At 61.0% G+C, this 461,373-nt stretch carries 404 protein-coding genes, 2 tRNA genes, 5 pseudogenes and 1 riboswitch (2 of these 412 cut by a window edge); of the genes and pseudogenes, 182 read left to right on the top strand and 229 right to left on the bottom strand.

The window, feature by feature from the left end:
- The 16 genes from FBY10_RS05160 to mtnA all read right to left on the bottom strand — a co-directional run.
- Positions 1-893 carry the 5' portion of a glycosyltransferase gene (locus tag FBY10_RS05160; RefSeq protein WP_145334788.1) on the bottom strand. Its footprint begins 247 nt before the window's first position, so the window shows 893 of its 1,140 coding nt (coding positions 1-893); the start codon lies at positions 891-893; its stop codon lies beyond the left edge, outside the window.
- Positions 890-2,776 (bottom strand): asparagine synthase (glutamine-hydrolyzing), encoded by a 1,887-nt coding sequence (gene asnB, locus FBY10_RS05155; protein ID WP_145334790.1) that lies wholly within the window; start codon positions 2,774-2,776, stop codon positions 890-892. Before asnB ends, FBY10_RS05160 begins: the two co-directional genes overlap by 4 nt.
- Positions 2,777-3,062: 286 nt before the next feature.
- Complete coding sequence (locus tag FBY10_RS05150) at positions 3,063-4,088, bottom strand: NAD-dependent epimerase/dehydratase family protein (RefSeq protein WP_145334792.1); 1,026 nt, start codon at positions 4,086-4,088, stop codon at positions 3,063-3,065.
- Positions 4,089-4,132: 44 nt separating this feature from the next.
- Entirely contained in the window at positions 4,133-5,410 is a 1,278-nt protein-coding gene (gene tviB, locus FBY10_RS05145) for a Vi polysaccharide biosynthesis UDP-N-acetylglucosamine C-6 dehydrogenase TviB (protein ID WP_145334794.1), read from the bottom strand.
- 909 nt (positions 5,411-6,319) lie between these two features.
- The gene (locus FBY10_RS05140; RefSeq protein WP_145334796.1) at positions 6,320-7,678 is read right to left on the bottom strand and encodes a Wzz/FepE/Etk N-terminal domain-containing protein; all 1,359 of its coding nucleotides are present in this window, start codon (positions 7,676-7,678) and stop codon (positions 6,320-6,322) included.
- Between the two features lie 414 nt (positions 7,679-8,092).
- A complete protein-coding gene (locus FBY10_RS05135; protein ID WP_145334798.1) occupies positions 8,093-8,335 on the bottom strand; it encodes a lipopolysaccharide assembly protein LapA domain-containing protein in 243 nt (80 codons plus the stop codon).
- A 24-nt stretch (positions 8,336-8,359) separates the two neighbouring features.
- Positions 8,360-8,656: an integration host factor subunit beta gene (ihfB, locus tag FBY10_RS05130; protein WP_003189779.1), complete on the bottom strand. Its 297-nt coding sequence runs from the start codon at positions 8,654-8,656 to the stop codon at positions 8,360-8,362.
- A gap of 132 nt (positions 8,657-8,788) precedes the next feature.
- Positions 8,789-9,073, bottom strand: coding sequence for a hypothetical protein (locus FBY10_RS05125; RefSeq protein WP_145334801.1), 285 nt, complete (start codon positions 9,071-9,073; stop codon positions 8,789-8,791).
- 150 nt (positions 9,074-9,223) lie between these two features.
- Positions 9,224-10,909 carry a 30S ribosomal protein S1 gene (gene rpsA, locus FBY10_RS05120; protein ID WP_027604177.1) on the bottom strand — a complete coding sequence of 562 codons (1,686 nt, stop codon included), beginning with the start codon at positions 10,907-10,909 and terminating at the stop codon, positions 9,224-9,226.
- Between the two features lie 120 nt (positions 10,910-11,029).
- Positions 11,030-11,719 (bottom strand): (d)CMP kinase, encoded by a 690-nt coding sequence (cmk, locus tag FBY10_RS05115; RefSeq protein ID WP_003172653.1) that lies wholly within the window; start codon positions 11,717-11,719, stop codon positions 11,030-11,032.
- Positions 11,716-13,926 (bottom strand): bifunctional prephenate dehydrogenase/3-phosphoshikimate 1-carboxyvinyltransferase, encoded by a 2,211-nt coding sequence (locus FBY10_RS05110; RefSeq protein WP_256663399.1) that lies wholly within the window; start codon positions 13,924-13,926, stop codon positions 11,716-11,718. Before FBY10_RS05110 ends, cmk begins: the two co-directional genes overlap by 4 nt.
- Positions 13,927-13,954: 28 nt before the next feature.
- A complete protein-coding gene (gene hisC, locus FBY10_RS05105; RefSeq protein ID WP_131698995.1) occupies positions 13,955-15,067 on the bottom strand; it encodes a histidinol-phosphate transaminase in 1,113 nt (370 codons plus the stop codon).
- Positions 15,068-15,076: 9 nt separating this feature from the next.
- Positions 15,077-16,171: a prephenate dehydratase gene (gene pheA, locus FBY10_RS05100; protein ID WP_003172650.1), complete on the bottom strand. Its 1,095-nt coding sequence runs from the start codon at positions 16,169-16,171 to the stop codon at positions 15,077-15,079.
- Positions 16,171-17,256, bottom strand: a complete 1,086-nt coding sequence (gene serC, locus FBY10_RS05095) for a 3-phosphoserine/phosphohydroxythreonine transaminase (RefSeq protein ID WP_053132455.1) — start codon at positions 17,254-17,256, stop codon at positions 16,171-16,173. Before serC ends, pheA begins: the two co-directional genes overlap by 1 nt.
- A gap of 212 nt (positions 17,257-17,468) precedes the next feature.
- On the bottom strand, positions 17,469-20,123 hold the full coding sequence (gene gyrA, locus FBY10_RS05090; protein WP_090407433.1) for a DNA gyrase subunit A: 2,655 nt from the start codon (positions 20,121-20,123) through the stop codon (positions 17,469-17,471).
- Positions 20,124-20,546: 423 nt separating this feature from the next.
- Positions 20,547-21,617, bottom strand: coding sequence for an S-methyl-5-thioribose-1-phosphate isomerase (gene mtnA / locus FBY10_RS05085; protein ID WP_145334805.1), 1,071 nt, complete (start codon positions 21,615-21,617; stop codon positions 20,547-20,549).
- Between the two features lie 109 nt (positions 21,618-21,726).
- Here mtnA and FBY10_RS05080 point away from each other — a divergent pair, with 109 nt between their 5' ends.
- The 4 genes from FBY10_RS05080 (at position 21,727) to FBY10_RS05065 (ending at position 25,363) form a co-directional block, all read left to right on the top strand.
- Complete coding sequence (locus FBY10_RS05080) at positions 21,727-23,058, top strand: TRZ/ATZ family hydrolase (protein ID WP_145334807.1); 1,332 nt, start codon at positions 21,727-21,729, stop codon at positions 23,056-23,058.
- A 64-nt stretch (positions 23,059-23,122) separates the two neighbouring features.
- Positions 23,123-23,821 carry a bifunctional 2-polyprenyl-6-hydroxyphenol methylase/3-demethylubiquinol 3-O-methyltransferase UbiG gene (gene ubiG / locus FBY10_RS05075; RefSeq protein ID WP_003172645.1) on the top strand — a complete coding sequence of 233 codons (699 nt, stop codon included), beginning with the start codon at positions 23,123-23,125 and terminating at the stop codon, positions 23,819-23,821.
- A gap of 4 nt (positions 23,822-23,825) precedes the next feature.
- Positions 23,826-24,497 carry an N-acetylmuramic acid 6-phosphate phosphatase MupP gene (gene mupP / locus FBY10_RS05070; RefSeq protein WP_131698992.1) on the top strand — a complete coding sequence of 224 codons (672 nt, stop codon included), beginning with the start codon at positions 23,826-23,828 and terminating at the stop codon, positions 24,495-24,497.
- A gap of 125 nt (positions 24,498-24,622) precedes the next feature.
- Positions 24,623-25,363: a YciK family oxidoreductase gene (locus FBY10_RS05065; protein ID WP_131698991.1), complete on the top strand. Its 741-nt coding sequence runs from the start codon at positions 24,623-24,625 to the stop codon at positions 25,361-25,363.
- Between the two features lie 91 nt (positions 25,364-25,454).
- On the opposite strand, the gene FBY10_RS05060 is transcribed toward FBY10_RS05065, so the two are convergent.
- From FBY10_RS05060 to FBY10_RS05035, 6 genes are read right to left on the bottom strand one after another with little or no spacing between them, the layout of a single operon-like run.
- Positions 25,455-26,969: an ABC transporter substrate-binding protein gene (locus tag FBY10_RS05060; RefSeq protein WP_145334809.1), complete on the bottom strand. Its 1,515-nt coding sequence runs from the start codon at positions 26,967-26,969 to the stop codon at positions 25,455-25,457.
- Positions 26,951-27,970: an ABC transporter ATP-binding protein gene (locus tag FBY10_RS05055; RefSeq protein ID WP_145334810.1), complete on the bottom strand. Its 1,020-nt coding sequence runs from the start codon at positions 27,968-27,970 to the stop codon at positions 26,951-26,953. Before FBY10_RS05055 ends, FBY10_RS05060 begins: the two co-directional genes overlap by 19 nt.
- A complete protein-coding gene (locus FBY10_RS05050) occupies positions 27,967-28,923 on the bottom strand; it encodes an ABC transporter ATP-binding protein (RefSeq protein ID WP_131698988.1) in 957 nt (318 codons plus the stop codon). Before FBY10_RS05050 ends, FBY10_RS05055 begins: the two co-directional genes overlap by 4 nt.
- Positions 28,920-29,777, bottom strand: coding sequence for an ABC transporter permease (locus FBY10_RS05045; RefSeq protein ID WP_131698987.1), 858 nt, complete (start codon positions 29,775-29,777; stop codon positions 28,920-28,922). Before FBY10_RS05045 ends, FBY10_RS05050 begins: the two co-directional genes overlap by 4 nt.
- The gene (locus FBY10_RS05040) at positions 29,774-30,721 is read right to left on the bottom strand and encodes an ABC transporter permease (protein WP_131698986.1); all 948 of its coding nucleotides are present in this window, start codon (positions 30,719-30,721) and stop codon (positions 29,774-29,776) included. Before FBY10_RS05040 ends, FBY10_RS05045 begins: the two co-directional genes overlap by 4 nt.
- Positions 30,722-30,724: 3 nt before the next feature.
- On the bottom strand, positions 30,725-31,612 hold the full coding sequence (locus FBY10_RS05035) for a proline iminopeptidase-family hydrolase (protein WP_131698985.1): 888 nt from the start codon (positions 31,610-31,612) through the stop codon (positions 30,725-30,727).
- 183 nt (positions 31,613-31,795) lie between these two features.
- Here FBY10_RS05035 and FBY10_RS05030 point away from each other — a divergent pair, with 183 nt between their 5' ends.
- Positions 31,796-32,560 carry a LuxR family transcriptional regulator gene (locus FBY10_RS05030; RefSeq protein WP_131698984.1) on the top strand — a complete coding sequence of 255 codons (765 nt, stop codon included), beginning with the start codon at positions 31,796-31,798 and terminating at the stop codon, positions 32,558-32,560.
- A 94-nt stretch (positions 32,561-32,654) separates the two neighbouring features.
- A complete protein-coding gene (locus FBY10_RS05025; protein ID WP_131698983.1) occupies positions 32,655-33,587 on the top strand; it encodes a proline iminopeptidase-family hydrolase in 933 nt (310 codons plus the stop codon).
- A gap of 38 nt (positions 33,588-33,625) precedes the next feature.
- On the opposite strand, the gene FBY10_RS05020 is transcribed toward FBY10_RS05025, so the two are convergent.
- Entirely contained in the window at positions 33,626-35,128 is a 1,503-nt protein-coding gene (locus tag FBY10_RS05020) for a nucleobase:cation symporter-2 family protein (protein ID WP_131698982.1), read from the bottom strand.
- Positions 35,129-35,287: 159 nt separating this feature from the next.
- On the opposite strand from FBY10_RS05020, the gene FBY10_RS05015 reads away from it, so the two are divergent.
- Entirely contained in the window at positions 35,288-36,121 is an 834-nt protein-coding gene (locus FBY10_RS05015; protein WP_145334812.1) for a nucleoside-binding protein, read from the top strand.
- On the opposite strand, the gene punC is transcribed toward FBY10_RS05015, so the two are convergent.
- Positions 36,118-37,302 carry a purine nucleoside transporter PunC gene (punC, locus tag FBY10_RS05010; RefSeq protein ID WP_131698980.1) on the bottom strand — a complete coding sequence of 395 codons (1,185 nt, stop codon included), beginning with the start codon at positions 37,300-37,302 and terminating at the stop codon, positions 36,118-36,120. The two genes, FBY10_RS05015 and punC, sit on opposite strands and share 4 nt — an antisense overlap.
- Positions 37,303-37,424: 122 nt before the next feature.
- Between punC and punR the strand changes: the two genes are divergently transcribed.
- Entirely contained in the window at positions 37,425-38,345 is a 921-nt protein-coding gene (gene punR / locus FBY10_RS05005; protein ID WP_131698979.1) for a DNA-binding transcriptional activator PunR, read from the top strand.
- On the opposite strand, the gene FBY10_RS05000 is transcribed toward punR, so the two are convergent.
- Positions 38,334-39,503, bottom strand: a complete 1,170-nt coding sequence (locus FBY10_RS05000) for an aspartate aminotransferase family protein (RefSeq protein WP_145334814.1) — start codon at positions 39,501-39,503, stop codon at positions 38,334-38,336. The two genes, punR and FBY10_RS05000, sit on opposite strands and share 12 nt — an antisense overlap.
- A gap of 104 nt (positions 39,504-39,607) precedes the next feature.
- Here FBY10_RS05000 and FBY10_RS04995 point away from each other — a divergent pair, with 104 nt between their 5' ends.
- The gene (locus FBY10_RS04995) at positions 39,608-40,513 is read left to right on the top strand and encodes a LysR family transcriptional regulator (protein ID WP_145334817.1); all 906 of its coding nucleotides are present in this window, start codon (positions 39,608-39,610) and stop codon (positions 40,511-40,513) included.
- Here the strand turns inward: FBY10_RS04995 and FBY10_RS04990 are convergent.
- Positions 40,510-41,133, bottom strand: a complete 624-nt coding sequence (locus tag FBY10_RS04990; RefSeq protein WP_131698976.1) for an HAD family phosphatase — start codon at positions 41,131-41,133, stop codon at positions 40,510-40,512. The genes FBY10_RS04995 and FBY10_RS04990 overlap by 4 nt on opposite strands.
- Positions 41,134-41,437: 304 nt before the next feature.
- Here FBY10_RS04990 and FBY10_RS04985 point away from each other — a divergent pair, with 304 nt between their 5' ends.
- Positions 41,438-42,607, top strand: a complete 1,170-nt coding sequence (locus tag FBY10_RS04985; RefSeq protein ID WP_145334819.1) for an anthrax toxin-like adenylyl cyclase domain-containing protein — start codon at positions 41,438-41,440, stop codon at positions 42,605-42,607.
- 61 nt (positions 42,608-42,668) lie between these two features.
- Here FBY10_RS04985 and fabV read toward each other — a convergent pair whose 3' ends face one another.
- Positions 42,669-43,865, bottom strand: coding sequence for an enoyl-ACP reductase FabV (gene fabV, locus FBY10_RS04980; protein WP_145334821.1), 1,197 nt, complete (start codon positions 43,863-43,865; stop codon positions 42,669-42,671).
- 309 nt (positions 43,866-44,174) lie between these two features.
- Between fabV and FBY10_RS04975 the strand changes: the two genes are divergently transcribed.
- From FBY10_RS04975 to FBY10_RS04955, 5 genes are all read left to right on the top strand, one after another.
- Positions 44,175-44,999 carry an aspartyl/asparaginyl beta-hydroxylase domain-containing protein gene (locus tag FBY10_RS04975; protein WP_145334823.1) on the top strand — a complete coding sequence of 275 codons (825 nt, stop codon included), beginning with the start codon at positions 44,175-44,177 and terminating at the stop codon, positions 44,997-44,999.
- Between the two features lie 147 nt (positions 45,000-45,146).
- Positions 45,147-46,520: a nucleotide 5'-monophosphate nucleosidase PpnN gene (gene ppnN / locus FBY10_RS04970; protein ID WP_131698972.1), complete on the top strand. Its 1,374-nt coding sequence runs from the start codon at positions 45,147-45,149 to the stop codon at positions 46,518-46,520.
- A 213-nt stretch (positions 46,521-46,733) separates the two neighbouring features.
- The gene (locus FBY10_RS04965) at positions 46,734-46,991 is read left to right on the top strand and encodes an AbrB/MazE/SpoVT family DNA-binding domain-containing protein (RefSeq protein ID WP_131699039.1); all 258 of its coding nucleotides are present in this window, start codon (positions 46,734-46,736) and stop codon (positions 46,989-46,991) included.
- Complete coding sequence (locus FBY10_RS04960) at positions 46,988-47,383, top strand: PIN domain-containing protein (RefSeq protein ID WP_131698971.1); 396 nt, start codon at positions 46,988-46,990, stop codon at positions 47,381-47,383. Before FBY10_RS04965 ends, FBY10_RS04960 begins: the two co-directional genes overlap by 4 nt.
- 71 nt (positions 47,384-47,454) lie before the next feature.
- Positions 47,455-47,826, top strand: coding sequence for a hypothetical protein (locus FBY10_RS04955; protein ID WP_131698970.1), 372 nt, complete (start codon positions 47,455-47,457; stop codon positions 47,824-47,826).
- Positions 47,827-47,833: 7 nt separating this feature from the next.
- Here FBY10_RS04955 and FBY10_RS04950 read toward each other — a convergent pair whose 3' ends face one another.
- Positions 47,834-48,163, bottom strand: coding sequence for a YXWGXW repeat-containing protein (locus FBY10_RS04950; RefSeq protein WP_131698969.1), 330 nt, complete (start codon positions 48,161-48,163; stop codon positions 47,834-47,836).
- A 131-nt stretch (positions 48,164-48,294) separates the two neighbouring features.
- Complete coding sequence (locus FBY10_RS04945) at positions 48,295-49,191, bottom strand: LysR family transcriptional regulator (protein ID WP_145334825.1); 897 nt, start codon at positions 49,189-49,191, stop codon at positions 48,295-48,297.
- 50 nt (positions 49,192-49,241) lie between these two features.
- On the opposite strand from FBY10_RS04945, the gene FBY10_RS04940 reads away from it, so the two are divergent.
- Positions 49,242-49,955: an NADPH-dependent F420 reductase gene (locus FBY10_RS04940; protein ID WP_256663384.1), complete on the top strand. Its 714-nt coding sequence runs from the start codon at positions 49,242-49,244 to the stop codon at positions 49,953-49,955.
- Positions 49,956-50,040: 85 nt separating this feature from the next.
- Here the strand turns inward: FBY10_RS04940 and mqo are convergent, their stop codons facing one another.
- On the bottom strand, positions 50,041-51,687 hold the full coding sequence (gene mqo, locus FBY10_RS04935; RefSeq protein WP_131698966.1) for a malate dehydrogenase (quinone): 1,647 nt from the start codon (positions 51,685-51,687) through the stop codon (positions 50,041-50,043).
- Positions 51,688-52,180: 493 nt separating this feature from the next.
- On the opposite strand from mqo, the gene FBY10_RS04930 reads away from it, so the two are divergent.
- Both FBY10_RS04930 and FBY10_RS04925 read left to right on the top strand, forming a co-directional pair.
- Positions 52,181-53,368: an MFS transporter gene (locus FBY10_RS04930; protein ID WP_145334829.1), complete on the top strand. Its 1,188-nt coding sequence runs from the start codon at positions 52,181-52,183 to the stop codon at positions 53,366-53,368.
- 159 nt (positions 53,369-53,527) lie between these two features.
- The gene (locus FBY10_RS04925; protein ID WP_131698964.1) at positions 53,528-54,367 is read left to right on the top strand and encodes a lipopolysaccharide kinase InaA family protein; all 840 of its coding nucleotides are present in this window, start codon (positions 53,528-53,530) and stop codon (positions 54,365-54,367) included.
- A 56-nt stretch (positions 54,368-54,423) separates the two neighbouring features.
- Here the strand turns inward: FBY10_RS04925 and FBY10_RS31665 are convergent, their stop codons facing one another.
- Complete coding sequence (locus FBY10_RS31665) at positions 54,424-54,645, bottom strand: hypothetical protein (protein ID WP_145334831.1); 222 nt, start codon at positions 54,643-54,645, stop codon at positions 54,424-54,426.
- 197 nt (positions 54,646-54,842) lie between these two features.
- On the opposite strand from FBY10_RS31665, the gene FBY10_RS04915 reads away from it, so the two are divergent.
- Positions 54,843-55,595: a metallophosphoesterase gene (locus tag FBY10_RS04915; protein ID WP_131698962.1), complete on the top strand. Its 753-nt coding sequence runs from the start codon at positions 54,843-54,845 to the stop codon at positions 55,593-55,595.
- A gap of 249 nt (positions 55,596-55,844) precedes the next feature.
- Here the strand turns inward: FBY10_RS04915 and FBY10_RS04910 are convergent, their stop codons facing one another.
- The 3 genes and pseudogenes from FBY10_RS04910 to FBY10_RS32115 form a co-directional block, all read right to left on the bottom strand.
- Entirely contained in the window at positions 55,845-56,093 is a 249-nt protein-coding gene (locus tag FBY10_RS04910; RefSeq protein ID WP_082340961.1) for a CsbD family protein, read from the bottom strand.
- Between the two features lie 336 nt (positions 56,094-56,429).
- Entirely contained in the window at positions 56,430-57,137 is a 708-nt protein-coding gene (locus FBY10_RS32120) for a methyl-accepting chemotaxis protein (protein WP_371920963.1), read from the bottom strand.
- A gap of 423 nt (positions 57,138-57,560) precedes the next feature.
- A pseudogene (locus tag FBY10_RS32115) lies at positions 57,561-58,070 on the bottom strand (MCP four helix bundle domain-containing protein); the annotation flags it as partial.
- Between the two features lie 305 nt (positions 58,071-58,375).
- Here FBY10_RS32115 and FBY10_RS04900 point away from each other — a divergent pair.
- Entirely contained in the window at positions 58,376-58,516 is a 141-nt protein-coding gene (locus tag FBY10_RS04900; protein ID WP_131698960.1) for a DUF2256 domain-containing protein, read from the top strand.
- Between the two features lie 55 nt (positions 58,517-58,571).
- Here the strand turns inward: FBY10_RS04900 and FBY10_RS32110 are convergent.
- Positions 58,572-58,682 (bottom strand): annotated as a pseudogene (locus FBY10_RS32110) (DUF6124 family protein); the annotation flags it as partial.
- 270 nt (positions 58,683-58,952) lie between these two features.
- On the opposite strand from FBY10_RS32110, the gene dusA reads away from it, so the two are divergent.
- Together dusA and tal are read left to right on the top strand one after the other, a co-directional pair.
- The gene (dusA, locus tag FBY10_RS04895) at positions 58,953-59,939 is read left to right on the top strand and encodes a tRNA dihydrouridine(20/20a) synthase DusA (protein WP_145334833.1); all 987 of its coding nucleotides are present in this window, start codon (positions 58,953-58,955) and stop codon (positions 59,937-59,939) included.
- 308 nt (positions 59,940-60,247) lie between these two features.
- Positions 60,248-61,174, top strand: a complete 927-nt coding sequence (gene tal, locus FBY10_RS04890; RefSeq protein ID WP_053136503.1) for a transaldolase — start codon at positions 60,248-60,250, stop codon at positions 61,172-61,174.
- A 189-nt stretch (positions 61,175-61,363) separates the two neighbouring features.
- Here the strand turns inward: tal and rssC are convergent, their stop codons facing one another.
- Complete coding sequence (gene rssC / locus FBY10_RS04885) at positions 61,364-61,846, bottom strand: anti-sigma factor antagonist RssC (protein ID WP_003172602.1); 483 nt, start codon at positions 61,844-61,846, stop codon at positions 61,364-61,366.
- Positions 61,846-63,027, bottom strand: a complete 1,182-nt coding sequence (gene rssB / locus FBY10_RS04880; protein WP_131698958.1) for a two-component system response regulator RssB — start codon at positions 63,025-63,027, stop codon at positions 61,846-61,848. The genes rssC and rssB overlap by 1 nt, the downstream gene beginning before the upstream one ends.
- A gap of 276 nt (positions 63,028-63,303) precedes the next feature.
- On the opposite strand from rssB, the gene FBY10_RS04870 reads away from it, so the two are divergent.
- Entirely contained in the window at positions 63,304-63,600 is a 297-nt protein-coding gene (locus tag FBY10_RS04870; RefSeq protein WP_131698956.1) for a PilZ domain-containing protein, read from the top strand.
- Between the two features lie 61 nt (positions 63,601-63,661).
- Here the strand turns inward: FBY10_RS04870 and FBY10_RS04865 are convergent, their stop codons facing one another.
- Complete coding sequence (locus FBY10_RS04865; protein ID WP_027604219.1) at positions 63,662-64,351, bottom strand: VacJ family lipoprotein; 690 nt, start codon at positions 64,349-64,351, stop codon at positions 63,662-63,664.
- 195 nt (positions 64,352-64,546) lie between these two features.
- Between FBY10_RS04865 and FBY10_RS04860 the strand changes: the two genes are divergently transcribed.
- Together FBY10_RS04860 and FBY10_RS04855 are read left to right on the top strand one after the other, a co-directional pair.
- The gene (locus tag FBY10_RS04860; protein ID WP_131698955.1) at positions 64,547-65,155 is read left to right on the top strand and encodes an HAD family phosphatase; all 609 of its coding nucleotides are present in this window, start codon (positions 64,547-64,549) and stop codon (positions 65,153-65,155) included.
- A 110-nt stretch (positions 65,156-65,265) separates the two neighbouring features.
- Complete coding sequence (locus FBY10_RS04855; protein ID WP_065928147.1) at positions 65,266-65,532, top strand: DUF4404 family protein; 267 nt, start codon at positions 65,266-65,268, stop codon at positions 65,530-65,532.
- 63 nt (positions 65,533-65,595) lie between these two features.
- Here FBY10_RS04855 and queF read toward each other — a convergent pair whose 3' ends face one another.
- Complete coding sequence (gene queF, locus FBY10_RS04850; protein ID WP_131698954.1) at positions 65,596-66,426, bottom strand: NADPH-dependent 7-cyano-7-deazaguanine reductase QueF; 831 nt, start codon at positions 66,424-66,426, stop codon at positions 65,596-65,598.
- 66 nt (positions 66,427-66,492) lie between these two features.
- The gene (locus FBY10_RS04845; protein ID WP_131698953.1) at positions 66,493-67,014 is read right to left on the bottom strand and encodes a plastocyanin/azurin family copper-binding protein; all 522 of its coding nucleotides are present in this window, start codon (positions 67,012-67,014) and stop codon (positions 66,493-66,495) included.
- Positions 67,015-67,171: 157 nt separating this feature from the next.
- Between FBY10_RS04845 and FBY10_RS04840 the strand changes: the two genes are divergently transcribed.
- Positions 67,172-67,852, top strand: a complete 681-nt coding sequence (locus tag FBY10_RS04840) for a heavy metal response regulator transcription factor (RefSeq protein ID WP_131698952.1) — start codon at positions 67,172-67,174, stop codon at positions 67,850-67,852.
- Positions 67,849-69,204: a heavy metal sensor histidine kinase gene (locus FBY10_RS04835; RefSeq protein WP_145334835.1), complete on the top strand. Its 1,356-nt coding sequence runs from the start codon at positions 67,849-67,851 to the stop codon at positions 69,202-69,204. The genes FBY10_RS04840 and FBY10_RS04835 overlap by 4 nt, the downstream gene beginning before the upstream one ends.
- Positions 69,205-69,308: 104 nt before the next feature.
- On the opposite strand, the gene FBY10_RS04830 is transcribed toward FBY10_RS04835, so the two are convergent.
- Genes FBY10_RS04830 through FBY10_RS04820 form a run of 3 tightly spaced genes read right to left on the bottom strand, consistent with a single transcriptional unit; the run spans position 69,309 to position 72,553 of the window.
- Positions 69,309-70,553, bottom strand: a complete 1,245-nt coding sequence (locus FBY10_RS04830) for a lipoprotein-releasing ABC transporter permease subunit (RefSeq protein ID WP_145334837.1) — start codon at positions 70,551-70,553, stop codon at positions 69,309-69,311.
- 58 nt (positions 70,554-70,611) lie between these two features.
- Positions 70,612-71,295, bottom strand: coding sequence for a lipoprotein-releasing ABC transporter ATP-binding protein LolD (lolD, locus tag FBY10_RS04825; RefSeq protein WP_024074097.1), 684 nt, complete (start codon positions 71,293-71,295; stop codon positions 70,612-70,614).
- Positions 71,296-71,302: 7 nt separating this feature from the next.
- Positions 71,303-72,553 (bottom strand): lipoprotein-releasing ABC transporter permease subunit, encoded by a 1,251-nt coding sequence (locus tag FBY10_RS04820; protein ID WP_027604228.1) that lies wholly within the window; start codon positions 72,551-72,553, stop codon positions 71,303-71,305.
- 94 nt (positions 72,554-72,647) lie between these two features.
- Between FBY10_RS04820 and FBY10_RS04815 the strand changes: the two genes are divergently transcribed.
- Both FBY10_RS04815 and FBY10_RS04810 read left to right on the top strand, forming a co-directional pair.
- Positions 72,648-73,232 (top strand): PilZ domain-containing protein, encoded by a 585-nt coding sequence (locus FBY10_RS04815; protein WP_131698949.1) that lies wholly within the window; start codon positions 72,648-72,650, stop codon positions 73,230-73,232.
- Positions 73,233-73,276: 44 nt separating this feature from the next.
- Complete coding sequence (locus FBY10_RS04810; protein WP_131698948.1) at positions 73,277-73,999, top strand: glycerophosphodiester phosphodiesterase; 723 nt, start codon at positions 73,277-73,279, stop codon at positions 73,997-73,999.
- A 42-nt stretch (positions 74,000-74,041) separates the two neighbouring features.
- Here FBY10_RS04810 and sthA read toward each other — a convergent pair whose 3' ends face one another.
- Positions 74,042-75,436: a Si-specific NAD(P)(+) transhydrogenase gene (gene sthA, locus FBY10_RS04805; RefSeq protein WP_090407744.1), complete on the bottom strand. Its 1,395-nt coding sequence runs from the start codon at positions 75,434-75,436 to the stop codon at positions 74,042-74,044.
- A gap of 214 nt (positions 75,437-75,650) precedes the next feature.
- Between sthA and FBY10_RS04800 the strand changes: the two genes are divergently transcribed.
- Positions 75,651-76,184 carry a chalcone isomerase family protein gene (locus tag FBY10_RS04800; protein ID WP_145334839.1) on the top strand — a complete coding sequence of 178 codons (534 nt, stop codon included), beginning with the start codon at positions 75,651-75,653 and terminating at the stop codon, positions 76,182-76,184.
- A 195-nt stretch (positions 76,185-76,379) separates the two neighbouring features.
- On the opposite strand, the gene FBY10_RS04795 is transcribed toward FBY10_RS04800, so the two are convergent.
- Positions 76,380-77,843 (bottom strand): glyceraldehyde-3-phosphate dehydrogenase, encoded by a 1,464-nt coding sequence (locus FBY10_RS04795; RefSeq protein ID WP_131698946.1) that lies wholly within the window; start codon positions 77,841-77,843, stop codon positions 76,380-76,382.
- Between the two features lie 340 nt (positions 77,844-78,183).
- Here FBY10_RS04795 and mfd point away from each other — a divergent pair, with 340 nt between their 5' ends.
- From mfd to FBY10_RS04780, 3 genes are read left to right on the top strand one after another with little or no spacing between them, the layout of a single operon-like run.
- Positions 78,184-81,633: a transcription-repair coupling factor gene (mfd, locus tag FBY10_RS04790; RefSeq protein WP_145334841.1), complete on the top strand. Its 3,450-nt coding sequence runs from the start codon at positions 78,184-78,186 to the stop codon at positions 81,631-81,633.
- An 11-nt stretch (positions 81,634-81,644) separates the two neighbouring features.
- Positions 81,645-82,211 (top strand): CsiV family protein, encoded by a 567-nt coding sequence (locus FBY10_RS04785; RefSeq protein ID WP_145334843.1) that lies wholly within the window; start codon positions 81,645-81,647, stop codon positions 82,209-82,211.
- A 9-nt stretch (positions 82,212-82,220) separates the two neighbouring features.
- Positions 82,221-84,914: a DEAD/DEAH box helicase gene (locus FBY10_RS04780; RefSeq protein ID WP_145334845.1), complete on the top strand. Its 2,694-nt coding sequence runs from the start codon at positions 82,221-82,223 to the stop codon at positions 84,912-84,914.
- A gap of 61 nt (positions 84,915-84,975) precedes the next feature.
- Here FBY10_RS04780 and nagZ read toward each other — a convergent pair whose 3' ends face one another.
- Together nagZ and FBY10_RS04770 are read right to left on the bottom strand one after the other, a co-directional pair.
- Positions 84,976-85,986 (bottom strand): beta-N-acetylhexosaminidase, encoded by a 1,011-nt coding sequence (gene nagZ, locus FBY10_RS04775; RefSeq protein ID WP_145334847.1) that lies wholly within the window; start codon positions 85,984-85,986, stop codon positions 84,976-84,978.
- 136 nt (positions 85,987-86,122) lie between these two features.
- Complete coding sequence (locus FBY10_RS04770) at positions 86,123-86,830, bottom strand: TetR/AcrR family transcriptional regulator (RefSeq protein WP_131698942.1); 708 nt, start codon at positions 86,828-86,830, stop codon at positions 86,123-86,125.
- A 263-nt stretch (positions 86,831-87,093) separates the two neighbouring features.
- Between FBY10_RS04770 and lexA the strand changes: the two genes are divergently transcribed.
- Together lexA and sulA are read left to right on the top strand one after the other, a co-directional pair.
- The gene (lexA, locus tag FBY10_RS04765) at positions 87,094-87,702 is read left to right on the top strand and encodes a transcriptional repressor LexA (protein ID WP_003172575.1); all 609 of its coding nucleotides are present in this window, start codon (positions 87,094-87,096) and stop codon (positions 87,700-87,702) included.
- A gap of 10 nt (positions 87,703-87,712) precedes the next feature.
- Positions 87,713-88,186, top strand: a complete 474-nt coding sequence (gene sulA, locus FBY10_RS04760; protein WP_131698941.1) for an SOS-induced cell division inhibitor SulA — start codon at positions 87,713-87,715, stop codon at positions 88,184-88,186.
- A gap of 83 nt (positions 88,187-88,269) precedes the next feature.
- Here the strand turns inward: sulA and FBY10_RS04755 are convergent, their stop codons facing one another.
- The 7 genes from FBY10_RS04755 to FBY10_RS04725 all read right to left on the bottom strand — a co-directional run bounded on the left by FBY10_RS04755 (position 88,270) and on the right by FBY10_RS04725 (position 96,745).
- Entirely contained in the window at positions 88,270-88,503 is a 234-nt protein-coding gene (locus FBY10_RS04755; protein ID WP_010212068.1) for a hypothetical protein, read from the bottom strand.
- Positions 88,504-88,619: 116 nt separating this feature from the next.
- A complete protein-coding gene (locus FBY10_RS04750; RefSeq protein ID WP_131698940.1) occupies positions 88,620-89,141 on the bottom strand; it encodes a DUF6586 family protein in 522 nt (173 codons plus the stop codon).
- Positions 89,142-89,388: 247 nt separating this feature from the next.
- Positions 89,389-92,010, bottom strand: coding sequence for a type I DNA topoisomerase (gene topA, locus FBY10_RS04745; RefSeq protein ID WP_145334849.1), 2,622 nt, complete (start codon positions 92,008-92,010; stop codon positions 89,389-89,391).
- A 114-nt stretch (positions 92,011-92,124) separates the two neighbouring features.
- Positions 92,125-92,361 carry a DUF1653 domain-containing protein gene (locus FBY10_RS04740; RefSeq protein ID WP_010212074.1) on the bottom strand — a complete coding sequence of 79 codons (237 nt, stop codon included), beginning with the start codon at positions 92,359-92,361 and terminating at the stop codon, positions 92,125-92,127.
- Positions 92,362-92,458: 97 nt separating this feature from the next.
- Complete coding sequence (gene fadA / locus FBY10_RS04735; protein WP_026136849.1) at positions 92,459-93,634, bottom strand: acetyl-CoA C-acyltransferase FadA; 1,176 nt, start codon at positions 93,632-93,634, stop codon at positions 92,459-92,461.
- Positions 93,635-93,663: 29 nt separating this feature from the next.
- Positions 93,664-95,811: a fatty acid oxidation complex subunit alpha FadB gene (fadB, locus tag FBY10_RS04730; protein ID WP_131698938.1), complete on the bottom strand. Its 2,148-nt coding sequence runs from the start codon at positions 95,809-95,811 to the stop codon at positions 93,664-93,666.
- Between the two features lie 496 nt (positions 95,812-96,307).
- Positions 96,308-96,745: a hypothetical protein gene (locus FBY10_RS04725; RefSeq protein ID WP_131698937.1), complete on the bottom strand. Its 438-nt coding sequence runs from the start codon at positions 96,743-96,745 to the stop codon at positions 96,308-96,310.
- Positions 96,746-96,850: 105 nt separating this feature from the next.
- Here FBY10_RS04725 and FBY10_RS04720 point away from each other — a divergent pair, with 105 nt between their 5' ends.
- A complete protein-coding gene (locus FBY10_RS04720) occupies positions 96,851-97,291 on the top strand; it encodes a universal stress protein (protein ID WP_131698936.1) in 441 nt (146 codons plus the stop codon).
- A 135-nt stretch (positions 97,292-97,426) separates the two neighbouring features.
- Here the strand turns inward: FBY10_RS04720 and FBY10_RS04715 are convergent, their stop codons facing one another.
- The gene (locus FBY10_RS04715; protein ID WP_131698935.1) at positions 97,427-99,346 is read right to left on the bottom strand and encodes an ATP-binding cassette domain-containing protein; all 1,920 of its coding nucleotides are present in this window, start codon (positions 99,344-99,346) and stop codon (positions 97,427-97,429) included.
- 213 nt (positions 99,347-99,559) lie between these two features.
- Between FBY10_RS04715 and FBY10_RS04710 the strand changes: the two genes are divergently transcribed.
- Positions 99,560-101,488 carry a transglycosylase SLT domain-containing protein gene (locus FBY10_RS04710; RefSeq protein ID WP_145334851.1) on the top strand — a complete coding sequence of 643 codons (1,929 nt, stop codon included), beginning with the start codon at positions 99,560-99,562 and terminating at the stop codon, positions 101,486-101,488.
- A 65-nt stretch (positions 101,489-101,553) separates the two neighbouring features.
- Here FBY10_RS04710 and FBY10_RS04705 read toward each other — a convergent pair whose 3' ends face one another.
- Positions 101,554-103,338: an ABC transporter transmembrane domain-containing protein gene (locus FBY10_RS04705; protein ID WP_178116715.1), complete on the bottom strand. Its 1,785-nt coding sequence runs from the start codon at positions 103,336-103,338 to the stop codon at positions 101,554-101,556.
- A gap of 246 nt (positions 103,339-103,584) precedes the next feature.
- Between FBY10_RS04705 and FBY10_RS31445 the strand changes: the two genes are divergently transcribed.
- Positions 103,585-103,758, top strand: a complete 174-nt coding sequence (locus tag FBY10_RS31445; protein ID WP_053136589.1) for a PA1571 family protein — start codon at positions 103,585-103,587, stop codon at positions 103,756-103,758.
- 54 nt (positions 103,759-103,812) lie between these two features.
- On the opposite strand, the gene pdxB is transcribed toward FBY10_RS31445, so the two are convergent.
- On the bottom strand, positions 103,813-104,958 hold the full coding sequence (pdxB, locus tag FBY10_RS04700; protein ID WP_145334855.1) for a 4-phosphoerythronate dehydrogenase PdxB: 1,146 nt from the start codon (positions 104,956-104,958) through the stop codon (positions 103,813-103,815).
- A gap of 169 nt (positions 104,959-105,127) precedes the next feature.
- Between pdxB and FBY10_RS04695 the strand changes: the two genes are divergently transcribed.
- Positions 105,128-106,522, top strand: a complete 1,395-nt coding sequence (locus FBY10_RS04695; protein ID WP_090407797.1) for an MATE family efflux transporter — start codon at positions 105,128-105,130, stop codon at positions 106,520-106,522.
- Here the strand turns inward: FBY10_RS04695 and tusA are convergent.
- The gene (gene tusA, locus FBY10_RS04690; protein WP_131698931.1) at positions 106,519-106,770 is read right to left on the bottom strand and encodes a sulfurtransferase TusA; all 252 of its coding nucleotides are present in this window, start codon (positions 106,768-106,770) and stop codon (positions 106,519-106,521) included. The two genes, FBY10_RS04695 and tusA, sit on opposite strands and share 4 nt — an antisense overlap.
- Positions 106,771-106,797: 27 nt before the next feature.
- Positions 106,798-107,874 carry a 23S rRNA (cytidine(2498)-2'-O)-methyltransferase RlmM gene (gene rlmM / locus FBY10_RS04685; RefSeq protein ID WP_046490414.1) on the bottom strand — a complete coding sequence of 359 codons (1,077 nt, stop codon included), beginning with the start codon at positions 107,872-107,874 and terminating at the stop codon, positions 106,798-106,800.
- Between the two features lie 196 nt (positions 107,875-108,070).
- Here rlmM and acnA point away from each other — a divergent pair, with 196 nt between their 5' ends.
- Positions 108,071-110,812 (top strand): aconitate hydratase AcnA, encoded by a 2,742-nt coding sequence (acnA, locus tag FBY10_RS04680; RefSeq protein WP_131698930.1) that lies wholly within the window; start codon positions 108,071-108,073, stop codon positions 110,810-110,812.
- 81 nt (positions 110,813-110,893) lie between these two features.
- Here the strand turns inward: acnA and FBY10_RS04675 are convergent, their stop codons facing one another.
- Positions 110,894-111,832 carry an aspartyl/asparaginyl beta-hydroxylase domain-containing protein gene (locus FBY10_RS04675; RefSeq protein WP_131698929.1) on the bottom strand — a complete coding sequence of 313 codons (939 nt, stop codon included), beginning with the start codon at positions 111,830-111,832 and terminating at the stop codon, positions 110,894-110,896.
- Positions 111,833-111,959: 127 nt separating this feature from the next.
- Complete coding sequence (cysK, locus tag FBY10_RS04670) at positions 111,960-112,934, bottom strand: cysteine synthase A (RefSeq protein WP_108574007.1); 975 nt, start codon at positions 112,932-112,934, stop codon at positions 111,960-111,962.
- A gap of 128 nt (positions 112,935-113,062) precedes the next feature.
- On the opposite strand from cysK, the gene FBY10_RS04665 reads away from it, so the two are divergent.
- From FBY10_RS04665 to FBY10_RS04655, 3 genes are all read left to right on the top strand, one after another.
- A complete protein-coding gene (locus FBY10_RS04665; RefSeq protein WP_145334857.1) occupies positions 113,063-114,139 on the top strand; it encodes a DUF748 domain-containing protein in 1,077 nt (358 codons plus the stop codon).
- Positions 114,140-114,238: 99 nt separating this feature from the next.
- Positions 114,239-115,084, top strand: a complete 846-nt coding sequence (locus FBY10_RS04660) for a MoxR family ATPase (protein ID WP_003210690.1) — start codon at positions 114,239-114,241, stop codon at positions 115,082-115,084.
- Positions 115,084-116,262, top strand: coding sequence for a VWA domain-containing protein (locus FBY10_RS04655; protein WP_131698927.1), 1,179 nt, complete (start codon positions 115,084-115,086; stop codon positions 116,260-116,262). The genes FBY10_RS04660 and FBY10_RS04655 overlap by 1 nt, the downstream gene beginning before the upstream one ends.
- Before the next feature lie 46 nt (positions 116,263-116,308).
- On the opposite strand, the gene FBY10_RS04650 is transcribed toward FBY10_RS04655, so the two are convergent.
- Genes FBY10_RS04650 through FBY10_RS04640 form a run of 3 tightly spaced genes read right to left on the bottom strand, consistent with a single transcriptional unit; the run spans position 116,309 to position 118,655 of the window.
- A complete protein-coding gene (locus FBY10_RS04650) occupies positions 116,309-117,217 on the bottom strand; it encodes a biotin-dependent carboxyltransferase family protein (RefSeq protein ID WP_131698926.1) in 909 nt (302 codons plus the stop codon).
- Positions 117,214-117,918: an allophanate hydrolase subunit 1 gene (locus FBY10_RS04645; protein WP_145334859.1), complete on the bottom strand. Its 705-nt coding sequence runs from the start codon at positions 117,916-117,918 to the stop codon at positions 117,214-117,216. Before FBY10_RS04645 ends, FBY10_RS04650 begins: the two co-directional genes overlap by 4 nt.
- Positions 117,915-118,655 carry a 5-oxoprolinase subunit PxpA gene (locus FBY10_RS04640; RefSeq protein WP_131698924.1) on the bottom strand — a complete coding sequence of 247 codons (741 nt, stop codon included), beginning with the start codon at positions 118,653-118,655 and terminating at the stop codon, positions 117,915-117,917. The genes FBY10_RS04645 and FBY10_RS04640 overlap by 4 nt, the downstream gene beginning before the upstream one ends.
- Positions 118,656-118,829: 174 nt before the next feature.
- Between FBY10_RS04640 and FBY10_RS04635 the strand changes: the two genes are divergently transcribed.
- Positions 118,830-119,744 carry a LysR family transcriptional regulator gene (locus FBY10_RS04635; RefSeq protein ID WP_145334861.1) on the top strand — a complete coding sequence of 305 codons (915 nt, stop codon included), beginning with the start codon at positions 118,830-118,832 and terminating at the stop codon, positions 119,742-119,744.
- 34 nt (positions 119,745-119,778) lie between these two features.
- Here FBY10_RS04635 and FBY10_RS04630 read toward each other — a convergent pair whose 3' ends face one another.
- From FBY10_RS04630 to FBY10_RS04620, 3 genes are read right to left on the bottom strand one after another with little or no spacing between them, the layout of a single operon-like run.
- Positions 119,779-120,321: a DUF2937 family protein gene (locus tag FBY10_RS04630; protein ID WP_027604263.1), complete on the bottom strand. Its 543-nt coding sequence runs from the start codon at positions 120,319-120,321 to the stop codon at positions 119,779-119,781.
- An 11-nt stretch (positions 120,322-120,332) separates the two neighbouring features.
- On the bottom strand, positions 120,333-121,109 hold the full coding sequence (locus FBY10_RS04625) for a class II glutamine amidotransferase (RefSeq protein WP_053136626.1): 777 nt from the start codon (positions 121,107-121,109) through the stop codon (positions 120,333-120,335).
- 30 nt (positions 121,110-121,139) lie between these two features.
- On the bottom strand, positions 121,140-121,673 hold the full coding sequence (locus FBY10_RS04620) for an MFS transporter (RefSeq protein WP_131698921.1): 534 nt from the start codon (positions 121,671-121,673) through the stop codon (positions 121,140-121,142).
- A 24-nt stretch (positions 121,674-121,697) separates the two neighbouring features.
- On the opposite strand from FBY10_RS04620, the gene FBY10_RS04615 reads away from it, so the two are divergent.
- Positions 121,698-123,740 carry a S9 family peptidase gene (locus tag FBY10_RS04615; protein ID WP_145334863.1) on the top strand — a complete coding sequence of 681 codons (2,043 nt, stop codon included), beginning with the start codon at positions 121,698-121,700 and terminating at the stop codon, positions 123,738-123,740.
- A 68-nt stretch (positions 123,741-123,808) separates the two neighbouring features.
- Entirely contained in the window at positions 123,809-124,282 is a 474-nt protein-coding gene (locus FBY10_RS04610) for a cyclic nucleotide-binding domain-containing protein (RefSeq protein WP_145334865.1), read from the top strand.
- On the opposite strand, the gene FBY10_RS04605 is transcribed toward FBY10_RS04610, so the two are convergent.
- Positions 124,279-124,557 carry a hypothetical protein gene (locus FBY10_RS04605; RefSeq protein WP_090407826.1) on the bottom strand — a complete coding sequence of 93 codons (279 nt, stop codon included), beginning with the start codon at positions 124,555-124,557 and terminating at the stop codon, positions 124,279-124,281. The genes FBY10_RS04610 and FBY10_RS04605 overlap by 4 nt on opposite strands.
- 78 nt (positions 124,558-124,635) lie before the next feature.
- On the opposite strand from FBY10_RS04605, the gene FBY10_RS04600 reads away from it, so the two are divergent.
- Positions 124,636-125,322, top strand: a complete 687-nt coding sequence (locus tag FBY10_RS04600; RefSeq protein WP_058411058.1) for a spermidine synthase — start codon at positions 124,636-124,638, stop codon at positions 125,320-125,322.
- Positions 125,323-125,362: 40 nt separating this feature from the next.
- Here FBY10_RS04600 and FBY10_RS04595 read toward each other — a convergent pair whose 3' ends face one another.
- Positions 125,363-126,283 carry a ParB/Srx family N-terminal domain-containing protein gene (locus tag FBY10_RS04595; RefSeq protein WP_145334867.1) on the bottom strand — a complete coding sequence of 307 codons (921 nt, stop codon included), beginning with the start codon at positions 126,281-126,283 and terminating at the stop codon, positions 125,363-125,365.
- A gap of 106 nt (positions 126,284-126,389) precedes the next feature.
- Between FBY10_RS04595 and FBY10_RS04590 the strand changes: the two genes are divergently transcribed.
- The 3 genes from FBY10_RS04590 to FBY10_RS04580 all read left to right on the top strand — a co-directional run bounded on the left by FBY10_RS04590 (position 126,390) and on the right by FBY10_RS04580 (position 127,833).
- Complete coding sequence (locus tag FBY10_RS04590) at positions 126,390-126,764, top strand: YajD family HNH nuclease (protein WP_003210675.1); 375 nt, start codon at positions 126,390-126,392, stop codon at positions 126,762-126,764.
- Positions 126,765-126,932: 168 nt separating this feature from the next.
- Positions 126,933-127,400, top strand: a complete 468-nt coding sequence (locus FBY10_RS04585; RefSeq protein ID WP_010563721.1) for an RNA methyltransferase — start codon at positions 126,933-126,935, stop codon at positions 127,398-127,400.
- Between the two features lie 67 nt (positions 127,401-127,467).
- Entirely contained in the window at positions 127,468-127,833 is a 366-nt protein-coding gene (locus FBY10_RS04580; protein ID WP_131698917.1) for a DUF2892 domain-containing protein, read from the top strand.
- Between the two features lie 58 nt (positions 127,834-127,891).
- Here the strand turns inward: FBY10_RS04580 and FBY10_RS04575 are convergent, their stop codons facing one another.
- Together FBY10_RS04575 and FBY10_RS04570 are read right to left on the bottom strand one after the other, a co-directional pair.
- The gene (locus tag FBY10_RS04575) at positions 127,892-129,112 is read right to left on the bottom strand and encodes a hypothetical protein (protein WP_145334869.1); all 1,221 of its coding nucleotides are present in this window, start codon (positions 129,110-129,112) and stop codon (positions 127,892-127,894) included.
- A gap of 13 nt (positions 129,113-129,125) precedes the next feature.
- Complete coding sequence (locus FBY10_RS04570) at positions 129,126-129,575, bottom strand: YcgN family cysteine cluster protein (protein ID WP_003172524.1); 450 nt, start codon at positions 129,573-129,575, stop codon at positions 129,126-129,128.
- A 153-nt stretch (positions 129,576-129,728) separates the two neighbouring features.
- Between FBY10_RS04570 and FBY10_RS04565 the strand changes: the two genes are divergently transcribed.
- The gene (locus tag FBY10_RS04565) at positions 129,729-130,313 is read left to right on the top strand and encodes a nitroreductase family protein (RefSeq protein WP_131698915.1); all 585 of its coding nucleotides are present in this window, start codon (positions 129,729-129,731) and stop codon (positions 130,311-130,313) included.
- Positions 130,314-130,374: 61 nt separating this feature from the next.
- On the opposite strand, the gene FBY10_RS04560 is transcribed toward FBY10_RS04565, so the two are convergent.
- The 5 genes from FBY10_RS04560 to FBY10_RS04540 all read right to left on the bottom strand — a co-directional run bounded on the left by FBY10_RS04560 (position 130,375) and on the right by FBY10_RS04540 (position 135,032).
- Positions 130,375-131,307, bottom strand: a complete 933-nt coding sequence (locus FBY10_RS04560) for a D-2-hydroxyacid dehydrogenase (RefSeq protein ID WP_145334871.1) — start codon at positions 131,305-131,307, stop codon at positions 130,375-130,377.
- 107 nt (positions 131,308-131,414) lie between these two features.
- A complete protein-coding gene (locus tag FBY10_RS04555) occupies positions 131,415-131,708 on the bottom strand; it encodes a YcgL domain-containing protein (protein WP_065938924.1) in 294 nt (97 codons plus the stop codon).
- Positions 131,705-132,838: a ribonuclease D gene (gene rnd / locus FBY10_RS04550; protein WP_131698913.1), complete on the bottom strand. Its 1,134-nt coding sequence runs from the start codon at positions 132,836-132,838 to the stop codon at positions 131,705-131,707. The genes FBY10_RS04555 and rnd overlap by 4 nt, the downstream gene beginning before the upstream one ends.
- A 122-nt stretch (positions 132,839-132,960) precedes the next feature.
- A complete protein-coding gene (locus tag FBY10_RS04545) occupies positions 132,961-133,560 on the bottom strand; it encodes a class I SAM-dependent methyltransferase (protein ID WP_131698912.1) in 600 nt (199 codons plus the stop codon).
- 101 nt (positions 133,561-133,661) lie between these two features.
- Positions 133,662-135,032, bottom strand: coding sequence for a glutamine synthetase family protein (locus FBY10_RS04540; RefSeq protein ID WP_145334873.1), 1,371 nt, complete (start codon positions 135,030-135,032; stop codon positions 133,662-133,664).
- A gap of 345 nt (positions 135,033-135,377) precedes the next feature.
- On the opposite strand from FBY10_RS04540, the gene FBY10_RS04535 reads away from it, so the two are divergent.
- Both FBY10_RS04535 and FBY10_RS04530 read left to right on the top strand, forming a co-directional pair.
- Positions 135,378-136,151, top strand: coding sequence for a transporter substrate-binding domain-containing protein (locus tag FBY10_RS04535; RefSeq protein ID WP_145334875.1), 774 nt, complete (start codon positions 135,378-135,380; stop codon positions 136,149-136,151).
- A 50-nt stretch (positions 136,152-136,201) separates the two neighbouring features.
- Positions 136,202-137,038 (top strand): cache domain-containing protein, encoded by an 837-nt coding sequence (locus FBY10_RS04530; RefSeq protein WP_145334877.1) that lies wholly within the window; start codon positions 136,202-136,204, stop codon positions 137,036-137,038.
- 70 nt (positions 137,039-137,108) lie between these two features.
- On the opposite strand, the gene FBY10_RS04525 is transcribed toward FBY10_RS04530, so the two are convergent.
- The gene (locus FBY10_RS04525) at positions 137,109-138,626 is read right to left on the bottom strand and encodes an MDR family MFS transporter (RefSeq protein ID WP_145334879.1); all 1,518 of its coding nucleotides are present in this window, start codon (positions 138,624-138,626) and stop codon (positions 137,109-137,111) included.
- Between the two features lie 66 nt (positions 138,627-138,692).
- Complete coding sequence (gene pobA, locus FBY10_RS04520) at positions 138,693-139,877, bottom strand: 4-hydroxybenzoate 3-monooxygenase (protein WP_178116724.1); 1,185 nt, start codon at positions 139,875-139,877, stop codon at positions 138,693-138,695.
- A 189-nt stretch (positions 139,878-140,066) separates the two neighbouring features.
- Here pobA and FBY10_RS04515 point away from each other — a divergent pair, with 189 nt between their 5' ends.
- Complete coding sequence (locus FBY10_RS04515; protein ID WP_131698906.1) at positions 140,067-140,945, top strand: helix-turn-helix domain-containing protein; 879 nt, start codon at positions 140,067-140,069, stop codon at positions 140,943-140,945.
- Here FBY10_RS04515 and FBY10_RS31440 read toward each other — a convergent pair.
- Together FBY10_RS31440 and FBY10_RS04510 are read right to left on the bottom strand one after the other, a co-directional pair.
- Positions 140,938-141,114 (bottom strand): hypothetical protein, encoded by a 177-nt coding sequence (locus FBY10_RS31440; RefSeq protein ID WP_167656097.1) that lies wholly within the window; start codon positions 141,112-141,114, stop codon positions 140,938-140,940. The two genes, FBY10_RS04515 and FBY10_RS31440, sit on opposite strands and share 8 nt — an antisense overlap.
- Before the next feature lie 100 nt (positions 141,115-141,214).
- Complete coding sequence (locus tag FBY10_RS04510) at positions 141,215-142,120, bottom strand: LysR family transcriptional regulator (RefSeq protein ID WP_145334881.1); 906 nt, start codon at positions 142,118-142,120, stop codon at positions 141,215-141,217.
- 107 nt (positions 142,121-142,227) lie between these two features.
- Between FBY10_RS04510 and FBY10_RS04505 the strand changes: the two genes are divergently transcribed.
- Both FBY10_RS04505 and FBY10_RS04500 read left to right on the top strand, forming a co-directional pair.
- Positions 142,228-143,091 (top strand): MBL fold metallo-hydrolase, encoded by an 864-nt coding sequence (locus FBY10_RS04505; RefSeq protein ID WP_145334883.1) that lies wholly within the window; start codon positions 142,228-142,230, stop codon positions 143,089-143,091.
- A gap of 34 nt (positions 143,092-143,125) precedes the next feature.
- The gene (locus FBY10_RS04500; protein WP_145334884.1) at positions 143,126-143,740 is read left to right on the top strand and encodes an NAD(P)-dependent oxidoreductase; all 615 of its coding nucleotides are present in this window, start codon (positions 143,126-143,128) and stop codon (positions 143,738-143,740) included.
- 123 nt (positions 143,741-143,863) lie between these two features.
- On the opposite strand, the gene FBY10_RS04495 is transcribed toward FBY10_RS04500, so the two are convergent.
- A complete protein-coding gene (locus tag FBY10_RS04495) occupies positions 143,864-144,736 on the bottom strand; it encodes a LysR substrate-binding domain-containing protein (protein ID WP_145334885.1) in 873 nt (290 codons plus the stop codon).
- A 111-nt stretch (positions 144,737-144,847) separates the two neighbouring features.
- On the opposite strand from FBY10_RS04495, the gene FBY10_RS04490 reads away from it, so the two are divergent.
- From FBY10_RS04490 to FBY10_RS04475, 4 genes are all read left to right on the top strand, one after another.
- A complete protein-coding gene (locus FBY10_RS04490) occupies positions 144,848-146,473 on the top strand; it encodes a 5-guanidino-2-oxopentanoate decarboxylase (RefSeq protein ID WP_145334886.1) in 1,626 nt (541 codons plus the stop codon).
- Complete coding sequence (locus tag FBY10_RS04485) at positions 146,470-147,912, top strand: aldehyde dehydrogenase family protein (RefSeq protein WP_145334887.1); 1,443 nt, start codon at positions 146,470-146,472, stop codon at positions 147,910-147,912. Before FBY10_RS04490 ends, FBY10_RS04485 begins: the two co-directional genes overlap by 4 nt.
- 236 nt (positions 147,913-148,148) lie before the next feature.
- On the top strand, positions 148,149-149,336 hold the full coding sequence (locus FBY10_RS04480) for a cyanate transporter (protein ID WP_145334888.1): 1,188 nt from the start codon (positions 148,149-148,151) through the stop codon (positions 149,334-149,336).
- A 137-nt stretch (positions 149,337-149,473) separates the two neighbouring features.
- Positions 149,474-150,409 carry a LysR family transcriptional regulator gene (locus FBY10_RS04475; protein WP_131698898.1) on the top strand — a complete coding sequence of 312 codons (936 nt, stop codon included), beginning with the start codon at positions 149,474-149,476 and terminating at the stop codon, positions 150,407-150,409.
- Between the two features lie 46 nt (positions 150,410-150,455).
- On the opposite strand, the gene FBY10_RS04470 is transcribed toward FBY10_RS04475, so the two are convergent.
- From FBY10_RS04470 to FBY10_RS31435, 3 genes are all read right to left on the bottom strand, one after another.
- Positions 150,456-150,818: a 5-carboxymethyl-2-hydroxymuconate Delta-isomerase gene (locus tag FBY10_RS04470; RefSeq protein WP_131698897.1), complete on the bottom strand. Its 363-nt coding sequence runs from the start codon at positions 150,816-150,818 to the stop codon at positions 150,456-150,458.
- A gap of 55 nt (positions 150,819-150,873) precedes the next feature.
- Positions 150,874-151,797, bottom strand: coding sequence for a LysR substrate-binding domain-containing protein (locus FBY10_RS04465; protein WP_145334890.1), 924 nt, complete (start codon positions 151,795-151,797; stop codon positions 150,874-150,876).
- 90 nt (positions 151,798-151,887) lie between these two features.
- Entirely contained in the window at positions 151,888-152,034 is a 147-nt protein-coding gene (locus FBY10_RS31435) for a hypothetical protein (RefSeq protein ID WP_167656487.1), read from the bottom strand.
- Positions 152,035-152,229: 195 nt separating this feature from the next.
- Here FBY10_RS31435 and FBY10_RS04460 point away from each other — a divergent pair, with 195 nt between their 5' ends.
- Positions 152,230-153,534 carry an MFS transporter gene (locus FBY10_RS04460; protein WP_131697052.1) on the top strand — a complete coding sequence of 435 codons (1,305 nt, stop codon included), beginning with the start codon at positions 152,230-152,232 and terminating at the stop codon, positions 153,532-153,534.
- On the top strand, positions 153,534-154,292 hold the full coding sequence (locus FBY10_RS04455; RefSeq protein ID WP_131697053.1) for a substrate-binding domain-containing protein: 759 nt from the start codon (positions 153,534-153,536) through the stop codon (positions 154,290-154,292). Before FBY10_RS04460 ends, FBY10_RS04455 begins: the two co-directional genes overlap by 1 nt.
- Here FBY10_RS04455 and FBY10_RS04450 read toward each other — a convergent pair.
- Positions 154,284-154,450, bottom strand: a pseudogene (locus tag FBY10_RS04450) (LysR family transcriptional regulator); the annotation flags it as partial. The gene FBY10_RS04455 and the pseudogene FBY10_RS04450 overlap by 9 nt on opposite strands.
- Positions 154,438-154,518 carry a hypothetical protein gene (locus FBY10_RS32105; protein ID WP_371920962.1) on the bottom strand — a complete coding sequence of 27 codons (81 nt, stop codon included), beginning with the start codon at positions 154,516-154,518 and terminating at the stop codon, positions 154,438-154,440. The gene FBY10_RS32105 and the pseudogene FBY10_RS04450, both read right to left, overlap by 13 nt.
- Before the next feature lie 186 nt (positions 154,519-154,704).
- Here FBY10_RS32105 and FBY10_RS04440 point away from each other — a divergent pair, with 186 nt between their 5' ends.
- The 6 genes from FBY10_RS04440 to FBY10_RS04415 are packed head-to-tail and all read left to right on the top strand — an operon-like array spanning position 154,705 to position 160,109.
- A complete protein-coding gene (locus FBY10_RS04440) occupies positions 154,705-155,556 on the top strand; it encodes an STAS domain-containing protein (RefSeq protein WP_131697054.1) in 852 nt (283 codons plus the stop codon).
- 2 nt (positions 155,557-155,558) lie between these two features.
- Complete coding sequence (locus FBY10_RS04435) at positions 155,559-155,921, top strand: STAS domain-containing protein (RefSeq protein ID WP_027604299.1); 363 nt, start codon at positions 155,559-155,561, stop codon at positions 155,919-155,921.
- Positions 155,918-156,322 carry an ATP-binding protein gene (locus FBY10_RS04430; RefSeq protein WP_065899382.1) on the top strand — a complete coding sequence of 135 codons (405 nt, stop codon included), beginning with the start codon at positions 155,918-155,920 and terminating at the stop codon, positions 156,320-156,322. The genes FBY10_RS04435 and FBY10_RS04430 overlap by 4 nt, the downstream gene beginning before the upstream one ends.
- Positions 156,313-157,320, top strand: coding sequence for an ATP-binding protein (locus FBY10_RS04425; RefSeq protein WP_131697055.1), 1,008 nt, complete (start codon positions 156,313-156,315; stop codon positions 157,318-157,320). The genes FBY10_RS04430 and FBY10_RS04425 overlap by 10 nt, the downstream gene beginning before the upstream one ends.
- Positions 157,313-158,176, top strand: coding sequence for a sensor histidine kinase KdpD (locus FBY10_RS04420; RefSeq protein ID WP_131697056.1), 864 nt, complete (start codon positions 157,313-157,315; stop codon positions 158,174-158,176). Before FBY10_RS04425 ends, FBY10_RS04420 begins: the two co-directional genes overlap by 8 nt.
- Positions 158,166-160,109 carry a response regulator gene (locus FBY10_RS04415; protein WP_131697057.1) on the top strand — a complete coding sequence of 648 codons (1,944 nt, stop codon included), beginning with the start codon at positions 158,166-158,168 and terminating at the stop codon, positions 160,107-160,109. Before FBY10_RS04420 ends, FBY10_RS04415 begins: the two co-directional genes overlap by 11 nt.
- Here the strand turns inward: FBY10_RS04415 and FBY10_RS04410 are convergent.
- From FBY10_RS04410 to dapA, 6 genes are all read right to left on the bottom strand, one after another.
- Positions 160,100-161,725 (bottom strand): methyl-accepting chemotaxis protein, encoded by a 1,626-nt coding sequence (locus tag FBY10_RS04410; protein ID WP_145334891.1) that lies wholly within the window; start codon positions 161,723-161,725, stop codon positions 160,100-160,102. The two genes, FBY10_RS04415 and FBY10_RS04410, sit on opposite strands and share 10 nt — an antisense overlap.
- A 266-nt stretch (positions 161,726-161,991) precedes the next feature.
- Positions 161,992-162,081 (bottom strand) — tRNA-Ser (locus tag FBY10_RS04405).
- A gap of 83 nt (positions 162,082-162,164) precedes the next feature.
- The gene (gene purC / locus FBY10_RS04400) at positions 162,165-162,878 is read right to left on the bottom strand and encodes a phosphoribosylaminoimidazolesuccinocarboxamide synthase (protein WP_027604309.1); all 714 of its coding nucleotides are present in this window, start codon (positions 162,876-162,878) and stop codon (positions 162,165-162,167) included.
- Between the two features lie 27 nt (positions 162,879-162,905).
- Complete coding sequence (locus FBY10_RS04395) at positions 162,906-163,664, bottom strand: MBL fold metallo-hydrolase (protein WP_027604310.1); 759 nt, start codon at positions 163,662-163,664, stop codon at positions 162,906-162,908.
- A gap of 4 nt (positions 163,665-163,668) precedes the next feature.
- Complete coding sequence (gene bamC / locus FBY10_RS04390; protein ID WP_027604311.1) at positions 163,669-164,784, bottom strand: outer membrane protein assembly factor BamC; 1,116 nt, start codon at positions 164,782-164,784, stop codon at positions 163,669-163,671.
- A 17-nt stretch (positions 164,785-164,801) separates the two neighbouring features.
- Positions 164,802-165,680, bottom strand: a complete 879-nt coding sequence (gene dapA, locus FBY10_RS04385) for a 4-hydroxy-tetrahydrodipicolinate synthase (RefSeq protein WP_131697108.1) — start codon at positions 165,678-165,680, stop codon at positions 164,802-164,804.
- Positions 165,681-165,953: 273 nt separating this feature from the next.
- On the opposite strand from dapA, the gene FBY10_RS04380 reads away from it, so the two are divergent.
- Together FBY10_RS04380 and FBY10_RS04375 are read left to right on the top strand one after the other, a co-directional pair.
- Complete coding sequence (locus tag FBY10_RS04380) at positions 165,954-166,514, top strand: glycine cleavage system protein R (protein WP_003172487.1); 561 nt, start codon at positions 165,954-165,956, stop codon at positions 166,512-166,514.
- A gap of 10 nt (positions 166,515-166,524) precedes the next feature.
- On the top strand, positions 166,525-166,998 hold the full coding sequence (locus FBY10_RS04375) for a peroxiredoxin (RefSeq protein WP_145334893.1): 474 nt from the start codon (positions 166,525-166,527) through the stop codon (positions 166,996-166,998).
- A 60-nt stretch (positions 166,999-167,058) separates the two neighbouring features.
- Here FBY10_RS04375 and FBY10_RS04370 read toward each other — a convergent pair whose 3' ends face one another.
- Positions 167,059-168,129, bottom strand: a complete 1,071-nt coding sequence (locus tag FBY10_RS04370; RefSeq protein ID WP_053136801.1) for an AI-2E family transporter — start codon at positions 168,127-168,129, stop codon at positions 167,059-167,061.
- A gap of 31 nt (positions 168,130-168,160) precedes the next feature.
- The gene (locus FBY10_RS04365; protein ID WP_003172483.1) at positions 168,161-168,400 is read right to left on the bottom strand and encodes a sulfurtransferase TusA family protein; all 240 of its coding nucleotides are present in this window, start codon (positions 168,398-168,400) and stop codon (positions 168,161-168,163) included.
- Between the two features lie 95 nt (positions 168,401-168,495).
- Between FBY10_RS04365 and FBY10_RS04360 the strand changes: the two genes are divergently transcribed.
- Complete coding sequence (locus tag FBY10_RS04360; protein ID WP_131697109.1) at positions 168,496-169,929, top strand: M48 family metalloprotease; 1,434 nt, start codon at positions 168,496-168,498, stop codon at positions 169,927-169,929.
- A gap of 67 nt (positions 169,930-169,996) precedes the next feature.
- Here FBY10_RS04360 and FBY10_RS04355 read toward each other — a convergent pair whose 3' ends face one another.
- The 4 genes from FBY10_RS04355 to rpoE form a co-directional block, all read right to left on the bottom strand.
- Complete coding sequence (locus tag FBY10_RS04355) at positions 169,997-171,436, bottom strand: DegQ family serine endoprotease (RefSeq protein WP_131697110.1); 1,440 nt, start codon at positions 171,434-171,436, stop codon at positions 169,997-169,999.
- A gap of 234 nt (positions 171,437-171,670) precedes the next feature.
- Positions 171,671-172,633 carry a MucB/RseB C-terminal domain-containing protein gene (locus FBY10_RS04350; protein WP_131697111.1) on the bottom strand — a complete coding sequence of 321 codons (963 nt, stop codon included), beginning with the start codon at positions 172,631-172,633 and terminating at the stop codon, positions 171,671-171,673.
- 16 nt (positions 172,634-172,649) lie between these two features.
- Positions 172,650-173,237: a sigma-E factor negative regulatory protein gene (locus FBY10_RS04345; protein ID WP_012722767.1), complete on the bottom strand. Its 588-nt coding sequence runs from the start codon at positions 173,235-173,237 to the stop codon at positions 172,650-172,652.
- Between the two features lie 32 nt (positions 173,238-173,269).
- Positions 173,270-173,851 (bottom strand): RNA polymerase sigma factor RpoE, encoded by a 582-nt coding sequence (gene rpoE / locus FBY10_RS04340; protein ID WP_003172477.1) that lies wholly within the window; start codon positions 173,849-173,851, stop codon positions 173,270-173,272.
- 463 nt (positions 173,852-174,314) lie between these two features.
- On the opposite strand from rpoE, the gene nadB reads away from it, so the two are divergent.
- Entirely contained in the window at positions 174,315-175,931 is a 1,617-nt protein-coding gene (gene nadB, locus FBY10_RS04335; protein ID WP_131697112.1) for an L-aspartate oxidase, read from the top strand.
- On the opposite strand, the gene FBY10_RS04330 is transcribed toward nadB, so the two are convergent.
- Both FBY10_RS04330 and FBY10_RS04325 read right to left on the bottom strand, forming a co-directional pair.
- The gene (locus FBY10_RS04330; protein WP_131697113.1) at positions 175,900-176,346 is read right to left on the bottom strand and encodes a protein YgfX; all 447 of its coding nucleotides are present in this window, start codon (positions 176,344-176,346) and stop codon (positions 175,900-175,902) included. The genes nadB and FBY10_RS04330 overlap by 32 nt on opposite strands.
- A complete protein-coding gene (locus FBY10_RS04325) occupies positions 176,330-176,584 on the bottom strand; it encodes a succinate dehydrogenase assembly factor 2 (protein WP_027604321.1) in 255 nt (84 codons plus the stop codon). The genes FBY10_RS04330 and FBY10_RS04325 overlap by 17 nt, the downstream gene beginning before the upstream one ends.
- A 140-nt stretch (positions 176,585-176,724) precedes the next feature.
- On the opposite strand from FBY10_RS04325, the gene FBY10_RS04320 reads away from it, so the two are divergent.
- Together FBY10_RS04320 and FBY10_RS04315 are read left to right on the top strand one after the other, a co-directional pair.
- On the top strand, positions 176,725-177,666 hold the full coding sequence (locus FBY10_RS04320) for a folate-binding protein YgfZ (RefSeq protein WP_131697114.1): 942 nt from the start codon (positions 176,725-176,727) through the stop codon (positions 177,664-177,666).
- A 36-nt stretch (positions 177,667-177,702) separates the two neighbouring features.
- Complete coding sequence (locus tag FBY10_RS04315; protein ID WP_131697115.1) at positions 177,703-178,524, top strand: HDOD domain-containing protein; 822 nt, start codon at positions 177,703-177,705, stop codon at positions 178,522-178,524.
- Here FBY10_RS04315 and FBY10_RS04310 read toward each other — a convergent pair whose 3' ends face one another.
- Together FBY10_RS04310 and FBY10_RS04305 are read right to left on the bottom strand one after the other, a co-directional pair.
- Positions 178,525-179,910: a sensor histidine kinase gene (locus FBY10_RS04310; RefSeq protein ID WP_145334895.1), complete on the bottom strand. Its 1,386-nt coding sequence runs from the start codon at positions 179,908-179,910 to the stop codon at positions 178,525-178,527. It lies immediately after the preceding gene.
- Positions 179,903-180,574: a response regulator gene (locus tag FBY10_RS04305; RefSeq protein WP_131697117.1), complete on the bottom strand. Its 672-nt coding sequence runs from the start codon at positions 180,572-180,574 to the stop codon at positions 179,903-179,905. The genes FBY10_RS04310 and FBY10_RS04305 overlap by 8 nt, the downstream gene beginning before the upstream one ends.
- 235 nt (positions 180,575-180,809) lie before the next feature.
- On the opposite strand from FBY10_RS04305, the gene FBY10_RS04300 reads away from it, so the two are divergent.
- From FBY10_RS04300 to FBY10_RS04275, 6 genes are all read left to right on the top strand, one after another.
- A complete protein-coding gene (locus tag FBY10_RS04300) occupies positions 180,810-182,102 on the top strand; it encodes an OprD family porin (RefSeq protein ID WP_145334897.1) in 1,293 nt (430 codons plus the stop codon).
- A gap of 45 nt (positions 182,103-182,147) precedes the next feature.
- A complete protein-coding gene (locus FBY10_RS04295) occupies positions 182,148-183,131 on the top strand; it encodes a tripartite tricarboxylate transporter substrate binding protein (RefSeq protein WP_131697119.1) in 984 nt (327 codons plus the stop codon).
- A gap of 63 nt (positions 183,132-183,194) precedes the next feature.
- Positions 183,195-183,653, top strand: a complete 459-nt coding sequence (locus FBY10_RS04290; protein ID WP_131697120.1) for a tripartite tricarboxylate transporter TctB family protein — start codon at positions 183,195-183,197, stop codon at positions 183,651-183,653.
- 1 nt (position 183,654) lies between these two features.
- On the top strand, positions 183,655-185,169 hold the full coding sequence (locus FBY10_RS04285) for a tripartite tricarboxylate transporter permease (protein WP_131697121.1): 1,515 nt from the start codon (positions 183,655-183,657) through the stop codon (positions 185,167-185,169).
- Positions 185,162-186,190 carry an AbrB family transcriptional regulator gene (locus tag FBY10_RS04280; protein ID WP_131697439.1) on the top strand — a complete coding sequence of 343 codons (1,029 nt, stop codon included), beginning with the start codon at positions 185,162-185,164 and terminating at the stop codon, positions 186,188-186,190. The genes FBY10_RS04285 and FBY10_RS04280 overlap by 8 nt, the downstream gene beginning before the upstream one ends.
- Before the next feature lie 163 nt (positions 186,191-186,353).
- Positions 186,354-189,977 carry a YncE family protein gene (locus FBY10_RS04275; RefSeq protein WP_145334899.1) on the top strand — a complete coding sequence of 1,208 codons (3,624 nt, stop codon included), beginning with the start codon at positions 186,354-186,356 and terminating at the stop codon, positions 189,975-189,977.
- An 89-nt stretch (positions 189,978-190,066) separates the two neighbouring features.
- Here the strand turns inward: FBY10_RS04275 and FBY10_RS04270 are convergent, their stop codons facing one another.
- From FBY10_RS04270 to ung, 4 genes are all read right to left on the bottom strand, one after another.
- Entirely contained in the window at positions 190,067-192,253 is a 2,187-nt protein-coding gene (locus tag FBY10_RS04270; protein ID WP_145334901.1) for an autotransporter outer membrane beta-barrel domain-containing protein, read from the bottom strand.
- 319 nt (positions 192,254-192,572) lie between these two features.
- The gene (locus tag FBY10_RS04265) at positions 192,573-194,411 is read right to left on the bottom strand and encodes a hypothetical protein (protein WP_145334903.1); all 1,839 of its coding nucleotides are present in this window, start codon (positions 194,409-194,411) and stop codon (positions 192,573-192,575) included.
- Between the two features lie 435 nt (positions 194,412-194,846).
- On the bottom strand, positions 194,847-196,718 hold the full coding sequence (locus FBY10_RS04260; RefSeq protein ID WP_145334905.1) for a hypothetical protein: 1,872 nt from the start codon (positions 196,716-196,718) through the stop codon (positions 194,847-194,849).
- Positions 196,719-196,957: 239 nt separating this feature from the next.
- A complete protein-coding gene (ung, locus tag FBY10_RS04255; protein ID WP_131697126.1) occupies positions 196,958-197,650 on the bottom strand; it encodes a uracil-DNA glycosylase in 693 nt (230 codons plus the stop codon).
- Positions 197,651-197,786: 136 nt separating this feature from the next.
- Here ung and FBY10_RS04250 point away from each other — a divergent pair, with 136 nt between their 5' ends.
- Entirely contained in the window at positions 197,787-198,899 is a 1,113-nt protein-coding gene (locus FBY10_RS04250; protein ID WP_131697127.1) for an enoyl-CoA hydratase/isomerase family protein, read from the top strand.
- Positions 198,900-198,954: 55 nt separating this feature from the next.
- Here FBY10_RS04250 and FBY10_RS04245 read toward each other — a convergent pair whose 3' ends face one another.
- Positions 198,955-199,326, bottom strand: coding sequence for a hypothetical protein (locus FBY10_RS04245; protein ID WP_081744398.1), 372 nt, complete (start codon positions 199,324-199,326; stop codon positions 198,955-198,957).
- Positions 199,327-199,641: 315 nt separating this feature from the next.
- On the opposite strand from FBY10_RS04245, the gene FBY10_RS04240 reads away from it, so the two are divergent.
- The 13 genes from FBY10_RS04240 (at position 199,642) to FBY10_RS04170 (ending at position 212,920) form a co-directional block, all read left to right on the top strand.
- A complete protein-coding gene (locus FBY10_RS04240) occupies positions 199,642-201,264 on the top strand; it encodes a methyl-accepting chemotaxis protein (RefSeq protein ID WP_131697128.1) in 1,623 nt (540 codons plus the stop codon).
- Positions 201,265-201,431: 167 nt separating this feature from the next.
- Positions 201,432-201,533: riboswitch (guanidine-I (ykkC/yxkD leader) on the top strand.
- Between the two features lie 60 nt (positions 201,534-201,593).
- Entirely contained in the window at positions 201,594-202,661 is a 1,068-nt protein-coding gene (locus tag FBY10_RS04230; RefSeq protein ID WP_145334907.1) for a putative urea ABC transporter substrate-binding protein, read from the top strand.
- A 12-nt stretch (positions 202,662-202,673) separates the two neighbouring features.
- On the top strand, positions 202,674-203,489 hold the full coding sequence (locus FBY10_RS04225) for an ABC transporter permease (protein WP_131697130.1): 816 nt from the start codon (positions 202,674-202,676) through the stop codon (positions 203,487-203,489).
- Complete coding sequence (locus FBY10_RS04220; protein ID WP_145334910.1) at positions 203,486-204,250, top strand: ABC transporter ATP-binding protein; 765 nt, start codon at positions 203,486-203,488, stop codon at positions 204,248-204,250. Before FBY10_RS04225 ends, FBY10_RS04220 begins: the two co-directional genes overlap by 4 nt.
- Positions 204,247-204,972, top strand: a complete 726-nt coding sequence (locus tag FBY10_RS04215) for an urea amidolyase associated protein UAAP1 (RefSeq protein WP_145334912.1) — start codon at positions 204,247-204,249, stop codon at positions 204,970-204,972. Before FBY10_RS04220 ends, FBY10_RS04215 begins: the two co-directional genes overlap by 4 nt.
- A 9-nt stretch (positions 204,973-204,981) precedes the next feature.
- A complete protein-coding gene (locus FBY10_RS04210; RefSeq protein WP_074844417.1) occupies positions 204,982-205,611 on the top strand; it encodes an urea amidolyase associated protein UAAP2 in 630 nt (209 codons plus the stop codon).
- A gap of 231 nt (positions 205,612-205,842) precedes the next feature.
- On the top strand, positions 205,843-209,448 hold the full coding sequence (uca, locus tag FBY10_RS04205) for an urea carboxylase (RefSeq protein WP_145334914.1): 3,606 nt from the start codon (positions 205,843-205,845) through the stop codon (positions 209,446-209,448).
- Positions 209,449-209,496: 48 nt separating this feature from the next.
- Positions 209,497-209,703 carry a cysteine-rich CWC family protein gene (locus FBY10_RS04200; RefSeq protein WP_065938870.1) on the top strand — a complete coding sequence of 69 codons (207 nt, stop codon included), beginning with the start codon at positions 209,497-209,499 and terminating at the stop codon, positions 209,701-209,703.
- Entirely contained in the window at positions 209,693-210,385 is a 693-nt protein-coding gene (locus tag FBY10_RS04195) for a 16S rRNA pseudouridine(516) synthase (RefSeq protein WP_131697134.1), read from the top strand. Before FBY10_RS04200 ends, FBY10_RS04195 begins: the two co-directional genes overlap by 11 nt.
- A gap of 304 nt (positions 210,386-210,689) precedes the next feature.
- Positions 210,690-211,574 (top strand): alpha/beta fold hydrolase, encoded by an 885-nt coding sequence (locus tag FBY10_RS04190; protein ID WP_145334916.1) that lies wholly within the window; start codon positions 210,690-210,692, stop codon positions 211,572-211,574.
- A 223-nt stretch (positions 211,575-211,797) separates the two neighbouring features.
- A tRNA-Gly gene (locus FBY10_RS04180) sits at positions 211,798-211,871 on the top strand.
- A gap of 199 nt (positions 211,872-212,070) precedes the next feature.
- A complete protein-coding gene (locus FBY10_RS04175; RefSeq protein ID WP_131697137.1) occupies positions 212,071-212,595 on the top strand; it encodes a DUF3833 domain-containing protein in 525 nt (174 codons plus the stop codon).
- Between the two features lie 19 nt (positions 212,596-212,614).
- Positions 212,615-212,920, top strand: a complete 306-nt coding sequence (locus tag FBY10_RS04170; RefSeq protein WP_131697138.1) for a DUF6482 family protein — start codon at positions 212,615-212,617, stop codon at positions 212,918-212,920.
- Positions 212,921-212,988: 68 nt separating this feature from the next.
- Here FBY10_RS04170 and FBY10_RS04165 read toward each other — a convergent pair whose 3' ends face one another.
- The 3 genes and pseudogenes from FBY10_RS04165 to FBY10_RS04155 form a co-directional block, all read right to left on the bottom strand.
- Positions 212,989-213,228: a DUF6124 family protein gene (locus FBY10_RS04165; RefSeq protein WP_145334920.1), complete on the bottom strand. Its 240-nt coding sequence runs from the start codon at positions 213,226-213,228 to the stop codon at positions 212,989-212,991.
- A 408-nt stretch (positions 213,229-213,636) separates the two neighbouring features.
- Positions 213,637-214,396 (bottom strand): annotated as a pseudogene (locus FBY10_RS04160) (MFS transporter).
- Positions 214,393-215,556: an MFS transporter gene (locus FBY10_RS04155; RefSeq protein ID WP_145334922.1), complete on the bottom strand. Its 1,164-nt coding sequence runs from the start codon at positions 215,554-215,556 to the stop codon at positions 214,393-214,395. Before FBY10_RS04155 ends, FBY10_RS04160 begins: the two are co-directional and overlap by 4 nt.
- Before the next feature lie 95 nt (positions 215,557-215,651).
- Between FBY10_RS04155 and FBY10_RS04150 the strand changes: the two genes are divergently transcribed.
- The 3 genes from FBY10_RS04150 (at position 215,652) to FBY10_RS04140 (ending at position 217,553) form a co-directional block, all read left to right on the top strand.
- The gene (locus FBY10_RS04150; protein ID WP_131697141.1) at positions 215,652-216,545 is read left to right on the top strand and encodes a LysR family transcriptional regulator; all 894 of its coding nucleotides are present in this window, start codon (positions 215,652-215,654) and stop codon (positions 216,543-216,545) included.
- Positions 216,546-216,680: 135 nt separating this feature from the next.
- Entirely contained in the window at positions 216,681-216,950 is a 270-nt protein-coding gene (locus FBY10_RS04145) for a hypothetical protein (RefSeq protein ID WP_306100208.1), read from the top strand.
- 102 nt (positions 216,951-217,052) lie between these two features.
- Entirely contained in the window at positions 217,053-217,553 is a 501-nt protein-coding gene (locus tag FBY10_RS04140; protein ID WP_145334924.1) for a methylated-DNA--[protein]-cysteine S-methyltransferase, read from the top strand.
- On the opposite strand, the gene FBY10_RS04135 is transcribed toward FBY10_RS04140, so the two are convergent.
- A complete protein-coding gene (locus FBY10_RS04135; protein WP_306100205.1) occupies positions 217,554-218,513 on the bottom strand; it encodes a GNAT family N-acetyltransferase in 960 nt (319 codons plus the stop codon).
- On the opposite strand from FBY10_RS04135, the gene FBY10_RS04130 reads away from it, so the two are divergent.
- On the top strand, positions 218,512-218,937 hold the full coding sequence (locus FBY10_RS04130; RefSeq protein ID WP_027604355.1) for a low affinity iron permease family protein: 426 nt from the start codon (positions 218,512-218,514) through the stop codon (positions 218,935-218,937). The genes FBY10_RS04135 and FBY10_RS04130 overlap by 2 nt on opposite strands.
- Positions 218,938-218,991: 54 nt before the next feature.
- Here FBY10_RS04130 and FBY10_RS04125 read toward each other — a convergent pair whose 3' ends face one another.
- The 4 genes from FBY10_RS04125 to FBY10_RS04110 all read right to left on the bottom strand — a co-directional run bounded on the left by FBY10_RS04125 (position 218,992) and on the right by FBY10_RS04110 (position 221,683).
- Positions 218,992-219,519, bottom strand: coding sequence for a DUF4142 domain-containing protein (locus FBY10_RS04125; protein ID WP_145334926.1), 528 nt, complete (start codon positions 219,517-219,519; stop codon positions 218,992-218,994).
- Positions 219,520-219,637: 118 nt separating this feature from the next.
- Positions 219,638-220,279 carry a LysE family translocator gene (locus FBY10_RS04120; RefSeq protein WP_131697145.1) on the bottom strand — a complete coding sequence of 214 codons (642 nt, stop codon included), beginning with the start codon at positions 220,277-220,279 and terminating at the stop codon, positions 219,638-219,640.
- A gap of 54 nt (positions 220,280-220,333) precedes the next feature.
- A complete protein-coding gene (gene fos / locus FBY10_RS04115; protein ID WP_145334928.1) occupies positions 220,334-220,744 on the bottom strand; it encodes a fosfomycin resistance glutathione transferase in 411 nt (136 codons plus the stop codon).
- Positions 220,745-220,756: 12 nt separating this feature from the next.
- Entirely contained in the window at positions 220,757-221,683 is a 927-nt protein-coding gene (locus FBY10_RS04110) for a LysR family transcriptional regulator (RefSeq protein ID WP_145334929.1), read from the bottom strand.
- Positions 221,684-221,751: 68 nt separating this feature from the next.
- Here FBY10_RS04110 and FBY10_RS04105 point away from each other — a divergent pair, with 68 nt between their 5' ends.
- Entirely contained in the window at positions 221,752-222,240 is a 489-nt protein-coding gene (locus tag FBY10_RS04105; protein ID WP_145334931.1) for a DMT family transporter, read from the top strand.
- On the opposite strand, the gene FBY10_RS04100 is transcribed toward FBY10_RS04105, so the two are convergent.
- The 5 genes from FBY10_RS04100 to FBY10_RS04080 all read right to left on the bottom strand — a co-directional run bounded on the left by FBY10_RS04100 (position 222,241) and on the right by FBY10_RS04080 (position 227,435).
- Positions 222,241-223,572 (bottom strand): MFS transporter, encoded by a 1,332-nt coding sequence (locus tag FBY10_RS04100; protein ID WP_145334933.1) that lies wholly within the window; start codon positions 223,570-223,572, stop codon positions 222,241-222,243. It abuts the gene before it with no gap.
- A 59-nt stretch (positions 223,573-223,631) separates the two neighbouring features.
- Positions 223,632-224,573 (bottom strand): hydroxymethylglutaryl-CoA lyase, encoded by a 942-nt coding sequence (locus tag FBY10_RS04095; protein ID WP_145334935.1) that lies wholly within the window; start codon positions 224,571-224,573, stop codon positions 223,632-223,634.
- Positions 224,570-225,763, bottom strand: coding sequence for a CaiB/BaiF CoA-transferase family protein (locus FBY10_RS04090; RefSeq protein ID WP_145334937.1), 1,194 nt, complete (start codon positions 225,761-225,763; stop codon positions 224,570-224,572). The genes FBY10_RS04095 and FBY10_RS04090 overlap by 4 nt, the downstream gene beginning before the upstream one ends.
- An 89-nt stretch (positions 225,764-225,852) precedes the next feature.
- Positions 225,853-226,761 (bottom strand): LysR family transcriptional regulator, encoded by a 909-nt coding sequence (locus FBY10_RS04085; RefSeq protein WP_145334939.1) that lies wholly within the window; start codon positions 226,759-226,761, stop codon positions 225,853-225,855.
- Positions 226,761-227,435, bottom strand: coding sequence for an NAD(P)H-binding protein (locus tag FBY10_RS04080; RefSeq protein ID WP_145334941.1), 675 nt, complete (start codon positions 227,433-227,435; stop codon positions 226,761-226,763). Before FBY10_RS04080 ends, FBY10_RS04085 begins: the two co-directional genes overlap by 1 nt.
- 355 nt (positions 227,436-227,790) lie before the next feature.
- Here FBY10_RS04080 and FBY10_RS04075 point away from each other — a divergent pair, with 355 nt between their 5' ends.
- Both FBY10_RS04075 and FBY10_RS04070 read left to right on the top strand, forming a co-directional pair.
- Positions 227,791-229,017, top strand: coding sequence for an aminotransferase class I/II-fold pyridoxal phosphate-dependent enzyme (locus FBY10_RS04075; protein ID WP_145334943.1), 1,227 nt, complete (start codon positions 227,791-227,793; stop codon positions 229,015-229,017).
- A gap of 140 nt (positions 229,018-229,157) precedes the next feature.
- Entirely contained in the window at positions 229,158-230,345 is a 1,188-nt protein-coding gene (locus FBY10_RS04070) for an MFS transporter (RefSeq protein ID WP_145334945.1), read from the top strand.
- Here the strand turns inward: FBY10_RS04070 and yiaY are convergent.
- Positions 230,312-231,460, bottom strand: a complete 1,149-nt coding sequence (yiaY, locus tag FBY10_RS04065) for an L-threonine dehydrogenase (protein WP_131697153.1) — start codon at positions 231,458-231,460, stop codon at positions 230,312-230,314. The two genes, FBY10_RS04070 and yiaY, sit on opposite strands and share 34 nt — an antisense overlap.
- Before the next feature lie 125 nt (positions 231,461-231,585).
- Between yiaY and FBY10_RS04060 the strand changes: the two genes are divergently transcribed.
- The 6 genes and pseudogenes from FBY10_RS04060 to FBY10_RS32100 form a co-directional block, all read left to right on the top strand.
- On the top strand, positions 231,586-232,602 hold the full coding sequence (locus tag FBY10_RS04060; protein WP_145334947.1) for a DUF4917 family protein: 1,017 nt from the start codon (positions 231,586-231,588) through the stop codon (positions 232,600-232,602).
- A gap of 115 nt (positions 232,603-232,717) precedes the next feature.
- A complete protein-coding gene (locus tag FBY10_RS04055; protein ID WP_131697155.1) occupies positions 232,718-233,257 on the top strand; it encodes an RNA polymerase sigma factor in 540 nt (179 codons plus the stop codon).
- On the top strand, positions 233,254-234,222 hold the full coding sequence (locus tag FBY10_RS04050) for a FecR domain-containing protein (RefSeq protein WP_145334949.1): 969 nt from the start codon (positions 233,254-233,256) through the stop codon (positions 234,220-234,222). Before FBY10_RS04055 ends, FBY10_RS04050 begins: the two co-directional genes overlap by 4 nt.
- A 126-nt stretch (positions 234,223-234,348) precedes the next feature.
- Complete coding sequence (locus FBY10_RS04045; protein ID WP_145334951.1) at positions 234,349-236,922, top strand: TonB-dependent receptor; 2,574 nt, start codon at positions 234,349-234,351, stop codon at positions 236,920-236,922.
- A 103-nt stretch (positions 236,923-237,025) separates the two neighbouring features.
- Positions 237,026-237,940 carry a DMT family transporter gene (locus FBY10_RS04040; RefSeq protein ID WP_145334953.1) on the top strand — a complete coding sequence of 305 codons (915 nt, stop codon included), beginning with the start codon at positions 237,026-237,028 and terminating at the stop codon, positions 237,938-237,940.
- Positions 237,894-238,010, top strand: a pseudogene (locus FBY10_RS32100) (outer membrane lipoprotein carrier protein LolA); the annotation flags it as partial. The gene FBY10_RS04040 and the pseudogene FBY10_RS32100, both read left to right, overlap by 47 nt.
- Positions 238,011-238,018: 8 nt before the next feature.
- Here FBY10_RS32100 and FBY10_RS04035 read toward each other — a convergent pair.
- From FBY10_RS04035 to FBY10_RS04020, 4 genes are all read right to left on the bottom strand, one after another.
- Positions 238,019-239,236, bottom strand: a complete 1,218-nt coding sequence (locus FBY10_RS04035) for an SAM-dependent methyltransferase (RefSeq protein ID WP_145334955.1) — start codon at positions 239,234-239,236, stop codon at positions 238,019-238,021.
- Between the two features lie 159 nt (positions 239,237-239,395).
- On the bottom strand, positions 239,396-240,013 hold the full coding sequence (locus tag FBY10_RS04030; RefSeq protein WP_131697160.1) for a TPM domain-containing protein: 618 nt from the start codon (positions 240,011-240,013) through the stop codon (positions 239,396-239,398).
- Positions 240,014-240,041: 28 nt separating this feature from the next.
- Positions 240,042-240,770 (bottom strand): YgcG family protein, encoded by a 729-nt coding sequence (locus FBY10_RS32005; RefSeq protein WP_145334957.1) that lies wholly within the window; start codon positions 240,768-240,770, stop codon positions 240,042-240,044.
- A gap of 17 nt (positions 240,771-240,787) precedes the next feature.
- Positions 240,788-241,399, bottom strand: a complete 612-nt coding sequence (locus tag FBY10_RS04020; RefSeq protein ID WP_131697162.1) for a LemA family protein — start codon at positions 241,397-241,399, stop codon at positions 240,788-240,790.
- A 238-nt stretch (positions 241,400-241,637) separates the two neighbouring features.
- On the opposite strand from FBY10_RS04020, the gene bglX reads away from it, so the two are divergent.
- On the top strand, positions 241,638-243,929 hold the full coding sequence (gene bglX, locus FBY10_RS04015; protein ID WP_131697163.1) for a beta-glucosidase BglX: 2,292 nt from the start codon (positions 241,638-241,640) through the stop codon (positions 243,927-243,929).
- Positions 243,930-243,995: 66 nt separating this feature from the next.
- Here bglX and FBY10_RS04010 read toward each other — a convergent pair whose 3' ends face one another.
- The 4 genes from FBY10_RS04010 to FBY10_RS03995 form a co-directional block, all read right to left on the bottom strand.
- Positions 243,996-245,153, bottom strand: coding sequence for a phosphatidylserine/phosphatidylglycerophosphate/cardiolipin synthase family protein (locus FBY10_RS04010; protein ID WP_131697164.1), 1,158 nt, complete (start codon positions 245,151-245,153; stop codon positions 243,996-243,998).
- Position 245,154: 1 nt separating this feature from the next.
- Positions 245,155-245,745 (bottom strand): YceI family protein, encoded by a 591-nt coding sequence (locus FBY10_RS04005; protein WP_145334959.1) that lies wholly within the window; start codon positions 245,743-245,745, stop codon positions 245,155-245,157.
- Positions 245,746-245,835: 90 nt separating this feature from the next.
- The gene (locus FBY10_RS04000; protein ID WP_131697166.1) at positions 245,836-246,150 is read right to left on the bottom strand and encodes an amidase; all 315 of its coding nucleotides are present in this window, start codon (positions 246,148-246,150) and stop codon (positions 245,836-245,838) included.
- Entirely contained in the window at positions 246,147-247,220 is a 1,074-nt protein-coding gene (locus FBY10_RS03995; RefSeq protein ID WP_131697167.1) for a serine hydrolase, read from the bottom strand. Before FBY10_RS03995 ends, FBY10_RS04000 begins: the two co-directional genes overlap by 4 nt.
- Before the next feature lie 184 nt (positions 247,221-247,404).
- Between FBY10_RS03995 and olsB the strand changes: the two genes are divergently transcribed.
- Together olsB and FBY10_RS03985 are read left to right on the top strand one after the other, a co-directional pair.
- On the top strand, positions 247,405-248,160 hold the full coding sequence (olsB, locus tag FBY10_RS03990; RefSeq protein ID WP_145334961.1) for an L-ornithine N(alpha)-acyltransferase: 756 nt from the start codon (positions 247,405-247,407) through the stop codon (positions 248,158-248,160).
- Positions 248,160-248,951: a lysophospholipid acyltransferase family protein gene (locus FBY10_RS03985; RefSeq protein WP_131697169.1), complete on the top strand. Its 792-nt coding sequence runs from the start codon at positions 248,160-248,162 to the stop codon at positions 248,949-248,951. The genes olsB and FBY10_RS03985 overlap by 1 nt, the downstream gene beginning before the upstream one ends.
- 110 nt (positions 248,952-249,061) lie before the next feature.
- On the opposite strand, the gene FBY10_RS03980 is transcribed toward FBY10_RS03985, so the two are convergent.
- Positions 249,062-249,646: an ACP phosphodiesterase gene (locus tag FBY10_RS03980; protein ID WP_145334962.1), complete on the bottom strand. Its 585-nt coding sequence runs from the start codon at positions 249,644-249,646 to the stop codon at positions 249,062-249,064.
- A 154-nt stretch (positions 249,647-249,800) separates the two neighbouring features.
- Between FBY10_RS03980 and FBY10_RS03975 the strand changes: the two genes are divergently transcribed.
- From FBY10_RS03975 to FBY10_RS03965, 3 genes are read left to right on the top strand one after another with little or no spacing between them, the layout of a single operon-like run.
- Entirely contained in the window at positions 249,801-250,127 is a 327-nt protein-coding gene (locus FBY10_RS03975; protein WP_131697171.1) for a helix-turn-helix transcriptional regulator, read from the top strand.
- A 13-nt stretch (positions 250,128-250,140) separates the two neighbouring features.
- Positions 250,141-251,307 (top strand): MFS transporter, encoded by a 1,167-nt coding sequence (locus tag FBY10_RS03970; RefSeq protein WP_131697172.1) that lies wholly within the window; start codon positions 250,141-250,143, stop codon positions 251,305-251,307.
- Between the two features lie 28 nt (positions 251,308-251,335).
- Positions 251,336-252,391: an alkene reductase gene (locus FBY10_RS03965; protein ID WP_131697173.1), complete on the top strand. Its 1,056-nt coding sequence runs from the start codon at positions 251,336-251,338 to the stop codon at positions 252,389-252,391.
- A 306-nt stretch (positions 252,392-252,697) separates the two neighbouring features.
- Here the strand turns inward: FBY10_RS03965 and FBY10_RS03960 are convergent, their stop codons facing one another.
- Positions 252,698-253,330 carry a TetR family transcriptional regulator gene (locus tag FBY10_RS03960; RefSeq protein WP_090408288.1) on the bottom strand — a complete coding sequence of 211 codons (633 nt, stop codon included), beginning with the start codon at positions 253,328-253,330 and terminating at the stop codon, positions 252,698-252,700.
- 286 nt (positions 253,331-253,616) lie between these two features.
- Between FBY10_RS03960 and FBY10_RS03955 the strand changes: the two genes are divergently transcribed.
- The 7 genes from FBY10_RS03955 (at position 253,617) to FBY10_RS03925 (ending at position 265,321) form a co-directional block, all read left to right on the top strand.
- Positions 253,617-254,765, top strand: a complete 1,149-nt coding sequence (locus tag FBY10_RS03955) for an efflux RND transporter periplasmic adaptor subunit (protein ID WP_131697174.1) — start codon at positions 253,617-253,619, stop codon at positions 254,763-254,765.
- A 3-nt stretch (positions 254,766-254,768) separates the two neighbouring features.
- Positions 254,769-257,930: an efflux RND transporter permease subunit gene (locus FBY10_RS03950; RefSeq protein ID WP_131697175.1), complete on the top strand. Its 3,162-nt coding sequence runs from the start codon at positions 254,769-254,771 to the stop codon at positions 257,928-257,930.
- Positions 257,927-259,384, top strand: coding sequence for an AdeC/AdeK/OprM family multidrug efflux complex outer membrane factor (adeC, locus tag FBY10_RS03945; protein WP_065928271.1), 1,458 nt, complete (start codon positions 257,927-257,929; stop codon positions 259,382-259,384). Before FBY10_RS03950 ends, adeC begins: the two co-directional genes overlap by 4 nt.
- A 238-nt stretch (positions 259,385-259,622) precedes the next feature.
- Entirely contained in the window at positions 259,623-261,320 is a 1,698-nt protein-coding gene (locus FBY10_RS03940; RefSeq protein WP_131697176.1) for a molecular chaperone HscC, read from the top strand.
- A 10-nt stretch (positions 261,321-261,330) separates the two neighbouring features.
- Positions 261,331-262,944, top strand: a complete 1,614-nt coding sequence (locus FBY10_RS03935) for a J domain-containing protein (RefSeq protein ID WP_145334964.1) — start codon at positions 261,331-261,333, stop codon at positions 262,942-262,944.
- A 142-nt stretch (positions 262,945-263,086) separates the two neighbouring features.
- Complete coding sequence (locus FBY10_RS03930) at positions 263,087-264,337, top strand: OprD family porin (protein WP_145334966.1); 1,251 nt, start codon at positions 263,087-263,089, stop codon at positions 264,335-264,337.
- Positions 264,338-264,421: 84 nt separating this feature from the next.
- Positions 264,422-265,321, top strand: coding sequence for a polysaccharide deacetylase family protein (locus FBY10_RS03925; RefSeq protein WP_131697179.1), 900 nt, complete (start codon positions 264,422-264,424; stop codon positions 265,319-265,321).
- Here the strand turns inward: FBY10_RS03925 and pcaC are convergent, their stop codons facing one another.
- The 11 genes from pcaC to pcaR all read right to left on the bottom strand — a co-directional run bounded on the left by pcaC (position 265,322) and on the right by pcaR (position 276,026).
- The gene (gene pcaC, locus FBY10_RS03920; protein WP_024073913.1) at positions 265,322-265,714 is read right to left on the bottom strand and encodes a 4-carboxymuconolactone decarboxylase; all 393 of its coding nucleotides are present in this window, start codon (positions 265,712-265,714) and stop codon (positions 265,322-265,324) included. It abuts the gene before it with no gap.
- A 47-nt stretch (positions 265,715-265,761) separates the two neighbouring features.
- Positions 265,762-266,553 (bottom strand): 3-oxoadipate enol-lactonase, encoded by a 792-nt coding sequence (gene pcaD, locus FBY10_RS03915; protein WP_145334968.1) that lies wholly within the window; start codon positions 266,551-266,553, stop codon positions 265,762-265,764.
- 10 nt (positions 266,554-266,563) lie between these two features.
- Entirely contained in the window at positions 266,564-267,928 is a 1,365-nt protein-coding gene (locus tag FBY10_RS03910; RefSeq protein ID WP_145334970.1) for a 3-carboxy-cis,cis-muconate cycloisomerase, read from the bottom strand.
- Positions 267,929-267,938: 10 nt separating this feature from the next.
- The gene (locus FBY10_RS03905; RefSeq protein ID WP_131697182.1) at positions 267,939-269,234 is read right to left on the bottom strand and encodes an MFS family transporter; all 1,296 of its coding nucleotides are present in this window, start codon (positions 269,232-269,234) and stop codon (positions 267,939-267,941) included.
- A gap of 190 nt (positions 269,235-269,424) precedes the next feature.
- Positions 269,425-269,991 carry a protocatechuate 3,4-dioxygenase subunit alpha gene (gene pcaG / locus FBY10_RS03900; RefSeq protein WP_131697183.1) on the bottom strand — a complete coding sequence of 189 codons (567 nt, stop codon included), beginning with the start codon at positions 269,989-269,991 and terminating at the stop codon, positions 269,425-269,427.
- A gap of 1 nt (position 269,992) precedes the next feature.
- Complete coding sequence (pcaH, locus tag FBY10_RS03895; RefSeq protein WP_027604405.1) at positions 269,993-270,697, bottom strand: protocatechuate 3,4-dioxygenase subunit beta; 705 nt, start codon at positions 270,695-270,697, stop codon at positions 269,993-269,995.
- A 17-nt stretch (positions 270,698-270,714) separates the two neighbouring features.
- Positions 270,715-271,917: a 3-oxoadipyl-CoA thiolase gene (pcaF, locus tag FBY10_RS03890; protein ID WP_178116723.1), complete on the bottom strand. Its 1,203-nt coding sequence runs from the start codon at positions 271,915-271,917 to the stop codon at positions 270,715-270,717.
- The gene (locus FBY10_RS03885) at positions 271,914-272,693 is read right to left on the bottom strand and encodes a CoA-transferase subunit beta (RefSeq protein WP_131697185.1); all 780 of its coding nucleotides are present in this window, start codon (positions 272,691-272,693) and stop codon (positions 271,914-271,916) included. The genes pcaF and FBY10_RS03885 overlap by 4 nt, the downstream gene beginning before the upstream one ends.
- Positions 272,693-273,550, bottom strand: a complete 858-nt coding sequence (locus FBY10_RS03880; protein ID WP_145334974.1) for a CoA transferase subunit A — start codon at positions 273,548-273,550, stop codon at positions 272,693-272,695. Before FBY10_RS03880 ends, FBY10_RS03885 begins: the two co-directional genes overlap by 1 nt.
- 147 nt (positions 273,551-273,697) lie before the next feature.
- Positions 273,698-275,038 (bottom strand): MFS transporter, encoded by a 1,341-nt coding sequence (locus tag FBY10_RS03875; RefSeq protein WP_145334976.1) that lies wholly within the window; start codon positions 275,036-275,038, stop codon positions 273,698-273,700.
- Between the two features lie 145 nt (positions 275,039-275,183).
- A complete protein-coding gene (gene pcaR / locus FBY10_RS03870; RefSeq protein WP_017530459.1) occupies positions 275,184-276,026 on the bottom strand; it encodes a pca regulon transcriptional regulator PcaR in 843 nt (280 codons plus the stop codon).
- Between the two features lie 561 nt (positions 276,027-276,587).
- On the opposite strand from pcaR, the gene FBY10_RS03865 reads away from it, so the two are divergent.
- Together FBY10_RS03865 and FBY10_RS03860 are read left to right on the top strand one after the other, a co-directional pair.
- The gene (locus tag FBY10_RS03865) at positions 276,588-276,788 is read left to right on the top strand and encodes a hypothetical protein (protein WP_131697441.1); all 201 of its coding nucleotides are present in this window, start codon (positions 276,588-276,590) and stop codon (positions 276,786-276,788) included.
- Positions 276,789-277,100: 312 nt separating this feature from the next.
- Positions 277,101-278,576, top strand: a complete 1,476-nt coding sequence (locus FBY10_RS03860) for an inorganic phosphate transporter (RefSeq protein WP_131697187.1) — start codon at positions 277,101-277,103, stop codon at positions 278,574-278,576.
- 151 nt (positions 278,577-278,727) lie between these two features.
- On the opposite strand, the gene ccoM is transcribed toward FBY10_RS03860, so the two are convergent.
- On the bottom strand, positions 278,728-278,844 hold the full coding sequence (gene ccoM, locus FBY10_RS32000) for a cytochrome c oxidase subunit CcoM (RefSeq protein WP_010563588.1): 117 nt from the start codon (positions 278,842-278,844) through the stop codon (positions 278,728-278,730).
- A 143-nt stretch (positions 278,845-278,987) separates the two neighbouring features.
- The gene (locus FBY10_RS03855; RefSeq protein WP_145334978.1) at positions 278,988-279,293 is read right to left on the bottom strand and encodes a hypothetical protein; all 306 of its coding nucleotides are present in this window, start codon (positions 279,291-279,293) and stop codon (positions 278,988-278,990) included.
- Here FBY10_RS03855 and FBY10_RS03850 point away from each other — a divergent pair.
- The 3 genes from FBY10_RS03850 to FBY10_RS03840 all read left to right on the top strand — a co-directional run bounded on the left by FBY10_RS03850 (position 279,282) and on the right by FBY10_RS03840 (position 281,894).
- Entirely contained in the window at positions 279,282-280,154 is an 873-nt protein-coding gene (locus tag FBY10_RS03850; protein ID WP_131697189.1) for a LysR substrate-binding domain-containing protein, read from the top strand. The genes FBY10_RS03855 and FBY10_RS03850 overlap by 12 nt on opposite strands.
- A 91-nt stretch (positions 280,155-280,245) precedes the next feature.
- Positions 280,246-280,716, top strand: coding sequence for a RidA family protein (locus tag FBY10_RS03845; protein WP_131697190.1), 471 nt, complete (start codon positions 280,246-280,248; stop codon positions 280,714-280,716).
- Positions 280,713-281,894, top strand: a complete 1,182-nt coding sequence (locus tag FBY10_RS03840) for an aminotransferase class V-fold PLP-dependent enzyme (RefSeq protein WP_131697191.1) — start codon at positions 280,713-280,715, stop codon at positions 281,892-281,894. The genes FBY10_RS03845 and FBY10_RS03840 overlap by 4 nt, the downstream gene beginning before the upstream one ends.
- Here FBY10_RS03840 and FBY10_RS03835 read toward each other — a convergent pair.
- A complete protein-coding gene (locus FBY10_RS03835) occupies positions 281,891-282,232 on the bottom strand; it encodes an aspartate-semialdehyde dehydrogenase (RefSeq protein WP_065926412.1) in 342 nt (113 codons plus the stop codon). The two genes, FBY10_RS03840 and FBY10_RS03835, sit on opposite strands and share 4 nt — an antisense overlap.
- A 218-nt stretch (positions 282,233-282,450) precedes the next feature.
- On the opposite strand from FBY10_RS03835, the gene rapA reads away from it, so the two are divergent.
- Complete coding sequence (gene rapA, locus FBY10_RS03830; protein WP_065926413.1) at positions 282,451-285,297, top strand: RNA polymerase-associated protein RapA; 2,847 nt, start codon at positions 282,451-282,453, stop codon at positions 285,295-285,297.
- Between the two features lie 180 nt (positions 285,298-285,477).
- On the opposite strand, the gene FBY10_RS03825 is transcribed toward rapA, so the two are convergent.
- Positions 285,478-286,824, bottom strand: a complete 1,347-nt coding sequence (locus tag FBY10_RS03825; RefSeq protein ID WP_145334980.1) for an MFS transporter — start codon at positions 286,822-286,824, stop codon at positions 285,478-285,480.
- 253 nt (positions 286,825-287,077) lie between these two features.
- Here FBY10_RS03825 and FBY10_RS03815 point away from each other — a divergent pair, with 253 nt between their 5' ends.
- The 3 genes from FBY10_RS03815 (at position 287,078) to FBY10_RS03805 (ending at position 292,227) form a co-directional block, all read left to right on the top strand.
- Positions 287,078-287,443 carry a YkgJ family cysteine cluster protein gene (locus FBY10_RS03815; RefSeq protein ID WP_131697193.1) on the top strand — a complete coding sequence of 122 codons (366 nt, stop codon included), beginning with the start codon at positions 287,078-287,080 and terminating at the stop codon, positions 287,441-287,443.
- Between the two features lie 138 nt (positions 287,444-287,581).
- Positions 287,582-289,846 carry a bifunctional diguanylate cyclase/phosphodiesterase gene (locus FBY10_RS03810; RefSeq protein WP_145334982.1) on the top strand — a complete coding sequence of 755 codons (2,265 nt, stop codon included), beginning with the start codon at positions 287,582-287,584 and terminating at the stop codon, positions 289,844-289,846.
- Between the two features lie 203 nt (positions 289,847-290,049).
- A complete protein-coding gene (locus FBY10_RS03805; protein ID WP_131697195.1) occupies positions 290,050-292,227 on the top strand; it encodes a hypothetical protein in 2,178 nt (725 codons plus the stop codon).
- Between the two features lie 219 nt (positions 292,228-292,446).
- On the opposite strand, the gene FBY10_RS03800 is transcribed toward FBY10_RS03805, so the two are convergent.
- Positions 292,447-292,749 (bottom strand): DUF2288 domain-containing protein, encoded by a 303-nt coding sequence (locus FBY10_RS03800; RefSeq protein ID WP_131697196.1) that lies wholly within the window; start codon positions 292,747-292,749, stop codon positions 292,447-292,449.
- A 353-nt stretch (positions 292,750-293,102) separates the two neighbouring features.
- On the opposite strand from FBY10_RS03800, the gene FBY10_RS03795 reads away from it, so the two are divergent.
- From FBY10_RS03795 to FBY10_RS03755, 9 genes are all read left to right on the top strand, one after another.
- Positions 293,103-294,230 carry a branched-chain amino acid ABC transporter substrate-binding protein gene (locus tag FBY10_RS03795; RefSeq protein ID WP_090408372.1) on the top strand — a complete coding sequence of 376 codons (1,128 nt, stop codon included), beginning with the start codon at positions 293,103-293,105 and terminating at the stop codon, positions 294,228-294,230.
- Positions 294,231-294,459: 229 nt separating this feature from the next.
- Positions 294,460-295,383, top strand: a complete 924-nt coding sequence (livH, locus tag FBY10_RS03790; RefSeq protein WP_003172375.1) for a high-affinity branched-chain amino acid ABC transporter permease LivH — start codon at positions 294,460-294,462, stop codon at positions 295,381-295,383.
- A complete protein-coding gene (locus FBY10_RS03785; protein WP_131697197.1) occupies positions 295,380-296,633 on the top strand; it encodes a high-affinity branched-chain amino acid ABC transporter permease LivM in 1,254 nt (417 codons plus the stop codon). The genes livH and FBY10_RS03785 overlap by 4 nt, the downstream gene beginning before the upstream one ends.
- Positions 296,630-297,397 carry a high-affinity branched-chain amino acid ABC transporter ATP-binding protein LivG gene (gene livG / locus FBY10_RS03780; protein WP_131697198.1) on the top strand — a complete coding sequence of 256 codons (768 nt, stop codon included), beginning with the start codon at positions 296,630-296,632 and terminating at the stop codon, positions 297,395-297,397. Before FBY10_RS03785 ends, livG begins: the two co-directional genes overlap by 4 nt.
- A gap of 1 nt (position 297,398) precedes the next feature.
- A complete protein-coding gene (locus FBY10_RS03775) occupies positions 297,399-298,100 on the top strand; it encodes an ABC transporter ATP-binding protein (protein WP_131697199.1) in 702 nt (233 codons plus the stop codon).
- A 237-nt stretch (positions 298,101-298,337) separates the two neighbouring features.
- Positions 298,338-298,634, top strand: coding sequence for a DUF2282 domain-containing protein (locus FBY10_RS03770; protein ID WP_092356485.1), 297 nt, complete (start codon positions 298,338-298,340; stop codon positions 298,632-298,634).
- Positions 298,635-298,657: 23 nt separating this feature from the next.
- Positions 298,658-299,536: a DUF692 domain-containing protein gene (locus tag FBY10_RS03765; RefSeq protein ID WP_131697200.1), complete on the top strand. Its 879-nt coding sequence runs from the start codon at positions 298,658-298,660 to the stop codon at positions 299,534-299,536.
- On the top strand, positions 299,533-300,309 hold the full coding sequence (locus FBY10_RS03760; RefSeq protein WP_131697201.1) for a DNA-binding domain-containing protein: 777 nt from the start codon (positions 299,533-299,535) through the stop codon (positions 300,307-300,309). The genes FBY10_RS03765 and FBY10_RS03760 overlap by 4 nt, the downstream gene beginning before the upstream one ends.
- Positions 300,306-300,791 (top strand): DoxX family protein, encoded by a 486-nt coding sequence (locus FBY10_RS03755; RefSeq protein ID WP_131697202.1) that lies wholly within the window; start codon positions 300,306-300,308, stop codon positions 300,789-300,791. Before FBY10_RS03760 ends, FBY10_RS03755 begins: the two co-directional genes overlap by 4 nt.
- On the opposite strand, the gene FBY10_RS03750 is transcribed toward FBY10_RS03755, so the two are convergent.
- Positions 300,788-301,696: a LysR family transcriptional regulator gene (locus tag FBY10_RS03750; RefSeq protein ID WP_131697203.1), complete on the bottom strand. Its 909-nt coding sequence runs from the start codon at positions 301,694-301,696 to the stop codon at positions 300,788-300,790. The genes FBY10_RS03755 and FBY10_RS03750 overlap by 4 nt on opposite strands.
- Positions 301,697-301,914: 218 nt before the next feature.
- On the opposite strand from FBY10_RS03750, the gene FBY10_RS03745 reads away from it, so the two are divergent.
- The 3 genes from FBY10_RS03745 (at position 301,915) to FBY10_RS03735 (ending at position 305,002) form a co-directional block, all read left to right on the top strand.
- Positions 301,915-302,514, top strand: coding sequence for a short chain dehydrogenase (locus FBY10_RS03745; protein ID WP_131697204.1), 600 nt, complete (start codon positions 301,915-301,917; stop codon positions 302,512-302,514).
- Positions 302,515-302,610: 96 nt separating this feature from the next.
- Positions 302,611-303,282, top strand: coding sequence for a COG3650 family protein (locus FBY10_RS03740; RefSeq protein WP_145334984.1), 672 nt, complete (start codon positions 302,611-302,613; stop codon positions 303,280-303,282).
- A 106-nt stretch (positions 303,283-303,388) separates the two neighbouring features.
- Entirely contained in the window at positions 303,389-305,002 is a 1,614-nt protein-coding gene (locus FBY10_RS03735) for an NAD(P)/FAD-dependent oxidoreductase (protein WP_092487710.1), read from the top strand.
- Positions 305,003-305,062: 60 nt separating this feature from the next.
- On the opposite strand, the gene FBY10_RS03730 is transcribed toward FBY10_RS03735, so the two are convergent.
- On the bottom strand, positions 305,063-306,157 hold the full coding sequence (locus FBY10_RS03730) for a PLP-dependent cysteine synthase family protein (protein ID WP_131697207.1): 1,095 nt from the start codon (positions 306,155-306,157) through the stop codon (positions 305,063-305,065).
- Positions 306,158-306,373: 216 nt separating this feature from the next.
- Between FBY10_RS03730 and nhaA the strand changes: the two genes are divergently transcribed.
- Complete coding sequence (gene nhaA / locus FBY10_RS03725; protein ID WP_145334986.1) at positions 306,374-307,549, top strand: Na+/H+ antiporter NhaA; 1,176 nt, start codon at positions 306,374-306,376, stop codon at positions 307,547-307,549.
- A gap of 77 nt (positions 307,550-307,626) precedes the next feature.
- Here nhaA and FBY10_RS03720 read toward each other — a convergent pair whose 3' ends face one another.
- Positions 307,627-308,091 carry a glycine zipper 2TM domain-containing protein gene (locus tag FBY10_RS03720; RefSeq protein ID WP_003189251.1) on the bottom strand — a complete coding sequence of 155 codons (465 nt, stop codon included), beginning with the start codon at positions 308,089-308,091 and terminating at the stop codon, positions 307,627-307,629.
- Positions 308,092-308,248: 157 nt separating this feature from the next.
- Here FBY10_RS03720 and FBY10_RS03715 point away from each other — a divergent pair, with 157 nt between their 5' ends.
- Positions 308,249-308,509, top strand: a complete 261-nt coding sequence (locus tag FBY10_RS03715; protein ID WP_131697209.1) for a hypothetical protein — start codon at positions 308,249-308,251, stop codon at positions 308,507-308,509.
- Positions 308,510-308,545: 36 nt separating this feature from the next.
- On the opposite strand, the gene pdxH is transcribed toward FBY10_RS03715, so the two are convergent.
- The 5 genes from pdxH to dinG form a co-directional block, all read right to left on the bottom strand.
- Positions 308,546-309,193, bottom strand: a complete 648-nt coding sequence (gene pdxH / locus FBY10_RS03710) for a pyridoxamine 5'-phosphate oxidase (RefSeq protein WP_145334988.1) — start codon at positions 309,191-309,193, stop codon at positions 308,546-308,548.
- A 27-nt stretch (positions 309,194-309,220) separates the two neighbouring features.
- Positions 309,221-310,384 carry an OmpA family protein gene (locus FBY10_RS03705; RefSeq protein WP_145334990.1) on the bottom strand — a complete coding sequence of 388 codons (1,164 nt, stop codon included), beginning with the start codon at positions 310,382-310,384 and terminating at the stop codon, positions 309,221-309,223.
- Positions 310,385-310,527: 143 nt separating this feature from the next.
- Positions 310,528-311,673, bottom strand: coding sequence for a serine hydrolase domain-containing protein (locus tag FBY10_RS03700; protein WP_131697212.1), 1,146 nt, complete (start codon positions 311,671-311,673; stop codon positions 310,528-310,530).
- Positions 311,674-311,755: 82 nt separating this feature from the next.
- Positions 311,756-314,053: a beta-galactosidase gene (locus tag FBY10_RS03695; protein WP_145334992.1), complete on the bottom strand. Its 2,298-nt coding sequence runs from the start codon at positions 314,051-314,053 to the stop codon at positions 311,756-311,758.
- A 98-nt stretch (positions 314,054-314,151) separates the two neighbouring features.
- On the bottom strand, positions 314,152-316,296 hold the full coding sequence (gene dinG, locus FBY10_RS03690) for an ATP-dependent DNA helicase DinG (protein WP_027604440.1): 2,145 nt from the start codon (positions 316,294-316,296) through the stop codon (positions 314,152-314,154).
- A gap of 99 nt (positions 316,297-316,395) precedes the next feature.
- Here dinG and FBY10_RS03685 point away from each other — a divergent pair, with 99 nt between their 5' ends.
- The gene (locus FBY10_RS03685) at positions 316,396-316,860 is read left to right on the top strand and encodes a CopD family protein (protein ID WP_145334994.1); all 465 of its coding nucleotides are present in this window, start codon (positions 316,396-316,398) and stop codon (positions 316,858-316,860) included.
- Positions 316,861-316,897: 37 nt separating this feature from the next.
- On the opposite strand, the gene FBY10_RS03680 is transcribed toward FBY10_RS03685, so the two are convergent.
- Together FBY10_RS03680 and FBY10_RS03675 are read right to left on the bottom strand one after the other, a co-directional pair.
- The gene (locus tag FBY10_RS03680) at positions 316,898-317,656 is read right to left on the bottom strand and encodes a collagen-like protein (RefSeq protein WP_131697215.1); all 759 of its coding nucleotides are present in this window, start codon (positions 317,654-317,656) and stop codon (positions 316,898-316,900) included.
- Between the two features lie 156 nt (positions 317,657-317,812).
- Positions 317,813-318,508 (bottom strand): OmpA family protein, encoded by a 696-nt coding sequence (locus FBY10_RS03675; protein WP_131697216.1) that lies wholly within the window; start codon positions 318,506-318,508, stop codon positions 317,813-317,815.
- Positions 318,509-318,699: 191 nt separating this feature from the next.
- Between FBY10_RS03675 and FBY10_RS03670 the strand changes: the two genes are divergently transcribed.
- Positions 318,700-319,197: a DUF6231 family protein gene (locus tag FBY10_RS03670; protein WP_131697217.1), complete on the top strand. Its 498-nt coding sequence runs from the start codon at positions 318,700-318,702 to the stop codon at positions 319,195-319,197.
- A gap of 302 nt (positions 319,198-319,499) precedes the next feature.
- Here the strand turns inward: FBY10_RS03670 and FBY10_RS03665 are convergent, their stop codons facing one another.
- Both FBY10_RS03665 and FBY10_RS03660 read right to left on the bottom strand, forming a co-directional pair.
- Positions 319,500-320,915 (bottom strand): diaminobutyrate--2-oxoglutarate transaminase, encoded by a 1,416-nt coding sequence (locus FBY10_RS03665; RefSeq protein WP_145334996.1) that lies wholly within the window; start codon positions 320,913-320,915, stop codon positions 319,500-319,502.
- Positions 320,916-321,095: 180 nt separating this feature from the next.
- Positions 321,096-321,311: an MbtH family NRPS accessory protein gene (locus FBY10_RS03660; protein WP_131697219.1), complete on the bottom strand. Its 216-nt coding sequence runs from the start codon at positions 321,309-321,311 to the stop codon at positions 321,096-321,098.
- Positions 321,312-321,603: 292 nt separating this feature from the next.
- Between FBY10_RS03660 and fhuF the strand changes: the two genes are divergently transcribed.
- On the top strand, positions 321,604-322,329 hold the full coding sequence (fhuF, locus tag FBY10_RS03655) for a siderophore-iron reductase FhuF (protein WP_145334998.1): 726 nt from the start codon (positions 321,604-321,606) through the stop codon (positions 322,327-322,329).
- 14 nt (positions 322,330-322,343) lie between these two features.
- Here fhuF and FBY10_RS03650 read toward each other — a convergent pair whose 3' ends face one another.
- From FBY10_RS03650 to FBY10_RS03605, 10 genes are all read right to left on the bottom strand, one after another.
- Positions 322,344-323,987 carry a cyclic peptide export ABC transporter gene (locus tag FBY10_RS03650; protein WP_131697221.1) on the bottom strand — a complete coding sequence of 548 codons (1,644 nt, stop codon included), beginning with the start codon at positions 323,985-323,987 and terminating at the stop codon, positions 322,344-322,346.
- Entirely contained in the window at positions 323,987-327,769 is a 3,783-nt protein-coding gene (locus FBY10_RS03645; protein ID WP_145335000.1) for a non-ribosomal peptide synthetase, read from the bottom strand. Before FBY10_RS03645 ends, FBY10_RS03650 begins: the two co-directional genes overlap by 1 nt.
- Positions 327,766-336,795, bottom strand: coding sequence for a non-ribosomal peptide synthetase (locus FBY10_RS03640; protein WP_145335002.1), 9,030 nt, complete (start codon positions 336,793-336,795; stop codon positions 327,766-327,768). Before FBY10_RS03640 ends, FBY10_RS03645 begins: the two co-directional genes overlap by 4 nt.
- 2 nt (positions 336,796-336,797) lie before the next feature.
- Positions 336,798-346,277 carry a non-ribosomal peptide synthetase gene (locus tag FBY10_RS03635; RefSeq protein ID WP_145335004.1) on the bottom strand — a complete coding sequence of 3,160 codons (9,480 nt, stop codon included), beginning with the start codon at positions 346,275-346,277 and terminating at the stop codon, positions 336,798-336,800.
- A gap of 50 nt (positions 346,278-346,327) precedes the next feature.
- Positions 346,328-351,133 carry a non-ribosomal peptide synthetase gene (locus FBY10_RS03630; protein WP_145335006.1) on the bottom strand — a complete coding sequence of 1,602 codons (4,806 nt, stop codon included), beginning with the start codon at positions 351,131-351,133 and terminating at the stop codon, positions 346,328-346,330.
- 67 nt (positions 351,134-351,200) lie between these two features.
- Positions 351,201-352,193 (bottom strand): TauD/TfdA family dioxygenase, encoded by a 993-nt coding sequence (locus FBY10_RS03625; RefSeq protein ID WP_145335008.1) that lies wholly within the window; start codon positions 352,191-352,193, stop codon positions 351,201-351,203.
- Between the two features lie 194 nt (positions 352,194-352,387).
- Positions 352,388-353,326, bottom strand: a complete 939-nt coding sequence (locus FBY10_RS03620) for an ABC transporter substrate-binding protein (RefSeq protein WP_237683037.1) — start codon at positions 353,324-353,326, stop codon at positions 352,388-352,390.
- Between the two features lie 28 nt (positions 353,327-353,354).
- On the bottom strand, positions 353,355-354,395 hold the full coding sequence (locus FBY10_RS03615) for an iron ABC transporter permease (protein ID WP_145335010.1): 1,041 nt from the start codon (positions 354,393-354,395) through the stop codon (positions 353,355-353,357).
- Positions 354,392-355,375, bottom strand: coding sequence for an iron ABC transporter permease (locus tag FBY10_RS03610; protein ID WP_145335012.1), 984 nt, complete (start codon positions 355,373-355,375; stop codon positions 354,392-354,394). Before FBY10_RS03610 ends, FBY10_RS03615 begins: the two co-directional genes overlap by 4 nt.
- Positions 355,372-356,178, bottom strand: a complete 807-nt coding sequence (locus FBY10_RS03605; RefSeq protein ID WP_145335014.1) for an ABC transporter ATP-binding protein — start codon at positions 356,176-356,178, stop codon at positions 355,372-355,374. The genes FBY10_RS03610 and FBY10_RS03605 overlap by 4 nt, the downstream gene beginning before the upstream one ends.
- A 409-nt stretch (positions 356,179-356,587) precedes the next feature.
- Between FBY10_RS03605 and FBY10_RS03600 the strand changes: the two genes are divergently transcribed.
- From FBY10_RS03600 to pdeM, 14 genes are all read left to right on the top strand, one after another.
- Positions 356,588-358,732 carry a TonB-dependent siderophore receptor gene (locus tag FBY10_RS03600; protein ID WP_145335646.1) on the top strand — a complete coding sequence of 715 codons (2,145 nt, stop codon included), beginning with the start codon at positions 356,588-356,590 and terminating at the stop codon, positions 358,730-358,732.
- A gap of 654 nt (positions 358,733-359,386) precedes the next feature.
- Positions 359,387-359,857, top strand: a complete 471-nt coding sequence (locus FBY10_RS03595) for a YchJ family protein (protein WP_145335016.1) — start codon at positions 359,387-359,389, stop codon at positions 359,855-359,857.
- Positions 359,858-359,880: 23 nt separating this feature from the next.
- Positions 359,881-360,363 (top strand): LEA type 2 family protein, encoded by a 483-nt coding sequence (locus FBY10_RS03590; RefSeq protein ID WP_131697231.1) that lies wholly within the window; start codon positions 359,881-359,883, stop codon positions 360,361-360,363.
- Positions 360,360-360,560: an SEC-C metal-binding domain-containing protein gene (locus tag FBY10_RS03585; protein WP_003189235.1), complete on the top strand. Its 201-nt coding sequence runs from the start codon at positions 360,360-360,362 to the stop codon at positions 360,558-360,560. Before FBY10_RS03590 ends, FBY10_RS03585 begins: the two co-directional genes overlap by 4 nt.
- Before the next feature lie 166 nt (positions 360,561-360,726).
- The gene (locus FBY10_RS03580) at positions 360,727-363,168 is read left to right on the top strand and encodes a penicillin acylase family protein (RefSeq protein WP_145335018.1); all 2,442 of its coding nucleotides are present in this window, start codon (positions 360,727-360,729) and stop codon (positions 363,166-363,168) included.
- Between the two features lie 140 nt (positions 363,169-363,308).
- Positions 363,309-364,313: a ligase-associated DNA damage response exonuclease gene (locus tag FBY10_RS03575; RefSeq protein WP_145335020.1), complete on the top strand. Its 1,005-nt coding sequence runs from the start codon at positions 363,309-363,311 to the stop codon at positions 364,311-364,313.
- Positions 364,310-365,944, top strand: a complete 1,635-nt coding sequence (locus tag FBY10_RS03570) for an ATP-dependent DNA ligase (RefSeq protein WP_145335022.1) — start codon at positions 364,310-364,312, stop codon at positions 365,942-365,944. The genes FBY10_RS03575 and FBY10_RS03570 overlap by 4 nt, the downstream gene beginning before the upstream one ends.
- A 234-nt stretch (positions 365,945-366,178) precedes the next feature.
- Positions 366,179-366,958, top strand: coding sequence for a transporter substrate-binding domain-containing protein (locus FBY10_RS03565; RefSeq protein ID WP_145335024.1), 780 nt, complete (start codon positions 366,179-366,181; stop codon positions 366,956-366,958).
- Between the two features lie 57 nt (positions 366,959-367,015).
- Entirely contained in the window at positions 367,016-367,744 is a 729-nt protein-coding gene (locus tag FBY10_RS03560; RefSeq protein WP_131697236.1) for an ABC transporter permease, read from the top strand.
- Entirely contained in the window at positions 367,741-368,451 is a 711-nt protein-coding gene (locus FBY10_RS03555) for an ABC transporter permease (protein ID WP_090408453.1), read from the top strand. Before FBY10_RS03560 ends, FBY10_RS03555 begins: the two co-directional genes overlap by 4 nt.
- 9 nt (positions 368,452-368,460) lie before the next feature.
- Entirely contained in the window at positions 368,461-369,579 is a 1,119-nt protein-coding gene (locus FBY10_RS03550) for a succinylglutamate desuccinylase/aspartoacylase family protein (protein WP_145335026.1), read from the top strand.
- A 13-nt stretch (positions 369,580-369,592) separates the two neighbouring features.
- Positions 369,593-370,357 carry an ABC transporter ATP-binding protein gene (locus FBY10_RS03545; RefSeq protein ID WP_131697238.1) on the top strand — a complete coding sequence of 255 codons (765 nt, stop codon included), beginning with the start codon at positions 369,593-369,595 and terminating at the stop codon, positions 370,355-370,357.
- 57 nt (positions 370,358-370,414) lie between these two features.
- Positions 370,415-372,895: a ligase-associated DNA damage response DEXH box helicase gene (locus FBY10_RS03540; RefSeq protein ID WP_145335029.1), complete on the top strand. Its 2,481-nt coding sequence runs from the start codon at positions 370,415-370,417 to the stop codon at positions 372,893-372,895.
- On the top strand, positions 372,895-373,545 hold the full coding sequence (gene pdeM / locus FBY10_RS03535; protein WP_145335031.1) for a ligase-associated DNA damage response endonuclease PdeM: 651 nt from the start codon (positions 372,895-372,897) through the stop codon (positions 373,543-373,545). The genes FBY10_RS03540 and pdeM overlap by 1 nt, the downstream gene beginning before the upstream one ends.
- A 15-nt stretch (positions 373,546-373,560) precedes the next feature.
- On the opposite strand, the gene FBY10_RS03530 is transcribed toward pdeM, so the two are convergent.
- Together FBY10_RS03530 and dcd are read right to left on the bottom strand one after the other, a co-directional pair.
- On the bottom strand, positions 373,561-373,761 hold the full coding sequence (locus tag FBY10_RS03530) for a hypothetical protein (protein WP_027604457.1): 201 nt from the start codon (positions 373,759-373,761) through the stop codon (positions 373,561-373,563).
- A 107-nt stretch (positions 373,762-373,868) separates the two neighbouring features.
- Entirely contained in the window at positions 373,869-374,435 is a 567-nt protein-coding gene (gene dcd, locus FBY10_RS03525; protein WP_003172320.1) for a dCTP deaminase, read from the bottom strand.
- A 389-nt stretch (positions 374,436-374,824) separates the two neighbouring features.
- Here dcd and FBY10_RS03520 point away from each other — a divergent pair, with 389 nt between their 5' ends.
- Complete coding sequence (locus FBY10_RS03520) at positions 374,825-375,034, top strand: cold-shock protein (RefSeq protein WP_002554837.1); 210 nt, start codon at positions 374,825-374,827, stop codon at positions 375,032-375,034.
- A gap of 211 nt (positions 375,035-375,245) precedes the next feature.
- Here FBY10_RS03520 and rpoS read toward each other — a convergent pair whose 3' ends face one another.
- The 8 genes from rpoS to FBY10_RS03480 all read right to left on the bottom strand — a co-directional run bounded on the left by rpoS (position 375,246) and on the right by FBY10_RS03480 (position 382,363).
- Complete coding sequence (gene rpoS / locus FBY10_RS03515) at positions 375,246-376,250, bottom strand: RNA polymerase sigma factor RpoS (RefSeq protein ID WP_131697241.1); 1,005 nt, start codon at positions 376,248-376,250, stop codon at positions 375,246-375,248.
- 105 nt (positions 376,251-376,355) lie between these two features.
- Entirely contained in the window at positions 376,356-377,192 is an 837-nt protein-coding gene (locus FBY10_RS03510) for a peptidoglycan DD-metalloendopeptidase family protein (protein ID WP_131697242.1), read from the bottom strand.
- A 207-nt stretch (positions 377,193-377,399) separates the two neighbouring features.
- Positions 377,400-378,035, bottom strand: coding sequence for a protein-L-isoaspartate(D-aspartate) O-methyltransferase (locus FBY10_RS03505; protein ID WP_178116722.1), 636 nt, complete (start codon positions 378,033-378,035; stop codon positions 377,400-377,402).
- Positions 378,036-378,076: 41 nt separating this feature from the next.
- Positions 378,077-378,826, bottom strand: coding sequence for a 5'/3'-nucleotidase SurE (gene surE / locus FBY10_RS03500; RefSeq protein WP_145335035.1), 750 nt, complete (start codon positions 378,824-378,826; stop codon positions 378,077-378,079).
- Positions 378,814-379,872, bottom strand: a complete 1,059-nt coding sequence (gene truD / locus FBY10_RS03495) for a tRNA pseudouridine(13) synthase TruD (protein WP_145335037.1) — start codon at positions 379,870-379,872, stop codon at positions 378,814-378,816. Before truD ends, surE begins: the two co-directional genes overlap by 13 nt.
- A complete protein-coding gene (gene ispF / locus FBY10_RS03490) occupies positions 379,869-380,342 on the bottom strand; it encodes a 2-C-methyl-D-erythritol 2,4-cyclodiphosphate synthase (protein WP_092487654.1) in 474 nt (157 codons plus the stop codon). Before ispF ends, truD begins: the two co-directional genes overlap by 4 nt.
- Before the next feature lie 54 nt (positions 380,343-380,396).
- Positions 380,397-381,242: an S-formylglutathione hydrolase gene (gene fghA, locus FBY10_RS03485; RefSeq protein WP_145335039.1), complete on the bottom strand. Its 846-nt coding sequence runs from the start codon at positions 381,240-381,242 to the stop codon at positions 380,397-380,399.
- Positions 381,243-381,250: 8 nt separating this feature from the next.
- Complete coding sequence (locus tag FBY10_RS03480; RefSeq protein WP_145335042.1) at positions 381,251-382,363, bottom strand: S-(hydroxymethyl)glutathione dehydrogenase/class III alcohol dehydrogenase; 1,113 nt, start codon at positions 382,361-382,363, stop codon at positions 381,251-381,253.
- A 109-nt stretch (positions 382,364-382,472) separates the two neighbouring features.
- On the opposite strand from FBY10_RS03480, the gene FBY10_RS03475 reads away from it, so the two are divergent.
- The gene (locus FBY10_RS03475) at positions 382,473-383,369 is read left to right on the top strand and encodes a LysR substrate-binding domain-containing protein (protein ID WP_027604462.1); all 897 of its coding nucleotides are present in this window, start codon (positions 382,473-382,475) and stop codon (positions 383,367-383,369) included.
- Positions 383,370-383,498: 129 nt separating this feature from the next.
- Here FBY10_RS03475 and ispD read toward each other — a convergent pair whose 3' ends face one another.
- From ispD to rpsB, 23 genes are all read right to left on the bottom strand, one after another.
- On the bottom strand, positions 383,499-384,206 hold the full coding sequence (gene ispD / locus FBY10_RS03470) for a 2-C-methyl-D-erythritol 4-phosphate cytidylyltransferase (RefSeq protein WP_131697247.1): 708 nt from the start codon (positions 384,204-384,206) through the stop codon (positions 383,499-383,501).
- Positions 384,203-384,481, bottom strand: a complete 279-nt coding sequence (gene ftsB, locus FBY10_RS03465) for a cell division protein FtsB (protein WP_131697248.1) — start codon at positions 384,479-384,481, stop codon at positions 384,203-384,205. Before ftsB ends, ispD begins: the two co-directional genes overlap by 4 nt.
- A 170-nt stretch (positions 384,482-384,651) precedes the next feature.
- Complete coding sequence (gene eno / locus FBY10_RS03460) at positions 384,652-385,941, bottom strand: phosphopyruvate hydratase (protein ID WP_027604464.1); 1,290 nt, start codon at positions 385,939-385,941, stop codon at positions 384,652-384,654.
- Between the two features lie 157 nt (positions 385,942-386,098).
- A complete protein-coding gene (kdsA, locus tag FBY10_RS03455) occupies positions 386,099-386,944 on the bottom strand; it encodes a 3-deoxy-8-phosphooctulonate synthase (protein ID WP_145335044.1) in 846 nt (281 codons plus the stop codon).
- Positions 386,945-386,949: 5 nt separating this feature from the next.
- On the bottom strand, positions 386,950-388,581 hold the full coding sequence (locus tag FBY10_RS03450; protein WP_053137224.1) for a CTP synthase: 1,632 nt from the start codon (positions 388,579-388,581) through the stop codon (positions 386,950-386,952).
- Positions 388,582-388,854: 273 nt separating this feature from the next.
- On the bottom strand, positions 388,855-390,174 hold the full coding sequence (tilS, locus tag FBY10_RS03445) for a tRNA lysidine(34) synthetase TilS (protein ID WP_145335046.1): 1,320 nt from the start codon (positions 390,172-390,174) through the stop codon (positions 388,855-388,857).
- 162 nt (positions 390,175-390,336) lie between these two features.
- A complete protein-coding gene (locus FBY10_RS03440) occupies positions 390,337-391,284 on the bottom strand; it encodes an acetyl-CoA carboxylase carboxyltransferase subunit alpha (RefSeq protein WP_003172288.1) in 948 nt (315 codons plus the stop codon).
- A gap of 128 nt (positions 391,285-391,412) precedes the next feature.
- Positions 391,413-394,934: a DNA polymerase III subunit alpha gene (dnaE, locus tag FBY10_RS03435; protein ID WP_131697250.1), complete on the bottom strand. Its 3,522-nt coding sequence runs from the start codon at positions 394,932-394,934 to the stop codon at positions 391,413-391,415.
- Positions 394,935-395,011: 77 nt separating this feature from the next.
- Positions 395,012-395,644: a ribonuclease HII gene (gene rnhB / locus FBY10_RS03430; protein WP_027604470.1), complete on the bottom strand. Its 633-nt coding sequence runs from the start codon at positions 395,642-395,644 to the stop codon at positions 395,012-395,014.
- Positions 395,641-396,780 (bottom strand): lipid-A-disaccharide synthase, encoded by a 1,140-nt coding sequence (lpxB, locus tag FBY10_RS03425; RefSeq protein WP_065926454.1) that lies wholly within the window; start codon positions 396,778-396,780, stop codon positions 395,641-395,643. The genes rnhB and lpxB overlap by 4 nt, the downstream gene beginning before the upstream one ends.
- A gap of 2 nt (positions 396,781-396,782) precedes the next feature.
- Complete coding sequence (gene lpxA, locus FBY10_RS03420) at positions 396,783-397,559, bottom strand: acyl-ACP--UDP-N-acetylglucosamine O-acyltransferase (RefSeq protein ID WP_025855134.1); 777 nt, start codon at positions 397,557-397,559, stop codon at positions 396,783-396,785.
- A complete protein-coding gene (fabZ, locus tag FBY10_RS03415) occupies positions 397,556-397,996 on the bottom strand; it encodes a 3-hydroxyacyl-ACP dehydratase FabZ (protein WP_003172281.1) in 441 nt (146 codons plus the stop codon). Before fabZ ends, lpxA begins: the two co-directional genes overlap by 4 nt.
- 110 nt (positions 397,997-398,106) lie before the next feature.
- Positions 398,107-399,162: a UDP-3-O-(3-hydroxymyristoyl)glucosamine N-acyltransferase gene (gene lpxD / locus FBY10_RS03410; RefSeq protein ID WP_131697251.1), complete on the bottom strand. Its 1,056-nt coding sequence runs from the start codon at positions 399,160-399,162 to the stop codon at positions 398,107-398,109.
- Between the two features lie 3 nt (positions 399,163-399,165).
- Positions 399,166-399,669, bottom strand: coding sequence for an OmpH family outer membrane protein (locus FBY10_RS03405; RefSeq protein WP_003172279.1), 504 nt, complete (start codon positions 399,667-399,669; stop codon positions 399,166-399,168).
- A 45-nt stretch (positions 399,670-399,714) separates the two neighbouring features.
- Positions 399,715-402,102 carry an outer membrane protein assembly factor BamA gene (bamA, locus tag FBY10_RS03400; protein WP_131697252.1) on the bottom strand — a complete coding sequence of 796 codons (2,388 nt, stop codon included), beginning with the start codon at positions 402,100-402,102 and terminating at the stop codon, positions 399,715-399,717.
- A 74-nt stretch (positions 402,103-402,176) separates the two neighbouring features.
- Positions 402,177-403,529, bottom strand: a complete 1,353-nt coding sequence (gene rseP / locus FBY10_RS03395; protein WP_131697253.1) for a sigma E protease regulator RseP — start codon at positions 403,527-403,529, stop codon at positions 402,177-402,179.
- 53 nt (positions 403,530-403,582) lie between these two features.
- Positions 403,583-404,773 (bottom strand): 1-deoxy-D-xylulose-5-phosphate reductoisomerase, encoded by a 1,191-nt coding sequence (gene ispC / locus FBY10_RS03390; protein ID WP_131697254.1) that lies wholly within the window; start codon positions 404,771-404,773, stop codon positions 403,583-403,585.
- The gene (locus tag FBY10_RS03385) at positions 404,770-405,579 is read right to left on the bottom strand and encodes a phosphatidate cytidylyltransferase (protein ID WP_145335049.1); all 810 of its coding nucleotides are present in this window, start codon (positions 405,577-405,579) and stop codon (positions 404,770-404,772) included. The genes ispC and FBY10_RS03385 overlap by 4 nt, the downstream gene beginning before the upstream one ends.
- Positions 405,580-406,335, bottom strand: a complete 756-nt coding sequence (gene uppS / locus FBY10_RS03380; RefSeq protein ID WP_145335051.1) for a polyprenyl diphosphate synthase — start codon at positions 406,333-406,335, stop codon at positions 405,580-405,582.
- 17 nt (positions 406,336-406,352) lie between these two features.
- Entirely contained in the window at positions 406,353-406,910 is a 558-nt protein-coding gene (gene frr / locus FBY10_RS03375; protein WP_016974404.1) for a ribosome recycling factor, read from the bottom strand.
- A complete protein-coding gene (pyrH, locus tag FBY10_RS03370; protein ID WP_003172271.1) occupies positions 406,907-407,650 on the bottom strand; it encodes a UMP kinase in 744 nt (247 codons plus the stop codon). Before pyrH ends, frr begins: the two co-directional genes overlap by 4 nt.
- A gap of 211 nt (positions 407,651-407,861) precedes the next feature.
- Positions 407,862-408,725, bottom strand: a complete 864-nt coding sequence (tsf, locus tag FBY10_RS03365; RefSeq protein ID WP_065926460.1) for a translation elongation factor Ts — start codon at positions 408,723-408,725, stop codon at positions 407,862-407,864.
- 192 nt (positions 408,726-408,917) lie between these two features.
- Positions 408,918-409,655 (bottom strand): 30S ribosomal protein S2, encoded by a 738-nt coding sequence (rpsB, locus tag FBY10_RS03360; protein ID WP_003219330.1) that lies wholly within the window; start codon positions 409,653-409,655, stop codon positions 408,918-408,920.
- Positions 409,656-410,042: 387 nt separating this feature from the next.
- On the opposite strand from rpsB, the gene map reads away from it, so the two are divergent.
- From map to FBY10_RS03340, 4 genes are all read left to right on the top strand, one after another.
- Positions 410,043-410,825: a type I methionyl aminopeptidase gene (gene map, locus FBY10_RS03355; RefSeq protein WP_016975842.1), complete on the top strand. Its 783-nt coding sequence runs from the start codon at positions 410,043-410,045 to the stop codon at positions 410,823-410,825.
- A gap of 64 nt (positions 410,826-410,889) precedes the next feature.
- Positions 410,890-413,592: a [protein-PII] uridylyltransferase gene (locus tag FBY10_RS03350; RefSeq protein WP_145335053.1), complete on the top strand. Its 2,703-nt coding sequence runs from the start codon at positions 410,890-410,892 to the stop codon at positions 413,590-413,592.
- A gap of 59 nt (positions 413,593-413,651) precedes the next feature.
- Entirely contained in the window at positions 413,652-414,851 is a 1,200-nt protein-coding gene (dapC, locus tag FBY10_RS03345) for a succinyldiaminopimelate transaminase (RefSeq protein WP_145335055.1), read from the top strand.
- A gap of 176 nt (positions 414,852-415,027) precedes the next feature.
- The gene (locus FBY10_RS03340) at positions 415,028-415,795 is read left to right on the top strand and encodes a M12 family metallopeptidase (RefSeq protein ID WP_145335057.1); all 768 of its coding nucleotides are present in this window, start codon (positions 415,028-415,030) and stop codon (positions 415,793-415,795) included.
- An 8-nt stretch (positions 415,796-415,803) separates the two neighbouring features.
- Here FBY10_RS03340 and FBY10_RS03335 read toward each other — a convergent pair whose 3' ends face one another.
- Positions 415,804-417,447, bottom strand: coding sequence for a Na+/H+ antiporter (locus FBY10_RS03335; protein ID WP_145335059.1), 1,644 nt, complete (start codon positions 417,445-417,447; stop codon positions 415,804-415,806).
- Positions 417,448-417,712: 265 nt separating this feature from the next.
- Here FBY10_RS03335 and FBY10_RS03330 point away from each other — a divergent pair, with 265 nt between their 5' ends.
- The 4 genes from FBY10_RS03330 (at position 417,713) to FBY10_RS03315 (ending at position 420,768) form a co-directional block, all read left to right on the top strand.
- Entirely contained in the window at positions 417,713-418,021 is a 309-nt protein-coding gene (locus FBY10_RS03330; RefSeq protein ID WP_231982825.1) for an arsenate reductase, read from the top strand.
- Positions 418,022-418,053: 32 nt separating this feature from the next.
- Positions 418,054-419,088 carry a 2,3,4,5-tetrahydropyridine-2,6-dicarboxylate N-succinyltransferase gene (gene dapD / locus FBY10_RS03325; RefSeq protein ID WP_027604485.1) on the top strand — a complete coding sequence of 345 codons (1,035 nt, stop codon included), beginning with the start codon at positions 418,054-418,056 and terminating at the stop codon, positions 419,086-419,088.
- Positions 419,089-419,152: 64 nt separating this feature from the next.
- A complete protein-coding gene (locus FBY10_RS03320) occupies positions 419,153-420,358 on the top strand; it encodes an aminotransferase class V-fold PLP-dependent enzyme (RefSeq protein ID WP_145335061.1) in 1,206 nt (401 codons plus the stop codon).
- Positions 420,355-420,768, top strand: a complete 414-nt coding sequence (locus FBY10_RS03315; protein WP_145335063.1) for a SufE family protein — start codon at positions 420,355-420,357, stop codon at positions 420,766-420,768. Before FBY10_RS03320 ends, FBY10_RS03315 begins: the two co-directional genes overlap by 4 nt.
- A gap of 21 nt (positions 420,769-420,789) precedes the next feature.
- Here FBY10_RS03315 and tcdA read toward each other — a convergent pair whose 3' ends face one another.
- Complete coding sequence (tcdA, locus tag FBY10_RS03310) at positions 420,790-421,605, bottom strand: tRNA cyclic N6-threonylcarbamoyladenosine(37) synthase TcdA (RefSeq protein ID WP_131697264.1); 816 nt, start codon at positions 421,603-421,605, stop codon at positions 420,790-420,792.
- A gap of 211 nt (positions 421,606-421,816) precedes the next feature.
- Here tcdA and FBY10_RS03305 point away from each other — a divergent pair, with 211 nt between their 5' ends.
- The 4 genes from FBY10_RS03305 to FBY10_RS03290 all read left to right on the top strand — a co-directional run bounded on the left by FBY10_RS03305 (position 421,817) and on the right by FBY10_RS03290 (position 426,912).
- Positions 421,817-424,408 carry a glycosyltransferase gene (locus FBY10_RS03305; RefSeq protein WP_131697265.1) on the top strand — a complete coding sequence of 864 codons (2,592 nt, stop codon included), beginning with the start codon at positions 421,817-421,819 and terminating at the stop codon, positions 424,406-424,408.
- A gap of 111 nt (positions 424,409-424,519) precedes the next feature.
- Positions 424,520-425,671: a succinyl-diaminopimelate desuccinylase gene (gene dapE, locus FBY10_RS03300; RefSeq protein ID WP_145335065.1), complete on the top strand. Its 1,152-nt coding sequence runs from the start codon at positions 424,520-424,522 to the stop codon at positions 425,669-425,671.
- Positions 425,671-426,480, top strand: a complete 810-nt coding sequence (locus FBY10_RS03295; protein WP_145335067.1) for a putative RNA methyltransferase — start codon at positions 425,671-425,673, stop codon at positions 426,478-426,480. The genes dapE and FBY10_RS03295 overlap by 1 nt, the downstream gene beginning before the upstream one ends.
- A gap of 54 nt (positions 426,481-426,534) precedes the next feature.
- The gene (locus FBY10_RS03290) at positions 426,535-426,912 is read left to right on the top strand and encodes a hypothetical protein (RefSeq protein WP_065948851.1); all 378 of its coding nucleotides are present in this window, start codon (positions 426,535-426,537) and stop codon (positions 426,910-426,912) included.
- Positions 426,913-427,045: 133 nt separating this feature from the next.
- Here FBY10_RS03290 and FBY10_RS03285 read toward each other — a convergent pair whose 3' ends face one another.
- Positions 427,046-427,255 carry a cold-shock protein gene (locus tag FBY10_RS03285; RefSeq protein ID WP_032891681.1) on the bottom strand — a complete coding sequence of 70 codons (210 nt, stop codon included), beginning with the start codon at positions 427,253-427,255 and terminating at the stop codon, positions 427,046-427,048.
- A 180-nt stretch (positions 427,256-427,435) separates the two neighbouring features.
- On the opposite strand from FBY10_RS03285, the gene plsB reads away from it, so the two are divergent.
- Genes plsB through FBY10_RS03270 form a run of 3 tightly spaced genes read left to right on the top strand, consistent with a single transcriptional unit; the run spans position 427,436 to position 431,105 of the window.
- On the top strand, positions 427,436-429,940 hold the full coding sequence (plsB, locus tag FBY10_RS03280; protein ID WP_145335069.1) for a glycerol-3-phosphate 1-O-acyltransferase PlsB: 2,505 nt from the start codon (positions 427,436-427,438) through the stop codon (positions 429,938-429,940).
- 51 nt (positions 429,941-429,991) lie between these two features.
- Positions 429,992-430,393 carry a YbaY family lipoprotein gene (locus FBY10_RS03275; RefSeq protein ID WP_145335071.1) on the top strand — a complete coding sequence of 134 codons (402 nt, stop codon included), beginning with the start codon at positions 429,992-429,994 and terminating at the stop codon, positions 430,391-430,393.
- A 22-nt stretch (positions 430,394-430,415) separates the two neighbouring features.
- Positions 430,416-431,105, top strand: a complete 690-nt coding sequence (locus FBY10_RS03270) for a DUF4197 domain-containing protein (protein ID WP_131697270.1) — start codon at positions 430,416-430,418, stop codon at positions 431,103-431,105.
- Positions 431,106-431,188: 83 nt separating this feature from the next.
- On the opposite strand, the gene FBY10_RS03265 is transcribed toward FBY10_RS03270, so the two are convergent.
- From FBY10_RS03265 to FBY10_RS03255, 3 genes are all read right to left on the bottom strand, one after another.
- A complete protein-coding gene (locus FBY10_RS03265; protein ID WP_145335072.1) occupies positions 431,189-431,782 on the bottom strand; it encodes a LysE family translocator in 594 nt (197 codons plus the stop codon).
- A gap of 558 nt (positions 431,783-432,340) precedes the next feature.
- Positions 432,341-435,406: an efflux RND transporter permease subunit gene (locus FBY10_RS03260; RefSeq protein ID WP_145335074.1), complete on the bottom strand. Its 3,066-nt coding sequence runs from the start codon at positions 435,404-435,406 to the stop codon at positions 432,341-432,343.
- 6 nt (positions 435,407-435,412) lie between these two features.
- Positions 435,413-436,513, bottom strand: a complete 1,101-nt coding sequence (locus FBY10_RS03255) for an efflux RND transporter periplasmic adaptor subunit (protein WP_131697273.1) — start codon at positions 436,511-436,513, stop codon at positions 435,413-435,415.
- A gap of 93 nt (positions 436,514-436,606) precedes the next feature.
- Here FBY10_RS03255 and FBY10_RS03250 point away from each other — a divergent pair, with 93 nt between their 5' ends.
- On the top strand, positions 436,607-437,242 hold the full coding sequence (locus FBY10_RS03250) for a TetR/AcrR family transcriptional regulator (protein ID WP_131697274.1): 636 nt from the start codon (positions 436,607-436,609) through the stop codon (positions 437,240-437,242).
- Between the two features lie 30 nt (positions 437,243-437,272).
- On the opposite strand, the gene FBY10_RS03245 is transcribed toward FBY10_RS03250, so the two are convergent.
- Positions 437,273-438,055, bottom strand: a complete 783-nt coding sequence (locus tag FBY10_RS03245; RefSeq protein ID WP_131697275.1) for a class I SAM-dependent methyltransferase — start codon at positions 438,053-438,055, stop codon at positions 437,273-437,275.
- A gap of 96 nt (positions 438,056-438,151) precedes the next feature.
- Between FBY10_RS03245 and FBY10_RS03240 the strand changes: the two genes are divergently transcribed.
- Complete coding sequence (locus FBY10_RS03240; protein ID WP_131697276.1) at positions 438,152-438,772, top strand: energy transducer TonB; 621 nt, start codon at positions 438,152-438,154, stop codon at positions 438,770-438,772.
- Here the strand turns inward: FBY10_RS03240 and FBY10_RS03235 are convergent.
- From FBY10_RS03235 to ppc, 7 genes are all read right to left on the bottom strand, one after another.
- The gene (locus tag FBY10_RS03235) at positions 438,769-439,467 is read right to left on the bottom strand and encodes an extensin family protein (protein ID WP_145335076.1); all 699 of its coding nucleotides are present in this window, start codon (positions 439,465-439,467) and stop codon (positions 438,769-438,771) included. The two genes, FBY10_RS03240 and FBY10_RS03235, sit on opposite strands and share 4 nt — an antisense overlap.
- A gap of 3 nt (positions 439,468-439,470) precedes the next feature.
- Complete coding sequence (locus FBY10_RS03230; protein WP_145335078.1) at positions 439,471-440,298, bottom strand: isocitrate lyase/phosphoenolpyruvate mutase family protein; 828 nt, start codon at positions 440,296-440,298, stop codon at positions 439,471-439,473.
- A 26-nt stretch (positions 440,299-440,324) separates the two neighbouring features.
- A complete protein-coding gene (locus tag FBY10_RS03225) occupies positions 440,325-441,185 on the bottom strand; it encodes a DUF72 domain-containing protein (RefSeq protein WP_131697279.1) in 861 nt (286 codons plus the stop codon).
- Complete coding sequence (locus FBY10_RS03220; protein ID WP_065926482.1) at positions 441,185-441,475, bottom strand: hypothetical protein; 291 nt, start codon at positions 441,473-441,475, stop codon at positions 441,185-441,187. The genes FBY10_RS03225 and FBY10_RS03220 overlap by 1 nt, the downstream gene beginning before the upstream one ends.
- Positions 441,476-441,635: 160 nt before the next feature.
- Positions 441,636-442,322, bottom strand: a complete 687-nt coding sequence (gene tsaB / locus FBY10_RS03215) for a tRNA (adenosine(37)-N6)-threonylcarbamoyltransferase complex dimerization subunit type 1 TsaB (protein ID WP_131697280.1) — start codon at positions 442,320-442,322, stop codon at positions 441,636-441,638.
- A gap of 89 nt (positions 442,323-442,411) precedes the next feature.
- A complete protein-coding gene (gene adk, locus FBY10_RS03210; protein ID WP_010212617.1) occupies positions 442,412-443,059 on the bottom strand; it encodes an adenylate kinase in 648 nt (215 codons plus the stop codon).
- A gap of 296 nt (positions 443,060-443,355) precedes the next feature.
- Positions 443,356-446,001 (bottom strand): phosphoenolpyruvate carboxylase, encoded by a 2,646-nt coding sequence (gene ppc, locus FBY10_RS03205; protein ID WP_145335080.1) that lies wholly within the window; start codon positions 445,999-446,001, stop codon positions 443,356-443,358.
- Positions 446,002-446,184: 183 nt separating this feature from the next.
- Here ppc and FBY10_RS03200 point away from each other — a divergent pair, with 183 nt between their 5' ends.
- The 3 genes from FBY10_RS03200 to FBY10_RS03190 all read left to right on the top strand — a co-directional run bounded on the left by FBY10_RS03200 (position 446,185) and on the right by FBY10_RS03190 (position 448,078).
- Positions 446,185-446,529, top strand: coding sequence for a hypothetical protein (locus FBY10_RS03200; RefSeq protein WP_027604509.1), 345 nt, complete (start codon positions 446,185-446,187; stop codon positions 446,527-446,529).
- Positions 446,530-446,826: 297 nt separating this feature from the next.
- A complete protein-coding gene (locus tag FBY10_RS03195) occupies positions 446,827-447,237 on the top strand; it encodes a DUF4398 domain-containing protein (protein WP_178116714.1) in 411 nt (136 codons plus the stop codon).
- A 55-nt stretch (positions 447,238-447,292) separates the two neighbouring features.
- A complete protein-coding gene (locus FBY10_RS03190) occupies positions 447,293-448,078 on the top strand; it encodes an OmpA family protein (RefSeq protein WP_131697284.1) in 786 nt (261 codons plus the stop codon).
- A gap of 376 nt (positions 448,079-448,454) precedes the next feature.
- On the opposite strand, the gene FBY10_RS31430 is transcribed toward FBY10_RS03190, so the two are convergent.
- From FBY10_RS31430 to FBY10_RS03115, 13 genes are all read right to left on the bottom strand, one after another.
- Positions 448,455-448,883 (bottom strand): hypothetical protein, encoded by a 429-nt coding sequence (locus tag FBY10_RS31430; RefSeq protein ID WP_178116713.1) that lies wholly within the window; start codon positions 448,881-448,883, stop codon positions 448,455-448,457.
- Positions 448,884-448,977: 94 nt separating this feature from the next.
- Positions 448,978-449,304: a hypothetical protein gene (locus FBY10_RS03175; RefSeq protein ID WP_003172217.1), complete on the bottom strand. Its 327-nt coding sequence runs from the start codon at positions 449,302-449,304 to the stop codon at positions 448,978-448,980.
- Positions 449,301-450,206: an alpha/beta hydrolase gene (locus FBY10_RS03170; RefSeq protein ID WP_131697286.1), complete on the bottom strand. Its 906-nt coding sequence runs from the start codon at positions 450,204-450,206 to the stop codon at positions 449,301-449,303. The genes FBY10_RS03175 and FBY10_RS03170 overlap by 4 nt, the downstream gene beginning before the upstream one ends.
- A 27-nt stretch (positions 450,207-450,233) precedes the next feature.
- A complete protein-coding gene (locus FBY10_RS03165) occupies positions 450,234-451,511 on the bottom strand; it encodes a flavohemoglobin expression-modulating QEGLA motif protein (RefSeq protein WP_131697287.1) in 1,278 nt (425 codons plus the stop codon).
- Between the two features lie 21 nt (positions 451,512-451,532).
- A complete protein-coding gene (locus FBY10_RS03160) occupies positions 451,533-452,081 on the bottom strand; it encodes a hypothetical protein (protein ID WP_145335082.1) in 549 nt (182 codons plus the stop codon).
- Between the two features lie 15 nt (positions 452,082-452,096).
- Positions 452,097-452,813: a TetR/AcrR family transcriptional regulator gene (locus FBY10_RS03155; RefSeq protein ID WP_131697289.1), complete on the bottom strand. Its 717-nt coding sequence runs from the start codon at positions 452,811-452,813 to the stop codon at positions 452,097-452,099.
- 151 nt (positions 452,814-452,964) lie between these two features.
- Positions 452,965-454,467 (bottom strand): lysine--tRNA ligase, encoded by a 1,503-nt coding sequence (gene lysS, locus FBY10_RS03150; RefSeq protein WP_131697290.1) that lies wholly within the window; start codon positions 454,465-454,467, stop codon positions 452,965-452,967.
- Positions 454,468-454,545: 78 nt separating this feature from the next.
- A protein-coding gene (gene prfB / locus FBY10_RS03145) for a peptide chain release factor 2 (RefSeq protein WP_098465888.1) occupies positions 454,546-455,641 on the bottom strand; the annotation gives its coding sequence in 2 pieces (ribosomal slippage) (positions 454,546-455,568 and positions 455,570-455,641; 1,095 coding nt in all).
- Positions 455,642-455,877: 236 nt separating this feature from the next.
- Positions 455,878-456,879: a PleD family two-component system response regulator gene (locus FBY10_RS03135; RefSeq protein WP_131697291.1), complete on the bottom strand. Its 1,002-nt coding sequence runs from the start codon at positions 456,877-456,879 to the stop codon at positions 455,878-455,880.
- A 51-nt stretch (positions 456,880-456,930) separates the two neighbouring features.
- On the bottom strand, positions 456,931-457,941 hold the full coding sequence (locus FBY10_RS03130) for a chemotaxis response regulator protein-glutamate methylesterase (RefSeq protein ID WP_131697292.1): 1,011 nt from the start codon (positions 457,939-457,941) through the stop codon (positions 456,931-456,933).
- Complete coding sequence (locus tag FBY10_RS03125) at positions 457,938-460,211, bottom strand: hybrid sensor histidine kinase/response regulator (protein WP_145335086.1); 2,274 nt, start codon at positions 460,209-460,211, stop codon at positions 457,938-457,940. The genes FBY10_RS03130 and FBY10_RS03125 overlap by 4 nt, the downstream gene beginning before the upstream one ends.
- On the bottom strand, positions 460,208-460,909 hold the full coding sequence (locus tag FBY10_RS03120; protein ID WP_145335088.1) for a chemotaxis protein CheW: 702 nt from the start codon (positions 460,907-460,909) through the stop codon (positions 460,208-460,210). The genes FBY10_RS03125 and FBY10_RS03120 overlap by 4 nt, the downstream gene beginning before the upstream one ends.
- Positions 460,906-461,373, bottom strand: the 3' portion of a protein-coding gene (locus FBY10_RS03115) for a protein-glutamate O-methyltransferase CheR (RefSeq protein ID WP_145335089.1). Its footprint extends 786 nt past the window's final position; the window shows 468 of its 1,254 coding nt (coding positions 787-1,254); its start codon lies off the right edge, out of view — the gene reads right to left on this strand; its stop codon occupies positions 460,906-460,908. Before FBY10_RS03115 ends, FBY10_RS03120 begins: the two co-directional genes overlap by 4 nt.

Raw genomic sequence — 461,373 nt, 5'->3', positions numbered from 1 at the left:
AATGCCATGCTCATGGCTTCGCCTAGAACGTTTGGGAAGCCTTCGGTTAATGAATGCAGGCAAAAAACATCCATTGCTTTGAAACAGGCAGCAACGTCCTTGCGCTCACCAAGCAGAACAAACCGATCAGCATGCCCGGTGGAAGCAATGTCAGCCATCAGCGCGGCATTATTCTTATCAACATCGCGCCCTACCATCAGAAACCTGACGTTCGCAAACCGGCCAGCGACCATGCCTGCGGCTTTGATAAAATTGGCGTGATCCTTGACCGGGTTAAAACGACCGAGACTGCCGATCACCAGCTCATCACGCCCAATGCCATGAGCCTCACGAATAGCATCACGCTCCGAAGGTTTGGCTACCAATCGCGCAAGATCAAAGCCATTAGGTATGACCGTCATGCGCTCAGGAGCATAACCGACTTCAACATGGGTTTTTCGCGATGCTTGCGCAGCGCAGACAATCACATCCGGGATGGATCCGGAAAGCCATGCACACAGCTTTCGAATGATAATCGTGGCCTTGCTGCCGCCACTGCTTACATCCGTCGTCCTGATGCCCCATATGACACGCTTCACCCCGACCAAACGCGCTGCTATGCCTCCAACGAGATCGGAATGGTACATCCAAGTCTGCACGATATCGGGCTTTTGCCGACGAAGATCGCTGACCAACTTGATAATAACGCCCAGCAAGTCCCACTTTCCGCGCATATGCAGGGTTTCGACGGCGATACCGCTGGCTCGAAGCCGCTCCCCCACTTCACCCAGATCGGTCAGGGAGATCACGCGATGCTCATCCTCACCACGCGCCTTGAATGACTCACACAGGCGCAGCAGCATCAACTCCGCGCCACCAATATGCAGACCAACGATGACATGGGCTACTTTCAAGGTCCCTGTTCCTCCAGCCAAGCTTGAAACATCAATACACCCCACAGCTTGCTCGAATGGTCGGCTCGACCGCTCAGATGCTGCTCCCACACCTTTCGGATCACCGTTGGATGAAAAAAACCCTCTTGCTGTAGACGTTTTTCATTCAGCAGTATTTCAGACCACTCTCTGAGAGGACCGCGCAGCCAGGCCGCAATCGGAATGGAAAAACCTTTTTTTGGTCGTTCTATCAACTCGCGTGGAACATGGCGGTATAGAACCTCTTTCAACGCCCACTTACCAACCCCTCCACGAATTTTCATATCCAGAGGTATACGCCACGCCAACTCGACAACGCGATGATCGAGCAGCGGGACGCGCGTCTCCAGACTGTTGGCCATGGCAGCTCGATCTACTTTTACAAGGATATCGTCGACCATGTAGGTCTGAGCATCCATTGCCATCATCCACTCTTCGAATCGCGTCCCAGCCGGCCACTTTTCTGGCGTTTCGAGCAATGTCGGACCTTCGTTGCCACTGATTACCGCGTTCGAGGGCGTTTTCCAATGGCTGACAAGCTGGCGATAGAAATCCTCGCGATTACGACACCCAAGAATATCAATCAGCTTTTCAGCCCTCCCTTTAAGCTGTAGCTTTTTCAACGAACTTGCTGCCACTTGCCGCATCCCGCCTGGCACCTTGCTGACCTTGCGCCATAAGCGCGGCGCAAACTGATAAGGGTTATACCCGCCAAACAGCTCATCACCAGCGTCACCGCTCAACGTAACGGTGACATGCTCACGCGCCATTTGGCTGACCAGATAGGTAGGTATTTGCGAACTGTCGGCAAACGGCTCGCAATAGATGCGCGGCAGGTCAGGAATAATATTCAGCGCATCCTTCGCCTGGATATAAATCTCGCTGTGTTCGGTATGCAGATGGCGAGAAACTGCGAGCGCATGCTCCGCTTCGTTAAAACCATCTTCGCTGAAACCAATCGTGAAGGTCTTCACCGGGCGCGGACTTTGCTTCTGCATGAGTGCGACAATTAAGCTGCTATCGACGCCGCCGCTCAAGAAAGCGCCTAATGGAACATCGGCGAGCATTTGCATACCAATACTCTGGTCAAGCTGGGTTTCGAGCGTGTCCACGACAGTCTTGCTATCGGATTGCAGTGGATTATCGAGACCAGCTTCCACGGCAGCATTGAAAGACCAGAATGGAATCAAATCGACGGATGCTCGCTTTTGTCCAAGCGAGATTGCTACGTAATGTCCAGGCGGGAGCTTTTCAATACCCTGATAAATACTGTAAGGCGCCGGCACATAATTGTGCCGCAGGTACAGCGCCAAGGCGTCGCGATCAATATTGGCGGAAAAGGCCGGGTGTACCTTGAGCGCCTTGAGTTCCGATCCGAACAGCAGAACATCGTTATGCCAGCCCCAATAGAGCGGTTTCTCTCCCAATCGATCACGGGCCAGTATCAACTGGCGCTCCTGCGTGTCCCATAACGCAATGGCAAACATCCCTACCGTCGCCTGAAGGGTCTTCTCCACGCCCCATCGCTCGAAGCAGGCCAGTAAGGTCTCTGTATCCGAGTGACCACGCCAGGTTTCGACGTGCTCGGTGGTCAGGAGGGTGCGCAATGAGAGGTGGTTATAAATTTCGCCATTGAACGCCATGGCGTAGCGCCCACTAGAAGAATGCATAGGCTGATGGCCGGCGGCTGAACGATCAACAACTGCAAGCCGACGGTGCGACAGGCCTATTCCAAGTGATGCATCAGACCAAGTTCCAGCATCATCGGGGCCGCGGCTGTAGATCGCGTTGCCCATCGCTGCCAGGATGGCATTTGCGCCATCACCCAGAGGGGCTGCTGCGAAGAAACCAGAAAACCCACACATGCCTCAATTCCCCTGAACGTATTTAATCGCGATCCTAGCTTACGAGATATCCCAAGCAGCCTCGGGATGTGACCAGCATCATATACCGTGAACAACTAAAGCAGAGGTTGACCTATCTTTAACAAAACAAAAAACCTTAGAAGCTTCATTGGAAATAAATAGCCGTACAACACTCATCGCCCCGGCATTTTCGGCGAGCAGCCTCCAGAACTGCGCAACACAACGAAAGCACCTAGCGCCCATAATTTGAGCGCTTGAGACATTCACAGAACAATACAAACACCCATTACTTCAGAAATGTCGAATACCAGCCCATTGCTTTCGCAATACCCTGCTGAATATCAAATTTCGGCTCATAGCCCAACAGCGCTTTTATCTTACCGATATCTGCCTGAGAATGCCGAACATCTCCAGCACGAAAATCACGATACACTGGCGACTTTTCATAACTGATCCCGTGCTGCGACAACGACTGGCGCAGGGCAGAAAATAGCATGTTAAGGTCGGTACGCCCGCTGACAGCAACGTTGTAAACTTGATTTCGAGCGGCAGGCTCAGTCACGGTAGCGGCCAGCAGATTGGCTTGAACTGTGTTTTCGATAAAGCAGAAATCCCTGCTGGTTTCACCATCTCCATTAATAAAAACCTCTTGGTTCTTAATCATCGAAGCGGCCCATTTAGGGATCACCGCAGCATAGGCACCATCCGGATCCTGACGCTTACCAAACACATTGAAGTAACGCAGGCCGATGCTTTCAAAACCATAACACCTAGCGAATACTTCAGCGTAGAGCTCGTTGACATACTTGGTAACTGCGTACGGGGAGAGTGGATTGCCAATAACGTCTTCCACTTTCGGCAAACCCGGGTGATCTCCATAAGTAGAACTACTGGCAGCGTAAGTAAAGCTTTTTACTTGCGCATCCCTGGCCGCCACTAGTATATTGAGAAAACCATCAATATTGGTGGCATTCGTAGCGACTGGGTCATTCAGAGAACGTGGTACCGATCCAAGCGCCGCTTGGTGCAATACGTAATCAACCCCTCCACATGCGCGCTGACAGTCATCCAATAACTTGATATCACCTTCGATAAAGCTAAAACGAGCCCACTGCTGCGCAGTGACGGTACCCTTAACCTCATCAAGGTTGCGCTGATAACCCGTCGCAAAATTGTCAAGGCCGACGACAACTTGATTCAGACCAAGCAGAGTCTCCAATAGATTGGAGCCAATAAATCCGGCTACTCCAGTGATCAACCACGTTTTAGGTGAAGTCTTGAGTGTTTCCACGAGCGTTTCATAGCGGGACATAAATTGGCTCTTCGTTTATTGAAAAATAGAACGCATAAATCAAATCACAAACGAATATCAGACTCTTCACGACTCAGCAGATATTTTAGATCGTAAAGAACATGCGCAGACTTACCAAACTTCCGAATTTTTTCAGCGCCCAGACCTTTGAATTCATTATGCGCAACAGCGAGCACAATACCGTCGTAAACATCAGTACCGGGATCAGTAATAGGGATTATGCCATATTCATGATTGGCCTCTTCAGGACTGACCCATGGATCATAAATATCCACTGCAATATTGTACTCTTTCAGTTCATTGACAATATCCACGATTCGCGTGTTACGCAGGTCCGGGCAATTCTCCTTGAACGCCAGACCCATGATCAGTACACGAGCGCCATCGACATGAATACGGCGCTTAACCATTGTTTTTACCAACTGGGAGACCACATATGCGCCCATTCCGTCATTGAGACGGCGACCCGCGAGAATGATTTCGGGGTGATAGCCGATCGACTGAGCCTTGTGAGTCAGGTAGTAAGGGTCGACGCCGATGCAGTGCCCGCCCACCAAGCCCGGCCGAAATGGCAGGAAATTCCATTTCGTGCCCGCAGCTTGGAGCACTGACTCCGTATCAATACCCATTTTATTAAAAATAATGGCCAGTTCATTGATCAGAGCGATGTTTAAGTCGCGCTGGGTATTCTCAATAACTTTCGCCGCTTCGGCAACTTTAATACTGCTTGCCTTGTGCGTGCCCGCAATAATGATCTGATTGTAAAGAGCATCTACCAGATCAGCGATCTCAGGCGTGGATCCGGACGTCACTTTCTTGATGGTAGTGACACGATGTTCCTTGTCTCCTGGATTAATACGCTCAGGGCTATATCCGGCAAAAAAATCGACGTTGAATTTTAATCCGGAAAATTTCTCAAGGACAGGCACGCAGTCTTCTTCAGTTGCACCGGGATAAACCGTCGACTCATAAATAACCAGGTCGCCTTTCTTCAGCACCTTACCTATACTTTCTGATGCTTTGATCAGTGGAGTAAGGTCTGGCTGGTTGTACTCATCAATCGGCGTAGGCACTGTCACGACGAACGTATTGCAACTGGACAATTCGTCCAGGTTAAAACTAAAGCTGAGCTTGCCGGCCTGCTTTAACTCCTCATCGCTCACTTCCAAAGTGGAGTCGTGCCCGGCTCTCAAGGCTTGGATACGCAGCTGGTTGATGTCAAACCCAACCACTGTCCGATGCTTGCCAAACTCCACCGCCAGGGGCAAGCCAACATATCCAAGACCTATGATGGCGAGCTTAATATCTTCCAGTTTTTGCATAATTAAAAAAAGCCTAATGATAAAATAAAATTTCACTGAACCAGCTTCAGCGCTAAATACTTCAATATTCTAGCGAGTCAAATCCTCTGACAGCATACCCAACACGCTGAACTCACCTACGCAAGAAATTTTCAGCTGCTTGCACACGCGCTTTCTTCGTCAACTGAGCATCAACGGCAACATTTTGGTCGCCACCAACAATATCATTCCCCCCCCTAAGCCGGAAAGCTCGCCACGTTCAGCCGGTCAAGTGTCAACGACCTACAAAAAACAGGCAGGCCAGCCCCCTCAGCATGGAAGCGCTCGGTAAGCATACTACGAGATGCGTCAGCAAATAAGCGTCAGCACCAGATAAACCGCAACTTGTGAACCAGCCAAAGCAAGATCTGCCATCAGCGTCTGAAGCAGCACGCGTGGTACCCTCATGCCAATTTACAGCTCGGTTTTTGCTACCTTGGCGAATACAGCAGACTGGAAGTGATGACCTAACCACTGCGGCGTTGCGCCTATTAGCAGTCGAGTGCGTACCAAGGCGATCAAACATCGAAGCGTTCTGCCAACAATTCAAACTCGATTCCTTCGCTGCAGACTGGCCCACCCTAGCATAGCGAGTCGCGGAGAAAGAAACGAGTTATGCCGACTGCGTGGAACAATGCAACCGCTCCATGAACTACGCATTCAAAGCTGCCAAGTGATACCGGATACTGTGCTCGCGATTTTTTCTGGAACTCGTTCGCCATAATGCGACCCGATGCAAAAGTCGGATAAGTTTATCTATACCCTAAACCTGTCGACTTCCGAAATCCATCGACGACCTGGCCTTTATAGATAGCAACACCTTCGCTTACGGAGAAGACTCTTGCGCAGCCCAGCGCTGCATTCATTGATGCAGGTGACTTCGCCAGACGCTTACCGAGCACTATCGATTAGCACAGCACCACCCTGCGCCCGAGGCTGCAATAAAGGCACAGAAGAATCTGTAGCAACCAGCCGTGCATCGGAGCTATTAGCAACAAAAACAAACCTACTAAGTAAAATGAAAATGCCCAGTACCAGCCCTGCAAATAAGCCAAGCACTATTATGAGTAGGCGATTTGGACTAGCAGATGCTAACGGCTCAAGAGCTTGTTGGTCGACAGCTACCAATTTCAGCCCCGTCATATCAGTGTTCAAGTTGCTCAAACGAGCTAGCTCTGCGCGCAATGGCTGAACATCCGCGAGAAACAAATCCTCATTTTTCCGAGCGTTCAAAATTTCAATTTCGCGATTGGAGGCGAGTAACTGAAGCTCCTTGGCAATCTGGCTGACACGCGGATCAGTAAAGTCATCTGACTGACGCAGTTCCAACGCACTAAGCTCAGACTTAAGTGCATCTACCCCCATAAAGTATAGCGGAGTTTGTTGGTTGTTGATTTCGGTGCGGACCATACTGCCGCTCCTGGCATTTACCAACTCACCAAACGCAGAGGGTGTAGTCGGCTTTTGTATCCCCAGCGACTTTGCAATTCCGATCGCTTCCTTCAGCTGATTAACACGATCGTTGCGCAACGCCTTTAGTTGAATTCGCAGAGCCTTCAATTCATCCTGTAATTGCGCACGCTTTACCGAGTCAATTTCGCGCAATGTAGCAATTTTGGCTTCTTTATTTACATAATAGTTCGCACGAGCAGAATTAAGCTTACCTTTGATTTCATTGAGACGATTTTTGACAATAACATTTACGTCATTCGCAATTTGCTTCCGCTCATCATCAATAGCGTAGTCAACAATACCGTTGACGATAGCAACACCGTCAATATCCTTTGAATAGGTCATCTGAAGTTTGACGTAGGCACTCAACGAACCTTTTTTGTCTGCGCCAGGTACAGTCAAACGAATCGAGTTGCGGTTAAACGCCTCAAAGCTCTGCTCAAGGGTCTGTCCCGGCCGTACAAATTTTTCGAACAGATTTTGATTGGCTCTGAAAAAAGCTAAGCGAGTATCGTAAGACTCCAGCGAAGCGCCAACTTTAAGGAGAGCGTCAGCGGGTGACAGCTGGTAAATCCCGGATCGATTAAGTGCATCCAAATCATTAATAGCTGCAGGGCGCAACACTGCGCTAACCTCGTACTGTGGCGTCGCCAAAAAGGCATAGGAGGCGCCAATGAGTCCACCTGCCAAAATCATCAGAAGCAGTAGTTTTTTTTGATCCCAGAGAGATTTAAGAAATACGACGAGATCTACTTCATCCGAAGACCGAGTCGGTGGAACACGAAAGCTACTACTCACAACAAAAACCTGCCTTCAAAGAGAAACTGCGGGCTCGTTATGCAGACAACATTGTGTGTTTTTATTCTAATTAGATGATCGCCAAAACCCAGCGTCGCTGCCAAATTTTGAGCGCACAAAATGCCCGTTATCGAGAACAGATTTCATTCTGCCATCTCTCAGACATATTTCAAGTCTTGACATGTCTATAGGGCAGCTCCCAGACAGCAAGCCACCCACTCCTACCGCCCCCCCCAAAGACGGCGGGCACCTAAGAGCGCTTAAATACGCGATAAAGACTGAATAAAGACGGAGAGTTCGTGATTGACCGCGGACCCGGCACAGCCGAACTGAAGCGCCAGATGGGGACGCGCGATCGAGAAGACTAACCGACAGACGGTCAATCGCAGCTGTTTAACGGACAGGTGTCTGCCTTCAGACACGTCCGGTAGGAACTGACTTGTGGCGCCGCTTACGACCCAGCAAGGCCAACAGCGGCCCTATAAAAGTTCCTACAATAAGCGCCAATACCACGAACACGGAGACTGGCATTTCGGCGGTAGCAAAGCCCAAAAACGACAACGATATTTCCTGCTGGTTTCCCAGCACAAATGCCAAAATCACAAATGCGACAGCCAGCACAGCCAGCACCAAAACAACGCGCTTAACCCCATGCATAAACTTCTCCTACCCCAAAAACACTCAGACGCCCTCTTCTTCCTCTTCGTTCACCCGATCGCGCAATTCCTTGCCCGGCTTGAAGTGAGGAACAAATTTTCCGTCAAGGCTGACGGACTGGCCTGTCTTTGGGTTACGGCCGACGCGTGGCGCACGGTAGTGCAACGAAAAACTCCCAAACCCACGGATCTCAATCCGATCACCGGTGGCCAGGCACTGGGACATTTGCTCGAGCATGGTCTTGATGGCCAGCTCCACATCCTTGGATGAGAGCAACCCTTGATGGGTGACAATTCGTTCGATCAACTCCGACTTCGTCATATTTTTCCCTTCTTTTTCAAGCAGCTAGGAAAAGCGCTTCGAAGGTTTTAGCATGACTTGATGAATTTGAACAGCCCATACATAAACTTATCTGCGGGTTAAATAAACACCCACAGAGCACATGCATTGCCCTCAATTGCAGATCACCAGCATGGTGCGGGTGACTGCGCCGGCAGGGTTCCAGCCGAACAGATAGTCGCCCTCTTCGTCCTTGGCATCGCTGGACCTGGTGATGACCTTATAGCCCTGCATCCTGCATTCGCGGGCGGCGCGTTTCTCGCACTTATCCCAGTTGTTGCCCAACCCCGAGCAATCGACCTCAATGCCGCTGACACCGCGCCTCGCGTGAGTTTTGGCGCTGGTGGCGGCACAGCCTGCAAGCGCTACCACTGCGAGCAGCACGATAAGCCTGTTCATTGAAATCCTTAACAACTCGGGAGCGCCTTTATCAATACTGTATTCAGCTCTGACACCAAGCTGCAGACCTTGGTTCTTGCCTGTTGATTCAACGAATTTCAGGCACAAAAAAGGGCGACCGAAGTCGCCCTTTTTACAGCCTTACAGAACTTAGTTCTGCTTAGCCATTGCTTCGCGCAGCAGGGAGGCCATGGTGGTCTCGCCTGTTGCAGCTTCCGGAGCCGATTTCAGGCTCTGGATGGCTTCTTTCTCTTCCACTTCGTCTTTCGACTTGATGGAGAGTTGGATCACGCGGCTCTTGCGATCAACGCTGATGATCTTGGCTTCTACTTCCTGGCCTTCTTTCAGAACGTTGCGCGCGTCTTCAACGCGGTCACGGCTGATTTCGGAGGCTTTCAGAGTCGCTTCGATATCGTCGGCCAGAACGATGATGGCGCCTTTGGCGTCAACTTCTTTCACAGTGCCTTTAACGATTGCGCCTTTGTCGTTCTCTTGAACGTACTCGGAAAACGGATCGCTTTCCAGTTGCTTGATACCCAGGGAGATGCGCTCGCGCTCTGGGTCAACCGACAGGATAACGGTGTCCAGCTCGTCGCCCTTCTTGAAACGACGAACAGCTTCTTCGCCAACTTCGTTCCAGGAGATGTCGGACAGGTGAACCAGGCCGTCGATGCCGCCGTCCAGACCAATGAAGATACCGAAATCGGTGATCGACTTGATGGTGCCGGAGATTTTATCGCCCTTGTTGAACTGGCCAGAGAAATCTTCCCATGGGTTAGATTTGCACTGCTTGATGCCCAGGGAGATACGACGACGCTCTTCGTCGATGTCCAGAACCATAACTTCCACTTCGTCGCCGACTTGTACGACTTTCGAAGGGTGGATGTTCTTGTTGGTCCAGTCCATTTCGGAAACGTGTACCAGGCCTTCAACGCCTTCTTCCAGCTCAGCGAAGCAGCCGTAGTCAGTCAGGTTGGTAACACGCGCGGTGACGCGAGTGCTTTCTGGGTAACGGGCTTTGATAGCAACCCATGGATCTTCACCCAGCTGCTTCAGGCCCAGGGAAACACGATTGCGCTCGCGATCGTATTTCAGAACCTTGACATCGATCTCGTCGCCAACATTGACGATTTCGGAAGGATGCTTGATACGCTTCCAAGCCATATCGGTAATGTGCAGCAGGCCATCGACGCCACCCAGATCGACGAATGCGCCGTAATCGGTGAGGTTCTTGACGATACCTTTGACTTGTTGGCCTTCCTGCAGGGATTCCAGCAGAGCTTCACGCTCGGCGGAGTTCTCTGCTTCCAGGACGCTGCGACGGGAAACGACAACGTTGTTGCGCTTCTGGTCGAGCTTGATGACCTTGAATTCGAGTTCTTTGCCTTCCAGGTGCGTGGTGTCGCGCACAGGACGAACGTCGACCAAAGAACCTGGCAGGAACGCACGGATGCCGTTAACGTCGACAGTGAAGCCGCCTTTAACCTTACCGTTGATAACGCCCTTGACCACTTCTTCAGCTGCGAAGGCTGCTTCGAGAACAATCCAGCATTCAGCGCGCTTGGCTTTTTCACGGGACAGCTTGGTTTCACCGAAACCGTCTTCAACCGAGTCCAGAGCAACGTGAACTTCGTCACCGACATTGATTGTCAGATCACCAGCATCGTTGTAGAACTGTTCCAGCGGGATCAGAGCTTCAGACTTCAGACCAGCGTGAACGGTTACCCAGCGAGCTTGGTAATCGATATCAACGATAACACCGGTGATGATGGAGCCTGCCTGAAGGTTCAGGGTTTTTAGGCTTTCTTCAAAGAGTTCCGCAAAGCTTTCGCTCATTTTAATTCCTGTTGATAAGGGCGAAGAATACGCCCATCTCCACACCCCAGACGGTGTGGGTCAGTTTCAGTTAAAAGAAGCCACCGCAGGACTATGACTGGTCCCCTGCGGCCTTCTTGATCACCCGGCGATATCGCGAATGGCGATTTCACTCAAGATGCGTTCCAGCACCTGCTCGATGGACAACTCCGTGGAATCCAGCTGTATGGCATCAGCCGCCGGCTTGAGCGGGGCTACTGCGCGCTGGGTATCACGCTCATCGCGTGCACGGATCTCATCTAGCAGACTCGACAGACTAACACCATCGACTTTGCCCTTCAACTGCAAGTAGCGGCGGCGAGCCCGCTCCTCGGCGCTGGCGGTCAGGAAAATCTTCAGCGGCGCCTCGGGAAACACGACCGTGCCCATGTCACGGCCATCGGCCACCAGGCCCGGCGGCTCCTGGAAAGCCCGCTGACGCTGCAACAGCGCATCACGCACAGCCGGCAGCGCGGCAACCTGAGAGGCCCAGGAGCCGACCTGCTCGTTACGCAAATCATCGGTCACATCGTCCCCTTCCAGGATGATGCGCTGGGGATGACCTTCCGTCGCGCCGACGAACTGCACATCGAGGTGCGCGGCCAGCAGTTTCAGGGATTCTTCGTTGGTCAGGTCGACGCCATGGTTGCGTGCGGCAAACGCCAGCAGGCGGTACAACGCGCCGGAATCCAACAGGCACCAGCCCAGGCGCTTGGCCAGGATGCCGGCGATCGTGCCTTTGCCCGAGCCGCTTGGCCCGTCGATGGTAATCACCGGTGCTTTGATATTCACAATTGAGCCTCTTGGGCAACACGGATGCCGACTTGGGCACACAGTGTAAGAAAGTTCGGAAAAGACGTAGCAACATTGGCGCAGTCATGGATACGAATCGGCGCAGCCGCCCGCAGGGAAGCCACACTGAAGGCCATGGCAATCCGGTGATCGCCATGGGCATGGACTTCACCACCCCCCATCAGGCCACCGTCAATGATAATCCCATCGGGGGTCGGTTCACACTTCACCCCCAACGCCAACAGACCGTCGGCCATGACCTGGATACGGTCGGACTCCTTCACACGCAACTCTTGCGCCCCCCGCAACACGGTTCGCCCTTCAGCGCAGGCCGCCGCGACGAACAGCACCGGGAACTCGTCGATCGCCAACGGCACCAGCGCCTCAGGGATCTCGATCCCTTTCAACGCAGCAGCACGCACGCGCAGGTCAGCGACAGGCTCGCCACCCACTTCGCGCGGGTTTTCCAGGGTAATATCTGCCCCCATCAGACGCAGGATATCGATCACCCCAGTGCGGGTCGGGTTGATGCCGACATGCTCCAGCAACAACTCGGAGCCTTCGGCAATCGAAGCCGCCACCAGGAAGAATGCCGAAGAGGAGATGTCCCCCGGCACTTCGATATGGGTCGCGGTCAGTACATGACCCGATTCCACCGACGCAGTAGCACCCTCCACAGCAACCGGGTAACCAAAACCGCGCAGCATACGCTCGGTATGGTCACGGGTCGGCGCAGGCTCGGTCACTGCGGTTTTACCTTCGGCATACAGCCCAGCCAGCAACAGGCAGGATTTGACCTGGGCGCTGGCCATCGGCAACGCATAAGTCAGGCCTTTCAGCGCCTGGCCGCCACGAATGGTCAGCGGCGGACGCCCTTCCGGCCCGGTCTCGATCACCGCGCCCATGTCCCGCAATGGCTTGGCCACGCGGTTCATCGGGCGCTTGGACAGGGAAGCATCGCCGGTCAACACGCTGTCAAAACGTTGCGCCGCCAACAAACCGGACAGCAGGCGCATGGACGTACCGGAATTGCCCAGGTAGATCGGGCCCGGCGCCGGCTTCAAGCCGTGCAAGCCCACACCATGAATGGTCACGCGCCCATGGTGCGGCCCCTCAATCACCACGCCCATGTCGCGAAACGCCTGCAGGGTCGCCAGGGCGTCTTCACCCTCAAGGAACCCTTCCACCTCCGTCACGCCCTCGGCCAACGAGCCGAGCATGATCGAGCGATGGGAGATCGACTTGTCACCCGGCACCCGGATACGCCCGCTCAAGCGGCCGCCGGGGTTGGCGAGGAAGGTCAGGTCATCGGCGTTCACAGCGGTTTCCATATAGGCCCGGCGAGCCAGGATCTTGCTGAAATGCTCACGCGCCACCCGCGCACGGGTGAACACGCCCAATAGTTGATGGCCATCCCCGGCATCGACCGCGTCGCGCAAGGCGTCGAGGTCACTGCGGAAGGTGTCCAGGGTGCGCAACACCGCTTCGCGATTGGCGAGAAAGATGTCGTGCCACATCACCGGATCGCTGCCGGCAATTCGCGTGAAATCGCGGAAGCCACCGGCGGCGTAACGGAAAATCTCGAGGTTTTCGTTGCGCTTGGCCAGGGAGTCCACCAGGCCGAATGCCAACAGATGCGGCAAATGGCTGGTCGCCGCCAGCACTTCGTCGTGGCGCTCGACCTGCATATGCTCCACGTCCGCCCCCAGTTCACGCCAGAGACGATCCACCACGGCCAGCGCGGCCGGATCGGTTTGCTCCAGCGGCGTCAGGATCACTTTATGGCGGCGGAACAGCTGCGCATTGGACGCTTCCACCCCGCTCTGCTCGGAACCGGCAATCGGATGGCCCGGCACAAAACGCGACGGCATGCCGCCAAAAGCCTGTTGCGCCGCACGTACCACATTGCCCTTGGCACTGCCGACGTCCGTCAGGATCGCCTGGCCGAGGTCCATGCCGGCCAATACCGCCAGCAGTTTCTCCATCGCCAGGATCGGCACAGCGAGCTGAATGACGTCAGCGCCCTGGCACGCCAGCGCCAGGTCCGCCTCACAGCGATCCACCACGCCCAACTCAACCGCCAGCTTGCGCGATTGCGGGTCCAGGTCCACACCGACTACTTCGCCGCACAGCCCGCTTTCGCGCAGGCCTTTGGCGAAGGAGCCACCGATCAAGCCCAGCCCTACCACCACCAGGCGACCGATCATAGGCACAGCAGGTTGCAATGCAGTGACATCAACCACGAGCCAGGACCTTGGCCAACGCCTCCAGGAAGCGGCTGTTTTCAGCCGGCAAGCCGATGGTGATCCGCAGGTGGTTCGGCATGCCGTAGTTGGCCACCGGGCGCACGATCACACCTTCGCGCAGCAGCCCCTGGAATACCGGGGCTGCCACTTGGCCAAGGTCGACACAAATGAAGTTGCCCTTGGAGGGAATCCAGCCCAGACCCAGCTCACGGAAGCCATCCTGCAACTGCAGCATGCCGCTTGCGTTGATGCGACGACCTTCTTCAAGGTATTCGGCATCCTTCACCGCCGCACAGGCCGCCGCCAGGGCAAGGCTGTTGACGTTGAACGGCTGGCGCACGCGGTTCAGCACATCGGCAACCACCGCAGTCGACAGGCCATAGCCAACCCGCAGCGATGCCAGGCCATAAGCCTTGGAGAAGGTGCGCGACACCAGCAGGTTCGGGTAGGCCGCCAGGAAATCCAGGCCGTCCGGCAGGTCGCTGCCTTCGGCGTACTCGATGTAGGCCTCGTCCAGCACCACCAGCACATGCTCAGGCACATCTTGCAGGAAGTCGTTGAGCGCTTGCGCATCGAACCAGGTGCCGGTCGGGTTGTTCGGGTTGGCGATAAACACGACGCGGGTCTGGGCATCGATGGCAGCCAGCATGGCCGGCAGGTCGTGGCCCCAGTCCTTGGCGGGAATCACACGGGCGTCGGCACCGACTGCCTGGGTGACGATCGGGTAGACCGCAAACGCGTGCTCGCTGAACACGGCGTTCAGGCCCGGCGCCAGGTAGGCACGCCCGACCAGTTCGAGGATGTCGTTGGAGCCGTTGCCCAGGGTGACCTGGTTCAGCTCGACCCGGCATGTTTCTGCCAGCAGGGACTTGAGGGCGAAGCCATTGCCGTCCGGGTAACGGGTCAGCTCGGCCAACTCTTCGCGAATCGCCGCCAATACCTTGGAGCTTGGACCCAGTGGATTCTCGTTACTCGCCAGCTTGACGATTTTGGAAGGATCCAGGTTCAACTCACGCGCCAGCTCGTCCACAGGCTTACCCGGAACGTAAGGCGACAGTTGTTGCACGCCCGGCTGAGCCAGGGCGAGGAAGTTGCCACTCATGTTAAAGCCTCACAAAACCGCTTTCGGGTAAGAGCCCAGCACCTTGAGCGCCACGGCTTCCTGACTGATCTTCTCCAGCACGCCCTTGACCAGCGGATCGCGGTGGTGGCCGATGAAGTCGATAAAGAACACGTAGGTCCACTTACCGCTGCGCGAAGGACGCGTCTCGATGCGCGTCAGGTCAATCCCGTTGTCGTGGAACGGCACCAGCAGCTCATGCAGCGCGCCGGGCTTGTTGCTCATGGAGACGATGATCGAAGTCTTGTCGTCGCCGGTCGGCGGTACTTCCTGGCTGCCGATCATCAGGAAGCGCGTGGAGTTGTCCGGGCGATCCTCGATTTTCTCGGCCAGGCGCGTCAGGCCATACAGGCCAGCCGCCATATCACCGGCGATCGCCGCCGAATTCCACTCACCCTTGACCCGCTTGGCCGCTTCGGCGTTGCTGGACACCGCCACGCGCTCGACATTCGGGTAATGGGCGTCCAGCCACTTGCGGCACTGGGCCAGGGACTGGGCATGGGAATAGATGCGGCTGATGCTGTCGGTCTTGGTGTTCTCACCCACCAGCAGGTGATGGTGGATGCGCAACTCGACTTCGCCGCAGATCACCATATCGTGCTCAAGGAAGCTGTCCAGCGTGTGGTTAACCGCACCTTCGGTGGAGTTTTCCACCGGCACCACGCCAAAGTTCACCGCGCCGGCCGCCACTTCACGGAACACCTCGTCGATGGCCGCCATTGGTTTGCTGATCACCGCGTGGCCGAAGTGCTTCATGGCCGCCGCTTGGGTGAAGGTGCCTTCCGGGCCGAGGTAAGCCACTTTCAGTGGCTGCTCCAGCGCCAGGCACGACGACATGATTTCACGGAACAACCGCGCCATCTCTTCGTTGCCCAACGGCCCCTTGTTGCGCTCCATTACGCGCTTGAGCACCTGGGCTTCACGCTCCGGCCGGTAGAACACCGGCACTTCGCCTTCTGCCAGGGACGCCATCTTCACCCGTGCCACTTCCTGGGCGCAGCGCGCACGCTCACTGATCAGTTCCAGGACTTTCTCGTCCAGGCTGTCAATGCGTACCCGCAGGGCCTTGAGTTCTTGTTCAGACATTAGCCGTGTTCCTTTTCGAACTCTGCCATGTAGGCAACCAGCGCGTTGATCGCGTGGATGTCGACAGCGTTGTAGATGGAGGCGCGCATGCCACCTACCGAGCGGTGACCCTTGAGGTTCAGCAGGCCACGCGCGTCGGCACCGGCCAGGAATGGCTTGTCAAGGCGGTCGTCAGCCAGGCGGAACGGCACGTTCATCCACGAGCGGTCGGTCAGGTTGATCGGGTTGCTGTACAGGCCGCTGGCGTCGATGAAGTCGTACAGGGTGCGCTTCTTCTCTTCGTTGAGCTTGCCCATGGCGGCGACACCGCCTTGCTCCTTCAACCACTCGAACACCAGGCCCGACAGGTACCAGGCGAAGGCCGGCGGGGTGTTGTACATCGAGCCGTTGTCGGCTGCGACCTTGAAGTTGAGCATGGTCGGGCACAATGAACGGGCGCGACCCAGCAGGTCTTCACGGACGATGTTGACCAGGATGCCGCTCGGGCCGATATTCTTCTGCGCGCCGGCGTAGATCATGCCGTAGCGCGACACGTCGATAGGCCGCGAGAGGATGTCCGAGGACATGTCGCACACCAGCGGAACGTCGCCGACTTCCGGCACCCAGTCGAACTCCAGGCCGCCAATGGTTTCGTTCGCCACGTAGTGCACGTAGGCCGCATCCTTGGACAGCTTCCATTCGTTCTGACCGGGAATGGCGAAGTAATCGTAGGGCTTGGCGGTGCCGGCGACATTGACGTGACCGTAGCGCGAGGCCTCTTCAATAGCCTTCTGCCCCCAGATACCGGTGTCGATGTAGTCGGCAGTGCCGTCTTCCGGCAGCAGGTTCAGCGGGATCTGGGCGAACTGTTGGCTCGCGCCGCCTTGCAGGAACAGCACTTTGTAATTGGATGGGATGTCGAGCAAGTCGCGCAGATCCTGCTCAGCCTTGGTGGCAATGGACACGAACTCATCGCTGCGATGGCTCATTTCCATCACGGAGAGGCCTTTTCCATGCCAGTCGAGGAGTTCACCCTGCGCACGCTGCAGGACTGCTTCAGGAAGCGCCGCGGGACCGGCACAGAAGTTATAGGCTCTCTTGCTCACATCCAATCTCTCTGATCTGGTGGGACTGAAATCAAACACTGCAGGAGCGAGCTTGCTCGCGAAAAACCCGAGAGAGCAAGGGCGCATCAGGCAGCTCGCGTTATCGTTGACGATTTTCGCGAGCAAGCTCGCTCCTACAGGGGGCGGCGTTGTTCTTTCAAAGGGGACAAACAACAAGGGGGCGAATCTTCATCCGCCCCCTGTGTGTCCGCTTATTCCTGCGGTTCTTCTTCGTCTGCGGCAGCATCAAGGGTTGGCTCGTCGACGTTGTCATCGCCTGTTGCGATCACCTCGCCTTCAAACTCCTCACCTTCCAGCTCTTCGCCTTCCACTTCCGACGGCTCCTGGACACGCTCCAGGCCAACCAGTTTTTCGTCCTTGGCCAGCTTGATCAAGGTGACGCCCTGGGTGTTACGGCCCAGGCTCGACACTTCAGCCACACGGGTACGCACCAGGGTGCCCTGGTCGGAAATCAGCATGATTTCCTCGCCGTCGAGCACCTGCACCGCGCCGACCAGACGGCCGTTGCGGTCGTTGCTGACCATAGCGATAACGCCCTGGCCGCCACGCTTGTACTCCGGGAACTCGCTGATCGCGGTGCGTTTGCCATAACCACGCTCGGAAGCGGTGAGGATCTGGCTGCCTTCTTCCGGGATCAGCATCGAAATCAGCTTCTGCCCTTCCGGCAGGCGCATGCCGCGTACACCGCGGGCGGTACGGCCCATGGCGCGAACGTCGGATTCCTTGAAGCGTGTCACTTTGCCGCCATCGGAGAACAGCATGACCTCACGCTCGCCATCGGTAATGGCCGCGCTGATCAATACGTCGCCTTCGTCCAGCTCCAGGGCGATCAGGCCCACGCTGCGCTGGCGGCTGAAGGACTCCAGCGGGGTCTTCTTCACGGTGCCTTTGGCGGTAGCCATGAAGATGAAGTGACCTTCGGTGTATTCCTCGACCGGCAGCATGGTGGTGATGTATTCGTCACTGTCCAGCGGCAGCAGGTTGACCAATGGACGACCACGGGCAGCACGGGAAGCTTCCGGGATTTCGTAGGTCTTGAGCCAGTACACCTTGCCCTTGCTGGAGAACAGCAACAGCGTGGTGTGGCTGTTGGCGACCAGCAGGTGAGCAATGTAGTCCTCATCCTTCACGCCGGTAGCCGATTTACCTTTACCACCACGACGCTGGGCCTGGTAGGCAGCCAATGGCTGGGTCTTGGCATAGCCACCGTGGGAGATGGTCACCACGCGCTCTTCTTCCGGGATCATGTCACCCAGGGTCAGGTCGAGGCGAGCATCGAGGATTTCGGTACGGCGCACGTCGCCGTATTCGGCGCGGATCACTTCCAGCTCTTCGCGGATCACTTCCATCAGGCGCACGGCGCTGTTGAGGATGCGGATCAGCTCGCCGATCTGGTTGAGGATCTCCTGGTACTCGGCCAGCAGCTTCTCGTGCTCCAGGCCGGTCAGGCGGTGCAGGCGCAGTTCCAGGATGGCCTGGGCCTGTTCCGGCGACAGGAAGTACTTGCCGTCACGCAGACCGTATTGCGGGTCCAGTGTCTCCGGGCGGCACGAGTCGGCACCGGCACGTTCAACCATCGCCACGACGGCGCTGGATTCCCATGGCATCTTGATCAGCGCTTCCTTGGCTTCCGACGGCGTCGGGGAAGCCTTGATCAGGGCGATGACCGGGTCGATGTTCGACAGTGCTACAGCCTGGCCTTCCAGGATATGGCCACGCTCGCGGGCCTTACGCAGTTCGAACACGGTACGACGGGTGACGACTTCGCGACGGTGACGTACGAAGGCTTCCAGCAGATCCTTAAGGTTCAGGATGCGTGGGCGGCCGTCGATCAATGCCACGACGTTGATACCAAACACGCTTTGCAGCTGGGTCTGGGCGTAGAGGTTGTTGAGGATCACCTCAGGCACTTCGCCACGACGCAGCTCGATCACCACGCGCATACCGTCTTTGTCGGACTCGTCGCGCAGCTCGGTGATACCTTCGAGTTTCTTCTCTTTAACCAGCTCGGCGATCTTCTCGATCAGACGCGCCTTGTTCAGTTGGTACGGGAGTTCGGTGATGACGATCTGCTGACGGCCGCCGACCTTGTCGATGTCTTCGATCATCGAGCGGGCGCGCATGTAAATACGGCCGCGACCGGTGCGGTAGGCTTCGATGATGCCGGCGCGACCGTTGATGATCGCAGCGGTCGGGAAGTCCGGGCCCGGGATGTATTGCATCAGCTCATCGACGGTCAGCTCAGGGTTGTCGATAAGGGCCAGGCAACCGTCGATGACTTCACCGAGGTTGTGCGGCGGGATGTTGGTGGCCATGCCCACGGCGATACCGCTGGAACCGTTGACCAGCAGGTTGGGGATCCGGGTAGGCATGACGGCCGGGATCATTTCAGTGCCGTCGTAGTTCGGCACCCAGTCCACGGTTTCTTTGTGCAGGTCAGCCAGCAGCTCGTGCGCCAGCTTGGTCATGCGCACTTCGGTGTATCGCATGGCGGCGGCGTTGTCGCCGTCGACCGAACCGAAGTTGCCCTGGCCGTCTACCAGCAGGTAGCGCAGGGAAAACGGCTGGGCCATCCGAACGATGGTGTCGTACACCGCAGTGTCGCCGTGAGGGTGATACTTACCGATCACGTCACCGACAACACGGGCAGATTTCTTGTACGGCTTGTTCCAGTCGTTACCCAGCTCGCTCATTGCGAACAGCACACGCCGGTGCACGGGCTTCAAGCCATCGCGCGCATCAGGCAGTGCCCGACCGACAATTACGCTCATCGCGTAGTCGAGGTAGGACTGTTTCAGCTCGTCTTCGATATTGACCGGGAGGATTTCTTTGGCCAGTTCGCCCATGAGAAGCCTGATTCCTTTTTCGGGTGAAACCTCGTCGCATCCATATGGGACGAACGAAGCTCGCCGTTGTCGGCACACTGCCTGACAACGACTTACGACAAATCAACGAGTTATGACACGGATCTGCACGTTATGGGCAACCCCTGGGGGCGGCCCTGGAAACCGCCGGATGTTATCACAATCGCCGCCACGCACCTATCCCCCTGATGCGCATGGATACTAGTAATTTGACGGATGACAGGCTTGAGGGGGACGAGAGGGGCTCAGAGATGGGGTGGTGCTTTTTTTTGAGGGCGGATCTGAGGGTTTTATTGACTTTCAGGGCCAATCGGGGGCAAGCCCCTTCCCACATTTTGACTGTGTTCACAATTCAAGTGCGGGAGGGGCTTGCCCCCGATAGCCATTTCACAGACACCACCGCCCTCAATGCAGCCGCTTACGGCACATCAACTTGGCCAATTTCGCCGTATCCGGCCGCTCAACCACGCCCTTCTCAGTCACAATCACATCAATCAAGTCGGCCGGCGTTACATCAAATACCGGGTTAAACGCATTAACCTCCAAGCGCTGCCCCATCACTTCCAGCAATTCGCCGGGATCGCGCTCCTCCAAGGAGACATCGTCACCAGTGACCATCATCAGGTCCAGGGTCGAACTCGGCGCCACCACCATGAAACGCACGCCGTGATGCATGGCGCACACCGCCAATTGATAGGTGCCGATCTTGCTGATCACATCGCCATTGGCGGCAATGCAGTCGGCGCCGACGATCACCCAGGTGATGCCCTTGGTCTTGAGGATATGCGCGCCGGCCGAGTCGGCATTCACTGTGACGGGGATCCCCTCGCCCGCCAGCTCCCAGGCGGTCAGCCGCGAGCCTTGCAGCCATGGGCGGGTTTCATTGACGTAGACGTGCTCGACCAAGCCTTCCAGGAAGGCGGCACGAATCACCCCGAGGGCCGTGCCGACACCGCCCGTCGCCAAGGCGCCAGCGTTGCCATGGGTCAAAATCGCCTGAACGTTGCCCTGATGCTTGCGAATCCGCTCAACGCCCAACTGGGCCATGACGAGGTTGGCTTCCCGGTCGCTTTCATGGATAGCAATAGCTTCGGCTTCCAGCACCGCCAGCGGATCGGCGTGCTTCTTGACGCGGTCCAGGCGATCGCGCATGCGCTTGAGCGCCCAGAACAGGTTCGAGGCGGTCGGACGAGTATCGGCCAGTAGCGCGTAGTCCTCTTCCCAGGCGGCCTGCCAGTCACCGCCCTCGGCGATGCGCTCACGAGCGGCAAGCACCAGGCCATAGGCCGCGCTGATGCCGATCGCCGGTGCACCACGCACCACCATGGCGCGAATGGCCGCAGCCACTTCATCGACCGTGGAGCAGGCCACCCAGCGTTCCTGGGACGGCAAGGCGCGTTGATCGAGCAGGTGCAGCGTGCCATCACGCCAATCGATGGCCTTCACTTTCTCCGCTGCCAACAGTCGATCGCGCATCCGTCACCCCGTACTCATCAACAAAAGCCGCCGATTATAGCGATCCGCCAGCCAGGACGCTCGGGTATACTTCGCGCTTCTTTTATAGCTGCCCGGGAAGAAGCCTGCGATGACCTCCACTGCCGCCCCGCTCGACTTATTGCTACTGCCAACCTGGCTGGTACCTGTCGAACCCGCCGGCGTAGTGCTCAAGGAACATGGCGTGGGCATCCGCGATGGGCGTATCGCCTTTATCGGTCCACGGGCTGCGGCGTTGAAGCTTTCGGCCACGCAAGTGCGCGAACTGCCGGGCATGCTGCTCAGTCCCGGCCTGATCAACGCCCACGGGCATGCGGCGATGAGCCTGTTTCGCGGCATGGCCGATGACCTGCCCTTGATGACCTGGCTGGAAAAACACATCTGGCCCGCCGAAGCCAAGTGGGTCGACGAGGCCTTCGTGCGTGACGGCACCGACCTGGCCATTGCCGAGCAGCTCAAGAGCGGCATTACCTGCTTCTCGGACATGTACTTCTACCCCAAGGTCGCCAGCGATTGCGTGCACAACAGCGGCATGCGTGCGCAAATTGCGATTCCGATCCTCGATTTCCCGATTCCCGGCGCCAGCACCGCCGATGAGGCGATCCGCCAGGGCATCGAGCTGTTTGGCGACCTCAAGCACCACCCGCGCATCAAGATCACCTTCGGTCCCCATGCGCCCTACACCGTGTGCGATGCCAACCTGGAAAAGATCCGGGTAATCGCCGAAGAGCTGGACGCCGCGATCCATATGCATGTGCATGAAACCGCTTTCGAGGTACAACAGGCCGTCGAACAGAGCGGTGAACGGCCATTGGCGCGCCTGGGACGCCTCGGCTTGCTGGGCCCGCGCTTCCAGGCCGTTCATATGACCCAAATCAGCGAGGACGACCTGGCTTTGCTGGTAGAAAGCAACACCAGCGTCATCCATTGCCCGGAATCGAACCTGAAACTGGCCAGCGGCTTCTGCCCGGTGGAGCGTCTGTGGCAGGCTGGGGTCAATGTGGCCATCGGCACCGACGGCGCCGCCAGCAACAACGACCTGGACCTGCTGGGTGAAACCCGTACCGCCGCGATGCTGGCCAAGGCCGTCGCGGATTCGGCCACTGCCCTGGATGCCCACCGTGCGCTGCGCATGGCTACGCTCAACGGTGCACGTGCCATGGGCCTGGAAAGCGAAATCGGCTCCCTGGAAGTGGGCAAGGCGGCGGATATGGTCGCGTTCGATCTGACGGGGCTGGCGCAACAACCGATCTACGATCCGGTCTCACAGCTTATATATGCCACCGGACGCGATTGCGTGAAACACCTTTGGGTCGCCGGCAAGCAGTTGCTCGACGACCGGCAACTCACCCGCATGGATGAACAACAGTTGACCGCCACGGCCATTGCCTGGGGAAAACGCATCAGCGGGCACACCGAATAACGCCGGCTCTGAACCTGCGTGTTCAGGACCGACAAACCGATTTATCAGATTTAGAGGATTCACCATGAGCAACGTCGACCACGCCGAAATCGCCAAGTTTGAAGCCCTGGCCCACCGCTGGTGGGACCGCGAAAGCGAGTTCAAGCCCCTGCACGACATCAACCCGCTGCGGGTCAACTGGATTGACGAACGCGTCAACCTGGCCGGCAAGAAGGTGCTGGACGTCGGTTGCGGCGGCGGCATCCTCAGCGAAGCCATGGCCCAGCGCGGCGCGACCGTGATGGGAATCGACATGGGCGAAGCGCCGCTGGCCGTGGCCCAGTTGCACCAGTTGGAATCCGGTGTGAGCGTGGAATATCGCCAGATCACCGCCGAAGCCCTGGCCGAAGAAATGCCAGAGCAGTTCGACGTGGTCACCTGTCTGGAAATGCTGGAGCACGTGCCAGACCCCTCCTCAGTGATCCGCGCCTGCTTCCGCATGGTCAAGCCGGGCGGCCAGGTGTTCTTCTCCACCATCAACCGCAACCCCAAGGCCTACCTGTTCGCGATCATCGGCGCCGAATACATCATGAAGCTGCTGCCGCGCGGCACCCACGATTTCAAGAAATTCATTCGCCCTTCCGAACTGGGTGCGTGGAGCCGCCAGGCCGGGCTGACCGTCAAGGACATCATCGGCCTGACCTACAACCCGCTGACCAAGCACTACAAGCTGGCCAGCGACGTTGACGTCAACTACATGATCCAGACCCTGCGCGAGGAATAAGCCTGTGAAGTTGCGAGCGGTTCTCTTCGACATGGACGGTACCCTCCTGGACACCGCGCCGGACTTTATCGCCATCTGCCAGGCCATGCGTGCCGACCGTGGCTTGCCACCGATCAACGACCAGCACATCCGCGATGAAATCTCCGGCGGTGCGCGGGCGATGGTCGCCGTGACCTTCTCGATGGACCCGGAAACGCCTGGCTTTGAAGAACTGCGCCTGGAATTCCTCGAGCGTTACCTGAAAGGTTGCGCCGTCCACAGCAAATTGTTCGACGGCATGGCCGAGCTTCTGGAAGACATCGAGAAGGCCAAGCTGATCTGGGGCGTCGTCACCAACAAGCCACTGCGCTTTGCCGAGCCGATCATGCAGCAGTTGGGCCTCGCCGAGCGTTCGGCCCTGCTGATCTGCCCGGACCACGTGAAAAACAGCAAGCCGGACCCGGAGCCGATGATCCTGGCGTGCAAGATGCTCGACCTGGACCCGGCCAGCGTGTTGTTCGTGGGCGATGACCTGCGCGACATCGAGTCCGGCCGCGACGCCGGCACCCGCACGGCGGCGGTGACTTATGGCTATATCCACCCGGATGACAACCCACGCCACTGGGGCGCGGATGTGGTGGTGGATCACCCGCTGGAACTGCGCAAGGTGCTGGATAACGCATTGTGCAGTTGCTGATGGCTCACCGGCCTTACTGATTGATGAAGATCCAAATGTGGGAGGGGCTTGCCCCCTCCCACAGAGGATCTTCAGCGTTTTCCAGATTGGTGTTTGTAACCTGCTGAATTCTGTCGAGGCTTTTTATGTTTGATTACTCTGCACGTCCAGAACTGCTCAAAGGCCGGGTCATCCTGGTGACCGGCGCCGGTCGCGGGATTGGTGCGGCGGCGGCGAAAACCTACGCTGCCCATGGCGCCACCGTACTGTTGCTGGGCAAGACCGAAGCCAACCTGGCCCAGGTGTATGACGAGATCGAAGCGGCCGGCCACGCGCAGCCAGTGGTGATCCCCTTCAACCTGGAGACCGCCCTGCCCCATCAATACGATGAGCTGGCAGCGATGATCGAAAAAGAATTCGGCCACCTCGATGGCCTGCTGCACAACGCCTCGATCATTGGCCCACGTACGCCGATCGAGCAGTTGTCCGGCGAGAACTTCATGCGGGTGATGCACATCAACGTCAATGCGATGTTCATGCTCACCAGCACGTTGCTGCCGCTGCTCAAGCTGTCCCAGGATGCGTCGGTGGTGTTCACCTCCAGCAGCGTCGGGCGTAAGGGCCGGGCGTATTGGGGAGCTTATGGTGTGTCGAAATTTGCCACTGAAGGCCTGATGCAAACCCTGGCGGATGAGCTCGAAGACGTGGCTGCGGTAAGGGCCAACAGCATCAACCCGGGCGGCACGCGCACCAGCATGCGGGCCCAGGCGTATCCAGGGGAGAACCCGATGGAAAGGCCAGCACCGGAAGAGATCATGCCGGTGTACCTGTACCTGATGGGGCCGGACAGTACCGGCATCAATGGGCAGGCGTTTGACGCGCAGTAACAACTGACACAACCGGAACTAAATGCGGGAGGGGCGGTGCGACGATTCGACTTGCCCCCTCCCACATTTGTATTGCGGTGTTCTCTGGCTCTTAGTTCTTCACCACTTCCTCAAGGGTGAAGCGCCCCAACGGGTTCTGCAGGAAGTTGCTCACATTCTTGCGTGAGATGTTGATGTACGGGCTGTAGTACAGGTCGATCCAGTTCACATCCTGTTTCGCCAGTTTCTGCAACTCCACATACATCTGCTCGCGCTTGACCGGGTCAGCCTCAATGCGCGCCGCTGCGACCAAGTCCTTGACCTTGTCATTCTTGTAGCGGGTCATGTAATTCTGGTTGGTGTCGTGGCCAAGCACGAAGGTGGTCTTCTGGTCCGGGTCGAGGATGTCGTTGGTCCAGTACATCACCGAAATATCGTACTCACCGTCCACCAGCATCTGCCAGCTTTGGGTCGGGTCGACTTTCTGCAGGTTGGCGGTCACACCGACCTTGGCCAACTGGTCCTTGATGATCACAGCGATCTGCTCGTCGGCTTCGTTGCCGGCGTTGACCACATAGTTGAGCTTCAAGTCCTTCGCGCCAGCCTTTTCCAACAGCTGCTTGGCGGCGGTCGGGTCATACGGGCGTTGCAGGTTGTTGGCGTAGTGGAACAACGAGCCTTTCGGGATGTAGGAATAGGCCACCGTGCCTTGACCGTAAGTGGCGGTTTTCACCAGCGACTGTTTGTCGATCGCCATGTCCAGCGCCTCGCGTACTTCCTGCTTGGCCAGCAGGCCGTGGGCGTGGTTGATCAGCAGGTGATCTTCACGGGTGGACGGGTCGGAGTGGATCACCACGTTCTTGTCTTTCTTCAGTTCTTCAACCCGGGAAAACGGTACGAAGATCGCCGTGTCCAACTCGTTGTTCTGCACCATGCGCATCCGCGTGTTGTCGTCGGTCACGGAGACCCACTCCACGCCGTCCAGGCTGACCTTCTTGGCCTGCCAGAAATTCGGGTTCTTCTTCAGGATGACCCGGTCGCCCTTGCGCCATTCGTCCACGGTAAACGCGCCGGAGGTCACCGGATTTTCGGAGTAGGCGTCTTCCCCCATTTTGGTCATGGCTTTTTCCGACAGGATCGAAACCGTCGGCGAGGCCAGTTGCGACAGGAAAGCTACCGCCGGAGTCTTCAGCGTGACGACCAGGGTGTGCGGGTCTGATGCCTTGGCCGTGTTGATCAGGTTGAACGGATCAGCCCACAACGAGGCCTTGTTGTCGCGGATACGCAGCAGGCTGAACGCCGCGTCCTCGGCAGTGATTGGCGAGCCATCGGAGAACTTCGCATCTCGCAGTTTGAACGTGTAGGTCAGGCCGTCCTTGGAGATGTCCCAGCTTTCAGCCAGGCCCGGCTCCATCTTGGTGCCCAGGTTATCCACGCGTACCAGGGTGTCGTAGACGTTGGCGAATACCCAGGTATCGCGGTTTTGCGCGCTTTTGATCGGGTCGAACGTGGTGCTGTCTTCACGGCAGCCGATGGTGAGGACGCCGGCGGCCTGGGCCAGGCCGGCGGTCAGCGACCAAGCTGTCAACGTGGCAGCGGCAAGCAACTTCAAGTGGCGGGATTGCATGTCATAACTCCTTGTTCATGATGGGCAGGAAGGGTCAACGGTTCTTCAAGCACGCAACTGTAACGATGCTCGTGCAGGGAATGGGTAGGCGGCAATACCACGGAACACATCGTCCGGGCGTACCGGCAACGCGGGTGGAAGGCACAACCCGCAGGCAAATTCAGGGGGCTCGGCGGCTCGCCAGGCAACGGCTGCGTCGGCAAAGGCCGGTGCGGATCGATCTCCGGAATCGCCTCGATCAACGCGGCTGTATACGGATGGCGCGGCGAGGTGAAGACCGCTTCCACCGGCCCTTCCTCTACGATCTTGCCCAGGTACATCACCGCCACGCGGTCGCACAGGCGCCGCACGATGGCCAAATCGTGGGCGATAAACAGGATCGCCAGGTTCATGCGCTGTTGCAGTTCCAACAGCAGGTTGATGATCTGGCCCTGGATCGATACATCCAGCGCTGCCACGCATTCGTCGGCAATGATCAAGCGTGGCTCCACCGCCAGCGCCCGGGCAATACCGACACGCTGGCATTGGCCGCCACTGAGGGAGCCGGGTTTGCGACTGGCCAGTTCGGGGCGCAGGCCGACCAGGTCAAGCAGTTCGTTGACGCGAGCCGTGATGCGCGCTGCCGGGACTTTGCGCTGCACCCGCAGCACCTCGGCGATGGTTTCACCGATGGTGTGGCGCGGGTTCAACGCGGCGTAGGGATCCTGGAAGATCATCGCCGTTTCCTGGCGCAGGCGCGCGATGTCGACCGCGCTGCCATGGGCCATGTCGATGCCATCGAACAGCACCTGCCCGGCACTGATCGGGTTGAGGTGCAGGATCGCGCGGCCCAAGGTGCTTTTGCCGCTGCCGGACTCCCCCACCAACCCCAGGGTTTCACCGGCAGCCAGGTTCAGCGACACACCGTTCACCGCCCTCACCCACTGCTTGTTCAGGCCGAACACACCCGTGCCGGACGCGGCGAACCGCACCTCCAGGTCCTTGATCTGCAACAGGCTCATGGGCGTGCTCCCAACGGGTAGTGACACGCCACGCGCGCGCCTTCGGGCAACAGTTCGGTGCACAACGCGCCGACCTGCGGGCAACGCGGGTTGAAACGGCAGCCGTCGGGTAACGCATCGAGCAAGGGCGGCTGGCCGGGGATGGTGCGCAGCAACGCGTGGCCACTGCTGTGGGCCGGCTGGCAATCAATCAGGCCTGCGGTGTAGGGGTGTTGCGGATGGGCGAGCACGTCGTACTTGCTGCCGTGTTCACACAGGCGCCCGGCGTACATCACGGCGATGGAATCGCAGGTTTGCGCGACCACGCCGAGGTCGTGGGTGATCATGATGAGCGACAGGCCGCGCTGGTCACGCAGGTCCAGCAACAGGCGCAGGATCTGTGCCTGCACGGTCACGTCCAAAGCCGTGGTCGGTTCGTCGGCAATCAATACGTTCGGGTTGCAGCCCAGGGCCACGGCGATCATCGCGCGTTGGCGCATGCCACCGGAAAACTCATGGGGATAGTTGTCGATCCGTGCCTGGGGATCGGGAATGCCCACCTGGCGCAGCACCTCGATGGCTTGTCGGCGCGCGTCTTTTTTCGACGCACCCTGATGCAGGCGAATGCCTTCGGCGATCTGATCGCCGATGCGCATCAACGGGTCAAGGTGGCTGCTGGGGTTCTGGAAGATCATGCCCAACTGCCCGCCACGCACCGCGCGCATGCCGGTGTCATCCAGTTGCAGCAGGTCCTGGCCCGCCAGGCGTACCGCACCGCCCTGGACGCGCAGGTTGGGCGACGGCAACAAGCGCATCAAGCCACGGCAGGCCATGGTCTTGCCCGAGCCGCTTTCACCCACCAGGCCGAGGATCTCGCCTTCGGCCAGGTCGAAGGACACGCGGTCGACCAGGGTCACATCGCGCCCGCTGTTATTGGCGATCACACTAAGATCCCGCACTTGAAGCAGACTCATGAGCGATCCCCCAACACTTGCGCCACGCCATCGGCCAGCAGGCTGAAGCCCATGGCCAGGGTCACGATGGCCAACCCCGGAAAGGTGCAGATCCACCAGGCCGTGGTGATAAACGCCTGCCCTTCGGCAATCATCGTCCCCCACTCCGCCGTCGGCGGTTGCACGCCCAGGCCCAGGTAGCTCACGGCCGCACCGTTGAGCAGCACCAGAACCGCGTCAGACATGGAAAACACAATCGAGCCAAACATCGCATTCGGCAGCAAATGCCGGAACAGGATGCGCCCATGGCCAAAACCCAGGCTCTTGGCCGCCAGGGCAAAGTCGCTCTCCTTGAGCACCAGGATCTGTGAGCGGATCAGCCGCGCGTACGAGACCCAGCCGACCAGCGCCATGGCGATATAAAAGCTCTTCAGGCCCGGACCGAGGATGGCCATGATCGCCAGCATCAACACCAGGAACGGAAACGCCAGGATCACATCGATCACACGCATGCAGAAGCTGTCGAAGCGCCCGCCGATATAGCCAGAAACGGCACCGACAAACGTGCCGATCATGAACGGGAATATCACCCCGATGATGGCAAGCTGCAGGTCGACGCGCGCGCCCCAGATAACCCTCGAAAGGATGTCTCGACCGTAATTATCAGTGCCAAATGGATGGGCCAGGCCAGGGCCGAGCAATGCCATTTCCGTGTTTTGCGCAATGGGGTCATAGGGGGCGATCCACGGCGCAAACACGGCCAGGGCCAGCCACACAGACAGAATCAACAGCCCCCACGCGGCCGTCAGTCGGCCATTGCGAAAACCAAAACGCAGGCGCAGGCGCCACGGGGCAATCAACGGGCGACTGCTCATTGCATCTTCACCCGTGGGTCGAGGGCCACCGTGACCACATCGGCGAGGAAGTTGACCACCACCGTCGCGCAGGCCAGCACCATCGCTACGCCCTGCACCACCATGTAGTCGCGGGTAAAAATGCCGCGCACCAGCAATTGGCCGATACCGGGAATGGCGAACAGGCTTTCGATCACGACGGTGCCGCTGATCAGCCAGCCAATATTCACCGCCAGCAGGTTGACCGCCGGCACCAGGGAATTGGGCAGCACATGGCGACGGAACACCGCAGCTTCCGACAACCCGCGGGCCCGCGCGGCAGTGACGTGGTCGGCCTGCAGCTCCATCAACATGCTCGCCCGCAGGTTGCGTACCAGCACCGCCGACAGCGCCAGGGCGATGGTCAGGCACGGCAAGACCATATGGTGCGCCTTGTCCAACCAGGTGCGGCCGTAGCCGGACACCGGAAACAGGCCCCATTGCACACTGAGCAGCAGGATCAGCATCAGGCCCAGCCAGAACGCCGGCATGCCCAGGCCCACGGTGGTGAACACACGGATCAGGTTATCCGCCCACCCGCCTTTATTGCGTGCGGCCAACGTCGCCAGCGGCACCGCAATCAGCAGCGCCAGCACCACGCTGCCGAGCACCAGCACCAGGGTGGGTTCGATACGGGTGACGATCAGCTTCAAGGCGTCGACTTTGTACAGCAGTGATTGGCCGAGGTCGCCCTTGAGCAGGTTCTTCAGGAAGTAGAAATACTGCTGCCACAAAGGCTGGTCGAGGCCGTACTGGGCGCGGATTTTCAGCAAAGCGTCCGGCGTGCTGCGCGAGCCGAGCAAGGCGCGTGCCGGGTCGCCCGGGATCGAGCGCACCAGCACAAACGTGATCAGGCTGATGCCAAACAGTACCGGCAGCAATTGCAGCGGCCGGGACAGTACAAAACGGTAGCGCGCCAGGTTCATCTGTCAGCCTCGGTGGCGAGCGAGAAAGTCCAACAGTACCGGAAAATAAGCGTGTGGCTCCTCATAGAACGGCATATGGCTGCTGTTGGGAAATACATGCAGTTCGGCGTGTCTGGCCGCCATCTTCATGCGCATGGCGCAGGCCGGGGTGAGTTCGTCGTGCTGGCCGGTGGTGATCAGGATCGGCATGCTGAAAGCGGCCATCTCGGGGATGCGGTTCCAGTCCTTGAGGTTGCCGACGTAGAGGAATTCATTGGGGCCCTGCATGGTTTCGTAGGGGCCCATGTTCCAGTCGCCGAGGGAGCGCTTGACCGGTTCGGGCCATTCGTCCAGGCGGCAGACGTGGCGATAGTTGAGCAACGTTATCGCGGCCTGGTATTGCGGGTGATCCAGGGTGCCCATGGCTTCGTGGCGCTGCATCATCGCCACGGTCTCACTGCCCAGCGCGCCGCGCAGGCGTTCGAGTTCTTGAGAAAGATGCGGAATGTCGCCGACGGTGTTTTCGAGGATCAGGCTTTTCAGCGTGTCGGGGTAATGGATGGCGTATTCGATGCCCAGCCAGCCGCCCCAGGAATGCCCGAGCAGGTGCACGCGGCCGAGATCCAGGGCTTGGCGCACGGTTTCGACTTCTTCGACATAACGGCGGATTTCCCACAGGGAAACATCGGTCGGTCTGGCTGATGCGCCTGTGCCAAGCTGGTCGAATGCAACCACTCGCAGGTTATGGTCCTTGAGCCAGCCATGGGCGTCGCGCAAGTAGTCACACGGCAGGCCCGGCCCGCCGTTGAGACACAAGAGCACCTCATCGCCTTCGCCGAAGCTGTAGACCACGAGGTTGTGGCCATCGACTTGCACGTTGTACTGCTGGTCGGGGGCAATTTCACGCCACATGCATACATTCCTTGTGTTGTATCGGCCTGGCGGGTAGCGGCCGTTTATCAGGCCAACACTACCGAGGATGCCGCGCGTCCATAACCTAGTATTTCTTATAGGTTTGGCCTGGCAGTCCTTCGCCGGGGCGTGGCATTCTACTTGCAGGAAGTCGAGATTCAAATGAATTCGGGAGCAGAACGGATGCTGGCCAAGCTAACTGCCTTCAACAATCGTCTGATGCCGGGCAGGAGCCTGGATGAGCAGATGGACAACACGTTCATCCTCGCCCAGCAGATGGGCTTCGATGCACTGGTGTACGACTACACCCCGGTGCCAATAGACCAGGATGGTGCATTGATCACCCCATCGGTGCTGGAGCTGCGCAACACGCCGACCGATTGGCATGGGTTGTGGTGCAGCAAAGGGTTCTACCAGATCGATCCGGTGCAACACCTGGCCCTGCGCACGGTGTCACCGTTCGTGTGGTCCTACGAAGCCAAGGCTGACACGGCCCTGCAAACCATCATCGACCCCTGTCACGCCCCCGTTTCGTCCTACCTGCACGACCAGCAACTGACGTGCGGCGTCAGCGTTCCGATGCATCTGCCCCGTGGCGGCTTCGCTTCACTGACCGGCTTGCGCACCGGCAACACGCCAACCGTGCTGCAGGACGCGCAGCAGACCTTGTCGGACTTCAGCCTGATTTCCCACGCTTTGCAGGAAGCGGCCTACCCGCTGTTCGGCAAGGAGCTGCGCACCTACCCGCACATTCACCTGACCAAACGCGAGCGCGAATGCCTCAAATGGGCCGCCGAAGGCCTGACCGCCGCCGAAATCGCCACGCAATTGAGCCGTTCACTGGCGGTGATCACCCTGCACCTTGCCTCGGCGATGCACAAACTGGGGGCCAAGAACCGTGTACAGGCCGTGGTGCGCGCGACCCATTACCGCCTGCTCGAAGACTGACTTTTTGGCAAAACCTAGCTGTTTTGCTAGTTACCTGAATGTTGCCCAAGGCTTATCGTGTCCCTGATCCTTTATTTTCAGAGCAGGGTACGAAATGGAATTCATCGAAAAAATCCGCGAAGGGTATGCCACGTTTGGCGCCTACCAGACCTGGTACCGCGTCACGGGTGATCTGGCCAGCGGCCGTACACCGCTGGTGGTCATCCACGGTGGCCCCGGCTGCACCCATGATTATGTCGACGCCTTCAAGGACGTCGCAGCCAGCGGTCATGCGGTCATCCACTACGACCAACTCGGCAATGGCCGCTCCACGCACTTGCCTGAGAAAGACCCGTCCTTCTGGACCGTCGATCTGTTTCTTAAAGAACTGGATAACCTGCTGGACCACCTGCAAATCAGCGATAACTACGCGATCCTCGGCCAGTCCTGGGGCGGCATGCTCGGCAGCGAGCACGCAATCCTGCAACCCAAGGGCCTGCGTGCGTTTATCCCGGCCAACTCGCCAACCTGCATGCGCACCTGGGTCAGCGAGGCCAACCGCCTGCGCAAACTGCTGCCCCAAGGCGTGCATGAAACCCTGCTCAAGCATGAAGCCGCCGGCACGTATAACGACCCGGAATACCTCGCCGCCTCACGGGTGTTCTATGACCAGCATGTGTGCCGCGTTAACCCGTGGCCGGAAGAAGTGGCGCGCACCTTCGCCCAGGTCGACTCAGACCCCACGGTGTACCACGCCATGAGCGGCCCGACCGAGTTCCACGTAATCGGCAGCCTGAAGGACTGGAAATCCATTGGCCGCCTGTCGGCAATTAAGGTGCCGACCCTGGTGATCTCCGGCCGGCATGATGAGGCCACACCACTGGTGGTCAAGCCGTTCCTGGATGAGATCGCGGATGTGCGCTGGGCGCTGTTCGAAGACTCCAGCCACATGCCCCACGTGGAAGAACGCCAGGCGTGCATGGGCACCGTGGTGAAGTTTCTGGATGAGGCGTGTTCTGTTCCGCACACAGTCCGCAAGGCTGGTTGAGTTCCAAATGTGGGAGGGGCGGTGCCCCTCCCACATTTTTAGACCTCTGTGGTTTCAGCTTGTGCAGCTTTCCTTGGCACCTCCGCCACCAATGGAATCTCCTTGCCCTCGGCATCGAACAACTTGCCGCCACTGAAGTAATCCCCCTCGCGCAATGCCGATACGTCGTGGAAGCACAAACTGCGCTCAGTCCCCGCCACAAACACCGACTGCTGGTCTGAATTACCCGCAGTGAAATGGTTGAACGCCAGGTTCAACAGGATCGCCATGATCGCCGACGAACTGATACCCGAGTGGAAAATGGTCGCGAACCAGCCGGGGAATTGGTCGTAGAAACTCGGCGCAGCAATCGGGATCATGCCGAAACCGATGGAGGTGGCAACGATGATCAGGTTCATGTTGTTGCGGTAGTCCACCTTGGACAAAGTGCGAATACCACTGGCCGCCACGGTGCCAAACAGCACAATCCCGGCACCGCCCAGTACCGAGGTCGGCACCGCGGCGATTACCCGCCCCATGAATGGCAGCAAGCCGAGGATCACCAGGAATAGCCCACCCGTTGCGACCACAAAGCGACTCTTCACCCCGGTCACCGCCACCAGACCTACGTTCTGGGCGAAGGCACTCTGGGTGAACGAACCGAAGATCGGCGCGAACATGCTCGACAGCATATCGGCGCGCAGGCCGTTGCCCAGGCGTTTGGAGTCGACCTTGGTGTCGATGATTTCGCCCACCGCCAGGATGTCGGCCGAGGTTTCCACCAGGGTCACCATCACCACGATACACATGGAAATGATCGCCGCGATGTGAAAGGTCGGCATGCCGAAATGGAATGGCGTAGGGAAACCGAACATTGGCCCCTGGGTGACGCCGGAAAAATCCGCCATGCCGAGGAACACCGCTATCACCGTACCGATCACCATCGCCAGCAGGATCGACAGGCGCGAGATGGTTGCGCTGCCGATCTTGCTCAATAGCAGCACCAGCACCAGGGTCAACGCCGCCAGGCCGATATTGGGCATGCTGCCGAAATCCGCCGCGCGGCTGTTACCGCCCATGGCCCAGCGCGCCGCCACGGGCATCAGGGTGAGGCCGATGGTGGTAATCACGATACCGGTCACCAACGGCGGGAAAAACTGGGTGATCCGCGAGAACACCGGGGTGATCAACAGCCCGATAAACGACGCGGCCATCACCGCGCCGAGAATCGCCGGCACTCCGCCGGCGCCATCGCTGCCGACAATCGCCACCATGGTCGCCACACCGGCAAACGACACGCCCTGCACCAACGGCAACTGACAGCCAAAGAACGGCAGGCCAAGGGTTTGCAACAAGGTGGCGAGGCCACCGGCAAACAACGATGCGGCGATCAAGAGACCAATATCCGCCGGCGACAGCCCGGCCGCCTGGCCGACGATCAAGGGTACCGCGACGATGCCGCCGTACATGGTGAGCACATGCTGCAGGCCGTAAGCCATGTTAGCGGCGACGCCTAGATTCTCATCTTCCGGCCGCTGCGGTGACGCCTTCGGGATAGTCATGGTGAGGGGATCTCTGTTTTTGTTGTGCGGACACTGTATTCAATCTTAAGACCAGATGTCCATATAGTTGTATACAATCAATCGAACAAGATACCCTCCACCGGCGTTACAAAAACCATTGGGCCGTGATGAGCCAGAACGCCAAAGGACACTAAAACAATGAAAAAGGCATTACAGGGCGCCACCGTTGCACTCACCCTCCTCGGCGGCGGGGAGGCTGTCGCGGTGGAATGGATGAACAACAGCGTCGGTTTTCGCTACGGCCAGCAGTTCACCAATCCGAATAACCCCGACGAATTCAGCAAGCGCATCTACAGCTTTACCCACGCCAGCGGCTACCGGTATGGCAGCAACTTCCTGAACCTGGATGTGTTCCTGTCCGGCAGCCACGACCCGCGCAAGGGCACCGACCACGGCGGCAGTGAGGTGTACGCGGTGTACCGGCATCAGCTGTATGCGTCACGGGTGCTGGATGTGCCGCTGGGCACCGGGCTGATCAAGGATTACGCGCTGACCCTGGGCTTTGATGCCAACCGCAACAACAACGTCGCTTCGGCGAAAAAACGTGCGCTGGTGATCGGCCCTACCTTGAAGTTCAACACCGTGGGCGTGCTGGACCTGAGCCTCCTGTACTACAAGGAGCGCAACCACACCGGCATCCCCGGCGCGCAGGAGTCAGACCACACGTTCGACGACACCTACATGCTCAACCTGACGTGGATGCGCCCTTTCGAGATCGCCAACCATGCGGCGAAATTCCAGGGGTTTATCAATTACGTCGGGGAAAAAGGCGCGGACTACCATGGCCGCGACACGGCACCGGAAGCCCTGATGCGCAGCGCGCTGATGGTCGCAGTACGACCGGGCAAGGGCGTGAAGCCGAACCTGTACCTCGGGGTGGGTTACGAATACTGGCATAACAAGTTCGGCGTGGACGGCGGCCGGGGCAGCCGTACGTCAACGCCGACGGTGAACATGGAAGTGACGTTCTAGGCGGCCGCCAGTTCCGAATCGTCTGCGTTGCGCCGCGCCAGCCAATACCCCAACACGGCCAAGGGCGCGGTCGCCAGCATCACGATCGCGGTGATCAGCAACGGCTGCTCGATCATCGACGACACCAACAGGCTGCTGAGAAAGCACAGGCCCAGTTGCAGGGTATTCTGCAGAGCGGCAGCCTTACCGGAATTTTCTGCAAACGGCATCAGCGCATTCGCCACCACGATCGGGTAGCTGGCGCCGTTGACCAGCGCCATCAGGCAGAACGGAATCAGCAAGGTGGTGAGCGTCGGCACGGTCAAGGTGGCGACCAGGTACAACGCCACCATGCTGACGCAATAGGCGAGCAGCAACCACGGCAGCAACGTCTTGCCCTGGAAGCGCTGCAAGGCGCTGCGGCAACTGTAGCCACCCACCAGAAACGCCAAGGTTGGGAGCACGTAGCTCAGGCCGATGTCATTCGGGCTGTAGCCCATGTCGCCCAGGATGAAAGGCGACGCGGTCAGCCAGGCGAAGAAGCTGGCCGAGCAGGCGGCGAAGATCATCACATTGCCGGTAAACACCCGGGAGGTGAGCAACTGCCAATAGCCAAGGCGCGAAGATTCGCCTTCCCGTGTCTGAGGTTTCGGCACGGAGCGCAGGAACAACGTGGGCAGCAACAACAGCAACGACACCCCCAGCAATACGCCGAAGATGGCCTGCCAACCGAAGTGGTTCAGCACCATTGCGCCCAACAGCGGCGCCAGCGCTGGCGACAACGACATCAACGGCATGATGCTGGCGAACACGCGGTGGGCCTTGTCGGCCGGGTAGCGGTCGATCACCAGCGCCTGCCAGCTCACAGCCGCAGAACACACGCCAATCGCCTGCATAAAGCGCAAGGCCAGCAACTGCGGCGCGGTCTCGACCCAAAACATCCCCGCGCAACCCACGACAAACAGGCTCAAGCCTGCGAGCAAGATCGGCTTGCGCCCCAGGCGGTCGGACAACGGCCCCCACAGCAACTGCCCCACCGCAAAGCCCGCGAGGAAAATACTCAAGCTGGCGCCCACCGCACCCGCACCAATATGCAACTGCTCGCCCATGGCGCCGAACGCCGGCAAATACATGTCCATGGCGAGATAACCGAGCATGCTCAGCCCCGCCAGATACCAGGTGAAACCAAAAGAATTTTTCATTGAAGCCTTGTTAGTCTTGCCATCAAACTATTTGCTGACTGCCGCCCATTATGAAGCTGAGAGATTTTGTGTGAAGCGATAATAATTGGCGGCTCTTATCAATAATTTTGAAGGCAACCCTAATGTGGTCCGAATACTCCCTGGATGTCGTCGATGCGGTAGCGCGCCATGGCAGCTTCAGCGCCGCCGCCCAGGAACTGCACCGCGTGCCGTCAGCCATCAGTTATACCGTACGTCAACTTGAAGAGTGGCTCGCGGTGCCGCTGTTTGTGCGCCGGCATCGTGATGTGGAGCTGACACCCGCCGGCCGCCTGTTTATCGACGAAGCCCGCGGCGTGATGAAAAAAATGCTCGGCACACGGCGCCTGTGCCAGCAGGTGGCCAATGGCTGGAGTGGCCAGTTGAAGGTGGCGGTGGATTCCATCGTCAAACCCCAGCGCTGCCGGCAGTTGGTGCTGGATTTCTATCGGCAGTTTCCCGAGGTGGAGTTGCTGCTGGAATACGAGGTGTACAACGGCGTGTGGGATGCCTTGGCGGATGAGCGCACCGATATTGTCATCGGCGCCACCAGCGCCGTGCCGGTGGCCAGTCACTTCACCTTTCGCGATATGGGCTTATTGAATTGGCTGTGCGTGGTCAGCGCCCGGCACCCGTTGGCGGCCGTGGAAGGGTTGCTCAATGACGACCAGCTGCGCCCCTTCGCCTCACTGTGCATGACTGACACCTCGCGCAACCTGCCCAAGCGCGACACTTGGACCCTGGATAACCAGCGGCGGCTGGTGGTGCCGAACTGGGCCTCCGCCATCGATTGCCTGCGCGATGGCCTGTGCGTCGGCATGGCACCGGCGCATCAGGTATTGCCGTGGATCGAACGCGGTGAATTGGTGGCGCTGCAACTGACGCGCCCCTTCCCGGCCAGCCCATCGTGCGTGGCCTGGGCACAGAGCAAACTGTCCCCGGCCATGGCATGGTTGCTGGAGTACCTGGGGGATACCGACACCCTGAACCAGGAGTGGCTCAACGGCAGGGACCTAGCTCAATAGCCGAGTGATGGCCCGCACGATCATCTCGACCTCCTTGGCCTCCAGGGTCAACGGCGGCAGCAGGCGAATGACCTTACCCCGCGTCACGTTGATCAGCAGCCCATGCTCCTGGGCAGCACGCTGGGCCAGGTCGCGACAGGGGCTGGCCAACTCAATACCGACCATCAGGCCCCGTCCGCGAATCGCCAGCACCTGTGGGTGGTCTTCCAATTCCATGCGTAAACGCGCCAGCAAGCGTTCGCCCTGTTGCGCAGCGTTCTGCAACAAACCTTGCTCTTCGATAATGTCCAACACCGTGCAGCCCACCCGGCACGCCAGCGGATTGCCGCCAAAGGTGCTGCCGTGACTGCCGGGCGTGAACAGCTCGGCTACCGCAGCCCTGGCCAGGCAGGCACCGATGGGTACACCATTGCCGAGGCCTTTGGCCAGGGTCATCACATCCGGGACAATGCCTTCATGCTGGAAGGCAAACCAGGCGCCGGTGCGGCCGATGCCGGTCTGGATTTCATCGAGCATCATCAGCCAGCCGTGGCGTGTGCAGTGATCGCGCAGGGCTTGCAGATAACCGGCCGGTGCCGGCTGTACGCCACTTTCGCCTTGGATCGGCTCGAGCAGGACCGCCGCGATACGCGCGCCAAACGTCTTGGTGATGGCCTCCAGTGCCACAAGATCACCGAAACCGACCTTGAGAAAATCCCCCGGCAAACGCTGAAAGCCCAGGCGCACCGACGGCCCATCACTGGCAGCCATGGTGCCCAGCGTACGGCCATGAAAAGCATTCTCCATCACTACCACCAACGGCTCTTCGATGCCTTTTTTCCAGCCATGCAACCGCGCCAGTTTCAGCGCCGTCTCGTTGGCTTCGGCGCCGGAATTGTTGAAGAAGGCACGGTCCAGGCCGGACAGCTGGGTCAGGCGCTGGGCGAGGCGTTGCTGCCAATCGATGCTGTAGAGGTTGGAGGTGTGCAACAACAGGCCGGCCTGCTCACTGATGGCCGCCACCAGTTTCGGATGCGAATGCCCGACGTTGGTCACCGCAACGCCCGCCACCGCGTCCAGGTATTCACGCCCCTGCTGGTCCCACAGGCGCGTGCCGAGGCCACGGGTAAAACTCAGGGCTAAGGGTTGATACGTGGTCATCAGGCAGGCGGCGGTCATGGTGGCAGGCTCCAGTGCATCGTTGTGATGGGTTGAAGTATCGTTAGCCACCAGAGCTGGATAAACTGCACTTTCCTGCAATGACTTTAAACCAGGACTTTACAATGGATCTATTCCAGGCGATGTCGGTATACGTAAAAGTGGTGGAGAGCGGCAGCATGACCGCCGCCGCCCAGGCCTGCGGGATGTCGACCACGATGGTCGGCAACCACTTGCGCGCCCTCGAACAACGCCTGGGCGTCAGCCTGCTCAAGCGCACCACCCGCAAACAGAGCCTGACGGAGTTCGGAGGGCAGTATTACCAGCGTTGCCTGGAAGTACTGGGACTGGTGGCCGACTCCGAGCAACTGGCCGAACAGGCCCACAGTGACATTCCCAAAGGCACTCTGCGCATCACCGCCCCGCCCGCCTTCGGCACCGAACGCTTGGCGCCGGCCTTGAGCGAGTTTTCCCAACGCTACCCGCTGATCAAGCTGTACGTGGTGCTCAGCAACCAGCGCGTGGACATGGTCGACAGCGGCTTTGACGTGGCCATCCGCCTTGGCGAACTGGAAGCCTCAAGCCTGATCGCCCGACCGATGCAGGACTACACCATCACCCTGTGCGCCTCACCGGACTACCTGGCCCGACGTGGTACACCACAGACGCCCGAGGACCTGCAACAGCACGACTGCCTGGCGTTCGCCTACCCTTCCACCGATGACTGGCGCAACGCCGACAAGCTGTGGCGCATGACCGGCGCAGAAGGCGAAGTGGAAATCCCGGTGTCCGGCTCGCTGACCGTCAATAGCTCCCAGGCCTTGCGCCAGGCAGCCGTGCAAGGCATGGGGATCGTCATGCTGCCGGATGCCCTGGTGCAGCCCGACCTGCAAACCGGCAAGCTGGTGGCCTTGCTGACCACCTATCAACTGCCCAGCCGGCCCATGCATTTGCTGTACGGCCAGGATCGTTATCGCTTGCCGAAGCTGCGCGCCTTTGTGGATTTCGCCATGGAAAAGTGGGCGCGCTAGAAGCCCACGCCCAACTCGCGCAATCGCGCCGCCGTCTGCTCGGCAGACACATGGTGAATGCCTTGCCAGCCGAGGGCGACGGCCGCTTCGATATTGCCGGCGACATCATCGATAAACACCACTTCCCCCGGCTGGATATCCGGCAGGTACACCCGTACCTGGCTGAGACTGGCGTGGTAGATCGCCGCGTCGGGCTTGATCAACTTCAACTCGCCGGACACCACGATGTTGCGGAATTTCCGAAGGAAGGGGTAATTGGCAAGCGCATAGGGAAAGGTCTCCGCCGACCAGTTTGTGAGCCCGAACAATGGCATGTTGGCCTGATGCAGCGCGTTGAGAATCGCCACGCCTTCGGGCAACGGGCCACGCAGCATTTCGTGCCATCGGTCGTAGTAGGCCGCGATCAAGGGTTCATGGTGGGGGTATTGATCGATCAGGCTTTGCGTGGCTTCGGCCAGCGGCCGCCCCGCATCCTGCTCGGTGTTCCAGGCCTGGGTACAGATGTTATCGAGGAACCACTGTCGCTCTTGATCGTCGGCAATCAGTTTGCGGTACAGGTGCTGCGGGTTCCAGTCGAACAGTACACCGCCAAAGTCAAACACTACTGCGCGGATCGTCATGGGTTCCTCCCTTTTGTGCAACGCCAGAATCAGGACAGTTTGGCATGTACCCGGCCCCTAGCAGCAAGTAAGCACGAGTAGGATTGTTCTGAAATTCAAACAAGGCGTGCGCGGGGAACCCGCAGCGTCCCTTGTTAATAAAGGCCTTTAGCTTTAATGCGCGGATTCTATCTCACATAGATAGTCACACTTGTTCTTCCTGTTTGAAGGCGCCCTCACTTTAATCTCGGGAATCCAACTCAAGGAGCTAGCGTCTGGAGGGAATCATCGAACTTCGCTGTAGATATGACTCGGAGAAACTTCAATGACAAGCATAACCTCTTCAGTGACCTCCCCTTCCGCATACAGCCTTGCCGCGCTGCAAAACTATCTTGCCCAAGGCGCAAATACTCCTACAGCAGTGCTGATCGATCGGGTCAAGGACGAAACAGGCATCGTGCCAAGCCATCTTGCCCCCTTGCAAGACATCGCAATGACCACCAACTCCATCATAGGCATACGCCCGGTCGAAACCGTCGCAACTGGCCTGATAGAAGCCGGGCACCCCACCAAGGACTTCCATATCAAAGGCAAGAGCGCCAACTGGGGCCCTCAGGCAGGTCTGATCTGTACAGACCAGGCATTCAGCAAACTTGAACAAGTTGCTGAAAAAACACCAGCCAAAGTAGCCAAGGCCAATGAGCAAATCCAAGCGTGTATCCAAGAAGGCCATGCAGTTGCAACGCCCCTGCAGCTGTCGAGCCAGCGCCTTGATGTATTGGTCAAGCTCGGCCACATAACCCAACTGGCCGTTCAGGGCGCTGACGGCACATTGCAATTAAGCGCCCGCGGGCCCAGTCAGCAAACCTATACATTCGAAGCCCATCGCACGTCACCCTCAAGCGACAGCTACTTCATCACCCATCAGGGCAAGCCCCTTGAAGTGCTGGCCAAGCATGCAGAAGGTAAACCGTTGACCGCCGATTACGATCTGCACCTGATCGCGCCCCATATCAGCGACTTCGGCCCCCAGGACAAACTCCCCATACCGGACGTGGCCCACAGTGTCTTCAAGGGTCGAGTTGAACGCTATAAGCAAGCTCCTGAGGCGCTACGCGCAGACTTCGACAGCCCCGCCCATTTCTACCGGAAAGAAGATCCCCACCTTGGCAACGCAACACCACGGATAGAGCAGATGATAGGGCTGATCAATCAAAAATTGGTCGGCGAGGGAGAGAGAGTGGTTCATCACAGTGCGGACTCGGCCAGCCCGGCCACGGAAGTGGCTGCCAATTACCCGGCGACTTTTTTCCTACCGGCAAAACTGGGTCGATTCGATGAAATCAGCATCATCCACGACAGCAGGGAAATGGCAGAACTGATCAAGACCGCCAAGGACAGCGGTTATCACGTACCGCTGAATCCCCTGTGGGAGAAAGAAGTAACCAACGTGAGGCGGTCCGCCTTCACCCAGGCAAAAAATAGCCTTGCCTGAATCATGACGGGAAGACAGCGGCCTGATAACCCGATGATCAGGCCGCTATCAGTCACATCATTTACGCTTGGATCAAGCCGTTGATCTTCACGGTCGGATTGACGTCAGCCTCGTAATCCACACCCTGGACTTCAAAGCCGAACAAGCGCAGGAACTCAGCCTTGTAGCCGGCGAAATCACTGATCTCGTTGACGTTCTCGTCGGTGACCTGGTTCCACAGTGCCGCCACGGCGTCCTGAACCTTCGGTTCCAGTTCAGCCAGGTCGGCACGCAGGCGACCATCGGCATCAAGCTTCGGTTCGCTGCCGTACAGGCTGTCCTTGAACAGGCCGTAGACCTGCTCGATGCAGCCTTCGTGGGTGCCCTGCTCTTTCATCACTTTGAACAGCAACGACAAGTACAGCGGCATGATCGGGATCGCGGAGCTAGCCTGGGTGACCACGGCCTTGAGTACCGACACGCGGGCGTCGCCCTTCAGTGCAGCGAGGTTGTCGCGCAGGGTCAGGACTTTCTTGTCCAGGTCTTTCTTGGCTTCGCCGATGGAGCCATTCCAGTAGATGTCCTGGGTCAACTTCTCACCGAGGTAGGTGAACGCGGTAGTCTTGGCGCCTTCGGCCAGTACGTCGGCGTCACGCAGGGCGTCGATCCACAGCTGCCAGTCTTCGCCGCCCATGACTTTCACGGTGCCGTCGATTTCTTCCTGGGTCGCAGGCTCGAGGGTGGTGTCGACCACGACGCCTTTGTCGGTATTGATACCGCGCAGGGTCACAGCCTTGCCGATTGGCTTGAGGGTGGAGTTGTAGACTTCACCGGTCTTGGGATCGGTGCGGCGTGGCGCGGCCAGGCTGTAGACGACCAGGTCGATCTTGCCCAGGTCTTTCTTGATGGTTTCGATGGTCAGGCGCTTGATCTCGTCGGAAAACGCGTCGCCATTGATGCTCTTGGCGTACAGGCCTTTTTCGACGGCAAACTTCTCGAACGCAGCGCTGTTGTACCAGCCGGCGGAACTCAGCTTGCCTTCTTCGCCTTCTTTCTCAAAAAACACGCCCAGGGTGTCGGCGCCGCAGCCAAACGCAGCACTGATGCGCGCGGCCAGGCCGTAGCCGGTGGAAGCGCCGAGGACCAGCACCTTCTTCGGGCCATCGTTGATGGCGCCGTGCTCAGTTACGTAGTCGATCTGTTCCTTGACGTTCGCCTCACAGCCAACAGGGTGAGCGGTCACACAGATAAAGCCACGAACCCGCGGTTTGATGATCATAAAATTTCTGCCTCTTCCAAGGTGCCGAAGGCCAATGGTGGCCATTCAACTTCAATCGTACCGGTCTATGACGTCCGAAAAACCGAAGCGTCACGATAGTCGCAAATCTTCTGTTTACAAAATCCAATCCACACGAGCCCACCAGGGTTAAAGACTGTGTCGAGCCTTCACAATTTCGCACTATTTAAAACGCCAATCCGCTGCTGAACGCCTTATCATGACGAAGATGTTTCATTATGTTTCAAAACCCCACCACTCGCAGCCACGGATCCGGACCTGTCGAATGGCGTCCTTCTGGAGCTGAGTTGCATGAACAAGTCTGCTTTGCGTAAGAAAGCGGTATCGGTCGCCTGGGTACTCGGCGTGTTGCTGATTATCGATGTGTTCCCCGAAACCACGCTGGTGTTCCTCTGCCTGGTACTGGTGTGCGGCGTTTACGACTTCCTGCGTAACGGCCTGTATGACAAGCCCACCTTCAAAAAATACTTTATCGGCAGTGGCCGCAATACTTGGCTGCTGGCACCGTTCAACACCCTGTTCGACCTGCTGAGCTCGCGCAACCGTCACCTTTATACGATGCGCGACCTGCCGCCCGCCTGGCGTGCAGACCTGCAACAGGTGCTCGATGACGCCATGGTCCACAAGGATGAAATCATCGGTTACCTGGACGAGCGCATGGCCGAGAAGAAACGCGGCATGTTGTTTTTCCAGTGGTACGGGCGGCCGATCGAAACCACCCTGGATATTCCTGAACTGCGCAAAAAACTGCCGTTCGTGAAAACCATCGGCGTGTCGGTGTTCAACGAAAACCGCTCGACGTCTTTTCACTTCGGCCCGCTGCGCATGATGTTCCGCGTGCTCTACAACATGGCACCGGCACCCCATCACGACGGCGTGTACATCCAGGTCGGAAAGCACAAGCACTACTGGCATGACGACCCGCTGTTTATTTTTGATGACACGCTGATGCATGCGTCCTTCAACAAGAACGACGCCAAGCGTTACTGCCTGTTTATCGACATCGTACGGCCTACGCCACTGCCGTCGGTGCTTAACGCCGTGATCGCGGGGTTTGCCGGGATGGTCTTTACCCTGCGGCGAGTTTTCTACAAAAACTGGAAGCTGATTGAGTAAGTTCTGCGGCATGATGGTGTTGGACGGTATTTGCGCTCGGCCCTGCGCCTGAGGTAAATATCCGGCTCGTGCGCTCTAACCTGCGCCCACCATTCTCACGTCATCGCACCTCGACAGGTGCGGTGGCTGCGTTTTCAAGGAATCAGAATGCCCCAACGCCAAGTCATCAATGCCTCCGTCAGCCCCAAGGGCAGCCTCGAAACCCTGTCCCAACGTGAAGTCCAGCAACTGAGCGAAGCCGGTACCGGCAGCATCTACACTCTGTTTCGCCAGTGCGCCCTGGCGATCCTCAACACCGGCGCGCATATCGATAACGCCAAGACCATCCTCGACGCCTACAAAGACTTTGAAGTGCGCATCCACCAGCAGGACCGTGGCGTGCGCCTGGAGTTGTTGAACGCCCCCGCCGACGCCTTCGTCGATGGCGAAATGATCGCCAGCACTCGCGAAATGCTGTTCAGCGCCCTGCGCGACATCGTCTACACCGAGAACGAACTGGACAGCCAGCGCATCGACCTGAGCAACTCCCAGGGCATCACCGACTACGTATTCCACCTGCTGCGCAACGCTCGCACGCTACGCCCGGGCGTGGAGCCGAAGATCGTGGTGTGCTGGGGCGGGCACTCGATCAATACCGAAGAATACAAATACACCAAGAAAGTCGGCCACGAACTCGGCCTGCGCAGCCTCGACGTGTGCACCGGTTGCGGCCCTGGCGTGATGAAAGGCCCGATGAAGGGTGCGACCATTTCCCACGCCAAGCAACGCATCACCGGCGGGCGTTACCTGGGCCTGACCGAGCCGGGCATCATTGCTGCCGAAGCGCCGAACCCCATCGTTAACGAACTGGTGATCCTGCCGGACATCGAAAAGCGCCTGGAAGCCTTCGTGCGCGTTGGCCACGGCATCATTATCTTCCCCGGCGGCGCCGGCACGGCTGAAGAGTTTCTGTACCTGCTGGGCATCCTGATGCACCCGGACAATCGCGACGTGCCCTTCCCGGTCATTCTCACCGGGCCGAAACAAGCCGCGCCGTACCTGCAACAACTGCACGCCTTCGTCGGCGCCACCCTCGGCGAAGCCGCGCAGGCGCACTACCAGATCATCATCGACGACCCGGCCGAAGTGGCCCGCCAGATGACTGCCGGCCTCAAGGCGGTGAAGCAGTTCCGCCGTGAGCGCAACGACGCGTTCCACTTCAACTGGCTGCTGAAGATCGACGAAGGCTTCCAGCGCCCGTTCGACCCGACCCACGAAAACATGGCCAGCCTGCAACTGAGCCATGCACTGCCGCCCCATGAGCTGGCAGCCAACCTGCGCCGCGCGTTTTCCGGGATCGTGGCCGGTAACGTCAAGGACAAGGGCATTCGCCTGATCGAACAACACGGCCCGTACGAGATCAACGGCGACCCGGCCATCATGAAGCCACTGGATGAGCTGTTGCAGGCGTTTGTCGCCCAGCACCGAATGAAGTTGCCGGGCGGCGCGGCGTATGTACCGTGCTATCGCGTGGTGCAGTGAGCTAGCCCGGCACTGCCGCGCGCTTGATGACAGCCGCCAGGCTTCAACTGGCGGTCGGTCATAGTTTGTATTGCTTTGCGGCGTGGGTAAGCGTGCGGCAGGACTGAGTTCGGACTAGTTTTTATAGGCCGACTCACCCCACCTGAAGAGCGACCTATGGACCAACGGATATTGTCCTCCACCATTCCTTACCCTAAGGTAAGGAGCATCATGTTGGAGATCTTTACTATGGCGACCGCCACACTTACCTCAAAAGGGCAAATCACCATCCCCGTCCAAGTCAGGACCGCACTTGGCCTGGAAACAGGCGACCGCGTCGAGTTCGTCGAAACGGAAGATGGCAAGTTTTCCATCATTGCAGCGAGCAAGACTGTCCATGATCTCAAGGGGTTGATCCAGAAGCCTGCCAGGGCTGTGTCCATTGACGACATGAACCGCGCCATCGCAGCGCAGGGAGCGAAGGCTGGATGATCGGACTGGATACCAATGTACTGGTGCGCTACGTCACCCAGGATGATCCCGTTCAATCCCCCAAAGCATCCGAGTTGATCGAGTCCCTCACCACACTTTCGCCAGGGTTTGTCAGCCTGGTCTCCGTGGTGGAGCTGGTGTGGGTATTACAGAGCTGCTACCAATCCGCCAAAAATGACATCGTCGTCGTTCTGGAAACCCTGCTGCGCACCCGTGAATTGACCATCGAACATGCCGAAGTCATCTGGCAGGCGCTTCGACGGTTCACGGCCAACAACGCCGATTTCGCCGACTGCCTGATAGAGCGCTGCGCCCACGCCGCCGGGTGCGAATACACCGCCACCTTTGACCTCAGTGCGGCCAAGGCAGCGGGCATGAAGCGTCTGGGCTGAGCCGGAACATTGCGGCGACGGGCAGGCTTTGGTAAAAGTCGCGCTAATCCCTGATCGAGAGAAAGCCCCACGTGCGCACGCTTCTTCTTGCTGCCCTGACCCTGACGCCGTCCCTCGCCCTGGCCGAGATCATCTGGCCCGACCTGCCGAAGAGCTGCTTCGTCAGCGGGCGCTCTGCCACCAGTGTGGATGTCGACACCGGCTGCGCAGCGTTCCTGATCAATGTGAAAGGCAAAGCGGCGGGTACGCCGATCAAGGTGGATATTCCCCAATACGCTTTTCACATCGACGAAGCCAGCGGCAAAGAGACACCGGTGATCATCATCCAGGCCGAAGAGAACGGAGAGGTCAAGGCCGTGGGATACAGGGAACTGGGCACCGATCAACTCGGTGCCGCGCTGCTGCGGGAAGTACGGCTCCTGGGTACAAAGAAGCCCTCCTAGTCGGGGTTCAACGAACCCAGCCACCCACCTGCCAGTGGTAACCATCATTGCGCTGCACCCAATGCGGATGCACATAACGATAGCCTTCGCGCACCGGCTCCCAATGGCCGTGTACAGCAACGTAGCGCCCGCCTTCCCAGCGCCAGTAACCACGTGACCATATGTAACCTTCACGTACGGCAGGCTCGACTTCGATGATCTGGGCCGGCGGCGGTTGTGGTGCAACCACCTCGACATATTCACGCTGTACAGGCCGTCGCTCATGCACCACGCGCTCCTGCACACACCCGGACGCCGCGACCACAACTGCCGCTAATGCCGCGTAACGTAACAACATACAACCCCCTCGGGCGTTATCGCCCAACACCTGCACCGGTAAAAATGCCCCCGTGTTTCAGCCGTGCTCCTGCTCAGGCCTGGGTACTTTTTTAACAGGTTGTGTCTGTCGGATTGCTGAAGCAGCACGCATCAAGGGTGACCGAAGCTTCTCAATACCGCTTCGACAAAACGTCTCAGCTTGGCCGTACGCTGGCGGTTCGCCGTGTAGACAAGGTGCATCGGCCGGCTCGGCGCTTCAAAGTCCGGCAGCACTCTCACCAATTCGCCTCTGGCCAACGCCTCGCGCAAGAAGTCTTCCGAACCGAGCACGATGCCAAAACCATCCAGCGCAGCCGACATCAAGGCGCGACTTTCGTTGATCTGCAACCGGCTGGCAACCTGAACCTTGTGTGGGGTCGCCCCGTCGTAAAGTACCCACTCGCGGTCTACCGGCCGCGACCAGAAGGCGTAGCCGAGGCATTCGTGATGCTCAAGATCCGCCGGGGCCTTCGGGGTACCGCGTGCCGCCAGGTATTCCGGCGAAGCACAGACCACCAGACGGTAAGGTGCCAGTGGCCTGGCTGTCAGACCCGTGGTCGCCAGGGGGCCGATACGAAAAGCGGCTTCATAGCCCTCCTCCACCAGGTCCACGAAACGGTCGGTCAGGTGCAATTCAATTTCCACATCCGGGTTGTCGCGCAGGAACCCGGTAATCAACGGCATCAGGCTGTAGGAACCGAAGGTGACGGGAGCGGTGATTTTCAGCTTGCCGCGCGGCGTGTCGTTCATGATCTGCGCCAGTGAATCGGCAGCCTCGGCTTCTACCAGGATATGTTTGCAACGCTCGTAGTACGCGCTCCCCAGTTCCGTCAGGCTTTGCCTTCGTGTGGTGCGGTTAAGTAAGCGAGCGCCCAGGCGCTGCTCCAGCGCGGTGACATGCTTGGCCACCATCTGCGGCGATATGCTCAAGCGCTCGGCAGCCCGCGCGTACGAGCCCAACTCTGCAGCCATCACAAAGGCATTCATGCTCGACAGGCGATCCATCATTCCCTACTCCCAGTAACAACATCCACACCAAAACGACTATTTATCGCCGATTGGTTGCCAATCATCATAACCGCTCCCCCATTCATTGGAGCAAGACCATGAAGATTGGTGTTATTGGAGCAGGCTTTATCGGGCGCGCCGTGGCCCAACTGGCGCTGGCGGCCGGGCACGAAGTGATGTTGAGCAACTCCCGTGGCCCCCACACCATGAGCAGCGTAGTGAGCGGCATACTCGGCGTGCAGGTGGGCAGTGCCGACGACGCCGCCAAATTCGGCGATGTGGTGCTCGTGGCGATCCCCCTGGAGCATTACCGCAGCGTCCCTGCGCAATGGCTGGCGGGCAAGACCGTGATGGACGCCAATAATTATTACCCGAACCGCGACGGCCATATCCCGGTACTGGATCGCTTTGAAACCACTACCAGCCGGTTGCTCGCCGAGCATTTGCCCCATTCACATGTGGTGAAAGTGTTCAACGCGATCTTCGCTCCCGACCTGACGCAGGACGCCCGCCCCCACGGTGCACCCGACCGCCGAGCGTTGCCGGTGGCAGCGGATGACGCCGCAGCGAAGGCACGCGTCATCACGCTACTCGACGAATTGGGTTTCGACGCCGTGGATGCCGGTAGCCTGGATGAGAGCTGGCGGTTGGAACGCGGCAAGCCTGCCTATTGCGTCGCGCTGGACCAGGCTGGCTTGAAGGCAGCGCTGGCCGCCGCCGAGCGTACGGTTGAACTGCCGCCTGTCGAGCGCTCTCGCACTTGACCCCATAAAAAAGCCCGCTGACCGTTACCGGTTCAGCGGGCTTTTTGTTAGCGGTAAGGTCCTGACTCAGGACCTCGCCAGCAGCTTACAGCGCCAGGTCAGACGCCGGCTTGCTCGGCTCAGCCGCAGGCTTGGCGGCCTCGGTGGCCTTAGGAGCAGCCTGTTGCGGAATCGCGGGCGGTGCAGGCAGTTGCAGGATATTGGCGGTGTAGGCCCATTCCTTGGCAACAGCCTCAGGACTGTCGTTCAGCTTGGTGCCGTAGCTCGGTACGATCTGGTGCAGTTTTGCCTGCCACTCAGGGGTCGCGACCTTGTCCTTGAACACTTTCTGCAGCACGGTCAGCATGATCGGAGCCGCGGTGGACGCGCCTGGCGATGCACCCAACAGGCCTGCAATGGTGTTGTCGGCGGAGCTGACCACTTCGGTACCGAGTTTCAGGACGCCGCCCTGTTCTTCGTCACGCTTGATGATCTGCACGCGCTGACCGGCTTGCCACAGGCGCCAGTCGGATTGCTTGGCGTTCGGGAAGTACTCTTGCAGCGCCTTGAAGCGGTCGTCATCCGACAGCATCAGTTGGCCGGCGAGGTACTCGACCAGTGGGTATTCACGAATACCGACTTTGGTCATTGGCCAGATATTGTGGGTGGTGGTGCTGGTCAGCAGGTCCAGGTACGAGCCTTCTTTCAGGAACTTGGTCGAGAAGGTGGCGAATGGGCCAAACAGAATCACGCGCTTGCCATCCAGCACGCGGGTGTCCAGGTGCGGAACCGACATCGGTGGCGCGCCAACCGAAGCCTTGCCGTAGGCCTTGGCCAGGTGCTGCTCGGCGACGGTTGGGTTATCGGTCACCAGGAACGAGCCGCCGACCGGGAAGCCTGCGTATTCCTTGGCCTCAGGAATGCCCGACTTTTGCAGCAGGTGCAGTGCACCGCCGCCGGCGCCGATGAACACGAACTTGGCGTCGGTTTCAGTCTTGGTGCCGTCTTTCAGGTTTTTGTAGCTGACACGCCACGAGCCGTCGGCGTTCTTGGTGATGTCCTGCACTTCGCTCGACAGTTTCAGGTCGAACTTAGGCGTGGTTTGCAGGTGAGCGACGAACTGGCGGGTAATCTCGCCGAAGTTCATGTCGGTACCCAGCGGGCTCCAGGTAGCCGCGATTTTCTGGTTCGGGTCACGCCCTTCCATCATCAGCGGAACCCATTTGGCGATCTGCGCCGGGTCTTCGGAGTACTGCATGCCGGCAAACAGCGGGCTCGCTTGCAGGGCTTCGTAGCGCTTCTTGAGGAACTTGATGTTGTCATCGCCCCACACAAAACTCATATGCGGTGTGGCGTTGATGAACGAACGCGGGTTCTTCAGCACACCCTGCTGGACCTGCCAGGACCAGAACTGACGGGAGATCTGGAACGCTTCGTTGATCTCGACCGCTTTCGGGATCTCAACGTTGCCGTTCTTGTCTTCCGGGGTGTAGTTCAACTCAGCCAGGGCCGAGTGACCGGTACCGGCGTTGTTCCAGCCGTTGGAGCTTTCTTCGGCGACGCCGTCGAGACGCTCGACCATTTCCATCGACCAGCCAGGCTCCAGTTCGTTAAGCCAGACACCCAGGGTTGCACTCATGATGCCGCCGCCGATCAGCAGCACATCGACTTTCTTTGCCTCTTCCGCGTGAACGGACGTGATCCCCATCGACAAAGCCAGCCCCAGCAGGGCAGTGTTTACTTTTTTAAACATCAGTAGCACCTATGATAAAACGCCATCCGCCCCACCGCCCCTGATCATGGGCAACCCTCAATCACGCTGCGCCAGGCAACGCACCGCGGGGTTTGCACAGTCACTCGGGGACCGCAGGGTGGGCACACAAGGCCGACGTATCGACCTCACTTTTATGTCCCTTCTGCGCTGACTTCTTATCATTATTGGCTTCAGCTACCTGGGCGACAGCCAACCGCCGGGACGTATACGGATGTACGTACCGAGGAAAGACTAGACCAAGACGGCGCGCAGAATATCACGCTAAACGGCGTTTATGCGTCGTTTGGCCAATTGACAGCTCTAAATCGCGGGTTTTAACGCGCGGATGTCAAGCGTGGCAAGCGTGACGTGGGGTCACAGGGTGTTTAATGAAACTGAACTCTGCCAAAAAAGGCTGTTCTAGACACCTTCGTCGCTGCTTGCGTAGCATCGGCGGCTTTCCCCCGTATCACCCTTCAACACAGAGCGATCCATGTCTATCCACCAAACTCCCGGGCATGTGCTGCCCGCGCGCAGCGCCGCAAAAATGGAAGCTGCCATGGCCGTGGGCGCTTTCGCTATCGGTACCGGCGAATTCGCCATCATGGGTTTGATGCCCGACATCGCCCAGAACCTAAGTTTAAGCGAACCCCAAGTCGGCCACGCCATCAGCGCCTATGCATTGGGCGTGATGGTCGGCGCCCCACTGCTGGCCATTCTCGGCGCCAAGCTGCTGCGCAAACATATGCTGCTGTTGCTGATGGGCCTGTATGCCCTGGGCAACCTCGCCACCGCCTTCACCCCGACCTTCGGCTCACTGGTGGCGTTCCGCTTTATCAGCGGCCTGCCCCACGGCGCCTACTTCGGCATTGCCGCGGTGGTCGCCTCGAGCATGGTGCCCAACGACAAACGCGCCGGCGCCGTAGCGCGGGTGATGATGGGCCTGACCCTCGCAATGCTGCTCGGCAACCCCATCGCCACCTTCCTCGGCCAGCACTTGGGCTGGCGCTCGGCGTTTGCACTGGTGAGCGTGATCGCCCTGTGCACCATCGCCCTGGTCTGGCAATTCGTGCCCCATCGCCACGACGAACAACGCAGCGACCCACGCAAGGAACTGCGCGCCTTCACCAAACCCCAGGTGTGGATGGCCCTGTCGATTGGTGCCATCGGTTTTGCCGGCATGTTCTGCGTGTTCAGCTACCTGGCGCCGACCATGCTGGAAGTGACCAAAGTGTCGCCGCAGTGGATTCCATTTGGTCTGGCAGCGTTTGGCGTGGGCGGGATTATCGGCAACATCGCCGGCGGCAAGCTGTTTGATCGCATGCAGTTTCGCGCGGTGGGTTGGATTCTGGTGTGGTCGATGGCCGTGTTGCTGTTCTTCCCCCTCGCGGCGTCCTCGCTATGGGGCGTGCTGCTGAGCATGGGTCTGGTGGGCACCATGGTGTCGTTGGCCGCGCCGTTGCAGATCCGTCTGATGGACATCGCCCACGAAGCGCCAAGCCTCGCAGCGGCATCGAACCACGCGGCGTTCAATCTGGCGAACGCACTGGGGCCGTGGTTTGGCGGGATGGCGATTACAGCCGGATACGGCTGGACCAGCACCGGCTACATAGGCGCAGCCACGGCGCTGGTTGGGCTCGGCATCTACTTGATAGCACGGCGAATGCAGGGAGGGCATTAAGCGCCCCGGGCCTGAAAGCACACTTCAATCGTCAGGAACAGCGAATAATCGGTGTAATGGAGACTGTTTCACTTCCGTTCAGCCAAGGTTCAGGTTGGATCCAATAAGCACAAGCTGTAACATGTCCGTCATGTTTATTCCAAATGACAAGGACGTGCTGTGAGCTTTCCTGACACAGGTGTATTGCAGAGTTTTCCGATGACACTCACTCATCGCAACGCGACAATCTTCACCATCGCTCCCACCGACCACAGAACGCAGCAGGCGATTCAGGACCTGATCGACACGCGACACCAACTGACAGACCGCATCAGCGCACCGCTCAAAGGGAAGGAAGCCACCCTGTTCGCCAAATCCCAGCCGCTGGACAGCCTCAGACCCAAATTGCGAGTGACTTTCGGGCGCGCCAAGCGAGACGGTGCGTTTGACTGGCCGGTCGAAGAGGTCATCAACACCCTCGGCGCCCAGAAACGCGGTGCACCGATTGCTGGCTTGTATGGGTTCGGTTACCGAAAGTCAGCGCTTGGCCTGATCCAGGAATTCTTCATCTTTACCGAGATGCTGGAGGGTTACCTTAATGGCCTGGAATGGCTCAAGCAGGAGCGTGACATTCAGAGCCTGATCACCGCGTCGTTCAAACTGTTGCGCTGCCTGCATAGCAAAGGCGTAGTGCACATGGACTTCTGGGCAAACAATGTGATGATCAACCTGGAGCAGCCGACGCACGCCAAGGCCATCGACCTGGAAAACTGCTTTCTCTCGCCAACGGATTACTTGTCCGAGGTGCTGGCGTTTCAATTTGGGTTCTATTACAGGCGGGAGATTTTCCGGTTCATGATCGAAGAGGATTACGACCGGAGGGTGCTGCAAGAACTTGGCAACTACGACGGCGTTGATCGCGCTCGCTTTGACGAAATCTACACGTCAAGCAAACATGAAAACATCAGCCGCCGCGCCAGGCGCGAGATTTTCCATAAAGGGGTTGTGGTAACGGGCTGACTCACCTCCCCCAGCGACAAGGGCGCTTGCCCCGCCGGGCTATATGCGATGCGCCATCAATCATCATGCAACAGCCCCGACCCATACTCCCCATAACTACTCCCCAGCCCACTGCCGCCAAAATTCATCTTTGCGGCCTTGCTGGGGCTGTGGTCCCCAAACGCCTGGCATCCGCCTGAAAAGCAAGGGTCACTGCTCGCGCCGGACGAACCCGATGAGCAAGCACCCAACAGCAACGTGCCAGCAATCATCGCGACTTTGACGAGGTTCGAGATCATTTTTCAGTTCCCTAGGAGCTGGAGGCGCGGGGGGCCTCTCTTGAGCAAGATCGTAGACCTCAACGGTGTAGGGAATTATGAAACTTTGCTGGCTGTCAGGGAGGGTTCAGGTTGCCGCCTTGGCGGGGGATGCCAGGTTTTCGGAGGCGTTGGCAATGATATAGTCCGTCAATGTCCACCCCATCGAAGCCCTGAACATGTACACCATCGAAGTATTTGAATCCAACCCAAAGGGCCGCGACTTCGTGGTGGGTGATATTCACGGGCATTTCAAGCTACTCGCGTCACTCATGAAAAAAGTAAACTTCAACACACTACAGGATCGCTTGTTTTGTGTGGGCGACCTTATTGATAGAGGCCCTGACTCTATAGACGTATTGAAGTGGCTCAGCGAACCCTGGTTTTACGGCGTACGCGGTAACCACGAACAGATGCTTCTTGATTGCCTCTGCGGTCGTGGCGACATCAACAGGCACACACGAAACGGCGGAGCGTGGCTTTACGCGCTGTCGCCCAGTGTCCAGAGCGAGATTTACAACGCACTGCAAACGCTCCCAGTAATGATTGAGATCGGCTTAGCGGATGGTCGAAAAGTCGGCATCGTCCATGCTGAAGCGTTTCTTTCATGTGCTACCCATAGTTGGCAAGACGCCAAAGACGCTATCAGTGGAGTGCGAGGGAAAACCACGCAACAACTAGCGTTGAAAACCGCACTCTATGCCAGGGAAAAAATAGAGCAGCAAAACCTAGCACCGATCACAGGTTTGGATAGGTTATATGTGGGCCACTCGACAGTCCCTCATGTGCACGCATTGGGCAATGTCGTTTATATCGATACAGGTTGTTCTTTTTCGGACGGCGCGTTGAGTTTGATAGAGATGGAAAGTGGAGAGGTTGCGCATGTGAGCATGCATTCATTGCATGACGCTCTCGGCGTCAGCTCGCAGTAGTTACTTGAACGTGAGCAAATATTTCCCTAAGGGATTATGACTCTATGCTGGGGGACAGCCCCTCCAGTGTCCATTTCCACGAGCTAAGTGGTCCAATAGCCTCGTAGTAATTCAGACGCGGTGCGCGGATGGAATTGAGTCGTGCATACCTGCCCGCGCCCCAGAAGCCCACTGATGGAAAAATCTAGGGGGCGGGGGTGAATAAACGCAAAAGGGAGCGCCCCTGTCGGAACGTCCCTTCTTCCTCACTCAGCGACGAAAAAGACGGTCTAGAACCAACAGGGCAACTGCACCAATCGCGATTGCCGCAACTGGTTTTTCTTTAACGAATGTAGATACGCTGTCCAGTGCGTCGCCATAGGTTTGTGTCAGCTGTCCAGCTGCTTGCCGACCAGCACCTTCAGCTTCCAGCTTCGAATCACCAAACAGTTTCCCAACTGCGCTCTGCGCTTTGCCGGCAACCTTTTCAACAACACCTTCTACCTGTTCGCTCTTCATGATTCACCAAACCTTCGTGTGTGATTGAGTAACCCAGAATAAACCTGGGCTTTAGGCAACCTTCACGGCATTAGGGAGACTCTGGTAATGATTAGTTCAAAGTTGATGAGGCTCACAGGTGGCCAGCTATCATTAACTCGAAAACTTGAAGGAAACAGCCCCCGCTGACGGCATGCAGACGCCCTCAGCAAGACTCCATGTAGCAGCCCCATTAAGATAAGTTGGCATGTTCTGTCTTACTTCGACCGAGAATCCTGCGTGGCCAGTTAAACTTCTGAGTAGCCCAGCAGTCGCGCATAGACGTCAGTGCAGCAGTGAAAAGCTGTCCTGAATCCACTAAGCCGCAGAGAAGAACGCCACTTTAGCGGTAAGACGATCCGCCAAACCTGATAGCTCGATGCTAGCTGCCGCCACTTGGCGCGCGCCGTTGGCAGACTCAACAGTCGAACCATGAATGCGGTTGATATTTTCAGCGACCTCATCGGTCACGCTACTCTGCTGCACGGAGGCGCTCGCGATCTGGGCGTTCATATGACTGATTGCGGCAACCTGCTCGCTGATCCTTGCCAATGCATGCTGCGCACTGCGGGTTTGTGTGACCGTTTGGCTCGCTAGCTCGCAACTATCGCGCATAGTTTGGGATGCCGTTTCGGTACCCAATTGCAGCGTACTGATCATCTCCCGAATTTCCTCGGTCGACTGCTGTGTACGATTGGCCAAAGAACGTACTTCGTCAGCTACCACCGCAAACCCACGCCCGTGCTCCCCAGCTCTCGCTGCCTCAATGGCAGCGTTCAAGGCAAGCAAATTGGTTTGCGAGGCGATAGCGTTGATGACGTCGATCACCGACGCGATATTTTCACTGTGTTTGGACACCTGGTTCACGGTAGCAGTGGTTTGCTCAAGCGTTACTGCCAACTGTTCAATGGCAAGCGTGGTACTTGCAACCAGCTTGTTCCCACTTCCCACTTCAGTATCAGCCAACCGGGAGGCGTCAGCTGCCTGCGCGGCATATCCAGATACTTCATTAACCGTCGCCGCCATTTGCATTATGGCTGCGGCCACCTGCTCGGCTTCGCGGGTTTGTAAGCTGGTCTGCTCATTGTTAGCCGATGATGCGGCAGACAACTGGGTGGAGGAGTGATTGACCTCTTGGGCCGCCTTACGTACTTGCTGAATAGTCTCTCCGAGATGGCCTAGCGCGTTTTTCAGGACGCCCATCACACTGCCGGGATAATCTGTGGAAATCGTCTGATTCAGATCACCAGCTGCCAGTCGCTCGATGGCCAATGCAACGTCTGTGGGCTCAGCACCCAGCGTGGATTTAACGAAGTGAATAATTACAGCCGACAACGTGATGCTCAGCAGCAAAGCAATACCTGTCGCTATAAGCATCAGCGTACTGAACTGACTGGCGGTTGCCTGCACTGCGCCCAGCTTTGCCTTGATTGATGCTTCCTCGTAGTCGATCAGTGCATTGACGCGTTTCAGCCACTCACTGTAATCCAAAGACGTTTGACGCATCAGCAGCGCCTGAGCTCCAGGTATGTCACCCGCTTGGCGCAGGGAGATTACCGCCCTGGTGGAGTTAAGGGTTTGTTGTTCGATGTCCTTGATAGCGCTCAGTAATCGAACCTCCTCGCCTGTTACGCTTGCGCCCTTGAACAACTGATCCATTGGAGCCGCCGAGTCGGAGTAGGCCTTTTCCAAGGCTGTGACCTCCGATAAGTGTTTTGCCAAATCCGTATCAGTCGTCACCAGCACAGCATCCCGAATAGCGATGGCTCGGTTATGGACACTGCCTCGAAAATTGATTGCATAGCGCTGCACCTTGGCGGCATTTTCGCTGACGTCTTCCAAGGTGGAGTCAATGAACGCAACGCGGTGAATGCCGATGGCGGTTATCAACATGAGCAGCGCCAGGATGGCTGCGAAACTAAGCCCTATGCGTGTGGCCAACGACAGCGTTTTCTTCATGGCTAGCTCGAAAATATGACCTGTACAGGCCTTTGTTGATTTGGAAGAAGCGAACGGTACTACCAGCCCATTACGCTTGATGCCTTGACGATACGTCGACGCAGAAAGGTCATCCAGTTAGCAATACACACCGCCATGATAGCGTATAGCTATCATCATGATGCGTATGTTCTGCAGTGGCCTCGCGATTTACTTAGAGCATTTTTGCGCGGCTATGGCAGTAGGAGCTAATGAGGGAGGTCGCAAAGCCAACGGTCATTAGATCGCCACGTGGGTACCCGCAAGGCAGTTGAAGGTGAACAATTTTGAAAAAGAGTGAGCTTCCAGTAAAAACCTGCCTTACCTGCGGCCTTCCCTTCACTTGGAGGAAGAAATGGACGCGCTGCTGGGAGGAGGTTCGTTATTGCTCTGAGCGCTGCCGACGCAGTAAGCCTGCTAACTGCTGAGCCAAAAGGGGGGTCAGGTTGCCGCCTTCTTGGGGTAAGGCGGCAGGGTCGGGTGTCAGGCTGTGGCCGTGCTGGACGTCGCTTCGACTTGCTCTTGAGCTCGGTCGACAAGCAGAGAGCTCAACTCGATCAGTTGCTGAATGCCCAAAGCGATGGAGCGCTGGGATGCCGCCCAAGCAGACGAGAACAGAAGCGCCGCGTCTCATTTCAGAATCATTGAGGTGAAGCGCCTACGCTTCCGCCTGGAAAAAGGGCGCAGCGCGTAATCGACACCGACTACGATATACCGCGCAATGACCACCTTCAGATCCTCAGAGACGAATTTCACATGCCACAATTACCCGCATACACTTCGGGCGCATACCACGCCTCCCCTACACCCACGATGCATCCCTGATAAACTGCCCACCATTCGCCTCGTTGACTCAGATTCCCAATGCCCCCACAAACCGCTCCCCTCTCCCGCCGCTTTTCCGTCGCACCGATGATGGATTGGACCGACCGCCACTGCCGGTTCTTCCTGCGCCTGCTCTCCAAGCACGCTCTGCTCTACACCGAGATGGTCACCACCGGCGCGATCCTCCACGGCGACCACGACCGTTTCCTGCGCCATAACGAAGCCGAACACCCTTTGGCGCTCCAGCTCGGCGGCAGTGTCCCCGCGGACCTGGCCGCCTGTGCCCGTATGGCCGAAGCCGCCGGTTACGACGAGGTGAACCTGAACGTCGGCTGCCCGAGCGACCGGGTGCAGAACAACATGATCGGCGCGATCCTGATGGCTCATCCGGTCCTGGTGGCCGATTGCGTGAAGGCGATGCGTGATGCAGTGTCGATTCCGGTGACGGTGAAGCACCGTATCGGGATCAATGGTCGGGATAGTTACGCCGAGCTGTGTGATTTCGTCGGGACGGTGAAGGACGCCGGCTGCACCAGTTTTACCGTGCATGCGCGGATTGCGATTCTTGAGGGCTTGTCACCGAAGGAAAACCGCGACATTCCGCCGTTGCGTTATGACGTGGCGGCACAGTTGAAGCGGGACTTCCCCGAGCTGGAAATTGTGCTCAACGGAGGGATCAAGACGCTGGAGCAGTGCCATGAGCATTTGCAGACGTTTGACGGGGTGATGCTGGGCCGGGAGGCTTATCACAATCCGTATCTGCTGGCGGAGGTGGATCAGCAGTTGTTTGGCAGTGAAGCGCCGGTGATCAGCCGAGCTGAGGCGTTGGCGCAGTTGCGGCCTTATATTGCTGAGCATTTGGCGACTGGCGGGACGATGCATCACATTACGCGGCATGTGTTGGGGTTGGGCACCGGTTTCCCTGGGGCGCGCAGATTCAGGCAGTTGTTGTCGGTGGATATTCATAAGGCTGCGGATCCGTTGGCATTGCTGGATCAGGCTGGAGCTTTGTTGGAAGGGCGTTGATTGGATAGCTTGCAGGGGGTCAGTTGGTTATTGGATGAGCTGACATACTGCCATCGGTAGCAAGCTCCCTCCCACATTTGGTGCGGTGTGTGTCAGGGAAGGCCTCAGTTGGCATGAAGGCGTTATCCTACATCGGGCAGTTGGGTTGAACCTGTCGGCCGTTCTGGCCTCCTATTCAGCAGTACGGCCGGGCATTCAAACGGCTGTTTTCAGGTTGTTGCCCTCGCAAACGATCGAACGCATTTGCGCCCTTGAGCGCCTGTCGGCGCTCGGGTAATGTCATCAGACCCATAGGACAGAGCACGCCCATGACTTCCAAGCTGGAACAACTCAAGCAATTCACCACTGTCGTAGCCGATACCGGCGATTTTTCTACCCTCGCCAAGCTCAAGCCTCAAGACGCCACTACCAACCCTTCCCTGCTGCTCAAGGCCGCGTCGATTCCGGGCTATGCCAAGCTGCTGGATGAGTGTGTGCAGGACTGCAACGGCGATGTCGGCCTGGCCAGCGACCGTTTCGCGGTGGCGGTGGGTCAAGAGATCCTTAAAGTAGTACCAGGGCGCATCTCCACCGAGGTGGACGCCCGTCTGTCGTTCGACACCGACGCCGTACTCAAGCGTGCGCACCGTCTGATCGACCTGTACGACAAAGCTGGGGTTAGCCGTGACCGCGTGCTGATCAAGATCGCGTCCACCTGGGAAGGCATCCGCGCGGCGGAGAAGCTGGAAAAAGAAGGCATCCAGACCAACCTGACCCTGCTGTTCTCGTTTGCCCAGGCTGTGGCGTGCGCAGAAGCCGGCGTGTTCCTGATTTCACCGTTCGTAGGCCGTATCTACGACTGGTACAAGAAAGCCAATGGCAACGACTACACCGGCGCTGATGATCCGGGCGTGCAGTCGGTGACGCGCATCTACAACTACTACAAGGCTAATGGCTACAAGACCGTGGTGATGGGTGCGAGTTTCCGTAACCTGAGCCAGATTGAAGAGCTGGCCGGCTGTGATCGCCTGACCATCAGCCCGGACCTGCTGGAGAAGCTGGCGGCGGATGAAGGCAAGCTGGAGCGCAAGTTGTCGCCAGGGCATGCCGGGGAAGCGCGGGTGCATCTGACTGAAGCGCAGTTCCGCTGGGAGTCCAACGAGGATGCGATGGCGACTGAGAAGCTGGCAGAGGGGATTCGTCAGTTTGCTCGGGACCAGGAGAAGCTTGAGGCACTGTTGTCCGCCAAGCTGTAAACGGCGGAGGCGGCAAAAAGGGCGGTACCTGTGAGGGTACCGCCCTTTTTTTGTCTCAAGCCGATCTCAGTTCAACTGTGGGAGGGGGCTTGCTCCCGATAGCGGTGAGTCCGTTATGAATGTGCTGACTGACACGGCGCTATCGGGGGCAAGCCCCCTCCCACAATTGGCATGTGTTCGACAGACGGATCAGTGACGCTCGAGGGCGTTGACGAGGTCGTGGAAAGCTTCGCGGTTGGACTCGTTGAGGCCCATCAGGATCTTGTGCGCTTCCAGCACCTTGACCCGTACGACTTCCTCGGACTGGTCCTGAGACGGCAGGTCGGTGAGGCACTCCGGGCACGGAATCGGGCGATCAACGATGTTGAACACCTGGTCGAAGCCCATGGACTGCAACAGACGGGTGATGTCTTCGTGGGTGGTGACGACGGTCGGCAGCAGGCCAACCTTCTGCCGAGACAGAATGGACAACTTGGCCAACAGCCCAAGGGTGGTGCTATCGATGCTGCGGGTTTCGGTCAGATCGATCACGATCGCCGAGAAATTCAACGCCGTGAAAATCCGCTCAATCGTCGCATCCAGCGCCGAACACAAGGTCAGGCGCACTTCACCGACAAACTTCAGGACGAAGGTCCCGTCTTGCTCGGCGAATTGGATTCTTCCGGTACTCATCAAAGATTCCTGCTCAACACCAATAGGGCGATATCATCCGGCATCTCCCCTAGCGTGGCCAATCCAAAAACCTGCCGCAGGCCATCCAGGCTGCCGCCCGCCGACTTGACCTTTTGGGGCAAGGCGGCTTCTTTCTCTTTGAGTGTAGGCTCTGGAAGAAGGTCCAGGATGCCATCGGACATCAGCGTCAGGCTGAACGTCGGCGGCAGCTCCAGGATGTGGTCTTCATAGGTGGCTTCATTGAACAAACCTACGGGCAGACCACGCCCTTCCAGGTAACGCACACTGTCGGGAGTGTATAAAACAGGCATCGGCAGGTGACCGCCGATGCTGTAGGTCAAAAGACCGGTTTCTTCATCAATCACGCCGCCCACCATCGTCACGTGCTTGCCCAGCTTGCAGCTGATCAGGCCTCGGTTGATGTGGCCCAGCACCTCGGAGGGGGTGAACTCCGGCAAGGTGCCATTGCGCTTGGATTCGAATAACAACCGTGTGGTCATGAACTTCAACAACACGGTGACAAAAGCAGAGGAAGCTCCATGGCCGGAGACATCGGCCAGGTAGAACGCGACACGACGCTCGTCTACGCGGAAATAATCGACAAAATCGCCCGACAGGTACAACGACGGGATGATCTGGTGAGCAAACTGGAATTCGTCGATGCTCCAGGGGCTGACCGGCAGCATGTTCATCTGCACCTGGCGACCGGCGTTCTGGTCTTCCTGGAGCAGGTTAAGGCTGGCTTCGAGTTCGCGGTTGGCGGTTTCGAGCTTTTCGCGGTAGCGCTGGTTCTCTACCAGCAGGCGCGCACGATCCAAGGCGCGGCGCACAGAGTGCTCCAGTACCGCCAGGTCTTCGAGGGGCTTGATCAGGTAGTCGGCAGCGCCCAGACGCAACGCCTCGACGGCATCGTTCATGACGCCCGCACCGGACACGACAATCACCGGCGTCTGCGGGGCAAGCTCAGTCACCTGGCGAATCAGCTCCAGGCCGCCCATCTGGGGCATGCGCAGGTCGCAGATCACGAGGTCGGGCTGGTCGCGCTCGAATACCTGGAGACCCTGTTGGCCATTACTGGCCTGCAGGACGCTGAAGCCACTGTCTTCCAAGTAGGCCGCAAGGCTCGCGCGCACTACTTCGTCGTCATCGATTATCAGCAGCGTGGCACTGGTTTTTTGCATGTGGGCAAACGGCGCCAGAATTAGGTTGGCGTAGGCGGTTCGGCAATGGCCGGACTCACGTACTGGATTCGCTTTCTAGCCTCTCTGTCCTACAACGCAATGGGATTTTTCCCATGCACAACCGTAAAGCAGAGGTGCCCTTCTAAGGCGCAGACGGTACTCCCATCCGCCAGGGGTTTCAAGCTCATGCCGATGGTCGCCGGGCGTCTTTACATCGCAAATCACCCGGAGTTATAAGAACAGCCAAGACCACAACACAAAGTAAGGATGGAACCGATGGGCGAACACGAGCGCGACTACGCCGAAAAACGCGATTTCATCCGCATGCGGGTGGATGCCGAAGTATCGTTGCTCCACGAAGGCCAGGAGTTTGCCGGGGTTTGTGTGGACCTTTCCAGCTCCGGGATGCAGGTGCAGGCACCGCGCCAGTTCACCGTGGGGGACCTGCTCACCGTGCGCATTGATTCAGAGCACGCGGCGCTCAAGGGCCTGGAGGCTGACACGGAAGTGGTCTGGACCAAAACGGCGAGCGACGAGCAACAACTGGGGCTTAAGATCCTGAAAATGCGCTGAAACCCGCGCACAAAAAAGGCGACCGCCAAGTCGCCTTTTTTTCATTTCAAAACATCACAGCTTAAAAGTCGTCGACGACCTTGCCGTCCTTGACCTTGAACTCGCGGTTCTGCAGGTAAGCATTGCGGATAAAGGTGTACTTGTCGCCGGTGATCAGCTTCTCGCTGTCGAGCAGGCTGGCACGGGTGTCAACGATGTTCAGGCCCATGGTGCTGTTGCGCCAGCCGATATCGTTCATATAGCGGTACGGTTGGGTGTAGCTGTCCACGTATTTGGACGGCGCGTCACGCAAGGTGCTCGGGCCCAGCAGCGGGATCATCACGTAGGGACCGCTGCCCACGCCCCAGTAACCCAGGGTCTGGCCGAAGTCTTCATCACTGCGTTGCAGCCCCATTTTGGTGCCGACGTCGATAAAGCCCAGCACGCCGAATGTGGTATTAACCAGCAAGCGCGCAGTGTCGACCCCGGCATTGTGGGGTTTGAGCTGCAGCACGTTGTTGGCCAGGTTGCCGACATCGCCGATATTGCGGAAGAAGTTATGGATACCGTCTTCGACAAATTGCGGAGTGATCCACTGATAGCCTTGGGCCAATGGCTTGAGGGCGTAGGTATCAACGGTGTCGTTGAAGGTGAAGATCGGGCGGTTGACGCTTTCCCATGGATCATCTTCCGATGCAGCCTGTGCAGCGAAAGGCGCCAGCAGGACAGTGGCACACACCGACAGCTGAGCGAAGTAGTGGCTCCAGCGCATAGCTTTTGCTCCTTGAATGGTCTGTCATGGGCGCTATGCCCTGAATAAGGCCGTCAGTATATGACGGAAGTGTCCAATTAGGCAGCTTCTAGGAATCGTCCTAACACAAATGGACAATTTTCCTACAATTAACCCGCCTGTCATCTACTTGTCATCCTGCCCCGATAGCGTCACAGCTATTTCAGGGATGTCGACATGCCTCACGCTGAGATAGCCATCGCCAACGCGCCCGCCTTGACTGCCGTTCTGTTTGGCCTGAGTGGTTGCCTGGTGGACTTTGGTTCCCAGGCGCGCACCGATTCACCCTCCCTGCACTCCCAAGCCACACCCGGCGCCCTGAAAATCCTGCGCAGCCTCAAGGAACAAGGCATCCCCTGTGCCTGGCTGGATGAGCTGCCGCCTTCGGTGACCACACCACTGGCCGCCGTACTGCCCGGCTGGCTCAAGGCCGCATCCCCCTCATCGATCCGCTGGCCCGCCCCTCATGCGTGCTGGCAAGCCTTGATGGAACTCAACATTGAACGCCTGGAAGGTTGCGTACTGGTCAGCGGCGAACCACGCTTGCTGCAATCGGGGTTGAATGCCGGTTTGTGGACCATTGGCCTGGCGTCCTGTGGTTCGCTGTGCGGCCTGGCGCCTGAGCAGTGGCAGGCGCTGAGCGACAAGGAACGCGAGCACAAGCGCGGCAAAGCCACCGTTGAGCTCTATGGGCTGGGGGTACACTCGGTGATCGATCACCTCGGGGAACTCGGCACCTGCCTGGCCGACATCAGCCTGCGCCAGCTCAAAGGCGAGAAGCCCTGATCAAGATCATGCACAGTCGGCGCCCGTGGATTAATCTACAGGTCACCCCGTAGACCTTTCACGGCGTGCCGTGGTCTATGCCAGTGCCTATCGATAAAAGGAAGAACGTCATGCCTGATCGCAAAAAACTGGAAGAACAGGTCGAGATCCTGCGCGGGCAGCTGGAACAGGAACCCCCGCTGTCGGAAGAAAAACGTGAAGCGCTGCAAGCCTTGATTGCCAAGTTTGAATTGCAACTTGAACTTGAACCGGCCACTCAGACGCCGAGTATTTCCGACGATGTGAGTCAAGCTGCCATAGAGTTCGACGCTGAGCACCCGGTGATTTCCGGGACACTGCGCAATATCATGATCACCTTGGGCAACATGGGGATCTGACCCGAACCCAAGCCAGGCGCAGAACCAAAAGGTAGGAGAGGGCCTGCCCCCTCCCACCTTTGCTTACTGACGGGCCAGGCGCACGTTCTGGAACGCCACATCCTCAGTACTGCGGTAAGGATTGATATCCAACCCGCCGCGCCGCACATAGCGCGCATACACCGTCAACTTCTCCGGCTTCAGCAAACGCTGCAGGTCGAGGAAAATGCGCTCCACGCACTGTTCATGGAAATCCGAGTGCTGGCGAAAGCTCACCAGGTATTCCAGCAAACTCCCGTGATCCAACGCCGCACCGCGGTACTCCACCACAACGCTGCCCCAGTCGGGCTGGCTGGTGACCGGGCAATTGGACTTGAGCAGGTGGCTGTGCACGCTCTCCTCGACAATGCGCGAGTCATCGCAACGCAGCAGCTCCGGGCGTGGGTGTTCGTAGTTGCTGACACTGATATCCAGATCATCAATGCACACGCCCGGCAACGCCATCACGCCTTCGGCCTCAATGTCGGCCAAGCTGCGGATACGCACGGTAACAGGCTTGCCGGCGGCGGCACTGAGGTCGGTACGCAGGGTCGCTTCCAGGCTTTGCACATCGGCAAACGCGGTCTGGTTGAGCGAGTTGAGATACAGCTTGAACGACTTGGACTCGATGATGTTCGGCGAGTCGGCCGGGATGCTGAACTCACCGATGGCCACCACCGGCTTGCCCGACGGCAGCAACCAGGACAACTCGAAGCAGTTCCAGAAGTCCACGCCCTTGTACGGCAGGGTCTCGGCGCTCAGGCCCAGCTCGGTCCATTTGGCGGCGCGTGGAATCGGGAACAGCAACGAAGGGGTGTAGGTGGAGATGTATTCACTGGACTTGCCCAGCGGCGAATGTTCGGCTGCGGGATGCATGGCGGAAACCTGGCTAAATAAACCGCGCCAGTCTACCAGCCTTTGCCACCGCCCTTAAGAAACGCCTTACTCAACGGTCAGCTTGCCGACCATGCCCGCCTGGTAATGACCGGGGAGGTTGCAGGCAAACTCCAGGCCGGTGGCCTTGGTGAACGTCCAGGTCAGCTCAGCGGTCTTGCCGGGCTCCACCAATACGCTGTTGGGATCGTCGTGCTTCATGCCGCCCATTTCACCGTGGCCCATGGCACTGTGATCCATCTTGCCCATCCCCGTGGAGGTGAGCATGCCGCTGGCCTGCATCTGCAACATTTCCTTCTGGTGTTCGGCGTGCATCGCCGCGTCACCGAGGTTGAATTCATGCAACAACTGACCTTTGTTGATCAGTACAAAGCGCACCGTCTCACCGGCCTTGACGTCCAGGGACTTGGGCGAAAAGGAAATATCCTGCAGCGTCACTTCCACAGTACGCGTGGCCTTTTCAGTCGGTGCCGGCTGGCCGAACGCGTAGGTATGGGCCGCATCCGCCATGGCATCGAAACTCAACGCCAACAGGCAGCCCGCCAACAACAGGGGTGTACGCAATGCCATCTCGATTCTCCAAAAAGTGTGCAATCTGCTTGGACAGCACTCTAAGAGTGCGCCGCTGCCAGCCAGCTGACTGCTAGATTACAACTTTGTCAGGTTGCGCCCTTCCCCTGGCACCCAAGGTATAAAGCCCCTCGTGAACTGTTGCCAAGAGCCGCCCATGAAATTGCTGATCGTCGAAGACCAACCGAAAACCGGCCACTATCTGCGCCAAGGCCTGGCCGAGGCTGGTTTCACCACCGAACTGGTGGCCGACGGCACCAGCGGCCAGCACCTGGCGCTGACCGGCGATTATGACCTGTTGATCCTGGATGTGATGCTGCCCGGTCGCGATGGTTGGCAAATCCTGCAAGCGGTGCGCAGTGCCGGCCTGGAGATTCCGGTGCTGTTTCTGACCGCCCGGGATGCCGTGGAAGATCGCGTGCATGGCCTGGAACTGGGCGCCGACGATTACCTGGTCAAGCCCTTCGCCTTCTCCGAACTGCTGGCGCGTATACGCAGCCTGTTGCGCCGTGGCAGCAGCACGCCGCAGGAAACCGCCCTGCAACTGGCCGACCTGCGCCTGGACCTGATCCGCCGCCGCGTCGAACGGGACGGCCAGCGCATCGACCTCACCGCCAAGGAGTTCTCCCTGCTGGAACTGCTGCTGCGCCGCCAGGGCGAAGTACTGCCCAAGTCGCTGATTGCCTCCCAGGTGTGGGACATGAATTTCGACAGTGACACCAACATCATCGAAGTCGCGATCCGGCGTCTGCGCCTGAAAGTCGACGATCCCTTCCCCACCCAACTGATCCATACCGTGCGCGGCATGGGTTATGTACTGGAGGAGCGGAGCCATTGATCCAACGTCTGTCCCTGGCCAGCCGCCTGGCCCTGCTGTTTGCAGCGTGCACTGCGGTGGTCTCGTTGCTTGCGGGCGTACTCTTTAACCGCGCCAGCGAGGCGCACTTCATTGAATTGGACCAGCAGCAACTCGACAGCCAGTTGGTAGCGCTGCGCAGTACCTTGCAGGGGGTCAACTCGCCTGCGTTGTTTGCCCAGCGCGAGCAACAGTTGCGCGTGGAGCTCAATCGCCAGCCCGAACTCGCCCTGCGCATAACCGCAGGCGGCCAGCGTTGGCTTGATGATGCGCCCGGCGTCACATTGCCCGAGGGCCCCGGACTGCATAGCCTGCAAAACGCCGGGACCGACTACCGCGTCTACAACGTGCCGCTGATGGCGGGCCAACCCGACTCGCCGCAACTCAGCCTGGTGCTCGACATCACCCACCACCAGCACTTCCTGCAACGCATGCAGCATTTGATCTGGCTCACCGTCGGTCTCTCCGCCCTCGCCACCGCCGTGCTCGGTGCCTGGGCTGCACGCAGTGGCTTGCGCCCGTTGCGGCGCATGGGCGAAGTGGCTGCCGGTGTTTCGGCCCACTCCTTGACCCAGCGTCTGCCTCAACAGCAAATGCCGGCGGAATTGGCCGAACTGGCCCAGGCCTTCAATGCCATGCTGGGGCGTTTGGACGATGCATTCCAACGCCTGTCGGCCTTCTCCGCCGACATTGCCCACGAACTGCGCACGCCTCTGTCGAACCTCCTGACCCAGACCCAAGTCATCCTGACCCAACCGCGCCCCTTGGAGGATTACCGCGAAGCGCTGCACAGCAACCTGGAAGAGCTGCAATGGATGGCGCAGTTGGTGAATGACATGCTGTACCTGGCCAAGGCGGACCACGGCTTGCTGATACCCAAGTGCGAGCCGTTGGCGCTGGCGAATGAAGTGGAGGCGTTGCTGGAGTTTTTCGCGTTGCTGGCAGAAGACGCACAGGTCTCGCTGGTACGCGAAGGCAGCGCGCAAACAGCCGGCGATCGCGGCATGCTGCGCCGAGCCCTGTCGAACCTGCTGGATAACGCCCTCAGGTTTACCCCGGCCGGCGGCCAAGTGCGCGTGCGGATGGTTGAAGGCGTACGGGGCGTGACAGTGACGGTAGAGAACAGCGGGGAAGGTATTCCAGCGGACGTGCTACCGAGGTTGTTCGACCGATTCTACCGCGCCGACCCGGCGCGCCATGAAGGCAGCAGCGAGCATGCAGGACTGGGGTTGGCGATTACCCAGTCGATTGTGCAGGCCCATGGTGGGAGGATTTTTTGTGAATCCGGGGCGGGGTGGACAAGGTTTGTGATTGAGTTGCCGAAGGTAAATTGATGCAAGCCGGGCCGGCCCTATCGGGGGCAAGCCCCCTCCCACACTGTGATCTGTGAATACATTCAAATGTGGGAGGGGCTTGCCCCCGATAGCGGACTTAAAGACTACGAATACCTAAGGGCATGCGCCGGCTCAATCTTCGCCGCCCGATACGCCGGGTAAATCGTCGCCAGGAAGCTCAACACGAACCCGGCCGTACAAATCAGCACCACATCGCCACTTTGCAGCTCGGAAGGCAGGTTGCTGACGAAGTACACGTCCGAACTGAAGATATGCTGCCCGCTCACCCGCTCCAGCCAACCTACCAGTTCACTCACGTTCAGCGCCGCAATCACGCCCAGCAAGCCGCCGATCAGGGTGCCGACAACGCCGATCACGGTGCCCTGTACCATGAAGATCGCCATGATCTGCCGTGGCGTGGCGCCGATGGTACGCAGGATCGCGATGTCCGCGCCCTTGTCGTTCACCACCATGATCAGCGTGGCGATGATGTTGAACGCCGCGACGGCGACGATCATCAGCAACAACAGGCCGATCATGGTCTTTTCCATCTTCATCGCGCTGAACAGGCTGCCCTGGGTGTGAGTCCAGTCATCGGGCTTGTAGCCGCTGCCCAGGCTGGCGGCGATATCTGCCGAGACCTTGGGCGCTGCGTACAGGTCTTTCAACGCCAGGCGCACGCTCTGCACCTGGTTCGGCTGCCAATGCTGTATCTCGGCGGCGTCAGCCATGTGGATCAGGGCCATGGAGCCATCCAGCTCGGCGCCGACCTTGAAGATACCCACTACGTTCAGACGCTGCATGCGCGGGGTGATCCCCCCCGGCGCGCTGCTGATTTCCGGGACGATCAGGGTCAGTTTGTCACCCACATTCAGGCGAAAACGCCGGGCGGTGATTTCGCCGACCACCACGCCGAACTCGCCAGGCTTCAGGTCTTCCAGTTTGCCCTGCACGATATGCTGGGCCACGATTGACACCTTACCTTCCTGGGCAGGGTCGACGCCGCTGATCTCGATCGGCTGCATCGCGCCCTTGTAGGAGAACATGCCGTCCATCTGCGTGAACGGTACGGCGGCAGTCACTTGCGGATTCTTCATCGCCGCAGCGGCCACCGGCTGCCAATCATCGATCGGGTTCACCCCGACGATGGTGGCGTGGGGCACCATGCCAAGGATGCGCGAGCTCATTTCGCGCTGGAAGCCGTTCATCACCGACAGCACCACGATCATCGCCAGCACGCCCAGGGCGAGGCCGATCATCGAGGTCATCGAGATAAACGAAACAAAACGGTTGCGGCGCTTGGCGCGGGTATAGCGCGTGCCGATGAAAATCGATAACGGTCTGAACATTCGCGGGCACCGTTGGAAAAATAGAAAACCCGGCGTCAGGCACCGGGCTTGAAACAGGTCAGATGGCGACCAGATGACCTTCCTGCAGATGCAGTACGCGGTCCATCTGGCGGGCCATGCTCATGTCATGGGTCACCACCAGGAACGCGGTGCGCATCTGGGTGCTCAGTTCCAGCATCAAGTCCTTGATGCCCTGGGCGGTGTGAGAGTCGAGGTTGCCGGTGGGCTCGTCGAGCATCACCAGCCCCGGGTTGTTCACCAGGGCACGGGCAATCGCCACACGCTGGCGCTCACCGCCGGACAGTTCGGCCGGTTTGTGCTCCAGGCGATGGCCGAGGCCGACGCGCTCGAGCAACGCCTTGGCACGCTGACGCGCTTCCGGGATCGCGGTCTTGCCGATCAACAGCGGCATGCACACGTTTTCCAGGGCGGTGAATTCCGGCAACAGGTGGTGGAACTGGTACACAAAGCCCAACGAGCGGTTGCGCAACTGGCCACGGGCCTTTTCATTCAAGGCCGACAGTTCTTCACCGGCCAGCCATACACTGCCCTGGGACGGCGTATCAAGGCCGCCCAACAGGTTGAGCAAGGTACTTTTGCCGGAACCGGAACTGCCGACGATCGCCACGCGCTCGCCGGGATGAAGTTCCAGCTGCAGGTTGGACAGCACCACAACCGACTCCGGGCCTTCCTCGTAGGATTTGCCCAGGTTGCGGCAGCTCAGGATTGCTTTTTCACTCATGCCCGATTCACTCATAACGTAAGGCCTGTGCTGGCTGGGTACGTGCCGCGCGCCAGGCTGGATACAGGGTGGCAAGGAAACTCAGGACCAACGCGGCGCCGCCGACCATCAGCACGTCCTGGGCTTGCACCTGGGACGGCAGGTAATCGATGAAGTAGACGTCGGCGTTGAGGAACTTGTGGCCGATCACCTTTTCAAGCAAGGCGATGGCGGCGCTGACGTTCAGCGCGGCCAAAATGCCTACCGCGGTACCGATCAAGGTGCCGACCACGCCAATCACGGTGCCCTGCACCATGAAGATCGCCATGATCTGCCCCGGCGTGGCGCCCAGGGTGCGCAGGATGGCGATGTCGCCTTTCTTGTCATTCACCACCATCACCAGGGTGGAGATGATGTTGAAGGCGGCAACGGCGACGATCAGCAGCAACAGCAGGCCGATCATGGCTTTTTCCATGCGGATGGCCTGGTACAGGTTGCCGTGGGTGCGGGTCCAGTCGCGGGCGTAGTACTGGCTTTCACCCAGGTGCTGGGCGATTTCCCAGGCGCCGCGCGGGGCATCGAACAGGTCGTTGAACTTCAAGCGCAGGCCCTGCACCTGGTCCGGCTGCCAGCGATGCAGGCGGGCCAGGTCGGTGAGGTTGGTCAGGCCGAGGTAGCCGTCGATCTCGCCGGCGCCGACGTGGAAGGTACCGACCACGGTAAAGCGCTTCATGCGCGGGAACATGCCGGCCGGCGTCACGGTGACTTCCGGGGCGACGAAGGTCAGCTTGTCGCCGATGCCCACGCCGAGTTTGGCCGCTGCCTTGTCACCGATGACAATGCCAAAACTGCCGGGGGCCAGATCGTCGAGTTTGCCCTGCAACATGAACTTATCGATGATCGAGACGTTGCGTTCCTGGGCCGGGTCGATGGCATTGAGCAGGATTTTCTGCACCTTGCCGTCATTGGTCAGCAGCCCCTGCATCTGGGTAAACGGCGCGACGGCCACTACCTTGGGGTTCTGCTTGACCTTGGCGGCCAGGCTTTGCCAGTCGCTGATGGGCGCATCGCCCTCGATGGTCGCGTGGGGCACCATGCCCAGCACGCGGGTGCGCATCTCATGATCGAAGCCGTTCATCACCGACAGCACCACGATCATCACGACCACGCCAAGGGCGAGACCGATCATCGAGGTCAAGGAAATGAACGACACAAAATGATTGCGACGCTTTGCACGGGTATAACGCGTGCCAATAAATACGAAGAGAGGTCTGAACATGTCGGGGCTTGTTCGGAGGAAAAGAAGACGTCCCGGTGGCGGGGTCTGGTAAGCAGCTTTACACTCAGACCATTACCGTTACCTGGGGTTCGCCATGTCGACATTAGATGAAGAAGAGCGCCGCGAATACTACCGTATCGACGACATGATCGCACTCCAAATCAAAAGCCTGTCTGCCCCCGAAGCGGCGAGCAAGGAAGTGTTGCTGGATGATTCACCGCTGTTCAATCTGCTCAGTGAACTGCACCTGAGCGAATTTGAAGCCCAGCACCTGCTGCGCCAGCTCAGCGAGAAGGATCGCACCCTCGTCGCCTTTCTCCGCGTGCAGAACAAACGCCTGGATTTGCTCAGCCAAATCATGGCCCGCGGCCTGCTGGATGAGGTCGGCGCCCCGCAGCCGGTGATCATTTCCGAGGGCGGCATCGATTTCCAACACCCCTCCCCCCTGACGGTGGGTGCGAACCTGGCGGTCAAGCTGGTGCTGATGCCCCAGGCGCTCGGCCTGCTGCTGCGCGCGCGGGTCACCCATTGCGATCCCAAGGGCACAGGCTTTGACATCGGCACGGAATTCGCAGCCATGACCGATGCCCAACGCCAGCTGCTGGCACGCTACATCCTGCAGAAACAGGCGCAGGAACGGCGCCTGGCGCGGGAACAGAGCGACGCCCAGGACACCTGAATTCGTATTTACCCCGCCAGACAACCTGGCGTAAAGGAGCAACTGTGACCCTGATCTACGGCCACCGCGGTGCCAAAGGCGAAGCACCGGAAAACACCCTGACCAGCTTCCAGGAGTGCCTCAAGCACGGTGTACGCCGCTGCGAACTGGATTTGCACCTGTCCATGGACGGCGAGCTGATGGTCATCCACGACCCAACCCTCAAGCGCACCGCCGACCGACGCGGCAAAGTCGTCGAGTATTCGGCGGCAGACCTGGTCAAGATGGACGCGCGCAAGGGCGGCCCGGGCTGGGTCAAGCCTTGCCCGATTCCACGCCTGGAAGAATTGTTCGAACAGTGCGACTTCGATCACTGGCAACTGGAAGTCAAAAGCGCCTCGCGCACCCGCGCCGCGACCACCGTGCTGGCAATTCGTGAGATGGCCGTACGCTTCGGCCTGATGGACAAAGTCACCGTGACCTCAAGCTCGCGGGAAGTGTTGAAAGCAGCGGTTGAACTCACCCCCGACCTGTCACGCGGACTGGTCGCCGAATATGCCTGGCTCGACCCGTTGAAGGTCGCGCAGAACTATGGTTGTGAGATTCTGGCGTTGAACTGGACGTTGTGCACCCCCGAACGTCTGGAAAAAGCCCAGCGCCAGGGCCTGCACGTGTCCGTGTGGACGGTCAACGAACCTGCGCTGATGCGCAGGCTCGCCGACTTCGGCGTAGATAGCCTGATTACAGACTTTCCCGGTTTGGCCACTGCCACCCTCGAGAATTACTGAAATCGGTCTCCCCGGCCGGCTCAGGCCACCGGCCGGAGCCGCTCAAAAAAGCCGGTTGAGGCCGTCGTAGGCCGCTACCCGATAGGCTTCGGCCATGGTCGGGTAGTTGAACGTGGTGTTCACAAAATACTTGAGGGTATTTTGCTCACCCGGCTGGTTCATGATCGCCTGGCCGATGTGCACGATCTCAGAGGCCTGGTAGCCGAAGCAATGCACGCCGAGGACTTCCAGGGTTTCGCGGTGGAACAGAATCTTCAGCATGCCTTGCGGCTCACCGGCGATCTGCGCACGCGCCATGCTCTTGAAGAACGCCTTACCCACTTCGTAAGGCACCTTGGCCTTGGTCAGTTCGTGCTCGTTCTTGCCGATCGAGCTGATCTCGGGAATCGTGTAGATCCCGGTGGGCACGTCGTTCACATAACGCCAGCTGCCGTTGTCGACGATGCTGCCAGCGGCCGAACGGCCCTGGTCATGCGCCGCACTGGCCAGGCTTGGCCAGCCGATCACGTCACCGGCACCGTAGATGTTGGTCACGCAGGTGCGGTAGTTCTCGTCGACTTCGATCTGGCCACGGTTGTTGACCTTGACCCCGATGTTTTCCATGCCCAGCTTGTCGGTGTTGCCGGTACGGCCGTTGCACCACAACAAGGCGTCGGCCTTGATCTTCTTGCCGGACTTGAGGTGCAGGATCACGCCGTTGTCCAGGCCTTCAACCCGCTCGTACTCTTCGTTGTGACGCACGGTGATGTTGTTGTTGCTGAAGTGGTAACTCAACGCCTGGGAAATTTCCGAGTCGAGGAAGCTCAGCAACTGGTCGCGGTTGTCCACCAGTTCCACCAGTACACCCAGGCCGCTGAAGATCGAGGCGTATTCACAGCCGATCACACCGGCGCCGTAGATGATCAGTTTGCGCGGGGTATGGCCCAGGCTGAGGATGGTGTCGCTATCGTAGATACGCGGGTGGTGGAAATCGATATCCGCCGGGCGATATGGGCGCGAACCGGTGGCGATGATGATGTGCTTGGCCACCAGCGTCTCGACCACGCCGTTGGCACACACCACTTCGACGGTTTGCTCGTCGGCGAAGCTGCCGGTGCCGAAGAACAGGTCGACACGGTTACGGGCGTAGTACCCGGTACGCGAAGCGACTTGCTTGGAGATGACCTTCTCGGCGCTTTTCAGCACGTCCGGGAACGAGAACCAGCGCGGCTCACCAATCGCCCGGAACATCGGGTTGGTGTTGAACTGCATGATCTGGCGCACCGAGTGACGCAAAGCCTTGGACGGGATGGTACCCAGGTGGGTGCAGTTACCGCCGACCTGGCGACGGCTATCGACCATCGCCACCTTGCGCCCTGCCTTCGCGGCGTTCATCGCCGCACCTTCTCCAGCCGGGCCGGAACCCAGTACCACCACGTCGTAGTTGTAGACAGCCATGCGTACTCCTCAGAACAGGCCAGGCGCACGGTTGGGCGCCTGGCTAAATCATGCCGCGGCCAGCGGTCATGAAGGACAATTTGGCTCAAGTGTGTGAGCCGGGGCACAGTCTATATAAGGCTCAACGCCGCGCACATTAACCCTTGGTCGCGTCGTAGGCCAGTTTTGCCATACTACATGACGCAAATCAGCGCCGATTTCAGGATGAGCCATTATGCGACAACTATTTTTTTGTTTGATGCTGATGGTGTCGATCACAGCGCACGCCAATGAAGCGGAGCGACTCAAGCAAGCGGGCTTCCCGGCGCAGGCTGAGGGACTGACGCTGAAAAACCAGGCGGTGTTCAACTATCTCTGGGCGGATGTTTACGCCGCCGGACTGTATGCCTCTGCGGATGTGAGCGCCAGACAGGCCTGGGCACAACAAAAGGATCTGCGCCTGGTGCTGTATTACTTTCGCAACATCGACCGCAAGGATGTGATCAAGGCCGCCACGGCGACGTTGGAGCGCCAGCAAACCAGTGCTCGATTGAAGCCCGAGTTGGATCAGCTGCATGCGCGCTTTCACAATATCCGTAACGGGGATCGTTATGCCCTGGATTTTCGGCCAGGTCGTGGCCTGAATTTGGAGATCAATGGGCAGGTGGTGTTCAGCAGCAGCAATGACGCGCTGGCAAGGGCCTACCTGGGCATCTGGCTGGCGCCCAAGGGTTTGTCTGATGAGTTGCGCGGCAAACTGCTGAAATGAAAATGGCCCACCAGTGAGGCATGCATCCACTGAACGACCGCTATCGGGGGCAGGCCCCCTCCCACCTTTCGACGTGTGAATACATTCAAATGTGGGAGGGAGCTTGCTCCCGATGAGGCCCTGATCGACAACACAAAACCTGCAGCCATAAAAAAGCCCCGAACCAGTCGGGGCTTTTTCATTCAACGCAGATGCTTAGCGCGGAAACGCTGGCGGGTTAACCCCAGCCATGTCTTCCATCACGCGAACCACCTGGCAGCTATAGCCGAACTCGTTGTCGTACCAGACGTACAGTACAACGCGGTTGTCCTGGGTAATGGTCGCTTCCGCGTCCACCACACCGGCGTGGCGCGAGCCAACGAAGTCGGTGGACACCACTTCCTGGGAATTGACGAAGTCGATTTGCTTATGCAGATCGGAGTGCAGCGCCATGTAGCGCAGGTACTCGTTCATCTCTTCACGGGTAGCGGCTTTCTCAAGGTTCAGGTTGAGAATGGCCATCGACACGTTCGGCGTCGGCACACGGATCGCGTTACCGGTCAGCTTGCCGGCCAGCTCAGGCAGGGCCTTGGCAGCGGCGGTGGCAGCACCGGTCTCGGTGATGACCATGTTCAGCGCGGCGCTGCGGCCACGGCGATCGCCCTTGTGGAAGTTGTCGATCAGGTTCTGGTCGTTGGTGTACGAGTGAACGGTTTCAACGTGGCCGTTAACGATGCCGAACTTGTCATTCACAGCCTTGAGCACCGGCACGATGGCGTTGGTGGTGCAGGAAGCGGCGGACACGATCTTGTCGTCAGCGGTAATTTCGCCGTGGTTGATGCCGTGCACGATGTTCTTGAGCTTGCCTTTGCCAGGCGCGGTCAGCACGACACGATCGATACCCGGGCACGTCAGGTGCTGGCCCAGGCCTTCGGCATCACGCCATACACCGGTGTTGTCCACCAGCAGGGCGTCCTTGATGCCGTACTGGGTGTAATCCACCTCGGTCGGGTTCTTCGCGTAGATCACCTGGATCAGGTTACCGTTGGCGGTGATGGTGTTGTTTTCTTCGTCGATGGTGATGGTGCCGTTGAACGAACCGTGTACCGAATCGCGGCGCAGCAGGCTGGCGCGTTTGGTCAGGTCGTTCTCGGCGCCTTTGCGCACCACGATGGCACGCAGGCGCAGGCCGTCGCCGCCACCGGTTTTTTCGATCAGGATGCGCGCCAGCAGGCGGCCGATACGACCGAAGCCGTACAGGACAACGTCGGTGCCTTTGCGGGCAGCGGCGTTTTGCTGGCCAACCACATCGGCCATTTCTTCACGCACGAACTGCTCGGCGGTACGGCCGGCGCCTTCCTTGCGGAATTTGTAGGCCAGCTTGCCCAGGTCTACCGAAGCCGCGCCGAGCTTGAGCTCGCTCATGGCTTTGAGCAGGGGGAATGTTTCGTGGACGGAGAGTTCGCTGTCGTCGGCAGAACGATGGCGAGCAAAGCGATGCGCCTTGAGAATCGCGATGACTGATTGGTTGATCAGGCTGCGGCCATAGATCGAGCTCACCACATTGTTATTGCGGTACAGCTGACCGATAAGCGGGATCATCGCTTCTGCGAGTGCTTCACGGTCGATCCATTCACCAAGACACTGGTCGGGCTTCTGAGTCACGGGAACCTTCCACATGTAGGGGCTGAAAAAAGGGGCTACATTATGTCGTCCGACCGCCCGTTGAGCAATGCGCCAACCCCAACAAAAAGCCCTTGCAAAAAAATACCACCCCGCTACAGGCCAGGAAACACGCGGGTTTCAGAAGGCCACCAATGGCGCACTGCCCCCAACTTGTCCGTAACTCTCCGAAACATCCGTGCAAAACGGCACTACATAATGAGTCAAAAGGCCGCTTTGTTTGTCTTAGCCACTACATTTCCTACAAACCGTAATAGGCTCAGTCAGCAACTGACAGGCGGCACCTCGGGCCGTTACAATTACCGACTTTGTCGCAACGCTTGGAGCTCAACCTTCCGTGCCCGTTCTGCGTCTACCGCTTCTCCCTGCCGCGGCAGGTAAACAGCACTGGGGCAATCTGCCCGGTGCAGCCCTGAGCCTGGCCATTGCCGAGGCTGCCAGCGCAGCCAAGCGCTTTACCCTGCTGCTCACCGCCGACAGCCAAAGCGCCGAACGGCTGGAGCAGGAGCTGAGCTTCTTCGCCCCCGATTTGCCGGTGCTGCATTTTCCCGACTGGGAAACCCTGCCCTACGACCTGTTCTCGCCGCACCAGGACATCATCTCCCAGCGTATCGCCAGCCTGTACCGCCTGCCGGAACTGGCCCACGGCGTTTTGGTGGTGCCGATCACCACCGCCCTGCACCGCCTGGCGCCGACCAAGTTCCTGCTGGGCAGCAGCCTGGTGCTGGATATCGGCCAGAAGCTCGACGTGGAGCAGATGCGCACGCGCCTGGAAGCCAGCGGCTACCGCTGCGTCGACACGGTGTATGAGCACGGTGAATTCGCCGTGCGTGGTGCACTGATCGACCTGTTCCCGATGGGCAGCAAGTTGCCGTACCGCATCGACCTGTTCGATGACGAAATCGAGACCCTGCGCACCTTCGATCCGGAAAACCAGCGGTCCATCGACAAGGTCGAGTCCATCAAGCTGCTGCCGGCACGGGAATTCCCGCTGCAAAAGGACGCAGTCACGCGCTTCAAGGCACGCTTCCGGGAACGCTTTGATGTGGACTTCCGTCGCTGCCCGATCTTCCAGGACTTGAGCAGCGGGATTACCCCGGCGGGCATCGAGTACTACCTGCCGCTGTTCTTCGACGAAACCTCGACCCTGTTCGACTACCTGCCCCAGGACACCCAAGTGTTCTCGCTGCCGGGCATCGAGCAAGCCGCAGAAAACTTCTGGAACGACGTGCGCAACCGCTATGAAGAGCGCCGCGTCGATCCCTCCCGTCCTCTATTGCCGCCCGCCGAGCTGTTCCTGCCGGTGGAAGACTGCTTCGCCCGCCTGAAAAACTGGCCGCGCGTGGTCGCCAGCCAGCAGGATGTGGACGCCGGCAGCGGCCGCGAACGTTTCCCTGCGGCGACGCTGCCGGACCTGGCAATCCAGGCCAAAGCCACGCAACCACTGGAAGCACTCTCGAACTTCCTCGGCGACTTCCCCGGCCGCGTGCTGTTCACCGCCGAGTCCGCCGGGCGCCGTGAAGTGCTGCTGGAACTGCTGGAACGCCTGAAGCTGCGGCCGAAAACCGTCGACAGCTGGCCGGATTTTGTCGCCAGCAAAGAGCGCCTGGCGATCACCATCGCGCCATTGGACGAGGGCCTGCTGCTGGATGACCCGGCCTTGGCGCTGATCGCCGAGAGCCCACTGTTCGGCCAGCGCGTGATGCAACGTCGTCGCCGTGAAAAACGCGCCGACGCCAACAACGACGCGGTGATCAAAAACCTCACGGAACTGCGCGAAGGCGCGCCGGTGGTGCATATCGACCACGGCGTCGGCCGCTACCTCGGCCTGCAGACCCTGGAGATCGACAACCAGGCCGCCGAATTCCTCACCATGGAATACGCCGAGGGCGCCAAGCTCTACGTGCCAGTGGCGAACCTGCACTTGATCGCCCGCTACACCGGCAGCGACGACGCCCTGGCGCCGCTGCACCGCCTGGGTTCCGAGACCTGGCAGAAAGCCAAGCGCAAGGCCGCCGAACAGGTGCGCGATGTCGCCGCTGAACTGCTCGACATCTATGCCCGTCGTGCGGCGCGCGAAGGGTATGCCTTCGCCGACCCAAAAGCCGACTATGCCACCTTCAGCGCCGGCTTCGCCTTCGAAGAAACCCCGGACCAGCAAACCACCATCGAAGCGGTGCGCGCCGACATGCTCGCGCCCAAGCCGATGGACCGCCTGGTCTGCGGCGACGTGGGCTTCGGCAAGACCGAAGTGGCCATGCGCGCCGCCTTCATTGCTGTACACGGCGGCAAGCAAGTGGCGATCCTGGTGCCGACCACCCTGCTCGCCCAGCAACACTACAACAGCTTCCGCGACCGCTTTGCCGACTGGCCGGTGACCGTGGAAGTGATGAGCCGCTTCAAGTCCGCCAAGGAAGTGAATGCCGCCGTCGCCGACCTTGCCGAAGGCAAGATCGACATCGTGATCGGTACGCACAAGCTGCTGTCGGACGATGTAAAGATCAAGAACCTGGGCCTGGTGATCATCGACGAAGAACACCGCTTCGGCGTGCGTCAAAAAGAACAGCTCAAGGCCCTGCGCAGTGAAGTCGACATCCTCACCCTCACCGCCACGCCGATTCCGCGCACGCTGAACATGGCCGTGTCGGGCATGCGCGACCTGTCGATCATCGCCACACCACCGGCACGGCGCCTGTCGGTGCGCACCTTCGTCATGGAGCAGAACAAAAGCACGGTCAAGGAAGCGCTGCTGCGGGAATTGCTGCGCGGCGGCCAGGTGTACTACCTGCACAACGACGTAAAAACCATCGAGAAATGCGCCGCCGACCTTGCCGAACTGGTGCCGGAAGCACGTATTGCCATCGGCCATGGGCAGATGCGCGAACGCGATCTCGAACAGGTGATGAGCGACTTCTACCACAAGCGCTTCAACGTGCTGATCGCCTCGACCATCATCGAGACCGGCATCGACGTGCCGAGTGCCAACACCATCATCATCGAACGGGCGGACAAGTTCGGCCTGGCCCAACTGCACCAGCTGCGCGGCCGGGTTGGGCGCAGTCACCACCAGGCGTATGCCTACCTGCTGACGCCGCCCCGCCAACAGATCACCGGGGACGCCGAAAAGCGCCTGGAAGCGATCGCCAACACCCAGGACCTGGGCGCCGGTTTTGTCCTGGCCACCAATGACCTGGAAATCCGCGGCGCAGGCGAACTGCTGGGCGATGGCCAGAGCGGGCAGATCCAGGCAGTCGGCTTCACCTTGTATATGGAGATGCTTGAACGCGCGGTGAAAGCCATCCGCAAGGGCGAGCAGCCGAACCTCGATCAACCCCTGGGCGGCGGCCCGGAAATCAACCTGCGCTTGCCGGCGTTAATCCCCGAAGACTACCTGCCGGATGTGCATGCACGGCTGATCCTGTACAAGCGCATCGCCTCGGCCACCGACGAAGAAGGCCTCAAGGACCTGCAGGTGGAGATGATCGACCGCTTCGGCCTGCTGCCCGAACCGACCAAGAACCTGGTGCGCCTGACCCTGCTCAAATTGCAGGCCGAGCAGCTTGGGATCAAGAAAGTCGACGCCGGGCCCCAGGGCGGGCGTATCGAGTTCGAAGCGCAGACACCGGTGGACCCACTGGTGCTGATCAAGTTGATCCAGGGCCAGCCCAACCGCTACAAGTTCGAAGGGGCTACGCTGTTCAAGTTCATGGTGCCGATGGAACGTGCCGAAGAACGCTTTAATACATTGGAGGCGCTGTTCGAGCGCCTCATCCCGAAATCTGTTTGAAGGACGCCCCAATGCGCCTGTTCCGCATTCTGAGCCTGTTATTGGTGGTATTCGCGCCTTCGGCATTTGCCGACAGTCCGTACCAGGTGGAAATGATCCTGATACGCCAGAACGCGGAGCCGGCGCTCAACAGCCGCGCTGCGCCGGAAAACTGGGATGAAGGCGCGCAGCGGTTGGGCGACAGACTGAGCCCGCCGCGCTTGAACAATATCGTCGACAAACTCAACGCCGATAACAGCTTCACCGTGCTGGCGCACAAGGCCTGGGAACAGAACCTCGGCGAGCAGCCGGTCAAAATCGCGATCACCGACGGCCAGGAGCAGTTCGGCCAGTTCCCCATCGAGGGGGTGTTGAGCCTGCAACTGGGGCGTTTCACGGATATCGATGCGGACTTTTGGCTCAACACGTTCGACAGCAACGGCAGCGTGGTGGCCAGCGAACACCTGAGCCAGAAAGACGTGCGCACCAAGAACAACCAGCTCAACTACCTGGACGGCGGCCACCTGGCACTGTTGATCAAGATCACTTCGCTGACCGCCAAGCCACCCAGCGCCCCCCCGCCCGACATTCAGGACTGATCCAGCGCCATGCCCCTGACGTCGTCGCTGACCAAACCCCTGGCCCCTTCGTGGGCCAATCGCTTCAAAGAGCAAAGCCTGGAGCGCGGGCGACGCTACGCCCTGGAAAACCGTGTGCGCATCGTCGAGTCCGGCGACAGCACCATCATCGCCAGTTGCGAAGGCTCGGGGGGCAACGTTTACCGGCAGACCATCTCATTGCGCGAATCGGCCAAGGGCGCGCTGATCCTGGTGGACAGCCGCTGTACCTGCCCGGTGCACACCAACTGCAAACACATCGCGGCGGTGCTGCTCAAGGTCCAGGAAACCCTGGCCTACCCGGCAGCCGCCCAGGATGCCGAGTTACTGGAAAAGCTCCAGGCCGTGCTGGATAACCGCGTAGTGTTGCCGCAGGTGGTGATGGAAGACGTCGTGCCCGTGCCGCGCCTGTGGCTGGCCAGCGTCGAGTTCAGCGCGTTTGAACCGCGCAACGGCAAGATGCAGCGCTATATCCAGCACCGTGCGGCGCTGTCGTTCAACTATTTGGGCAACTATGTCAGCGGGCAAAAGAACGCCGACATCATCGTGCGCCAGGAAACCCAGAGCCTGCGCATCAAGCGCCACCCCGAGCTGGAGCAACCCTATCGCGAGCAACTGCGCGTGCTCGGTTTCAAGATCGCCACGCGCCAGAGCAAGGCATTGCCGGAAAGCGCCGGCGAACTGTTCGAGATGGTCAATGACAGCGCCTGGCTGAACTTCACCCTCAATGCATCGCCGACCCTGCGAGCAGAAGGTTGGGAGCTGCAGATCGATGAAGACTTCGGTTTTGACCTGAGCGCCGTCGACGACTGGTACGCCACCGTCGATGAAGGCACGGAGCGCGACTGGTTCGACCTGGAGCTGGGGATTATCGTCAACGGTGAGCGCCTGAGCCTGCTGCCGATCCTGCTCAACCTGATGCGCTCCCACACCGAGATCCTCAACCCGGAGAAAGTTGCCCGGCGCCGCGACGACGAACTGATCCTGGTGAATATCCCCGGCCTACCCAATGGCGGTCACGGCCCGCTGCAAGTAGCTCTGCCCTACGGCCGCTTGAAACCGGTACTGGCCACCCTCGGTGAGTTCTACCTGCAGGAGCCCGGCACCACCACGCTGCGCATGGCCAAGGCCGACGCGATTCGCCTCAACCCGCTGGAAGACCTGCCCCTGCAATGGGAGGGCGGCGAGAAAATCCGCAACTTTGCCCAGCGCCTGCGGGACATCAAGGACTTCACCTGTGTGGCGCCCGAAGGCCTGAACGCGACCTTGCGGCCTTATCAACTGGAAGGTTTGAGCTGGATGCAGTCGCTGCGCCAGCTGGAGGTGGGCGGCATTCTTGCGGATGACATGGGCCTGGGCAAAACCCTACAGACCTTGGCGCATATCCTCAGTGAAAAGATCGCCGGGCGCCTGGACCGGCCGTGCATGGTGGTGATGCCCACCAGCCTGATCCCCAACTGGCTCGACGAAGCGGCGCACTTCACCCCGCAACTCAAGGTCCTGGCGCTGTACGGTGCCACGCGCAAAAAACACTTCGCCAGCCTGCAAGACTACGACCTGCTGTTGACCACCTACGCGCTGCTGCCCAAGGACATCGAACAACTGGCCGCCCTACCCTTGCATGTGCTGATCCTCGATGAAGCCCAGTACATCAAGAACCCTTCCAGCAAGGCTGCCCAAGCCGCGCGCGAGCTGAATGCCCGGCAGCGCCTGTGCCTGAGCGGCACACCGCTGGAAAACCACCTGGGCGAGTTATGGTCGCTGTTCCACTTCCTGCTGCCGGGCTGGCTGGGTGACGTCAAAAGCTTTAACCGCGACTACCGCGTTCCCATCGAAAAACGCGCCAGCGAGGTACGACTGCAGCACCTCAATGGTCGGATCAAACCCTTCCTGCTGCGCCGTACCAAGGAACAGGTGGCCACGGAATTGCCGCCCAAGACCGAGATCATTCACTGGGTCGACCTCAATGAAGCCCAGCGCGATGTGTACGAGACCATGCGCCTGGCCATGGATAAGAAGGTCCGTGACGAAATCACCCTCAAAGGCGTAGCGCGCAGCCAGATCATCATTCTTGAAGCGCTGCTCAAGCTACGCCAAGTGTGCTGCGACCTGCGCCTGGTCAACGACGCCACCCTGCCCGCCCGTGGCAGCACCTCGGGCAAGCTCGACAGCCTGATGGAAATGCTCGAAGAGCTGTTTGAGGAAGGTCGTCGGATCCTGCTGTTTTCCCAGTTCACCTCGATGTTGAGCCTGATCGAAGCCGAGCTTAAAAAACGCGGTGTCGCCTACGCCCTGCTGACGGGCCAGACCCGCGATCGGCGCACCCCCGTGAAGGATTTCCAGAGCGGCAAGTTGCAGATTTTTCTGATCAGCCTGAAGGCAGGCGGTGTGGGCCTGAACCTGACCGAAGCTGACACCGTGATTCACTACGACCCTTGGTGGAACCCGGCCACCGAAAACCAGGCCACCGACCGTGCGTACCGCATCGGCCAGGAGAAGCCGGTGTTCGTGTACAAGATGATCGCGCGGGGCACGGTGGAGGAGAAAATCCAGCACCTGCAGAAGGAAAAATCCGACCTGGCGGCGGGCGTGCTGGATGGACGTACGACGGGGGATTGGCAACTGGGCAACGACGATATCGAGGCGTTGTTTGCGCCGCTGCCTAATAAGCAGGAAAAGCGCTGAAAAACATACCTGACGCGCCCCATAGATACCGTCTTATCCAACACCGCGTAAATCCGTAGCATCAGTCGATGAGTTGAGCGGCTCTCAGAGCAGCCAGGGCCGTCAACCAACGTGGATCTTGCTTGTAGTCCGTCGAAGCAATCGCCTGGCCGCGCATACGTGCAATTCTTGCCGACGGCGTAACCTTCATCCGCTGGGCCGCAATGAGTGCCAGTTCAGCCGCCGCACGGTCGTTGCACACCAGCCCCATGTCGCAACCGGCGGTCAGCGCCGCCTCGATCCGACTGGCCGCGTCGCCGACCACATGGGCACCGGCCATCGACAGGTCATCGCTGAAAATCACCCCATCGAACTGCAACTCGCCGCGCAGGATGTCCTGCAACCAGCGGCGTGAGAAGCCGGCGGGCTGCACATCCACCTGCGGGTAGATAACATGCGCTGGCATCACTGCCGCCAACTGCTTGCTCAGGCGTGCGAAAGGCACCAGGTCATTGGCCCGAATCTGTTCCAGGCTGCGTTCGTCATTGGGAATCGCGACGTGGGAATCGGCCTCGGCCCAGCCATGGCCTGGGAAGTGTTTACCGGTGGCGGCCATGCCGGCGCTGTTCATGCCACGGATAAAGGCTCCGGCAAGCACAGCCGCGCGCTCGGGATCGCCTTCGAAGGAACGGGTGCCGACCACGGCGCTGCGCTGGTAGTCCAGGTCCAGCACCGGGGCGAAACTCAGGTCCAGGCCGACCGCCAGTACTTCAGTGGCCATAATCCAGCCGCATTGCTCGGCCAGGTACTCGGCGTTGGGGTTGTCCGCCAACGCGCGCATGGCCGGCAGGCGCACAAAGCCCTGGCGCAGGCGTTGCACACGACCGCCTTCCTGGTCGACCGCCAGCAGCAGGTCCGGGCGCACCGCACGAATCGCCGCGCTCAATTCCCGCACCTGGCGTGGATGCTCGATATTGCGTGCAAAAATGATCAGGCCACCGACTTCAGGCTGGCGCAACAGGTGACGATCCTCGGCCGTCAGCCAAGTGCCAGCCACGTCGACCATCAAAGAACCTTGCAGGGCAGCAGTCATAAACCTTCCTTAAATAACGCACACAACCCGCGGCCCTCACCAGGCGCAGTGAGAACAACAGGTTGCGAGTAAATAGCTGAATTCGGCATGGGCGGCTAGCTTAGCGGATGCAAGCGGTCGCGCACACCCGGAGCGGTCAAACCTTGGCGGGAGCTGGCGCGGATTTGCTGCGTGGGCGCAATTGGGCGGCCGCCATGGCCGAGTCGGTCACGCCGGTTTCAGCACGCATTCCGGCGGCAAGGAACGGCACCATCAGGCGCATGACCTGCTCAATGGAGGTATTCACGCCGAAATCGGTCTCGGCAATCGCACGCAACGCCTTGATCCCGGACATGCTGAATGCGGCCGCACCGAGCATAAAGTGCACGCGCCAGAACAGTTCGATAGGCGGAATACGCGGGGCAGCTTCGTTCACCAGCAACATATAGCGGCGGAAGACCTTGCCGTACATGTCTTCCAGGTAACGCCGCAAGTGGCCCTGGCTCTGGCTGAATGCCAGGCCCAACAGGCGCATGAAGATCGACAGATCGTTGCCGCTGCGCGGTTGAACCACCAGCGCTTGCTCCACGAGCATTTCCAGCAGGTCTTCCAGGGTGGGCTTGTGGTCAGCCTTGGCCTGGCGGCGCTCGAGTTCACGGTCGAGGCTCGCACAGAACGGCCCCAGGAAGCGCGAGAACACCGCCTGGATCAGGGCCTTTTTTGAGCCGAAATGGTAGTTCACTGCGGCGAGATTGACCCCGGCTTTGCTGGTGATCAGCCGCAATGAAGTTTCAGCAAATCCTTTTTCCGCGAACAATTGCTCAGCAGCATCGAGAATGCGTTCAACGGTTTCCGACTGGGCCATGGATACTCCGCCTGACAAACACTTGTTTGAAACATACGTTTCAGGGTGTGTCTTGTCAAGCCTGCAAGTTCGCTTTCCGGCCGGGCAGTCATCTATTTCATCGCTATTTAATCACAGACTCCCAGGTCTGTAGGCAGTGCCATCTCTGCTTTGTAGGACAGCTAACGAATGACCGTCCGGCGGCGTCGTAGAAAAGGATGATTGCCAAGCGCAGTTCACTGTATATAATCCCAGTCACTGTATAAAAAGACAGAGCGATCAACATGCTAAAACTGACGCCACGCCAAGCTGAGATTCTGGCTTTTATCAAGCGCTGCCTCGATGACAACGGCTATCCGCCGACGCGAGCGGAAATAGCGCTGGAACTGGGATTCAAGTCCCCCAACGCCGCCGAAGAACACCTCAAGGCCCTCGCTCGCAAAGGCGCGATCGAGATGACCCCGGGTGCTTCGCGGGGCATCCGTATCCCTGGCTTTGAAGCCAAGGCCGACGAATCGACACTGCCAATCATCGGTCGCGTAGCCGCCGGTGCGCCGATCCTGGCGCAGCAGCACGTCGAGGAGTCCTGCAACATCAACCCGACCTTCTTCCATCCGCGTGCCGACTACCTGTTGCGGGTACATGGCATGAGCATGAAGGACGTGGGCATTTTCGATGGCGACCTGCTGGCCGTCCATACTACCCGCGAAGCCCGTAATGGCCAGATCGTCGTCGCCCGTATCGGCGATGAAGTCACCGTCAAACGCTTCAAGCGCGAAGGCAGCAAGGTCTGGCTCCTGGCCGAGAACCCTGAGTTCGCCCCGATTGAAGTGAACCTGAAAGATCAGGACCTGGTGATCGAAGGCCTGAGCGTCGGCGTCATTCGCCGCTAAAGGAGGCATCATGCAGCTCGTGCACACACCCCAACACACACAACTGTCGCTGTTCGAGGCCTTTATGGCCCAACCCCTTGCGCCCATCCTCAAGGAAACGGTCGAGGCGCCCTGGAGCGCCGAACCTGAGGCGTTCAGTGAACTGTCGTTGCGCGGTGCGGCCGGGAGCTGCCTGAGTCTGCTGGCGCCGATCCTTCGCGACCTGAGCGAAGAACAGGATGCACGCTGGTTGACGCTGATCGCCCCGCCCGCCAGCCTGACCCAGGCTTGGCTGCGGGACGCAGGCCTTAACCGCGAGCGCATCCTGTTGCTGCAGCCACGTGGCACGCAAAGCGCTCAGCAACTGACCTGTGAAGCGTTGCGCCTGGGCCGTAGCCACACCGTGGTCAGCTGGCTCAATCCGCTGAATGCCACTGCCAAGGCACAGCTGATCAGCGCTGCACGTACAGGCGATGCGCAGAGCTTGAATATTCGATTGGGGTAATTCGGTGCGCCGCAGGCTATCCCTTTAGAGGGGGCCTGTTGTGGTGAGCGGGCTTGCCACAACAGCGAACCCACTTGCCACACTCAGTGAAGAACGCGCGGACCGTCTTCTTTCTCCGGTTCGCCTTCTGCCAGGCGACCTGCCATCTGCACACCAACGCTCAACATGGCTTTTGCCACTTCCACGTGCTGGCCCTGCAGGAACACCTTGGCGTCCTCGGAAAAATCCAGAATAACCAGAGAACCTTCGTCCTCAGCCCGGCGCAGCTCGATTCGGCCGTCAGGCAACTCAACAATTTCCAGAAAGGACGTCGGCATAAAAGTCTGTTCTCCACGAAAGGCCGGGATTATATCAGTCATCCTCCCGGCTTCGTTGAGGATCTGAAGAGGTTTCTTTACGGCTTGATGAACGGTGCCGTGAATCCGACCAACGTTCAGCACTCGTTCAAACCTTCACGAAAGCGCAACGCCATCTTTTTCAGCTCCTGACGCCAGCCTTCCAGCTCCTCCCGGCTCAGGGGCTTGGGTTCTTCCTCTTCCAGCGCTACCGCTACGATCAACGGTTGAGTGACGTCGCCCTTAGGTACATGGGGAATGCGTGGCGGCTGGAACATGTCCGCATGGGCCTTGAGCAGACGCGCGACCCAGCTGTCGGGGCTCTGGGTCATTTCCACCAGCTCAGCCAGCTCAGGGATCGCCATGCTTTCCAGCACTTCACGGCTCATGATCATTTCCGCACGGGGCGAACCGGCCTGAGGCAAGCGGTAGAACCCGGCGATCTCATGGCACAAGCCCAGTAACGCACCATACAAGTGGAACAATGCCGCTTCACGCCCGGCCTGAACCAGCGCAATCGCGTTCATCTCCTTCCCCTCCTCGGCACGGCCAAGGGCTTCCAGGGACAAACCCGCGAAGTAAATTTTCTGGTTGGTACGGGTATAGAGTTCGTTGGCCATAACGGCAATCTCCACAACGAATAAGCGTGATGCTGGCTGAACAGTGTCACGGATCAGCCGAGCCTACTGCAAGTGCAATAAACCGCTGCTTATGCGGGTCAAAACTCGACTTTCAGATCCAGACAGATCCAAATGTGGAAGGGGGCTTGCCCCCGATAGCGGAGCATCAGTCATACACATGTCGACTGATATACCGCTATCGGGGGCAAGCCCCCTCCCACACTGGACCTTCAGCGCCTCCGACGGATCAAGCCCCCTGGCGCTTGTCCTCGACCTTCCACTTGCCACCGTCGTAGAACGCTTTCCAGCCGGTAGGCTTGCCGTCCACTTCGGTCTGCACGTACTGCTCCTTGGTCTTGCGGCTATAGCGGATCACGGCTGGGCGACCATCCGGGTCCTTCTTTGGCGCTTCACACAGGAAGTGGTACTTCGGATCGATCTCGTCCTTGTGCGGCACGATCTCCAGCACCAACGGCGCTCGGGTCTCGCGGTTTTTCGGGAACTGGCTGGCCGCCAGGAACAACCCCGAAGCACCGTCACGCAGGATGTAGGTGTCGTTGACCTTCTCGCACTTGAGTTCCGGCATCTTCACCGGGTCCATCTTGGGCGGGGCCGCGTCACCGCTTTTCAGCAGTTTGCGCGTGTTCTTGCAGGTCGGGTTGGTGCAACCGAAGAACTTGCCGAAGCGGCCGGTCTTGAGCTGCATCTCGCTGCCGCACTTGTCGCATTCCAGGCTCGGGCCTTCGTAGCCCTTGATGCGGTAGCTGCCCTCTTCGATCTCGTAGCCGTCGCAATCCGGGTTGTTACCGCAGATGTGCAACTTGTGCTTCTCGTCCAGCAGGTAGGCGTCCATCGCCGTGCTGCAGATGGGGCAGCGGTGCTTGCCACGCAGTACCAGCGACTCGGACTCACCCTCGTCGTCTGCCGCAATTTCATCGCCCGGCACCAGGTTGACTGTCGCCTTGCAGCGCTCTTTCGGTGGCAGGCTGTAGCCCGAGCAACCGAGGAACACGCCAGTGGACGCAGTACGAATCTGCATCGGGCGGCCACAGGTCAGGCATGGGATGTCGGTCATCACTGGCTGGTTGGCACGCATGCCGCTCTCAGGGCTTTCGGCCACTTCGAGTTTTTTCTTGAAGTCGCCGTAGAACTCGTCGAGCACGTTTTTCCAGTCGCGCTCGCCCTGGGCCACGTCATCGAGGTTCTCTTCCATACCGGCGGTAAAGCCGTAGTCCATCAGGTTGGAGAAGCTCTCGGACAAGCGTTCGGTGACGATGTCGCCCATCTTTTCCGAATAGAAACGACGGTTGTGCAGCGCGACGTAGCCACGGTCCTGAATGGTGGAGATGATCGCCGCGTAGGTCGAAGGACGACCGATACCGCGTTTCTCCATCTCTTTCACCAGGCTGGCTTCCGAATAACGCGCCGGCGGCTTGGTGAAGTGCTGGGACGGGTCGAGCTTGATCAGCTTCAACGTGTCGCCCTGGGCCATGTCCGGCAGCACATCGTCGTCGCCGGGCTTGGCGATCTGCGGCATCACGCGGGTGTAGCCATCGAACTTGAGGATACGGCCCTTGGCGCGCAACTCGAAGTCGCCAGCGCCGACGCTGACAGTGGTGGACAGGTATTGCGCCGGTAGCATCTGGCAAGCCAGGAACTGGCGCCAGATCAGCTCGTAGAGGCGCTCAGCGTCGCGTTCCATACCACTCAGCTTGCTTGGCTCGGTGTTGGCGTCGGAAGGACGAATCGCTTCGTGAGCCTCCTGGGCGCCTTCTTTGCTGCTGTAGACGTTCGGCTTCTCCGGCAGGTACTTCTTGCCGAATTCGCTTTCAATATAGGTACGCGCCATTGCCACCGCGTCTTGCGACAGGTTGGTGGAGTCGGTACGCATGTAAGTGATGTAGCCGGCTTCGTACAGACGCTGGGCCATCATCATGGTTTTCTTCACACCGAAGCCCAGGCGGTTGCTCGCGGCCTGTTGCAGGGTGGACGTGATGAACGGTGCCGACGGCTTGCTGCTGGTCGGTTTGTCTTCGCGCTTGACGATGCTGTAGCTGGAGGCCTTGAGCTTCTCCAGCGCGGCCATGGCCTGGGATTCGTTAAGCGGCTTGAACGCCTCGCCTTTCTCACGGGCCACTTCGAAGCGCACGTTGGCGCCCTTGGCAGTGCCCAGGTCGGCGTGAACTTCCCAGTATTCCTCGGGGTTGAACGCACGGATCTCACGCTCACGCTCCACCACCAGCTTGACCGCTACCGATTGCACACGGCCGGCGGAGAGGCCACGGGCGATCTTGGCCCACAGCAGCGGCGAGACCATATAACCCACGACGCGGTCGAGGAAACGGCGGGCCTGCTGGGCGTTGACACGGTCGATATCCAGCTCGCCCGGCTTGGAGAAGGCTTCCTGGATGGCTTTCTTGGTGATTTCGTTGAACACCACACGCTTGTAGCGGCTGTCATCACCGCCGATGGCTTCCCGCAGGTGCCAGGCAATGGCTTCCCCTTCGCGGTCCAAGTCCGTTGCGAGATAGATGGTGTCGGCATCTTTGGCGAGCCGGCGCAGCTCTTCGATGACCTTTTCCTTGCCCGGAAGGATTTCGTACTTGGCCTTCCAGCCATGATCCGGGTCCACACCCATGCGCGAGACCAGCTGCTTGCGCGCTTTCTCTTTAGGCGTGAGCACCGGACCTTCGCCCGCAGCCGCCTTGCCGCGCTTGGCGGCAGGCTCCTTGCTGGCGCTAGCCGAACCGCTGGTGGGCAGGTCTCGGATATGGCCGATACTCGACTTCACCACGTACTCGTTGCCCAAGTACTTGTTGATGGTCTTGGCCTTAGCCGGGGATTCCACAATGACCAGCGATTTGCCCATGGATCGGAAAATTCCTGAATTCGAGAAGTGAAAGGCAGTTGGCGCCTGACGCGGCAACGCTATATATAGTGGCAACAAGGTGAGGTCAAGCGCAGCATTCTGCGCGACCTGCCGTTATTGCCCTGAAAAAAGGCTGGGTTCGGCCTGGACCAAAGCAAAGCGCGGGACCTGCTCACCGTCAACTTCGACGGTCTCCAGGAACATGCTCAAGGGGCGCACCCAAAAGCCGTAATCGCCATACAGTGCTTGGTAGAACACCACTTCCTCTTCGGTCTCGGAATGCCGTGCCACGCTGAAAACGCGGTACTGCGGACCTTTATAATGCTGGTAGAGCCCTGGTTCGACTTTCATGCTCTGGCCCCCTTACAAAATTTGTTGAAAAAAAATATTAAAAATTCCAAAAAACAAAAACCGGGGCACTGGGCCCCGGCTTCCGTCAACTCAACGCTTAGACGCGTTCGAAGACGGTGGAAATGCCTTGGCCGAGACCAATGCACATGGTTGCAACCCCAAGGTTACCGCCATTTTGCTTCATCACGTTCAGCAAAGTGCCGGAAATACGTGCACCGGAGCAACCAAATGGGTGGCCCAGGGCAATCGCACCGCCGTGCAGGTTAACCTTCTCATTCATCTTGTCGAGCACTTTCAGATCTTTCAACACCGGCAGGGCCTGTGCGGCGAAAGCTTCGTTGAGCTCGAAGAAGTCGATATCGGAGATAGTCAGGCCTGCGCGCTTCAAGGCTTTTTGTGTCGCCGGTACTGGACCATAGCCCATGATTGCCGGGTCCACACCCGCCACGGCCATCGAGCGAATCACCGCCAGCGGCTGGATACCCAGGTCCTGGGCACGCTGAGCCGACATCACGATCATGCACGAAGCGCCATCGGTGATTTGCGACGAAGTGCCGGCGGTCACGGTGCCGCCCTTCGGATTGAAGGCAGGCTTGAGGGCCGCCAGGCTTTCCAGAGTGGTATCCGGACGAATGGTTTCGTCGTAGTCGAACAGCTTGAGGAAACCGTTCTCGTCGTAGCCGTTCATCGGGATGATTTCATCCTTGAACTTGCCTTCCACGGTCGCCTTGTGGGCGAGCTGGTGGGAACGCACGCCGAACGCGTCCTGGGCTTCACGGGTAATGCCATGCATCTTGCCGAGCATTTCCGCGGTCAGGCCCATCATGCCCGAGGCTTTTGCCGCGTACAGCGACATATGCGGGTTCGGATCGACACCGTGCATCATGCTGACGTGGCCCATGTGCTCCACGCCACCGACGACGAACACGTCACCGTTACCGGTCATGATCGCCTGGGCGGCGGTGTGCAGCGCGCTCATGGACGAGCCACACAGGCGGCTGACGGTCTGGCCGGCAGCCGTGTGCGGGATCTGCGTCATCAGCGACGCCATGCGCGCGATGTTCCAGCCCTGCTCCAGGGTCTGGTTGACGCAGCCCCAGATCACGTCTTCGACTTCGTTCGGGTCGACCTTGACGTTGCGTTCCAGCAGCTTGCTGATCAGGTGCGCCGACATGTCTTCGGCACGGGTGTTGCGGTGCATGCCGCCCTTGGAGCGGCCCATCGGTGTGCGACCGAAGTCGACAATCACCACGTCTCTTGGATTCAAGCTCATAAATATTCTCGCTCTAGTCGTCTGGGCGCTTAACCGAAGAAGCTCTGGCCGTTTTTGGCCATTTCACGCAGCTTCGCGGTCGGGTGGTACAGCGGGCCCAAATCAGCGTATTGATCAGCCAGGGCAACGAACTCGGCCACACCGATCGAGTCGATGTAACGCAGTGCACCACCACGGAACGGAGGGAAACCAATACCGTACACCAGGCCCATATCGGCTTCGGCGGCGGTTTCAACGATGCCGTCTTCCAGGCAACGCACGGTTTCCAGGCACAGGGCGATCATCATCCAGTTGATGATGTCCTCGTCGGACACCTCACGCTGCTCGTAGATGACCGGCGCGAGTACTTCGTGCACCGAAGGGTCGGCCACTTTCTTCTGCTTGCCCTTCTTGTCCGCCTCGTAGGCGTAGAAGCCTTTGCCGTTCTTCTGGCCCAGGCGCTTGGCCTCGTAGAGCGCGTCGATCGCGGAGCGGCGGTCGTCTTTCATGCGGTCCGGGAAGCCTTCAGCCATCACGTCACGACCGTGGTGGCCGGTGTCGATGCCGACCACGTCCATCAGGTACGCCGGGCCCATTGGCCAGCCGAATTTTTCCATGACCTTGTCGATGCGCACGAAGTCCACACCGGCACTCACCAGCTTGGCGAAACCGCCGAAGTACGGGAACAGCACGCGGTTGACCAGGAAGCCTGGGCAGTCGTTGACCACGATCGGGTTCTTGCCCATTTTCTTGGCGTAGGCAACGGTGGTGGCAATCGCCAGCTCGCTGGACTTCTCGCCACGGATCACTTCCACCAGCGGCATCATGTGCACCGGGTTGAAGAAGTGCATGCCGACGAAGTTTTCCGGACGCTTGAGGGCCTTGGCCAGCAGCGAAATGGAAATGGTCGAGGTGTTAGACGCCAGGATGGTGTCGTCTTTAACGTGGCCTTCAACTTCAGCCAGTACCGCCTGCTTGACCTTCGGATTCTCGACAACCGCTTCGACCACCAGGTCGACATGGCCGAAATCGCCGTAGGACAGCGTAGGACGGATGCCGTTAAGCACTTCAGCCATCTTCGCAGCCGTCATGCGACCTTTATCAACGCGGCCAACCAGCAGCTTGGCGGCTTCGGCCAGGCCCTGTTCGATCCCGTGCTCGTTGATGTCCTTCATCAGGATCGGCGTGCCTTTGGACGCCGACTGATAGGCAATACCGCCGCCCATGATACCGGCGCCGAGGACGGCAGCCTGCTTCACGTCCTTGGCGATTTCGTCGTAGGCCTTGGCCTTTTTCTTCAGTTCCTGGTCGTTCAGGAACAGGCCGATCAGGCTCTGGGCCGCCGAGGTCTTGGCCAGTTTGACGAAGCCCGCAGCTTCCACTTCCAGGGCTTTGTCGCGACCGAAGTTCGCGGCCTTCTGGATGGTCTTGATCGCTTCAACCGGCGCCGGGTAGTTCGGGCCGGCCTGGCCAGCCACGAAACCCTTGGCGGTTTCGAACGACATCATTTGTTCGATGGCGTTGAGCTTGAGTTTTTCCAGCTTCGGCTGACGCTTGGCCTTGTAGTCAAATTCGCCGCTGATGGCGCCCTTGATCAGGTTCAGCGCGGCTTCTGCCAGTTTGTCCGGAGCCACCACGGCGTCGACGGCACCGACTTTCAGTGCGTCATCAGCACGGTTTTCCTTACCGGCGGCAATCCACTCGATGGCGTTGTCGGCACCAATGATGCGCGGCAGGCGCACGGTGCCGCCGAAGCCTGGGTAGATGCCCAGTTTGACTTCAGGCAGACCGATTTTGGCAGTGGCCGCCATGACGCGGAAGTCCGCCGCCAGGCACATTTCCAGGCCGCCGCCCAGCGCGATGCCATTGATCGCGGCAACGGTCGGTACGTTGAGGTCTTCGAAATCGCTGAAAATCTTGTTGGCTTCGAGGTTGCCAGCCACCAGCTCGGCATCGGGCAGCTTGAAGTTGTCGACGAATTCGGTGATGTCAGCGCCGACGATGAACACGTCCTTGCCGCTGGAGACGATCACGCCTTTGATCGATGCATCAGCCTTGATGGTGTCTACGGCCTGACGCAGTTCGTTCAGGGTTAGACGGTTGAACTTGTTGACGGACTCACCCTTGAGGTCGAACTTCAGTTCGACGATGCCACTTTCAAGAGCCTTAACCGTGATGGCTTTACCTTCGTAAATCATCAACTGATCTCCACGATATGGAAGCTGAACAGTACACATTGGACGCTGGCCTATGCTTGGACATTGATAATTTCGTCAATGCTCAGGCCAATCCGCCAGGCACACCCGCCAATGCGATAGTCGGGGTTCTGTATGAGCGGTCTGACAGACAAACGCTCAATTCATACGCCCGTTTGATTTGGGTACGCCACCTTCATCCAATTCCGAGCAATTGTCAATCGCTCGAAAGCGCTAGGAAAAACACGACTTTCCAGTCATTTCAGAACCCCACGGCCAGGCCCGCGATTCGTCAATATTCAACTATTCACGAAATCAATAATGAAAAAGATAGGGGAAACCGCTGTACAGATCGGGATATGCCGCTAGGCTAGCGACAACCCTAACGCGCCTGGATGAACATCCGACGCGGGAAACACAGATTTACCGGCCTGCCTGGCCAACTCCAGCCCGATGATGCTTTCGGGCTTTTTATTGCCTGGCGTTTAACACCGAAGCATCAGGCCAGGGCCTTGAGCAATTTATCAATGGCCAGCAGGTCGCTCGCCTCGCCCTTCTCGCCCCAGTAAAGGGCGATCATTTGCTTGTCAGCCTCGACCTTGTAGACATTCGCCGGCAGCGTTGCAAAATGCGGCAACAACTTCTCATCGACACACACTTCGCGCCACTGATTGACCCACACGCCCGGCTCCAGTTGCCAGTAACTCCAAACGGCCGGCGTGCTGCCGCGTCGAGGCCGACAGTACTGCGCACACGGGCTCGGCGGCTCTTGCTTGAGCCAGTGCGGCCACTCCTGGGGCGCCAGTTGCATGGCCAGGCCGATGCGGCGTGCCTCCATGCGCAGGGCCATGCGCCCGCTCTGATGGCGCGATGGACGCAGCCATGCCAGAGGGCTCAGAACCACGACAAGGATTGACACCACTATCCAGACCGTCATATGTGTACTCCCGATTTTTCTGATGAGCGGATTTGACCTGACACAACCCTATCCGCTTGAAAGCAGCCATACTGAATCTATTGCAGTCCCCTGGAGGAACGCCCCATGTCCTACGAACATATTCTGGTCGCCGTAGACCTGACCGAAGAGTGCGATCCAGTGATCAAGCGCGCCCGCGCCTTCGCCGTCGCCAGTGGCGCGAAACTGTCCCTGGTGCATATCGTGGAGCCCATGGCCATGGCCTTTGGCGGCGACGTGCCCATGGACCTTTCCCAATTGCAGCAACAACAGTTCGACCAGGCCAAGGAGCGCCTTGACCGCTTGATCGTCAAATACCCCGAAGTGACCAAGGAAAATTCCCACCTCACCTACGGCCAGCCCCGCCAGGAAATCCATCACCTGGCCAAGGAACAGCATTGCGACCTGATTGTGGTCGGCAGCCATGGCCGTCACGGTTTGGCGTTGCTGCTGGGCTCTACTGCCAATGATGTGCTGCACGGTGCGCCGTGCGATGTGTTGGCGGTGAAACTGGTTAAAAATACTTAAAGACGCTGAAGACCAAATGTGGGAAGGGCGGTGCGACGATTCGGCTTGCCCCCTCCCACATTTGAAGCGCATTTCATATGAAAAAGCCCGGCGCTCATACAAGAGCGCCGGGCTTTTTTATTGCGCAAAAGTCACTCAGGCATCCAACTCAGCCCAACGCTCAACCAGCACTTCCAGCTCCTGGTTCAACGTCTCCAGGGAGGCGATGACCTTGGCGGTTTCCGCCGCGGGACGCAGGTAGAAACCCGCGTCAGCCATTTCCGCTTCTACCGTTGCGATCTGCTGTTCCTTGGCGTCGATATCACCCGGCAAGGCTTCCAGCTCACGCTGCAGCTTGTAGCTGAGTTTCTTTTTGGCGGCCGGTGCAGCTTCCTGGGCCGGTGCAGCAGCTTCCACCGGAGCCACCACAGCGGAGGTCAGGTCGGCCTTGCCGGACTTGCTCTCTGTCACGCCCAACAGGCGCGGCGAGCCGCCCTGGCGCAGCCAGTCCTGGTAACCACCGACGTATTCACGCACCTTGCCTTCACCTTCGAAGACCAGGGTGCTGGTGACTACGTTGTCGAGGAATGCCCGGTCGTGGCTGACCATCAGCACGGTGCCGTTGAAGGTAAGCAGAACCTCTTCCAGCAGCTCGAGGGTTTCCACATCGAGGTCGTTGGTCGGTTCGTCGAGCACCAGCAGGTTGGCCGGCTTGCTGAACAGCTTGGCCAGCAGCAGGCGCGCACGCTCGCCACCGGACAAGGCTTTCACTGGCGTACGCGCACGCTGCGGGCTGAACAGGAAGTCGCCCAGGTAGCTGAGTACGTGGCGGCTCTGGCCGTCGATGTCGATAAAGTCGCGGCCTTCGGCGACGTTATCGATCACAGTTTTTTCCAGGTCCAACTGATGGCGCAACTGGTCGAAGTAGGCCACGTCGATGCGCGTGCCCTCTTCCACGGTGCCGCTGGTCGGTTTCAGGCCATTGAGCATCAGTTTGAGCAAGGTGGTCTTACCGGTACCGTTGGCGCCCAACAGGCCGATACGGTCGCCGCGCTGCAGGACCATCGAGAAGTCCTTGATCAGGAACGGGCCATCCGGGTGATGGAAGCTGACGTTCTCGAGCACCATGACCTGCTTGCCCGACTTATCGGCGGTATCCAGCTGGATATTGGCCTTGCCGGTGCGCTCGCGACGTTCGCTGCGCTCAACGCGCAGGGCCTTGAGGGCACGCACGCGGCCTTCGTTACGGGTGCGGCGCGCCTTGATGCCCTGGCGGATCCAGACTTCTTCCTGGGCCAGTTTCTTGTCGAACAGGGCGTTGGCGGTTTCTTCGGCGGACAGTGCAGCTTCCTTGTGCACCAGGAAGCTGGCGTAGTCGCCGTTCCAGTCGATCAGGCCACCACGGTCCAGTTCGAGGATGCGCGTGGCGAGGTTTTGCAGGAAGGAACGGTCGTGCGTGATGAACAGCACGGCGCCCTGGAAATCCTTGAGGGCTTCTTCCAGCCAGGCGATGGCGCCGATGTCCAGGTGGTTGGTCGGCTCGTCGAGCAGCAGCAGATCCGGCTCGGACACCAGGGCCTGGGCCAGCAGCACACGACGACGCCAGCCGCCGGACAACTCGGCGAGGGTCTTGTCGGCCGGCAATTGCAGGCGGCTCAGGGTGCTGTCGACCAGTTGCTGCAGGCGCCAGCCGTCACGGGCTTCGAGGTCCTGCTGGACATGCATCAGCTTGTCCAGGTCCGCTTCGGTGACGCAGTTCTGCGCCAGGTGATGGTATTGCGCAAGCAACTCACCGACACCGTCCAGGCCTTCGGCAACCACGTCGAACACGGTCCGTCCGTCGGCCACCGGCAATTCCTGCGGCAATTCGCCAATCTTGAGGCCCGGGGCGCGCCATACGGAGCCGTCATCGGGCTTCTGGTCGCCTTTTACCAGCTTCATCATGCTGGACTTGCCGGTGCCGTTGCGACCGATGATGCACACCCGCTCACCACGGGCGATCTGCCAGGACACCTTGTCCAACAACGGCATAGCGCCGAAAGCAAGGGACACATCGCTGAATTTGAGCAGGGTCATACGCTTCTCCAAAAACTGGGCGCGCATTCTACCTGACTTGAGGGGGGGATGCGGCCAGCATTTTCTCTACCGACACGTTCTGTAGGACATTTCCGGCGAACTTGAAGGAAGCCACTGGCAAAGCTTTCGCCGGCCGCTGGCAAAAGGCTAAGCTAGGGGCAATCAGTGTCGGCGGTGCCGGTGCTAGTCGTGATTTCTCTGCACGGACGTCTCATGCGCAGTCGCCTTTTCAACTTTTTATCTTGTCTGCTTCTTTCCGCCACCGCCGTTCAATCCGCCCAGGCCGTGGACCTCACCACCCAACGTCAATATTACGATGAAGCCAAACGCGCCCTGGCCAAGGGCGATACGGGCCCCTACATGCAATACAGCCAGGCCCTGGCCGACTACCCGCTGACGCCCTACCTGGCCTACGACGAACTGACCGCCCGGTTGAAGACCGCCAGCAACGAGGAAATCGAACAATTCCTCGCCAAAAACGGCGACCTGCCCCAGGCCAACTGGATGAAACTGCGTTGGTTGCGCTGGTTGGCCGACCGTGGCGACTGGCAGACCTTTGAAAAGTACTACGACCCCAAGCTCAATTTCGTTGAGCTGGACTGCCTGCATGGCCAGTTCCAGCTGACCCACAACTTGAAGGCTGAAGGCTACAAAACCACCGAAAAACTGTGGATGACCGGTAAATCCCAGCCGACCGCCTGTGATGCCACCTTCGGCCAGTGGGCCGCCGACGGCCAACTCACCGAACAAAAAATCTGGGACCGCGCCAAACTCGCCGCTGAAGCACGCAACTACGCGCTGGCCAACAGCCTGGTAAAAACCCTGCCGACCCTGGGTACCCAGGGCCGCCTGATGGTGGACGTCGCGCAAAAGCCCGGCATGCTCAGCGACCCGTCGCGCTTCCTGCCGGCCACGGAGGCGATGTCTGACGCGGTTGGCCTGGGCCTGCGCCGCCTGGCACGCCAGGACCCGGACAAGGCCATGGCCCTGCTCGACGGTTACGCGAGCAGCATGCACTTCTCCCGTGACGAAAAAGTGGCAATTGCCCGTGAAATCGGCCTGACCCTGGCCAAGCGCTTCGACCCGCGCGCGCTTGAGGTGATGACCAAGTACGACCCCGAGTTGCGCGACAACACCGTGTCCGAATGGCGCCTGCGCCTGCTGTTGCGCCTGGCCCGCTGGGAAGATGCCTACCAACTGACGCGCAAACTCCCGCAGGATTTGGCCACCACCAACCGCTGGCGCTACTGGCAGGCCCGCAGCCTGGAACTGGCCGAGCCGAAAAACCCGCAGGCCCTGGTGCTGTACAAGAACCTGTCACGGGAGCGTGACTTCTACGGCTTCCTCGCAGCAGACCGCTCCAAAGCGCCGTACCAGCTGAACAACAAGCCGTTGGTGATGAGCCAGGCACTGATCAACAAGGTGCGTAACACCCCCGGCGTGCGCCGTGCCCTTGAGTTCTATGCCCGTGGTCAGATAGTGGATGGCCGCCGCGAGTGGTACTACGTCAGCCGCCACTTCAACCGTGACGAAATGGTTGCCCAGGCCAAGCTGGCCTACGACATGAAGTGGTACTTCCCGGCGATCCGCACCATCAGCCAGGCGCAGTACTGGGATGACCTGGACATCCGCTTCCCGATGGCCCACCGCGACACCCTGGTGCGCGAAGCCAAGGTCCGTGGCCTGCATTCCAGCTGGGTATTCGCCATCACCCGCCAGGAAAGTGCCTTCATGGACGACGCGCGCTCCGGCGTCGGCGCCAGCGGCCTGATGCAACTGATGCCCGGCACCGCCAAGGACACCGCGCGCAAGTTCAGCATCCCCCTGACCTCCCCCGCCCAGGTGCTGGACCCGGACAAAAACATCCAGCTCGGCGCCGCTTACCTGAGCCAGGTGCACAGCCAGTTCAACGGCAACCGCGTCCTCGCCTCCGCCGCCTACAACGCCGGCCCCGGCCGCGTGCGCCAATGGCTGCGCGGCGCCGACCACCTGAGTTTCGACGTATGGGTGGAAAGCATCCCGTTCGACGAAACCCGCCAGTATGTGCAGAACGTGCTGTCTTATTCAGTGATCTACGGGCAGAAGCTCAACTCGCCACAGCCGTTAGTGGATTGGCATGAGCGGTACTTTGATGATCAATAAGGTTTGAAGCAGAAATGAAAATGCCCGCATTGAGAGATGCGGGCATTTTTTATGGGCACCGATATTCAGTGTTCGAGACTTTCCTCAACCCCATCACTGAACTGCAACGCCGCCAACCGCGCATACAGCGGGTTGCTCGCAATCAGCTGCTGGTGCGTCCCCACCGCCACCAGCTTGCCCTGGTCCATTACTGCAATCCGGTCCGCATGCTTCACGGTCGCCAAACGGTGGGCGATGACCAGCGTGGTGCGCCCTTGCATCAACTGCGGCAACGCTTGCTGGATCAGGTGTTCACTCTGGGCATCCAGGGCGCTGGTGGCTTCGTCCAGCAGCAGGATCGGCGCGTCTACCAACAACGCGCGGGCAATCGCCAGGCGTTGGCGTTGGCCGCCGGAGAGGCCCATGCCGCCGTCGCCGAGGTGGGTCTGATAGCCATCGGGCATTTGCAGGATGAAATCGTGGGCGTGGGCAATACGGGCGGCGGCTTCGACGTGCTCGCGCGTGGCCGTCGGGTTGCCGTAGCGGATGTTCTCCTCAACGCTGCCGAAAAACAGCGCCGGGCTCTGAGACACCAGGGCGAAGTGGCGGCGCAGGTCCAAGGGATCGAGATCGGTCAACGCCTGGCCTTCCAGCAGGATGCGGCCTTGCTGCGGATCGTAGAAGCGCAGCAACAGGTCAAAAATCGTCGACTTGCCCGCACCGGACGGGCCCACCAGCGCCAGGGTTTCGCCGGCGTTGATGGTCAGGCTCAAGCCGTCGATGGCATAGCTGTCCGGCCGTGAAGGGTAGGAAAAGCGCAGGTCCTGCAGCTCCATGCGACCGCTGACACGCTCCGGCAACTGCACTTTGCCCGTGGCCGGCGCCTGGATCTCGTTGCTCGACTGCAACAGCTCACCAATGCGCTCCGCCGCACCGGCGGCACGTTGCAATTCACCGAGGACTTCGCTGAGGGTACCGACGGCGCTGCCGACGATCAGGCTGTAGAACACAAATGCGGCCAGCTCGCCGCCGGAAATGCGCCCGCTGATCACGTCCATGCCGCCGACCCAGAGCATCACGCCCACCGCACCCAGCACCAGCATGATCACCAGGGTGATCAACCAGGCGCGCTGCGCGATGCGTTTGCGTGCGGTGGAGAACGCCTCTTCCACGGTCACGGCAAAGCGCTGCTCGTCCTGCACCTGATGGTTATAGGCCTGCACGGTCTTGATCTGGCCGAGGGTCTCGGACACGTAGCTGCCCACATCGGCAATACGGTCCTGGCTCAGGCGCGACAAGCTGCGTACACGACGACCGAAGATCAGGATCGGCGCCAGTACCAACGGCAGCGCCACCACCACGATGCTGGTGAGCTTGGGGTTAGTGATGAACAACAGCACGATGCCGCCGATCACCATCAAGGCATTACGCAGGAACAGCGACAGCGACGAGCCGATCACCGATTGCAGCAAGGTGGTGTCGGTGGTCAGCCGTGATTGGATTTCCGAGCTGCGGTTGTTTTCGTAGAAACCCGGGTGCAGGTAGATCAGGTGGTTGAAGACCTGCCGGCGAATGTCCGCCACCACCCGCTCACCGATCCACGACACCAGGTAAAACCGCGCAAACGTGCCCACGGCCAAGCCCAGCACCAACACCATGAACAGGCCGATGGATTGGTTGAGCAGGTGCGGCGACTGTGTCATGAAGCCCTGGTCCACCAGCAGGCGAATGCCCTGGCCCATGGATAAGGTGATGCCGGCGGTGACGATAAGCGCCATCAGGGCACCCAGTGCCTGCCAGCGATAGGGCGCGATAAAGCGACTGGCCAGACGAATCGCGCGGCGTTGACGGACTGAGAACATGAGGGGCATCACCTGATCGGAAAGGGTTGGTACCTGCCTGCTTACATGGGGGGAACTTGGGCGAATAACAATGAGTCAGGTTAATTATGCCCACCGATGCTGACCCCTAGAGGCTATCGGTCTAACGCCCGGCTGGAAATCCTTAGCGGTTTCTGGTGGACTGGATGTTCGAACTGGTGATCTCGTAAGGAGTTGTAACAGCGCGGTCACTCGGGGGTTATACAGTAGGTACACAACCTGATGAGGAGACAGGCCATGACCTTGCAAAATAGCAGCGATGCCAAAATTGAAGTAATCCGCCAGCCACAGCAGTTGCCTTGCTCCGTGATCGACGCCCAGGGCCGCGAAGTGCAGATTACCGAAGAGATGATCCAGCAAGCGTGCCGCGAGCTGGAACAGCGACTGGTCAAGCCTGCCCAGCAAGGCTGAAGCGCCCACGCTCTTTCAAACCCGGCCCAGGTGGCCGGGTTTTTTATTCGGTGTTTAAACGGTTGCCGCGCCCAATGCGGACACGATGCTCGCCAACACCGCCGACTCCCCATTCACAATGCGCACCTTCAAGCCATCGATTTCACGACGCTCCGGATAATGCTTGCGCAGCAAATCGAACGCCTTGCGTTGTTCTTCGACGGTACCCACCAGGCTACGGCGGAAATCCGCATCATCACGGCGCGGGTCGTACACGCTGCGGCACAACGTCGCGAGTGCCCAGGCCGGGTCGGTCGATGCGTTCAAATGCACTTCGGCCAGCCACGGTTGCGGCAACAAGTCGCTCAACTGAATGCTCTGCTCCTGGCCCAGGTACGCGCAGAACGCCTGATAGATCTGCGCCGTACCGCGCTGCTTGCCGTCAAGGCTATAACCGGCAATGTGCGGGGTGGCCAACACACACAGGTCGGCGAGGTCGACGTCCACCTCGGGCTCGCCTTCCCACACGTCCAGCACCGCTTGCAGGTCTTCACGCGCAAGCAGCACGTCGCGCAGGGCGGCGTTGTCGACCACCGGGCCACGGCTGGCATTGATCAGCCAGGTGCCGGGCTTGAGGCGGCTGAGCCGCTCGCGATCAAACAGGTGCCAGGTGGAACCATTGCCGGACTTGGTCAACGGCGTGTGCAGGCTGATCACATCGCATTGCTCGATGATCTGCTCAAGGCTGACGTAGTCGCCGTCTTCGGCGATCTGTCGCGGCGGGTCGCAGACCAGCACGTTCCAGCCCAGGCCCTTGAGCACTTCGATCAGTCGCCCGCCCACTTCACCGGCGCCGACGACGCCATAGGTACGCTGATTGAGGTCGGCGCCTTCGATCTCGGCCAGGGTTTGCAGGCTGCCCAGCACATAGTCCACCACGCCACGGGCATTGCAGCCGGGGGCGCTGGACCACTGGATACCGGCCTGCTTGAAGTAATCGAGGTCGAGGTGGTCGGTGCCGATGGTGCAGGTGCCGACAAAACGCACCTTCGTGCCGTCCAGCAGGGCGCGGTTGACGTTGGTCACCGAGCGCACCAGCAGTACATCGGCCTGTTCGACGGTGGCACGGTCGATGGAACGGCCGGACACTCGGCGAATCTCGCCAAATCCTTGGAAGAACTCATCGAGCAGCGGAATATTTTCGTCGGCAACAATCAGCATGGCAGGCTCCTTTGGCGGATCAGCAGTGTACAGGGATGCGATCTTCAATGTGGGAGGGGCGGTGGCACGACAGCTCGCTTACAAATCGCTAACACAGGTTTTTTCCTGACCATTACGTCAAGGCGTAGAATCCGCCGGCCTTGCGCCCTTCTCTATTGGACACCCGTACGTGAACACTGCCACTGCCCCCCTTACCCGCCCCGCCCGCATCAGCCGGGAAGTGGGTGGCCTGATGACGCTCGCACTGCCGATCATGATCGGCCAACTGGCAACCACCTTCATGAGCTTTGTCGATGCGGTGATGGCCGGCCGCGTCAGCCCCCAGGACCTGGCGGCGGTGGGCCTGGGCAACTCGATCTGGATTCCGGTGTACCTGCTGATGACTGGTACGCTGTTGGCCACCACGCCGAAAGTCGCCCAACGCTACGGTGCGGGCCACTATGGTGAAATCGGGCCGTTGGTGCGTCAGTCATTGTGGCTGGCCGTGGTGGTCGGCATCATCGGCTCGCTGCTGCTGCTCTGCGCCGAGCCGATCCTGCATGCCATGAAGGTTGAACCCGAGCTTATCGCCCCCACCATGGGCTACCTGCATGGCATCGCCGCAGGGATGCCGGCCGTTGCCCTGTATTACGTGCTGCGCTGTTTCAGCGACGGCCTGGGCCGCACCCTGCCCAGCATGGCCATGGGACTGTGCGGGTTGGCGCTGAATGTCCCGCTGAACTACATATTCATCTACGGTCACCTGGGCTTACCGGCCATGGGCGGCGTGGGCTGCGGCTGGGCCACGGCGATTGCGATGTGGGTGATGATGCTCGGCATGGCCGCCTGGACCCGCTGGGGGGCGGCCTACCAGAGCAGTGAACTGTTCAAGCGCTTCGACTGGCCGCAGTGGTCGGTAATCAAGCGCGTATTGGGAATTGGCCTGCCGATTGGCATCGCGATCTTTGCCGAATCGAGCATCTTTGCCGTCATCGCCCTGCTGCTCGGCAGCCTGGGCGCCACGGTTGTGTCGGGGCACCAGATCGCGCTGAACGTCAGCTCATTGGTGTTCATGATCCCCTACTCCCTGAGCATGGCCGTCACTGTGCGCGTCGGCCAGGCCCTGGGGCGAGGCGAGGCGCGGGAAGCACGTTTTGCCGCCGGGGTCGGCATGGGCACGGCGCTGGCGTACGCCTGCCTGTCCTGCAGCCTGATGCTGGTGTTTCGCGAGCAGATTGCGGCGATCTACACCCCGGACCCCATCGTCATTCACCTGGCATCGACGCTGATCGTGTTTTCAGCGCTGTTCCAGTTCAGTGACTCGATTCAGGTCACCGCTGCCGGCGCCCTGCGTGGCTACCAGGACACCCGCGTCACCATGGTGCTGACCTTGTTTGCCTACTGGGGCGTGGGGCTGCCGGTGGGTTACGCCCTGGGGCTGACTCACTGGCTGGGCGAACCCAGCGGGCCGAGCGGCTTGTGGCAAGGGCTGATCGTGGGGTTGAGCTGTGCGGCGGGGATGCTGCTGGTGCGCCTGGCGCGCAGTGCACGCCGGCGCATTCGCCTGGAGAAGGCGCGGGGTTAATCGGCCTTTTTGCGGATCCAGTACAAGTACGTACCGGCCTGCTCCTGCTGATCCACCAGTTCATGGTCAAGGAACACGCAGAACTTGGGAATATCGCGGCGCGTTGACGGGTCGGTCGCGATCACCTTGAGCAAGCCGCCGGGCGGCAGGTCGCGGATGTGCTGGTGCAGCATCATCACCGGCTCAGGGCAGTTGAGGCCCGTTGCGTCGAGGGTGCCATCAACGGCGGTGTGGAAAATATCGCTCATTGTCTACTCCTGAAACCGGCGCTCAGTTTAGCGGGCCTTGGTTTTCTTCACATCCACCAGCCGACGCAGGTGGCAGGTCACTTCTTCACGGTCGTGATACAGCTGTTTGCAGCCGATCTCCACCCGAATGCCGCGCGCCTTGAAACCGTCCTCGATACGTTCCAGCAGGCGCTTGACCTCGGCGTAACGCTGTTTCATCGGCAACTTCAGGTTCACCACCGCCTCGCGGCAATACCCTTCGCCGATCCAGGTCTCAAGCAGCGCCGCATTGCGCGCCGGCTTTTCGACGATGTCGCACACCATCCAGTCCACCGGCTGCTTGGGCACGAAGGTAAAGCCGTCGGCCATCAGGTGCTGCACCAGGCCGGTGTCCATCAGGCTTTCGGCCATGGGGCCGTTGTCGATGGCGGTCACCAGCATGCCACGGTTGACCAGTTGCCAGGTCCAGCCACCAGGGGCCGCACCCAGATCGACGCCGGTCATGTCGCCATGCAGGCGCTCGTCCCATTGGTCGCGGGGGATAAAGTGGTGCCAGGCCTCTTCCAGCTTCAGGGTCGAGCGGCTGGGCGCGTCCCGGGGGAATTTCAGGCGCGGGATGCCCATCGGCCACATCGCCGAGTTATTCGACTCGGCCAGGCCCATGAACACTTCGCGGCCGCTTTTGAAGGTCAGCAGCAGGCGCGGCTTGCTCGGGTCGTCCACCAGCTTGCCGGCGTTCAACAAGGCTTTGCGCAGGTGCACTTCGAATTTCTTGCAGAAGTTCGAGAGTTCCTTGCCGTCATTGGTGTCGACCATCTCCAGCCACAGGCTGCCGCACACCGGGAATTCACGCAGGTGGGCGAGGATCACGCTGATACGGTCGGTTTCCGGCAGGTCGATAAACACCCCGCGCGCCCACTGCCGCGGGAAGATCAGCTCGGCAAAGCGCTGGCCGTGCATCAGGCGCTGGGCGCCGTCTTCTTCGGTGCAGACAAATTCGGCGCAGGCGCTGCCGGTCTTGGCCTTGGCGTAGCCGGAAACGTTCAGGCGCGCGGCGTGTTCCGCGATCTCGGAACAGACTTCGCCCTCAAAACCCGGGCGGCAGTGCATAAAAAGGGTGTTCATCGACTCTCCTGGTGACTCAACTGACGTCGCGCTATCGCAATGCCTGTCATGAAAACGCGCGCATGATAGCCGAGTTCGGAACCTTGGTTCTGTCCATAGAGTCCAGTAATTAGCCAGCTACTGAAAACAGCGCTAGTTTGAAAGCTCTGTTCGTCCCGTCAGGTCCGTAGCCGTGCGGACCATAAGGAGTCATGTAATGTCATCCCTTGATAGCCTGAGAACCCTTAAAACTTTAGAAATCGACGACAAGACCTACCACTATTTCAGCCTGCCCGAGGCCGCCAAGAGTCTGGGTGACCTGGACAAGCTGCCGATGTCCCTCAAGGTGCTGCTGGAGAACCTGCTGCGCTGGGAAGACAACAAGACCGTCACCGGCGCCGACCTCAAGGCCATTGCCGCCTGGCTCAAAGAGCGCCAGTCCGACCGCGAGATCCAGTACCGCCCCGCCCGCGTCCTGATGCAGGACTTTACCGGCGTACCCGCCGTGGTCGACCTGGCCGCCATGCGCGCCGCCGTGGCCAAGGCCGGGGGCGACCCGCAGCGTATCAACCCACTCTCGCCCGTGGACCTGGTGATCGACCACTCGGTGATGGTCGACAAGTTCGGCAACGCCGACGCCTTCGAGCAGAACGTCGACATCGAAATGCAGCGCAACGGCGAACGCTACGCCTTCCTGCGCTGGGGCCAGAGTGCCTTCGACAACTTCAGCGTGGTACCGCCGGGCACCGGCATCTGCCACCAGGTCAACCTCGAATACCTGGGCCGCACCGTGTGGACCAAGGACGAGGACGGCCGCACCTACGCCTTCCCCGACACCCTGGTGGGCACCGACTCCCACACCACCATGATCAACGGCCTCGGAGTGCTCGGCTGGGGCGTGGGCGGGATCGAAGCGGAAGCGGCGATGCTCGGCCAACCGGTGTCGATGCTGATCCCGGAAGTGATCGGCTTCAAGCTCACCGGCAAGCTCAAGGAAGGCATTACCGCCACCGACCTGGTGCTGACCGTCACCCAGATGCTGCGCAAGAAAGGCGTGGTGGGTAAGTTCGTCGAGTTCTACGGCGACGGCCTGGCGGACCTGCCCCTGGCGGACCGCGCGACCATCGCCAACATGGCCCCGGAATACGGCGCCACCTGCGGCTTTTTCCCGGTGGATGAGGTGACCCTGGACTACCTGCGCCTCTCCGGTCGCCCGGCTGCCACCGTGAAGCTGGTCGAGGCCTACACCAAAGCCCAGGGCCTGTGGCGTAACGCTGGCCAGGAGCCGGTGTTTACCGACAGCCTGGCCCTTGACATGGGCAGCGTCGAAGCCAGCCTCGCTGGGCCAAAACGTCCACAGGACCGAGTGTCCCTGCCCAACGTCGGCCAGGCGTTCAGCGACTTCCTCGACCTGCAATTCAAGCCCACCAACAAAGAGGAAGGCCGCCTGGAAAGTGAAGGCGGCGGCGGTGTGGCCGTGGGCAACGCCGACCTGGTGGGCGAAACCGACTATGAATACGAAGGCCAGACCTATCGCCTGAAAAACGGCGCCGTGGTGATCGCCGCCATCACCTCCTGCACCAACACGTCCAACCCCAGCGTGATGATGGCCGCCGGGCTGGTGGCGAAAAAAGCCGTGGAGAAAGGCCTCACGCGCAAACCCTGGGTAAAAACCTCCCTGGCGCCCGGCTCCAAAGTGGTCACCGACTACTACAAGGCCGCGGGCCTCACCCAATATCTGGACAAACTTGGCTTCGACTTGGTGGGTTATGGCTGCACCACCTGCATCGGCAACTCCGGGCCGTTGCCTGAGCCGATTGAAAAAGCCATCCAGAAGGCCGACCTCGCCGTGGCCTCGGTGCTGTCCGGCAACCGCAACTTCGAAGGCCGCGTGCACCCACTGGTGAAAACCAACTGGCTGGCCTCGCCGCCCCTGGTAGTGGCCTACGCCTTGGCGGGGACCGTACGCATCGATATCAGCAGCGAACCGCTGGGTAACGATCAACAGGGTAATCCGGTGTATTTGAAGGACATCTGGCCGAGCAGCCAGGAGATTGCCGACGCAGTAGCGCAAGTCAGCACCGGCATGTTCCACAAGGAATACGCCGAAGTGTTCGCCGGCGACGAACAGTGGCAAGCCATTGAAGTGCCACAGGCCGCGACCTATGTGTGGCAGAAAGACTCCACCTACATCCAGCACCCGCCGTTCTTCGATGACATTGCCGGCCCCCTGCCGGTGATCAAAGACGTCAAGGGCGCCAACGTACTGGCGCTGCTGGGCGACTCGGTGACCACCGACCACATCTCCCCCGCCGGCAATATCAAGGCCGACAGCCCTGCCGGCCGCTACCTGCGTGAGCAAGGCGTGGAGCCGCGTGACTTCAACTCCTACGGCTCACGCCGCGGCAACCATGAAGTGATGATGCGCGGCACCTTTGCCAACATCCGCATCCGCAATGAAATGCTCGGCGGCGAGGAAGGCGGCAATACGCTGTACATCCCCACCGGCGAGAAAATGCCGATCTACGATGCCGCCATGAAGTACCAGGCCTGCGGCACACCGCTGGTGGTGATCGCCGGTCAGGAGTACGGCACCGGCTCCAGCCGCGACTGGGCAGCCAAGGGCACCAACCTGCTGGGGGTCAAGGCGGTGATCGCCGAGAGCTTTGAGCGGATTCACCGTTCCAACCTGGTGGGCATGGGCGTGCTGCCGCTGCAGTTCAAGCTGGATCAGAACCGCAAGGCGCTGAAGCTTACGGGTAAGGAGAAGATCGATATTCTCGGCCTGACCGAGGTAGAGATCGTGCCGCGGATGAACCTGACGCTGGTGATTACCCGGGAGGATGGCAGCCGCGAGAAGGTCGACGTGCTGTGCCGGATCGACACCTTGAATGAAGTGGAATACTTCAAGTCGGGGGGGATTTTGCACTATGTGCTGCGGCAGTTGATCGCGTCGTAAGGCGGTCTCAAAAGCAATGGAGATCTAATGTGGGAGGGGGCTTGCCCCCTCCCACACTTTAACCGCGTTTAACGTTTCAGATCAGCCGAACAACCACTTCCACAACAGCACCAGCACCACTACCGCCAGCACCGGCCGCGCAATGCGGTAAGCCTTCGGATGCTTGCGCTTCCACTGCTTGACCACGCCGCTGAACTTGTCGCTGAAGGTCTTGCTCCAGGCGTAGGCCTGGTTGATGCCGCCGACGCGCTCGTCGTCGAGGTTCTGCGGCGCGGTGGCGCGGCCCAGTTGCTTGCTGACCCAGCGGTTGACGCGGGTCATCAGGCGATTGCTCAGCGGGCGTTCGATGTCGCAGAACAGGATCACGCGGGTCTGCTCGGTTTCGTTCTTCACCCAGTGCACGTAGGTTTCGTCGAACATCACGTCGTCACCGTCGCGCCAGGCATACACCTGGCCGTCGACAAAGATGCGGCAGTCGTCGGAGTTCGGCGTGGACAAGCCCAGGTGATAACGCAGGGAACCGGCAAACGGGTCACGGTGCGGGTTGAGGTGGCTGCCGCCCGGCAACAGCGCGAACATCGCGCCCTTGACGTTGGGGATGCTGCTCACCAACGCCACGGTTTTCGGGCACAGCGCCTCGGCCGATGGCAGGGGTTTGTCGTACCACTTGAGGTAGAAACGCTTCCAGCCCTTCTTGAAGAACGAACCAAAACCGGCGTCGTTGTTCTTTTCGGCGGCGCGGATATAACCCTCGTCGAACAGGTGCATGGCCTCTTCGCGGATCACTTCCCAGTTGTCCTTGAGCACGTCCAGTTCCGGAAACTTGCTGCGGTCCAGGTACGGCTTGGACGGCACCGCCGAAAACAGGTACATCAAGGCGTTATAGGGGGCGAACAGCGCCGAATGGTTGACGAACTGGCGCAACATCGGCAAACGGGCCTTGCCGCGCAAGTGCACATACAGCGTGCTGCCGATAAACAGCAACAGCACCGACAGTTTGGCGGCCAAAGAAAAGGTCATGCAGCAACTCCTGGAAATAAGCGCCTGGCCAACAGCCTCCCGGCGATGGGAGACCAGACGTAACAGCCGGCCATGATAAACAGTTGGGCCATTATGCAGAAGGCCCAGGCTGACCGGCTGACATAAATCAAGCCTGGTTTTCTTGCTCGGTAAACAAATCGCTGAACAGCATGCTCGACAGGTAGCGCTCACCGGAGTCCGGCAGGATCACCACGATGGTCTTGCCCTGCATTTCCGGTTTCTCGGCCAGGCGCACGGCCACGGCCATGGCGGCACCGCAGGAGATACCGCACAGGATGCCCTCCTCCTGCATCAGGCGCAGGGCCATGGCCTTGGACTCGTCGTCGGTCACCAGCTCCACGCGGTCGACCATCGACAGGTCGAGGTTTTTCGGCACGAACCCGGCGCCAATACCCTGGATCTTGTGGGGGCTGGGCTTGATCTCTGCACCGGCCAGGGCCTGGGTGATCACCGGCGACACCATCGGCTCGACAGCCACCGACAGGATCGGCTTGCCCGCCGTGTTCTTGATGTAGCGCGACACTCCAGTGATGGTCCCACCGGTGCCGACGCCCGCCACCAGCACGTCCACGGCGCCATCGGTGTCGTTCCAGATTTCCGGGCCGGTGGTTTTTTCGTGGATGGCCGGGTTGGCCGGGTTTTCGAACTGGGCCGGCATAAAGTAGGTGGCCGGGTCGCTGGCAACGATCTCGCCCGCTTTGTCGATGGCGCCCTTCATGCCTTTGGCCGGCTCGGTCAGTACCAACTCGGCGCCGAGGGCCTTGAGCACCTTGCGGCGTTCGATACTCATGGACGCCGGCATAGTCAGCAGCAACTTGTAACCACGGGCAGCGGCGACAAAGGCCAGGCCGATACCGGTATTGCCGGAAGTCGGTTCCACGATGGTCATGCCCGGCTTGAGTTTGCCGGTGCCTTCGGCGTCCCAGATCATGTTTGCGCCAATGCGGCACTTCACCGAGTAGCCCGGATTACGTCCTTCGATCTTGGCCAGGATGGTCACGCCACGCGGTGCGATACGGTTGATCTGAACCAGGGGCGTGTTACCGATGGAGTGCGCGTTGTCTGCAAAGATGCGGCTCATGGCGGGTCCTATTAGGCGGTTTTCAGAAAGGCTCCAAGGGTATGCCTCGTGCTGCAAAGCGTCCAGTCGAAGGAACGTTGGGCCTGTCGCAGAGGTCCACCCCACTATATGGACAGAGGACCCTCCCCATGAAACGTCGCTACAGCTGGCCACTATGGACCATTGCCGGATTGCTGGTGGTCCTGGTCGCCATGAGCATCGCGCTGCCCTATCTGGTGCGTAACTACCTGAATGACAAGCTCGCGAACATGGGCGATTACCGCGGCCAGGTGACCGACGTGGACCTTGCGCTGTGGCGTGGCGCGTACCGGATCAATGGCCTTGAAATCATCAAGGTCGACGGCAAGGTCCCCGTCCCGTTCGTCAAGGCGCCGCTGATCGACCTGGCGGTGAGCTGGCACGCTCTCTGGTACGACCACGCGGTAGTGGCCAAAGTGCTGTTTATCGAGCCCGAAGTGAACTTCGTCGACGGCGGCGCCAACAAGCAAGCCTCCCAGACCGGTAAGGGTACCGACTGGCGCGAGCAGTTGAGTAAGTTGGCTCCCATCACCCTCGACGAAGTGCGCATCGAAGACGGCAAGATCGCCTTCCACAACTTCAGTTCCAAACCTGTGGTGAAGATCGACGCGACCGACGTCAACGCCAGCTTCTACAACCTGACCAATGTGGTGGACGTCAAAGGCCGGCGCGACGCGCGCTTCGACGGCAAAGCCCTGCTGCAAGGCCAGGCCCCGTTGGAAGCCACCGCCACTTTCGACCCGCTGAGCAATTTCGAGAATTTCGAGTTTCGCTTCCGCGCCAGGGACTTGCAGCTCAAGCGCATGAACGACTTCGCCTCGGCCTACGGCAAGTTCGACTTCAAGGCCGGCACCGGGGACGTGGTGATTGAAGCCCAGGCGGAAAAAGGCCAGTTGACCGGCTACATCAAGCCGCTGCTGCGCGATGTGGAGGTCTTCGACTGGCAACAGGACGTGGAGAACAAGGACAAGAACATCTTTCGTTCGATCTGGGAGGCGGTGGTGGGCACCAGCGAGACCGTGCTGAAGAACCAGGCGAAGAACCAGTTCGCCACCCGCGTGGAGCTGAGTGGCAGCGTACACCAGCAAAATGTCAGCGCGTTCTCCGCATTTTTGGCGATTTTACGCAATGGTTTTATCCAGGCGTTCAATGCGCGCTATGAACAGCCCAAGCCCTCGGCGGATTGAGCCGTGACCGGTCATTCAGAGACTGAATAACCCGTCTGCGTTCACAGTCGCCGGGGCCTCGCGGTATAGTCGGGCATTGATGAATTCGAGGAATGACCGATGAAGTTCGAAGGCACCCAGGCCTACGTTGCCACCGACGACCTGAAACTGGCCGTCAACGCTGCCATCACCCTGGAGCGCCCGCTGCTGGTCAAGGGCGAGCCCGGCACCGGCAAGACCATGCTCGCCGAACAACTGGCCGAGTCCTTCGGCGCCAAGCTGATCACCTGGCACATCAAGTCCACCACCAAGGCCCACCAGGGCCTGTACGAGTACGATGCGGTCAGCCGCCTGCGCGACTCGCAGCTGGGCGTGGACAAGGTGCACGACGTGCGCAACTACCTCAAGAAAGGCAAGCTCTGGGAAGCGTTCGAGTCCGAGGAGCGGGTGATCCTGCTGATCGATGAAATCGACAAGGCTGACATCGAGTTCCCCAACGACCTGCTGCAAGAACTCGACAAGATGGAGTTCTACGTCTACGAAATCGACGAGACCATCAAGGCCAAGAAGCGCCCGATCATCATCATTACCTCCAACAACGAAAAAGAGCTGCCGGACGCGTTCCTGCGCCGCTGCTTCTTCCACTACATCGCCTTCCCCGACCGCACCACCCTGCAAAAAATCGTCGACGTGCACTACCCCGACATCAAGAAAGACCTGGTCAGCGAAGCGCTGGACGTGTTCTTCGACGTACGCAAAGTGCCGGGCCTGAAGAAAAAACCGTCCACCTCCGAACTGGTCGACTGGCTCAAGCTGCTGATGGCCGACAATATCGGCGAAGCGGTGCTGCGCGAGCGCGACCCCACCAAGGCCATCCCGCCCCTGGCGGGTGCCTTGGTCAAGAACGAGCAAGACGTGCAGTTGCTGGAACGTCTGGCATTCATGAGCCGTCGCGGTAATCGCTAATGTTGCTCAACCTGTTCAATGAAATGCGGGCCGCCAAGGTCCCGGTGTCGGTGCGCGAGCTGCTCGACCTGATCAACGCGCTGAAACAGCGCGTGACCTTCGCCGACATGGACGAGTTTTACTACTTGGCCCGGGCGATCCTGGTCAAGGACGAGCGGCATTTCGACAAGTTCGACCGTGCCTTCAGCGCCTATTTCAACGGCCTGGAAAAGCTCGACGACCACCTGCAGGCGCTGATCCCCGAAGAGTGGCTGCGCAAGGAATTCGAGCGCTCGCTGAGCGATGAAGAACGCGCGCAGATCCAATCCCTTGGTGGCCTCGACAAGCTGATCGAGGAATTCAAAAAGCGCCTGGAAGAACAGAAAGAACGCCACGCCGGCGGCAACAAATGGATCGGCACCGGCGGCACCAGCCCGTTCGGCTCCGGCGGCTACAACCCGGAAGGCATTCGCGTCGGCGACGCCGGCAAGCGCCAGGGCAAGGCGGTAAAAGTCTGGGACCAGCGCGAGTACAAGAACCTCGATGACCAGGTGGAACTGGGCACGCGCAATATCAAGATCGCCCTGCGCCGCCTGCGCAAGTTCGCCCGCCAGGGTGCGGCCGAAGAGCTGGACATCGACGGCACCATCGACCACACCGCCCGCGATGCCGGGCTGCTGAATATCCAGATGCGCCCGGAACGGCGCAACACCATCAAACTGCTGTTGCTGTTCGATATCGGCGGCTCGATGGACGCCCACGTCAAGATCTGCGAAGAGCTGTTCTCGGCGTGCAAGACCGAGTTCAAGCACCTGGAGTACTTCTACTTCCACAACTTCGTGTACGAGTCGGTGTGGAAGAACAACCAGCGCCGCACCTCCGAGCGCACCTCCACCCAGGACCTGCTGCACAAGTACGGTGCCGACTACAAAGTGATCTTTATCGGCGATGCGTCGATGGCGCCGTATGAAATCACCCAGGCTGGCGGCAGCGTCGAGCACTGGAATGAAGAGCCGGGGTATGTGTGGATGCAGCGCTTCATGGCCAAGTACAAGAAACTGATCTGGATTAACCCGTATCCCAAGGATACGTGGGGCTATACGGCCTCGACGGGGATTGTGCGGGAGTTGGTGGAGGATCAGATGTACCCGCTGACGCTGCGCGGGCTTGAGGAAGGGATGCGCTTCCTCTCCAAATAAACGCCGATCCCCATAATGCAGGAGATCTCATGTGGGAGGGGCGGTGTTATGTAAATCGGCGCAAATACTCGACATGCTGCCGATGCGCCGTTTCCTGCACCACCGGCGCCAACCTCACCTTCTCCCCCGGCAAACACTGCGCCAGCCGCGCCAGCGCCAATGGCGTCAACGCGCCCAGACGCGGATACCCGCCAATGGTCTGCCGATCATTGAGCAACACAATCGGCTGCCCATCCGGCGGCACCTGGATGCCGCCCAACGGGATCCCTTCGGAAATCAGCGACGGCCCTTGGTACTGCAACGGCGTACCGAGCAAGCGCATGCCCATGCGGTCGGCGCGACTGTCCAGGGCCCAGTCGGTGTTGAAGGCATCGAACAGGCTCTGGCCGCTGAACTGGCCAATTTGGGCGCCGACGATCACATCCAGCGGCGCCTTGGCGGGTAACGCCTGTGCGCTCAGCACTTTCATCGCTCCGCCGGTACCGGAATAGGCCAAGCGCCCGCCTTCGGCCAGGGCCTTGCCGAAACCGTCCGGCCCGCCCAGTTCCTCACGGACCACCGTGGCACAACTGCCCAGCACATCCGGCGCATCAAACCCGCCCGGCGCGGCCAGGTAAGCCCGCGCGCCGCTGAACGGCTGGGTAAAGCGCAGGCGCTGACCCTTCTGCAGGATAAAACTGCGCCCGGGACTGATCGCACGTTCGTCGATATACGCGCCCAAATCCGCCCCGGCCAACGCCAGCAGACAGTAGTCCTCGGCCTGTACGGTAAAACCACCCAAGGTGATTTCCACTACCGGCGCATTCAGCGCATTGCCCAACAGCCAGTTGGCCCACGACATTGACACCCAATCCAGCGCGCCGCCCTGGGTTACGCCCAGGTGGCGCACGCCAAAACGACCGGCGTCCTGCAACAGGCACAGCGGCGTGCTGGCCTCGATGATCAAGCGGCTCATGCCTGCGCCTCCAACGGCGTGTCATCGCCACCCAGATTGATAAATTCGGCGTGGCTGACGGATTCAAAACGCACCGTGTCACCGGGCTGCATCAGGCTGTAGCCGTCGCGCTCGCGGTCAAACAGCTTGGCCGGGGTGCGGCCAATCAGGTTCCAGCCACCGGGGGACACCACCGGGTAGGCGGCGGTTTGCCGCTCGGCGATGCCCACACTGCCGGCCGCCACGCGTTTGCGTGGCGTGCTCAGGCGCGGTGTGGCGAGGATCTCATCCACCAGCCCCATAAAGGCAAAACCGGGGGCGAAGCCGAGGGCGAACACCTGGTATTCGTGGGCGCTGTGGCGGCGGATCACCTCGTCGACGGCCAGGCCACTGCGCTGGGCGAGCAACGTCAGTTCAGGGCCGACACTCAGGTCATACCACACCGGCAGCACATGGCACTGGCCGCTGCCCTGGGCCTGGGGTTGCAGGTCGGCGAGGGCCTGGTCGATCAATGCCCGCGCCTGGGCCGGGTTCAACGCGGTGAGGTCGTAATGCAGCATCAAGGTGGTGTAGGACGGCACCAGGTCTACCAGTGCCGTGCCGAAACCGGCTCGCAGGCGCTGGGTGGCGGAAAGCATCCACGGCATATTGGCCTCGGCGATCACGTCGAACAGCCGCACCATCAGGCAGTCGATGGCCACCACTTCAATCCGTAGCTTCATACCGGCTTCAACGCCTCACGGATGCGCTTTACGGCAGCGACCGAACTGGCGTTGTCGCCATGTACGCACAGGGTATTGGCGCGCAATAACAACGAGCTGCCATCGCTGGCGGTCAGGGGTTCGCCACGAGAGAGCGTCAATGACTGGTGGACGATGACCTCGGGATCATGGTGCACAGCGCCCGGCAACTGGCGCGAAACGAGGTGGCCGTTACTGTCGTACGCACGGTCGGCAAAGGCTTCGAACCACAGGATTACCCCATACTCATCACCCAATGCCTGAGCCGCACTGTTGTCGCGGGTGGCCAGCAGCATCAACGGCAGGTCGCCATAAGCAGCCACCGCCTGGATCACCGCCCGCAGTTGCGCCGGGTTAGCCATCATGTCGTTGTACATCGCGCCGTGAGGTTTGACGTAGCTGACCCGCCCGCCCTGGGCACGACAGATGCCATCCAGTGCGCCGATCTGGTAATGCAGCAGGTCCTGGATTTCCTCGGGCGTGTAGGCCATGGAGCGGCGGCCAAAGCCTTGCAGGTCCTGATACGCCGGGTGCGCGCCTACCTGTACGCCGTGCTTGAGCGCCAGGCTGACGGTCTTGCGCATGATGCTCGGGTCGCCGGCATGAAAGCCGCAAGCCACGTTGGCGCAATCGATGAACGGCATGACCTCGGCGTCCAGACCCATGGTCCAGTTGCCAAAGCTCTCGCCGATGTCGCAATTCAATAGCAGACGGCTCACGGTGGTTGCTCCTGTAGGCTTTGTTTTTTGTAGTGTGGGATTTTTTACGCAGAACTCGCAACTTGTCCTGATACCCCAACGGCGCTTATCGTGGAATGGCTCGATTTTTGGCGCTTGCCCGGTGCGGCGTCCAACTAATAAAAACCGATCCATGCATAAGAAAAAGTTGATCCCATGAATTTGAAGTTCCTCGAAACCTTCGTCTGGGTGGCCAAGCTCAAGAGCTTCCGCCTGACCGCCGAGAAGCTGTTCACCACCCAAGCCTCGATTTCCAGCCGCATCGCCGTGCTGGAGAGCGAGCTGGGGGTGAAGCTGTTTCTGCGTGATTCACGGGGTGTGAGCCTGACCCCGGAAGGCTTGAAGGTGCTCGATTATGCCGAGCAGATGATGGTGACCATGCAGGGCCTGAAACAGTCCCTGGAAACCACCAGCAGCAAGGTCGGACGCATCCGGATCGGCGCAATGGACACGGTGATCCATACCTGGCTCAGCCCGTTGGTGGCGGAGCTGATGGACCACTTCCCTTTGGTGGAAATCGAATTGGTCGCCGATACCGCACTTAACCTCAGCGATCAGCTGCAAAAAGGTTTTCTCGATCTGATCCTGCAAACCGACCTGCTGCGCCTGGAAACCGTGCGCAGCCTGGAACTGGGCAGCCACCCCATGGCCTGGATCGTCGCCAGCCAGTCCATCTACAACCGCGACTACGCGTCCCTCGCCGAACTGGCCCAGGAGCGCATCATCACCTATTCGAAAAACTCCCATCCGCACCAGGACGTCCTCAGCCTGATGCAAGCCAACGGCGTGGCCGCGCCACGGATGAACTGTGTGAACTCGGTATCGGCGATTACCCGTCTGCTGCGCGATGGCTTCGGGATTGGCGCACTGCCGCCGGTGCTGGTCAGCGAAGAACTGGCGCGTGGCGAGTTGGTGATGTTGCCGATGGCGCAGAAACTGCCGAACCTGCAGGTGGTGGTGTCGTGGCGTGTGGGCGTGGAGTTGGTGGAGGAAATTGTGGGGCTGTGCCAGAAGGTCGTTGCCCGCTATGCCGAGGAAGTCGGCGAAGAGCGGATGCTGCTGCCCCCCTGACGAAACTCGATTAAAACTGTGGGAGGGGCGGTCTTTAGAGACCTTTCAGGTCCCGCTCTTCGATTGGCCGGCTCTGGCGCAAGCGCTTGCCGCCCAGCACCACCCAGTCGATCAGGCGGAACAGGCACTCCAGGCCGAACGACAGCAGCATTGCCCCGCCCAGGCCCCAGCCCATGGCTTCGGGGGTCAGCAGGATCTGGTAGCTGTAGCCGTTCCAGGTTTCCAGGCGGATATCCGGGTCGGCGGCCACCGCCACTTGCAGGGCGCGGATGTACCACGGGCCTTGCATGGCCTGGAATTGCTTGTCCAACGCCACCTGGCGGTCAAGCATCGCGCCCAGGCTGTTGGCATCGCTCTGGAACACCGGGTCATCGCTGGCACGGTAATGCGCCACCAAGGCCTTCAAGTCACCGTTGAAGAACTGCCGCGCGGTGGTTTCAAACCCGCTCAGGCCGGTCTGCGCCTCGATCAGGTGGGCTTCGACGCGCTTGGCGTAGTCGTTGATAAACCCCGGCACTTGCACGCCGACCAACAGGCCAATGGCAAACAGCACCAACCGCAGATAACTGAGCAACATGGTCGATATCCTTACTCGGTAACGCCCTGGCTGACGCATTCACCGCGTCGCCACAGGCTCCATTGGCCCGGTTCGTAACGGGTCCAGTTTTCGTTGTCGGTCAACGGTTCGGTAGCAATCACCGTCACCACATCGTTGGGGGTGGTTTCGGCCTGAAAATCGACGATCACGTCGACATCTTTGAGGCGCGCCGGGCCAAACGGTGCACGCCGGGTGATCTGCGCCAATTTGGTCGAGCAATAGCAAAACAGCCAGTCGCCATCACTGAGCAGGCAGTTGAACACGCCTTTGCTGCGATATTCGGCACAGGCGGCGATCAGGTCCGGCAGCATCTGTTCGATGTCCACCGGCTCGGGGAAGGCTTCGCGCACGCGGTTGAGCAGGTCGCAAAAGGCCGCTTCGCTGTCGGTATCGCCTACCGGGCGGTAGAAGGTGGCGCGGGGGGTGAAGTCCGCCAGTTGGCCGTTGTGGGCGAAACACCAGTTGCGGCCCCACAGTTCGCGCACGAACGGGTGGGTGTTGGCCAGGCTCACCTTGCCGACGTTGGCCTGGCGGATATGCCCGATCACCACTTCACTCTTGATGGGGTAACGCTGCACCAGCAGAGCGACTTCCGACTCACTGCTCGCGGCCGGGTCCTGGAACAGGCGCAGGCCACGGCCTTCGTAGAAAGCGATGCCCCAACCGTCGCGGTGGGGGCCGGTGCGCCCACCACGCTGCATCAGCCCGGTAAAGCTGAACACGATATCGGTGGGGACGTTGGCACTCATGCCCAATAATTCACACATGCCAGGGCTCTCACTGCAGGGCGGACAACGTTAAAGGCGCGGTTCGACCCGCATACCGCTCACCGGTGCAGGACGGCGGAACGGCTCGTCGTCTTCGTCCACAGGCTCGGCGGCCAAGGCGGCATCGGTGGCAGCCTTGCGCTCACGGCGGGCGTTGGCGGCGCGCTCGATGGGCCAGCGGATCAGCACAAACACGATGTACACACCAAAGGCGATCATGGTGTACATGAACAAATCGGAAATGGCCCGCCAGGCGTTATTGCCGACCTTGAGCACCAGGTCCAGCGCCGTGATGGCCACGGCCGGCGCGAACTGAGTCTTGACCGGGTCGACGATGGTCGGGCTCAACAGCAGCACCGCCATGAGCAACTGCAGCGGCTCGCGCAGCCAGCGCCAGATCCAGCGGGTCATGCGCCACCACACCAACAGGCAGCCCAAAGCGGCGAAGGCGTAAAGGCCCCAAGCGGTCAGATAGTCGTTCTCGGTCATGGTGTCCATGGCAAGGTAGGCAAACAGGCGGCTATGATAACGGCTTTTGCGTGTCGCGGCTGCAATGCCTGCCACCTTCCGCCAGACAGAGAGTGCTCCATGCCTTCATCGACCGCCCCGATTGCCCGTAAAGCCCCAGGCCAGGACCCATACGCCTGGCTGCAAGAGCGCGACAGCGTTGAAGTCCTTGATTACCTGAAGGCCGAAAATGCCTTCCAGGAAGCCCAGCTCGCCGACCAGCAGGCCCTGCGCGAAACCCTGTTCGAGGAGATCAAGGGCCGCATTCTCGAAACCGACCTGTCTCTGCCCTCCCCCTGGGGCCCGTACCTGTATTACACGCGCACCACCGCCGGTGACGAATACGCCCGCCACTACCGCTGCCGCCGCCCGGCCGACGACAGCAACCAGGTGGACGACAGCAGCGAAGAGCTGTTGCTGGACCCGAACGTGCTGGCCAACGGCGGCTTCTTTTCCCTCGGCGCATTCAGCATCAGCCCCGACCACCAGCGCCTGGCCTACAGCCTCGATACCAGTGGCGAAGAGATCTACACCCTGTTCGTGAAGGAATTGGCCACGGGCAAAGTCAGCGAACTGGAGTTTCAGGATTGCGACGGCAGCATGACCTGGGCCAATGACAGCCTGACCCTGTTCTTCGGCGAGCTGGACGACACCCACCGCCCGCACAAGCTATATCGCTACCGCCTGGATGGCACGGCGGCGCAGGAAGTGTTCCATGAGCCCGACGGGCGTTTCTTCCTGCATTGCTACCGTTCCAGTTCCGAGCGCCAGTTGCTGCTGTCGTTGGGCAGCAAGACCACCAGCGAAATCTGGGCGCTGGACGCCAACCAGCCGCACCTGGACTTCACCTGCCTGGCTCCGCGGGTCGAGGACCATGAATACGATGTCGACCACGGCCAACTGAATGGCGCGTGGACCTGGTTTATCCGCAGCAACCGTGATGGCATCAACTACGCCCTGTTTGTGGCTACCGACATTGGCGACGTGCCGACTGAGGATGAGTGGCAGAACCTGATCCCCCACAGCGACGAGGTGATGCTCGACGGCGTCAGCCTGAACGTCAACGCCATGACCCTGAGCCTGCGCATCGGCGGCCTGCCGGTGATCGAAGTGCACCCCCAAGGCGTGCCGGCCTATCGCGTGGAATTGCCCGACGCCGCCTACAGCCTCTACGTACAGAACAGCCTGGAATTCGTCAGCGACAAGATCCGCCTGCGCTATGAAGCCCTGAACCGCCCGGCCCAGGTGCGCCAGCTGGAACTGGCCAGCGGCGCGCAGCAGGTGCTCAAGGAAACCCCGGTGCTCGGCGTGTTCAATGCCGATGACTACGTCAGCCAGCGTCTGTGGGCCACTTCCGCCGACGGCACCCAGGTGCCGATCAGCCTGGTGGTCAAGCGCGACCAGCTCGGCAAGCCGACACCGTTGTACCTGTATGGCTACGGCGCCTATGGCTCAAGCCTCGACCCGTGGTTCTCCCATGCACGCCTGAGCCTGCTGGACCGTGGCGTGGCGTTCGCCATTGCGCATGTGCGCGGCGGTGGCGAACTGGGTGAAGCCTGGTATCGCAATGGCAAGCAGGAATACAAACAGAACACCTTCAGCGACTTTATCGCGTGTGCCGAGCACCTGATCGCCGAGGGCCTGACCACCTCCAAGCAACTGGTCATCAGCGGCGGCAGTGCCGGCGGCCTGTTGATCGGCGCGGTGCTCAACCAGCGTCCGGCGCTGTTCCAGGCGGCGATTGCCGAAGTGCCGTTTGTCGACGTACTCAACACCATGCTCAACCCGGAATTGCCGCTGACCATCACCGAGTACGACGAGTGGGGCAACCCCGAAGAGCCCGAAGTGTATGAACGCATCAAGGCCTACGCGCCGTACGAAAACGTCAGCGCCCAGGCCTATCCGGCCACGCTGGTGATCGCCGGCTACAACGACAGTCGCGTGCAGTACTGGGAGGCGGCCAAGTGGGTGGCCAAGTTGCGCGACACCAAGACGGACGACAACCTGCTGTTGCTCAAGACCGAACTGGGTGCCGGCCACGGCGGGATGAGCGGTCGTTATCAGGGATTACGTGACGTAGCACTCGAATATGCATTTGTGTTCAAGGCGCTGGGGCTGATTTAAGGAACTTAGCGGGGCGGCCCTGTCTGAACACAGGACCGCCTACTGATTGATGGACCAAGATTGCAGCCATGGCACTAACGACGCTAATGAATACCGAAATCCGCGACATGCTCATGGATTGCGGCCTGTTCGACCCTTTGCTGCCGGAAGACTTTTACGTCGCCGCCGGCTACTTCAATATCAGCAGCATTGCCGAGGGCGAGGTGATTTTCCTCGAGGGCGATGCCGGCACCTTCATGTGCATCATCCACAGCGGCCAGGTGGCAGTGCAGAAAACCAACCACACCGGCCAGCGCCTGACCATCGCCACCCTGCGCAGCGGCCGGGCCTTTGGTGAGATGGCGGTGCTTGACGGTGATCGGCGCTCGGCCAGCTGCGTGGCCGCCAGTGACTGCGTGCTGTTGAACCTGGGCAAGGACGCCCTGGAAAAGATGCTCAATGAAACGCCGCGTGTGGCGGCGAAGATCATCCGCGCAATCGCCATCGCGTTGTCCAAGCGCCTGCGCATGGCCGATGGGCAATTACTCTCCCAACCGTTTTAACCGCCGGGCGTCTTCGGTTTGCTGTCGTTCTGCTGCAGGCCAGGCACCGTCTGGTCCTTCGGCGGTGTCGGCAATACGATGGGCACCAACGGCGGTGAGCCGTTCGTCTTCGGCACGGCCGGCGGGGTGATCTGCGGATACAGCGTCGGCGTCGGCGTGCCCGGTGCGCCTGGGGTAGGTGCCGGTGCCACCGGTACGGTTTGCAACTCCTGAGCCTGCGCCGCACCCAATGCGAGCGCGCTCAACACAATGACCGTTAGAATGCTGCACTTCATCGATGGCTCCATGGCCTGACCGGAATGTCGTAAGGCTACTCCCAACCGCGCAAGAATGCCCTTCCCAATGAGATTTCCATGAAACGTTTCGTTCTGCTGGACACCACCCCGATCCCCGACAACGGCGGTGCCTTGTGCCTGTTCGAATACGGTGAAGACTTTGTCATCAAGATCCAGGGCGGTGACGGCGGCCAGTTGATGAACACGCGCATGCACGGCTCCGAAGACGCGCTGGCGGAAATCCCTTGCCGCAAGGTCGCGGGGCGCCCGGGCTCACGGGTGTTGATTGGCGGGTTGGGCATGGGCTTCACCTTGGCCTCGGCGCTCAAGCACCTGGGCAAGACCGCCGAAGTGGTGGTGGCGGAACTGGTGCCCGGTGTTGTGGAATGGAACCGTGGGCCGCTGGGGGAAAAGTCCGGCCGCCCACTGCTGGACCCGCGCACGGTGATCCGCATGGAAGACGTGGCCAAGGTGCTGCAGGCCGAGCCCCAGGGCTTTGACGCGATCATGCTCGACGTCGACAACGGCCCCGAAGGCCTCACGCAGAAGGCCAACAGCTGGCTCTACTCAGCCGGTGGCCTGGCCGCCTGCGCCAAGGCCTTGCGGCCCAAGGGCGTACTGGCGGTATGGTCCGCCAGCGCCGACAAGCTGTTCAGCGACAAACTGCGCAAGGCCGGTTTCAAGGCCGAGGAAGTGCAGGTGTTTGCCCACGGCAACAAGGGCACCCGGCACACCATCTGGATAGCGGAGAAGCTCAAGGGCTGAGCACGATTCTCAAGACACCCCTCCCCCATTTCTATCCCCGTCAGTCGTGGGATTTGCGGTAGTCGATCACGTACGGCACTTTTTTGTCGAAGGTCTTCTGCAGCTCATCGCGGTCCAACTGGGTCATGCCGCCCAGTTGATGGGCGGTGAAACCGCTGTCACCCACCTGTGAGCCCGGCGCCAGGCCGACCATGCGCTTGGCGACCGCTTCGATAGCGTCCTTGTAGCCGCCTTTCTTGTTCAGGTTGTACTGGCCCAGATCAATCTGCGTGCGCAGCCAGTTGCCCCAATAGAACTCCAGGAACTCCGGTGCGATCTCGCCGCCATCCGGCTTGCCATAGGCGGCCTTGCGAGTGAAATACACCAGGCTGCGGAAGGTGTCGTCCTGCAGGTTCTTGAACCCCAGGTGCGCCGGCAGTTGTTCCGGCGGCAAGGTCTGGCCTTGGTTGTCCTTGAGCCAGACCTTGCGGGCCGCTTCCATGCGCTGCCAGAAGCTCGCCATGTTCGGGCTGTTGCTGAAGTCGTCGGTGACCTTGACCCACATCTTCAAGCGCGGGCCGCCGCCGGGCACTTCCCACAAGGTGGTGAAACTGTGGTGACCGTCGGTCAGGTACAGCTGGCCGGCGGGGCCGACCACCACGGTTTTCATGTCTTCGGGATGGGTGCCCACCGGGTCCTTGCAGGTGAAGCTGTCGGGCTGGTGCAGGTCAGCCTTGTTGGGCACCTTGTCGGCCTCGCCCTGGCCGTTGGTTTCGCAATATTCATCGAAGACCTTGGCGGGTTTGTCGGCGAACAGCCCCAGGCTGTAGTAGATCTGGTCGAAGCCCACCACTGCCTGGGTCGGATGCAATTGTTCAAGGGAAACTTCGACCACCTGCCCGGGTTTGGGCGTCGAGAACGCCTGGGCCTGAAGGGTAGCGACACTCAGTAGCAGTGCAACAGTCCATGAAAGCAGACGCATGTTTTTCAGATCCTTATGAGTAAAGTAAATCGATCCTAGCGGTCATTTGCGGCGCAAGCGGCTAGAATCAACCCTACCCGTGACCACCAAATAGCCAGGAGCCATGATGAGCTCGACCAACCCGCCCTCCCACACCGCCAAGCTGGACCGCATCCTTGCCGATGCCCAGCGCGACCGGGAAATGGGCTACCGCGACAAAGCCCTGAAGATGTACCCGCACGTGTGCGGCCGCTGCGCCCGTGAGTTCGCCGGCAAGCGCTTGAGTGAACTGACCGTACACCACCGTAACCACAATCATGATGACAATCCCCAGGATGGCTCGAACTGGGAGTTGCTGTGCCTGTACTGCCACGACAACGAACACTCGCGCTACACCGACCAGCAGTACTTCGGCGAAGGCTCCACCAGCAGCCCGACGATCGCCAAGGCTACGCACAACCCGTTTGCGGCGTTGGCGGGGTTGATGAAGAAAGACGACTGAAGAGTGTCGTCGCCTGTTCTGGCCTCATCGGGAGCAAGCCCCCTCCCACATTTTGAGTTGTGAACACTTTCAAATGTGGGAGGGGGCTTGCTCCCGATAGCGTTAGCCCAAGCAATACATCACCTTCAAGCCGTATAATCGCCGTTTTTCTCCAAGGCACCCTTCCCCGTGGGCAATAAACGCTACAGCTGCATCGGTCTGTATAACCCCAAATCCCCCGAAAACGTTGGTTCGGTCATGCGTGCCGCCGGCTGCTACGGCGTGGCCTCGGTGTTCTACACCGGCGTGCGTTACGAGCGCGCGCGGGACTTCATCACCGACACCAAGAAGGTCCACCACGATATTCCGCTGATCGGCATCGATGACCTGAAGAAGATCCTGCCGCTGGGCTGCATCCCGGTCGCCGTGGAGCTGGTGGAAGGCGCCCGCCCGCTGCCCGAATACACCCACCCCGACCGCGCGCTGTATATCTTCGGCCCTGAAGACGGGTCGCTGGATAAAGACATCCGCGACTGGTGCGAAGACGTCGTGTACATCCCGACCACTGGCTGCATGAACCTCGCTGCCACCGTCAACGTGGTGCTCTACGACCGCATGGCCAAGGGCAACAACACCCGTTCGGGCCCCAAGTACTGATTTTTTGGGAACATCCGGCGCTTGCACGCAGTCAGCTGCATACACTTGCCCTTGTTGGAGACAGATCATGAGCGACAGCAAAACCTTGCGACCTATCATCGAACACACCCCCTTCCAGAACCCGTCTCCCCAAAATCAGCCCACCCAGAACGTGCATGGCTGGGAACGCATCGGCTCAGTGGCAGGTGGCGTGATGATGGTGGGCAAAGGTCTGCGCCGTGGCGGGATTTTTGGGTTGATTCAGGTGGCGATCGGCGGTGTGGCGCTGGCTCGTGGCTTTACCGGGCACAGTACGCTTAAAGACAAGCTGGAACAGGGCCGCCAGGAAATGAACAGCGTGCGCACGAAGATCGAGCGTGCGGGTGCAGAGCTGAAAAGCCTGAAGACCAAGGCGGAAGTGGCGGCTGAGAAGGCCGTTAAAACCACTGGTTAGATTCAAATGTGGGAGGAGGCTTACCCCTTCCACATTTTGTTTTGTGTATGGCGAAGACTCAGCGTAACAACTTGCTGTCGAGCACCACCGACGATTCGCCGATGATGCTCTCCGCCAACTGCACGAACTCCGCAGTGGTGATGCTGTTGGCGCGCATCACCGCTTGCGCGAGGTCATCGAGGGAGCGCTTGTTGTGGGTTTTCACGCGGATCTCGCGGTCCAGCTCCTGCAACACCAGCACCGCCCGTGACACCGTCGCGCCGCTGACGTGGTCGCCGCGCAGGCTGGTCACGTCCTTGCCCTCCTTGGCCAACCGCGCCTGTATCGCCTGATAGCGCTCATCGGTAACCCCGCCTGCGCGGCGCACCAATTCGATGGCGTAGTACTCGCCCAGCCCCTCGCTGATCCAGTCGCTGCTGTCGTGGTCGTTGAAGCGGCCAATCGCCTGCACCACTTCGCGAATCAACGGGCTGCTGCCGTTCTCGCTGACCAGCGGCGTGCGGCTGTTGAGGTAGATCGAGTCGCGCGCCGAGAACGCACCACGGCGCATCGGGTCGCTGGCGCCCACCACCAACAGCTTGGCCGGATGACGTGGGAACGCCGCTTCGACCTGCGGCCAGACAAAGGTCAGGAGTGTCAGCACATCCATACGCCGCATGGCTTGGCCCTTGGGCGAGGCGATGGTCACTTCGGTCTCGCCCAGGCGCACGCGGCGGCTGCCGAGGGTGCCGGCGAGCATCCAGCCGGTGGGCCGGTCGAACAGGCGCGAGACGTTGTCGATGCGGAATTTGTTCTTGCCGATGCGCGGCCAGGCGGTTTCGATGCTTTTCCAGCCGGCCGGCAGTTCGAACATCAGGCGCGAGACCAGCTCCACACCGTCCTGCTGGTCGAGGCGTGCGGGGGGCACCAGGTCTTCGCCGCGAAACAGCGCCCAGCTCGGCGTCATCCGCGCCTCATAAATACCCGGTTTGCGCGCGTGGCTCAGGCGTACACGGTAGGTCAGGCTGGCCTTGCCGGCGCTGGGTTGCCACAGGCCACGATGATCAGTGACGCTCCACTGGCCATCGGCCTTGAAGTCGCTGTAGTCGCCAGCGCGCCCCAGGTCAAAGTTCAGGCTACGCACCGCCGAACCCTGGGAGAGGCTCACCCGCACCTCGGCCTGATCGCTCTGGGGCAGCAGCTTGACGTGATAATCCACATCGACCTTCTTCGCGCACCACGCAGGCATGCTCAACGCCAGCAACACCAGGCTTGCCGCCAGCTTGGTTCCCGCCCTCATACACACTCCTTGTTCAGCCCGCGCGGAAGATCAGGTAATCCTCCCAGTCGTCTTCGGGCACGCTGCCTTCGCTGAGCATGCGCCCGGACTGGGAAATGCGTTCGTGGTGCACGGCGTCGCGGTCACCGCAAACCAGGTGGTGCCACAACGGCAGGTCCTTGCGCTCGCTGACCAGGCGGTAACCACAGGTGGGCGGCAGCCATTTGAACTGATCGGCCTGGCCTGGGGTGAGCTGGATGCAGTCGGGCACCGAGGCGCGGCGGTTGGGGTAGTCAGTGCACTGGCAGGTTTTCAGGTCCAGCAGTTTGCAGGCTATGCGCGTGTAATAGACGCTGTTGTCGTCTTCATCCTCAAGCTTTTGCAGGCAGCACAAGCCACAGCCGTCGCACAACGACTCCCACTCCTCCTGGTCGAGGTGTTCAAGGGTTTTGCGTATCCAGAAAGGTTCGACTTTGGCGGCCATGGCTCTACATCGGTATCGGTAGGTGAAAAGGCCGCCAGTCTAGTGCCCAAGACCCCTGGGGCCAAGCGCTTACGACTGACGGCGTTCCAAGACTTGTCAGTCTAGTGGGGGCGCAGTAGCTTTGAGCGCCGAATTGACGATCAGGAGCTGTCCATGACACGCGTTGCCGATTACCCGATCCATACCCAGTTCACCGAACGCTGGTCGCCGCGCGCCTTTACCGGCGAGAGCATCCCGCAGGAAACCCTGCTGAGCTTTTTCGAAGCCGCACGCTGGGCACCGTCGGCCTACAACTCGCAGCCTTGGCGTTTTCTCTATGCGCGCCGTGACACGCCGGATTGGGAGCGCTTCCTGGGCCTGCTGAATGAATTCAACCGTAGCTGGGCGCAGCATGCGTCGGCGCTGGTGATCATCGCCTCGAAAACCGACTTCATCGCCCCCGGCGCCACGGAAGAAACCCCGGCCCTGTGGCACACCTTCGACACCGGCTCGGCCTGGGGCCACCTGGCGCTGCAAGCCAGCCTCAGCGGCTGGCACACCCACGGCATGGCCGGCTTCGATCAGGAGCTGACGCGCAAGGAGCTGAAGATTCCAGAGGGTTATGCGCTGCATGCCGCCGTTGCGGTGGGCAAGCTGGGCGACAAATCGACCTTGCCGGAGTACCTGCAAGGCCGTGAAGTGCCAAGCCCGCGCAAGCCGCTGAGCGAGTTGGTGTCGGAAGGTGACTTCAGCCTCTGAAACTGACGCACTATTAAAATGTGGGAGCAAGCCCCCTCCCACATTTTCTTCCCGCGTCGGCTCAGTAACCGCGCTCGAAATCCACTTCCCCACGCAGGGCTTGCTTGGCCTTGTACGCACGTAGGTTTTCCAGGAACAACTCCACCATCATCGACGGCGAGGTCGGCGCGGAGCTGTGTCCGGTCAACAACAGGCCCCAGGCGGTCCAGAACGGGTGGCGTTGCGGCAACGGTTCCTGGCGGCACACGTCGATCACCGCGCCGGCCAGGTGTCCTTCTTTCAGGGCTTCGACCAGGTCGGCATCCACCACCGCCACACCGCGCCCAACGTTGATGAACAGGCCGGTCGGCTTGAATTGCTTGAACAGCGCGGCGTCGTACAGATCATGGGTATTCGGTGTGTTGGGCAGCAGGTTGATCACGTAGTCCACCTCCCCCACCAACCGGCCCAGTTGGTCGAGGCCGGCCACTTCGATAAACGGCGCTTGTTCCCGCGCGGTACTGGCAATGCCGTACAGCTTGACGCCAAACGGCACGAGGAACTCTGCCACGCTGCGGCCAATATCGCCGGTGCCCACGATCAACGCCTTGCGTCCCGCCAGGCTCTGGCCCGTACGGCTGTCCCACTTGCGCTCGACCTGGCTGACCAGCCGCGCGAGTACTTCGCGCTCGTGACCCAGCATGTAGGTGAGGACAAACTCGGCCATGACCTGGCCAAAAATACCGACGGCGCGGGTCAGGCGATAGTCGCGGGGCAAGCCTTCGGCCAGCAGCGGCGTGATGCCGGCCCAGGTCGATTGCAGCCACTGCGGCTGGTGGCCCTGGCGCAGCAGCGTCGCCAACAGGTCCGGCTGGCCCAGCCATATCGGGCAATCGGCGGCCAGGCGCGAGAGCTCGGCCGAGTCGCCGCTGGTGAGCACCTCAAGGTCCGGCGCGGCGTCATTGAGCAATTGGGCGTAGAGCGGGTGATCCTGTTCAGCAATCAGAACACGCATGGTTCAAACCTTTCAAAAACAGTGCAGACGGCCGCCCGCTTCCCTACGGCCACCGCCCACTAATACGATTCCATTGAAACCTGTGCCCCGGGCGGGGCACTGCCCGATCACATCGGGTCGTTGCGACGCAGCAGCTCTTCGGGCAAGTGCTCGATGTACTCGTCCTCGGCCGGCGGCATTTGCAGGTGGTAGCCCTGCTTGTCGAGGTTTTCCAGCACCACGACGATGTCTTCGCGGGACAATTTGCGCTCGGGTGTCAGTACCATGTCGAACGCGTGGTGCGGTTTACCGAAGGCCGCCATCAACGGCTCCGGCACGCGCTCCAGCGCGTCGCTTTTGAGCACGTAGAGGTACATGCCGTCTTTTTTCAAGCTGCGATAGATGGAGCAAATACGTTTCAAGGCTGTTCTCCGGCAGTGGCCAGGCTGTCGAGCAGCGCCTGGCCCATCAACTCGCGGCGCCAGCCACGCAGCGAGTCTGGCAATTTATAAGGCCCATCGGGGTAGCCACTTTTAACCAGGGCTTCGAGGGTTTTCTTGCGCAGCATCAGTTCCGGCGCCATCTCCAGGCGCTCGGCGAACGTCTGGCCCAGGGCACGCAGTTGCTTTATCAGCGTGGCAGCGTCCACCGGCAGCGGTTCAGCCACGGCAGGCGGCCACTGGTCCATAGGCACGCTGCCAGCACGCTTGATCAGGTCCAGCAGGAACTGGCCATCCTGGCGCACGGTACGCGGGTGCATGTCTTCGATCTTGCCCAGGGCGGCGAGGTTGTCCGGCTGGGATTTGGCCAGGGGCCACAGCGAGTGTTCGCGAATGATGCGGTTGCGCGGCAGGTCGCGGGCGCGGGCCTGCTGCTCGCGCCAGGCGCAGAGTTCACGCAAGACGGCGAGCTGGGCACGGGACAGTTTCCACGCCAGCTTGGCGTCACGGTACACCTCGTACGGGTCGACTTCGCGGCGCAGGTTGGCAACCAGTTCGGCGCCATCTTCCAGGACCCAGGCGTATTTATCGTCCGACAACCGCGGGCGCAGGCGAATGTAGACCTCGGCCAGGTGCACGGCGTCTTCGGCGGCGTAGCTCACCTGGGTCTCGGACAATGGCCGCTGCAGCCAGTCCGAGCGGGTCTCGCCCTTGGGCAGCTCAATATCGAGCACGGCTTGCACCAGGCGCGAGTAGCCCATGGAGAAGCCAAGGTTCAGGTAAGCGGCGGCCAATTGGGTGTCGAACAGCGGCACCGGCAGGCTGCCGGTCAGGCGCAGCAACACCTCAAGGTCTTCGCTGCAGGCGTGCACCACCTTGATCACCGCCGGGTTCTCCAGCAAAGCGGCCAAGGGTTGCCAGTTGTCGATGGTCAGGGGATCGATCAGGTAAGCGCGTACGCCATCACCAATCTGGATCAGCCCGGCAATGGGATAAAAGGTGTCGACCCGCATGAATTCGGTGTCGAGGGCGACGAATGGCAACTGCTGCCATTCGGCGCAATGCTGGCCGAGGCTATCGTTGTCGCAGATCCAGTGAATATCGATGGCCACACGGCTCTCCCTTGAAGAATGGCGCGCAGTATATATCGCGAAAGGGGCTAGCGAGCATCCGCAGTGCACAGGCAACCATGAAAACTCAGACAGGACATGAAGAATAGTCCGACAAGCGGGAGTTATCCTTTCTTACGCAGAACGTAGACCCGCCACAGGCTGGACCCCGGCATGAATTCCTGTTGATTCAAGACCTTGAATCCGGCCTGGCGAAATTCTTCTTCCACGGTGATACGCGACTGCACCGAGACAATCACCGTATCGCGGCTGACCCGATGAAATTCGCGCAGCAAGGCCATGCGCCCTTCGGTGCCGGGCACATGACGAAACAATTCCAGGCAGAAGATGCAGTCCACCGCATTCGCCGACAAGCCGATGGAAAACGCCGAGCCCTGAAAGGTCTTGACGCGCTTGAGCAAGGACGCCGGATGGTGGGTGCGGGCGTGGTCGAGCATGTCCTGGGAGTTGTCCGACGCCAGGATCACCCGGTTGATGTGTTCGGCCAACACCGGCCAGAAGCGTCCCGAGCCGCAGGCCAGGTCCAGGATCAGCCCCGGCTCGCCGGCGACCTTCAGCGCATGGCGCACCAGCCGTGCATCACGCCATGAGGCCAGGCGTTGGCGCACGCCGGGCGGGCGCGTGTCACCGCAGACCCTGGCGTGCTCGCGGTCGCAGCGCTCGGCGTATTCGATCTCGATGGAGGATGGAGGTTGTGGCGACATCGCAGGCTCATGTGACTGAAACGGTAGTGAACGACCTTGATTCGCAGCTTAACCACTGCAACGTGAAAAAAAGGTCGAAGCCCTCACAACCGTAACAGCCATCACGCCTGGTGCAGATACCAACGCCAATCCTGCTCGCCCACCTCGCCCATGAACTGGCGGTATTCAGCCCGTTTCACCGCCAGGTACACGCCCAGGAATTCACTGCCGAACGCCTCCCGCGCCCAGCTGGAAGCTTCCAGCGCGCGCAGGGTGGTGAGCCAATCGGTGGGCAGCAATTCCTTGGCCTGGGCGTAGCCGTTGCCTTCCACCGGGGCGCCGGGATCGCGTTGGTCGCGAATGCCACGATGGATGCCCGCAAGGATCGCGGCAGCTGCCAGGTAAGGGTTGGCGTCGGCGCCGCAGATGCGGTGCTCGATATGCCGGGTGTGGGCCGGACCGCCCGGCACCCGCAGGCTGACGGTGCGGTTGTCCACGCCCCAGGTGGCGGCCAGCGGCGCATAGCTGTTGGTTTGGAAACGGCGATAGGAGTTGGCGTTGGGGCAGAACATCAGCAGTGAATCTAGCAAAGTACTGAGCATGCCTCCCACTGCGTGGCGCAGCAGTGGCGTGCCGTCGGCGGCCTCACTGGCGAACAGGTTGTTGCCCTCGGCGTCGGCCAGGCTGACGTGCATATGCATGCCGGTGCCCGCCAGGTCGTCGAATGGCTTGGCCATGAAGCACGCGGCCATGCCGTGTTTGTGCGCCACGCCCTTGACCAGGCGCTTGTAGCGCACCGCTTCGTCCATGGCTTGCAGGGCGTCGGCGCGGTGTTCCAGGGTGATCTCCACCTGGCCCGGGGCGTATTCGGAGATCGCCGTGCGCGCCGGAATGCCTTGCAGTTTGCAGGCACTGTATAGGTCGGCGAGGAACGGCTCGATCTGCTCCAGCTCACGCAGGCCGTAGACCTGGGTCGCGCGCGGGCGCCCGCCGTCCACGTCCCGCGCCGGTTGCGGGCGGCCATTGCTGTCGGGTTTCTGGTCGAGCAGGTAGAACTCCAGCTCCGCCGCCATCACCGGGTAATAACCGTCGGCGTTCAGGCCTTCGATTACCTTGGCCAGCAAATGCCGGGGGTCGGCCACGGTGGCGGGCAGGCCTTCGGTGGGGTGCATGCTGACCTGCACCGCAGCGGTCGGGATCAGCCGCCACGGCATGCGCTGCAAACTGCCGCTGATCGGGTAGGCGCGGCAGTCGATATCACCCACCTCCCACACCAGCCCGGAATTTTCCACATCGTCGCCATTGATGGTCAGGCCCAGGATAGTGCTCGGCAGCGGCCGCCCGCTTTCATATACCGCCAGCAATTCGTCGCGGTGCAGCAACTTGCCGCGCGGCACGCCGTTGTTATCGAGGATAAACAGCTCGAACATCTCGATGTCCGGATGCTGTTCAAGGAAGGCGTGGGCTTCGTGCAGGCTGGCAAAAACACTCATGGGGGTTCTCGTACGTTGGTTTCAGGCAGGCGCACACAAGCGTGCGTCATCCATGGGGTAAATCAGCGTAGGAGAAAGGAATCTGGCGGGCGCGCGTGGCGGCAGTGGAACAGGGCCCAGAAGGCGAGCTCGGACGGCAATGTCGCAGGGTGAGTGTCGGGGGAGCCGTCCATAGGTGGATCACAATGATAGAGATGTGCCCAGCGTCACACGCCCGCATAGGTGTTTAAATTCAGGGTTGGCGGAGTTTGGTTGCAACTTGGCTAAACATTCGCCACACCTTGCTACCTTGGCCCTTGCTGGAAATAATGACCGCCCCCGAGCATGCCCCAAGGACTCGATCGCATGAAAACAACGATAACCCTGTGCGTACTGGCAAGCCTGGCCACATCCGCCCTGGCCGACACCGCGCCCTCACGCCTTGACCAGGTGCTTGAGCGCGGCACCCTCAGCGTCTGCACCACCGGCGACTACAAGCCCTACACCTCGTTGCGCGCCGATGGCAGCTATGAAGGCATCGACATCGCCATGGCCGAGTCCCTGGCCAAGAGCCTCAATGCCAGGATCCAATGGGTGCCCACCACCTGGAAAACCCTGATGCCGGACTTCCTCGCCCAGCGCTGCGACATCGCCGTGGGCGGTATTTCGGTGTCCCTGGAGCGCCAGAAAAAAGCCTTCTTCAGCCAGTCCCTCGGGGTCGACGGCAAGATCCCGCTGGTGCGTTGCGCCGACGTCAAGCGCTACCAGACCGTGGAGCAGATCAACCAGCCCCAGGTGCGCGTGATCGAACCGGCGGGCGGCACCAACGAAATCTTTGCCCGCGCCCACCTGGGCCAGGCGCAAATCCGCCTGCACGACAACGTGACCATCTTCGACGAACTGCTGGCCGGCAAGGCTGACGTGATGATCACCGACGCCAGCGAGGCGCGGTACCAGCAGAAACTCAAGCCGGGGCTGTGTGCGGTCAACCCGGAGCGGCAGATGCAGTACAGCGAAAAAGCCTTTTTGCTGCCCCGCGATGATGTGGCGTGGAAGAGCTATGTCGACCAGTGGTTGCACCTGAGCGTAGCCACCGGTGTCTATGACGGCATCGTCAACCAATGGTTGGCGGCGCCCTGAGCCAGAGCCGTCTACGCTGTGGTCACATCAATAAGAACGAGGGACGGGACATGAAGGGACTGCTCCGCGCCACCTGGCTGCTGCTGTTGTGTTTCAGCCAGGTGCACGCCGACACGCCGGGTGAGGACGCCCAGGCCGCCAAGGCCTTGCTGGGAAAAGCCCTGGCCTACTACCAGACCAACGGTGACAAGGCCTTCGCGGCGTTCAGCCGCCAGGGCGAGTTCATCGATCACGACCGCTATGTGTTCGTGGTCGACACCCAGGGCGTGCTGCTGGCCAGTGGCGGCCCCTCCTCCGCCTTGATCGGTCGCGATGTGTCCGAAGTGCTGGGACCGGACTTGCGCCAGTCATTCAAGGACGCGCTCAAGGTGCCGGAAAGCCAGGGTATCCAGCAGGCCGACTACCGTTGGCAGAACTGGAACGACGGCAAGGTCGAGCACAAGCATGTGTTTTACCAGCGCGTCGGCGAGCGCATCCTGGCCGTGGGTTACTACCTGCCGCGCGCCACACCCGAACAGGCCCGCGCCCTGCGCAACAATGCGGTGAACGCGCTGGTGAAGGATGAAGCCGGCACGCTCAAGGCCATCAACTCATTGCAGGGCGGCTTCCTGCAGGATGACCTCTATGTGTTTGTGGTGGACCTGAACACCCGACGCTACGTGGCCCACGGCACCAACCTGCGGCTGATCAACACCGACTTCAGCAAGATCAAGGACCCGGACGGCAAGCCGGTGGGCGAGCCGATCCTCAAGCTGATGGCCGAGCAGGACCAGGGGGAATACAAGTACCGCTGGAAAAACCCGGTGACGGGCAAGGTCGAGAACAAACACGCTTATGTGCGCAAGGTCGGGCATTTCATGGTTGCGGTGGGTTACTACAGCCCTTGATCTGAACTGGAATGCATTCAACTGTGGGAGGGGGCAAGCCCCCTCCCACACTAGGTCTCTATTGTGTCAGTCAGCGGATTTTGTCTTCACGCCCGCGCAGCATGCGATTGGGCATCGCGATCGCCGCCGCCAACCCCAACAGCGACACCCCCGCACTCACCAGCAGCAAATGCCGGAACGTCCCCCCCAATTCCCCGCGTAGGGCATCCTGCGTCGGGCCTGGCGCGGCGTTCAGGCCATCGAGCAGCACGTTGCCGGAACTGCCCTCCGCCACCAGCGCACCGCTGGCCAGGTGGGCGAAGCTGGAGTCCTGCAACAGCGCCAGCAGCAACGCCGACATGCACGCCACCCCCACCGCCCCGCCCAAAGAGCGGAACAGGTTGGTGGTGCTGGTGGCGACCCCGATGTCCCGTTGTTCCACCGAGTTCTGCGAGCCGACTAAAGAAGTGGGGAACTGCATACCGGCGGCAATCCCGCACAACAGCATGAATACACCGGTCAGCAGCACGTCCTGGGGCGCACTGTAGGCCATGCCCAGGATCGCCAGCGGGCTCAACAGCGCGCCGCTGAGGATCATCGGTTTGTAGCGCCCGGTCACCGAGGTCATGCGCCCGGCGCAATACGCACCGATGGGCAGGCCGATCGCCAGGGGCAGCAAATGCAAGGCCGCGCTGTCGGCACCACCTCCGGTCACTGTTTGAAAGCGCAGGGGCATCAGCACCGTCAGGGAAATCGCCTGGAAGCTGGTGAAGAAAATCGTGCACCAGCACAGCACCGCACTGCGGTTGGCAAACAGGTGCATCGGCAGCAAGGGCTCGCGGGCGCGGCGCTCGTGCCAGACAAACAGGGTCAATGCCACCAGCGCACAGGCCAACAACCCCAGCACCTGGCGGTCACGCCAATGATGGCCCTGGCCGATTTCGGTGATGCCCAATAGCAAGGCGGTGAGGCCGATGATCATCAGCACGGTGCCGAGGTAATCGATGATCGGCTTGCGTTGCGGCGCCGGCAGCCCCACCAGGGTGCGATGGGCCACGTACCAGGCACCCGCCCCCAACGGCAGGTTGATCAGGAACACCCAACGCCAGGATAAGTACTCGGTCATGTAGCCGCCCAACACCGGCCCGGCCACGCTGGCCACTGCGTACATGCTGCTGAAATAGCCCTGATAGCGACCGCGTTCACGGGGCGGAATGATGTCGCCGATGATCGCCTGGCTCACCGAGATCATCCCCCCCGCGCCAATGCCCTGCAGCACCCGCGCCAGCACCAGTTGTTCCATGCTCTGGGCCATGCCGCAGAACAACGAAGCGACGGTGAACAGGCCCATGCCGATCAGCATCATCGGCCGCCGCCCGTAGAGGTCGCCGAGCTTGCCGTAGATCGGCACTGCCACCGTCATCGCCACCATATAGCCGGAGATCACCCAGGCCAGCAGGTTGACGTCGTGGAATTGCGCGGAGATGGCGGGCATGGACACGGCGACGATGGTTTGGTCCAGGGCACCGAGGAAAATCGCCATCATCAACGAGGCGAGAATACTGCGCACCGCGGGGAGCGGTGGCGCGGGCTGATTGAGCTGAGTCACGGCAGAACCTTCGAGCAGGGCCCGCGGGAAAAGGCGGCCCGCGGGAATGCTCGATACGATAGCAGGCTATTCGATAGGCTCGTAAGGAAGTCCGACGTAATTTTCCGCAATGGTCTTGCGTCCGGCTTCGGAGTGAATGAAGTACTCCAGCTCGCTCTGGGCGATACGCTGGCTGAACCCGTCGGACTCAGGGAATTGATGCAACATCGAGGTCATCCACCACGAAAACCGCTCGGCCTTCCACACCCGACGCAGGCAGATGGCGGAATAACGTTCCAGCAAGTCCACCCGTCCCTCGCCATACACCTTGAGCAAAATCCGGAACAACGTGCTCACGTCGCTGGCCGCCAGGTTCAAGCCCTTGGCCCCGGTGGGTGGCACGATATGGGCCGCATCGCCGAGCAGGAACAGGCGCCCGTACTGCATCGGTTCCACCACAAAACTGCGCAGTGGCGCGATGCTTTTTTCGATGGATGGGCCGGTGACCAGCTGTTCAGCCAAGGCGTTGGGCAGGCGGGTTTTCAGTTCCGCCCAGAAGCGTTCGTCCGACCATTCGCCCACCGGCTCCTCGGCCGGCACTTGCAGGTAATAGCGGCTGCGCGTCGGTGAACGCATGCTGCACAGCGCAAAGCCTCGGTCGTGCTTGGCGTATACCAGTTCCGCGTGCACCGGCGGGGTGTCGGCGAGGATGCCCAGCCAGCCGAAGGGGTAGACCCGCTCGAACACCTTCAGCGATTCAGCCGGGATCGACTGGCGCGCCACACCGTGGAACCCATCACAGCCGGCGATGTAGTCGCACTCCAGGCGAAACGCTTCGCCCTGATGCTCGAACGTCAGCCAGGGTCGATCACTTTTAAGATCATGGGGCTGCACGTCGCGCGCTTCATACAGGGTGGTGGCGCCAGCGGCGGCGCGGGCGGCCATCAGGTCGCGGGTGACTTCGGTCTGGCCGTAGACCATCACGGACTGGCCGCCCGTCAGCGCCTTCAAATCGATGTGGGTCAGTTGACCGTCCAGCGCCAGCTCGAAGCCATCATGCACCAGGCCTTCGGCATCCATCCGCTCGCTGACGCCCGCCTCGCGCAGCAGGTTGACCATGCCCTGTTCCAGCACCCCGGCGCGGATGCGGCCTTGCACGTAGTCGGCACTCTGGCGCTCCAGGATGAGGGTCTGGATACCGGCGTTGTGCAACAGTTGGCCAAGCAACAGCCCGGAGGGACCGGCGCCGATGATGGCGACTTGGGTTTTCAGCGTTTTCATTATTTTTATCGCCCGCAAATTCCACACGAACGGATCGAGTGAAAGAGTTGTCATTGATCTGGTAGCTGACAGTTTTCACTTGAGTGCGCAGTATAAGAAGGTGAAAACTGCGATAAAACCTGCGCTTTTTGCCAATTCGGGCGATTACCGCACCACTGTCCTGAGTATCGGATTGAAACCATGACCAACACCGCGATTCCGGTCTTCAAGCTTTACGGAGAAAGCCAGCAATGGCCGACCCCCGATTTGTTGCACTGCGAAACCATTTCCCGCCGCAGTCGGGAATACCAGTGGGAAATCCAGCCCCACCGGCACGCGGATCTGTGCCAGCTGCTGTATGTGCACAAAGGCCAGGCCGAGTTAGAAATCGAAGGTCAGCGCACCACGCTCAACGAAGCCACACTGCAGGTCTTGCCGCCGTTGTGCGTGCATGGGTTTCGCTTTGCCGAAGATGTCGAAGGCTATGTGGTCACCCTCGCGGCTCCGCTGGTCAGCCACTTGCAAGCCCAACTGGGCGCAACGGCAGGCGGTTTGCAGACCCTGGGCAGCTACCCGGCGGGCCAGGACAGTGACTACCTCAACAGCCAGTTCGCCCGCCTGCAGGACGAATACGCCGACGACCAACCGGCCCGGGACATGTTGATGCACGCGCTGGTCAGTGTGCTGCTGGTGTGGATCAGCCGACAGGCCATCCAGCGCCGCCACCCGCGCGCGCCAAGGGGCCGCGAGTACTTCCGGCGCTTTACGCAATTGGTTGAACAGCACTATCGGGAACACCCGAAGATTGAGGATCTGGCCCACAAGCTGGGTATCTCGGTCTCACACCTGAATGGGACGTGTCGGGAACTGGGCGGGCAGCCTGCCTTGCAGATCATGCATGACCGCCAATTACTCGAAGCCAAGCGCCTGCTGACCTACACCAGCATGACCATCAACGAAATGTCGGAAGTACTGGGTTTTTCCGACCCGACCAACTTCTCTCGGCTGTTCCGCCGACGGGTCGGGTTCTCACCCAAGGCGTTTCGCGAGCAACTCAAAGCCGAACAGCCGCTTACCTGAGTGCACTGAAACTACCGGTATGGGGAACGCAATGATCCTGATGACAGCTGATCGCAAAGGTCGGCTGCATACGGGTCTGTTCCACGCGGTAGGCGGCAGTTCCGTACAGTGCGCTGGCCAGGGCGCAGAGGGTGAAAATCATCAGGTATTTTCTGGTTTTGATGCTCATGGCACAGACCTCTGAACGGATCTACAGGGTGCTGTTTAAAGCATAGGCCAAGCAGGGCGAGTTGCCATTATTGGACGACATTCAACAGGGTTATGTCGCCTTAGATACCAATATCCCACAACGGCTCCTCGGGGAACCTCACCACCAGGAAATCCAGCAGGCTGCGCAGCGCCGAAGGCATGTGCTTGCGCGATGCATAGACCGCGTAGATGTTCATCTGCCGAGGTTCGGCCTCGGGCAGCAGACGTACCAGTTCACCACGGCGGATGTGCTCGCCGGCCTGGTAGCTGGGCAACATCGCCACCCCGCCCCCAGCCAGCGCCACGCGTAACAACGTACTGGCTTCGTTAGCGGTGATATTGCCGTGCACCGGCACCGACACGTGCTCGCCGTGCTCTTCGAAATGCCACAGGCTTTTGCCGAAGTACGAGTGGGTCAGGCAGTTGTGCCGGGCCAGGTCTTCGACTTTCTGCGGCGCCGGGTGCTCCAATAGGTACGCCGGGGTTGCGCACACCACCGAGCGACAGACCGTCAGGCGCCGGGCGATCAGGTTCGGGTCCAGGTCGTTACTGGTACGGATGGCCAGGTCGATGCGCTCATCCACCAGGTTCACCGTGCGGTCGAGCATTTGCAGGTCAATGGTCACCAAGGGGTAGCGCTTGACGTACTCGGCGATGGCCTCGGCCAATTGCGCCTGGCCGAACGAGGTGCTGACACTCAGGCGCAACAGGCCACGGGGCGCATTATCAGGCTCACTGACGGCGGCCTGCATATCGCCGCACAATTCCAGGAGTTGCCGACAGCGTGGCAAGGTTTCGCCACCGGCCGCCGTAAGGCTGAGTTTGCGCGTGGTGCGGTGCAACAGGCGCGCGCCGACCCAGTCTTCCAACTCGGCCAGGTAACGCGACACCACCGGGCGCGACAGGTCCAAATGGTCGGCAGCAGCGGACTGGCTGCCCAGGTCCACCACCGTGACAAATACGCGCATTGCTTGAAGACGATCCATGATTTGCCCGATTTCAGAAACAAACTATGTCCCAGCATCGCATTTTTAGTTCGGTTTAGTGCAACTAAGCTCTGTGCATCCTTTGAATCGACTGCTGGAGCTGCCCGATGTTCTCAACCCTCAAGCGCTTGACCTTCACCGCTGCCGTGGCGTTTGCCGGCCATGCAGCGGCGGCCGACCTGACCCTTGATGTCTACAACCCAGGCGAGGCGGCAATCTTCCCGGTCAGCTCGGTGCTGGTCAGCGGCGCCAAAGACGCGATCCTGGTGGATGCGCAATTCGGCAAGGGCCAGGCCGAGCAACTGGTGCAGAAGATTCGCGCCAGCGGCAAACACCTGACCACCATCTACATCAGCCACGGCGACCCGGATTACTACTTCGGCCTCGACACCCTGACAGCCGCGTTCCCCGACGCCAAGGTGCTGGCGCCGCAACCGGTGGTCGACCATATCAATGCCACCGTGGCCGGCAAACTTGAGTTCTGGGGCCCGAAAATGGGTGCCGACAAACCGGGCAAAACCATCGTGCCCCAAGCGCTGCAAGGCCACAGCCTGGCCCTTGAAGGGCAGCAATTGGAGGTGATCGGCCTGGACGGCCCGCAACCGGACCGCAGCTTCGTGTGGATCCCGTCGATCAAGGCCGTGGTCGGGGGCGTGGTGGTCGCGCAAAACATTCACCTGTGGATGGCCGACACCCAAAGCGCGCAATCCCATAAAGACTGGCTTGCGACCCTGCAACGCATCGAACAGCTGCAGCCACGCACAGTGATTCCGGGCCACTACCTGGGCACGCCATCGCCGAAATCGGTGGCCTTTACTGCCGATTACATCAAGGCCTTCGACGTAGAAACCGCCAAGGCCAAGGACGCCGCCGCCCTGATCGCGGCCATGAAAAAACGTTACCCCTCCCTCGCCGACGAAAGCTCGCTGGAACTGAGCGCCAAAGTCGCCAAGGGCGAAATGAAGTGGTGAATGGCTTTAAACCCTAACCGTACTGGAGAACGTCATGAGCAAGATCGCAATCATTGGGGCCACCGGCCGTGCCGGCAGCCAATTGCTGGAAGAAGCACTGCGTCGTGGGCATAGCGTGGTGGCTATCGCGCGTAACACCGACAAGCTGGCTGTACGCCCCGGCGTCACCGTCAAGCAGGTTGATGCACTGGATGCCAATGCCCTGGAACAAGCCATCAGCGGCAGCGATGTGGTGATCAGTGCGGCACATTTCGCCACCCTGCCCGCCAGCGCCGTGATCGGCCCGGTGAAAAAAGCCGGGGTGAAACGCCTGCTGGTGGTGGGCGGCGCCGGTTCGTTGCTGCTGCCGGGTGGCGGACGTGTGATCGACAGCGAGGGCTTCCCGGCTGAATACAAAACCGAAGCCAGTGCAGGGGCCGCGTTTCTCGATGTGCTGCGCCAGGAAAAGGACTTGGATTGGACGTTCCTGTCGCCATCGGCCTTGTTCGATGGCACCGAGCGCACCGGTAAATTCCGCCTGGGCCAGGATGACTTGCTGGTGAGCAGTGACGGTACCAGCTCGATCAGCTTTGCCGACTACGCCATCGCCATGATCGACGAAGTGGAAGCACCGAAGCACTCGCGCCAGCGCTTTACCGTCGGCTACTGACCCAACGCGGTCAAGAAATGTGGGAGGGGGCTTGCTCCCGATAGCGGTGGTTCAGTTGGAGCCTCTTTGGCTGACACACCGCTATCGGGAGCAAGCCCCCTCCCACATTTGGATCTTCAGCGCCTACGACTGTTGTGCCTGGCTCACTAGCCAATCCATCAGCGCTTCAAGCCCTGCCGACGGCACCGTCCCCGGCGGATACACCAGGTAATACCCCTTCCCCGTCGGCACCCGCAGTTCAAACGGCATCACCAACCGCCCCGCCTTCAGGTCCTCGCCCATCAACGCACTGTCGCCCATCGCCACCCCGGAGCCCTGGGAGGCCACGTTCATTGCCAAATCCAACGTCTCGAAATGATGCCCCTGGCTCAAGTTGCTCAACCGCGTATCCGCCGCCTTGAGCCACCGCGCCCAATCGCGCTCGTCCCGCGTGGGGTGCAGCAGCACCTGTTGCTGCAGGTCCGCCGGGGAGTGCAAACCGGCGAGCAGGGCCGGTGCGCAGACCGGGGTGAGTTGTTCGTCGAACAAGTGCCGCGCCTCGGCCGACTGCTCGGCGATGGGCGCATAGATCACCGCCGCGTCGAATTGCTCGCGACGAAAATCCACGCTGTAGGCCACGGTGGTGGTGAGTTCCACCGGCACATCCGGGCGTTCCTTTTGCCACTGCATCAAGCGCGGCAACAACCAGCGCATCACACAGGTGGACGCCTTGATTTGCAGGGTATGGCGACGATTGCCGATCTGCTCCACCGCGTCACCGAGCAGGCCGAACACCTGCTGCACCCGTTGCGACCACTCGCGACCTTCTTCGGTCAGGCTCAACCCCCGTGCCTGGCGCTGGAACAAGGCGTAGCCCAAATGGCTCTCCAGCCCGGCGATCTGCCGGCTCACCGCGCCTTGGGTGATGTGCAGTTGCTCGGCGGCGCGGGTGAAGTTGCAGCACTGGGCCGTGACCCAGAAGGTATGCAACGCGGGCAGTGGCGGAAGGCGTTTCATAAGGGCGCAGCCATGACGTGAGGACATGGCTAGTATGACTTTTTATCGATTGTTGCCGCTACGGGCCAACCGGTCCAATACCGCCACGATTCCATAACAAGAGCGACACCTATGGCGACCTGCGGCGAAGTATTGGTCAACCTCCTGGAAAGCTACGGCGTGGACCAGGTGTTTGGTATCCCCGGCGTGCACACCGTGGAGCTGTATCGCGGCCTGGCCCGCTCGAACATCCGCCACGTCACCCCGCGCCACGAACAGGGCGCCGGCTTTATGGCCGACGGCTACGCGCGCACGAGTGGCAAGCCGGGCGTGTGTTTCATCATCACCGGCCCGGGCATGACCAATATCACCACGGCCATGGGCCAGGCCTATGCCGACTCGATCCCGATGCTGGTGATTTCCAGCGTGCAATCGCGCAGCCAGTTGGGCGGTGGGCGCGGCAAGCTGCATGAGCTGCCGAACCAGGGCGCGATGATGGCCGGCGTGGCGGCGTTCTCCCATACATTGATGTCGGCAGCGGAGTTGCCTGCCGTGCTGGCGCGGGCGTTTGCGTTGTTCCAGGCCGGCAGGCCGCGCCCGGTGCATATCGAAATCCCGTTGGATGTGCTGGTGGAAAACGCCGATGCACTGCTCGGCAGTCAACCGGTCAGCATCGCCCGTGCCGGTGCGGCACCGTCGGCGGTCAAACAGATGAGCCAGTTGCTCGCCGCCGCCAAACGCCCGCTGATCCTGGCCGGTGGCGGCGCGATTGAGGCGGCCGCCGAAGTGACCCGTCTGGCCGAAACCCTCGGCGCGCCGGTGGCCCTGACTATCAACGCCAAGGGCATGCTGCCGTCCAATCACCCGCTGCTGATCGGCTCGACCCAGTCCCTGGTCGCTACCCGCGCGCTGGTGGCCGAGGCCGATGTGGTGCTGGCCATCGGCACCGAGCTGGCCGAGACCGACTACGACGTGACCTTCGCCGGTGGCTTCGAGATACCCGGCGCGCTGCTGCGCATCGATATCGACCCCGACCAGACCGTGCGCAACTACCCGCCGCACCTCGCACTGGTGGCCGATGCGCAGATCGCCGCCGATGCCTTGCTGACGGAATTGAACCGCACGCCGCTGGGCCCTCGCCACACCGACTGGGGCGCTCAGCGCGTCGCCCGGTTGTGGGCCGAACTGGTCCCCACCTGGGACGCCGCCACCCGCGCGCAAACCCTGTTCCTCAATACGGTGCTGGAGGCTCTGCCGGGCGCCGTGCTGGTGGGCGATTCGACCCAACCGGTGTACAGCGGCAACCTGACCCTGAACCTCGACCACCCGCGCCGCTGGTTCAATTCCTCCACCGGCTACGGCACCTTGGGCTACGCCCTGCCCGCCGCCATCGGCGCCTGGTTGGGCCGTGGCGATGGGCAGCCGGTGGTGTGTTTGATCGGCGACGGCGGGCTGCAATTCACCCTGCCGGAACTGGCCAGCGCGGTGGAAGCGCGCACGCCGATCATCGTGCTGCTGTGGAATAACCAGGGGTATGAAGAGATCAAGAAATACATGCTCAACCGCGCCATCGAGCCGGTCGGCGTGGACATCTACACCCCGGACTTTATCGGCGTGGCCAAGGCCCTCGGCAGTGCTGCCGACAGCGCTCACAGCGTTGCACAGCTACGCAGCGCCTTGCACGCCGCCGCTGATCGCCAGGGGCCGACGCTGATTGAGATCGACCAGAACCTATGGATGCAGGAGGTAGCGGTATGAGCGCAGTATTGAACGGTGTGTATATCGACGGCACATGGCGCGCAGGCCATGAAGTGCTGGAGGTGATCAACCCGGCCACCGAGGCGACGCTGGCGCGCATCAGCGTCGGCGATGCGCAGGCCGTGACCCAAGCCGTCGATGCGGCCAGCGTGGCCTTTGTCGATTGGTCTAAAAGTACCGGCCGTGATCGCGCCAGCCTGCTGCGCAAAATTGCCCAAGGCGTCAGCGCGCAGCGCGAACAGCTGATGCACGTGCAGTCGAGCAACAACGGCAAGCCACTGTTTGAAGCCGGCATCGATGTGGACGACGTGATCGCCACGTTCGAATACTACGCCGGCATCGCCGACGCCATGGACGCCGGCCAGGACCTCCCGGTGGCGCTGCCCAGCGATGACTTCAGCGCGCGCCTGCGCCGTGAGCCGTGCGGCGTGGTGGGGCTGATCGTGCCGTGGAATTTCCCGATGGTCACCACCGCGTGGAAACTCGCCCCGGCCCTCGCTGCCGGTTGCTGCGTGGTGCTCAAACCGTCGGAAGTCACGCCGCTGGCGGAGTTACAGTTGGCGCAAATCATCGCTGACGCGGGCTGCCCGGCGGGGGTGTTCAACTTGGTGTGCGGCACCGGCTTGGCCGTTGGCGCACCGCTGGCGGCAGACCGTCGCGTGGCGAAGATTTCCTTCACCGGCAGCAACGCCGTGGGCGTACAGGTGATGCAACGCGCAGCGGAAACCATCAAGGGGGTGAGTCTGGAGTTGGGTGGTAAATCTTCGCTGCTGATACTGGCGGATGCCGACCTCGACCTGGCGGTGGAGCTGGCGTGTGGCGGTGGTTTTTTCAACGCCGGGCAAATGTGTTCCGCCACTAGCCGCGTGCTGGTGGCCGATAACCTGGCGGATGAATTCCTGCAGCGCTTGCAGGCACGGGTTGAAGGGATTCGCGTCGCCGACCCGTTTGCCGACGACGTGGAAATGGGCGCCTTGATCAACCGCGTGCAGTATCAGCGGGTGCTGGGGCATATCCAACGGGGCGTCGAGGCTGGCGCGCGATTGTTGTGTGGCGGTGAACGCCCGGCGAACCTGGCGAAGGGCTACTTCATTCGCCCGACGGTGTTTACCGACGTGCCATTGGACAGTGCATTGTGGAACGAAGAAATCTTCGGCCCGGTGCTGTGTGTACGACCTTTTGCCACTGAGCAAGAGGCCATTGCCCTGGCCAACGACAGCGAGTTCGGCCTGGTGGCCAGCGTGATCAGTCGCAGCGTCGAGACCACCGAGCGCGTGGCGAATGCCTTGCAGGCCGGGTTGGTGTGGATCAACGCACCGCAGGTGATCTTCCCGCAGACCGCATGGGGTGGTTACAAGCAGAGCAGTATCGGCCGTGAGCTGGGCCCGTGGGGGCTGGCGGCGTTTCAGGAGATCAAGCATGTGATCCGGTCTATCTGACGGCGCAGCCTCCCTGTGGAATGTGGACCAATGTGGGAGGGGGCTTGCTCCCGATAGCGCTGATTCAGTTGGAGCATCTTTGACTGACACACCGCTATCGGAAGCAAGCCCCCTCTCACATTTTGATTTGCGGTGTTTCAGTTAACTGGAATTTTTAGATAGCCCCTGCGACTTTCTCATTTGCCCCCCTCCCCCAGGCGTGGCCTGATTCGCCCTTGTTCATTCAAGGCAGGCCCATGGAAAACGTTCAGGCAAAACCCACCACCGCCGTGTGGCTGATGATCAGCGTCGTCCTGGTCGCCCTTAACCTGCGGCCGTCGATGGCCGCCGTGGGGCCGTTGTTGTCGTCGATTCGCGGCGAGGTGCCGTTGAGTTTCAGCAGCGCGGCGTTGCTGACCATGTTGCCGGTCATGGCCATGGGCCTGGCGATGTTCTTTGGCATGGGCCTGGCCAAGCGTTTTGGCGAGCACCGCAGCATTGTGCTGTCACTGCTGGTGATTGGCGCGGCGACGTTGTCGCGATTGTTCCTGGATTCGGCCATGGAATTGATCGTCAGCGCGATTGCCGCCGGTGTGGGTATCGCCATGATCCAGGCGCTGATGCCGGCCCTGATCAAGTCGCGGTTCAGCGACAACGTGTCGTTATTCATGGGCCTCTACGTCACCGCCATCATGGGCGGCGCGGCGCTGGCGGCAGCGTTCTCCCCCTTCGTGCAGGTGCAGACCGGCAGCTGGCGCATCGGGCTGGCGATCTGGGCGTTTCTGGCGCTGCTGGCCCTGGTGCTCTGGTACGCCCAGCGCTCGGTATTGCCACCGCTTCCCCACGCCGCCGCCGGCCCTCAGGAAGCGTTTTTCGGCAACGGTCGCGCCTGGTTGCTGGCGATCTTTTTCGGCCTCGGTACAGCGTCCTACACCTGCGTACTGGCGTGGCTGGCGCCGTACTACGTGGAGCAAGGCTGGAGCGAACAGAATGCCGGGTTGTTGCTGGGTTTTCTGACCGCGATGGAGGTGGTGTCCGGCCTGGTCACGCCGGCCATCGCCAACCGTCGCCGGGATAAACGCGGGGTGGTGGCGGTGTTGCTGGTGCTGATCATCCTCGGGTTCTGCGGCTTGATCCTCAGCCCGCAGCACCTCAGCTTGCTATGGCCATGCCTGCTCGGCCTGGGTATCGGCGGGCTGTTCCCGATGAGCCTGATCCTGTCCCTCGACCACCTCGACAACCCGCGTCGCGCGGGGGGCCTTACCGCATTCGTGCAGGGCATCGGCTACCTGATTGCCGGCCTGTCGCCGCTGATTGCCGGGATGATCCGCGACCAACTGGGCAGCTTCGAATGGGCCTGGTGGTCGCTGACGGCGGTGATCGTGGTGATGCTGTTGATCGTCACACGCTTCAACCCAAAGCATTACGCAGAACATATTCGCTGACGTCGTGTTGCAAACAGTATTTGTCCCACACCAAACATAGAAACGCCCTACAGAGCTTTCTATTGGCACGGCCGTTCCGTTAAGCTTTCGCGCTGTCTTGTACTGACTTCGGTACATGGGGTTTACGGACGAAACCGATGTTAAACAGTAACTTGCTCAGAAAACTCGATATGCAGGACTTGATGGTGTTTATCGCCGTCTATGACCAGAGCAGCGTTACCGAGGTGTCAGAAACACTGTTCGTCAGCCAGTCCACCGTGAGCTACAGCCTGAAGAAACTGCGGACCAGTTTTGAAGACGAGCTGTTTATCAACACGCGGGCGGGCATGCGGCCTACGTACAAGGCCACCACCATGTACGCCCATGTGCAGAAGATCCTCGAAAGCATCAACCTGTGCCACGCCGGTGGCCAGGCCTTCGACCCGACCCAGAAGGCTGTGACCTTCAATGTCTGCGCGCCGGAGTACTTCGAACAACTGATCCTGCCGCGCCTGTTGAAGCATTTCGACCGCGCCGACCTGCCGGTGATCGTCAATGTGCAGAAACTGGAAGCCGACATCCCCGCCGACGACCTGCGCGAGGGCCGCCTGGACCTGGTGATCTGCTTCGGCCCGCACTTTCACCGCGCCCATAAAGACTTCAAGACCCAGATGCTGCTGGAAGACGACTTGGTATGCGTCTTCGATAAACGCGCGGCACCGCGCGAGGCGGCGTTCAGCCTGCAATCGTTCGTCGAGCGGCGCCACGTGTTCCCCACGCCCTGGACCTCCGACACCAACATGATCGACGGCTGGCTGGCGCGCCAGGCCCACAAGCGCCAGGTGATCGCCCGGGCCAACAGCTACAGCGCAGCGCTGAAGATGATCACCGGCACCGACTTCATCGTCACCCTGCCGCGCCGCGTGCAAAAACTGCTGGCGCCCGCGACGGTGTTCGGCCACTGCGAGGCCCCCAACGGGTTGCCGGGGTTCACCCTGGATATGCAGTGGAATGAAAGCAGTGAACAGGACAGTGCCAATACCTGGTTTCGTGAGCAGGTGGTAAAGGTGTGTGCGGATCAGGGATTACTCTAACGTCTGTGGCGAGGGCGTTTGCTCCCTCGCCACGATGGATTGCGGGTTAGCCGATGGCGACTTTGCTGTAGGAATCGCGATCCATGTCGACCAGCAGGACGCTGAGCTGAACCTGTATATCCGCCGGCCAGTCGCCCAGATCCTGCAATGCTGCCAGCAGGCTTTGCGACAATTGCTGCTTGACCTGCGGCGACCGCCCGCTGAGCAGCGACAGCTTCACCGCGATGAAACCGCGTGGGTTGAGGGAGGTGCCCACCTGAAAACTCTCGACCTTCACGGCACGGCTTTTGATATCGAACTCGGAACCGAACTGCCCGGACGCCATCAGCACATTGTTGAGACGCAACAGGGTTTTCTCGACGGCCAGGTTTGTCAGGTTGGCGGTGTATTCCAAGTGCAGGTGTGGCATGGATGACTCCGAGTCATTCGTAGGAAGATTCGTAGATATACCACGGATAAACGCGTCAGGCCTTGTTCGCCAGGCCCCGATCACTCATGAACGCTTCCAGCCGCGAACGCACCCAGCGTTCAGCCGGGTCGGTGTCCACATGACTGAGCCAGACCATGGACAAATCCAGGGTCGGCGTCTCGAACGGAAACGGCTCACAGAACAGGTTGCCCGACACAGCCATGGCCTCGGCGGTGTAGTCCGGCAGGCTGGCGATCAGGTCCGTCCCGGCCAGCAGCGCGGGCAATGCGCTGTATTGCGGCACCGACAACACCACATGGCGCTTGCGGCCGATTTCCGCCAGCCACTCATCGGCAAACCCGGACACGTTGGCGGTGTGGGACACCAGCACATGGGGGCGCGAGCAATATTCATCGAGGGTCAGCGGAGTGTCCGAGGGATCGGCGCGCAGCAGTCGCGGGCGGATATGACGCAGCAGCTTGCGCTTGGCATTCGCCGGCAGGCCACGGGTCTGGGTGATGCCGACGGTAATATCGCCGGAGGCCAGCAGGTCGGGGATGCGCCAGTAGTCCACATGCTGGACCACGAACACCACTTGCGGCGCCTCCTGGCGCAAGGCGCGCAGCAGCGGCGGCAACAGGCCGAACTCGACGTCATCGGACAGGCCGATGCGAAAGGTCATGGTGCTGATGGACGGGTCGAAATCGTGGGTCAGGCTCAAGGCCGACGACAGTGAGTCCAGGGCGGGCGACAGGTGCTGGATGATTTCCTCGGCGCGCGCAGTGGGTTCCATGCGATGGCCGACGCGAATGAACAGCGGATCATTGAACAAGGTACGCAGACGGTTTAGGGCCGAACTGATGGTCGGCTGGCCGAGAAACAGCTTCTCGGCCACCCGCGTCACATTGCGCTCAAGCATCAGTGCTTCGAAGACCACCATCAGGTTGATGTCGGCCTTGCGTAATTCATTGCGATTCATCGGCGCCTGCCCTTTCCCCAAGACAGGTCGCAGTGTAGAAAGCGCGACGCACGGCGTCTATGCGCCAATCTGCTGATACCGGCCCCTTGCTCAGGGCTTGAGCGGAAACTCCTGATCCCGCTCGGACAGCTCCGTTCCGTCATCCGGATGTTTCCAGGTCTGGGGTTTTTCTTCTTCACGCCGTTGCTGGGGTTGTTCACGCTCCGGCTCATCCTGGCGCTTCTGTTCGTTGCCCATAGCCACCTCCCCTCCGTAAGAATTGGTCACATCTACCAGCATAGAACAGAGCAGGATTTTTGACGGATACGGCGATTGATAGCCAATTAAGATTAATCAATCCAAATTTTTCACTTATCATTTCTAAATGTGTCAGCCACTATCCTCGGTCTTACGCGAAACAAGCACTTAAAAGAACGCTGGAGACACAAAACCATGACTAGCCCTTCCCGGCCCGATTCTGCCCGTTCGAAAGTAGGTGCGGTATTCCGCGTTACCTCGGGCAACTTCCTCGAACAGTTCGACTTCTTTCTGTTTGGTTTCTACGCCACCTACATCGCTGCCGCATTCTTCCCCGCCGCTAATGAATTTGCGTCATTAATGATGACCTTCGCCGTGTTCGGTGCTGGCTTCCTGATGCGGCCACTGGGCGCAATCATCCTCGGCGCTTATATCGATGACGTCGGCCGCCGCAAAGGGTTGATCGTAACCCTGTCGATCATGGCCAGCGGCACACTGTTGATCGTGCTGGTGCCGGGTTATCACACCATTGGCCTGTGGGCGCCGCTGCTGGTGCTGCTGGGCCGCCTGTTGCAAGGTTTCTCGGCCGGTGCGGAACTGGGCGGTGTGTCGGTATACCTGTCTGAAATGGCCACCCCGGGCCGCAAGGGTTTCTACACCAGCTGGCAATCGGGCAGCCAACAGATCTCCATCGTGGTGGCTGCCGCGCTGGGCTATGGCTTGAACGTGTGGATGGAACCGGCGGTGGTTGCCGATTGGGGCTGGCGCATTCCGTTCGCCATCGGTTGCGTGATCATCCCGTTCATCTTTGTGCTGCGCCGTAACCTGCAGGAAACCGAAGAGTTCGCCAACCGCAAGCATCGCCCGACCATGCGCGAAGTGCTGGCCACACTGGTGAAAAACTGGACCGTGGTCATCGGCGGCATGCTGATGGTGGCCATGACCACCACCGCGTTCTACCTGATCACCGTGTATGCGCCGACCTTCGGCAAGACCGTGCTGCAACTGAGCACCTCCGACGCGCTGCTGGTGACCTTGCTGGTGGCGATATCGAACTTTGTCTGGCTGCCGATCGGCGGCACCTTGAGCGACCGCTTCGGCCGCAAGCCGGTGCTGATCGCCATGACCGCACTGACGGTGCTCACGGCATATCCGGCGCTGTCCTACGTGGTGAACGCACCGAGCTTCGCCCATATGCTGGAAACCCTGCTGTGGTTCTCGTTCCTGTACGGCATGTACAACGGTGCGATGATCCCCGCCCTCACGGAAATCATGCCGGTGGAAGTGCGCGTGGCCGGCTTCTCCCTGGCCTACAGCCTGGCGACCGCGATCTTCGGTGGGTTTACCCCGGCGATCTCCACCTGGTTCATTCACATCACCGAGGACAAGGCATCGCCGGCCTACTGGATGATGTTTGCGGCGGTTTGCGCACTGTGCTCGACACTGGCGCTGTACCGTCGTGCCAATGCGCGTGGGCAGGTGATGCAGGGGGCGGTGTGATGAGGTCTGTGTTCAAGACCCTGACGGCGCTGGCCCTCGGCGCCCTGGCGCTGACGGCCCAGGCCGAGGAGCTCAAGGTGATGACCTCCGGTGGCTTCACCGCCGCCTATAAACTGCTGGGCCCGCAATACGCCCAGCACAGCGGCGACACCCTCGACACGATACTCGGCCCATCCATGGGCAAGGCACCGGAAGCGATTCCCAACCGCCTGGCCCGTGGCGAACATGCCGACGTGGTGATCATGGTCGGCTATGCCCTGGATGAGCTGATCAAACAAGGCAAGGTTGACCCGGCTTCCCGCGTGGAACTGGCCGACTCACGCATCGGCCTGGTGGTGAAGGAAGGTGCGGCCAAACCTGCGATCGGCACTGATGCCGAACTCAAGGCTGTATTGAGCAAGGCCAAGTCCGTGGCGTATTCGGACAGCGCCAGCGGTGTGTATGTCGAGAAAGAGCTGTTCAAGAAGCTCGGCATGCCCGCCAAAGGCACCATGATCGAGCGCCTGCCGGTGGCCGAACAGGTCGCCAAGGGCGATTACGAAGTGGGCTTACAACAGGTGGCGGAGCTGTTGCCGGTGCCGGGTGTGACGTACGTCGGCAAGATCCCGGAGGATGTGCAATCGGTGACGCGTTTTGCCGCGGGCATTCCGGTCAATGCCGAACACCCGACACAAGCCAAGGCGCTGTTGCAGTTCCTGGCGTCGCCCGAGGCACAACCGGTGGTGCAATCCACCGGCCTGGACTCGGTGTCACGCTGACCGACACCGCATCTGCTGCATCCATCGCTCCAACTCCAGCGCCGCCGGCGGCAACGTCCGCCCGCGGCGCTTGATCAAGCCCACATTACGCATCACCTGCGGTTCCACCACGCCTAAGCCCGCTTCCACCAGACCATCAGGGTGGTCACGTGGTGCGTTCGAACGGCTTCAAGTCGAGCGCCGACTCGAACTTTTCGATGCGCCGGCTGAGGGCCGATTGCGAGATGCGGATGGCCGCGGCGGCGCGCCGGGTGCACGCTGATTGATCACTGCCGGCGAAACGCCTATCCGCCTAAAGCGCCCGATCCACAAGGCTTGAACCGAATGAACGAAAAGCTTCGAAACAATTCAAAGCACTTCAATTTAGTATAAATTGCATGCCACTCAACCAAGGCATTCAAGGAGGTTTCCTGTGGCAACTCTGCAAGCTCATACCATTCAGGCACTGCACACCCATCGCCCTACCCTGCTGACCGAATGGGTTGCCAGCCTTGAGGCTTCGGGGGCCACGCGTAACGTCAAGGCCGAGGACACCCGGCAGCAGGCCAACGACTTCCTCAACCTGTTGATCGCAGCACTGCAGCAAGGCGGTTCGCAACAGGTCGGCCATGAAAACTGGGCAGAAACCCGGGTCTTCCTGGAAAAACTCTCCCACAGCCGCGCCCTGATCGGCCAGGACTCGCAACAGACCGCCAGCTTTATCTTTGCCCTCAAAGGTCCGCTGTTCGCCCTGCTGCAACGGGAATACGCCGAACAACCGACGCAACTGGCCGAACAGCTGTGGGAAATCTCCGAGCTGCTTGACGCGCTGGGGATGCACACTATCCGTACTTTCCAGAAATCCCGTGAGTCGGTGATCAAGCGCCAGCAGGAAGAATTGCTGGAACTGTCCACCCCGGTGGTCAAGCTGTGGGACGGCGTGCTGGCCCTGCCGATGATCGGCACCCTGGATTCGCAACGCACCCAGGTGGTCATGGAGTCGCTGTTGCAGCGCATCGTCGACACCGGCTCGGAGATCGCCATCATCGACATTACCGGCGTGCCGACCGTGGACACCCTGGTCGCGCAGCACCTGTTGAAAACCGTGACCGCCATCCGCCTGATGGGCGCCGACTGCATCATCAGCGGCGTGCGCCCGCAAATCGCCCAGACCATCGTGCACCTGGGCCTCGACCTGCAAGGCGTGGTGACCAAGGCTAACCTGGCGGATGCCTTGGCACTGGCCCTGAAACGCCTGGGTGTCACCATCAGCAAGGCTGTTTAAGCATGGAACGTATCCCGATTTTGCAGATGGGCGAATTCCTGCTCGTGACGATTCAGGTCGACATGCATGACCAGCTTGCGCTGACGTTGCAGGACGACCTGTCCGAGCGCATCAGCCGCACGTCGGCACGGGGCGTATTGATCGACATCTCCGCGCTGGACATGGTCGACTCGTTCATCGGCCGCATGATCGGCACCATTTCCGGCCTGTCGCGCATCATGGATGCCCAGACCGTACTGGTGGGCATGCAGCCGGCGGTGGCGATCACCCTGGTGGAACTGGGCATGACCCTGCCAGGCGTAGCGACCGCGTTGAATGTCGAGCGCGGCATGAAATTGCTGCGTGACCGGGTAGACCACTCATGACCCAGGCCAGCAGCGGCACCCACCCGGTGCTCATCGAACAGGACGTGGTGCTGGCCCGACAATTGGTGCGCAAGTTGGCGCAGGAATGCGGCATGCGCCTGATCGACCTGACCAAGCTGGTCACCGCCGTCAGCGAGCTGGCGCGTAACACCGTGGTCTACGGCGGCGGCGGCCATATGGACTGGGCCGTGGTCGAGAAAGACCACCGCCCCGGCCTGCGCCTGACCTTCCGCGATGAAGGCCCGGGCATCCCCGACCTCAAGTTGGCGATGACCGACGGCTGGACCTCGGGCAGTGGCCTGGGCCTGGGCTTGACCGGCGCCAAACGCCTGGTGGACGAGTTTGAACTGGACACCGCTCCCGGCAAGGGCACCCGCGTGACGATCACCCGATGGACGTGAACATTCCCAGCGCCTTGACCGAGGTGCTGTTGATCGAAGATGTCAGCCAGGTCGGCTATGCCCGGCGCACTGCGCAACAGCTCGCCGAGCAACTGGGCTTCGACGAAACCGACGCCGGCCGCGTAGCCCTGGTGGCCACAGAGCTGGCCAGCAATATCCTCAAGCATGCCGCCCACGGCGAGTTGCAGTTGCGCGCCACGGGCAATCAGGGCGTGGAGATGATCGCCGTGGACCGTGGCCAGGGGTTTGATCTGGACAGTTGCCTGGTGGACGGTTTTTCCACCGGCGGCACCCAGGGTATCGGCATGGGCGCCATCTCCCGCGTGGCACAGGTGTTTGATGCGTACGCCGACCATCGCGGCACGGCGATGCTGGCTCGCCTGTACCCGCGGGCATCAGGTACCAAGGATATTCGCTACGGTGTCAGCCAGCACTCCCTGCACCATGACCCGGCCTGTGGCGATGCCTGGCACCTGGCAATCGAGCCAGGCCGTTTCAGCGTAATGGTGGCCGACGGCCTGGGCCATGGCAGCGAAGCCGAACGGGCAGCACACGCCGGTGAAGCGGTGTTTGCCCAGGACCCGTTCCTGGACCCGACCGTATTGTTCAACGACCTGCATATCGGTATGAGCGGCACACGCGGCGGCGCCATGGCCGTCGCCCAGTACGACGCCATGGCCGACAGCTTGCGCTTCACCGGGGTGGGCAATATCGGCGCGAGCCTGATCGGCCCCGGCAAGTCGCGCGGGCTGGCCTCCCACCCCGGTATCGTCGGCGTGCAATTTCGTAAGGCGCAGCCCTTCGACTACGCTCAGGTCACCGGCCAACTGCTGGTCCTCTACAGCGATGGGCTGCAATCACGCTGGAACCTTGCCGACTACCCCGGGCTTTCACACCGCCACCCGGCCTTGATCGCCGCCATCCTGCACCGTGATTTCTGCCGCGGACGGGATGACGTTACCGTCTTCGTGATTGCCCTGGAGGCCATTGATGGCTGAGACCACCGCTTCCCTCACCGATGAACTGCAACGCCTGCGCCAGGAGGCCGATGCGTTGCGTTCGGAGCTGGACGAGACCAACCAGGGCGTGTTGGCACTGTATGCCGAGCTGGATACCCAGGCCGACCAACTGCGCCAGGCATCGGACTTGAAAAGCCGATTCCTCTCGTACATGAGCCATGAATTCCGCACGCCCCTGGGCTCGATCCTGAGCATCACCAGCTTGTTGGCCGACGAACTCGACGGCCCGCTGAGCGCCGAGCAGCACACGCAGGTCGGATTTATCCGCAGTTCCGCGCGCGAGCTGCGCGAAATGGTCGACGACCTGCTGGACCTGGCCAAGATCGAGGCCGGGCGCATCACTATCTCGCCGGCCTGGTTCGACATGTTCGATTTGTTCTCGGCGTTACGCGGGATGTTCCGCCCGATTGTCGATGCCTCGTCGATAGACCTGATCTTCGAAGAACCTATCGGCCTGCCCAAGCTCTACACCGACGACAAGAAGCTGGCACAGATCCTGCGCAACTTCATCTCCAACGCCCTGAAGTTCACAGCGCACGGCGAGGTACGCGTATCGGCGCAACGGGTCGGCGAGCAGGAAATCCGCTTTGCCGTGCACGACACCGGCCTGGGCATTCCTGCCGAACTGCACAGCAACCTGTTCGAAGACTTTTCCCAGATCGACTCGCCGCTGCAAAAACGCCTGCGCGGCACCGGCCTGGGCCTGTCGCTGTGCAAACGCTTTGCCGAACTGCTCGGCGGCCGGGTCGGCGTAGAGAGTACGCCTGGCGTCGGCTCGATGTTCTTCGTGATCATTCCTCTCTCTATTGCTGGCGGACTTGTCGATGAATCGTGACATCCAACTGCTGATCGTCGACGACAACGCCGCTACCCGCTACGCCCTGCGCCGACGCCTGGAAAGCCATCACTACCATGTGCTTGAGGCCGGCACCGGCCAGGAAGGGCTGGACCTGATCGCCAGCGAAAAAATCGACGGGCTGATCCTCGATGTCAACCTGCCAGACATGAGCGGCTTCGACATCGTGCGCGTGCTGCGCGCCGATCCGGTCACCGCCTTGCTGCCGGTGGTGCATGTATCGGCAGCTTCCATCGAGACCGGCGACATCATCACCGGCCTGGATGCCGGCGCCGATGCCTACCTGATCCACCCGGTCGATCCGGATGTGCTGCTGGCCACTCTGCGTACCCTGTTGCGAGTGCGCGACACTGAATACGCGCTGCGCGAGAGCGAGGCACGGTTTCGCGAAATCTTCTTCAATATCAGCGCGCCGATTGCGGTAATGGATGCACAGCTCAAGGTGCACGAATGTAACCATGCCTTTGCCCAGCTGATTCACGACAACCTCAACCCCGACGCCCTGCTCGAATGCTTCGCCACCGATCAACTCACGGTGCTTCAGGAGCTGTGCCTGCGCCTGGCTGCCGGCGAGCGCTGGAAGGGCACCTTGCAGATGAAGGTCGACGGCCAGTTGCGCGAGACCGAATGGCAGGTTTCGCCCTACCGCCGCGCCGAATTGAGCCTGGTATTTGTCGAGGACGTCACCGAACACCGCCACCGCGAGCGGCACCAGCAGGCCGAACTGGCCAACGCCACCACCCAATTGGCACGCACCGAGGCGCAGCTGCTACAGGCACAGAAGATGGATGCCCTGGGCAAACTCACCGGCGGCATCGCCCATGACTTCAACAACCTGCTGACCGGGATCATCACCAGCCTGGAGCTGATCAAGAAACGCATTGAGACCCAGCGTACCGACAAGGTCATAGGCTATGCCGATGCGGCGTTGAGTTCGGCCCTGAGCGCCGCCGGCCTGACCAACCGCCTGCTGGCCTTCGCCCGCCAGCAACCGCTGGACACGCGGCCGATCGACATCAACGCGCATATTCGCTCCCTGGAAGAATTGCTGGTACGCACCATCGGCGAACATATCGCCTTGAAACTGGAGCTGACCAACAACCCGGCCGTGGCGATGGTCGATCCGATCCAGCTGGAAAGCGCCGTGCTGAACCTGGTGATCAACGCCCGCGACGCGCTGCCCAAGGGCGGCAATATCTGGGTGACGACCTACCCGGCCTACTCCAACGGCAACCTCAAACTGGAAAATGGCCCCTACATCGCCCTGTCGGTACGCGATAACGGTGTGGGCATCGAGCACAGCGTCATCGACAAGGTGTTCGACCCGTTCTTCACCACTAAGCCGCTGGGCCAGGGTACCGGGCTGGGCCTGTCGACCATCTACGGGTTTGCCCGACAGTCCGGCGGCGACGCACAGATCCGCAGCGTAACCCGCCAGGGCACCGAGGTGACCATCATGCTCCCCGCCGCAAGCGGCCCCGCCAGCACCGTGGTCAAGCCACTGGCGTCGCCGGGCCAAAGCAATGGCGAGCACGTGCTGATTGTCGAAGACATGCCCACCGTGCGCAGCTTCGTGGCCGAGGTGCTGATCGAGGCCGGCTACCGCTGCAGCCTCGCCGCCGATGGCGACGAAGCCATCGCCAGCCTGCGCGACGACCCGAGCATCAACCTGCTGCTGACCGATGTCGGTCTGCCCTACATGACCGGGCGCGAACTGGCCGACGTCGCACGCGAAATGCATCCTGCACTGCCAATCCTGTTCATGACCGGCTACGCGGAAAACGCGGCGAATCGCCAGAGTTTCCTCGGCGAAGGCATGGATCTGATTTCCAAGCCATTTCACATCGATGAATTGCTGGAGAAGATCCGTCGCGGGCTGGATGGCACGGCCGGCACACTTCACTACAGCTGAAACTTTGCGACCGCCTCGTTCAGGGAAACCGCCAACTGCGCCAGTTCCCGGCTCGATCCATTGATCTGCCCGGCTCCGGAAGAGGACTGTGCCGACAGATCGCGAATATTGACGATATTGCGATCGACTTCCTTGGCCACTTGGGCCTGCTCTTCGGCAGCACTGGCAATCACCAGGTTGCGCTGGTGAATCTGGTCGATGGAGTCGGTGATCTGACTTAATGCGCCGCCCGCCCCCTCAGCCAAGGCCAGGGTGTCGGTGGCACGCTGGGTGCTCGACTGCATTGAGCTCAACGCGTCGTTGGAGCCGGTGCGCATCGCGGTCACCATCTGGTCGATTTCCAGGGTCGATTGCTGGGTGCGATGGGCCAGGGCGCGCACTTCGTCAGCCACCACCGCAAAACCGCGCCCGGACTCACCGGCCCGCGCCGCCTCGATCGCGGCGTTGAGCGCCAGCAGGTTGGTCTGCTCGGCGATGGAGCGAATCACGTCGAGCACCTTGCCAATATCCCGCGATTGCTCGGCGAGGTTCTGCACCAGGGTCGAAGTTTCGCCGATATTGGTGCTCAGGGCTTGAATGGCGTTGACCGTTTCGCCCACACGGTGCTGGCCTTCGCGCGCGGTTTCATTGGACAGGCGCGTGGACTCGGAGGTGGACACTGCATTGCGCGCCACCTCATCCGCCGCCGAGGTCATCTCGTTCACGGCGGTGGCGGCCTGCTCGATTTCAGCGGTCTGCTTTTGCAGGCTGCGGCTGCTCTGATCGGTGATGCCGTTGAGGTCGGTGGCCGATGACGCCATCTGCCCCGCCGACTGGCGAATCAGCTGCAGGGTGCCGCGCAGGTTGGCCTGCATGGTCTTGAGAGCCACGAGCAGGCGCGTCACTTCGTCGTCGCCGGTCACGTCCACCGTTTGGGTCAGGTCACCCTGGGCAACGTTCTCGGCAGCCCGTACTGCATGGCTGAGGGGGCCGACGATGCTGCGCGTGAGCAACCACGCCAGCAGCACGGTGCTCAAACCCGCAACAATCACAAAGCCGAACACCATGGTGCGCGAACGGCTGTACTGTGACTCGGCCGTCTGGCCTTGCTGGTTGATCTGGGCGTTGTAGTAGTCGGCCAGGGCATTGAGCTGGGCTCCGGAGCCATCGACCACGGTTTTCATATCCACCAGCAACAGCTTGTTCAGCTCGGCGCCCTGCTGCTTGTCGGCAAGGGCGAAGGACTGCGCCAGCCCTTGCTGGTATTGGCGCAGCGAGACCTGGAACTGGTCGTAGAGCGTGCGTAATTCGGGAGTGTCGATCACCGCGTCGAGTTCAGCCAGCCGCTTGGTCAGGTCCTGGCTGCGGGTGTCCATCTGGCTACGGTATTGCGGGATGCTCGCCGGGTTCGGGTCCAGCGCCATGCGCAAAGAGATCGTACGAATGCGCAGCATGATTTCGCGAACGTCCGCCACCAGCCGCATCTTAGGCACCAGCCCGCTTTCCACCTGCACCGCGCTGGCGCGGATGTTTGCCATATTCGACAGCGCAAAAAAACCCAGCAGGGCCACGAGCAAAGCAATCAAGGCAAAACCTAAACCCGCACGGCGGGCGATGGACAGGCTGCGAAGGGACATTTAGCGGGATCTCTCGTTAGGGATACGATGTCGTATGAGAGCGTTTCGGCCGCATGGATAAAGACTTGAGGGACGTAGCCTGCGGGAAATGAGAAGTTATCAGGCCAGTAAAGCATGCTTGAAGACGGAAGGCGGTTGGTTGTGCTGGCTGGAAGAACCACGACGGCCCTGTCGGCAGCTCGGAACGAGTAGCTCTGCTCCAAATAAAAATCTCAGAAACGAAAAAGCCCCGTAGCTTATTCAACTACGGGGCTTTTTCTATGTAATGGCGGAGAGATAGGGATTCGAACCCTAGGTACCGGTGAAGGTACAACGGATTTCGAATCCGTCCCATTCGGCCACTCTGGCATCTCTCCAACGGCGCGCATCATAACAGCCTGTTTCGTGGAAGCAAAGCGCAGAAGCGATTTTTTTCCGTGCTATCAGATGCTTGCGTCGATTAAAGCGGTACGCCAAGACGCTTGGCGACTTCTTCGTAGGCTTCGATCACATCACCGAGGCCTTGGCGGAAGCGGTCCTTGTCCATCTTCTTCTTGGTGTCCTTGTCCCACAGGCGGCAGCCGTCCGGGCTGAATTCGTCGCCCAGGACGATGGAGCCGTCGTGGAACACGCCGAATTCCAACTTGAAGTCCACTAGCAGCAGGCCTGCGTCGTCGAACAGCTTGCTCAGAACGTCGTTGACCTTGAGGGACAACTCCTTCATGCGTGCCAGTTGCTCAGCGGTGCCCCAGCCGAATGCCACGACGTGGGATTCGTTGATGAACGGGTCGCCCTTGGCGTCGTCCTTCAGGAACAGCTCGAACGTGTAAGGGTTGAGCTTGAGGCCCTCTTCGACGCCCAGGCGCTTGACCAGGCTGCCGGCTGCGTAGTTACGCACGACGCATTCCACCGGGATCATGTCCAGCTTCTTCACCAGGCACTCGTTGTCGCCCAGCAGTTTGTCGAATTGGGTCGGAATGCCGGCCGCTTCGAGTTTCTGCATGATGAAGGCGTTGAACTTGTTGTTCACCATGCCCTTGCGATCAAGTTGTTCGATGCGCTTGCCGTCGAACGCCGAGGTGTCGTTGCGAAACAGCAGGATCAGGCGGTTGGCGTCGTCGGTCTTGTAAACCGACTTGGCTTTGCCGCGGTAGAGTTCTTCACGTTTTTCCATGATGGGCTCCGCTTTGAGTGAGGTGGGCTAGGCGATATGTCGCCAGTCGAGCCCTGAATCTTGATCGGCCAGTTGCAGCCAGTCCGGGTCGCACCCGAGGGTGTCGACAAAACATTGCCGGGCAAGCGTCGGCAGGTTGTTCTTGCTGCTCAAGTGGGCCAGGACCAGGTGTTGCAGGTCTTGCCAACCCAACTCATACACCAGGTACGCCGCCTGATGGTTGTTCAAATGTCCCAATTCGCCGCCGACCCGTTGCTTGAGAAAGTACGGATAGTGACCGCGAGCCAGCAGGTCTCGGCAGTGGTTGGACTCGATCATCAAGGCATCGAGGTTCCGGTAGCCGTCCAGCACCTTGGCGCAGTAGGAGCCCAGGTCGGTGAGCACGCCGAAACGCCGCTCTCCGTCACTGAATACATACTGCGTCGGTTCCTGGGCATCGTGCGCCACGGCAATCACATCGATGCTCAGGGCACCGATTTGCAGCTGCTCGCCACCAGCCAGAAAACCTGCGGGTTCTATGGGTTTGCGCATCCCGCGCAATGTGCCGCGACTGAGGTACACCGGAAGATTGTAGCGCCGAGACAGCAAACCCACGCCATGCACGTGGTCGGCATGTTCGTGGGTCACCAGAATCGCGCTCAGCTGCGAGGGGTGAACCCCCAGGCGCAGCAGGCGCCGCTCGGTTTCCTTTAACGAGAAACCACAATCCACCAGCACGTACGTGTCGTCATGGGCGACCAGCGTGCCGTTCCCTTGGCTACCGCTGCCGAGAACGGCAAAACGCATCGGATCAGCCCAGGTTGTCCTGAATCACGCCCAACACCTTGCGCGCTGTTTCAGCCGGCGCCACGGTGTTGATGTTCTTCTCGACGGTGACTTGCACAGTCTCGCCAACCTTGCTCAAACGCACCTGATAACGCTCGGCACGGGTCTCGATTTCTTCCTTGGTCGGCTTGCTGCCGAACAGTTTGCCGAAGAAACCAGGCTCTTCGTCTTTGCGCTCGGCCTTTTCAGCCACGTTGATGTAGTACAGGCCCAGGCTGCGGTTGATGTCTTCAACACGCCAAGGGCCTTGCTCCAACGCGCGACCGACGCTGGCCCAGGCACGATCCAGGTCTTCACCCAGGTTCAGCACCACGTTGCCGCTGCCGTCTTCGGTGAGACTGACGCGGCTCGGGGTGTCGTAATCACGGGCGGCGAGCAGGGATACGGAACCGCCCTTCTCGGAGATACGGCTCATGCTGGCCAGCATCTCGTCGACCAATGCCGAGTCGACACCGGTGTTGACCGAGCGGTTGGTGAAGTCGACGTTGGCGGTGCTGCCGGCAGGACGTTCGGCGCTGACCACATAGACTTCACTGGTGTTGCGCTGCACGCCTGGCTCGATGCGCACACGCACACGGGCTTCGCTGTCGGCGGCGACACCACCGGCCTGCAGGCGCTTGGCCATAGTGGCGGACAGTTCGCTGCCCTGCTGCCATGCCGTGGTGAATTCACCGGTCTGCGGGCGCTGCTCGTCGATGCGGAAACCGTTGTCCTGGAAGAACTGCACCGCTACCGGCCAGACTTCGGCAGGTGGGCGCTGCGCCACGATCCAACGCGAATCACCGCTCTTCTGCAGGCTGTAGTCGCTGGCATCCGCCACGGCCGAGATCGGCTGTGGACGCGGCACGACGTATTCACCCTTGGTGGTGTCGTCGGCAACGTTGCGTGGAATCGGCAACAACGGGTCAAGACGCTTGGCGACGTTGACGTCCGGCGGCAGTTGCATCGGTTTGGTTGCTTGTGCTTCCAGGTAATCGCTGCCGCGGTCACGGAAGTAGCCTTCCGGGCCCCAGATCCAACCGCAGCCACTGGTGCTGGAGATAATCAAGGCAAGTGCGGAAAGTCCGGCCAATCGCTTCATGCGTAGTGCTTCCTCAATTAAACCAGGACGCCGGACTGGCGCAGGGCCTGTCGCAGCGGTTCGTGACAGGCTTCGCTGAGGCGGGTGAGCGGCAGACGGATACCGTCCGGCATCAGGCCCATCTCGAACAGCGCCCACTTCACGGGAATAGGGTTGGATTCGATAAACAGTGTCTTGTTGAGCGGCATCAGCTTCTCGTGGATCGCACGGGCGGTCACGGCGTCGCCGGCAATGGCGGCGGCACACATGTCGCTCATGGCGCGCGGGGCAACATTGGCGGTCACGGAGATATTGCCCTTGCCGCCCAGCAGGATCAGCTCGACAGCCGTGGCGTCGTCACCGGAATACAGCAGGAAGTCGCTGCTCACACCAGCCAGGATGTCCTTGGCGCGCTGCAGGTCGCCGGTGGCTTCCTTGATACCGATGATGTTCGGTACGGTGGACAGGCGGATCACGGTCTCGGCCTTCATGTCGCACGCGGTACGACCCGGCACGTTATAGAGGATCTGCGGGATGTCGACGGCTTCGGCAATGGTGCGAAAGTGCTGGTACAGGCCTTCCTGGGTCGGCTTGTTGTAGTACGGGGTCACCAGCAGGCACGCGTCAGCGCCAGCTTTCTTGGCGTTTTTGGTCAGCTCGATGGCTTCGCGCGTCGAGTTGGCGCCCGTGCCGGCGATCACGGCAATACGCCCCGCGACACGCTTGACCACGAATTCGATCACCTTGATGTGTTCTTCCACATCAAGAGTGGCCGATTCACCTGTGGTGCCGACCGCCACGATGGCGTTGGTGCCTTCTTGCAGGTGGAAGTCCACCAGTTTGCCCAGGCTGTCCCAGTCGAGATGACCTTGTGCATCCATGGGTGTGACCAGTGCCACCATACTGCCCGCAATCATGCAACCGCTCCTGCCGGAAAAAGAGAGCCGTAATGGTACTGGCGCCAAGATGCTTGTACAAGCGAAGTACCGCCTGAGGATGCGTTCTGGCGCAACTAAACGACGGGCAATGCCATCATTGAGCCAAAGCACGGGTTGAGGCGGGGCAAAATCAGGCGGATCACGCAATGAAAACGCCACCTCCTATCCCTTGGCGACGCTTTTCGCTACCCTTCATGCTTTGATCGATACAGCCCTCACAGTATCGACCGCTCATCGTTTTAGGAAGGCTGCATGTCCACCCCCACAGTTCGCGAACAATTCCTTGTTATCAGTGCCCTCGGCGCCAACCCCATGGAGCTGACCAACGTCCTGTGCCGCGCCAGCCATGAAAACCGCTGTGCCGTGGTGACCTCCCGCCTGACCCGCCATGGCGAGTGCAGTGCGCTGGTCCTGCAGATTTCCGGTACCTGGGATGCCCTGGCGCGCCTGGAGACCGGCCTGCCGGGCCTGGCCAAGAAGCACGACTTCACCGTTAACGTGGTGCGCAGCGCCGCGCTGGAAAATCGCCCGCAGGCGCTTCCTTATGTGGCGTATGTCAGCTCGGCCTACCGTTCGGACATCGTCAATGAGCTGTGCCAGTTCTTCATCGACCATAACGTCGAGCTGGAGAACCTGACCTGCGACACCTACCAGGCCCCGCAAACCGGCGGCACCATGCTCAACGCCACGTTCACCGTGACCCTGCCGGCCGGCGTGCAGATCAGTTGGCTGCGCGACCAGTTCCTGGATTTCGCCGATGCCCTGAACCTCGACGCGTTGATCGAACCGTGGCGCCCACAGAACCCAATGTAAGGAAGTAACCATGACGGTAGTCATCGATAAACCGGTCGCCGATTTCGAAGCCCAGGCCACCAGTGGCCAGACCTTCAGCCTTGCCGCCCTCAAGGGCAAGCAAGTGGTGATCTACTTCTACCCGAAGGACAGCACCCCGGGCTGCACCACCGAAGGCCAGGGTTTCCGTGACCAGTACGCAGCATTCAAGGCCGCCAACACCGAAGTGTTTGGCGTGTCGCGCGACAGCGTGAAGTCCCATGAGAACTTCAAGGGCAAGCAGGAATTCCCGTTTGAGCTGATCAGCGACAAGGATGAAGCGGTCTGCCAGTTGTTCGATGTCATCAAGCTGAAGAAGCTGTACGGCAAGGAATACCTGGGCGTGGATCGCAGCACCTTCCTGATCGACAAGGAGGGTGTGCTGCGCCAGGAATGGCGCGGCGTGAAAGTACCAGGCCATGTAGATGCCGTTCTGGCCGCAGCCCAGGCATTGAGCAAGGCCTGATCTGTAGCGCGAACCACTGTGGTGAGGGACACGCTCCCTCACCACAATTCTCTCCTGCCGCTACAACAACGGCGCCACCACCGGCTCCTGCCGCGGCCACGCATCCAGCACGGCCTTGAACAGCGTCGCCAGGGGAATCGCAAAGAACACCCCCCAGAATCCCCACAGCCCACCAAACAACAACACCGCGCAGATGATCGCCACCGGGTGCAGGTTGACCGCCTCCGAGAACAGCAGCGGCACCAGTACGTTGCCATCCAGGGTCTGGATGATGCCGTATACCGCCATCAGGTAGATGAACTGGTCGCTCCAGCCCCACTGGAACAAGGCTATCAAGGTCACCGGCACCGTCACCACCACGGCGCCGACATACGGCACCACCACCGAAATACCGACCAGCAGTGCCAGCAAGGCGGCGTAGTTGAGGTCCAGCGCGATAAACGCTATGTAGGTAACGCCCCCACAGATAATGATCTCGATGACTTTGCCACGAATGTAGTTGGCAATCTGCCGGTTCATTTCCTCGGCCACCCGGGTGATCAACGCCCGTTCACGCGGCAGATAGCCGCGCACCCAGCGCCCGATCATGGCGCGGTCCTTGAGGAAGAAGAACACCAGGATCGGGACGAGCACTAGGTAGATCATGATGTTGACCAGCAGTGGCAGACTGGACAGGGAAAAGGTCAGCGCCCATTGTCCGAACTTGCCGATTTCGCCGCGCGCCACTTCTATGGCCTGCAACACCTGCTCGTCTGAGACCAGATGCGGGTAGCGCTCCGGCAACAGCAGCAATAGCGACTGCCACTTGGCGAGCATGCCCGGCAACTCGTTGAACAACGTGATCAGTTGGTGCCACAGCAGCGGCAGCACCACGACGATAAACACCACCAGCAAACCCATGAACAGGGCAAATACCAGGCCCACTGCCGCGCCGCCCGGCAAGCGTAAACGCTCCAGGGTGGTGACCAGGCCCTGCATCAGGTAAGCCAGCACCATCCCCGCCAGTACCGGCGCCAGCATGCCACCCAAGGTGAGCACGGCCGTAAAGGCCAGAAACAGCAGGACTGCCAGCACCACGGCTTCTTCATCGGAGAAGTAGCGCTGGATCCAGTCTCGTAACACTTTGAACATCAATCAACCTCGGGTGATAGGGGCGAACGGCTCAGGCCTTGCGCAACCAGTAACGGTACACACCGGCGACGTCTTCTTCATGCAACAGGGTATGGCCGGCCAGCTTGGCAAACGTGCGAAAATCCCGTTGGGAACCTGCGTCTGTGGCAATCACTTTGAGCACAGCACCGCTGGCCAATCGATTGAGCTCCAGCTTGGCCTTGAGCAGAGGCAATGGGCAATTGAGGCCGCTGGCATCGAGTTCGGCATCAAAGGCTACAGCGTCGGTCATGGTTTTACTCCGGGCAAGCGTTCGGGGTGCTTAGAATATCTGGTCCGAAGCTCAGTGTCCGGCTACAGTAAGCTCTTTGTCGAAAGGCTCTGTGCATGACTTTTTTGCGCCCTACCCTGCTGACGCTGGCTTGCCTGCTGGCCTCCCCAGGCTTCGCTGACGACCTGCCGTCACTTGGCGACGCCAGCTCTGCCATTGTCTCGCCACAACAGGAGTATCAGTTGGGCCGTGCCTGGCTGGCTTATCTGCGGGGCCAGGTCTCCCAGCTGAACGACCCTCAGCTCAAGGACTACGTGGAAACCAGCGTGTACAAGCTGGTAGAAACCAGCCAGGTGAATGACCGGCGCCTGGAATTCATCCTGATTAACAGCCCGCAGTTGAACGCCTTTGCCGCACCCGGCGGTATCGTCGGCGTGAACGGCGGCCTGTTTCTCAATGCCCAGACCGAAGGGGAATATGCGTCGGTACTGGCCCACGAACTGGCTCACTTGTCCCAGCGCCACTTCGCCCGTGGTGTCGAGGCGCAGCAGCGCATGCAGATCCCAATGATGGCCGCCCTGCTCGGCGGCATCATTGCGGCCGCCGCCGGTGCAGGGGACGCGGGTATTGCTGCGATCGCCGGCACACAGGCCGCGGCCATCCAGGAACAACGACGATTCTCTCGCCAGAATGAGCAGGAGGCGGATCGTATCGGCATCGTCAACCTGGAGAAAGCCGGCTACGACCCGCGCTCCATGCCAACCATGTTCGAACGCCTGATGCGCCAGTACCGCTTTGACGCGAAGCCGCCGGAATTCCTGCTGACTCACCCGGTGACCGAGTCGCGTATCGCCGACACCCGCAACCGCGCGGAACAAGCCAAGGCCGGCGGCAAGGAAGACAGCCTGCGCTACCAGCTGATTCGCGCACGGGTACAGTTGCAATACGAAGACACATCAGGACTCGCCGCCAAGCGGTTCCAGGCGCAACTGGACGAAAATCCGAAAAACGATGTGGCGCGCTATGGCCTGGCTATCGCCCAGATCAAAGCCTCCCAGTTCAAGCAGGCACGGGAAAGCCTGCAACCCTTGCTGACCAAGGCGCCCAATGACATCACCTACAACCTGGCGCAGATCCAGCTGGACATCGACAACAACCGCTTGCCCGATGCCCAGCAGCGCACGGATCGAATGCTGTCCCAATACCCGGGCAACTACCCACTGAATCAGATTCGTGTAGATCTGTTGCTTAAGCAGAACCGCACTGCCGATGCGGAAAAAGCCCTGGATGGCTTGCTCAAGTCTCGCCCGGACGATCCGGATGTGTGGTATCAGGTCGCCGAGACACGCGGTTTGTCCGGCAACATCATCGGCCTGCATCAGGCGCGTGCCGAATACTTTGCATTGGTGGGTGACTTTCAGCAGGCGATTCAGCAGTTGGACTTTGCCAAACGTCGCGCCGGCAACAATTTCCCGCTGTCGTCACGTATCGATGCACGCCAGCGTGAGCTGATCGAACAGGAACGCCTGGTTAAAGGCATGATGAGCTAAACACATCGCCCACAAAAAAGCCCCGCCCTCGTAAAACGAAAGCGGGGCTTTTTATTGGCCAGGTGGGTTACTCGGCCAGCTTGAAGGTAATGAAGCTGGCGCGCCCCTGACGAAGCACGCGCATCGATACCGAGCGGTTCTTCGGCAACGCCTTGGCGATGTCGGTGAACTGCTTGGTATTGTCAATCGCCTGATTGTTCAGGTGAGTGATCACGTCGCCAGGCTGCAGGCCGATCAAGGCTGCAGGGCCGTCCTGCACTTCCTTGATTACCACACCGCTTTTGAGGTCGAAACTTTTCTTCTGCTCATCGGTCAGCTCAGCCACGGCAATACCCAGGCGGTTGCTGCTGCGCTCGGCGCCCGGTTTGGTATTACCCAGGGCATCCAGGGTCGCGCCCTCTTCAGGGATCGCACCCACGGTCAGCTCAACATTCTGGCGCTTGCCGTCACGAATCACTTCCAGCTTGGCCTTGCTGCCGGCCTTGAGTGCGCCAACCAGGTGGGGCAGGTCGGCCGACATAACGATCGGTTGACCGTTCATGCTCAGGATCACGTCGCCGACTTGCAGGCCGCCTTTGGCAGCCGGGCCATCGTCCTGGATTTGCGCGACCAGAGCGCCAGCCGGTTTGTCGAGGCCGAAGGATTCAGCCAGGTCCTTGTTTACTTCCTGGATGACCACGCCCAACCAGCCGCGACTGACCTTGCCACCGCTTTTCAGCTGATTGGAAACATCCATGGCCACGTCGATAGGAATGGCGAACGATACCCCCATGAAGCCACCGGAACGGGTGTAGATCTGCGAGTTGATCCCCACCACTTCGCCCGCCAGGTTGAACAACGGGCCACCGGAGTTACCCGGGTTGATCGGCACGTCGGTCTGGATGAACGGCACATAGTTCTCGTTCGGCAGGCTGCGACCAATGGCACTGACGATGCCCTGGGTGACGGTATGGTCAAAACCAAACGGCGAGCCGATAGCTACCACCCACTGCCCAGCCTTCAGGTCCTGGGACTTGCCCAGTTTCAGCACCGGCAGGTCTTTGCCTTCGATCTTCAGCAAGGCCACGTCGGAACGCGGGTCTGTGCCTACCAATTTGGCTTTCAGTTCACTGCGATCGGCCAGGCGCACGAGGATCTCGTCGGCGTCGGCAATCACATGGTTATTGGTGAGGATGTAGCCATCTGGCGAAATAATGAAGCCAGACCCCAGGGACTGCGCTTCACGCTGGCCACCACCGCCGCCACGAGGCGTACGCGGTTGTGGCATGCCACGCTCGAAGAACTCGCGCAGCATCGGCGGCAGGCCTTCCAGGTCAGGCATTTGCTGGTTGGAGACTTTGCGATCCGGCAGCTTCTGGGTGGTACTGATGTTCACCACGGCAGGCGAGGCTTGCTCAACCAATTGGGTGAAGTCAGGCAACTCGACCGCTTGCGCGGATACAGCCTGACCCAGCACCAATACCGTGGCGACTATGGATAGGTAGGACTTCAAACGTGGTATCGACATACAGCTCCCGTTACGACGAGCAGGGTTGAGCGACAGGGTTCAATAAACGCCGAAAACTGCGACCGACATTTTTGTTCCGCGAACAAAACAAGGCCAGAGCCGACAAGCCCTGACCTATAAAAAACATGGGAGATTTTTGCAAGTGAAAATGCTGATCCAGACATTTCATGCTCTCGGCAGCCAACCTGGCATGGACGTACTGTGAAATATCTGGATGAACATAGGATTAACGACTCACGGCTTGGGGGTGACCTTTTTTTCACCGCGCACCGACAGTGCGATGCGTTCGGCGGTCCCAATAGGTATTTCGCCCACGACCGTCACCATCATTTCGCCATCCACCGTGTTCAAGCGACGAGATACAGCGACCGTAGGGCCTAATTGGGTGCGAGTCTCGGTCACGCTCACATCGCTGATGGGTTCAAGAAACACTGAGAAGCGCGCCAGTCCATCTTCATACATCAGGCTGTCGACCCTGGTTTTGGTATGGGGGTCCTTGCGGGCGCTGCTATTGGTCAGCTGAAAGCCTGGCGGCAACCACTCCAAGTGCCAAGCCTCGACGGCTTCTACGGCCGCTGCCTTGGTGTCGCCGACGGCTATAGACGTGCATTCGCTGCTGGGCTGCAAGTCACGATCATTGGGCGTGGTGGAGGTGTCTAATCGAGTGAACTGAAAGCGCTCCAGCAACTGTCCTTGATCGTTCAGCAACAAGGATTTAAGCGGCAGTGCGGTTTCACGATCAAGGTGCAGCTCAAAGCCGTAGCGGTATTGATCACGCGGAGTGATCGACACAATTACCGCATTACGACCGGCCACGCGGGATTTTCCGATAACGGCCAGTTCGTAGAATTGATTGAGTTTTTCGGGATCAAGTGCGCGCGAAGGTGCATCACGCGAATTGCCAAGGCCGACGACAAGAGTGCCGCTGACGCATTGAGTACGACCATCTACACGGACGACTTCCTGGGCAGAACCATCAAGCTGCAAGAGCCGCTCACGGACCTGGCCATTCTGGACGCGATGCCAGATGTCATGGGTAGAAAAACTGCCATTACGTTCGTAGACAAACGTACCTTGAAAACTTTGCTGCTGCTCTGCACGCCCAAGTCGAGTTAGCCAGTCTTGGGCTTCATCGGCATGGGCGGGGAGTGCAAACCAACCACTGAGCAATAGCGTAAGGAGCGGTATGGCGCGCATAGGGCTCCTTAACGTATCAGCGGTTTTCCAGGCTTGCAGCGCGAGCGTATGGCAAAGCGCTTTCAGTGCCTTTCAAAGCGGATTCCTGTGCGTGTTGGCGCAAGTAGCCTGGAAGACGCTGGTCCTGCCAGCCGGATTGCCCTTGCAACACACCGTTAGCCATAGGGCCGGTGGTATCAGAGCTTTCCTTGTAGCCGGCCAGAACCGCTGGGCCTTTGACTTGCGGACCGGCCATGACCGGTTGCTGAGTCTGCTGGGCCAGTTCGGCACCGGCGATTTCGTCCTGGTTATACAGGCGAACACCGGCCAGCACTGCAACAGTTACCGAGGCAGCAACTGCCAGGCGACCCAGGCTGCGCCAAGGGCCACGAGTAGCTTTTGCCGGAACGGCTTCATCAGCCAGCGCGGCAGAAACGGCCGCAGCAATATCCAGACGAGGGATTAGAAGATCCTTGTGCATCACCGCCCGAGCGACTTGGTAACGAGACCAGGTATCACGGGTTTCGGCATCATCAAATGCATTAAGCACCCGACGAAGTTCCAGTTCATCCGCTTCGTTATCCATCACTGCGGACAGCGATTCCTGCAGGGCATCACGACTCATGGCGGTTCCTCTCTTGGCTGTCGCCGCTGTCTTTAGTTTTCCTGCAACAACGGTTGCAAGGCTTTATCGATGGCTTCCCGGGCCCGGAAAATCCGTGACCTTACAGTCCCCACCGGACACTGCATGACGCTCGCAATGTCTTCGTAACTCAGACCATCGAATTCACGTAAAGTTAACGCCGTACGTAAATCTTCTGGCAGTTGCTGAATTGTGCGATGAACGGTGCCTTCAATCTCGTCGCGCAGCAATGCACGCTCCGGCGACTCGAGATCTTTGAGGCCGTGATCACCATCGTAAAATTCTGCATCTTCTGAACTTACATCGCTATCCGGTGGGCGGCGTCCGCGAGACACCAGATAGTTCTTCGCCGTGTTGATGGCGATGCGGTAAAGCCACGTGTAAAACGCACTATCACCGCGAAAATTGCCCAGTGCACGGTATGCCTTGATAAAGGCTTCCTGTGCAACGTCCTGCGCTTCATGGGTGTCGTGCACAAACCGCACGATCAACCCGAGAATTTTGTGCTGGTATTTCAGCACTAGCAGATCAAATGCTCGCTTGTCGCCGCGTTGAACGCGCTCGACCAGCTGCTGATCCTCTTCCTGGGTTAGCATGAACACTCCTCGTTGTACTTGAAGGAGGCTTGCATAACTAAACGATCAGGCTTGCAAACATAGACTCGGACTTTTCGCAAAAGTTCTCCCCCTCCAAGCAAGTTTCCGGCATGCACTGATTTGGCACACACGAAAAACGCAGCGCGGGTAACGCCGGCTGCGCGAATAATCTTGTCGTCGGTTTTCTGACGCGTCCAATGCTCCCGACGGGCCAATAAACTCAACGTTTTCCCAGCTTTCGGGCAACCTGCTATTGAGTAGAGGCCTATGCAAAAAGTTCCCGCCTCAATAACCGGGTGATTTTACCCGCGCCGCGCACCGTAATCTCACATTGCCACGAATGCCCGGCTATTGTGCCGGTCCCCCCCTCTATATACTAGTGGCCCGTGTGACCCTTTGATTCGCCGATCCAGGCGTCCTGTTTGCGCCAGCCCTGTGGATCGCTTTTTGCGGAATCCTTCAAATGAGCCAACAGTTTCAACACGATGTCCTGGTGATCGGTAGCGGCGCGGCCGGCTTGAGCCTTGCGCTGACCCTTCCCAGCCACTTGCGCATTGCAGTCCTGAGCAAAGGCGACCTGGCCAACGGTTCGACATTCTGGGCCCAGGGCGGTGTCGCCGCCGTGCTGGACGACACCGACACGGTGCAATCCCACGTTGAAGACACCCTCAACGCCGGCGGCGGCCTGTGCAACGAGGACGCGGTGCGCTTCACCGTCGAGCATAGCCGCGAGGCGATCCAATGGCTGATCGACCAGGGCGTGCCCTTCACCCGCGACGACCACGCCGGCAGCGACGACAGCGGCTTCGAATTCCACCTGACACGCGAAGGCGGCCACAGCCATCGCCGTATCATCCACGCCGCCGACGCTACCGGCGCCGCGATCTTCAAGACCTTGCTCGACCAGGCCCGCCAACGCCCCAACATCGAACTGCTGGAGCAACGCGTCGCCGTCGACCTGATCACCGAAAAACGCCTGGGCCTGGACGGCGAGCGCTGCCTCGGCGCCTACGTGCTCAACCGCACCAGCGGCGAAGTCGACACCTACGGCGCGCGGTTCACCATTCTTGCCTCGGGTGGCGCCGCCAAGGTCTACCTCTACACCAGCAACCCCGACGGCGCCTGCGGCGACGGCATTGCCATGGCCTGGCGCTCGGGCTGCCGGGTGGCCAACCTGGAATTCAACCAGTTCCATCCCACCTGCCTGTATCACCCGCAGGCCAAGAGTTTCCTGATCACCGAAGCCCTGCGCGGCGAAGGTGCACACCTCAAGCTGCCGAACGGTGAGCGCTTCATGCAGCGCTTCGACCCGCGCGCCGAGCTGGCACCGCGAGATATCGTCGCCCGCGCCATCGACCATGAGATGAAGCGCCTGGGTGTCGACTGCGTCTACCTGGACATCAGCCACAAGCCCGAAGCGTTCATCAAGACCCACTTCCCGACCGTCTACGAGCGCTGCCTGGCGTTCAACATCGACATCACCAAAGGCCCGATCCCGGTGGTGCCGGCTGCGCACTACACCTGCGGCGGCGTGATGGTCGACCAGCATGGCCGTACCGATGTACCCGGCCTGTACGCGATTGGCGAAACCAGCTTCACCGGGCTGCACGGCGCCAACCGCATGGCCAGCAACTCGCTGCTCGAATGCTTCGTGTACGCCCGCTCGGCGGCAGCGGACATTCTCGAACAACTGCCACGCATTCCCGTACCGGCCGCCCTGCCCCGCTGGGATGCCAGCCAGGTTACCGATTCGGACGAAGACGTGATCATCGCCCACAACTGGGACGAGCTGCGGCGCTTCATGTGGGACTACGTGGGGATCGTGCGCACCAACAAGCGCCTGCAACGGGCGCAACACCGGGTGCGATTGCTGCTGGATGAGATTGATGAGTTCTACAGCAACTACAAGGTCAGCCGTGACCTGATCGAACTGCGCAACCTGGCCCAAGTCGCGGAGTTGATGATCCGCTCGGCCATGGAACGCAAAGAGAGCCGGGGCCTGCATTACACCCTCGACTACCCGCAGATGCTGCCCGAGGCCCGCGACACTATTCTGGTGCCAACCACCTACGGCGGCTGAACTTCAAGCGAACCCGCAGGCGCCGGTGTACATCGGCGGCCTGCGAATCCGTCGGCACGCAGACCGAACGCACCCACCACTCGCCCTGCACGCGATAGCGCAACACGACAATCAGCGGCAACGCCACGCTGTCGGGGCGCAGTTGCACGCTATGCCAACCGCGCTCCCTGCTGAATAACTGCCAGCCATCTTCATCGCGACGCAGGCCACGAATCGATGAACGGTGAGTCAGCAGGATATGACGCGGCAACACCCACCCGGCGTGAGCCAGGCACAACAGCATGCCGAGGCTTGAATAGTGCAGATCGAGAAACAACAGCGCACCCAGCGCGAACAGCTGGGCAAGGAGATACGCCGCCAGCAACAGCCGTGAGGCCTGCCAGCGGCATTCGAATCGATTACTTGGGCTGGACACGATCCAGGATCATCCGGACCATGCGCTGCAGCTCAGGGTCTTCGGACTCTGCGCGCTCCATGAACCAACCGAACATGTCCTGATCTTCGCAAGTCAGCAGCCTGACGTAGAGATCGCGATCTTCCTTATTGAGCGTCGCGTATACCTCTTTGGTAAAAGGCACCAGCAACACATCAAGCTCAAGCATGCCACGACGGCTGTGCCAGTAGAGGCGATTGATTTCTACATCTTCGACCATGGAGCGCTCCTCAAATAGAGCGCAAGTATACAGGCCCGACGGCACCGGAACAGTCGGCTTTGGTCGCCCCATACGTAAACTATCCATTTGCCGAGCGCCCCTCTATGATGCACCCATGACTTTTTGACCTGCGATGACCCATGGCTGACTCTGCTTTCTTCTGCCCCCTATCCCACGAAGGCGTTCTCGCCGTCCGCGGCTCCGACGCTGCCAAGTTCCTGCAGGGACAACTCACCTGCAACCTCAATTACCTGAGCGACACCCAGGCCAGCCTCGGTGCGCGCTGCACACAAAAAGGCCGCATGCAGTCGAGCTTCCGTATCCTGTTGCAGGGCGACGGCGTACTCCTGGCCATGGCCACCGAGCTGCTCGAACCGCAACTGGCGGACCTGAAGAAATACGCGGTGTTCTCCAAGTCCAAGCTCACCGACGAAAGCGCCGCCTGGGTGCGTTTCGGTGTGATCGATGGCGATCAGGCGCTGACCGGCCTTGGCCTTGAGCTGCCTGCCGAGACGGACAGCGTTGCCCGTACCGAACACCTGATCGCCATCCGCGTCTCCCCCGCCCGCGCCGAACTCTGGGTACCTGCCGGGCAAGCCGACAGCGTACGCAGCCAATTGGCCGCACAGCTGACACAAACCGATTTGAATAACTGGCTGCTGGGCCAGATCCGCGCCGGTATCGGCCAGGTCATGCCCCAGACCCGCGAACTGTTCATCCCGCAGATGCTCAACCTGCAGGCCGTGGGCGGCGTCAGCTTCAAGAAAGGCTGCTACACCGGCCAGGAAATCGTCGCGCGCATGCAGTACCTGGGCAAACTCAAGCGTCGCCTGTACCGCTTGAGCCTGAACGCGGCTGAAATGCCCGAGCCAGGCACCCCGCTGTTTTCCCCCAGCCACAACAGTGCGATCGGCGAAGTGGTGATTGCAGCAAAAGCTGACCAGGCGATTGAACTTCTGGCGGTATTGCAAGCCGAAGCTGCCGATAGTGGCGATGTGCACTTAGGCACGCTGGAAGGCCCCGGTTTGCAGTTGCTTGACCTGCCTTACACGCTTGACCGCGATCGTGAGATCCAGCGTTAGTCGCCGTATTTTTCTGCAACACCCTAGAGAGCATGAATGAGCAAACTGGCGGAAAAAATCCAACAGGCGTTGGTTAAGGCCATCGACAACGATGACCTGGTTCTGCCGACATTGCCGGAAGTGGCCCTAAACATCCGTCAGGCCGCTGAAGACCCGGAAATCAGCATCAGCCACTTGAGTAAAGTGATCGGCCGCGACACTGCGTTGTCGGCGCGCCTGATCAAAGTGGTCAACAGCCCGCTGTTGCGCGCCACCCAGGAAGTCACCGACCTGCACACCGCCATCACCCGGCTGGGCACCAACTACAGCAGCAACCTGGCCATCGGCCTGGTGATGGAGCAGATCTTCCACGCCCGTTCCGAGGTGGTCGAACAGAAAATGCGCGATGTGTGGCGCCGCAGCCTGGAAGTGGCGGGCGTCAGCTACGCCCTGTGCCGCAACCACAGCCAGCTCAAGCCGGACCAGGCAGCGCTGGGCGGCCTGGTGCATCAGATCGGCGTGCTGCCGATCCTGACCTACGCCGAAGACCACTATGAGCTGCTGTCAGACCCGGTCAGCCTCAACCACGTGATCGACAGCATCCACCCGGTGCTGGGCGACAAGTTGCTGAGTGGCTGGGACTTCCCGGAAATGCTGGCGAAACTGCCGGGCCAGTACCTGAACCTGGAACGCGATTCAGCCAGCCTCGACTACATCGACGTAGTGCAGATTGCCGTGCTGTATTGCCATCACGGCACCGACCACCCCCTGGCAAAGGTGGACGTGTCCAGCGTGCCCGCCATGAAGAAACTGCGCGTTGACCCTTACAGCGAGAAGCTGCGCGCAGAGCTGGATGAAGCGCGCGCGATGTTCGATTGATCAACCCGCGATAAAACTTACCCGTACCTTCAACCCCGCGTGCTCGCCGTCATGCAGGCTGATCTGCGCCAGATGCGCGCGACAGATTTCGCCGACGATCGCCAGCCCCAGGCCTGAGCCCATGCCCTGCTGGCTGCGGCGGTAGAAGCGCTCGAACACCCGGTCGCGCTCATCCAGCGGAATACCGGGGCCGTCATCCTCGACTTCCAGTACCGCCGGCGCCGTCACCCGCAGGATCACGTTGCCACCCGGCGGCGTGTGCGCCAGGGCGTTGTCCACCAGGTTGCTCAACAGCTCGTTGAGCAGCGTCGGCTCGCCACGCAACCACACCGGTTCATCCGCCTCCAGCGCCAGTGCCACGCCGCGCGCATGGGCCAACGGCGCCATGGCCATGCCCAGTTCACGGGCCAATTGGCTGAGGTCGAGCAACTGCGCGCCACCTTCGGCAATCGCCCGGGCACCGTTTTCGATGCGCGCCAGGGATAGCAACTGATTGGCCAGGTGGGTCAACCGATCGGTGCCTTGGGCCGCGGTTTCCAGGGTACTGCGCCAGGTCGCGGGGTCTTCGGCGCGCAGGCCCAGTTCCAGGCGCGCCTTGAGCGCCGCCAACGGGGTACGCAGTTCATGGGATGCATCGGCAATAAACTGCGCCTGACGCTCGAACTGGCCGCGCAGGCGTTCGGTAAAGTGGTTGAGGGAACGCACCAGCGGGCCGAACTCATGCTGCACCTCCACCAGCGGCAACGGCCGCAAGTCGTCGGGCTGGCGCTCTTCCACCGCCGTGCGCAGGCGCTCCAGCGGGCGCAAGGCGGCGCTGACGGCGAACCACACCAGCAACAAGGCGCCGATGGCGAGCATGCCCAGGCGCAGCAAGGTGTCGGCCATCAGGCTGCGGGCCATGCTCACGCGTGCTTCATCGGTTTCGGCCACGCGGATTTCCGCCATGCCGTTCATGTTCGGTTCGGAGACCGCCTTGAGCAGACTGACCACCCGCACTTCCTGGCCTTGGTACTTGGCGTTGTAGAAACGCGCCAGCGCCGGGTAATCGTCGGTGCGCGGCGTGCCTGGGGGCGGGCCGGGGAGGTTTTCGTAGCCGGAAATCAGCTTCTGATCAATGTCATTGACCTGGTAATAAATGCGCCCGGCGCTGTCGTAGGCAAAGGTGTCCAGGGCGACATAGGGCACGTTGGCGCTGAGAGTCCCGTCCACTTGGGTCAGGCCGGCGGCGATGGTACGCGCCGAGGCCAGCAACGTGCGGTCATAGGCGGTGTCGGCCGCCTCGCGGCCGTTCCAGTAGGCACTCATGCCACTGGCGAGCATCAACAGCACCAGCAGCAGCGCCAGGTTCCACAGCAGGCGCCAGCGCAGGCTGCTGGGCTTATGCATCGCGGGCTTCCAGCAGGTAGCCGAGACCGCGGAACGTCACGATGGCGATGGGGTGGCCATCGAGCTTCTTGCGCAGACGGTGCACGTAGATTTCGATGGCGTCGGGGCTGGCCTCTTCGTCCAGGCCGAACACCTGGGAAGCCAGTTGCTCCTTGCTCATCACCCGGCCTGGTCGGGCGATCAGCGCTTCGAGCACGGCTTGCTCGCGGGAGGTCAACGTCATCAGCTCGCCGCCCACGGTGAAACGGCGGGTGTCGAGGTCATAGACCAGCACACCGCAGGCCTGCTGGCGCTCGCCGCCCAACACACTGCGGCGCAGCAGCGCCTTGACCCGCGCTTCCAGTTCGGTCAGTTCGAACGGTTTGGCCAGGTAGTCATCAGCGCCGAGGTTCAGGCCATGCACGCGGTCCTTCACATCGCTGCGCGCGGTCAGCATCAGCACCGGCAGGTTTTTCCCACGCGCCCGCAAGCGCGCCAGCACCTCGAAACCGTCCATGCGGGGCAGGCCCACATCCAGGATGGCCACCGCGTAATCCTCACTGCTCAAAGCCAGGTCGGCGGCCACGCCGTCATGCAATACGTCAACGGTCAAACCCGTGCTCTTGAGCGCTTGGGCGACGCTTTCGGCGAGTTGCAGATGGTCTTCAACCAGAAGGACACGCATGGATTTCCACCTTATTCGGACGTGATCGGCGCCACGCTTTGCCGGGCAGTTTACAGGCGCCGACTGCCCTGTGAAGCCTGAAAACATTGAAAGACCGCTGAAAGGTTAGTGAAAGCTTCGCCCTTTAGCATCAAGCCACGGTAGGTACTGCCTGCCGAGCGACCTGATGGGTCGCGCCCGAAAAACGCCTCGAAGCGTTTTCGCCAAAATAAGAACAATAACGGAGTGCACCACGATGCTGTCGACACAGCCCCAGGCTTGCCCGCCTGTTCGTATTTCCCGCCTGACCCACACCGCCTTTGCCAGTGCCGCTGCCCTTGCCGGCTTTTCGCCGCTTGGCCAGGCTGCCTTCTTCGAAGACAGTAGCGCGACCCTGGAAACCCGCAACATGTACTTCAACCGCGACTTTCGCGACGGCACCAGCGCGCAGCAATCCAAGCGCGACGAATGGGCCCAGGGCTTCATGCTCAACCTGCAATCGGGCTACACCGACGGCACCGTCGGCTTTGGCGTGGATGCACTGGGCATGCTCGGGGTCAAGCTCGACTCCAGCCCCGACCGCACCGGCACCGGGCTGCTGCCCACCCACGACGATGGCCGCGCCGCCAACGAGTACTCCAAGCTGGGCCTGACCGGCAAAGTGAAGATTTCCGCCACCGAGCTGAAGATCGGTTCGCTGATGCCCGAGCTGCCGGTCCTCAAGCCCAACGACGGCCGCATCCTGCCGCAGACCTTCAACGGCGGCCTGATCACCTCCAAGGAATTCAAGAACCTGGTCTTCACCGGTGGCCGTCTCGACAAAGCCAAGGACCGCGACGACAGCAACTACGAAGACATCGCCCTCAACAACAAGAACAGCCGCTTCCTCAGCGGTGCCACCGGCAAGCATTTCAACTTCGGCGGCGTCGACTACAAGTTCGCCGACAAGATCACCGGCAGCTACCACCTTGCCCAGCTCGATGACGTGTATCGCCAGCACTTCCTCGGCCTGGTCGCCGCGCGTCCGATGGGCCCCGGCACCTTCGCCACCGACCTGCGCTTGGCGCTCAGCGATGACACAGGCGCAGCCCGTGGCGGCAAGATCGACAACACCTCCCTCAACGGCCTGTTCAGCTATGCCCTCAATGGCCATAAGCTCAGCGCCGGCTACCAGCATATGTCCGGCGACAGCGCCTTTCCCTATGTGGATGGCAGCGACCCGTACCTGGTCAACTTCGTGCAGATCAACGACTTTGCCGGCGCCGAAGAGCGCTCCTGGCAGGCGCGCTACGACTACGACTTCACCAAGCTGGGCATTCCCGGCCTGAGTTTCATGAGCCGTTACCTGTCGGGTGACAATATCAAGCTCAGGAACGGCGACACCGGCAAGGAATGGGAGCGCAACAGCGAGATCAAGTACGTGGTGCAAAGCGGCACATTCAAGGATGTCGCCGTACGCCTGCGCAATGCCACGTACCGCTCCAACTATTCAGCCCGTGATGCGGATGAAATGCGCCTGCTGGTCAGCTACAGCGTTGCGCTCTGGTAAGTAGTGCCTGGTAAGCCACTCATAACAACAACGACGGAGATCACCATGACCCCTTCACTGCGTAAATTTGCCCTCGCCGCCGGCTGCATGCTGTTCGCCGGCCACCTGCTGGCCGCCGACGAACCCAAGCGCCCGGAGTGCATCGCCCCGGCCTCCCCTGGCGGCGGTTTTGACCTGACCTGCAAACTGGCGCAAAGCGCGCTGGTCAACGAGAAGTTGCTGAGCAAGCCGATGCGCGTGACCTACATGCCGGGCGGCGTGGGCGCGGTGGCCTACAACGCGGTGGTGGCCCAGCGTCCTGCGGACGGCGGTACGTTGGTGGCCTGGTCCAGTGGTTCGCTGTTGAACCTGGCCCAGGGCAAGTTCGGGCGCTTCGATGAGAGCGCCGTACGCTGGTTGGCCGCAGTCGGCACCAGCTACGGCGCCATCGCCGTTAAAGCCGATTCGCCCTACAAGACCCTCGACGACCTGGTTAAAGCCCTGAAGAAAGATCCGGGCAGCGTAGTGATCGGTTCCGGCGGCACCGTCGGCAGCCAGGACTGGATGCAAACCGCGCTGATCGCCAAGGCCGCCGGGATCAACCCACGCGAACTGCGCTATGTGGCGCTCGAAGGCGGCGGTGAAATCGCAACCGCCCTGCTCGGTGGGCATATCCAGGTCGGCAGTACCGACATCTCCGACTCCATGCCGCACATCCTCAGCGGCGACATGCGCCTGCTGGCGGTGTTCTCCGAGGAGCGCCTGGACGAACCGGAAATGAAGAATATTCCGACCGCCAAAGAGCAAGGCTACGACATCGTCTGGCCGGTGGTGCGTGGCTTCTACCTCGGGCCAAAAGTCAGCGATGCCGACTACGCCTGGTGGAAGGAGGCCTTCGACAAACTGCTGGCTTCCGAGGATTTCGCCAAGCTGCGTGACCAGCGCGAGCTGTTCCCGTTCGCCATGACCGGCCCGGAGCTGGACACCTACGTGAAGAAACAGGTGGCTGACTACAAAGTGCTGGCCAAAGAGTTCGGCCTGATCCAGTAATCGCCCCTTCTTCCTTGCGCGGCCACGCCCTCCTCCACAGCGGGTGTGGCCCAGGAGTTCTACATGCTCTTACAACGCATTTTTGCCGCAGTGCTGTTGCTGGCCTGTGCCGGCCTGGCACTGATGGCCTGGCCGTATCAGGCGGCTTTTTCCTACGAGCCGGTGGGGCCTCGGGCCTACCCACTGCTGATGCTCGGGCTGATGAGCCTGGCGCTGATCTATATGCTGATCCGCCCGCAGCCGACCAAACATACTGAAGAAGAACCCGCGCTGGACCGCGCCACGCTGGTCAAGATCTGCATCTGCGTGGCGCTGTTGATCGTGTTTGCCGCCACCTTCGAACCGCTCGGTTTCATTCTCAGCAGCATGCTGATCGGCATCCCCATGGCGCGCCTGTATGGCGGCCGCTGGGTGCCCAGCGTGGTGATCGTCAGCCTGATGGCCATCGGTCTTTATCTGCTGTTCGATAAAGCCATGGATGTTCCGCTGCCCCTCGGCCTGCTCGACGTTCTGGAGAACTGATATGGATACTTTCGGCTATTTGGGCCAGGGCTTCGGCGTTGCACTGTCCCCCTACAACCTGGTGACCGCCCTGTGCGGCACCCTGATCGGCACCGTGGTCGGCCTGTTGCCGGGCCTGGGCCCGATCAATGGCGTGGCGCTGTTGATCCCCATCGCATTCGCCCTGGGCCTGCCACCGGAATCGGCGCTGATCCTGCTGGCGGCCGTGTACCTGGGCTGCGAATACGGCGGCCGTATCAGCTCGATCCTGCTGAACATCCCGGGCGAAGCCTCCACCGTGATGACCACCCTCGACGGCTACCCGATGGCCCGCAAAGGCCTGGCCGGTGTGGCGCTGTCGTTGTCCGCGTGGAGTTCGTTCATCGGCGCGTTTATCGCCACCTGCGGCATGGTGCTGTTTGCGCCGCTGCTGGCCAAATGGGCGATTGCCTTCGGCCCGGCGGAATACTTCGTGCTGATGGTGTTCGCGATTGTCTGCCTGGGCGGCATGGCCGGTGACAAGCCGCTGAAGACCTTCGTGGCGGCGCTGATCGGCCTGTTCCTTTCGGCCGTGGGCATCGACGCCAACAGCGGCGTGTACCGTTTTACCGGCGATAACATCCACCTCACCGACGGCATCCAGTTTGTGGTGTTGGTGCTGGGCTTGTTCTCCATCAGCGAGATCCTGTTGCTGCTGGAAAAAACCCACCGTGGCCAGGAAGCGGTGAAAGCCACCGGGCGGATGATGTTCAACCTGAAGGAAGCAGGTTCGGTGTTCGTGGTGAACATCCGTTGCGGCCTGCTTGGTTTCATCATGGGCGTGCTGCCCGGCGCGGGCGCCACCTTGGCCTCGGCCGTGGCCTACATGACCGAGAAACGCCTGGCCGGTGCCAGCGGCAAATTCGGCAAGGGCGACATGCGCGGCCTGGCTGCACCGGAAACCGCGATCGGCGCGTCCGCCTGCGGTGCCCTGGTGCCGATGCTGACCCTCGGCGTTCCCGGTTCGGGCACCACCGCCGTGATGATCGGCGCCCTGTCGCTGTACAACATCACCCCCGGCCCGCTGCTGTTCCAACAGCAACCTGACCTAGTGTGGGGCCTGATCGCCTCGTTGTTTGTCGCCAACATCATGCTGGTGATCCTCAACATCCCGATGATCCGCATCTTCACGCGCATCCTCGCCGTGCCGAACTGGGCGCTGGTGCCGGTGATCGCGATCATCACCGCGATCGGTGTGTACGCGGTCCACGCCACCACCTTCGACCTGTTCCTGATGGTCGGTATCGGTATCTTCGGCTACATCCTGCGCAAGCTGGACTTCCCGCTGTCGCCGGTGCTGCTGGGCTTTATCCTCGGCGGCCTGATGGAGCAAAACCTGCGCCGCGCGCTGTCGATCTCCAACGGTGCGCTGGAAATCCTGTGGTCGAGCCCGATCACTTTTGGCGTCTGGGTGCTGACCGCCATCATGCTGTTTGTACCGTTGCTGCGTATCTGGCGTAAACGTGCCCAACAGCGTCGTGCCGTGGCCGATGTCTGAGGTCACCTTTAAACATTGGTGGGGAACACCGCTGGTCGGTCTGGCCGGCGGTTACCTGGCCAGCCTGGTCGGCTGGCCTTTGCCGTACATGGTCGGCTCATTGCTGGCGATTATCCTCGTGCGTTGCCTCACGCCGTGGCAATTGGCGGAGATTCCCGGCGGGCGCAAATGCGGCCAATGGGTGGTGGGCATCGGCATCGGCCTGCACTTCACCCCGGTGGTGATCGAGCAGGTAATGAGCCACTTCGGCCTGATTTTCTTCGGTGCGCTGGTCACCAGCCTGTCGAGCGTGGTGGGCGTGTGGTTGATGCGCCGCAGTGGTGAAGACCGCGCCACGGCGTTTTTCTCCAGCATGCCGGGCGGTTCCGGGGAGATGGTCAACCTCGGCGCACGCAATGGCGCGGTGCTCAGCCGCGTGGCGGCCGGGCAGAGTTTGCGCGTGCTGGTGGTGGTGCTGTGTGTGCCGGCGATCTTCAAGTATTTGCTGGACGGCGGTGCGCCGCAGTTTCATCCGGCGCCGGTAAGTTGGGCGTGGCTGGCGGTGCTGTTTCCAGTCGGTGCTCTGGTGGCCTGGGGCTGGCAGCGCTTGCGTCAGCCTAACCCGTGGTTGTTCGGCCCATTGCTGGTCAGTGCCACGGCCAGCGTGGTGTGGGACCTGCATATCGGCCTGCCCGACGGTGGCAGCCAGATCGGCCAATGGTTGATCGGCAGCGGGTTGGGCTGCCACTTCAATCGGCAGTTCTTCCGTCGAGCGCCGTCGTTCATGGGGCGCACCTTGATCGGCACGGCCTTGACCATGGCGCTGGCAACGTTGGCGGCAGTGGGCTTGAGCGCTCTCACCCATCTGGACCTGCGCTCGCTGACCCTGGGCATGATGCCCGGCGGGATTGCCGAGATGAGCCTCACGGCCGAGACCCTGCAACTGTCAGTGCCGTTGGTGACGGCGATGCAGGTAATGCGCTTGTTGTTTGTGCTGTTCCTGGCGGAGCCACTCTTCCGGCACTGGAACCGGCAGCCATAACCCTTCTGTATCAAGGGCCCGTTCCGGGCCACTGACCATTGGTCGGCACTGTCATTTCTCACAGCTATCCACGCTGCCTGGGGCGGCGCTAAGTTGCTGAAACGACGAATGCGCAATCGACATTCCAGTCGTATCCCTCGTGCATGACAAAGGATTAGCTATCATGAGTCTTGATATTGATCTTAGTACCGATCTGCAATCCGCCCACCTTCCTGCCGTGACTCCAGCACCTCCGAATGCCGACGATGAAGACGAGCTGGATGTGGACCTGTCCGCCCCCCAACGCCTGCTCCCCCAATACTTCGCGCCCCCCCAGTCAACTCAAGACGTGCTGACCCCGGCAGACTTCGCCAGGGTGCCGTTTTCCAGCCTGCCCCTTTACATTCCGGGGCTGACATCCGGTGTTCAAGGCTTTGATGGCGGCATCAACAAAGCGGCACTGGAAGTACACCGTGAGGCGGGCCTGCTATGCATCCTCTTGCCTTACCTGGATATGGCTGATGGCGATTTCATCGAGTTGTTTTGCGTTGACACGGTCGTGCCGGCCGCTATCTACAACGTGACCAGTGATGATGTCGCAAAAGGCCGGGCAATTCCGCTCTATATCCGTCGTTCACGTCTGACCGACGGCACGGTCACCCCGGTGTTCATGAGGGCCACGTTCACTGGAGGGGGCTCCGAAGAAACCACTCGGTTAAGATTGAAGGTCGATACCGTCCCGCCTGCTGGCCGTAATCCCATTGCCAGCACCCTGCAGAATGAAAACCTGCCCATGCCGGTATTTCCACAGGCAATCGTTGATTTCGGCGTGACCGATGCCGATGCGCAGCACGGCGTGCCCGTTACATTCAGGTTCTACCCGGTCGATGACGGCCAGCCCGCCAACACTTACCGCGCAACACGCGACCGTATTCGCCTGAGCATTGGCGGGGCATTTGCACCCATTCCGCCCCTCTCCGACGCCCAGGCGGCTGGCCGTGGCGATATCACCGTCACACTTTATTACGGGTTCTGGCAGCAAGTCGGCAGCGGTTCGCATGTGTGCGAATACGAGGTCATCGATGAAGTGGGCAACGCCTCTCAAGGATGGTCGCCGCCACAGTTGCTCAATGTCCGTCTCAACGATGGCGCCGAGCCCTTGCTGCCGGCGGCGTTTGTCCTGGAAGCACCCGCGGGCACGCTCAACCACGATGGACTCAATGGCGCGAATGCGAGCATCTTCGTATCCACTCCGTCTCCGAACTTCATGACCGGTGACATCGTGCGAGCCACCGTCGTGGGTCGTACGGTCAGCGGAAACCTCATTATCACCACGTATGATTCCCCGCCCCTGACAGCTCCCAGCTTTGTCATCATCCCTTGCCCTAACGAAGACTTGCGCAAGCTGATCGGAGGACGCTTCCAGCTGTCCTACGAACGCGTGCGCAGCGGCGTGCCGAACCGGCCATCCGAAAGCAGCATCGTGCAGGTGATCGGTACGCCCATCGAAACCGACCTACGTGCGCCCATCGTCATCGAAGCCAATGGGGATGTGATCGACCCACAACTGCTGGCTGTCAACGTCGAAGTGCTGGCATATGACGGTCGGGATCCGTTCGACCTGATTACCCTGATCCTCGACGGCACCTACGCCAATGGCAGTCGCTACTACAGGGAAATCGACAAGCCGGCGGGCACCGGCGCTATCCTGTTCCGACTCAACAACGGCCCCAACGGCGACATCGCCAAACTCGAAGGGGGCACGTTGCGGGTCCTCTATAAGGTAACCAACGCCGAGGGCAGCCGCACCTCGCTGGATGCGACGTACAACGTCGGCAGCCCGGTCGCCTCGTTGCCCGAACCTCTGGTAGAAGAAGCGCCCCCACCGCTGTATCAATTCGACCCGGCCGTGTCACTCGACGATGCCCAGATCCTGGTCAAGAGCAATCCCGACTTCCACGTAGGCGATACCGTCGTACTGCACTGCGAAGGCACTGCCCCCGGCGGTACCCAACCGCCGAAACGCTTCCCCATCCAAAGTTTCTGGGTCGGCCGCGACCTGCCCTTTACACTTGAACGCCGCTTCATTACGCCCAACCTGGGCCAGAGCATGCGCATCTACTACACCCGCGAACGCGATAACACACTGACGCGCTTCTCGCAGCCGGTGAACATGGGGGTCGGTTCCAGACTGCTGCTGCGCGCACCGACAGTCGTCGAGGCCACGGTGACAGGCACCGATATCGCCACGCTCAACCCACTGCACGTCCTGCCGCCGCGTCCAGAAATCGTGACCATCCGTGTGATCACTGACACGCTTCCACCGAGTGCGGATATCAAGGTGTACATCATCAGCAAAACGGGGGTCGGCTCGCCGGATATCCCGATTAAACCGGCACGGCCCGAACCCGGCGGAAACTACACCAGCTTTACCGTGCCCAACGACTTTGTCGGCATGTACCTGGGTGGGGAATGCACGGTGTTTTACAACCTGATTGAAATCGGCCAGACCAGCAAGTCCGATGACCTGACGCTGAAAATCGAAGCATTGGCGCCGCAGGAACTGGACCTGGTGACCATTCCAGAAGCGGTGGGCAACCAGGTGGAAACTGGCAAGCCCTATACCGTGCTGGTACAAGGATGGCCGTTCATGCGCCAGGGCCAGGCGGTTTGGATCGACCTGCTCAGCAGCAGTAATCTGGACTTACGGATCGCAGTGCCGGTCAGCGACGGGGAGTTCACGGACAAACGTATCCGGGCACCAATACCGGCCACTTACCTGCGAAGCCTGCATGAAGGTGACACGCTCAGAGCCCAGGCGCTGGTGTCGCTGGATGGCACCGGGTACAAGTTTTCGGCCACGCCGTTGACACTTTCGCCGGCGTACAGGGTGAAGAAGGCATCGGGAGTGGTTGAAGGGGCAATCGCGGTGGGCAACACGCCCAACCACCTCGCGCTGAGTTCTGACGATTCGACACTCTATGTGGCCAACTTTGGCAGTAAAACGGTATCTGTCATCGATACCGCTACACGTGAAGTGACACACACGATCTCGCTTGCAACGGCACCTCGCGGCATAGCCATTCATCCGAACGACCAAACCTTGTATGTCACCGTTGAAACGGCTTCGACGCTTGTCATTGAGACTGAGAACTTCCAGACCACCAAAACTATTAGTGGATATACTTCTTGTTCAGCAATGCGCCTGAACCCTACAGGCTCACGCCTATATGTAGGCAATGACTACTACCCTTTTACACAAGAAATCGAAACATCAACTAACACATCCGTGAAATATCTCTACGGCAGCTACTATTATGCAAATGCGATTACAACTAACCGCTCTGGCAGTCGACTTTACACAACGGGTTACTATGTAAGTGAGTTCAATCAATCTAACGGCACGCTTTTAGGCAGTTATCACAATGGATCTACAGAATCCAAAGGTATTGCCTACAGCCCTACTGAAGAAGTCCTCTACGTGACAACCTATGGTTCGACGCCTACCAATGGCACCCTTAATATACTTTCAGCAACGACCACCCCGCCCTCTCTTATCAAGAAGATCGAGAGCCTTCACCAGCCTTGGGGAATAGCATTTGCGCCAGCGGGGGATAAAGCCTATATGTGCCTGCAGGCAGACAACTCGATAAAAATCATCGATACAACAACCCGACTCATCACTGGAGAAATCAATACCACCACCCACCCGCTGGATCGTCCAAAAGAAATTGTTATCAGCTCTGATGGCGGGGTGGCGTACGTTGCCAATTCCGGAAACAACAATGTCATTATCGTCAGCCTTTAAGCCATAAAAAATGCCCCCGTTCTTTCGAGCGGGGGCATTTTCTATTACCGGTACAGTTTGAACTGCCACCAAACCCTGGATTCACCGACTTAGAAATCGTACCGCAACCCCACGTTCACCCCATAAGGCTGCTTGATATTCTTGCCGACGCTGTGCTCCATGTCCGCATGCAGCTTCAGGTTCTGCGATACCGACATCGCCACACCCGCGCCGACCTTGAAGCGCGAGCCGGACAGGTCGTTGTTGAAGGCATTATCGTTAACGAACACCTTGTTGCTCTGGTCGAACTCATGGGCTACCGCAGCCTTCAAGTACGGTTGCAGCACACTGCCGCTTTCCAGCTGGATATTGCGCCCAACCGTGGTGCCCAATTCGGCAATCACCGTGCTCGAACGATCACCCTTGGCATCCAGGCCATTGTCCAGCGTGTAGCTCTGGGCCTGAGTAATCACCGCGTCCACCTTGCCGTAAGGCTCGACGAAGAAATCATCGTCCAGCTTGATGTGCCGGCCGACTTCCGCCGATGCACCTACCGCGTTTTGCGTGTAATTGCCCTTGGCTTTCTTGCCGTCGCTCATAGCCACCTTGGACTCGTTGTGCAGGCGGTTGAACTTGAGCACACCGTCGAAGTAGAAGCCGCTCTCGGCATCCATCCAAGTGGCGTAGCCGCCGACGTAGTAGCTGTTAATGGTGGCACTGCTGCCTAGGTTCAGATCCAGGTCCGAGCTGCTGTGACCGGCCATGGCACCGATCAACCACTGGCCATCGCCCCCCTCTACCGGTACATCGGCACCCAGGGTGAAACCACGTTGTGTCTGGTTGTAGCCCAGGCCGGTCGTGTCGTTGGACACCTCGTATTTGTTGCCATAGGCGCGGGTCCACAGGCCTGCGGATTTGCCGTCGCTGAAGCGCAACTCGCCCATACGGGTGCGCAGGGTAGTCATCTCGCCCAGCAACACGGTCGGCGCGGCGTTGAACAACGCCAGCACGGAGTTGGTGCTCGGGCTGATGATTTTGCTGTCCGGGTCGAGGTACCAGTCCTTGCTCTCGTTATCATCGATCAGGCTGTAGGAATAGGTGCCCACATCCACACGATCGCCCAACAGGCTGAACCTCGCGCCGCCATCGGCGGTATGCACCACATGCAGACGGTCATCGCGCAATGGGTCGGCGCCGCTGCTGGAGATCAACAGCTTGTGGTCACCCGACGAAGTACCGGTAACGTTGAGGAAGTCGCCGGTCAACGTGGAGAAATCCGCACTCATGTGGAAGGTGCCATTGCCCGACAGGTTGTCCACATCCAGTTGGTAGAACGTACCGGGGTCACCGAACTTGACGTTACCGCCGCTCAGGGACAGGTCGCCCAGTTGCTGGTTGTCGACCATCACCCACGTCGCGTCATTGTTGATGGCCAGCTTATCGACACTCTCCAGGCGGCCGGTAAGGATCGAGCCGTTGTCGAGGCCAACGCTGGCCGTGCCGCCGTTGTTGATCACGTCGCCATTCATGATCGCGCGGTCCAGGCTCAAGTCCAGCACGCTCGCCGTGCCGACTTGAATGTTGCCGCTGAGGGCCGTGCTACTGACGTGCATGTCAGCGGAGCCGCCGTTGGTCAGCTCCAGCATATTGCCGTTGCCGCCCACCAGGGTAGAGCCGTTAGCGACGTTGATCTGGGTCCCTCCCGGGTAGTCCACCAGGATCGCCGCGCCCGTCTCACCCACCACGTCGGTGTTGTTGAGGGTCAATACGGAGGGGTTGTCCTGAGTCGGCAGGCGGTAGGCCACAATGCCGTTGGTGCCCCCGACGATGAGGCTGTTGTTGGCGGCCAGTTGACCGTCATACGACGACAACCCCGTCTTGCCGCCATAGACATTGGTGCGGTCCAGCGTCAAGGTGCTGGAACCGTTGAGCAGGATGCCGTCGGTTGCGCCTTCAATAAAGCTGTTGCTGACCTGGACGCTGGAGCCTTGAGTGCTCAGGGAACCCACAATCATGCCGGCGCCGCCGGCACTGGAAATATAAGCCCCGTCAATGTTGGCCTGGCTGCCGTAAAGGGCAACACCCACCTCACCGTCGAGGGTCGTTTTCACTTGCCCACCGGTCATGTTGAACGTCGAGCCGTAAGCAGTAACGCTCACCATATCCGCGCCATTGGCGATCAACGTAGCATCGGTGACTTTATAGCGGTCACGCTGCGAGCTCTCATCGATAACCACATTCTGACCGGGATGAATATCCACAGCCAAGGCTTGTGTGGCGACCAGGGAAAACGGCATGACCGCCATTACCTTAATTGCAGTGGCGAGTCGTGATAAAGGAAAAGACGTTTCGTTACTCAAGGGTAGTACCTCTATTCGGATGACTGAATAAGCCAATCGATTACAGGACCATCGACTCAGGCTTTCAGAGGCGCAAAGAGTACGGAACGAAGAGGGCGATGCATGTCAGCCGATTCCAAGAGCGCGTAGGACTTATCCTAATCACGCACCAGTAAAGGGGACTTGATAGAAAGGAAACTAGGGAGGGGTGATAAAACCACACGAACCGTTGAGGCAACCCTCACCGGTCCGTGCATTTCAAACAGCGAATAATGGATTATTCGCAGATAGTCCCATCGCCTCTACGACGAGTTAAATACACCACTGTGGGGTCGGACTCTCCCTGTGTTACGCCATCAGCCTTGAGAACTCGATAGTAGGCTTCGATACGGCCTAGCGTAACGGGTTGGATAAACGCCTGGAAAGGCACGGTACGAAGCTCGCCTGGGTGCCCCGGCACATTGTGATCCCCCGTGACCGTGACTGGATCAAAGGCATGATCGACCGTGATGATCGTGGAATTAAGATCATCAGGACCGTAGACCACCCACACCAGAGTGACCTTATCACCGGTACGCAGGTTCTCAGGATCGAGGATCTTCGTGCGGATGCCATTGGTAACACCCTGGTCGCAGGTGAGGACGAATAATCCTCCGCCTGCAGGTAGCGCATCAGGAAAGACGATGGGCTCAAGATCGGTGAGTTGGTTGGCAAACACATCAACCGGCGTCTCCAACGAGGAGATAGTGTTGTCATTGACCCCGTTATTGAGCTCGTACCACACCGGTAGGTTTTCGCCGTTACCGCCCATGGCAATCACGTTTGCCTGGATGGTAATTACGAACTCAGCTGCGCTCTCGTCCGCCGATGTCACGATGTAGGGCGGCGTGAGGGCCGGTATGCCTTTCCAGAAGATCTGAATCCTGTGCCCTGCGCGCGCTCCGGGGTAGACAGCAAAGCGTGCGGTAGCATCGTCCGTGTCCCCTGGCCCGATCTCGTTGATCAGGCCTTCCGAAGACTCTATCTCGATCAGGTCCAGGTTAGGATTGACAGGGCCCGGGTCCTCAGGAATCCCACCCGCCGAGGTCAGGTCCACATCCACCGTGACGGTGGTTGAATAGGGCGAAGCGCTCCCTGCACGAACCACCCGGTAACGGACGTCTGCCTGATAGGGAGCGTCCAGCCCACCCGCGTCCCTGAGGATATCCCACGGGATGGGAACCCTCTGCGGCCAGGACACTGACGGCAAGGTATAGGTGATCACCAGGCCGTTGAAGTCAATCTGGATATCATCACCCACTTGGGCATTGTCATAGCCATCGATAAAGACTTCCGCCCTTCCCAGTTGCACATCAGTGAGGTCAAGAGGCGCTTCTGGAATGTGAGGGGGTTGCAGGTTGGCTGGGAAGGGGTCCGTCACTACCGTCACCGGCGTCAGTTCCGGTGGCCAAGAAGTGTTATTGCCAGCACGGTCGGTATATCGGTAGGCGAGATATTTCATGCCGGCGCCTTGCGCCACAATCTGAGCGGTGGTCAACGTAAGAATAAACGGTGCGGTGGTTCGGGTTAAAGCCGTATTGAAAATGGGAGTCGGGTTAGGGAACCCCCAGAACACCATCCCCATATCACCCTCTTGAGGGTCAAGGCGGCCGGGAACGGTCAACTCAAGTTGATTGCCGTGCTCCGCCAACCCCTCCAGTGTGATTAAACCGTCCACCACCCAGCCTGGCAGGCCAATAGCTTCGGGGATGATCCGGGCGTTGGGATCGAGGCGGTCGATCGTCACCCGCGTATTGCCCGAACGCTCATCGGCGCCCACACCCACAAACACCTCATAACTCAGCCTTTTCTCGCCGTGCTCGCCAATGTCCTGTTCCGGAATCGAAAATGTATAAGGCCAAGTGTGCGCGGACAACGGTTTCGTAAAGGGAATACGCGCACCATACGGCGTTCCATTAATGTAGATCTGCAAATTATCCGGGTTGGAACCCGGAACCGGAAAGGTATCGGTCCAGCTATCAATTTCACACTGGATACCCTGTTGATAAAGCGTGGCCAGCCGCATCAAGTTAGGCTGCCCACCGGGGACATCAGGGAGCGTATTGACGACGCGCAAGTCGTCGACTGCATACGCCCCACCCGGCGAATAACCTCGCGGATGTCGTTTCAATAGAACATCCGTCGGCTGAATGGGTGGGGTTTGGTTATTTGAGTTTGCCATCGGTATGTACTCGAAAGGTTAAGGACTGTGCTCGCCCAATGCAATTGAACCAAGGACAGATTAATTAAACGCCTTTCAACTTCGAGGCACAGCCTGTCAAATCTGACAGATGCACAATATGAAAAAATGTGCTTGACGATAACAACCTGCGATTGGCTGTTTTTAATAACTCACTCATGCGCAAACATAATCTGCTAGTGACATAAAATCTAACCCGACATAAGCCTCGCAACTCGAAAGTCCCTCATGACCAATAACGCTGCGCCATTGGTCGAAAATCAAGGAAAAAAAGAGGGCTTGCGCCCTCTTCTTTGTCATTGCTTGCACAGATCACATTTTACTCGACGGTCCCAGGCAGGTGCCCCCACCCGGCCGTTTCAGGTCGATGTAAATCAGCTTCCTCAACGATATCCCTGTAGGCCCCGTGGCCTTGTACAGACGGTAAGAAACAACTGCAGACCCCCATTCGGCAACGAGACCTGGAAGGGTAATCAATGGATTGAAGGGCAGGATCTGGATTTGCGCCACACCGATGTCACGATCATCACTCGTCAGTGTGTGATCGAACCACACATCCGTGCCATCAAAATGTTCCCCATTGCCATTTTTGCTCGGGTAGCTTTTCCAATACAGCCGAACAGTGTCGCCGACCTCGAAATGCTGCGAGTTCCAGTCTATTCCCAGGAACACCCCCTCCCAAGGCTCCGGAATGGTGCCGCAGGCAACAAAGTCGCGGGTACTGTCATTGAGCAACCGAGGCCGCAGCAAGCCAATCAACGTATCGAACTCCACCCGTACCGGCGTGAACGGACTGCGTTGGCGATTGATGCCATTGTCAGTCCAGTAGTAAACCTCAAGCGCTGGATTGGAGCCGGTCGACACCACTGTCCAGGGCACCTGGATCGTGACCAACTGCCCCGCAACATCGCCTGGCTGCACCACATACTCGCCGGCATAAGTGTCATCATTGCCCCAATACAACTCCAGCCTCTCACCCACGACTGGGTTAAAAAACAGGGGAACCTCCACGGGGACTGGCCCCGGCTCATCGGCAGCCGTAACAACATTATCCCCAGAGCGGCCTTTTACGGTGACCCTCTCCAACCCGGGATTGATCGGGTCAGGGCCAATGGGCGAAACGCCTGCAACCGAAAGGTCGATCAGGTAGAAGCTGTCGGGGGAGTTCTTCGATGCCGTACCCCGCAGGTACAGATAGCGCACCCGTACCGGGTAGGTACTGTCGAAGCCACCGTCAGCCAGAATCGGCCAGGGCACCGGCACTGGAATGGGCCACTGCTGTACCGCGCCGATGGTAATCGGTCCAAGGGCATGGGTGTTCCAGAACGGAAAAACACGGTCTCCAGGGGCGGCGTCGGTGATCTGTGGAATCGACACTGTGACACCTTGGCGCACGTCCTCCAGGTTGATCAAGCCATCCGCCTCGGCCAAGGGCACCAACGGCCGCGGCAGGTCGGGCAGCGTTGCCAGTGACACGTTCAGCGTCACCGGCTCGGAAAACGGCCCCACCCTGCCGGCTCGATCAGTCAGGGTGTAGGAAGCAAAACGTTGCCCCGTGCCGCTGGTACGTACAAATGCCTCGGGAAAGGTGAACTCGACAGGCGCACCTTCAACATGCGACCGCTCGATAACAACGACACCCGCCAGATTGACGTCGGGAAATTCGCCCCAGTAATACCTGACGACATCTTCAGTCCGAATATCCAGCCACCGCGGTACGATTGCAGGCACCCCGCCATTGCGGACCAGATAGTCATCCGTCACTTCAACCAGTACCTCGTCCTCAAACTCCAGCGGCAGGCCGGGGTTATCAAAATTGGGCGCGGTCTTGTCGATATTGATAAACGTCGGGAAGGATTCGGTCAGCGGCACAAACGGCGAGCTCACTCGATAATTCAAACGCCGAATGCCCCCGATAGACAGGAGGTGAGCGGGTAATGCCTGAGTCAATGGAAACACCACGTCGGGGTCGTACGGCCCCTGGATCGTGTACGTATGTTCGACCTCCCCCTGCAAGAGGTACTCCACCAAGGTGGGAACTGCGAAGTTGGAATGATGGACCGGCCAGACTCTCTCGATCGTCACCAGCAAAACCTGATCCTGCAGGCTCACCGGCAGGGTGTAGGCCGCCTCATCCCACAGCAACGGCAGTGCCTGGCTCGGGATGGGATTGTCCAGGCTCATGATTGACTCGGAATGTTTGCGCGGGGGGCGCTTATCCCCAGCCGGCTGCCGCGGGTCAACGGGCTGGGCGTCAGAGGGAAGATTCGACTCGGACATGTTTAATCTCCTTGAGCAATCAATCGATGATCGACCATTGACTACCGTTCTGGTGTTCGCCAGATCGACAAGGCCAAGGAGATTATTAAATGCGCAAAACGACCTACCCGATACTGTCGGAAATAACAGGTAGGTCGTTCCAGTCAGACCGGTGGTAGCGCCCAATCAATGGGGGTTTCGCCGTTTTGCTGAAGAAACTTGTTGGTGCGGCTGAAATGTCCGCAGCCCAGGAATCCGCGATATGCCGACAACGGCGACGGATGCACCGACGTCAGCACCAAATGCTTGGTGGCATCGATCAGCTTCTGCTTGCCCTGGGCATGGGCGCCCCACAACAGGAACACCAGGTGCGGCTGGTGTTCGCTGACCACTTCGATAACCCGATCGGTAAAGAATTGCCAGCCCTTGCCCGCATGCGCATTGGCGTTGGCGCGTTCCACGGTCATGGTGGTGTTGAGCAGCAACACGCCCTGGTCGGCCCAGCTCTGCAGGCAGCCGTGATTGGGGATGTCGATGTTCAGGTCGCGCTTGAGCTCTTTGTAGATATTGACCAGAGACGGCGGCGCCGGCACGCCCGGTTGCACCGAGAAGCACAAGCCGTGGGCCTGGCCGGGGCCGTGGTACGGGTCCTGGCCGAGGATCACCACCTTGACCTTGTCCAGCGGCGTTGAGTTAAGCGCATTGAAGATCAGCGGACCGGGCGGGTAGATCTCTTTGCCGGCGGCATGTTCCTGGCGCAGGAACTCGCGCAACTGACCCATGTAGGGCTTATCGAACTCATCACGCAGGGCGTGTTTCCAGCTGGGTTCGAGTTTGATACGGTCGCCTTCGGTCATAGTTGAAATGTCTTGTAGAAAAGAATGAGGCGAACCCTAGGAAAGCCGGCCCTGCTTGTCAATTGATCTGACACACCACCGGCACTTTCCCACGAAGCGATCATACTGATCCTTCACCTTCTCGATTGAGGTCACGATGAATCTGCACTTCGAAGAACTGACCGGCAGTGGCGGCGCCCGCATTGGCATCGCCAGCCTGGACGCTGAAAAGTCCCTCAATGCCCTCTCCTTGCCGATGATTCTGGCCCTGACTGATCGCCTGGACACTTGGGCCAAAGACCCGAACATCGCCTGTGTGCTGCTGCGTGGCAACGGGCCCAAGGCCTTTTGCGCCGGCGGCGAGGTGCGCAGCCTGGCCCAGGCCTGCCGCGAGCAGCCGGGGGAAGTGCCAGCCCTGGCCGCACAGTTTTTTGCCGCGGAATATCGCCTCGACTACCGTTTGCACACTTACCCTAAACCGCTGATCTGTTGGGGCCACGGTTACGTGCTGGGCGGTGGCATGGGCCTGCTGCAAAGCGCGGCCATACGGATTGTCACGCCGAGCAGCCGCCTGGCCATGCCCGAGATCAGCATCGGCCTGTACCCGGACGTGGGCGCCAGCTGGTTTCTGTCGCGCCTGCCCGGCAAGCTGGGGTTATTCCTTGGCCTCACCGGCGCCCATATCAACGGCCGTGACGCCCTGGACCTGGGCCTGGCCGACCGTTTCCTGCGTGACGATCAACAAGACGAGTTACTCGAGGGTTTGCTGCAACTGAACTGGCAGGAACAGACCGCGATACAGCTCAACAGCCTGCTCAAGGCCCTGGCCCAGGAAGCCGTGGCCCAGCAACCCGAGGCGCAATGGCTGCCACGTCGGGCACAAATCGACGAATGGCTGGACGTCGGTGATGTGCGCAGCGCCTGGCGCGCCTTGAGCCCGCTGCGCGACCACGCCGACCCGCTGTTCAACCGCGCCGGCAAGACACTGAGCGAAGGCTGCCCGCTGACCGCGCACCTGGTGTGGGAACAGATCCAGCGGGCCCGTCATCTGTCCCTGGCCGAGGTGTTCCAGATGGAATACACCCTGAGCCTGAACTGCTGCCGCCATCCGGAGTTCAGCGAAGGGGTGCGCGCGCGGTTGATCGACAAGGACCAGACGCCCCACTGGCATTGGCCGGACATCAATACGGTCCCCGACGCCGTGGTGCAGGCGCACTTCACCAAGGCGTGGGAAGGCCGGCATCCGCTCGCGGACTTGTCCGATTACTGACGTTTTGCGCCCATAAAAAAGCGGCGCTTCATGCGCCGCTTGTCATACAGGCCGGTCAACGGTGACCGCCGCGGCCACCTCCACGATCATGATCGCCACCGCGTCCATGCCCGCCATTGTTCCAACGATCCCCCCAGCCCTGGTTCGGGTAAGGCCGATAACCGGCCCTTGGCCCTGACGGGTAATAGCGAGGCGCCGGCTGGTAATAACGCGGCGCCGAGTAGTAACGCGGAGCCGGAGCGTAGTAACGCGGCGACGGGTAGTAATCACGGCGATATTGATACGCCGTGCCGCCGCCGTAGTAATAAGCCGGCGCCGGTGAGGTGTAGACCTCGGAACGGTAATAGCTCTGGCCTCCATCGTAGTAGGGCACACAAGCGGAAAGGGTCAGACCGAGTAAAGCGCTGAGCAGCAGTCGTCGATACATGGCGGCCTCCTGGACCGCGAAAGAGCACCTCCAGCGACGCTGGGGAGCGGCATTCAGCTTTCACTGAATGACGAAACATCTGACATCAAAAACCGAATCTGGTGCGTTTTGGTAACAACTTGATACATCAATGCCAACTGCGGCCATACACCATTAAATGCACTGCCGCATAGCGCAAATCTATCCCCCAGGTTTATCGATTCAGTAAATTTTTCTGGCCCGAAACTTTCCAGATTGCGATGATGTCACTATGACATCGCATAAGCCAGGGAGGCTCTAACGTGCGCCCTTCGCCACTTTCGCCGGATCCGATCCATGAAAATTTCAACCAAACTGCTGCTTTCATTTCTAGTATGTGCGCTGGTCACCCTCGGGGTCGGCCTGCTGGGTATCAAAAGCGTGGTCCGCCTCGCCAATGCATTGGAACAGACGTTCTCCAATAACCTGGCGTCCGTCAGCAACACGACCGCTACCCTCAATGGCCTGGTGGCCCACAACCGTGGTTTGTACCGTTTGATGGATGCGAGCAAAGGCGACGTCGCCCAACAAGACCGCGACCGTGTGCGCCAGGACATCGCCAACGAACTCAAACGCAGCCAGAGCGCCTACGCCACCTACCGTGCCACGCCCCTGGAAGACGACGAACGGGCAGCAGGCGACAAGCTCGACCAGATCTGGCCAACTTACACCAGCAGCTCCGAACGTATCATGTCGATGCTCGACAGTGGCCAGGTCGAGCAGGCCCGCGCCCAGCTCAACAGCACCAACAATGAACTGTTTCGCCAGGCGCGCGAGTTGATCCGTGTGATGATCGAGTCCAATAACCGCCAGATCAAGGAAGGCGCCGTCGCCGCCGAGGACCTTCGCAGCAGCGCATTGACCTGGATGATCAGCGGCATTGTCCTGGCCTTCATCATTGCGATCATCGTCGGTGTGCTGATCACGCGCCTGATCACCCGTCCTATCGCACAAGCGGTTGAAAACGCACAGCGCATCGCCAAGGGCGACCTGACCCAAGCCATCACGACCGACCGCACCGACGAAGCCGGGCAACTGCTGATGGCCTTATCCGATATGCAAGGCGGCCTGAAAAGCACGCTGATGGAAATCGCCAACGCTTCCGACCAGCTCGCGTCGGCAGCCGAAGAGCTGAGTGCCGTCACCGATGAAAGCACCCGTGGCCTGACCCGCCAGAACGACGAAATCCAACAAGCCGCCACCGCCGTCAACCAGATGACCGCAGCGGTCGACGAAGTGGCGAGCAACGCCGTGTCGACCTCCGAGGCGTCGCGCCAGGCCAGCGCCGAAGCCGAGGACGGCCGCCAGCAGGTGGAGCAGGCCGTGTCGGGCATGTCATCGATGGTGGTCGAGATCAACGATTCGACCCAATCGGTCGCCGACCTCGCCGACCAGGTGCGCGAAATCGGCAAGGTGATTGATGTGATCCGCGGCATTGCCGACCAGACCAACCTGCTGGCCCTCAATGCCGCCATCGAAGCCGCCCGTGCCGGTGAACAAGGCCGTGGTTTTGCGGTGGTGGCCGATGAGGTGCGGGCGCTGGCCCACCGCACCCAGATCTCCACGGTCGACATCGAGAAAATGATCGGTGAAGTGCAGGCAGGCGCCGATGGTGCCGTGGCTGCCATGAACAAGAGCCTGACCTGGGCCAACAACACCCAGACCCTGGCGCAAAACGCCGGCCAGGCGCTGGAGCGCATCACCGCCAGCGTGTCCAGCATCAACGAGCGCAACCTGGTAATCGCCTCGGCGTCCGAGGAACAGGCCCAGGTGGCCCGCGAAGTGGATCGCAACCTGCTCAACATCCAGGATCTGTCCACCCAGACCGCCGCCGGTGCGCACCAGACCAACGCCTCCAGCCAGGACCTGTCGCGACTGGCCACCTCGTTCAATATGCTGGTCAGTAAGTTCCAGCTGTAAGCGCCTCATCGCAGTGCGCCGACGCACCCGCGTGGCGCACAACGCCCTCTTCTATGCCCTCCTTTCCCACCCGCCAGGCTGAACCGCCGGGCGTCGAAGCCACTTGGCACGACTCTCGCTTTATCTCTTGCGTGCAGGATTGATACAGGTTCGCGGCACCACAATTTGCAATGGCCGACTAGGGTTCCGGCTCGCCAAAAGCGAGTGTCTGGTCCGAGAGTTGGCGACCTCCAGTTGAGGTTACACGGCGGGATAAAAGCCCGGGAGACAAGCCACCGTTCACGGTGCCGCGTTGCTCCTGCTCGCCCTTGATCAACTGGAGAAGCCCCATGCCCTCAATCCGTTTACCCGCTCTGCTCGCCGCCGTCTTTGCCGCCGTGCTGAGCTTCCAGGCCCAAGCCGCCTCCAAAAACCACTTCAGCGTGTGCTGGACGATCTACGCCGGCTGGATGCCGTGGGAGTATGCCGGCAGCCAAGGCATCCTCGACAAGTGGGCCAAGAAGTACGGCATCACCATCGACATGGTGCAGCTCAATGACTACGTCGAATCCATCAACCAGTACACCGCCGGCCAGTTCGACGGCTGCACCATGACCAACATGGACGCCCTGACCATCCCCGCCGCCGGTGGCGTGGACAGCACCGCGCTGGTGGTCAGCGACTTCTCCAACGGCAACGACGGCGTGGTGATCAAGGGCACCGGCAAGACCGTGGCCGACCTCAAGGGCATGAACGTCAACCTGGTGGAACTCTCGGTGTCCCACTACCTGCTGGCCCGCGCGCTCGAATCGGCGGACCTCAACGAAAAAGATTTGAAGGTGGTCAACACGTCGGATGCCGACATCGCAGCGGCCTTCAACACCGACCAGGTCCAGGCCGTCACCACCTGGAACCCGATGCTCTCTGAAATCAAGGCCAAGCCTGGCGTGAGCCAAGTGTTCGACTCCAGCAAAGTGCCCGGCGAAATCATGGACATGATGGTGGTCAACACCCAGGTCCTCAAAGACAACCCCAAGCTGGGTAAAGCCCTCACCGGCGCCTGGTTCGAAGTGGTCGCGCTGATGAACGCCAAGGGCGCCGCCAGCACCGACGCCCTGGAACATATGGCCAAGGCTTCCGGCACTGACCTTGCGGGCTTCCAGTCGCAACTGGACACCACCAAGTTGTTCGCCACGCCCAAGGAAGCCCTGGCCTTCGCCACCAGCGCACAGTTGCCCGCCACCATGGGCAAAGTCGCCGAGTTCTCGTTTAAACACGGCCTGCTGGGTGAAGGCGCCAAGGACACCAGCGCCGTGGGCATGAGCTTCGCCAATGGCGTGACCAGCGGCGACAAAGCCAACCTCAAGCTGCACTTCGACCCCAGCTACGTGCAGATGGCCGCCGACGGCAAGCTGTAAGAGGACCCGGCCATGCGCCTGATCAACCGTCACCCGGACCGCTCCAGCCGCCTGTTGCTGGTGCTGCTGCCGTTCGCCCTGCTGCTGTTTGCCTACTTCGTGGGCTCGGCCGAGCGCCTGGCAGACAACCCCAACGACAAGCTGCTGCCCGGCGCCGGGCAAATGATTGACGCGGTAAAACGCTTGGCCTTCAACGCCGACACCCGCACCGGCGAATACGTACTGTGGCAGGACAGCGCCTCCAGCCTGCGCCGCCTCGCCATCGGCCTGGGTATCAGCGCCCTCGCCGGCCTGTGCCTGGGGATCGCCGCCGGCACGCTGCCGCTGTTTGGCGCACCGTTGTCACCGTTGCTGACGGTGCTGTCGATGGTGCCGCCGCTGGCGATCCTGCCGATTCTGTTCATCGTGTTCGGGCTGGGGGAATTGTCCAAAGTGATGCTGATCGTCATCGGCGTCACCCCCTGCCTGGCCCGTGACCTGGAACAGCGCGCGCGGGAAATTCCGGTCGAGCTGCTGGTGAAGGCGCAGACCCTCGGTGCCTCCACCTGGACCCTGATGCTGCGTGTGGTATTGCCGCAATTGCTGCCGCGCCTGTTGATCTCGTTGCGGCTGATGCTCGGCTCGGCGTGGTTGTTTTTGATAGCCGCCGAAGCCATCGCCTCCACCGACGGTTTGGGCTACCGGATCTTCCTGGTACGACGCTACCTGGCGATGGACGTGATCTTGCCTTACGTGGTGTGGATCACGCTGCTGGCCTGGCTGATGGACTGGGGCCTCAAGGCCCTGACCCGGCATGCGTTCCCCTGGTACGAAGGAGCGCGGGCATGAGCTTTATCAGCGTCAATAATGTGTGGCAGCGCTATGGCGACCAAGTGGTGCTCGAACGCCTCAACCTGCACGTCGCCGAGGGTGAATTCTGCACGCTGGTCGGTACGTCCGGCTGTGGCAAGTCGACCTTCCTGCGCCTGTTGCTGGGCCAGGAAACCGCGAGCAAAGGCCAGATCCTGCTGGACGGCCAGGCCCTCGCCGCCGAGCCCGATGCCAGCCGTGGCGTGGTGTTCCAGCGCTACTCGGTGTTCCCACATTTGACTGTGCTCGACAACGTCGCCCTCGGCCTGGAACTGCCACGTTCACGCGTGCTGGGCCGGCTGTTCGGTAAAGCCAGGAAGGACGCCCGCGAACAGGCTGCCGCGCTGCTGCACAAAGTCGGCCTCGGCCACGCCCTGGACAAGTACCCCGCGCAACTCTCCGGCGGCATGCAACAACGCCTGGCCATCGCCCAGGCCCTGATCATGAAACCCCGCGTGTTGCTGCTGGACGAACCCTTCGGCGCCCTCGACCCGGGCATTCGCAAGGACATGCACCATCTGCTGCTGGAACTGTGGCGCGAAACCCGGCTGACGGTGTTCATGGTCACCCACGACCTGAGCGAAGGCTTCAGCCTCGGCACGCGCCTGCTGGTGTTCGACAAGGTCCGCGTCGACCCCCACGCCCCCGGCGCCTATGGCGCCCGCATCACCTACGACATCCCTTTGAACAGCGAGCGCCGCAAGGCGCTCGCCGCCGAACTTGGAGCCACGTCCAAATGACCGATTCCACCCAACTGTTCCCACCCTTCGCCGAAGAAATGCTGCCCGGCGGCGGCCACCGTTCGTTCGTGCTCAAGCGCGGCCAACTGCTGCGCCTGACCGACCTTCGCGGCGGCGCCAACGTCAGCCTGACCCTGCTCAACGCCAACGAAAAAACCGAGCGCCTGAACCTGCCCGACAGCCTCAAATGCCAACACACAGCCAAGCTCACCACGGGCCATTGCCTGTACTCGGACATGGGCCGCGTACTGGCCGCGATCACCGCCGACACCTGCGGCTGGAGCGACAGCATCGGCGGTGTGCTGTGCGCCGCCGAAGTCGCCGAGAAGTACGGCCAGGGTCGCTATCAGGAACTGCGCAACGGCTTCTTCCGCAACGGCACCGACAACCTGCTGGTGGAGTTGGGCAAGTGGGGGCTGGGCCTGTCCGACCTGCTGATGACCCTCAACCTGTTCAGCAAAGTCACGGTGGACAGCGACGGTGGCCTGCACTTTGTGCCGGGTAATTCCAGGGCCGGCGATTACATCGAACTCTATGCGCCGATGGACACCCTGGTGGTGCTCACCGCCCTGCAACATCCGATGGACCCGAACCAGCAGTACGCGCCGCAACCGCTGAAGCTGAGCTGGATGAACGCCGACAAAAGCGTCGCCGAACACTGCCGTACCTCGCGCCCGGAAAACGAGCGCGGCTTTATCAACACCGATCGCCTGTTCGCCTGAGGAGCTGCCATGTCTATCGCACTGAAACAACCGGACGCGGCCGTCTACCGCGCAACCATCCCCGCCGGCGAGCCGTGGCTGATGGAGGTCAAGGCCGGGCAGACCCTGCGCATCCTCGACCTGGAGGGCAACCAGGCCGTCGACACTTTGTTCTACAGCGTGAAAAACCCGCGTGAACGCTACGACGTGCAGCGCACGTTGCGCCGGCAAAACAGCGTGTACCTGGGCACCGGCAGCGTGCTGTATTCCAACCTCGGCCAGCCGATGCTGACCATCGTCGATGACACCTGCGGGCGCCACGACACCCTCGGCGGCGCCTGCGCCCAAGAGAGCAACACCGTGCGCTACGCCCTGGAAAAACGCTACATGCACAGCTGCCGCGACAACTACCTGCGCGCCTGTGCCCACGACGGCCGCCTGGGCAAAGGCGACATCGGGCCGAACATCAATTTCTTCATGAATGTGCCGGTGACGGCCGACGGCGGGCTGACCTTCGAAGACGGCATTTCCGCCCCCGGCAAGTACGTCGACCTGCGCGCCGAGATGGATGTGATCGTGCTGATCTCCAACTGCCCGCAGTTGAACAACCCATGCAACGCCTACAACCCCACCCCTGCGGAGCTGCTGGTATGGAACTGAAACTCAAGCGCCTGCGCCATTGGTTATTTGCCCTGTGCCAGTCCCGAGCCGGGCAGTGCCTGCAAAAGCGCTAGAGATCCAATGTGGGAGGGAACTTGCCCTCGCTCCTACAGGCATTGGGCTTGCCCCCGATAGCGGTGGTCCAGTAATGCCCCCTCCCACACTAACCACACACACTGCGGACGACCGCAGTGCTCCCCCACTTTGCGGGACGGCCCGCAGGGTTTTGCCATGTTCGAAAAACTGTTGATCGCCAACCGTGGCGCCATCGCCTGCCGCATCCTGCGCACCTTGCGCGAGCTGCAGGTCAAGGGCATCGCCGTGTACGCCGAGGCCGATGCGGCGAGCCTGCATATCCAGCAAGCCGACGAGGCCTACAGCCTCGGTGAAGGCGCGGCGGCCAGTACGTATCTGGCGGTGGAAAAAATCCTCGCCACCGCCAAGGCCTGTGGGGCCAAGGCGATCCATCCCGGCTACGGCTTCCTGTCGGAGAACGCAGCGTTTGCCGAAGCCTGTGAAAACGCCGGCATCGCCTTTGTCGGGCCGACACCGCAACAACTTCGGGTCTTCGGCCTCAAGCACACCGCCCGCGCCTTGGCCAAGCAGCACAAGATCCCACTGCTGGAAGGCACCGAACTGCTCGACAGCCTCGCCTCTGCGTTGCTGGCCGCCGACGCCGTGGGCTATCCGGTGATGCTCAAAAGCACTGCTGGGGGCGGCGGTATCGGCATGCGCGTGTGCCGCAGCGCAGAGGAATTGAGTGAATCCTTCGAGGCGGTCAAACGCCTGGGGCAGAACAATTTCAGCGATGCCGGCGTGTTTATCGAGAAGTACATCGAGCACGCACGCCACCTGGAAGTGCAGGTGTTCGGCGACGGTGCCGGTGAAGTGATCGCCCTCGGCGTGCGCGACTGCTCGGTGCAACGGCGCAACCAGAAAGTCCTCGAAGAAACCCCGGCGCCGAACCTGCCCGACGGCATGGCCGAGGCCCTGTGCGCGGCCGCCATCACCCTGGCCAAGGCCGTGAATTACCGCAGCGCCGGCACCGTGGAATTTATCTATGACAGTGCGGACGGGCGCTTCTACTTCCTCGAAGTGAACACGCGCTTGCAGGTGGAACACGGCGTCACCGAGCAGGTATGGGGCGTGGACCTGGTGCGCTGGATGGTGCAACTGGCGGCCGGGGAAATGCCGCCGCTGAACACACTCGAGTTAACCCCCCAGGGCCACGCGATCCAGGCGCGCCTGTATGCCGAAGACCCGGGCCGGGATTTCCAGCCGAGCCCTGGCTTGCTGACCCGTGTGGATTTCCCGCGGGCCGAGGGTCTGCGGATCGACACCTGGGTGGAAGCCGGCTGCGAGATCCCGCCGTACTTCGATCCGATGATCGCCAAGCTCATCACGTGGGCGCCCACCCGCGAACAGGCGCGCCTGGCTCTGCATCGGGCGTTGAGCGACAGCCAGTTGTACGGCGTGGAAACCAACCGCGATTACCTGCGCCAAATCCTGCTGGCCCCGCCCTTCGCCAATGGCCGGCCGTGGACGCGATGCCTGGAAGACCTGGTCTACGTGGCCGACACGTTTGAAGTCGTCAGCGCGGGCACGCAAACCAGTGTGCAGGACTATCCCGGCCGCCTCGGCTACTGGGCCGTGGGTGTGCCGCCGTCAGGGCCGATGGACAGCCGCGCGCTGCGCCTGGGCAATCGCCTGCTGGGCAACGACGAGGGGGCTGCGGCGCTGGAAATCACCATGAGCGGGCCACTGCTGCGCTTCAATTGCGCGGCGGTGGTCGCAGTGACCGGTGCTGAAATCCCGTTGCGGTTGAATGATCGAGCCGTGCCAATGAACACCGCGTTGCTGATTGAGGCCGGGTCGATCCTGAGCCTGGGTACCCTCGCCGGCGCCGGGGCACGCAGCTACCTGTGCCTGCGTGGCGGGCTGCAAGTGCCGGACTACCTGGGCAGCAAAAGCACCTTCACCCTCGGCCAGTTTGGCGGGCATGGGGGTCGCGCCTTGCGGGCGGGCGATGTGTTGCATCTGTTGCCGTTGGAAGACCTGAACGCCGGGCAACAATTAGTCGCCGAACCGCTGCCGGAGGTCCGCACACTGCGGGTGATTTATGGCCCTCACGGCGCGCCGGAATACTTCCTGCCGGCGTACATCGACACCTTCTTCGCCACGCAGTGGGAAGTGCATTTCAACTCCAGCCGCACCGGTGTCCGGCTGATCGGGCCGAAGCCTCTTTGGGCACGCACGGATGGCGGTGAAGCAGGGCTGCATCCGTCGAATATCCATGACAACCCCTATGCCATCGGCGCGGTGGATTTCACCGGGGACATGCCGGTGATCCTGGGGCCGGATGGGCCAAGCCTGGGCGGGTTTGTGTGCCCGGTGACGGTGATCGAGGCGGATCTTTGGCAGCTCGGCCAGCTCAAGGCCGGTGACAAGATTCGCTTTGATCCCGTGGACCTCAAGACCGCCCGCGACCTTGCCCTGAACTGGGATCAAAGGGATGCCGAAACCCTGTGGGAGCAGAGCTTGCTCCCGATGGGCTCAACTCGGTCCGCCGCCAGCATCGAGCAATTGGCATCCCCCATCATCCTGGACATCGGCCAAGCCGACACCCGCCTGGTCGCGCGCCTCGCTGGCGACACCCACCTGCTGCTGGAAATCGGCGCGCCGGAGCTGGACCTGGTGCTGCGCTTTCGCGCCCATGCCCTGATGCAGGCCCTCGAAACCCGAGCATTGAAGGGCGTGATCGACCTGACGCCCGGCATCCGCTCGCTGCAGATCCACTATCAACCCGAGCAACTGCCCCTGGCCGACCTGCTGGCACTGATCACCCACGAGTGGACCGCCGTGTGCACCCGCCAAAACCTGCAAGTGCCTTCGCGCATCGTGCACCTGCCGCTGTCCTGGGACGACCCGGCGTGCCAGCTGGCCATCGAAAAATACATGATCACTGTGCGCAAGGACGCCCCGTGGTGCCCGAGCAACCTGGAGTTCATCCGGCGCATCAACGACCTGGCCAACCTCGATGAGGTGCGCCACACGGTGTTCGACGCCAGCTACCTGGTGATGGGCCTGGGCGACGTCTACCTCGGCGCGCCGGTGGCCACGCCGCTGGACCCGCGTCATCGTCTGGTGACCACCAAATACAACCCGGCCCGCACCTGGACCGCCGAGAATTCGGTGGGCATCGGCGGCGCGTATTTGTGCGTGTACGGCATGGAAGGGCCCGGCGGTTATCAGTTTGTCGGGCGCACCTTGCAGATGTGGAACCGCTATCGCGAAGTCGCGGCGTTTGATGGAAAACCCTGGCTGCTGCGCTTCTTCGATCAGATTCGGTTCTATCCCGTGAGCGCGGATGAACTGGTGCGGATTCGTCGGGATTTTCCCCTGGGACGCTTCGAGCTGGATATCGAGGAGAGCACCCTGAACCTGACGGATTACCAAGCATTTCTTGCGCGGGAAGCCTCGGGGATCAGTGCTTTTCGTGAACAACAGCAACAGGCGTTCAACGCCGAGCGTGAGCGCTGGATCGTCAGCGGCCAGGCACATTTCGACAGCGAAGAACTCGCGGCGCCAGCGGGGCAAGACACGCCGCTTACGGCCAATGAATACAGCATCGACAGCCATATCGCCGGCAATCTCTGGCAGGTACAGGTAAGCGTGGGCGCGCGGGTTGCGGCCGGTGATGTGCTGGTGATTCTGGAGTCGATGAAAATGGAGATCCCGGTGCTGGCGCCGTTTGCCGGGGTGGTGCGGGAAATCCCGGTGCGACCGGGCAGCGGGATTGGCGCAGGCCAGCGGGTCGTGGTGCTGGAACGGGACTGACCGGCGCTGTATCGTGCAGGGACTTCCGAGGCCCTGCCCCCACCGACCATGACCACGCCAACCCTTTGCCCCGCCTGCGGTGCCCGCAACGATTGCACCCTGGCCGACCCACGCACCGCCGACCAGCCGTGCTGGTGCTACAGCGTCACCATCGACCCGGCGGTGCTTGAAGCGCTGCCCGATGCATTGCGCAACACGGCCTGCCTGTGCCCGCGCTGTGCTCAGGTGGATGAGCAGCTTCGCAATGCGCGTTGACCGTTTCCTCAGCAACCTGCCGCGTTTCAATCGCCAGCAAGTGCGTGTGTTGCTGGTCGAGCGGCGGGTGACGGTGGATGGCGTGGCAGTCAGTGACCCTCATCATGAAGTGCGCGAATTCAGCCGCGTGTGTGTTGACGATGACGTGTTGCAGGCAGGCAAAGCGGCGCGCTATTTCATGCTGCACAAACCTCAGGGCTGCGTCAGCGCCACCTCGGACCCGCAACACCCGACTGTCCTGGACCTGCTGGATGAGCCGGACAAAGGCGAGCTGCATATCGCCGGTCGCCTGGATTTCAACACCACCGGCTTGATGCTGATCACCAACGACGGCCAGTGGTCGCGGCGCCTGACGCAACCGCAGACCAAGCTGCCCAAGGTCTATCGGGTGGAGACCGAGCAGGACATCGGCCCCGCATACGCGGCAACCTTTGCGGCGGGCCTGTATTTCGCGTTTGAAGACCTGACGACGCAACCGGCCGAGCTGGAGCTGTTGGGGCCACGCCTGGCACGATTGAGCATCATCGAAGGCCGCTATCACCAGGTAAAGCGCATGTTCGGACACTTCAACAACAAAGTGATCGGCCTGCACCGTGAGCGAATGGGCCCATTGGGATTGGATGCGGCTCTGGCGCCGGGCGAGTACCGGGCGCTGTCCGAGGAAGAAATCCGACAAGTCTGACGACCGTTCGGCCGGTGATGGCAAAAACCCATTTCTGCAACTTGCGACATCCCCGGTCTACTGCTTGAATCAAACCGTCAGCCAAATTATGACTGACGAGTCGCCTATAACCTCCAAGAAACACCTTGCCCCGCCCGCGCTTGATCTAAGGGCCTCCCAGGCAAACAGCCCGCCATAACAACACCCGTCGGCCAGCCGTCATCGGACCGACATGGGCCCTCATCTTCCAGGCGTATGCCTACCTGTCATAAAGCTCGTGCAGAGTGATCTGCGCGCCCTACCCGCTTGCCAGGAGTCTTACGACATGAGGCCAGAAATCGCTGTGTTGGATATACAGGGTCAGTATCGGGTTTACACGGAGTTCTATCGCGCGGATGCTGCTGAAAAGACCATCATCCTGGTCAACGGCTCGATGGCCACCACGGCCTCCTTCGCCCAAACCGTGAAAAGCCTGTACCCGCAATTCAATGTGGTTTTGTACGACCAGCCCTACGCCGGTCGCTCCAAAATCCATAACCGTCATGAGCAAATGCTGACGAAGGAAGTCGAAGGCCAGATCCTCCTGGAGCTTATCGACCACTTCGCGGCAGAGCACGTGCTGTCCTTCTCCTGGGGCGGCGCCGCCACCCTGGTGGCCCTCGCCCAGCGGCCACGCCGTGTGGAAAAGGCCGTGATCAGCTCATTCTCGCCGGTGATCAACGCACCGATGCGTGACTACCTCGAACGTGGCGTCGATTACCTCGGCAACCTCGACCGCGACCGCGTCGGCCACCTGATCAACAGCACCATCGGCAAACACCTGCCGTCGCTGTTCAAGCGATTCAACTACAAGCATGTGAGCAGCCTGGCCGAGCACGAATACGGGCAGATGCATTTTCACATCAGCCAGGTACTGCACAACGACCGCCTGTGCTACCTCAAGGCCGCGCGGCAGATCGACGTGCCGGTGCTGTTTTTGAACGGCGAATGGGACGAATACACCAGCGCCGAAGATGCCAGGCAGTTCGGGCAGTACGTGGCGAAGAGCAGCTTCAGCACCATCCAGGCGACGGGGCATTTCCTGGATATGGAGCACAAGGCGGCGTGCCGGGATAGCCGTGAGGCGGTGGTGGGCTTTTTGAAACCGGAACGGCAGGTCAGCCGATTGCGCTATCACCAGGGCCAGACACAGCATGCCTTTGCCATCTGAAATACCGTGCAGGAGCGAGGGGGACGCCTAGTTCTTGCTCGCGAAGATCGCCAACGATGACGTGCGCGCCCTGGTTGAACGCGGCGCTCTTGAATTCTTCGCGAGCAAGCTCGCTCCTACATCGGCTCCGTTCGTCGCCAGGGCAAGTGCCTGCAACTCGCACATTTTTCGAAGAAAAACTTCAAATCCCGGCGCACATCTGGTACAAAGTCAGCCGCTCTGAGCGGGTGTCGTATAATGGCATTACTCCAGCTTCCCAAGCTGATAACGAGGGTTCGATTCCCTTCACCCGCTCCACTCAGACATAGATTCCACGCCAGCAGGGTTTTGGCGGGGGATGCATAAAAAAACCGGTCCTTGGTGGCCGGTTTTTTTATGGGTGGGATTTGAGATTCGAAAAATAAAGCGCGCACAAACCTGTACAAATTAGTTTTCTTGTACAAGTATCATGCTTCGAGCGGCGGCACTTCGCCCCGTACCTTCGAAGAGCCAGGCCATGACACGTCTACTGTTTTCACTGTTGCTGGTATTGAGCTTGGCCAGTTGCAGCAACGTTGAGGTCGACCACTACGCCGACCAGCAACCGAAACTGGACCTGGAGCGCTTCTTCAGTAAACCCGTGAAAGCCTGGGGCATCTTCCAGAAGCGTTCGGGGGAAGTGGCCAAGCGCTTTGAGGTCGATATTGCCAGCCGGCGCGAGGGCAACGCGTTGATTCTGGACGAGCGTTTCTTGTACAGCGATGGCACGCGCCAGCAACGGGTGTGGACACTGACGCCGGACGGCCCAGGGCGCTGGCGCGGACGAGCCGGGGATGTGGTGGGCGAGGCGATCGGCGAAGTGGCGGGTAATGCGCTGCGTTGGCGCTACCGGCTCAATCTGCCGGTGGATGGCTCGGTGTACGAAGTCAGCTTTGACGATTGGATGTACCTGATGGACGAGGACACCTTGATCAACCGCTCGAGCATGTCCAAGTTCGGTGTCGAGTGGGGTCAGGTCACGCTGTTCTTTCGTCGCCAATGAGTCCGAGCGAGGGTCAATCATGAATATGCAAATGCTGGCCGAGCTGGCCGGGAAAGGCGAAATACGTGAGCTGGAGTTGCTGTCCCTGGAGGGCGGTTTCTATATCGCTCGCGTCAGGCTGGAGCACGTCGAGGCAACGTTACTGGACGATCACGGCAAGCCGCTGCGCATCGGGTCCACCACGCATTTACGCGACCTGTTGCAACGGGTTCCGCCGTTTCCTTGCGTACTGGTGCAACACTGCGTTCACGATGAAATGTGCGGCACGCGTGAAGGGCCTATCGGTGCGTTGCGCATTCCGTTTTCGCTGGCGGCGACACTGTAAATTCTGGCTCCCCTCCCCCGTGGTATGGGCGGCCTGGGAAGGCAAGCCGTTTACACCGTACGGATGGCCTACGCGACTCGGTCCACACGGTCCTGAACAGCCTCGACCAGCAGCAGGCCCAGTTCAATCATCTGCTGAATGGCCAGGGCCAGATAGCGCTGTTGAGAGGGCAGGCTTTCGACGAACTCGTGGGTCATGGCACCTGCACCGGCGATGGTTTCGTAGGCGTTGGCGAGCAGCGCTTGAGTGTCGATTTCGGGACGGACGCTGAACAGTTTTACGGATGGATTGCATGAGTCAGTACACATCTGTTGATCCTCGTTAGGGACCGCATACCAGAGCTACTAAACAATGGGTGGCGGCTGTACGCAGGTTAGTAGACCGGCGAATCAACGAAACCGGCGCGCCCGAAGACGCCCTGCGTGCAGCCACCATAAGAGCAGCTGTACGCCGTTGATCGTATCGGGCTACTAAACCCGACCGCTGATGGGCAGCGGCTGACGAACCTTAAAGAGGTCGTCCAAGGCGCACAACTCGGACGAGTCTGATCGTTGTGTAGGCAATGCCGCAAGGTTCAGACCCATGCTCGAAGCATGAAGAAATCGAAGCTTTTGGCAACAAATAGCCGCTGAAGAACGTTTGAATTCAACCTGCCACTCACATCATTGTCCATGGCCCCACCCCACCAGAAATGCATACACAGGTTTGATCATGACTCAGCCATTGACCGCTTTCGATCTTGTTGACCTGCTCGACAGCGAGGAAGCCACCCACGCTAACGGCAACGTCACACCCAACATCCCCGCCAACACCATCACCGCCACCGGCACGCCCAGCGCATCCCCCACGCCACCAAACACCACCGGCGCCAACGCGCCCCCCCCAATGGTGCCGGTGTAGAACAGCGCAAACGCCTGCTCGCGCTTGCCCGCGCCGGCAAGGTCGGGCACGGCGCCGTACAGCACCGAGGAGGTGCCATTCAGTACCAACCCCAACAGCGGCAGCATCACCATCAACCCACTCAAGGGCAGGTACACCGCCGCGACGATCAGCAGTGCGGTGCTGGTTTCCGTGATCCATATGGTCTTCATCATGCCGATGCGTGCGCCGAGGTAGCCGCAGAACAGTTTGCCGAAGGCACCGCCGATGAACAGCAGGGTCAGCGCAAGACCGATGCCGGCGGTACCGGTAGGCAACACCCGCCAGCGCAGTGCCTCCCACCAGTATCAGCGTGCGGCCCCAGCGTCTGGCGGCGCGGCTGGCCAGCAATTGGAACACGGCCATCATCCCGGAATAGGAGCCACGTAACAGGCCGATCTGGGCGTAGGACAAGGCGAACTGAGCCTGCCAGACAGGCAACAGAACGTAGATCACGTCGGTGAGCCCATCGTGCACGGCATGGGCGCTGCAACCGGCGAATAGGGCGCGACGGCGAGTTTTTAATTCGGGCGAAGGCACAGCGACGGTGTCGTTCATGGTGCAGAAATCAGCTCAGGTTTAAGGGGCTTCCAGCCGGTCAAGGCGATCAACAAGGTCAGCAGCTGGAAACCGATGATCAGCACCACGCAACCGGCCCAGCCCCAGCGTTCCCAGATCAGCGCCGGGACAATGGCGCCGCCACTGCCGCCCAGGTAATAACAGGTGAGATAAACACCGACAGCGCCCGTCTTGTTATTGCGCGCGGTGGCGTTGATAAACGCATTGGCGGCGGCTTGGGCGAGGAATACGCCGGTGGAACTGAGCGCCAGGCCGACTACGATGCACCACAGGGACGGCACCAAGGTCAACGCCGAACCGCTGACGCCCAGCACGGCGGCGACACTCAGCAGTTCGGCATGGGGGCGGGCTTTGCTGAGGCGCCCGGCGATGGGGATCACGATCAACGCCAACAGGAACACCATGTACAACGTCCCCAAGGCCGCAGGCCCAAGGTTGAACGGCGGCAGGCCCAAGTACAAACCTGCGTAGGTAAACGCCGCGACTTGCGAGAACAGCACGCAGAAACCTACGGCGTAAGCGGCCAACAGCGGCCGGCGAAATACACCTGACGAAGAGGCTTTAACCTGCACGGTCCGTGGGCGGTTGGCCGGTAACAGAAACTGGATAAAACCGCCGACCATCAAGCTCAGTACCGCGAGCAATTCAAAGGCTTCGCGCCAGCCCACATATTCGGTCATCACCCCGGTGACGAAGCGCCCGGCGAACCCGCCCAACACGGTGCCCGCGACGTAGAGACTCGTGACCTCAGTGACCGTGCCACCGCTCCAGCGGTCGCCGATGTAAGCCACGCTGGTGGCAAACACCACCGGGATCAACATGCCTTCGACACAGCGCCACACCAGCACTTCGGCAAAGCTGTCGGCATAAGCGGTCATCAATGCCGGCAGCGCCAGCAGTAACGCCGCCACGACGATCACGCTGCGTTGCTCGAAGCGCCTGGTCAGGCGACTGACGAACGGGGCAGTGATCGCCACCGCCAGGGTGGTGACGGTGATGCTCCAACCCGCATCCTTGGCACTGATATGAAAGTGCGCGGCAAACGTCTGGAGAATGCTTTGGGTCGCATAGAGGTTGAGAAACGCCGCGCAGCCACACAGGAACAGGGCAAGGCGGGCACAATGCAGGCGCGGTTTCATGAAACCTCTCGTTTTATTTTGAAAGGTCTTTATAGAATGGCCGGCGGGTCTTAAACCAATACCGAATTCCGACCGATTGATACCCAAGGATCAGGATGCTCGACCTACGCAAGCTGCGTTACTTTCTGACGGTCGCCGAAGAATTGCACTTCGGTCGCGCCGCCCTGCGCCTGCACCTCGCCCAACCGCCTTTGACCCGGCAGATTTCAGCGCTGGAGGCAGACTTGGGTTTCAAGCTGTTCGATCGCACCAGCCGCACCGTAACGCTCACCGCCCAGGGCCGCTCGTTCCTGCCCTACGCACGTGGCGTGTTGGAACAGGTGGAGTTGGCTCAGGTGATTGCCGGTAAGTTGGCAGCAGGGACAGCGGGTCAACTGGCCTTGGGCTACGTCAGCTCGATTGCCCTGTCGGACCTGTTCAGCCAGTCGATCCAGGCTTTCGCCCAGCGCTTTCCCGATGTGCAACTGACCCTGGTGGAATGCGCCTCCGGCAGCCTCGGAGCACAGGTCGCCGACGGGCGGCTGGATATCGGCTTGAGCCGGCTGTTGCCGCAAAACGACAAGGTGCACGCGCTGTCATTGGGCGAGGAACGCCTTGTGGCCGCAGTGTCGAGTGACAGCCCCCTGGCTGACCAGGCCGGTATCAGCCTGGCGCAGCTCGGTGCCTATCCTTTGATTCTGTTTCCAGCGGATTACGGCTCGGGGCTGAACCAGTCCATCGAGCAGCTTTACCGCCACCATGGCGTGCCATTGCATGCCGGACCGACCGGACGGCAGATCACCTCGATCATTGCGCTGGTGGCCGCCGGGCAAGGAGTGGCCCTGGTGCCAGCCTGTACGCAGAGTTTGATGAACAAGGGCGTAACTTATCGGCCTTTGGTGGAGGCGGATGCGTGTGCGCGGTTGTTGGTGTTGACCCGTAGAGAGGAACCGAATTTGTCAGTGCAAGCCTTTATAGCGCTCATTGATGAGGTTGCGCGCGCTCGATAACGCTCAGTCTTCAACTACCGGTTCATGCGGAAAGTTCGCTCAACACTAGTTCCCCCCAGGGTTATTGCCATAATTGGACCCAAAGAACACGCATCCACACCCGTACTGCGCCAAGTACTCGGCTGGGTGTTGGTGTTGCCACTGCTGGTCGCACTGGTGCGGCTTCCGTATCCCTGGGGCCTGGGGCTGGCACTCGGATCGATCGTCGCGTCCGTCTACGGCGTAGGGTTTGCCAGGCGCCATGCCAGCCGAGGCGTGACCGTATTCGCTGCAATCGTCACGCTGTTCAATCTGATTTCCCTGGTCGCAATCGGGGAGGCCTCAGTGATCATGGGGCTCTACCGGATTTCCTGGTTCTACTGGTATCCGTACTATTCCAACTGGGTTTATTGGAATTTCCAGTAGGTCCAGTGAGAATTCAAGCGCAAGAAACGTAGTTTCCAGTCCGGCGGATGGCATTACCGTAGGCCTGTAGCGTTTAACAACTGCCCTTCGAGGAGCCCGCTCATGCCCTACGAATACAAGCTCATGTCCTCCCCCGTCGGTGAACTCACCCTGGTGGCACGCGATGGCAAGCTCAGCGCCATCCTGTGGGAAGTGGAACGCGCCAACCGAGTGCGCCTGGGCGAGTTGCACGAAGCCAACGAGAGCCCGGTGCTGTTGGAAACCGAGCGCCAGTTGAAGGAGTATTTCGCCGGTAGTCGCCATACATTCGATTTGGAGCTGGATTTCGCCGGTACCGATTTTCAGAAGCAGGTCTGGCAGGCGCTGCTGACCATTCCTTTTGGCGAAACCCGCAGCTACAGCCAGATCGCCCAGCAGATCGGCAACCCGAAAGCCGTCCGTGCCGTGGGCGCTGCCAATGGGCGCAACCCTATCTCGATCATTGCACCGTGCCATCGGGTTATCGGCGCTTCGGGCACCTTGACCGGATTTGCCGGAGGGCTTGAAGCCAAGCAGTATCTGTTGACGCTTGAAGACCGCAGCCAGGTAAAAATGAGCGTCTGATCAGGCGACTGCAACCGGCCCCCGAATAAAAGACTGGTAGTCGAACAAACCTTCGAACCCCAACTTTCGATACACCGAGATTCCGTCCATGGTTGCCTCAAGAAAACATCGCCGGGCACCCAGGCTCGACGCGTGACGCAAGGCCGCTTGAATCAATCGCGTGGCGTAACCTCTGGTGCGAAAACCCACGAGCGTGCCGACATCGTTAAGCCGAGCCTCTCCATTACACAGGGATAAAGTCAACGAACACCTCACCTGCCCCTCGGTGGACAGGATGAAGTGGTGAAGCGATTGCCCCGTTTCCAGAGCACGCTGGTGCCGGGCCTGATAACGCGCAATGCCCTCGGGCGGCATCGAAAATGCGTTGCCAAGGGGAACGGCCCAATCGGCCAGGTTCCGAGTCAAGCTGATCTGCACAGAGCTGTCATCTGTAGATGAAACAAGGCTCGACAGATCGAGGACCATCGCAGTCGTCTTTTCGGCAGGCTGAAAGCCCATCCCCATGAGCGCCTCAGCGATCAGCCCGACCTTTTCCTCATGAATCACTACGCGCGTATCCAGAAAAATACGGCGAAGCAGGTCCATCGGCACCGCCATTGCGCCCCCCATCGGCGCGCTGCCGACTCGGATAAACAACAGGTTCCACGGGTCGAAATAGTCGTCGGTAAAGTAAGCGTTGATACAGGCGTTGTAGCGGCGATGCAGCGAGCAGGTTGCGGCGAAATAATGATCTTCGGTCTGGTGATAAAGCGCAGGCAGGTCGCAGGCGGTGTCAGCGTGCATGGGATTTTCCGTATAAAACCCCAGTCTTGCGCCCGTCGTTGCAAAACGCCGTAGGCCCACTCCCAAGAACCCTGCAGAAAAACGCACAGCGTTGTTCACATCCCAAGTTGTAAAAAGAAATTTCAGGGCATGCCTGCGGTCAGTATTTTCATCACTCACCTTAAGGAAAACGGTCATGAAATTCTCCGCAGTCTCACAATCCTTGTCCCGTTGGGCAGGCAGTGCCCGGACGTTCTATGCGGCGGTCGCGTTGATTTTCCTGTGGAGCTTGAGCGGGCCGTACTTCCACTACAACGACACCTGGCAGTTGATCATCAACACCTCGACCACCATCATCACCTTCCTCATGGTGTTCCTGATCCAGAACACGCAAAACCGCGATAACGACATCCTGCACATCAAGATTGACGAACTGCTGCGGGTCTCCAAGGATGCGCAGAACGCCGTGCTGAGCCTGGATGGCCTGGACCGCAAGGAACTGGAAAAACTGCGCCAGGAATACCGCAGCATTGGCAACACCGGCACCGTGAGCCTGAACAGTAGTTGCGGCCACGCGGCCGACGATGCGGCCCCGAACAAAACCGACCTGAACCAGGCGTAAAAAAACGGCGGTTGGATAGGATCCAACCGCCGTTTTTCATATCAAGTGAAGGTCTCAACCGTCGCCTTGATGGCCCTTACCGTAGGTCGACGCCAGGGCCCGGGCCTTTTGCAGACGCTCTTCCAGTTTAGGCAGCGTCTCATCCACCAGTGCTTTGATTTCCGGCACATCCGAGGCCGAACCTTCGCGCTTGAACAGGGCAATGGCATCTTCGTTTTCCTTCACTTGCTGCGCGGTGTAGGCCGCGTCGAAGGAATCGCCGTCCTTGAGTTCGGGCATCAGGGTTTCGGCCTTGTCGATGATCTTCTCCCGTGGAGCCACGGGCAGGTCGAGCTTCTTGGCGATCGCCGCCAAGTGCTGGTTGGCCAGGGTGCGCTCGTTGATCACCTCGATGGTGTAGTCCTTGATTTCCTGGGACGAGGTTTTGGCGTGGGCCATGCGACTGGTTTCGATATCGGCCATGCCTTTGGCCGAAGCCTGCTCGATGAATTCAGCAGGCGACTGGGCGAAAGCATTGCTGGCGCCGAGGCCCAGCAGCATCGCGAAACTGGCGGTGCGTAACCGGATAGCCATGCGGCTCATGATGGGTTCCTCCAGGGCAAAAATAGGTGCGGGGAAAGACACCTCGCCCTGAATTCGAATTTTCCGGGCGGCAAAGGTTTAGAAAAAACTTGCCCGTGCGACGAACGGTCGTGGCCCGTCAGGCCGGTTTGCTGCCGAACAGGCCTGGCAACGCATGGGCCAGGGCATTGATGGCAAAGCCGATAAACATCACGCCGCAGAGCTTGGTGATAAGGATTTCATGGCGCTGATACACCGTGCGCACCCGCTGGGCACCGACCACGCCGATCAGGATCGCGTAGGCCAACAGGCCACCGACGAAGCTCAGGAAGATCAACGCCGGCAGCATCGACCAGGTCAGCAATTCGGCACGGCTGGACAGCAATGCAGTAAATGTCGCCACGGCCACCGGATACGCCTTGGGGTTGGTCAAGCCGAACACAATGCCGTGCCAGAACGGGTGCCGCGCCGCCCCCTGGGGGGCATCACTGCTGCGACGCTGGGTGCGAATCGCGCGCCAGCCGAGCCAGAACAGGTACAGGCCACTGAGCACGCCGAGCACATCGAACGCGCTGCTGCCGACTTCCCGCGCGCCCACAATCGCGACCAACGCCGTACTGCACCACAGCACATCGCCGAGCAAGTGCCCGCACAGAAACCCCGCCCCGGCACGACGGCCTCGGGCAGCGCCGATACCAAACACCGCCAATACCCCGGGGCCAGGCGTAATACCGTAGATAAAACCCGAAGCGAGGACGGCGAGCAGCAAGGAGGGGGTCATGGGCGCGACTCTGACAAAGCGTGGGAAGGTGGACGGATTCTGCACGTTCCTGCGCTATGGGTAAAACCTCATTCCCGCATAGGGGCTGTCGCGGCAAGCCAACAGACGCGAAGCCAGGTCGCCCACATGGGCTTCGAGCTTATGGCCGTCGGGATCGAGGAAATAGAACGAAGCGCCTTCGCTGCGATTGTCGCGCCACTCTTGCACCTCGGCGGCGCGCAGACGCGAGACCAGCGCAGCGAAATCACTCGCTCCGACAGTGAACCCATAGTGGGTGTAATCGGCCGCCGGCTGCGAGTCGCGCAGCGGATCAAGCGACAGGCATAGCCATAGGCCCGGCAATGACAAATAGGCGCCGGTGTCCCACGTGGCGTCGAGCTTGAGTTGCAACAACTCATGGTAAAAGCCGACGCTGCGACTCAAGTCGGTGACGGCCAGGGTCAAGTGGTTGAAGCCTGAGAACATATTTTTTTCCTGTTATCTGCAGCCCTCGGACAACATACCCTGCACCTGCCCAATCAACCACTGCAACCCCGAATCCCCGCCCCGTCGCGCATGCCATGCCAGCTCAAAGGTAAACGACGGGATATGAAACGGCGGCGCCACGGCGACCAGATGCGGGTGATCAATATTCAGCAAGCCTCGCGACGATACGGTGAGAATCAAGTCCGTGCCCTCAATCAACTGCGGCGCCACCCCCCAGTGCGGCAGGCTGATCGCCACATGCCGTCGTTCACGAATCGCTGTCAGCGCCCGTTCGATTTCCGGCGCGCCGCTGCCGCGCATTTCCAGCAGTACGTGGGGACGCGACAGATACGTGGGCAGGTCGAGCACACCGTTGTGCGACAGGCTGTTGCGGTCTAGCAGGCAGGTGTAATGCTCTTCGAACAACGGCGCAGTGCGCAGCTCGGCGGGCATGTCGGGGAAGACACCGGCTGCCAGGTCGAGATCACCATTGAGCACACCGTCGACCATGCCTTCGCGGCTGGCCTGGATGATTTGCAGGTCGATACCGGGCGCCTCACGCCGCAGGACTCGGACCAGACCCGGCAGGAAAATCGCCGCACTGTAGTCCGACATCGCCACGCGAAACCGGCGCTTGGCCGATGCCTGGTCAAAGCGATTCGGCGCCAGCAGCGCCTGCACGTGGGCCAGGGTTTCAGCCAATGGCGCCGCCAACTCCAGGGCACGGGCCGTGGGCACTAATGTGCCGCCCTGACGCACCAGCAGCGGGTCACTCAACATATCGCGCAAGCGCGCAAGTGCATGGCTGACCGCAGGCTGGCTGAGGTGCAAACGTTCGGCGGCGCGGGTGACGTGTTGCTCGCTGAGCAAGGCGTCGAGGATCACCAGCAGGTTGAGATCAATGCGGCGCAGATCATTCATCAGCTGCATGCTCGTCATAATAATATGGAATTTAAATTTGCGTGACGAATAGCTTAGAGTCCAGAAAAACCTCTGGGAGATTCGATATGACAACGTTGCATTGGGCAGGTTTCTTGCTCCTGGCGGTGATCGCAGGAGCGGTGGTGCCGTTTCAAAGTGCGATCAACGCCAACCTCGGTCGCGGTCTTGGGCACCCGCTGTGGGCCACCCTGGCGTCGCTGCTGGTGAGCATTACCGTGCTGCTGCCGGTGATCGTGGCGCTGCGCTTGCCGCTGCCCAGCCTCACGTTCATCACCAAGGCGCCCCTGTGGATGTGGGCCGGTGGTGCGTTTGGTGTGTGCTTTATCGCGTTGGCGTTGATGCTGCTGCCCAAGCTGGGCGCTTCGGGGTTTATCGCCCTGGCCATGGCCGGGCAGATTCTTGCGTCGCTGCTACTGGATCACTTCGGCCTGTTTGGCTTGGCGGAGCGCCCCCTGACAACGGCCCGAATCCTTGGCGCGTTGTTGTTGATGGGCGGCGTGGCGTTGATTCAGCTCAGCGCCACACCGGCCCGTGCGCTGACAACCGCAGGCTGATCAAGCCTTGTCGAGGGTGCGCAGCTTTTGCGGCAGGCCCCACAGCAGCAGCGCCGCCGCCAACAACGCACACACGCCTATCACATAGAGCGCCGGGGTGGTGCTGCCGGTGAGGTCCTTGATCCGTCCCACCATCACCGGGCTGACAATGCCACCGATCTGCCCGAGGGTGTTGATCACCGCAATCCCGCCCGCCGCGCCTGCGCCGGCACCGGCCAGCAACTTGGGTGGCAGGGTCCAGAAGGTCGGGATCGAAGCGATGATGCCGGCGCCCAACATCCCCAGGGCAATGATCAGGAAGGTGGTGTGGTCGGCAAAGATCCCGGCACTGAAGAAGCCCACCGCGCCCAGCACGACCAGCCCGCAGACAAACTTTCGGCGCTCGCCGGTCGCGTCCGACAGCCGCCCGATTACCACCATGCTGATCGCGCCGCACACATAGGGAATAGCCGTGAGCAGGCCGATCATCACCGGGCTTTGGGTGCCGGCGCTGCGGATCAGTTGCGGCGCCCAGAAGTTGAGGCCGTAAGACGCCACCTGGATCAGGAAGTAGATAAACCCGAGCATCAAAAAGCCGGGAATGCGGATCGCCGACAGCAACGAGCCGCCATGTGTGTTCGGCTCATGCTGGGCAATACGGCTCGACAGCAGGGTTTTCTCCGCCGGCGTCAGCCAGTGCGCATCTTCGATACGGTCCTTGAGCAGCGTCAGCACCAGGAAGCCCAAGCCGATGCAGGGCAAGCCGCCGAGCAGGAACAGCCAGTGCCAGCCGCGCATCTGCAGCACGCCGTCGAGGTGTTCCAGCACCAGGCCGGAGAACGGTGCGCCGACCAAACCTGCAAAGGCAGACGCCAGGAACAGCATCGAGGTAATGCGCCCGCGGAAGTGCTGCGGGAACCACAACGTCAAGTAATACAGCACACCGGGCGCGAAGCCCGCCTCCATCGCGCCGATGATGAAACGCAGGCCATAGAACTGCCATTCGGCCGTGACAAACACCATGGCCGCCGTGGCCAGGCCCCACGACATCATGATCCGCGCGATCCAACGCCGCGCGCCGACCTTGTAGAGCATCATGTTGCTTGGCACTTCAAAGATCACATACCCCACCACGAACAACCCGGCGCCCAGGCCATAGGCGGTGTCGCTCAGGCTGAGGTCGGCTTGCAGCTGGAACTTGGCAAAGCTGATGTTGATGCGGTCAAAAAACGCGAACAGGTAACACACCATGATCAGCGGCATCAGGCGCCAGGCGACCTTGCTGACCAGGGCTTTTTCGGCATCGATTTCAGCGGCCGGGCGCGCGCCGACCTCTAACGTATTAGTGCTCATGCTTTCTCTCCAGCGGACTGCTCACAGGCGTCCGATTGTTTTTGTTGTCTGGTATGGCGTTACAAGGCGGCGACGTAGTCCGGCGGCGGATGCAGCTCGCAATTGCGCCCGGCCTTGGCTACCTGGCCGGGCAATTCATGGCCCAGCAAGGCCGGCAGCCGGCGGGACAGGTTCAGCAGGTGCGGCAGGTCGATACCGGTGGGAATGCCGACCTCTTCACACAGGTTGACCAGATCTTCGGTGCAGATATTGCCCGACGCCCCCGGCGCAAACGGGCACCCACCCAGGCCCCCCAGCGCTGCATCAAAGCGTCGGGCTCCAGCTTCGTAGGCGGCCAGCACGTTGCACAGGCCCAGGCCGCGGGTGTTATGAAAATGCAGGGTCAGGTCGCTGGCAGGCACGCGTTGCAGCACGCGCTTGACCAGGCGTTCCACCTGGCGCGGGTTGGCCATGCCGGTGGTGTCGGCGAGGCTGATGCCCTGGATGCCCAGGTGCAGATACGCGTCGACCAGTTGCAGCACGCGGTCTTCATCGATCTTGCCTTCGAACGGGCAGCCAAAGGTGGTGGCGATGCTGCCATTGAGGCGTACCGGATGCCCGGCGGCAAAGCTGACGATATCGCCGAATGCCGCCAACGACGCCTCGCACCGCATGCGCATATTCGCCAGGTTGTGGGTCTGGCTGGCCGACATCACCAGGTTCAGTTCGTCGGCGCGCGACTCGACGGCACGCTGGGCGCCCTTAAGGTTAGGGATCAGCGCAACGTAGATCACACCGGCTTTACGCTCGATGCCCTGGAACACGTGTTCGCCATCGCGCAATGCAGGGATGGCCTTGGGCGACACGAAAGAACCGGCTTCGATCCGCGAAAAACCGGCCAGGGAAAGCTGGTCGATCAGGGCGATCTTGTCAGCGGTTTCGACCCAGGTCGGTTCGATTTGCAGGCCATCGCGCGGGGATACTTCCTGCACGATCAGCGAGTCGGAATAGTCAGTGATCATTGCACCACTCCCGAGGTTTTCAGGCGTTGGATGTCGGCAACGGTAAGGCCCAGGCTGCCGAGGATGTCATCGGTGTGCTGGCCCAGGCTCGGGCCCTGCCAGTTTACGGCGCCGGGGGTTTCCGAGAGCTTGGGCACGATGCCGGGCATCTTCACCGACACACCGCCAGGCAGCTCGGCATTGAGCAACATGTCGCGCGCCTGGTAGTGCGGGTCGCTGACGATATCGGCCACGGAGTAGATGCGCCCGGCCGGCACTTCGGCGGCTTCGAGGGCGCTGAGCACCTGCTCGATAGGCAGGCTGCTGGTCCAGTGGGTGATGGCGGCATCGAGCAAACCGCTTTTCGCCGCACGGCCATCGTTGTGGGCGAATTCGGCGGCTTCGGCCAGGTCGGCGCGGCCGATGGTGGTCATCAAACGCTTGTAGATTGGGTCGCTGTTGCCGGCGATCACCACATAGGCACCGTCGGCAGTCAGGTAGGTATTCGAGGGGGCGATGCCGGGCAAGGCGCCGCCGCTGCGCTCACGCACGTGGCCGAGCATGTCGTATTCGGGCACCAGGCTTTCCATCAGGTTGAACACGCTTTCCGCCAGGGACACATCGACAATCTGCCCGTCACCCTGGCCGGTCTTGACCCGCAGCAACGACATCAGCGCGCCGATCACACCATGCAACGACGCGAGGGAGTCGCCGAGGCTCACGCCGACCCGCGCCGGGGGCGAATCGGGGTTGCCGGTGGTGTAGCGAATCCCGCCCATGGCTTCGCCGATGGCACCGAAACCAGGGCGGTCGCGGTAAGGGCCGGTCTGGCCGTAGCCGGAGATACGCACCAGGGTCAGTTTGGGGTTGAGCGTGTGCAGTACGTCCCAGCCCAGGCCGAGTTTTTCCAGGCCACCGGGGCGCAGGTTTTCGATCAGCACATCGGCATCGCCGAGCAGTTGCTTGATCAGGCTCAGGCCTTCAGCGGACTTGAGGTCCAGGGCCAGGGATTTCTTGTTGCGTGATTGCAGGTACCACCACAGCGAGGTGCCTTCATGCAGCTTTCGCCATTTACGAAGCGGATCGCCCTGCCCCAAGGCTTCGATCTTGATCACCTCGGCGCCGAACTCGGCCATCAGCCTCGCGGCGAACGGCGCGGCAATCAGCGTGCCGATCTCGATCACCTTGATACCGCTCAAGGGAGCCGTCATGGGGTGTACCTCTTATTCTTGGAATGTGAGCCCAAGGCTAGAGGACAGGGGCAGGAAAAATCCAACCGTCAGTTGGCAAGGAGCGTTCGCTAAATGCGAACGCTCAGATGATCGAACAACAGCCGACTCACTGGCGACAACTGCGCCTCATCGCGCACCACCAGGATCAAACTGCGGTCCGACCAGGCATCGGTCAGCGGCACGGCATGCAGGCCCAGGGCACGGCCAAACAATTCATAGGCCTTCAACGGCAGGATGCCGATGCCCATGTTCGCCTGGACCATCCGGCACATCGCATCAAAGCCCGGCACATGAATACGCAGGCGCAGCATCTTGCCGGCCTCGCGCGCGGCAGCGTGGCTGCGCATGTTGATCGAGCTGGCGGCGTGCAGGCCAACGTAGTCACTGTCCAGGGTCTCGGCGAAGGCCAGGCTTTCGCGCGGCGCCAACGGGTGATCCGCCGGCATCAACACCACCAGTTTGTCGTGGCGATAGGTCACCCTGGGCAGGCCTTTGGTGTCGGTATCACTGGAGCAGATCCCCAGGTCCGCCACCCCATCCAGCACGCCTTGCACCACGCCGTTGCTGGGGCGCTCTTCAAGGTCGGTTTTCACTTCGGGATGCAGCTCGGAAAAATCCCGCAAGTCTTCTGGAAGAAACTGAATAATCGCCGAAAGATTGGCCAGCATCCGCACGTAACCGCGCACGCCGTGGCTGTGCTCGCCGAGCTCCAGGCCCATTTTTTCCACGTTGAACAGCATCTGCCTGGCATGGTGCAGCAGGGTTTCGCCAGCGGCGGTGAGGTCCATGCCCTTGGCGCGCCGTACGAACAGGCTCACACCCAGCACCTGCTCCAGTTCCATCAAGCGCTTGCTGGCTGCAGACACGGCGATGGCTTCGCGGGCGGCGGCACGGGTCAGGGTGCCCTCTTCGAACACCGCGACGAACAGTTGCAGGGTGATCAGATCGAGGCGACGCACCAGGCTCTTGTGCAACATCAGGCGCGCTCGGACGCCAGGCGATTGATCTCGGCCTGTTCCACCAGCGGTTGCGGCGCGCCATAGCGCACCGCCGCGAGCATCGCCCGGCCGACGGTCTCGGTGCTCACCACCCAGCCCGGCTTGACCCGACGCGCCAACGACAGCACTGGCCCGAGCACGGAATAGAAGGCTTGATACAACGGCGTCTTCGAGCGCACACCGTGCAGCGGCTGGATGATCCCCGGCCGGAACAGATACACCGCCTTGAATGGCAGGCGCAGCAAGGCATTCTCGGTCTTGCCCTTGACCCGCGCCCACATCGACTTGCCCGCCTCGGAGCTGTCGGTACCGGCGCCGGACACGTAGATGAACGTCATCTGCGGATTAAGCCGCGCCAGGGTGCTGGCGGCCACGAGGGTCAGGTCATAAGTGAGATGGGTGTACCGGGTTTCATTCATGCCCGCCGAAGAGACACCGAGGCAGAAGAAACACGCATCAAACCCTTGCAGCAGGTTTTCCAGGGGGTGGAAATCCAGCATGTCGTTGTGCAGCACCTGATGCAGCTTGCCGTGTTCCTGGGTCAGGGGCGTGCGGCCGACGGCGACGACTTCCTGTACGTCAGCGGCCAGCAGGCACTCGCGCAGGACGCCCTGGCCGACCATGCCGGTGGCACCGAATAACAGAACTCTCATCAAGTACTCCCTTCATCCATCTAGTTTCGACTACCCAAGAGACAGGTCCTTGAAGGCCATCGTCACATCCGGCCTGTATGCGGACACCTTACTCAATCCTGCGGGATACGACCTCAACAAAACGCGAACGCCCCCACTGCATTTATTTACCCAATCACAATCAAATGTTCCCTGAATCCGCTACGTTGGGTCATGCACATAAGAATCGGTCGGATGTCCATTGGGACTTACAAAATGTAGGACCTTACTCACAACAAAATATCCATTCGGAGTAGCTTGCATGGGAAATATCTGACTTACCTTATCAAAATTTTCCCTTTACTGTTTTTGCCTTCCCTAAGGACAGGTAAAAACAATGAAAAATACTCAATCAAAAAATCAATTCACAAATTACAAAAAACTAATTGATCTTGCCGACAGAGACTGGCACTCAGCACAGTCAGGCCGAATCTGCGAACTTAATGTAAAAGTCCAAAACAACAACCAACTTATTGATCAGCATGGACGAAAACTCCATCACTTCTGCACGACGTCATATCTTGGCCTCGACTATCACCCAAACATACTAAAAGGGGCTATCCAGGGAATAAAAGAAGCCAAAACACTTCGCATTGCAAACTCAAAAAATCGATGCAAACTTGAAATACTCGAACGCTATGAAACAGAGCTGTCAGGCCTTTTCAACTCAATCTGCCTCAGCACTTTGTCCTGTAGTGCGGCCAGTTCCGGACTCTTGCCCATGCTCGCCAGCGGCGTCTTTACCAATGACTCCCCACCCACTATGGTATTCGACAAACATTCCCACTATTCAATGAATCATATTAAAGCCTCCTGCGCAGATGAAACAGAAGTAAAAACCGCGCCTCACAATGACATGTGCTGGATTGAAGACTTGTGCAAAAAACGTAAAAATGTCGCTTACATAGCAGACGGCATATACAGCATGGGTGGAGTCGCAGATATTGATAGCCTGCTCTACTTGAAGGCGCGTTATGGACTGTTCCTTTATTTGGATGACTCCCACGCCCTATCAGCATTTGGAGATAAAGGGGGCGGTTTTATCCGGCCGCGCTTGCAAGAGATAGACAATAAAACCTTAATCGTGGCCTCTCTAGGCAAATCATTTGGTGCCAGTGGAGGACTGATCATGTTCGGTAGCGAAAGACAGAAAAGTCTAATGTACCGATACGGCGGCCCCAGTAACTGGTCCCAAAGTCTCAACTCTGCCGCCATAGGAGCCGGGCTGGCGTCAATAAAAATACATCAAACAACCGAGCTATCCGTGCGTCAAGAACAGCTTCAAACCAACATCCGGTTATTCGACAGCCTTATCCACACTGAACAACAGGGTGCCCACACCGCAATACGATTGGTAACCTGCGGCGAGGCTGAAAAAGCGAACACACTCGCTATACGACTGGCTGACAGCGGATTTTTCACTTCTGCCGTATTTTTTCCTGTGGTGCCCAAGGGAAAAGCAGCATTACGTATAACTCTTCGGGCAGACATGAGCCCTAAGACAGTAGAGTTGTTTTGCTCAACACTGACAGCCTTAATAGAGGATCACAAAGACGCAAACTAAATTTCGCACCTACTATAACCAACCTCCACATAAGCACTCTTATTTCTCAGTGAGCATAAGCATCAATCATTGTTCGGATCTATACGGATGAATCGACTTACGATGACGTACGCAGAACTTAAGGCGCAGGATGCCTCCCCTTGAAAAAAACCACCAGTCTCGCCCTCGCTTGCTGCGCCGCCTTCCTCGCCCAAGTCGGCATTAGCAGCTATTTGCCCGCTGTACCGGTCATCGCCCAGTCCCTGCTCGCGGCCGAAGACCACGTCGCACTGGCCCTGGCGGTGTACCTGGTAGGAATGGCGCTGCCGATGTTGCTCTGGGGCAGCCTGGGGGAGCGTTTTGGCAGAAAGCCGGTACTGCTGGGGGCGCTGGCAGTATATGCCTTGGCAAGCGCAGCGATTCCATCGGCCTTTAACGTCGAATCTTTTTTGTCATTACGGCTGATTCAGGGTTTGGGGGCGGGCGGAGTCTCGGTTATGGCCAGATTGTTGGTGAGAGACAGTTTCAGCGGGGCGCTTTTGGCCAGGGGGTTGTCGTGGCTGGGGATGACGTTTGTAATCGCCCTAGGTATCGGCCAGTTCATGGGGTCGCTGTTGCAGGCGGCCTTCGGCTGGAAGGCAATTTTCTATGGGTTGGCAATAAGTGCTGTCACGTTGATTGCTGTGTTGCAAAGGGTGGTGTTTCCGTCAGTGATAAAGGCTGATTCGCCAGACTCAGCCTGGCGGATCTACGCCACGATTGTGCGGCATCCCCCCTTTCTACACGCAGCATTGGCCGGTGGGCTGGGCTATGGGGTGATCATTGCATTCAACACCTGTGCACCGCTGATACTGCAAGGGCGTTTCGAGTGGAGCGCGGCTCAGTACGGCTGGCTGGGGTGGCCGATCAGCGGGGCCTATCTGGCGGGGGCGTTTATGGTTAATCGCTTCGTGGCCCGCATGGGGCGGTTGACGATGATGAGCTGGGGCGTGGGACTGGCGTTAACGGGAGCGGCGCTGATGCTGTTGGGCAGTGTGTTTGCCAGCGAGATCGCACTGTTGTTGTGGCTGCCCTATTGCCTGGCGATATTTGGGCAATCGATGAGTTACCCCATCAGTTTGTCACTTGCTAATGATCAGTCGCCGGTCGGCGGTTCCTATGCCATAGCCTTGAGCGGCTTTATGCATCAGTTGATGGCGGCGTTGATCGGCGGCGTAGCAAGCCTGCTGGTGAGTCAGCAGGCATGGCCATTGGCGCTCTTGTGCGTGGCGTTGGCTGGCGGCGCATTCACGTGTGCCGCCAGTTGCCGGACACATCAGAACGCGCTGCGAAAGATCTCCTCAATCTGACGCTGATCGGCACGCCGTGGGTTGGTCAGCCCACATGCGTCCTTCAATGCATTGGTAGCCAGCAGCGGAATGTCCTGCAACTTGGCGCCCAGTTCGCGCAGGCCGGCGGGGATTTCAACGTCCAGGGAGAGGCTGCGAATGGCGGCGATGGCGGCTTGGGCGCCCTCTTCGTCAGTGGTGCCCTTGGCGTCGACACCCATCGCGCGGCCGACGTCGCTCAAGCGCTTGGCACTGACGCTGGCGTTGAAGCTTTGCACATGGGGCAGCAGCACCGCGTTGCACACACCGTGAGGCAGGTCGTAGAGGCCGCCCAGTTGGTGGGCCATGGCATGCACGAAACCCAGGGACGCATTGTTGAACGCCATGCCCGCGAGGAACTGGGCATAGGCCATGTTTTCCCGCGCGACCTTGTCGCTGCCGTCGCGTACCGCCAGGCGCAGGTTGGCGCTGATCAGTTCGATGGCCTTGATCGCGCAGGCGTCGGTGATCGGGGTGGCCGCGGTGGACACGTAGGCTTCGATGGCGTGGGTGAGGGCGTCCATGCCGGTGGCGGCGGTGAGACCCTTGGGCATGCCGACCATCAGGCTCGGGTCGTTGACCGACAGCAGCGGCGTGACGTTGCGGTCGACGATGGCCATTTTCACGTGGCGGGTTTCGTCGGTGATGATGCAGAAACGGGTCATCTCGCTGGCGGTGCCGGCGGTGGTGTTGATCGCCACCAAGGGCATCTGCGGTTTGCTCGATTGGTCGACGCCCTCATAGTCGCCGATATGCCCACCGTTGGTGGCGCACAGGGCGATGCCCTTGGCACAGTCATGGGGCGAACCGCCGCCCAGGGACACCACGAAATCGCAGGCGCTCTGCTGCAGCAACGCCAGGCCTTTCTCGACGTTTTCCACATTGGGGTTGGGCTTGGCGCCGTCGTAGATCACTGAATCGATGTCCTGCATCGCCAGCTTCTCGGCGATCATGCTGGCCACGCCCGCCTTGGCCAGGCCGGCGTCGGTGACGATCAATGCTTTGCGAAAACCGTAGTTGCGAATGGCATTCATGGCTTCGTCGAGGCAGTCGGTGCCCATGATGTTGACGGGGGGAATGAAGAAGGTGCTGCTCATGGCGAATCCTCGGATGACGTTTATGCCTACAGCATCAACCTCACCTGCCTGCGGCACCTTGATCAGGATCAACACCCACTCGTGATAAAGTCGCCATCCAGCTGATTTCGAGTAGACCCGCCGCAATGAAGGATTTCCAGGATATTGACGCCCACCTTGAAGACTGGAGCGCCCTGCGCAGCAGCACCGCCTTCAGTGGGATTCTGATCGGCAATGGCGCGAGCCGCACGATTTGGGAAGACTTCGCCTACGACTCGCTGTTCGAAAACGCGCGCACCGTCGAAGAAAAACCCTTGGGCCAATCCGAACTCAGCGTGTTCGACGCCCTGCAAACCCGCAGCTTCGAGCACGCCCTGAGCGCGCTGAAGACCACCAGTCGGGTCAACAAGGCCCTGGCGGTCAGCTCGGCGGCGCCGCGCAATCGCTACTACGCGATCAAGGAAGCGCTGATCAATACCATCCACGCCGTGCACATTCCGTGGCGCCTGGTGCAGCAGTCGACGCTGGCGACGATCAACCGCGAACTGACGAACTACGCCAGCGTGTTCACCACCAATTACGACCTGCTCAACTATTGGGCGATCCTGCACACGCCGGGCATTGATGACCTGTTCCACAGCGCCGACTCAAGCTTCGACCTGCGCAACACCCACACCGATGCCACGCGCATCCTCTACCTGCACGGCGGCCTGCACCTGGTGCGCAACCTTGACGGCACCGCGCGCAAATTGCCAAGCACCGACAGCACCTTGCTCAGCAGCTTTGCGATCAACAACACGATCAAGACCCTGGACGATGTGCCGCTGTTTATCAACGAAGGCAAGGTGGAAGAGAAGCTCAAGACCATCCGCAGCTCGGATTACCTGTCGTTCTGCTATGAGCAGTTACTGACCCATGAGGGCGCGCTGTGCATCTTTGGCCATGACCTGGGGCCGCAGGATAAACACGTGGTGGATGCAATTCGCCAGGCTCGGCCGACCACCCTGGCGATCTCGGTATCGGGCCGCAGCGAGGGGTTTATTCGCCAGCAGAAGCGGCGGTATTCGGAATTGTTTGAGGGCAGCGGTGTGGCGTTGAAGTTTTTTGCGGCGCGTACGCATCCGCTGGGTGATCCAGCACTCTCAGTACCCGTGGAACGCTGATCAAGCTCCCTCCCACATTTTAAATCGAGTACATCCTTTACATAGAGACAAATAACAATGATTCTCGATAGTATTCACGACTTTTCCATGTCGTGCTTCGTCAAGAAGGATCTCCATGTCTCGTCCCAAGCCCGACCCGTCGTCGGCCGATGCCTTTCGCGGGTTCTATGCAGATATTCTGTATTTCCTGCGCAAACGCACGGACAACGCCAGCGACGCGGCGGACATGACCCAGGATGTCTTTACCCAGTGGCTGGACTACCGCGACCGGGCCAAGGTCGAGCAGCCACGGGCATTTCTGTTTCAGATGGCACGCAACCTGCTGCGTGATCACTGGCGCAAACAGAAGGTGCGGCACATCGTCCACCCAGATCAGGCCGACAGGGACGCGGAACCGGTCGCCGATGAGCAAAACGATCCCATGGCCGCCGCACAGCGCTTGCAACGCCTGGAACAGTTGAAAGAAGTCCTCGCCGAACTCTCGCCCCGCCGGCGAGAAGCCCTTATGCTGCACCGCTTCGAAGGCCTGAGCCAGGCGCAGATCGCCGAGCGCATGGGCATTTCGACGAGCATGGTGGAAAAGCACATCGCTTTTGCCCTGCTGCATTGCAAGCGACGCCTTCAAAACGACCCCGGCACGGAGCAGCCAGAATGAACCGCCTGAGCGACACCGATGACCTGGATATCGAAGCGAGAGATGCCATCGATGCCCAAGCCGCCAGCTGGTTTGCGCGCAACCATAACGACGCGGGCCGTGCCGACCGCAAGGCCTTTGCCGCCTGGCAGGCCACGCCCGCCCATGCCCGCGCCTATGCCGAATTCGAGCAGCTGTGGGCCGACCTGGCCCAGCTGCAGCAGCTGAACAAACCCGTGGCACTGCCCAAGCGCAAGCCGTCGGTGTGGCGCCCGGCCCTGGCCGTCGCCGCCGCCCTGCTATGCGCGGTATTGGCCAGCCATCTCGGCGCGCCCCGCGAGCTGTATCACAGCCAGGTGGCGGCCCATGCCAAGGGCATGCGCACCTTGAACCTGCCCGATGGCAGCACCCTGTATGTGAATGCCAACACGCGCCTGCGCGTGGATTTCAGCGCCCACCAGCGCATCGTGCACCTGGACAAGGGCCAGGTGTATATCGAGGTGGCGGCCGACAAAGAGCGGCCGCTGTTCGTACAGGCGGGCGAGGCGAATGTGCGGGTGGTCGGCACTGGCTTCGATGTGCGCCGCAGCCAACAGCAACTGGTGGTCAGTGTCGCCCACGGCCAGGTCGCTTTCGAGCCGTCCGCCAAAAGCCCCGTTTCCCTGCTCGGCGCCCAGCAACGCGCCATCTACAGCTACGCCAAGGGCACAATGCAGCAGCAAACCCTCACGGCCGAAGAAGTGGCCGACTGGCGCAGCGGGCATTTGTCGTTCCGCAACCGTGAACTGGCCAGCCTGATCGATGAACTGAGCCTGTATCGCCCGCAGGCACCGTTGCAGGTCAGTAACGCGGTGGCGCACCTGAAAGTCTCGGGCAATCTGGATGTGAATGATCCCGACGCCCTGCTCAACGCCCTGCCCGCCCTGTTGCCAGTGAAAACCGTGGTCTCGGCCGATGGCATCGTGCGGATTGAACCGAGTAAATAACCCCGAAAATCTTATTTGAGAATATTTTGCATTCGCAGGTGTGGTTTTTTTCATCTGCCCCGTCTTCCTCCGGTCTGCATCTGATCAGCACACCTTTTTGGCCATTTGGCCGCACCGGGGGATTTCATGTTTCGCGCGCCTTGCCACGCTTCGCACCTGTTTTTTCGACCGACCCTCATCGCCACCTGCCTGGCGTTCAGCCTCAGTGCCCAGGCCGAGTCACTCACGCTGCACTTGCCCGCCCAGGCGCTGGCCACGTCCCTGAGCCAGGTGGCGCAGCAGGCGAAGATCCAGCTGTTATTCGATGAGGCGCTGCTCAAGAACGTGCAGGCACCGGCGCTCAACGGCGACTTCACACCGGAAGCTGCGATTCGCAGCCTGCTCAAAAACGGCGAGTTCACCCTGATCAAGATCGGCAGCACGTATGTGGTAAAGCCCGAAGAGGCCAAGACCACCCAGAGCGGCGCGATCCAGCTGGACGCCCTGAGCGTGATCGGCACCGGTAACCAGGTCGACTCCAGCACCGTCGGCCGCTCAACCATGAACCAGGCGGATATTGATCGCTATCAGCCCAACAACATCCCCGCGCTGCTGCAGAACCTGCCCGGCGTGTTCATGGGCGGCTCGCCCAAACCCGGCGGCCAGACCATCAACATCCGCGGGATGGGCGAGGCCGAAGACGTGCCGATGTCGGTGGATGGCGCCACCAAAAGCGGCTTTGAGCGCTATCAGCAAGGCACGGTGTTTATCGAGCCCGAGCTGATCAAGAACGTCGAAGTGGAAAAAGGGCCGTACTCACCCTTCACCGGCAACGGTGGCTTCGGCGGCTCGATCATCATGGAAACCAAGGACGCCCCAGACCTGTTGGAAGAAGGCCGCAACGCCGGGGCCATGCTCAAATATGGCTACGCCAGCAACGACCACGAACAGGTCTACAGTTCGGCGGTGTATGGCCGTACCGATGATGGCCGCTTCGATGCGCTCGCCTACCTGACGCAACGCGATGGCGGTGACATGAAGCTGGCCGGCACTCCGCCCGATCCCGAAAACCGCTACCCGATCAACCCCAAGCGCTTGCCCAACAGCGCGCAGAATGTGGACGGCAAACTGTTCAAGTTCAACGCCCACCTCACTGACGAACACAGCGTGGGCCTGTCTTACTCGCGGTCCAACAGCCAGCGATGGACCCCGTTCTCAGCCAAAAGCTACCCGACCCCGCCGCTGCAATCCGCGATTGACCGCTATGGTTACGAAGGCGCCTTGAAACGCTTCCTCGCCAACCGTGAAACCATCGATACCACCTATTCGGGCAAGTACCTCTACCAGCCGCTGGACAACCCGCTGATCGACATGAAGCTCAGCTATTCGGTGTCCCATACCGACCAGACCGATGAGCGCGAGGCCGACGCTTCGTTCTCCCTGGCCACGGGTGGGCGCAAGATGGACACTGCCTACGGCGACAAGATTCTGGAACTGCGCAACATCAGCCTGTTCAGCACCGGCCCGCTGGAACACGCCGTGACCACTGGGGTGCAGGTGCGCAAGCACAAGCGTGAAACCGAAAGCTGGATGCCCGGCGCGACCTACAACACTGCCAAGTACAACTACGGGCACTTCCAGCCGTACTTCATGCCCCACGGCAAGGTCGATACCAATGCGTTCTATCTCCAGGACGCGGTGACCCTCGGCGACGTGACTATCACGCCGTCCCTGCGCTATGACCACGTACGTAATCGGGGCGAAGCCAACGATGCGCCGTACTACAGCAACCCGGACCCGAGCATCGGCCATGACTACAGCGACCGCACCTACACCGGTTGGTCCCCGCGCCTGGCCGCCTACTGGAACATCACGCCGGACGTGGCGATGTTTGCCAGCTGGAACAAGACCTGGCGCGCCCCGGTGATCGACGAGCAGTACGAAGTCCAGGGCGTCGGCAGCCGCACCTCCACCAGCCTCAACCTCGACCCGGAGCGCATCACCGCCATCACCGCAGGCAACATCACCAACTTCTCCAACCTCATCGGCCGTGGCGATAACCTGCAACTGCGTACGACGTTGTTCCACAACCGTATCGAGGACGAAATTTTCAAGGCGACTGGCATCGGCTGTGACCGTCAGAACACCGTAGTGGGGAGCATCGACAGCGTCTGCACAAGCGCCGACATGGCCGCCAAGACCAACTACCGCAACGTCGGCGGCATGACCATCAAGGGCTTCGAGCTTGAGGCTTACTACGACTCGACCTACCTGTTCGGCTCGGTTTCCTACTCCTACGCCACAGGCAAACGCGATAACCCCTACACCAACCCGTGGGCCACCGACATCCACGTCTGGGCCCGGGACATTCCACCGGCCAAATGGGTGGTGATGATGGGTAACAAAATCCCAAGCTGGGACGCACAGTTCGGATGGCAAGCGCAGTTCGTGCGCAAGACTGACCGCCTGCCCAGCGATAGATACTCAGGCGGCTTGAACAGCTCGGTGGGCGACACGTTCTACGACCAATACGCCAACGAGTCCTACGCCAGCATGGGCCTGTTCGCCAACTGGAAACCGCAGCAGGCCGGTCTTAAAGGCACCGAGGTCAACTTCACTGTCGACAACCTGCTCAACAACAACTACCGGCCCGCCCTCAGCGGCGACCGTGCCTACAGCCAAGGGCGCAACGCCAAGATCAGCATCACGCGCTTCTTCTGAAAACTGTACGGATGAATCGGCACCCAGCTGTAAGCCCGTAATCGACGAGGGTTGTGGCTAGATGGGCTTCCCTTGAAGCCCCTCTGGATTTCGGATCCCTCCCATGAGCTCGCGCGAAAACACCGGCATGGCCCTCGGCCTGCTGGGCGTCATCATCTTCAGCCTGACCCTGCCCTTCACCCGCATCGTGGTGCAGGAAATCCACCCGTTGCTCAACGGCCTGGGCCGTGCGTTGTTCGCGGCGGTGCCGGCGGCGGTGCTGTTGCTGTGGCGCCGTGAGCGCTGGCCGACCTGGCGGCAGGTGCGGGGTTTGTGCCTGGTAATTGCGGGGGTGATTCTGGGCTTCCCGGTGCTGTCGGCGTGGGCCATGCAAACCTTGCCGGCGTCCCATGGCGCGCTGGTCAACGGCCTGCAACCGCTGTGCGTGGCCCTGTATGCGGCGTGGCTGTCCCATGAGCGGCCGTCGAAAGCCTTCTGGGCCTGCGCGGCGTTGGGTAGTGCGCTGGTGTTGAGTTATGCGTTGATCACCGGCGCCGGCAGTATCCAGGCCGGCGACTTATTGATGCTCGGCGCGATAGCCGTCGGTGGCCTGGGCTATGCCGAAGGCGGCCGGTTGGCCAAGGAGATGGGCGGCTGGCAGGTGATCTGCTGGGCGCTGGTGCTGTCCACGCCGGTGTTGATCGGCCCGGTGTGGTACCTGGCGGCGCAGCACCAAGGCGCGATTTCCATGCGCACCTGGTGGGCGTTCGGCTATGTGTCGCTGTTCTCGCAGTTCCTGGGCTTCTTCGCCTGGTATGCCGGGCTGGCCATGGGCGGCATTGCGCGGGTCAGCCAGATTCAGCTGTTGCAGATCTTCTTCACCATCGCGTTTTCGGCGCTGTTCTTTGGTGAACATATCGAGCCGATTACCTGGGTGTTTGCCTGTGGGGTGATCGTCACGGTGATGCTCGGGCGCAAGACGGCGGTGCAGGCTGCGCCAGTCCCCTGTAGGAGCGAGCTTGCTCGCGAAGGTCGCTAACGATAACGCGGGAAACCTGAAAGCCTGCGGTGCTCTCAGGCTTTTCGCGAGCAGGCTCGCTCCTACAGTGGGCGTCGGTCAGATCAGGTAGCCATCCGCGCGCAGCAGGGTTTCCAGGCAGTGCTCAGTGATGTGATAGAACGCCTTCAGTTCCTGGATTTTCTCCAGCAACTGCGCGTTGTCCACCGGCTCCGCACGCTTGACCGCCAGGATCATCTTGTTCTTGTTGGTGTGCTCCAGGGAGATGAACTCGAACACCTTGGTCTCATAACCACAGGCTTCAAGGAACAACGCACGCAGGCTGTCGGTGACCATTTCCGCCTGCTGGCCCAGGTGCAGGCCGTATTGCAGCATCGGCTTAAGCAGCGCCGGGCTCTGGATCTGCAGGCGAATCTGCTTATGGCAGCACGGCGAGCACATGATGATCGACGCGCCGGAGCGGATGCCGGTGTGGATCGCGTAATCGGTGGCGATGTCGCAGGCATGCAGGGCGATCATCACGTCGAGTTCGCTGGGCGCCACGCTGCGTACGTCGCCGCACTTGAACACCAGCCCCGGGTGCTCCAGGCGAGCGGCGGCGGTGTTGCACAGCGTCACCATGTCTTCGCGCAGCTCAACGCCGGTGACTTCGCCTTCGGCCTTGAGGGTGTTGCGCAGGTAGTCGTGGATCGCAAACGTGAGGTAGCCCTTGCCCGAACCGAAATCGGCGACGCGCACCGGTTGGTCCAGCTTCAGCGGTGAGGAGGTCAGCGCATGGCTGAACACTTCGATGAACTTGTTGATCTGCTTCCACTTGCGTGACATCGACGGGATCAGCGCCTGCTTGGCGTCGGTCACGCCCAGGTCGGCGAGGAACGGCCGGCTCAGGTCCAGGAAGCGGTTCTTCTCACGGTTATGCTCGGCCGATGGCGCCTCACGCAGTTGTTGCGGCTTGCTCCTGAACAGCGAGCTTTTGTTCTTCTTGCTGTATTCCAACTGGGCTTCGTCGGTCAGCGACAGCAGGTGCGCGTTCTTGAACGACGCCGGCAGACACTCGGCAATCGCCGCCACGCCGTCGGCCAGCGGCAAGTTCTTGGTGATGTCGCGGGTCTTGTAGCGGTAGACAAAGGACAGGCACGGCTGCTCCTTGACCGTCACGGACTTGATGATCAGCCGCTGCAACTCGGCTTCGTCACCGACGTACTTGGCCAGCACCAGTTTGATAAAGGCGTTCTGCGCAAGGCTTGTGCTCAGCAGTTCGATGAACTGGGCGTGATGATCCGGCGCGGGGCTGGCAGGTTGAACGGTGACAGACATGAACAAAAACGCCTCGGGCAGGGAATGCCGGGCATTTTAGGGGGGATGAGGATTAAGGGCACGGGGTTATTTGATCAACGGTACTGCGCCTGACCTCTTGGGACCCAATGTGGGAGGGGGCAAGCCCCCTCCCACATTTGATCTCCAGTGTTGGATGTTCTATTCGAGTACGACCAGGCGGTTGGGAAGTTCATTACGTGTCTGAGTCACCGGCACATGCACCTTGAGCAACTCGCCACACGCCTCAATGCAGGCAATAAACCCAGCCAGCGTCTGCCCCTGTTTCACCTGCTGGGTAAACGCCTTGACGATCCCATCCCAATGACTGTCATCCAGGCGGCTGGAGATGCCGTCGTCCACCAGGATTTCCACATAACGCTCGGCCTCGCTGACAAAAATCAGCACCCCGGTGCTACCCAGGGTGTGGTGCAGGTTCTGCTCCAGGAACTGCCGGCGCGCCAGGTTGGATGCACGCCAATGGCGCACCGAGCGCGGGATCAGGCGGGTCGTCACCTTGGGCAGGCGAAACACCAGGCACAACACGATGAACGTCGCCCACTGCGCCAGCAGCAAGGTGTACATGGTCAGGTAGCCCGACAAGTAATGCACCACGCCCGGCACCACCAAGGCGATCAGGCTGGCCCACAGCAGGGGGATGTAGGCGTAGTCGTCGGCGCGGGCCGCCAGCACGGTGACCAGTTCGGCGTCGGTGGTTTTTTCGACCCGGGCAATCGCTTCGGCGACTTGGCGCTGCTCGTGTTCAGTCAGTAATGCCATGGTTGTAGTTGCTCTCTAATTATTGTCATTACCAGCCGCCCGACGCGCCGCCGCCGCCGAAGCCACCACCACCGCCTCGGAAACCGCCGCCACCTCCTCCGCCACCGCCGCCGCGTCCACTGCTGCTGAGGATCGCCAGCAGGATCGCGCCTACCGGCAGGCCCATGCGATTGCACAGCCACAACACGCCGATCAGCAGGATGAACAGCCCGATGGAAAAGCCGGGATTATCCTTGGCAAAGTTGGCATCCGCCACATGCGCCGGCACCGCCAGCGGTTCACCGCCAACCACCTGCACCATCGCCGCCACGCCGTCGCTGATGCCCTGGCTGAAATTACCGGCCTTGAACTTGGGGGCAATCACCTGGTTGATGATCACCCAGGACTGCGCATCGGTGAGCACACCTTCAAGGCCATAGCCGACTTCGATGCGCAACGTGCGCTCATCACGGGCGACGATCAGCAATGCGCCGTTGTCCTTGCCTTTCTGGCCGATGCCCCACTGGCGACCCAATTGGTAACCGTAGTCCTCGATGGGCACGCCCTGCAGGTCGGGCACCGTGACCACCACGATCTGGTCGCCACGGGTCTGTTCCAGCGCCTGCAACTGCTGGGTGATGTGTTCGCGCGTTGCCGGGTCGATCATCTGGGCGGTGTCTACCACCCGTCCGGTCAACGCCGGGAACGTCAGCGCTGCCTGGGCCACACCCACGCAGGCCAGCATCCATAGCGCCAGGCCTATCCGTAATAAACGCATCGACACCTCAGTGCAGCCTATTTGAACTTCACTTGCGGCGCTTTATCGGCATCGGCACTGGTGGCTTCAAAGGTGGCGCGGATCGGCAGATCGCTGTACATCACGCTGTGCCACAAGCGGCCAGGGAAAGTACGGATCTCGGTGTTGTACGCCTGTACGGCCTGGATGAAATCGCGACGGGCCACGGCGATGCGGTTTTCGGTGCCTTCAAGCTGGGATTGCAGGGCCAGAAAGTTCTGGTTGGCCTTCAGGTCCGGGTAGCGCTCGGACACCACCATCAAACGGCTGAGGGCACCGCTCAAACCGTCCTGGGCCTGCTGGAACTGCTTGAGTTTTTCCGGGTTATCGAGGGTGCTGGCATCCACCTGGATCGAGGTGGCCTTGGCCCGCGCCTCAATCACGGCGGTCAGGGTGTCTTGCTCATGGGCGGCGTAACCCTTGACCACTTCCACCAGGTTGGGAATCAGGTCGGCGCGGCGTTGGTACTGGTTCTGCACCTGGCCCCAGGCAGCCTTGGCCTGTTCGTCCAGGGTCGGAATGTTATTGATGCCGCAGCCGCTCAATACTGTGCTGATCAATAGCAAAGCCGCGGCCTTGAAGCCCCAGCGGTAATGTTGTGCTGCTTGCATGGTGTTTCTCCTGCCCAAACTTTATGGAATGTGACGACTAACCCTATAAACCGCGCGCTTGGGGCATAATCCGCCACCACTGGATTGCATCGAGCCAATCAGCTACAAAGATGCCCAGCGCGAAAAAGAGTTCAGAGTGTGCTGCATTTATCTGAACAACACCCGAACAACAATAGACGCTCCCCACATTTTGGCCGATCAGCCTAATCGCTGTGCAGTGAGCCGAAAAAGGATATTCATGAAGAAGCTGTGTTTGCTCGGCCTTGTTGCCACTCTGGCCACCCACCCCGTCTGGGCAGAAACAAAGCCTGCTGCGCTTAAAGACAAGGACGCCTTCGTCAGCGACCTGCTCAAGCAGATGACCCTTGATGAAAAGATCGGCCAATTGCGCCTGATCAGCATCGGCCCGGAAATGCCCCGTGAGCTGATCCGCAAGGAAATCGCCGCCGGCCGCATCGGTGGCACGTTCAACTCCATCACCCGCCCGGAAAACCGTCCGATGCAGGACGCGGCCATGCGCAGCCGGTTGAAGATCCCGATGTTCTTCGCCTATGACGTGATCCACGGCCACCGCACGATCTTCCCGATCAGCCTGGCCCTGGCCTCCAGCTGGGACATGGACGCCATCGGCCGCTCCGGGCGCATCGCCGCCCAGGAAGCCGCCGCCGACAGCCTCGACATCACCTTTGCGCCGATGGTCGACATCTCCCGCGACCCTCGCTGGGGTCGCACTTCCGAAGGTTTCGGTGAAGATACCTATCTGGTCTCGCGGATTGCCGAAGTGATGGTCAAGGCCTTCCAGGGCACCAGCCCCGCGAATGCCGACAGCCTCATGGCCAGCGTCAAGCACTTCGCCCTCTACGGCGCAGTGGAAGGCGGGCGTGACTACAACGTCGTCGACATGAGCCCGGTCAAGATGTACCAGGACTACCTGCCGCCGTACCACGCGGCGATTAAGGCCGGTTCCGGCGGTGTGATGGTGGCGCTGAACTCGATCAACGGCGTACCTGCCACCGCCAACACCTGGCTGATGAACGACCTGCTGCGCAGGGACTGGGGCTTCAAGGGCCTGACCGTGAGCGACCACGGGGCGATCTTCGAGCTGATCAAGCACGGCGTGGCCAAGGACGGGCGTGAAGCCGCCAAGTTGGCAATCAAGGCCGGTATCGACATGAGCATGAACGACTCGCTGTACGGCAAGGAACTGCCGGGGTTGCTCAAATCCGGCGAGATCGAACAGAGCGACATCGACAACGCCGTGCGTGAAGTGCTCGGCGCCAAGTACGACATGGGCCTGTTCAAGGACCCGTACCTGCGCATCGGCAAGGCCGAGGACGACCCGGCCGACACCTACGCCGACAGCCGCCTGCACCGTGCCGAGGCCCGTGATGTGGCGCGCCGCAGCCTGGTGTTGCTGAAAAACCAGAACAACACCCTGCCGCTGAAAAAATCCGCGACCATCGCACTCGTGGGCCCGCTGGCCAAGGCCCCGATCGACATGATGGGCAGTTGGGCGGCTGCCGGTAAGCCTGCGCAATCGGTGACCCTGCTCGACGGGTTGAATGCGGTGATCGGCGAGAAAGGCAAAATCATCTACGCCCGTGGCGCCAACATCACCAACGACAAGGCCGTGGTCGACTACCTCAACTTCCTCAACTTCGATGCCCCGGAAGTGGTGGATGACAAGCGCGCGCCGCAGGTGATGATCGACGAAGCGGTCAAGGCCGCCAAAGATGCCGACGTGGTGGTCGCCGCAGTGGGTGAATCCCGTGGCATGTCCCACGAATCTTCCAGCCGCACCGACCTGAACATCCCGCAAAGCCAGCGCGACCTGATCAAGGCCCTCAAGGCCACCGGCAAGCCGCTGGTATTGGTGCTGATGAACGGCCGTCCGCTGTCGATCCTGGAAGAGAACCAGCAGGCCGACGCCATCCTGGAAACCTGGTTCGCCGGTACCGAAGGCGGCAACGCCATTGCCGACGTGCTGTTCGGTGACTACAACCCGTCGGGCAAACTGCCGATCACCTTCCCACGCTCCGTGGGGCAGATTCCGACCTACTACAACCACCTGACCATCGGCCGGCCATTCACCCCGGGCAAGCCGGGCAACTACACCTCACAGTACTTCGATGACACCACCGGGCCGCTGTTCCCGTTTGGCTATGGCCTGAGCTACACCACGTTCAGCCTGTCGGACATGGCGCTGTCGTCCACCACCCTGAACAAGACCGGCAAGCTCGACGCCAGCGTCACGGTGCAGAACACCGGCAAGGTCGACGGCGAAACCGTGGTGCAACTGTATATCCAGGACGTGGCAGGTTCGATGATCCGTCCGATCAAGGAACTGAAGAACTTCCAGAAAGTCATGCTCAAGGCTGGCGAAGAGCGCACCTTGCACTTCACCATCACCGAGGAAGACTTGAAGTTCTACAACACCCAGCTCAAGTTTGCGGCCGAACCGGGTGAGTTCAATGTGCAGATCGGCCTGGACTCCCAGGACGTACAGCAGCAGACCTTCGAACTGCTCTAACGCCTGACGCGGTCAAAAAATGAGGGAGGGGCAAGCCCCCTCCCGCATTTGATCTCAGTGTTCTTGCTAGCCGCGTCGATCCAGCAGGTTCACCACCAACCGATCAATCCAACCCCACACTCGCTGCTTCACCCGCCGCCACAATGGCCGCGCCTTCCACGCTTCCAGGCTGACCACCTGGCTCTGGGCAAAATCCGCGGTAAAACTCGCCGCCACCGCCTGCGTCAGCTCAGGGTCCAACGCTTCAAGGTTGGCTTCCAGGTTGAAACGCAGATTCCAGTGATCGAAATTGCACGAGCCTATGCTCACCCAGTCGTCCACCAGCACCATCTTCAGGTGCAAAAAGCACGGCTGGTACTCATATATCTGCACGCCTGAGCGCAGCAAGCGTGGGTAATAACGATGCCCTGCGTAGCGTACGGACGGGTGATCGGTGCGCGGGCCGGTGAGCAGCAGGCGCACATCCACCCCGCGCCCTGCTGCCCGACGCAACGCGCGGCGTACGCCCCAAGTGGGCAGGAAGTACGGCGTGGCGAACCAGATACGTTGCTGGCTGCTGTTCAGCGCGCGGATCAGCGATTGCAAGATGTCGCGGTGCTGTCGGGCATCAGCGTAGGCCACTCGGCCCAGGCCTGGCCCCGTCGCCGGCACCTTGGGCAACCGCGGCAGACCGAAATGGGTGGCGGGCTTCCACGCACGGCGCGCGACATTGGCGTGCCATTGCCGCTCGAACAGCGCTTGCCAGTCCAGCACCAGCGGGCCGCTGATCTGCACCATTACTTCATGCCAGTCGGCGGTGTCTTGCCCCGGCGTCCAGAACTCATCGGTGACGCCCGTGCCGCCGACCACGGCAGTTTCCTGGTCGATCAGCAACAGCTTGCGGTGGTCGCGGTACAGGTTGCGCATCCAGCGGCGCCAGCTCAGGCGATTGTAGAAACGCAGCTCCACACCGGCATCCGTCAGGCGTTTACGCAGCCCGAGAGTAAAGGCCAGGCTGCCGTAATCATCAAACAGACAACGCACCCGCACGCCGCGCTCGGCCGCGAGCACCAATGCTTGCACCATGGCTTCGGCGCAGGCTCCGGCCTCCACCAGGTACAACTCCAACTCCACTTGCCGCTCGGCCCGGGCAATGCCCACCAGCATCTGCGGAAAAAACTGCGGGCCGTCGATCAACAACTCGAAACGGTTGGCGCTGCGCCACGGGAACACTGCGCCGCTCATGTCAGCGCGCCGTAAAAATCAGCACCGCACCCACCGGTACCGACAAACTGATCGACTTGAGCCCGGCCGCTTTGCGCAACACCGCCACCCCCGGCGCCAGGTCGAAATCCTCGGCATGCAACACCACCGGTTCCAAGGTCACCACCTGGAAACGCCGGTCATCCAGGCGCGTGGCCAACAACTCGGCGCTGTAGGTCTGGGTCTTGCCGTGCAGGGTGACGCTCAGGGGCAAGCGCAGTTCCAGTTGCGCGCCGGGGGCCAGGTCATTGATCGGTTGCAGATTGATCTGTGCGCTGATCAGCGCTTCGGGGAAGGTCTTGATCTCGAACAGCTGATTGCGCATGCGCTCGTCACGCAGCGGAATGCCGCTGTTGACCGACTCCAGTTCCACTTCCAATTGCGCCGCGCCCTTGCTGTCGACCTTGCCATGCAGCACCAGGAAGCGATGGACTTCAGCGATCTCGGTATTTTTGGTGGTGACGAACGACAGGCGTGAGGATTCGTTATCCAGATACCAGTCGGCGTGGGCGGGTACGGCGGCAGCGACCAGCAGGGCAAAGGCCAGGGGTTTGATTAAAGACGCGTTGAACATTAAGGACTCGTAGGGCGAAAAACCTGCACGAACCTTAAGCGCAATGTCACGAACGGCGCAAATCCAATGTGGGAGCTGGCTTGCGCGGTGTCAGGGATTCAGACGACAGCCCTGCCGCTCCCCCAACCACCGCGCGCTGTGCGTACGCCCCAACCCGCTCGCCGTCACTTCACTGCGCTCCGGGTTGTCGCTGAACGCACTCGTGGGCACGTACTGCTTCACATAACCCCGGCAATAGTCGGCTGGATTGTTCGCCACATAGCGGCACGAGCAATACTCCTTGGCGGTATAGGCCGCGATGATGTCGGGGAAGGCTTGCAGGTTGACGCGCTCGTGCCAAACCCAGCCCGACAGGGCGAGCAACAGCACCAGAAAAAGGCTGGTAAACGGCCGACGACGAATCATGGTTGCACCGCCGCAAGCACGCGTTTGAGCAGTTCGTTGTGGCGGTAACTGCCGTCGCGATCATCGCCATAACGCACGATGACCAGATGTTCGTCGGGCATCACGTACAGCGCCTGGCCCCAATGACCGAGGGCGGCGAAGGTGTCGGTGGGGGCATCGGGCCAGGGTCTTGGAGCGCCTTGGTTGAGCCACCATTGGCCACCGGGGACGGCTTCGTCCTGGCCTGCGGCGTATTTGTCGAAGGGTTGGCGGTTGAAAGCGACCCAATCTTTGGGCAGCAATTGTTGATTCCCCCAGCGCCCGTCGCGAGCCATCAGCAGGCCGACTCGCGCCAGGTCACGTGCGGTGAGGTAAGCGTAGGACGAGGCGACGAAGGTTTCGTCGGCATCGGTTTCCCAGGTGGCGTTGTGAATGCCCAGCGGTTTGAACAGCGCGTCCCAGGGGTAACTCATGTAGGCCTTGTGGCCGAGCATGCCCTTGAGCGCGGCGGACAGGATATTGCTGTCGCCGCTGGAATAACGAAAGGCCTGGCCCGGTGCACTGAAGGATTCGGTGTTGGCGGCGAACTCGGCCATATCGGCGCGACCACGGGTGTAGAGCATCGCAACCACCGAGGACTTCAGCGGCGCGTATTCATAGTCTTCCTGCCAGTCCAGGCCCGAGGCCCAGTGCAGCAGGTCGGCCATGGTCACCTTGGGGTGCTGTTTCATCGGCGGGTAAAAACGCGACACCGGGTCGGTCAATTTGAAGCGGTTGTCGCCGTAGGCTACACCCAAGACGGTGGCCATCAGGCTTTTGCTGATGGACCAGGTCAGGTGCGGCGTGCTGGCCGTGGTCGGCGCGGCGTAGCGTTCATAGACAACCACGCCGTCGCGGATCACCAGCAGCGCATCGGTGCGAATGCCTTGGCGGGTGGTGTCATCACGCGGGGGAAAAGCGTAGGCGTCAAGGGCGTCGACAGCGGGGCCGGCGAGCGGCGTACCCTTGGCCCACTCCTTGTCAGGCCAGGTTTCAGCGCAGGCGGTAACGGTGACGAACAGCAGGGCAACGCACAGCAGGCCTCTGACCATGGACACACACTCAACGGAGCATTCAAGCCCGCGAGCCTAGCCGAGGGCGATGACAGATTTGCTACAGGGAGGCTGTCATCCAAGCGTCACCATAACTTCATGGAGATGACACCGAGCCTACATAGCCTGAGTTTGGACAAACAAGTCGACCGGCCGGAACGTGGCTGGCACTCGGAGATTCGCCATGACTCAGATCGCCCGCATCAGCGACACCGGCAATGAACGCCGTCTGCAAGCCGAACGCCTGGTTGGCGCACAAGCGTTGCAGGAAGCCCAGGCCCTGCGGTTCAACGTGTTCAGCGGCGAGTTCAACGCCAAGCTGAAAGGCGCGGAACATGGCCTGGACATGGATGACTATGATGTTCACTGCAGCCACATCGGCGTGCGGGACTTGAACAGCGGTCGACTCGTCGCCACCACCCGTTTGCTCGATCACCAGGCCGCCAGCACCCTGGGCCGGTTCTACAGCGAAGAAGAATTCAGCCTGCATGGCCTGCTGCATCTGCAGGGCCCGATCCTGGAAATCGGCCGCACCTGCGTCGACCCGGCCTACCGCAACGGCGGCACCATCGCCGTGTTGTGGGGCGAGCTGGCCGAAGTGCTCAACCAGGGCGGCTACAGCTACTTGATGGGCTGCGCGAGCATCCCGATGCACGACGGCGGCATCCAGGCCCACGCGATCATGCAGCGCCTGCGCGAACGCTACCTGTGCAATGAACACCTGCGCGCCGAGCCGAAAAAACCGTTGCCGGCGCTGGACCTGCCGACCAACGTAATCGCCGAGATGCCACCGCTGCTCAAGGCCTATATGCGCCTGGGTGCGAAGATCTGCGGCGAGCCGTGCTGGGATGAAGATTTCCAGGTGGCAGACGTGTTCATCCTGCTTAAGCGCGATGAGCTATGCCCGCGCTATGCACGCCACTTCAAGGCGGCCATGTGATGAGCCGCCTGCGCGTGTACGGGCGCATTGCCCGCGTACTGGTGGTAGTGGCGCTGGGCTTGAGCATGGCCAGTGTGTTCGGCGTATTCGAACGGTTGGGCGTGGCCAACTCGATGGTGCGCCGCCAGCGCTGGTCGCGGTTCTTCATGGCGCGGCTGACCAACGCCCTGCCCTTTCGCGTGACCGTGCACGGCGAGGTACCGCAAACGCCGATGCTGTGGGTGAGCAACCACGTGTCCTGGACCGATATTCCGTTGCTGGGCGCAGTGGCGCCGATGTCGTTTTTGTCCAAGGCCGAAGTGCGCACCTGGCCGGTGGCCGGCTGGTTGGCGGCAAAGGCCGGTAGCTTGTTTATCCGTCGCGGTTCGGGTGACAGCCAGCTGATCCGCAAGCAGATGACCCGCCATCTGGAACAACAGCACCCGCTGCTGATGTTCCCCGAAGGCACCACCACCGACGGCCGCAGCCTGCGCACCTTCCACGGGCGCTTGCTGGCCAGTGCGATTGACGCGGATGTGTCGCTGCAACCAGTGGCCATCCGTTATCTGCGCGATGGGCAGATCGACCCGCTGGCACCGTTTATTGGCGATGACGATTTGCTCTCGCACCTGATGCGCCTGTTCGGCAATGACCAGGGCGATGTGGAAATCCATGTGCTCAAGCCGATTGCCTGCGCCGGGCAGGAACGTGCGGCGCTGGCGTTCCAGGCGCAGCAGGCGGTGCAGAAGGCGTTGTTTGGGCCGGTGCCGGAGACTGAACAAGTGCATGCTCGACCGGCTTTCGCAGCCTGAGATGTGAACACAGTTCAAATGTGGGAGGGGGCTTGCTCCCGATAGCAGTGGATCAGCCAGCATCAGTGGTGGCTGGCACACCGTAATCGGGAGCAAGCCCCCTCCCACATTTAGCTTTGTGTTGTCAGGTGGTTATGCGCGAAGGCTTGCAGTTCGGGGTAGAAGATCCGGAAGTCTTCACTCAACGGTTCATACAACTCACGCAATTCCTGCATCGCACACCCTAATTCCTGGGGTTGTGTCAGCCGCCGCGAAATCCCGCGCAACACCGGCTCCATCACCGCAAACTCGCGGTACGACCCCAACCAATCATCCGCGGCCATAGACGGCGCAATCTGCGCCAGCCGTCCCGGTAACTGCGGTTCGGCAGCCAATACGCGGTACACCTGCGAGGTGAAGTGCTCCAGGGGCTGGTCGGCGTACAGCCCCCAATCCCGCGCCAGGCAGTGATCGAAGAACACATCGAGGACAATCCCGGCATAGCGCCGGCGAGTCAGGCTGAAGCGCGACAACGCCTCCCCCACCAACGGGTGGCTGTCGGTGAAGCGATCGATCGAGCGATGCAACTGGATCGCCGATTCGATTTGCGGGCTGAACTGGCCCTGCAGGCGGCCTTTGACGAAGTCGCCATAGAGGCTGCCCAGCAGTTGCGCAGGAAGTTGGCCGCCCAGGTGCAGATGTGCGAGATAATTCATGCCGCGCAGTTTAGCACTGCCATCAACGTATCGTTATAACCCGATATACCGATTTAGCCTGATATCAGAGCAAAATCATATTTGTATATCGGGATATAACGATTTAAAGTTCGCCTCATCGCGATATAACGCTTTACGACACCGAGCACCTGCCATGTCCATCGACCTCGACGAAATAATAAAAGCCCTGGCACACCCAGTACGACGAGACATCCTCACCTGGCTGAAAGACCCGAAAGTGCAGTTCCCCGAGCAAGTGCACAACCACGAATATGGCATCTGCGCCGGGCAAATCGACCAGCGCTGCGGCTTGTCCCAGTCGACCGTGTCGGCCCACCTGGCCACTTTGCAACGTGCGGGACTGATCAGCAGCCAGAAGGCCGGGCAGTGGCACTTTTTCAAGCGCGATGAGGAAGTGATCCAAGCCTTCCTCGCGGCGCTTACCACTGAACTCAGCGCTGAAATCAGCGCGCCGTTGTAACAAGGAAACGATAATGCCCCTCTCGCTACTCATACTGGCCCTGAGCGCCTTCGCCATCGGCACCACCGAGTTCGTGATCATGGGTTTGTTGCCCGATGTGGCGGCAGACCTCGGCGTGTCGATTCCCGGCGCCGGCTGGCTGGTCACCGGCTATGCCCTGGGCGTGGCCATCGGTGCACCGTTCATGGCACTGGCCACCGCCAAGCTGCCACGCAAGGCGGCCCTGGTAGCGTTGATGGGTATCTTCATTATCGGCAACCTGCTCTGCGCCCTGGCCAGTGACTACAACGTGCTGATGTTTGCCCGTGTGATCACCGCGCTGTGCCACGGTGCGTTCTTCGGCATCGGTTCGGTGGTCGCCGCCAACCTGGTGCCGGCCAACAAGCGCGCTTCAGCCGTGGCCCTGATGTTCACCGGTTTGACCCTGGCCAACGTGCTCGGTGTGCCGCTGGGCACCGCGCTGGGCCAGGAAGCCGGCTGGCGCTCGACCTTCTGGGCGGTGACGGTGATTGGTGTGGTAGCGCTGATCGGCCTGATCCGCTTCCTGCCGGCCAAGCGTGACGAAGAAAAACTCGACATGCGCGCCGAGCTGGCCGCCCTCAAGGGTGCCGGTATCTGGTTGTCGCTGAGCATGACCGCGCTGTTCGCCGCGTCCATGTTCACCCTCTTCACTTATGTTGCGCCGCTGCTCGGCGATGTCACTGGCGTCTCGCCCAAAGGCGTGACCTGGACCCTGCTGCTGATCGGCCTGGGCCTCACCGTGGGCAATATCATCGGCGGCAAGCTGGCGGACAAACGCCTAGCGACCACCCTGATCGGCGTGTTTATCAGCATGGCGGTGGTGTCCACCGCGCTGACCTGGACCAGCGTCGCCGTGATCCCGACCGAAATCACCCTGTTCCTGTGGGCCACCGCCTCGTTTGCCGCCGTACCGGCGCTGCAGATCAACGTGGTGACCTTCGGCAAGGCCGCACCGAACCTGGTGTCCACCCTGAATATCGGCGCCTTCAACATCGGCAACGCCCTCGGCGCCTGGGTGGGCGGCAGCGTGATTGCCCACGGTTTCGGCCTGACCAACGTGCCTCTGGCGGCAGCCGCCCTGGCGATCCTGGCGCTGCTGGTGACCCTGATTACTTTCCGTCAGGGCGGCGATGCCGACCTGGCCCCTGCGACCAACTGATCAACTTCAAAGAGAAGGGTGTTTTCCCATGACGACTATTTTCGATCCGATCAAACTGGGCGACCTGGAATTGTCGAACCGCATCATCATGGCGCCGCTGACCCGCTGCCGCGCCGATGCCGGCCGCGTACCCAACGCGCTGATGGCCGAGTACTACGTGCAACGTGCTTCCGCCGGGCTGATCCTCAGCGAAGCCACCTCGGTGACACCGCTGGGCGTGGGCTACCCGGACACGCCGGGCATCTGGTCCAATGACCAGGTGCGCGGCTGGGCCAACGTCACCAAGGCCATTCACGGCGCGGGGGGCAAGATCTTCCTGCAACTGTGGCATGTAGGGCGGATCTCCCATGAGTCCTACCTGAACGGCGAAACCCCGGTGGCGCCGAGCGCGATCCAACCCAAGGGCCACGTCAGCCTGGTGCGCCCATTGGCCGACTACCCGACGCCGCGCGCCCTGGAAACCGCTGAAATCGCCGACATCGTCGACGCTTACCGCACCGGTGCCGAGAATGCCAAGGCCGCCGGCTTTGATGGCGTGGAGATCCACGGCGCCAACGGCTACCTGCTCGACCAGTTCCTGCAAAGCAGCACCAATAAGCGCACCGACAACTATGGGGGTTCCCTGGAAAACCGTGCACGCCTGCTGTTGGAAGTGACCGATGCGGCCATCGAAGTCTGGGGCCCTGGCCGTGTGGGTGTGCATTTGGCACCGCGCGCCGACTCCCACGACATGGGCGACGACAACCTGGCCGAAACTTTCACCTACGTCGCCAGCGAACTGGGCAAGCGTGGCATAGCGTTCATTTGCTCCCGTGAAAAGGAAGGGGCGGACAGCCTCGGCCCCCAATTGAAAAAAGCCTTCGGCGGCGTGTACATCGCCAACGAACGCTTCACTAAGGACAGTGCCAATGCGTGGCTGGCGGCTGGCAAGGCGGATGCGGTGGCCTTCGGCGTACCGTTCATTGCCAACCCGGACCTGCCGGCGCGCCTGAAGACCGATGCGCCGCTGAACGAAGCACACCCGGAAACCTTCTACGGCAAGGGCCCAGTGGGTTACATCGACTACCCGACCCTGCCGCTGTAATCGGCCGAAACCTGAAACCAAATGTGGGAGAGGGCTTGCCCCCGATGGCGGTGCGTCAGTCACAGTATGTGTTGACTGAACCACTGCCATCGGGGGCTAGCCCCCTCCCACATTGTTGGCTGCGTGCAGGTTCTGGCTACATTGCTTCACAGAACCGCAACAAAATCCCTACAAAATACTTAGGCGGCTACCTATCAACCGCCCGCCAGCCCGTATATAAAGTCACCCCACCAATCAGGCAGAAGGACGATTGACTGTCCTTGGGCTTTACTGTTGACACACACTGATGCAATTACGCATTTTGTCTTAATTGCGCAGGCTGGGGCTCCAGCGCAGCATGTCCAGCCCTGCATCCACCCAGCGTTCGGCTTCCTGATGTAACTGGAAGCTGTCGGGTACCAACAGCCACTGGCCAATCAGGCCGTTGATGTAGGCATGGATGCACACCGCGCCACGGGTAGTGTCGAGATTTTCCGGAAGTTGCCCGCGATGGACTGCGTTACGCAGTGTCAGGCCGATACGCAGGTTGCATTCCAGGCTGTGGGTCTGGCGCTGCCGGCGCATGTCGCACATTTCATCGGTGAATTCGCACTTATGGAACAGGATCTCATTGATGCGCCGGGTTTTCGGGTCCAGGGCCACTTGATGGAACAGATGAATCAGCAGCTTGCGCATACAGCCCAGCGGGTCGATTTCGTCCTCGCTTTCGCTGGCCCTGGCCAACTCGTCCAATGGCTCATGCAAGGTGTCGAGCAACGCCTGCAACAGATCGGATTTATTGCTGAAGTGCCAGTAAATGGCGCCCCGCGTCACACCGGCCAACGCGGCGATGTCCGCCAGCGTAGTCCGCGCAACGCCGCGCTCATAGAAGGCTTGCTCGGCAGCATCGAGAATCTGGCTGCGCGTTTCCTGAGCTTCCTCTTTGGTGCGACGAACCATGGCAGTAAAACCTCAATCAGGGCAACAGGGACTGACGTTAACGCAGAGTTAACAAGCGCTAACGATCATCTGAATAATTGTGGGACGGCACCGTCATGGGCGCCGAACGTACTAAAATCGAGGCTTTTGACGATGCTTTGTCAGCATTGCGCAAAACCTGTCAAGAGTTTACAAACAACCATGAACGTAAGTATATTGCGTAGCAAGCTACTTATCCACTCACGGCTTGTTTTTTACCCTTCCACCCTTCTTGTGCGCACCCTGCGCGCCTGACCCGAGGATCTTCATGCAACTTAAGCCAGCTGTTACCGCTCTGGTCACTGCCGTCGCCCTGGCATCGCTGCTCAGCGGATGTAAAAAGGAAGAAGCGGCTCCGCCCGCTCAAGCCCCTCAGGTCGGCGTGGTCACCATTCAACCGCAAGCCTATACCCTGACGTCCGAGCTGCCAGGCCGCACCACCGCCTACCGCATCGCGGAAGTTCGCCCACAGGTCAACGGCATCATTCTCAAGCGCCTGTTCAAGGAAGGCGCGGATGTGAAAGAAGGCCAGCAGCTCTATCAGATCGACCCGTCGGTCTATGACGCCACGCTGAAAAGCGCACAAGCCAGCCTGACCCAGACCAAGTCCATCTCCGACCGCTACAAGCAGTTGGTCGATGAGCAAGCCGTCAGCCGCCAGGAATACGACACCGCCGTGGCCAACCGCATGACTGCGGAAGCAAACGTTCAAACCGCCCAGATCAACGTGCGCTACACCAAAGTGTTCGCGCCGATCTCCGGGCGTATCGGCCGCTCTTCGGTGACCGAAGGCGCGCTGGTCAGCAATGGCCAGGCCGATGCCATGGCCGTGATCCAGCAACTGGACCCGATCTACGTCGACGTCACGCAGTCTTCGGCTGAAATGCTGAAACTGCGCCGCGACCTGGAAAGCGGCCAACTGGAAAAAGCCGGCGCCAATGCCGCCAAGGTCAAGCTGACCCTGGAAGACGGCAGCGACTACGGCCACGACGGCAAGCTGGAATTCTCCGAAGTCTCGGTCGACCAGACCACCGGTTCCGTGACCCTGCGCGCCGTGTTCCCCAACCCTGACCACACCCTGCTGCCGGGCATGTTCGTACACGCCCAGCTGCAAGCCGGGGTGAACAGCAAGGCCATCCTCGCACCACAGCAAGGCGTGACCCGCGACCTCAAGGGCATCCCGACGGCACTGGTGGTCAACGCCGACAACAAGGTCGAGCAGCGTGTACTGGTGGCCAACCGCACCGCCGGCGCCTACTGGCTGGTTGAAAAAGGCCTGAACGCCGGTGACCGCGTGATCACCGAAGGCTTGCAATACGTCAAGCCGGGTGTGGAGGTCAAGGTCAAGGAGGCTGACAACGCCAAGCCCGCCGGTTCCGCCGCTGCTCCTGCTGCCGCGCCTGGCCAGGGGGAGTAATCCATGTCGAAATTTTTTATCGACCGTCCCATTTTCGCCTGGGTAATTGCCCTGGTGATCATGCTGGTCGGGGCACTGTCGATCCTGAAGTTGCCCATCAACCAATACCCGGCCATCGCGCCAACCGCCATCGACATCCAGGTGACCTACCCAGGCGCGTCTGCACAAACCGTGCAGGACACCGTGGTGCAGGTCATCGAGCAACAGCTCAACGGTATCGACAACCTGCGTTATGTGGCCTCGGACAGTAACTCCGACGGCAGCATGACCATCACCGCGACGTTCAACCAGGGTACCAACCCGGACATCGCGCAGGTTCAGGTGCAGAACAAGCTCAACCTGGCGACCCCACTGCTGCCGCAAGAAGTGCAGCAGCAGGGTATCCGCGTAACCAAGTCGGTGAAGAACTTCCTGATGGTAATCGGTCTGGTGTCGGAAGACGGCAGCATGACCAAGGATGACCTGTCCAACTACATCGTTTCCAACATCCAGGACCCGATTTCCCGGACCGCGGGTGTGGGCGACTTCCAGGTATTCGGTTCGCAGTACGCCATGCGTATCTGGCTGGACCCGGCCAAGCTGAACAACTTCCAGCTCACGCCGGTGGATGTCAGCACCGCCATCTCTGCGCAGAACGTCCAGGTGGCCACCGGTCAACTGGGCGGCCTGCCTGCCCTGCCCGGCAACCAGCTGAACGCGACCATCATCGGCAAGACCCGCCTGCAAACGGCGGAGCAGTTCGGCAACATCCTGATGAAGGTCAATGCCGACGGTTCCCAGGTTCGCCTGCATGACGTTGCCCGCATCGAACTCGGCGGCCAGAACTACAGCATCAGTGCGCAGTTCAACGGCAACCCGGCTTCCGGTATGGCGATCAAGCTCGCATCGGGCGCCAACGCCCTGGACACCGCCAAGGCCATCCGTGCCACTGTGGCGTCCCTGGAACCGTTCTTCCCGCCTGGCATGAAGGCGGTGGTGCCATATGACACCACCCCGGTCGTGACCGAATCGATTTCCGGTGTGGTACACACCCTGATCGAAGCGATCGTGCTGGTGTTCCTGGTGATGTTCCTGTTCCTGCAGAACTTCCGTGCCACCATCATCACCACCATGACCGTACCGGTGGTATTGCTGGGTACCTTCGGGATCCTCGCGGCATTTGGTTTCACCATCAATACCCTGACCATGTTCGGCATGATCCTGGCCATCGGCTTGCTGGTGGACGACGCCATCGTCGTGGTGGAAAACGTCGAGCGGGTAATGGCCGAGGAACACCTGTCGCCGAAAGAGGCGACGGTCAAGTCCATGGGCCAGATCCAGGGCGCCCTGGTGGGTATTGCCCTGGTGCTGTCGGCGGTACTGTTGCCGATGGCGTTCTTCGGCGGCTCCACCGGTGTGATCTACAAACAGTTCTCCATCACCATCGTTTCGGCCATGGCGTTGTCGGTACTGGTTGCGCTGATCTTCACCCCGGCCCTGTGCGCCACCATGCTCAAGCCGATCGATCCGGAGAAGCACGGCCAACCCAAGCGCGGTTTCTTCGGCTGGTTCAACCGCACCTTCGACCGTGGCGTCCTCAGCTACGAGCGCGGCGTGGGTAACATGATCAAGCACAAGATCCCGGCGTTCCTGGTGTACGCGCTGATCATCGCCGGCATGATCTGGCTGTTCATGCGCATCCCGGCTGCGTTCCTGCCCGATGAAGACCAGGGTGTGATCTTTGCCCAGGTGCAGACCCCGGTAGGTTCGTCGGCTGAACGTACGCAAAAAGTCATCGACGATATGCGCGCCTACCTGCTCAATGACAAGGAAGGCGAGCCAGGCGAAGGCAAAGGCGTGAAATCGGTGTTTACCGTAAACGGCTTCAACTTCGCCGGTCGTGGCCAGAGTTCGGGCCTGGCCTTCGTGATGCTCAAGCCGTGGGACGAGCGTGATGCTTCCACCTCGGTATTCGAGATCGCCAAGCGTGCCCAGGGTTACTTCATGCAGACCTTCCAGGACGCCATGGTGTTTGCCATTGTGCCGCCGTCTGTACTGGAACTCGGTAACGCCACCGGTTTCGACGTGTTCCTGCAAGACCAGGGCGGTGTCGGCCATGAAAAACTGATGGCTGCGCGTAACCAGTTCCTGGGCATGGCTGCCCAGAGCAAGATCCTGGCCGGTGTGCGCCCCAACGGCGTAAACGATGAGCCGCAATACGAGCTCACCGTGGATGACGAGAAGGCCAGCGCCCAAGGCATCACGCTGTCCAACATCAACCAGACCCTGGCGATTGCCTTGGGTGGCAGCTACGTCAACGACTTCATCGACCGTGGTCGAGTGAAGAAGGTGTACGTGCAGGGTGAAGCCGCGAGCCGGATGTCCCCGGAAGACCTGAACAAATGGTACGTGCGCAGCGACTCCGGGAAGATGGTGCCGTTGTCGGCCATCGCCTCGGGCAAGTGGATCTACGGCTCGCCGAAGCTCTCGCGTTATAACGGTGTAGCGGCGATGGAAATCCTCGGTACCCCGGCACCCGGCTACAGTACCGGTGACGCCATGGCCGAAGTTGAACGCATCGCCAAGCAATTGCCGGCGGGCGTGGGCTATGCCTGGACGGGCCTGTCGTATGAAGAACGCCTCTCCGGCTCCCAGGCGCCGGCGCTGTATGCGCTGTCGCTGCTGGTGGTGTTCCTGTGCCTCGCGGCGCTGTACGAAAGCTGGTCGATCCCGATCGCCGTAATCCTGGTGGTTCCACTGGGCGTGGTGGGTGCGTTGATCGCCACCAGCATGCGCGGCTTGTCCAACGACGTGTTCTTCCAGGTGGGCTTGTTGGTAACGGTGGGCCTGGCGGCGAAGAACGCCATTCTGATCGTCGAGTTCGCCAAGGAGCTCCACGAGCAAGGCAAAGGCATCGTCGAAGCTGCCATCGAGGCTTCCCGGATGCGTCTGCGGCCGATCATCATGACCTCCATGGCGTTCGTCCTCGGCGTATTGCCGCTGGCGATCTCCTCGGGCGCCGGCTCAGGCAGCCAGCACGCGATCGGTACCGGCGTAATTGGCGGTATGATCACGGCCACGGTATTGGCGATCTTCTGGGTGCCACTGTTCTTCGCAACTGTGTCCGCCATGGGCGAACGTAAAAAGACTGAACCTAAGCACACTTCTAAAGAGGCTGGCCAATGAGCAAGTCGCTACTTTCCTTAGCCGTCACGGCATTCGTGCTCAGTGGCTGCTCGCTGATCCCTGACTACCAGCGCCCTGAAGCGCCGGTGGCAGCTCAGTTCCCACAGGGGCCGGCGTATTCGTCGGCCCAGGCGCCGGGACAGGCCGCTGCCGAGCAGGGCTGGAAACAATTTTTTCATGACCCTGCCCTGCAACAGCTGATCCAGACCGCGCTGGTGAACAACCGTGACCTGCGTGTCGCGGCCCTGAACATCGACGCCTATGCGGCGCAGTACCAGATCCAGCGTGCCGACCTGTTCCCGGCCGTATCGGCCACGGGCAGCGGAAGCCGTTCGCGCACCCCGGCCAAGCTGTCGCAGACCGGCGAATCGACCATCACCAGCCAGTACTCGGCCGGCCTCGGGATCAGTTCTTATGAGCTGGACCTGTTCGGTCGTGTGCGCAGCCTGAGTGAAGAAGCCCTGCAAAAGTACTTCGCCACTGAAGAAGCGCGGCGCAGCACCCAGATCAGCCTGGTGGCCAGTGTGGCGAATGCCTACCTGACCTGGCAGGCCGACAAGGAACTGCTCAAGCTGACCCAGGACACCCTGGGTGCGTACGAGCAGAGCTTCAAGCTGACCTCGCGCAGCAACGAAGTCGGCGTGGCCTCGGCCCTCGACCTCAGCCAGGCGCGCACCTCGGTGGAAAACGCCCGCGTAGCACTGGCGCGCTATACCCGCCAGGTGGCCCAGGACGAAAACAGTCTGACCCTGCTGCTGGGCACCGGCCTGCCGGCGAATATCGCCAGCAAGCCGCTGTCGGATGACCTGCTCAGCGACGTCCCGGCCGGCTTGCCCTCGGACCTGCTGCAACGTCGTCCCGACATCGTGCAGGCCGAGTACAACCTCAAGGCCGCCAACGCCAACATCGGTGCGGCCCGTGCAGCGTTCTTCCCGAGCATCAGCCTGACCGCCAGCGCCGGCACCGCCAGCCCTACCCTGGGCGGCCTGTTTAAAGGCGGTTCGGGCACCTGGTCGTTCGCCCCACAGATCAACATCCCGATCTTCAACGCCGGCAGCCTGCGCGCCAGCCTGGACTACTCGAAGATCCAGAAAGAGATCAACGTGGCGAACTACGAGAAGGCGATCCAGACCGGCTTCCAGGAAGTCTCCGACGGCCTCGCCGCGCGTGAGACCTACAAGCAGCAGCTGGAAGCCCAGCGTGGCTTCGTCGCGGCCAACCAGGATTACTACCGCCTGGCCGAGCGTCGCTACCGCATCGGTGTCGACAGCAACCTGACCTTCCTCGACGCCCAGCGCCAACTGTTCAGTGCCCAGCAATCGCTGATCACCGACCGCCTGGCGCAGCTGACCAGCGAGGTCAACCTGTACAAGGCCCTCGGCGGTGGCTGGAACGAGCAGACCGCGAAGAACGAACCGCTGAAAGAAGAAGCACCGGCGTTGAAGTTGTTCTGATAGCGCCGTTGTAATCAAAACCGCTTCCTTTACTGGAAGCGGTTTTTTTATGCCCGGTCATCGGTGCTTTGCGATAGCCAGAATGTTTTTGTGACAGCGGGCTTGGTTTGGGGCTGCTTCGCAGCCCAACGCGGGGCAAGCCCGCTCGCCACAAAACTCTCCCGCCTTGCTTTGCGCTCAACCTTTCAGGGTAAAATCTGTCACAGATTCTTACAGACCACAGAGGGAGCTTGTCGTAATGATCGTAGGAATCGACTTGGGGACCACAAACAGTCTCGCAGCCGTCTGGCGCGGTGATGCCGCCGAAATGGTGCCCAATGCCCTGGGCCAGTTGCTGACCCCAAGCGTGGTCGGGCTGGATGACCAAGGCCGTGTCCTGGTAGGCCAGGCCGCCAAAGAGCGCCTGCACACCCACCCGCACCTGACCACCTCGCTGTTCAAGCGATACATGGGCAGCGCCACCGAAGTGCGCCTGGGCGACCGCTCGTTCCGCCCCGAAGAACTCTCGGCGTTGGTGCTCAAAAGCCTCAAGGAGGACATCGAGCGTACCTACGGCCAAACCGTCACCGACGCAGTGATCAGCGTGCCCGCCTACTTCAGCGACGGCCAACGCAAGGCCACGCGCATCGCCGGTGAACTGGCGGGGCTCACCGTTGAGAAACTGATCAACGAACCGACCGCAGCGGCCCTGGCCTACGGCCTGCATCAGCGTGATAAAGAAACCTCGTTCCTGGTCTTCGACCTCGGAGGTGGCACCTTTGACGTGTCGATCATCGAGTTGTTCGACGGCGTGATGGAGGTCCGCGCCAGCGCCGGCGACAACTTCCTCGGTGGCGAAGACTTCGACACCCTGTTGCTCGAACACTTTGTCGACAGCCAACGTAACGCCACAGGTTTCCCGCCCACCCGCACTGTGCTGCAAGCCCTGCGCCGCGAAGCCGAGCGCGTGCGCAAAGCCCTGGGCCAGGATGACAGTGCTGAGTTCGCCCTGCGTGTCGACGGCCAGCAATGGGTTAAAACCGTCACCCAACAGGAGTTGGCCAAGCTCTACACCCCGCTGCTGGAGCGCTTGCGCGCGCCGATCGAACGCGCCCTGCGCGATGCGCGGATTCGGGTCGGCGACCTGGATGAAATCCTATTGGTGGGCGGCACCACGCGCATGCCGCTGGTACGCAAACTCGCCGCCGGCCTGTTCGGGCGCTTCCCCTCCATCAGCCTCGATCCCGACCAGGTGGTCGCCCACGGCGCGGCGATCCAGGCCGCGCTCAAGGCGCGCTCCGCCGCCCTCGAAGAAGTGGTGCTGACCGACGTCTGCCCCTACACCCTGGGCATCGAAACCTCGAACCAGTACGGCGGCCATATCGAAAGCGGCCATTACCTGCCGTTGATCGAACGCAACAGCAGCGTGCCGGTGAGCCGGGTCAAAAGTGTGGTCACCCTGCACGACGACCAGACCCGCGTGCTGCTGAAGATCTACCAAGGCGAAAGCCGCCTGGTCAAAGACAACATTGAGCTGGGCCAACTGGATATTCCCGTGCCCAAGCGCAAGGCCGGTGAAGTGTCCCTGGATGTGCGTTTCACCTACGACAACAACGGCCTGCTGGAAGCCCAGGTGAATATCCCGCTGACCGGCGAGCAGCATTCGCTGGTGATCGAGAACAACCCCGGCGTGCTCAACCCGCAGGAGATCCAGCAACGCCTGCAAGCCCTGGCGCAATTGAAGGTCCACCCACGCGACCAGCAGGTCAACACCGTGCTCGTCGCCCGCCTCGAACGGCTCTACCAGGAAAACCTCGGCGAGCTGCGCGAACAGCTCGGCCATTGGGCGGCGCAGTTCCAGCAGGTACTCGACACCCAGGACGAACGCCGCATCCGCGAAGCGCGCAGCGAACTGACCCGTCAACTTGAGCAACTCGACAACGGGTTCTGGCGCTGAGGGAACACCGATGGATTGCTGGACCGTACTGCAACTGCCGGATGACGCCGACGAGCGCAGCATCAAGCGCAGCTATGCGCGGCTGCTGAAAAGCTGCCGCCCGGACGATGACGCCCAGGGCTTCCAGCGCCTGCGCGAGGCCTATGAACACGCGCTGAGTGAAGCACGCTGGCGGGCTGATAACGAAGAGGCAGAACGCGTCCAGGCGCCCGTGGCCGACGCGGTCTACGAAAACCTGAATGACCTGGCCGAACTGATGAACATCAGCCCCGTCAGCCCTGCGCCCTTCGAAGCCCACACACCCGACCCGGCCCAGGCACTGCTCGACGGCCTTAACGCGCGTAACCTCGATGAACGCTGGGCCCAGGCTCGGCAACAGGGCTGCACCGATGCGTTCCAGGCCGGCCTGTTGCGCCATTGTTTCGAAGCACCGGGCGAACGCAGCGCCATCGCCGGTTGGGCCGCGCAACACCTGGAATGGCTGACCCCCTGGCAGCAGGTGGCGATGACGTCCTGGCAATACGAAGCGCTGACCGGCGAACTGCTGCAAGACTACCGCCGCACCCTGCAGGAACTCCTGGAGCAAAAGGCCGAGCGCGAGTTCATCACCCAGCTCACGCAGTACAACGACCAACCCTGGCTGCGGGTGTTCGACCTGCAACAGCAGTGGCAACGTATCGTCCTGCACCTGCTGCATGACACCCAATGGAGCGTGCCGCTGTTCGAGCGCGTGTGCCAGGCCTTCGGCTGGGACGACCAGAAAGGCGTCTACCCGGAACCGGCGTGGATGTGGCGCGAATTGGTGTCACGTTGCGAGCAGGAAAGCTTCTACGCCAGCTTACAAGACAAGGCCCAGGATACGCGGCGCACATCAGCCGATGCCCTGGCCGCGCGCCTGCTGCTGACACCGATGTCCGCCACGCAACACAAACGCATGATCGATGGGTTTGGCGAAAACGAGTGGAACGCCTGCCAGCACCTGGCGCAAACACTGACCTGGCGCTATCCGCAACTGGTCGAGCGCCTGCCTCAAACAAACCTGTTCTTTTGGCGCAAATTCGTGCCTCGGCCGATCTACACCCAGGTGTTTATCCGGCTATGGGCCGTCTTCGTTTTGGGGCTTGGCCTGAGCATCGCCCACGATAAGCCAGACAGAATGGACGGGATGTCGCTGGTCATTTTCATGTTGATGGCGTTCGTGCCGGCGGCCGTTGGCTTTCGCGTCACCCAAATGTGGGCCGGGATGAGTTCAACCTATCGGGTTCTGGATGTGTGGCTGAGCCAGTACCTGATCCCCAAGCGAATCAACCCCAATGACTACTGGCTGGTCATTCGCCACGGCGTACCGCAGGCGATCATGCTGGTGGCCTGCGGCTTGATGCTCGGCGTGCTGGGCATGTTCACCTACGCGGGTATGGTCCTGATCAACCTGTTGCACAAGACGCGCATCGGTCAGATGAGCCAGAAATTCAGTGAAAGCTACCCGTGGCTGAACGGTTTGCACTGGGCCTTCTGGAGCCCCCTGCAAGTGGTGTTCCTGGTGGTAATGGTGGCGCTGATCGTAGCTGCGCAACACTACCTGCCGGCGGTGCCCTGGACCCACTTCGACCTGCCCAAACGATAACCCGCAAATGCCGGGCCACAGCGCCCGGTAACTTGCGTTCGATCATCGCCCACAACCCGCCCACCCCCGATTGAACCGCCCCCGCACCGCCCCGCACCATGGCCGCCACCTGCATAAACTCAATAACAACAGGTTCTACGCCATGAGCACTTTTCACCCGCGCCGGCTGCTGCTGGCCACCACTATCGCCAGTCTTGCCCTGCCCGTCGTCGCCGAAGAACACGGTTTTCTCGAAGACGCCAGCGCCAACCTCAACCTGCGTAATTTCTTCTTCAACCGCAATTTCACCAACCCGACCAAGACCCAGGGCGGCGCACAGGAGTGGACGCAGAGTTTCATCCTCGATGCCAAGTCCGGCTTTACCCAGGGCACCGTCGGTTTCGGGGTGGATGTGCTGGGGTTGTACTCGTTGAAGCTCGATGGCGGGCGCGGTACCGGTGGCACCCAGTTGTTGCCGCTGGACCACGATGGCCGCCCTGCGGATGAATTCGGGCGTCTCGGCGTGGCGTTCAAGGCGCGTATTTCCAAGACCGAAGTGAAGGTCGGCGAATGGATGCCGGTGTTGCCGATCCTGCGTGCGGACGATGGCCGCTCCCTGCCGCAAACCCTGCGCGGCGGGCAGATCACGTCGAAGGAAATCGACGGCCTGACCCTGTACGGCGGCCAGTTCCGCGCCAACAGCCCGCGAGACGACAGCAGCATGTCGGACATGTCGATGGTCGGCAAAACCGCGTTCACCTCGGACCGCTTCAACTTCCAGGGCGGCGAGTACGCCTTCAACGACAAACGCACGCAGATCGGCCTGTGGAACGCCCAGCTCAAGGACATCTACAGCCAACAGTTCGTCAACCTGATCCACAGCCAGCCCGTGGGCGACTGGACCCTGGGCGCCAACCTCGGGTTCTTCTACGGCAAGGACGACGGCAGCGCCCGCGCCGGCGACCTGGACAACAAGACCTGGTCCGGCCTGTTCTCGGCCAAGTATGGCGGCAACACCTTCTACGTCGGCCTGCAAAAACTCACCGGCAACAGCGCGTGGATGCGCGTCAACGGCACCAGCGGCGGCACCCTCGCCAACGACAGCTACAACTCGAGTTACGACAACGCCGAGGAAAAATCCTGGCAAGTACGCCACGACTACAACTTCGCCGCCCTCGGTGTACCGGGCCTGACCCTGATGAACCGCTATATCAGCGGCAGCAACGTGCACACGGGCACCATCACCGACGGCAAAGAATGGGGTCGCGAAAGCGAATTGGGCTACACCGTACAAAGCGGCGCGATGAAAAACCTTATGGTGCGCTGGCGCAATTCCAGCATGCGCCGCGATTACAGCAACAACGAGTTCGATGAAAACCGGTTGATCGTCAGTTACCCGATAAGTCTGCTGTAATCCAGCGCGACACTTACTGTATCGTGCGCGCCTGCCGCTGCTGATCCGCCCAGCAGCGGCCTCTTATTCGAGCCTGCGCACACCATGAAATCCTTTGCCTTAGCAAACGCCGTGCTTGCCCTGGTCTTATGCCTCAGCGGCTGTATCGGAGCGCCCATCGCCCTGACAACGCAGACCGAGCAACGCCTGCAAGCCGAGGCGCCGATCCGTTTTTTGCTGACCTTCGACGATGGCCCCAGTGCTTCGGGCTACGACAACCCCAGCCGTTCAGTGGTCGCCGACCTGGCACACAACCCGGTGCTGCCGGGGATCAAGGCGGTGTTCTTCCTGCAGACCGAAGCGGCCCGCTCCGGCGGCAGCTCCAGGGGGCGCAAGACCATGGAACGCGAGTATGCGGGCGGCCATATCCTGGCGTTCCATACGGCGACGGCGTTTCATACCAACCATCGCTGGCTGAGCAATACCGAACTGGAAAGCACCCTCACCCAGGGCGCGGCGGATATCGCCTCGATCACCGGCGCACCGCCCGTGCTGGTGCGCCCGCCGTTCTGGAACTACGACCGGCGCACCTTCGCCGCCTACCAGCGCCATGGCATGCAGGTCTTGCTGACCGACCTGAGCGCCAATGACGGCAAGATCTGGGGCTTCAACGGCAGCCCACGCCGCCGCGCCAACCTGTACCGACAACTGTCGGTGGTGCGCGAGCGCATCGCACTGGACGAATTGCCCACGGTGGACGGCGTGATACCGGTGGTGGTGACCTTCCACGACATCAACCGCTACACCGCGCGGCATATGCAGGAATACCTGCAGATCCTGCTGGACAGCGCCCGAGTCAACGGCATGAAGACCGCCACCGAACCGTTCTACACCGATACGGCCGCCCTGCAACGCGCGGCGCTGGCGCGTACGGTCAAAGATGTGAATGAAGCCGTGCATCTTCCGGGCGTGTGGAATTGGGTGTGGGACGCAGACTCCCACTGATCACTCGCGCGACTCGACACCCAGCTCATCCCATACAGACTCCGCCAGGTGAAACGTGGCATTAGCCGCCGGAATCCCGCAATAGATCGCACTCTGCATCAGTACTTCCTTGATCTCGGCGCGGGTCACGCCGTTACTGGCGGCCGCACGCAAATGCAGCTTCAACTCTTCACTGCGGTTCATGCCGATCAGCATGGCGATGGTGATCAGGCTGCGGGTGTGCCGAGGCAGCCCGGGGCGGGTCCAGATATCACCCCAGGCGTGGCGGGTGATCATCTCTTGGAACTCGCTGTTGAACTCGGTCAGGGCATTGAGGCTGCGGTCGACATGGGCATCGCCCAGCACTTCGCGGCGCACTTGCAGGCCATCGGCATAACGTTGTTTCTCGTCCACAAAAAACTCCTGCTTCAATAAGATTTCAACTCGCCACAACAGCTGCCTCAGCGGGCCAGCAGAAACTGGATAACCCGGTCACTGAATGCAGCACCGGCCTGTACGTTGGACAGGTGCGCGGCGTAGAACTCGGCGTATTCGGCGCCCTGTACATGGTGCTGGATAAAGTGACCACCGGCCGGTGGGGTGACGGCGTCTTCAGTGCCGGCAATCACCAGGGTTGGTGCCTTGATCTTCGACACCTGCTCACGGAAATCCGCATCACGCACGGCGGCACAGTTGGCCGCGTACCCTTGGGGCGAAGTCGCGGCAAGCATGTCGGTGATCTGCTTGGCCTGATGCGGGCTGGCCGCCGCAAAATCGGCGGTGAACCAGCGTGCAATCGATGCATCGCGCAAGGCCACCATGGCTGCCGCGCCGTCGCGCAGGACCATCTCGATCCGTGGGTTCCAGATCTCCGGTGTGCCGATTTTGGCGGCGGTGTTGCACACCACCAGGCGGTGCAGGCGCTCACCCGCGTTAATCCCCAGCCATTGGCCGATCAAGCCGCCCATGGACAGCCCGCAAAAATGCGCACGCTGAATATCCAGCGCATCCAGCAGAGCGATCACGTCGTGGCCCAGTTGCTCGATGCTGTAGGGTCCCTCAGTCACCAGGGATTTACCGTGGCCACGGGTGTCGAAACGCAACACCCGGAAATGCTTGGTCAACGCCGGGATCTGGATGTCCCACATGTGCAGGTCGGTGCCCAGCGAGTTGGACAGCACCAGCACCGGCGCATCCACGGGGCCATCAAGTTGGTAATGCAGTTCGCCCTCGGCGAGTTGTACGAAAGCCACAGCGTTCTCCTTAGGCGGTCAGTGCAAAGTGTTCGGTGACAGCGCGAGTGACCCAGGTGGTCGACTGGCCCAGATAGTGGGCCGGGTCGAGCAGGCGGTCCAACTCAGTGGCGGACAGCTCGGCGGTGACCTGCGGTTCGTCCGCCAGCACCGCGCGCAAGTGGCGCCCCTCGGCGACGGCGCGTTTGCAGCATTGCTCCAGCAGGTGGTGCGCGGTTTCCCGGCCCAGGCGCTGGGCAAGCACGATACTGACGGCCTCGGCCAGCACCAGGCCTTGGGTCAGGTCGAGGTTGTGGGCCATGCGTCCAGGGTCGACTTCCAACCCTTCGCTCACCAGCAGCGCTTGTTTCAAGGCACCGGAAACCAGGCGGCAAATCTCCGGCAAGGTCTCCCATTCGGCGTGCCACAGGCCCAGGCTGCGTTCGTGTTCCTGAGGCATGGCGCTGAACATCGTCGCCACCAGGCCGGGCACGCGCGTGGCGGTGCTGATCAGCACGGCGGCGCCGACCGGGTTGCGTTTGTGGGGCATGGTCGACGAACCGCCTTTGCCGGGCGCCGACGGCTCGAAGACTTCGGCCGCTTCGGTTTGCATCAGCAGGCTGATATCGCGGCCCAGTTTGCCGAGGCTCCCGGCGATCAGGCCCAACACGGCGGCAAACTCCACCAGACGATCGCGCTGGGTGTGCCAGGGTTGTTCAGGCAAGCTCAGTTGCAGTTCAGCCGCCAGCGCCTCGGCCACCGGCATGGCGTGTTCACCGAGTGCCGCTAACGTCCCCGACGCGCCGCCGAATTGCAGCACCAGCAAACGCGGTTTCAGTTCTTCCAAGCGCTGGCGACTGCGCGTCACCGCGCCCAGCCAACCGGCAATCTTCATCCCCAAGGTGACCGGCGTTGCGTGCTGCAACCAGGTACGCCCGGCCAACGGTGTCGTCGCATAACGCTGGGCCTGGGCGGCCAGCACGTCGCCCAGGCGCGCCAGGTCCGTGTCGATCAACCCCAGCGCCCGCCGCAGTTGCAGCACCAGCCCGGTGTCCATCACGTCCTGGCTGGTCGCGCCCAGGTGCACATAGCGCTCGGCCCCAGCATCCTCACTGGCAATCAGCTTGCCCAGCGCCTTCACCAGCGGAATCGCCGAATTCCCCGCCGTGGCAATCGCCACGCCGAGGGCATCCACGTCGTACAGCGACGCCAGGCACGCCTGGGCAATCGGCGCCACGACGGCCTGCGGGATTACCCCGACCTGGGCCTGCGCCCGAGCGAGCGCGGCTTCGAAATCGAGCATGCCCTGCAAGCGTCCCTGGTCGCAGAACACCTCGGCCATGCTGTCAGCGGTGAAGTAAGCGTCGAACAGTTGATTGCTCGTGCGCAGTGTCATAACTCATCCCTTACAAATCGTGATGCAGGTACGCCGCCTGTTTCGGCAGGCGCAAGCTGAACAGGAAGGCCACCGCCATCATCGCGGTGACGTACCAATAGAAAGTGTTTTCCATGCCGATGGATTTCAGGCTCAGCGCGACGACTTCCGCCGAACCACCAAACACCGCATTAGCCACCGCATACGCCAGCCCCACGCCCAAAGCACGCACCTGGGGCGGGAACATCTCCGCTTTGACCAGGCCGCTGATGGAGGTGTAGAAGCTGACAATCGCCAGGGCCAGGGTGATCAGCACAAACGCCAGGAACGGGCTGGTGACGGTTTTCAAGGTCAGCAGGATCGGCACCGTGAACAGGGTGCCGAGGCCTGCGAACCAGAGCATCGAATTACGTCGGCCGATCTTGTCCGCCAACATACCGAAGAGCGGCTGCATGCACATATAGAGGAACAGTGCGCCGGTCATGATGTAGCTCGACGTCTTGGCGTGCATGCCCACGGTGTTCACCAGGTACTTTTGCATGTAGGTGGTGAAGGTGTAGAAAATCAGCGAGCCACCGGCGGTGTAGCCGAGCACCGTAACGAACGCTTTGCCGTGGTCGCGAAACAGCGCGACGATGCTGCCGGCGTCCTTGTCTTCACGCATTTCCTTGCTGGTGGTTTCCTTGAGGGTGCGACGCAGCAGCAGGGAAATCACCGCCGCAATCGCACCGATCACGAACGGAATCCGCCAGCCCCAGGCGCGCAACTCTTCTTCAGTGAGGATCTGTTGCAGGATCACCACCACCAGCACCGCCAACAGTTGGCCACCGATCAGGGTCACGTACTGGAACGAGGCGAAAAACCCACGCTGGCCCTTGAGCGCGACTTCACTCATGTAGGTCGCGGTGGTGCCATATTCGCCCCCCACCGACAGGCCCTGGAACAGCCGCGCCACCAGCAGCAAGGCCGGGGCCCAGGCGCCGATGTCTTTGTAGGTGGGCAAAAAGGCAATGACCAGGGAACCGGCGCACATCATCAGCACCGAGATCATCATCGAATTCTTGCGCCCGTGCTTGTCGGCAACCCGGCCGAACAGCCAGCCGCCGATAGGGCGCATCAGAAAGCCGGCGGCGAACACGCCAGCAGTGTTGAGCAGTTGGACCGTGGGGTCATCCGACGGGAAAAACGCCGGGGCGAAGTAAATGGCGCAGAAGGCATAGACGTAGAAGTCGAACCATTCGACCAGGTTGCCGGAGGAGGCACCGACAATCGCAAAGATCCGTTTGCTACGTTCTTCTCCGGTGTAGTGACTGGTGGTGGTTGTCATGGTTTTTTTCACTCAGTGGGAACGGTTATAGCCTAGACATACTTTGCAACAACCATGTTCCGCAAGCAGACTTTTGAGTAGGCAGTGCCTGAACCGGCCCCATCGGGGGCAAGCCCCCTCCCACCTTTTGACCGCGCCGCCTATCAAATGTGGGAGGGGGCTTGCCCTCGATGAGGCCCTGACAAGCGACTCAGTAATCGAAGAACACCGTTTCCTTATCTGTCCCCTGCAAAATCACATTCCACTGATGCACACCCGCCGCATCCGGCTTGGCAATCAACGTGCCGCGCCGCTCTGCGGGCACACACGCCAACAATGGGTCATCCCCATTCAACGCCTCGCCCTCGAAATAAATCCTCGTCAGCAGGTGCTTCACTAGCCCACGGGCAAACACCAGCACCACCAGGTGCGGCGCCTGGGTCGTACCTTGCAGGCCCGGCACGCTGCCCGGCTTGATCGTGGTAAAGCGGAAGCGCCCTTCGGCATCCACCGGCACCCGGCCAAAGCCTTCGAAATTCGGGTCCAGCGCCTTGTCCTGCTCATCTTCAGGGTGATCGTACTTGCCGGCGGCATTGGCCTGCCAGACTTCGAGCATGGCGTCGTTGACAACATCACCGTTGCCGTCCACCACTTGCCCGCTGATCGCCACGCGCTCACCGAGGGTGGCGGCGACGGTCAAGTTTTCGCGGTTCAGCCAGGTCAGGCCGATGTGGTAGTACGGCCCGACGGTGTGGGACGTGGTCGCGTTGAGTGTCATCTCATTTCTCCATCGGCGTGGCGTCGCGGCCGCGCAGGACGATGTCCCAGCGGTAGCCGAGGGCATAGGAAGGAATGGTTTTTTCCAGATCGAAACGGGCGATCAGGCGTTCCTTGGCGCTGGTATCCGGTACGCAGTTGTAGATCGGGTCGTATTCCAGCAGCGGGTCGCCAGGGAAATACATCTGCGTCACCAGGCGCGTCAGCACGCTTGGGCCGAACAGCGAAAAGTGGATATGCGCCGGGCGCCACGCGTTGTGGTGGTTGCCCCATGGGTAGGCACCGGGCTTGATGGTCTGGAACTGGTACCAGCCATCGGCGTCGGTGACGGTGCGCCCGGTGCCGGTGAAGTTCGGGTCCAGCGGCGCATCGTGCAGGTCACGCTTGTGGTTGTAGCGACCGGCGGCGTTGGCCTGCCAGATCTCCACGAGAATGCCCGGCACCGGCAGGCCGTTTTCATCCAGCACGCGACCGTGAATGATGATGCGTTCACCCAGGGGCTCGCCGTCGTGTTGGGCAGTGAGGTCGTTGTCCTTCTCGCTGACTCGCTCGGCACCGATGGTCGGGCCGGTGATTTCCGACAAGGAATGGGGCAGAAACACCAACGGCTGGGACGGCGAACGCAGGTTCGTCGACTGATAGGCCGGGTGCAGGTAATCAGGTTGAGTGCCCGCTTGCGGGCGCCGGTAACCGGGCTTATCACTCATGGAGCAGTCCTCTCTTATTAGATGCGTTCAATCGCCAGGGCCAGGCCTTGGCCGACGCCCACGCACATGGTCGCCAGGCCTTTACGGCCGCCGGTTTTTTCCAACTGATGCAGGGCCGTCAGTACCAGCCGCGCACCGCTCATGCCCAAGGGATGGCCAAGCGCAATGGCGCCACCGTTCGGGTTGACCTGGGGGGCGTCGTCGGCAATGCCCAGTTCACGCAGCACCGCCAGGCCTTGGCTGGCGAAGGCTTCGTTGAGTTCGATCACATCAAAGTCAGTGACGGCCAGGCCCAGGCGCTCCACCAGCTTGCGCACCGCCGGCACCGGGCCGATGCCCATCACCCGTGGCGCGACACCGGCGCTGGCCATGCCCAATACGCGAGCGCGGGCAGTCAGGCCGTGTTTTTTCACCGCTTCGGCAGACGCCAGGATCAGCGCGGCCGCGCCGTCATTCACACCTGAGGCATTGCCGGCGGTGACGGTTTTGTCCGGGCCGTTGACCGGCTTGAGTTTGGCCAGGGCTTCCAGGGTGGTGTCCCTGGGGTGCTCATCGTGCTCCACCACGGCTTCGCCTTTTTTATGGGCGACCCGCACCGGCACGATTTCTTCAGCGAAGAACCCGGCCGCCTGGGCGGCGGCGGTGCGTTGCTGGCTGCGCAGGGCGAAGGCGTCCTGGTCAGCGCGTGAAACCTGGTAGTCGTCGGCGACGTTATCGGCGGTCTGCGGCATGGCATCCACGCCGTACTGGGCCTTCATCAACGGGTTGATAAAACGCCAGCCGATGGTGGTGTCTTCCAGCTTCATGTTGCGCGAAAACGCCGCATCAGCCTTGCCCATCACGAACGGCGCACGGGACATCGACTCGACGCCACCGGCAATTGTCAGCTCCATTTCGCCGCTGGCGATGGCGCGAAAGGCGGTGCCGATCGCATCCATGCCCGAGGCGCACAAACGGTTGAGGGTCACGCCAGGAATGCTCTCCGGCAGGCCGGCCAGCAACAGCGCCATGCGGGCAACGTTGCGGTTGTCTTCACCGGCCTGGTTGGCGCAGCCGAGGAACACCTCGTCAACGGCCGACCAGTCCACCGATGGGTTGCGCTCGATCAGCGCCTTGATCGGCAAGGCCGCCAGGTCATCGGCACGCACGGTGGACAGGCCACCGCCGAAACGGCCGATGGGGGTACGAATCGCATCGCAGATAAATACCTCGCGCATCAGGCTTCTCCCGGTGCTTGGCCATGGGCGGCGGCCGTGCGTGCTTCGAGATCACGCAGGGCAGTCAGTTCCACCTCGGTAGGCTCGGCGGTGGTGCTGACCTGGTCGGCAAATCGAATCGCCCAACCGGTGGCCGCTACGACTTGCTCGCGGGTCACGCCCGGATGGAGGGCGGTGACCACAAATTCATGGGTGCCCTCTTCCGGCTCCATGATGCACAGGTCGGTAATAATTCCGACAGGACCGGCACCCGGCAGACCCAGGCGTTTGCGCGAATCGCCGCCTTCGCCGTGGCCGACCGAGGTGATGAAGTCCAGTTTGTCGACAAACGAACGGGACGACTGCTTGAGGATGATCAGCACGCTCTTGGCCGAGCCGGCGATTTCCGGCGCGCCACCGGCGCCCGGCAGGCGCACCTTGGGGTGGTGATAGTCACCGACCACGGTGGTGTTGATGTTGCCGAAGCGGTCGACTTGCGCGGCACCGAGGAAGCCCACGTCGATACGCCCGCCCTGCAGCCAGTAGCGAAAGATCTCGCCAGTCGGCACTACGGTGTCGGCGGTTTCCGCCAGTTCGCCATCACCGATCGACAGAGGCAATACGTTGGGCTTGGCGCCAATCGGACCGGACTCGTAGATCAGCACCACATCTGGCGATGAGGTCAGGCGCGCCAGGTTGGCGGCCTTGGACGGCAGGCCGATGCCCACAAAGCAGACCGAGCCGTTCTTGAGGCGGCGCGCGGCGGCGACGGTCATCATTTCATTGGTGGAGTAAGCCATTACTTGGCCTCCTGCTGTGTGGTCAGCTTGGCCTGGAATTCACTGAAATCGGCAGTGCCGTGGATGTATTCATCCATCCAGGCGGTAAAGGTCCCTCGGTCGCGGGCGATTGGGTCCCACGCCTGATAGAAGCGGTTGTCTCGCTCGTTGTAGCCGTGGGCGTAGGACGGATGTGCACCACCGGGTACATGGCACACCGCAGTCAGGGCCCAGGTCGGCAGCACGCAGCTGTTCATCGGCGCGTTCAGGTCATCGACGATTTCTTCCACGGTGACGATGCAGCGCTTGGCCGCCAGGGCCGCTTCCTTCTGCACGCCAAGAATGCCCCAGAGCAGCACGTTGCCCTTGCGATCAGCCTTTTGCGCGTGGATCACGGTGACGTCCGGACGCACCGACGGCACCGCTGCCAGCACTTCACCGGTGAACGGGCACGTCACGGTCTTGATCAGCGGGTTGACCTTGGGCAAGTCGGAACCCGCGTAGGCGCGCAGCACCGCGAAGGGCAGGCCGGATGCGCCGGCGACGTAGGCATTGGCCAAGTCGGCGTGGCTGTGCTCTTCGATTTCCAACGGTTGCGGCCATTGCTTTTCGACCGCGTCGCGCAGGCGATGCAGGGAACCTACACCCGGGTTACCGCCCCAGGAGAAAATCAGCTTGCGCGCACACCCTGCACCGATCAACTGATCGTAGATCAAGTCAGGCGTCATACGCACCAGCGTCAGGTCTTTCTTGCCCTGACGAATGATTTCATGACCTGCGGCCGTAGGGATCAGGTGGGTAAAGCCTTCGAGGGCAACGGTATCGCCGTCGTTCACGAAGCGCTTGACCGCATCACGCAGGGTGAGAATTTCAGCCATGGGGTTGGGCTCCCGATATGGATCGAAAAAGGCGCTGAGGTGGCGCCGAAGTGCTTGAAGATTAAGCCGGGGAAATGGGCCAAACAATCCGATAATCGACTCAGCGTTCGATTATCGAACGAATTGTTGGCAGGCTATCGATTGATCTCAGGTGGCATCCGCATGGCTGACCATGCCCTTGATGACAACGGCAGCAGTGGCCAGAGCGGCCGGAATCACCAGGGCGGTGAGCACCTGCTCGAAGTTCCAGCCCAGGCCCAGCAAGGCGGCACCCATCCACGCGCCGAGGATCGCGCCGAAACGGCCGATGCCGAGCATCCACGACACGCCGGTGGCGCGGCCTTGGGTCGGGTAGAAGCGCGCGGCCAGGGACGGCATCGCCGATTGCGCACCGTTGACGCACATCCCGGCGACCAGCACCAAGGTGGCCAATAGAGTGATATTGCCCAGGCTCTGCCCTACCGCGTAGGCAAACACCCCGGCCAGCAGGTAGAAGGTGCCGATGACCTTGTGGGGATTGAACCGGTCCATCGCCCATCCCACGCCGACGGCGCTCAATACGCCACCAAACTGGAACAACGCCCCGATGAAGGCGGCCTGCTCCATGCTGGCGCCGCTGTCGCGCATCAGGGTCGGCAACCAACTGGTCAGCAGGTACACGATCACCAGGCCCATGAAGTAAGTCAGCCACAACAACAAGGTGCCCGCGCTGTAGGTGCCGGAAAAGATCACCGCGAACACGTTGCGCGCCTTGACGGTTTTTTGTTCGGGCACGCTGAAGGCAGTGGCCTGGGCAACAATAGAGGGTTCGATGGGCGACAGGGTTTTGCGCACCTTGTCGGTGCCGCGGTTGCGCACCACCAGGTAACGCGCCGACTCCGGCAGCCACACCAGCAGTACCACGGCGAGGATCAATGGCAGGATGCCGCCAATCAGCAGCAGGCTATGCCAGCCGAACGCGGGGATCAGCTTGGCCGAGATAAACCCGCCACCGGCCATGCCCAGGTTGAAACCACAGAACATGCTGGTCACCAGCAGCGATTTGTGACGCTCGGGGGTGTATTCGGACAGCAGGGTCGTGGCGTTCGGCATACCGGCGCCCAGGCCCAACCCGGTGAGGAAGCGCAGCACCAGCAACTGGTCGACATTGCTGCTGTAGGCCGAGGCCAGGCTGAACGCGCCAAACACCAGCACGGCGCCCACCAGCACCACTTTACGGCCGAAGCGGTCGGCCAGCGGCCCGGAACCCAGCGCGCCGAACACCATGCCGATCAATGCGGCGCTCATCACCGGGCCAAGGCTGGCGCGGTCGATGCCCCAGTCCTGGGACAGCGCGGGTGCGATAAAACCCATGGCGGCGGTGTCGAGGCCATCAAGGAAGACAATGAGGAAACACAGGATCACCACGCGCCACTGGTAACGAGACAGTGGCTGGGTGTTGATAAAGGACTGCACGTCCAGGGTGGTACCGACAGAAGGCTGATTCATTATTCTTATTCCACACCGATGGCGGGCCAACGGCCTGGGGCCGTCATTATTATTGGGGCGCCCTCAAGAGCGCTGCCGCACAGTAATAAGCCGGGGGAAACATCGTCAATTCATCAAGCGGGGATCTGTGCGGTCACCGAACACCTTAGGCAAACAGCTGGGCACTCAACTCACGGCTGGCACTGAGCATGCTCGGCAGGAAACGCTGCTCCAGCTCGCTGCGGCTGACCCGTCCCGCGTGAGTGCTGACATTGAGCGCCGCCAGCACCTGGCCCGACGCGTCATACACCGGCACGGCGATGGAGCGCAGGCCCTGTTCCAGTTCCTGGTCAACAATGCACCAGCCCTGCTGCCGCACCTGTTGCAGGCACTCGAACAAGGCTTCTGGGGTGGTCAGGGTGCGGCTGGTCTTGGTGGGCAGGTCAGCGTGGTCGAGGTAGTCCTGCAGCGAGGCATCATCCAATGCCGCGAGCAGGATGCGACCCATGGAGGTGCAATAGGCCGGCAACCGTCCGCCTACCGACAGGTCCACGGAAATCAGGCGCTGGGTGGTGGCCGAACGGGCGATGTAGAGGATGTCGTCGCCTTCGAGGGTGGCCATGTTGCAGGCTTCGTGCAGTTGCTCGCTCATGCGGTCCAGGTACGGCTGGGCCGACACCGCCAACGGCGTGGAGGACAGGTAGGCGTGGCCCAGGGTCAGGACTTTGGGCAGCAATGAATAGGTGCGCCCATCGGTGGTGGCGTAGCCGAGTTTGATCAGGGTATGCAGGCAGCGGCGTACGGCGGCGCGGGGGATTTCGGTGCGGTGGCTGATCTGGGCGATGGTCAGGTGGCGCTTGCGCTCCTGGAACGCCTGCACCACGGCCAGGCCGCGGGCCAGCGAGGTCATGAAGTCCGGGTCACCGGTAAACGCCTGGATACGCTTGGCCGGCGAGGCAACGATCGGCGGCGCCACTGACGCGAAAGAGTTGCGCAATTGATCGTTCATGCCAGGTTCCTTTCTCTTATTGTCAACCGCAGGGGATTGGGCTGCTATTACAAGCCGGGCCGGCCGTGATGCACAAGGCAAGCCCAGCAACATTGGGCGATTATCGGACAACCATGCGATTATCGCAATTTTGCACCTCGCCTGAAGCCGACCTCCCATTCATGCCATCGGATAATATTAAGCCGGTCATTTAATAGCGGGATCCCTTGTTGTATTTATGACGCCAGACTTTCAGCAAATACCGACGCGTCCGCGTAACAAAACACTCACACAAAGGTGACGCTTTTTAACTTTATGCCGATAGTGTTATTCAAATGCGCCGCTATAATGCACCCTGTGCGGAGGTCAACCCGGTTTCATATCGGGGCAGGGGCTCGCCAAACCATGCACAGGCCGTGCATGGGCGGTCGCAATTACCTGCCTGGAATGACTGCCACAACAGTGGCCTCTCGTTTCTATTTCAAACTTGAACACTTCATGGGTTCAATTTGGAACGGCCCGAGGCGGCATTCAGGCATTAACGCTGCTACGTATTTACACTCAACTCAATTAGGTAACAATGTGACGAAAGATGAACTGCGCGCGGAACTTGAGCGCCAGGAGCAACGTTACAAGGATGTTTACGGCGGAGAAATCACCACCTACGCCGCCCAACCTGAGCCTGAACGCAAACCATGGCGCAAGCGAGCCAGCCTGCTCGACCAGGCATTTGCCCAGGAAATCCAAAAGATTGAACAGGAACGCAAAGCCGAAGAGCCATAAGCGCTTCGGGTTTATCCCAGGGTCCTGGCTGGAATGCTGTCACTTAGCCAGCTTCCAGTCGGCCTAAATCTCACGATCACCTGTAAAATTTCATACAAATGTTTCAGGTATGACGATTTTGTGACAAAACCCTGTCTTTTCCGCCCTGCGCTTTATAAATCAAAGACTTGCCAAAGGCCCGAAAACCCTGGGATCGCCAGCTTTCGCCCATGCCGATTCAATGAAGATTGTTACCGATGAGCAGCTAGTGCATCGATTACCGAGGTTTTCTGGCATAATCGCGCCCCCTTACGACCGGGTCAGAAAACCTTCATGATCGATTTATTCAGCGGACTGGATGCTTGGGTTCTCGTGAGCCTGTTGCTCGCCCTGGCCTTTGTCCTCGCCTTCGAGTTCATCAATGGCTTTCATGACACCGCTAACGCGGTGGCCACAGTCATCTATACCAAAGCCATGCCGCCGCATCTGGCCGTGTTCTTCTCCGGGGTGTTCAATTTCCTCGGCGTGTTGCTCGGCGGTGTCGGTGTCGCCTACGCCATCGTGCACTTGCTGCCCGTGGAGTTGCTGATCAATGTGAACACCGGCCATGGTTTGGCCATGGTCTTCTCGTTGTTAGCTGCGGCGATCACCTGGAACCTGGGCACCTGGTACTTCGGTATCCCCGCCTCCAGCTCCCACACACTGATCGGTTCGATCCTTGGTGTCGGCCTGGCCAATGCCCTGATCAACGACATCCCCCTGGCTGACGGTGTGAACTGGCAGAAGGCCGTCGATATCGGCGCATCCCTGGTGTTCTCGCCGATGGCCGGCTTCCTGGTCGCAGCCCTGGTGCTGCTCGGCCTGAAATGGTGGCGTCCGCTGTCAAAGATGCACAAGACCCCGGACCAGCGCCGCAAGCTTGATGACAAGAAGCACCCGCCGTTCTGGAACCGCCTGGTCCTGGTGATTTCGGCCATGGCCGTGAGTTTCGTTCACGGCTCCAACGATGGCCAGAAAGGCATCGGCCTGATCATGCTGGTGTTGATCGGTATTGTGCCGGCGCAGTTCGTACTTGACCTGGGCAGCACCACCTACCAGATCGAGCGTACCCGCGATGCGACCGTGCATTTGAGCCAGTTCTACCAGCGTAACAACGATACGCTTGGCGAATTCCTGGCCCTGGGTAAAAGTGTGAAGGACGATCTGCCGGGCAAATTCCAGTGCAATCCGCAGCAGACCGAGCCCACCATCAACGCACTCGTGAGTACGTTGAAGGGTGTCTCCGACTACCACTCGTTGACCTCCGATCAGCGTATCGAAGTACGCCGCTACCTGCTGTGCCTGGACGACACCGCGAAAAAAGTCGGCAAGCTGCCGGGCCTGGAAGCGCGTGAGAAGTCCGACCTCGACAAGCTGCGCAAAGACCTGACCGCCACCACCGAGTACGCGCCGTTCTGGGTGATCCTCGCGGTCGCACTGGCCCTGGGCCTGGGCACCATGGTGGGTTGGAAGCGTGTGGTACTGACGATCGGTGAGAAGATCGGCAAGCAGGGCATGACCTACGCCCAGGGCATGTCGGCACAGATCACCACCGCCACGATGATTGGCTTTGCCAATATCTTCGCCCTGCCGGTCTCCACGACCCACGTACTGTCTTCCGGCGTGGCGGGCACCATGGTTGCCAACAAGAGCGGCCTGCAAGGTGGCACGGTCAAGACCATCCTGATGGCTTGGGTGTTGACGCTGCCTGCGACCGTAGGCCTCTCGGCAGGCTTGTTCTGGCTGGCCTCCAAGGCACTGGGCAACTGATAGCCAGGCGCTGAAAAAAAGGTGCGGCCTCTGTGAGGACCGCACCTTTTTTTATGGATATGAATTAACCGAGATCATTAAATACCAGGCAAAAAAAAAGGCGACCGAAGTCGCCCAAAATGCCTTGCGTGCTCATGTAACCCGGAAAGACCTAAGGTTTTTTACGCTTGTTCGCGTCTTTCCAGATAAAAAATCCAAACCCTACAAAAAACAGCACCATGAGGCCTACAGTCAGCACTCCGGCGAATACCACATTGTCGATAAACATGACCGGCCTCCTGCACTTGCCTTGTTGCGATAGGGCTAAGTTAATGGAGAAGGCGGATTGAAAAATTGACAGGGATCAATGTTGCCCGCGACGGGGCGTAAAGCAGGGTAATAACTGACCTGCATCAATAGATGCAGGCCGTTTTAACGCTTTTTGGGTTTGTTCTTTGATTTTTTCTTGGCTTTACCTAAAGGCATCGCCTGTTCAAACGCCTGGCGCACTTCATTCAGGCGCTTGTCATTCAGGTCATGCACCCGCTTGGCGCGTTCGGCGTTCAGGTCGATCAGCTTGTCGTCATCACTCATGGCTTGGCTTACGTCGTGGCGAGTAAGGCTCAATAATGCGGACTCCTGCGCCCGACGGCAAATCAACCCGCGACAAATGGCAGGCCGTCGCCCAAAATCGGCACTTTTCACCCCTCCAGGAAGCGCATTCAGGTGGCACTGCATAAGGATCTTCCGCCGTTGCTGGCCCTGCGCGCCTTTGAAGCCGTGGCCCGACACTTGAGCTTTATCAAGGCCGCGCAGGAATTGTCCGTGACCCAGAGCGCCCTGAGCCATCAGGTGCAAAAGCTCGAACAGCATCTGGGTAAACCGCTGTTTATCCGACGCACCCGTGCGATCGATCTGACTGCAGACGGCCAGCGATACTACGATGAAATCCGTCCAGCCCTTGACGCCATTGCCATCGCGACCCGCGCCCAACGGGTGCTGCCCAGCGCCACGGTGTTACGTGTCGGCCTGCTGGCGTCTTTTGCCACCCTGTGGTTGGCGCCGCGCCTGGCCGGTTTTCTCAACCGCTATCCGCATATCCAGGTGGAGTTGCTGCCGGCGATTCAATTGGCCAACGTCGCAGGTGCCGAAGTCGACCTGGCCATTCGCTACGGCAAAGGCGACTGGCCCGACGTGCAGGCCACGCGGCTGATGCCGGAGGTGATCTCACCGGTGTGCAGCCCGGCATTCAAGGCCAGCCACCTGCACAACGGTGCGCTGTTGATGGCGACTTCGCACCGGCCTTTTGAGTGGACGGATTGGTCTCGGCATTATCAAGTCGACCTCAAGCACCATCCTCGCGTCATGCTCCACGACTACAACATCGTGGTCGAAGCCGCTGTGGCCGGCCAGGGCATCGCCATGGGCCGTCATCGCCTGATCCAACGCAGGCTCAATGACGGCAGCCTGGTGGAAGCCTTCGATTGGCCGCCCTATCACAGTGAAATAGGCTACTGGTTGATTGCACCGCAAGACACTGCCAATGACGCCGCGCGCTGTTTCAGCGAGTGGTTGAAGGAGATCTGCAGCGACGCGTGAGTTATTTCGATACGTCGCATGAGATCTATCCGTTTGTCGACAATCCCCCCTGCCCCACATGCTGAAACCTCCAGACCCAAGAGGATTCACCATGAGCGACTCCCTCCGCCACCGCGTGCAAGCCCTTGGCCTGACGCTGCCGTCCCCCAGCCAGCCGATTGCCAACTACATCAACCATGTGGTCAGCCAGAACCAGCTGTTTATCTCCGGGCAAATCCCGCTGATAGACGGCAAGCCCGCCTATGTCGGCCGCCTGGGCGAATCCCTCAGCGAGGAAGAAGGTGTCCAGGCGGCGGAGCTGGCCGCATTGAGCTTGCTCGCGCAATTGAGCGACGCCCTGGGCGATGACCTGTCGCGCCTGGTGCGCATCCTGCGCCTGGGGGTGTTTATCGCCAGCAGCGGCGACTTCCAGCGCCAGGGCGCGGTGGCCAATGGAGCCTCCAACCTGCTGGTGAATGCCCTCGGCGAAAAGGGCCGTCATGTGCGCACGGCAGTGGGTGTTTCCAGCCTACCGGCCGGCGTGGCGGTGGAGGTTGACGCGATTTTCGAGTTGCAACCGTGAGCCCGCTTGAAGTGCAACATCTGCGTGAGGGCACACCCGGCTGCCAATCGGGCATCGTGCACTTCAACCCTGCCGGCGCCTCATTACCAAGCCAGGCGACCCTCGACGCCATCATCGACCAACTGCAACGCGAAGCCCGTGACGGCCCGATGGAAGCCGGCGAATATGGCGCCGTGCTGGTGGAAAAAGCCCGCCGCGCGGCCGCGCAGTTGCTCAACGCGCCCACCCCGTCGATTGCCTTTGCCAGCAGCGGCTCGACCGCCTGGAGCATGGCGTTCCAGGCCTTGGACCCTTGGCAGCCGGGCGATCGCATTCTGGTAGGGCGCCACGAATGGGGCGGCAATCTGGCGAGCATGCAGTTGGCGGTGCAAGCCGGCGCGCGGGTGGAGGTCATCCCGTGCGATGCCACCGGCGCGGTTTGCCCCGTGGCATTGGACGCCATGATCGACCCGAACGTAAAACTGATCGACCTCACCTGGCTCCCCGCCAACGGCGGCCTGATCAACCCCGCCCAGGCCATCGGCGAAGTGGCCAGGCGTCATGGGATCGCCTACTTTATCGACGCCGGCCAAGCCGTCGGCCAGGTGCCGGTGGATGTGCAGGCGTTGCAGTGCGATGTGCTCAAAGCGGCCGGTCGCAAGCACCTGCGCGGGCCACGGGGCACGGCACTGCTGTACGTGCGGCCGGATTTCCTCCAGCACTTGAAACCGGCCCAACGCGACGTGTTTTCCGCCCCCTGGGCCGCCGATGGTTTCGACCTGCGCAACGACGCCCGGCGCTTTGAAACCAGCGAGGCGTCGTTTGCCCTGTTGGCGGGCTTGGGCAATGCGCTGCAGGAGATGAATCAATTGGGGATCGAGCGGGTGTGGGAAAGGGTCACGCAAACCAGTAGGCGAATCCGCGAAGCATTGCGTGAGATTACGGGTATTTCCCTGCATGACCTGGGCACGGTTCAATCAGGCTTGATCGCCTTCAACCTCGCCGGTTGGGACGCCTTCGAGCTCAAACGGCGATTGGGGTTGAAGCGGATCAATATTGGCGCTAACGGCGTGGCCTACACCCCGTTGGATATGCAGGCCCGTGGCCTGACCAGCATTGCGCGGATCTCCGTCAGCCCGCTCAACAACGATGACGACATCGCGTTGCTGATGACGGCCCTGCGGGAACTGCGGGGCTAAACCTCCACGTCCACCCACAAGCCCTGGCGCGGCGCGTCTTCGATCAGCGGCACAACCGGTACGGTGTTGTCGGCATTGAGCAGGTCGCCCGGGATCGCCAAGTGTTGATCCGGGTCTTCATCGGCTTCGCGCCGGCGTTTCTGCTGTTCCTGCTGGCGGCGTTGTTCCTCGCGCAGCAAAAAGGTCGACTGCTCAGCATCGCCCTTTTTCAGGTCGATGGTGCTTTCGTTGGAGCCCGCTTGCACAGGGACCACGGGCGGAATATCGGGTTTCTGGCGGACCGGGTCGAGTTGCGACGTAACCGGTACGACGCTGACGGGCAGCATAGGTGGAAGCATAATAGTTGTTCTCCTGTCAGCAGGCTGTCGGCGGGCCGCGTGGCGACTTGAGCGCAGGTTCGTCAACCTGTGACCCAGTCGACACTCACAAGTGCCCGCCACCCGTCGATTCTGCGCTCACCCGGCCACTCAAACGGCGTAGTTTTTGTCAGAGTCCTTGGGCGTGGGGCCTTGTTCCGTTAAGATAGTCGGCTTTTTCACGGCGGGAGTCAGGCAGCATGGCGCAGCAGTATCAACCGGGGCAACGCTGGATTAGTGACAGCGAAGCAGAGCTGGGGTTAGGCACCGTTCTGGCACAGGACGGCCGCTTATTGACCGTGCTCTATCCGGCCACTGGCGACACCCGCCAGTATGCGCTACGGAATGCGCCCCTCACCCGCGTGAGGTTCTCGCCGGGTGACTCCATCACCCATTTCGAAGGCTGGAAAATGACCGTACAGGAAGTCGACGACGTCGACGGCCTGCTGGTCTACCACGGCCTCAATGGGCAGAACGAGCAGGTCACCCTGCCGGAAACCCAGCTCTCCAACTTTATCCAGTTCCGCCTGGCCAGCGACCGTCTGTTCGCCGGGCAGATCGACCCGCTGGCCTGGTTCTCGCTGCGCTATCACACCCTGGAACACACCAGCCGCCAATTGCAATCCTCGCTGTGGGGCCTGGGTGGCGTGCGTGCGCAACCTATTGCCCACCAATTGCATATCGCCCGTGAAGTCGCTGACCGTATCGCGCCACGGGTTTTGCTGGCGGACGAAGTGGGCCTGGGCAAGACCATCGAAGCCGGCCTGGTGATCCATCGCCAACTGCTCTCGGGCCGTGCCAACCGCGTACTGATCCTGGTACCGGAAAACCTGCAGCACCAATGGCTGGTGGAAATGCGCCGCCGCTTCAACCTGCAAGTGGCGCTGTTCGATGAAGAACGCTTTATCGAAAGCGATGCCGCCAATCCGTTCGAAGACACCCAACTGGCCCTGGTCGCGCTGGAATGGCTGGTGGACGATGAGAAAGCCCAGGACGCGCTGTTCGCCGCCGGCTGGGACCTGATGGTGGTCGATGAAGCCCACCACTTGGTGTGGCATGAAGACAAAGCCAGCCCGGAATACAGCCTGGTCGAACAACTCGCCGAGGTCATCCCGGGCGTGTTGCTGCTCACCGCCACCCCGGAACAACTGGGCCAGGACAGCCACTTCGCGCGCCTGCGCCTGCTGGACCCCAACCGTTTCCACGACCTGCACGCCTTCCGCGCCGAAAGCGAGAACTATCGCCCGGTGGCCGAAGCCGTGCAGGAGCTGCTCGACAAGGGCCGCCTCTCCCCCGCCGCGCACAAGACTATCCAGGGCTTCCTCGGCAACGAAGGCGAAGCGCTGCTGACCGCCGTCAACGATGGCGACGCCGAAGCCAGCGCACGCCTGGTGCGCGAACTGCTCGACCGCCACGGCACCGGCCGCGTGCTGTTCCGTAACACCCGTGCCGCCGTGCAGGGCTTCCCGGAGCGTAAGCTGCACGCCTACCCGCTGCCGAACCCGGACGAATACCTCGAGTTGCCCCTGGGCGAACACGCCGAGCTGTACCCGGAAGTCAGCTTCCAGTCGCAACCGGACATCGACGAAGAAAACCGCTGGTGGCGCTTCGACCCGCGCGTCGAGTGGCTGATCGACCAGTTGAAAATGCTCAAGCGCACCAAGGTCCTGGTGATCTGCGCCCACGCCGAAACCGCCATGGACCTGGAAGACGCCTTGCGCGTTCGCTCCGGCATCCCGGCCACGGTGTTCCACGAGGGCATGAACATCCTCGAGCGTGACCGCGCCGCCGCCTACTTCGCCGATGAAGAATTCGGCGCCCAGGTGCTGATCTGCTCGGAAATCGGCAGTGAAGGCCGCAACTTCCAGTTCTCCCACCACCTGGTGCTGTTCGACCTGCCGTCCCACCCCGACCTGCTGGAACAGCGGATCGGCCGTCTGGACCGGATCGGCCAGAAGCATGTGATCGAACTGCACGTGCCGTACCTGGAAACCAGCCCGCAACAGCGCCTGTTCCAGTGGTACCACGAAGCGCTGAACGCGTTCCTCAACACCTGCCCGACCGGCAACGCCTTGCAGCATCAGTTCGGCCCGCGCCTGCTGCCACTGCTGGAAAATGCCGACGACAGCGAGTGGCAAGCCCTGATCGACGAGGCCCGTGCCGAGCGCGAGCGTCTGGAGCAGGAACTGCACACCGGCCGCGACCGCTTGCTGGAGCTCAACTCCGGCGGCGCCGGCGAAGGCGATGCGCTGGTGGAGGACATCCTCGAGCAGGACGACCAGTTCGCCCTGCCGATCTACATGGAAACCCTGTTCGACGCATTCGGCATCGACAGCGAAGACCATTCGGAAAACGCGCTGATCCTCAAGCCAAGCGAGAAGATGCTCGACGCCAGCTTCCCCCTGGGCGACGACGAAGGCGTGACCATCACCTACGACCGTAACCAGGCGCTGTCCCGTGAAGACATGCAGTTCATCACCTGGGAACACCCGATGGTGCAGGGCGGCATGGACCTGGTGCTGTCCGGCTCCATGGGTAACACTGCCGTGGCGCTGATCAAGAACAAGGCGCTCAAGCCAGGCACCGTGTTGCTGGAACTGCTTTACGTCAGCGAAGTGGTCGCGCCGCGCGCGCTGCAATTGGGCCGCTACCTGCCGCCGGCGGCACTGCGCTGCCTGCTGGATGCCAATGGCAACGACCTGTCCGGCCGCGTCTCGTTCGAAACCTTGAACGACCAGCTGGAAAGCGTGCCACGGGCCAGCGCCAACAAGTTCGTGCAGGCCCAGCGCGATCAACTCACACCGCGGATCAACGCCGGTGAAGAGAAGATCACGCCGCGTCACGCCGAACGTGTGGCCGAAGCCAAACGTCGCCTGGCGGCAGACACCGACGAAGAACTGGCGCGCCTGACCGCGTTGCAAGCGGTCAACCCGACCGTACGCGACAGCGAGTTGGTCGCCCTGCGCAACCAACGCGAGCAAGGCCTGGCCATGCTCGACAAGGCTGCGCTGCGACTGGAAGCCATTCGGGTGTTGGTAGCGGGTTGATTACCGCCCTGCCCTGTTGAATAGAGGCCCGCGCAATGCGGGCCTTTTTTATTCACTTGAGAACAGCTTTGGCTTTGCGGGCCTCATCGGGGGCAAGCCCCCTCCCACATTGATCAGTGCTCGACATGACAACTCGGTCAACTGTGGGAGGGGGCTTGTCCCGGCACAGTCACCGCGGTTTCAAGCCGTCGCTGCCGCAGCCGGCACCTCAACAGCCACCAATCCCTCCTTCATCCGCTTGGCATCACGCACAAAACTGCGTGACGCCTGGAACAGAAACAACATGGTCAGGAACAGCGCCACCGGAATCAGGTACATGGCGTCGTGCAAGCCCACTGCCTTGTAAGCCTCAGTCATCTGCTCCGCCCCCGCCGCATACATCGCCGCATGGGCAAAATGGTCGGACAGCCCGCCCACCACAATCGGCCCCATGCCTCCGCCCAGCAAGTACAAGCCGGCAAAGAACAACGCCATCGCCGTAGCCCGCAGGCGCGGCTCGACCACGTCCTGGATCGCCGTGTACACACAGGTGTAGAAGTTATACGCAAACAACCAGCCCACACTGAACAGCGCCACAAACACACCGATCTCGATGCGCCCGGCATGCAAGGCCCAGGCGGTGGTGACGGTGGAGATGATCAGGCTGCACGCCGCAAACAGCAGTCGGCCATTGGCAACGCGCTGATGGATCTTGTCGGCAATCCAGCCACCCAAGGTCAGGCCCACCAGGCCGGTCAACCCGACAATGACGCCAGTGGCGACCGCCGCGTCCTGCAGTGGCATGAGGAAATAGCGCTGCAGCATCGGCACCAGGAATGAATTGCACGCGTAGGTGGCGAAGTTGAAGCACAACCCGGCCAGCACCAGCCACAGGAAGGTCGGCACGGCCAGCACGCGGCGGATCGGGCGGTCGACGCGCTCCTGGGAGACTTGTACGGCTTCGGCGGCGCCGCGCTTGGGTTCCTTGATATAGAACATGAACACCGCAAGGATCAGCCCCGGCACGGCGGCGATAAAGAATGGCGCGCGCCAGCTGTCGAACGCCTTGACCATCCAGCCGATGGTGAAGAACGCCAGCAACAGGCCCAAAGGCAGGCCCAACATGAAAATCCCCATGGCCCGGGCACGACGGTGTGCCGGGAACAGGTCGCCAATCAGCGAGTTGGCAGCCGGCGCATAGCTGGCTTCACCGATACCGATGCCCATGCGCACCAGCAAAAACGTCCAGAAACTGCCAACCAGGCCGTTGACCGCTGTCAGCCCGCTCCACGCGAACAGGCCCCAGCCCATCAGCTTGCTGCGCGAGCCGGTATCGGCCAGACGCCCCAGCGGCAGGCCGGCAATGGCGTAGACGATGGTAAAGGCGGTGCCGATGATGCCGAGCTGGAAGTCGCTCAGGTGCCATTCCATGCGGATCGGCTCGATGATGATCGCCGGAATGGTGCGGTCGAAGAAGTTGAACAGGTTGGCGAGGAACAGCAGGAACAGAATGCGCCAGGCATTCGCCGCTTGGGTCGAGTTCTGCATGGGTCCGTCTCTTTTATTGTTATGAGAGCTGCGATGCCCGATGCATCCCGCCCGGAACCTGCAACATAGTCAGGCGAGCCGTGGTTGTCTGTAATGATTCGTAAAGCTGATAGGGCATGATTTCACCCGTCACTACGGGACTTTGCCGACAAAAATATAAGTGCATGCCCCCCTTCCCAACGGCCATGACCCGATTAGAATGGCGAGCCTTCCCGAACCACTCTCCCCTTACCTTTCTTAATCGAAGACGCCCATGTCCGAAGCCAGTCCGTGTCTGAATTGCGGTGCCTGCTGTTCACACTTTCGTGTGTCTTTCTTCTGGGGTGAGTGCGCCTCCTCGGGGGGCACTGTGCCCGATGACCTGGTGGTGCAGATCAACCCCACCCGCGTGGCCATGATCGGCACCGACCAGAAACCCGCACGCTGCTGCAGCCTGGAGGGCAACGTGGGCCAGGCCACCAGTTGCTCAATTTATGAGCAGCGCTCCAGTGTGTGCCGCGAGTTCGATTCGTCCTGGAGCCAAGGCGTGCAGAACGTCGACTGCGATGCCGCCCGCGCAGCATTTGGCCTCGCCCCCTTGGAGCAACCTTTCGAACTGATCCTGCCCCTCAGCGCTTAGCATTAAACGCTATTAACGACATGCCAAAATCATAGCGAGCAAAATGCCATTATCGATGGCGAATCCCGCGAGGCTTCTATACTCGACCTCATAGGTCATCGCCTGAGGCTGTGACGTGACGCTATGACGGGACATGCTATGGAATGGCTAGGTCTGCACTTTTTTACCGACCTCCCCGCGAACGGGCACTTATTACTCAATTGCAGTCATAACCCGTTCCTGGTGCTGCTGGCCTATCTGGTCGCCTGTGCGGCAGGTTTCGGCACCCTGGATATGGCCGAACGAGTCGGCAATGTCGAAGCCCCCACCCCTCGCCGCCACTGGCGCTGGCTGGGGGCCGGTTGCCTGGCAGGTGGTATCTGGTCCACTCACTTCATCAGCATGCTGGCTTTCCAGGCCCCCATCGCAGTTCACTACGAACTGTTCATGACGTTCGCCTCGCTGATCATCGCCCTGATCGCTTCGCTGTTCGCCATGCAAACCCTCAGTCACAACCACCTGCGGTTTAACCAATACCTGCTGGCATCGGTATGGATGGGTATCGGCATTGCCTTGATGCATTACGTCGGCATGTCGGCCATGCGCTCCCAAGCCCAGGCGTATTTCGAGTCGGGACTGCTCCTCGCCTCGGTGGGCATCGCCATTGGCGCCAGCCTCGCCGCATTGCTGCTGTCGAGCTACCTGCGCACCGGCGCCGGGGTCTTCCATCAACTGCTCAAATACGCCGCAAGCCTGATATTGGGCGCGGGCATTATCAGCATGCACTTTACCGGCATGGCCGCCATGCAACTGATAGTCCCCACGGGGGCCGACCTCTCATTACCGCTGGATAACAACCCCATCCAGCTGGGCCTGTCGGTCGCCGTGATCACCCTGCTGGTGATCGGCAGCAGCATCAGCGCCGCGCTGGCGGACAAGAAGCTGCAGCACAAGGAGCGCGACCTGCGTCGGGTCAACGCGCTGCTCAGCGAACTGGACCAGGCGCGCGCCTCCCTGCAACAGGTGGCCCATTACGACGCACTGACCAGCCTGCTTAATCGACGGGGTTTCAATCAGATTTTCGCGGAAAAGATCGCCGAAAAAACGGCTTCAAACGGCATGATGGCAGTTATTTTCCTCGATATAGATCACTTCAAGCGCATCAACGACAGCCTCGGCCATGACGCCGGGGATCAATTGCTCACCGTTCTCGCCAGCCATATCAAAGGCTCTGTGCGCAGCCATGCGGACGTGGTCGCCCGGTTTGGCGGCGATGAGTTCTGCATCCTGATCAGCGTTCATCACCGCGACGAAGCGCGACACCTGGCCCAGCGCATCATGCAGAAGATGAAGGATCCGATCGAACTGGCCGGTCGCCGTATGGTGATGACCACCAGTATCGGCATCAGCCTGTTTCCCGAGGATGGCCTGACCTGCGAAGAGCTGCTGAAAACCGCCGACCTGGCGCTGTACCAATCCAAGGATACGGGACGCAACAGCCTGAACTTCTTCAGCTCCAACCTGAAGACCCGAGCCTTCCTCGAACTGCAACTGGAAGAGGAGCTGCGCAGCGCCCTGCGTGCCCAGAACCAACTGGTGCTGTTCTACCAACCGATCTTTGACATGAAGCTGGGCAAGGTCACGCGCCTGGAGGCCCTGGTGCGCTGGCAGCATCCGCAACAGGGGCTGCTGGCCCCCGACCGGTTTATCGGGATTGCCGAAAGCAATGGGCTGATCGCCGAACTCGACCATTGGGTCTTGCGCCAGGCCTGCCATGACTTGAGCCTGCTCTCCGACCGAGGCTATACCGAACTGACCATGGCGGTGAATTGCTCGGCCCTGAACCTGGCCCGCGACGAAATGGCGGATGAGATCGAAAACGCGCTGCGCTTCAGCGGGATCGGCGCCAACCGCCTGGAGCTGGAAGTCACCGAAAATGCCTTGATGGGCAATATCAGCAGCACCCTGGCGCTGCTGCGGCAAATCCGCGCGCTGGGCGTGTCGCTGGCTATCGACGACTTCGGCACCGGCTACTCCTCCCTCGCCTACCTCAAGCGCCTGCCGCTCAACACCCTGAAGATCGATCGCTCGTTTATCCAGGATATTCCCAAGTCGACCGCCGACATCGAGATCGTCCAGGCGATTATCGGCATGGCCCATACCCTGCACCTGCAGGTGGTGACCGAAGGTGTGGAAACCCAGGCCCAGTTCGAATTGTTGCTCAAACATGGCTGTGATTTCGTCCAGGGCTACCTGTTGAGCCCGGCGGTCCCCGCCAGTGAAATAATTGGCGCAATGCAAGGTATCGACATACGCAATCCGCTCTACCCATTCAGCGTGGCGGGCACCAAGGACACCCGCCCGGGGAAAGAGTCCTCCCCTGGCCGCTCCGGATCCACCTCTATCGTCCGGCCAATTCGCTGACGTCGAATCTTTGGCATTTCGCCATCACTTACCTAAAGATCGCCGACGAACGGCCGATTCATTAGAGTCCGGCCAGGTTTTTCCTGAGCACACTGGGTAAGCCTGATCGTACCGGACAAGGACGCACTGTAAAGTCGCGAACTCCCATTCTGCGATGGCTATTTGATACTTTTTCAGCCATCCGCCCAGGTACATGGCGCACAATGACTTCTAAAAATAACTCTGGCACCGTGGTATCCGATGTGTTGCTCCCAGCTCCTGCGGAAAAGCCCTCAGGTTCAAAGTCATTGAGCACCGCACGCCCGCTGGCCACCCAGCAATACCTGTACTTCACCGAAACCAATACCGACCGCATCCTCGATAACCTCGACGGCCTGCGCGACATGGTGTTTCCGCGACCGCCTCACCTGGAAGGCGACAGCGAGCAGCACAGCGAGCAGGAATTCCCCTCGGTCTGCCTGATCGGCCTGGGCCGCTGCGGTTCGAACATCGCGCTGGACGTAGCGGAGTTGGTGTACAACGCGCGCAAGTTCTACCTCAACGAATTCAGCACTGAAGATAAATCCTTGGATAAGGGCTACAGCCCGGCCCAGTGGATTCGCAACAACCTGCGCCTGGGCGGCGGCAAGGCCAGCAAGCCGGTGTTCCTGGTGGAACCGCTGGTGATGCTGGGCGACCTGGACAAGGACATCGCCGGGCGTATCCGTTTCTCGCGCAAGGGCGAAAAAAGCGGCTTTCTGCGCGACTACAGCAAGATGAAAATCATGGACCTCTCCGAAGTCCATGCCGGTGGCGCCGGTAACGCGCCGATCCTCGGCCAGTACCTGGCCAAGATCATCCTCAACAAAGACACCCAGCGCTTTTCCAGCCCCGACTGGAAGATGATCCATTCGTACCTGATCGATTCCTGCGGCATCAAGGCCAATCAGTCGCGCCTGTACTTCTCGATCTTCAGCGCCGGCGGCGGTACCGGTTCGGGCATGGCCTCGGAATTCGGCCTGGCGCAGCAGCATTCGTACATGAACAAGACGTTCGACACCAAGCCCGCCGACGAGCACGACAGCAAGAGCGGCCACGCTTTCGTCTTCGAGCCGATCTTCACCAGCGGCATTTGTGTGCTGCCGAACATCTCCGACCACCGCAGCGAAATGTCCGAGGCACTGCACATCAACGCCGGACGCTTGCTGTGCAAATACCTTTCGGAAGAATGGGACTTCTCGTACAACTTCGACAATGAAGACAGCAGCGAAGCCAGCGTGAAGGGGCGTATCCGCCCGTGGAACGCGATGATGCTGATCTCCAACGACATCATGCGTTACGCCGAAGAGAGCGATGACGGCAATATCCAGAACATTGACGTCAATGCCATGGAAAAACACGCCAACCAGTACATCTCCCAGCAAATCTTCAACATCCTCACCGCCCAGGCCGTGACTACCGACTACGACCAGAACTACTTCCGTCGCGCCGGCATCGACATCGGCGAAACCATCCGCCTGGACGCCAATGACCTGTTCATGAGCCTGGCCGGGCCGGTGGCGATTGCCTACGCCGAATCCGTCGTACCGGAAACCCCGGCGCCGTCAAATGACAAGTTCAAAGTCTTCGAGAAAGAGCCCCAGCGCCTGAACATCGACGACCTGTTCTTCCGCTCCATCGACCTGCCGCATTTCAACAAGGTCACCCAGGCCATCGAAGGCATCAGCCTGTTGCCGATCGAGTCCAAGCGCTACAGGGCGTCCCTGGAGCAGTACAAGAACTCAGGCTACGACGCGGCGGCGCTGCACGACCTGCACTTCTTCAAGAACTGCTCGTCGGTGGTGTCCATCGTTTCGCTGCCCAAGGACTACAAGCTGTCCTACATGGACCTGAACCGGCTCAAGACCCACCTCAACAGCCTGTTCCCCAACACCACCCTCAAGCGCTATGCCCTGGTGATCGGCGCGTCGGCCAACCTGTCGCTGACCACCCTGATCGCCAAGAGCCCGTGCCTGTCGGATGACTTCCTGACACTGATCGTGGCCTTCATCAAGCGGTGCTTCGCGCGCAACCCGTATCGCTTCGACGACACGCTGGATAACTCGATCCTGGATTTCATCATCCACGAGGACTTCGACGAAGACCGCATCGACGAACTGCTCAACGAGTTTGAAAACCCGGCGAAGATCCTCGATACCAATTGGTACGCGATCAAGCCGATGTATGAGAAGAAGTACCGCGAGTTGATCAACGACAAAGAGAAGTTCGTGTCGATCAATGACATTCGCCTGTCACGGGATTGCGTGAAGAAGGCGATCAAGTACCTGCGCGAGATCTACCGTCATCGCATTGGCAAGACCAAGGTTATTTCGTTGAATAACCATACCGGCAAGACCGCGTAAGCGTTTATGGCGAGGGAGATTGCTCCCTCGCCACGGTCCCTTAACACCCGGAAACAATTCCCACGACCTTTCGACCCGCGCAAAACTGTTCCCGTGACGTGCACGTCACCTTCGTGCTGTGATCTTTCTCCACGGCAAGATGCCATTACTGCGTCGGCGGTTACTCCAATACACACTTCGACGAGCAAAAAACACGCACATCTTTAGTGCATAAATTTCTTACGACGCCCTTTCCTGGATCAGTATCCAGGGCGAAACCACCACCGCCCACAAGTTCGGATCACGCTCCACCAAGTCCAATGCCCGCGTCGCAGACACTTCGCCCAGACTGCCGGAAGCCAGCCAGGCAGCGACTTTATCGCGGTTGTCTTCGGCCATTGCCTCTGCGGCCTCGATCAAATCCAGATCAGTATCGACCCACAATAGGGCACCCTTGGCAAAGAACGGTTCAAGCTCCTTCCAGGAAATTTCGGCGGTTTCACCGAGCAGCTTGGCATAGAGGGTGCTAGGTTCTTGCGTCATGGGAGTTCACCTGAGAAAAAATCGACGCAATCATAACGTCGTGCCTTTCCTATAAAAAGCCAGGTAGAAAAACCCAGTTGCAAATGAGTCATCGATAGAAAGTGTCAGGAAAGCCAAGGATTGCCCGATACTCTGGCATCAACCCGCCGCAATTCTGTCTTTTTCTTTCATTTAAGCGACACGCCCGGGTTTTGCCCCCAGCAGCCAGCTTTTCAAGCGATCAACCGGCGCTCTACACTGTACCGGTACAGTTGCCAGGGCACTGCCGGGGGATATCCGAGATATCTGATCCGGTTCTACAGCTCACAAGGCCGCTAGAACTATAAAAAATACAACAGTAAGAGTGGAGCACTATGAATAAGGCTACTAAGCAGATTTCCAAACTGTTTGCCGCTATGGTCCTGGCTGGGGTTGCCGGCCATTCGTTCGCAGCTGACACCATCAAGATCGGCATCGCCGGTCCAAAGACTGGTCCTGTAACGCAATACGGCGACATGCAATTCATGGGTGCCAAGCAGGCCATCGCCGACATCAACGCCAAGGGCGGCGTCGACGGCAAAATGCTCGAAGCCAAGGAATACGACGACGCCTGCGATCCTAAACAAGCCGTGGCCGTTGCCAACAAAGTGGTCAACGACGGCGTCAAGTTCGTGGTCGGTCACCTCTGCTCCAGCTCCACTCAGCCAGCGTCCGATATCTATGAAGACGAAGGCGTAATCATGATTACCCCGGCGGCCACCAGCCCGGAAATCACCGCCCGTGGCTACAAGCTGATCTTCCGCACCATCGGCCTGGACAGCGCCCAGGGCCCAGCGGCCGGCAACTACATCGCTGACCACGTGAAGCCGAAAATCGTTGCCGTCCTGCACGACAAGCAGCAATACGGTGAAGGTATCGCCACCGCCGTCAAACAGACCCTCGAGAAGAAAGGCGTGAAGGTTGCCGTCTTCGAAGGCCTGAACGCCGGCGACAAAGACTTCTCCTCGATCATCCAGAAGCTCAAGCAAGCCAACGTCGACTTCGTCTACTACGGCGGCTACCACCCGGAGCTGGGGCTGATCCTGCGCCAGTCCAAGGAAAAAGGCCTGAACGCCAAGTTCATGGGTCCAGAGGGCGTCGGCAACGATTCCATCTCGCAAATCGCCCAGGGCGCTTCCGAAGGCCTGCTGGTGACCTTGCCTAAATCCTTCGATACCGACCCGGCCAACAAAGCCATCGTTGACGAGTTCGCCAAGAACAAGCAGGACCCAACCGGTCCGTTCGTGTTCCCGGCCTACTCGGCCATTGAAGTCATCGCCGGCGGCATTACTGCTGCCAAGAGCGAAGACACCGCCAAAGTGGCTGCCGCCATCCACGCGGGCACCTTCAAGACCCCTACCGGCGAGCTGAGCTTCGACGCCAAGGGCGACCTGAAGGACTTCAAGTTCGTGGTCTACGAATGGCACTTCGGCAAACCAAAAACCGAAGTTTCCCCTCAGTAAGCCAGGCGTTACTGGTCCAACAAGCCCACTGTGAGAGCAGTGGGTTTTGTTTTACGAGGTTTATGGGCCTGTCACCCGCGATCCGGGCGCTGGCTCACCTGAAAATCTTAAAACCGTCACCAGCGGTTCGCTGGCAAACGCTTTGTGCAAATGTGCTCACAGAACACAGCACGGGGCCGGAACATGACTCCACCAGTGAAATGCGTATCGGGTTTTTAGGAGCGCTGTAATGCCTGAGATCTATCATTTTTTCCAACAGCTGGTTAATGGCCTGACCATTGGCAGCACCTATGCCTTGATAGCCATTGGCTACACAATGGTTTACGGCATCATTGGAATGATTAACTTCGCCCATGGCGAGGTATACATGATTGGTTCCTACGTGGCCTTCATCGCCCTTGCCGGGCTGGCCATGATGGGTATCCACTCCCTGCCGCTGTTGATGACCGCCGCGTTCCTTGCGTCGATCGTCGTAACCAGTGCTTATGGCTACAGTATCGAGCGCGTTGCCTACCGTCCCTTGCGTGGCAGCAACCGTTTGATCCCGCTGATTTCCGCCATCGGCATGTCGATTTTCCTGCAGAACACCGTATTGCTGTCCCAGGACTCCAAGGATAAATCCATCCCCAACCTGATCCCGGGGAGCTTCTCCTTCGGTCCGGGCGGTGCGGAAGAAGTGCTGATTTCCTACATGCAGATCCTGGTCTTCGTCGTCACCCTGGTGGCCATGCTGGGCCTGACGCTGTTCATCTCCCGCTCCCGTCTGGGGCGCGCCTGCCGGGCCTGCGCCGAAGACATCAAGATGGCCAACCTGTTGGGCATCAACACCAACAACATCATCGCCCTGACCTTCGTGATCGGTGCCGCACTGGCAGCCGTCGCGGCGGTACTGCTGAGCATGCAGTACGGCGTGATCAACCCCAACGCCGGTTTCCTGGTAGGCCTCAAGGCCTTTACCGCAGCGGTATTGGGCGGCATCGGCAGTATTCCGGGCGCGATGCTCGGCGGTCTGGTGCTGGGGGTGGCCGAGGCGTTTGGTGCCGATATTTTCGGCGACCAATACAAGGACGTCGTGGCGTTCGGCCTGTTGGTCCTGGTGCTGTTGTTCCGTCCGACCGGCATCCTGGGCCGTCCGGAGGTTGAGAAAGTATGAGCAGATATCTTAAATCGGCGTTTTTCAGCGCCTTGCTGGTGTGGGCAGTGGCCTTCCCGGTACTCGGCCTCAAGCTGAGCATTGTCGGCATCAACCTGGAAGTGCATGGCACCGGTCCCGTGACCCTGACCATCATCGCCCTGTGTTCGGTGCTGATGTTCCTGCGCGTGCTGTTCACCCAGCAGGTCGGCGCTCTGTTCAAGCGCAACCGTGGCCCGTTGGTCTCGCCCAAGGTCAGCCAATTCCTGACCCTGCCGCGCACCCAGCGCTACATCATCATCGGCCTGATCGTGGCCGCGCTGATCTGGCCGTTCTTCGGCTCGCGCGGTGCGGTCGACATCGCCACCCTGATCCTGATCTACGTGTTGCTGGGCCTGGGCCTGAACATCGTGGTGGGCCTCGCCGGCCTGCTCGACCTGGGTTATGTGGGCTTCTACGCCGTGGGTGCCTACACCTATGCGCTGCTCTCGCACTACCTGGGCTGGAGCTTCTGGATCTGCCTGCCGCTGGCCGGCATGGCGGCGGCCACGTTCGGCTTCCTGCTGGGCTTCCCGGTGTTGCGCCTGCGCGGTGACTACCTGGCCATCGTGACCCTGGGCTTCGGAGAAATCATTCGTCTGTTCCTGCGCAACCTGACCGACATCACCGGTGGCCCCAACGGCATCAGCAGCATTCCCAAGCCGACCTTCTTCGGACTGTCGTTCGACCGCACCGCTGCCGAAGGCATGCAGACCTTCCACGAGTACTTCGGGATTGCCTACAACCCGGTGAGCAAAGTGGTGTTCCTGTACCTGGTGGCGCTGTTGCTGGCACTGGCGGCACTGTTCGTGATCAACCGCTTGCTGCGCATGCCCATCGGCCGTGCCTGGGAAGCGTTGCGCGAAGATGAAATCGCCTGCCGTGCCCTGGGCCTGAACCCGACCATCATCAAGCTCTCGGCCTTTACCCTGGGTGCCGCGTTCGCCGGTTTTGCCGGCAGCTTCTTCGCCGCTCGCCAAGGCCTGGTGACCCCGGAGTCGTTCACCTTTATCGAGTCGGCGATCATCCTCGCCATCGTGGTATTGGGCGGCATGGGCTCGCAACTGGGCGTGATCCTGGCGGCGATCGTGATGATCCTGCTGCCGGAAATGATGCGTGAGTTCAGCGAATACCGCATGTTGATGTTCGGCGCCATGATGGTGCTGATGATGATCTGGCGACCTCAAGGCCTGCTGCCCATGCAACGTCCACACATGGAGCTGCGCAAATGAGCCGCGAGATCCTGAAAGTCGAAAACTTGAGCATGCGCTTCGGCGGTTTGCTGGCGGTCAACGGCGTGGCCCTGACCGTGAAAGAGAAACAGGTGGTTGCACTGATCGGCCCCAACGGCGCCGGCAAGACCACGGTGTTCAACTGCCTCACCGGTTTCTACAAACCGAGCGGTGGCAGCATCCTGCTGGACGGCCAGCCGATCCAGGGCCTGGCCGGTCACGAAATCGCTCGCAAGGGCGTGGTGCGGACCTTCCAGAACGTGCGGTTGTTCAAGGACATGACGGCGGTCGAGAACCTGCTGATCGCCCAGCATCGTCACCTGAACACCAACTTCTTTGCAGGCCTGTTCAAGACCCCGGCGTTTCGCAAGAGCGAGCGCGAGGCCATGGAATATGCGGAGTACTGGCTGGACAAGGTCAACCTCACCGAGTTCGCCAACCGCCCCGCCGGCACCCTGGCCTATGGTCAGCAACGTCGCCTGGAAATCGCCCGCTGCATGATGACCCGCCCGCGGATCCTGATGCTCGACGAACCGGCCGCCGGCCTGAACCCCAAGGAAACCGAAGACCTCAAGGCGCTGATCGGCGTGTTGCGTGAGGAAAACAACGCCACGGTGCTGTTGATCGAACACGACATGAAACTGGTCATGAGCATTTCCGACCATATCGTGGTGATCAACCAGGGCACGCCGCTGGCGGACGGGACGCCGGAGCAGATCCGCGGCAATCCTGAAGTGATCAAAGCCTATCTGGGGGAAGCGTAAAATGCTGCAATTCGAAAACGTTTCCACTTTCTACGGCAAGATCCAGGCCTTGCACAACGTCAACGTGGAAGTGCGCCAGGGTGAGATCGTCACGCTGATCGGCGCCAACGGCGCCGGCAAGTCGACCTTGCTGATGACCTTGTGCGGCTCGCCGCAGGCCCACAGCGGCAGCATCCGCTACATGGGTGAAGAGCTGGTGGGCCAGCAGTCATCGCACATCATGCGCAAGAGCATTGCCGTGGTGCCGGAAGGCCGCCGGGTGTTCTCACGCCTGACCGTGGAGGAAAACCTGGCCATGGGCGGGTTCTTCACCGACAAGGGCGACTACCAGGAGCAGATGGACAAGGTGCTGCACCTGTTCCCTCGTCTCAAGGAGCGCTTCAGCCAGCGCGGCGGCACCATGTCCGGCGGCGAGCAGCAAATGCTCGCCATCGGCAGGGCGCTGATGAGCAAGCCCAAGCTGTTGCTGTTGGACGAACCGTCCCTGGGCCTGGCACCGATCATCATCCAGCAGATCTTCGACATCATCGAACAGCTGCGCAAGGACGGTGTAACGGTGTTCCTCGTGGAGCAGAACGCCAACCAGGCGTTGAAAATCGCCGACCGCGCCTACGTGCTGGAAAACGGCCGGGTGGTGATGCAGGGCACTGGCGAGCAGTTGCTGACCGACCCGAAGGTACGTGAGGCGTACTTGGGCGGTTAACACCCGGTTGCGGCACGAACCGGATCTCAATGTGGGAGGGGGCTTGCCCCCGATGGCGGTACATCAGTCACATGCTCTGTGCCTGACACCCTGCCATCGGGAGCAAGCTCCCTCCCACATTTTTTTGCATTGTTTGAAATTATTTAGTCTGGCCTTGTAACGAACATCCTCCTCCCGCCTCTAGTGGTGCAAGCAGGCATTCAAGCCCGCTCCTCAACCTACTGCTGGAGATCCACCATGACGACCAAACTGTCCGCCGCTTCCCTCGTCCTCGCCCTGAGTTCGGCCTTGAGCCTCTCCGCCCTGACCACCAGCGCCCACGCTGCCGACGACATGCAGAAGTGCTTCGGCGTCGCTGAAGCCGGCAAGAACGATTGCGCCGCCGGTGCCGGCACGTCCTGCGCCGGCACCTCGAAGACCAAGGATCAGGCCAACGCCTGGAAACTTGTCCCGGCCGGCACCTGCACCCAAACCCCAAGCTCCACCTCGCCGACCGGTTTCGGCCAGGAAGCCGCCTTCACCGCCAAGTCCTGAAACCCTGCCTCGCCTGAGTACGGATGATGACGCTTTCACGCCTGCCCACAGTCTCACCGGTTCAGGTGCCCGGCCTCCCCTGTCGGGCTGGGCTGGGGCTGAAGCACGAGCACTTCCAGGAAGTGCTCGATACTTCCCCCGACATCGGTTTTTTTGAAGTGCACGCCGAAAACTACATGGTGGCCGGCGGCCCGTTTCATCACTACCTGGGGTTGATTCGCGAACGTTACCCCCTGTCGTTGCACGGCGTGGGCCTGTCCATCGGTGGCGAAGGCCCGCTCAACCGTGAGCACCTGGGGCGCTTGGCCGTACTGATCGAACGCTACCAACCCCACTCATTTTCCGAACACCTGGCCTGGTCCAGCCACGGCCCGGCGTTTCTCAACGACCTGCTGCCCCTGGCTTATGACGCCGCCACCTTGAGTCGGGTATGCGAGCACGTCGACCAGGTACAGTGCGCTCTCAAGCGGCCGATGCTGCTGGAGAACCCATCGACCTACCTGCAGTTCCAACGCTCCACCCTGGACGAGACCGACTTCATCGGCGAGATCATCCGCCGCACCGGCTGCGGCCTGCTGTTGGACGTGAACAACGTCTACGTGTCATGCATCAACCACCAGCGCGACCCTCTGGTCTACATCAACGCCTTACCGTTGCGCGCCGTGGGTGAGATTCATCTGGCCGGCTTCGCCGAAGACACCGACAGCCTGGGCGATCGCCTGCTGATCGATGACCACGGCGCGCCCATCGATAACGCAGTGTGGCTGCTATACGAACACGTGCTCGCGCTGATGGGCCCGGTCGCAACACTGATCGAGCGCGACAACCAAGTGCCGGCCTTCAGTGCGTTGTACGCGGAGGCCCAACACGCTGAACGGTATTTATCGCAGGTCCACCCATGAGCCTTCACGACGCCTTTGCCAGCGCCTTGCTGGCGCCCGACCAGCCTTGCCCCCACGGCCTGTTCAGCAGCAACGGGGCCGATCCGGCCAGTCGTTTTGCGGTGTATCGCAACAATGTTCACAGTTCGTTGATCAAGGCGTTGGCAACGGCTTATCCCGTAACGGCGCGATTGGTAGGCGATGATTTTTTCCGCGCCATGGCTGGCATTTTCGTACAGGCATACCCGCCTGCCAGCCCGCTGATCAGCGAGTACGGCAGCACATTCGCCGACTTTATCCAGGGGTTTGAACCGGCCGCCAGCGTGCCTTACCTGGCCGATGTGGCCCGATTGGAACGCTTGCGGGTTCGCGCTTATCACGCAGCGGATACAACCTTGGTAGATCCGCAAACCGTACTGCAGCAACTGAAAGTCCAAGCGACGCTGGGGGCGCTGCATCTGCAACTGCACCCGTCCGTTGGCACATTGAACTCCGCCTACGCAGTGGTTGCGGTATGGGCGGCACACCAGACCGAGGGCGCCCTGGCCACCCTGGATCCCTGGCATGCCCAAGGCGCGCTGGTGTTGCGCCAAGGGTTGAATGTCAAGGTCTTCGCCATCGACGGCGGCTCGGTCGCCTTTATCAATAGCCTGAAACGCGGCTCGGCGCTGGAAATGGCCGTCGCAAATGCCCTCGAGGCCAGCGCCGAGTTCGACCTGCACCAATGCCTCACGCTGCTGATCAACCACAACGCCCTCACTCATCTGCTCCCAGAACAACAGGTATCGCCATGAGCACTTCCGATTCGTGCCTGATCAAACAGGCCATCGCACTTTTCGAGAAAATCCCGTACAGCCTGCTCGCGTTTATTGCGCGCTTCTCCATTGCGGCAGTGTTCTGGAAATCCGGGCAAACCAAGGTCGAAGGCATTGCCATTGACCTGATCAACGGCACGTTCGAACTTGGTATCCCCAGACTCGCCGCCTCGACATTGCCGCTGTTTCGCAGTGAATACCATGTGCCGTTGCTGTCGCCCGAAGTGGCCGCGTACATGGCGGCGTTTGCCGAGCACTTCTTCCCGGTGCTGATCCTGGTGGGCCTGGCCACGCGCTTCTCGGCCCTGGCCTTGATCGGCATGACCCTGGTCATTCAGTTGTTCGTGTACCCGGACGCCTACCCTACCCACGGCACTTGGATTGCGCTGCTGTTGCTGTTGGTCGCCAAAGGGCCGGGCAGCCTGTCCATCGACCACCTGATTGCGCGCCGCTACCGTTAAAGCCGATCCAGTGCCTCGCCGCCGCGCTTGAACCAGTCCACCAGGTAGTCGGCCAATACTTGGGTACGCCTCGGCAGGCCGCCTTGATAAGGATGGACCAGGTACATCGGCATACTCCGCGTCTGGTAATCGCGCAGGAGCCAACGCAATCGACCGTCAGCCAATTCCGTCGGCAGTACGTAGGACGGCAAGCGGGCGATCCCGGCCCCCACCAGGGCAGCCTTCTTCAGCAGGTTGTAATGGTTGGAGGCAAAGGTGCCGCCCACCCTCACCCGCAACAACTCGTGCTGCTGGTGATACAGCCATTCCTCGCGGCCGCTGTAGTGGCTGTTGAGTAAACAGGTGTGCGCCGCAAGATCCCCAGGGGTCAGTGGTTCGCCGTGCTGCTCCAGATAAGCGGGACTGGCACAGGTCATCTCGTGCCAGGCCAGCAGCGGCTTGGCCACCAGACGCTCGTTTTCAATCGCCCCCGAACGCACCCCCAAGTCAAAGCCGTCTCGCGCCAGATCTCGGTAGCTGTTGTTGAGCTCCAGCTCGATCTGCACCTGGGGATAGTGCTTGGAAAACTCCAGCAACAAACCATCGAAGAAGGTTTCCCCTAATGAAACCGGAACCGTCATACGCACAGGCCCGGTCAAATCGTCCTTGAGACGCGCCAATGCCTGACGGGCGCGATCCACCTGCACCACCAGCGCTTGCGCCTGGGGCAACAACGCCGCACCGGCGGCGGTCAGGCTGAGCCTGCGTGTGGTGCGGTGCAACAAGACCACACAGAACTGCGCTTCCAAGTGGCTGATGCGCTTGGACAACTGGCCCTTGCTGCAACCCAGTTGCTCCGCCGCCACGGTAAAACTGCCGGCTTCGATCAATACGGCGAAGGCTGCCAGATCATCCATCTCGCTCATGGACTGTTTCCATTTGAAAACCAAAGGTTGCCTATTAGCACGTTTATCTACTTGAAAAGCCACCCTAGACTTGATGCCTACCCCTACTGTAGGAGAAGGAGCTTGCTCGCGAAAATCGTCAACGATAACGCGGTCAGCCTGGTACACAGCGGCGCTTTTGCGTTTTTCGCGGGCAAGCCCGCTCCTACAGTTCCTGATAAACCCAGAGGAACAGCACCATGAAAATCCTATTGATTGGCGCCGGCGGCACCATCGGCTCGGCAGTCAAGGCCGAACTGGCCCAGCGTCATGAGGTGATCAGCATTGGCCGCAGCAGCGGCGACTTCCAGGTGGATATCAGCGACAGCTCCTCGATCCGCAAACTGTTCGAGCAGACCGGCAAATTCGACGCACTCGTCTGCGCTGCAGGCAACGTGAATTTCGTGGCGCTGGGGGATATGAGCGAAAGCGATTTTGAGCTGGGCTTGCGTGACAAGTTGATGGGGCAGGTCAACCTGCTGTTGATCGGCCGCGAGTATGCCAATGACGGCGCATCGTTCACCTTCACCAGTGGCATTCTCAACCGTGACCCGATCCGTACTGGCGCTTCGGCTGCGCTGGTCAATGGCGCGCTGGATGCGTTCGTCAAAGCCACTGCGATCGAACTGCCACGAGGTTTACGCATCAACTCCGTAAGCCCCACGGTCCTGCTGGAAGCCATGGGCAGCTACGCGCCGTACTTCCGTGGCTACAAGCCGGCTGCTGGCGCCGACGTGGCATTGGCCTACGCCAAAAGTGTGGAGGGCTTACAGACCGGTCAAACCTTTACCGTCGGCTGAATGTGAAGTCGGTAAGAAATGCCTGAAGCTGGCGGACGGGGTTGTGATGCAGCGCCAGCCTGCGTAACGTGGCGGCACTTGTCTGGAGACCCGATAATGCGTGCCGCCCGTACCCTCGCCCTGTTTGCCTTGCTTCCTTTGTTCGCCGCGTGCCAGATGTTCGAAAACGAGCCGGCCAAACCGTCTACCGTCGGGCTGACCCGTATGCAGGGTGAACTCACGGCGGTGGGTGGCAAACTGCTGTTCCAGCCGTGCGACGATAAACGCAACTATGTCGTCAACGACACCAGCGGCACCAGCATCCTGCAGGAAGCCGCCTCCCTGGCCGGCCAGCAAGGAGCACTGTTTGCCGACTTGCGTGGCAAGTTCTCTGGCGTCGCCAGCGGCACCCAAGGCAGCGTCGACCTGCAACAGCTCTACCGCGTAGAGCGCTCGACCTCTGCCTGCACCGACCCGGACTTCAAGCGCATGACCCTGCGGGCCAACGGCCACAAGCCGGCCTGGGCCATGAACGTCACCGCCAAGGGCATGGTGCTGGAGCGTGAAGGCCAGCCGCCACTGGCGGTGCCTTATGTCGAAGAGCAAATCGGCGACGGCCGCTTCAACCTGATGACCGAAGCCAACAACCAGCACATCGAACTGTGGGTAGCGCCGCAACGCTGCATCGACAGCGTCAGCGGCAGCCTGCAACACATGACTGCGGAATTGCGCGTCAACGGTCAGGTACAGCGCGGTTGCGCGGCGTTTGGTGGTTCTCGGGACGACTGATTCAGCGCTGCGCTGTTTTAACCTGACGGAAAACCGCCATTGAGGCTTATAATCGCCGGTTTGCAAAACAGCCGGCCTCTTTGTCCGCCGCCTACCGGATCCTGTCATGTTACGAATCACCGAACTCAAGCTGCCCATCGACCATCCCGAAGAAGACCTGCGGCCTGCCATCGTGCAGCGCCTGGGCATCGCCAGTGATGACCTGCTCGATTTCACCCTGTTCAAACGCAGCTACGACGCGCGCAAGAAGTCGTCGGAGCTGTGCTTCATCTACACCATCGACCTTAACGTGAAGGGTGAGGCCGCCCTGCTGCTCAAGTTTGCCGATGACCGCAACGTCAACCCGGCGCCGGACGTCAGCTACAAGGTAGTGGGCCAGGCCCCGGAAGGCTTGGTCGAACGGCCTGTGGTCGTCGGTTTTGGCCCGTGCGGTATCTTCGCCGGGCTGTTGCTGGCACAGATGGGCTTCAAGCCGATCATCCTCGAACGCGGCAAGGAAGTACGCCAGCGCACCAAGGACACCTGGGGCCTGTGGCGCAAAAGCGTGCTCAACCCCGAGTCCAACGTGCAGTTCGGTGAAGGCGGCGCCGGGACCTTCTCCGACGGCAAGCTCTACAGCCAGATCAAGGACCCGAAATTCCACGGCCGCAAAGTCCTGCACGAGTTCGTCAAGGCCGGCGCGCCGGAAGAAATCCTCTACGTCAGCAAGCCGCACATCGGCACCTTCCGCCTGACCGGCGTGGTGGAAAACATGCGCGAGCAGATCATCGCCCTGGGCGGTGAAGTGCGCTTCGAGCAACGGGTGACCGACGTGCTGATCGAAGACGGCCAGTTGAATGGCGTGGTCATCGACGGTGGTGAGCAGATCCTCTCCAAGCATGTGATCCTGGCCCTCGGCCACAGCGCCCGCGACACCTTCCGCATGCTCCACGGCCGTGGTGTATACATGGAAGCCAAACCGTTCTCGGTGGGTTTCCGGATCGAACACCCGCAATCGCTGATCGACGCCGCGCGCCTGGGCAAATATGCCGGGCACCCAAAGCTGGGCGCCGCCGACTACAAGCTGGTGCACCACGCCAAGAACGGCCGTTCGGTCTACAGCTTCTGCATGTGCCCGGGTGGCACCGTGGTGGCCGCGACCTCCGAGCCGAACCGTGTGGTGACCAACGGCATGAGCCAGTACTCGCGTAACGAGCGCAATGCCAACTCCGGCATCGTGGTCGGCATCACGCCGGAAGTGGATTACCCAGGCGGCCCGCTGGCGGGTATCGAGTTGCAGGAGCGCCTGGAGTCCCACGCCTACATCCTCGGCGGCAGCAACTACGAGGCCCCGGCACAGTTGGTCGGCGACTTTATCGCCGGTAAGCCGTCCACGGCCATCGGCAGTGTGGAACCGTCCTACAAGCCAGGTGTGGCCCTGGGGGACCTGGCCCTGGCCTTGCCAGACTTCGCCATCGAAGCGATCCGCGAAGCACTGCCGGCGTTCGAGAAGCAGATCAAGGGCTACTCGCTGCACGATGCCGTGTTGACCGGTATCGAGACGCGCACCTCGTCGCCGCTGCGGATTACCCGTGACGAATCGATGCAGAGCTTGAACGTGAAAGGCCTGTTCCCGGCCGGTGAAGGCGCTGGCTATGCGGGCGGGATTCTGTCGGCCGGTGTTGACGGGATTCGGATTGCCGAGGCGTTGGCGCGGGATATGCTCGGCATCGAGGCCTGAGAACAGCGCAAATTAAATGTGGAGGGGGCAAGCCCCCTCCCACATTGGTTTTGCGTTGTATCAGATATTCGCGCGCAGGATGTCGGCTGGCAATGGCTCGCCCTGCTCCACGCTGGCCGCAACGGCCGTGATCAACCCCTCGAGCGCATAGCCCTGCCCCGCCAACCACGCCTGATCGTAATAGGTCGTTGCATACCGCTCGCCCCCATCACACAAGATCGCCACGATCGAACCTGACTGCCCCGCCGCTTTCATCTGCTGCGCCGCCACCAATGCGCCAATCAGGTTGGTCCCGCTGGAACCGCCGACTCGCCGCCCCAGGCGTTCAGCCAGGTAATGCATGGCCGCCAGCGACAGCGCATCCGGCACCTTGACCATCGCATCAATCACGTTGGGTAGAAACGACGCCTCGACCCGTGGCCGGCCAATGCCTTCGATACGCGAACCGCAGTCCAGGCGCAGGCTGGCGTCGCCGCTCCGGTAGAAATCGAAAAACACCGAGCGCTCGGCATCGGCACACAACACGCGGGTGCAGTGCTGGCGATAACGCACATAACGGCCCAGCGTCGCGGTGGTGCCGCCGGTACCGGGGCTGGAAATCAACCAGCTCGGTTCCGGGTGCTGCTCAAAGCGCATCTGCTGGAAGATCGACTCGGCGATGTTGTTGTTCGCCCGCCAGTCGGTGGCACGCTCGGCATAAGTGAACTGATCCATGAAATGACCGCCGCTTTCCTGCGCCAAGCGTTCGGACTCGGCGTAGATCTGCGTGGGATCCTGTACCAGATGGCTCTTGCCGCCGTAGAACGCAATCTGCGCGATCTTTTCCTGGGATGTCGTGGCGGGCATCACCGCAATGAACGGCACCCCGAGCAGCCGGGCAAAGTACGCTTCGGAAATCGCCGTCGAGCCGCTGGAGGCTTCAATTACCGGTGCGCCCGGCTTGAGCCAGCCATTGCACAGCGCGTACAGGAACAGCGAACGGGCCAGCCGATGTTTCAGGCTGCCGGTGGGGTGGCTGGATTCATCCTTGAAGTACAACTCGATGCCCGGCAGGCCCGGTAGCGGTAACGGAATCAGATGGGTGTCAGCACTGCGCTGGAAGTCCGCTTCAATGATGCGAATGGCTTCGCGGGCCCAGGGACGGTGGTCGCTCATGAGGGAGATCTCTAAGGATTTCAGCACCAAGCTTAGGATGTTTCCAACACTGCGCACAGATACAGTGACGACTCAATTGGACACACAATTGCTAGGCTTTGACGCTACGCCACCCTAGCGCATCTCTTATAACAAATAAGAATATAACTTTTGTTTTAACAACTAACGGTACGGGTTAGGGTACCCACCTGTTGAACCTGGATTGGAGAGCATCCCTTGCCTCTGCGTAGCACTTTCACCCGTTTTTTCCAGCTGGAAGCCGCCAGCGGCCTGTTGTTGATCGCCGCTGCCGCCTTGGCGCTGATCATCAACAACTCTCCGTTGTCGCACCTGTATGGCGCATTTCTCGACGTGCCGGTGGTAGCCCAGATCGGCGCGCTGCAAATCGCCAAGCCCGCGCTGCTGTGGATCAACGATGGCCTGATGGCCCTGTTCTTTCTGCTGATCGGCCTGGAGGTCAAGCGCGAGCTGCTTGACGGTCACCTGTCCAAGCCTTCGCAAGTGGTGCTACCCGGCGCAGCCGCCATCGGCGGTATGGTGGTGCCGGCGCTGATCTACTGGGCCATCAACAAGGACTACCCCGCCGCCCTCTCCGGCTGGGCAATCCCGATGGCCACCGACATCGCCTTCGCACTGGGCGTCCTGGCACTGCTGGGCAAGCGGGTGCCGGTGTCCTTGAAGCTGTTCCTGATGACCCTGGCCATCATCGACGACCTTGGCGCGATCATTGTTATTGCAGTGTTCTATTCTGCCGATCTGTCCGGCGCGGCACTGGCGGGTGCCGGTGCCTGCTTGATTGCCTTGATTGCAATGAACCGCCTGGGCGTGATCAAGCTCGGGCCCTACCTGATCATCGGCCTGATCCTGTGGGTGTGCGTACTCAAGAGCGGCGTACACGCCACCCTGGCCGGCGTGACCCTGGCGTTCTGCATCCCGATGCGCACCAAAAATGCTGAACCCTCGCCGCTGCTCACGCTGGAACACGCCCTGCACCCGTGGGTGGCCTACGGCATCCTGCCGCTGTTCGCCTTTGCCAACGCCGGCGTTTCACTCACCGGGGTCAGCCTGGAAAGCTTCACCCACCACGTGCCCATGGGCATTGCCACTGGCCTATTGATCGGCAAGACCGTCGGTGTGTTCGGCTTCACCTGGCTGGCCATCAAGACCGGCCTCGCAGCACTGCCGGGCGGCGCCAACTGGGGCCAGGTCTTCGGCGTGGCAATCCTGTGCGGCATCGGCTTCACCATGAGCCTGTTTGTCGGCTCCCTGGCGTTTGTGCCGGGTGCCAGTGAGTTTGCCGGGGAGGATCGAATGGGGATCCTGACCGGGTCAATACTCGCGGCGTGTATTGGTTACGCGGTGACGGCGCTGGCGAGTCGCAAAAAAGCCTGAGCCGACTCAAACGCAGCCCATAAAAAACCCCAACCGGTCACCCGGTTGGGGTTTTTCTTTTGCCTGCGGCTTACCGGTCAGCGAGTAACGCGGCTGGTGCCATCAACGGTCATGATGCGTACGCGATCACCGATGCGGAAGATTTCATTTTCCTGCACGGCTTGTACGTAGGCGCGCATGCTGCCGTCGTCTTCGCGAACGGTGATTTCCACGCCCTGGGTGCGGGTCAGGCCTTCTTCGGTGGCCGAGCCCAACAGGCCGCCGGCAACGGCGCCGATCACAGCAGTCACGATACTGCCACGGCCACCGCCGATGGCGCTGCCGCCAACACCACCGATGACCGCACCCGCAGCGCCGCCGATTGGGGTCTTGGTGCCTTCGATTTTCACCGGGCGCAGGGATTCGATGGTACCCATGCGCACGGTCTGTACACGACGCGCTTCGTCACGGGAGTACGAGTCGCCGGTCAGACTCGAAGCGCAGCCGCCCAGCAGAAGCGACAGGGTGGTAAAGCAGGCAACCAGTAAAACGGACTTACGCATAGCATCAACTCCAAAGGACAGGTATTCATTAAACGCTGCGGCTTGACGCCTGTCACGGCAAGCCAGGCAGAAAATTGCTTTCATTCAGCCTCAGTACAGACACCTCATACCAGAGATACCGACCAACGGTACCACTCTCATCGTAACCAGGAACTTCATGGACTATTTCATCATTGTAGTCATTACCGTCGCCGGCCTGTACTTCCATGGCTGGTTGTACCTGCGTATCAAACGCTGGATAGACCGCGACCTGGCACTCTCCCTGGCGGGCGAAGACCTGCACAAGCGCGCCTATATGTTGCAACAACTGGAGCAGGCTCGGGCGTCGAAGATCAAGCGAGGCGACTTGCCGCAGTGGCTGAAGAACGCCGCACAGCACTACACAGCCGAAACCTCTTCAACAGAGACTTCGGTGTGATCGACATCATTCCAGTGGGATGACGAAAGGTGCCGCTCAGGGCGCCAGGCGCTCGCGGGACCATTCGGTCCCTTGCAGGCGGTAGTTCAGGCGATCATGCAGGCGGCTGGCGCGGCCTTGCCAGAACTCGATACGCTCCGGCAACAGGCGATAGCCTCCCCAATGCTCGGGGCAATCGGGCTGGGTATCGCTGAAACGCTGTTCGGTGGCCTTGAGCAGGTCCTGGAGTTCTTCACGGTCGCGAATGACCTGGCTCTGCGGAGAGGCCCAGGCGCCTAAACGACTGCCCAGGGGGCGGACCTGATAATAAGCGTCGGACTCCTCAGGCGTGACCTTGACCACCCGCCCTTCAATGCGCACCTGGCGTTCCAGGGTCGGCCAGAAGAACGTCATGGCCGCAAACGGCCGCGCCGCGAGCTGTTCACCCTTGGCACTCTGATAGTTGGTGAAGAAGGTAAAGCCCTGCGCATCCAGGCCCTTGAGCAGCAGGATGCGGCAGTGCGGGCGACCGTCCTGGTCGACCGTAGCCAGGGTCATGGCATTGGCTTCCACCGGTGGCTGCTCGGTTTTCACCGCATCGGCAAACCACTGGTGGAACAACGCAAACGGCTCGTTCGGGGCCTGGGCCTCGCTCAAACCGTCCCGTGTGTAGTCACGGCGCATATCGGCCAGTGCCTGAGTCATGCGGCTTTATCCTCGTGGTTCAGCGGATCAGTTTTTCGCCTGGTCGTTCGCAGCCGGTGTAGCCGCCTTGGCTTTGGCCGGGGCCGGTTTCTTGGCAGCTGGCTTGGCCGGGGCTTTTTTAGCCGCTGGCTTGGCAGCCGCTTTTTTAGCGGCGGGTGCCTTTTTAGCCGGGGCCTTGGCGGCCGGGGCCGGGGCTGGAACGTTCTGCACCGCAACCATTTCGGCTACAGGCGGAGTCTTGCCCGACTGATACTTGCTCAACAGCGCCAGCATGGTCGTGCGCTGGGTGAACATGATTTCCATGCGACGGTTCAAGGCACGGCCCTGTGTGCTGTCGTTGGCGGCACGCGGCATCAGGTCACCCATGCCACGCAGCATCAGGCGGTCCTGTTTCAAGCCACTGAGGCTGAAGATCGAGGCAATGGACTGCGCGCGTTCCCTGGTCAACGCCTGGCTGGCAGGCGCGGTACCAGTGGCATCCACGTGTCCCAGGACCAGCACGGCGGTTTTGGGATCGGATTCAACCGCCTTGGCGACGCGAGTGAACGGACCCAGGGTAACCGGCAGCAGCATCGCCGGGCGTTTCGGGTTGTAGGAGCCGTCTACCGGAGCAATCACGACGAGCACGTTGTCGCGACGTTCCAGTTGCAGGTTGCTGTCCTTGATGGCGGCGCGCAGGCGCGGCTCATAGTCGTCCAACCAGGCCTGGGTGACTTTCGGGTCAGGCATCGGCACATTGGTCACGTCGACCTTGGCCAATGGCTTGGGTTTGCTTTCGAACGGCCACCACCAGTGGGTTTCGCTGTCGGTCTTGGCGACGGCAGGCGCGGCGTCTGGAGCCGGGGTCGCGGCCTTGAGGTCGGCTTTCAGGTCAGCCTTGGCATCAGCGGCCTTCTCGTCAGCGCTCTTGGAGGAGAACGGCCACCAGCTCGAACCGGTGTCAGCCTTGGCGGCCGGCGCTGGCGCGGCGGCAACAGGCGCAGCAGCTGCGGCTACAGGTGCGGCAGGCTTGGCGCCTGCAGCGGGTTTGGCATCCGGCTTGGCGTCGGTTTGGGTCACTGCGTCCTTGGTAGTGGCCTTATCCGACCCAAATGACCACCAATGCCCGCCCTCGGCATCATTTTGTGGAGTTTGTGCGCAACCGGTAATAGTGAGGCAAAGCGCCAGTGCCAAGGACTTGTTCGATAACATGAGATATCCACAAAATGAGAAAAGAAACGGGGGTCTCGATGACCCGTTAAACAGACGCTTACAGAACATTAAAGTTACATCATTTCGTTCAGCGTCTTCTTATAGTTGCCTTTGTAACAAAAAAATGTGAAACAGCAAGGGGTTTACAGACAACCGGCCAATATTCTGACCAACTTCTGTGCCCGTGGGTCCATAAGTACATAAGGCCCCAATGTATTAGTCACGAAACCAAACGCTACATCATGCTCAGGGTCGGCAAAACCCACCGAACCACCGGCGCCTGGATGCCCGAACGCACGGGCGCCAAGGCCAAACGTAGCATTGGGCAACTGTGGTTGATCCAACATGCAGCCCAGCCCGAAGCGGGTTTGTGTCAATAATGTTTTATCCGGCCCGATACTGTGTTCACGGGTCAATTCTTCGAGCATGTCGGCTTCCAACAAACTACCGTCCAACAAACCACTATAAAAACCGGCCAGGCTACGCGCATTACCGTGACCATTTGCCGCCGGCTGCTGCATGCGTCGCCATTCAGGTTTATTAGTACTGGTGAGAATAGACGGTGGATTGGCAAATGCCCGCGTCGTCAAGGCAGTAGGCTCGCGCATCATTACTTGCAGTAAACGTTGAGCGGCTTCATCGCCCATATTGCCTTTGCTGCGCGCAATATGTGCAACACGATAAAACTCTTCGTCGGCCAGGCCCACGTGGAAGTCCAGCCCCAGCGGCCGGGCCACCCGCGCCACAATGGACTCACCCGGCCCACGCCCATCGGCGCGGCGCAGCAATTCGCCGACCAGCCAACCGTAGGTGATCGCCTCGTAGCCATGACCCTGGCCCGGCGTCCACCACGGGGCTTCGGCGGCCAGGGTATCGACCATCAATTGCCAGTCATACAAGGCTTCGGCGGGCAGCATCTCGCGGATTGCCGGCAACCCGGCCTGGTGGCAGAGCAACTGGCGCAGGGTGATGCTTTCCTTGCCGGCGGCGGCAAACTCAGGCCAGTACTTGGCCACTGGCGCGTCCAATTGCAACTTGCCCTCGGCCACCAGTTGCAGGGCCGTGACGGCGGTGAAGGTCTTGGTGCAGGAAAACAGGTTGACGATGGTGTCGCTGTGCCAGGCCTCGGTACCGTCCTTGTCGGCGGTACCGGCCCACAGGTCAACGACGGTTTCGCCGCCGATCTGGATGCAGAGCCCGGCGCCACGCTCCTGCGGGTCATCGAATAACGCGGCAAACGCTTCACGCACCGCTTCGAACCGGAGCTCGTAATGACCCTGAACCTGCACCTAAGCCCCCTCGGAAAACACCGTAAAAAGTGGCCGACATTGTTCCAGCCATTATGGAGTTTGTGAACCCATCAACGATGAATCAATGACCATTTCCCGAATGCCCACCGGCGTGTCCGGCGCCCTGCCCCGGGCCTTTGCCATCACGCCCTGGATTGCTGCCTTCGCTTTCATGAACCGTGCTGGCGGCCTTGGCCTTTTCCGCTTCCTTACCCAGTTGATCCACCGCCGCCAGGTTGCTTCTGCGCACACTGTCGACAAAACCCTGGAACGGTACGTCAGTGATGCCCACCAGGCCGAAGTGGCCGTTTTCACCGTCCAGCAACCGGCCGGTCACTGGCTGATCCAGGTACTGGAACCAATGCACGCCGACAATTGACGGCTCGGCCATGGCTTGTTTGAGGAAGTTGGCATATGCCGCGCTACGCTCTTCTTCCCTGGCCAACTGGGTCACGCCGCCCCAGAACGGGCCACGGTCCGCAGAGCCGAAGTTGAATTCAGTGATCAACACCGGTTTGTCCAGTGCACGAAGCGCGGCAAAGTCATAGCCATCCTGGGGTTTGAGCGTGTACATGTTGAAGCTCAGCACATCGCAATACTGCGCACACGACGCCACGGCCTCCGGCGTACTCACCGCATAACGCCCGCCCAGCAGCAGTTGGTTGGGGGCGTGCCATTTCAGCGAGTCGGAGATGGTCTTGAAGTAGGCATCGGCAAAGGTCTTCTGGAAGTATTTGAAGTCAGCTTCGATTTCCGGGTGCTCAGGGTTGGGCATCGGCGGCTCGAAGCCTGGGTCTTCCATCAGCTCCCACCCCGCCAACTCGATGCCCCAGGCTTTCGACAGGCCTTGCTCGTTGCGGTACTTGTCACGCAATTGCTTGAGGAACGCGCGCTTGGCCGGCACGTCGGTGGTCATGCGCAAGGTGCCGTAGGCCAGGGCGTAGCGGGATTTCGGATCATCGCCGGGGCCGGCCCAGGCCAGTTCGTTATCGGCAAAGAAGCCGATCAGCCAGGGATCGTCGCGGTGGTCGCGGGCGGCGATAGCCACCGCGCGCTCGGTCGCCATGGCGAAACGCGGATCGAACGGATCGGGCATGCCGCCCCACCAGTCGGTGCCGGTGCTGATGCTGGCGTAGTCGCCGACGATCGACAACGGCAAGGTGTACGGTACACGGTCGGCACTGGCCAACGCGCCGTCGCTCCAGTTGCCGACGGTATTGAAACCCCAGGCTTGCAGGCGATCAAGGGTGTGGGTCAACCAGCGTTTCTGGTCAAACCCTTCGCCGCCATAAGTGCGCTGCAGGTTGGCGCCGTAGAAATCGTACCAACGTCCGGCACCAAAGCCACGACCTTCACCCGCACCATTGCCGGTGCGGTTATCGCCGCTGCCGTAATACTTGTCGAAGGGTTCGCCGGCCTTTGGCAGCGCCGCAAACATCCACTCACGACCGGCCACGTAGGTCTGGCTGTTGTCCGGGGCCACGGTATTGACGCCCAGGGAATAGAACGGATGGCCTTCCGGGGTCACCAGGTACCAGCGACCGTCGCGCTTTTCGGTACGGAAAAAGCCACTGGCCTTGAACGCCGGCCCTTTGTTCCAGCCGCCGAACTTGTCCAATGCGGATTTATCACGCGCGGCCAGCCAACCCTGCAGTTGGGTTTGCTCCTTTGCGGCGGCCGCCTTGAGTTGTTCGTCGCTGCTGACCTTTTCCGGCCAGCGCGCGCGGGTGGACTGGCCATAAGCATCTACCAGTTCGCTATAGGCCGCCTTCAGCACCGGCTCGCTGTCCTGCACACCAAAGCGTTCCAGCAGAATGCTTTGCGCGGCGTTGGGCTTGATCATCGACAGGGTCACCGAGACCACTTGGCTGCGGTCGATTTCGCCAGCGCTGCTGGCCAGCAACACACGCTGGCCGTCCACGGTGATCGGCATCGGCGGGCCGGCCTTCATGCCCTGGCTCAAGGGCGAGTTGGCTTGCAGCGGTACCAGCAAGGTCTGGGCCGGTCCGGCCGGCAGGTCGATGCGGCTGACCAGGGTCTTGCCATCGCTGCTCTGCACCTTGACATAGAGGGTCAGCGCCCAGTCCATGGCGCTCTGGATACGCAGGCTCATGGCGCCGGACTGCGACCAGTCCCAGGCACCGGTCTGTGGGCTGAGCACCAGGCTCGGCTCGGCGGCCGGATTGAAGGTGATGCGACGCAACACCTCGCCTTCCGGGGTTTGTTCGGCGTTGTATTGCGGCAGGCTGGCGTCCTGGGTCGCCACCTTGACCACATCGGCAGGCCGGACGAAGTTGAACAATGTCTGTTGCCCCGCGGGCGCGGCCATCAAGGGCGCAGTGAACAGCAGGGCAAAAAGGGCGGGCAGCGTGCGAATCATACGAACAAGGTTCTCCCAAACGGCCGGTGAATGGCCTGATGACATAAATCCATAGCAGTGAGATAGACCACGAAGTGGGCGAATTCGCCCACGATGGCTTAAGAAATTTCGCGCCGGAACGGCGGCAATGCATTCAGGATCGCCTTGCCGTAGCGCTGGGTAACCAGGCGGCGGTCGAGCAAGGTGATGGTGCCCCGGTCTTCCTCGGTACGCAGCAAGCGACCGCAGGCCTGCACCAGCTTCAAGGAAGCATCCGGCACCGAGATCTCCATGAACGGGTTACCGCCCCGCGCTTCGATCCATTCGGCCAATGCGGCCTCGACCGGATCATCCGGCACCGAGAACGGGATCTTGGCGATCACCACGTGTTCGCAGTAGGCACCGGGCAAGTCCACGCCTTCGGCGAAACTCGCCAGGCCGAACAGCACGCTGGAATCCCCGCCATCGACCCGCGCCTTGTGCTTGTTCAGGGTTTCCTGCTTGGACAGGTTGCCCTGGATAAACACCTGCTTGCGCCAGTCGCGGTCGAGGCCGTCGAACACGTCCTGCATCTGTTTGCGCGACGAGAACAACACCAGGGTGCCGCGCGAACCTTCCACCAAAGAGGGCAGGTCGCGGATGATCGCCGCGGTGTGCGCCGGTGCATCCCGTGGGTCGGCCTTGAGATCGGGCACCCGTAGCACACCGGCGTCGGCATGATGGAACGGGCTTGGCACTACCGCCGTGACGGCCTTTTTCGGCAAGCCCGCGCGCATGCGGAAGCGGTCGAAGGTGCCCAGGGCGGTCAGCGTGGCGGAGGTCACCAGGCAGCCGTATGCCACGTTCCACAGGTTGCGGCGCAGCATTTCGGCGGCGAGGATCGGGCTGGCGTTGACCTCGATATCAAACAACGCACCGCTTTCCGACAGGGTCAGCCAGCGGGCCATGGGCGGGTTGTCTTCCGGGTCTTCGACGGTAAAGGCCGTCCACAACTCCCAGTTGCCCTGGGAACGGGACAACAGGCTGCCGAACAGCGGGTACCACTCCTCGGCCTGGTTGCTGGCGATGCCGATGTTGACCTCGCCGTCCATGCCTTCCTTGAGCAGGTCGGTCAGGCGGGTGAACAGGTCGGTCAGACGGGAAAAGCCTTTCTTCAGCTCGATGCCCATTTCGCGCATATGCTCGGGAATCATCCCGCCGACGAAGCGGTGGCGCGGGCGCTCACGGCCTTCCACATCTTCACCGGGCTTGAAGTCGGCCACCTGTTCGCAGGCGCTGAACATGAACTGTTGCTGGGTCTTGATCTCCCGCGCCAGCTCCGGCACCTGTTCGATCAGCTTGCCCAAATCGCCGGGCAGTGGGTGCTGGGCGAGCAATTTAGTCAAATTCTTCGCGGTGGTTTCCAGCCAGTCGGCGGTGGAGCGCAGGCGCGTGTAGTGGGCGAAGTGGCCGATGGCCTTGTCGGGCAGGTGATGGCCTTCGTCGAACACGTAAAGGGTGTCACGCGGGTCCGGCAGCACGGCACCGCCGCCCAGGGCCAGGTCTGCCAGCACCATGTCATGGTTGGTAACGATCACGTCAACCTTGCCCATGCCTTCGCGGGCCTTGTAGAAGGCGCACTGGCCGAAGTTGGGGCAATGACGGTTGGTGCACTGGCTGTGGTCGGTGGTCAGGCGCGCCCAGTCGGCATCTTCGAGGGCCGTGGGCCAACTGTCGCGATCGCCGTCCCATTTATTGCCCGCCAGCTTTTCGATCATGCTGGTAAACAGCTTCTGGCTGACCTCATCCACCTCGATCTTGAAGCCTTCTTCCTCGAACAGCGAGGCCGTGGCAGTTTGTGCATGGCCTTCCTGCAGCAGCACGTCGAGCTTGGACAGGCACATGTAGCGGCCACGGCCCTTGGCCAGGGCGAAGGTAAAGTTCAGGCCGCTGTTGCGCATCAGGTCGGGCAGGTCTTTGTAGACGATTTGCTCTTGCAGGGCGACGGTGGCGGTGGCGATCACCAGGCGCTTGCCGGCGGCCTTGGCAGTAGGGATCGCAGCCAGGCTGTAGGCCACGGTCTTGCCGGTACCGGTGCCGGCTTCGACGGCGACGACGGCGGGCTCACCTTCGCGGCGGCCTTCGTCATCGGTGTCGATATCCCCGAGGACCTTGGCCACTTCGGCGATCATCAGGCGTTGGCCGTAGCGCGGTTTCAAGCTCTTGGCTTCGAGAAAACGCGTATAGGCGCCCTGGATCGTGGTTTTGAGTTCAGTGCTGATCATGGATAGTCGGGCGCAAAAAACGCTGGATAAATTTTCAGTGGTTCGGATCGGCCGCTATCATACCCCGCTAATTAATCCCGCGCAGAACGGAGTACCACAATGACCGCGTTTAGCCTCGCTTACACCCTGCATGTATTGGCCGCCCTGATATGGGTCGGCGGTATGTTTTTCGCCTGGATGATCCTGCGCCCCGCCGCCGTGGCGGCACTTGAAGGCCCTGCCCGGCTCAAGCTGTGGGCAAATGTGTTTCAACGTTTTTTCGTGTGGGTGTGGGTGGCGGTGCTGGTTTTGCCGATCAGCGGCGTCGGCTTGTTGCAACTGCGCTTCAGCGGATTTGAAACCGCACCGCGTTATGTGCAGATGATGATGGGGTTGTACCTGGTAATGACGGCGCTGTTTATCCGCATCCAGGCGCTGAAGTTCCCGCAGCTGCGCGCGGCGGTGGCAGCCGAAGATTGGCCGGCGGGTGCGGCTGCACTGGGGCAGATTCGCAAGCTGGTGGGAATTAATTTGATCGTGGGGTTGGTGGTGGTGGCGATTGCTTCGGCTCGGCCGATGTTCTGAGTACAGCTGCAAGCCTGAAGCTTGCAGCTGCGGCTCTTTAGAGCCGCTGAATAGTCACTGTACCCGCAGGCCCCACCGGTCCCGGCTGCCCTTCCAACCCTGGGCGGCCCTTCTCGCCTCCCTCGGTGCGGTACACCAGGCAGCCTTTGGACTCCCCACCTTTGCCCGGCTTGCCGGCCGTACCGGCCAAACCGCCAGCACCGCCATCCACCCAGACCTTGATGTGTTCAGCCGGGAAGTCCTTCGGTAACTCCACGCGGACCTGTGCACCCGCCCCACCCGGCAAGCCATCGCCGCCATTGTCGCCATTGGCACCACGCCCAGCCGAACCCCAGGTGCACCCAGGATCCACGCCATTGGCGCCATCCAGCCCGGCATATCCTTGGGCACCGGCGCCGCCACGGGCATCCACCGACAGTTCTTCAGCCGTCAGCGAGTTGATGCGCAAGGTCAGGTCACGCCCGGCCTTGGCTGGTTTTTCATGGGTACCGGGGGCACCGCGCGAAGTGATCTGGCTGCCATGCTCAAGTTGCGCATGCCGCACCTGCAGTTGCAGCGCGGTATTGCCAGGAACCATTGCGATGCGTGCATCGCGGCCCAGGTGCAGTTCATCCACCGTGACCTGGCTGATGGTGGCCGGAATCAGCAAAGTTCCGTAGTCCGCCACGTCCAGGCGCTCCAGTTGCAACACGCTGGTGCTGGAGGGAAGGCGCATCAATGAGTTGGTTTCAACACTGACGCTCTGGGCCAGGGCAACGGGGCTGACCAACAGGGCCAACAGAAAAACCTTACGCATCATGGGGCTCCTGAGTGTTTTCGAATTTTTCTTTGGATGCACAGTAACGACTTCTACAGGCGATTTGCCAGTGAAGGTTCAAAAAACTTGAGAGGGCTGCGATTTAAGCGAGGATCGCCGGCAATGCCCCTGTGGATACCACAGGGGCAAGGGCTGTCAGCGGTTGATCTGGATTTCCGTACGGCGGTTCAAGGCGCGGCCTTCAGCGGTCTTGTTGTCGGCGACCGGATGGCTTTCGCCCGCGCCGGTTACAGACACAAAGGCACTGCGGGGCACACCGGCGCCGACCAGGTAATCGGTGACCGAATGCGCACGTTTTTCCGAGAGTTTCTGGTTGTAGGCGTCTTTACCGACGCTGTCGGTGTGACCACTGACCCGCAGTTGGGCGCTCGGAGCTTCCTGTTTCAGGCGCGTGGCAATGGTGTCGAGTTTGGTTTTATCCGCTGCCGTCAACTTGGCGGAGTCGAACTGGAAGTGCACATCGCGGATCACAATGGTTTCTTCCTTGACCACGACAACCTCCTCAACCACCGCCGCTGGCGGCGCCGGTGGGCAACCATTGGCGTCGACCTGCACGCCTTTCGGCGTGCCCGGGCACTTGTCGCGGCTGTCCGGCACGCCATCGCCATCTTCGTCGCCATCGCCGTGCACCCAGCAATAGGCGCCGGCCATGCCGCCGACCAGCAAGGCACCATAGCCTGCGTAGGCTGAGCTTTCAGTCGCACCGATCGCCGCACCGGTCACACCGCCGACAGCGGCGCAGGTAGGCCAATCGGTTTTTTGCAAGCCTGCGCAACCTGTCAATACTCCGGTTAGCAGAACCAAAGGTAGAGCTGTCCGCATGATGCTCATCTGACTTTCTCCTGAGGGGATCGGCGGGGGCCGATGAGTGGAGTAAAGACCGCTCTTTTCAACTGCGCCACTACGCCACGCCCCCGTATTCATTGAGGATGGCAGCCCACGTAGGACTTTTCGCAACCGCCCGCTCTAGGCCCGCACGCTCAGCCGCGCTAGTCTCTACGGTCCTGATGTGAGGATTTCTGATGACCGCTGGTATTTCTTCCCGTACGCCCCAGCAAGCCTTGGCTGCACTGCTGGATCTGCACCAGCCAAAACGCCTGTTGCTGTTGGGCGCCAGCCAGTTCCCGGCGCTGGATGCATTTAAAGACGCACACCCGGATACCCAGGTGTTTTGCGCCGATCCAGGGCCATTGCCGCAAGCATTGGCGGCACTGCGTTTTGACCTGGCGCTGGTGGTCGATTGCCTGGAGCACCTGTCAAAACCCCAGGGCCTGACCTTGCTCGGCGGCATCCGCAACCTCAACGCCAGCCGCATTGCGGTGCTGGTGGACCTGGGCGCCTGCGGATGGAAGGAAACCGACTTCTTCTCCCTGGCCCTGCAGGCCGGTGAGCGTTTCCAGCGCGATGAGCAGGTGCTGACGCTGTTTACCTACGATCTGCTTGACTATAAACAGGTGCCGGACTGGCTCAACGCCCGTTTCTGGGCCAACCCGGAAAACTTTGGAAAGTATTGGTGGTAACCCGATGATCTGACACCTTGCAAGCGTTAGATCCTCATCGTATTAGATGATAGCCCTACATATTCCCAGTCTTAGCTGGTGATTACGGGGCGATCTAATGACCCTGAATCTGTTAAAGCAGCCTTTTTTCGGCCGTTTTTTGCGGGGCTGCCATCGGTATTGGCTTGCCTGCCTCGCCTACGTTTTTCAACGGCTTGCTAAGGGTGACTGGCCCGCGGCGCAGCTCGCTACCGATTCACTGCCGCCCAGCCTGCCATACCGGTGCGGCCACCACCCTGCCAGGAACCTGTGGCATACCTGCATCAGCTCGCGGCGGCGACCTCCACGTTCTGCGCCGCCTGGTAGAGAATCTGCCCAACCAGATCGACCTCCGCTTCGCTGATGATCAGCGGCGGCAGGAAGCGAACGGTTGCGCCGTGCCGGCCGCCCAGCTCGACGATCAGGCCACGCTCCAGACAAGCACGTTGTAGCTTGCGCGCCCGCTCGCCATCGGTAGCGGGCTGGCCAAGGGCATCCTGGCTGGCAGGATCGATGATCTCCATGCCCAGCATCAGACCACGGCCGCGCACGTCGCCGATCCAGTCGAACTCGGCCTGCAGCCCGTGCAGCAGCGTCTGCAAGCGTGCTCCGACGTTGCGCACATGGCTGCAGATGCCTTCGCGCTGAATGAAGCGCAAGGTGGCATCGCCTGCGGCCATGGCCAGTTGATTACCTCGGAAAGTGCCGGCATGGGCCCCGGGCTGCCATTGATCCAGCTCGCCCCGATAGACCACCACCGACAGCGGCAGACCACCGCCGATGGCCTTCGACAGCGTCACCACATCAGGGGTGATGGCGCTGCGCTCAAAGGCAAACAGATCGCCGGTGCGCCCGATACCGCATTGGATCTCGTCGAGGATCAGGGGAACACCGTGCTCACGCGTGATCGCCCGCAGCCCCTGCAGCCAGCGATCAGGGGCGCAAATCACCCCGCCCTCGCCCTGCACCGTTTCCAGGATCATGGCCGCCGGCTGGGTCACGCCGCTTTCCGGGTCGGCGAGCAGGTGGCGGATGTAATGCAGACTGGCGTCGATCGCCTGCTCGCCGCGCAGGCCGAACGGGCAACGGTAGTCATGTGGATACGGCAAGAATTGCACCCCCGCCAGCAGGCCACCCAAGGCATTCTTCGGCCCCAGGTTGCCGCTCACAGACAGCGTGCCGAGGGTCATACCGTGATAGGCGCCATGGAACGCCAGGATGCTCTGCCGCCCGGTTGCCGTGCGCGACAGCTTGAGCGCCGCCTCCACTGCGTCCGCCCCCGTGGGGCCACAGAACTGGATGCGCGCGTCCCTGGCGAAGTCACCAGGCAGCAGATCGAAGACCGTCTCTACGAAGGCATCCTTGATCGGCGTACTCAGATCGAGGGCATGCAGCGGTATGCCCGAGGCCAGGGTCTTCTGGATCGCCTCCACGGTCACCGGGTGATTGTGCCCCAGCGCCAGGGTACCGGCACCGGCCAGGCAATCGATGTACACCTGCCCCCGCGAGTCCTCGACATACACCCCCTGCGCCCGCTTGAGCTCCAGCGGTATGCGCCGTGGGTAGCTGCGCGCATTCGACTCGCGCTGCATTTGCCGCTGCAATGCCGGCGTGCTGTCCAGGCAATAGCGCTGGCTTAGCCCGCTGTGCCGGTACTGGAGTTCGAGCGTGGTGTTGGTGATCGGGGGGATTGCATTCATGAGTGCATCCTCGTGTTGCGCGGATAGCGCGTTATCTGATGACGCTGCCGGAACGTGCGTCATGCAGTGAACGACCAGCCAACTCAGGCGATTCCTAGTTGCTGCTATCGGCTACCGGACAACGCAGCAGGGGGCTGTCGCCCGGCAATACGGAAAACCAGGGGCTGGATGCACAAGGCCTCAGCCGCGATCCTGGGGCTGCATGGCTTGACGCAAGCTCAAAGGCCGCATGTCAGTCCAGAACGACTCGATAAAAGCCAGGCACTCCTCCTTGCTGCCCTGCTTGCCGGCCGCGCGCCAGCCTTGCGGTATCTCCTTGTAATCCGGCCAGATCGAATACTGCTCCTCATCGTTGACTACAACCAGAAATCGCGTTTCAGGACTGTCCAGACTCATGTTCCACTCCGTTTCCACTGAAGATGCGAGCGCTCGCAGGGTAGTTTGAGCTTTGCATGCGAGCGGCCGTAGGATAATACAGTTAATAATAATTATCATTAGACGTTAGCGTGATGCGCTTACACACCCTGGTGTCACAGACAGGGTTAGCCTGCACGCCCCCGGTTTGTTTATACTGATCGCCACCGTTGATAACGAGTCTCAACAGCAAGCGCCTGACTATGCCTCGACCCGCAGCCTCCCTGACCAAGCATTGCGCAATGCCGCCTGACGGTGACACTGGGCCGCGAGGATGATCGCCAGCCTCGCCCCGCTGTTCAGCGGCCCGCTGGCGGACTATGGGGAAAACCTGCAACTGGCCAGTGATCAACAGCAGGCAATTGCCGGCTCGCAATTGTTTCAGCCGGACTATTTCGCCGAGTTCATTCGGGAACTGGCAGCCCGCCATGGCAGCGACGATTTCATGGCGCTGACCTCTATCTGGTCGAAATGGTATTTCTGCTTCATAGCACCCGCCGTGGCGGCCAGCTTGCTCTTGCAGCGCGAGTTGCCTATCGCCCTGAGCGATGTCGGCGTCATCCTCTCGGCCGCGGGAAAGCCGCTTGCCCTGCACCTGCCCCATGAAGGCAGCGTTCTGCCACCCTGCGCGCCCTTCGCGCGCTTCGACGCCTTGATCGAGCGGCATCTGAAACCGGTGATCGAGGTAATGGCCAGCGTCTCGAAAGCCTCGCCACGACTGTTCTGGAGCAACGCCGGCAACCTCTTCGAATTCGCCACTACCCAAATCGAACTGCATCGATTGGCAACGTTCGATTGCGCAGCCCCGGCCAGAACCGTGCTGGAAAGCCGCCTGCGCCCCGATGGCCGGCGCAACCCGCTGTTCGCCCCGGTGTACTACAAGGACGTCGGCGCTAACGAACCGCAGCGGTTACGCCGTATCTGCTGCATTCGCTACCGCCTGCCCGGCATAGGCTATTGCAGCAGTTGCCCACTCGACCGCGACAAAACACCCGAATAAGCCGCTCCAAGCGGCTACCTGACCAACTGGAAAGGGTTCTCGCTGGTGTGGTCATAGTCCACCAACTGGCCGTAATCAAGCCGGTAGATGCGATCGGCCACGTCGAAGTAGCGGTCATCGTGAGTGATGGCGATGACCGTTTTTCCGGCCGCCTGCAACTCGGGCAGCAGCTCGTGGTAGAACACGTGGCGGAACACCGGGTCCTGGTCCGCCGCCCATTCGTCGAGCAGCAGCACCTCGCGACCCTCCATCATCAGCAACAGCAGGGCCAGGCGCTTGCGCTGCCCCTGTGAAAGGGCCGTGGTGGACAGGCGTCCATCGACAAACTGCACCTTGTGCGCCAGCCCCAGGCGTTGCAGATAGTGATCGACCCGCTCCTCCAGCCCATCGAGCTGGCCGTTCTCACCGAGCACATCGGCGAACAGATAGAAGTCGGCGAAGATCGCCGCGAAATGTTCGCGGTGCCACTCGCTGTTCGAGACATCCAGCGTCACGCCATTGAGCGCGACCGTCCCCTCGCTAGGCTGGTAGAGCCCGGTCAGCAATTTGGCCAGGGTCGACTTGCCGCTGCCATTGCCGCCGACGATAAAGATCAGTTCGCCACGGCGAACGTGCAGATCGATGGGGCCCAGCTGGAAGGCGAATTCGTCGCTCTGCCCGGGGTAGCGGTATTGCACGTTGCTCAGGCGCAACTCACGGAAAGGCTCGGCGGCCTTCGGCGGCAAGGTGAAGTGCACCGTCTCGCCCAGGGCCAGGTCATCGATGGCCTGCAAGGCCACATGGCCGCGGATCACCGTCGGGACGGCATCGAGGATCATCGAGATCGGCGTACGCAGGAACATGATCGCCAACACGTAGCCCACCACCACCTGCTGGCTCAGCAGCCCGAGGCCCTGACCGAGGAAGAACAGCGTACCGATCAGCAAGAACACCAGCAGCGACGTCCAGTTCAGGTTGATCGCCCACAGGGTATCGGCGCGTACCGAGGCCTGCAGCGAGGCCTGCGCGATCGGCTCCAGGCGCTGGTTGTACAGCATCTGCCGACGCTCCCGGCTCAAGGCCAGTTCGCAGCGGCCGTTAATGGTCGCCTCGAACTGCTCGGTCAACCGGTCGTCCTGCTGCCGCACCTGCTGCATCAGGCGCTTGACCTTGCGCCCGAGCAGCACATCGAGCAGCACGCCGAAGGCGATCACCGCCAGGGTCAGGGCGAAGAAGGGCAGGCTCAGCCAGGCCATGTAAGCCAGGCCAGCCAGCAGCAGCAAGCCGTTGTACAGCGAGATCGGCAATTGCTTGAAGGCCGTGGCCACGGTGGTCACGTCCTTGGTCAGCGCGTTGTAGATGCGCGGGCTGCCCAGTCGCTCGATGCGCTCCAGGGCGGTGCCCAGCACCTTGCCCACCAGGCGCAGGCGCAACTGATAGACCAGGCGATGGCCAATCTGCACCAGCAGCCACTGGGCCAGGGTGCCGCTGACGAACAGCAGCAACAGCAGGCCGGCGAACAGCGCCAGCGCCTGGCTCAGGTCATCCAGCCCCTGCTCCAGGCTGCGGTTGATATAGCCGATCAGGCCGATGCTGCTGATCGCACTCAAGGCACTGCACAGCACCGCCAGGAAAATGCGCCAGCGCGCATCATGCAGCAGTTCCTTCAATAACATCATCAGTTCGACACCTTCTCGGCTTGGTGTTGCGGCGCAATGCTTGGCGCCAGCAAAGACAACAGATCCTCACTCAAGCGCGGCTCGGCAAGGATCGCATGATGGCCGACATCCAGGCTCCGATCATGCAGCGCCTTGCGCGTGTGCGCCTGCCAGGGTGTACGCAGATCACCGTGGGCATTGCTGCGCCACAACCAGATGGGCACGTCGACCACCGGTAAGGCCTGTTCGTACAGGCGCGTCTTGATCGCCCGGTAGCGCACCATCACGGCCTGCAACTCGGCATCAGCGCCGTGCGATTGCAGATGCTCACGCACCTCGGCGTCGGCCAGCATGCGGGTCACTCCCTCAGCATAATCGCAATCGACCAGTTGCCGGGCCAGACGCTCACGCAACGTATCGCCAAGCGGCCGCGAACGGCTGCGACACAGGAACACCAGGTCGGCGAGCAACTGGCCACCCTCGTCGCCGTCGCCAGCAAGGCTGCGCTGCGGATCATGATCCACCGTCGCCAAGGCCTTGATGGTGAAACCGGCTGACTGTAGGTGCGCAACCAACAGCAGCGCCAGGCGAGAAGCCAGGCACCAGCCCAGCACCACCAGCGGCCGCTGCTTGAGCGACTCAGGAATGCTCTGCACATAGCGCTGCAGCAGCCTGCCCAGATCCTTGCTTTCCCAACCCTCGCCAAATGCCGCCAGGCCATAAACGGCCTGGTTTTCGCCAAGTTGCTCCACCAACGGTCGATAGTCTTTCAGGTGGCCCTCCGCGCCATGTACCAGGAGCAAGGCAGGCGCCTCACCGGCCACATCGTTCAGCACCTGCCAGCCCTCGCTACTCGCGCCCTGATCGAGGCTCTGCACCAGTTCGCGCACGGTCTGCCGCTCGAACAGCAGATTAGTTGGCGGGTTGAGCCCCAGTTGCTCGCGAATCAGCGCCACCACCTTGATCGCCGCCAGGGAATGCCCGCCCGTGGCGAAAAAGTTGTCGGTCACGCCGAGATCCTCGACACCCAGCACACGGCACCAGATTTCCAGCACGGCGCTTTCCAGTTCGCCGACCGGGGCCACCCGCGCACCTTGCAGGCGCTGTCGGGCACGCTCCAGCAGCGCCTGCCGATCGAGTTTGCCATTGCTGTTCAGCGGCAGGGCTTTCACGGCGAAGATGCCGGCGGGCAGCATGTAGTCCGGCAGTTGTTGGGCCAGATCGTCGCGCAGCAGGTTCGCGGCCCGGCTCTGCCCTTGCTCCTCCACGACGAAGGCCAACAGGCGCTCACCATCAAGCAACACCGCCGCCTGCTGCACACCCGGCAGGCCGCGCAACGCCTGTTCGACCTCCGCCAGTTCCAGACGAAAACCGCGAATCTTCACCTGCTGATCATTGCGCCCGAGAATGCGCAAGGCACCATCGGCCTGGCGCAACGCCAGATCACCAGTGCGATACAGGCGCGCGCCGGACCGCAGGTCTTGGCCGAATGCCGAACTGCCGACATCCCCCAGATAGCCACGGCCGACACTGGCCCCGGCCACGCACAACTCGCCCGCCTGCCCGCAGGGCACGGGGCGCTGTTGTTCGTCGAGCAGATAGATGCAGTTGTTGCCGAGCACCCGGTTCAAGGCCGTGCCGCTCGCCCCCTGCTCGCTGTCGATGGCCCGCCAGAGCACGCCGACCGTGGTTTCGCTCGGCCCGTAGTGGTTGTACAGGCGGCAACCAGACCCTGCCTGTGCCAGCCGCGCCAGCAGGCTCTCGCCCACCGCTTCGCCGCCAAGCACCAGCACCTGACGCGGCAGCACACCCTCCAGCGGATGCTCGCCGATCAATGCCTCGAGGTGCGATGGAACGATCTTCAGCACATCCAGCGGATGATCGCGCAGCTCCTCGGCGAAGGCTTGCGCATCGGTGACGCTGGCCTGGCTCAGCAGGTGCACGCAGCCCCCCTGCAGCCAGGCCGGGTACAACACGGTATTGCCCAGGTCGGCGAGCAGCGACGACACCAGCCCGTAGTGAGCACCTGCCGGCAGATCCAGCGCGTGAGTGATCTGGCTCGCGTAGTGGCGTAGCTGCCCCTGCTCGATCTGCACGCCCTTGGGCTTGCCGCTGGTGCCCGAGGTGTAAAGCACATAGGCCAGGTGCTGCGGCGCGCTGGCCACAGGCGCAGCGAGTGGTGCAGCGCTGCTGGCCTTCGACCAGGCCAGGCTGGGCACCTCGCAGACCAGGTTCGACTCATCCAGATGCAGCAGAACAGCAGGTTTGGAATCCTCGAGAATGCTGGCCAGACGCAGCGGTGGCAGCGCCGGGTCCAGCGGCAGATAGGCCGCGCCTGCCTTGAAGCAGGCCAGCATGGCGACCAGCATCTGCGCGCCACGCGGCAGCAGCAGCGCCACCACTTGGTCAGGGCCAACGCCGGCCTGCTGCAAACTGCCGGCCACCCGTTCGCTCAGCTCATCCACCTCGGCATAGGACAACAGCTGCCGGCCATCGCGCAGCGCCGGGCTGGCCGGCTGGTGGCGCGCATGGGCACGGAATCGCTCGACGATATCGACGTCCGCTGGCAGTTCCCCGCCAGTCGCTGTGGGCTGCGCCTCCTCCGTCAGCACGGTATCCAGGCCGTCCAGCGGCGCTTGCGGCGCCTGCAGCAGTTGGCCGATCCAGTGCACGTAACGGCGCAGCAAGAGCTGCATCTGCTCACGGCGATATAACCCGGTGTCGTACACCAGCGCCAACTGGCCCTGGCCGGACTCATCCAGCAGCCAGTGCAGTTGCAGTTCCACCGGTGTGTCGAAGGACAAGGCCAGCAGCGCCTGTACCTCGGCCAGATGCTGCACGCGCAGCCCGGCCTGATAGCTGGCGCGCCACTCCGGCAGCAACTCGGCCTGACCGAGGTACTCCTGCCAGAGCACGGCGCTTTCCAGTTGCCGGGCCAGTTGCCGGGCCAGGCTGACCCAACTGGCGTGCTCGGACAAATGCACCTGCATGGGCAGCGTTTGCTCGAACAGCCCGTAGGCGCCCTGCAGCTCCTCATAGTCGTCACGCGGGTCGTGCTGCAGGCCCAACTGCGCATGGCGCTGACCGTTCAGGCGGCCGAGCAAGGCGCCCCAGGCTGCCAGGGCGAGTGGTTCGATGGCCAAAGCCTCGCTCCCGGCCAGTGCCTGCACGGCACTGCACAGTGCAGGTTCGAGCGCCTGCTGCACGCAGCCACGGGCACCGCTGGCCATTCCATAGCGTTCGATCAGGCGCAGCCCCGGCACCTCCTGCAGGGCCAGGTTGCGCCAGAACTGCGCGCCCTGCTCGGCGTCCTCGTCCAGTTGCAGGCCGGCGATCCACTCGGCGTAGTCGCTGTACTGCATCGGCTCGGCCTCCAGTGCCGCGCCCTGCCCCAGCAGCTCACGGCGCAGTTGCTCGAGGCTGTGCAGATCCAGCGAGCAGGCCGGCAGCGCCAGCCATAGCTGCTCGTCGCGCCACCAGGCCAGCAGGTCGGGCTGCTGCGCCTGGCACTGGGCCTGGGCGTCGCGCTGCCAGGCCGCCGCATCGGTGCCGGCACCCGCCTGGTGCCAGTCCAGGCGCAACTCGCCCGGCTCGGCCACGCGCTGGCGCAGGCCAGTGGCGCCGAGCGGGCGCTGATAGCGCAGGCGCAGCGCATCGTGTTGGCCCAAGGCGTCACGCAGGCGCTGTTCGACCCGCTCTGGAGCAACGCCGGCGAGCGTCATGCGCACCCAGCGGTACGCCTGCGGGTTGGCCTCGGCCAATTGCTTCTGGGCCGGGGAAAGAGGCAGGCCAAGATCCATCATGGGGTCATCTCCAGAGCGTTTTCCTCAGCCGTAGCCGGTGCGGCCGCGACCTGATCGCGGCGATAGATGTCGCCCATGGCGACGACGATGCGCCGCTCGCCCTCGAAGGGGTCGCGGGCATGGGCGGCGAGCATGTTGTCGAGCATCACCACATCGCCGCGCTGCCAGTCGAAGCGCACCGCACAACGCTCGTAAGCGGCACTGATCGCCTCGATGGCGGCCTCTTCCAGTTCGCTGCCATCACCGTAGAACACCTGCCGGGGCATGACGCTATCGCGCCCCTTGAGGAACTGCTCACGGATATCGGCATCGAGAAACGCCGGATGGTAGAGCTGGATCTGGTTGAAGAAGCTGGCATCGCCGGTCAGCGGGTGGAGGATCACCGCCGGGCACACCTGGCGCGTATGCAATTCGTTGGCGCCGCGCCACTCGAACTCGATCCCGCCCTCATGGCAGATGCGCTCGGCCTCGGCACGCTCCTCAGTCTGGAAGAAGTGCTGCCAGCTGACATCCAGGCTGGCGCTGAAATTGCGCACGTACATCAGTTGCTTGCGACGCAGCTTGACCTGCAGCCAGGCCGGCAGCTCGCGGTACACCTCACGGCTGTCGACGATGGGCGTGGCCCCGCCGCTGGTGGCCGGCGTCTCGCAATAGAACCACTGCCGGCGCGGCCAGCGATGCTGGTGAGCGCTCTCGTTGTGGAACATGATCATGCGGTCCTTCGGATAGGGCGTGGACTTGTAGATCTTGTTGCCGCCCTCCATCTTCGGCAGATCGCCGTACTGGCCGTACAGCTCCGGGCACAGCGCCTGGCAGAACTGCTCGAAGTCCGCCGGGGTCGGCAGATCGAAACCACGGAAGATAATCCCGCCGTGCTCGCGCAGCCAGCCTTCCACCTGCTCGCGATTGCTCTCGGCCCACACGGCGGGGGCCAGCTCGCGCTCGCGCAATTGCACCAGCAGGGGGAAGCTGGAGCTGGCACGCAGCGGCCGGGTTTCGATCGGTGTGGCCGCGGCAGCCGGGCCATTCTGGCGCAGCTTGCCGAGCTTGCTCATCTTGCGTTGCAGCGGGTTGTCCGTGGTGGTGGACATGGCAGCGGCTCCCTTGGAAGGCAGAGGTAAGGCATCGATGGGGCTGTCCGGCGCACCCAGCGCAGCATCGAGCAGCGCCAGGAAGCTGTCGCGCAAACGCTCGATGGTGGCTGGGCGGAACAGGCTGGTGCGGTACACCCAGCGCAGGCTGAGGGCATCGCCGTCGGGGGTGGCGAACAGCGCCATGTCGAACTTGGAGTGTTGTTGTTCACGGCTCACCGGCGTGACCTCGAGGTTGCCGAGGCGGCGCGGCTGACGCGGCGTGTTGTCCAGTACGAAAAGGGTCTGCAGCAGCGGATGCTGATTGGCCCCACGCGGCAGGTCGAGACATTCCACCACCTGCTCGAACGGGGTGTCCTGCCAGGCGAAGGCATCCAGGCAGACATCGCGCACCAATGCCGCCTGCTCACGGAAGCTCAGCTCCGGTTGCAGGCGAATGCGCAACGCCAGCAGGTTGACGAAGAAGCCGATCAGTGCCTCGGTAGCCGGGTGTTCGCGGTTGGCCACGTCGGTGCCGATGACCAGGTCGCGGCCCTGGGTTTCGCGCTGCAGCACGGCGGCATAGACGGTCAGCAGCAACATGAACAGCGACAAGCCGCTGTCACGCTGCAAGGCCTCCAGGCGTGCCAGCGTCGCCGCTGGCAACTGGAAGTCCAAGGCCGCACCACCACCGCTATCGCGCTCGCCGCGTGGGAAGTCGAACGGCAACGGCACCTGGCTCGGTACGCCGGCCAGGGTACGTTGCCAGAACTGCTGGCCCTGGCGCTGACGGGCGCGCAGCGCCGCTGAAACCTGCCAGGCGGCATAGTCGACGTACTGGATCGCCAGTTCGCGCTCCACGGGCAGCCGGCCCTGGCTGTAGGCCTCGTAGCCTTCGACCAGCTCACCGATCAGCACCGAGCCGGACCAGCCGTCGGAGGCGATATGGTGCAGCACCAGTTGCAGCACATGCTCCTGCTCGCCCAGGCGATACAGCACCGCGCGCAGCGGCGCCTCAACGCTCAGGTCGAACGGGCGCGCGGCCATTTCATGTTCAGCCTGCGCCCACTGCGCCTGGCTCAGGGTCGCCAGTTGCAGCGTCAACGCAGAATCCGCCTGGATGCGCTGGCGCGCCTCGCCCTGCTGCTGATGGTAGGTGGTGCGCAGGATCGCATGGCGCCGTATCACACGCTGCAAGGCCCGCTGCAACGCCTGGGTATCAAGGGCGCCACGCAGGCGCACGTTGCTGCTCATGTTGAAGCTGCTGTCGCTCGGCTGCAGTTGCTGCATCAGCCAGACCCGTTGCTGCGCAGGCGACAGCGGCTGGTCGATGTGCTGATCGACCCGCGCGATGCTCAATCCAGCCGGGTCGATGGCGGTGGCCTGGGTGTCCAGGCGCGCCGCCAGCTCCGTCAGCGAAGGCGTCTCGAACAGCCAGCGCAGCGGCACCTCGAAGCCCTGCTCGCGCAGCCGCGAACGCACCTGCGCGGCCATCAGCGAGTGCCCGCCGAGCTGGAAGAAATGCCCATCGAGCGGCACCTGCTCAAGTTGCAGCACCTGGCCCCAGATCTCGCTCAGCAGGGCCTCGCTGGCGCTCATTGGCCGCTGCGCGCTGCCTGCTGCCGCCTGCTGCTGGTTGCGCAACTGCGGCAATTGCTGACGATCCACCTTGCCGTTGCTGTTGAGCGGCAATGCCGGCAGCGCTTGCAGGTGAGTTGGCAGCATATACACCGGCAGACGTGCCTGCAGATGTTCACGCAGCTCGTCTGCGCTCGGCTCGCCAGCCAGACTGGCAACCCAGAACGCGGCCAGGTGCTCACCCTGCACCGCCAACACCGCCTGGGCGACCCCCGGGTGACCGAGCAGCGCCGCCTCGATCTCGCCCAGCTCGATACGGAAGCCGCGCAGCTTGATCTGATCGTCGCTGCGGCCCAGGTAATACAACTGCCCATCGGCCTGCCAGCGGGCCACATCGCCGGTGCGGTACAGGCGCCCGCCAGCGCCGCCGAAAGGGTCGGCGATGAAACGCTCGGCGCTCAGCGCCGGCTGCCCGGCATAACCACGGGCCAGCCCAAGGCCTGCGATATACAACTCGCCGGCACGGCCTGGCGGAACCTCACAGAGAAACTCGTCGAGCACATGGCAGCGCGTGTTGAGCAGCGGCCGGCCAATCGGCACCACCGGCTGATGCAGCTCCTCCACCGACGTCTGGGTCGACCAGACGCTGGTTTCGGTCGGCCCGTAGACGTTGATCAGGCAGCCGACGAGCTGCTTCAGCTCGCTGGCCATTTCCGCCGCCAGGGCCTCGCCGCCGGCCAGGGTGACCCGCCCGGCCAGTACCTGGCGATCGCCCTGCAACAGCATGGCCCAGGTCGCCGGGGTGGCCTGGATCAGCTCCACCGCCCGCTCACGGATCAACTGCGCCAGCAGCAGCGGGTCCTGGCGTTGCTCGTCATCGGCGAGCACCACGCTACCACCGCGCACCAACGGCAGGCACAGTTCCAGGCCGCTGATATCGAAGGTCACGGTGGTCAGCGCCAGGTAGCGCTGCACGCCGTCCAGCGGTAAGGCGCGCTCCATCGCCAGCAGGAAGTTGGCAAAGTTGCCCCGGCTGATTTGCACGCCCTTGGGCTGCCCGGTGGAGCCGGAGGTGTAGAGCGTGTAGGCCAGCTGCTGCAGGTGCCTCGGCAGCGCCGGTGCATCGGTCGGCTGCGCCTGTAACGCCAGGTCCTGCCAGAGCTGACAGCGCACCGTGGCCGGGAAACGCTCATCCTGAAGGTCGCACAGCAGCAGATGCGGCCGTGCCCGCTGCACGATGGCCGCCTGCCGCGCAGGCGGATGGCTCGGATCGAGCGGCAGGTACTGCGCCCCGGCCTTCTGGATGCCCAGCAGGCAGACCAGCAGGCGCTCGTCGCGCGGCAGGCAGAAGGCGATCGTGGACTCCGCCGTCACACCTTGCGCCAACAACCAGTGCGCAAGCTGGTTGGCCTGTGCCTGCAACTGCCCGTAGCTCAGTTGTCGATCGCGGCAGAACACCGCGGTGCGCTCGGGATGCAAGGCGGCCTGAACCTCGAAGCGGGTCACGAAATCCGCCTCGATGTCCAGCTCGGCAGCTTCGCCCGCGCTGTGCAGGCGTTGTACCGAGGGCAGTGGCAGCGCCAGCAGCGGCTGGTGCAGATCGAGATGCGCCAAGCTGGCCAGCACGCCCAGGTAGTCGTCCACCAGGCACTGGATGCGGGCCGGGTCGAACAGCGCGGTGGCGTACTCGACTATCAGTTGGCTGCTGGCCTCATCGCCGCGGCCCTGGCTGAACAGGTTGAAGGTCAGGTCGAACTTGGCGCTGATCGCCCCCTGCGGCAATGCCAGGGGCGCTACCGTGACGCCCGGCAGTTGCAGATTGCGCTCGCCGAGGTGATCGACCTGGTAGTTGAACATGGCCTGGAACAATGGCGTGCGGTCGAGGCTGCGCTCGACCTCGAGCACGTCGAGCAGGCGCTCGAACGGCAATTGCTCATGGGCCCGGTCATCCGCCAGGCGCTGGCCAAGGCGCTGCAGAAAATGCTCCAGGCTTTCCAGCTCATCAAGCTGCACGCGGTAGGCCAGGGTGTTGACGAACAGACCGACCAGCGCCTGGCTTTCCGCAGCCTCACGCCCGGACACCGGCAGGCCGATGGCGAAATCGCGGCGCCCGGCGTGTTTCCAGAGCAGCAGTTGCTGCGCGGCGAAATACAGCACGAAGGGGGTGACCCCAAGCTGCTTGGCACGGGCCGCGATTGCCGAGGTCAGCTCGCCTGGTAACGGGAACTGCTCTCGCGCGCCGGCATACGCCTGCAGTGCCGGGCGCGGGCTTTCGCTGAGGGCCAGCGGCTCGTCACTCAAGCCCTGCAGGCGCTGCTGCCAGTAATCGAGCAGTACCTGGCCGACATCCCCTTCCAGCGCCTTGCGCTGCGCTTCGATCACTTGCAAAAGGCCCGTTCTGGGCGCGGGCTGACGGCCCTCGTAGAGAGCGGCCAGATCCTGCACCAGCAGCCCCATGGACCAGCCGTCCACGGCGATATGGTGGGCGTTGAACAGCAGGCGATAGTCGTCTTCAGCGAACTGGAACAGGTCGATGGCCACCAGCGGCCCATGGGCCAGGTCGAAAACCCGCTGCGCGGCCAGGGCAATCGCTGTCTCCCGCGCATCTGCCGGCGATGCGCGCAGATCGTGCAGGGCGAAGCTGGCCTCGGGTGCCTCCACCAGGCGCTGACGCACCTGCCCGTTGTCCTCGAAGAAACGGCAACGCAGGGCTTCGTGACGTTCGATCAGGCTCAGGCAGGCGCTGCGCAGGCGTGGCACGTGCAGTTCACCCTGCAAGACCAGCAGTTGCGTGACGTTGTAGGCGGTGGTGTCGGGTTCGAGCTGCTGCATGAACCACAGCCGCTCCTGGGCATGGGACAGCCGCGCCACCGCGCTGGCCAACGCTGGCGACGCCTCTGCCCGCTCGCTGCGGGTGGCAGGCGCCGGCTCCAGCGCGGCCGCCAGTTGCCGCGGCGTGGGGTTTTCCAGCAACTGGCGCGGCATCAGGCGCAGGTCGGCCTGGCGCAGCCGGGCGATCAGTTGCAGGCTGAGAATCGAATCGCCACCAGCGGCGAAGAAGTCATCGTCCAGCCCCAGTTGCGGCTGGCCCAGCAGTTCTCGGAAGGCCGCCAGAATACTGGCCAGACGCGGCTGCGCGCGGCAGTCGGCACTTGCTGCCATGGCCGCCAGGGTCGGCTGTTCCAGCACGTCGCGCGGCTGCAGCCGGAGCCCTTCGCGCGCGGCCAGGCCGATCAGTTGCAAGCTGAGAATCGAATCGCCGCCGAGGGCGAAGAAATCGTCCTGGCGAGTGACCGCGGCGCAGCCGAGCACCTGGCACCACAGCCGGGCCAGCAATTGCTCGCTGACGCTCTGGGGCGCCTGTCCGCCCTCGTCCACCGCCACGTTAGTTTCAGGCTCAGGCAAGGCGCGGCGATCGAGCTTGCCATTGGCGGTCAGCGGCAAGGCGTCCAGGCTCGACCAGTACGCCGGCTGCAGCGGTTCGGGCAGTTGCGCCCGGGCCTGCGCCTGAATGGCGCTCAGTTCGTCCGGGGTCAGGCGCGGCGCGAGATAGGCCACCAGTTGCATGCGCCCCTGAATCTCGCGTGCCAGCACAGCGGCTTCGCGTACCAGCGATTGCCCGCTCAGCCAGGTACTGACCTCACCGGGCTCGACGCGGAAACCGCGAATCTTCACCTGATCGTCCTGGCGCCCGAGGAACGCCAGACGCCCATGGTGATCCAGGCGTACCCGATCACCGCTGCGGTAGAAACGTCGCCCTGCGTCATCGATGAAGGCGACGGCAGTGACTTGCGGCTGGCCAAGGTAGCCCAGCGCGACCTGGGGGCCGCCGATCAGCAACTCGCCCGCCACGCCGCGCGGCACGGGCTGGCCCGCCGCATCGACGATACGCAGCTCGGCACCGGCCAATGGCTGGCCCAGCGGCAGGTAAGCGCCCTGCCCGGCCTCCGTCACCTCGCCACAGACCACACCGACGGTGGTTTCCGACGGGCCGTAGTGGTTGAACACGCGCAGCTCCGGCGCCAGTTCGCGGATGCGGGCAAACAGCGCCGCATCGAAGCCCTCACCGCCCAGGATCAGCAACTGCCGCGGCAGTACCCGCCGGGCATCGTCCAGCGCCAGCAGGCCACGCAAATGCGAGGGGGCGATCTTCAGGCAGTCCACGGGATGTTGGGCCAGGAAATCGGCCCAGCCTGGTGGATCGAAGGCCAGGGCGGCCTCCGGCAGGATCAGCGAATCACCTGAGTGCAAGGCGGCGAAGACGCAGGTCAGGCCGAGGTCGGCGGCGACCGTGGCCAGGGTCGCCCAACGGCTGCTGGCGCTGGCCTGCAGGCGCTGACTGACGGCGGCGGCGTAATGCGCCAGGTTGGCATGGCTGACCAGCACGCCCTTGGGCTGGCCGGTGGAGCCCGAGGTGTAGATCAGGTACGCGGCCTGCTCGGGCTGGCTAAGGCTGGGCACAGGCTGGCACGGTGCGGGTGCGGCGAGATCAGCGGCGCTCAGTTGCAGACGCGCGACCGCGCCGTTCAGCGCTGGCGCCTCGGCCAGGGTCAGCAGCAGGCTCGCCGCGCTGCTTTCAAGCAGTTGCTGCAAGCGCTGCACGGGCTGCGCCGGGTCGAGGAACAGGCAGGTCGCACCACGTTGCCAGCAGGCCAACATCGCCAGCACCTGCTCGGCGCTGCGCGGCATGCACAGGGCGACTACCTGACCGGGGCCGACGCTCTGCTCGGCCAGGCGCAGCGCTAGTGCCTGCACGGCATTGGCCAGATCGCCATAGGCCAGCGACTGCCGCGTATCGCACAGGGCGGGCGCTTGCGGCGTGCGCGCGGCCCACTGCTGCACCTGTCGATCCAGCGGCTCAGGGCTGGCGCCCAGCGCGGGGCCATGCAGTTCGCTGCCCGGCGAGGCCAGGCGCAGTGCCGACAACCGCTGCCCGGGATTGACTGATGCCTCCTGCAGGATGGCCTGCAGATCGTCGAGCAGTTGCTCGATGGTGGCCGCCTCGAACAGCTCGTCGCTGTATTCCAGCTCGCAGCGCAGGCGCTGGTCGGCGCAACGCAGCAGACGCAGAGTGAGATCGAAACGGGCATGACGCTGCGGCGGGTCGAGCACCTCGACGCTTACCCCCGGCAGGCTCAGGGTGCGGCTTTCCGGTAATTCGACCTGCACGAACATGGCCTGGAACAACGGGCTGGAACGCGGCCGATCGAGGGCTTCGAGGATCTTTTCATACGGCAGGGTCTGCTGGTCGAACGCCGCCGCCACGCTGTCGCGGGTGCGCAGCAGGGCGCTGCGAAAGTCCGGGTCGTCCTCCAGGCGCTGGCGAATCACCAGGGTGTTGAGCAGCGGCCCGATCAGCGGCGCCAGTTCGGGGCGATCGCGTTGCGCCACCGAAGTACCCAGGCACAGGTCACGCTCGCCGCTGTAACGCGCCAGCAGGCAGGCAAAGGCGGTCAGGCCAAAGATGTACAGGGTCACGCCCTGCTCGCGGATGGCCCCATCCACCTGCGCCGACAAGTCAGCCGGCAATTCGCGCACCCGTACCGCGCCGCTATGGCGGCGCTGGTTGGCGGGCGGACGCGGATGATCGCAGGGCAAGGCCAGCGGCCCGGGCGCATCAGCCAACTGGCTGCGCCAGTAATCGAGCTGCTGGCCGCAGGCGTCGCTGGTCAGCCACTCGTGCTCCCAGGCGGCATAGTCGGCGTACTGGATGTCGAGCGGCGGCAACTGGACTGGCGCGCCCAGGCTCAGGGCACGGTAGCCCTCGGCCAACTCGCGGGTCAGTTGCTGGGCCGACCAGGCGTCGTAGGCGACGTGGTGGATGGTGAAGAACAGCCAGGTGCTGCCCTGCTCGGCATCGCTGAACGCGCGCCAGCGCCAGGGCACCTCGCGGCTCAGGTCGAAGGGCTCGGCCAGTTGCCGGGCGTACTCGTCGGCGCACCATTGCTGCGGGTCGGCAAGCGCCTCGCGGGGTAGCGGCTCGACCGCCGGCAGGCCCGCCGTCCAGGGCTCGCAGTGCGCCTGCAAGCGGCCTCGGGCATCGGCCATGTAGCGAGTGCGCAGGATCGTGTGCCGCTCCACCAGTTGCTGCATGGCCTGCTGCAGGCACGCCAGGTCCAGACGGCCGTCGAAGCGCAGCACCGAGCAGAGGTTGTACAGCGCACGGCTGCTCAGGGCCTCGGCCGAGAGAAAACGCAGTTGCGCATGGGCCAGCGGCACCGCTGCACCCTCCCTGCCAGCGGCCGGGACGATGGGCAGGCGCCAGCTATCGATGCCCTTCTCGGCCAGGCGCTGGCGGAACAGCTGCTTCTTGTCCGCCGGCAGTGAGGCCAGGCGCTGGGCGATCTCGACAAAGGCCTGTTGGTTGGTCGCATTCATCTTCAGTCTTCCATCTCTGCCAGCAAACGCTGCATCTCATCCAGTGCCTGGTCGGTCGAAGGCCGCTGCGGGTTTTCGATCTGTTCGGCCAGGCCGGCAATGGTCGGGTTGTGGAACAGGCTGCGCAGCTCGACCTTGACGCCGAAGCGGCTCTCCACCCGGGTCATCAGGCGCATCGCCAGCAGCGAATGGCCACCGAGTTCGAAGAAGCTGGTGAGCACGCCGACCTGCGGCAGATCGAGTAGCTCCTGCCACAGCTCGGCCAGTTCGCACTCCAGCGCCGTACGCGGCGCCACGCCTTGCTCGGCCTGCGCTTGCGGCGCCGGCAGGGCCTTGCGGTCGATCTTGCCGTTGGCATTAAGGGCGAAACGCTGCACCTGGATGAAGCCGGCCGGCACCATGTAGGCCGGCAGCAGGCTTTCCAGATGACGGCGCAGCGCCACCTCGTCGACCGGGCTCGCGGCCTGCAGCCAGGCGAACAGGCTGTAGCTGCGCGCATCGAGCATGACCACCGCCTCTTCCACGCCGGGGTAACGGCGCAGCAGCGATTCGATCTCCCCCGGCTCGATGCGGAAACCACGCACCTTGACCTGGAAATCGGCACGGCCGACGTAGGCCAGGCGCCCATCGCTGCGTCGGCGCACCAGGTCGCCGGTGCGGTACATGCGGCTGCCAGGCTCGCTGGCGAACGGATCGGGCAGGTACGCCGCTGCGGTGATCGCCGGCGCCCGCTGGTAACCACGGGTCACCCCGCTGCCGGCGAGATACAGCTCGCCGGTGCTGCCCAGCGGCACTGGCCGCAGGCATTCGTCGAGCACGTAACAACGGGTGTTGAGCAGCGGCAGGCCGATATCGGCCACGCCGGCCGGCACTTCGCGCAGCGCTTGGGTGGTCGACCAGACGGTGGTTTCCGTCGGCCCATAGGCGTTGATCAGCCTCACCCCCTTGGCCTGCAGCACACTCACCAGTTCGGCCGGCACCGCTTCGCCTCCGATCAGGCCGCGCAGGGCCGGCCAGTCGTCACGCCCGGTTTCCAGCAGGATCTGCCAGCCGGCTGGGGTGGCCTGGAACACCGTGGCACGGCGCAGCAGATCGAACAGGCGGTGGCCATCGACCACCTGCTCGCGACGCGCCAGGAGAATGGCCGCGCCCTTGAGCAGCGGCAGGAACAGCTCCGGCTTGCACATATCGAAGGCGTAGGTGGTGCTGGCCAGCCAGACGTCCTCGGCCGTCAACGGCAACTGGCGGTCGAGGCCGGCAAGCAGGTTGCTCAGATTGCCACGGGTGACCTGTACGCCCTTCGGCGTGCCGGTGGAGCCCGAGGTGTAGATCACGTAGGCCCGCTGCAGCGGCGCCACCGGTAATGCAAGGTCGTGCGCCGGCTGTTCGTCCAGCGGCAGGTGGTCGACGGCCAGGCTGTCGACACTGCCGAGCACGTCGGCGCAGGCCTGCTCGCTGAGCACCAGTTGCGGCCGCGCATGCTCGATGATGAAGCGCAGCCGTTCGCCCGGTTGCTGCGGATCCAGCGGCAAGTAGGCCGCACCCGCCTTGTGGATCGCCAGGATGCTGGGCAGCAGCCAGGGGCCACGGGTCAGGCACAGGGCGACCAGATCGTCGCAGCCGACACCCTGGGCACGCAGCCAGTGGGCCAGGCGGTTGCTCAGGGCATTGAGCTGGGCATAGCTGTAGCGTTGCTCCTGGCAATCCACGGCCAGCGCATCCGGGGTGCGCAGGGCCTGGCGCTCGAAGCGCGCGATCAGATCCTGTGTCTCGCTCAGCGCATGCGCTGGCAGGTTCCACGTGCGACGTGTCAGGGCATGATCGGCATTCGCCAGGTCGATATCCCACAGCCGCGCCTCGGGCCGCGCCAGCATGCCGTCGAGCAGGTGGCAGTACTCGTCGGCGTAGCGTTGCATGGTGCTGGCGACGAACAGCTCGGTGTTGTACTCCAGCACGCAGTGCCAGGCGCTGCCGTGCTGCTCGATATGCAGGCCGATGTCCACCAGGGCGCTGTCGCTCTCGACATCCAGGCGCTGCGCCGGTAGGCCGGCAAAACCCTGGCCGACCGCCGCCACGTCATCGCGCTGGATCAGGTTGAACAGCGCCTGGAACAGCGGCGTATGGCTGAGATCGCGGCGTACCTGCAAAGCCTCCACCAGCCGCTCGAAAGGCACGTCGCCGTGCTGCTGCGCGGTCAGGTGGGTGGCTTGCAACGCCTGCCAGAACGACGCCACAGATTGCAGTGGGTCGATCAGGCTGCGCAGCACCTGGGTGCTGGCGAAATAGCCGATGAGGTTGTCGGTGTGCGCCTGCTGACGCTGCGCCACCGGCAGGCCGATCCACAGCTCGCGCTGCCCCGAATGCCTGGCCAGCAGCACTTTCCATGCTGCCAGCAGGGGCGCGAAGGCGGTCAGGCCATGGCGCTGCGCGGTGCTACGCAGGCGTTCGACCAACTCGACGGGCAGCTCGAAACGCAGGCGCCGCCCGTGGTAGCCCTGCTCGGCAGGACGTGGCAGGTCGGTGGGCAGGTCCAGCACCGGCGGTTCGCCGGCCAGGGCCTGCCGCCAGTAGTCCAACTGCGCTTCGATACGTGCCTGCCCGGCAGGGGTCTGCCAACTGGCGGCGACGTCGCTGAACTGCAGCGGCAGCGGCGCCAACGCCGCCTGGGTTGCGCTCAGCTCGGCCTGGTAAAGACGTTGCAGTTCATCGAAGAATATCTCCAGCGAGCGGGCGTCAGCGATGATGTGGTGCAAGGTGGCCTGCAGCACGCTCTGCCCTTCGCCCTGATACAGCCGCACCCGCCACAGCGGCGTCGCGCTCAGGTCGAAGGCGCGCTGCGCTTCCTCGCTCAAGGTGCGGGCGAAGGCCGGCGAATGTACATCCTGCTGCAAGGGCTCGACGCTGAGCAGCGTGCCGTGCAACTGCACGACTTGCTGCCGCGCGCCTGCTTGCGTCTCGCTGAACACGCTACGCAGGCTGTGCTGGCGCTCCACCAGTTGTGCCAGAGCGCGTTCCAGTACATCGGCTTGCAGAGTACCGTGCAGGTGCATGGCCAGTGACAGGTGGTAGGCCTGGGTGTCGCCCTGCAAGCGGTCGAGGAACCACAGCCGCTGCTGGGTGAAGTGCAGCGGCGCCGGCGCCTCGCCGAATGGCCGCAGGATGCTCTCGCCTGCGCCCTCGGCAGTGGCCAGGCTGGCCGCCAGTTCACCCAGGGTCGGGCACTCGAACACGCTGCGCAGCGGCAGTTGCCGCTCGTAGCGCTCGGCGATGCGCGCCACCAGCCGTGCCGCCAGCAGCGAATGGCCGCCGAGGGCGAAGAAATTGTCGCCTGCGCCAACCGCGTTGCAACCGAGCAGCTCGCACCACAGTTCGGCCAGTTGCGCCTCCCAGGGTTTGCTCAACTCGCCGTCGCGCTGACCTTCATGTTGGATTGGAGCCGGCAGCGCCTTGCGCTCGACCTTGCCACTGGGGCTCAGCGGCAAGCTGTCGAGACGCACGAACTGGCTCGGCAGCATATAATCCGGCAGGTGCTGCGCCAGTTGCACGCGTAGCGCGGCGTCGCCCAGGTCAGCAGCCGCCGCCTGCGTGACCGAGTAGTAAGCCACCAGGCGCGCGCTGTCGCCGCTGCCGAGCAGCACCACGGCCGCTTCCCGCACCCCGGTAAGCTGCGCCAGCAGAGCCTCGATCTCGCCCAGCTCGATACGGAAGCCACGCAGCTTGACCTGGAAATCCAGGCGCCCCTGGTAGTCCAGGCTGCCTTTGGCGTTGCGCCGCACGCGGTCGCCGGTGCGGTACATGCGCGCCCCCGGCACGAAAGGATCGGGCAGGAAGCTCGCCGCGCTCAGGGCAGGTGCGGCGAAATAGCCACGCCCCAGGTTGGCACCCGCCAGGTACAGCTCGCCGGAAACGCCCGGCGCCACGGGTTGCAAGTCGGCGTCCAGCACATAGGCGGCGGTATTGACCACCGGCCGGCCGATCGGCACCTCCAACCCGCCGCTCTCGCCCTGACGCGGCTCGAAGGTGCTGTAGACGGTGGCCTCGGTCGGCCCATAACCGTTGATCACCTGGGCACCACGCTGCTCCATGGCCTCGGCCAGCGCGCACGGCAGGGCCTCGCCACCGGAAATGGCGCGCACGCCCTGCCAACTGCCCCCGGTGTGCGCCACCAACATGCGCCAGGTGGCAGGGGTGGCCTGCATCACCGTCGGCTGGCCGGCCTTGATCAGGCGGTCGAGGACTTGCGGGTCGCGTGCCTGCTCACGGTCGGCGAGCAGGATGCTGGCCCCGCGACTCAGCGGCAGCAGCAGCTCGACGATGGCGATATCGAAGGTCGCTGTGGTCAGCGCCAGCACCCTGTCCTGCGCCGTCAATGGCAGCACCTGCTGCACGCCGAGCATGAGGTTCATCAGGTTGCCACGGGCGATGGCCACGCCCTTGGGCTGGCCGGTGGAACCCGAGGTATAGAGCACGTAGGCGAGCTGGGCAGGATGCACGCTCGGTGCGCGGTAGGGCTCGGGGGTGGTCAGCGCATCGATATCCAGCAGTTCGCCGGCACTGCCCCACTCGGCCAGTTCCGCCAGGGACTCGGCATTGGTCAGGCACAACCGCGGCTGCGCATGGGCAAGGATGTAACGGCCGCGCTCGGCAGGGGTATCCTCGGCCAGCGGCACGTAGGCGGCGCCAGCCTTGAGAATGGCCAGCATGGCCATGGGCAGCCGCGCATCGCGCGGCAGGCGCAGGGCCACACGATCCTCGGCGCCGACGCCACGGGCCTGCAAGGCAGCGGCCAGGCGTTCGGCCGCCTGGTTCAGTTCGGCATAGCTCAGGTGCCGTTCGCCGGCCTGCACGGCGATGGCTTCAGGCTGCCCGGCGACCTGCCGTGCAAAGGCCTGCAGGATGTCTTCCCGGCCCTCCACAGTCTCACCGTGCAAGCGCGCCAGCGCGCGCTGCTCGGGCTGCCAGGCGAGTTCGCCCAGTACCTGCTGCGGTTGTTCGAGCACGGCATCGAGCAGCGCCAGATACTGCTCGAGCATGGCCTGCGCGGTCTGCTCGCGGAACAGCTCGCTGCTGTACTGCAGGCTCAGGGCGATGCCGTGTTCGCTGTCGCGCACGTCCAGATGCAGGTCGCACAGGGCGCTGTCCGGGCGATTGTCGAGCGGCTCGGCGATCAGCTCGGTCAGCTCGAAACGCTCCAGGGCATGGCCCGGGAAGTAGTTGAACATGGCCTGGAACAACGGGTTGTAGCTGACCTGGCGGGCCACGCCGAGCTGTTCGATCAGGTAGTCGAAGGGCAGGTCCTGATGCGACTGCACCGCCACGGACAGCGCCTGCAACTCGCGCATCAGTTGCAGCAGGCTGGTCGTGCCGGAGAGCTTCTGGCGATAGACCAGTGTATTGACGAAGCAGCCCACCAGCGGCTGCAACGCCGCGTGATGGCGGTTGGCGGCCGGCACCCCGACGAGGATGTCGTGCTCGCCGCTGCGGCTGCGCAGCAGCAGCTGGAAGGCGCAGAGCATGGGGATGAAGTTGCTCCAGCCGTGGCTCGCGCTGAATGCCCGCAGGCGCGCCGCCAGCGCATCCGGCAGGCGTTGCTCGACGCGCCCGCCGGCCTGGCTGGCATGGGCCGGCCGGGGGAAGTCCGCGGCCAGTTCAAGCACCGGCAATTCGCCGGACAACTGCTCGCGCCAGTAGGCAAGCTCGTCCTGGCAGGCGGCGCTGTCCATCCACTGGCGTTGCCACAGGGCATAGTCGGCGTACTGCATCGGCGCCTCGGCCAACGCCGGTTTACGCCCCTGGCGCAGCTCACGGTAATGGCTGCAAAGACCGTCGATGATCAGTTGCAGCGACCAGCCATCGGCGACGATATGGTGGCAATTGAGCGCCAGCACGTGCGCCTGCGGCCCGAGGCGATACAGGCAGGCACGCAGCAGCGGCGCGCTGTCCAGGGCAAACGGAGTCATCGCGTCCTGGCGCAGCAGGTCGTGCAGCTGCGCCTCACTGGCCACCTCGATCAGCGGCAAGGCCAGCTCGGCCTTGGCGAGAATGAGCTGCGACGGCTCACCGCCGTCGCTGACGAAACGGGTACGCAGGACTTCGTGCTGATCGACCAGGGCCTGCAAAGCTGCCTGCAGGTCAGCGACATGCAGGTCGCCGCTCAGGCGCACCGCGCCGGCCAGGTTGTAGGCCGGGCTTTGCGGCTGCAGTTGCTGGAGGAACCACAGGCGCTGCTGGGCGAACGACAGCGGCAGGGTCTGCGGGCGCGGCAGGCGCATCGGCGTGGTTTTCTCGCCGGTCTGCTGTTGTTCCAGCCACTCGGCCATGGTGGCGATGGTCGGGCGTTCGAAGACCACGCGTAAGGGCAGCTCCTTGCCGCTAAGCTTGCCGATCTGGCCGATCAGTTGCGTGGCCAGCAGCGAATGCCCGCCCAGCTCGAAGAAGTGATCATGAATGCCGACCCGCGCGAGCCCCAGCACGCCCTGCCAGGCTTCGGCCAACTGCGCTTGCAGCTCACTGCGCGGCGCCACGTAGCGCGCCTCGCTCTGCGCGGCGAAGTCGGGTGCCGGCAGGGCCTTGCGGTCGATCTTACCGTTGGCGTTGAGCGGCATGCGCTCGAGCAGCATGAAAGCGCTGGGCAACATGTAGGGCGGCAGGTTGGCGGCAACGAACTCGCGCAGCGCCTCAATGGAGGGCTGCGGCTCGGCCACCAGGTAGGCGACCAGCACCTTGGCGCGCTGCTGGTCGTCACGGGCCAGCAGCACCGCTTCACGCACGCCGGGGTAACGGGTCAGGCAGGCTTCGATCTCGTCCAGCTCGATACGGTGGCCGCGAATCTTCACCTGGTGGTCGGTACGACCGACGTACTCCAGCTCGCCATTGGCCAGGAAACGGGCCAGATCGCCGGTGCGATACAGGCGGCTGCCGTCGTTGGCGATGGGGTCGGGCAAAAACACCGCCGCAGTGCGTGCCGGGTCGGCCATATAGCCACGGCCAACCCCCACGCCGGCGACGAAGATTTCACCCACCGCACCGCGCGGCACCGGTTGCAATTCAGTATCGAGCAGGTACAGACGGTTGTTCAGAGTGGCGCGACCAATCGGCACACTGCTGCGCGCCTGGGCCAGGCGCTCGGTGAGCGGATGGAAGGCCACGTCGTCGGAGCATTCGGCCGGCCCGTAGGCGTTCATCAGCGGGATGCCGGGGTAGCGCTCGAACCAGCGCCGCGCCAGCGCCGGTGGCAGCGCCTCGCCAGTGGCCAATACCCAGCGCAGTGCGGTGCGCTCCAAGCCTGCCTCGAGCAGGCTCTGCATCAGCGACGGCACCGCTTCGAGAATGCTCACGCCATGGCGAGCGATAGCCTCGGCCAGGGCCTCGGGGTTCTGCATCACGCAGTCGCCGAGAATCACCGTGCGCGCCCCCAGCACCAGGCCGGCGAGGGTCTGCCAGACGGAGATGTCGAAGCACTGCGGCGCGCTCTGGGCGATCACGTCATCTTCATTCAGGCCCAGGCCCGGCAACTTGCCAAGCATGTTGTTGAGCATGCCGGCGTGGGCCACCATCGCCCCCTTGGGCGTGCCGGTGGAGCCCGAGGTGAAGATGCAGTAGGCCAGCGACAGGCCATGCACGGGAATGTCCAGGTCAGCATCGCTGTAGCCGCTCAGGGCCGCTGGCTCGTAGCGGATCGCCGCCGGCGGCTGCGCCATCTGCTGCAGCGCCTGCTGTGCCAGCTCACCCTGCTCCACGCCATGCAGCAGCAGCGGCGAACGGCTCTGGGTGAGCACTTGGGCCAGGCGTTGCGACGGATTGCGCGGGTCCAGTGGCAGCCAGCCGGCGCCAGCCTTGAGTGTGGCGAGGATCATCACCACCAGGTCGAGGCCACGCTCATCGAGCAACGCCAGCAGGTCGCCGTCCTGCACGCCATTGGCGCGCAGATGACGGGCCAGTCGGTTGGCCTCCCGGTTCAACTGATCGAAGCTCATGCTGCGCTCGCCATGCACCATGGCGATTCGCTCGGGGGTGCGACGCACCTGCTGTTGCAGGCGCTCGACGTACAGCGGCTGCAGTTGCGCCGCGTCCGGCGCCAGGTCACCGCTGGCCCAGGCGTGCTGTTGGGCGATCTCCGCCGCATCGAGCATGGCGATGCGTTGCAGCGGGATATCCGCCTCGCTGACCAGGCTGTCGCCCATGTTCAGCAGCAGCGTGCGGAAGTGGCGCAGCATCTGCTCGACTTCCTCGCGCAGGAACCAGTCGGTCTGGTAGGTCAACTGCAGGTGCAGGCGCTCGCCGGGCACGATCACCACGGTAACCGGATAGTTGGTGTGGGTGCGGTTGGCCATGTCGCTGATCAGGTAGTCCAACTGGCCCTGGCGCAGGCTGGCGGAGATCGGCGCGTTCTCGAAGACGAACAGGCTCTGGAACAGATCCTGGCGCTGTACCTCGCTCCAGCTCTGGATCTGCGCCAGCGACACGCTTTCATGTTCGCGCAGGCTCAGGTTCTCGACCTGCAAGGCCTTGAGCCAGGCACCGAGGGACTGCTGCGGTTGCCAGCTCCAGCGCAGCGGCAGGCTGTTGATGAACAGCCCGACGATGCTCTCCATGCCCTGCATGTGCACCGGGCGCCCGGCCACGGTGACGCCGAACAGCAGGTCACGATTGCCGCTGTAGCGCGCCAGCACCAAGGCCCAGGCACCCTGCACCAGGGTGTTGAGGGTGATGCCCAGACCGCTGGCGGCCTGCTGCAGGCCCTGTGTCTGCTCGACGCTGAGGTGCTCGACGCAATCCTCCACCGGCTCCGGCGCATCGATCACGCGGCCAGGGTGGCCGAAACCGAACTCGGTGGGGGTATCGAAGCCGGCCAGGCGCTGCTGCCAGAAGGTCTGATGATCCTCAGGCTTCTGCTGCTCCAGCCAGCGGATGAAGTCGCGGTACGGGCGTGGCTTGGGCAGCTCCAGACGCCGCCCTTCACGCGCGGCGCGGTAACCGTCGAGAAAGTCCATCATGATGATGGAGAAGCACCAGGCATCCATGAGGATGTGGTGATAGCTGCGCACGAACTGGTAGGTGTCCGGGGCCAGCTTGAACAGGCGCACACGCATCAGCGGTGCCTGGGTGAAATCCAGCCCCTCGCGACGCTCCTCGGCCAGCAGATGCTCCAGACGCGCCTGCTGCTCGGCCTCGTCGATATCCGACCAGTCCTCATAGCTGATCGGCAGTTCGACCTGCTTGTGCACCACCTGCATCGGCCGCTTCTGCTGCTTCCAGACGAAGGAGGTGCGCAGCAGCTCGTGGCGCTCCACCACCTGTGCCCAGGCCTGGCGGAACGCCTGCAGATCGAGTTGCGGCAGCACCATCACATGGCGGTACTGCAGCAGGTACATGCCCTTGCCCGGGTGCATCAGGCTGTGAAACAGCAACCCCTGCTGCATGGGAGCCAGGGGATAGATGGCCTCGATATTGCGGGAAAGTGCTTTGACCTTATCGTTCATGCCGAGGGTCTCCTTGCCATGGGCTGGGGATGTGGGGGCGCCGGGGGTGCTCATTGCAGTTGCTCGAGCAGACCGAGGAATTCGTCGTCGGAAAGCCCCGAGTCGGCGAAGTCGGCAGCAGTGGCACGACCAACCTCGGGGGCCAGGCAGTGTTCGAGCAGGGCTTCGATACCCTGCTGGAACTGCTGCGCCAGTGCGCCGATCAGGGCCTGGTCATGCACGTGCGGGGCGTAGCGCCATTCGATGTGCAACTGGCCCTGGTCGACCAGGGCAGTCACGTCGAGCAGATGGGTGCGGCGGGTGTCGGGGGCGCGCATGGCCGGGCACAGCGGCTGCGCCAGGCGCCACAGGCGCGAACCACCCAGCCACTGGTCGACCCGTCCCAGGTAGTTGAAGGTAAGCAGCGAAGCGGCACCAAGCCCGTGCTGTGGATCGAGGCGCAGCAGGCCGTAGCCGATGCCCTGCTCCGGTACGCGGCGCAATGCCTCCTTGGCGGCGATGATCGCCTCCTCCGGCTGTTCGGCGGCACGCACGGCCAACGGGTAGCGGCTGGTGTGCCAACCCACCGACCGCGACAGATCCGGGCCCTGCTCCCAGCCACTGCGACCGTGGCTCTCCATCTCCAGGGTGACCTGCTCGCGCCCCAGCCATTGGCCGATCGCGCCAGCCAGTGCCGCGACCAGCAGATCCTGCACCTGGGTGCTGTAGGCCCCATGGCAGTCGCCCAGCAACAATTCGGTTTTCTCGAGGGACAGTTTCGTTTCCAGCGTGCGGCTTTCGCCATACAGGCTGACATCTCGGGCTACCTCGCCCTCCTCGGCTAACTGCGTCTGCCAGTAGTCGCGCTGGGCCAGCACCTCGGGGGCCTGGCGATGACGCTGCAAGGCCTCGCTCCAGCGATCAAAGCGGGTGGAAACCACCGGCAACGAAGCCTGCGGGTCGTGGTACAGGCTTTCCAGCTCCTCAAGCAGCACCTGCCAGGACACCGCATCGACCAGCAGGTGGTGCGCCGTGCACAGCAGATGCTCGCTGCCGGTGAAATACACCCAGCGGATCAAAGGGGCTCGATCCAGTTGCCAGCCCTGCTGCCACTGCTGCAGCAGCGCGTCGTCCAGCGGCTGTTCGACCACCTGCAGCAGCGTGTCGGCCATCGCCGCCGACAGCGGCTGATAGCGTTGCTGCCAGCCCTGCCCGCTCTGCTCGAAGATCAACCGCAGGCTGCTGTGACGCTGCAACAGGATCGCCAGTGCCTGGGCCAAACGCGCCGGTTCCAGCGGCTGGTGAACGGCCAGCAACAGGGACTGGTTCCAATACTGTGGCGTGGTCTGCCGCTGGTCGAAGAACCAGGCCTGGATCGGCGTCAGGGCGAAAACGGCGCTCGGCTCGGCGTTATCGACCTTGGCGTGCTCGGCCACACTGGCGAGGTCCACAGCCTGCTCGGCCCAGCCGCTGACCGAAGGGAACTCGAAGACCTGCTTGGGCTTGAGCTGCAGGCCCTGCTGCTTGGCACGGGCGATAATCTGCAGGCTGAGGATCGAGTCGCCACCGACCGCGAAGAAGTTGTCGTCGGCTTGCAGATCGGGCTTTTCCAGAATCTCCCGGGCAATCACCAGCAGCCGCTCGACCCTGGCGCGCTGTGGCGTCTGCGCCACCCGCGCCAGCGCCCGCACGCTTGGCTCCGCGAACAGTTGCTTGGGGGTGAGGGTGATCTGTTGCTGGCGCGCGCGGGCAATGATCTGCAGGCCGAGAATCGAATCGCCGCCATGGGCGAAGAAGTTGTCGTCCGAGCCGATGTTCGGGTTGCCCAGCAGTTCACGCCAGATCGCCAGCAAGGCGCTTTCCAGTGCATTCAACGGCTGTTCGGTACGCGCTTCGAGATTACGCGGCGCTTGCTCGGCCAGGTTCAACAACGCCTGACGATCGACCTTGCCATTGGCCAGCAGTGGCATCGCCTCCAGGCAATGCCACTGCGCCGGTTGCATGTAGTCCGGCAGGCGTGCCTGCAACGCGGCCTGAATGTCCGCCAGTGCGCTCGGCGCGGCGACCAGGAAGGCCACCAGGCGGTTGCCGGTCAATGGCGTCGGTACGTTGAGCACGCGCACGTCATCGACCTGGGGCAGTGCACGCAATTGCGCTGCCACTTCCGAAGGCTCGACGCGGTAGCCGCGAATTTTCACCTGCTCGTCCAGGCGCCCGAGGAACAGCACCCGCCCCAGATGATCGAGGCGTGCCCGGTCACCCGTGCGGTAACCCAGTGCACCGAAGCGCGCCCGATCGGCCTCGCTGGCACTCAGGTAGCCACGCGCCACGGTTGCGCCCTCGATATACAACTCGCCGCTGACGCCAGCCGGCAGCACTGCGCCATCCGGCCCGCGCACGCTGACTCGCACGTTGCCCAGGGGGCGTCCGAGCGGTGCGTCACCCTCACCTTCGACGTCGTGGGTCAGCACGCCCACCGTGGTTTCGCTGGGCCCGTAGTGGTTGACGATGCGCAGCTGCGGGCTTAGGGCGCGCACCCGCGCCAGCAGATCGGCGCCCGGGGCTTCGCCACCGAGTACCAGGCACTGGCGCGGCAACAGGCGCTGCGGCTCGCTGGCCACCAGCAGGGCGTTGAGATGCGAGGGCACGATCTTCAGCATGTCCACGGGCTGCTGCCCGAGCAGCGCCGCCAGCGCCTCGGCATCGAAGGCCAGCGCTTCGTCCAGCAGGCACAAGCGCCGGCCGCTGAGCAGCGCGCCGAACAAGGCGGTGTGGCCCAGGTCCGTGGCGCAACTGGCCAGACTCGTCAGGCTGGCGTCGGCGCTCAAGCGCAGGCGTGCCAGGCAGGCGCTGGCATAGTGAACAAGGTTGCCCTGGGTCACCTCCACGCCCTTGGGCCGTCCGCTGGAGCCGGAGGTGTAGACCACGTAGGCCGGCAAGTCCGCCGGCACGCTGGTGCGCAGCGGCGCATCGCTGAACAGCGCCTCGACCGGCACGGCCAGCCACTGCACCTGCGTCGGTAACCAGTTTGGCCGTTCGCCCTCACCCACATAGACCCTGGGCGTTGCATCCAGGCAGATGTCCTGCAGACGCGACTCGGGCCACTGCGGGTCGAGGGCCAGATAGGTCGCGCCGCACTGCCAGGCGGCGAGCATGTGCATCACCAGTTCGCGGCTGCGCGGCAGGCAAAGGGCAACCCTATCACCGCTCGCACTCAGCGAACCGTGCAGGCGCTCGCCACGGGCGACCACGGCCCTGGCCAGTTCGGCATAGCTCAATTGCCCCTGCTGATCCTCCAGCGCGATGGCCTGGGGCTTCTCCATGCAGTGTTTGGCAAAAGCCTTCCAGGCGCTCTCTTCCGGTACCGGCAGGCGTTCGCCAGACAATTGCGAACGCTGCTCGAGAGGCAGCCAGTCCAATTCGGCAAACGGCACGTCCGGCTGCTCCATGGCCGCCATGACCAGGGCAATGAACTGCGCCTGAAAACGCTCGACGCTCTCGCGCCGATACAGCGCCTTGCTGTAACGCCAGCGCCCGATGAATTCGGGCAGGTCATCGATGATCACCAGGTTCAATTCGTGGGCCGCACCACGCTGCTCGCCAATCATGCGCTCGATGTAGCGCTCGAACGGCACGTCACGCTCCTTGTTCAGCGTGAACATGTGCTGGAACACCGGTGCCCGGCCCCTCTGCCGCGGCAGATCCAGATGCTTGGCCAGGCGCGCGAAGGGATAGTGACGATGGCGCAAGGTCTGCCGGACAGTGGCAGCCACCTGCTTGGCCCACTCAGCACTGGACAGGTCACGACGCAAACGGCAGCGCACCGGCAACGGGTTGACCAGATAGCCCGGCAGTTCAGCCTGCTGGCGCTTCAGGCGCCAGCCACTGGGCGTACCGAGAACGAAATCATCCTGCCCGGACAGCACCCCGAGAAATTGCTGGAACAGTGAGAACCAATAGACGTAGGGCGTCACTCCCAGGCTTTTGGCGACCGCAAGCAGCCGCTCGCTGTTGTCCGCGCCAAAATGGAACGACAGCTCTCCGCCCTCGAAGCCCTGGGTGCTGCCATGGGCGAAGTCGGTGGGCAGCTCCAACGTCGGCGCATCGGCCAGCTGCGCCTGCCACCAGGTCAGTTCCTCGGCCTCGATCGCCTCGCTGCGCAGGTACAACGCGCTGCACCAGTTGCGATAGGCCTCGGGGTCGACATCGGCAAGCACGTCGCCATCGACCAGGGAGAACAGCTCACTGAACAGCACGTCGAAGGTGGTCAGGTCGGAGGCGATATGGTGGATGCCCAGCAGCACCGTGTGCTCGACACGGTCGCCCAACTGGTTGCTCAACAGCACCAGCCGGCTGATCTCACCGGCAGCCAGATCGAAGGGTTTGTCGGCCAGCTCGATGACACGTTGCTGCACACTGGCCGCATCCGCGTCCTGCCAGATTTCGCATTGCAGTGAGGTGGGCTGCGGGCGGCTGTCCCACTGCAGCAACTCGCCATCACGCTCGACATAGGCACTGCACAGGTGCGGATAACGCTGCTGCACCGTCTGCCAGGCCCGCTCCAGACGATGCGGCAGATCCGCCCAGAGGTACTGCGGCCTGATACGCCCGGCCAGGGCGATGTTGTAGGCGCAACTGCCGGGCTCCATACGCTGCAGGAACCACAGGGCCTGCTCGTTATCGTTGAGCGGGCGCGCCTGGAAGTAGTCCGGGTGGCGCGCCAACCAGGCCAGGATTTCCGCACTGCGCGCTTGCAGCTCACGCTCCAGCTCGGTACTCAGGGCCTCAGGCAAGCCAGTGGAAATCATCAGGCAGCCTTCGCTCGCGGACATGCGGATACCGCGCAGCCAGCAGTCATGCATCAGGCGATCGAACATGTGTCGTCCTTCATCGTGAGGATTCGAGGTCAGCCAACCTGGCAGTGGCTTCGAGGATTATTCAGCGTCAGACGGCCGAGGCGGGCTCGGCCATGGCCACCACCACCTTGCGTTCCCCCTGAAAGGTGGAGCGACCATGGGCGACCAGCATGTTGTCGAGCATCAGCGCATCGCCCGCCTGCCAGGGGAAGCTGATCTGGGTGCGCTGCAGAACATCGCGCACATGCTCCAGCGCCTCCAGCTCGATGGGCGAGCCATCACCGTAGAAGACGTTACGCGGCACGCCCTCCTCGCCGACGATCGACACCAGGGTTTCGCGTAGCGCTGCCGGGAGGTTGGAGATGTGGAACAGATGCGCTTGGTTGAACCAGACCCACTCCCCGGTGACTGGGTGCTGCGCGACGGCCTGGCAGACCTGGCGCGTACGCAGCTCGCCGTCGTCCTTCCACTCGAAGTCGATGTGGCTGAGCCGACAAAAGCGCTCGACCTCGCTGCGGTCCTCGGTGCTGAACGCCTGCTGCCAGGAGAGATCCAGACCATTGCCGTAGTTGCGCACGTACATCAGGCGCTTGTCGGCAAAACGCTGGCGGATGGCGGGATCGATGCGCTGATAGATCAGGCGACTGTCGGCGATGGGCGTCTCACCGCCGACCGGCGCGGCCTGGATGCAGTGAAACCAGATTTTCATCGGCCAGTTCAACGAGTAGGACTGCTCGTTGTGCAGCGGAATGACCTGGTGAGCGGGGTATTCGGTCGAGGTATAGACGCGGCTGTTGAGCTTGGTGCGTGGCGTGGAGGCGTAGTCGTAGGTCAGCAGCTCGTGACCGAAACTGCGGGTGAAATCCTCGAAGTCGTTGGCGTCACGGAAGGAGAAATCGCGAAAGAGGATGCCACCGGTGGTCTGCAGGTCGCTGTCGGCGGCACGCCGGATCAGCTCTGCGTGATCACGCCAGGAGTCGCCGGGCACTGGGGCGCGCAACACGAAGGGCAGCGGTCCCTCGACACCCGCCTGAACCTCATCGAGTGAATGGTTTGCACGGTTGAGCAAATCGGTAAGCATCTGCGTTCCTTGGTGCTACTGACGAGACGCACAAAATTATCGCAAAGCTGACTCATTATCAAACAGGAATTAATATTATTTAAACTTGAAATCTCGGGCACTTACTGCTGCACACAAGCCGCGAAGCAGCAGAGCCCGAGGCATTATTTAGCCATCACCTGGGCGGCCGTAGCCGCTTACCCAGGCTGGCTGGCTCACTTTTCCTGCAGGTTGTAATCGCGTTCGCCGATATGCGACAGCAGCAGGTAGGCAGAGCCGATCATGCCCTGCATGGTGTCGGCAAAACGACTGCGGTTGAAATATAGGAACTGATGGTTCTTCACCGCGAACAGGTTCTGCCACTGCGGCGAACGGCGGAAGGCCTCGGTGCCAGCCTCCGAACCGAGCATTTCCTCATAGGTATCGATGATGAAATCACTGTCGAAGTCGCCAATGCGCTCCAGGCTGTAAGGCACGTTCTGACGCGCCTCCTTGAAGGCCGACACGCGCCCGAGGCCGAAGTCGGCGATCACGTCATCCATGCCGGAACGGCCGATCAGTTGAAAACCATCCGGATAGACCTCCAGGGTGGTTACCGTGATACGCCCCGGCTCCTTCACCCGCTTGGCGAATTCGCCGACGATCCATTGGTATTCGTTAAGCAGCTTCTGGTAGCGCTGCTGCTTGCCTACCAGTTCGGCCAGCTCCTTGGCGTAAGTCTTGATGTCGGCCTCGCGCGCCGGCAGCAGCACCACCGGGGCAATGCTGCTGAGGCGCTCTTTCAGGTCCTGGTGATAGGACAGCCCGACGATCAGATCAGGCTTGAGCGCCGCGATGGCCTCGAGATCGGGCGACTGGTGCGAACCGACATAGCGAATGCCGGAGACATCGAAGCGCTGCTGAGCGCCACGGAATAACACGTCCGAGAACAGCTTCTTGCGCCCCGTGGACCCGCAAGGGGTTATGCCCAGCTCGAGCAGTTGGGTGGTCAGGCTGAGGTCATGCAGGGATACCACGCAACGCGGTGCGACCGGCACTTCGACACGGCCGAAACGGTTCTCGAACACACGGGTGTCGGCGGCGACAGCCTGCATCGAACTCAGGCCCAGCAGTACACAGGCTATCAGGGAAAGGGCTTTGAACTTCACCATCATCTTCGACATGTCCTTCAGTGACGACGCGTCAACGGTTGCGTTGCCGCGCCAGCAAAACCAACAGATAAGGTGCACCGATAATCGCCACCACCAGACCGGCCGGCAGTTGCAACGGCGGCAGCAAGGCGCGCCCCAGAGTGTCACCCAACAGAACCAGTACGGCCCCGAACAGGGCCGACAGCGGCAACAACGCGCCATGCCGGTCACCGCACAACTGCCGCGCCAGGTGCGGCGCGACCAGGCCAACGAAGGTCATAACGCCGATATTGGCCACCGTTGCTGCGGTCAACGTGACGCTGCACAGCAACAGCAAGAGCATTATCAGCGGTGCATTCAGGCCGCGGCTGAGCGCCACGCTCTCGCCCAGTTGCAGGAGATTGAGCTGGCGATGACAGAACAACAGGGGCATGCCCGCCACCAGCAGCCAGATCAGCAGGCTCTGCACCTGCGGCCAACCACTGCGATGCAGGCTGCCGCCAAGCCACATCAGCGCCGATTCGACCCGATCGATATTGCCGTAGGTGATCAGCAGATCGGCGACGGCACCGAGCATGGCCGTCAGCCCCACGCCAACCAGAATCAGGCGCAGCGGGGCAATGCCACCGCGCCAGGATAGCGCGACGATAAACAGCGCCACCGCCAGACCGCCGAGCAACGCTGCCAGAGGATAGAGCGGCAGCGGCAAGGCCTCCGGCCACTGCACCAGGATCAGCAACATGGTGACGCTGGCGCCCGCCTCCACCCCGACCAATCCCGGGGCAGCCAGTGGGTTGCGCGTCAGTGACTGCATCAACACGCCAGCCAGAGCCATCGCCGCGCCCCCGAGTATCGCCAGCAGGATGCGCGGCAGGCGCAACTCCCACAGCACGTTGGCCGACAGCGCCTTCTCATCGGCGAACAGGCCCTGCCAGAGCTGAGCCATGCCCATCGTGTAGCTACCTACGCCCGCCGCGTACAGCGTCAGGCCCGTCAGCAACAAGAGCAGCACAGACGCCGCCAACACATCGATGGGTCGGCCGACCCAGGGCAACCCGGGGCAACGCCTTGGCGTGGTCAGCCAGCGACTCACTTGAGCTTCCTCAGCACCAGCGCGACGAACACCGGGCCGCCGATCAGCGCGGTGACGATGCCGGTGTTGAGTTCGTAAGGGCTCACCAGGGTGCGCGCCACTACATCGGCCAGCACCAGCAGCAAGCCACCCAGCAGCGGCGTAGCCAGCAGCAGCTGCCGCAGGTCGTGGCCAACCAGCAGCCGCGCCGCATGCGGTACTACCAGCCCGACAAAACCGATGGGGCCAGCCAACGCCACTGCGCAACCGGACAGCAGCACCACGGCCGCCAAACTCAGCAGCCGCATCCGCAACAGGTTGACGCCCATGCTGGAGGCCACCTGCGCGCCCAGCCGATAGGCATTCAACGCCCGCACATTGATCAGGCAAAGCAACATGCCGACGATCAGGTAGGGCCAGAGCCAGCTTGGCAGGTTTGCCCCGCTGATACCCAGCGAGCCGGTCAGCCAGCGGCGCAGGCTGTCCAGGCCCTGCTGATCGAGCAGCAGCAGAATCGCGGTGATAGCGCCGAACAGCGCGGCCATCATCGCCCCGGAAAGCGTCAGGCGTACCGGATTGGGCGTGCGCCCGGCCAGCAGCATGACGCCGATGGCGGCCACCAGAGCGCCGCTGAAGGCAAACAGGGGAATCATGGTCATGTCGTTGCCGGGTAGCACCAGCAAGCCAATGACCACGAACAAGGCCGCACCGCTGTTGATGCCGAGGATGCCCGGGTCTGCCAACGGATTGTCGCCCACGGCCTGCATCACCGTGCCGGCCAGCCCCAGGCAGGCGCCCACAGTCATCGCCACCCACAGGCGCGGCAGGCGCGAACCGCGGATGACGCTGTGATCAGAATTACTCGGGTCATACGCCAGCAGCGCCTGCCAGACATCGCTCCAGGGGATCGACTTGGCCCCCACTGCCAGGTGCAGCGTCGACGCCAGGCCGATGCCGATCAAGATCGATAACCAGATCGGCCAGCGCCACCCACCCGTCATCGGGCTACCTGGCTGTCGAGCGCGCGCAGGCGAGCAGGCGAAGCCGGCACGCACAGAGGATCACCGGAATGCGGATCGATGAGAATGTGCGCATCCAGATCGAACACAGCCTTGAGGTTGGCCGGAGTGAAGACCTCGGCAGGCGTGCCCTGGGCGTGCACCTTGCCCTGGCGCAACATCACCAGTTGATCGGCATAGCGCGCGGCCTGGTTGAGGTCATGCAGAACCGCGACGACAGTGCGCCCTTGGTCACATAGCTCGGCGAGCAGTTCGAGCAAGGCGATCTGATGAGCGATGTCGAGAAAGGTGGTGGGCTCGTCGAGCAGGATGACCGGGGTCTCCTGCGCGAGAGTCATGGCAATCCAGCAACGCTGTAACTGCCCCCCGGACAGGCTGGTCAGGGTGCGGTCCAGCAGCATGCCGACGTCGGCCAGTGCCACGGCGCGGTCGATCGCCTGCTGATCGGCGTCACTCCACTGCTGCCACCAGCTTTGCCAGGGGTAGCGCCCCTGCATGACCAGCTCGCGCACGGTTATCCCGGCAGGCGAAGCGGTGCGTTGCGGCAACAGCGCTATTTGCCTGGCCAGATCACGTCGCGAGAGCTGAACGTGGGGCTTACCCTGCAGCAGTACGTCGCCGCTGGCTGGTCGTAGCATGCGCGCCAGCACGTTCAGCAAGGTGGTCTTGCCACAACCATTGGCACCGATCAATGCGGTAAAGCAGCCCTCGGGAATGGTCAGACTGATGTCATTCAGCACCTTCAATCCGTCGAATTGAAGCTGAAGCCCCATTGCTTTCAACATGCATACACACTCGAATTCGAACCACTGCGCCAGCGCCCGCCTGGCTCAGAGCCCGCGCAGCTTGCCAGGCATGCGGGTTCACCGCGAATCTCATCCAGCTCAGGGCGGGCATTGCCTATCAGGCAGCGTCCAGGCCTTGAATATTTATACGTAGTAGCTTGCAGTAATATCTTAGTGATGACAATAAATTGTGAGCTAGTACAAATCTTTCTCATTTAGATGTAGAGTTCGCGCGCTACAGCTGACTGCCACGGCGCACTGGCGTGAAGGATCACAGAATGTCCTCCGCATTGCGCACACATACAAGAAGACCAGAGGATGTTCCTTCGCCATGCGCCAGGTTACGCACCTAAGCCCCGAACGTTTCGCCCGACGCCCAGCCTTCAGCCTTACCGCACTCACACTGGCCATGGCCAGCCTGGGCTCGGGCAGCCTGCATGCCGCTGAGACTAACCAGGCACCCACGGCTGCGTCCGTGGAGATTGATGCCATCAACGTTACCGGGCAAAGCGTTGAACAGCCCACCGAGCATGTGGTCGGCTATGTAGCCAAACGCAACATGAGCGCTTCCAAGACCGATACGCCGATCACCGAGACGCCGCAGTCGCTGTCTGTGGTGACGAGCGACGAGATCCGCGACCGCCAGGCGGAAACGTTGGCCCAGGTGTTGAGCTACACGCCAGGGTTCACCGCCAGTGCGACCTCTTTCAACCGCACTGCGGACCGCTTCCGCATCCGCGGCTTCTCGGTCGAATCCGCCACCGGCGGCTCGCTGCGAGACGGCCTGCGCCTGCAGAACAACTCCTACGACGGCATTCAGGAACCTTATGGCCTGGAGCGCGTCGAGGTCATCCGTGGCGCTGCCTCGGTGCTCTACGGCCAGCTCTCGCCCGGCGGCATGGTAAATGGCGTCAGCAAGCGCCCAACCGAAACGCCGCTTCATGAGCTGCAACTGCAGGCAGGCTCCAATGACCGCAAGCAGCTCGCCGCCGATTTCAGCGGTGCTCTGCCCGGTAGCGACACCCTGAGCTATCGCCTGACCCTGCTCAGCCGCAACAGCGACACCCAGCAGGATCATCTCAACGACGACAAGATCTACATCGCCCCGGCGCTGACCTGGCGCCCTGACGAAGACACATCGCTGACCCTGCTGTCCTTCTACCAGAAGACCGATACGCGTTTCCCCGCGCCCCTGCCCTATCAGTTGGTCAAAGGTGTGGGTGACGGCGCCTTCAAGATCGGCCGCCACGACTTTATCGGCGAGCCGGGCTACGACGACATGAATGGCGAGATGTCGGCCCTGGGGTACGAATTCACCCACCACTTCAACGAGCACTTCACGCTTAATCACAAGCTGCGTTACTCCGAGTCCGATGTGAAGTGGAAATACCTGCAGGTCAGAACCGGTAATCCGGCAGTCACTGCCGCGGTGATCAATCAGGCCGCCACGACCGGCATTCTGCAAAGGCAATACAGTGATCGCCGTGAGCGTGCTCGAACCCTGGGCAGCGATACCAATATCGAATCGAAATGGCAGCTCGGCAGCGTCGAGCACACCGTTCTGGTCGGTTTCGACGGCTATGACACTTCCTACGACTCCCATAACTTCCGAGGCGTAGCCCCCAGCCTGGACCTGAGTCGCTACAACTATGGTCAGCCCGTAGTGGTCAACAGAAGCCCCGCCCTGGACCGTGGCTCGCAGCTGGATATGCTGCAAAAAGGTGCCTATTTCCAGGATCAGATCAAGTTCGGCGACAAGTGGGTCCTGCAGGTAGGTGGCCGCCACGACTGGGCTGACCAGCAGCAGACGGCGCATCGCAATGGCGCCAAGGCCAGCCAAAGCGACGAAGCCACCACTTGGCGTGCGGGCCTGGTCTACCTGGCGGACAACGGCCTGGCGCCCTATATCAGCTATAGCGAGTCGTTCTTCCCGGTTTCCGTTGCAGAAGTCACCGGCCAGACCTTCACCCCCACCGAAGGTAAACAGTACGAAGTAGGCGTGCGCTATCAGCCCAAGGACAGCAATATGCTGCTCAGCGCAGCAGTCTATGAGCTGACCCAGACCAACGTGCTCAAGCAGGATCCAGCTACCGACGAGTACCGCCAAACCGGCGAGGTACGTTCCCGCGGTCTGGAGCTGGAAGCCAAGGCGGATGTCACCCCGGCACTCAGCGTGATCGCCACCTACGCCTATACCGATGCACGCACCACCAAGAGCGCAATCGCCGCCGAAGTGGGTCAACGTACCGACGAAACGCCCTACCACCAGGCAGCCCTGTGGACCCGCTACGACTTCGTCAACTGGGGCATCCCGCAGCTGAGCGTGGGCGCCGGCGCTCGCTACATGGGTACAATACAGGCCTCGGGCATGGATTCCGCCATGCCAGCCTATACCCTGTTCGACGCCATGGCGCGCTACCAGATCGACGAACACTGGGACGTGACCGTCAACGCCAGCAACCTGACCGACAAGCGCTACGCGGAGTGCAGTTTCTCCACCTGTCACTACGGTGACGAGCGCACCCTGCTGACCTCGGTGAACTTCAACTGGTGATCTACCGCTCCGCGCGCCGAGCAAGCACCTTGCTGCGGCGCGCGGCCTTACCTGCCTAACGGACAGAGGCAGCGGGCGGAACAAGGATCGACAGGCATAGCGACGCCCCGATTCCCAGACTGGGATCGGTGCTGGTTTCGAAGTTTGGAAAGCGATAAAAACGCAAAACCGCCAATCATCCCGGCCATGTTATGGCTGGAGTGATTGGCGGTTAGCTATTTCAGGACTTCGAGCAGAAACATGGTTCTGCTGAATCGACAGGCTACAGACCTTAGTGAGTGCCTGCAGTGACGAACTGGAGCGAGACTCGCATCTGGCATTCAACCAATTGAAATCTAAGGTATTTATTTTATTGTCGAAGCAGGAAAGGGGGCCCCCACCACTGCTTAAGGCAAAGAGGCGCCTACAAAACCCGGGGCGATTCAAACATCGGTTATGCGCTCATACTTGTTTGCGCGTATAGCATGACCTCATAGACTAACCTTCACCTATGACGAACGCTTGATGAGAGGCTTGCCGTAGACCTGCAATGAGGCAGATGGCGGTCGCTAATTTGCAACACGCGCTTGGGGTAAGTGAAACAAGTTAATTTAGGTCAGCGACTGATTTATGAAAAATAAAACACATATAACTGTTAGCAGAGTACCTGATCAAATGAGTACATCCATTTGCCCCTGCGGCAGTGGCAACCTGCTGGATGCCTGCTGCGGCCATTATCACGCCGGGCACCCGGCCCCCTGCGCCAGCGCCCTGATGCGTTCACGCTACAGCGCCTATGTGCTGGGCCTGGTGGACTACCTGGTCGCCACCACTTTGCCCGCGCAACAGGCTGGCCTGGACCGAGAAGCCATCGGCGCCTGGAGCGCCCAGAGCACCTGGCTCGGCCTGGAGGTTGAAAGTTCCGAGGTGTTCGGCGGCCAGCCGGAACACGCCTTCGTGACCTTTACCGCACGCTGGCATGACAGCACCGGTGAACATAGCCACCGCGAGCAGTCTTCTTTCGTACAGAATGATGGGCGTTGGTACTTCATCGATCCCACGGTGGAAGTCAAAGCCGGACGCAACGATGCGTGCCTGTGCGGCAGTGGGCAGAAATTCAAGAAGTGTTGTTCCAGCTACCTCTAATTCCCTACCACAGGACCAACGCCATGCTTCGGATCTACAGCTTGATGCTGGCGTTAATCTTTGGCCTGACCGGTTGCGTCTCCTGGTTCGAAGACAATTCGCCCCCACCCCACGTCTCCCTGGTGAAAGTCGAAGTGGTGCGGGCCAAGCTGCTGGAGCAGAAATTCAAGCTGTACTTTCGCGTGGATAACCGCGACGACTCGGACCTGACCGTGCGTGGGCTGATCTACAAGGTCACCCTGGATGATTTTGTGCTCACCGAAGGCGAGTCCAATGAATGGCTGACTGTACCGCCCAAGGGCCATGCATTTTTCAAGGTGTCGGTGCGCACCAACCTCTGGCCGCAGATCCGCGATGTGGTGCAGATGCTGAAAAAACCCGACAAGCCTGTGCCGTATCGTCTGGAGGGGGAACTGAAAACCGGATTATTCATCGGTTATGACGTGCAGGTGAACCACAATGGCGAGATAATCCCCGGCGATTTTATCCCGGAGCGACATCGATGACTCAGCAACCCCATGTCCATGGTCCTGACTGCAACCACGATCACGATCACCATGATCACGACCACGGCCATGTCCACGGCCCGAACTGCGGCCACGCTCACCAGGAGCCGGTGCGCAATGCGTTGAAGGACGTTGGCCGCAACGACCCTTGCCCGTGCGGCAGTGAGAAGAAATTCAAGAAGTGCCACGGCGCGTAAGTTGCGCTGAAGGCCAAGGTGGGAGGGCACAAGCCCCCTCCCACACCGATCTGCGCCAGGCTTAAGTTTAAGTACTCATGTGTTTACACAACTCCTGCTTGCGTCGTTTCACCGCGCTCACTAACGTAGCGCCTTTACTGACGCTACCCCCCGCAGGAGCTTTGCCATGGCCTCGCCAGCCCTCTCACATTTTCTTCCCCGGTTCGGCGTTGCCGCGGCAGTGGCCAGTGCATTAAGCCTGGCCGGTTGCCAGCTCCAGAGCACCCAGGACACCCTGCCCCCCGTTGCCGGCGTACAGCCGATCAAGGGCCTCGCACAGAATGTTTCGATACGCCGCAACGCCCAGGGCATGCCGCTGATCGAAAGCAACACCTTCCACGACGCGCTGTTCAGCCTCGGTTATGTGCACGCCAGTGACCGCATCACCCAGATGGTCACCCTGCGCCTGCTGGCCCAGGGCCGCCTGGCGGAGATGTCCGGGCCTGAGGTGCTGGATGTGGACCGTTTCATGCGTGCGGTCAATCTGAAAAAAAGCGCCGGCGAGCTGTATAACGCCTCGTCGCCGCGCCTCAAGCGCTTCTTCGAAGTGTATGCCCGTGGCGTCAACGCCTACCTGTTCCGCTACCGCGACAAGCTGCCACCGGATCTGGCCCAGACCGGCTATAAGCCGGAATACTGGAAGCCGGAAGATTCGGCGCTGCTGTTCTGCCTGCTGAATTTCAGCGAATCGACCAACCTGCAGGAAGAACTTGCGTCCCTGGTGCTGGCGCAAAAAGTCGGCGCGGACAAACTCGCCTGGCTGACGCCGAGCGCGCCGGATGAGCCGATCCCTCTGGCCGAGGCCGAGAAACTCAAGGGCGTGAACCTCAGCCAGATCACCGGCCTGGCCGGGCTGGACACCGTCAGCCAGCAATTGAGCAGCCTCAACTCGCTGGGCGTTACCACGTCGAGTAACTGGGCCATCGGCCCGCAACGCAGCCGCAGCGGCAAAAGCCTGCTGGCAGGCGACCTCGCCGCCCAGCCGCAGGCGCCGTCACCGTGGAACTACGTGCAGATTCGCGCACCGAAATACCAGGCCGTCGGCGCCTCGATTGCCGGCCTGCCGACCCTGTTGTCCGGTTTCAACGGCAACGTGGCGTGGAGCATGAGCGCGGTCAAGGGCGATACCCAGGACCTGTTCCTGGAAAAGGTCAAACGCCAGGGCAGCGCGTTGTACTACGAGAACAACGGAAAATGGCTGCCGGCAGCGGTGCGTAACGAAACCTTCTTCGTCAAGGGCCAACGCTCGATTCGCGAAGTGGTATACGAAACCCGCCACGGCGCCCTGCTCAACAGCAGCCAGGCCCTGACCAGCGGCTTGGGCCTGGCCCTGCAAACCGCCGACTTCAAGGATGACAAGAGCCTCGACGCGTTCTTCGACCTCTCCCGCGCGCAAAACGCCGGCAAGGCCTCGGACGCAACCCGGAACATTCGCGCCATTGCCTTGAACATGATCTTCGCCGACGCCAGCAGCATTGGCTGGCAGGTCACCGGCCGCTTCCCCAACCGGCGCGAAGGCGAAGGCCTGCTGCCCTCGCCCGGCTGGGATACGCGCTTTGACTGGGACGGTTACGCCGACGCGATGCTGCACCCCTATGACCAGGACCCGGCTCAAGGCTGGATCGGCACCGCCAACCAGCGCACCGCGCCGCGTGGCTACGGCATGCAGTTGTCCAACTCCTGGGATGCACCGGAGCGCAGCGAGCGCCTGGCGCAAATGGCCAATGCCGGCAAGCACGACAGCCGCAGCATGATCGCCATGCAGTACGACCAGACCACCACTTTCGCCGCAAAGCTCAAGACCATGTTCCAGGCACCGGGCATGGCCCAACCGCTGAAACAGGCGATTGATGCGCTGCCAGCCGCCGAGCAGGCCAAGGCACGGGAAGCGCTGAAGCGCCTGATGGCGTTCGATGGGCGCCTGGTGTCCGCCTCCGCAGACGCCGCGCTCTACGAGCTGTTCCTGCAGGAAAGCACCCGGCAGATCTTCCTTGACGAGCTGGGCCCGGAAAACAGCGCCAGCTGGAAAGCTTTTGTCAGCAACGCCAACCTGTCCTATGCCGCCCAGGCCGACCACCTGCTGGGCCGCGAAGACAGCCCGTTCTGGGACGACGTGCGCACCGCGCAAAAAGAAGACAAACCCGCCATCCTCGCCCGCAGCCTGGCCGCCGCGATCAGCGCCGGCGACAGCCAACTGGGCGCTGACCACAAGGCCTGGCAGTGGGGCAAGCTGCACAGCACCACCTGGAAAAACACCACTGGCCAGGTGATTCGCGGCCCACTGGCGTCCGGTGGCGACCACAACACCTTGAACCCGGCGCCGTACAACTGGGGCCAGGACTTCAACACCACCCAGGTGCCGGCGCTGCGCATGATCGTCGACTTCGGCCAGCTGGAACCGATGATGGGCCAAGGTGGTATCGGCCAATCCGGCAACCCGGCGAGCCCGAACTACGCCAATGGCATCGACCCATCGCTCAAGGCGCAATACCTGAGCTTCCCGATGCAGCCGCAGAACTTCGAGAAGGTGTATGGCAAGGCCAGGTTGACCCTGACCCCAGGCAAGTGACCTGACTTCCACCTGACGAAACCGGATCCAAATGTGGGAGGGGGCAAGCCCCCTCCCACATTTGGCCCACATGCATTCAGATAGAACTTCTGCGCTCGCCCCCGCCTCATACCTGATAAGCCCATCGCCCCGGTCAGCCCATGGATCTTGTCATCGCCCGGCCCGAAGGCCTCTACTGCCCCGCCGGAGATTTCTACATCGATCCCTGGCGCCCGGTGGAACGCTCTGTCATCACTCACGCCCACGGTGACCACGCCCGCAGCGGCAACCAGCACTACCTGGCCGCCGCCCCCGGCGAAGGCATCCTGCGCTCGCGCCTGGGCCAGGACATCAACCTGCACACCCTGGCCTATGGCGAACAACTCGTGCACCACGGCGTGACCCTGAGTTTTCACCCAGCCGGGCATGTACTCGGCTCGGCCCAGGTGCGCCTGGAATACCAGGGCGAAGTCTGGGTGGCTTCAGGCGACTACAAAGTGGAACCCGATGGCACCTGCGCGCCTTTCGAACCGGTGCGTTGCCACACCTTTATCACCGAATCCACCTTCGGCCTGCCGATCTACCGCTGGCAGCCCCAGGCGCAGATCTTTGCCGGGATCAACGACTGGTGGCAGGCCAATATCGCCGCCGGCAAAGCCAGCGTGTTGTTCTGTTATTCCTTCGGCAAAGCCCAGCGCATCCTGCATGGCATTGATGCCAGCATCGGCCCGATCCTCAGCCATGGTGCGGTGGAGCCGCTGAACCGGGTGTACCGCGAAGCCGGCATCTACATCCCCGAAACCCTCTACGCCGGAGATTTCAAAAAGACCGACCCGTTGCTGCGCCAGGCCCTGATCATCGCACCGCCGTCCGCTGGCGGTAGCAGTTGGATCAAGCGCTTTGGCGACTACAGCGATGCCTTTGCCAGCGGCTGGATGCGCCTGCGCGGTACCCGGCGGCGGCGCGGGGTGGACCGGGGGTTCGTGCTGTCGGACCACGCCGACTGGCCCGGGCTGCTGTGGGCCATCGAACAAACCGGCGCCGAACGGGTGATGGTCACCCACGGTTCTGTCGGCGTATTGGTACGCCACCTGCGGGAAAAAGGCCTGGATGCCCAGGGCTTCACCACTGAATACGGCGATGACGAAGAAGAGGCCACGGCATGAAAGCCTTCGCCGAGCTGTACGCCAACCTCGACGCCACCACCTCCAGCAATGCCAAGCTCGCAGCCCTGCAAACCTACTTCCTGCAAGCGCCGCCGGAAGACGCCGCATGGGCCGTGTATTTCCTGTCTGGCGGGCGCCCCCGGCAATTGGTGCCCACGCGCCTGCTGCGGGACATGGCCACCGAAGCGTCCGGCATCGAACCGTGGCTGTTCGAAGAAAGCTACCAGTCTGTAGGCGACCTGGCCGAGACGATTTCCCTGCTCCTGCCGGAATCCACCTACACCTCCGAGGACGGCCTGGCCGTATGGCTGGAAGAAAAACTCCTGCCGCTGCGTGGCCTGTCGCCCCTGGACCTGGCCGAACGGTTGCCGGCGTTATGGGCGCAACTGGACCAGCCAAGCCTGATGGTGTGCATCAAGCTGATCACCGGCAGCTTTCGCGTCGGCGTGTCTAAATTGCTGGTCACCCGCGCGCTCGCAGCCATGGCCGACCTCGACAGCAAGCGCGTGGCACAGCGGCTGGTGGGCTACACCGATTTATCCAACCGACCGACAGCCGAAGGCTACCTCAAGCTGATCGCCGCCGAATCATCCGACGAACATGCACAACGGGGCGGACAGCCCTATCCGTTTTTTCTCGCCCATGGGCTGGCGCAACCGGTGGAGCAATTCGACGCCTTGCTCGGCTCCCCCGCCGACTGGCAGGTGGAATGGAAGTGGGACGGCATTCGCGCGCAACTGGTCAAGCGCGAAGGCCGGCTGTGGATCTGGTCGCGGGGCGAAGAGCTGGTGACCGAACGCTTCCCCGAACTGCACAGCCTGGTCAGTGGGCTGCCCGATGGCACGGTGATCGATGGCGAGATCGTGGTCTGGAAGGACGCGGTGCAGCCCTTTGCCCTGCTGCAACAACGCATTGGCCGCAAGACCCTGAGCAAAAAGGTGCTCGACGATGCACCGGTCGCCGTCCTGGCCTATGACCTGCTGGAACATCAGGGCGACGACTGGCGCAACCACACCCAGGCTGAACGCCGTGCCCAACTGGAACAGGTGATTGCCCAGTGCAACCAACCTGTGCTGATGCCCTCGCCACTGCTGACGGGCGCCACATGGCAGGACCTGGCACAACAACGCGAAGCCTCCCGCAGCCTCGGCGTGGAGGGCATGATGCTCAAGGCACGCGACGGCCTGTACGGCGTGGGCCGAACCAAAGACATGGGCCTGTGGTGGAAGTGGAAAGTCGACCCCTTCAGTGTCGATGCGGTGTTGATCTATGCCCAACGCGGCCATGGCCGACGCGCCAGCCTCTACAGCGATTACACCTTTGCCGTTTGGGATGGCCCGCCCGGCAGCGAGCGAACCCTTGTGCCCTTCGCCAAGGCCTATTCGGGGCTGACCGACGAAGAGATGCGCAAGGTCGACGCCATCGTGCGCAAGACCACCGTGGAGAAGTTCGGCCCGGTCAGCAGCGTGACGCCAAGCATGGTGTTCGAGTTGGGGTTTGAAGGCATTGCCCTGTCCAAGCGGCATAAGAGCGGGATTGCAGTGCGCTTCCCGCGGATGTTGCGTTGGCGGCAGGACAAGACGATAGAGGAGGCCGACAGCCTGGCCACCCTGCAAGATCTTCTGGCCTGACATAAATTCACCACCCCTCCCACATTTGAATGTCCTTATGACCTGAAATGGTGCGATCAATTTTCAACGCCCATTTTCGGGCATCTCCTACACTCATGACTCCCTTGTCCCACCTTTTAAAACGCTCATTCGGAACTATGGTGCAGAAATTGCTACTCGTGATCCGTCTGACACCGTTCAGTAACAGTCCTAAACGCGCCACAAGCGCTTATCTTGGTTTCCAGGGATTACATAATGAAAAAAGCATTGCTGACCCTTTCTGCACTGGCTCTGTGCATGGCCGCCGGTACCGCGCTGGCCAAGGAATACAAGGAACTGCGTTTTGGTGTCGATCCGTCCTACGCTCCGTTCGAATCCAAGGCAGCCGACGGCAGCCTGGTGGGCTTCGATATCGACCTGGGCAATGCGATCTGCGCCGAACTGAAAGTGAAGTGCAAGTGGGTCGAAAGTGACTTCGACGGAATGATTCCAGGCCTCAAAGCCAACAAGTTCGACGGTGTGATTTCGTCCATGACCGTGACCCCGGTGCGTGAGAAGGCCATCGACTTCTCCAACGAACTGTTCTCCGGCCCGACTTCGCTGGTGTTCAAGAAAGGCGCGGGTTACTCGACGCCAGAGTCCCTCAAGGGCAAATCCGTGGGCTACGAGCAAGGCACCATCCAGGAAGCCTACGCCAAGGCTGTATTGGATAAAGCCGGTGTAACCACCAAGGCCTACGCCAACCAGGACCAGGTTTATGCCGACCTGACTTCCGGTCGTCTCGACGCTTCGGTGCAGGACATGCTGCAAGCCGAACTGGGCTTCTTGAAGTCCCCGGCCGGTGTCGGCTACGAAGTCAGCGCCGCCATCGATGACCCATTGCTGCCATCGAAAACCGCCATCGGTATCAAAAAAGGTAACACTGAACTGAAGGCCCTTTTGGATAAAGGTATCAAAGCGTTACACGATGATGGCACCTACGCCACCATCCAGAAGAAACACTTCGGCGATCTGAACCTGTACAGCGGCAAATAATGCCTGGGGCGCCCCTTCTCTCAAGGGGCGCTTTTTTATCGCCATAGGTCCTGATTTATGTTCGAAGAACTGTTGCAAACCCTCGGGCTGAGCGCACTCAGCTTGAAGGGTTTCGGCCCGTTGTTGCTGCAAGGCACCTGGATGACCATCAAGTTGTCGGTGCTGTCCCTGGCCGTCAGCGTATTGCTGGGCCTGCTCGGCGCCAGCGCCAAGCTTTCCAGCCTGCCCTTCCTGCGCATCCCCGCCCAGCTCTACACCACACTGATTCGCGGTGTACCGGACCTGGTGCTGATGCTGCTGATTTTCTACAGCCTGCAAACCTGGCTCACCAGCCTGACCGACTTCATGGAATGGGAATATATCGAGATCGACCCATTCAGCGCCGGGGTGATCACTCTGGGCTTTATCTACGGTGCTTATTTCACCGAGACGTTTCGCGGCGCGATCCTCGCCGTCCCCCGTGGCCAGCTGGAAGCCGCCACGGCCTATGGCCTCAAGCGCGGGCAACGCTTCCGCTTCGTGACCTTCCCGCAGATGATGCGCTTTGCCCTGCCGGGTATCGGCAACAACTGGATGGTGATGCTCAAGGCCACGGCCCTGGTGTCGATCATCGGCCTGGCGGACGTGGTCAAGGCCGCCCAGGATGCCGGCAAAAGCACCTACCAGCTGTTCTACTTCCTGGTGCTCGCCGCACTGATCTACCTGTTGATCACCAGCGCGTCCAACTTCGTCCTGCGTCGTCTTGAACGTCGCTACTCCGCAGGCTCACGGGAGGCGGTGCGATGATCGAACTCTTGCAGGAATACTGGCGCCCCTTCCTTTATAGCGACGGCCAGCACATCACCGGCCTGGCGATGACCATGTGGTTGCTCAGCGCCGCCCTGGTCATCGGCTTTGTGGTGTCGATCCCGCTGTCCATCGCCCGTGTATCGCGCAACCCGCTGGTACGCTGGCCGGTGCAGTTCTACACCTACCTGTTCCGTGGCACGCCGCTCTATATCCAGTTGCTGATCTGCTACACCGGCATCTACAGCATTGCCGCCGTGCGTGAACAACCGGTGCTGGATGCGTTCTTTCGCGATGCGATGAACTGCACGATCCTGGCCTTCGCGCTCAACACCTGCGCCTACACCACGGAGATTTTCGCCGGTTCCATCCGCAGCATGGCCCACGGCGAAGTCGAGGCCGCCAAGGCCTATGGCTTGAGCGGCTGGAAGCTGTACGCCTACGTGATCATGCCGTCGGCGTTGCGCCGCTCGTTGCCCTACTACAGCAACGAAGTGATCTTGATGCTGCACTCGACCACGGTAGCGTTTACCGCGACGATTCCAGACATCCTCAAGGTGGCGCGGGACGCCAACTCGGCCACGTTCATGACGTTCCAATCATTCGGCATCGCCGCGCTGATCTACCTGACCGTGACCTTTGCCCTGGTCGGTTTGTTTCGTCTGGCGGAGCGCCGCTGGCTGGCGTTTCTCGGGCCAAGCCATTAAGGAGCCTTCATGCGTCATCAGGTACACGATCTGATCGCGCCGGTGCCCGGCACGGCGCGGCAGATTCACAGTTTCCACTTCGGCCCCGAACACGCCGAAGGCAAGGTCTATATCCAGTCGTCGCTGCATGCCGATGAACTGCCGGGCATGCTGGTGGCCTGGCACTTGAAGGTGCGCCTGGCCGAGTTGGCCGCCGCCGGGCGCTTGCGCAGCGAAATCGTGCTGGTGCCCATCGCCAACCCGGTGGGCCTGGAACAGGTGTTGATGGATATCCCGCTGGGCCGCTACGAGTTGGAAAGCGGGCAGAACTTCAATCGCCTGTTTGTCGACCTCAGCGATACCGTCGGCGATCAGGTCGAGGGCTCGCTCGGCGATAACCCGCAACAAAATGTCGAACTGATCCGTGCCGCGTTGAGCGCCGCCCTGGCCGGGCAAACCGCCGCGACCCAGTTGCACTCCCAACGCCTGGTGTTGCAACGCCTGGCCTGCGACGCCGACATCGTGCTGGACCTGCATTGCGACTTCGAAGCCGTGGCGCACCTCTACACCACGCCCGAAGCCTGGCCGCAGGTGGAACCGCTGGCGCGCTATCTCGGCTCGGAGGCCAATTTGCTCGCCACCGACTCCGGCGGGCAGTCCTTCGATGAGTGTTTCACCCTGGTGTGGTGGCAGTTGCAGCAACGTTTCGGCACGCGCTTCCCGATCCCCATGGGGAGCTTTTCGGTGACCGTCGAGCTGCGCGGCCAGGGCGACGTCAACCATGGGTTGGCCGCCCTCGACTGCCAGGCAATCATCGACTACCTGATCCACTTCGGCGCGATTGCCGGTGACGCAGCGCCGCTGCCGGCACTGCCTTACCCCGCTACGCCCCTGGCCGGTGTCGAACCCGTGGCGACACCGGTGGGCGGCTTGCTGGTGTTCAGCGCCCTGCCCGGTGAATACCTGGAAGCCGGGCAACTGATCGCCGAAATCATCGACCCCATTACCGACCGCGTAACGCCCGTGCACTGCCAGAAGGCCGGACTGCTTTACGCCCGTTCGCTGCGCCGTATGGCCACTGCCGGGATGGTCATCGGCCATGTCGCAGGCACCGAGGCCTACCGCAGCGGCTATCTACTTTCGCCTTGAGGATGCACGCCCCATGTACAAATTGACCGTTGAAGGCCTGCATAAAAGCTATGGCGACAATGAGGTGCTCAAAGGTGTCTCGCTCAAGGCCAAGACCGGTGATGTGATCAGCCTGATCGGCGCCAGCGGCTCGGGCAAAAGCACCTTTTTGCGCTGTATCAACTTCCTGGAAACCCCCAACGACGGCGCCATGACCCTCGACGGCCAGCCGATCCGCATGGTCAGCGACCGCCATGGCATGCGCGTGGCCGACGATGCCGAACTGCAACGCCTGCGCACGCGGCTGGCGATGGTGTTCCAGCATTTCAACCTGTGGAGTCATATGAGCGTGCTGGAAAACATCACCATGGCCCCGCGCCGGGTGCTGGGTTGCAGCAAGAAGGACGCCGAAGACCGCGCCCGTCGCTACCTGGACAAGGTGGGTTTACCGGGACGGGTAGCGGACCAATACCCGGCGTTCCTGTCCGGTGGCCAGCAGCAACGGGTGGCCATCGCCCGCGCCCTGGCCATGGAGCCGGAAGTGATGCTGTTCGACGAACCCACCTCGGCCCTCGACCCGGAGCTGGTGGGTGAAGTGTTGAAGGTGATCCAGGGCCTGGCCGAGGAAGGCCGCACCATGATCATGGTGACCCACGAAATGAGCTTTGCGCGCAAGGTGTCCAGCCAGGTGCTGTTCCTGCACAAGGGCCTGGTGGAAGAGCAAGGCGCGCCAGAGGATGTGCTGGGCAATCCCAAGAGCGAGCGCCTGCAACAGTTCCTGAGCGGCAATTTGAAGTAAACCTTTGCGACGCCTGGAGGGTCTGTGGAATAGACCCTCCAGAGCGTTCGCTGCCGCATGGCAAAACCCCTCGACTTCGCCAAAACGTGGTTTGCCGCCAAAGGCTGGAAGCCGTTCGCCTTCCAGAAAGACGTATGGACGGCGGTCAAGGACGGCCAGTCGGGCTTGCTGCACGCCAGCACCGGCGCCGGCAAAACCTACGCCCTGTGGTTTGCCGCCCTCAATCGTTTCGCCACAACCCGCCCGCCGGCCTCCGGTAAACGTAAACCACCGGCAGAGCCGCTCACCGTGCTGTGGATCACGCCCATGCGTGCGTTGGCCGCCGACACCGCACGCGCCCTCGAAGCGCCGCTCGAGGCCTTGCAGATTCCCTGGAGCGTCGGCCTGCGCACCGGCGACACCAGCAGCAGCGAACGCGCCCGGCAAACCCGACGCCAGCCCACCGCGCTGGTCACCCCCCCGGAAAGCCTGACCCTGATGCTCGCCCGCGCCGACAGCGAAACGAGCATGGCGCACCTGCGCATGGTGGTGGTGGATGAATGGCATGAGCTGATCGGCAACAAGCGTGGCGTACAGTTGCAACTGGCGTTGGCGCGGCTGCGGCGCTGGCATCCCGAACTGATGGTGTGGGGCATTTCGGCCACCCTCGGTAACCAGTCCCACGCCTTGGAAGTGCTGGTCCCACAAGGGGACGGGATTAATGTACAGGGGCAAACGACCAAGCAGTTGCACGTCGACACCTTGCTGCCGCCCACCGCCGAGCGGTTTCCGTGGGCCGGGCATATCGGCTTGAAGATGCTGCCGCAGATGGTCGCCGAAGTCGACGCCAGCAGCAGTTGCCTGGTGTTTACCAACACGCGGGCTCAGTCGGAAATCTGGTATCAGGCGTTGCTGGAGACGCGGCCCGATTGGGCCGGGGTGATTGCCCTGCACCATGGCTCGCTGTCCCGCGAGACCCGCGACTGGGTGGAGCGGGCGTTGAAAGACGGTCAGCTCAAGGCAGTGGTGTGCACATCCAGCCTGGACCTGGGGGTGGATTTTTTGCCGGTGGAGCGCGTGCTGCAAATCGGCTCGGCCAAAGGCGTGGCGCGTCTGATGCAACGCGCCGGGCGCTCGGGTCATGCACCCGGACGGCCGTCGCGGGTGACCCTGGTGCCGACCCACAGCCTGGAACTGGTGGAAGCCGCTGCGGCCCAGGACGCCATTGCAGAGCGGCGTATCGAAGCCCGCGAATCGCCCCACAAGCCGTTGGATGTGCTCGTACAACATTTGGTGAGCATGGCCCTCGGCGGTGGCTTTACGCCGCAGGCATTGCTGGCTGAGGTCCGTGGCGCCTGGGCCTATCGTGACCTCACAGAGGCCGATTGGGCCTGGGCCCTGGGCTTTGTACGGCATGGCGGCTTATCGCTGACCGCTTACCCGGATTACCGCCGCGTGGAGCCGGACGAGCATGGCATCTGGCGTGTGCCCGATGCCCGGCTTGCGCGCCGCCATCGCATGAGCGTGGGTACCATTGTCAGCGACGCCAGCATCCAGCTGAAATTCTGGAGCAAGGGCGGCGGCGGCAAGAACCTGGGCAGTGTTGAAGAAGGCTTTATTGCACGGCTCAAGCCGGGTGATGGTTTCTTGTTTGCCGGCCGCCTGCTGGAATTGGTGCGAGTGGAAAACATGACCGCCTATGTGCGCCGCAGCAGCGCCAAAAAAGCCGCGGTACCGCGCTGGAATGGCGGGCGCATGCCCCTTTCCAATGAGCTGGCCCAAGCCGTGGTGGAGCGCTTCGATGCGGCGGCGCATGGGCTCTACGAGGGCCCGGAAATGCAGGCGGTGCAACCGCTGCTGCAGACGCAGTTGCGCTGGTCCGGCTTGCCGACGCGCGCACACTTGCTGGCCGAAGCCTTGAAATCGCGGGAGGGCTGGCACCTGTTCCTCTACCCGTTTGCCGGCCGCCAGGTGCACCTGGGGCTGGCGAGCCTGTTGGCGTGGCGGGTCAGCCAGCAGCAGCCTGTGACATTCTCGATTGCCGTCAACGACTACGGCTTGGAGTTGCTCAGCGCCACCGAGGTGGATTGGCCACGCTTACTGAATGAGGCGCTATTGAGCCCGAAGCAGTTGTTGGCAGACGTGGCAGCCAGTCTGAACGCCGGAGAACTGGCCCTGCGCCGCTTTCGCGAGATTGCGCGTATCGCCGGGCTGGTGTTTGCCGGTTACCCCGGCGCGCCGAAAAGCACGCGCCAAGTGCAAGCTTCCAGCGGGCTGTTCTTTGAGGTGTTCAAGCAATATGACCCGCAGAACCTGTTGCTGGCCCAGGCGGGTGAAGAAGTCCTGCGCGATGAGTTGGATATTCGTCGGCTGGAAGAGACCTTGCTTCGCCTCTCGGCGCTGACACTGGACTTACATGTAATTGAACGTCCTACACCCCTGGCCTTCCCGCTGCTGGTAGAACGGATGCGCGAAAGCATGAGTTCGGAAAAACTCTCGGAGCGCATTGCGCGGATGGTCAAGGACTTGGAAAAAGTCGCCGATAACGGCAAACGCTGATGGTGTGCTCAGTCACGCTGGAGGGCGAAGAATTGTGGCTGTTGGCGGATAAGGCGCTCTACTGGCCGGGGCGCGAGTGCCTGCTGATCGCCGATGCACACTTTGGCAAGGCATCGGCCTACCGCAGCCTGGGCCAGCCGGTACCGCAAGGCACCACCACCGAGAACCTGCAGCGCCTGGATCGGCTGTTGGCGGCCGTGCCGTGCGCCCAGGTGATCTTTCTCGGCGACTTCCTGCACGGGCCCGGCTCCCACGCCAGCGGCACCCTCAGCGCCTTGAGGGCCTGGCGAGCACGTCATTGCGACCTGTCGATGACCTTGATTCGCGGTAATCACGATAAACGCGCGGGCGACCCACCGGCTGACTTGAGGATCGACGTGGTGCCGGAGCCACTGCTGATGGGGCCTTTCGCCCTGCAACACGAACCGCACGCCCATGCCAGCCAACATGTGCTGGCGGGGCATGTGCACCCGGTGTATCGCTTGCGCGGCAAGGGCCGGCAGAGCCTGCGCCTGCCGTGCTTTCAGTTCGGCACGCGCGTCAGCCTGCTACCGGCGTTTGGGGCGTTTACCGGGGGGTATGCAGTCGATCAGGACAATGACCACCGAATCTTTGTCATCGGCGATCACCAGGTGTGGCAGGTTCGCTGACCCGCCTTCCGTGCCTCAGGCGACCGGCGCGGGAGGCGGTTCATCCGGAAGGGTTGGCTCACCGGGCTCGGTGGGCTGCTGGGGCCAGTCTTCATCAGGTTGGCCGGGGATACCGCCCGCATAGGCGGGGTCGGCCATCAGGGACCAGGCCAGAACGCCAATCTGGTTGGGTTCAAGCCGGGCAAGTTCTGCGCTGATTCGCGGGTCAATCTTCATAAGGCACTCCTCAAGCGTGGCTCGGCGCGTTTTGCACGCACCGAGGCAGTACACCCAATAGAGTCACTTTTTGCGGACTAATTCCCTTTACGCGTAGGACCTTTCGATCAAGCGCGTGGCAAGGTGACGCCGCGCTGGCCCTGGTACTTGCCGGCCCGGTCTTTGTAGGACACTTCACAGGCCTCGTCAGACTGCAGGAACAGCATCTGCGCCACGCCTTCGTTGGCGTAGATCTTCGCAGGCAGGGTGGTGGTGTTGGAGAACTCCAGGGTCACGTGACCTTCCCACTCAGGCTCAAGCGGCGTCACGTTGACGATAATGCCGCAGCGCGCGTAGGTGCTTTTACCCAGGCAAATGGTCAGCACATCGCGGGGGATACGGAAGAACTCCACGGTGCGTGCCAGGGCAAAGGAGTTTGGCGGGATAATGCACACGTCGCTTTTCACGTCGACGAAGCTCTTTTCGTCAAAGTTCTTCGGATCGACGATCGCCGAGTTGATGTTGGTGAACACCTTGAACTCATCGGCGCAACGCACATCGTAGCCGTAGCTGGAAACGCCGTACGAGATCACGCGGTCATCGCCTTCGCCACGAATCTGGCGCTCAACGAAGGGCTCGATCATGCCGTGCTCTTGCGCCATGCGGCGAATCCACTTGTCCGATTTGATGCTCATGGCGGGTGTCCTGAATAGCGAGGTGGAAAAAATCTGTGTGGCATCTTACCGGGGCCGGCGTTGGGGTTCAAAGGGCGTGGATCTTTTCTTGATGAATGTGCCGGCAGCTATAAGGTTCAGCCAGCGGGGCCGGGCCCCGTATTGCCGAAACCGGCGCCTGTAAATACCACCGCCAGTCACGAAAATAGAGAAACCTTCGGAAATACCATTGGCACGTCCCGGAAAAAGGGTTAAGGTGGCGCCACTGTGCTGCTTGTGTCACTGAGAATCTCTACACGATATGTTGAATTTCGATCCAACCATCTCCAAGAATTTTTCCTGCTCTTTGCACTCAGTCTCGGCCAGGGCTTTTCCTGAGTCGCAGTTAACTTTGTCCAAGGAGATACACCATGTCTAATCGCCAAACTGGTACCGTTAAGTGGTTCAACGATGAAAAAGGCTTCGGCTTCATCACTCCACAATCCGGTGACGACCTGTTCGTTCACTTCAAAGCTATCCAATCCGACGGCTTCAAAAGCCTGAAAGAAGGCCAACAGGTTTCTTTCATCGCTACCCGCGGTCAGAAAGGCATGCAAGCTGAAGAAGTTCAAGTTATCTAACTTGTACTGACTTAGTCGAAAAGACCCCGCCCTTAAAAGCGGGGTTTTTTTATGCCTGGAATTTGGTATTAACACCCACTTGATACCTGACATAAAAAATGTGGGAGGTGGCCTGCTCCCGATGGCGGCGTAGCAGTCGATACTTGCATTGACTGACACACTGCTATCGGGGGCAAGCCCCCTCCCACATTCAAGCATTCAAGCTGTGTCGTTATTGAAACAACGACTCACTCGACAGGCCATTCTTCTCCAGAATCTCGCGCAGGCGCTTGAGCCCTTCCACCTGGATTTGCCGCACCCGCTCACGGGTCAGGCCGATCTCCAGGCCTACGTCCTCCAGCGTGCTGCTCTCATGCCCACGCAGGCCAAAGCGGCGAATCACCACCTCACGCTGCTTGTCAGTGAGTTCCGACAGCCACTGGTCAATGCTTTGGGAAAGATCAACGTCCTGCAGCAGCTCGCAAGGATCCGTAGGACGATCATCCGTCAGGGTGTCCAGCAGGGTTTTATCCGAGTCCGGACCCAGCGAGACGTCGACCGAAGACACCCGCTCGTTAAGACCAAGCATGCGCTTGACCTCCCCTACCGGTTTTTCCAGCAGGTTGGCGATTTCTTCGGGCGAGGGTTCATGATCGAGTTTTTGAGTGAGCTCGCGCGCTGCCCGCAGGTAGACGTTGAGCTCCTTGACCACATGGATCGGTAACCGGATCGTGCGGGTCTGATTCATGATCGCCCGTTCGATGGTCTGGCGAATCCACCAGGTAGCATAGGTCGAGAAGCGAAAGCCCCGCTCAGGGTCGAACTTCTCCACCGCCCGGATCAAGCCCAGGTTGCCCTCCTCGATCAGGTCCAACAAGGACAGCCCACGATTGACGTAGCGTCGGGCGATTTTCACCACCAGGCGCAGGTTGCTTTCAATCATGCGCTTGCGCCCAGCCGGATCACCCTTTTGCGATAAGCGCGCAAAATGGACTTCTTCTTCAGGGGTAAGCAAAGGGGAAAAGCCGATCTCATTGAGGTACAACTGGGTCGCATCGAGCGCCCGCGTGTAATCAATGTATTTGTGTTGCTTTAACGCGGTGGAGTTCTTGGATTTGGTGCGAACTGAAGGTACAGCAGGTCCCTCATTCGACATCGATTCCGTAGCGATACCGGTCTCCATAAGGAGAACCTCATCGTCGATGTCAAACTCCGGCGCTTCTTTACTGAGAGCCATTGTTATAGTCCTTTGGTGAGTTCGACCTCAAGCTCAAGCGACGCCTTTATCCTTGGCAACGCTGGAGCCTGTTCCTTCTACGCGAGGAACAGGCTGTGCAACACATCAACGACGGGGTAGGAATTGCAGCGGATCTACAGGCTTCCCTTGACGGCGAATCTCAAAGTGCAGTTTCACCCGGTCTGTACCAGTTGACCCCATTTCGGCAATTGTCTGTCCGACTTTGACTTGCTGCCCCTCCCGAACCAACAGCCTACGGTTGTGGCCGTAAGCACTGACGTAGGTATCGCTGTGTTTGATGATGACCAGTTCGCCGTAGCCCCGCAAACCACTCCCGGCGTACACCACCGTCCCATCAGACGCAGCTAAAACAGGCTGTCCCAAATCCCCGGCAATATCAATGCCTTTATTCAAACTGCCGTTTGAAGAGAATTTCCCAATTAACACTCCATTTGAGGGCCATCCCCAACCGGTCGGCGCAGGCCCTGCAGGGGGCGACGGCGCGGGTGCCGGCTTGTTCGCAACACTCGGCGAAGCGGTACCGGCAGGCCGGGTGATGATGGTGGTTTTGCTCGAAGACGACGGCGAAGATCCGGTGCGTGTCACAACTGCCGTAGGGGTAGAACCGGTGCGACCGTCAAAGCGAATCGTCTGACCCGGATGTATCGTGTAAGGCACGGGAATATTGTTACGGGCTGCGAGCGCCTTGTAGTCCCAGCCATATCGGAAGGCGATCGAGAACAGCGTGTCGCCCTTGCGCACCACATATTGCCCGGTCGTTACCGTCGGCTTTTGCGGCGCGGCGTTATTGCGGTCAACGACCCGCGCACCGCTGCTTGGCGAGCTGGAGCACCCTACCAGAAGGGAACCAAAGACAAGGCCAAGCACCAGTCGCTGAAAACTTGTTTTACTCATACGCTGCGCAAGACCTGTGAGACTCACCCGCCGCTCCCTTTGTGGTGGCTGAACATGAACGCCTGTATCAGGCTTGAAATATGACGCAAGTATAACTGGGCATTGAAGTTTTACCGTCACGCGACTGAAACGAATCATTCAGTGCGTTGAATCGATCTGCCCATCATGTTGATTTGATAGACCCCGCCGTAAGACACATCCTCACCGACAGAATTCACTGCCAGCGTGAAATGATCAGGCCAGCGGGCCGTTGAGTAACGGAACAAATCGTACGGCCCCCAATACATGTCGGGAAAAGCCATTCTCTTCACGGACAATAAGCATCAATTGTTGCACTTCACCGGCCCCCACCGGGATGACCAGGCGCCCGCCCGGGGCCAGTTGGTCGAGCAACGCTTGCGGAACATCAGTGGCCACGGCGGTGACGATAATCCCGTTGTACGGCGCCAGTGCCGGCCACCCTTCCCAACCATCGCCCCAGCGGAATACCACGTTGCGCAGGTTCAGCTCCACCAGGCGTTCCTTGGCGCGATCCTGCAGCACCTTGATGCGCTCCACCGAGAATACCCGCTCCACCAGTTGCGACAGCACGGCCGTCTGGTAGCCGGAACCGGTGCCGATCTCCAGCACCTTGTCCAACGGCCCCGCCGCCAGCAGCAACTCACTCATGCGCGCAACCATATAAGGCTGGGAGATGGTCTGGTTATGGCCGATGGGCAATGCCGTGTCTTCATAGGCACGATGGGCCAAGGCTTCATCGACAAAGAGGTGCCGAGGCGTACGCCGGATCACTTCCAACACCTGGGCGTTGGAAAGCCCCTCTTCGTACAGGCGCTGGATCAAACGCTCACGGGTACGCTGGGAGGTCATCCCGATGCCCCGGCGCAGCAGGTCGTCTTGTTCACGAGCCATCAGCGCAGCCCCTCCAGCCAGCCATTGAGACTACTGAAGGCATCACTGAAGGTGCGATCAAGTTGCAACGGGGTAATCGACACATAGCCTTGCATCACCGCGTGAAAGTCCGTGCCTGGGCCACCGTCTTCGGCATCGCCCGCTGCCGCGATCCAATAGCCTTCCTTGCCACGCGGGTCGACCACCTTCAACGGTGCTGCCGCACGGGCGCGATGGCCCAGGCGCGTAAGCTGGATGCCGCGAATATGGTCGAGGGGCAAATTGGGAATGTTGACGTTGAGCACCGTGCGCGGCGGCAGGTCCAGGGAGCCATGGGCCTCCACCAGCTTGCGTGCGAAATAGGCGGCGGTGGGCAGGTTGTCCAGTTGGCGCGATGCCAACGAAAATGCAAACGAGGTCCGGCCAAGGAAGCGCCCTTCAAGCGCCGCCGCCACGGTACCGGAATACAGCACGTCGTCGCCCAGGTTGGCTCCGAGGTTGATACCCGACACCACCAGGTCCGGCTCGTGATCCAACAGGCTGTTGATCGCCAGGTGCACGCAGTCGGTGGGGGTGCCGTTCACACTGATAAAGCCATTGGCCAGAACCTGCGGGTGCAGCGGACGGTCGAGCGTCAGCGAACTGCTGGCGCCGCTCTTGTCCTGGTCGGGGGCAACCACCACGCACTCGGCGTAACCTTCCAGCGCACCATAGAGCGCGGCAAGACCGGGTGCGGTGGCACCGTCATCGTTTGATATCAGAATACGCATGGGCTGTCCGTCTGCCCCACCGGCACCAGATCAACAAGCTCGCGCACCAAGACAGTGGCGAAGCATCCGGCCGGCAGGACGAATTCCAATTGCAGAATGTCAGGCCCGAGATAATGCCACGTCAACCCGCCAATGGGCAGTCGCAGAATGCGACGTTCCTGGCTCATGCCGGCATTCACCAGCCAATCACGCAGGTCGGCTTCACCGGCGGCAACCGCCTGTTCCAACTCAAACGTGGCGCCCGTCGCCGGAGAATCACCCTCGCCCCACTGCGGGCCGGTGGGGTGAAGGTCCAGGATCGCCAGGCGCGGGTCGCTGCACTCAGCCTCCCCCGCCGGAAAAAAGCTGCGGCTGTCGGTGAACGCCAACAGATCGCCCACTTGCGCGCGCTGCCAGGAACCGTCGGCGACGCGCGCCGCCAGCACTTTGTTAAACAGGAAGCTACGCGCGGTGGACAACAACCGCGAACGCACATTGCGCTGCTCCGGGAGAGCCTTGCGCGCCGCCCATTCCCGCGCGTCGACGACATTGCCACCGTTGTGGCCAAAACGCTGGGTGCCGAAATAGTTGGGAATGCCGTACTGGGCAATCAATTTCAGCCGCGCCTCGATGGCGGCGGTATCACCGGCCAATTGGGTCAGGCGCAAGGTAAAGCCGTTGGCCGAGTGCGCGCCACGCTGCAGCTTGCGCTTGTGGCGGGCGGTTTTCAGGATCTTGAGGGTGTCGTTTTCCGCACCGCTCATGTCCGGATCGGCCTTGCCCGGCAGTTGTACGCTGAACCACTGGCGGGTCAACGCCTGGCGATCCTTGAGCCCGGCATAGCTGACGGTGCGCAACGGCACGCCAGCCGCCTTAGCGATACGCCGCGCGGCTTCCTCAGTATTGAGCCCGCGTTTCTCAACCCACAACCACAGGTGCTCGCCTTCGCCGCTGAGCGGAATTTCGAGCACCTCGTCGACCTGGAAATCTTCAGCCGTGGCCTTCAGAACCGCGCTGCCCAGGGCCTCGCCATAGGCACGCGGGCCTAGCAGTTGCAAGTCGTTCATGCGCGCAGCAACAAGGCGACGGAGTGCACCGCGATGCCCTCTTCACGACCGGTGAACCCGAGCTTTTCGGTGGTGGTGGCTTTCACGTTGACTTGATCCAATTCAATTTGCAGGTCTGCGGCAATCAGTGCACGCATGGATTCGATATGCGGGGCCATTTTCGGCGCCTGGGCCACGATGGTGTTATCGACGTTACCGACCTTCCAGCCCTTGGCGTGGATCAGGCCGACCACATGGCGCAGCAAGGCACGGCTGTCCGCGCCCTTGAAGGTGGGATCGGTATCCGGAAAGTGCTTGCCGATATCGCCCAGCGCCGCCGCGCCGAGCAAGGCATCGCTCAAGGCATGCAATACAACGTCGCCGTCGGAATGAGCCAGCAACCCATGGTGGTGCGCAATGCGCACGCCGCCCAGGGTGATGAAATCGCCTTCAGCGAAACGGTGCACATCGTAGCCGTGGCCAATACGCATAAAAAAACGCCCCGATTTAATTCAGGGCGTGATTCTACCTACTTTTGCCTCACATTAACCGAGCAAAGCACGACCATGATGTCGCAAATGGTCTTCGATGAAGCTGGCGATAAAGAAGTAGCTGTGGTCGTAGCCAGGCTGCAGGCGCAGTTCCAGTGGATGGTTCGCCGCCTTGGCCGCTTGCGCCAAGGCTTCGGGCTTGAGCTGCACCGCGAGGAAATCGTCGCGGTCGCCCTGATCCACCAGCAGTGGCAGCTTTTCCGAGGCTTCGCCGATCAGCACACAGGCATCCCATTCGCGCCATTTGGAGCGTTCTTCTCCCAGATAACGGGAGAAGGCTTTCTGGCCCCACGGGCAATCCATCGGGTTGTTGATCGGCGAAAACGCCGACACCGACAGGTAACGCCCGGGGTTGCGCAAGGCACACACCAACGCACCGTGGCCGCCCATGGAGTGGCCACTGATGCCGCGTTTGTCCGAAGCCGGGAAATGCGCTTCAACCAATGCCGGCAATTCCTGCACCACGTAGTCATGCATCCGATAGTGCTTGGCCCACGGCTCCTGCGTGGCATTCAGGTAAAACCCTGCGCCCAGGCCGAAATCCCAGGCGTTATCCGGGTCGCCCGGTACACCTGGCCCACGCGGGCTGGTGTCCGGCGCCACGATGATCAACCCCAGTTCCGCAGCCATGCGCTGGGCACCGGCTTTCTGCATGAAGTTCTCATCGGTGCAGGTCAGGCCGGACAGCCAGTACAGCACCGGCAGCTTGCCGCCCTGCTCCGCTTGCGGCGGCAGGTAGACGGCGAAGGTCATGTCGCAGCCGAGCACATCCGAGTGATGCTTGTAGCGTTTATGCCAGCCGCCGAAGCTCTTCTGGCACGACAGGTTTTCCAGACTCATGGCCGACCTCAGAAGTGGATGACGGTACGAATGCTCTTGCCTTCATGCATCAGGTCAAACGCTTTGTTGATGTCTTCCAGGCCCATCGTGTGTGTGATGAACGTGTCCAGCGGAATCTCGCCGGTCTGGGCCATTTCCACGTAGCTTGGCAATTCAGTACGGCCGCGTACGCCACCGAACGCCGAGCCACGCCAGACGCGACCGGTCACCAGTTGGAATGGACGCGTGGAGATTTCCTGGCCAGCACCGGCAACGCCGATGATCACCGACTCGCCCCAACCCTTGTGGCAGCACTCGAGCGCGGCACGCATCAGTTGCACGTTGCCGATACACTCGAAGGAAAAGTCCACGCCGCCATCAGTCAAATCGACAATCACGTCCTGAATCGGGCGGTCATAGTCTTTCGGATTGATGCAGTCGGTGGCGCCCAGTTGCTTGGCGATCTCGAACTTGGCCGAGTTGATGTCAATCGCAATGATACGGCCGGCCTTGGCCTTGACCGCACCAATCAGGGCTGACAGGCCGATACCGCCGAGACCGAAGATGGCCACGGTGTCGCCCGGCTTGACCTTGGCGGTATTGATCACCGCACCGATGCCGGTGGTGACGCCGCAGCCAAGCAGGCAGACCTTCTCCAGCGGTGCTTCTTTAGGAATCTTGGCGACGGAAATTTCCGGCAGCACGGTGTACTCGGAGAACGTCGAGGTGCCCATGTAGTGGAAAATCGGCTGACCCTTGTAGGAGAAACGCGTGGTGCCATCCGGCATCAGGCCTTTGCCTTGGGTGGAACGAATGGCCTGGCACAGGTTGGTCTTACCCGACAGGCAGAATTTGCACTTGCCACATTCCGGGGTGTATAGCGGGATCACATGGTCGCCGACCGCCACCGAAGTCACGCCTTCGCCGATGGCTTCGACCACCGCACCGCCTTCATGGCCAAGGATGGACGGGAAGATGCCTTCCGGGTCAGCGCCGGAAAGGGTGTAGGCGTCAGTGTGGCAAACCCCGGAGGCGACCACACGCAACAGCACTTCGCCCGCCTTGGGCATGGCCACATCGACTTCCACGATCTCGAGGGGTTTCTTGGCTTCAAAGGCAACGGCAGCGCGGGACTTGATCATCCAGGTTTCTCCAGGGAGTTAAAAACTGATGGAGAGAGTGTAAAACATGCCTCCATGATTAATAATCCAGGCAAAAGCAAAACTTTATTGCTGTACAGGGACAATTAACATGTTGGAGAACCGCTGGGAAGGCATCGATGAATTCGTTGCCGTCGCCGAATGCAGCCAATTTACGGCGGCTGCCGAGCGGCTGGGTGTGTCTTCGTCCCACATCAGCCGCCAGGTGGCACGCCTGGAAGAGCGCCTGCAAACACGGTTGCTGTATCGCAGTACCCGGAAGGTGACCCTGACTGAAGCGGGTCAGACATTTCTGCAACATTGCCAGCGCTTACAGGATGGCCGCGAAGAAGCCCTGCGCGCCGTGGGTGACCTCACCAGCGAACCGAAAGGGATGTTGCGCATGACCTGCGCGGTGGCTTATGGCGAGCGTTTCATCGTGCCACTGGTGACACGGTTCATGGGCCTGTACCCGCAATTGCGGGTGGATATCGAACTGAGCAACCGCCAACTGGATCTGGTGCACGAAGGCCTCGACCTGGCGATTCGCCTGGGACGCTTGCAGGATTCGCGCATGGTCGCCAGCCGCCTCGCACCCCGACGCATGTACCTGTGCGCGTCGCCGTCCTACCTGGCCCGGTACGGACGCCCACACAGCTTGTCGGAATTGAGTCGGCATAACTGCCTGATCGGCAGCTCGGACATTTGGCAATTGGCCCAGGACGGGCGGGAATTTTCCCAACGGGTACAGGGCAACTGGCGCTGCAACAGTGGGCAAGCGGTTTTGGATGCGGCGCTGCAAGGGGTGGGGCTGTGCCAACTGCCCGACTATTACGTGCTGGAGCACCTGCACAGCGGCGCATTGGTGTCGCTGCTGGAGGCGCATCAGCCGCCGAATACGGCGGTGTGGGCGCTGTATCCGCAACAACGGCACTTGTCGCCGAAGGTCAGGAAGTTGGTGGATTTCTTGAAAGAGGGGTTAGCCGAGCGGCCGGAGTACAGCGGTTGAGTATTGGGTGTCTAAGCGGGCCTCATCGCGGGCAAGCCCGGCTCCCACATTTGACCGAGCTGTCTGGGGAGAAGGTGATCGAATGTGGGAGCTGGCTTGCCTGCGATGAAGTCGACCTGGTGCAACTGACTACCGTCGATTGGCCCACCGCAACCGCAGCCACTCCAGGTCTTCCGGCCGGGTCACCTTGATATTGTCCGACCGCCCTTCGATCAAACGCGGCGCCTGCCCGGACCATTCCATGGCTGAGGCTTCATCGGTGATCAGCGCATCGGCCACCAGGCTGTCAGCCAACGCGCGATGCAAGGCCCCCAGGCGGAACATCTGCGGCGTGTAGGCCTGCCAGATCAAGCTGCGGTCGACGGTTTCCACCACCCGGCCCTGCTTGTCGACGCGCTTGAGGGTGTCGCGGGCCGGCACAGCCAGCAGGCCGCCTACCGGATCGTCCGCCAACTCGGCCAGCAACTTGTCCAGGTCATCACGGCTCAGGTTAGGCCGCGCCGCATCATGCACCAACACCCAATCGTCATCGCTGGCGCCCAGGGCATTGAGCTGCAGCAGGGCATTGAGCACCGAGCCCGAGCGCTCCGAACCACCGTCCGCACGTTGGATACGAGGGTCCGCGGCACACGCCAGGCTGGGCCAATACGGATCATCAGCAGCAAGACTGACCACCAACCCCTTGAGGCTGGGATGGTCGAGAAAACAGCCAAGGCTGTGTTCGAGAATAGTACGTCCGCCCAACTGCAAGTATTGCTTGGGACGGTCCGCAGCCATACGGGCACCGACGCCCGCGGCAGGTATCACGGCCCAGAAGGCCGGCAAACGGTGGCTCATTGGGCCAACTGGTAGAGGGTTTCGCCCTCCTTGACCATGCCCAACTCATGACGAGCCCGCTCTTCAACGGTCTCGGTACCTTTTTTCAGCTCAAGCACTTCGGCATAGAGGACGCGGTTGCGCTCCAGCAGGCGTTCGTTCTCGGCGTGCTGGTCGGCAATTTGCTGGGTCAGGTCTTTTACTTGCGCAAAGCTGCCATTACCTACCCATAGGCGGTATTGCAGGCCAGCCAGCAACAAGAGCAAGACGAGGAACAACCAATTGGGACTGCGCATCGAATATCGGGTATCCAGTGAAAAAACACGCCATGCAAAACTTTTACAGCAACTGATAGCACGAAGCCTGGAAGAACCAGGCTTGTGCTTGATAGCCATCAGATTAACGCCGAAATGTTCACTATCGTGAATTTTCCGACGCAATCTGCCGACTTTTTACCATCTACCGATCAGCCGCGAAACTCGCCGCGACCGTTGTACTTGGCTTTGCCGGCCAGTTGCTCTTCGATACGCAGCAATTGGTTGTACTTGGACACACGGTCAGAGCGGCACAGGGAGCCGGTCTTGATCTGGCCCGCCGAAGTGCCCACGGCCAGGTCGGCGATGGTCGAGTCTTCGGTTTCGCCGGAGCGGTGCGAGATCACAGCGGTGTAGCCCGCAGCCTTGGCCATCTGGATGGCTTCCAGGGTTTCGGTCAGGGTACCGATCTGGTTGAACTTGATCAGGATCGAGTTGGCGATCTTTTTGTCGATGCCTTCTTTCAGGATCTTGGTGTTGGTCACGAACAGGTCGTCACCCACCAACTGGACTTTTTCGCCGATCTTGTCGGTGAGGATTTTCCAGCCATCCCAGTCGGACTCGTCCAGGCCGTCTTCGATTGAGATGATCGGGTAGCGCTGGGTCAGGCCCTTCAGGTAGTCGGCAAAGCCTTCGGAGTTGAACACCTGGCCTTCGCCGGACAGGTTGTATTTGCCATCTTCGTAGAATTCGCTGGCGGCGCAGTCCAGGGCCAGGGTCACGTCGGTGCCCAGCGTGTAGCCGGCGTTGGCCACGGCTTCGGAGATCACTTTCAGTGCATCTTCGTTGGACGCCAGGTTCGGTGCGAAACCACCTTCGTCACCTACGGCAGTGCTCAGGCCACGGGCTTTCAGTACGGCTTTGAGGTGATGGAAAATCTCGGTGCCCATGCGCAGGCCTTCGGAGAAGGTCTTGGCGCCGACCGGCTGCACCATGAATTCCTGGATGTCGACGTTGTTATCGGCATGCTCGCCACCGTTGATGATGTTCATCATCGGAACCGGCATCGAGTAGACACCCGGGGTACCGTTCAGGTTGGCGATGTGGGCGTACAGCGGCAGGTCCTGGTCCTGGGCGGCGGCCTTGGCAGCAGCCAGGGACACGGCGAGAATGGCGTTGGCGCCGAGGCTGCCTTTGTTTTCAGTGCCGTCGAGCTTGATCATCGCGTGGTCCAGGGCTTTCTGGTCCAGCGGGTCTTTGCCCAGCAGCAGGTCACGGATCGGGCCGTTGATGTTGGCTACAGCCTTGAGGACACCCTTGCCCAGGTAACGGCTCTTGTCGCCATCACGCAGTTCCAGCGCTTCGCGCGAACCTGTGGAAGCACCGGACGGCGCGCAGGCGCTGCCGATGATGCCGTTATCGAGAAGCACGTCGGCTTCGACGGTGGGGTTGCCACGGGAGTCGAGAACTTCACGACCTTTGATGTCGACGATTTTTGCCATTGTTGTAAACACTCCAAAGTTGACGAAAACGACGCAGCTGAAGGAAATCTTTTGACCGACCGCAAGGGTGGAACAACGGGGCAGGCTTGCAGGCGACAAGGCTCAGGCCCGTAGGCCTGAGCGTAAAGCGTGGGAAAGTCTACCGGAGAATCAACGCTTACGCGGTCTCTACCGTCGGAAAACTCTTGACCAGTTCGTCCAACTGCTTGAGCTGGGCCAGGAATGGTTCCAGCTTGTTCAGGCGCAGGGCACATGGGCCGTCGCATTTGGCGTTGTCCGGGTCCGGGTGGGCTTCCAGGAACAGGCCAGCCAGGGACTGGCTGATGCCGGCCTTGGCCAGGTCCAGTACCTGGGCACGGCGCCCACCGGCGGAGTCGGCGCGACCACCGGGCATTTGCAGCGCGTGGGTCACGTCGAAGAACACCGGGTATTCGAACTGTTTCATGATGCCGAAACCGAGCATGTCCACCACGAGGTTGTTGTAGCCGAAGCTCGAACCACGCTCGCAGAGAATCAATTGGTCGTTACCCGCTTCCACGCACTTGTTCAGGATGTGTTTCATTTCCTGGGGTGCGAGGAACTGGGCTTTCTTGATATTGATCACAGCACCGGTCTTGGCCATCGCAACGACCAGGTCGGTCTGGCGCGACAGGAAGGCCGGCAGTTGGATGATGTCGCACACCTCGGCGACCACGGCAGCCTGTTCAGGCTCGTGGACGTCGGTGATGATCGGCACGCCGAAGGCTTGCTTGATGTCCTGGAAGATCCGCATGCCTTCTTCAAGGCCCGGGCCGCGATAGGAGGTCACGGACGAACGGTTGGCCTTGTCGAAGCTGGCCTTGAACACGTAAGGGATACCCAGTTTTTCGGTGACCTTGACGTACTCTTCACAGACCTGCATCGCCATGTCACGGCTTTCCAGCACGTTCATGCCGCCGAACAGCACCATGGGCTTGTCGTTGGCAATCTCGATGTCGCCTACGCGAATGATCTTCTGGGCCATCAGGTTTACGCCTTCTTCTGGTGTTGCGTCAGTGCAGCCTTGACGAAACCGCTGAACAACGGGTGACCGTCGCGTGGAGTCGAGGTGAACTCTGGGTGGAACTGGCAAGCGACGAACCACGGATGATCCGGGGCCTCGACCACTTCAACCAGCGCGCCATCACCGGAGCGACCGGAGATTTTCAAGCCAGCCTCTTTGATTTGCGGCAGCAGGTTGTTGTTCACTTCGTAGCGGTGACGGTGACGCTCGACGATCACGTCCTTGCCGTAGCAGTCGTGAACCAGGGAACCCGGCTCCAGCAGGCAGTCTTGCGCGCCAAGGCGCATGGTACCGCCCAGGTCGGAGCTTTCGGTACGGGTTTCGACGGCGCCGGTGGCGTCTTCCCACTCGGTGATCAAGCCCACGACCGGGTGGCCGCTCTTGCTGTCGAACTCGGTGGAGTTGGCGTCTTTCCAGCCCATCACGTTACGGGCGAATTCGATAACGGCCACTTGCATGCCCAGGCAGATGCCCAGGTACGGCACCTTGTTCTCACGAGCGTATTGCACGGCGGTGATCTTGCCTTCCACGCCACGCAGGCCGAAACCGCCTGGAACGAGGATCGCATCGACACCTTCGAGCAACGCGGTGCCCTGGTTCTCGATGTCTTCGGAATCGATGTAGCGCAGGTTGACCTTGGTACGGTTGCTGATGCCCGCGTGGCTCATCGCTTCGATCAGCGATTTGTACGCGTCCAGCAGTTCCATGTACTTGCCGACCATGGCGATGGTGACTTCGTGCTCAGGGTTGAGCTTGGCGTCAACCACAGCTTCCCACTCGGACAGGTCCGCGCCGTTGCACTGCAGGCCGAAACGCTCGACCACAAAATCATCCAGGCCCTGGGAATGCAGGATGCCCGGGATCTTGTAGATGGTGTCGGCGTCTTCCAGGGCGATCACCGCACGTTCTTCAACGTTGGTGAACTGCGCGATCTTGCGACGCGAGGAAATGTCGATCGGGTGATCGGAGCGGCAGACCAGCACGTCCGGCTGCAGGCCGATAGAACGCAGTTCCTTGACCGAGTGCTGGGTAGGCTTGGTTTTGGTCTCGCCGGCGGTGGCGATGTACGGCACCAACGTGAGGTGCATCAACATCGCGCGCTTGGCGCCGACTTCGAAACGCAGCTGGCGGATGGCTTCGAGGAATGGTTGGGATTCGATGTCACCCACGGTGCCACCGATCTCGACCATCGCCACGTCGGCATCGCCTGCACCCTTGATGATGCGGCGCTTGATTTCGTCGGTGATGTGCGGAATCACCTGGATGGTTGCACCCAGGTAGTCACCACGGCGCTCTTTGCGCAGCACGTGCTCGTAGACACGGCCGGTGGTGAAGTTGTTGTTCTGGGTCATGGTCGTGCGGATGAACCGCTCGTAGTGGCCCAGGTCCAGGTCGGTCTCGGCGCCGTCGTGTGTGACGAACACTTCACCGTGCTGGAACGGGCTCATGGTGCCCGGGTCGACGTTGATGTACGGGTCCAGCTTGAGCATGGTGACTTTAAGCCCCCGCGCCTCCAGGATGGCCGCCAATGAAGCGGAGGCAATGCCTTTCCCCAATGAAGAAACAACACCGCCCGTGACGAATATGTAGCGCGTCATGAAAAACCCTAGAAGTCTGCGTTAAAGCGGTCCGAGCCGCCGGGGAAAGCGAAGAGAGGCCGAAGCCCCCGATCACCTGCATTAATCACAGTGCACCTTTCAAAAAAACCGCCGCGTTGTGACAGACCAGCAATGAAACACCGGTACGTTGATCGCTACACATTTTTTGGAATCGCCCAGCAAAGACTGCTTGGTAATCGGCAACTGCTGCGATTCAGGCGAATCCACAGAAGTTGTATCAAGAAGGGAGCGTAGTCTACCGGAAAGGCGCTATCAGCTCAAACCTTGATCGCAGGTCTGTGGTATCCAATCTAATTGCCAGCCTTCGCGCGGTGCTCCCCGGAGTCCAGTGAGGTGAGGCACGCCGAGCAATTGCTCGCCCTGATAGAGCAGCGGCAATCTGCCACGGACGAACACTGGCACTCCACATTCATTAAGCAGACGCTTCAAGTCGCGCCGGCCTCGGCCTGGCACATCGAGCATTTCACCGCCCTGGCGATAACGGACTTCCAAAGGGCCTTCGGGCGCCTTGCCGATTATCTTCAGCAGGCCATTGCCGGGTAACTCTAGTGGGTTTCGCGGATCAGGCCAGCTCACCGACCCGTGGGAAAATTCCGACCAGACGCCAGGCAGCCACCAGATGCGCTCGCCGCAACGGTGCAATTCCCCATCGGCAAGACGCCATAAGGGCTGTGCGTCCCCCTTGGCATCACGTAGGGAATACCAGCCAGCCCAATGGTCGCTGTCGGGTAACCGGGTCAGCGGAGCCAGCCAATGGCGCAGGGCGTTGCGCTGGCGAGCATCGGAAAGTTCGCGCAGTGGACCGAGGGCCAATGATGGCAAAAGCAGCCAAGGAAACCGTGAAGGTTGATCGGCGGCTTGCAGGTCCATGCAGGCTAACTCGCCCAGCAACGCCTCGGCCTCACCGAGGTGCTCGGCAGTGCGGGCCAGGCTGGAGACGGCTTGGGGCCAACGCTCCGTCAACGTCGGGATCACGCGGTGCCGCAGGTAATTACGGGAGAAGCGTGGATCGGCGTTGGAAGGATCTTCAATCCACTTGAGTTGATGATCACCGGCATAGGCTTCCAACTCGGCGCGCGAGACATCCAGCAACGGCCGCACCAGAAAACCACCCGCCAACGGACGATGCGCAGGCATTGCGGCGAGCCCGCGCACCCCAGCACCGCGCAGCAGACGGAATAGCAGCGTTTCGGCTTGATCATCACGATGTTGGCCAGTGAGCACTGCTTCCCCCTCCCTGACCACTTCGGTAAACGCCTGGTAACGCGCCTCACGGGCGGCACGCTCAAGGCTGGCGCCGGGCGGCACGTGCACGTGCATAACCCGCAAGGGTACGCCCAGGCTGTCGCACACCGACTGGCAATGGCTTGGCCAGGCGTCGGCAACAGCCTGCAGACCATGGTGGACATGGACAGCGCTGAGGGGCGGTAATGTTTCGGATTTTGCCAGGATGGCCAGGAGATGCAGAAGGACAGTGGAATCAAGCCCACCCGAGAAAGCGATATGCCAGGCCGGGGCGTTGCGCCAGGGGGACAGGGCTTGCAGGAGCTGGGCGGGCAAGGTTGGTTTCATCAAACGTTACCGCCGCAAATCTGGAATACGTTGACCAAGCATACACAAAGCAAATGTGGGAGGGGGCTTGCTCCCGATAGCGGTGGGTCAGTCACGAGATGTGGTGACTGAGACCCTGCAATCGGGGGCAAGCCCCCTCCCACATTAAATTACGGCGTCGGCTTACAGGCCGTAGCTCATCAGGCGCTCGTAGCGACGGGCCAGCAGCGCTTCGTTATCCAGCTTCTTGAGCATCGCCAGTTGCGAACCCAACTCGGCACGGATAGTGGCGGCGGCGGCGGCCGGGTCGCGGTGGGCGCCGCCCAATGGCTCGGCGATCACTTTGTCGACGATACCCAGGCCCTTTAGGCGATCGGCAGTGATGCCCATGGCTTCGGCAGCGTCCGGCGCCTTTTCTGCGGTTTTCCACAGGATCGAGGCGCAACCTTCCGGCGAGATCACCGCGTAGGTCGAATATTGCAGCATGTTCAACTGGTCACAGACACCGATGGCCAGTGCACCGCCAGAACCACCCTCACCGATCACGGTGGCAATGATTGGGGTTTTCAGACGAGACATGACACGCAGGTTCCAGGCAATGGCTTCGCTCTGGTTGCGTTCTTCGGCGTCGATACCTGGGTAAGCACCCGGCGTATCGATAAAGGTCAGGATCGGCATCTTGAAGCGCTCGGCCATTTCCATCAAACGGCAGGCCTTACGGTAGCCTTCCGGACGCGGCATGCCGAAGTTGCGGCGCACTTTCTCGCGCACTTCACGGCCTTTCTGGTGACCGATGACCATGACCGGCTGGTCGTCCAGGCGAGCGATACCGCCCACGATGGCCGCGTCGTCGGAGAAGTGGCGGTCGCCGTGCAGCTCGTCGAACTCGGTGAAGATGTGCTGAATGTAGTCCAGGGTGTACGGACGGCGCGGGTGGCGGGCCAGGCGCGCGATCTGCCAACTGGTCAGCTTGCCGAAGATGTCTTCGGTGAGCGTGCTGCTCTTGTCTTGCAGGCGAGCGATCTCATCGCCGATATTCAGCGAATTGTCATTGCCGACCAGGCGCAGTTCTTCGATCTTGGCTTGCAGGTCAGCGATCGGCTGTTCGAAATCAAGAAAATTCGGGTTCATAAGCGTCCGTCTTGGGTCGACGGCCAAGGGTTGCCTGGCCAGCCGGTTGTCTATTCGCGCCCTACCTTAAGGGAGAGGCGCGTTTAGGTCGAGATTAAATGTTCAGCCGAGGTCAGGCGCTCTGACCGTCAACGGTATTGGAGGAAGACGTTGTCACGGCCGAACTGGTCACGCAAAGCTTGAATCAAGCCATCAGCAGGATCAATTCGCCAGGTCTCGCCAAACTGCAACATCGCCTTGGCGTCGTTGCCGGTGTACTCCATGGTCACCGGGCAGGCGCCGCGATGGCGCTTGAGCAGGTCACCCAACCAGCGTAGCTGATCGCCCTTGAGGGCTTCGGTTTTCACCTTCAGGCGCAGGCTTTCGGCCAGGTTGGTGCGTGCATCTTCCATGCTCATCACCCGCTTGATCCGCAGACGCAGGCCGCCGGAGAAGTCATCGTTGCTGACCTCCCCTTCCACCACCACCATGGCGTCGGTCTGCAGCAGCGACTGCGCAGAGTGAAAGGCGTCGGCAAACAGCGACGCTTCGATCCGGCCCGAGCGGTCGTCGAGAGTGATAAAGCCCATCTTGTCGCCTTTTTTGTTTTTCATCACCCGCAGGGCGATGATCATGCCGGCGACGGTCTGGGTATCCCGCGCCGGTTTCAGGTCGATGATGCGCTGACGGGCGAAGCGGCGGATTTCGCCTTCATATTCGTCAATCGGGTGGCCGGTGAGGTAGAGGCCCAAGGTGTCTTTCTCACCCTTGAGGCGTTCCTTGAGGGTCAGCTCCTTGGCCTTGCGATGGTTGGCGTACACATCGGCATCTTCTTCGACGAACAACCCGCCAAACAGGTCGGCATGGCCACTGTCGTGGGTCCGAGCGGTCTGTTCGGCGGCCTTGATCGCTTCTTCCATGGCGGTGAGCAGCACCGCGCGGTTGCGGTCGATATTCGCCTGGTAAGCCTTCGGCTCATCATGAAAATACGGCCCAAGACGGTCGAGTGCGCCGCTGCGGATCAGGCCATCGAGGGTGCGTTTGTTGATGCGCTTGAGGTCAACCCGCGCGCAGAAGTCGAACAAATCCTTGAACGGCCCGTCCTGGCGCGCTTCGGTGATGGCTTCCACCGGGCCTTCGCCCACGCCCTTGATCGCGCCCAGGCCATAGATGATGCGACCTTCGTCGTTCACCGTGAACTTGAACTCCGAGGCGTTCACGTCCGGTGCGTCGAGGCGCAGCTTCATGGTGCGCACTTCCTCGATCAAGGTCACGACCTTGTCGGTGTTGTGCATATCCGCCGAGAGTACCGCAGCCATGAACGGCGCCGGGTAGTGGGCTTTCAGCCAGGCGGTCTGGTACGACACCAGGCCGTAGGCGGCGGAGTGGGATTTGTTGAAGCCATAACCGGCGAATTTTTCTACCAGGTCGAAAATGTTACCGGCGAGGTCGGCGTCAATATTGTTGGTGGCGCAACCTTCAATGAAACCGCCGCGCTGCTTGGCCATTTCCTCGGGCTTTTTCTTACCCATGGCACGCCGCAGCATGTCCGCGCCACCGAGGGTGTAGCCGGCCATCACCTGGGCGATCTGCATCACCTGTTCCTGGTACAGGATGATGCCGTAGGTCGGCGCCAATACCGGCTTGAGGCCTTCGTACTGGTAATCGGAGTGCGGGTACGCCAACTCGGCGCGGCCGTGCTTACGGTTGATGAAGTCATCCACCATGCCCGATTGCAGCGGGCCCGGACGGAACAGCGCCACCAGTGCGATCAAGTCTTCCAGGCAGTCGGGCTTGAGCTTTTTGATCAGCTCTTTCATGCCGCGGGATTCAAGCTGGAACACCGCCGTGGTTTCGGCTTTTTGCAGCAAGGTGTAGGTCGGCTTGTCGTCCAGCGGGATAAACGCGATATCCAGTGGTTCTTCGTTGACCTTGGCGCGGTCGCGGTTGATGGTCTTGAGCGCCCAGTCGATGATCGTCAGGGTCCGCAGGCCGAGGAAGTCGAACTTCACCAGGCCGGCCGCCTCCACATCGTCCTTGTCGAACTGGGTAACCAGGCCGCCGCCCTCTTCATCGCAATAGATCGGAGAGAAGTCGGTCAGCTTGGTCGGCGCGATAACCACGCCACCGGCGTGTTTACCGACGTTACGCACCACGCCTTCGAGCTTGCGCGCCATGTCCCAGATTTCGGCGGCTTCTTCATCGACCTTGATGAAGTCGCGCAGGATCTCTTCCTGCTCGTAGGCTTTTTCCAGGGTCATGCCGACTTCGAACGGGATCATCTTCGACAGGCGATCCGCCAGGCCGTAGGACTTGCCCTGCACCCGCGCCACGTCACGGATTACCGCCTTGGCCGCCATGGAACCGAAGGTGATGATCTGGCTCACAGCGTTGCGGCCGTATTTCTCGGCCACGTATTCGATCACGCGGTCCCGGCCGTCCATGCAGAAGTCGACGTCGAAGTCGGGCATGGAGACCCGTTCCGGGTTCAGGAACCGTTCGAACAGCAGGTCGTATTCCAGTGGATCGAGGTCGGTGATCTTCTGAACATAGGCGACCAGCGAGCCAGCACCCGACCCCCGGCCCGGACCTACCGGTACGCCGTTGCTCTTGGCCCATTGGATAAAGTCCATCACGATCAGGAAGTAACCGGGGAACCCCATCTGGATGATGATATCCAGCTCGAAATTCAGCCGGTCGACGTAGACCTGGCGCTTGGCCTCGTAATCTTCGGTGGTGTCCTTGGGCAGCAGGACGGACAGACGCTCCTCCAGACCATCAAACGACACCTTGCGGAAATACTCATCGATGGTCATGCCATCGGGAATCGGGAAGTTGGGCAAAAAGTGTTTGCCCAGCTTCACTTCGATATTGCAGCGTTTGGCGATCTCAACGGAGTTTTCCAGGGCCTCGGGCAGGTCGCTGAACAGCTCGGCCATCTCCTCCGCGCTCTTGAGGTACTGCTCTTCGCTGTAGTTCTTGGAGCGGCGCGGGTCATCCAGGGCCCGGCCTTCGCCGATGCACACGCGGGTTTCGTGGGCCTCGAAATCTTCCTTCTTGATAAAGCGCACATCGTTGGTCGCCACCAACGGCGCGCCCAGCTTGTCGGCCAGGGCCACGGCGGCGTGCAGATGCTCTTCATCGTTGGGACGATTGGTGCGCTGGACTTCCAGGTAGAAACGGTCGGGGAAGACCTGCATCCACTCCCTCGCCAGCACTTCGGCTTCATGGGGATTACCGCCCAGCAGCGCGATACCGATCTCGCCCTCTTTGGCGGCCGACAGCATGATCAGGCCTTCGCTGGCCTCGGCGACCCATTCGCGCTCGATGATGATCGAGCCGTTGCGCTGACCGTCGATAAAGCCACGGGAAATCAATTCGGTGAGGTTGCGATAACCCACGCCATTCATCGCCAGGAGGCTGATGCGGCTCAGGGGGTTATCCGGGTCTTTGTTGGACAGCCACAGGTCGGCGCCGCAGATCGGCTTGATGCCGGCGCCCATGGCGTTCTTGTAGAACTTGACCAGGGAGCACATGTTGTTTTGATCGGTAACCGCGACCGCAGGCATGTTCATGCCCACCAGGGTCTTGACCAGCGGTTTGATCCGTACCAGGCCGTCGACCAGGGAGTATTCAGTGTGCAGGCGCAGGTGAACGAATGAAGCCGGCATAGTGATCCTGTCCAGAAACTTAGAAACAACAAGGCCCGGGATTGTACCGGGCCTTGGCAAAAACATCAGCCTTGCGACTAAACCTCGCTGAGGTTCTCGCGCAGCTCATAAGCCTGGCGCACCGGGGCAAACGAGCGCCGGTGGATCGGCGTTGGACCGAGACGGGCCAGGGCTTCCAGATGAACGGGCGTCGGATAGCCCTTGTGCCCTCCGATGCCGTAGCCGGGGTAGATCAATTCGAACGCCGCCATTTCACGGTCTCGGCTGACCTTGGCCAGGATCGACGCCGCTGCAATGGCGGGCACCTTGCTATCGCCCTTGACCACCGCTTCAGCCGGCATCGCCAGCTTCGGGCAACGGTTGCCGTCGATCATCGCCAGTTTTGGGGTGATATGCAGACCTTCAACGGCACGCTGCATGGCCAGCATTGTGGCGTGCAGAATGTTCAATTCGTCGATTTCTTCGACTTCAGCCCGGGCGATATGCCAGCTCAGGGCCTTTTCACAGATTTCGTCGTAGAGTTTCTCACGACGCGCTTCAGTGAGTTTTTTCGAGTCGTTGAGGCCCAGGATCGGACGGTTCGGATCAAGGATCACGGCCGCCGTAACCACCGCACCACACAGCGGACCGCGCCCCACTTCGTCAACACCGGCCACCAGTTCGTGGGTTTGGGCAACCAGGCTGAAATCCAGGCCTATTTGCGTGCTCATAAAGCTTCCTGTTTTTGGCCGATCAAGGTCAATACGGCGTCCGCCGCCTGGTTCGATGCATCACGGCGCAGGGTGCGGTGGATGTCGTCAAAACCACGGGTCTGTTCTTCGCCGCCGTCGATCAAGGGTAGTAGGGTTTGCGCGAGGGCTTCGGGCGTTGCATCGTCCTGCAACAACTCCGGCACTAACAGGCGCTGAGCCAGCAAGTTGGGCAGGGAGATGTAAGGACTTTTGACCATGCGCTTGAGAATCCAGAACGTCAGCGGTGCCAGGCGATAGGCCACGACCATCGGGCGCTTGTACAGCAGCGCCTCCAAGGTCGCGGTACCCGACGCGATCAGCACGGCATCACAGGCCGCCAAGGCCAGGTGCGACCGACCGTCGAGCAGGGTCAATGGGAGATTGCGACCGACCAGCAGTGTCTCGATTTGTGCACGCCGTTGCGGGCTGGCGCAGGGCAACACGAAACGTACCCCGGGCTTCAAGGCTTGAAGGCGCTCGGCAGCATCGAAAAACACGCTGGCAAGACGGCCCACTTCGCCGCCTCGACTGCCCGGCATCAGCGCGACGAGCGGCCCTTCGGGCAGGCCAAGTTCGGCACGGGCAGCCGCACGATCAGCCTGCAAAGGAATACTGTCAGCCAGGGTATGCCCGACAAACCGTACCGGCACGCCCTTCTCCTCGTAGAACCTGGCTTCGAACGGCAACAGGGTCAACATCAGGTCGCAGCCTTCGCGGATCTTCAACACACGCTTCTGCCGCCACGCCCACACAGAGGGGCTGACGTAGTGCACGGTCTTGATCCCGGCCTGACGCAACTTGAGTTCGATATTGAGGGTGAAGTCCGGCGCATCGATTCCGATAAAGACATCGGGCTTTTCTTCGATCAGCGTCTGGATCAGCAGCTTGCGACGAGCCAGAAGCTCACGCAAGCGACCCAGCACCTCGACCAGGCCCATGACCGACAGACGCTCCATGGGGAAGTATGACGTGAGGCCTTCGGCCTGCATCAGCGGGCCGCCGACACCGATAAATTCCACCGCAGGGTGCCGGGCCTTGAGCGCCCGCATAAGACCTGCGCCCAAAATGTCGCCGGAAGCTTCTCCGGCCACGAGCGCGATACGCAGAGTAGCCATGATCAGCGGGTGATGCCGCGGGTCGAAGCCTGGATCGAGTCACGGAACACCGCGACTTCCGGAAACAACGCTGCTGGCTCGGCCAGTTGGATCAACGCCTGGTCTACCGTCAGCCCCTGACGGTAGACCACCTTGTAGGCACGGCGCAGGGCGTGAATCGCGTCTTCGCTGAACCCACGACGGCGCATGCCTTCGAAGTTCATGCTGCGGGCTTCGGCCGGGTTGCCGAACACCGTGACGAACGCTGGAACGTCCTTGCCGATGGCGGTGCCCATGCCGGAAAAACTGTGGGCGCCGATATGGCAATACTGATGCACCAAGGTAAAGCCGGACAGGATCGCCCAATCGTCAACGTGTACATGGCCAGCCAACGCCGTGTTGTTGACCAGGATGCAGTGGTTGCCGATCACGCTGTCATGGCCGATATGGGCATAGGCCATGACCAGGTTGTGATCACCCAGCGTGGTCTCTGCACGATCCTGCACGGTGCCACGGTGAATGGTCACGCCTTCACGGATGATGTTGTGATCACCGATTACCAGGCGCGTCTCCTCACCCTTGTACTTCATGTCCGGGGTGTCTTCACCTACCGAGGAAAACTGGTAGATGCGGTTGTGTTTGCCAATGCGGGTCGGACCTTTGAGGATCACGTGCGGCCCGATGACAGTCCCCTCGCCGATTTCCACACCTGCGCCGATGATCGACCAGGGGCCGACCTCAACGTCGGCGGCCAGTACGGCCGACGGATCGATGATTGCGCGAGGGTCAATCAAACTCATAGTTTGCGTTCCGCACAGATGATCTCGGCCGAGCACACCGGCTTGCCGTCTACCGAGGCCTGGCATTCGAACTTCCAGATCTGGCGCTTGCAGCTGATGAACTTGGCTTCCAGGATCAACTGGTCACCCGGAGTAACCGGGTTGCGAAAGCGCAACTTGTCGGAGCCCACGAAATAGTAAAGCGTGCCGTCGGCAGGCTTGAGGTCGAGCATTTTGAAACCAAGGATACCGGCAGCCTGGGCCATTGCTTCGATGATCAATACGCCCGGCATAATGGGATGCGCGGGGAAGTGACCGTTGAAGAACGGTTCGTTGATGCTGACATTCTTGTAGGCACGAATGCGCTTTTCCTCAACATTGAGGTCCACTACGCGGTCCACCAGCAGGAACGGGTAACGGTGAGGCAGGTATTCGCGAATCTCGTTGATGTCCATCATTTCGGGGGGAAGCCTGTAATAAAGATTGGGGGCGGGCGACTAAACGCACGCCCCGCTAGCAAATCAAGGAGGCAGTCTAGCGGCTGTGCACACTTGATATGGAAATGGTATCAGCCTTCAGATGAAGCATTACCGCCAGGGGTCACGTCCCCAACACGCTTTTCCAGCTGTTTGAGACGTCGAGCCATGTCGTCGAGCTGCCTCAAACGTGCTGCACTCTTGCGCCATTCAGCTGCGGGCTGCATGGCGGTACCAGATGAGTAGGCCCCCGGTTCGGTAATCGAGTGGGTCACCATGGTCATGCCGGTGATGAAAACGTTGTCGCAAATATCGATATGCCCCACCAGCCCTACGCCACCGGCGAGCATGCAATGCTTGCCGATCCTGGTGCTGCCGGAAATGCCTACACAGGCGGCCATGGCGGTGTGATCGCCAATCTGCACGTTGTGAGCGATCTGGATCTGGTTGTCGAGCTTCACGCCGTTACCAATCACGGTATCGGCCAGGGCTCCGCGATCGACAGCCGTGTTGACACCGATTTCCACGTCGTCGCCGATCAATACACCGCCGACCTGGGCAATCTTGTGCCAGACGCCTTTCGAGTTGGCAAAGCCAAAGCCTTCACCACCGATCACGGCACCCGATTGAATCACTACACGCTCCCCGATACGCACATCGTGGTACAGGGTCACGCGAGGCGCCAACCAACCATCGGCACCGATCTCGCAGCGCGCACCGATAAAACAATGGGCACCGACCGTCACACCTGCGCCAATGCGCGCACCACTCTCGATCACCGCAAAGGCGCCAATGCTTGCCGCAGGATCAACCTGGGCATCATCGGCGATCACCGCCGACGCATGAATACCGCCGGCTGCCTTGGGTTTCGGATCGAACAGGTGTGACACCCGCGCATAGGCCAGGTATGGGTCGGGTACCACCAGCGCATCCCCGGCAAACCCTTCTGCATCAGCTGCCTTCAACAACACGGCTGCAGCCTGGCTGTCGACGAGGTATTTACGGTATTGAGGGTTTGCAAGGAAGCTCAACTGAGCTGGGCCAGCCTCCTGCAAGGTGGCTAGCCCAGTGATTTCCTTCTCCTGGGAACCACGCAAGGTGGCTCCCAGGAACTCGGCCAACTCGCCGAGCTTGATAGTCGCGGTCATGGCTTACTTCAGCTGGTTCATGCGCTCGATCACCTGACGGGTGATGTCGTATTGAGGCTTGACGTCGATCACTGCGCCACGCTCGAACACCAGGTCAAAGGCACCTTTCTTGATGACTTCTTCCACTGCGCTGTCGAGTTTAGGCTTGAGCTGCTTCAGCATTTCACGGTCGGCAACAGCCTTGGCTTCGTTCAGCTCCTTGGATTGGAACTGGTAGTCACGAGCCTTTTGCTTGAACTCAAGCTCCAGACGCTCGCGCTCGCCTTGCTGCATCTTGTCGCCACCCGCTACCAGACGGTCCTGGATACCCTTGGCGCTGCTTTCCAACGTCTTGAGCTTAGTCAGTTGCGGACCGAACTTCTTCTCGGCATCCACTGCGTATTTCTTGGCCGCGTCGGATTCCAGCAGGGCCATCTGATAGTTCAGGACGGCGATTTTCATTTCGGCGAAGGCCGGGGTGGTTACCAGCACGGTGGCCAGCAGAACCAATTGAGTCAACTTACGCACGATGTACTCCTACAGAATCCGTTGTCGTTATCTTGGGTCAGACGCTTAGAACGTCTGGCCGAGGGAGAATTGGAAAATCTGGGTTTCAGCGTTATCCGGTTTCTTGATCGGCATGGCCAGAGCAAAGCTCAACGGGCCAAGCGCAGTCACCCAGGTCACACCTACACCCACCGAGCTCGCCAAGTTGCTTAGGCTCACGTCGTTGCACTCAGTACTGGACTTCACGCCGCTTGGGTTGGTGATCTGTTCACACTTGGAGTCGAACACGTTACCCACATCCCAGAAGACAGAAGTACGCAGGGACCGCTGATCTTTGACGAACGGCAGCGGGAACAGGATTTCCGCCCCACCCTGGATCAACACGTTACCACCGAATGGCAGCGGGTCGTTGTCGGAGTCAGCTACGGTGCCCTGGTTACCGGTCACACCAACACCACGGCTCGGTGTACCACGTGGGCCCAGGGTGCTGTCCTTGAAGCCCCGCACGGAGTTGAAGCCACCCGCGTAGTAGTTCTCGTAGAACGGCAGCCCATTGGTGGAGCCATAACCGTCGCCATAACCCAACTCAGTGTGAAGGCGCATGGTGTAGTTATCGCTCAGCGGCTGGAACAACTGGCCACGGTAATCGAGCTTGAAGAACGACAGGTCGCTGCCCGGCGTCGTTGCTTCCAGAGTCAGGCTCTGGGAGTGGCCACGGGTGGCAAGCACGCCTTTGTTCAGGGTCGACTCGGACCAGCCGGCGGACGCCTTGAAGTTCAGGAACTTGTCGCCTTCCTTGCGAGTGAAGTCGAAGATCTCGTCCACGGTGTACACACCGGTCTTGATCTCATCCTGTTGCGCGGTCAGGCCGAACGTCAGGCGCGAAGTCTCACTGATCGGGTAACCCACGTTGACACCGGCACCGAGACTGTCGATCGCATAGCTCGCTACGTCAACATCAAGGTCTTTGTAGTCAGTGGTGCGGTAGAAGGCGTTGTAGCCCAGGCTCACGCCGTCAGCAGTCCAGTAGGGGTCGGTATAACCGAAGTTATATCGGCTCTGGTATTCGCTTCGGGTCAGGCCGATGGATACTCGGTTACCGGTACCGAGGAAGTTGTTCTGGGTGATGGAACCACCGAGGATCAGACCGGCGCTCTGCGCGAAACCGACACTGGCGGTGATCGAACCCGACGCTTGCTCTTCCACGGCGTAGTTCACGTCAACCTGGTCATCCACACCCGGTACGGCTGGCGTTTCGACGTTCACTTCCTTGAAGAAGCCCAGGCGTTCAAGACGGGTCTTGGACTGGTCGATCAGGTAAGTCGACGCCCAGCCACCTTCCATCTGGCGCATTTCGCGGCGCAGCACTTCGTCCGCAGACTTGGTGTTGCCACGGAAGTTGATGCGGTTCACGTAGGCACGCTTACCTGGGTCGACGACAAAGGTGATGTCCACGGTGTGGTCTTCATCGTGCGGGGTAGGCACGCCGTTGACGTTGGCGAAGGTATAGCCTTCGTTACCCAGGCGACGGGTGATCAGTTCGGACGTGGTGGTCATCAGCTTGCGCGAGAACACCTGGTCTTTCTGCACCAGCAACAGGGCCCTGACCTGGTCTTCAGGCACTTTCAAGTCGCCGCTGAGCTTCACGTCACGAACCTTGTACTTCTCGCCTTCGTTGACGTTGACAGTGATGTAGACGTGTTTCTTGTCCGGGGTGATGGACACCTGGGTCGAAGCGATATCCATGTTGATATAGCCACGGTCCAGGTAGTAGGAACGCAGGCGCTCCAGGTCACCGGAGAGTTTTTCGCGGGCGTACTTGTCATCGTTCTTGAAGAACGACAACCAGTTGGTGGTCTTCAGCTCGAACAGGTCGATCAGGTCTTCATCAGCGAACTTGGTGTTACCCACCACGTTGATGTGCTGAATGGCCGCCACGGTACCTTCGTTGATGTTGACCTTGAGGCCGACACGGTTACGAGGCTGCGGCACCACTTCCGTTTCCACGGTCGCAGAGTAGCGGCCCTGGGCAACGTACTGGCGTTGCAGTTCGTTACGAACACCTTCAAGGGTGGCGCGCTGGAAGATCTCGCCCTCGGCCAGGCCAGATTGCTTCAGGCCTTTCATCAGGTCTTCAGTGGAGATCGCCTTGTTGCCTTCGATCTCGATACTGGCGACGGAAGGTCGCTCGACGACGGTGATGACCAGGACGTTACCTTCGCGACCCAGTTGGATGTCTTGAAAGAACCCGGTTTTGAACAGCGCACGAGTGGATTCCACCAGGCGACGGTCATCAGCCTGTTCCCCGACGTTCAACGGCAAGGCACCAAAGACGCTACCCGCGGAAACCCGCTGGAGGCCGTTGACGCGAATATCGGAGATGGTGAAGGACTCGGCGTGAACTTCGGCGATCATCAATACGGTGAGAACCGCAGTTAGCAGCAGACGTTTCATGAAGTCCTTTCTTATTCCAACTGGCAATAAACAAACTGCCGCAAAATGCGGCAGATTCGCAATTCAGCGAAGCGTTACAGTCGACCCAGATCGTTGACCAGGGCTAATAACATCACCCCAACCACCAAGCTGATACCGATCTGTATCCCCCAACCCTGCACCCGATCCGACAAGGGGCGACCACGCACCCACTCGACCAGATAAAACAACAGATGCCCCCCATCCAATACTGGAATGGGCAGCAAATTCAGAACACCCAGGCTAATACTCAGATAAGCCAGGAAATTCAGGAAATCCGCGACACCCGACTGGGCAGAAGCGCCCGCCACTTTAGCAATGGTTATCGGTCCACTCAAGTTTTTTACCGAGAGCTCGCCGAACAACATTTTCTTGAGGGATTCGAGGGTCAGCACACTCATGGTCCAAGTGCGTCTTGCACCCTCCCCAATTGCCGCCAACGGCCCGAAACTGACCTCACGCACCATCGATGGCGGCCACTCCGGACTCTTGACGCCAGCGCCCAGGTACCCCGCGGCCGCCTTGGCTTCCCCACGTACCGCCAGGGTCACGGGGACGTCGATTTGAGCACCGTCGCGTTCAACTTTCAGCACAATTTTGGTATCAGGGCGTACCCGGACCAGATCGACCACCTGCTGCCACTCACCCAACACCTGGCCATCGAGGGCCAGCAAGCGATCGCCGGTTTTCAGGCCAGCGGCCTGGGCCGGACCTTTCGGGTCCAGCTCAGCCAGTACCGGCGGCAGCGCAGGACGCCATGGACGGATGCCCAGGGACTTGATCGGATCAGGCTCATCAGCGCCCTTGAGCCAATGGTCCAGAGCCAACGCGCGAGGGGTCTCGGCACTGGAATCCTGCTCACGTACCACGACGTTGACCGTGCCGCTTTCACCCAAACGACGTACCAATTGCAAATTGACCGCGCCCCAACCCGTCGTCGGCTCACCATCAATGGAAACAATTTCCTGTCCCGCGACCAGACCTGCCTTGGCCGCAATACTGTCAGCCTCGACCGCGCCGATGACAGGACGCACCTGCTCGCTGCCGAGCATGGCCAAGACCCAGAAGAACAGCATCGCCAACAGAAAGTTGGCAATCGGACCGGCGGCAACAATGGCGATACGCTGACGAACGGTCTTGCGATTGAAAGATTGGTCCAGCTGATCGGCCGGCACTTCGCCTTCACGCTCATCGAGCATCTTGACGTAGCCACCCAACGGAATGGCCGCGATCACGAACTCGGTGCCGCGTCGGTCGTGCCAGCGAACCAACGGCATGCCGAAGCCGACGGAAAAGCGCAGTACCTTGACGCCGCAACGACGCGCCACCCAAAAGTGGCCGAATTCGTGGAAGGTGACCAGCACGCCCAGAGCAACCAGGGTGCCGACAATCATGTAAAGCGCACTCATCTAATTTCTCCGCATTCCAATCCAGTGCCCCAAGGCTCAATCGCGCCCACAACCTAACGCGCGTTGCGGTTCAACCATTGTTCGGCCAAGGCGCGTGCCTTGGTGTCCGCCTCGAATACCGCGCCGAGGTCGTTCACCGCCACCACAGGCTCAAGACCCAGGACGTCCTCGATGATACTCGCGATCTGCGGAAAGCGGATGCGCCGTTCGAGAAACGCCGCCACCGCCACCTCATTCGCCGCATTGAGCATCGCCGGCGCGCTGTTACCCGCCTCCGCCGCCTCACGCGCCAGGCGCAGACAAGGAAAACGTTGTTCGTCCGGTGCCTCGAAGTCCAAGCGGGCAATGGCAAACAGATCCAGTGGCGCCACACCGGAATCAATTCGCTCCGGCCAAGCCAGGGCATTGGCGATCGGAGTACGCATATCGGGATTGCCCAATTGGGCCAATACCGAGCCATCCACATAGTCGACCAGTGAATGAATCACACTTTGCGGGTGAATCACCACCTCGACCTGATCCGGTTGCGCATCGAACAACCAGCAGGCCTCGATCAACTCCAGGCCTTTATTCATCATGCTTGCCGAGTCTACGGAGATTTTGCGCCCCATAGACCAGTTAGGATGAGCGCACGCCTGGTCCGGAGACACATGCTCCAACTCCGCCAAGGGAGTTTGCCGAAAAGGACCACCCGAAGCGGTCAGCAAAATCCGACGCACCCCCACCTGACTGAGACCGCGAGCAAAGTCACCAGGCATGCATTGGAAGATAGCATTGTGCTCACTGTCGAGGGGCAGCAGTACGGCACCGCTCTTGCGCACAGCCTGCATGAAGAGCGCGCCGGACATCACCAGCGCTTCTTTGTTGGCCAGCAGAATTTTCTTGCCCGCGTCCACGGCGGCCAAGGTCGGACGCAAGCCGGCGGCACCGACGATAGCGGCTACCACCGTATCCACCTCGGCATCGGCCGAGACCTGGCACAACCCCTCCTCCCCCACCAGCACCTGAGTGGCCAGCCCGGCAGCCCGCAGATCATCCTGCAGGCTCCGCGCCGCCGAACGCCCGGGCACAACAGCAAAGCGCGGCACGTGGCGCACGCACAGTGCCAGCAGTTCGCTGAGACGGGTGAACCCGGTCAAGGCAAACACTTGATAGCGGTCAGGATGACGAGCGATCACATCCAGGGCGCTCAACCCTACCGAACCGGTTGCACCCAGTACGGTCACTTGTTGCAGGCGACTCACGAAGCGGTCATCCACAACAGCACGGCAAAGATCGGGATGGCAGCGGTAAGGCTATCGATACGATCCAGCACCCCGCCATGTCCCGGCAGCAGGTTGCTGCTGTCCTTGATCCCGGCCTGGCGCTTGAACATGCTTTCAGTGAGGTCACCCACCACCGAAATGAATACGACGATGGCCGTACCGAGCAGTGCCAGGAAGATGTCCATCACCGACCAGTCGCGTAACACACCCACCACAAGTGTGATCAACAGCGTCAACGCCAGGCCGCCATACACACCTTCCCAGCTCTTGCCCGGACTGACCGCCGGCGCCAGCTTGCGCTTGCCGAATGCACGACCAGAGAAGTAGGCGCCGATGTCTGCACCCCAGACCAGCACCATCACTGCCATGATCAGCCAGTTACCCATCGGCGAATTCTTGATCTCCACCAACCCTTGCCAGGCGGGCAACAGAATCAACAAGCCAATCACCAACTTGCTGGCGACACTGGACCACTGGCCACTGCTGCGCGGAAAAGTCAGCACCAGGTAGGTCGCAAGCGCCCACCACAACACCGCGGCCCCCAACACCCAAGGCACGATGATGCTCGACAGGGTATGCATCAGAAACAGCAGCACCGCCACCACAAGGGCGTACACCACACGCGGCAACTGCGCGTTGAAGCCTGCCAATCGTGCCCATTCCCAGGCACCCAGGGTTACCACCAGGCCGATAAACAGTGCAAAGCCGGAGCCATCCAGCAGGAAGAACCCGCACAAGGCAATCGGCAACAGTATCAGTGCTGTGATGATTCGTTGTTTAAGCATTTAAACCCGGGCTCCAGCTTCGATCTGCTCACTCGTTTTACCGAAGCGACGCTGACGGGAAGCGAAATCGGCCAGCGCAGTGCGCATGGCATCGTGTTTGAAGTCCGGCCAGAACAGGTCGGAGAAGTACAGCTCGGTATAGGCCAACTGCCATAAGAGAAAATTGCTGATGCGATGCTCACCACCGGTACGGATACACAAGTCAGGCAACGGCAGGTCACCGGTCACCAGGCAGGTTTGTAACAGTTCAGGCGAGATGTCGTCCGGCCGCAGATGACCGGCCTGCACTTCACGGGCCAGTCGCTGCGCAGCCTGGGCAATATCCCACTGACCACCGTAGTTGGCCGCGATTTGCAGCACAAAGCGGTCAGTGCCAGCAGTGATCGCCTCGGCTTCACGCATGGCCGCCTGCAGTTCCGGATGGAAGCGCGAGCGGTCGCCGATGATGCGCAGGCTGATGTTGTTGTCATTCAGGCGCTTGGCCTGGCGACGCAGTGCCTTGAAGAACAGATCCATCAAGGCACTGACTTCTTCGGCGGGCCGCTGCCAGTTTTCACTGGAGAACGCGAACAAGGTCAATACCTCGACCTTGGCCTCGGCGCATACCTCGATCACAGCCCGTACCGCATCGACACCCGCTTTATGCCCGGCAACACCCGGCATAAAGCGTTTCTTCGCCCAGCGATTATTCCCATCCATGATGATCGCGACATGGCGCGGCACCACAGAGGGCACAGTCTGCTTGGTCTTTTCCATGAAGGCGTCCTGACCCCTTATACGGCCATCAGGTCCTTTTCTTTTTCTTCCGTGGCCTTGGTGATCTGGGCCTCGGCATCCTTGGTCAGCTTATCGATATCGGCGACGGCACGACGCTCTTCGTCTTCGCTGATTTCCTTGTCCTTGACCAGTTTCTTCAAGTCACCCAAGGCATCGCGACGGATGTTGCGCACGGCAACACGCGCATCTTCAGCGGCGCTGCGGGCCTGCTTGGTGAAGCCCTTGCGGGTTTCTTCAGTCAGGGCCGGCATGGAGATCAGCAGCAACTCGCCCAGGTTGGTCGGGTTGAGGTTCAGGCCGGCGCTCTGGATGGCTTTGTCGACTGCGGCGAGCATGTTGCGCTCGAAGGCCACGACTTGCAGGGTGCGCGAATCTTTTACGGTAACGTTGGCCACGCCGCTCAGCGGGGTATCAGCGCCGTAATAAGGCACCATCACGCTGCCCAGAATGCTCGGGTGCGCCTTGCCGGTACGAATCTGGCCGAATGCGTGGCTCAGAGACTCCAGGGATTTCTGCATACGCGCTTGGGCGTCTTTCTTGATTTCATTGATCATTGTTGGCCTTCCTCGATCAGAGTCCCTTCCGCGCCGCCGTGTACGATATTCAGCAGGGCACCGGGCTTGTTCATGTTAAATACGCGCAGTGGCATCTTATGGTCGCGACACAGGCAAATAGCCGTCAGGTCCATCACGCCCAGCTTGCGATCCAGCACTTCATCGTAGGTCAGATGATCGAACTTCTCGGCATGCGGGTCTTTGAACGGGTCTGCGGTGTACACGCCATCTACCTTGGTCGCCTTGAGCACTACGTCAGCATCGATCTCGATGGCGCGCAGGCAGGCAGCCGAGTCCGTGGTGAAGAACGGGTTGCCGGTACCGGCAGCAAAGATCACCACCTCTTTGGCGTTCAGGTGGCGCATGGCTTTGCGACGATCATAGTGATCGGTCACGCCCACCATGGAAATAGCCGACATCACGATAGCCGAAATATTGGCACGCTCCAGGGCGTCACGCATGGCCAGGGCGTTCATCACAGTGGCCAGCATGCCCATGTGGTCGCCAGTGACCCGATCCATACCGGCCGCACTCAGTGCCGCACCGCGGAACAGATTGCCCCCGCCGATCACCAGGCCGACTTGTACGCCGATGCCGACCAACTGGCCGACTTCCAGCGCCATGCGGTCGAGGACCTTGGGATCGATCCCGAACTCTTCCGAGCCCATCAGGGCCTCGCCGCTAAGCTTGAGTAGAATGCGTTTATAGCGAGCCTGATAACCACTGCCCTGCTGAGCCATTGCGAATCTCTCCTGCGGCGTATTTTTAAAAAATTCTTGGCGAGCCATTTACGGCTTGCGTTCACTCTAGCTGGACGCTCTCACAGCGCCATCGGAACACGGCTTTGTAAGCCAGTTCCGAGGGTAAGCCAAATAAAATCGGCCTGCCCATTTGAAAAGAGGCTGCGCGCGTGAGCGGGCAGCCTCTTTCGGGCGACAGTTAAAAACTGTCTTATTGCTTGGCGGCAGCCAGCTGGGCAGCAACTTCTTCAGCGAAGTTGTCGACCGGCTTCTCGATGCCTTCGCCTACCTTGAAGTAAGTGAAGGAAACGATTTCAGCACCGGCTTTCTTGGCCAATTCGCCAACCTTGACTTCAGGGTTCTTGACGAACGCCTGCTCAACCAGGCTTGCTTCGGCCAGGAACTTGCTGATACGGCCCTTGACCATATTCTCAACAATGTTTTCTGGCTTGCCTTTGATTTTTTCTTCGTTCAGCTGCAGGAACACAGCTTTTTCACGCTCGATCGCTTCGGCAGAAACTTCCGAAGGCAGCAGGAACTCAGGGTTGCTGGCCGCTACGTGCATAGCGATGTCCTTGGCCAGCTCAACATTGCCGCCCTTCAGGACAACTGCAACGCCGATCTTGTTGCCGTGCAGGTAACCACCAACTACATCACCTTCAACGCGCACCAGGCGACGGATGTTGACGTTTTCGCCAACCTTGCCGACCAGTACCAGGCGATCAGCTTCTTGAGCGGCGATCAGCGGAGCGACGTCAGTCAGCTTGTCGGCGAACGCTTTTTCAACGCTGGCAGCAACAAAGGCCTTGAAGTCGTCCTGCAGGGCCAGGAAGTCGGTCTGAGAGTTCACTTCCAGCAGAACAGCAGATTTGCCGTCTTCTTTCAGAGCGATAGCGCCTTCAGCAGCCACGTTGCCTGCTTTTTTGGCAGCCTTGATGGCGCCGGAAGCACGCATGTCATCAATGGCTTTTTCGATGTCGCCGTCAGCCTTTTCCAGGGCTTTCTTGCAATCCATCATGCCTTCGCCGGTACGCTCACGCAGTTCTTTAACCAACGCTGCAGTAATTGCTGCCATTTTCAAATTCCTCTTGGATAGGTTTTCAACCATTCCACCCGATCGAACGGGGGATCAATTCTTCCCGAACCACCCTTGTTAGCCGCTGCACGTTACAGGTGATGTAGCTGCGCTGCTCACAAATGGTTTTCGAGGTGGCAAAAAGGGGGCCAAGCCCCCTTTTTGCTTACTGAGTCAACGCCAGGGCGTCAATTACTCAGCTGCGGCTACCGGAGCTTCTTCAACGAACTGCTCAGTACCACCAGCAACGTGGTTGCGACCACGGATTACAGCGTCAGCCATCGAACCCATGTACAGCTGGATAGCGCGGATGGCGTCATCGTTGCCTGGGATGATGTAGTCAACGCCTTCCGGGCTGCTGTTGGTATCGACTACGCCGATAACAGGGATGCCCAGCTTGTTGGCTTCGGTGATCGCGATGCGCTCGTGATCAACGTCGATAACGAACAGTGCGTCAGGCAGACCGCCCATGTCCTTGATACCACCCAGGGAACGATCGAGCTTTTCCAGGTCACGAGTGCGCATCAGCGCTTCTTTCTTGGTCAGCTTGGCGAAAGTACCGTCTTCGGCTTGCACTTCAAGGTCACGCAGACGCTTGATGGAAGCACGGATGGTTTTGAAGTTGGTCAGCATGCCGCCCAACCAGCGGTGATCGACGTACGGCGAACCGCAACGTGCTGCTTCTTCAGCAACGATCTTGCCAGCGGAACGCTTGGTGCCGACGAACAGGATCTTGTTTTTGCCCTGAGCCAGGCGCTCTACGAAAGTCAGAGCTTCGTTGAACATTGGCAGGGTTTTTTCAAGGTTGATGATGTGGATCTTGTTACGCGCGCCGAAAATGTATTTACCCATTTTCGGGTTCCAGTAACGGGTCTGGTGACCGAAGTGCACACCGGCCTTCAGCATATCGCGCATATTGACTTGGGACATGATAGTTCCTTAATAAGTCGGGTTTGGCCTCCACGTATCCCAATGACCAACCAGCGGCATCAAGGCCTCCGGCACCCAGGTCATCGTGTCGACACGTGTGTGGATTTAAGCTTTGCGGGGTATCCCCGGAAAGCGGCGCATTTTATACCACACGAAGGGCGAAAACGAAACACGCAATCACATTTGGCCTGAGCGACTTGTACGCAACCCTTTGAATAGACCCGATATAACCCCACCTGATAGAGAGAAGCGATCGTCAGGGGCTCATGATTTGACGCCCGCGTCTGTTAGAATCGCGTTTTTTGGCGCTTGTGCGAATTCTGCAACCTTTTGTCGCACGCCCGTAAACCGTATTGATTTCAGCGCATCGCGCTAGAGAGAGCCTGTATGACCGTTAGTTTGAAAACCGCCGAAGACATCGCCGGCATGCGCATTGCCGGCAAACTGGCTGCCGACGTGCTGGAAATGATTGCCGAGCACGTCAAGCCCGGCGTTACCACGGAAACCCTGAACCAAATCTGCCATGACTATATAGTCAATGTGCAGGGCGCTATTCCTGCGCCGCTGAACTACAAGGGCTTCCCCAAGTCGATCTGCACGTCGGTCAACCACGTGGTCTGCCACGGGATTCCGGGCGACAAGCCGTTGAAGGACGGCGACACCCTGAACATCGACGTCACCGTGATCAAGGACCGCTACTTCGGTGACACCAGCCGCATGTTCCACGTCGGCAACGTGCCGGTCTGGGCCGAGCGCCTGTCCCAGGTCACCCAGGAATGCATGTACAAAGCCATCGAGATCGTCAAGCCTGGCTGCCGCCTGGGCGACATCGGTGAAGTGATCCAGAAGCACGCCGAAAAGAACGGTTTCTCGGTGGTGCGCGAATTCTGCGGCCACGGTATCGGCACGGTCTTCCACGAAGAACCGCAGATCCTGCACTACGGCCGCGCCGGCACCGGCATGGAGCTCAAGGCAGGCATGACCTTTACCATCGAGCCGATGATCAACCAGGGCAAGGCCGATACCAAGGTGCTGGGCGACGGCTGGACCGCCATCACCAAAGACCGCAAGCTCTCGGCCCAGTGGGAACACACCCTGCTGGTCACCGAGACCGGCTACGAGATCTTCACCCTGCGCGCCGACGACACGATCCCACGCGTTTCGGCGTAAAGGCTGCCAAGGTTTTCCCAAACTGTGTTGTGACTGACTGATAGATAGAAAGGAAAGCCGATCAATGCCCCAGGTGGATCCCGAACTCTTCGACCGTGGCCAGTTCCAGGCCGAGCTGGCTCTGAAAGCGAGCCCCATCGCCGCGTTCAAAAAGGCGATCCGCCAGGCCCGCGAGGTACTCGACGAGCGCTTTCGCAGCGGCCGGGACATCCGCCGGCTGATCGAGGACCGCGCCTGGTTCGTCGATAATATCCTGCAAAAGGCCTGGGAACAGTTCAGCTGGAGCGAAGACGCCGATATTGCCCTGGTAGCGGTCGGCGGATACGGTCGTGGCGAGCTGCACCCCTACTCCGACATCGACCTGCTGATCCTGCTGGACAGCGCCGATCATGAGATCTTTCGCGATTCCATCGAGCGTTTTCTCACGCTGCTGTGGGATATCGGCCTGGAAGTCGGCCAGAGCGTGCGCTCGGTCGATGAATGCGCCGAAGAGGCCCGCGCCGACCTCACCGTCATCACCAACCTGATGGAAAGCCGCACCATCGCCGGCCCCGAGCGCCTGCGCCAGCGCATGCTCGAAGTCACCAGCACCGCACACATGTGGCCGAGCAAGGATTTCTTCCTGGCCAAGCGCGCCGAGCAGAAGGCCCGGCACCACAAGTACAACGACACCGAATACAACCTCGAGCCCAACGTCAAAGGCTCGCCGGGCGGGCTGCGCGACATCCAGACGATTTTGTGGGTAGCGCGTCGCCAATACGGCACCCTGAACCTGCGCGCCCTGGCCGGCGAAGGCTTCCTGGTGGAGAGCGAAAACGCCCTGCTGGCGTCGTCCCAGGAGTTCCTGTGGAAAGTGCGCTACGCCCTGCACATGCTCGCCGGGCGCTCCGAAGATCGCCTGCTGTTCGACCACCAGCGCTGCATCGCAACCCTGCTGGGGTTTGAAGGCGAAGACGCGAAGACCAGCATCGAAAGCTTCATGCAGCAGTACTACCGGGTGGTCATGAGCATTGCCCAGCTCAGCGACCTGATCATCCAGCATTTCGAAGAAGTGATCCTGGCCCCGGAAGACGAAGCACCGCCGCAGCCGATCAACTCGCGCTTCCAGCTGCACGACGGCTATATCGAGGCACGCAACGACAACGTGTTCCGCCGCACCCCGTTCGCCATGCTGGAGATCTTCGTGCTGATGGCCCAGCAGCCGGAAATCAAGGGCGTACGCGCCGATACCATCCGCCTGCTGCGGGAAAACCGTCACCTGATCGACGATGACTTTCGCAACGACATTCGCAACACCAGCCTGTTTATCGAGCTGTTCAAGTGCAAGATCGGCATCCATCGCAACCTGCGCCGCATGAACCGCTATGGCATCCTCGGGCGTTACCTGCCGGAGTTCGGTTTCATCGTCGGGCAGATGCAGCACGATCTGTTCCACATCTATACCGTAGACGCCCACACCCTGAACCTGATCAAGCACTTGCGTAAGTTGCAGTACACCCAGGTGTCAGAGAAATTCCCGCTGGCCAGCAAGCTCATGGCCAAGCTGCCCAAGCCGGAGTTGATCTACCTCGCCGGCCTGTACCACGACATTGGCAAGGGCCGACATGGCGACCACTCGGAAATCGGCGCGGTCGATGCCGAGGCGTTCTGCCAGCGCCACCAGCTGCCGCTGTGGGACAGCCGCCTGATCGTGTGGCTTGTGCAGAACCATCTGCTGATGTCGACCACCGCCCAGCGCAAGGACTTGTCCGACCCGCAGGTGATCCACGACTTCGCCGGGATCGTCGGCGATGAAACCCACCTCGACTACCTGTACGTGCTGACCGTTTCCGACATCAACGCCACCAATCCGACCCTGTGGAACTCCTGGCGCGCCAGTCTGTTGCGCCAGCTGTACACCGAAACCAAGCGCGCGCTGCGTCGTGGCCTGGAAAACCCGGTGGACCGCGAAGAGCAGATCCGCCGCACCCAAAGCGCGGCACTCGATATCCTGGTGCGCGGTGGCAACGACCCGGACGACGTCGAGCAGTTGTGGTCGCAACTGGGCGATGATTACTTCCTGCGCCACACCGCCGGCGATGTGGCCTGGCACAGTGACGCGATCCTGCAGCAGCCTGCCGATGGCGGCCCACTGGTGCTGATCAAGGAAACCACCCAGCGCGAATTCGAAGGCGGCACGCAGATCTTCATCTATGCGCCCGACCAGCACGACTTCTTCGCCGTGACCGTGGCGGCCATGGATCAGCTCAACCTGAACATCCATGACGCCCGGGTCATCACCTCCAGCAGCCAGTTCACCCTCGATACCTATATCGTGCTGGATACCGAAGGCGAGTCCATCGGCGATAACCCGGCGCGGGTGAAAAAGATCCGCGAAGGCCTGACCGAAGCGCTGCGCAACCCGGATGACTACCCGACCATCATCCAACGCCGGGTACCGCGCCAGCTCAAGCACTTTGCCTTTGCGCCCCAGGTGACCATTTCCAACGACGCCCAGCGCCCGGTCACGGTGCTGGAGCTCAGCGCGCCGGATCGCCCGGGGCTGCTGGCACGGATCGGCGGGATTTTTCTGGAGTTCGACCTGTCGTTGCAGAACGCCAAGATTGCAACCCTCGGCGAGCGGGTGGAAGACGTGTTCTTTATTACCGACGCCGACAACCAGCCCCTGTCCGACCCCGAGCTTTGCCTGCGCTTGCAGGCGGCGATCGTGCAGCAGTTGAGCGTGCCCCAGGAACCCGGTGTCGAACTGACGCGCCTGACGATTTGATACCAGGAGCGGCCCACCGCTCCCCTCCCAGTTTTTAACGCCTTGCACGAGATCCACCGATGAACAACGCCCTGAATCAGCTCCAGCCCTACCCGTTCGAAAAGCTGCGCGCCCTGCTGGGCAGCGTCACACCGAACCCGGACAAGCGCCCGATCGCGTTGTCCATCGGCGAGCCCAAGCACAAGTCGCCGCAGTTCGTTGCCGATGCCCTGGCCAACAACCTCGACCAGATGGCGGTGTACCCCACCACCCTGGGCATCCCGGCTTTGCGCGAGGCCATTGGCGCCTGGTGCGAGCGCCGCTTCGACGTACCCAAGGGCTGGCTGGATCCGGCGCGCAATATCCTGCCGGTCAACGGCACCCGTGAAGCGCTGTTTGCCTTCACCCAGACCGTGGTCAACCGTGGTGACGACGCGCTGGTGGTCAGCCCGAACCCGTTCTACCAAATCTACGAAGGCGCCGCGTTCCTGGCCGGGGCCAAGCCGCATTACCTGCCCTGCCTGGATGAAAACGGCTTCAACCCGGATTTCGACGCCGTGTCGCCAGACATCTGGAAACGCTGCCAGATCCTGTTCCTCTGCTCCCCGGGCAACCCGACGGGTGCACTGATCCCGGTCGACACCCTGAAAAAACTCATCGCCCTGGCCGATGAATATGACTTCGTAATCGCCGCTGACGAGTGCTACAGCGAACTCTACTTCGACGAACAAACCCCACCGCCGGGCCTGCTCAGCGCGTGTGTCGAACTGGGCCGCCAGGACTTCAAGCGCTGCGTGGTGTTCCACAGCCTGTCCAAGCGCTCCAACCTGCCAGGCCTGCGTTCCGGTTTTGTCGCGGGCGATGCCGAGATCCTCAAGGGCTTCCTGCTGTACCGCACTTACCATGGTTGTGCGATGCCGGTACAAACCCAGCTGGCAAGTATCGCGGCCTGGCAGGACGAGGCCCATGTGCAGGCCAACCGGGACTTGTACCGCGAGAAGTTTGATGCCGTGCTGGCGATCCTCAAGCCGGTGCTGGACGTACAGGCCCCGGACGGCGGGTTCTACCTGTGGCCGAATGTACAAGGCGATGATGCCGCGTTCTGCCGCGATTTGTTCGTCGAGGAACACGTGACCGTGGTGCCGGGTTCGTACCTGTCCCGGGAAGTGGATGGCGTCAACCCTGGGGCTGGCCGTGTGCGCCTGGCGCTGGTTGCACCGCTTGCCGAGTGCGTGGAAGCGGCTGAGCGAATTCGGGACTTCATTCAGCGTCACCGCTGATCCCAAGGGCCGCTCGCGCGTTCCGGAGCGGCCAACTCAAAGAAAGATCAAGCAACCCTTTGAATGGGAACACGCCCGCGTTTCTCACCCACCAAAAGTAGTAGCCAACAATGATGCCAATGGCAGCCCATGCCGTTCATGGCGGCCTGGCCTTTTACTTTTGATGGAGAGAAGACATGACCGTCTGCAACTTGCCTCCCCCTACTTCCTCATACAACACAGCCGCCTTTACGACGCCCGAATCAAATCCCACCCGGCATAAACGTGGCATCGCCACCCCCGACAAACTCTGGCCACAGCATTCAGTCCTGAAGATAGCTTTGCTGGATATGACGGACGCGCAGAAGACGCTGGTAAAAGCCAATATAAGAAAATGGACGCCTCACACCAACCTGCACTTCAAGTTCGTCGATACAGCGCATGGCGATATCAGAATTACCGCAAATAACACGAGCACTGCAGGCTGGTCGTACATTGGAACGGACGCAAAAAATATCTCCCCCTCTGAGACGACGATGAGCATTGGCTTCGGCAGTTCGCCGGAACGTATTGAGGCGCAGGTGCTACATGAGTTTGGTCATGCGCTGGGTTTAAGGCATGAACACCAGCATCCGGATCGGACATTGGTATTTGATGAGGATGAAGTTTACAAAGATTACGAATCCCGAAATAAAACAAGAGGTGACGCTTACCACGACGTCCTCAAGAAATCACACCGCAGCACCGTGAAAACTTCACCTTACGATGAACAATCAATCATGCATTACAGTTTTTCCAAGCCCCGATTGAAAAGTCCAAACGAAATCCCTAAACCGTTGCAACTGTCGGACGGCGATAAGGGTTTTATTCAATCGCTTTATCCGCAGGACAGCACGCCTGCGGGGCAACTGATTTATACGTTGATGAAGGTGTTAATCAAAACTGATCGCCCTCCCACTGCGTAATACCTCCTCTACTTCACGGGCCCCAAGTTCGCCTCACTCATATCCAGCTCTGCCAGCACCTCTCGCAACACGTCATCACCAATCTGGTGATGACGGCTCAAGCTGTAGAGCTCCAACCGCTGCGCGCGCAGCGCCTTGAGACGCAACTTTCGCTCCAGTTGGTCCATCTGCTGTGCCAATGCCTGGGCTTCGGCCGAGTCATTGAACACTTCCAACTGATGGCGATATTCCGACATCAGGCGTGCCTTGAGTTCAGTGGCCAACGCGGCCTGGGCGGCGTCCTGGGCTGCGATGTCAACGGGCTCCTCTGCCTCCAAGGCATGGATCGCCGCCACGGCGGTTTTTTTCCAGGCCTCGCGCACTTCGTTATGGCGCTTTTCATCCGGACTCTTTTCAACGCCGCGCAAGAGCAGCGGCAGGGCGATGCATGCGGCGATCAGTGACAGCAGGATCACACCGGCCGCGATAAAGATCAGCAGGTCGCGCTCGGGGAAACTCTGGCCCGGCACCAGCAACAATGGCACCGACATTACACCGGCCAGGGTCACCGCACCGCGCACTCCGCCCACGGTCAACAGCCAACAGGAACGCGCGGTCGGCACCAGGGTCAACTCACTTTTCCCACGTAGCCGCCGGAGTAAACCCGACAGGCGCCAGATGCTCTGTACCCAGATAAAGCGCAACACCACCAGCACCAGAAAGATCGCAATCACATCCAGGCAGCGATACAACAAGGCGGGCCACAGCGTCGGCTCATGACTGACCACGGCCTTGATGATGTCCGGCAGTTGCAGGCCCAGCAGCAGGAAGATCAGGCCATTGAAAGCAAACTCCAGCAATGACCAGACACTGCGATTGAGCAAACGCGTGCTGGTCTGGCGAGGCAACAGGTCGAGCCAGCTTTGCATCATGCCCGCCGCGACCGCCGACAAGATGCCCGAGGCGCCGAGGCGTTCGGCCAGCACGTAGGCCGCAAACGGCAGCAGCAACATGAACACCACGTGCGTTGCCGGGTCATCCCAACCTCGAGCAATCATCCAGGCACGCAGGCGGCCGACCAGCCAGCTCAGCGCCACCCCGACCGCCAGGCCGCCCACGGCCACCAAAACAAAGGTAAGGCTGGCATCGGCCAGAGAGAACACGCCGGTCAATGCTGCGGCCAAGGCGAACTTGAAGGTCACCAGGCCCGAGGCATCATTCATCAACGCTTCGCCCTGGAGCATATGCATCAGCGGTGTCGGCAAGCGGTTCTGGGCAATCGCCGACACGGCCACGGCATCTGTCGGCGACAACACGGCAGCGAGGGCGAAGGCCACCGGCAGCGGGATCGTCGGCAATAGCCAATGAATGAAGTAGCCAGCACCGACCACGGTGAACAGTACCAGGCCGACGGCCAGCGTCAGGATCGGCCCACGCAGGCGCCACAATTCGCGCTTGGGCATGCGCCAGCCATCGGAGAACAGCAGCGGTGGCAGGAATAGAAACAGGAACAGCTCCGGGTCCAGCGCCACATGCAGCCCCAGTGTGGGCCAGGCCAGCAAGGCGCCAGCGGCAATCTGCACCAGGGGTAACGGCAGGGGGATGACACGCCCGACCAGACGCGAAACGCTGACCAGCATCAGCAGGATAAGAACGGTGTAGGCGGTTTGCATAACGCGGTTTCCCGGACAATCGACTTGCAACGACACATCAGGCAACAACCAGCCGTTGAAGTGCCATATTACCCGGCTATGTTAAGCGCTGGCTTTTGCACAAAGGTCGCACGATGCTGACGAGCGGCACCCAAACCCGCTGGTCGTGGCATAATCCGTGATCTTTCATTTTCATTGGCACTGACATCAGTAAAGCAGGGGGGGCAATTCCTTGACCGCTTCAAGCAAAACGTTGCACCTTTTCGGCATCAAAGCCTGCGACACCATGAAAAAGGCGCGCACGTGGCTCGATGAGCACGCGGTGAGCTATGAGTTCCACGACTACAAAACGGCCGGTATCGACCGTGAACACTTGACCCAATGGTGCAACGAGCACGGTTGGCAGGTGGTTTTGAACCGTGCGGGCACCACCTTTCGCAAACTCGAAGACGAACGCAAAGCCGATCTCGATCAGTCGAAAGCCATTGAATTGATGCTCGCACAACCTTCGATGATCAAGCGTCCGGTGCTTGATCTCGGTGACAGAACCCTGATTGGCTTCAAGCCAGATAGTTATTCGGCGGCCCTCAAGTAGGCCAGCCCTTCCATTTTTGTAGAGGTAACAGCATGTCCAATTCCCTGTTCAGCCTGGGCTTCGGCGTCGGCACTCAGAACCGCCAAGGTGCTTGGCTGGAAGTGTTTTACGCACAACCCTTGCTCAACCCATCGGCTGAAATCGTTGCCGCCATCGCGCCGATCCTCGGCTACAGCGAAGGCAACCAGGCGATCACCTTCACCGTCGCCCAGGCCCTGCAACTGGCTGACGCGCTCAAGGGCGTCGACGCCACCCAAGCCGCTCTGCTGAGCCGTCTGGCTGAAAGCCACACGCCGCTGGTTGCCACCTTGCTGGCCGAAGACGCCGCACTGACGTCCACCCCAGAGGCCTACCTCAAGCTGCACCTGCTGTCCCATCGCCTGGTCAAGCCACACGGCCTGAGCCTCGCCGGTGTGTTCCCGCAGTTGCCGAACGTGGCCTGGACCAGCCAGGGCGCAATCGACATCAATGAGCTGGCCGAACGCCAACTGGAAGCACGCCTGCGTGGCGAGTTGCTGGAAGTGTTCTCGGTGGACAAGTTCCCGAAAATGACCGACTACGTGGTACCGAGCGGCGTGCGTATCGCTGATGCCGCGCGTATCCGCCTGGGTGCCTATGTGGGCGAAGGCACCACCGTGATGCACGAAGGTTTCGTCAACTTCAACGCCGGCACCGAAGGCCCGGGCATGATCGAAGGCCGTGTATCGGCTGGCGTGTTCGTCGGCAAGGGTTCGGACCTGGGCGGCGGTTGCTCGACCATGGGCACCCTGTCGGGCGGCGGCAACATCGTGATCAAGGTCGGAGAAGGCTGCCTGATCGGCGCCAATGCCGGTATCGGTATCCCGTTGGGCGACCGCAACACCGTGGAGTCGGGCCTGTACGTGACCGCCGGCACCAAGGTTGCATTGCTGGACGAGTCGAACCAACTGGTCAAGGTGGTCAAGGCGCGCGAGCTGGCCGGCCAACCGGACCTGCTGTTCCGCCGCAACTCCGAGACCGGTGCCGTGGAGTGCAAAACCCACAAATCGGCCATCGAACTGAACGAAGCGCTGCACGCTCACAACTAAGCAGCCACTCGATGCCACTAGCGGGCCCCGACCCTGGGGCCCGCTTATACGAGTCTTGAACACCATGCTAGTGCCCTCCCCCTGGCGCGCCGACTTTCCGGCCATCGCCACCCTGCAACGGCAAGACCAGACCTACCTGGACAACGCCGCCACCACGCAAAAACCCCAAGCCTTGCTGGATGCCATCAGCCATTACTACGTCAATGGCGCCGCCAATGTGCACCGTGCCCAGCATTTGCCGGGAGCCCATGCGACCCAAGCCTTCGAGGACAGTCGCAGCAAGGTTGCGCAGTGGTTGAATGCAGGTGACAGCGGGCAAATCGTGTTTACCCACGGCGCGACGTCAGCGCTGAACCTCTTGGCTTATGGCCTTGAGCACTTATTCAATGCGGGCGATGAGCTTGTCATCAGCGCCCTGGAACACCACGCCAACCTATTGCCGTGGCAGCAACTGGCCAAGCGTCGCGCGCTCACACTGGTGCTATTGCCGCTCGACGATGACGGCGTGATCGACCTGCAAGCCGCCGCCGAGTTGATCGGCCCGCGTACGCGCCTGCTGGCGGTGAGCCAACTGTCCAACGTCCTCGGCACCTGGCAGCCGCTGCAAGCCTTGCTGGCGTTGGCCCAGACCCACGGCGCCCTGACAGTGGTCGATGGCGCCCAAGGCATCGTCCACGGCCGTCACGACGTGCAGGCCCTGGGCTGCGACTTCTATGTGTTTTCCAGCCACAAGCTGTACGGCCCCGACGGCGTCGGCGTGCTGTATGGCCGCAACGAGGCCCTGCATCACCTGCGCCATTGGCAATTCGGTGGCGAGATGGTGCAACAGGCCGACTACCACAGCGCCAGCTTCCGCCCGGCACCGCTGGGGTTCGAGGCCGGCACCCCACCGATTGCCAGCGTGATCGGCCTGGGCGCGACGCTGGACTACCTGAGTTCGCTGGACCCAAAGGCGATTCTCACCCATGAAGCGGCCCTGCATGACTACCTGTTGCGCGGGCTGCAAGCGCGCAAGGGTGTCCGTGTGCTGGGTTCGCCGCAGGCGGCGCTGGTCAGCTTTGTGGTCGAGGGCGTGCACAACGCCGACCTTGCGCACCTGCTGACCGAGCAAGGCATTGCCGTACGTGCCGGGCATCATTGCGCGATGCCGCTGCTCAAGGCGATGCACTTGTCGGGTGCGATCCGCGTATCCCTGGCGCTGTATAACGACTCCGATGATCTGGAGCGCTTCTTCGAAGCGCTGGACCAGGCGCTGGATATGCTGCGATGAGCCTGCCGGTGGATGCAGTTGCCGCGCTGGCGGCCTTTCAGTCGGTGGGCAGCTGGGAGCAACGCGCGCGAATGCTGATGCAGTGGGGTGAACGTCTGCCCGTATTGGCGGATGAGGAGAAGGTCGATGCCAACCTGGTGCAGGGCTGTGAGAGCCTGGTGTGGTTGGTGGGGCGCTTCGAGCACGGTCATTGGCAATTCGCCGCGAGCAGCGATGCGCGGATGATTCGTGGCTTGGTGGCATTGCTGCTGGCGCGGGTCAATGGGTTGTCGGCGGACGAGTTGCAGGCGGTCGACTTGCCTGACTGGTTCAATCAACTCGGGCTTTCCCGCCAACTGTCGCCATCGCGCAGCAATGGCTTGAATGCAGTCCTGCAGCGCATGCGAACGCTAAGCCATACACAGGACTAAAGGTGGGAGGGGCGGTGCGATTCAGGCGGGTTTGACCCGCTCGGAAGGCCTGCGCACCCCGGCCACAATCTTATCCACCGCCTTGGTCGCCGCGACCATGCCGAAGGTCGCCGTCACCATCATCACCGCGCCAAACCCGCCGGCGCAGTCGAGCTTCACCCCATCACCGACAAAACTCTTCTGCAAACAGATGCTGCCATCCGGCTTGGGATAACGCAGTTGCTCGGTGGAAAACACACACGGCACGCTGTAATGACGGGTCACGGTGCGGGAAAAGCCGTAGTCACGGCGTAAGGTGGAGCGCACTTTCGACGCCAACGGGTCATTGAAGGTGCGGTTCAGGTCGCACACCTGGATCAGCGTCGGGTCGATCTGCCCGCCGGCGCCGCCAGTGGTGATGATCTGGATCTTGCGGCGCTTGCACCAGGCGATCAGCGCGGCCTTGGCGTTGACGGCATCGATGCAGTCGATCACGCAATCGATGTTGGGCGTGATGTATTCGGCCATGGTCTCGCGGGTCACGAAATCTGCCACCGCATGCACCGTGCAGTCCGGATTGATGCCGCGCAAGCGCTCGGCCATCACCTCGACCTTGGGCTTGCCCACGGTGCTGTCCAGGGCGTGCAGCTGGCGGTTGCTGTTGCTGACGCAGACGTCGTCCAGGTCGAACAGCGAAATCTCGCCCACCCCGCAGCGGGCCATGGCTTCCGCCGCCCACGAGCCCACGCCGCCGACACCGACGATCGCCACATGGGCCGCTTTCAAGCGCTCCAGGCCTTCAATGCCATACAAACGGGCGACGCCTGCAAACCGCGGATCTTCTGTGCTCATGACCATTACCCCAAAAACCGGCGCGCATTATGGACTACGTAGCGACAAGTTCGAAGCCACAAGCTACAAGTAAAGAACTTAGAGGGTGTTTCGCTGACTAACGTCCGGCTTTTCTCTGTCTGCTATACGCTCAGGGAGCGGCCGGTGTAGGATGCGCGCCGTTCGGCGCAGGCCGACACCTCTTTTCGTTCCGCACCCTTTGGAACCCGAAATAGCCATGTCATCGCGTAAATTTGGACTCAACCTGGTGGTAGTGCTGGCAATTGCCGCGCTGTTCACCGGCTTCTGGGCGCTGATCAACCGCCCGGTCACTGCTCCCAACTGGCCCGAGCAGATCTCCGGTTTTTCCTACTCGCCGTTCCAGCAAGGCCAGTTCCCGCAGAAAGACCAGTACCCCACCGACGAACAGATGCGTCGCGATCTGGAGATCATGAGCAAGCTGACGGACAACATCCGTACTTACTCGGTCGACGGCACATTGGGGGACATTCCCAAGCTCGCCGAAGAGTTCGGCCTGCGCGTAACGCTGGGGATCTGGATCAGCCCGGATCTGGAGCGTAACGAGCGCGAAGTCCAGCGCGCCATCGAGATCGCCAACAGCTCGCGCAGTGTCGTGCGGGTTGTCGTCGGTAACGAGGCCCTGTTCCGTGAAGAGATCACCCCTGAAGCGCTGATTGTGCTGCTGGACCGGGTGCGCGCCGCCGTGAAAGTCCCGGTGACGACCTCCGAGCAATGGCATATCTGGGAAAAGAACCCGCAACTGGCCAAGCACGTCGACCTGATCGCCGCGCACATCCTGCCGTTCTGGGAATACATCCCGATGGACAAGGCCGGCCAGTATGTCCTCGACCGCGCCAAGGATCTGAAGAAACTGTTCCCGAAAAAGCCGCTGCTGCTGTCAGAAGTCGGCTGGCCAAGCAACGGTCGTATGCGCGGTGGCAATGAAACGTCCCCGGCAGACCAGGCGATTTACCTGCGTACGCTGGTGAACAAGCTGAACCGCCAGGGCTACAACTACTTCGTGATCGAGGCGTTCGACCAGCCGTGGAAAGTCAGCGACGAAGGCTCGGCCGGCGCTTATTGGGGCGTGTATAACGCCGCGCGCCAGCAGAAGTTCAACTTCGAGGGGCCCGTCGTTGCCATCCCGCAATGGCGCGTCCTGGCGATCGGATCGGTGGTGCTCGCATTGCTGTCCCTGACCCTGCTGATGATTGACGGCTCATCCCTGCGCCAGCGTGGCCGCACCTTCCTGACCTTTATCGCGTTCCTCTGCGGTTCGGTACTGGTGTGGATCGGCTACGACTACAGCCAGCAATACAGCACGTGGTTCAGCGTGACCGTCGGCATTTTGTTGGCCCTGGGCGCCCTCGGCGTATTCATCGTGTTGCTGACCGAAGCCCACGAACTGGCGGAAGCGGTCTGGACCCACAAGCGCCGGCGTGAATTCCTGCCGGTGGAAGGGGAATCAGACTACCGCCCGAAAGTGTCGATCCATGTGCCGTGCTACAACGAGCCGCCAGAGATGGTCAAACAGACCCTCGACGCTCTGGCCGCGCTCGATTACCCGGACTACGAAGTCCTGATCATCGACAACAACACCAAGGACCCGGCGGTATGGGAACCGGTGCGCGACTACTGCGACACCCTCGGCCCGCGCTTCAAGTTCTTCCACGTCGCACCCCTGGCCGGTTTCAAGGGCGGTGCACTGAACTACCTGATCCCGCACACCGCCAAGGATGCCGAAGTGATCGCGGTGATCGACTCGGACTACTGCGTATCGCCGAACTGGCTCAAGCACATGGTGCCGCACTTCGCCGACCCGAAAATCGCCGTGGTGCAGTCGCCGCAGGACTACCGCGACCAGAACGAAAGCACCTTCAAGAAGCTCTGCTACGCCGAATACAAAGGCTTCTTCCATATCGGCATGGTCACCCGTAACGACCGCGACGCGATCATCCAGCACGGCACCATGACCATGACCCGTCGCTCGGTGCTCGAGGAGCTGGGCTGGGCCGACTGGTGCATCTGCGAAGACGCCGAACTGGGCCTGCGGGTATTCGAGAAAGGCCTGTCGGCGGCGTACTACCACGACAGCTACGGCAAGGGCCTGATGCCGGATACCTTTATCGACTTCAAGAAACAGCGTTTCCGCTGGGCCTATGGCGCGATCCAGATCATCAAGCGTCACACCGCCAGCCTGCTGCGCGGCAAAGACACCGAGCTGACCCGTGGCCAGCGCTACCACTTCCTCGCGGGCTGGTTGCCGTGGGTGGCGGACGGCATGAACATCTTCTTCACCGTCGGCGCGCTGTTGTGGTCGGCGGCGATGATCATCGTGCCGACCCGGGTCGACCCGCCGCTGCTGATTTTCGCGATCCCGCCGTTGGCGTTGTTCGTGTTCAAGGTGGGCAAGATCATCTTCCTGTACCGCCGTGCGGTGGGCGTGAACCTCAAGGACGCGTTCTGCGCCGCCCTGGCTGGCCTGGCACTGTCCCACACCATCGCCAAGGCGGTGCTGTATGGCTTCTTCACCACCAGCATTCCGTTCTTTCGTACACCGAAAAACGCGGATAACCACGGCTTCTGGGTAGCCATTTCCGAAGCCCGCGAAGAAATGTTCATCATGCTGCTGCTGTGGGGCGCGGCGCTGGGGATCTACCTGGTGCAAGGCCTGCCGAGCAATGACATACGTTTCTGGGTGGTGATGCTGCTGGTGCAATCGCTGCCGTATGTGGCGGCATTGATCATGGCGTTCCTGTCGTCGCTGCCAAAACCGGCCGTGGCACCTGAGCCTGCACCTGCGGCTTAAAAACTTGCGCAATGCACTAAACGGCGGCCTCTGGCCGCCGTTTTGCTATAAGATAACGGCCGTTTTGTCTGCCCGCCCTGCTCTTCCAAACATGCTTTCCGGAGTTTTCCCATGACGGTCCATGCCGACCTTTCGCCGACCCTTCAACTTGCCATCGACCTGATCCGTCGTCCCTCGGTCACGCCGATCGACGCCGATTGCCAGAAGCTGATGATGCAGCGCCTGGGCGACGCCGGTTTTGTGCTGGAGCCGATGCGTATCGAGGATGTGGACAACTTCTGGGCCACCCATGGCAAGCACGAGGGTCCGGTGCTGTGCTTCGCCGGCCACACCGACGTGGTCCCCACCGGTCCGGTGCACGCCTGGCAGAACGACCCGTTCGACGCATTGATCGACGAAAACGGCATGCTCTGCGGGCGTGGCGCAGCGGACATGAAGGGCAGCCTGGCCGCGATGCTGGTGGCGGCGGAGCGCTTCGTCAGCGACTACCCGGACCACAAGGGCTCGGTCGCTTTCCTGATCACCAGCGATGAGGAAGGCCCGGCGCACCACGGCACCAAGGCCGTGATTGAACGCCTGGCGGCGCGCAAGGAGCGCCTGGACTGGTGCATCGTCGGCGAACCGTCGAGCACCACCCTGGTGGGCGATGTGGTCAAGAACGGCCGTCGCGGCTCCCTCGGCGCCACCCTGACCGTGCGCGGTGTACAGGGCCATGTGGCCTACCCGCACCTGGCGAAGAACCCGATCCACCTGGCCGCACCGGCCCTGGCCGAACTGGCCGCCGAGCACTGGGACAACGGCAACGCCTTCTTCCCGCCGACCAGCTTCCAGATCTCCAACCTCAACTCTGGCACCGGCGCCACCAACGTGATTCCGGGTGACCTGACGGCGGTGTTCAACTTCCGTTTTTCCACCGAATCCACTGTCGAAGGCCTGCAACAGCGGGTTGCGGCGATTCTCGACAAGCATGGCCTGGACTGGCACGTGGAATGGGCGCTGTCGGGCCTGCCGTTCCTCACCGAGCCGGGCGCATTGCTCGATGCGGTGTCGGCCAGCATCAAGGCGATCACCGGGCGTGAGACCCAGGCTTCCACCAGTGGCGGCACTTCCGACGGGCGCTTCATTGCGACCCTCGGCACCCAGGTGGTGGAGTTGGGCCCGGTGAATGCGACGATCCACCAGGTCAACGAGCGGATCCTGGCCAGCGACCTCGATGTGCTGACCGAAATCTATTACCAGACCCTGATCAAGTTGCTCGCCTGATGCTGGCCTGCCCCATTTGCAACGCACCGCTCAATGCGGTGGACAATGGCGTGGCGTGCCCGGCCGGGCATCGTTTCGACCGCGCGCGCCAGGGTTACCTGAACCTGTTGCCGGTGCAGCACAAGAACAGCCGCGACCCGGGCGACAACCTGGCCATGGTCGAGGCGCGTCGTGACTTTCTCAACGCCGGGCACTACGCCCCGGTAGCCAAGCGCCTGGCCGTGCTGGCCGCCGAACGTGCACCGCAGCGCTGGGTGGACATCGGTTGCGGCGAGGGTTACTACACCGCGCAAATCGCCGCGGCCCTGCCCCATGCCGATGGCTACGCGCTGGACATTTCCAAGGAAGCGGTCAAGCGCGCGTGCAAACGCAACCCGGCGCTGACCTGGTTGATCGCCAGCATGGCCCGCGTGCCGTTGGCCGACGCCAGCTGTCAGTTCCTCGCCAGTGTGTTCAGCCCGTTGGACTGGCAAGAGGCCAAGCGCCTGCTCAGCCCGGGCGGCGGCCTGATGAAGGTCGGCCCTACCAGCGGCCATCTGATGGAACTGCGCGAGCGCCTGTACGACGAAGTGCGCGAGTACACCGACGACAAGCACCTGGCCCTGGTGCCGGACGGCATGAGCCTGGCGCACAGCGAAACCCTGGAATTCACGTTGAGCCTGGCCGAGCCCCAGGACCGCGCCAACCTGCTGGCCATGACCCCTCACGGCTGGCGCGCCAGTGCCGAACGCCGTGCCGAGGTGATCGAGGCGGCCGAACCGCTGCTGGTCACGGTATCGATGCGCTACGATTATTTCGTGCTTCAATAACCGACTTTTAAACATCCGCGAATGGATTTTCGAATCCCGCAACGAGGAATATCCATGCGCCAACCCGATATCGAGATTTACCTGAAGGACGCCGACGTCGACTACAAGGCTATCGCCGCCTGGCTGGGCGCCGCCCTGGGCCCTTGCAGCGACTGGGTCCAACGTGGCCAGACCTACAAGTGCAAGGCCGGCAATGTGCCGGTCACCTGGCTGCCGAAGGCCGTAGGCAAGTGGAACAGCCTGTACCTGGAAAGTGACCAGACGCCGTGGGAAGACGACATCGCCTGCGCCCGCGCTGCGTTTGCTGCACTGAACGTGGAAGTGCGCTGCGCGCCGGGAAGCTGGGTCGAGGAGGAAGGTGAGGAAAGCGCCGACACCTGGATTCGCATCAGCGCAGACGGTGAAGAACAGATCACCTGGAAAACTGCCTGAGCCTGAACGGTAAACCACAATCAACATGTGGGAGGGGGCTTGCCCCCGATAGCGGTGTATCAGCCAATGTATTCAGTGACTGACACTCTGCCATCGGGAGCAAGCCCCCTCCCACATGGGTTCAGTGGTGAACCTACAGGCCGACCACATCCTCCGCCTGCAACCCCTTCTCGCCAGTCACCACGGCATATTCCACCTGCTGGCCCTCGGCCAACGAACGGTGGCCATCGCCGCGAATGGCGCGGTAGTGCACAAACACATCCTTGCCATCTTCACGCTGGATAAAGCCATAGCCCTTGGCGTCGTTGAACCACTTCACATTGCCTGTCTCGCGCGTTGCCATCTGTTCACTCCCACTTGATTGTTATTGTTGAGCCGGTCGCGTTGAACTGCCGAGTATAAGACAGGCTCAAAAACGATCAACTCAAGTTTACATCGCTGCTTTTTTGCCGATTTTCGGCGAATACGGCACACTACCCGCCCGAGCGCCTGCTCGGTTTTTCCCACTTGAAGCAGCTCGCCTATGACCCGCTCCCCGTTCCGCCGTCTGGTATTTGGCACCTTGCGCCGACTGTTGTACCTCTGGGTTCGCTCGGAGACGATCAACCAGTCGTCCCTAACCCTTAACCTCGACCGCAGCCGGCCGGTGTTTTACGTCCTGCAATCGCCCTCCCTCACCGAATTGGCCGTGGTCGATGCCGAGTGCACCAAGGCAGGCCTGCCGCGCCCGGTGCTGCCGGTATCGGTAGGCCCGTTGATGGAACCCGCGGCGTTCTTCTACCTCACGCCCGAACCGGACTGGCTGGGGCGTCAGGACAAGCGCGGCGCCCCGCCGACCCTGACCCGACTGGTCAACACCCTCAGCGAACACGCCGAAGAGAATGCACAAATCATTCCGGTCAGCGTGTTCTGGGGGCAAACCCCTGCCAGCGAGTCCAGCCCGTGGAAACTGCTGTTTGCCGACAGCTGGGCGGTCACCGGGCGTCTACGCCGGTTGTTGAGCATCCTGATCCTGGGACGCAAGACCCGCGTGCAATTCTCCGCGCCCATCAACCTGCGTGAATTGATCGAGCACAATAAAGGCCACGAACGCACCGTTCGCATGGCCCAACGCATCCTGCGCGTGCACTTTCGTAACCTGAAGACTGCGGTGATTGGCCCCGATTTGTCCCACCGGCGCAATCTGGTGAAAGGCCTGGTCAACATGCCGCTGGTGCGCCAGGCCATCCTTGACGAAGCCGAGCGGGAAAAAATCAGTCCGGAAAAAGCCAAGGCCCTGGCCCTGCGCTACGGCAATGAGATCGCCTCGGACTACACCTACACCGCGATCCGCTTCCTGGAAGTGGTGCTGAGCTGGTTCTGGAACAAAATCTACGACGGCATCAAGGTCAATAACATTGAGGGCGTGCAAAAGGTTGCCCAGGGCTACGAGGTGATTTATGTGCCTTGCCACCGCAGCCATATCGACTACCTGCTGCTGTCCTACCTGCTGTTTAAGAACGGCCTGACCCCGCCGCATATCGCCGCCGGCATCAACCTGAACATGCCGGTGATCGGCAGCCTATTGCGCCGCGGCGGTGCGTTTTTCATGCGCCGCACCTTCAAGGGCAACCCGCTGTACACCTCGGTGTTCAACGAATACCTGCATACCCTGTTCACCAAGGGCTTCCCGGTGGAGTACTTCGTCGAAGGCGGACGCTCGCGCACCGGGCGCATGTTGCAGCCGAAGACCGGGATGCTGGCCATCACCCTGCGCAGCTTCCTGCGTTCCTCGCGCATGCCGATCGTGTTCGTGCCGGTGTATATCGGCTATGAGCGCGTGCTCGAAGGCCGTACGTATCTCGGCGAGCTGCGTGGGGCGAGCAAGAAGAAAGAGTCGATCTTCGATATTTTCAAAGTGGTCGGCGCGCTCAAGCAGCGCTTTGGCCAGGTCGCGGTCAACTTCGGCGAGCCGATCAAGCTGGCGGAATTCCTCGACGCCGAGCAACCGGACTGGCGCGCCCAGGAACTGGGCCCGAACTACAAACCGGCCTGGCTCAACGAAACCACCAACCGCCTCGGCGAGCAGGTGGCCCGCCACTTGAACGAAGCCGCCGCGGTGAACCCGGTGAACCTGGTCGCCCTGGCGCTGTTGTCCACCACACGCCTGGCCCTGGATGAACAGGCCATGGCCCGCCAGTTGGACCTGTACCTGGCGCTGCTGCGCCGCGTGCCTTATTCGCCCCACACCACCTTGCCCGAAGGCGACGGCCTGGCGCTGATCAAGCACGTCAAGGACATGAACCTGCTGTCGGAACAGAGCGATGCCTTGGGCAAGATTCTGTACCTGGACGAGCAGAACGCCGTCCTGATGACCTACTACCGCAACAACGTGCTGCACATCTTCGCTCTGCCGGCGCTGCTGGCCAGCTTCTTCCAGAGCAGCTCGCGGATGAGCCGCGAACAGATCCTGCGCTATACCCATGCGCTGTACCCGTACCTGCAATCGGAACTGTTTATTCGCTGGTCACTGGACGAGTTGGATACCGTGGTCGATCAATGGCTGGACGCGTTCGTCGAACAAGGCCTGCTGCGCTTCGAAAACAACGTGTACCTGCGCCCGGCACCGAGCTCGCGACACTTCGTGTTGCTGACGCTACTGTCCAAAACCATCGCACAGACCCTGCAACGCTTCTACATGGCGATCTCGCTGCTGCTCAACAGCGGCCAGAACAGCATCAGCGCCGAAGAACTGGAAGACCTGTGCACGATCATGGCCCAGCGCCTGTCGATCCTGCATGGCCTCAACGCCCCGGAATTCTTCGACAAGAGCCTTTTCCGACATTTCATCCAGACCTTGCTGGAGCAAGATGTGCTGCGCCGCGACGAGGCCGGCAAGTTGAGCTACCACGACCTGCTCGGCGAACTGGCCGAAGGCGCGGCCAAACGCGTGTTGCCCGCGGAGATTCGCCTGTCGATCCGCCAGGTGGCCTTGCACCGTGTGGATGGCGCGGCGGAAGCGCCGGTGGAAGCAGAAGAAACACGCTAGATTGAACAAGGCGCCAGTTGGATGCTGGCGCCGTTGAAAAGGAGCTGCACCATGAAAAAAATCATTCTCCTGGGCCTCACCGCCCTGCTGGGAGCCTGCCAATCCATGCATCCCGCCCCCAAGGCCAGCCTCGACGGCGAAGTGTTCTACCTGCAACGCATCGCCCTGCCGCCCGCCGCCACCTTGAGTGTCAGCCTCCAGGACGTGTCCCTGGCGGATACGCCCGCTGTGACGCTGGCCGAGCAGAAAGGCCCGGTTAAAGGCCAGGTGCCGCTGCCGTTTCACTTGACCTACGACCCCGCACAGATCAAGCCGGGCCGCAGTTATTCGGTGAGCGCTCGCATCGAACTGGATGGCAAGCTACTGTTTATCACCACCGAACGGCACACAGTGCAGCTCAACGGCCAGGATCCACAGCCGCTGCGCGTGCGCGTGAACGCCATAGCACCCTGACTTCGAACATAAGGAAGCGTCCATGCTCCGCAACTCCCTTCGCCTCACTGCCCTGTTTGCCGGCCTGCTGCTCGGCGCCAATGCCATGGCTCTGGACCTCAGTAGCCTGTCCCAGGGCGACGCCAGCGGCGGCCTCAAGGACGCCTTGACCCAGGGCGCACAGATCGCCGTAAAACAACTCGGTGTACCCGGCGGTTTCAGCAACAACCCTGAAGTGAAGATCGGCCTGCCGGGCAAGCTGGGCAAAGTCGCCGAAAAACTGAAAATGTTCGGCATGGGTGACCAGGTCACGCAGTTGGAAGACAGCATGAACAAAGCTGCTGAAACCGCCGTGACCCAGGCCCAGCCGATCCTGGTCAACGCGGTGAAAAACATGAGCGTGACCGACGCCAAGGGCATCCTCAGCGGCGGCCAGGACTCCGCCACCCAGTACTTGAACAAGAGCAGTCGCGAACAGATCCGCGCCAAGTTCCTGCCGATCGTCAAGGCCGCTACCGACAAGGTGGGCGTGGCCCAGCAGTACAACGCCCTCGCAGGTAAGGCCGCCGCGTTTGGCGCCGTGGATGCCAAGAGCGCCAACGTCGAAAACTACGTGACCGAACAGGCGCTGGATGGTTTGTTCAAGATGATTGCGCAGCAGGAAGAGACGATTCGCAAGAACCCGGCGGCTGCGGCTACCAGCCTGGCGAAGAAAGTGTTTGGCGCGCTGTAACCGAAAACTCCGCACTGGGTGCCTCGACACCCCTCACAACGCCAGGGTCGGTCATCCGATACCTGGCGTTTTTTGTCACAGGCTCAATAAAAGAGCGAGTCGGCCAGGCGCCCCATCATTAGCGTGGCAAAACAGCAGATAGCCACAGAAGTCGCACGATTGATCTTCAAGGGCGTCAGCCAGGTCCTTCGAATACCCTCGAATTGACTCCCCAGAATAATCCAGGCCGAGCCTACGGGTATCACGACCAGCGCAAGCGTGGCCATGAATACGGTGTAGTCCAGCAACGCGGTAAATGTATGCGCTGGCGCGATAAACGAAACGATCAACAAGCCCTTGGGGTTCATCACCGTCAGCCAGAAGAAATACAGCCCGGAGAACCGATCCTTGCCTGGCGCAACAGCCTGCTCTTTGCGCTGCCATAACTGATAGGACACGTACAGCAAGTAACAGGTCGCGGCCATTTGCGTAGCCTTCAATGCCCAAGGCGAATACGTTGCCAGGTAAACCAGCGCCACGCCCCACAGTGACACCTGCAGCACGTAGGCCACGCACTCGACGAAGGCCAGCTTCCACGACGCCCGAAAGCCGAGCAGCACACCGGCGCGCAGCAACAGGGTGTTTGTCGGCCCGGGCACAACCAATAGCAACACGAGTGCTAAAACGGTACCCAACATGAACATTATCCTAAGTGGGTCATGAACAATCGTCTTTTCACCGATAGCCCTTACGGCTGCCAACCTGGCGAATAAAGTGTTGGGGCGTTGTATCACAGAGGCCGTTATTTATCGTGAAAAAAGCAAACGCCCCGTGGCATTCGGGGCTCTTGCAATTGCAGTGTGCGAAAAGACGCACGCTGCCAATCAACGCATTCAGTGGCTGATGAGGGTGTTTGTGTTGCTATTCTGAATCGTGATACCGCTTGTGGGTTGTACTGGCCTGAAGTTAATCGAATTTCTTTCCATATTCGATACCCTTTCCTCCAGATCACGCTTATTTCGACCTGAGTTGCAATCGTTGCACGTTTGCGATGGTTGACTGCCACCCAACAATGCACCAAACGCCATGTACATGCTGCCCAATGCCTGTAGCATCTTATTTCCGCCTCTATGAATGTCATGGAATCTTTATTCTGGCGATCAAACCGACCGAATAAAGTACCTGCCTGACAGGTAACCTTATGTGGCACGCGTGAGAAAAAGGTTCCCCATCAGCGCGCCAAGTTACTCCAAGGCTTACACAACACCCTTCCTCACCCGGAACCACGCCGCGTACAACGCCGGCAAGAACAGCAGCGTCAACGCCGTCGCCACAATCAGCCCGCCCATGATCGCCACCGCCATCGGCCCGAAGAACACGCTGCGTGACAGCGGGATCATCGCCAGCACCGCTGCGAGGGCGGTCAGCACAATCGGGCGGAAACGCCGCACGGTAGCTTCGATAATCGCCTGCCACGGCGCCAGGCCGGCCTTGATATCCTGCTCGATCTGGTCCACCAGGATCACCGAATTGCGCATGATCATCCCAGACAGCGCGATGGTCCCGAGCATGGCCACGAAGCCGAAGGGCTGGCGGAACACCAGCAGGAACAGCGTCACACCAATCAGGCCCAACGGCGCGGTCAGAAAAACCATCGCGGAGCGTGAGAAGCTGCGCAGTTGCAGCATCAGCAAGGTCAGCACCACCACGATAAACAGCGGCACACCGGCCTTCACCGAGTTCTGCCCGCGAGCGGAGTCTTCGACGGTGCCACCGACGTCCAGCAGGTAGCCATCCGGCAGTTCGGCGCGCACGCCTTCAAGGGTTGGCAGGATCTGCTGCACCAGGGTCGCCGGTTGTTCCTTGCCGTAGATATCGGCGCGCACGGTCACCGTCGGCAGACGGTTGCGGTGCCAGATAATGCCCTCTTCAAAGCCGTATTCGAGAGTGGCGATCTGCGACAGGGCCACGCTTTTGCCGTTGTCAGTCGGCACCGCCAGGCTGGGCAACAGCGACAACTCGGTGCGTTCGTGGACGGTGCCGCGCAGGAGGATTTCGATCAACTCGTTGTCCTCTCGGTATTGACTGACGCTGGAGCCGGTCAGTGAGCTTTGCAGGAATTTCGACAGGTTGGCGGTACTGACGCCGAGTGCGCGGGCGCGGTCCTGGTCGATATTGAGGTAGACGATCTTGCTCGGCTCTTCCCAGTCCAGGTGCACGTTGACCACGTGGGTATTTTCACGAACCTTGGCCGCGACTTTCCGCGCAAGGGCACGGACTTCCTCGATATGTTCGCCGGTTACGCGGAACTGCACCGGATAGCCCACGGGCGGGCCGTTCTCCAGGCGGGTGACACGGGAGCGCAGGTCGGGAAATTGTTCGTTAAGCGTTTCAATCAGCCAGGTACGCAGGCTTTCGCGTCCCTCGATAGTTTTAGCCAACACCACGAACTGCGCAAAACTGGCCGCTGGCAGTTGCTGGTCCAGTGGCAGGTAGAAACGCGGCGAACCGGTGCCGACGTAGGCCACATAGTTATCAATGCCGGCGTGCTCCTTGAGCAAGGCTTCCAGGCGCTTGACCTGGTCGGCAGTGTTGCTCAGGGAAGCGCCTTCAGCCAGTTTCAGGTCGACCATCAGTTCCAGGCGGCCCGAGGCCGGGAAGAACTGTTGTGGCACAAAGCGAAACAACGCTACCGAGCCGATAAACAGCAGCAACGTCAGCACAATCACGGTTTTGCGCCGAAGCACGCACCACTCCACCAAGCGTCTTACACGTTGGTAGAACGGCGTGCCGTAGGGATCCGGACCATCGGTGCCGTGTTTGGCCGCGTGAATCTTTGCCAGGTCCGGCAGGAGTTTTTCCCCCAGGTACGGCACAAACACCACGGCGGCGACCCATGAGGCGAGCAACGCGATGGTCACCACCTGGAAAATCGAGCGCGTGTATTCACCTGTGCTCGACTGCGCAGTAGCAATCGGCAGGAAGCCGGCCGCCGTGATCAGCGTGCCGGTGAGCATCGGGAAGGCCGTGCTGGTCCAGGCAAAACTGGCAGCCTTGAGCCGGTCGTAGCCCTGCTCCATTTTGATTGCCATCATTTCCACGGCAATGATCGCGTCATCTACCAGCAAGCCGAGGGCCAGCACCAACGCACCGAGGGAGATCTTGTGCAGGCCGATGCCGAGGTAATACATGGTGGCAAAGGTCATTGCCAGCACCAGCGGAATCGCCAGGGCTACGACCATGCCAGTGCGTACGCCGAGGGAGAAGAAGCTCACCAGCAAGACAATCGCCAACGCCTCGGCCAACACCTGCACGAATTCGCCGACGCCGGTTTTCACCGCTGCCGGTTGGTCTGACACCTTGCGCAGCTCCATGCCCGCCGGAAGGTTCTTTTGCAAGCGTGCGAATTCGCCTTCAAGAGCCTTGCCCAGCACCAGAATATCGCCGCCATCCCGCATGGCCACGGCCAGTCCGATAGCATCCGCCCCCATGTAACGCATGCGCGGCGCCGGTGGATCGTTGAAACCGCGGTGAATGTCGGCTACATCGCCGATGCGGAAGGTTCGATCACCGACACGAATAGGAAAGTTACGGATCTCTTCCACCGTCTTGAAGTTACCCGACACACGCAGTTGCACACGCTCGCTCGGGGTTTCAAAGAAGCCGGCAGTGGACACCGCGTTCTGCTCCTGCAACGCCTGCTGTACAGCGGCCAACGGCAGGCCGAGGGTGGCGAGCTTGAGGTTGGACAGCTCGATCCAGATCTTCTCATCCTGTAGGCCAAGTAACTCGACCTTGCCCACATCCGCCACCCGTTGCAGCTGAATCTGGATGCGGTCGGCGTAGTCCTTAAGTACGGCATAGTCGAAGCCGTCGCCGGTCAGGGCGTAGATATTGCCGAAGGTGGTGCCGAACTCGTCGTTGAAAAACGGCCCTTGGATATCCGGCGGCAAGGTCTGCCGGATGTCGCTGATCTTCTTGCGCACCTGGTACCACAGCTCAGGAATCTTCACAGAGTGCATGGAGTCGCGCGCAATGAAGGTGACGGTGGACTCTCCTGGGCGAGAGAAGGAGACGATGCGCTCGTATTCGCCGGTCTCCATCAGTTTTTTCTCGATGCGCTCGGTGACCTGGCGCGAGACTTCCTGGGCCGTAGCGCCGGGCCAGTTGGTCTTGATCACCATGGCTTTGAAGGTGAACGGTGGGTCTTCGCTTTGCCCCAGCTTGGTATAGGACAAGGTACCGACCACAGCCAGCAGGATCATCAGAAACAGTACGATCTGGCGGTTACGCAACGCCCATTCGGAAAGATTGAAAGCCATCGGGGACTACTCCTTGGCCGCCAGGTTCACTATACGGTTGGAGCCATCCACCGGGCGCACTTGCTGTCCCTCATGGAGTACATGTACGCCTGCTGCGACCACCCAGTCGGTGGGGGTCAAGCCTTCCAGCACTGGTACGGTTTTTTCGCCGAAGGCACCGATGCGCACCGGTGTGCGCTTGAGGGTGTTGTCCGGCTGTACACGCCAGACGTAGGACGCACCGTTCTCCGCACTCAGGGCAGACAGCGGCACCGACAGCGGAATAACTCCATCGGTCTGTATGAATACGCGAGCGCTTTGACCCAGTTCCGCCGGGACTTTGCCGCCGGTGAAGGCAACGCGAGCCGCGAAGGTGCGCGATTTTGGATCAGCCGCAGGCGACAGTTCACGAATGCGCCCGGTGAAACGCTGGTCCGGTTGGCTCCACAATTCCACGGCTACCGGCTGACCGATCTTGAAACGCCCAAACCCTTGCTCAGGCAGGCTGATGAGCACTTCACGCTCGCCATCGGTGGCCAGGGTGAACACGGTCTGGCCAGCGGACACCACTTGGCCGACTTCCACCGCGCGCTTGGCGACGACGCCATCCTGGGGGGCGCGCAGGACGGAGTAACCGGCCTGGTTACTGGCCACGTCGAACTCGGCCTTGATCTGCTTGAGACGCGCTTCGCCGGAACGGTAAAGGTTTTCGGAATTGTCGTACTGGGAACGGCTGACCATCTGACGGTCCATCAGGGTCTTGTAGCGATCACGCTCGGCGCGCACGAGGCTCAGGTTGGCCTCGGCAGCGGCCACCTGGGCACGGGCGGCCTCCAGTTGCAGGCGCACATCCTGAGGATCCAGTTCCGCCAGCGCCTGGTTGGCCTTGACCCGCTCGCCCTCCTCCACCAGACGCTTGCTGACTTTGCCGCCGATGCGAAAGGCCAGGTCCGGCTCATAACGAGCGCGTACTTCACCCGGGTAGCTGTCCGTCGCCTGAGCCGAGGGCTGCGGCTGCACCACCATGGCCGGGCGGACGGTAGTCTGGATCGGGTCTTCATGGCCGCAAGCGGCCAACAGGACGACCAGGCAGACAGGCAACGCAAAGGGCAGGAAAGTGCTGCGCATGCTGAAGGACCTTTCGCAAATGAAGCTAGGAATAATTATACTGGCCGGTATGTTATTAATACCAAACTCACCAGTCCAGTATTAAAGGTGAAAATGTCCGACAATCGTGTAAACACCAATAGCCCTGGGCGTCCCAAGGACATGGCAAAACGCCAGGCTATCCTCTCGGCAGCGAAAACCCTGTTCTTGAGCAATGGCTACGCCAACACCAGCATGGATGCCGTGGCCCTTGAGGCCGGCGTGTCGAAACTGACCGTCTACAGTCACTTCACCGACAAAGAAACCTTGTTCACCGCCGCCGTGGTGGCCAAGTGCGAGGAACAGTTGCCGGTAATGTACTTCGAACTGCCCGAAGGCATGCCGGTGGAAACGGTATTGTTGAATATCGGGCGGGGGTTCCATCGGCTGATCAACAGTGAAGAGTCGGTGAACCTGCATCGCCTGATGATGACCACCGGCAATCAGGACGTGAAACTCTCCCAAATCTTCTTTGAAGCCGGACCCATGCGCATGCTCCAGGGCATGGAACGCCTGCTCGGCAAGATTGACCAGAGCGGCGCCCTGAGCATCGACAGACCGCTTACCGCGGCCGAGCACTTCTTCTGCCTGCTCAAGGGCACGGCGAACTTTTGCCTGCTTTATGGCTGTGGGGGGCGACTGAGTGAAGAAGCCGCCGAAGCCCATGTGCAGGAGGTGGTGGGGTTGTTTATGCGGGCCTATAGGCCTTGAGCGGGCTCGCTACAAGTTCTTGCGTACCTTTTAAGGCTTGAGTGCTTTCTTGGGATAAATGTCATACCGGCTGGACTTGCCATCCAGCGCATGGCTCGGCTTGGGCCCCTCGATGCAGGGCGCCTTGCGCGGGCGCTTCACCACCACGCGGTGGCTGGCCAGGGCCAGGGCGGCGGCCAGCAAGGCCGGTGCGTCCGGGTCATCGCCCACCAGCGGGCGGAACAGGCGCATTTCTTTCTTCACCAGGGCGGTTTTCTCACGGTGAGGGAACATCGGGTCGAGGTAAATCACCTGGGGCGGCTCCCCTTGCCAATTGAGCATCACGTCAATGGAGTTGCCCTTGAGCAGCTTCATGCGCGCGACGATGGGCGCCACCTCAAAATCCTGCGCGCCGCGCGCCAGGCCATCTTCGAGCAAGGCACCGATCAGCGGTTGGCGCTCGATCAGGCTCATCTCGCAGCCCAGGCTGGCCAGCACGAACGCGTCCTTGCCCAGACCGGCCGTGGCATCCAATACACAAGGGCGCACGCCTTGGGCAATGCCCACGGCCTTGGCAATCATCTGCCCGCTGCCGCCACCATATAGCCGCCGGTGAGCCGCGCCGCCTTCGACAAAGTCCACCCGCACCGGCCCCGGCGCGTCAGGCCCAAGCTGTTGCAGTTGCAGGCCGTGCTCCCCTACCTGCAGGGAAAAATCCGCCTCCGCGAGCTGTAAAGGCAAGCCGAGCTGTTCAGCCCACTGCTCGGCCCGGGCCTGGAAACCTTCGCCCAAGGCCTCGACCTGGATGCGGCTGGCCGCTGGTTGTTCGCTCATCAATCGCTACGCTCAAAAATATTAAGGATCGGCAAACAACGGCCGATAAAAATAACAGTCAGGTATTTTGCCAGAGCTGAGCGTCGACCGAGAAAAATGTCAGACATTCTCCCCCTAACCATCGGTGTACTGCCGACCCACAACCACTACGGCCTGCGCAATACTCAAGCGCTGGCCGGGGTGAGTCATGTGTGGCAGGACTTCTTCGCCCGGGCGCTGGCCGAGCAGCTCGGTGAAACGCCGGACGCGCTCGCCGCCAAGGCGCCGGCACCGGCGGACCCGGCAGTAGAGCCCAGCGCCGGCGCCGACCTGTTGTCGCAGATCCTCACCCAGCGTGAGTGCGACGTCAAAGACACCGAGATCGCCCCACCTGAGCCGCTGTTCCTGCCCATCGCCGAATTCGAAACCGAGTTGCTGCCACCAGCCGCCACGCCATTCCCGCAGGAAGAAATCGTCGCTCAACAACGCCAGCAGAATTTCGAAAGCACTTGGGTTCGCCCCATCGTCCTGACTGCCGGCCAGCCGCTGCCTGAGCCCGGCCCGGCGCCGGAACCACGCCCTCTGCACTTGCCGATTGCCGAGTTCGAACTGGACCTGTTGCCACCACCTGCCACGCCTTACCCAACCGAAGAACTGCTGGCACAACAAAAGGCGCTGGACTTCGATTACCACTGGGCACGCCCACTGATCACCCACAACCTGCGCCTGGCGGCCTAGCGACACACCCACCAACGGCCCATGTCCAGATGGAAATGGTTGCGGTGCGCGGCGTTGTAGTCCGGGCTCAACACCACATTGAAATCATCACAGGCGCCATCGCGCACCTGGCGCAGGAACCGCGCACTGTCACCCTCCCCCGACCAATCCTTGAGCACGCTGATACTGCGCCCGTCCGCCAGGCGAAACCCGGCGATATCCAAGGCATTGGCCGACGCATGCTGGCTGAGCCGCCCTTCGGCACGGTTATACATGTTGCGACAGGCAAAGCTGCCCAGGTGATCGACCCGCGTCACGGCTTGGCCGAACACCGCCTGGGCCGCCGGCTGCAGGCTATGACGCTCGAACAGCGCGAACGCCACGGCCAACGGACAGCTGGCCAGAAAGCTGCTGCTTAATGCCACGTCTGCCCCCTGCACGCGCAAGGTATTGCGCAGCGGACAGGCAGCGTCGGCGGGCGTGTCAGCCTGATGGCTGACACGCAGGCCAGCGGTTTTCAGCACCTGGTCGCACAGCGCGGGGTCGTCCTGCAGGCGTCCCAACTTGTAGCGGGTCAACAGGTTAGGGCTGGACCGTACATCCAGCGGCGACCAGGGGTTCCATTCAGCCGGCAATGGCGGCCAGCCACGCCATACACCCACGACAAATGCACCGCCGAGCACCAGCAGCGCACCCAGCACCCTGAAAAAACGCACGGCTCAGTCCTTGAAGAACTGATTGGCCTTGCTGAAGGGCATCGAGCGCTCGGTAAAGCTGAAGGTGCCCAGCTCATACACTTCCTGGGCCGCTCGGTAGAATTCACCATAGGCCGCCAGTGCCATGGCCGAGCCCACGCTGATGCGCTTTACCCCCATCGCGCTCAATTGCGCCACGCTGAGTTTCAGGCTGCCGGACATCAACACGTTCACCGGCTTTGGCGCCACAGCCTTGACCACCGCGAGCACGTCCTCGGCACTGCGCAGGCCCGGCGCATAGAGCACGTCGGCACCGGCTTCGGCGTAGGCCTGCAGGCGGCGAATGGTGTCGGGCAGATCCACGCGACCATGCAGGAGGTTTTCCGCGCGAGCGGTCAGTGTGAAGGGGAATGGCAAGCTGCGGGCAGCGGCCACGGCAGCTTCCACGCGCTCTACGGAGAGGTCGAAGGGATAGATTGGGTCGACGGCAATGCCGGTGGCATCCTCGATAGAGCCACCGACGATGCCGCTGCCGGCGGCACTCAGTATGGCCTGTGCACACCCTTCGGGGGTGTCGCTGAAACCGTTTTCCAGGTCGGCCGCCACCGGCAGCGCGGTAGCCTTGGCGATCATGGCGGCATTGCGCAAGGTGTCTTCCAGGGACAATGCCCCTTCCGCGTCCGGGCGACCCAGGCTGAACGCATAACCTGCACTGGTCGTGGCCAGGGCTTCAAAGCCAAGGCTGGCGAGCATCACGGCAGAGCCCGCGTCCCATGGATTGGGCATCACGAAGGCGCGGTCGCGCTCATGCAAGGCCTTGAAGGTTTCGGCGCGAAGGGTTTGGGCATCCATGACTGACTCCTGGCGGGAATAGAGCCCTAGAGTAACCCCAGTTGTTCCGCTTCGGGTTGCCGATCTAACGTCGGCAGTGCCGGAAGGCCGGGCAGGCGCACCATCAACTTGGCGTGGAAACGCAGGGCCAGTTGTGCGGCCAGGCGGTTGTCCGAGGTGTGCAGGAATACGTAGGGCGTACGGCCTTCTTCGATCCAACCAGCGATTTTTTCCACCCACGGGACCAGGAACGGGTCATTGGCCTCAAGCTCCGGATGACCGATAAAACGCACTTGGGGGAACTGGGTCAGCGCTGCCGGACGGGGCGGCACCTTGGGCTTTTTCGATTGTGCATGCAGCACCGCCGCCGAAGTTGACGTGCAACTGAACAACGCGCGCGGATCGAGACAGATGCGCTCGACACCTCGATCACGCAGCAAGCGGTTGAGCGTACGTTCGGCATCCCCCCTGGCGAAGAACTCAGGGTGGCGTACTTCCACCGCCATCGGGCGTTCCAGGCCATCAATAAAGCCGGCCAGTTCAGCCAGGCGTTGCGGCGAAAAACTCGCCGACAGTTGCAGCCATAGCGGTGAAACACGTTCACCGAGCGGGCTCATCAAACCGACAAAACTTTCCGCTGCCGGCAATTGCTCACGCAAGTCACCACCGTGACTGATGTCACCGGGGAACTTGGCTGTGAAGCGAAAATCTTCGGGCATGATGTCGGCCCAGCGCTGCACGGTAGCGGCCGAGGGCCGAGCGTAGAACGTGGTATTGCCTTCAACGGCGTTGAAGACCTGGGAATAAAGGGCAAGGTAATCGCCGGAGCGGGCGTCGACTGGGTACAGGTACTCGCGCCAGGCGTTTTCACTCCAGGACGGGCAACCGAGGTAGTAAGGCAGCCGCATCAGATGTGAATGTCGAGGCCCAGCACTTCCATATCCCATTCGACAAATCCGGCGGTGGTCAGGTAGCTGGCCAGGGCGGTGGCGACGCTTTTGCTCATGGAGCGCGGGAAGACCATGTCTTGCTGGCGGGCGGGAACGCCGCTGATGCGGGCTTGTGAACTGGCCTGCGCATCGGATTGGACCTCGATGAAATCCGGCGAATCCTCGACGGAGTCGTCCACCGTAGCGTTTGCCTTACGCGGCTTGCGCTTGATTGGGTACGACTGTGAGGAAAATCCATCAATACGCATAGGCGCGAACTCGCTATCAGTAATGGCATTTTGGCAGCACTGTCCGTCGCGCGCAAATGCTCTGGTGATAACTAGAACACATAATTTGAAAAAGGTTTAAAAACGAGGGCAAATTCTGACGATTGGCGGCTTTTGCCTCAAATTGCCATCATTTTTGGCGTCAACTAATCCCTCTTTCCGCCTTGGTCTGCGCCACTTTATCGCGCAGGTAAACCGGTGCAGCCTGATCCGCAGGAATCGCCTCGCCACGTTCGAACGCAAAGCGCGCCAGGGTCAGCAGATCCTCGGCGTGAGGCAACAGGGTGGCGTCCTGGCCAGCAGGTTGAACGCCGATACGCTCGCCATAACCCCAGCCGGTGCCAGCGCCGAACCAGTCACCGCTGGCATCGGCGGGCAATACCGCCGATTCCGGTGGCTGCACGGCTTCCACGCCGACAAGGCGCATTTCGCCAGCCGTTTCGCGGTAGCAGCCCCAATACACTTCGTCCATACGTGCATCGATAGCCGCCGCCACCTGCCGGGCCCCCTGTTCGCGCAAGGCACGCTGAGCCAGTACGGCAAGGTTGGAGACCGGCAGCACCGGGCGCTCCAACGCAAAGGCCAAGCCCTGAACCACACCAATGGCGATACGCACACCAGTAAACGCCCCCGGGCCGCGGCCAAAGGCAATGGCGTCCACGGCAGACAGCGTGATGCCAGCGTCTTCGAGCAACTGCTTGATCATCGGCAACAGCTTCTGCGCGTGCAGGCGCGGGATCACCTCGTAGTGGCTTGTGACTTTGCCATCATGCAGCAAGGCAACGGAGCAAGCTTCAGTCGCGGTGTCCAGGGCCAGCAGGGTGCTCATCGGTGTGGGTGTCCAAGTCGAAAAAAAGTGCGCCAGTATAAACAACAACGGCCCGCAAGCGGGCCGTTGTGTATCGAGCCGATGAAGGATCAGCTCAGTGCTTGCAGCACCTTGGCGGTGATGGCTTCCACCGAGCCGACGCCAGGGATATGGCTGTACTTCGGCTTGCCCTGGGCTGCGGACAGCTTCTGGTAGAAATCCACCAGCGGCTTGGTCTGGGAATGGTAGACCGACAGGCGATGACGCACGGTTTCTTCGGTGTCGTCTTTACGCTGCACCAGGTCTTCACCGGTGACATCGTCCTTGCCTTCGACTTTAGGCGGGTTGTAGACGGTGTGGTACACGCGGCCAGAGGCTTCGTGAACGCGACGACCGGCAATACGCTGGACGATTTCTTCATCCTCAACCGCGATTTCGACCACGGCGTCCAGCTCGACGCCGGCTTTCACCAGGGCTTCAGCCTGGGGAATGGTGCGTGGGAAGCCGTCGAACAGGAAACCGTTCTTGCAGTCTTCCTGGCTGATGCGTTCCTTGACCAGGTTGATGATCAGGTCATCGGAGACCAGGCCGCCACTGTCCATCACGCTCTTGGCGATCAGGCCCAGCTCGGTGCCGGCCTTGACGGCTGCGCGCAGCATGTCACCGGTGGAGATTTGTGGAATGCCGAATTTTTCAGTGATGAACTTTGCCTGAGTACCTTTACCGGCCCCGGGAGCTCCCAGCAGAATGACGCGCATCGATGTGCTCCTCAATTTTTTATAGAGATGACGCTCGGATTCGCCGCGTGGGGCCAATCTCGTAAAAATATGTGGCTCATAAAAATATGGGCCCAAGCCGCCCAAACGGCCAAAGGCTGATCAAGATACACAGCAGGCCCTAACCACACAAGCCGCCAAAAGTCGCAGGAACCCGCGCCACGCGTACGTCATAGGTAGGGTGTGCCTGAGTGCAACCAGCGCTGTAAACGCCGACCACCCCTTTCAGGGCGGCCGTCGTGGTTTATTCGCAAGCCTTTGAGAACACGCAAAAAACCTCAGCCGGTGTTGCGCAGGCCGGCGGCAATACCGGCCACGGACACCAGCAGCGCCTGTTCCAGAGGGCTGTCTTGCGCGGCTTCCTGGCGACGCGAGCGCGCCAGCAACTCGGCCTGCAACAGGTGCAGGGGATCAAGATAGGTGTTACGCAGGCGGATGAACTCCAGGGTGTCAGGACTATGGGCCAGCAGTTGCGACTGGCCGGTCAGGCCAAGCACCACGCCGCATGCCTGCGACAATAGGTCGCGTAAGTGCGCTCCCAATGGCAACAGGTCCGGCTGCACCAGGCGCTCGTCATACAGGCGCGCAATATCGGCGTCGGCCTTGGCCAGGACCATTTCCAGCATATCGATGCGGGTGCGGAAGAACGGCCACTGTTCGCGCATCTGCCCCAGCAGTTCGCCTTCACCGCGTTCCAGGGCCTTGCTCAACGCAGCTTCCCAACCCAGCCAGGCCGGCAGCATCAGGCGGGTCTGGGTCCAGCCGAAGATCCACGGAATGGCGCGCAGGCTTTCTATACCACCGGCACGCCGCTTGGCTGGGCGACTGCCCAAGGGTAGACGGCCCAGCTCCTGCTCGGGGGTGGACTGGCGAAAATACTCGACGAATTGCGGATTTTCCCGCACCACTGCGCGGTAAGCGCTGACACCGTCGGCCGCCAATTCATCCATCAAGTGGCGCCACGCCGGCTCCGGTGGCGGCGGTGGCAGCAACGTCGCTTCCAACACGGCAGCCAGATAGAGATTGAGGTTCTGTTCAGCAATGTCCGGCAAGCCGAATTTGAAGCGAATCATCTCGCCTTGCTCGGTGGTACGGAAACGCCCCGCCACCGAACCCGGCGGTTGCGACAGGATCGCCGCATGGGCCGGGCCGCCGCCACGCCCGACGGTCCCACCACGGCCATGGAACAGCAGCAATTCCACCTGTTGCTCCCGGCAAATATCCACCAACCGCTCCTGGGCGCGGTACTGCGCCCAGGCGGCGGCGGTGGTGCCGGCGTCCTTGGCCGAGTCGGAATAGCCGATCATCACTTCCTGCGGGCCCTGCAAGCGTGCACGGTAGCCCGGCAGCAGCAACAGTTGCTCGATCACGGGACCGGCGTTATCCAGGTCGGCCAGGGTTTCGAACAGCGGTACCACACGCATCGGCCGTTGAACGCCCGACTCTTTAAGCAGCAGCTGCACCGCCAATACATCCGAGGCGGCACCGGCCATGGAGATGACATACGAGCCTAAGGATGCGGCAGGTGCGGCGGCCACTTCCTTGCAGGTGTTGAGCACTTCGGCCGTATCGGCCGACGGCTTGAAATAGCCCGGCAACAGCGGTCGACGGTTGGCCAGCTCCTTCATCAGGAAGCTGATGCGCATGTCTTCGTTCCAGTCTTCGTACCGGCCCAGGCCCAGATAATCGGTGATTTCGGTCATGGCCGCCGAATGGCGACTGGAGTCCTGCCGTACATCCAGGCGCACCAGGAACAGACCAAAGGTTACGGCCCGGCGCAGGCAATCGAGCAGCGGGCCGTCGGCGATCACGCCCATGCCGCATTCGTGCAGCGACTGATAGCAAAGCTCCAGTGGCTCGAGCAGGTCGCGGTTGTTCTGCAAGACCTCGGCAGGCGCCGGCGTGCTGCTGCTCAACGCGGTATGGGCCCATTGGCGCGTGGCGCGCAGGCGTTCGCGCAGCTGCTTGAGCAGGGCACGATAGGGTTCGACGCTGTCGCCGACCTTGGCCTGCAACGCCGGGCTGGCCTTTTGCATCGACAGCTCGGAGGCCAGGTGGTCAATGTCGCGCAGGTACAGGTCGGCAGCCATCCAGCGCGCCAGCAGCAACACCTCGCGGGTGACCGGCGCGGTGACATTCGGGTTGCCGTCACGGTCGCCGCCCATCCACGACGCAAAGCGGATCGGCGCGGCTTCCAGGGGCAAACGCAGGCCCGTCGCAGCGTGTAATGCCTGGTCGGCCTTGCGCAGGTAATTGGGGATGGCGTGCCACAACGAATGCTCGATCACCGCGAAGCCCCACTTGGCTTCATCCACCGGGGTAGGCCGGGTGCGACGGATTTCTTCGGTGTGCCAGGCTTCAGCGATCAAGCGTTGCAGGCGCTGGCGGATCTGCTCGCGCTCAGCGGTGGTGAGGTCACGGTGATCCTGCAGCGCCAGTTGCGCGGCGATAGCGTCGTATTTCTGGATCAGGGTGCGACGCGCCACTTCGGTGGGGTGGGCGGTGAGGACCAGTTCGATTTCCAGGCGGCCCAACTGACGGGCCAGGGACTCGTTGCTGTGGCCTTCGCCTTGCAGACGGGCCAGCAACTCCGGCAAAACACGGGACTCGAACGGTGCCGGTTGCGACTCATCGCGCCGGTGAATCAACTGGTACTGCTCGGCGATATTGGCCAGGTTAAGGAACTGGTTGAAGGCCCGGGCCACGGGCAGCAGTTCGTCTTCCTGCAATTGATTGAGGCTGGCGCTCAGTTCATCACCAGCGGCTTTGTCCGGGGCGGCTCCGCGGCGGTCGGCCTTGGCGCCTTTGCGGATCTGCTCGATCTTGTCGAGGAAATCATCGCCGTACTGCTCTCGAATGGTGTTGCCCAACAGCTCACCCAGGAGGTGAACATCCTCACGCAAGCGTGCATCGATATCACTCATCAGCCAATCTCCAGCCAGAAATCCGGGACGCGCAGGTCTGCCAGAGTGCCGCCAGCATCGTTTTATGACAAGACTTTAAACCTTGTGACTTGCAGCTAGTCTCAACTGTGAGTCGCCGCGTTATCCAGGCGAGCGACTGGTCACTCATCACCGCCTGCCATCGCGGGTTCTATTGAGGTTGCCATGAAAATTCGAGAACTGGCCCAGCATTGGGAAGAGAACGCCAAGGGTCGCTTGACCAAGACCGAGTACGCCATCCATCTGGATGTAGAGGCCGCTGCGCGGTTGGCGGCCATTGCCGAGATGTACCCCAAGCGCCACACCGAAGAACTGCTCGGCGAACTGATCGGGGCGGCCCTGGAAGAGCTGGAAGCCAGCTTTCCGTACATCAAGGGGCAGCAGGTGATTGCCACCGATGAGGAGGGTGACCCGCTGTACGAGGACGTCGGGCCTACGCCGCGGTTCCTGACCTTGTCCCGTCGCTATCTGCATGATTTGTCTGCCAGTGCCGACGACCAAAAGCACTGACGGACTCGATTGACACCCATCTGACCCCCGTATTCCGGGCCTCTGGCGAGGCTCGGAGTACCCCTGCACGTGGCAAAAGTTCCAATTTTTTACCCTGACCAATCAGTCAGATATTTTTTTAGGCAAATCGCCATCTCTTCTGAACTTTTGAAAAAAGCCTCCGGTCACAGCCAGTAAGCCATCACTTGGAACGGCCGTTTGAAAGGGCCCGTCGTGCTTTACCGCCGCGCCCCAGCCGCTCACCGACTGAGATGGATTTTGATGTTTTTCAGGAGTTATCCAATGGAGTTGAAGACGATGAAGACCAGCACTGCCAAATCCACGTTTAACCACCTGCGCGGGCTTAAATTGGCCGCGCTGGCAATCGGCACCAGCTTCGTTTTGGCTGGCTGCGCCGGCAACCCGCCTACAGAGCAATACGCGGTGACTCAATCTGCGGTCAACAGCGCAGTCAGCGCGGGCGGTACCGAGTACGCGGCCGTAGAAATGAAGTCGGCCCAGGACAAGCTCAAGCAAGCCGAAATCGCCATGCACGACAAGAACTATGACGAGGCGCGTCGCCTGGCCGAACAAGCCGAATGGGATGCTCGCGTTGCAGAGCGCAAGTCCCAGGCCGCCAAGGCCGAACAGGCTGTGAAGGATTCCCAGAAAGCTGTTCAGGAGCTGCGTCAGGAAGGTATGCGCCCGGCTGCTATCCAGCAGCAATAAACCGCCGCGCCTGATTGCACTGCATCCGATATCGAATTGAAAGGACGACACGACTATGCGTAAACAATTGATGATCCCTGCCCTGCTGGCGATGAGCGTTGCCCTGGCGGCCTGCTCCACCCCGCCCAACGCGAACCTGGAAAACGCACGGACCAACTTCTCGTCCCTGCAAACCAACCCGCAAGCCACCAAGCTTGCCGCGCTGGAAACCAAGGACGCCAGCGAATGGCTGGACAAGGCCGACAAGGCTTACCGCGACAAGGAAGACCAGAAGAAAGTTGACCAACTGGCCTACCTGACCAACCAGCGTGTTGAAGTGGCCAAAGACACCATCGTGCTGCGCGAATCCGAAGCCAAGCTGAAAAACGCCGGCGACGAACGTGCCCGTGCACTGCTTGAAGCCCGTGATGCGCAGATCAAGCAGTTGCAGGACAGCCTGAATGCCAAGCAAACCGAACGCGGTACGCTGGTGACGTTCGGCGACGTGCTGTTCGCTACCAACAAGTCCGACCTGAAATCCAGCGGCCTGGTTAACATCACCAAGCTTGCGCAGTTCCTGCGTGACAATCCGGATCGTAAGGTGATCGTCGAAGGCTACACCGACAGCACCGGTTCCGACTCGTACAACCAGAGCCTGTCGGAGCGCCGCGCGGCATCGGTACAACGCGCACTGGCTCAGCAAGGCGTGGATATTTCGCGCATCGTGACCCAGGGTTATGGCAAGGAATACCCGGTTGCCGATAACGGCAGCGTCTCGGGCCGTGCCATGAACCGCCGTGTTGAAGTGACCATCTCCAACGACAACCAGCCCGTCAAGCCACGTTCGTCCATGGCGAACTGATTGATTGATGCTGGATAAAAAAACCCACCTCACGGTGGGTTTTTTTTCGGTTCGCCGAACTGGATAGAACGGTGCGTGTCCTCCGCTGGCAGCTCAATTTTTGGTTTACGCTCCTGTTGGGCCCGCCGTTCCAGATCCCCATGACACCTGCACATATTCAGCAGATTGCGAAATGCCTGACTTTCAGAACTTGCCGGATGTACAGGAGGTAAAGGATTTGCAATTGTCGCCACTTTCTCGGCCCTGATCTGTGTAAGTTACCCCGCTTTCTGTGGCTTCTTACGCGACATGGTTCCAAATAAACCCGTCGCCGACTGATCGTCCCATGCACTATAAAAAAACCGCCTATGACCGGCGGGTTTTCTCAGGCGGCCAATCAGCTGCCAACCCTGCCTGCCCCCTGATAGTCCGGCGTCTGGATTTGCGCACCGTTCTGTGCGCCATCTTGACTGCCTTGCTGACTCTGACCGTCCTGCGCACCCTGACCGGCCTGTGCACCTTGGTTCGTTTGTGCAAGCAGTTTTTCCAGCTTCTTCAACAGTTCCTCAAGGCTTTCTTCACCTCCGGCACCGCCGCTACCCTGCCCACCTTGGGAACCTTGCGACTGCTGTTGCTTAATTTTACTTTGTAAGTCCTGAATCTGCTGTTCAAGGCCGCCTTGAGCCCCGCCGCCAGCGTTACCAATATTGCCCACACTCCCAGCACCCGATACTCCGTTGATACCTGCCATAAACATCGACTCCACATTAACTAATAAAAAGGACCGATCAGTAATACCAATCAGCCCATAATCTGTGGTTGGCAAATTGAGATGGTTCCAGTCTTATGAGGATCGCAGGTGCATCGAAGGACTAATCGCCAGGTTTCATCGCGTTTTCCCACGGCGGTGATGCGATAGCTTACTGCTGCAATTGCGGCGTTTCCTGCCCCATGCAACGCACAGCCTGCTTCTTGTTGTTTACCAGCACACCACTCAGGCCTTTCTGCTCGGTGTCGAACATTACCAGTACACCATCAACACACTGCGCCACTTGCGCGGCCGGGGTAAGGGAGATCTTGTAATCCTCACCAGGCACAGTCTTGAGCATGGTGAAGTCACTGAGCAGCAGAGCATCTTCCGGCTTGGCGAAGTGCAGGTAGCCGTAGTACCACAGACAACCGACAGTACCGATGATGGTGCCGATGCCGGTGAGGATCAGCGGGATCATGTTGCGTTCTTCGCTCATTGCGGGCTCTCTGATGGGTCAACTTTAGGAGTCGGATAGTTCGGAATTTCGCCCAGGCGGCGCAGGCCGTTAAAGTGCTGCGGGTCATCCAGATAACGCAGCATCACGGTTTGCCAGGTTTTGTCGGCAAAGGTTTGCACATGGCCACCTCGGGTCAACTGCAACACTCGTGGCGGTGGCGCGGCCTGATACAGGCGGATACCGTTGGCCACGGGCACGACCGGGTCATCCAGACTGTGGAACAGCAATTTCGGCACGCCGGTCAGCTGCGGCATGGCGTTGATCGCGCTGTCGGCGTCGGGCACCAACCAAGACAAAGGCACCTGGAATGGCCATGTTAACCAGGAGGTGCTCAGGGCGAATTGTCCTACGTCACGATAACTGGCGGGCACACCGTCCAGTACCAGGGCTTTGAGTTGGGACTGACGCTGTGGGTGTTCCGCCAGGTAATGCACCGCCAGCGCGCCGCCGAGGCTTTGGCCGAGGACGATCAACGGTTGGCCCTTGGTTTCGGGGGCCTTGTCGAGCCAACTGAAAGCCGCATCCACATCCTGATAAATCGCCGGCAATGAGGGCTTGCCTTCCGACAGCCCATAACCGCGATAGTCCAGCAGCAGTACCTGGTAACCTTGTTCCGGCAACCACCAACTGCCCCCCAGGTGCCAGGCCAGGTTGCCGCCGTTGCCGTGCAGGTGCAGTACCGTACCTTTGACGGGCACTCCGGCCTTCGCCGGCAGCCACCATGCATGCAGCTTCACACCGTCGGCGGTGGTGAGGGTGACATCGCGGTATTGCAAGTGCGCTTTTTCGGGCGTGAACGGCAGGCCGGGTTCGGGGTAGAACAGCAACGAGCTGCAACCGTTCAATGTGAGTAGCAGGCATAGAATGCCGAGGATTCTCATCCGTTGAAGCCTCGTGAATAACAGCGTTTAAAGGATATTGGAGTAATCCGCCTCGATCCGGTCCAGGCTCAAGTGGTTGAGGAAGTTGGAGAAGCACATCCATGCCGCCAGTGCGTTCATGTCGCGGAACTGTTCGGGCAGGTACTTGGGTGGCACCACCAGGCCTTCGTCGACCAGTTGGCGCAAGGTGCGCATGTCTTCCAGGGTGGTCTTGCCGCAGAACAGTAGCGGCACTTGCTCCAGCTTGCCTTTGCGCACGGCCAGCTGGATGTAGTTGTAAACCATGATAAAGCCCTTGAGGTAGGACAAATCCTTGGTAAACGGCAGGCCGTCCGGCACCGAGCCCCGGAATACCCGGCTGGCGTTGCCATAACTTTCGGCCATTTCAAAGCCTTGCTCGCGGAAGAACTCAAACACCTGCAGAAAGTCGGCGCCCTCCTCCACCATGTGGATCGCACGGGTGCGGTTGGTCAGTTTGCGCAAGCGGCTCGGGTAGGAGGCGAACGTGATGATCTCCATCAGGATCGCCAGGCCTTCCTGGGTCACGGTGGACGACGGAGGGCCCTTGGACAGGAACGTGCAGATCGGCTGGTTCTGACCGTTGAGCGTGGTACCCACATGCACCAGGCCTTCGTGGACTTCCAGTGCTCGCACATCGCGGTCGTTGAACATCGCGTCGGCGCGGATCTTGATGTAGTCGGCGCCCGCTGCGGCATCGGCGACGATGCCGTCGGACTCAAACACCCGAATGGTCTCTTCCGCCTCGCCAAACACCTTGTTCAGGCGGGTTTGCAGCAGGGCCACGGCGTCCTTGGCGGTAAGGGTCTTGGCTTCGTCCTTGAGGTCGCCACGGCCGTCAATATTGTTCAGGTAGTCGGAGAGCATCAGGCCCAGGTCAGCCAGGGTCGGGTCGCCGGCGTGGAAGGCATCGGACGCGGCGCCGTACAGTTCCTGGGAAATCAGGCCGAAGTCCTCGGTGCCGCGGGCTTCGAGCATCCGCACCACCATGCGGTATTCACGGCACATGCGACGCATGATCTGCCCCACCGGGCTGAACTGGCCGAGGCGGCGAGTGATGTCGCGTTCGATGTTCTGGAATTCCAGCTTCACAGCACTGGAGTCGAACGACAGCGGCCGGTTCAGGTAATAGTCGCGGTCCACGGCCGGCATTGCCTTGCCCTTGGCCTTGAGGAACCCCTGGCGAATGTTGTCGTCCCACTTCACAGCGTCGAGGACGCGAATCGGTGTTTGCGCCAGCACAATGCGATCGGACAAGGTGCGTATCGTCTGCTGGTAATCGTCCACCCGGTGCTTCCTCTTTAAACGTTATTTGCCCGCACGCCGGTAGCGCACGGCTTCAACGAACACATCGGCATTGGCCGGATCATCCAGATAGGCAAACACCTGGCTCATGGAACTGTCGACCCGTACCCCGGTGCCTTCGACGGTATCCACGCTGCTGCCCTGCAACACCTGTTGCCCGATGGCCTGGTGAATCTGTTCGAGGTCGAGGTTATAGACCACCAATTCGTGCTTATCGTCGAACTCGAACCCCGCCAGGAAGTAATGCCCTCCGAACCGGGCCGGCAACGGTGCCGACAGGTACCAGCGGCTGCCATGACGCGAAACCGTAAACAGGTACTCATCGCGCTGGGCCGGCGTGGCTTTAGGGTAGCTCACCGCCTTATAGCGGTGCTCACCGATACGGCTGATGTGCAGGTTGAGCGGTTCGCCCCAGGCATTCTTGCTGGTCCAATGGCCCAACAACTCTTGCGGCGCCGCCTCATGGGCGGGCAATGGGTCCTTGAACGTGACCAAGCAACCGCTGAGCAGCAGGAACGACAAGGCGATTACCGCCACACGCCAGGTTTTCATTGGACTCCCCCGGTGTCAGACCGAGGCCAACACCAAATGCATGTAACGCTTGAGGATCTCAAGCATCTCTTCACCGGTCAGAGGCTCTGCGCCGCCCAGCAGGCCCTGATATTCCATCCGACTGATAATCGCCGTCAACACCTTGGCGTCCTGTTGCGGCTCGCGGGAGCCCAATACCTGGAAAAACTGTCCCGTGCCCTGCAACAGAATCTGCTGGTGGGAACGCACCAATTGCGCCAGGCGCGGGTTGAGCAAGGCTTCCTGGCGAAAGGCCTGCTCGGCCATCAGGTGTTCGCGGCGGTTGGTCAGTTGGCGCAGCACATAGTCGGCGGTCAACCGCGCGATGTCATCGGCCAGTTGCGAACGCGATTCCGGGCTGCCATCGCCATAGGCGACCATCTCACGCAGCAGGCCTTCGTTACGCACCCATAGCTTGCCCATGAACGCAGCGCTACGCTCGACGTACTGGGCGAACGTGTCGGTGAGCAAATCGTCGATATCTTTGAAGTAATAGGTGGTAGCCGACAACGGCACGCCGGCCTCGGCCGCCACGGCCCGATGGCGCACGGCCCGCACGCCATCGCGCACCACAATGCGCATGGCCGCATCGAGAATGTCTTGCCTGCGTTGCTCGCTGCCCCGACGGCTGGCCTTACGGCCCTGGTACTGGACGCTTTCAGCCACGGCAGCGGCAATGCCGGCGGCGCCTTCTTGAGCGGTTACGCGGTTCACGACGGATCTTCCTTATCAGGTGACGCGGGGCGTCACGGTGTGCATTCCCACGCAGAGCGCGGGAACGATCCCATGGCGCTGTTTGTTTGACGCTTATTAATGCCACATAAAAAAGCCGCCTTATAAAAGGCGGCTTCGGATTTCGCTACGCTTACGCTTGTGGCCGCATGTGCGGGAACAAGATCACATCGCGGATCGACGGCGAATTGGTCAACAACATCACCAGGCGGTCGATGCCGATACCTTCACCGGCCGTTGGCGGCATGCCGTATTCCAAGGCACGTACGAAGTCGGCGTCGTAGTGCATGGCTTCGTCGTCGCCGGCGTCCTTGTCGGCCACCTGGGCCATGAAGCGCTCGGCCTGGTCTTCCGCGTCGTTAAGCTCGGAGTAGGCGTTGGCGATTTCGCGGCCACCGATGAACAGCTCGAAACGGTCGGTGACGTTCGGGTTGTCGTCGTTACGACGGGCCAGAGGCGACACTTCGAACGGGTACTGGGTAATGAAGTGCGGCTGTTCCAGCTTGTGCTCCACCAGCTCTTCGAAAATCATCACCTGCAGTTTGCCCAGGCCTTCGAAGCCCAGCACCTTGGCACCAGCTTTCTTGGCGATGGCGCGTGCCTTGTCGATGTCATTGAGGTCGTCGGCGGTCAGCTCAGGGTTGTACTTGAGGATCGAGTCGAACACCGACAGGCGCACGAACGGCTCGCCGAAGTGGAACACCTTGTCTCCGTACGGCACGTCAGTGCTGCCCAGGACCAGTTGCGCCAGTTCGCGGAACAGTTCTTCGGTCAGGTCCATGTTGTCTTCGTAGTCGGCGTAGGCCTGGTAGAACTCCAACATGGTGAATTCCGGGTTGTGACGGGTCGAGACGCCTTCGTTACGGAAGTTGCGGTTGATCTCGAACACCTTCTCAAAGCCGCCGACAACAAGACGCTTGAGGTACAGCTCAGGCGCGATACGCAGGAACATTTCCAGGTCCAGTGCGTTGTGGTGGGTTTCGAACGGCTTGGCTGCAGCACCACCCGGGATGGTCTGCAGCATCGGGGTTTCCACTTCCAGGAAGTCACGCTGCATCAGGAAGCTGCGGATGTGCGCGATGACTTGCGAACGCACGCGGAACGTCTGGCGCACCTCTTCGTTGACGATCAGGTCGACATAACGCTGGCGGTAGCGCTGCTCGGTATCGGTCAGGCCGTGGTGCTTGTCCGGCAGCGGGCGCAGGGACTTGGTCAGCAGACGCACACTGGTCATTTCCACGTACAGGTCGCCCTTGCCGGAACGGGCCAGGGTACCTTCGGCGGCGATGATGTCGCCCATGTCCCAGGTTTTCACAGAGGCCAGGGTTTCTTCAGGCAAGGTCTTGCGGTTGACGTAGACCTGGATACGCCCGGTCATGTCCTGGATCACCATGAACGAGCCACGGTTGAGCATGATGCGACCTGCTACCTTGACCGGGATCGCAGCCTCTGCCAGCTCTTCCTTGGTCTTGTCCGCGTACTGCTTCTGCAAGGCATCGCAGTAGTTTTCGCGGCGGAAGTCGTTGGGGAAGGCATTGCCCTTGGCGCGCTCGGCAGCCAGCTTTTCCTTGCGCAGGGCGATCAGGGAGTTTTCTTCCTGTTGCAGGACTTGCGGGTCGAGTTGTTGGTCGCTCATGTCTTTAAATTTTCCATCAGGTTCGTTGTCCCAGGCGTAGGCCGGGGATCGCCGGCATGCCGGCTCCTACAATCTTTATTACAAGCCGGACTTCAGGCTGGCTTCCAGGTATTCGTCGATGTCACCGTCGAGTACCTTGTCGCAGTCGCTGCGTTCGATGTTAGTGCGCAGATCCTTGATCCGCGACGCATCGAGCACATAAGAGCGGATCTGGTGACCCCAGCCGATATCCGACTTGGTGTCTTCCAGCGCCTGGGAAGCCGCGTTGCGTTTCTGCATTTCCTGCTCGTACAACTTGGCCCGCAGCATTTTCATGGCGGTGTCCTTGTTCGCGTGCTGGGAACGTTCGTTCTGGCAGCTCACCACGGTGTTGGTCGGTACGTGGGTAATACGGACGGCCGAGTCGGTGGTGTTTACGTGCTGGCCACCGGCACCGGAGGAGCGATAGGTGTCGATCCGCAGGTCGGCCGGGTTGATCTCGATTTCCACCTTGTCATCGATCTCGGGCGAGACGAACACCGCAGAGAACGAGGTGTGACGACGGTTGCCGGAGTCGAACGGGCTCTTGCGCACCAGGCGGTGCACGCCGATCTCGGTACGCAGCCAGCCAAAGGCGTATTCACCCTTGATGTGCACGGTCGCGCCCTTGATGCCGGCGACTTCACCGGCCGACAGTTCCATGATGGTGGCGTCGAAACCGCGTTTGTCGGCCCAGCGCAGGTACATGCGCAGCAGGATGTTGGCCCAGTCCTGGGCTTCGGTGCCGCCGGAACCGGCCTGGATGTCCAGGTAGGCGTTGTTCGGGTCCATTTCGTGGCTGAACATGCGGCGGAATTCAAGCTTGGCGAGGTTTTCCTCGAGACGGGCCAGCTCGGCGACGACATCGCCCACTGCGCCTTCGTCGTTTTCTTCGACGGCCATGTCCAGCAGGTCGCGGCAGTCGGCCAGGCCGGTGTTCAGCTCGTCGAGGGTGTCGACGATCTGCGCCAGCGCAGCGCGCTCGCGCCCCAGTTCCTGGGCGTATTCAGGTTTGTTCCAGACACTCGGATCTTCAAGCTCGCGATTGACTTCGGTCAGACGCTCATGCTTTTGATCGTAGTCAAAGATACCCCCGAATAGTTTCGGAGCGCTCGGACAGGTCCTTGATGGTGTTAAGGATCGGGTTGATTTCCATGGCGGGCAGCACTCGTTGGCGAACTTTTGAAAGCCGGCGAGTATAACGGCAAACAGCTGGAAACGGCAGTCCGCCGAGCCGAAAAGGCGGGATCTGTACACAATCCAAGCCCCATGAAGATCCAAATGTGGGAGGGGGCTTGCCCCCGATGGCAGCCTGTCAGCCAATGAGGTTGTGACTGACCCACCGCTATCGGGGCAAGCCCCTCCCACATTCTGATCTGTTGCGGCCTCGACTCACTCGATGCCGACCAGATTGCGCCCGTTGTGCTTGGCCGTATACAAGCCCTTGTCCGCCGCCATGATCAACTGGCGGCAATCCGTACCCTGCACCGGCGTCATGGTCGACAGGCCGATGCTGATGGTCAGGCTTGAGCCTTCAGCCGGGGCAATATGCGGGATTTTCAGCGCGGCAACGGCCATGCGCAGCTTTTCCGCCACCAGACGTGCGCCACCCGGCGAGGTGTTCGGCAGCACCAGCGCGAACTCTTCGCCGCCGTAGCGCGCCGGCAGGTCCGAGGGACGGCTGCTGGCTTCACGGATGGTGTTGGCGACTTTACGCAGGGCTTCGTCGCCCTCGACGTGGCCGAAGCTGTCGTTGTAGGTCTTGAAGAAGTCCACATCGATCATCAGCAACGACAGCTGGGTCTGGTCACGCATGGCGCGTCGCCATTCCAGCTCCAGGTATTCGTCGAAGTGGCGGCGATTGGACAGCCCGGTCAGGCCATCGGAGTTCATCAGCCGTTGCAGCACCAGGTTGGTGTCCAGCAGCTGTTGCTGGCTGACCCGCAGCGCACGGTAAGCGGCATCGCGCTGCAACAGGGTCATGTAGGAGCGCGAGTGATAGCGGATGCGCGCCACCAACTCGATGTTGTCCGGCAGCTTGACCAGGTAATCGTTGGCCCCCGCCGAGAACGCCGCGCTCTTGATCAGCGGGTCTTCCTTGGTGGAAAGCACGATGATCGGGATGTTCTGCGTGGCCGGGTGGTTGCGGTATTCGCGCACCAGGGTCAGGCCGTCGAGGCCGGGCATCACCAGATCCTGCAGGATCACCGTGGGCTTGATACGGATGGCCTGGGCAATCGCCTGGTGCGGGTCGGCGCAGAAGTGGAAGTCGATGTTTTCTTCATGGGCCAGGCCGCGCCGTACGGCTTCGCCGATCATGGCCTGGTCGTCGACCAGCAACACCATGGCGGCATTTTCGTCGGTCTTGATGCCGTCGATCTGTAAATCATTCATGTGCAGTCACCTGAATTACTGCCTGCAAGCCAGCACCGTGGAAGGTCATGATCATTTTGCAAAGACCTCCAGCAGTCGGGGCGCAATTCTATCCAGTGGGCGAATTTCAACAGCAGCATCAATCGCCGCCGCCGCTTTGGGCATGCCATACACCGCCGAGCTTTGCTGATCCTGGGCGATGGTCAAATAACCTTGTTCACGCATTAACTTGAGCCCCTGGGCCCCGTCACGGCCCATACCGGTGAGCAGTACGCCGACGGCATCGCCATTCCAGTGGCTGGCCACGCTTTCGAAGAACACGTCGATCGAAGGCCGGTAAATCTCGTTCACCGGCTCTGCGGTATAGGCTAGCGTGCCATTCTTCAATAAACGAATGTGATGATTAGTGCCGGCCAGCAGCACCACCCCGCTTTGCGGCGGCTCGCCTTCCCGGGCCAGGCGTACCGGCAGGCCGGAGGCACTGCTCAGCCACTCGGCCATGCCGGCGGCGAATACCTGGTCCACATGCTGCACCAGCACAATGGCCGCGGCAAAGTCCCGGGGCAAACCCCTGAGCAGGATTTCCAGGGCAGCCGGGCCACCCGCCGAAGAACCGATCGCCACCAGGCTCTGGCGTTTGCCGGTGCTGCGCTCCGGCGTGGTTTCGGCGCGCACACGGCTGCCGCGCTGGCCGATCAGCCAGCCGATGTTGAGGATCTTGCGCAGCAACGGCGCCGCCGCATCCTTGGGGTTGCCCACGCCGAGCGCCGGCGTATCCACCACATCCAGGGCGCCGTGACCCATGGCTTCGAACACCCGACTCATATTGGCCTGGCGGTCAACGGTCACCAGCAGGATCGCGCACGGGGTCTCGGCCATGATCTGCCGAGTGGCCTCCACGCCGTCCATCACCGGCATGATCAAGTCCATCAGGATCAGGTCCGGGGTCAATTCAGCGCAGCGCTGCACCGCCTCCAGGCCATTGCCGGCCACCCACACCACCTGGTGCGCGGGTTCGAAGCTCAAGGCCCGGCGCAGGGCCTCCACGGCCAGGGGCATGTCATTGACGATCGCAATCCTCATGACCGCGCGCCTCCAATCAGTTCCACCACGGCATCCAGCAGCGCGTCATCGTGGAAGCTGGCTTTGGCCAGATAATAATCGGCGCCAGCGTCCAGCCCGCGACGGCGGTCTTCTTCACGGTCTTTGTACGACACCACCATCACCGGCAACGATTGCAGGCGACTGTCACGGCGCAAGAGTGTGACCAATTCAATACCGTCCATACGAGGCATATCGATGTCAGTGATAAGCAGGTCGAAGTCTTCGGAGCGCAAGGCGTTCCAGCCGTCCATGCCGTCGACCGCGACGGCCACTTCGTACCCACGATTAAGCAGCAATTTGCGTTGCAACTCCCGCACGGTGAGCGAGTCGTCCACCACCAGTACTCGCTTGCGCGGTGCTTCGTTGGCCTGCTGGCTGCGCCGGGCGATGCGTTCCAGGCGCCCGGTGCTGAGCAGCTTGTCCACCGAGCGCAACATGTCTTCCACATCGACGATCAATACCACCGAGCCGTCGTCCAGCAAGGCGCCGGCGGAGATATCCTGGACCTTGCCCAGGCGATCATCCAGCGGCAGCACCACCAGCGTGCGCTCGCCGATAAAGCGCTCCACGGCGATGCCGTAAACCGCATCGCGCTCGCGGATCACCACCACCTTCAAGGTTTCATCATTGTTCTGCCCTGGCGGGCGCTGCAATAACTGGCTGGCGGCGACCAGGCCCACATGCCGACCCTCGTGCCAGAAATGCTGGCGGCCTTCCAACTGCACGATATCGTCAGGCGCCAGGTCGCACATACGCTCGATATGGGCCAACGGGAACGCATAGGCTTCTTCGCCGACCTCCACCACCAGGCTGCGGACCACCGACAGGGTCAGCGGCACCTCCAGATGGAAGCGGCTGCCCTGCCCCGCCGTCTGCTCCAGCACCACCGCGCCACGCAGTTGACGGACCATATGTTGCACCGCATCCAGGCCGACACCACGCCCGGACACTTCGGTAACCTTGTCGCGCAGGCTGAAGCCAGGCAGAAACAGGAACGTCAGCAGTTCCTCTTCGCTCAGGCGCAGGGCGGTCTCCAGCGGTGACAGGTGCCGGTCGACGATGGTGCCGCGCAGGCGCTCCAGGTCGACGCCGTTGCCGTCGTCACTCAGTTCCAGCACCAGCAAACCGGCCTGATGGGACGCACGCAGGCGGATCAAGCCTTCGGCCGGTTTGCCTGCCAACAGGCGTTGGTCGGGCATTTCGATGCCGTGGTCGACGGCATTGCGTAATAAATGGGTGAGTGGCGCTTCGAGCTTTTCCAGCACGTCGCGGTCGACCTGGGTCTTTTCGCCCTCGATCTCCAGGCGTACTTGCTTGCCCAAGCTGCGGCCGAGGTCGCGCACCATGCGCACCTGCCCGGCCAGCACATCGGCAAACGGGCGCATGCGACACGCCAGCGCGGTGTCGTAGAGCACCTGGGCGCGTTGCCCGGCCTGCCAGCCGAATTCATCCAGCTCGGCGGTCTTTTCCGCCAGCAACGCCTGGGCTTCGCTCAGCAGGCGTCGGGCATCGGCCAGCGCTTCCTGGGCTTCGAGATTCAAGTTCAGGGTCTTGAGCTGGCCGTCCAGGTTGTCCAGGGCACGCACGCTGTTGCTCTGGATCCGCTTGAGGCGTTGCATGCTGGCGAGGTAGGGCTTGAGGCGCTGGGTCTCCACCAGGGATTTACTGGATAAGTCCAGCAGGCTGTTCAGGCGCTCCGCGGTTACCCGCAGTACGCGTTCGCCGCCTTCGGTCATGCGCTTGTTCTGGCGCACAGGCTCGCTGGTGACCGGTGGCGCGGGCTCGGGTTCTGCGGGCAGCTCTTCGACGATAGGCGCAGGCGCCGGCTCGGGTGGCGGCGCGAGCCTGGCAGCGGGCTGGGACGGGTCGAGCAGGCGCTCCATCAGCGCCACGTAGGCTTCGATGTCCGCCGGCCCCACGTCGTTGCCGGGGGTGGCGATGCGCATCAGCAGGTCGGTGCCCTGCAGCAGCGCGTCGATATGTTCGGGTTGCAGGTACAGGCGGCCTTCCTGGGCGCTGACCAGGCAATCCTCCATGACATGCGCCACGCTGACGCCGGCGTCCAGCCCAACGATTCGCGCCGCGCCCTTGAGCGAGTGCGCGGCGCGCATGCAGGCTTCCAACTGGTCGGCCTGGGTCGGGTTGCGTTCCAGGGCCAGCAGGCCCGCGCTCAATACCTGAGTCTGCGCATCGGCTTCCAGGCTGAACAGTTCCAGCAGCGAAGCATCACGCATCTGGTCGGGGGTCATGTGAGGCTCCGGGTCACGGCGGACAACAATTGCGCCTCGTCCAGCCAACGCAGACTGCGGCCCTTCCACTGCAATACGCCCTGGGTAAAGCGGCCGCTGGCCTGGGTACCGGATGCCGACGCCGCCTTCAAGGTGCGCTCATCGATGGCATGGATACCGTCGACTTCGTCCACCGGCACCACCACCGGACCGTCCTGGGCGGCAATAATCAACATCCGCGGCATGATCCGCCCACCGCTGGCGCCATGGCCGGTGGTGTCCAGGCCCAGCAGCTCCACCAGCGACAGGCATGCCACCAGCGCGCCGCGTACATTGGCCACGCCGAGCAACGCCCGTGAACGCTGGTGCGGCAAGGAGTGGATCGGTTGCAGGGTTGCCACCTCTACCAGGCAACGGGTGGCGATACCCAGCCATTCTTCGCCGAGGCGGAATATCAGCAATGAACGGGTGGCCACCTCCTCGCCACGCGCAACGCCGGCCTGCGGGCGATGATCGTCCTGTTGCAGGGCATAGCGGTCCAACAGGCGCGTGGCTGCCGCCGAATACACTGAGCAATTGCGGCAGTGAATATGGTCCGCCAGCAACGGGCAGGATTTGTCACCATGAATACCGATGCGGTTCCAGCAGTCGTCGATGGCTTGCGTGTCGGCCAGGGTCAAGTCCAGGCCGGTAGTGTCGAGCACGTCTGGGCTACTCATGGTTTTTGCTCACTGTCGGCTCGCTCGCTACGCGCGGCCCGCGCCTGCAACCGGCGCGCCCCCGCACTGTCTCCCTGGGACTCGAGCAAGGCGGCCAGGTGCATCAAAGCCTGCGAATGCTGGGGCTCCAGGTACAAGGCTTTTCGATAATAGCCCTGGGCTTCCAGGGCGCTGCCGGCCACATCGCTGAGCAGTCCCAGCCAGTAGAACACCTGGGCGGCCGGCGGGTGGTTGTTCAGATATTGTTCGCACGCGGCGCGGGCATCAACGCTTTTGCCTTCATTGGCCAATGTAGCGATCCGGCTGAGCAAGGCGCTCGCATCGGACGCCGGCGCCTTGATCGGCACCACTTGGGCGCTGACTGTGCTGAACGGTCGCGGCTTGACAGGAATCGGTGCGGCGCTGCGCTGGGGTATGGGCATCGGCATGAAAACCGGCTCGGGCTTGACCGGCTCGGCATGTCG

This window comes from Pseudomonas sp. SJZ103 (genome assembly GCF_007828335.1).
Taxonomy (GTDB): Bacteria; Pseudomonadota; Gammaproteobacteria; order Pseudomonadales; family Pseudomonadaceae; genus Aquipseudomonas.
Note: the sequence above shows the minus strand (reverse complement) of the source record. Positions and strands in the feature narration are given on the sequence as shown.

Bases quoted from the DNA above. Each gene is read 5' to 3' on its own strand.
- asnB (WP_145334790.1), bottom strand. From the start codon at position 2,776: ATGTGTGGGTTTTCTGGTTTCTTCGCAGCAGCCCCTCTGGGTGATGGC.
- FBY10_RS05150 (WP_145334792.1), bottom strand. From the start codon at position 4,088: ATGTCCCGCTATGAAACGCTCGTGGAAACACTCAAGACTTCACCTAAA.
- tviB (WP_145334794.1), bottom strand. From the start codon at position 5,410: ATGCAAAAACTGGAAGATATTAAGCTCGCCATCATAGGTCTTGGATAT.
- FBY10_RS05135 (WP_145334798.1), bottom strand. From the start codon at position 8,335: ATGCATGGGGTTAAGCGCGTTGTTTTGGTGCTGGCTGTGCTGGCTGTC.
- ihfB (WP_003189779.1), bottom strand. From the start codon at position 8,656: ATGACGAAGTCGGAGTTGATCGAACGAATTGTCACCCATCAAGGGTTG.
- FBY10_RS05125 (WP_145334801.1), bottom strand. From the start codon at position 9,073: ATGAACAGGCTTATCGTGCTGCTCGCAGTGGTAGCGCTTGCAGGCTGT.
- rpsA (WP_027604177.1), bottom strand. From the start codon at position 10,909: ATGAGCGAAAGCTTTGCGGAACTCTTTGAAGAAAGCCTAAAAACCCTG.
- FBY10_RS05110 (WP_256663399.1), bottom strand. From the start codon at position 13,926: ATGATCGGTCGCCTGGTGGTGGTAGGGCTGGGCTTGATCGGTGGCTCC.
- hisC (WP_131698995.1), bottom strand. From the start codon at position 15,067: ATGAGTGGCAACTTCCTCGCCCTGGCTCAGCCGGGCGTGCAACAACTG.
- pheA (WP_003172650.1), bottom strand. From the start codon at position 16,171: ATGTCTGAACAAGAACTCAAGGCCCTGCGGGTACGCATTGACAGCCTG.
- gyrA (WP_090407433.1), bottom strand. From the start codon at position 20,123: ATGGGCGAACTGGCCAAAGAAATCCTCCCGGTCAATATCGAAGACGAG.
- mtnA (WP_145334805.1), bottom strand. From the start codon at position 21,617: ATGCGCGATCGACTGTTGGCAGCGGAGAAAGTGAAGGCCATCGATTGG.
- FBY10_RS05080 (WP_145334807.1), top strand. From the start codon at position 21,727: ATGACCTCCACTGCCGCCCCGCTCGACTTATTGCTACTGCCAACCTGG.
- ubiG (WP_003172645.1), top strand. From the start codon at position 23,123: ATGAGCAACGTCGACCACGCCGAAATCGCCAAGTTTGAAGCCCTGGCC.
- FBY10_RS05065 (WP_131698991.1), top strand. From the start codon at position 24,623: ATGTTTGATTACTCTGCACGTCCAGAACTGCTCAAAGGCCGGGTCATC.
- FBY10_RS05060 (WP_145334809.1), bottom strand. From the start codon at position 26,969: ATGCAATCCCGCCACTTGAAGTTGCTTGCCGCTGCCACGTTGACAGCT.
- FBY10_RS05055 (WP_145334810.1), bottom strand. From the start codon at position 27,970: ATGAGCCTGTTGCAGATCAAGGACCTGGAGGTGCGGTTCGCCGCGTCC.
- FBY10_RS05050 (WP_131698988.1), bottom strand. From the start codon at position 28,923: ATGAGTCTGCTTCAAGTGCGGGATCTTAGTGTGATCGCCAATAACAGC.
- FBY10_RS05045 (WP_131698987.1), bottom strand. From the start codon at position 29,777: ATGAGCAGTCGCCCGTTGATTGCCCCGTGGCGCCTGCGCCTGCGTTTT.
- FBY10_RS05040 (WP_131698986.1), bottom strand. From the start codon at position 30,721: ATGAACCTGGCGCGCTACCGTTTTGTACTGTCCCGGCCGCTGCAATTG.
- FBY10_RS05035 (WP_131698985.1), bottom strand. From the start codon at position 31,612: ATGTGGCGTGAAATTGCCCCCGACCAGCAGTACAACGTGCAAGTCGAT.
- FBY10_RS05030 (WP_131698984.1), top strand. From the start codon at position 31,796: ATGCTGGCCAAGCTAACTGCCTTCAACAATCGTCTGATGCCGGGCAGG.
- FBY10_RS05025 (WP_131698983.1), top strand. From the start codon at position 32,655: ATGGAATTCATCGAAAAAATCCGCGAAGGGTATGCCACGTTTGGCGCC.
- FBY10_RS05020 (WP_131698982.1), bottom strand. From the start codon at position 35,128: ATGACTATCCCGAAGGCGTCACCGCAGCGGCCGGAAGATGAGAATCTA.
- FBY10_RS05015 (WP_145334812.1), top strand. From the start codon at position 35,288: ATGAAAAAGGCATTACAGGGCGCCACCGTTGCACTCACCCTCCTCGGC.
- punC (WP_131698980.1), bottom strand. From the start codon at position 37,302: ATGAAAAATTCTTTTGGTTTCACCTGGTATCTGGCGGGGCTGAGCATG.
- punR (WP_131698979.1), top strand. From the start codon at position 37,425: ATGTGGTCCGAATACTCCCTGGATGTCGTCGATGCGGTAGCGCGCCAT.
- FBY10_RS05000 (WP_145334814.1), bottom strand. From the start codon at position 39,503: ATGACCGCCGCCTGCCTGATGACCACGTATCAACCCTTAGCCCTGAGT.
- FBY10_RS04995 (WP_145334817.1), top strand. From the start codon at position 39,608: ATGGATCTATTCCAGGCGATGTCGGTATACGTAAAAGTGGTGGAGAGC.
- FBY10_RS04990 (WP_131698976.1), bottom strand. From the start codon at position 41,133: ATGACGATCCGCGCAGTAGTGTTTGACTTTGGCGGTGTACTGTTCGAC.
- FBY10_RS04985 (WP_145334819.1), top strand. From the start codon at position 41,438: ATGACAAGCATAACCTCTTCAGTGACCTCCCCTTCCGCATACAGCCTT.
- fabV (WP_145334821.1), bottom strand. From the start codon at position 43,865: ATGATCATCAAACCGCGGGTTCGTGGCTTTATCTGTGTGACCGCTCAC.
- FBY10_RS04975 (WP_145334823.1), top strand. From the start codon at position 44,175: ATGAACAAGTCTGCTTTGCGTAAGAAAGCGGTATCGGTCGCCTGGGTA.
- ppnN (WP_131698972.1), top strand. From the start codon at position 45,147: ATGCCCCAACGCCAAGTCATCAATGCCTCCGTCAGCCCCAAGGGCAGC.
- FBY10_RS04960 (WP_131698971.1), top strand. From the start codon at position 46,988: ATGATCGGACTGGATACCAATGTACTGGTGCGCTACGTCACCCAGGAT.
- FBY10_RS04950 (WP_131698969.1), bottom strand. From the start codon at position 48,163: ATGTTGTTACGTTACGCGGCATTAGCGGCAGTTGTGGTCGCGGCGTCC.
- FBY10_RS04945 (WP_145334825.1), bottom strand. From the start codon at position 49,191: ATGATGGATCGCCTGTCGAGCATGAATGCCTTTGTGATGGCTGCAGAG.
- mqo (WP_131698966.1), bottom strand. From the start codon at position 51,687: ATGTTTAAAAAAGTAAACACTGCCCTGCTGGGGCTGGCTTTGTCGATG.
- FBY10_RS04930 (WP_145334829.1), top strand. From the start codon at position 52,181: ATGTCTATCCACCAAACTCCCGGGCATGTGCTGCCCGCGCGCAGCGCC.
- FBY10_RS31665 (WP_145334831.1), bottom strand. From the start codon at position 54,645: ATGATCTCGAACCTCGTCAAAGTCGCGATGATTGCTGGCACGTTGCTG.
- FBY10_RS04915 (WP_131698962.1), top strand. From the start codon at position 54,843: ATGTACACCATCGAAGTATTTGAATCCAACCCAAAGGGCCGCGACTTC.
- FBY10_RS04910 (WP_082340961.1), bottom strand. From the start codon at position 56,093: ATGAAGAGCGAACAGGTAGAAGGTGTTGTTGAAAAGGTTGCCGGCAAA.
- FBY10_RS32120 (WP_371920963.1), bottom strand. From the start codon at position 57,137: ATGGCGGCGACGGTTAATGAAGTATCTGGATATGCCGCGCAGGCAGCT.
- dusA (WP_145334833.1), top strand. From the start codon at position 58,953: ATGCCCCCACAAACCGCTCCCCTCTCCCGCCGCTTTTCCGTCGCACCG.
- tal (WP_053136503.1), top strand. From the start codon at position 60,248: ATGACTTCCAAGCTGGAACAACTCAAGCAATTCACCACTGTCGTAGCC.
- rssC (WP_003172602.1), bottom strand. From the start codon at position 61,846: ATGAGTACCGGAAGAATCCAATTCGCCGAGCAAGACGGGACCTTCGTC.
- rssB (WP_131698958.1), bottom strand. From the start codon at position 63,027: ATGCAAAAAACCAGTGCCACGCTGCTGATAATCGATGACGACGAAGTA.
- FBY10_RS04870 (WP_131698956.1), top strand. From the start codon at position 63,304: ATGGGCGAACACGAGCGCGACTACGCCGAAAAACGCGATTTCATCCGC.
- FBY10_RS04865 (WP_027604219.1), bottom strand. From the start codon at position 64,351: ATGCGCTGGAGCCACTACTTCGCTCAGCTGTCGGTGTGTGCCACTGTC.
- FBY10_RS04860 (WP_131698955.1), top strand. From the start codon at position 64,547: ATGCCTCACGCTGAGATAGCCATCGCCAACGCGCCCGCCTTGACTGCC.
- FBY10_RS04855 (WP_065928147.1), top strand. From the start codon at position 65,266: ATGCCTGATCGCAAAAAACTGGAAGAACAGGTCGAGATCCTGCGCGGG.
- queF (WP_131698954.1), bottom strand. From the start codon at position 66,426: ATGCATCCCGCAGCCGAACATTCGCCGCTGGGCAAGTCCAGTGAATAC.
- FBY10_RS04845 (WP_131698953.1), bottom strand. From the start codon at position 67,014: ATGGCATTGCGTACACCCCTGTTGTTGGCGGGCTGCCTGTTGGCGTTG.
- FBY10_RS04840 (WP_131698952.1), top strand. From the start codon at position 67,172: ATGAAATTGCTGATCGTCGAAGACCAACCGAAAACCGGCCACTATCTG.
- FBY10_RS04830 (WP_145334837.1), bottom strand. From the start codon at position 70,553: ATGTTCAGACCGTTATCGATTTTCATCGGCACGCGCTATACCCGCGCC.
- lolD (WP_024074097.1), bottom strand. From the start codon at position 71,295: ATGAGTGAAAAAGCAATCCTGAGCTGCCGCAACCTGGGCAAATCCTAC.
- FBY10_RS04820 (WP_027604228.1), bottom strand. From the start codon at position 72,553: ATGTTCAGACCTCTCTTCGTATTTATTGGCACGCGTTATACCCGTGCA.
- FBY10_RS04815 (WP_131698949.1), top strand. From the start codon at position 72,648: ATGTCGACATTAGATGAAGAAGAGCGCCGCGAATACTACCGTATCGAC.
- sthA (WP_090407744.1), bottom strand. From the start codon at position 75,436: ATGGCTGTCTACAACTACGACGTGGTGGTACTGGGTTCCGGCCCGGCT.
- FBY10_RS04800 (WP_145334839.1), top strand. From the start codon at position 75,651: ATGCGACAACTATTTTTTTGTTTGATGCTGATGGTGTCGATCACAGCG.
- FBY10_RS04795 (WP_131698946.1), bottom strand. From the start codon at position 77,843: ATGTGGAAGGTTCCCGTGACTCAGAAGCCCGACCAGTGTCTTGGTGAA.
- FBY10_RS04785 (WP_145334843.1), top strand. From the start codon at position 81,645: ATGCGCCTGTTCCGCATTCTGAGCCTGTTATTGGTGGTATTCGCGCCT.
- FBY10_RS04780 (WP_145334845.1), top strand. From the start codon at position 82,221: ATGCCCCTGACGTCGTCGCTGACCAAACCCCTGGCCCCTTCGTGGGCC.
- nagZ (WP_145334847.1), bottom strand. From the start codon at position 85,986: ATGACTGCTGCCCTGCAAGGTTCTTTGATGGTCGACGTGGCTGGCACT.
- FBY10_RS04770 (WP_131698942.1), bottom strand. From the start codon at position 86,830: ATGGCCCAGTCGGAAACCGTTGAACGCATTCTCGATGCTGCTGAGCAA.
- lexA (WP_003172575.1), top strand. From the start codon at position 87,094: ATGCTAAAACTGACGCCACGCCAAGCTGAGATTCTGGCTTTTATCAAG.
- sulA (WP_131698941.1), top strand. From the start codon at position 87,713: ATGCAGCTCGTGCACACACCCCAACACACACAACTGTCGCTGTTCGAG.
- FBY10_RS04755 (WP_010212068.1), bottom strand. From the start codon at position 88,503: ATGCCGACGTCCTTTCTGGAAATTGTTGAGTTGCCTGACGGCCGAATC.
- FBY10_RS04750 (WP_131698940.1), bottom strand. From the start codon at position 89,141: ATGGCCAACGAACTCTATACCCGTACCAACCAGAAAATTTACTTCGCG.
- topA (WP_145334849.1), bottom strand. From the start codon at position 92,010: ATGGGCAAATCGCTGGTCATTGTGGAATCCCCGGCTAAGGCCAAGACC.
- FBY10_RS04740 (WP_010212074.1), bottom strand. From the start codon at position 92,361: ATGAAAGTCGAACCAGGGCTCTACCAGCATTATAAAGGTCCGCAGTAC.
- fadA (WP_026136849.1), bottom strand. From the start codon at position 93,634: ATGAGCTTGAATCCAAGAGACGTGGTGATTGTCGACTTCGGTCGCACA.
- fadB (WP_131698938.1), bottom strand. From the start codon at position 95,811: ATGATTTACGAAGGTAAAGCCATCACGGTTAAGGCTCTTGAAAGTGGC.
- FBY10_RS04725 (WP_131698937.1), bottom strand. From the start codon at position 96,745: ATGACGGTCTGGATAGTGGTGTCAATCCTTGTCGTGGTTCTGAGCCCT.
- FBY10_RS04720 (WP_131698936.1), top strand. From the start codon at position 96,851: ATGTCCTACGAACATATTCTGGTCGCCGTAGACCTGACCGAAGAGTGC.
- FBY10_RS04715 (WP_131698935.1), bottom strand. From the start codon at position 99,346: ATGACCCTGCTCAAATTCAGCGATGTGTCCCTTGCTTTCGGCGCTATG.
- FBY10_RS04710 (WP_145334851.1), top strand. From the start codon at position 99,560: ATGCGCAGTCGCCTTTTCAACTTTTTATCTTGTCTGCTTCTTTCCGCC.
- FBY10_RS04705 (WP_178116715.1), bottom strand. From the start codon at position 103,338: ATGCCCCTCATGTTCTCAGTCCGTCAACGCCGCGCGATTCGTCTGGCC.
- FBY10_RS31445 (WP_053136589.1), top strand. From the start codon at position 103,585: ATGACCTTGCAAAATAGCAGCGATGCCAAAATTGAAGTAATCCGCCAG.
- pdxB (WP_145334855.1), bottom strand. From the start codon at position 104,958: ATGCTGATTGTTGCCGACGAAAATATTCCGCTGCTCGATGAGTTCTTC.
- tusA (WP_131698931.1), bottom strand. From the start codon at position 106,770: ATGAGCGATATTTTCCACACCGCCGTTGATGGCACCCTCGACGCAACG.
- rlmM (WP_046490414.1), bottom strand. From the start codon at position 107,874: ATGAACACCCTTTTTATGCACTGCCGCCCGGGTTTTGAGGGCGAAGTC.
- acnA (WP_131698930.1), top strand. From the start codon at position 108,071: ATGTCATCCCTTGATAGCCTGAGAACCCTTAAAACTTTAGAAATCGAC.
- FBY10_RS04675 (WP_131698929.1), bottom strand. From the start codon at position 111,832: ATGACCTTTTCTTTGGCCGCCAAACTGTCGGTGCTGTTGCTGTTTATC.
- cysK (WP_108574007.1), bottom strand. From the start codon at position 112,934: ATGAGCCGCATCTTTGCAGACAACGCGCACTCCATCGGTAACACGCCC.
- FBY10_RS04665 (WP_145334857.1), top strand. From the start codon at position 113,063: ATGAAACGTCGCTACAGCTGGCCACTATGGACCATTGCCGGATTGCTG.
- FBY10_RS04660 (WP_003210690.1), top strand. From the start codon at position 114,239: ATGAAGTTCGAAGGCACCCAGGCCTACGTTGCCACCGACGACCTGAAA.
- FBY10_RS04655 (WP_131698927.1), top strand. From the start codon at position 115,084: ATGTTGCTCAACCTGTTCAATGAAATGCGGGCCGCCAAGGTCCCGGTG.
- FBY10_RS04650 (WP_131698926.1), bottom strand. From the start codon at position 117,217: ATGAGCCGCTTGATCATCGAGGCCAGCACGCCGCTGTGCCTGTTGCAG.
- FBY10_RS04645 (WP_145334859.1), bottom strand. From the start codon at position 117,918: ATGAAGCTACGGATTGAAGTGGTGGCCATCGACTGCCTGATGGTGCGG.
- FBY10_RS04635 (WP_145334861.1), top strand. From the start codon at position 118,830: ATGAATTTGAAGTTCCTCGAAACCTTCGTCTGGGTGGCCAAGCTCAAG.
- FBY10_RS04630 (WP_027604263.1), bottom strand. From the start codon at position 120,321: ATGTTGCTCAGTTATCTGCGGTTGGTGCTGTTTGCCATTGGCCTGTTG.
- FBY10_RS04625 (WP_053136626.1), bottom strand. From the start codon at position 121,109: ATGTGTGAATTATTGGGCATGAGTGCCAACGTCCCCACCGATATCGTG.
- FBY10_RS04615 (WP_145334863.1), top strand. From the start codon at position 121,698: ATGCCTTCATCGACCGCCCCGATTGCCCGTAAAGCCCCAGGCCAGGAC.
- FBY10_RS04610 (WP_145334865.1), top strand. From the start codon at position 123,809: ATGGCACTAACGACGCTAATGAATACCGAAATCCGCGACATGCTCATG.
- FBY10_RS04605 (WP_090407826.1), bottom strand. From the start codon at position 124,557: ATGAAGTGCAGCATTCTAACGGTCATTGTGTTGAGCGCGCTCGCATTG.
- FBY10_RS04600 (WP_058411058.1), top strand. From the start codon at position 124,636: ATGAAACGTTTCGTTCTGCTGGACACCACCCCGATCCCCGACAACGGC.
- FBY10_RS04595 (WP_145334867.1), bottom strand. From the start codon at position 126,283: ATGCGTCTGCTTTCATGGACTGTTGCACTGCTACTGAGTGTCGCTACC.
- FBY10_RS04590 (WP_003210675.1), top strand. From the start codon at position 126,390: ATGAGCTCGACCAACCCGCCCTCCCACACCGCCAAGCTGGACCGCATC.
- FBY10_RS04580 (WP_131698917.1), top strand. From the start codon at position 127,468: ATGAGCGACAGCAAAACCTTGCGACCTATCATCGAACACACCCCCTTC.
- FBY10_RS04575 (WP_145334869.1), bottom strand. From the start codon at position 129,112: ATGAGGGCGGGAACCAAGCTGGCGGCAAGCCTGGTGTTGCTGGCGTTG.
- FBY10_RS04570 (WP_003172524.1), bottom strand. From the start codon at position 129,575: ATGGCCGCCAAAGTCGAACCTTTCTGGATACGCAAAACCCTTGAACAC.
- FBY10_RS04565 (WP_131698915.1), top strand. From the start codon at position 129,729: ATGACACGCGTTGCCGATTACCCGATCCATACCCAGTTCACCGAACGC.
- FBY10_RS04560 (WP_145334871.1), bottom strand. From the start codon at position 131,307: ATGCGTGTTCTGATTGCTGAACAGGATCACCCGCTCTACGCCCAATTG.
- FBY10_RS04545 (WP_131698912.1), bottom strand. From the start codon at position 133,560: ATGTCGCCACAACCTCCATCCTCCATCGAGATCGAATACGCCGAGCGC.
- FBY10_RS04540 (WP_145334873.1), bottom strand. From the start codon at position 135,032: ATGAGTGTTTTTGCCAGCCTGCACGAAGCCCACGCCTTCCTTGAACAG.
- FBY10_RS04535 (WP_145334875.1), top strand. From the start codon at position 135,378: ATGAAAACAACGATAACCCTGTGCGTACTGGCAAGCCTGGCCACATCC.
- FBY10_RS04530 (WP_145334877.1), top strand. From the start codon at position 136,202: ATGAAGGGACTGCTCCGCGCCACCTGGCTGCTGCTGTTGTGTTTCAGC.
- FBY10_RS04515 (WP_131698906.1), top strand. From the start codon at position 140,067: ATGACCAACACCGCGATTCCGGTCTTCAAGCTTTACGGAGAAAGCCAG.
- FBY10_RS31440 (WP_167656097.1), bottom strand. From the start codon at position 141,114: ATGAGCATCAAAACCAGAAAATACCTGATGATTTTCACCCTCTGCGCC.
- FBY10_RS04510 (WP_145334881.1), bottom strand. From the start codon at position 142,120: ATGGATCGTCTTCAAGCAATGCGCGTATTTGTCACGGTGGTGGACCTG.
- FBY10_RS04505 (WP_145334883.1), top strand. From the start codon at position 142,228: ATGTTCTCAACCCTCAAGCGCTTGACCTTCACCGCTGCCGTGGCGTTT.
- FBY10_RS04500 (WP_145334884.1), top strand. From the start codon at position 143,126: ATGAGCAAGATCGCAATCATTGGGGCCACCGGCCGTGCCGGCAGCCAA.
- FBY10_RS04495 (WP_145334885.1), bottom strand. From the start codon at position 144,736: ATGAAACGCCTTCCGCCACTGCCCGCGTTGCATACCTTCTGGGTCACG.
- FBY10_RS04490 (WP_145334886.1), top strand. From the start codon at position 144,848: ATGGCGACCTGCGGCGAAGTATTGGTCAACCTCCTGGAAAGCTACGGC.
- FBY10_RS04485 (WP_145334887.1), top strand. From the start codon at position 146,470: ATGAGCGCAGTATTGAACGGTGTGTATATCGACGGCACATGGCGCGCA.
- FBY10_RS04480 (WP_145334888.1), top strand. From the start codon at position 148,149: ATGGAAAACGTTCAGGCAAAACCCACCACCGCCGTGTGGCTGATGATC.
- FBY10_RS04475 (WP_131698898.1), top strand. From the start codon at position 149,474: ATGTTAAACAGTAACTTGCTCAGAAAACTCGATATGCAGGACTTGATG.
- FBY10_RS04470 (WP_131698897.1), bottom strand. From the start codon at position 150,818: ATGCCACACCTGCACTTGGAATACACCGCCAACCTGACAAACCTGGCC.
- FBY10_RS04465 (WP_145334890.1), bottom strand. From the start codon at position 151,797: ATGAATCGCAATGAATTACGCAAGGCCGACATCAACCTGATGGTGGTC.
- FBY10_RS31435 (WP_167656487.1), bottom strand. From the start codon at position 152,034: ATGGGCAACGAACAGAAGCGCCAGGATGAGCCGGAGCGTGAACAACCC.
- FBY10_RS04460 (WP_131697052.1), top strand. From the start codon at position 152,230: ATGACTAGCCCTTCCCGGCCCGATTCTGCCCGTTCGAAAGTAGGTGCG.
- FBY10_RS04455 (WP_131697053.1), top strand. From the start codon at position 153,534: ATGAGGTCTGTGTTCAAGACCCTGACGGCGCTGGCCCTCGGCGCCCTG.
- FBY10_RS04435 (WP_027604299.1), top strand. From the start codon at position 155,559: ATGGAACGTATCCCGATTTTGCAGATGGGCGAATTCCTGCTCGTGACG.
- FBY10_RS04430 (WP_065899382.1), top strand. From the start codon at position 155,918: ATGACCCAGGCCAGCAGCGGCACCCACCCGGTGCTCATCGAACAGGAC.
- FBY10_RS04425 (WP_131697055.1), top strand. From the start codon at position 156,313: ATGGACGTGAACATTCCCAGCGCCTTGACCGAGGTGCTGTTGATCGAA.
- FBY10_RS04420 (WP_131697056.1), top strand. From the start codon at position 157,313: ATGGCTGAGACCACCGCTTCCCTCACCGATGAACTGCAACGCCTGCGC.
- FBY10_RS04415 (WP_131697057.1), top strand. From the start codon at position 158,166: ATGAATCGTGACATCCAACTGCTGATCGTCGACGACAACGCCGCTACC.
- FBY10_RS04410 (WP_145334891.1), bottom strand. From the start codon at position 161,725: ATGTCCCTTCGCAGCCTGTCCATCGCCCGCCGTGCGGGTTTAGGTTTT.
- purC (WP_027604309.1), bottom strand. From the start codon at position 162,878: ATGGAAAAACGTGAAGAACTCTACCGCGGCAAAGCCAAGTCGGTTTAC.
- FBY10_RS04395 (WP_027604310.1), bottom strand. From the start codon at position 163,664: ATGCGTTTTGCCGTTCTCGGCAGCGGTAGCCAAGGGAACGGCACGCTG.
- bamC (WP_027604311.1), bottom strand. From the start codon at position 164,784: ATGAAGCGATTGGCCGGACTTTCCGCACTTGCCTTGATTATCTCCAGC.
- dapA (WP_131697108.1), bottom strand. From the start codon at position 165,680: ATGATTGCGGGCAGTATGGTGGCACTGGTCACACCCATGGATGCACAA.
- FBY10_RS04380 (WP_003172487.1), top strand. From the start codon at position 165,954: ATGTCCACCCCCACAGTTCGCGAACAATTCCTTGTTATCAGTGCCCTC.
- FBY10_RS04375 (WP_145334893.1), top strand. From the start codon at position 166,525: ATGACGGTAGTCATCGATAAACCGGTCGCCGATTTCGAAGCCCAGGCC.
- FBY10_RS04370 (WP_053136801.1), bottom strand. From the start codon at position 168,129: ATGTTCAAAGTGTTACGAGACTGGATCCAGCGCTACTTCTCCGATGAA.
- FBY10_RS04365 (WP_003172483.1), bottom strand. From the start codon at position 168,400: ATGACCGACGCTGTAGCCTTTGATGCCGAACTCGATGCCAGCGGCCTC.
- FBY10_RS04360 (WP_131697109.1), top strand. From the start codon at position 168,496: ATGACTTTTTTGCGCCCTACCCTGCTGACGCTGGCTTGCCTGCTGGCC.
- FBY10_RS04355 (WP_131697110.1), bottom strand. From the start codon at position 171,436: ATGTCGATACCACGTTTGAAGTCCTACCTATCCATAGTCGCCACGGTA.
- FBY10_RS04350 (WP_131697111.1), bottom strand. From the start codon at position 172,633: ATGCGCGCCATACCGCTCCTTACGCTATTGCTCAGTGGTTGGTTTGCA.
- FBY10_RS04345 (WP_012722767.1), bottom strand. From the start codon at position 173,237: ATGAGTCGTGATGCCCTGCAGGAATCGCTGTCCGCAGTGATGGATAAC.
- rpoE (WP_003172477.1), bottom strand. From the start codon at position 173,851: ATGCTAACCCAGGAAGAGGATCAGCAGCTGGTCGAGCGCGTTCAACGC.
- nadB (WP_131697112.1), top strand. From the start codon at position 174,315: ATGAGCCAACAGTTTCAACACGATGTCCTGGTGATCGGTAGCGGCGCG.
- FBY10_RS04325 (WP_027604321.1), bottom strand. From the start codon at position 176,584: ATGGTCGAAGATGTAGAAATCAATCGCCTCTACTGGCACAGCCGTCGT.
- FBY10_RS04320 (WP_131697114.1), top strand. From the start codon at position 176,725: ATGGCTGACTCTGCTTTCTTCTGCCCCCTATCCCACGAAGGCGTTCTC.
- FBY10_RS04315 (WP_131697115.1), top strand. From the start codon at position 177,703: ATGAGCAAACTGGCGGAAAAAATCCAACAGGCGTTGGTTAAGGCCATC.
- FBY10_RS04310 (WP_145334895.1), bottom strand. From the start codon at position 179,910: ATGCATAAGCCCAGCAGCCTGCGCTGGCGCCTGCTGTGGAACCTGGCG.
- FBY10_RS04305 (WP_131697117.1), bottom strand. From the start codon at position 180,574: ATGCGTGTCCTTCTGGTTGAAGACCATCTGCAACTCGCCGAAAGCGTC.
- FBY10_RS04300 (WP_145334897.1), top strand. From the start codon at position 180,810: ATGCTGTCGACACAGCCCCAGGCTTGCCCGCCTGTTCGTATTTCCCGC.
- FBY10_RS04295 (WP_131697119.1), top strand. From the start codon at position 182,148: ATGACCCCTTCACTGCGTAAATTTGCCCTCGCCGCCGGCTGCATGCTG.
- FBY10_RS04290 (WP_131697120.1), top strand. From the start codon at position 183,195: ATGCTCTTACAACGCATTTTTGCCGCAGTGCTGTTGCTGGCCTGTGCC.
- FBY10_RS04285 (WP_131697121.1), top strand. From the start codon at position 183,655: ATGGATACTTTCGGCTATTTGGGCCAGGGCTTCGGCGTTGCACTGTCC.
- FBY10_RS04280 (WP_131697439.1), top strand. From the start codon at position 185,162: ATGTCTGAGGTCACCTTTAAACATTGGTGGGGAACACCGCTGGTCGGT.
- FBY10_RS04275 (WP_145334899.1), top strand. From the start codon at position 186,354: ATGAGTCTTGATATTGATCTTAGTACCGATCTGCAATCCGCCCACCTT.
- FBY10_RS04270 (WP_145334901.1), bottom strand. From the start codon at position 192,253: ATGCCGTTTTCCCTGGTCGCCACACAAGCCTTGGCTGTGGATATTCAT.
- FBY10_RS04260 (WP_145334905.1), bottom strand. From the start codon at position 196,718: ATGAGCCTGGACAATCCCATCCCGAGCCAGGCACTGCCGTTGCTGTGG.
- ung (WP_131697126.1), bottom strand. From the start codon at position 197,650: ATGACCGAAGGCGACCGTATCAAACTCGAACCCAGCTGGAAACACGCC.
- FBY10_RS04250 (WP_131697127.1), top strand. From the start codon at position 197,787: ATGAATCTGCACTTCGAAGAACTGACCGGCAGTGGCGGCGCCCGCATT.
- FBY10_RS04245 (WP_081744398.1), bottom strand. From the start codon at position 199,326: ATGTATCGACGACTGCTGCTCAGCGCTTTACTCGGTCTGACCCTTTCC.
- FBY10_RS04240 (WP_131697128.1), top strand. From the start codon at position 199,642: ATGAAAATTTCAACCAAACTGCTGCTTTCATTTCTAGTATGTGCGCTG.
- FBY10_RS04230 (WP_145334907.1), top strand. From the start codon at position 201,594: ATGCCCTCAATCCGTTTACCCGCTCTGCTCGCCGCCGTCTTTGCCGCC.
- FBY10_RS04225 (WP_131697130.1), top strand. From the start codon at position 202,674: ATGCGCCTGATCAACCGTCACCCGGACCGCTCCAGCCGCCTGTTGCTG.
- FBY10_RS04220 (WP_145334910.1), top strand. From the start codon at position 203,486: ATGAGCTTTATCAGCGTCAATAATGTGTGGCAGCGCTATGGCGACCAA.
- FBY10_RS04215 (WP_145334912.1), top strand. From the start codon at position 204,247: ATGACCGATTCCACCCAACTGTTCCCACCCTTCGCCGAAGAAATGCTG.
- FBY10_RS04210 (WP_074844417.1), top strand. From the start codon at position 204,982: ATGTCTATCGCACTGAAACAACCGGACGCGGCCGTCTACCGCGCAACC.
- uca (WP_145334914.1), top strand. From the start codon at position 205,843: ATGTTCGAAAAACTGTTGATCGCCAACCGTGGCGCCATCGCCTGCCGC.
- FBY10_RS04200 (WP_065938870.1), top strand. From the start codon at position 209,497: ATGACCACGCCAACCCTTTGCCCCGCCTGCGGTGCCCGCAACGATTGC.
- FBY10_RS04195 (WP_131697134.1), top strand. From the start codon at position 209,693: ATGCGCGTTGACCGTTTCCTCAGCAACCTGCCGCGTTTCAATCGCCAG.
- FBY10_RS04190 (WP_145334916.1), top strand. From the start codon at position 210,690: ATGAGGCCAGAAATCGCTGTGTTGGATATACAGGGTCAGTATCGGGTT.
- FBY10_RS04175 (WP_131697137.1), top strand. From the start codon at position 212,071: ATGACACGTCTACTGTTTTCACTGTTGCTGGTATTGAGCTTGGCCAGT.
- FBY10_RS04170 (WP_131697138.1), top strand. From the start codon at position 212,615: ATGAATATGCAAATGCTGGCCGAGCTGGCCGGGAAAGGCGAAATACGT.
- FBY10_RS04165 (WP_145334920.1), bottom strand. From the start codon at position 213,228: ATGTGTACTGACTCATGCAATCCATCCGTAAAACTGTTCAGCGTCCGT.
- FBY10_RS04155 (WP_145334922.1), bottom strand. From the start codon at position 215,556: ATGAAACCGCGCCTGCATTGTGCCCGCCTTGCCCTGTTCCTGTGTGGC.
- FBY10_RS04150 (WP_131697141.1), top strand. From the start codon at position 215,652: ATGCTCGACCTACGCAAGCTGCGTTACTTTCTGACGGTCGCCGAAGAA.
- FBY10_RS04140 (WP_145334924.1), top strand. From the start codon at position 217,053: ATGCCCTACGAATACAAGCTCATGTCCTCCCCCGTCGGTGAACTCACC.
- FBY10_RS04130 (WP_027604355.1), top strand. From the start codon at position 218,512: ATGAAATTCTCCGCAGTCTCACAATCCTTGTCCCGTTGGGCAGGCAGT.
- FBY10_RS04135 (WP_306100205.1), bottom strand. From the start codon at position 218,513: ATGACCGTTTTCCTTAAGGTGAGTGATGAAAATACTGACCGCAGGCAT.
- FBY10_RS04125 (WP_145334926.1), bottom strand. From the start codon at position 219,519: ATGAGCCGCATGGCTATCCGGTTACGCACCGCCAGTTTCGCGATGCTG.
- FBY10_RS04120 (WP_131697145.1), bottom strand. From the start codon at position 220,279: ATGACCCCCTCCTTGCTGCTCGCCGTCCTCGCTTCGGGTTTTATCTAC.
- fos (WP_145334928.1), bottom strand. From the start codon at position 220,744: ATGTTCTCAGGCTTCAACCACTTGACCCTGGCCGTCACCGACTTGAGT.
- FBY10_RS04110 (WP_145334929.1), bottom strand. From the start codon at position 221,683: ATGACGAGCATGCAGCTGATGAATGATCTGCGCCGCATTGATCTCAAC.
- FBY10_RS04105 (WP_145334931.1), top strand. From the start codon at position 221,752: ATGACAACGTTGCATTGGGCAGGTTTCTTGCTCCTGGCGGTGATCGCA.
- FBY10_RS04100 (WP_145334933.1), bottom strand. From the start codon at position 223,572: ATGAGCACTAATACGTTAGAGGTCGGCGCGCGCCCGGCCGCTGAAATC.
- FBY10_RS04095 (WP_145334935.1), bottom strand. From the start codon at position 224,573: ATGATCACTGACTATTCCGACTCGCTGATCGTGCAGGAAGTATCCCCG.
- FBY10_RS04090 (WP_145334937.1), bottom strand. From the start codon at position 225,763: ATGACGGCTCCCTTGAGCGGTATCAAGGTGATCGAGATCGGCACGCTG.
- FBY10_RS04085 (WP_145334939.1), bottom strand. From the start codon at position 226,761: ATGTTGCACAAGAGCCTGGTGCGTCGCCTCGATCTGATCACCCTGCAA.
- FBY10_RS04080 (WP_145334941.1), bottom strand. From the start codon at position 227,435: ATGAGAGTTCTGTTATTCGGTGCCACCGGCATGGTCGGCCAGGGCGTC.
- FBY10_RS04075 (WP_145334943.1), top strand. From the start codon at position 227,791: ATGAAAAATACTCAATCAAAAAATCAATTCACAAATTACAAAAAACTA.
- yiaY (WP_131697153.1), bottom strand. From the start codon at position 231,460: ATGAGCAGCACCTTCTTCATTCCCCCCGTCAACATCATGGGCACCGAC.
- FBY10_RS04060 (WP_145334947.1), top strand. From the start codon at position 231,586: ATGAAGGATTTCCAGGATATTGACGCCCACCTTGAAGACTGGAGCGCC.
- FBY10_RS04055 (WP_131697155.1), top strand. From the start codon at position 232,718: ATGTCTCGTCCCAAGCCCGACCCGTCGTCGGCCGATGCCTTTCGCGGG.
- FBY10_RS04050 (WP_145334949.1), top strand. From the start codon at position 233,254: ATGAACCGCCTGAGCGACACCGATGACCTGGATATCGAAGCGAGAGAT.
- FBY10_RS04045 (WP_145334951.1), top strand. From the start codon at position 234,349: ATGTTTCGCGCGCCTTGCCACGCTTCGCACCTGTTTTTTCGACCGACC.
- FBY10_RS04040 (WP_145334953.1), top strand. From the start codon at position 237,026: ATGAGCTCGCGCGAAAACACCGGCATGGCCCTCGGCCTGCTGGGCGTC.
- FBY10_RS04035 (WP_145334955.1), bottom strand. From the start codon at position 239,236: ATGTCTGTCACCGTTCAACCTGCCAGCCCCGCGCCGGATCATCACGCC.
- FBY10_RS04030 (WP_131697160.1), bottom strand. From the start codon at position 240,013: ATGGCATTACTGACTGAACACGAGCAGCGCCAAGTCGCCGAAGCGATT.
- FBY10_RS32005 (WP_145334957.1), bottom strand. From the start codon at position 240,770: ATGCGTTTATTACGGATAGGCCTGGCGCTATGGATGCTGGCCTGCGTG.
- FBY10_RS04020 (WP_131697162.1), bottom strand. From the start codon at position 241,399: ATGCAAGCAGCACAACATTACCGCTGGGGCTTCAAGGCCGCGGCTTTG.
- bglX (WP_131697163.1), top strand. From the start codon at position 241,638: ATGAAGAAGCTGTGTTTGCTCGGCCTTGTTGCCACTCTGGCCACCCAC.
- FBY10_RS04010 (WP_131697164.1), bottom strand. From the start codon at position 245,153: ATGAGCGGCGCAGTGTTCCCGTGGCGCAGCGCCAACCGTTTCGAGTTG.
- FBY10_RS04005 (WP_145334959.1), bottom strand. From the start codon at position 245,745: ATGTTCAACGCGTCTTTAATCAAACCCCTGGCCTTTGCCCTGCTGGTC.
- FBY10_RS04000 (WP_131697166.1), bottom strand. From the start codon at position 246,150: ATGATTCGTCGTCGGCCGTTTACCAGCCTTTTTCTGGTGCTGTTGCTC.
- FBY10_RS03995 (WP_131697167.1), bottom strand. From the start codon at position 247,220: ATGGTCAGAGGCCTGCTGTGCGTTGCCCTGCTGTTCGTCACCGTTACC.
- olsB (WP_145334961.1), top strand. From the start codon at position 247,405: ATGACTCAGATCGCCCGCATCAGCGACACCGGCAATGAACGCCGTCTG.
- FBY10_RS03985 (WP_131697169.1), top strand. From the start codon at position 248,160: ATGAGCCGCCTGCGCGTGTACGGGCGCATTGCCCGCGTACTGGTGGTA.
- FBY10_RS03980 (WP_145334962.1), bottom strand. From the start codon at position 249,646: ATGAATTATCTCGCACATCTGCACCTGGGCGGCCAACTTCCTGCGCAA.
- FBY10_RS03975 (WP_131697171.1), top strand. From the start codon at position 249,801: ATGTCCATCGACCTCGACGAAATAATAAAAGCCCTGGCACACCCAGTA.
- FBY10_RS03970 (WP_131697172.1), top strand. From the start codon at position 250,141: ATGCCCCTCTCGCTACTCATACTGGCCCTGAGCGCCTTCGCCATCGGC.
- FBY10_RS03965 (WP_131697173.1), top strand. From the start codon at position 251,336: ATGACGACTATTTTCGATCCGATCAAACTGGGCGACCTGGAATTGTCG.
- FBY10_RS03960 (WP_090408288.1), bottom strand. From the start codon at position 253,330: ATGGTTCGTCGCACCAAAGAGGAAGCTCAGGAAACGCGCAGCCAGATT.
- FBY10_RS03955 (WP_131697174.1), top strand. From the start codon at position 253,617: ATGCAACTTAAGCCAGCTGTTACCGCTCTGGTCACTGCCGTCGCCCTG.
- FBY10_RS03950 (WP_131697175.1), top strand. From the start codon at position 254,769: ATGTCGAAATTTTTTATCGACCGTCCCATTTTCGCCTGGGTAATTGCC.
- adeC (WP_065928271.1), top strand. From the start codon at position 257,927: ATGAGCAAGTCGCTACTTTCCTTAGCCGTCACGGCATTCGTGCTCAGT.
- FBY10_RS03940 (WP_131697176.1), top strand. From the start codon at position 259,623: ATGATCGTAGGAATCGACTTGGGGACCACAAACAGTCTCGCAGCCGTC.
- FBY10_RS03935 (WP_145334964.1), top strand. From the start codon at position 261,331: ATGGATTGCTGGACCGTACTGCAACTGCCGGATGACGCCGACGAGCGC.
- FBY10_RS03930 (WP_145334966.1), top strand. From the start codon at position 263,087: ATGAGCACTTTTCACCCGCGCCGGCTGCTGCTGGCCACCACTATCGCC.
- FBY10_RS03925 (WP_131697179.1), top strand. From the start codon at position 264,422: ATGAAATCCTTTGCCTTAGCAAACGCCGTGCTTGCCCTGGTCTTATGC.
- FBY10_RS03910 (WP_145334970.1), bottom strand. From the start codon at position 267,928: ATGACACTGCGCACGAGCAATCAACTGTTCGACGCTTACTTCACCGCT.
- FBY10_RS03905 (WP_131697182.1), bottom strand. From the start codon at position 269,234: ATGACAACCACCACCAGTCACTACACCGGAGAAGAACGTAGCAAACGG.
- pcaG (WP_131697183.1), bottom strand. From the start codon at position 269,991: ATGACACTCAACGCGACCACGTCCCACACCGTCGGGCCGTACTACCAC.
- pcaH (WP_027604405.1), bottom strand. From the start codon at position 270,697: ATGAGTGATAAGCCCGGTTACCGGCGCCCGCAAGCGGGCACTCAACCT.
- FBY10_RS03885 (WP_131697185.1), bottom strand. From the start codon at position 272,693: ATGGCTTACTCCACCAATGAAATGATGACCGTCGCCGCCGCGCGCCGC.
- FBY10_RS03880 (WP_145334974.1), bottom strand. From the start codon at position 273,550: ATGGCTGAAATTCTCACCCTGCGTGATGCGGTCAAGCGCTTCGTGAAC.
- FBY10_RS03875 (WP_145334976.1), bottom strand. From the start codon at position 275,038: ATGAATCAGCCTTCTGTCGGTACCACCCTGGACGTGCAGTCCTTTATC.
- pcaR (WP_017530459.1), bottom strand. From the start codon at position 276,026: ATGAACGATCAATTGCGCAACTCTTTCGCGTCAGTGGCGCCGCCGATC.
- FBY10_RS03860 (WP_131697187.1), top strand. From the start codon at position 277,101: ATGATCGATTTATTCAGCGGACTGGATGCTTGGGTTCTCGTGAGCCTG.
- ccoM (WP_010563588.1), bottom strand. From the start codon at position 278,844: ATGTTTATCGACAATGTGGTATTCGCCGGAGTGCTGACTGTAGGCCTC.
- FBY10_RS03855 (WP_145334978.1), bottom strand. From the start codon at position 279,293: ATGCAGTGCCACCTGAATGCGCTTCCTGGAGGGGTGAAAAGTGCCGAT.
- FBY10_RS03845 (WP_131697190.1), top strand. From the start codon at position 280,246: ATGAGCGACTCCCTCCGCCACCGCGTGCAAGCCCTTGGCCTGACGCTG.
- FBY10_RS03835 (WP_065926412.1), bottom strand. From the start codon at position 282,232: ATGCTTCCACCTATGCTGCCCGTCAGCGTCGTACCGGTTACGTCGCAA.
- rapA (WP_065926413.1), top strand. From the start codon at position 282,451: ATGGCGCAGCAGTATCAACCGGGGCAACGCTGGATTAGTGACAGCGAA.
- FBY10_RS03825 (WP_145334980.1), bottom strand. From the start codon at position 286,824: ATGCAGAACTCGACCCAAGCGGCGAATGCCTGGCGCATTCTGTTCCTG.
- FBY10_RS03815 (WP_131697193.1), top strand. From the start codon at position 287,078: ATGTCCGAAGCCAGTCCGTGTCTGAATTGCGGTGCCTGCTGTTCACAC.
- FBY10_RS03810 (WP_145334982.1), top strand. From the start codon at position 287,582: ATGGAATGGCTAGGTCTGCACTTTTTTACCGACCTCCCCGCGAACGGG.
- FBY10_RS03805 (WP_131697195.1), top strand. From the start codon at position 290,050: ATGACTTCTAAAAATAACTCTGGCACCGTGGTATCCGATGTGTTGCTC.
- FBY10_RS03800 (WP_131697196.1), bottom strand. From the start codon at position 292,749: ATGACGCAAGAACCTAGCACCCTCTATGCCAAGCTGCTCGGTGAAACC.
- FBY10_RS03795 (WP_090408372.1), top strand. From the start codon at position 293,103: ATGAATAAGGCTACTAAGCAGATTTCCAAACTGTTTGCCGCTATGGTC.
- livH (WP_003172375.1), top strand. From the start codon at position 294,460: ATGCCTGAGATCTATCATTTTTTCCAACAGCTGGTTAATGGCCTGACC.
- FBY10_RS03785 (WP_131697197.1), top strand. From the start codon at position 295,380: ATGAGCAGATATCTTAAATCGGCGTTTTTCAGCGCCTTGCTGGTGTGG.
- livG (WP_131697198.1), top strand. From the start codon at position 296,630: ATGAGCCGCGAGATCCTGAAAGTCGAAAACTTGAGCATGCGCTTCGGC.
- FBY10_RS03775 (WP_131697199.1), top strand. From the start codon at position 297,399: ATGCTGCAATTCGAAAACGTTTCCACTTTCTACGGCAAGATCCAGGCC.
- FBY10_RS03770 (WP_092356485.1), top strand. From the start codon at position 298,338: ATGACGACCAAACTGTCCGCCGCTTCCCTCGTCCTCGCCCTGAGTTCG.
- FBY10_RS03765 (WP_131697200.1), top strand. From the start codon at position 298,658: ATGATGACGCTTTCACGCCTGCCCACAGTCTCACCGGTTCAGGTGCCC.
- FBY10_RS03760 (WP_131697201.1), top strand. From the start codon at position 299,533: ATGAGCCTTCACGACGCCTTTGCCAGCGCCTTGCTGGCGCCCGACCAG.
- FBY10_RS03755 (WP_131697202.1), top strand. From the start codon at position 300,306: ATGAGCACTTCCGATTCGTGCCTGATCAAACAGGCCATCGCACTTTTC.
- FBY10_RS03750 (WP_131697203.1), bottom strand. From the start codon at position 301,696: ATGAGCGAGATGGATGATCTGGCAGCCTTCGCCGTATTGATCGAAGCC.
- FBY10_RS03745 (WP_131697204.1), top strand. From the start codon at position 301,915: ATGAAAATCCTATTGATTGGCGCCGGCGGCACCATCGGCTCGGCAGTC.
- FBY10_RS03740 (WP_145334984.1), top strand. From the start codon at position 302,611: ATGCGTGCCGCCCGTACCCTCGCCCTGTTTGCCTTGCTTCCTTTGTTC.
- FBY10_RS03735 (WP_092487710.1), top strand. From the start codon at position 303,389: ATGTTACGAATCACCGAACTCAAGCTGCCCATCGACCATCCCGAAGAA.
- FBY10_RS03730 (WP_131697207.1), bottom strand. From the start codon at position 306,157: ATGAGCGACCACCGTCCCTGGGCCCGCGAAGCCATTCGCATCATTGAA.
- FBY10_RS03720 (WP_003189251.1), bottom strand. From the start codon at position 308,091: ATGCGTAAGTCCGTTTTACTGGTTGCCTGCTTTACCACCCTGTCGCTT.
- FBY10_RS03715 (WP_131697209.1), top strand. From the start codon at position 308,249: ATGGACTATTTCATCATTGTAGTCATTACCGTCGCCGGCCTGTACTTC.
- pdxH (WP_145334988.1), bottom strand. From the start codon at position 309,193: ATGACTCAGGCACTGGCCGATATGCGCCGTGACTACACACGGGACGGT.
- FBY10_RS03705 (WP_145334990.1), bottom strand. From the start codon at position 310,384: ATGTTATCGAACAAGTCCTTGGCACTGGCGCTTTGCCTCACTATTACC.
- FBY10_RS03695 (WP_145334992.1), bottom strand. From the start codon at position 314,053: ATGATTCGCACGCTGCCCGCCCTTTTTGCCCTGCTGTTCACTGCGCCC.
- dinG (WP_027604440.1), bottom strand. From the start codon at position 316,296: ATGATCAGCACTGAACTCAAAACCACGATCCAGGGCGCCTATACGCGT.
- FBY10_RS03685 (WP_145334994.1), top strand. From the start codon at position 316,396: ATGACCGCGTTTAGCCTCGCTTACACCCTGCATGTATTGGCCGCCCTG.
- FBY10_RS03680 (WP_131697215.1), bottom strand. From the start codon at position 317,656: ATGCGTAAGGTTTTTCTGTTGGCCCTGTTGGTCAGCCCCGTTGCCCTG.
- FBY10_RS03675 (WP_131697216.1), bottom strand. From the start codon at position 318,508: ATGAGCATCATGCGGACAGCTCTACCTTTGGTTCTGCTAACCGGAGTA.
- FBY10_RS03670 (WP_131697217.1), top strand. From the start codon at position 318,700: ATGACCGCTGGTATTTCTTCCCGTACGCCCCAGCAAGCCTTGGCTGCA.
- FBY10_RS03665 (WP_145334996.1), bottom strand. From the start codon at position 320,915: ATGAATGCAATCCCCCCGATCACCAACACCACGCTCGAACTCCAGTAC.
- FBY10_RS03660 (WP_131697219.1), bottom strand. From the start codon at position 321,311: ATGAGTCTGGACAGTCCTGAAACGCGATTTCTGGTTGTAGTCAACGAT.
- fhuF (WP_145334998.1), top strand. From the start codon at position 321,604: ATGATCGCCAGCCTCGCCCCGCTGTTCAGCGGCCCGCTGGCGGACTAT.
- FBY10_RS03650 (WP_131697221.1), bottom strand. From the start codon at position 323,987: ATGATGTTATTGAAGGAACTGCTGCATGATGCGCGCTGGCGCATTTTC.
- FBY10_RS03645 (WP_145335000.1), bottom strand. From the start codon at position 327,769: ATGATGGATCTTGGCCTGCCTCTTTCCCCGGCCCAGAAGCAATTGGCC.
- FBY10_RS03640 (WP_145335002.1), bottom strand. From the start codon at position 336,795: ATGAATGCGACCAACCAACAGGCCTTTGTCGAGATCGCCCAGCGCCTG.
- FBY10_RS03635 (WP_145335004.1), bottom strand. From the start codon at position 346,277: ATGAACGATAAGGTCAAAGCACTTTCCCGCAATATCGAGGCCATCTAT.
- FBY10_RS03630 (WP_145335006.1), bottom strand. From the start codon at position 351,133: ATGTTCGATCGCCTGATGCATGACTGCTGGCTGCGCGGTATCCGCATG.
- FBY10_RS03625 (WP_145335008.1), bottom strand. From the start codon at position 352,193: ATGCTTACCGATTTGCTCAACCGTGCAAACCATTCACTCGATGAGGTT.
- FBY10_RS03620 (WP_237683037.1), bottom strand. From the start codon at position 353,326: ATGATGGTGAAGTTCAAAGCCCTTTCCCTGATAGCCTGTGTACTGCTG.
- FBY10_RS03610 (WP_145335012.1), bottom strand. From the start codon at position 355,375: ATGACGGGTGGGTGGCGCTGGCCGATCTGGTTATCGATCTTGATCGGC.
- FBY10_RS03605 (WP_145335014.1), bottom strand. From the start codon at position 356,178: ATGTTGAAAGCAATGGGGCTTCAGCTTCAATTCGACGGATTGAAGGTG.
- FBY10_RS03600 (WP_145335646.1), top strand. From the start codon at position 356,588: ATGGCCAGCCTGGGCTCGGGCAGCCTGCATGCCGCTGAGACTAACCAG.
- FBY10_RS03595 (WP_145335016.1), top strand. From the start codon at position 359,387: ATGAGTACATCCATTTGCCCCTGCGGCAGTGGCAACCTGCTGGATGCC.
- FBY10_RS03590 (WP_131697231.1), top strand. From the start codon at position 359,881: ATGCTTCGGATCTACAGCTTGATGCTGGCGTTAATCTTTGGCCTGACC.
- FBY10_RS03585 (WP_003189235.1), top strand. From the start codon at position 360,360: ATGACTCAGCAACCCCATGTCCATGGTCCTGACTGCAACCACGATCAC.
- FBY10_RS03580 (WP_145335018.1), top strand. From the start codon at position 360,727: ATGGCCTCGCCAGCCCTCTCACATTTTCTTCCCCGGTTCGGCGTTGCC.
- FBY10_RS03575 (WP_145335020.1), top strand. From the start codon at position 363,309: ATGGATCTTGTCATCGCCCGGCCCGAAGGCCTCTACTGCCCCGCCGGA.
- FBY10_RS03570 (WP_145335022.1), top strand. From the start codon at position 364,310: ATGAAAGCCTTCGCCGAGCTGTACGCCAACCTCGACGCCACCACCTCC.
- FBY10_RS03565 (WP_145335024.1), top strand. From the start codon at position 366,179: ATGAAAAAAGCATTGCTGACCCTTTCTGCACTGGCTCTGTGCATGGCC.
- FBY10_RS03560 (WP_131697236.1), top strand. From the start codon at position 367,016: ATGTTCGAAGAACTGTTGCAAACCCTCGGGCTGAGCGCACTCAGCTTG.
- FBY10_RS03555 (WP_090408453.1), top strand. From the start codon at position 367,741: ATGATCGAACTCTTGCAGGAATACTGGCGCCCCTTCCTTTATAGCGAC.
- FBY10_RS03550 (WP_145335026.1), top strand. From the start codon at position 368,461: ATGCGTCATCAGGTACACGATCTGATCGCGCCGGTGCCCGGCACGGCG.
- FBY10_RS03545 (WP_131697238.1), top strand. From the start codon at position 369,593: ATGTACAAATTGACCGTTGAAGGCCTGCATAAAAGCTATGGCGACAAT.
- FBY10_RS03540 (WP_145335029.1), top strand. From the start codon at position 370,415: ATGGCAAAACCCCTCGACTTCGCCAAAACGTGGTTTGCCGCCAAAGGC.
- pdeM (WP_145335031.1), top strand. From the start codon at position 372,895: ATGGTGTGCTCAGTCACGCTGGAGGGCGAAGAATTGTGGCTGTTGGCG.
- FBY10_RS03530 (WP_027604457.1), bottom strand. From the start codon at position 373,761: ATGAAGATTGACCCGCGAATCAGCGCAGAACTTGCCCGGCTTGAACCC.
- dcd (WP_003172320.1), bottom strand. From the start codon at position 374,435: ATGAGCATCAAATCGGACAAGTGGATTCGCCGCATGGCGCAAGAGCAC.
- FBY10_RS03520 (WP_002554837.1), top strand. From the start codon at position 374,825: ATGTCTAATCGCCAAACTGGTACCGTTAAGTGGTTCAACGATGAAAAA.
- rpoS (WP_131697241.1), bottom strand. From the start codon at position 376,250: ATGGCTCTCAGTAAAGAAGCGCCGGAGTTTGACATCGACGATGAGGTT.
- FBY10_RS03505 (WP_178116722.1), bottom strand. From the start codon at position 378,035: ATGACCTCCCAGCGTACCCGTGAGCGTTTGATCCAGCGCCTGTACGAA.
- surE (WP_145335035.1), bottom strand. From the start codon at position 378,826: ATGCGTATTCTGATATCAAACGATGACGGTGCCACCGCACCCGGTCTT.
- truD (WP_145335037.1), bottom strand. From the start codon at position 379,872: ATGAACGACTTGCAACTGCTAGGCCCGCGTGCCTATGGCGAGGCCCTG.
- ispF (WP_092487654.1), bottom strand. From the start codon at position 380,342: ATGCGTATTGGCCACGGCTACGATGTGCACCGTTTCGCTGAAGGCGAT.
- fghA (WP_145335039.1), bottom strand. From the start codon at position 381,242: ATGAGTCTGGAAAACCTGTCGTGCCAGAAGAGCTTCGGCGGCTGGCAT.
- FBY10_RS03480 (WP_145335042.1), bottom strand. From the start codon at position 382,363: ATGATCAAGTCCCGCGCTGCCGTTGCCTTTGAAGCCAAGAAACCCCTC.
- FBY10_RS03475 (WP_027604462.1), top strand. From the start codon at position 382,473: ATGTTGGAGAACCGCTGGGAAGGCATCGATGAATTCGTTGCCGTCGCC.
- ispD (WP_131697247.1), bottom strand. From the start codon at position 384,206: ATGAGCCACCGTTTGCCGGCCTTCTGGGCCGTGATACCTGCCGCGGGC.
- ftsB (WP_131697248.1), bottom strand. From the start codon at position 384,481: ATGCGCAGTCCCAATTGGTTGTTCCTCGTCTTGCTCTTGTTGCTGGCT.
- eno (WP_027604464.1), bottom strand. From the start codon at position 385,941: ATGGCAAAAATCGTCGACATCAAAGGTCGTGAAGTTCTCGACTCCCGT.
- kdsA (WP_145335044.1), bottom strand. From the start codon at position 386,944: ATGGCCCAGAAGATCATTCGCGTAGGCGACATCGAGATTGCCAACGAC.
- FBY10_RS03450 (WP_053137224.1), bottom strand. From the start codon at position 388,581: ATGACGCGCTACATATTCGTCACGGGCGGTGTTGTTTCTTCATTGGGG.
- tilS (WP_145335046.1), bottom strand. From the start codon at position 390,174: ATGAAACCAACCTTGCCCGCCCAGCTCCTGCAAGCCCTGTCCCCCTGG.
- FBY10_RS03440 (WP_003172288.1), bottom strand. From the start codon at position 391,284: ATGAACCCGAATTTTCTTGATTTCGAACAGCCGATCGCTGACCTGCAA.
- dnaE (WP_131697250.1), bottom strand. From the start codon at position 394,934: ATGCCGGCTTCATTCGTTCACCTGCGCCTGCACACTGAATACTCCCTG.
- rnhB (WP_027604470.1), bottom strand. From the start codon at position 395,644: ATGAGCACGCAAATAGGCCTGGATTTCAGCCTGGTTGCCCAAACCCAC.
- lpxB (WP_065926454.1), bottom strand. From the start codon at position 396,780: ATGGCTACTCTGCGTATCGCGCTCGTGGCCGGAGAAGCTTCCGGCGAC.
- lpxA (WP_025855134.1), bottom strand. From the start codon at position 397,559: ATGAGTTTGATTGACCCTCGCGCAATCATCGATCCGTCGGCCGTACTG.
- fabZ (WP_003172281.1), bottom strand. From the start codon at position 397,996: ATGATGGACATCAACGAGATTCGCGAATACCTGCCTCACCGTTACCCG.
- lpxD (WP_131697251.1), bottom strand. From the start codon at position 399,162: ATGACCGCGACTATCAAGCTCGGCGAGTTGGCCGAGTTCCTGGGAGCC.
- bamA (WP_131697252.1), bottom strand. From the start codon at position 402,102: ATGAAACGTCTGCTGCTAACTGCGGTTCTCACCGTATTGATGATCGCC.
- rseP (WP_131697253.1), bottom strand. From the start codon at position 403,529: ATGAGTGCGCTTTACATGATTGTCGGCACCCTGGTTGCTCTGGGCGTG.
- FBY10_RS03385 (WP_145335049.1), bottom strand. From the start codon at position 405,579: ATGCTTAAACAACGAATCATCACAGCACTGATACTGTTGCCGATTGCC.
- uppS (WP_145335051.1), bottom strand. From the start codon at position 406,335: ATGGAAAAGACCAAGCAGACTGTGCCCTCTGTGGTGCCGCGCCATGTC.
- frr (WP_016974404.1), bottom strand. From the start codon at position 406,910: ATGATCAATGAAATCAAGAAAGACGCCCAAGCGCGTATGCAGAAATCC.
- pyrH (WP_003172271.1), bottom strand. From the start codon at position 407,650: ATGGCTCAGCAGGGCAGTGGTTATCAGGCTCGCTATAAACGCATTCTA.
- tsf (WP_065926460.1), bottom strand. From the start codon at position 408,725: ATGGCAGCAATTACTGCAGCGTTGGTTAAAGAACTGCGTGAGCGTACC.
- rpsB (WP_003219330.1), bottom strand. From the start codon at position 409,655: ATGTCCCAAGTCAATATGCGCGATATGCTGAAGGCCGGTGTGCACTTC.
- map (WP_016975842.1), top strand. From the start codon at position 410,043: ATGACCGTTAGTTTGAAAACCGCCGAAGACATCGCCGGCATGCGCATT.
- FBY10_RS03350 (WP_145335053.1), top strand. From the start codon at position 410,890: ATGCCCCAGGTGGATCCCGAACTCTTCGACCGTGGCCAGTTCCAGGCC.
- dapC (WP_145335055.1), top strand. From the start codon at position 413,652: ATGAACAACGCCCTGAATCAGCTCCAGCCCTACCCGTTCGAAAAGCTG.
- FBY10_RS03340 (WP_145335057.1), top strand. From the start codon at position 415,028: ATGACCGTCTGCAACTTGCCTCCCCCTACTTCCTCATACAACACAGCC.
- FBY10_RS03335 (WP_145335059.1), bottom strand. From the start codon at position 417,447: ATGCAAACCGCCTACACCGTTCTTATCCTGCTGATGCTGGTCAGCGTT.
- FBY10_RS03330 (WP_231982825.1), top strand. From the start codon at position 417,713: ATGAAAAAGGCGCGCACGTGGCTCGATGAGCACGCGGTGAGCTATGAG.
- dapD (WP_027604485.1), top strand. From the start codon at position 418,054: ATGTCCAATTCCCTGTTCAGCCTGGGCTTCGGCGTCGGCACTCAGAAC.
- FBY10_RS03320 (WP_145335061.1), top strand. From the start codon at position 419,153: ATGCTAGTGCCCTCCCCCTGGCGCGCCGACTTTCCGGCCATCGCCACC.
- FBY10_RS03315 (WP_145335063.1), top strand. From the start codon at position 420,355: ATGAGCCTGCCGGTGGATGCAGTTGCCGCGCTGGCGGCCTTTCAGTCG.
- tcdA (WP_131697264.1), bottom strand. From the start codon at position 421,605: ATGGTCATGAGCACAGAAGATCCGCGGTTTGCAGGCGTCGCCCGTTTG.
- FBY10_RS03305 (WP_131697265.1), top strand. From the start codon at position 421,817: ATGTCATCGCGTAAATTTGGACTCAACCTGGTGGTAGTGCTGGCAATT.
- dapE (WP_145335065.1), top strand. From the start codon at position 424,520: ATGACGGTCCATGCCGACCTTTCGCCGACCCTTCAACTTGCCATCGAC.
- FBY10_RS03295 (WP_145335067.1), top strand. From the start codon at position 425,671: ATGCTGGCCTGCCCCATTTGCAACGCACCGCTCAATGCGGTGGACAAT.
- FBY10_RS03290 (WP_065948851.1), top strand. From the start codon at position 426,535: ATGCGCCAACCCGATATCGAGATTTACCTGAAGGACGCCGACGTCGAC.
- FBY10_RS03285 (WP_032891681.1), bottom strand. From the start codon at position 427,255: ATGGCAACGCGCGAGACAGGCAATGTGAAGTGGTTCAACGACGCCAAG.
- plsB (WP_145335069.1), top strand. From the start codon at position 427,436: ATGACCCGCTCCCCGTTCCGCCGTCTGGTATTTGGCACCTTGCGCCGA.
- FBY10_RS03275 (WP_145335071.1), top strand. From the start codon at position 429,992: ATGAAAAAAATCATTCTCCTGGGCCTCACCGCCCTGCTGGGAGCCTGC.
- FBY10_RS03270 (WP_131697270.1), top strand. From the start codon at position 430,416: ATGCTCCGCAACTCCCTTCGCCTCACTGCCCTGTTTGCCGGCCTGCTG.
- FBY10_RS03265 (WP_145335072.1), bottom strand. From the start codon at position 431,782: ATGTTGGGTACCGTTTTAGCACTCGTGTTGCTATTGGTTGTGCCCGGG.
- FBY10_RS03260 (WP_145335074.1), bottom strand. From the start codon at position 435,406: ATGGCTTTCAATCTTTCCGAATGGGCGTTGCGTAACCGCCAGATCGTA.
- FBY10_RS03255 (WP_131697273.1), bottom strand. From the start codon at position 436,513: ATGCGCAGCACTTTCCTGCCCTTTGCGTTGCCTGTCTGCCTGGTCGTC.
- FBY10_RS03250 (WP_131697274.1), top strand. From the start codon at position 436,607: ATGTCCGACAATCGTGTAAACACCAATAGCCCTGGGCGTCCCAAGGAC.
- FBY10_RS03245 (WP_131697275.1), bottom strand. From the start codon at position 438,055: ATGAGCGAACAACCAGCGGCCAGCCGCATCCAGGTCGAGGCCTTGGGC.
- FBY10_RS03240 (WP_131697276.1), top strand. From the start codon at position 438,152: ATGTCAGACATTCTCCCCCTAACCATCGGTGTACTGCCGACCCACAAC.
- FBY10_RS03230 (WP_145335078.1), bottom strand. From the start codon at position 440,298: ATGGATGCCCAAACCCTTCGCGCCGAAACCTTCAAGGCCTTGCATGAG.
- FBY10_RS03225 (WP_131697279.1), bottom strand. From the start codon at position 441,185: ATGCGGCTGCCTTACTACCTCGGTTGCCCGTCCTGGAGTGAAAACGCC.
- FBY10_RS03220 (WP_065926482.1), bottom strand. From the start codon at position 441,475: ATGCGTATTGATGGATTTTCCTCACAGTCGTACCCAATCAAGCGCAAG.
- tsaB (WP_131697280.1), bottom strand. From the start codon at position 442,322: ATGAGCACCCTGCTGGCCCTGGACACCGCGACTGAAGCTTGCTCCGTT.
- adk (WP_010212617.1), bottom strand. From the start codon at position 443,059: ATGCGCGTCATTCTGCTGGGAGCTCCCGGGGCCGGTAAAGGTACTCAG.
- ppc (WP_145335080.1), bottom strand. From the start codon at position 446,001: ATGAGTGATATCGATGCACGCTTGCGTGAGGATGTTCACCTCCTGGGT.
- FBY10_RS03200 (WP_027604509.1), top strand. From the start codon at position 446,185: ATGAAAATTCGAGAACTGGCCCAGCATTGGGAAGAGAACGCCAAGGGT.
- FBY10_RS03195 (WP_178116714.1), top strand. From the start codon at position 446,827: ATGAAGACCAGCACTGCCAAATCCACGTTTAACCACCTGCGCGGGCTT.
- FBY10_RS03190 (WP_131697284.1), top strand. From the start codon at position 447,293: ATGCGTAAACAATTGATGATCCCTGCCCTGCTGGCGATGAGCGTTGCC.
- FBY10_RS03175 (WP_003172217.1), bottom strand. From the start codon at position 449,304: ATGAGCGAAGAACGCAACATGATCCCGCTGATCCTCACCGGCATCGGC.
- FBY10_RS03170 (WP_131697286.1), bottom strand. From the start codon at position 450,206: ATGAGAATCCTCGGCATTCTATGCCTGCTACTCACATTGAACGGTTGC.
- FBY10_RS03160 (WP_145335082.1), bottom strand. From the start codon at position 452,081: ATGAAAACCTGGCGTGTGGCGGTAATCGCCTTGTCGTTCCTGCTGCTC.
- lysS (WP_131697290.1), bottom strand. From the start codon at position 454,467: ATGAGCGACCAACAACTCGACCCGCAAGTCCTGCAACAGGAAGAAAAC.
- FBY10_RS03135 (WP_131697291.1), bottom strand. From the start codon at position 456,879: ATGAATGATTTACAGATCGACGGCATCAAGACCGACGAAAATGCCGCC.
- FBY10_RS03130 (WP_131697292.1), bottom strand. From the start codon at position 457,941: ATGAGGATTGCGATCGTCAATGACATGCCCCTGGCCGTGGAGGCCCTG.
- FBY10_RS03125 (WP_145335086.1), bottom strand. From the start codon at position 460,211: ATGACCCCCGACCAGATGCGTGATGCTTCGCTGCTGGAACTGTTCAGC.
- FBY10_RS03120 (WP_145335088.1), bottom strand. From the start codon at position 460,909: ATGAGTAGCCCAGACGTGCTCGACACTACCGGCCTGGACTTGACCCTG.